Below are 461,373 nucleotides of genomic sequence, written 5' to 3'. Positions count from 1 at the left end.
CTACGACGATCTGTTTTACGGACACAGGCAACACGGCGCGATCGTCTCGGCCATCGAGCAACGCGATGGCGCACGCGCGGAATTGCTGTTCCGCGAACACGCCAACACGCAACGGCACAGCATGGGACTGTGAGACGAGCGCTTTGCTCGTCGATACCCCTGCGCGCCAAGCACCCGGCTTGAGCGATGAGGCCGGACCTCCCGCGCAAGCAGGTTCGCGTGACGGATCGCATCGCATCAGCATCGTCCACATGCCGGCACCGCGGCACAGGCAATGCAGGACACATGACCCGCACACGTTACAGCGAGTGCACAATCATCAGGTTGTAGCTATTGCCCGCCACCGAGTTCTCGACCTCGATGGGGAGGTAAACGTTGAAGTTGAGAAGGTTCTTTTCGTCGAACCGCCAGGACAACCCGGGACCAACGTAGAACTGCCTGCGCTTGCTGTCGGGAATGCTCTGGTCGTTGGTGCGGTTGTTCTTTAACTGCTGCAGGTAATACCCATTGATGCCCAGACGCAATTGTTCGGTGACCTTGACCGAGCTGGCGAAGTTTGCCCACAGCACATCGCCGGCCTGGCCGTTGCGAAAACGGAACCCGGGAATCGGCGGCACACCGCCGGCGCGGCTGGTGCGGAAGTTGTAGAGGTAATTCAGCCGCCCGCTGATTTCCCAGTTGTCGCTGGGTTGCACGGTGAAGGCCCAATGCGGTGCGACCGACCAGAAACCGGTGCTCTGGTTGATGGCGACATCGCGATCGAACTTGCCCACGGGCGCGAAGGCGTCGATGGCAAATCGCTGGAAGAACAGCACCCGCCCATCGCGCATCACCGGCGGCATCTGCAGCGCCGGCCCGAACGAGATATCGCCCAGACCCAAGCCATTGCTGCTCAAGCGCACCGGGCTATCGGCAGCGACGGAGGTGTCGTAATTGACCAGCGGCACGATCGCATTGAAGCTCAACGAACCGCCCTTCCAGGTGTAGGGCGTGACGTAGATGAGCTGGGTCAACGCGACGCTGACCCCGACGTTGGGGTCGCGGAACGCCGGCGAATTATCGCCGTTGGCATTTTTGATCGCATCGAAATCGTAGTACCGCAGATACTCGATGGCCGTCCATCCAGGCTTCATGGAACTGAAGCCATCTAGAAAACTGGTGCCACCCAAATTGATGCCTTGCGGTGGCGCCGCGGTTTCCGGCACGGCCTGCGCCCACGCTGCTGGCGACGCTGCGGCCAGCAAGGCAGCGATGATCAGCGCAGGTTGACGAGGCGACAGCGCATGCGGCAACACCGAACCACAACGAACAGACGAACGGACGCGTTCCACTAGGCGAATCTCCGATGCAAAGGGAATGGATGACTGCGATGCGACGCGACGGGGGAGGGGGAGAAAACAGGACTCAAAGACGGCGGCACGCGACATGCGCCATCGGGACAGCGATGGGTAACGGTGTTGTCTGCAGCCCGGATGCGCCGACTCAGCCGGTGCCGACCCGCAGCAGCAGCGACCCGAGCCGTTGCTGGAACAACCAGCGCCCCTGCTCGAGCACCAGCACATCCTCGAAGCTGCCCAGCAATGCCGGTGATTGCGCCGTCCACGGCGGCGCTGCGGAGGTATCGCCGGCGGTGTAGAGCAGGACATGGCTGTGCGCGTGCGCCAGCGTGTGCGACTGGACGCTGACCAAGGTATTGAGCATCAGGTGGCACGTGGTGCGCGGCGCACGCTCGCGAAACGACTGCAAGATGGCCTCGCGCCCCCGCACGGGCGCATCCGGTGCACTGGGACGCGCGAACACACCATCGTCGGTGAACAACGCGGCCAGGCCGGCATGATCATGGCGGTCGTTGCACAGCGCGAACCGGCGGATCGCTTGCTCGCAGGCAATGATGATCGAGACGTCGTCGTGCATGCAGCGTTCCTCAAGGCGTGACCAAGGCAATCTCGACACCCGGCGAACTGCGTGTTTCGGCAGCAGTGGCCCCGTAGTCCCATGCGTTCGGCGGGCGCGCCATCACGCGGCCTGCAACCAGTCGCGCAGCGCGTCGCTGACGGCGGCAGGTGCCTCCACCGGCGCCATGTGCCCGCAGTGTTCGAAAATCGCCAGCCGCGCCTGCGGAATGTGTCGTGCCATGTCCTGATGCCGCGCCAATGGGCTCCACGCGTCCTGTCGCCCGACTCCCAACAACGTCGGGCATGTGATGTGCGCGAGCACCGGTGCCGCATCGGGGCGTTCCAGCAGGGCATTGGTCTGCCCAGCAAAACTTTGCGCGCTTTGCCGTTGCACCATGGCCATCAAGCCATCCATCAACGCGCCATCGGCGCGGTGATCGGGGTGCAGCATCGGCGGCAACCAGCGCTGAGCCAGCGCCTGCATTCCCTGGGCATGCGCCAGTCGCACCAATGCAAGCCGCTCTTCGCGTTCGCCGTCGCGGCGCGGCGCGATGCCTGTATCGAGCAGGGCCAGCCGCAGCACGCGCGCGGGCGCCTGGCGCATGATTTCCAGCGCGACCCGCCCGCCCATCGAATGTCCCGCCAGCGCAAAGTGCGGCGGCGCAACGTCCAAGACATGCGCGGCCATCTGCGCGATGCTGTCGAAGCCGGCGAAATCCATCACCTGCACATCGGCCAGATCGCGCAGCGCGACGCGCTGCGGTTGCCAGATGGCGGCGTCGCACAGCAGGCCGCACAACAACAGCACTGCCGGCTTGGACGAAGGAGGCGCAGACGAGGTCATGGCGCGACTGTAGCCATGGCAGCCACGCACGTCGTATGGAACCTGCTGCCTTCGCTATAGCATAAAAGGCATATCAAGGCATGACAGACAGCAACCGACGCCGATTTCGGCGGCGGGTGCGATTGGCTCACGCGCCGCCGGAGGCGCGCTTCCACAGCGCATCGACCAACGGCGGCAACGTGCCGGCCAGGCCCAATACCGATCCGCGCAACAAGGTCAGGTGCATTTCGTCGTTGGAAAACACCGTATTGATCGCATCGAAGCCGTAGGCGGCCACGGTGTTCTCGCTGCGCCGGGTACGTGCCCAGCGTTGCAGGCGATGCGGCGCGGCCCAATCGGCACGTTTGGCCATCGCCTCGCGCACGCTCTGCCGCAATGCCGCCACATCGCGCAGGCCCAGGTTGACGCCCTGCCCGGCCAGCGGATGCACCACATGCGCGGCGTCGCCCAGGGTCAGCACGCGGCCGCTGACGTACTGCTGCACCAGCTGCCGTTGCAGCGGGAAGGCAGTGCGTGCCGACACCACGCGCACCTCGCCCAGGCGCGCGGCAAAGGCCTGGGTCAACTCACGCGAGAAATCGGCATCGTGCAGCGCCAGCACGCGCTCGGCGTCGGCATCCGGCAAGGTCCACACGATCGAACTGCGGCCATCGGCGAACGGCAGGAAGGCCAGCGGCCCGGTGGTCAGGAAGCGCTGCCAGGCGGTGGCCTGATGCGGGTGCTCGGTTTCCACGAAGGCAACCACGCCGCGCTGTGCGTAGGCATGCCGGGAGACCGGCAGCCCGGCGAGTTCACGCAGGGTGGAGGCTGCACCATCGGCGGCAATGGCCATTGCCGCTTCCAGCCGGCTGCCATCGTCCAGGCGCAGGCGCACGCTGGCGGCGTCCTGCTCCAGCTCGACCACGCGTGCCGGGCAATGCACTTCGATGCCGGCCGCATGCACGGCGGCCCACAAGCGGTCCACCAGCACGTCGTTTTCGATGATCCATCCCAGTTGCTCGCGTCCCAGCGTGTCGGCGTCGAAGCCCAGCTCGCCACCGCCACCGGCATCCCAGACCCGCATGCGCCGGTAAGGCTGCACACGCGCGGCACGCACCGCATTCCACACGCCCAGGCTGTCGAGCAACGCGGCGTTGTCGGCGGCGAAGGCATAGACACGCAGATCGGGTTGATCGGCGTGCCAGCGGACAGGCTCACGCCCTTCGACCAGGGCAACGCTCAGGCCGGCATCGTTCAACGCCAGCGCGCAGGCGGCGCCGACGACGCCACCGCCGACGATCACCGCATCGCGCGTGCTGCGCCGGCTCATGCGCTGCTCCGGCACAGCTGCGGCACATCGCCACGAAAGCCCATGGCACCGCCTACCAGCATCGATTGCAGCGGGGCCGCCTGCGACGTGGCAAACAAGCCCAGGCTACGCAACGGCCGCAGCAACGGCGCCGGGTTGCCGGTGAGCCGCGCCAGACCGCTGGAAAACCCGATGGTGTGCTCGCGGTCCACCCGCCGCCGCGCCAGATACTCGGCCAGCAACGCACCGGCACCGGCATCGCTGCGATCGTGCTCGATCAATTCGGCCAGCGTCAGCGCATCGCGCAGCCCCAGGTTGAAGCCCTGCGCACCGATCGGATGCAGCGTCTGCGCGGCATTGCCCAACAGCACCACGCGCTCGGCGATGAGGCTGTTGGCCAGCACCTGCACCAGCGGATAGGCACTGCGCTCGCCGGTGGCGACGAAGCGCCCGGCACGCCAGCCGGCGGCACGCTGCAGGCGCGCCAGCCAGCCGGCGTCATCGAGCGCAGCCACGGCCTCGGCCTCGGCGCGCGCCACGCAGTGGATCGCACCGTAATGGCGGTCGCCGCGTGGCAACAGCGCAGTTGGCCCATGTTCGCCAAAACGCTCCCAGGCCGTGCCATCGGGCGGTCGTGACGCACGCACGCGCGCCACGAACAGGGTCTGCAGGAAATCGTGGGCATCGGTACCGATGTGCAGCAGCTCGCGCACCGCGCTATGGCTGCCATCGGCGCCGACCACCAGTCTGGCCTGCACACGTTGCTCGCCCGCATCGGTGGCCAGGCGCACCGCGCGCACGTCGTCCTGCACCGGCTCTATGCCGATGCACCGCGCAGGCCGGTAACGCCGCAGATGGGTCAGTTCGTCCAGACGGGTCTGCAAGGCATCGCCGAAGTCGCGTGCCACCACCACCTGGCCGAAGGCGTCGCGGCCGTAATCGGCCGCGTCCAGTTGCACGCGGCCGAAGTCCCCGGCGCGGCTGACATGGATGCGCCGGATCGGCCCGGGCGGGCTGCGCAGCTTGGCCATCACCCCGAGCGCACCCAGCGCGTTCACCGTGGCCGCGGCGAAACTGAGGTTGCGTTGATCAAACACTGCCGGCGGCGTGCCGGCCGGGGTGGCCTCCACCAGCCCGACATCCAGGCCGAGGCGGTCCAGCGCAATCGCAAGGCTGGAGCCGACCAGGCCGCCGCCAACGATCAGAACGTCATGGGGATGTGTCATTCCCACATGATAAGCCTTCGCCCCCTGCGCGTTGCCGCCAAAGGGCGGGACATCTGCCGCGCCCGCTGCCCACCTGCGCCTTGCCCGGCTCGCACGCAGCGCAGCGCGTCACGCGCTCCCCAAAACGCATGCAGCGGCTGGCACAGCGTGGCGGGCAGTCGCAGGGCGGGCGCGGACGGCGCACCCGGACGCGGCGATCTAGGCGTGGTGCAGGCCGATTCCGGGCCCCGCCCACGCGCGCCTGGCACTGCGCACTCGTTCTGCAGCTGCCGTGCCCAAGCCACGGGCAGCACCACTTCCACGCTACACTCCAGGGCCTGTAATCCGGCCCGCTCCGCGCATGACTTCTCGCTCGCACGACACCCTGATTCTGAGTCTGCTCGCCGTATTGATGGCGGCCACGCGGATCAATCACTTCGCGCCGGTTCCGGATGCGTCCTGGGCGGTGTTCTTCGTCGGCGGATTTCATCTGGCTGCGCGCACCAAGCTGGCATTTCCACTGCTGATGCTGCTGGCCGTGGCGGTGGACTGGCTGGTGATCACCGGCCAGGGCCTGAGCTTTTGGCAGCACTACTGCGTGTCGCCGGCCTACTGGTGCCTGATCCCGGCGTATTTCGCGCTGTGGGCCGGCGGCATGTGGCTGCGCCGGCACTATCACGGCGCACAGTGGAGCGCGCTGGCGCGGCTGGTGCCGGCCCTGCTGATCGCCGTGGCGTTGTGCCAGCTGATCGCCCAGGGCAGCTTCTACTGGATCAGCGCCAGCGTGGCCGACCCGACCGTGGCCGGCTGGTTCAAGAATTACACCGACTGGCTGGGGCCCTATCTGCGCAGTGCCGCGCTGTACGTGGCGGCCGCCGCGGTGATCCAGGTGGCTGCCGAGCGCCTGTCCGCACCGCGTCGCCAGCCCTACGCCGGCTAAGCCATGGGCAATCGACTCTCTCGTATCTATACGCGGACCGGCGACGACGGCAGCACCGGCCTGGGCGACGGCAGCCGGACCGGCAAGGATGCGTTGCGCGTCAATGCCTACGGCACCGTGGACGAAGCCAATTCGGCCATCGGCGTGCTGCTGGCCGCCCCCGGTGTGCCGGAGCCGATCGCCGCACTGCTGACCACCGTGCAGCACCAGTTGTTCGACCTGGGCGGCGAGCTCTGCATCCCCGGCCACGCGGCCATCGACGCGGCCGACATCCAGGCGCTGGAGACGCAGCTGGACGCCTTCAACCAGACGCTGCCCGCACTGCAGGAATTCATCTTGCCGGCCGGCGGTGAGGCCGCCGCGCGCTGCCATCTGGCCCGCACCATCGTGCGCCGGGCCGAGCGCGAGACCGTTGCGCTGTCGCGCCAGGAAGCGGTACGCAGCGAGGCGATCGGCTATCTCAACCGCTTGTCCGACCTGCTGTTCGTGTTGGCGCGCGTGCTGGCGCGTGCCGATGGTCGGCAGGAAGTCCTGTGGCGGCACGACCGCCGACGCGGTTGAGCATGTGCCCGGGTCGGCACAGAGGCTAGAGTTGCCCCATGTTGGTCTTTACCCATCCCGCCTGCCTCGGTCACGACGCCGGCCCTGAGCACCCGGAGAGCCCCGCCCGCCTGGAAGCGGTCGTCCAGGCCCTGCGCGGCGCATTCCCAGATCTGGACTGGCGCGAAGCGCCGTTGGCCAAGCTGGGCGACCTGTGCCGCGTGCACGAGCGCGAGCAGGTGGATGCGGTGCTGGAAACCGCCTTCGACGGCTATCGTCAGCTGGACGTGGATACACGCATGGTGCCGGCCTCGCGCGCGGCCGCCTTGCGCGCCGCAGGCGCCGGCATCGCCGCGGTCGATGCGGTGATGCAGGACCAGGCCCGCACCGCCTTCTGCGCCGTGCGTCCGCCCGGTCACCACGCCACCGCACAGGTGTCGATGGGATTTTGCCTGTTCAACAACATCGCCGTGGCCGCCGCCCACGCCCGCGACCGGCATGGGCTGGAACGCATCACCATCGTGGATTTCGACGTCCATCACGGTAACGGCACCCAGGCGATCTTCGAACGCGACCCCACCGTGCAGTACCTGAGCACCCACCAGTCCGGGCTGTATCCGCATTCGGGCAGCGTGTACGAGCGCGGCGTCGGCAATATCCACAACCTGCTGCTGCCACCGGGCAGCGACGGGCTGCGCTTCCGTAATGTCTGGGAAGACGAGATGCTGCCGCTCGTCGATGCCTTCCGCCCGCAATTGATCCTGATCTCCGCCGGCTTCGATGCGCATCTGCGCGACCCACTGGCCGACCTGATGCTGGACGACGACGATTTCGCCTGGCTCACCGGCGCGCTGCGCACACTCGCCGACCGCCATGCACGCGGCCGCGTGGTCTCGATGCTGGAAGGCGGCTACGACCTGCAGGCGCTGCGCGAAAGCAGCGTGGCGCACGTGGCAGCGCTGCGCTGAACCCCGGCCAGGGCGCCGGTCGCGTCACCGAGTGCGATGAACCTCGCCCTCCCGGCGCCGGCGCTCTTCATTGCCCCTATGCGGGGTATGCGGCAAGCTAGTCGCCATTTTATTGGTTGAACCCACGCGTGCGCCGAGCTCTCCGCCTGCTGCCCCTGCCTTTGAGCATCGCCATCTGCCTCCCGGCCATGGCTGCCGACAAGCCGTTGAACTGGGGACTGTGCCCGGCCGTAGACCCGCTACCCGGCTTCGACGGCGCCCCCGCCGCCGACCCCAAGGCCGCAGAAATGCGCCAGCAGTTGCCGACCGACATCGAAGGCGACCAACTCTCCGGCACCAGCACCACCCCGCAATACCAAGGCAATGTTGCGTTGAAGCGCGGCGACCAGTTCCTGGGTGCCGACAACCTGCGCATGGACACCGAAACCGGCAACTACATCGCCGAAGGCAATGTCCGCTACCAGGACACCTCTTTCCGCATGGTCGCCGACCGCGCCGAGGGCAATCAGGACACCGACACCCACAAGGTCACCAACATCCAGTACCAGTTGGTGGAGCGCCGCGGCAATGGCGACGCCGAATCGGTGGACCTGCAGGGCCAGGTCGGGCAGATGCATCGGTCCACGTACACCACCTGCGACCCCTCGCAGCCGATCTGGCGCGTTCGCGCGCCGGAGATCGACGTCGACAACGAGGAAGGTTTCGGTACCGCGCGCAACGCGGTGCTGCAGATCGGCAAGGTGCCGGTGCTGTACTTCCCGTGGTTCAAGTTCCCGATCGACGACCGCCGCCAGACCGGCCTGCTGTTTCCGCAATTCGGTCTGTCCGGCCGTAACGGCTTCGACTACCTGCAGCCGATCTATCTGAACCTGGCGCCGAACTACGACGCCACGTTGTTGCCGCGCTACATGAGCAAGCGCGGTTTCATGTTCGGCACCGAATTCCGGTACCTGTACGAGGGCGGTCGCGGCGAAGTCACCGGCAACTACCTGCCCAACGACAAGTTGCGCGACAAGGACCGTGGCAGCGTGTTCTACAGCGGCTACCACAACGTCAACAGCAATTGGCAGGCGCGCAGTAGCATCTCCTGGGTCAGCGACACGCGCTACGTGGAAGATTTCACCAGCCGCATCAACGGCATGGGCTCGGCCTCCAGCCTGCAGAGCACCGTGGGCATCTACGGCACCGGCGAGACCTGGACCGCGGGCCTGATGGCCGACCGTTGGCAGCTCACCGACTACACGCTGGACGAGCAGGCCCTGCCCTATAACCGGCAGCCGCGCGCGTATTTCACCTGGGAAAAGCCGCTGGGCATTTTCGAGGCCGGTATCTATGCCGAGGCAGTGCGCTTCACCCACGACGATTCGTACCAGGTGAATTTCATCCCGAACGCCAACAACAACAATGGCGACGAGTACGTCCGTACCAATATCCGCAACAAGCAATACGGCAGCGGCGCGCGCCTGGACGTCAAGCCCTACATCTCGATGCCGCTGTCGGGCGCAGCATGGTTCCTGACGCCTACCGTGGCGTGGCGCTACACCGCGTACCAGCTGGATTCCACGCTGGCCGATACCGCACCGCTGACCGGCAACCGCACGCCCACGCGCAGCCTGCCGATCGCCTCGCTGGACGCCGGCCTGTACTTCGATCGCGAAACCTCGCTGTTTGGCACCAACTATCTCAATACGTTGGAGCCGCGCATGTACTACCTGTACGTGCCGTACCGCGACCAGGACGATCTGCCGGTGTTCGACACCCGTCCGTTCACCTTCAGCTACGGGCAGCTGTTCCGCGACACCCGCTACACCGGCGCCGACCGCCAGAACGATGCCAACCAGCTGACCCTGGCAGTGACCTCGCGCTGGCTGCGCCAGGACGACGGCCGCGAAAAGCTCTCGCTGAGCGCGGGCCAGATCCTGTACTTCAGCGACTCGCTGGTCACCATCAACAACAGCAACAATTCGGCAGCCGGCAGCGAGCAGACCGTCGAACAGGGCAAGTCTGCCTGGGTGGCTGACGCCAACTACATGATCAACGACCGCTGGTCGATGGGCGCCACCTACCAGTGGAACCCGAACTCACGCAAGGAAGATCTGGCCAGCCTGCGCACGCGCTACCTGCTCAACAACGACGGCATCATCAACCTGGCGTATCGCTACCGTCGCAACCTCACCGACAACAGCGACCAGCTCAAGCAGGCCGATTTCTCCTTCCTGTACCCGATCAACCCCAGCTGGAGCGCGGTCGGTCGGTACTACTACTCGCTGCTGGACCGCAAGCCGCTGGAAATCATCGGTGGCGTGCAATGGGACAGCTGCTGCCTGGCGGTACGCGGGCTGGTGCGCCGGTTCGTGCGCAACCGCGATGGCGAGATGGACAACTCGATCCAGATTGAGTTCGTGCTGAAGGGCTTGAGCTCGTTCGGGCAGAACACGGACCGCACTTTGCGCCGTGCTATTCTCGGCTATTACCGCGACGACCTCTACCTGGTCCCGCCCAGCAACACCACGACCAATCCGGACGATTACGATCCGAACCTGATTCCATGACCAAGCCTTTCTCTGTTGTTCTTGCCTCGCTGCTGGCCATCACCAGCACGGTTTCGCCGTTGGCCTCGGCACAGCAATCCCAGCCGCTGGATCGCATCGCTGCCATCGTCGACGAAGACGTGGTGCTGCAGAGCGAGCTCGATCGCGCAGTCCGCAACGTCAAGTCGCAGTACGCCGGTCGCGAAAACCAGCTGCCGCCAGACGATGTGCTGCAGCGGCAGGTGCTTGAGCGCCTGGTGCTGGTCAAGCTGCAGGTCAGCCGTGCCGATGGCAACGGTATCCGCGTCAGCGACGAAGAACTCAACCGCGCCATCGCCAGCATCGCCCAGCAGAACGGCACGACCGTGGACGGCCTGCGCCAGAAGCTGGCAGCCGACGGGATGGGCTACGCCGATTTCCGCGCATCGGTGCGCGACGAGATCATCGTGCAGCGCCTGCGCCAGAGTTTTGCGCAAAGCCGCATCAGCGTGAGCGAAGGCGAAGTGGATACCGCACTGGCCCAACAGGCCGCCACCGGTAGCCAGTACCACCTGGCGCACATCCTGATCGGCTTGCCGGAAGGGGCAACTGCCGAGCAGATCGCCACCGGCCAGAAGAAGGTCGATGGCGTCAAAGCCTTGATCGACAAGGGCGAGCTGGATTTTTCGGCCGCTGCGGTGCGTTATTCCGATAGCCCCAATGCGCTGGAAGGCGGCGATCTGGGCTGGCGCAGCCTGGATGAAATCCCGAACGCATTTGCGCAGCTGATCCGCGACATGCAGCCCGGCCAGGTGGCCGGACCGCTGCGCGGCCCGAGCGGCTTCCAGTTGCTCAAGCTGGTGGAAATGCGCGACGCCAATGCCGGCGGCGAAAAGAAGATGGTCACCGAGTACCACGCACGCCACATCCTGGTGCGGATCGGCGAGAACCAGACCGAGGCGCAGGCCAAGGCCAAGATCGATACGATTCGCGCACGCATCGTTGGTGGTGCCGATTTCCAGGCGACGGCCAAGGAGTCTTCCGAGGACACCAACAGCCGCGGTCAGGGTGGCGATCTGGGCTGGTTCCCCGCCGATGCGTTCGGCCCGGACTTCGGCAAGCAGGTCGAAAGCCTGACCGACGGCGCAGTCTCCGAACCGTTCCGGACCCAGGCGGGCTGGCACATCGTGCAGCGCGTCGGCAGCCGCCAGACCGACGTCAGCGCCGAGAACCAGCGCGCGCAGGTGCGTGAAACCATCGGTCGCCGCAAGCTAGAAGAAGAGTACAACCGCTATCTGCAGGAACTGCGTGGCGAAGCGTACGTGAGCTACCGCACCGGCGACCGCGCCGATGACAATGCCACTGCCGCTCCGGCCAAATCGGCAGACCCGGCAGCGCCCTCGCCGCCGCCGGCAAAGCCGACGCGCTGAGACCGGGCAGCCGGATAGCATGATGGTCCCGTCGCTCGCGCTGGTGCCAGGCGAGCCGGCCGGAATCGGGCCGGAGCTATGCATCCGGCTTGCGCAGCAGCCGCGCTCGGACGCGCATCTGATTGCCTACGCCGACCCAGACACCCTGCACAGCGCCGCAACGGCGCTGTCGTTGCCTGTACGGCTGCTCGATCCCGACCAGCCGGCACGTGCGCCCGGCGACCTGCCGCTGCATCCCGTTCGCCAGGCCGTGACCACGCGTTTGGGCGCACCCGACCCGGCCAATGCGGCAGCAGTGATCGCCGGCCTGCGCAGCGCCGCGGGTGACTGCCTCGCCGGCCGCCTGCAGGGAATCGTCACTGGCCCGGTGCACAAGGCAGTGATCAACGCCGGCGGCATTGCTTACACCGGCACCACCGAACTGCTGGCCGAACAAGCCGGTTGCCCGGTGGTGATGATGCTGGCCAACAGCATCGTGCGCGTTGCGCTGGTGACAACCCATCTGCCGCTGCGTGCGGTGGCCGATGCGATCACCGCCGATGCGCTGCTGCAATGCCTGCGCATTACCCATGCAGCGATGCAGCGCGACTTCGGCCTGGAGCACCCGCGCATCGCCGTGCTCGGCCTCAACCCGCATGCCGGCGAAGACGGTCACCTGGGCCGCGAGGAACTGGATATCGTCATTCCGCTGCTGGAGCAGCTGCGCGGCGAGGGCATGCAGCTGATCGGCCCGCTGCCGGCGGACACCGCGTTCTTGCCGCAGAAACTGCGCGGTTTCGACGCGGTGGTGGCGATGTATCACGACCAGGGCCTGCCGGTGCTCAAGTACAGCGGCTTCGAGCAGGCTGTAAATATCACCCTGGGCCTGCCCTACCCGCGCGTGGCGGTGGATCACGGTACTGCGCTGGAACTGGCCGGCCGCGGAATCGCAGACCCCTCCAGCCTGATGGCAGCCACTGCGTTGTGCGCCCGATTGGCGGCGCGCCGCTAACACCACGCGTGCTTGCTCGGCGCGGGCCTGCCGCATGGCGCACGCCGCCGATCCGCCAGGCCAGGCGGGCACGCGAACGACACCGCGTGCAGGCGCGGCCTCCGTTAAACTGCGCAGATGAATTCTTCTTTCAGCGCACCGGCCAAGAAGTCGCTTGGCCAGCACTTTCTTGCCGACCGGTATTACATCGACCGCATCGTGCAGGCGGTAGACCCGCGCGCCGGCCAGCATCTGGTCGAGATCGGCCCGGGCCAGGGTGCCATCACCTTTCCGTTGCTGCGCAGGCATGGCGCGCTGACCGTGATCGAATTCGATCGCGACCTGATCGCGCCGTTGACCGAAGCGGCGGCCCCGATCGGCGCGCTGAGCATCATCCACCGCGATGTGCTCAGCGTGGATTTCACTGCACTGGCCGATGGCACGCCAATCCGCCTGGTCGGCAACCTGCCCTACAACATCTCCTCGCCGATCCTGTTCCATGCGCTGGACCATGCCGCTGCCGTGACCGACATGCATTTCATGCTGCAAAAGGAAGTGGTCGACCGCATGGCCGCCGGCCCCGGCAGCAAGGTGTACGGACGGCTCAGCGTGATGCTGCAGGCGTATTGCGAGGTGACTGCGCTGTTCGTGGTGCCGCCGGGCGCATTCCGGCCGCCGCCGAAGGTGGACTCGGCCGTGGTGCGGCTGGTGCCGCGCGACCCGGCCACGGTGCAGATCAACGACCGCCGCCGCTTCGCCGATGTGGTGCGCGCCGGGTTCGGGCAGCGCCGCAAGACCCTGCGCAATGCCTTGTCCACCATTTGCGAACCGGCCCATTTCGACGCCGCGCAGGTGCGCCCGGATGCACGCGCCGAACAACTGGAGGTCGCGGATTTCATCCGGCTGGCCAATGTCGAGCTGGCTTGAGCGCCGCTCCCACACCGTTTTATTTAGACTTTCGCCATGCAAGATGATCCGCGCTACCGCGTCGAGGTCGAGGTATCGCCCCGCTTCCTCGCCCATCAATCCACCCCGGACGAAGGCCGCTACGCCTTTGCCTACAGCATCCGCATCCAGAATGCGGGCGCGGTGCCTGCGCGCCTGATCGCGCGTCATTGGCAGATCACCGATGGCAACGGGCGCACCGAGCAGGTGGATGGCGAAGGCGTGGTCGGCGAACAGCCGTGGCTGCGACCGGGCGAAGCTTTCCATTACACCTCCGGCGTACTGCTGGAGACCGAGCAGGGACAGATGCAGGGCCACTACGACATGGTGGCCGACGATGGCACCGAATTTATCGCTCCGATCGCCGCCTTCGTGCTGAGCGTGCCCAGGACGCTGCACTGATGAATGCCGGAGTAAGGGAGCGCGCGCAATGAGCGTCTGGGCCATCGGCGACCTGCAAGGGTGCTACGACATCACCCAGCGGTTGCTGGAGAAGATCAATTTCGACCCCGCCCAGGACACGCTGTGGTTCTGCGGCGATCTGGTCAACCGCGGCGGGCAATCGCTGGAAACGCTGCGCCTGGTGCATTCCCTGCGCGCGCACAGCGTAGTGGTGCTGGGCAATCACGACCTATCGCTGCTGGCGATCGGGGCGCGTTCGGAAGAAGAGCAGCGCAAGGTCAACCCGGATCTGCTGCGCATCGTGATGGCCGAAGATCGCGATGCGTTGCTGGACTGGCTACGCATGCAGAAGCTGGCGCACGTGGACCGCACCCTGGGCTGGATGATGATCCATGCCGGGCTGGCGCCGAAGTGGACCACGCAGATGGCCGAAAAGCATGCACGCGAGGTCGAGCAGCAACTGCAGGGCGGCGGCTATCGCAAGCTGCTGCGCAATATGTACGGCGACCAGCCGGGCTGGTCGCCGGGCCTGAGCGGCTACGACCGCAGCCGGGCCATCATCAACCTATTCACCCGCATGCGCTACTGCACCCCGCGTGGGCGCATCGCCACCGACGACAAGGGCACGCCGGGGACGCAGGCACAGGGCCTGTATCCCTGGTTCGAAGTGCCGGGACGGGTCGAGCGCGACCTGAAGATCGTCTGCGGGCATTGGTCCGCACTGGGCCTGACGATCACCCAGGGTGTGCATGCGATCGATACCGGCGCGGTCTGGGGCGGCAAGCTCACGGCGTTGCAGCTGGATAGCGAGGAGCTGCGCGTGGTGCAGGTGCCCGGACGGGAAGTGACCGGGCCGGCACCGGTCGCACGCGCACCGCGGCGTCCACGTGAGCGTCAGGGGCGTCAGCGCTCGCGCGGCAACCGCGGCAATGCGGGGAACGCAGCGGCCGGCCCCAAGCCGTCAGTCGATACGCCACAGGACTGAGCGCGCGAGGCGCCCGTCGCCATCGCGGTGCCGGGCGCGACCCTGCATCGCTCAGCGGCGTTCGTAATCCACGAACGAAAACGCATGGGCATGCCGGGCGTCGGCAGCATGTAACTCGCGCCTCGCCGGCGACCACACCGCAGGGTCGATCGGCGGGAAGTGCGTATCGGCGCCATCCACCGCGGTGTCCACTTCGGTCACGGCCAGCAGATCGGCGCGTTCCATGGTCAGGCGATACACCTCCCCGCCACCGATCACGCACAGCTCCTGCGCCCCCTCCTGCACGGCGCGTTCGATCGCCTGCTCCACCGATGCGACCGCCTGCATGCCGTCGAACGGCACCTGCCCCGAGCGGGTCAGCACCAGATTCAACCGCCCCGGCAACGCACGCCCCAGCGACTGCGCCGTCTTGCGCCCCATCAGGATTGGCTTGCCCAGCGTCAGCGCCTTGAAGCGCTTGAGATCATCGGGCAGCTTCCACGGCAGCTCGTTATCGCGACCGATGGCGTTGTTGCGGTCGAAGGCCACGATCAGGGTCAGTTTCATCGGTCCGGATACAGCGTGTCGTAGATTTTCATCGCGGCGTGCCGGCCCATCATTCCAAGGCAGAAAGCCGCAAGGTACAACACGGCAATCACCGCCAGCGCCGCCGAAGACTGCCCGCCGAAGACGTTCGTCAGCTGCAGGGGTTCACCCTTGTACAAGGCAATACCGAAAAAGCCGATCGGTGCGATGAGCAGGATGCTCGTGAGATTCACAAACAGGCTGGCCTGCATTGCCATAAGCGAATCAGCCAGTTTTTCCCGTGCCTTGATCGAATGCTTGGCCATCACAGTGCTGCCGTCTCAAGTGGATACCGGCGGACAATGCCGCAACTCGCTCGTCACACCGCCACCGGCGCCTTGATCGCCGGATGCGGGTCATAACCTTCGATGGCGATGTCTTCGAAGCGGAACCCGAACAGGTCGGTGACCTCGGGATTCAAACGCAAGGTGGGCAGCGCGCGCGGCGTGCGCGTCAGTTGCTCGCGTGCCTGCTCGAAATGATTGGAATACAAGTGCGCATCGCCCAGCGTGTGCACGAAATCGCCAACGCCCAGGCCGGTGGCCTGCGCCACCATATGCGTCAGCAGCGCATAGCTGGCGATATTGAACGGCACGCCCAGGAAGATGTCGCCGCTGCGCTGATAGAGCTGGCAACTGAGCCTGCCGTTCACCACATAGAACTGGAACAGGCTGTGGCACGGCATCAGCGCCATCTGCGGCAGCTCGCCGACATTCCAGGCGCTGATCACCAGCCGACGCGAATCCGGATTGCGCTTGATTTCATCCACCAGCCACTGCATCTGGTCGATTTCGACACCGTCCGGGCCGGTCCAGCGCCGCCACTGCTTGCCGTACACCGGACCGAGATCGCCGTTGTCGTCGGCCCACTCGTCCCAGATGCGTACCTGGTTGTCGCTGAGGTAGCCGATATTGGTGTCGCCCTTCAGGAACCACAGCAACTCATGGATGATCGAGCGCAGGTGCAGTTTCTTGGTGGTCACCAACGGGAAGCCGTCGTTGAGATCGAAGCGCATCTGCCAGCCGAACACGCTGCGCGTGCCGGTACCGGTGCGGTCGGACTTTTCTGCGCCGTGTTGCAGCACGTGCTGCAACAACTCCAGGTACGGCTTCACTTGGCAGCCTCCACGCCTGCGGGCGCCGGCAGCACCGGCTGCAACACCGGCGCGCGGCGCGACATCGCCAGCAGCACCAGGCCAACCGCAATCAACGGCAGGCTCAGAATCTGGCCCATCGTCAGCCAATTGAAGGCCAGGTAGCCGATCGGCGCGTCGGGCACGCGCACGAATTCGACGATGAAACGGAACACGCCATACAGCAATGCAAACAGGCCAGAGACCGCATACCGTGAGCGCGGCTTCATGGAGAACGTCCACAACACCACGAACATCACCACGCCTTCCAGTGCAGCTTCATAGAGCTGCGATGGGTGGCGTGCGAACTGGTTCAACGCGCCGGCGGCGTACTGCGCCTGGATCTGCGCGGGCAACCGGTCCGCCAGTTCCGGCGCGTGCGGAAAGATCACGCCCCAGCCGGCCTGGGTGAATTTGCCCCACAATTCGCCGCCGACGAAATTGCCGAGCCTCCCGAAACCAAGACCCAGCGGCACCAGCGGGGCGACAAAGTCCATCACATCGAAGAAGTGCAACCGGTGCTTGCGCGCCCACAGCCAGCAGGCGATCAACACGCCAAGCAGGCCGCCGTGGAAGCTCATGCCGCCTTCCCAGACCTTGAACAGGATCAGCGGGTTGGCCAGGAAGGTCTCGAACGCATAGAACAGCATGTAGCCGATGCGCCCGCCCAACACCACGCCGAGCATGCCGTAGAACAGCAGGTCGGAAAAACCATCCATGTCTACCCCGGGCAGGCGACCGCGCAGGATGCGCGAACGGCCCAGCGCCCAGGCCGAGAAAAACGCCGCCAAATACATCAAGCCGTACCAGTGCACCTGCACCGGGCCGAGCGAGAAGGCGATGGGGTCGATGGCGTGCAGATAGATCATGCGGACCGCGTATCACAAACAAGCGAGGCCGCTATTCTGACACCTCGCACGCGCTCAGCCTAAAATCCGCGGCCGGTCAGGTAGCTCGTCTTCATGCTGCGCGCCGTCTGTGGCCGGGAAATGCTCGGCCAACAGCTCGGTCACCGCCTCGATGCCGGCCAGGACAGCCGCTTCGTGCTGGCCTTCGCGCAGGAATTGCTGCATGCGCCGGCACACCTCTGCCCAGCGCGCTTCCGGCACCCGGCTGCGCAGACCGCGGTCTGCCACCACCTCGATGGCGTGGTCGGCCAGCAGCAGGTAAATCAGCACCCCGTTGTTGGCTTCGGTATCCCAGGTCCGCAGCTGGGCGAAGGCCTGCTCGGCGCGCTGCCGCGCGCTGTGCCCGCGCCACAACGCCTCCAGCGGCAGGTCGGCCTCGACCGCGACCATGATCTGGCCGGTGTGCGAGCGCTCGCTCGCGGTCACCGCCGCCGCAATGGCGTCCATGCATGCGGCTGGAAAAGTGCGCTGCGCCGAGGGCGCGAAGATATGCCTGAGCCACCGCATTACCAGCTCCCCGAGGCGCCACCGCCTCCTGATGACCCGCCGCCACCGCCCCAGCCACCACCGCCGCCGAAACCGCCGCGGCCGCCGCCGCCAAATCCACCGAAGCCGCCGAAGCCACCGCCCCAGCCTCCGCCACCGACAAAGCGGCCGGGCGAGCCGGAGGACAGGCCGGCCAGCAGGCCGATCAGCGCCGCGCCCGCACTGGCCAACAGCAACGACGTCAACAGCAACGCCGCACCGCCGGCGGCAACGCCGGTCAGCACGGCGCGCAGCGGGCGCGGTAGCGCGCCCAGGATGCCCCGCGCCACCATGGCCACCACGAAGCCGATGAACAGCGCCATGATCCAGCCACCGCCGCCCGCGCCGTTGCCGCCCTCGGCATGCCCGCTGACCGGCGCCGGCAGGGCCTCGCCCTCGATCAGGCCGGCCAGGGTTGCGGTCGCCGCCGTGATGCCGCCAGCGTAATCGCCCTCACGGAAGCGCGGCGCCAGATACTCCTGGATGATGCGGTTGGCGGTGATGTCCGGAATGGCGCCTTCCAGGCCGTAACCCGGCTGGATGCGGACGCGGCGGTCGTCCTTGGCCACCAGCAGCAGCACGCCGTCGTCCACGCCCTTGCGACCGATCTTCCATTGGTCGAACACGCGCTGGGTGTATTGCTCGATCGCTTCCGGCTGCGTGGTCGGCACGATCAAAATCTGCAACTGCGCGCCCTTGCGCTGCTGCAAGGCCAGCGCCTGTTGCTCGAGTTGCTGGATCTGCGCCGCATCCAGGGTGCCGGTGACGTCGACCACCGGCGAGCGCAGCGGCGGGATGGCAGCCAACTCCTGCGCCAGCAGCGATGCCGGCAGCAGCAACGCCATCATCCACACCACTCGCAAACACATTCGTCGCATTGCCAACTCCTACCTGATGCGCGCCGATCGTCCATCAGCGCGGGGTTTTGCGATTGCTTCTTCCCTGCGGGAGATTGCCTCTTACAGAGAACGTGTGCGCCTGAAGCGAATCCGCGGCTGGTCGAACGACTGCAAAGCCTGGCGACCTACCCTCACCAAGCCCTTCCCCGATGGGAGAGCTAGCTCTCGCCTCGACACGGTCTGTTGGCTTGGTCGCAGATTCGGGCTGATGTGCGGCTCGGCGCGCATCACCTGGCGCGTGCCCGTGCGTTGCTCGACAGCGCGCGTACTGCGCTTGCTAGCGACCACTGCACAAGCGCCGTGCACGCACAGCAACTGATTACTGCGCAGGCTGCGGCGCGGGCTGTTGCTGCGGTGCCTGCTGCGGCGTCTGCTGATTACCGAAATCCACCTGCGGGGCGCGCGAGATCTGCGCTTCGTTTTCCACGCTGAAATTGGGCTTGGGCTGGTAGCCGAAGATCTTGGCCGTGATCACCTGCGGAAACGAGCGGATGTAGGTGTTGTAGTCCTGCACGGTCTGGATATAGCGGCCACGCGCCACGGTGATGCGGTTTTCGGTGCCTTCCAGCTGCACCTGCAGATCGCGGAACGACTGGTCCGACTTGAGCTGCGGATAGTTTTCGCTGACCACCAACAACCGCGACAGCGCGCTACCCAACTCGCCTTGCGCCTGCTGGAATTGCTTCAACGACGCTTCGTCATCGGCGTTGACCTGGATCTGGCCCACGCGCGCACGCGCATTGGTCACTTCGGTCAGGACCTGGCGTTCCTGCTGGGCGTAGCCCTGCACGGTGCGTACCAGGTTGGGAATCAGATCGGCGCGGCGCTGATACTGATTGAGCACCTCCGACCAACCGGCCTTGACGCCCTCTTCCTTCTGCTGGATCGCGTTGTAGCCGCAACCGGACAGCGACGCGGTCAGGATCAGCAACACCAAGGCGCGAATCAGGACAGGCATGCAGGCGATTCCATTGGAAGAGAGCCCGAGCATGCCACGTGCCAGGTCAAGCCCGCATGCACACGCCCCTGCCCGGCTCGCCCTGCCTGCCGCGCGTCACCACAGCCGCGGCAACAGGATCAATCCCCAGCACAGCAGCACATTGATCAGCAGCACGAACACCGCCGCCGAGCCCATGTCCTTGGCACGCCCGGCCAATACGTGATGTTCCGGGCCGTAGCGTTCGATCACCGCTTCGATGGCCGAGTTCAGCAGTTCGGCCGCCAGCACGATCAACAGTGGTGCAATCAGTGCAATGCGCTCGAGTCCCGACTGCCCGAGCCACAGACCGAGCGGCACCAGCACTGCCGCCAGACAGACCTCCAGGCGGAACGAGGATTCGTGCAGCCACGCCGCGCGCAATCCCTGCCATGACCAGATCGCCGCCTTGAGCATGCGACGCGGGCCGCGCGGGACGTGCCCCAATTGATCGGCCATGCGTCAGTGCGTCCTGCCGCATGGGCGAAGAGGGGAACAAATCAAACGCATGGCATGGTCGCTGCTGGGGAAAGTGCGAATCTTGCACCGTGGCGCCCCGCCCCGCCAGCTACCGGCAGGTTTGCCCTCAGCTTCCAGCCTGGCGCACCATGGCAGCCCGCTTCACTTTGAAGGTTCCTGCATGACCATCCATCGCCTGCGCAGCGTGCTGTGCGCCCTAGTCCTCCTGTCCGGCCATGCGTATGCCGACGCCCTGCACACCGCTCCGGCGGTGCCGGCGCAGGTTTCCAATGCCGCTTGGGAACAAGACATGCAACGCTTCGCCGAGAGCGACGCGCGTCAGCCGCCGCCCAAGCACGGCATCGTGTTCGTCGGCAGTTCATCGATCCGGTTCTGGGAGACATTGGCCCAGGATTTCCCGGGCAAACCGGTGATCAATCGCGGCTTTGGCGGCTCGGAAGTGCGCGACAGCACCTGGTACGCAGACCGCATCGTGATTCCATACGCGCCACGCCAGGTCGTGCTGTACGCCGGCGACAACGACCTCAACAGTGGCCGCACACCCGAACAGGTGCGCGATGATGTGCTGGCATTCGTGGCACGTGTACGCCGCGACCTGCCCGAGGCACGCATCAGCTATCTGTCGATCAAGCCCAGCCCGTCGCGCGCGCAACTGCTGCCGGCCGTGATCAAGGCCAACCGCCTGATCAAGGACGCGCTAGCCCCGCTGCCGCGTGTGGACTTCGTCGACATCTACACCCCGATGCTCGATGCCAGCGGCAAACCGCGCGCAGAACTGTTCCGCGCCGACAGGCTGCATATGACGGCCGATGGCTACGCGATCTGGCGCAAGGTCGTGGCACCGGTATTGGAACAACGCTAGAACGCAACCGAGCCGATCCGGCGCGCCTGTCGCCGGATCGGCCGGCCTGCAGGGGAGGCGTTGGCTGCCGCTCCATGCCAGCGCGTTTTTTCGTGGCGGCAGCCTGCCGGCCCTGTTCCCACACACAACTGACGTAGGGGTCTGCGATTTGGGCACGTGGCGACCGCATTGGCGGTGTGGGCAAGAAATACCGGCAATGCCAAGCACCTGCAACGTCGCTAAAGGCACTGCAAACGTCCACGCGCCGGTACACTGTTGGCACCACGTTGAGCGTTCCGGCTGCCGAGCGGTAAATAGGGTGATCGAAGCGGTTAGCCGAGCGCGTGCAGCAGCCGGTCGTCGTCTTCCTGCCATGCCGCGTGACTGTTGAGCGGCAGCAAGGCGTCATCAGCAAGCGCCAGGACCACAAAGTGACGCCTCAGGCGACGACCACCGCCACGGACGTGCCGACGCCGGCTTGGCTCTGCAGTTCGATACGCCAGCCGAAGCGATCGCATAGCCGACGGACGATCGACAGGCCGAGCCCAGTGCCTTGCGGGCGGGTGGGGTCGGCGCGGAAGAACGGTTCGAACGCGCGGGCACGCGCCTCTTCGCTCATGCCAATGCCGGTATCGCGGACCACGATGCGGTCGTGGGTCACCTCCACCTCGATGCTGCCGGTATCGGTGTAAGCGCAGGCGTTACGCAACAGGTTGCTGAGCACCACCCGCATGACCCTGGGCGGGGCGAACATCTGCAGGCTGCGGTCGCCGACCATGCGCAACGACACCGGTTTGTCGCCGAGCAATTCGCGCGCACTTTCCAGCTCTTCGCTGGCAAGCTCGGCCACATCGAAATTTTCGCTTTGCGGGTCGATCTCGGCTTCGCGCGCCAGGATCAGGAAGGCATCGATCACCGCTTCCATATCGTGGCCGGCGCGCTGGATGCGACGCAGGCTGCGCTGCGTGCGCGCCGACAACTCGTCGTCGGCCAAGGCCATGTCGCTGGCCACGCGGATCACCGTGAGCGGAGTGCGCAATTCATGGCTGGCATCGCGGGTGAAATTGCGTTCGCGCGCGACATGCTCGCTGACGCGCAGCCCCAGCGCATGCAGCGCGGCGGCCAGCTGGCGCGTTTCGCCCTGCAATTCGGCAGGCAGCCGCTCCGGAGCCAGTTCGTCCACATCCGGGTTGCGTGGGTCCCAATGCGAGACGCGCCGGGCCAGCCAGCTGATAGGCGAGACCAGCCGCTTGGAAACCCGATAGGTGAACCAGGACACGCCATAGATCGCCACCAACACCACGATTGCCGGCACCACACCGAACCACAGCGTCAGATGCGCCGCACGCGAGCGCGGAAACACCAGATACAGCCGCCCCTCCGGGCGTTGATCGACATACACCAGCGCATCGGCGGCAGCCACTTCGCTGAAACCCGGAGATAGATGGCGCAGTGCGGCCGGTGCAGCCTCGGCGGCGGTGCCGGCGGGCGAAAAATACCCTTGGATATTGCGAGTATTGGGCGGCCGGTTGTCCGGCACGCTCTTTTGCATCTGCCAGAAATGCACGGCCTCGTCGGCGAGCACGGTGCGCACCAGGCTGTATTTGATGACGAACGACACCAGATACCCGGCCAGCACCAGCGCCAGGCTCGCCAGCGCGACCTGCAGCAGGAAGGCGAGACGTATTTTTCTCGGAAGCCCGTGTGGCATTACTGCATCCAGGGAAGAGCGCCGGAGTATAGGCAACGCTTCCGTGAGTCCTTCGTGCAACCAGCCGGCAGCACAGGAGATCGAGCGGCGCGTGAGCGCCTATACAGCAGCCGGCCGCCAGAACGGCGGCCGGCGCGTGACATCACGCCATCGGTTGGGCGATGTCGGCGATGCGATAGCCGGCGCTCTGCACGGTGTGCAGCAGCGGACGGTCGAACGGCTTGTCGATGATCTTGCGCAGGTTGTACAGATGGCTGCGCAGGGTGTCCGAATCGGGCAAGCCGTTGCCCCAGATTTCGCGCTCGATTTCCTGGCGGGTGACCACACGCGGCGATTCGCGCATCAGGATGGTCAAAAGGCGCAGGCCGATCGGCGAGAGCTGCAGCTCGGTGCCGGCACGGGTGGCGCGCATGCTCACCGGGTCCAGCACCAGGTCGGCGACCTTGAGCACTTCCGAGCCCACCTGGCGACGCTCGCGGCGGATCAGGGCACGCAGGCGCGCCTCCAGTTCCTGAATCGCAAACGGCTTGGTCAGGTAGTCATCGGCGCCAAAGCCCAGGCCGGTGAGCTTGTCGTCCAGCGTGTCGCGGGCGGTCAGCATCAACACCGGTGTGGACTTGCGTGCGTCGTTACGCAGGCGGCGACACACTTCGATGCCGTCCAGGCGTGGCAGCATGAGATCCAGCACGACCACGTCGTAGCTGTTCTCCGCGGCAAGACGGTAGCCGTCCAGGCCGTCCTGCGCGTAGTCGACCTCGAAGCCACGGCCTTCCAGGTACTCGCCGATCATTTCGGAGATATTGCGGTTGTCTTCGACGACCAGCACGAGGCCGGACGTTTCCTTGGTCTGACGCATGGACTTTCCTCGGTCTTCAGCTTTGTGAAACATGCCGGATCGACGGTGGAAAGAGCGTGAAGACCGGATAACGTTTCGTGTTCCGCGGCATTTAGCGGCCGAGCAGCGGGCGCAATGCCGGCCATACCGTCTCCAGCACCTTCGGTTGCGCGGCGGCGGTGGGGTGCAGACCGTCCGCCTGCATCAGGCCGGGCTGCAGCGCGACCTTTTCCAGGAAGAACGGCACCAGCGCGGTCTTGTACTGTGTGGAGAGGTCCGCATAGGTCGCCTTGAGCCGCTCGCGGTAGGCTGGGCCGTAATTGGGCGGCACGTCGATCCCGAGCAGCAGCACCTTGGCGCCGGCGTGCTGGCTGAGCTGGATCATCTTTTCCAGGTTGCCCTTGAGCTGGGCCGGGGTCAGCCCGCGCAGCGCGTCGTTGCCGCCGAGCTCGATGACCACCACGCCGGGGCGGTGTTTTTCCAGCAGGCCCGGCAGCCGGGTCAGCGCGCCGGAGGTGGTTTCGCCGCTGATGCTGGCATTGACGACTGCCGGTGGCGTCGCCATGTCACGCTTCAGGCGCTGGTCCAGCAAGGTCACCCAGCCGGACTGCACCGGGATGTTGTGCGCAGCGCTCAGGCTGTCGCCCACCACCAGGACCGGCGCAGTGGCGACCGGACTTTTGGCAGAGGCAATCCCCGGCGCAAGCAGGGAGAGTGTCAGCAGCCACAGGGCCAGCACGCCATATCGCAGTGTTCTTTCACGCATTCGGAGATTCCTCATCGACAGTCTGGCCCCCCGCTCCAGCACCCGCACCGCCATCGACGTTCGCGAGGTCGGCAAGTCCGTCAGTGGCCCGGAGGGAACGCTCCACATCCTCGACAACGTGAGCTTGACGGTCAGTGAAGGCGACAGCATCGCCATCGTCGGCGCGTCCGGTTCCGGCAAGACCACTCTGCTCGGCCTGCTGGCCGGGCTGGACCTGCCCAGCCGCGGCAGCATCGCGCTGGCGGGCCAGGACCTGGGCCAGCTCGACGAAGAAGCGCGCGCTGCGCTGCGCGCCCGCGACGTCGGCTTCGTGTTCCAGAGTTTCCACCTGCTGCCGGCGCTGACTGCCGAAGAAAACATCGCACTGCCGCTGGAACTGGCCGGGCGCGAGGATCCGGCGCGGGTGCGCGAAGTGCTGGAGGCCGTGGGCCTGAGTGCACGTGCGCGGCATTACCCGCGCCAGCTGTCCGGTGGCGAGCAGCAACGCGTGGCGTTGGCGCGCGCCTTCGTGGCCCGCCCGCGCATCCTGTTCGCCGATGAGCCCACCGGCAGCCTCGACCAGGCCACCGGCGCGCAGATCAGCGACCTGTTGTTCGCGCTCAATGCCACCAGCGACACCACCCTGGTGCTGGTCACACACGACATGAGCCTGGCGCAGCGCTGCAGGCACATCTACCGCATCGACAGCGGCCGCCTGCACGCACAGACCGGTCCGGCGGCATGAACGTCGTGCGCCAAGCCGCGCGCGCCGTGCGCCGCGAATTCCTGGCCGGCGATCTGCTGACGGTGTTCGCCGCGCTGGTGCTGGGCGTGGCGGTGATGACCGCGGTGGTCACCCTGGTCGACCGGGTGACGCTCGCGCTGACCTCCAGCGCGGCCGAAGTGCTCGGCGGCGATCTGGGCGTGACCGGGCGGCAGGAGATCCCAGCCGACTTCGCCGCAGAAGCCCAGCGACGCGGCCTGCAGAGCACGCGCATGGTCAGCTTTCCCAGCGTGCTGTTCCATGGCGATGCCAGCCAGATGGCCAATATCCGCGGCGTTGGCCCCGGCTACCCGCTGCGCGGGCAGTTGCTGGTGTCCAAGGACGGCACCGGGACGGAAGGCAGCGTCGCCAGCGCACCGCCGCCGGGCCAGGCCTATGCCGATCCGCGCCTGCTCGAAGCGCTGGGCCTGCACGTGGGCGAGCAACTGGAATTCGGTGCCGGCCATCTGACCATCACCGGCGTGTTGCGCGCCGAGCCCGATGCCTCCGGGGAGCTGATGCAGCTCTCGCCGCCGCTGCTGGTCAATCGCGCCGATATCGACGGCGCCGGCCTGCTCGGCCCAGGCAGCCGCGCCTCCCATCGGTTGATGTTCGCCGGCGCACCGGATGCCATCGCCGATTTGCGCGCCTGGCTCAAGCCACGCGCCAGCGAGTATCGCCTGGTGGGTATCGAAGACACCCAACGCGGCATGCGTGCAGCGTTTGATCGCGCCGGCCGCTTCCTGGCCTTGTCGGCGTTGCTGGCGGTGCTGTTGTCCGGCGTGGCCACGGCCCTGGCAGCGAACCGGTTTGCGATGCGACGCATCGACACCGTGGCGGTCTTGCGCTGCCTGGGCGCCCGCCAGCGCGACATCCTGGCAATGCTGTCGCTGCAGTTGCTGCTGACGGCGATTCCGGCCTGCCTGGTCGGTATCGGGCTTGGCATGCTTGCGCAGGAAGGCCTGGTGCAGGCGCTGGGCAGCCTGATCCCGAACCGGTTGCCGCTGCCGCAGGCCACGCCTGCCCTGGCCGGTGCGGGCATCGGCCTGGTGCTGTTGCTGGGCTTCGGCCTGCCGCCGCTGCTGCGGCTGCGCAACGTGCCACCGATGCGCGTGCTCAACCGCAGCTTTGCCGCAGTGCCGCCCAGCTCGTTGCTGGTGTATGGCGCCGCCCTGGCCGCCACGCTGGCGCTCACCGTCTATGCCACCGGCAACCTGGTATTGGCCGGCTGGGTGCTGGGCGGCCTGGCCGCGCTGGCACTGGTGGCGATGTTGCTGGGGCTGGGCCTGCTCGCGTTGCTGCGACCGATCCAGCACCGTCTGCGCGGTGCCTGGAAACTTGGCCTGGCCTCGCTGACACGGCGCCGCGGCCTGAGCGTGGTGCAACTGGTCGGGCTGTCGCTGTCGTTGTGCGCGCTGTTGCTGCTGGCGGTGGTCGGCCCGGGCCTGCTCGGCCAATGGCGCGACCGCCTGCCGGCCGATACGCCCAACTACTTCCTGATGAACATCCAGCCCGAACAAACCCAGCCGGTGCTGCAGACGCTGCGCGGCCTGGGGGTGAAGGATGCGGCCGTGGAGCCGTTTTCCACCGGGCGCCTGGTGGCCATCAACGACAAACCGCCGGTGCGTGGCGACCGCGACCCGGCCGACGATGGCGACGGCGACAACCGCCCGGTGAATTTTTCCTGGCGTCACGCGTTCCCGCCGGCAAATACGCTGCTGCAGGGCAAGTTCTGGGCGGCCGACAGCACCGCGGCGGAAGCCTCGGTGGAAGAAGGCTGGGCGCAGCGCTACCAGCTCAAACTGGGCGATCGCATCACCCTGCTGCTGGGCGAACAGCAACGCACGTTCACCGTGACCAGCATCCGCAAGGCCGATTGGGATTCGTTCCGGGTCAACTTCTTCCTGCTGCTCAATCAAGGATCGGTCGGCGATGCGCCGTACAACCTGATTTCCGCCTTCCACCTGCCGCCGGGCAATGCGTCCAAGCTGGCGGCGCTGAGTCGCGACTATCCGAACATTTCGTTGCTGGATATCGATGCCATCCTGGGCCGCGTGCGCGAGGTCATCGACCAGGTGGCACAGGCGGTGCAACTGGTGATGGGCTTCAGCCTGCTGGCCGGCATGCTGGTGTTGCTGGCCGCATTGCAGGCCACCGCGGGCGAACGCCGTTACGACAGCGCAGTGTTGCGCACCCTGGGCGCACGCCGTGGCCAGCTACGCGGTGCGGTGCTGGTGGAATTCGGCGCGCTTGGCTTGCTGGCGGCGACGCTGGCGGTGACCGCTGCGGCCGTGATCGGCGCGGTCGTCGGGAAGCAGGCGTTCGAGATGGCGTTGACACCGGATTGGCCGCGCCTGCTGCTCGGCGGCGCATTCGGGCTGGCCTTGAGTCTGTTGGCGGGTTGGTCGGGCACGCGGCGCATCCTGTCCACGCCGCCGGCATTGGCATTGCGGAGCGAATAAGCGCGGGTAAAACGCGTCGCATGCGGGCAACGGCATGCGACGCGCGGCCCGGTGGCTGTGCTGCAGGCCAGCTCACGGACGCTGTGGCGCGCAGCGTGAGGGGCCTTGCTCTTCTGTGAGTGCTGCATATGTCTGCAGCGCATAAGCACCTTGCAAATCGTACGTTCGCAGCGGTGGCACGACTGCCTAGAGTGGTATGTCCGGCCGCCGGCCCAGGCGGCCTTTCGTTGCCGTCGAGGTGCCACGTCATGGCCAGCATCACTTCCGCAGCGCGTGTGCACACGCCGCGCGATGCGTCTTCCCCCGTGCAGAGCTCCAGCGTCAGGATCGTGCCATTCGACGCTCCGCTGGGCGCCGAAGTGATCGGGCTGGACCTTGCGCAACCGCTGGACGCCGCCACCTTCGCGCGTATCCACCGCGCGCACCTGGATTACCACGTGCTGGTGTTTCGCGATCAACGCATCACACCGGCCCAGCAGGTGGAATTCAGCCGTCGCTTCGGGCCGCTGCAGATTCACGTGCTGCGCAACTTTCAACTGCGCGGGCACCCGGAAGTGCTGGTGGTGTCCAACATCAAGGAGAACGGCGAGCCGATCGGCCTGGGCGATGCCGGGCATTACTGGCACTCGGATCTGTCGTACAAGCAAACACCGAGCCTGGGGTCGCTGCTGCATGCGCAGGAGCTGCCCGGCGAAGGCGGCGACACCCTCTTTGCCAACCAGCACCTGGCATGGCAAACGCTGCCCGAATCGCTCAAACGCGCCGTGCAGGACCTGCGTGCCGAACACAGTTATCTGGCCAAGTACGAGGAGTTGCGCGCCCGCAATCCGTGGCGGCCGGCACTGACGCCGGAGCAGATTGCCGAAGTGACACCGGTGCAGCACCCGGTGGTGCGCACGCATCCGGAGACGGGCCGCAAGGCGCTGTTCGTCAGCGAGCATTTCACCACGCGCATCGTCGGCTTGCCCGAGGACGAAAGCCGCGCGCTGTTGCAGAGGTTGTTCGAACACTCCACGCATGCTGGGCTGGTGTATCGGCATCGCTGGCAGCCGCACGACATGGTGTTCTGGGACAACCGTTCGGTGATGCATCTGGCTGCAGGCACGCCGGATCATCTGCGCCGTCGGCTCAACCGCACCACCATCGAAGGCGATGCGCCGTTCTGAGCCTGCCCCTGTTCCCTCCCCTTCCCGACTGGAGCGCCGCATGCGTTTGACCGTCACTTCCCACGCTCCTGCGCCGCGCCGGCGTTTTTCGCGGCGCATCGCGCTGCTGGTGTTGGCCGCGCTGCCGCTGTTGCACAGCGCGCATGCGCAGGCCGAAGGCAAGCTGCGGATCGCCAAGCAATTCGGCATCGTTTACCTGCTGCTGGACGTGGCGCAGGACCAGAAGTTGATCGAACAGCAGGGCAAGGCCGCCGGTGTGGACATCGACGTGCAATTCCTGCAGCTCTCCGGTGGGGCGGCAGTCAACGATGCGTTGTTGACCGGTTCGATCGATATCGCCGGTGCCGGTGTCGGGCCGTTGTTCACCATCTGGGACCGTACGCGCGGCCGCCAGAATGTCCGCGGCGTCGCATCGCTGGGCAATTTCCCGTACTACCTGATCAGCAACAATCCCCGCATCAAGTCCATCGGCGATTTCACGCCAAAGGACCGTATTGCGGTGCCGGCGACGGGTGTCTCCGTGCAATCACGTTTCTTGCAACACGCCTCGCAACAACGTTGGGGCGACAAGGGCACCCATCAGCTCGACGCGCTACAAGTCGCCTTGCCGCATCCGGATGCCGCCGCGGCGATCATCCGTGGGCGTACCGAAATCACCGCGCATTTTGCCAGCCCGCCGTTTCAGGAGCAGGAACTGGCGCGCAACCCGGCCGCGCATATCGTTACCAGTTCCTACGAGATCGAAGGCGGCCCGTCGTCGGCAACGGTGTTGTACGCCACCGAAAAATTCCGCAAGGACAATCCCAAGACCTACCGCGCGTTTGTCGCCGCACTGGACCAGGCGGCGAAGTTCGTTACGGCCCATCCGGAGCAGGCGGCCGATATCTTCCTGCGTCGTAATGGCTCGGGCATCGACCGCGCGCTGGTGCTGCAGATCCTCAAGGACCCGAAAGTGCAGTTCACCGTGGCACCGCAGAACACGCTGGGGCTGGGCAAGTTCATGCAGCACAGCGGGGCGATCAAGCAGGCGCCGGGCAAGGTGGGCGATTACTTTTTCGACGACCCGCTGATTGCGGGCGGGAGCTGAGCGATGAGCACGCCCCTGCTGCAGGTCGATCATGTCAGCCTGGAATATGCCTCGGCCCAGCGCGTGGTGCGCGCGACCCATCGCGTGCGCTTCGATGTGCACGAAGCCGACCGCTTCGTGCTGCTGGGGCCCTCAGGCTGCGGTAAATCCACATTGCTCAAGGCGGTTGCCGGTTTTGTTGCGCCGCGCGAAGGACAGATCCGCCTGCAGGGTCATGCGGTCACCGGTCCCGGGCCGGACCGGGTGGTGGTGTTCCAGGAATTCGACCAGTTGGCACCATGGAAAACCGTGCGCGAGAACGTGGTGTTCGGGCTGCGTGCGGCGCGCAAACTCGGCCGTGCCGAGGCGCGCGAGCGGGCAGACGACAGTCTGGCCCAGGTCGGGCTGAGCGGATTTGCAGATGCTTACCCGCACACCTTGTCCGGCGGCATGAAGCAGCGTGTAGCCATCGCACGCGCCCTGGCGATGCGCCCGCGTGTCCTGCTGATGGATGAACCGTTCGCGGCACTGGATGCGCTGACGCGTTCGCGCATGCAGGAGCAGGTGCTGGAATTGTGGGAACAATTGCGCTTCACGCTGTTGTTCGTCACCCATTCCATCGAAGAAGCATTGGTGGTCGGCAATCGCGTGCTGCTGTTGTCGCCGCACCCGGGCCAGGTGCGCGCCGAACTCAACGCGCATGCCTTCGGCCCGCACAGTGCCGGCAGCGTGGCCTTCCAGCAGACCGCGCAACGCATTCACCGGCTGCTGTTCGATCTGCCCGATGACACGCTGGACGACGACAAGGTGGCACCGCTGCGTCGCCCGTCCCTGCGCCAACGCCAGGCGCTGACATGAGCCGCAGCACCGCAAGCGCAGTGCCGCCGATTCCACCGGTGCGGCCCGAGTACGAAGTGGCACTGACCCCGCTGGACCCTGCCCTGGGCGCCGCGACCACGCCCACGCGTTGGCACGCACCGCCCTGGCTGCGCAAGGCATGGGTGCTGGTGGTCTTGGTCGCGGCATGGGAAATCGCCGCGCGGCTGGTCGGCGACGATCTGATGCTGCCCGGCGCAGTGCAGACCGCGCGCGCGTTCTACGACGGGCTGCTGTCGGGCGAACTGCTGCGCCGGGTCGGTGCGTCGTTGCGTGTGCTGGCGCAAGGTTATGCGCTGGGCGTGCTGCTGGCGTTCGTACTGACCGCGCTGGCCGCTTCCACGCGCTGGGGCCGCGATGTGCTCGGCACGCTGACCGCCATGTTCAACCCGCTGCCGGCCATTGCGCTGTTGCCGCTGGCCTTGCTGTGGTTCGGGCTGGGCACCGGCAGCCTAGTGTTTGTGCTGGTGCACTCGGTGCTGTGGCCGCTGGCGCTGACCACCTACGCCGGCTTCCAGGCGGTACCGGACACGCTGCGCATGGCCGGGCGCAACTACGGCCTGCGCGGCCCGCGCTATGTAGCGCAACTGCTGGTTCCGGCGGCGCTGCCGGCGATCCTGTCCGGGCTGAAGATCGGCTGGGCATTCGCCTGGCGCACCCTGATCGCCGCCGAACTGGTGTTCGGCGCCACCTCCGGCCAGGGCGGCCTGGGCTGGTACATCTTCCAGAACCGCAATGAGCTTTACACCGACAAGGTCTTCGCGGGGCTGGCGATGGTGATCGTGCTGGGGCTGCTGGTGGAGGGCGTGGTGTTCCAGGCGATCGAGCGGCTCACGGTGCGTCGCTGGGGCATGCAGCGCTAGCGCGGCCCCGGCGGCACGGTCGCGTGCGCTTAACGAAGTTGGCTTATGCTTCGGCCCCCATTCTCTGCCGCTCGCCGCCATGCCCACTGCCCCCTTCACCGCCTACCTGTACCCGGTTCTGCTGCTGATCGCCAGCAACGTGTTCATGACCTTCGCCTGGTACGGGCACCTGAAGTACAAGACCACGCCGCTGATGATCGCCATCCTGGTCAGCTGGGGCATCGCGTTCTTCGAATACTGCCTGCAGGTGCCTGGCAACCGTCTGGGCAGCGCGGTGTATTCGGCGCCGCAGCTCAAGGGCATGCAGGAAGTGATCACGCTGCTGGTCTTTGCCGGTTTCTCCACCTTCTACCTGGGGCAGTCGCTGAAGTGGAACCATTGGGCCGCGTTCGGCCTGATCCTGGTGGCCGCGTTCCTGATGTTCAAGGAATAAAGGCAAAGCACCCTCTCGCTCGTAGGAGCGCACCCGGGCGCGACCTCGCAAGAGCCCCCTGCGGTGTGATTGGCCTTACCGGGAATGCCATATCGCGCTTGGATGCGCTCCTACGGCGTCAGGGTGCCTAGTTCGCCGGTTCGACCCACCGTGCGAACACCGCATCGATTTGCGCGTCCTTGACCGGCTTGCCCTTCTGCGCTGACTCAGCCTGCTCGAACATCGGCACGATCATCGCCATGCCGTCCGGCTTGGTTTTCAGATGCAGGCCCGGTGGCGTTTGCAGGAATGCGGCCCAGCGCGCGCGCACCTTGGCCCAATACCCCTGTGTGCCTTTCCAGTACGCATAGGCCGGGGCGAAGTCCACCTCGGTGGTCTTGCGGTAATCGTTGAAGCCGAACTCGCGTGCAATCGCTTCCTGGGTGCCGTCGGGCTTGCGCAGCACCTTGGTATTGAATTGTTCGTGGGTCCAGCCGTTCGGCGTCAGCGTGTGCCGGTTGATCACCGATAGCGCATTGTAGTCGCTGCGCCTGGTGTACTCGCGCCGCGGCAACGGGCGCCAGCTGGGATCGCTGGTCCAGGTGGGGTGGCCATCGGCGTAGTCCCAGCGGCCGGTGCCGCAATAACGCGGCGCGTCGCTGACTTCGTACACACATTGCGTCCAGGTGCCGCTGGTGATGGCCGGCGCCAGCGCATGCACCGTCCAGGTCTGCTCGGCGGTGAATTCAAACCGTTGCGGTGCCTCGAAGGTCCAGTCCTGCCGCCAATGCTTGGTCACGTGCCCGGTCTTTTCGTCGACCAGCACGTGCTGCAGCACCAGCCTGCGCGGCGAATCCTCCACCACGATGACCACTTCGCTGGCGCCGCTGCGCATCGCCGAAGCGCGCTCGTAGCCGGGCTTGAGCAGCACGGTTTCGTCGAACGCGAAATCCACCGCGTATTCGCCCTGCATCGCCAGGATGCTCTGCCGATCGCGCTGAGCATCGGCGGCGGCAATCAACGGCAACAGGCTCAGTGTGGCGGCGACACAGCGGGAGAACAATCGGCTCATCGGCACTCTCGGTAGTCATTGGGGAACATCAGGGACGCGCGCGCAGCAGCGACATCGTCATGACACGGGGTCGGCACCGCGGGCATTCACCGCGGCAGTACGCAGCACTGCAGCGCGCGCGCAGCAACAATCGTCCACGACCACGCGGCCGTCGATGCCCTCGTCGCGCGCCAACCGTGCAGCAACCTCAGCGCCCAGCGCAGAGACGGTGGCCAGGCTGGCGGTGATGGGGTGATCGTGGCTGGCCGCAGGCTGCAAGCGCAGTGCGCTCAAGCGCCATGCATCGCCGCGCATGCGTCCGGCCAGGCGGCGCCATAGCCGTTCGCCGACGCCCAGTTCATGCGTGTCCATCGGCAGTGGCGGCAGCCGAGAGACCAGGCGGTCCCAGCTCAGGAAATCGCTGTCGGGCAACAGGCAGAGCCGCCAGCAGCAGTGTCCTGCCGCATCGAAGAACCAGATGCCCTCGTGCACGCCGTCGCTGTCCACCCGACGGGACGCGGCTGCAGCGACCGCGTGCTGCCAACCATCCAGTTCGTTGCCCAACGCAGGCCGATACAGGCAAAGCACCGTCCCTAGCGCCGCCAACTGCCGTGGTCGCGGCAGTGCCGCGCGGGTAGCGCGTGCATGCAGGGGCAACGGGATGGCGCAGAGGTTGGGCATGGCCGCTACCAGCTCACGGCCAGGCTGAGCGAGGCAGTGCGCCCGGCGCCAGTGAAGCGGTCCAGCACCGTGCTGCTGGCCAGCGTGCCGTTGGGCAGCGCGTTCCAGTCCACGTAACGGCGATCGGCCAGGTTAAACACGCCTGCGGTGAGCTTGGCGCCGGGCGCGAATTCCCAATGCCCCATCAGATCCAGCGTGGCGTAGCCGGCCGGCACGTAATAGCTGTCCAGCTGCGGGCGATGTTTGCGGGCCACAAAGGTACCGATCACTTCTGCGCCCCAGCGATCACTGTCGAAGGCCATGCCAAGCGTGCCGCGCAACGGGTCGACCGAATTGAGCGGCCTGCCGTCGGTGAGGTTGTCGCCTTCCGCATAGGCAACGGCACTGTTCAACGACCAGCCTTGCCAACCCGCCAGCATGCCCAGATCGATGCCCGCGCGCGCCTCTGCGCCCTTGATCACCACATCGTCCACGTTGCGCGACTGGAACAGCGCCAGCCCGTCGGCATTCACGCCAGCCGGCGCATACGATTCGATGAAGTTGCGGTAGTCGGTGTAGTACACGGCCAGCCCGAAATAGCCGACCGCATCGTTGAAACGCAGGCCCAGTTCGCCGCCGCGGCTGGTCTCCGATTTCAGATCCGGATTGGCGATGGCGGTGTAGCGCGCCTGCAGATTGGTGAAACCGATATTGACGTCGTTGTACGGCGGCGCGCGGAAGCCATGCGCGTAATTGACATACGCCGACCAGGCGTCCGAAAACCGCCACACCGCACCGAACTTGGGAGACACCTGGGTCTCGTCGATGGTCTCGGCGGCAACGCCGGGATTGTCTTCGCGGAAGATGTCGTCCACCTGCGGCGACAGCCGGAAATAATCCACGCGCACGCCCGGCGCCAGCGACAGCTGGCCATCGAGCAGGCCGATCTCGTCCTGCGCATACAACCCGAGCTTGGTGGTTTCGCTCATCGGGAAGTCGCGCACCGGAAACACGTCCTGACCGACGCGGTTGCTCACCGCGCCATTGGCCAGATTGACCGAATAGCCGTCGCGCTTGGCGCGCGTATCGGTCCAGGTGCCATCCAGCCCATAGGTGATTTCGTGGCTGAGGGTGCCGGTTTCGATGGACTTATGCGCGTTGACCAGCAGGCCGTAAACACGCTGATCGAAATTATGTTCGTTATGCCGGCGCGTGGTGTTGCCGCGCAGTTCGTTGGTGCGTTGCAGGCTCTCGCTGTCCTGGCGATACAGCTGCCACTGCAGATCGTCGGTCCACACGGAATCCAGCGCATCGACTTCATGCCGCAGCGAGACCCGCGCACGTGTCTGATGATCGCGTCCTTGCTGCGACAGGATGCGTAGCGACGCCGTCGGACTCCGCGTATCGACGCCGGTCAATGCATCGATGCTGCCGTAGTCTTCGTTGCCTTCGACCGTGAGTTTGAAGCGCTGTTGTGCGCTTGGGGCGTACACCAGTTTGGCGAGCACACTGCGCCCATCGATGCGCTGCGGATTGGCCGCAGTGCGGGTGAAATCGCGGCTGCGGTCATCGCCCTGGTTTTGCGCCTCCTGGCCCTGGCGATGACTCACCGCCACCAAGCCGCTCCAGCGTTCGCCACCGAACGCGCCGGTGGCACCGGCAAACAGGCCGTTCCAGTCGCCTTCGTAGCCGAACTTCAGGCCGACGTAGCTGTGCTTGTCTGCGCTCAGATAGTCCGACGGATCCTTGGTGACGAAAGCGACCACGCCGCCCAATGCATCCGAGCCATACAACGAGCTGGCCGGCCCGCGTACCACTTCCACGCGCTTGAGCGTTTCCAGGTCGACGAAGTTACGGTTGGCGTTGAGATAGCTGCCGAAGCTGAAGGTGTCCGACACCGGCACGTTATCCACCAGCATCGCCACGCGGTTGCCATCCAGCCCGCGGATGCGGATGCCGTTGGCACCGGTGAAGCGGCCGCTGGTGCTGGTGACCGACACGCCCGGCGTGTAGCGGAACAGATCCTTGAGTTCGCGCACCAGTTGGTTGTCGAGCTGTTCGCGGTCGATCACATCCACCGTGCTGGGCACATCCACCAGCGCGCGCTGGGTGCGCGTGGCGGTGACCTGGAGCCGGTCGAAGTCGTGCACCTCACGCGCACCCTCCGCTCCGGCATCGCGTTCGGCAGCACGGGCACACAAGGAAATAGCGGGCAGCGCCAGCGACAGCGCGACCACCAGCGGATGCAGGCGGATCATCAGGAACCTTTACGCGTCCCCCGGCGGCGCGGGCGGCATAAGCCAAACGCGGCAGGGAAGATGGAGTTGAGTGGCGGGCGGCGGCGGCAGCGCCCGCTGCGACCTTGCGCACACGCGTTGAGCGAGTACGCAAAGATGGGATGCCATGGCAATCGAGCGTTGCGCGTGGAGCAGGATCGCGCCATCGGCACTGACGGCGCATGACGATCGTTGCGGCAGCGGCTGCGCACAGTGGCTGTGCGCAGCCGAGTGGCTGGAATTACTTGGTCAGGATCAGCTTATCGTTGCTGGTGTGGCGCAGGCGATAGACGCGATCGCCGTGCTGGATCAGCACTTCACGCCGGCCCTTGAGCAGCGCTTGGCTGCTGATGAGGTCTTCGGCGGGCACGGCGCGCGGCGTGGCGCGGTCGCGCAGATTGACCGGTTCGGAGCGAAGCAGCACGGGGTGGGCGGTCATGATCTGGTTCTCCAGTCGGTTGGCCAGACAAATAATAACCATTCTCATTTAATGATCAAGAGCCATTCTCATTTGAAAGGCCGGATGTTTAAATCGCTCTCTAGTCTTCGATTGATCGCGCCAATCGAACGGACGTGTGTCGCTGCCCTCAGCTGCGGTGACTACTACAAGCATCCACCGCAGCACTCGATCGACCCAATGGCTCAGCGCGTGCTCGACTCCACCTGTGCCCACCCGGCGTCATCGACCTGATCCAGGGTGTCCAGGGCACCGAGGTTCTCTTCCAACTGTGTGACCCGGCTCGCGCCCAGGATCACGCTGGACACATGCCGGTTGCGTAGGCACCAGGCGATGGCCAACTGCGCCGGCGACTGGCCAAGCTCGGCCGCCACCGCGCAGAACGCGCGGGCGCGCTCCAGCCGGCGCGCTTCCGGCGCGCCCAGCACTTCGTCCTGCAACCATTGGTTGCCCGGCTGGCCCAGACGGCTGTCGGCCTCCACGCCCGCGTTGTACTTGCCGGTCAGCAGGCCCGAGGCCAGCGGCGACCAGATCGTGGTGCCCAGCCCGTTCTCGCACAGTGGCGCGTATTCGCGCTCCAGCCGCTCGCGATGCAGCAGGTTGTATTGCGGCTGTTCCATCGCCGGCGCATGCAGATGTTCGCGTTCGGCAATCGCGATGGCCTCGCGCAACTGCGCGGCGCTCCATTCGGATGTGCCCCAGTACAGCACCTTGCCCTGGCGGATCAGCGCATCCATGGCGCGTACGGTTTCCTGGATCGGGGTGTCCGGATCGGGCCGATGGCAGTAATAGAGGTCCAGGTACTCCACGCGCAGGCGCTTGAGCGCGGCGTGGCAGGCATCGGTGACATGCTTGCGCGAGAGCCCGCGCTGGGTCGGCCGCGGGCTGTCGACCGCACCGAAAAACACCTTGCTCGACACGCAGAAGCCATCGCGCGGCAAACGCAGATCGGCGATCACATCGCCCATCACTTCCTCGGCGCGGCCGCGCGCGTAGACCTCGGCGTTATCGAAAAAATTGATGCCGTTGTCCCAGGCGGCGGCAATCAGATTGCGCGCTTCGCTGCGCCCGATCTGTTTGCCGAAGGTGACCCAGGCCCCGAACGACAAGGCCGATAGCTGCAGCCCGGTGGAACCCAGACGTCGGTAAAGCATGGCGAACTCCCGCAACCTCCAGGGCACCTGCCCTGGACCGGCGTGCGCAGTGTAGGCCGTGGCGTCGGGCAGGCACAGCGCGCGGCGTGTGCAGCGCCGTGCATCGACCTGTTCCCGGCTCGACTGCGTGTTCGCAGCACCGCCTGCACTGCGCATGCATCGTGATCTGCCGTTGGTGGTTATCTGCACCGAATGCCTCGGCTTGCATGGGCGTTTCCACGCCTATCCACACGTGACAGACGCGAGACCTTGCTGCAGCGACTGCTTGCCGATCAACAGGCAAAATCGCCGGCGTGTGGCGTCGCAACCAGGGTGGGGCCATTGGTGGCATGCATGCGCCAACCAGCCGCATGGACGGATTGACGGCGTGCCCCGACACCGGATGCGGCACCGTGCCTGGAGACACCAGCGCATGACGCCGGCGGACATGCGTGCAACGGTCAGCAGCACTCGCGCACAAACGCCAACTGTCCCAGGCCATCTGTGCCAAAGACACCGCGCCTAATGAAGCGGATGCAGCAACGACAGCCGTAGCAGTCGCAGCAGTAGATCCAATCACGCGCTTCAGCCGCTCCAGGCTGCGCGGCAGTTTCCCGAACGCTGACGCATGACGGTGAACACCGCATCCGGGCGGGCGTCACGACCGCCACCAGCCGCGCCGCCACGCGATGAACACCGCCCACCTCGCCCATGCGAACTCCCGACTTTGCGCAAGCACGGTCCCACAGCGCGCCAGCGCGGGCCTGCCCGTGCCCGCCGCCTCTCGTCTGTGGGCCGACCGAGGCCATCTGAATGCCCCTCGCCTTGCCCCCTGTCACCCCCTGCTCTAGGCTTCCCGTTTTGCCGTCAGCAGCCCGGGGATTGGAATGGTCGAAGGTTTGGGAAGGATCGGTTTCGGCCTGTTCGGTCTGGCGGTGCTCATCGGCATCACCTGGCTGTTTTCGAGCAACCGCCGCGCGATCGACTGGAAGCTGGTCGCCACCGGTCTGGCCCTGCAGATCTCGTTCGCCGCACTGGTGTTGCTGGTGCCGGGCGGGCGCGACGTGTTCGACGCGCTGGGCAAGGGCTTCGTCAAGGTGCTGAGTTTCGTCAATGAAGGGTCCACCTTCATTTTCGGCAACCTGATGAACATCGACAGCTACGGCTTCATCTTTGCGTTCCAGGTGCTGCCCACCATCATCTTCTTCTCGGCGCTGATGGGCGTGCTTTACCACCTGGGCGTGATGCAGATGGTGGTGCGTGCGATGGCGTGGGCGATCACCAAGGTGATGCGCGTTTCCGGTGCGGAAACCACCAGCGTGTGCGCCAGCGTCTTCATCGGCCAGACCGAAGCGCCGCTGACGGTGCGCCCGTATATCCCCAAGATGACCCAGTCCGAGCTGCTGACGATGATGATCGGCGGCATGGCGCATATCGCCGGTGGCGTGCTGGCTGCATATGTCGGCATGCTCGGCGGCAGCGATCCGGCGCAACAGGCGTTCTATGCCAAGCACTTGCTGGCCGCCAGCATCATGGCCGCGCCCGCCACGCTGGTGGTCGCCAAGCTGCTGGTGCCGGAAACCGGCACCCCGCTGACCCGCGGCACCGTCAAGATGGAAGTGGAAAAAACCACCAGCAATGTCATCGATGCGGCCGCGGCCGGTGCCGGCGACGGCCTGCGCCTGGCGCTAAACATCGGCGCGATGCTGCTGGCCTTCATCGCGCTGATCGCGCTGATCAACGCACCGCTGACCTGGCTGGGCGAGGTCACCGGCGCCGCCGCGCTGCTGGGCCGCCCGACCAACCTGTCAACGATCTTCGGCTACGTGCTGGCGCCGATCGCCTGGGTGATCGGTACCCCGTGGGTGGATGCGACCACGGTCGGGTCGTTGATCGGCCAGAAGGTGGTGATCAACGAGTTCGTCGCTTACAGCGAGTTGTCGCGCATCGTCAAGGGCGAAGTGCCGGGCGTAGGCCTGAGCGCAGAGGGTCGCCTGATCGCCACCTACGCGCTGTGCGGCTTCGCCAATTTCAGCTCGATCGCGATCCAGATCGGCGGGATCGGCGGGCTGGCGCCGGAACGTCGTCACGATCTGGCCAAGTTCGGCCTGCGTGCGGTGCTCGGCGGTTCGATCGCCACCTTCATGACCGCTACCATTGCCGGTGTGCTGTCGCATTTCGGTTGAGGCGGTGAGGGTTCATCGGCGTGACGGTCTAATCACTGCGCGCCGCGTTTCATCCAATCTTTCAAGTCAGTCATTCAAGGCAAGGTATTTATGAGTTCGGTCGTCGTTGTCGGGTCCTTCAATGTCGATCACGTGTGGCGCTGCGATGCCTTGCCGGTGCCGGGCGCGACCATCGCCGGGCGCTACAGCACCGGCCCGGGCGGCAAGGGCTTCAATCAGGCGGTTGCGGCCGCACGCGCTGGCGCCAAGACGCATTTCTTGTGTGCGCTGGGCGACGACGCAGGTGGTGCGTTGGCGCGCTCGCTGGCCGCGCAGGACGGCTTTTCGCTGATCGCCGAGCCCAGTAATGAACCGACCGGTACCGGCGGCATCTATGTCGACGGGCACGGCCGCAACACCATCGTGATCGGCGCCGGCGCTAACGCCGTGTTGAGCCCCGCCTTCATCGAGAACCAACGCCCGCTGGTGGCTGCGGCAAAGGTGTTGCTGGCGCAGCTGGAATCCCCGGCCGAGACGATCGAGTCCGCACTGGCGCTGGCGCACGAATGTGGCGTGCTGACCGTGCTCAATGCCGCGCCGGCCAATGCACCGACCTCGATTGGCCTGCTCAAGCTCTCGGATGTGCTGACGCCCAACGAAACCGAATTCGCCGCACTGCTCGGTCGCCATGTCGGCGAGCGCATCAATGCCGACGACGTCGCCGCGCTGGACGGCAATACGTTGCATTCGTTGTGCCGCAAGCTGCTGCCGGGCGGTACCGTAGTGGTGACCCTGGGCGCGGTGGGCGCCTTCATTTCGCACGCCGAAGAACAGCTGCGCGGCGATAGCCAGGCGCATTACCGCGTGGGCGCGGAAAGCGCGCAGACCATCGACACCACCGGCGCGGGCGATGCCTTCAACGGTGCGCTGGTTGCCTCGCTGGCGCAGGTGCCGGCTGCGAGCTTCGCAACCCACGTGCGCTTTGCCACCCGTTATGCGGCGCGCTCCACCGAGGTGGAAGGTGCGGCGGTGTCGATGCCGCGGCTGCGCGCGGACGACTGAGACCACGGTTCACTGCCATTGGCGTGCGCCACGCGCGCATGCCCTCGACACCGCACCCACGCAGGCGCCCAGGTTTTTTCCAGGAATGCGCGTGCATGTCCCGCGCCCAATGACGATCGCGACAAGCGGTTGGCCGCGTCGCTGCGCATCGCGCCGAACGATGTGACGCTGCAACGAGCGCATGTCTGCTTTCGCCACGCTGCGCACGCTCTGCTGCCAACGTCACACCACCGGCTGCGCCATCGCGACGCCACGTGACCCAGCGCTGTTTTGGGTGCTCGAAAAACGAAAGCGCATCGCATAAAGCGTGCTGATCGGCTGCACGCGCTAGCGCGCTATCTGCGCTTGCCTACTATCGCCGCACCACACCACCGGGCGTACCACGACCATTGCCTGTTGTCATGCGAGGACGCTCCCGGCGGCGCGGCTTACCGAGATGCGTCTGCATCGTCGACTGGCGCATTACCGCCTCACGCAATGGCAGTGACGCGGTATGCCTGGCCCTGCCCCCCAAGCTCAACGGAACTACCGATGATCCTGCGTCGATCGCGCACGCCATTCCTGCTGCCCTGCGTCCTACTTCCCTGCCTGCTCAGCTCCTGTGGCGGCGACGCCGCCGATGCCGGCACCGCTGCGACCCCATCGCCGGCGGCGACGGTCACCGTGAGCGCCCCGCGCGCCATGGCGCCAACCTCTACGCAGGCGTCCACGGCAACGGCGAGCGCCAGCACCGACCCGGCATTCCGGCGCAGCCTCGCGCCCGATAAGCCGATGTTCGTGATCCATGCCGACACCTGGAACGCCGCCGATCCGCAGAAGATCATCGACCTGATTCCTGCAGACCTGCGCCCCTACACGGTTCTGCTGATCTCGCTCTCGATCAGTCACAAAGGCGCCACCGACAATCAGTGCAACTGGAACCAGGTGGCGAACGGGATCGAGACGGCACGCTCGTGGATCAAGACAGCTGCGGCCAACGGTGTCTGGGCGATGGTGCAACCGTCCAGCGGCGGCTTCAGCCACTTCCCCGACTATCCCAACGGCACCGATCTGGAATCGACGGTCTACGGTGAGTTCTTCCGCGACTACCCGAACTTCCTCGGTTTCAACTACGCCGAGCAGTTCTGGGGATTCGACGAAGCCTGCTCGGTCTCGGCAGCGCAGCGCTGGGAGCACTGGGCCAACCTGCTCAAGCTGACCAACAAGTACGGCGGCTATCTGGCGGTGAGCTTCACCGGCGGCTTCTGGGGCGCAAACATCAACCCGCTGGCAATGGTCAAGCGCAACGAGGCCTTACGCACCGCCCTGGGCAGCTATGCCAAGAATTTCATCATCCAAGAAAAGTTCACGATGAACTACGGCTACCACGACATCGAAAGCGTCAGCCTGGGCATGTTTCTGTCGGGATTTGCGGGCCATTACGGCATCCGTCCTGACAGCAGCGGCTGGTACGCCGCCGATGGCAGCGCCTATCCTCTGGCCGCGGGCGCCCCGCATCTGATCGAGCACCTGACGCTGACCGGCGAAACCTATTTCGACGGCCCGGAACTGATCTGGACCGATACCGTTCAAAGCCTGCCAAAGGGGACCACCGCCGACGGCTACAACACGCGGCGCTGGCAGTTCTTCCCGCAGTTCAAGAACATCCATATGGATGTCTACCGCAAGATTCTCGACGGCACCTTGCACATCCTCGATCGCCAGCAGGTGATCGACCGCACCAAGCTGGCAGTGGTCGACGACACCACCAGCGGCAACGATCAGAGTCTGTATGCATCGCCGGAAACGCTGTTCTCCGGCCTGTATCTGATGGACGACGACGGCACCTATCTCAACCAGCACAGCTGGTACAAGAAGACCGGGCGCTACCCCGCCATCCCGACCGTATGGCAGTTGAGCGATGACCTTGCAAAGTCCTTCCCCGTACAGGTCAAGCGCAGCGCGTACGCCACCCGCTGGCCCTCCATCGCCGCCAAGACCCAGGAACTGAATGCCTTGTTCCCGCAGGAATCCACCGGCGATCTCTATGTGGCACGTCAAGACAACACCTGGGTCACCTACAACCCCTACAAGACCAACAAGACTGCCAGCGGCGCGTTCAACCTGAAGTACAACAGTTGCGCCGCGCTCAACATGACCTACGGCCCCTACACGACGGGCGTGGTCAAGGAGTTCGCCGACGCGGTGTCGGTCTACCTGACCAATTTCGATTCGGAAACCGGCCCGCTCAAGACCGACACCATCACCATCAGCGGCGCCAGCGCCACGCCGACCTATACCTTCGCCGATCGCGGCGAGCACCAGGCCAGTACCATCACCGCCACGCCCAGCGGCGATGGTCTGACCTTGAACGTCGCCCACAACGGGCCGCTGGACATCACCATCCAGTGCTCCGGCTCGGCCACCGGACGCGCTAGCGCCGCGGCGGTCACACCACTGCAGGCACCGGCTGCGCCACCCGCCTATACCGGCGTGCGGCAATACGAAGCGGAGAACTTCGACTTCCTGCGCATCGGCAGCCTTGTCGCCAATGGCGTCTCCGGCGCAGTGCACAACTACCAGGGGCTGGGCTATGTCGACTTCGGCGGCAACCCCGGCGCGCGTTTGCGGACCACCATCAACGTGCAGCAGGCGGGAAGCTATACGCTGGCCACGCGCTATTCCGCACCGGGCACAAGCGTCGGTAGCGTAGACCTGTACGTCAATGGCCTGCGTGTCGGCACCCCGGCCTTCGCCCAGACCAGTTCGGCCAGCGACTGGGCCAGCAGTCCGCTGACGGCAACCTTGCGTGCCGGCAACAACATCGTCGAATACCGCGCCAGTGTAGGCACCCAGGCCAAGCTGTACCTGGATAATCTGGCCGTCTGGCAGTAGGCGATACCACAGCGGCGGTGCCGGCCATGCGGCCCGCCTGCTGCCGGCCCGGCCGCCGCAGGGTTGGCAGCGCGAAGGGCCGTCACCGCTGAAGTTACACTAGCGCCATGCAGATCGGCTCCTACTCCATCGCTCCCAAGGTGATCCTCGCCCCCATGGCGGGCGTTACCGACAAACCGTTCCGGCTGCTGTGCAAGCGGCTGGGCGCGGGCCTGGCGGTGTCGGAAATGACCATTTCCGACCCGCGCTTCTGGGGCACGCGCAAATCGCTGCACCGCATGGACCATGCCGGCGAGCCGGACCCGATCAGCGTGCAGATCGCCGGCACCGAGCCGCAGCAACTGGCCGAGGCGGCGCGCTACAACGTCGACCACGGTGCGCAGTTGATCGACATCAACATGGGCTGCCCGGCCAAGAAGGTCTGCAACGCGTGGGCCGGCTCGGCGCTGATGCGCGACGAAGACCTGGTGGCACGCATCCTGACCGCGGTGGTACAGGCAGTGAACGTGCCGGTGACGTTGAAGATCCGCACCGGTTGGGATTGCGACCACCGCAACGGCCCGACGATCGCGCGGATCGCGCAGGACTGCGGCATCGCCGCGCTCGCCGTACACGGACGCACCCGCGACCAGCATTACACCGGCAGCGCCGAGTACGCGACGATTGCGCAGATCAAGGCCGCGCTGCAGATCCCGGTGGTTGCCAATGGCGATATCGACTCGCCGCAGAAAGCCGCTCAGGTGCTGCGCGAAACCGGCGCCGATGCCGTGATGATCGGCCGCGCCGCACAAGGCCGCCCGTGGATCTTCGGCGAAGTGGCACATTTTTTGTCCACCGGCGAGGTATTGCCGCCGCCGTCGTTGGCGTTCGTGCGCGATACCTTGCTCGGCCACCTGGAAGCGCTGCACGCGTTTTATGGCCAACCGCAGGGCGTGCGCATCGCACGCAAGCATCTGGGTTGGTATGCCAAGGACCACCCGCAAAGCGCCGACTTCCGGGCGGTGGTCAATCGCGCCGAAACGCCCGAAGCCCAGTTGGCCCTGACGCGTGATTACTTCGATGCCTTGATCGCCGGCGTGCCGCCCGCACTATCGGACGCTGCCTGAGTTTTCCTGCCTTGCTGGAGCCGCACGCATGAGCGCACCGAGCGACACCCCCACCTATCTGCACGGCTTTTCCGCCACCGAACAGGCGCGTCTGCTCAAACAGGCGCGCTTGCTGGAAACCACGCTGTTCAATCAGATCGACTACAGCGGCGCGCGGCGCCTGCTGGAAGTGGGCAGCGGCGTCGGCGCGCAGACTGAAATCCTGTTGCGCCGTTTTCCCGAACTGCATGTCACCGGCGTGGATCTGAGCGAGGCGCAGCTGGGCGCGGCGCGGGCAAATCTCGAACGGCTGGCGTGGTGCCGCGCACGCTACACACTGCAGCAGGCCGATGCGAGCGATTTACCGTTCGAGGCGCGTCAGTTCGATGCGGCGTTTCTGTGCTGGGTGCTCGAACACGTGCCCTCGCCTGCGCGCGTGCTCAACGAAGTGCGGCGCGTGCTGCTGCCCGGCTCGCCGGTGTACGTGACCGAGGTGATGAATGCTTCGTTCCTGCTGCATCCGTATTCGCCCAACCTGTGGCGCTACTGGATGGCATTCAACGATTTCCAGCACGACCAGGGCGGCGACCCGTTCGTCGGTGCCAAGCTGGGCAACCTGCTGCTGGCCGGGGGCTTTCGCGATGTGCACACGCAGATCAAGACGCTGCATCTGGACAACCGCGAACCGGGCCGGCGCAAGACCATGATCGGGTTCTGGGAAGAAGTGCTGCTCTCGGCGGCCGATCAATTACTGCAGGCCGGCGCGGTCGAGGCCGCCACCGTGGATGGCATGCGTCGTGAACTGGCGCAGGTGCACAGCGACCCGGACGCCGTGTTCTTCTATTCGTTCGTGCAGGCGCGCGCCACGGTTTATTGAGTTGCCGATGCGGGCGCGACGACCGGAGCGCCGACAGCTTCCAGGTCGCCGGTCAGCACGGTGCTGCGGGGCTCGTGCCAGATGCGGTGCCACATCTGCCCCAGCACTGCACCGATCTGGTCGCGTGCCACCGGCGCACGATATGCCGCCTGCACCTGCCGCGGCACGATCGGCTGCCACGTCCCGTTGTCGCGATGGGCCACCACGAAGTTGAAGTTGTAGTCCGGCTCCAGGCCCATGCGCAGGTCGCTGAGCATCAGGTCATCGTCGACCAGGCGCGCGCGCATGAAGCCGCGATTGAACCAGGTCAGCCGACGCACCGAATCGAACCTGGCCACTTCGCCCAACGCCTGGGTGTTGCTGGAAAACCCACGGAAGTGCATCGGGCCGGTGTCGGCCACGAGAGAGCGCTCGCCGATGACATAGCCGTTGGGCGTCATCGCCACCACGCGCCACAGCAAGGTGTTGAGCGGCATCGGCACCGAGAACCGCGGCGCATCGGCCAGGCCCATCGCCGCCAGCGCACGATCGGCCTGGCGGTCGACCAGTTGCTTGGCAATCAACGACCAGCCCAGATACGCGGTGCTGGCCACCAACCCGATCACCAGCACGTGTTGCGCAAACGGGCGCGCGCGCGCAAACCAGGCCACCACGCAGGCGAGCAACAGCCACACCGTGTATGCCGGGTCGATGATGAACACGCTCGACCACATCGTCGGATGCGGCTGCAACGGCCACCACAGCTGGGTGCCGTAGACGGTGAACGCATCCAGCAGCGGATGCGTGATCAAGGCCAGCTGGATCGCCCAGAACCAGCGCGTGGGTGCGCTGGCCACGCGTCCATTGCCGTAGCGGCGGAACAGCCACCAGATCAACCAACCCACCAGCGGCAGCACGAACAACGAATGGCTGACGCTGCGGTGCACGGTCATCAGGGTGACCGGGTCGTCGGTGAGCGGCAGCAATGCCAGCGAGTCGAGGTCGGGCAAGGTGCCCAGTGCCGCGCCGGCCAACAAGGCGGCACGCCGCTGTCCGGGCGGCGCGATGGCGGCAGCGATGGCGCCGCCGAGAACGATCTGGGTCAATGAATCCATCGGCCGATGCTAGCAGGCCGGACATGCACGGATCGGGATGTTTGAGGCGGGGTGCGGCCGGCCGGCACCGTTGCGTCACCGGGCAGTTAATCGTCACGGGCAACGCACAGGCGCGTGCGCCCGGGCGGCGGACCGACGTCGGCTTAACCCCAAACCGATCCATTCAGGCGCACAATGCAACCGACACACGGGGCGTGTATCATCCGCACCCATCTTTTCATCCGAATCAAGGGATATAAGTCTGATGTCCAGCTACCTGTTCACCTCCGAATCGGTCTCCGAAGGCCATCCGGACAAGATCGCCGACCAGATCTCCGACGCAGTGCTGGACGCCATCCTGGCCCAGGACAAGCGCGCCCGCGTGGCTTGCGAGACGATGGTCAAGACCGGCGTTGCGATCGTGGCCGGCGAAGTGACCACCAGTGCCTGGATCGATCTGGAAGCGCTGACCCGCAAGGTCATCCTGGACATCGGCTACAACAGCTCCGACGTCGGCTTCGACGGCGAGACCTGTGGCGTGCTCAACCTGATCGGCAAGCAGTCGCCGGACATCAACCAGGGCGTGGATCGCAAGAATCCCGAGCAGCAGGGTGCGGGCGACCAGGGCCTGATGTTCGGCTATGCCACCAACGAAACCGACAGCTTTATGCCGGCGGCGATCCACCTCTCGCACCGCCTGGTCGAGCAGCAGGCCAAGATCCGCAAGAAGAAGAACTCGGCGCTGTCGTGGCTGCGTCCAGACGCCAAGTCGCAGGTCACCCTGCGCTATGAAGATGGCGTGGCGACGGCGATCGATGCAGTGGTGCTGTCGACCCAGCACGACCCGGGCGTGAAGCAGAAGGACCTGATTGAAGCGGTGCGCGAGGAAATCCTCAAGCCGGTGCTGCCGGCCAAGTGGCTGCACAAGGGCACCAAGTTCCACATCAACCCGACCGGCAAGTTCGTGATCGGCGGCCCGGTGGGCGATTGCGGCCTGACCGGCCGCAAGATCATCGTCGACACCTACGGCGGCTGGGCGCGTCACGGTGGCGGTGCGTTCTCCGGCAAGGATCCGTCCAAGGTGGACCGTTCGGCTGCCTATGCCGCGCGTTATGTTGCCAAGAACGTGGTGGCCGCCGGTCTGGCCGACCGTTGCGAAGTGCAGGTCTCCTACGCCATCGGCGTGGCCGAGCCGACCTCGATTTCGGTCACCACCTTCGGCACCGGCAAGATCGCCGACGAGCAGATCGAAAAGCTGATCCGCAAGCATTTCGACCTGCGTCCGTTCGGCATCATCCAGATGCTCGACCTGATCCACCCGATGTATCAGCAGACCGCGTCTTACGGCCACTTCGGCCGCAAGCCGAAGGACTTCACCTACACCGACGGCACCGGCGCGCAGCACAGCGCGACCTCGTTCTCGTGGGAAAAGACCGACCGCGCCGACGCACTGCGTGCCGCCGCCAAGCTGAAATAATCGCCCCGCTCCTGCGAAAGCTAGGTAGACGCATAACGACTGGGCCGCTGATGCGGCCCAGTTGCGGTTTTGGGGTCGTCGGTGGGTTGCCCACGCCAGGAAGTGGCAGGTTGCGAAGGCTTCGGCTAACGGCGGTCCCGCACGCGTACGGGCGTGACGAAATAGAGTCTCTTTCCCCGCGTGAGAGAGATTGGGGTGAGGGTAGGGGGCGAAGCCACTCACCTACCGGATAGCACGGGCTGCGCACGCACCCTCATCCGCCCCTACGGGGCACCTTCTCCCGCCTTGCGGGAGAAGGGACAACGACGCCGCCGCCGCTCAAGCCCCTCTCCCCGCGGGAGAGGGGTTGGGGTGAGGGTACGGGGCGAAGCCACATGCCATGTGGACCACCGCAGAACAGCGGTCGCGAACCTGTTGCTACCGATCGAGCTGTAACTGCTGTTCGAGCGCCATCGCAAAATCCGCCAATGGGCAGGCCATGCGTTGCTCCGGAGCGCACAAGCCCAGCGATAGTTCCTGCTGCAGCGGCGGATGGGCCAGATCCAGCGGTACCAGCGTGCGCAGTTGATCCAGCGATTGCGCCAGGTAACGGGCGCGCACGAGCTGGCGGCCGTCGCTCTCGCGCCAAAGGCCGAGCAGCAACGCGCCGCCCGGCGGTGGATCGTCGGCGCCGTAGCCGGGCAGATGAAAGTGCACGCCCAGCAAACTGCTCAACGCGGCGATATGCGTGTCACTGCCGACGAACACCGAGACCTTCGGCGCCTGCGCGTCACCGAAGCGTTGCAAGACCTCGCGCGCCAGCGGTGCGCCAGAACGCGAGGCCATGTAGTGCGGCCGTGCGTAAATATCGAACAGCAATGCATGCAGGCGTGAGACCTGGGCCAGGCGCTCGGGCGTCGCACGGCCCCAACCGACCTGCGACAGCGGCAGGCCTTCTGCGTATTGCAGCAGCAACACCTCGCCGGTGCCGGAGGTCAGGTCAATTGGCCCACCTAACTTGAGCCCGCGCCCGTTGGCCGACGGCGCCAGCGTCGAAGGCATCTGCGCGAACTCGCACGGCGTCCGCGTGCAGCCCAGAATCTGCTGCAATGCCTGCAGCTCGGCAGCATGGCCTTGCAGCAAGGCGGCAGGGCCTCCGGTCTGTTGCTGGATCGATGCGACCGCTGCCGCCGCATCGAACGGCACCGTGCCGGCCTCGATCGGTCGAAACAGCGGATCGTTGCTGCCAGCCTCCCGATGCCCGGCAAGAATGCCGCAGCCGGGTGCAAGCGCGTCGGCCAGCAGTGCGCCGCTATCGATGGTGCGTTGATCGGTATTGGCCCACACCGACACACTGCCGGTTACCGGGCAACCGTTGCTCGGCAACAACGCCTGCTGCACCAGCCACTGACGCAGGTACTCGCCACTCAAGCGCACGCCTTGGCGACCATGCGGAGTGAGCAGGCTGGCGGGCGTGGACCATTGCGGCCAGGGTTGGTCGGCATAGTGCGCGGCGGCGGCCTCGCCTTGCAGCGGTGCGCGCACGCCATGCCGGAACACCACCACCACGCGCTCCAGTTGCGCGGCCTGCGTCGATGGCGGCGCTCCGGTGCCCACCTGTTTGCCGGCGGTGCCTGTCGCTTGATCGCCACCGTGCGCTGTGGAGCCGCGCGCGGTGGACACGCTCGGGATCGACGTGGTGCAGCCGCCCAACGCCAGCGCAGCCGTCAGTACCAGGCACAGCACGCTGCCGGTTGCCACTGGCGTGCTACGGGGCGTGCCAGACCTCGGTGCAATGCCGACGCACTGCCTGCGCCTGGCCTGCCGCGCAGGTGCCGCGATCCCCATCGCGGCACCTGCGCTCGCGACAACGCGGGCGGCCCATCGCGGCTCCCCACCGCTGGCCGACGGCGCGCGTTGCAATGCCCACTGCTCCGTTCCACCGCAGGCGCGTGCACGGCCTGCGCTATGCATCGCGTCCGTCATGACATCTGCATCCTGCTGCGCACCTGGAAGGTCGTCGGATGCGAATCGTGCGCGATCAGAACACATACTTGGCGGTCAACAGGCTGGTCATACCGGAATCGACGATGTCGGAAATCGCATCGGTGTCATGGCCAACGTGCGCCCAGTAGCTGTGCTGTTTGGTGAGGTTGGCCACCGACAGATCCACGCGCAGGTGATCGTTCGGTGCATAGCCCAGATGCAGGTCCACGCGGGTGATCGGCTTGATCCACAGGTTGTCCCAATTTGCGCCCTGGTTGAGATAGTCGTACACCGACACGTATTCGCCGGAGTAGTGATAGCTCAGGTTGACCGACCACGGCCCCTTTTCGTAGAACAGCTCCGCATTGGCGAGCAGGTTCGGCGCGTTCTGGATACGTTCGTGTGCGAAGCCTTCTTCTCCCAGGTCCACGCGCGTGGTCTGGCGGGTGATGTTGGCACCGATGCCGAAGCCGTCCAGCGGAGCGGGCAGGCCCTGGAAGGTTTGCCGCACGGCCGCTTCCATGCCCAGCACGCGACCGTCGCCACCGTTTTGAGGACGCACGAAGCGGATATTGCCGCTTTCGCTTTCGCCGGCATTGGCGGCATTCGAACCGCTTTCATAGATGTAATCGGTGAGGCGCTTGTAATAGCCGGCCAGCATGGCGTGGCCGCCGCTGTCGTTCTGCCATTCGCCCGACAGGTCTACGTTGAGCGACTTGATCGGTTTCAGATCCGGGTTGCCTTCGGTGATGGTGGTCTGGCCATCGCTGGAGATGTCGGTGGAGCGGCCGCCGCCCAGCTGCACGAAGGCCGGGCGCGTGTAGCTGGTCCACACCGAGCCGCGATACACCGCGCCATCGCCATCGGGCCGGTAATTGACGAACACGCTGGGCAAGGCGACGTTGTAGCGCGTTTGGTTGTTGGCGAATGCGCCGACCTGCTCGGCACCGTTGATGGCGGCCGGCTGCGCCCAGAACGTGTTGGTGATGGCGGTATGTTCGAAGCGCACGCCCGGCAGGATTTCCCAGTTGCCGGTGCGCAAGGTGGCCATTGCATAGGCAGCGCTCACCGCTTCGGTTGCGCGCATGGTGTTGCAGTTGAGATTGTTGATGGCCAACTGGCCGCAACTGTCGAAACTGGCAGGGGTGAGCGTGCGTGCGATCAGGTCGTTGAGCGCTGCATTGCTCAGGCGCACGGTGGGAAACGCGTATTGGCCTGGATAGACCGCATCATAGCGCTGCGCGATCAGGCCGGTATCGCGCAACAAGGTGCCGTCGGTGTACTTGGCATTGGTCCAATCGCGATCGGTGAAGCTGCGCGAGCTGTCGACATACTTCACGCCAAAGGCAATGCGGCTGAGCAGCCCCGCATCGAAGTCATAGGCCACGTCGAACTTGCCGCCGCCCTTGTCCTGGCCGCTGTATTGCTTGGAAATCTGCCCGGTGCGCCGTGCATACAGGCTACCCACGTCCGAGGCCTGCGCCTGCATGGCCGGGGTGAGCAAGGGAACCGGGAAACCGTCGCCGTCGTAGCTGATGAAACGGTTGGCGCCATAGGCAAAGTTGGTCGAACTGTACTGGTCGTTGCGCGCGGAGATTTCCACGTGATCCGGCCGGTCGTTATTGCCGGTGCCGTAGAAGATGTTGGGCGCGAACGTCCAATGGCCGAGCTGCTTTTCTGCGCCGAACTGCACGGTGGCAAGGTCGGCCTCTTCCGGGTTGGTTTCGTACCAGTAACGCACTGCAACGCGGTTGATCTGCGGCTGATACACGCCGCTGCTGCCGATTTGCGTGAAGCTGACATTGGCCGGCACGAACTGCGTGTAGCCGGTGTTCTGCTCGGTCTTGGCAAAGGCGTAGGTCATGCGTGCATACAGATGCAAACTGGGATCCACACGCCAGTCGAAGGCCGCGTTGCCGCCGTAGCGTCGGGTCTGCCCCTGCGAGTAGCCGATATTGATGCCGGTGCTCTGCAGGACCTCTTGCGGGTCGGCGCCTGCGGCCAGATTGCCGCTGGCGTCGGCACGTGCAAATTTCCATGCGCCATCGTTGCGTGCAGCCGAGGCAGAGGCCACTTCGCTGTTCACGAAATGGCGCTCGTCGTAATACGCACTGACCGATACACCGAACTGCCCGGCACCGCCGAAACGCGCATGCCAGTCGCCGGCTGCGCCGCTGCCCAGCCCGGAATCGCCGTAGTCGCGTGCACGGCTTTCCAGGCGTCCACTCAAGGTCACGCTGCCGCCCTGGCGATCGGGCGAATCGAATGCGCTGGGCGTGCGGTAATCGATGGTGCCGCCGATCGCATCGCCGTCCATGTCGGCGGTGGAGGTCTTGTTCAACACGATGGTCTGCAGGCCCGACGGCGGCAGCAGGCTCAATTGCACGCCGCGGCTGTACGGCATGCCTTGCGCGACGTTGATGCCGTTGATCAGGTTGACGTTGTATTCGGCATTGAGGCCGCGCACCGATGAAAACATGCCTTCGCCGCGCGCGGCCCCGTCGATGCCGCCGAAATACGATTGCCCGGTATTGATCACGTTGACGCCCGGCATCAGGCCCAGCGCTTCGGCGACGTTGTGCACGGCAGTGGTCTTGAGATCGTCGGCCGACAACACGTTGACGGTATTGGTGGCGGCCATCTGCATGTCGGTCGCGTTATAGCGCGTGGCAGCGACAGTGACCTTGTCCAGCGTGGCCATGTCGCCCTGTGCGGGCGTGGTGGCCTGCGTCTCCTGGGCCGCGGCATGGCCGCACAGGGCGCACAGGGCGCACAACGACAAACACAGCGCCTGCGACAACCGCGAAGGACGCAACAGCGAGCAACGAACGATCATGATCCAATCCGATGAATGCAGCAGCGCGCCAAGGCTGCGCCGCCGCGAATGTGGGGAAGCGAGGCAGCCCGCGCAGGCGGAACTGCATCACACCTGCAAGCAGGCGCCGCGCATGGTGGTGATGCGGTATGTCAGTTTGGTGACCGTGGTTGCGAACATGACAAATGCGCGCAACGCATGCGCAAGTCGGCACAGTCATTGCCGTATGGAGGCAAACATTGTCGACGCTGTGCGCTGCCTGCCTGGCGCATGCATCCACCGACAGCAGGGCATGCGCGCCGGCGAGGCGATGCATGGACCCTGGATGCACGGGGCCAGGTGGTGGCGCAGACACACACCTCAATCATCTGACGGTTGCGCACGCGCCAACGGCAGGTGTTGCCGACTGCCTTCGGCCGCCCGCCAGCCTGCGATCGACGCGCATTGCGGTGGCATGCGAGGCAGTCCGCACCAGCGCGCGGTCAAGCGCTCCCCCCGCCCGTCACGCTGCGTCAGGTACGCAGGAAGATCTCCACCCGTCGATTGAGCTGCCGCCCGCCCGGATTGTCCTGGCCGTTGAGAGTATTGGGCGCCACCGGCTGCGATTCGCCATAGCCCTGCGCATTGGCCGACTGCGCGGCACCACGGGCGCGCAAGGCCGCCAGCACGGCATTGGCGCGTCGCTCGGACAGCGCCTGGTTGTAATCGTCGCTGCCCTTGGCATCGGTGTGCCCGCGCACCTGCATGTCTTTTGCCGTGACCTTGGTCAGTGCGGCGCCCAGGGTGTCGAGCACGCGCGCCGCGTCGGGGCGGATGTCGGACTTATCGAAGTCGAACAGGATGCGGTCGTTCAAGGTGATCAGGTAACCGCAGGGTGCGCCGGACGGTGCGAACTTTTGCAGCGGCGGGAAGCGGCCTGCTGGCGGCACTTTCGGTAGTGGCGGCATGCGCACTTCGCGCGGCGGTGTACCGACCGTGCCGGTGCCGTCGCCGTGGTTCTGCACCAGGCCATCGGGACCGTTCCAGGTGCCCGAGCCATCGGCGTTGATGGTGACCAGCCCGCGTGGCCCGTTCCAGGTGCCGCTGCCATCGCCACGATTGTCGACAAGCCCGCTCTTTTCGCTGTTCCAGGTTCCGGCGCCCTTGCCGTCCAGACTGATCAAGCCGGCCGGGCCGTTGTAGGTGCCGCCACCATCGGACTGCACATCGATGAGCGCCCCACCGGACCCGCCTTCGCCGATCGCATTGATGGTACCGCTGCCGTCGGCATTGACGTTGACCAGCCCGCCCTCGAAGTTGGCGGTGCCACTGCCGTCGGCCTTGAGATCGAACAGACCGCCCTCGCCATTGCGCAACAGGTTGCCGTTGGCGTCGACGCTGGTGATGCCGGCATCGGTGATCAGGGTACCGCCATCGCCGCAGCGTGCCGGGGCGACGCTGACGCCTTCGATCGGGTCGAGAATGTCCTGCAGCGATGCTTCCAGTGCACGTTGCGCGGGAGTGACGCCGACGATCTCCGGCACCACGATGGTGGGGATGGCCGGAAATTCCGGTGCGGCCTGGTCGACGGCCGCTGCAGCGTTGGAGGTGCCTGCAGGCTGCATCGGCGCAGCGCCCGTGGCACTGGCAGCAGTGGTTGCATCCTTTGGAGCTTCGCCACGCCCGCATCCGACCAACAACACCGGTACCCACAACATCGCCGACAGCTTGCGCATCGCCTCTTCCCTGTTCGAGCCTGTACGAGACCCGCCTGATAGCACGGTCGCGGTCAACATGGCGCTAAGACCGGCAGCTTTCACGCTGCATGCCGGTGCCGCCAGTGGAGCACGCGAAACGGCAGCCGCCCCACCGGCAGGCTAGCGATCCGGCGCGTGCGAGGCCTGCTGCTCTGCCTGCAACTGCACATGCAGGATGCGACGAATTTCCAGAATGGCCTGCGGCGTTTCCTGCACGCTGTGCCAGGAGGTCACCACCAGCTCCGAGGCCGCGCCGTCCAGATGCGCGCTGCGATACGGCACCAGGCCGTCGTCGGAATCGGCCAGCGGCACCTGCGGTTTCTCGCGCCCGATGATGGTGTGGTACTGCACGTTTGGAGAGATCGGCAGATCCATCGTGGCACGCACGAACGGATCGGTGTCGCGCAGGTTGTCGATGCTGGTGGGCACCAACGCGCGGCCCTTGCGGCGGGGAGCGCCGCCCGGATCGTCGCGTTCGCTGTTGGCCAGGTCCTGCATCACATCGCCGAAGCGATCCAGCAACGCGCCCGGCAAACGGACCAGCTTGCTCACAAACCGCCCCAGCCCGCCCTCGGCCAACGGCGTACCGCGATGCGGCGCGGCGATGAAGATGGCGCGGTCCACTTGCGGCATCGGCGAAAAGTGCAGCAACGGCCACAATTTGGCGCGGATGCGCGCGCCGCGTTCGCCGTCCAGCCGGTAGTTCTGCAGCAGGGAATCCCACAATTGCTCGCCAGAGGACGACACCAGCAGCCGCCCGATCACCCCGCCCATGCTGTGCCCGACCAACACCATGTCGTGCGACGCGATCGCACTGCCGGACGGATCGAAGTGCTGCAGGCTGCGTTCCACCAGCGACTGGATTTCCGCACGGTTGATCGCCATCGGCGCGTTGGTCGGGTAATACACCTGCCAGATCTGGTAGCGCTGGCGCAGCGTTTCATCACCCATCACTTCATTGGCCACGTTGACCCAGGCCTCCGGGCTGCTGGCCAGACCGTGCAGCATCAGCAGCACGCGTCGGTTGGGATCGTAGGGCTGCATCAGATACAGGTGCGGACGATCGATACCGCGTGCGCTGCCCAGCATCGACCGCAGCGACTGCTCCGCAAATCCGGATTTGGCCAGCCACAATCCATACGCGGCAGTGAAGTTGCCTGCCAGCGGCACGCGTTGGCCATGCAGCACCACTTCGTTCTGGCGATACGGGTCGTACGGCACCAAGGTGACCAGGTGGCTGCGCAACACCTCAGCAAGCGTCTCGCCCTCGAAACGCAGCAAGATCGTTGCAGGCGCGTACGGCATTTCGCTGAACGTCGGTAACGGGCGATCGGGCGCCGCACCCGCCGCGACGGCCTGCTGCAATGCCAGCCCGGCGGGGTCGCCAACCACTTGCGGGTCCACTTCCGCGACCAGCTCGGCGCCGAATCCATCGCGCCGGTAGGTGCTGCGCAGGCCATTGAAGCGCAGCGCCGAGGCGGCGAAGATCGCACGTGGCGTATTGCCGTCGCCCGGCAGCCGGTAGGCGGACAGATCGACGTCGAGCTGCCAGCGCCCGACCGTGGTGGATGCCGGAGTGGTTTCGCCGGCTTGCTGCGATCGTGCGAACAGGCGCTCCACCACCTGCTGCACGGCGTAATTGTAGTAATCGCGCACCTGCGACTGACGATTCTCGAACGCCCGCGCACTGGGCGCACGCGCGGTGAAGAACAGGTACGCATACGCATGCCGCGCGGCCTCCAACCAGGCCTCCACCGCGGCATCGCTCATCGTGGTGGGGTTGCGCCCGCTCAGCGCGATGGCACGCGCGGTCCACAGTTCTGCCTGCGTGGCCAAGCGCCGCTCATCGCCGATACCGGCCTCACTGGTGAGCTGCTGCAGGCACGGCAGCGGCGCAGCGCGGCAGGCCTTGGGTTGCAGGCCGGCAACCTGCAAGGTTTCGCTGCCGGACTGACTCAATTCACCGGTGCTCAGCACATCGCCACGCGTTTGCGCGATGTAGTCGCCGCTGTTGCGCGACTGCACCGTCACCATGGCGCAGCCGCTCAACCACATAGTTGCCAGCACTCCCGCCAGGAATGCAGCGGCACGCGCTCGGTGCATGCGCGGCCTCATCGCGGCGTGGTCGCGGTTGCGCCTGGCGCCGGCGCCAGCGGCATGCCGGCACGGATGCGCGCAGAAAAATCCGCGGCCTTGTCGGCGGCGATCGCACGCGCGGTGAAATGCCCGCGCTGCTTCAAGGTGGCGAAGGGATAACCAGGCATCAGGCCGTGATGGTCGTAGGCGTATTGGTCGACATAGCCGGACAGCAGCAGGCGATGATCCAGCGGCAGTGCGGGCTGCAGTTGCCGCACCAGCGCGAACACAATGGTGGTGCAGTTGCTGGTGAGCGTGTTGTAGAACGCCGGCTTGCGATCGAGTTCGTTGGCCAGTTCCACATATCCCATGAACATGCGGCGCAGCCCGGCCTTGGGAATCGCCAGGCGATACAGGTACATGTCTTCGCCACGCACGTTGGTGCGCACGCGCAGAATGTCGCGTTCGTCGGCGGCGACCAGGGTTTCTTCGAAACTGCGAAAGAATCCGCCCAACGCGGAAAACGCTTCGCCACGTTCCTTGCGGATTTCCAGCGAGAACACCACGTGCGAACCATCGTCGAAGCCGAACGACACCAGCGTGTGCGCGATCGCCGGGCCCATCCAGTACGAGAGCGCAAGATCTGCGCTGACCAGGCGGTTCAGATCGTATTGGCGCGTCTCCCAACGCGGCACATAGTCGGTCTCGCTGCGCCAATCGAAGTTGCGCACGTTGTGCAGGGTGACGATGTCGCCGTGCACCTGCGGCTGCAGACGCTGGGCGACATCGTCGGCCCAGTCGCGGTCCTGGCTGGGCTGCATCAGCCACCACGACACCGCCAGCACCACGAACGCGGCGCTGAAGATGCCCACCAGGGCCCAGTTCTCGCGGCCACGACGTACCCCCCACAACGCTGCCACCGCCATCGCACACCACGAGGCCACCCACCCGGCGCGTACGAGGGCGTTGCCGGTCAGTGCGTAGTAGATCGCCAGGGCGCCCCATCCGGCGGCCAGCACCAGCGCAGTGCGCAGGGCCCAGCGACCGATGCGGGCGCGTGTGGCCGGTGTCATCGCGTGCCGCCTTCGGGTACCCGCATGCCCAGCGCATGCATCAACAGATCGGCCGAGCGATGCGCAAGCCGTTTGCGTTCGGCCTCATCGTTACCGCGCAGACAGCTGCCCAGCATGTCGATCACCAACAGCACCTGTTCCTCGTCGACATCGGCGCGGCACAGCCCGGCGTCGCGGGCGCGATGGACGAACGGCAGGAAGATGCCGACCGCCCGCCGATCTGCCGCCTCCACCGCCGGATGCGCGCGTTCGATCGAGCGCCAGAAATCCACCAGCGGCGAAGACTGGGCGATGTGCTCGGCGACATCGTGCAGCAGCACCGCCAGGCCATCCGGACGGTCGGCAAGGTCGGCGGCAAGGCGCTCCAGCCCATCCAGGCCACGCGCCATCAATGCAGTCATCAGTGCCAGCCGGTCGGGGAAATTGCGATACAGCGTGGCGCGCCCCAGACCGGCGCGCTCCACCACCAGCTCCAGCGGGGCATTGACGCCGTGTTCGCTGAACACCTCGTCGGCGGCATCGAGAATCTGCCGGCGGCGCAGCGCGGCATCGGGGCGGGACGTCATCATGCCGGCATTATCGGACAGATTTGTCCGGTTGCGCCAGAGTCCGCTTGCCGTTTGTGCGCGCTCTCCGACCAACGGCATGACTGCCGTTGGTTTGCGGTGGCCTGTTCCCTACCCGCCCCTGCAGCCGGCCATGCAATCAGCCGGTGTTCTGCACGCCCTGCGAGACGCCATTGACGCAGGCCACCAGCGCACGCAGCAGCGCTTCGTCTTCGCCATCGGTGGCGCGCCAGCGTTGCAGCAGATCCACCTGCAGCACGCTGATCGGGTCGATATAGGGATTGCGCAGACGGATCGACAACGCCAGCCGAGGGTCGTGCTGCAACAGCGACTGTTGTTGCAGCAGCGCCTTCACCCAGGCCTTGGTCAAGGCAAGTTCGTCGCGAATCAGCGGGAAAAACCGCGTGTGCAGGTCGCCGGACAAGCGCGAGAACAACTCGGCGATATTCAGGTCGCCCTTGGACAACACCATGGCGATGTCGTCCAGAAAGGTGCGGAAGAACGGCCAGTCCTGCGCCATTTCGCGCAAGGTGTCTTCATGCCCGGCATCCACCGCCGCCTGCAGGCCGCTGCCCACGCCGTACCAGCCGGGAATCACCGCACGCGCCTGGCTCCACGCAAACACCCAGGGAATCGCACGCAGGTTGGACAAGGCCGCGTCCTGGCCCAGCCGCCGCGACGGACGCGAGCCCAGCGTCATGCGCTCGATCACATCGATCGGCGTGGCCAGGCGGAAGTACTGCATGAACTCCGGCGCGCCGACGAAGGCGCGATACGCAACCGTGCTGCGTTCGGCCACCAGGTCCATCACCGGGCGCCAATGCGGCTCGCGCGGCTCGGGCGCACGCGGGCGCAGGCTCGAGAGCAGCACCGCGCCGGTCATCTGCTCCAGCGAGCGCAACGCCAGAGCGCGGATGCCGTACTTGCGGTGGATCACCTCGCCCTGCTCGGTGACGCGCAGGCGGCCATCCACGCTGCCGCGCGGTGCGGCATCCAGCGCGCGGCTGGTCTTGCCGCCGCCGCGCGCGATCGAGCCGCCACGGCCGTGGAAGAAGGTCAGCCGCACGCCCAATTCGGCGGCCGCTTCCAGCAACTCGACCTGCGCACGTTGCAGGCCCCAGCGCGAGGCGGCGATGCCGCCGTCCTTGCCGCTGTCCGAATAGCCCAGCATCACCATCTGCGTATCGCCGCGCGCGGCCAGATGCTGGCGATACACCGGGTCGGCCAGCAGGTCCTGCACGGTGCCGGTGCCGCCGCGCAGATCGTCCACGGTTTCGAACAGCGGCACGATATCCAGCGGCACCGCGCCGGCATCGTCGACCAAGCCACCACGCCGGGCCAGTGCCAGCACGGTCAACACGTCGGCGCGGTTATGCGCCATCGAGATGATGTAGCTGCCCAATGCATCGGCGCCATGGCGGGTGCGCGCATCGGCAAGCGCGGCGAATACCGCATCCAACCGTGCATTGCCTTCATCGTCCACGCGCGGCAAAGGTTCCTGCCCTGCGGCATACGGGCCGAGCACCGCAGCGCGCTGGGTGGCGTCCTGCGCATCCCAATCGGTCTGGCCCAAGGCATCGGCCACCGCGCGCGCATGCACGCTCGATTCCTGGCGCACGTCCAGCCGCGCCAGATGGAAACCGAAGCTGCGCACGCGCCACAGCAGACGCCGCACCGCGAACCACCCGGCATGCAGGCCCTTGTTGGCCTGCAGGCTGTCCAGGATCAATTGCAGGTCGTGCTCGAGCTCCGAAGGCGCGCTGTAAGCGCCCTCGGCATCGTCCAGTGTGGCCTGCAGGCGCGCGCGCATCAGGTCGTTGAGCAGGCGGTACGGCATGTCGCCATGGCGCGGGCGCGAACGCGCGGCAGCATCGGGGAGCAGCGCGCGGTAGCGCTCCAGCTGTGCGGTGAGTTCGGCGCTCACCTGCACCAGCGTGGTCGATTGACTGAGCAGGCTGGCCAACTGCCAGAGTTCTTTCTGATAGCGGTCCAGCACCGCGCGCCGCTGCGCGTCCAGCGTCCCGGCGATGGTCTTGGCATCCACATTGGGATTGCCGTCCATGTCGCCGCCCACCCAGGTGCCGAAGCGCAGCAAACGCGGCAATGCCGGCACGCTGCCGTAGGTTTCTTCGATGGCGTGTTCGAGCGTTTCGTACATCACCGGGATGACGCGATAGAGCACCTGGGTGAGGTAGAAGCCCACGTGCTCGCGCTCGTCGTCCACGGTGGGGCGCACCGGCGAGGAATCGGCGGTCTGCCACGACGCGGTCAGGGCCATGCGGAAGCGCGCGGCGTCGCTGGCGCGTTCGTTGGGCGTGCGCATGCCGTCCAGGTTGTCGACCAGGCTGGCGACCATCAGCTGTTCTTTTTCCAGCAGCGCGCGCCGCACCGCCTCGGTGGGATGCGCGGTGAACACCGGCTCCACATCGATGCGCGGCAACCATTGGCTGAGTTCGTCCAGGGTCACGCCCTGCGCCTTGAGGCGGCGCAATGCGTCATGCAGGCCATCGGGCTGCGGCGTATCGGTGCCGCTGCGCTGGTATTCGCGGCGGCGGCGGATGCGGTGCACGCGCTCGGCGATGTTGACCACCTGGAAATAGGTGCTGAACGCCCGGACCAACGCTTCGGCGTCACGCGGCTGCCGACCGGTGAGTTGTTCGCTCAGCGTGGAAGGTGGGGCATCGCTTTCGCGCCGCGAGATGGCGGTGGTGCGCACGCGTTCGATTTCATCGAGAAATTCCGCAGACACCTGCTCGGCGAGCAGATCACCCACCAGTGCACCCAGCCGACGCACATCGTCGCGCAAGGGAAGATCGGGGGTAGCGAACACAAGACTGCTGCGGTACTCGTTCATCGGAAACGCACACCCTCTTCAAGCGCAAAGTCGTCGAAGACTAACCCAAAAGGATTAGATGATCGCGACCGGCACGACGGTTTCAACACCAACCATCGTGTGCTGGCGCACGTGGCGATGAATCTCGTCGTGGCGCGCTCGCGCGCGATGGGGCGTTACCGGTAATGCCCCATCGCGGGCAGGCCCGCTCCTACAGGTGATCGCGGCACCCATCTATACGGCTCGGCAGCCGTTGCCGGCACCACATCGGCCACATCCTCATCCGCTGTAGGAGCGCATCCGGGCGCGACGAAGCTTCATCGGTAACGGCGCATCGCGCGCGAGCGCGCTCCTACCGTGCCAGCGCGCCACCGATCAACGCGTGCGCAGAGCGCCGGTCTCCTTTACCGGCTCGCCGACATTGGTCTTCAACCACTGCTCGCTCTCGGCCAGCATCTGCATGATCGATTGCCGCGCGCGGTAAGCATGCGATTCGTTGGGCAGCATCACCAGCCGCGCAGTGCCACCCAGGCCCTTGATCGCGGCGAACATGCGCTCGCTCTGGATCGGGAAGGTGCCGGTGTTGTTGTCGTCCTGGCCGTGGATCAGCAGCAGCGGGTCCTTGATCTTGTCGGCGTAATTGAATGGCGACATCGCCTGGTACACCGATTGCGCCTGCCAGTAATTGCGCTCTTCGGCCTGGAAACCGAACGGGGTGAGCGTGCGGTTGTAGGCGCCGCTGCGTGCGATGCCGGCCTTGAACAAGCGCGTGTGTGCGAGCAGGTTGGCGGTCATGAAGGCACCGTAGGAATGCCCGCCGATGGCGATGTGCTCGCGGTCGGTGACGCCACGCCGCACCACTTCGTCCACCGCGGCCTGCGCATCGGCGATCAGCTGCGGCACATAGGTGTCGTTGGGTTCGGCATTGCCTTCGCCCACGATCGGCATGCTCGGGTTGTTGAGCACCACATAGCCGATCGCCAGAAACGCCTGCGGCCCCCAGTAGCTGATCGCGTTGAAACGGTACGGCGAATCGGTGACCTGGCTGGCGGTGTCGGCGCTTTTGAATTCGCCCGGGTAGGCCCACATCAGCAACGGCCGTGGCCCGTCGCGCTTGGGGTCGTAACCGGGCGGCAGCAAGAGCGTGGCGGTGAGGTCCACGCCGTCGGCACGCTTGTAGCGGATCTGCTCCTTCTGCACGCCGCGCAATTGCGGCAGCGGGTGCGCGAAGTGCGTCAACGCGCGCGCCGCGGTGCCATCGCCCAGCGACTGCACGACATAGTTGGCCGGTTCTTCCGGCGATTCGCGGCTGAGCAGCAGTTGCGTGGCCTGCGCGTCCAGCAAGGCCAGCGGCGCCGAATAGGTCGGCGCCTGCGAATGGAACAGCCGCGTGGCCTGCTTGCTGCGCAGATCGAATCGATCGACGAACGGGCGGTCGCCCTCCGGCGAAGCACCTTTGCCGAACAGGAACAGGCTGTTGCCATCGCTGCTGGTCTGCAGCAGCGGGCGGCCCTTGCCGTCGGCCACCGTCGCCGGCGTGCCCGGGTCCTTGTAGCGGTCCTGCGAGGAGCGGTCCCACAACAGTTCGGGCGCGCGTTGCGGTTGATCCGGTGCGATACGCCATTGCTTGGTGCGGCGGGTCTTCCACCAGCTTTCGCTCAAGATCGCCAGATCGCCGCGGCCCCACTGGATGCCTTCGAATCGGCTGCCCAATTGCGCCAGCGTGACCGGCGCGCGGTTGAACGGCGCGGCCTGCATCCGCACCGCGTCGCGGACCTTGCTCTCGCGTGCCGGGTCGCCACCGTCCTGCGCTTCGGCCCACACCAGCGTGGCCGGTGCATCGTGCCGCCAGGCGATGTCGCGCACGCCGGTCGGCACCGCATCGTTTCCGGTCGGCAGGCCTTCCACCAATGGCAGCTGCGCGATCTGACGCACCAGTTTGCCCTGCAGGTCCAGCACCTGGATGCGGCGCGGGAAGTTGTCCACCGGCACCAGATACGAAAACGGCCGCTCGCTGCGTTCGCTCAGGATGTAACGGCCATCCGGCGACACCGACAGGTTGAGATAGATGCCTGGCGTGGCGATCGGGCGCACCTGCCCGGCCACCGTGACGATGATCGGCTGGCCGGTGGCGTAGTACTCGAACACGCGCGCATCGGCTTCGTTGCGCAGCAGGTCCTGATACGTGGGCAGCGAGCGCACCCCGGCAGCCGCACTGGTCTGCTGGGTCGCCGGCCCGGTCGGGATCGCATCGCGGGTCGGCGGTGCGCCCTGTCGTGCAACCTGTTGCTGCAACAGCAAACCACTGCCATCGGGCAACCAACGCAAGTCGTCGTTGACGCTGGTGTTCAAGCCGGCCAGCAGCCGCCGCGCTTGCCCGGCCGCCACGTCCACCAGCCACAGTTCGTTGGCGCCGCTGGCGGCATCTTCGCGGCGGAACGCCAGATGGCGTTGGTCGGGCGACCAGCTCAGATCGGCCAGCGACAACGGGGAGGGCAACCCGGCGATCTGCCGCTCGCTGCCGTCGGCCACCGACAGCAGCCACAGCTTGCTGGCGAACGAAAAGCGGCTGGCCGCAAAGGTCTTCGGATGGATGCGCAGGCCGGCCAGCTTCAGCTCCGGCTGGGCCACCTCGGCGATGTCCGGCAGTGCGGGCATTTGCAGCATCGCAGCCAGATCGCGCCTGGGCGAGAGCTGCAGCAGCGGCGCACGCGGGGCATCCACCACCGCCTGCAGCGCCTTGGACGGCAGTTGGTAACTGCTGCCTGGCGCGGGGCCTGGTGGAGCGACTGCCGCGTTGGTCGCTGCCGCGCGAGCCGTCCCGGCCATCACCGGTGCGCTCAATGCCAGCACCCCTGCCAACGCCCATGTGTGCTGCCGCCAGCCTTGCGCATGCCGTTTCGCCCGCATCGTCCGTCCCCGCTGATGATCGACTCCGGACCATAGCAGCCGCCTGTCGGCCGCTCCCCTGCCGTTGGTAGGGGGTCGGCCGCAATTCATGCCGCGCGAGGGTGCTGCCGATATAATCGGGCACTCTCGTCGAGGGGCGCTGCGACCGGTAGAGCGGACTGATCCGCTCACTGCACCACAGGTGCAGGTACACGGCCAGGCTCGACCAGCAGTTACCGTTCAACGGCGCCCGGCATTGCAGACATTCGTTTGCCTACCGGAGCCATTGCATGAACGCTGTCACAAAGATCACCCCGCATACCGACTACAAGATTGCCGACATCTCCCTGGCCGATTGGGGCCGCAAGGAGCTGGACATCGCCGAGCACGAAATGCCGGGCCTGATGTCGATCCGCCGCAAGCATGCGCAGACCAAGCCGCTGAAGAACGTCCGCATCACCGGCTCGCTGCACATGACCATCCAGACCGCCGTGCTGATCGAAACGCTCAAGGACATCGGCGCCGATGTGCGCTGGGCCTCGTGCAACATCTTCTCCACCCAGGACCACGCCGCCGCTGCGATCGCCGCGACCGGCACCCCCGTGTTCGCCTGGAAGGGCGAGACGCTGGAAGAGTACTGGGACTGCACCCTGGACGCGCTGACCTTCACCCTGCCCGACGGCACCCTTACCGGCCCGGAGCTGGTGGTGGACGACGGCGGCGACGTCACCCTGCTGATCCACAAGGGCTATGAGCTCGAGAACGGCAGCACCTGGGTGGACGAGCCGGCCTCCTCGCACGAAGAGGGCGTCATCAAGGCGTTGCTCAAGCGCGTGGCCGTCGAGCGCCCGGGCTACTGGGGCCGCGTGGTCAAGGACTGGAAGGGCGTCTCCGAAGAGACCACCACCGGCGTGCACCGCCTGTATCAGATTGCCGAAGCCGGCAAGCTGCTGATCCCGGCCATCAACGTCAACGACTCGGTCACCAAGAGCAAGTTCGACAACCTCTACGGCTGCCGCGAGTCGCTGGCCGATGGCCTCAAGCGCGCGATGGACGTGATGCTGGCCGGCAAGGTTGCCGTGGTCTGCGGCTACGGCGATGTCGGCAAGGGCAGCGCCGCCTCGCTGCGCGCCTATGGCGCCCGCGTGATCGTCACCGAAATCGACCCGATCTGCGCATTGCAGGCGTCGATGGAAGGCTTCGAAGTCAACACCATCGAATCTACCCTGGGCCGTGCCGACATCTATGTCACCACCACCGGCAACAAGGACATCATCACCGTCGAGCACCTGCAGGCGATGAAGGACCAGGCCATCGTCTGCAACATCGGCCACTTCGACAACGAGATCCAGGTCGATGCGCTCAAGGCGCTGAAGGACGTGCAGAAGATCAACATCAAGCCGCAGGTGGACAAGTACGTGTTCCCCAATGGCAACGCGATCTTCCTGCTGGCCGATGGCCGCCTAGTGAACCTGGGCTGCGCCACCGGCCACCCGAGCTTCGTGATGTCCAACTCGTTCGCCAACCAGACCCTGGCTCAGATCGACCTGTGGGAAAAGCGCGACACCTACGAGAAGAAGGTCTACATCCTGCCCAAGCACCTGGATGAAGAAGTTGCGCGTCTGCACCTGGAAAAGATCGGCGTGAAGCTGACCACCCTCACCAAGGACCAGGCCGATTACCTCGGCGTGCCGGTGGAAGGCCCGTTCAAGCCGGATCATTACCGCTACTGAGACGTGGGCGCATGTTCGCCCATCCTCGACAGTGTCGATCAACGGGCGCCGCAAGGCGCCCGTTGTGCTTCAAGGCCATGATCGGCACGACGTCGAAGCTGAATCTGCGCACGCGTTGCACTACGCGTTGTCGCCTGCGCTGTGGTCGGCCGAACGTGACAGACCGCGCGGCGGCCAGGGCCACGACACGCCGACATTTGCTGCAGCCGCTATTGACCGATCTTCGCCGATGGCACTGTCAGCCGCGTGCGCTCGCCTCGTCCGTATCCATCGCAGCAGGCTCATACACGGAGATCTGGCTACGGCTGCGCGCAGTGTAGGGCTGCCCGCTCCAATCGCCCCATCTGGCCCGCAAGCGCAAGCCGGCGATCCGTGCCATCAGATCCAACTCGGAAGGCCAGAGGTAGCGATAGCGATCGTTGAAGACGCGGGTCGCCGACTCACCGATCATCACGATGCGCTGCTGGATCAGCTGCCGGGCCGGATCGGCGCTGGAGCACATCAGCATCACCGGCACCTCGCCCTCGTCCAGGGCCGGCGCCTCCAACGACCTCACTTTGCCGTCCGCCAGCAAGGTCTCCGCCTGCGGCACCATCGTCTGCAGGACGAACACGCCGGACGTTGCCAGGCGCTCGCGCACCGCGCGCAGGCAACGCAATTGGTCGTCCTGCGTCAACAGATAGCCGAGCGAATACACCGAATAGATCAGGTCGAACGGCCCGGCGACCGGGACATCGACAAAATCGGCGCAGACCAGGGTCAGTCGCTCTGCACCGGGCTTGGCACGCAGCATGTCCAACATGCCAGGCGAGTTGTCGATGCCGCAGACCGCCGCGCCGCCAGCCGCCAGCGGCAGCGCGATACGGCCGGTGCCGATCCCCAACTCCAGCGCCGTGCCACTGCCGACCAGTGCCGCCAATGCCTGCGCACACTGCGCTGCACTGGCAGCGGCCCAGTGGTCCCTCAGGCGATCGTAGTATTGCGACACCTGATCGTAGGCGTGCGCCGACGATGCATCCATGCCCCTCTCCGCGAAAGAGTCGCTGGCCACCCTAAGCAACCATCCCGGTCGTCGCATGCGCCGCCGACGCAACATCGCCGGTGGCGAGCCAATGCGCGCACTCGGTGCCAAGCTCGGCGACAACACGCTGGCGATAGGCCGCATCGACTGCCGGTGCCAGTCGGTCACGCCACCGCCCATTGAGACCTTGATTGAAGAAGGCTCGGCCGCCGTCGCGCCAGAAACCGGCGCCCTGTGGAACGTAGCGCGCCGCGTGCGCGCGCATGTAGTCCAGACTGCAGTGCGCCAGCACGCGCTCGCAGCACTGGGCATCCAGCGGGATATCCAGGAATGCGGCAATGCGCCGCACTTGCGCAGGCAGGTCATGCAGCAACGCGGCGTAATGCACCAGCAGCACGTTGTCGTAATCGCGCAGCGCCCACCAGGAACGCACGCCCTCCCAGAACGGCCACAGCGGCGCACCATCGGCGCGCATCCAGTTCTGGAAATAGTCCTCCACCGAGCACGTGGGCGGCGGCATGACCTTCAATTTACCGTTGCTGGAGGGCTCCGCATCCAGACGCGCCTGTGCATCCGCGCTGACTGCTCGCTGATGGTCGTACAGGCTCCAGACGATGTCGCGCGCATCGCGGCCGACGTAGAGATAGCGGGCGCGTTCGGATAGCACCAGCGCATCGGCGGGCAGATGGGTTTTCACGAAGCGGCGATGGCGTTGCTCGGCGAGCAGCCGCTGCTTGGTGGCCTTGTCCGGATACACCGAGTCGAACCAGGGCGACAGCCGCGAGACCTCGATCTCCTCGGCGCCGCCGAAGATCAGTTGCGCGACGATCTGCTGCACCCAGGTCGTCCCTGCCTTGGCATAGCTGGCGATGACGACATCGTCGTCGCGAAAGGCGAAGTCGTTCCAGACTGTCGAGTCGAAAAAGCGATTGGGATATTCGCGCTGCTTGGAGGGCATGCCCACATCGGCGTCCTGTCGGTTGTCATCGCATCGGGCTCATCGGATATGCACGCGTGAACACTTCGCAACCGCATGATCCGCATCCGCGCCTGGCTCCAAGTCCCGGCAAGACGGCATAACGTCTGCCGCACATCCGCACACTGTACTTGCAGCACATCGGTAACCTGCGGCAGCGCGCATCGCCGTCGCCGACGATGCGCGTGCATGCGGGCCATCCGGCAAAGCCTGCCCTGGCATTGCAGTCACTGCGTGTAGATATACGCCACCTTGCGCGGACCAAACATTTTTAGAATCTTCGAAAACACGAGTGACAGCATGGCTTTGGCAGTTTTCATCACGCGCACCTCTTCTGGAAGTTTCAGAAATGGCGAACTCTGACATTCGCCTTATTCAGGCTAGCAATAGTCATATGGCCAATCAACATTATGGTTGGTACTTTATTTTTAAAATCAAATTATCGGGCATGTGTCGCAGAATAAGCCACGCAATGTGCGTTTATCCGAACAGATCTTCGCGCAGGTACTCCAGATATTCGCGCACATGTCGCTCGCGTGCGGCAACGTCGTCCGGCAGACGCAAGCCGCGCGTAAACCAACGCAGCCGCGGCCGTGCGTGCAAGTGTGGGTAAGGCTTGTGCGGCAGCGGTACGCCGAGGAAGCTGCATAGTGGCGCCCAGCCTTGCCGAGCCGAAAATACCAGCAGCCGTTCGGCTGGCACCGTATCGATCACCGCCTGATTCCAGCGATTGAAGTAGTCGACCATGAAGGCGCGGTCCTGACTGCGCCCGCCCATCTGCTGCTTCAAGAACGTACTGAATGTTTCGCCTTCGGGGCCGACGAAGGTGCTCTTTCTGCCCGGCATCAGGATGGTCTGGGTCACCGACTCGAACCAGCTGTCGGGATCGCGCACCGTCAGGACGACCTTGGCCTGCGGATATACCTCAATCAATTGCCGCCAGTAATAGCAACCAGGATGGTCGGTGCTCGAACGGTAGCCGGCGAAGATGGTCGACCAGTCTGCGGCACCGCGCTCGGCGGCATTCCACAGCGGCAGTGCCGTACGCATGTTCGCGGCGACCTCCGTGGCGTGATAACACGGTCCAAATCCCAAATGTTCCAGCGCGAACTTCAGCGACAGCGTCCCGGTTCGGCCTAGGCCAGCACCAAGCACTTCTAACGACATGGCGATTCTCCGATCCGTTACACGCAGGGCGGCAACCTAGCACGCAGCCGTGGCGTACGTCCCGGCATTGGCAGTCAGGATGGATGTGGCAACTACACGCGCCATGCGCGATTTAAGTGGCGGACAAGAACGCGGATCGCAACGACGCGCTCACCCGCGCCAATTGGCATTGCGCTCCCAGAACGCCACGCTACGCCGATACGCCTCGCGGTCCAGCGGCGTGCCCGAGCCGCCCTCTTCCACGCCCAGCGCATTGCGCAACATGGTGATCGGTGCCATCGGAATCTCGTCCGGCTCTGCGGTGTACAGACAACCCACCACACCCCAGTCTGCCTCGATGGGCGTGCCTTCTTTGGCCAACTGCTTACGGCTGTAGAGGATGGGCAGCAGATAGGCGGCCACCGGTGGCTCGACACCTTCGAACCACCGCACCAGCACGGCCAATTCCTGCGTGCTGCGTGCCTCGTAGCCGGAACGCAGCAGGTGCCGGTTGTCTTCGGTAATGGGAATGGTGAGGCAGCGGGTCGAGGTCCAGTTGCGGTGCACATGCAATTGGCAAAACGGCGCATAGCCCTCGATCACGCGTAGCGGCGCCTCGTCGTTGAGCCGCTGGATGAACTGCTCCGGCGTGCAGTCCTGGATGGCATTGCGACGCCCATCGCGCGGAAACAAGCGGGTGCGGGCGAACTGGGTCAGGACGATCGACATGAGTGGGGTATGCGGCGACAAAGAGCGCCAGGGTAGCGCGCAGGCGTTCGCACGACTACGTTGATCAGCATCAGCCGACCGCGCGGCGATCGGACTGACCCGAGTGCCTGGCCTGGTTCCCGACAGTCACCGAACATGCACCGACAGCATGCAGGTACGCAGCATGCAGCGATGGCGCGCCTGCGGCGGAGCGGGAACCGTCCGGCAATCACCCAACGCGGCCGTTCGCCGGCGCTACCAGATCAAATCGTCCGGCACCTTGAACTGGCTGTAGTACTCGTCATCGCTGTCGGCGGCAGCCGGCGCGCTGTTGCGTCCGTGGTCCAGCACCACCGCATTGGCATCGCGGCTGTAAACCTTGTCGGCGGCCGCGCGCGGAATCAGCTCGAAACCATCACCGTACCGCACGATCACCAGCGCGCCGCTGGCCAACTGGCTGCGCAGCGTCGTGTTGACCAGCACGCTGCGGATCACGCTGCCGTCGTTGAAGCGGTAGTCGATCTCGCCTTCGCGCTTGACCTTGTTGGTCTCCACGATCTGCCGTACCTGCGCGAGCACTTCCTGCTGGCGCACCTGCACGTTGCGCTCTTGGGCCAGCGCACGATCGCGCTCGGCACGCTCGGCCTGCAGGCGCGCCGCATCGATCTTGTCCGTCGCCGCCGGCTGCACCGCCGCGCCCTTGGCATGGCGCTGTTTGACCTGTTCGCGCGCAACCTTGTCCACCTGGGCTTTTTTCACCAGGCCGGCCTTGAGCAGCTGTTCTTGCAATGGATTGCGCATCGGGAGGCCGGGCAGTGGACTGGCGACTAGTTTAACGCGGCCAGCACCGGCCCATCGTCGTGGCCGGGCCGAGCCGTTGGGATCGCCTGCAATCCAGATTGCAGCCATGCCGCTGCCAGGCGCAGCCAGCCGCAGGTTCGGGCTTATCGCCGCTGCGGCGGGCGATCGCTGCTCGGCGCGATGCGGATGCGGCATGCAAGCCGCAAATCGGCACCTTGGCCTTGCCGCACGAGGGCAGCGCAGCGTGCAACGATGACGTGCACACTGCCGGCGGCGAACAGCGAAGCAGCTGATCTGTGTCACCCGCGACGGTCCAGCGAGATTGCAACGGCTGCGTTGCACGCGCCGCATGCTAACGATGAGCATTGCCTATCGCCAAGCCTTGATGTGACAAGGCAAGTGCAGGCGAGATCGCAACGGCCGCGTGGTTCCCTGATTTTTGCGACCAATCGCGCCGTTGGCGCCCAACCCCGCGCCCAGATTGCTGGCCCGCTGCAGTGAATACGTATGCACAACCCCCATGCTGCGCCGCGATGCGCGCTTAGCATCACCGCGCGCTGCACGCCGTGCGCGCGCTTTCCGGAACAGGGGCCGGAAGCCTTGATGCGGGCATCGCGCACTGCGCGTCGGCCTGCGCTTACCACTGGAGATCGATCCGATGCGCAACACGCCTGCTCATGCCCCACCTTCCCTGATACAACGCGGTGCACGTCTCTTACTGACCGCGTTGGTCCTGCTGCTGACCACCGCCAACGCGCAGGCCGATGTCATCCTGCATGCCTTCAACTGGCCGTATGCCACCGTCGAAGCGCGCGCCAAGCAGATTGCCGATGCCGGCTATCGCAAGGTGTTGGTCGCCCCCGCGTACCGCTCCGAAGGAAGCGCGTGGTGGGCGCGCTATCAGCCCCAGGACATTCGCCTGATCGACAACCCGCTCGGCGACACCGCTGCATTCAAGAAGATGGTCCAGGCGCTGGCCAACAACGGCGTGGAAACCTATGCCGACATCGTGTTCAACCACATGGCCAACGAAGCGGCCACGCGTTCGGATCTCAACTACCCGGGCAGCGCGGTGCTGTCGCAGTACGCTGCAAACCCCGGCCGTTACGATTCGCTGCGTCTGTTCGGCACGCTGCAGTCAAACTTCCTCAGCGCCAGCGATTTCGGCCCGGCGCAATGCATCAGCAACTACAACGACGCCTACCAGGTGCGTAATTACCGCATTTGCGGCGGCGGCAGCGATCCAGGCCTGCCGGATCTCGTGGGCAACGACTGGGTGGTGCAGCAACAGCGCGCCTATCTGCAAGCGCTCAAGAGCATTGGCGTGACCGGCTTCCGGGTGGATGCGGCCAAGCACATGACCTTCGACCATCTCAATCGCGTCTTCGATGCCGGCATCCGCTCGGGTGTGTATGTCTTCGGTGAAGTGATTACCGGCGGCGGTACTGGCAATGGCGATTACGACCAGTTCCTGGCGCCGTATCTGCAATCCACGCCGCATGCAGCCTACGACTTTCCGTTGTTCAATGCGGTGCGCAATGCGTTCGCCATCGGCGCCAGCATGCAGCAGCTGGTGGACCCCGCCGCGTCCGGACAGGCATTGCCGGGCAATCGCGCCGTGACCTTTGCAGTGACCCACGACATTCCCAACAACGCCGGCTTCCGCTACGCAATTCTCGACCCGGTGGATGAGACGCTGGCCTACGCATACCTGATCGGTCGCAACGGCGGCATGCCGATGATCTATACCGACAACAACGAAAGCGGCGACAACCGCTGGGTCAACGCCTATCTCCGCGACGACCTGCGCCGCATGATCGGCTTCCATAACGGCGTGCAGGGCACCGACATGCAGGTCTTGTCGTCCAGCTCCTGCCACATCCTGTTCCGTCGCGGCAGCCTGGGCATCGTGGGCATCAACAAGTGCGGCAACCCGGTCACCACCACGGTGGGAATGAACAACAGCGTGTTGTACTGGAATGCCGACTACGTGGACGCGTTGGGCTCGGGCAACGTGGTGCGCATTTCCAGCAGCTCGTACACCTTTACCCTGCCGGCGCGCGGGGCGCGCATGTGGCGCCGCTGAGCAGCCACCACAGCATGGCGGTGGCACTACGTTGCAGTGCTCCCATCGTTTGAAATGGTGACTGCGACGTTGGCGTGCGACGTTGCACGCCAACGCCGCAGGGCGATCAAGGCGAAGCCCCCGACGCAGCCGGCGTATGGGGGCTTCGTTGTCTTTACGTGCTGGCGCCGATCGACTGCACCAGGATGCCGCGGGGTGCAGTACAGGCCTACTCGCGTCGATGGACCGCCAATACGCCTTGCAGTCGGCCCGTTTCCTGCGCACCGCGCACCGCGGTGGGCGGACGACGCTGGCAGCGGCGCACGATTGTGTGCCCCGAACCCGCTTCCATCGATCGCAGTCGGCCGCAGGACCGCTGGCATTGACCAGCGGTGTTCACCATTGGCGAGCGGCAGAACGACTTACCAGGCGAACGCTGCGGTGACATGGCGCGCGCCGAGCATGAACGCATCTGCCACGTGCACGAACGGTGCAATATCCACTTCCGATTGGCCCGCGCGCACCAGCTGCACGAAGCGCCCGTACAAGCCGTCGTATTCGCTGGACGCTGGCAGCGCCTTAAGTTGCCCATCGATGCTCAACTTGGCCCCGCCTTCGCTGAGCATGAGCAGGCCCGCGGTGGTTTCCACTTCGATGTCCCAGCGCTGGTGGCCGGTCTGCAGGAAATCGAATTCGGCCGTTACCGGGAGTCCTGCGGTGTCGACGAATGCGAGCCTGGCATACAGCGGCGCCTGGCGGTTTTCCGGGGTATGCAGCTCGGCGTCGCGCAGCGCCAAGCTGCGCGGCAGCAGATGGGTCACGATGGAGAGCGCATTGATGCCGGGGTCGAACACCCCCATGCCGCCAGGTTCCAGAATCCAGTCCTGGCCCGGATGCCAGTGGCGAATGTCTTCCTTCCAGGTGATGTGCGCGCGCACGAGTTGCTTGTCGGCCAACCATGCACGGGCAGGCTCGACACCGGCTGCGCAACGCGAATGCCAGCTGGTGAACAGGCTACGTTGCGCACGCCGCGCCACGTCCTGCAGGTCATGAATTTCGGCGAGCGTGGCAGCCGGCGGCTTCTCCAGAAACACATGGCGGCCGGCCATCAACGCGGCCTGCGCCAAAGCGTGCCGTCCGACCGGTGGCGTGCACAAGGCCACCGCTTCGATCTGCGGCTGGGCGGCAAATGCGTCTTCCAGGGTGTGATAGGCAGGCACACCGTCGACCGTGCCATGCCGGCTCACGGTGGCCACCAGCTGCACATCGTCGCGCGCGGCGATGGTCGGCACGTGCTGGTCGCGGGCGATCTTGCCGATCCCGACAAGGGCGATACGCAATGCGTCTGGATGCTTCATCGAAACCTTCGTGCTGGTAGGGGTGGCCACCGATGCGAACGCCTGCACGCACACTGCCTGGCCAATGCTGCAGCGGCGCGATGCGGAGAGCGCACGCGACGGCGCAGTGTACGGTCAGCGTGCAGCCCACTGCGAGACATCTCTCCTGCTTGTTTTGCTATACCTGTATGCCAGCCGCTGCCTACCGGGCCTGCTCAGTTGCGCCACGAAGACAATGCGCGACGGCTGCAGATGGTGTCGGCGCGGCGGTTGGAATTGGCGGTGCTCGACCACACGCCACTAGCCTCTTTTGCAGCATGCGATTGACGCCGGCGCGCGTGCAGACAAGTATCGCTGCCGGCACGCCGATGTGCCGTCGCCATCGAAGGCTGCACCGATGTTGCATCACGTTTCGCTGGGCGTTCGTACGATCGAGATATCCGCCGAATTTTTCGACGCAACGCTGGGTGCGCCTGGCTATGTGCGGGTGTGGTCCGATCTGGAGCCAGGCACGCTCGACCAGGCGGTCGGCGATGGCAGGCCCGGTGGCGACGATTGCCTGGCGTTGAAACAACGCCAGGCAACGCAATGTGCCCCGGGGGTCGGAATCCATCTGGCATTTGCCGCCACCGACGCGTCCGCCGTGGACGCGTTTCACCGAGCCGCGCTACGGCACGGCGGTCACTGCAATGGCGCACCCGGCTTGCGACCGGATTATGGCGATGACTATTACACCGCGTTCGTCATCGACCCGGACGGCCACCACATCGAAGCGGTGGTCGACTGTACGCCGCCACGGTAACCAGCACCGCCGCTACGCAACGTTGGAATATCGGTGGGTTAATGCGCAGCGACAGCGAGCTCGCCATGCGCAGTGAAGGTCATGGCGCTGCCTGCGTCAGGAAACGGTCGAAGTCGCCGATGTTCATGCTGCCCCAACCCGACGCGAAGTCCCAACCGTAGCTCGCGTTGTATCCATCGCGATACAGGCCATTGCTGCCGACCACCACGTCATGGGCGCGCTGCGCATCGTGACGCTGGCTCGCGTACTGATAGATCTGCGGCGCGACGAAGCCCAGAGTGGGATGCGACTGCAACAGCCGGGCGATATAGCCGGCGAAGGTCGGGGTGGCGGCACTGGTCCCCCACACATACCAGGCAGCCTCGTTCCCTTGCGCATCGGTGCCGCGGATCTGCGCACTGCTGTAGAACGAGCCATTGAAGCTGACGTCGGGCACAGCGCGGTAGCCGGAGGCCGTCTGCCCCGGCAGCAGGGTGCGCTGCCACTGCGGCGCATAGGCAATCTTGCTGAGGCCGCCCTGGCTGAGGTGGCGGCCGACACCGGCATTCCAGACGCGCTCGGAGGCGTAGCTGCCGGGGTTGCCGCCCTGGGTCAGCAACTCGGTGGCGCCCACCGCAATCGCGTAGCGGTGCGAAGCCGGCCAACCGACCTGGCGCAGGTCCGGGCGCCCCGCCAGCGTGTCGTAATAAGGCGCGTTGGCGCGTGCGCTCAGCGGCAGGTAGACGCCGTCGTCGCCGCTGCAGATCAGGAAGTTCTGCCCCTGACGCACCGCCTTGGTCAGGCTGGCGTCCATGGCCTGGAAGACCGCGTCGTTGACCTGGATTTCCTGCCCATAGATCGACATGCTGACCACGCGGGCCAGGTTGTCGTCGGCCGCGCGCGCCATGCCATCGATCATGCTCTTCCAGGAAAAGTCCGGGATGTTGTAGATGATCAGGCGCTTCAACCCGCCGGCGCTGCCGACCAGCAACTGGGTATCCATGTCCCACTCGACTTCCGAATCCTTGCTGGCGGCATCGGACTGGTAACCCGGCGCGCTAGGGTCGCCCACGGTCACCACCGTGACCGGGGTGTGCAGGCCGTGCAGGTCCTGGAAGCTCTGCAGCCGCGCGAGGGTATTTTCCAGATTGCCGGCGGCAATGACCGCACCGACGATATCGCTGGCCGGTGCCAGCGTATCGGCGCCGTACGCGCTATTGAGCTCTTCGATGCTGTGGCGCACGACTTCTGCGCCGCCGCCGCTGTTGGCGGCCGTCACGGCGCTGCTGTTCAACAACGATGTGCGCGCGGCGCTCAGCGGCGCCCCGTGCGGGGTGACCTTGGCGCCGGCCGTGCCGTCCAGGCCAACCACACCTTGCACAACCGCCTGCAAGCCGGCCGGCACTGCGACCGTGCCCTGAGCAGCGGCAACGCCGAGGCGGCCATCGGCACTCACTGCCCGCAGCGGGGTGCCAAGGGCAGCCTGCAATGCCGCCGCTGTCGCGCGAACCTGCAGCAGGCGGCCATCGACGGCCGGGCGTACATCGGTGATGCCATACCGGCTCAGATAGGCCTTGACCTGTGCGATATCGCGGGTGGAAGCAGCCGATGCGCGTGCCAGTTGGCCGCGCAACACCGGATCGCCGCCATCGCGGGTCAACCACTGCTCCACCGCCGCTTGTTGCTGACGCATGGTCACCTGCGGCTTGAGCACCAACCCCACCTGCAGGATGCGTTGCGGCGCCAGCGCGCCACCGACGGCGAGTTGCGCAGGTGCCTGTTCGGCTGCCTGCGCGACACCGGTCATACCCAGTGCGACGGCGCAAGCCAGGACGGCCTGAGAGAAAGAGCGCGTCATCATTCGTGTGCCGCCATTGATCGTGAGTTAACAGGCTGCGGATTCTCACGAGGCGGCAGTGGTTTCAGGCGCAACAGTGCGAACTCTGTGTGCGTAAAACGATGCGGCCGCGAACTGACACGCGAACCTCGTGCCGAGGTAGCTGTGCAATTGCGCGGTGGCGCGGCCGGCGCTTGTCGATCGCCGGGCGCACGGCGCCTGCAGCCGCTGGCGCCGAGCTGGTTGAGGCCAGTGGCTACGTGCTACATCTCCAGCACCACCTTGCCCAGGTGACTGCCCTGCTCCAGGTAACGATGCGCCGCAGCCGCTTCGCTCAGCGGGAAGCACTTGTCGAGCAGTACGCGCAGCTTGCCCTGCTCGATCCATGGCCACACCACCCGCTCCACTTCGGCGGCCAGCCGGGCTTTTTCGTCTGCATTGCGCGGGCGTAGCGTCGAGCCGGTAATGACCGCCTGCTTGCGCATCAGCACCGGAATCGGCACCTCGATGGTGGCGCCGGCCTGCGAGGCGATGTAGACGATGCGTCCGCGCGGGTTGAGCGCTTCCAGGGTGTCGGCGAAGACCGCAGCGCCCACCATGTCGAGCGCAACATCCACGCCGCCGTGCGCCTTGGCCACCTCGACAAACGACGCAGTGGTGGAATCGATCGCCACATCGGCGCCCAACTCGCGCGCCTGTGCCGCCTTGCTGGCCGAGCGCGCGGTGGCCAGCACGTGCGCGCCCGCCGCCTTGGCCATCTGGATCGCCGTAACGCCGATGCCCGAGGTCGCACCATGCAACAGCAGCCATTGGCCCGCCGCGAGCCGACCGTGTTCGAACAGATTGGCGTAGGCAGTGAAGATGGTTTCCGGCAACGCCGCCGCGTGCACCAGATCCATGCCGGCGGGGATCGGCAGGACGTGACGCGCATCGACGGCGGCGTATTGCGCGTAACCGCCGCCACCCAGCAGTGCGCACACGCGCTCGCCCCCCTTCCAGCGACCAGCCGGCTCGACGATTTCGCCGGCGATTTCCAGCCCCAGCGTTTCCGGCGCGCCAGGTGGCGGCGGGTAGTGCCCGGTGCGTTGCAGCAGATCGGGGCGATTGATGCCGGCAGCATGCACGCGGATCAGCACCTGCCCCGGCGCAGGACGCGGGCGCGGTTGCTCGGTGGCGTACAGCGCGTCGGCGTCGCCCTTGCCGTCGCGGATGGCGATGGCGGTCATCGTGGTATCGCTCATGAAAGCGCTCCATGGAAAGTGCGCCCAGTGTAGGCGTGCAGACGTCAACGCCTGGCGCAGATGCACCCCACGGTTTCCAGCAGGCATTGCCACGGCAGCGGCAAGCCAGCGATGGTGGGTCGTCGACAACGTCGTGGTGCTCCGTCGTGTTCAGAGACCGTGCGCACTGGACAAGCGGTCATCGTCGACAGCATCGCAAGGATCAACGCGCACAATCGGGCGGCTGCAGTCAGGCCATGCACTCGCAATGCAGATGCCGTCCACCCTGTCTTCGTCGAATCGACAGCCGCCAACACCACATCGCACGCAGTGGTTGGCCGGGTTCGACGACAGGCCTGAGACGGGGTAACCGCCATGCGGCAACATCGCTCAGCAGCGTGGCGCCATCCACCCTGGATTGCTCGGCCAATGCAGGCACACGGTCGTCGACGCTGTGCGCCAACGCGCCCCCGAGCCGGCGCCAAACCCACCGCCTCTTGTTGCATGTCGCATTGCGACTAAATGAAGCGAAATGCTTGCGCTCGCCGAATGCGCCGCAGGTTTAAGCACGCAAGCGCGCGATGGCAGCACAGAAACCCCCAGAACCGGATGCGATTGCCCGCAAGCAACCCCAACCAGGCAGATGCTGCGCGGCCGCCCGCACCTCGGTGTCCAAGCCTATGCTGGTGTCTTGTTAACCACCAGGAGTCGCCGCCATGCAACTGCCATGGAACGCGCGCGTCATCGCCCTTTGCGTGTTTGCACTGTCCGCGAGCACGCAGGTCAGCGCGGCGCAGGTGCGCATTGCGCAGGAAGCAGACGGCTACCGCTTATTGGTGGATGGCGCTCCCTTCGTGATCAAGGGTGCCGGCCTGGGCAATGGCAGCACGGAAACGCTGGCCGCACGCGGCGGCAATGCATTGCGCACCTGGCGCGTGGATCCAGACCCGCAACGCCAGCGCGCCCTGCTCGATCGCGCACAACGCAACGGCCTGAAAGTGGCGGTCGGCATCGAGCTCGGCAACCAGCGACATGGCTTCGATTACGACGATGCAGCGGCCGTAAAACAGCAACTGCAGCGCGTCCTCGCGCAGGTACGGCAATCGGCGGCGCATCCGGCGGTGCTGATGTGGGTGGTCGGTAACGAACTCAATCTGGATTACACCAATCCCAAGGTCTGGAACGCGGTCGGCGAGATCGCCGAGGCGATCCATGCCATCGACCCGGATCATCCGGTCACCACCACGCTGGCCGGTTTCGACAAGCAGCTGATCGACCAACTCAAGACGCGCGCGCCGGCATTGGACCTGATCGCCGTGCAGCTTTACGGCGATATCGCAGCGCTGCCGCAGAAGCTGCACGAGAGCGGGTGGCGCGGTCCTTACGTGGTCACCGAGTGGGGCCCCACCGGGCATTGGGAATCGCCGACCACTCGCTGGGGCGCACCGATCGAAGACGACAGCACGCGCAAGGCGCTATTGCTGGAACAGCGCTACCGCAGCGACATCGCCAGCGATACCCGACAGGGGCTGGGCTCGTTCGTGTTCCTGTGGGGCGACAAGCAGGAGCGCACGCCCACCTGGTATGGCTTGTTCCTGCCTTCGGGCGAGGCCACGCCCAGCGTGGACACATTGCAATTGCTGTGGACCGGCCAATGGCCAGACACCAGGGCGCCAACGGTAGCGGCGCTCACGCTGGCTGGCCAACGCGCCACCGACAGCGTGAGCCTTCGCCCGGGCCAGGCCGTGACCGCACGCATTCGTGCCAGCGGCGCATCCGTACTGCGCTACGACTGGCACGTGCGCAGCGAAAGCACCGCGCGCAGCATCGGGGGCGACCCCGAGACGTTGCCACCGCTGGTCGATGCCGCCATTGCGCCGAACCGCATGCCCGGTGGTCGCAACGGCGCACGCGCTACGGGCGAGCAGGTGCGTTTGGTCGCACCACCGCCGGGCAATTACCGCTTGTTTGTGGAAGTGCGCGATGACGCCGGCCGCGCCGGCTATGCCAACCTGCCATTCCGCGTGCTGCCGCCCTCACCGGCCCTGCGACAGTGCGCATCGGAACCGTCGCAATCTGATATGCATTCATCGCGATGAAGCGATATTATCGCCAGACGATCCGCCGGAACCGCCGCGATGACGCATCTCAGTTTCGAGTTCTACCCGCCCAAGACCGATGATCAGCGCGCGCAACTGGACCGCACTGCAGCCAGGTTGAAGGGCTACGCGCCGGAGTACGTGTCGTGCACCTTCGGCGCCGGCGGCTCCACGCTCAGCTACACCTCCGAAACGGTACGCCACCTCAAGCAGAAGCATGGCTTCGAAGCGGCGCCGCACCTGTCCTGCGTCGGCGGCAGCCGGCAGGAAATCCGCGAGCTGCTCAAGCTGTATCGCGCCATCGGCTGCACCCGCATCGTTGCGCTGCGTGGCGACCTGCCGTCGGGCATGGGCCATCCGGGCGACCTGCGTTACGCCTCGGACCTGATCGCCTTCATCCGCGCCGAGCACGGCGCCGCGTTCCGGATCGAAGTCGGCGCCTATCCGGAAACCCATCCGCAGGCGGCCGACGCGCTCAGCGACCTGCGCTATTTCAAGGCCAAGGTCGATGCCGGCGCCGATGCGGCCATTACCCAGTATTTCTACAACGCCGATGCCTACTTTCATTTCCGCGACGCAGTGCAGCGGATGGGCGTGGAGATACCGATCATTCCCGGCATCATGCCGATCTCCAATTTCTCGCAGCTGCGGCGGTTTTCCGAGCAATGCGGCGCAGAGATTCCACGCTGGATCGGCAAGAAGATGCAGTCCTACGGCGACGACGCCGACGCAGTGCGCGCCTTCGGCGCAGAGGTCGTGGCCGCCTTGTGCCAGCGCCTGATCGCAGGTGGCGCGCCGGCATTGCATTTCTACACCCTCAATCTGGCCAAGCCGACCACGCAGGTGTTGCAGCTGCTCGGACGCTGAGCACCTGCTTCGCATTCCAGTCGTCGCCCTCGCACACCCGCGCGCATGTATGTCGCCAGCTCACGCTTACCCGGCTACGCTGCGCCGATGCATCGCCTTCTGCCCCTGTTGTTCTTGCTCTGCGCCTGTCCCGCCGCGCGCGTGCAGGCGCAGGAAATCCATCGCTGCGTCGCGCCGGACGGGCAAACCCTGTTCACCGACCGGCGCTGCGAAGACGTCGGCGCGGCCAGCCGCGCACTGCCTGCCATCCGCCCGCAGGGCAATACCGGCCTGTATCGCTACGGCTGCCCGCGGCGGCTGAGCGAACTGGTGTCGTTGCTGCAATTGGCGGTGGACAGCCGCGACGTCAACCGCCTGTCCAGCCTGTACCTGTGGAGCGGTCAATCCGATGCCGCCGCCAATCAGGTGCTGAGCCGGCTGGAAGCCATCGTGCAGCGCCCGTTGCTGGATATCGTGCCGATGTATCCGCAAAGCGACACCCCCACCTGGGACGCCGACACCACCGCGCCCACATCGTCGCTGGATGGCAGCGCCATCGACGCGCCACTGCCTACCCCGCCCAGCCGCCCGCGCCCCTGGGGACTGCGGCTGGAACAGAACCTCGCCAGCGGCACGCCGGCGCGCAGCGTGCTGCGGCTACGCAGGCAATACAACTGCTTCTGGGTGACGTTCTAGCAGCGTATGCGTGGCATCCGGCGGCGCGGGATCACCGCAGGACCGCTGCACGCCGCAACAGGGATCGAAGGCATTGCGCTGGCGGTTCGGCCGTCAGACGCTGCGGTGCGCTCATTGCGGCCAGAGCGCGCGGATCGCCGCGATACCCTGCGCACCATGCGAGCGCGCCTGACGCACATCTTCGCCCTGCATGCCGCCGAGCGCGTAGATCGGCAGCCAGACCTGTTCGCGCAAGGTCTCGAAACCGTCCCAGCCGATCGGTGTGGCGCCCGGATGCGACGCGGTCGCCTGCACCGGGCCCAGCACCGCAAAGTCGCAGCCGATCCGTTGGGCGTGGCGCAGGTCGTCCAAGCCATGGCACGACGCAGCCACGAGTCGGTCTGCAGGCAGCGGGCGTTCCTGCAGACCGGCCAGCTGCTCCGATCCCAGGTGCACGCCAATACCCAGATCCGCAGCCAGCGCGATATCGCGATTGAGCAAAAGTTGCGCACGCGCGCGACCACGCAGGCGCATCACCTGCTGCAACAACGCCTGCCAACGCGCCGGCGCAAGCTGCCGCGCACGCAGCTGGATCCGGGTGATCCCGTTGTGCAATGCGAGCTCCAGGCCCTCCAGCCAGCGCGCCTCGTCCTCCGGCTCGGGCGTGATCAGGTAACGGTCGGGCTGCCGTAGCGCGCCCACCACCGGCACGTCGGCCGGCGGCATCGAATAGCGGGCCAGCTTGTCTGCCGCCACCCAGGTCATGGCCTGGCCTTCGCGGCCGCGCGGGCTGCCTTTCCAGCTCGTGATATGACGTACTTCCAGGCGCAGCCGCTTGTCCGGATAGAGCTGCGGCACTTCCATCACCCAATCGCCCACCTGCGCCTCAATGCCGAGCTCTTCGTTGAGCTCGCGCACCAACGCTTGTTCGGAGGTCTCGCCAGGCTCGCGCTTGCCGCCCGGAAATTCCCACAGGCCAGGCATGTCGCGCGTTTCGGTGCGGCGGGTCAGCAGGATGCGCCCGCGGGGGTCGGTGATCACGCCGGCAACGACGTGAATGGATCGAAGAGAATCAGGCATGGCGGCAAGAGTGCCGCGAGTGAGCGGTACAGCGCAATGAGGCCGGGATCGGAGATTCGGGATTTGCTAACGCAGGCGTTGCACAGGCGTTGCCAATCCCCAATCCCAAATCTCCGCCTCAGAGCAGCAGATCAACGCCGCACTTACCGCTTAACCTCGTAGCTCGCAAAGCATCGCGATAGTTCCGAAAGCAAAGCCCCCCTTGGTAGGGAGGGCGCGCCGAAGGCGCAGGGGGTCGGAAGCAGCACCATGAGCCCGCTATCGGCAACGCGGATAGCGGGTGAGCAGCCCGCAAAGCGGGCTGCTCCACGGTCAACTCAGCATCAGCTGAGTTGACCGTGGCAATGCTTGTACTTCTTGCCGCTGCCGCACGGGCATGGGTCGTTGCGGCCCACCTTGGGTTCGTCGCGGGTGACCTGCGACACCGGCACAGGCGCGTTGCCGCCCTGCATCTGCTCCACTTCCTCCTCGGCGCCGTAGCCACCCACATCCTGGTGCTGGAATTGCGAGGCCATCAAGCGCGCCTGCGCCTGGAGACGTTCCTGCTCTTCCAGTTCGGCCACTTCTTCTTCGCTGCGAATGCGTACGCGCGCCAGCAGATTGATCACCTCGCGCTTGACGTTCTCCAGCATCTCGGAGAACAGCTCGAAGGCTTCCTTCTTGTATTCCTGCTTGGGCTGCTTCTGCGCGTAACCGCGCAGGTAGATGCCCTGGCGCAGGTAATCCATCTTGGCCAGATGCTCCTTCCAGCCCTGGTCGAGCACGGTCAGCATCACGTGCTTTTCAAGCGCGCGCATGGTGTCCGCGCCGATCGCAGCTTCCTTCTCGGCGAAGTGCGCATCCACCGCTGTCTGCACTTTGGCGGCGATCTGCTCGGCGTCGATTTCTTCCTGCGCACGCACCATGTCGGTCAGCGACAAGGTCATGCCCAGCTCCGACTCCAGCGTGGCTTCCAGGCCCTTCAGATCCCACTGTTCGTCGACCGAATTGGGCGGCACGAAGCGTGCGACCAGGTCGTAGATCACATCGCCGCGAATTCCGTCGACGTTGTCCTTGACCGACTCGGCGTCCAGCAATTCATCGCGCTGGGCGTAGATCACCTTGCGCTGATCGTTGTTGACGTCGTCGAAATCCAGCAGGTTCTTGCGAATGTCGAAGTTGTGCGCTTCCACCTTGCGTTGCGCCTTTTCGATCTGCCGGCTGACCAGGCGGTCTTCGATGACGTCGTCTTCCTTCATGCCCATCATGCGCATCGCCTTCTGGACCCAGTCCGAGGCGAAGATGCGCATCAGGTTGTCTTCCAGCGACAGATAGAAGCGCGACGAACCCGGGTCGCCCTGACGACCGGCACGGCCACGCAGCTGGTTGTCGATACGCCGCGACTCGTGGCGTTCGGTACCGATGATGTGCAGGCCGCCGGCCGCCTTGACCGCGTCATGACGACGCTGCCATTCGGTCTTGATCTTGAAGCGCGCATCTTCGCTGGCGTCTTCGCCGAGGGCGTGATACTCCGATTCCAACGAGCCGCCCAGCACGATATCGGTACCGCGACCGGCCATATTGGTGGCGATGGTCACCGCGCCCGGCTGGCCGGCGTTGGCCACGATGGTCGCTTCGCGCTCGTGCTGCTTGGCGTTGAGCACTTCGTGCTTGACCCCGGCCTTGCGCAGGTGCTCGGACAGCATCTCCGAGGTCTCGATCGAGGTGGTTCCCACCAGCACCGGCTGGCCGCGCTTGGCGCAATCTTCGATGTCGGCCAGCACCGCGTTGAACTTGCCCTTGCGGTTGAGGAACACCTGGTCCGGATGGTCCTTGCGCACGGTCGGGCGGTTGGTCGGAATCACCACCACTTCCAGGCCGTAGATGCTCTGGAATTCGTAGGCTTCGGTATCGGCCGTACCGGTCATGCCGGACAGCTTCTTGTACATGCGGAACAGGTTCTGGAAGGTGATGCTGGCCAGGGTCTGGTTCTCGCGCTGGACCGGCACGCCTTCCTTCGCTTCGACCGCCTGGTGCAGGCCATCCGACCAGCGACGCCCGGACAGCGTGCGGCCGGTGAATTCGTCCACGATCACCACTTCGCCATCGCGCACGATGTAATCCACATCGCGCTGATAGATGGCATGCGCGCGCAGCGCCGCGTTGAGGTGATGCACAACGCTCAGGTTCTGCGCGGCATACAGCCCGTCTTCGGCGTTTTCCAGGATGCCGGCCTGCAACAGCAACTCTTCGGCGTGGCCCATGCCCGCCTCGGACAGATGCACCTGCTTGCCCTTTTCGTCGATCCAGAAATCGCCTTCGCCTTCTTCGCTTTCCTGCCTGGTCAGCTGCGGCACGATGCGATTGACGCGGATGTACAGCTCCGGCGATTCGTCGGCCGGGCCTGAGATGATCAGCGGGGTGCGCGCTTCGTCGATCAGGATCGAGTCGACTTCGTCGACGATCGCGTAATGCAGGTTGCGCTGGTAACGGTCTGCGCGCGACAGCGCCATGTTGTCGCGCAGGTAATCGAAGCCGAATTCGTTGTTGGTGCCGTAGGTGATGTCGGCGCCGTAGGCCTCGCGCTTGTCGCTGTGCGGCATGCCCGGGTACACCACGCCCACGCTCAGGCCCAGCCAGTTGTACAGCTTGCCCATCTGCGCGGCGTCGCGGCGCGCCAGGTAGTCGTTGACCGTGACCACGTGCACGCCCTCGCCCTGCAGCGCATTGAGGTACACCGGCAGCGTGGCCACCAGGGTCTTGCCTTCGCCGGTGCGCATCTCGGCGATCTTGCCCAGGTGCAACACCATGCCGCCGATCAGCTGCACGTCGTAATGGCGCATGCCCAGCACGCGTCGGCTGGCCTCGCGGCATACCGCGAAGGCTTCGGGAAGAATCTTGTCCAGGGACTGCCCGGCGGCAAGCCGCTGCTTGAACTCCGGAGTCTTGGCTTGCAGCTCGGCGTCGGAGAGCTTCTCGATCGTCGGCTCCAGCGCATTGATCTGGGTGACGAGGCGGTTGAGCTGGCGCAGCTGGCGTTCGTTACGACTGCCAAAGACACGGGTAAGCAGACTGTTGATCATTGAAGAAACCGGTTGAAAAGGAACGGTTTGACCGACGCCGGTCCCCACAGACCCGACCGCCGTAAACGAAACAGGGCGCACTGCGCCCTGTCGATGGCAACACCCTATTGTAGCTTGGGGCGGGCCTTCACGAATCAAGCGCGGCCCGCGCCCCCGTCAACCGCGCCCCTGACGTCCCACCGGCGTGGCTTCGCCCAGGAATTTGCGCGGATTGACCACGCGCCCATCCGCCCAGACCTCGAAATGCACGTGCGCACCGGTGGAGCGGCCGCTGGAACCGGCACGCGCGACCTGCTGGCCGGCGCGCACCAGATCGCCCACCTTCACCACCAGGCGCGAGTTGTGCGCGTAGCGGGTCACATAGCCATTGCCGTGATCCACTTCGACCACGTTGCCGTAACCACCGCGTACGCCGGCGTAGCTGACCACGCCATCGGCCACCGACAGCACCGGGTCGCCCACGTTGGCATGGAAGTCCACGCCCTTGTGGAAGGCCGAACCACCGTCGAACGGATCGGCGCGGCCGCCGAAACCGGAGGTGATGTAGGTGTTGCGGATCGGCATCCGCGAGGGCACCGAATTCTGCTCCAGCTGATGATCGAACATCAGCGAGGCCAGTACGTTCAATTGCTGGCCGGAGGCGGAGAACTGCTGCTCCACTTGCCCGAGCGTCTCCTTGAGGTCTTTCACCGGCATGTCGCTGACCGGCTCATCGCCGCCACCGACGCCGACCGGCTCGTCGAAGTCGAACTCGCCGTCCTTCAACTTGCCCATTTCGGTCAGGCGCTCGCCCAACGCGTTGAGGCGGGTGGCCTGCGCCTGCAGCTCGCCCAGCCGGGCGGCCAGTGCGTTGACCTGCGCCTGCGAGGCGCGCTGCGCCTGGGCCAGCTCGGCCTGCTGCTGCGCAACCTTGGCCTGCAGCGCCAAATTGGTCACCATGCCGGTGGCGGTGCTGGCACCGACGCCGATCAACATGCCCAGGCCCAATACCGCGCCAAGCACCACCATCGGTCGATCCGCTGCAAAGTCCTGGAACTGTCGGGCCACACGCTGCGCCCGGGTCTGCCGCGATTTGATTACAACTTTTTTCAACGCCATATGAGTGTCATGTCCAAGCCCAAGTCCAACGCACGCAACCCTTCCACTCCACAACCGGCCATCGAGGCCGCGCTGGGGGAAAAGGCTGGCGACCCCTTGCGCCGAGCCTTGTGGCTCGATGCGCTGGACCGGCAGTTGCGCCCCCTGTTGCCACCTCATCTGGCGACCCGTTGCCGGTTGGCCAATGTCCGAGGCGAACAGCTCGTTTTTCTGGTGGATTCGCCGGTCTGGCATGCCAAGGTGCGGCTTGCCGAAACCCAAATCCTGGATGCCGCCCGATCCGTCGGACTGAAGGCCACCGCGGTGACCGTCAAGACCGCAACCGTGCCGCTGCATTCCCCAACGCAGCAGAACCGCGACCGTCCCAAACCTGTTTCCGAGGCGACGCACAAAGGCTTGCGCGACGCGTTGGCTTCCCTGCAGGACGTGTTGCCGACCAAACGGTGAAGCCATGCCGCCCATCCGGAGCGGCCGCCAGTGCGTGAAAGCGTTGCGAAGACCGCACACGACCCGACGCATCCTAGCGGGCATGTGGCCCGCAGGAGTTAGAGAAGTCTTAAATAAATGTTAAGAACGGGTCGGAAATTCGAGCGCGTTCACACTTTGAACGCCAACCAGGGCATTCCCTGACATCAGGCGTAGACCGGGCTGGCGTAGGTGACCGGTGGTTGTTCGGTGCCTTCCGGGAAGCTGACCCATTCCCAGGCGGTCTGGTCGGCCAGGAGCGCACGCACCAGTTTGTTGTTGAGGGCGTGGCCGGACTTGAAGCCTTCGTAGGCGCCGAGGATGGCGCCGCCAGCCAGATACAGGTCGCCGATGGCGTCCAGGATCTTGTGCCGCACGAATTCGTTGGTGTAGCGCAGGCCGTCTTCGTTGAGCACGCGGAACTCGTCCAGCACGATGGCGTTGTCCATCGAACCGCCCAGGCCCAGATTGCGCTCGCGCATGTACTCAAGGTCGCGCATGAAACCGAAGGTGCGCGCGCGCGAAATTTCCTTGACGTACGCCGAGGTGGAGAACTCGATTTCCTGGCGCGACTGCTTGGCCGGAATCATCGGGTGATTGAATTCGATGGTGAAGCCGAGCTTGTAGCCCTCGTAGGGCTCAAAACGCGCCACCTTGTCGCCGTCGCGCACTTCTACCGTCTGCTTGATCCGGATGAAGCGCTTGGGCTTGCTCTGTTCGACGATGCCTGCCGACTGCAGCAGGAACACGAACGGGCCGGACGAGCCGTCCATGATCGGCAACTCGGCCGAAGACAGCTCGACGATGACGTTGTCCACACCCAGGCCCGCCAATGCGGACATCAGATGTTCGACGGTCTGGATCTTGGCGCCGTTGCAGGTCAGCCCGGTGCACAGCGTGGTCTCGGTGACCAGTTCGGCATCTGCGGGGACTTCGACGACCGGTTCCAGGTCCACCCGTCGGAACACCACGCCATGATCGACCGGAGCCGGCCGTAACGTCATGTACACCTTGTCGCCGCTGTGCAGGCCGACGCCGGTGGCGCGAATGGTGTTCTTGAGAGTGCGTTGCTGGGTCATATGCGAAGTCTGGATGAACAATGCAGACAGACGCTGAACCGACTGTCTAATCCGCTGAGATTATCCGAATTTTAACAAGTCGCGCGTGACGGCAACCGTAATCAGTCAGTCACGCGATAACAAAAGCTGCCGGATCGGCACCGATCCGGCAGGAATGACATGACATGGCAGTGCTACCCGAAGCGGGCTCCGGGCGGGACGGGCTACGTCACCGTAGCGACGCAGCCGACGATCCTCAGTCGGCCTGGCGGCGCAGGAACGCCGGGATATCCAGATAATCGTTGGGCAGGTCCGCCGCCGGCGTCGAGGAGCCGCCGCCGTTGTGGCTGCCGCTGCCGACCGAGTCGCTGCTCGGACGGCGCAGGCCCAGCCCCATGCTGCCGCCCACGGCCTTGGACACCGCATCGCCGCTGGTGGTGTCGAAGTCGCCGAATTCCGGCTGGCCGGTGGTGGCGTTGCGCACCAGCTTGATCGGCGCGCGCTGGTCCGGACGCTGGGCCTGGCGGGCAACCGCGCGGTTCAGGCCGGTGGCCACCACGGTCACGCGCACTTCGTCCTGCATGTCCGGGTCGAGCACGGTACCGACGACCACGGTGGCATCTTCCGACGCGAACGCTTCGATGGTGCGGCCGATCTCGTCGAACTCGGACATGGTGAAGTCCGGGCCGGCGGTGATGTTGACCAGGATGCCGTTGGCACCGGCCAGGTTCACGTCGTCCAGCAGCGGGTTCTGGATGGCGGCTTCGGCAGCGGCCTGCGCGCGATCGTCGCCGCGTGCCGAACCGGTGCCCATCATGGCCAGGCCCATTTCCGACATCACGGTGCGCACGTCGGCGAAGTCGACGTTGATCAGGCCCGGGCGCACGATCAGGTCGGCGATGCCCTGCACGGCGCCCTGCAGCACGTCGTTGGCAGCGCGGAACGCCTGGATCATGGTGGCGTTGCGGCCCAGCACGGTGATCAGCTTTTCATTGGGAATGGTGATCAGCGAATCGCAATGCTGGCTCAGTTCCTCGATGCCCTTCAGCGCCACCTGCATGCGGCGACGGCCTTCGAACGGGAACGGCTTGGTGACCACGGCCACGGTCAGGATGCCCATTTCCTTGGCCAGCTGCGCAACCACCGGTGCCGCACCGGTACCGGTGCCGCCGCCCATGCCGGCGGTGATGAAGACCATGTCCGCACCCTGCAGCGCGTCCATGATGCGCTCGCGATCTTCCAGCGCGGCCTGACGGCCGACTTCCGGATTCGCGCCTGCGCCCAGGCCCTTGGTGACGTTGGTGCCGAGCTGCAGCTGCAGCTTGGCGCCGCAGTTCTTGATGGCCTGCGAGTCGGTATTGGCGGTGATGAATTCCACGCCGTCGACGTTGGTGTTGACCATGTGCGCAACGGCATTGCCACCGCCGCCGCCGACGCCAACCACCTTGATGACCGCGTTGGGAGCCATTTTTTCAATCAGTTCGAAATGTGCCATGTCAGTGTCCTCTTGAGCCGGGATTGGGGAATGGGGATTGGGGATTCGCACAAGCGAGGGTCCCTGCCCACTCCGCACCACGGCGAGTGTTGTTGTTTGAAAGTCGGGATTCGTGTGCCGGGGCCGTAGATTCGCTGTTGCGCTCCACGGCTCGTGTCACCTACTCCTCGACGCAATGCCTGCAAATAATTTTATCGCCTACCTGCTCGCCGCTCTCTACTTAATCTTCGCAACCGCCGCCGCTTTGCCTTTCGCTCTTGCTCTTGCTCTTTCCAATCCCGAATCCCGGCATTCAGAATTCCCCGCGATACCAATTCTTCAATTTCTTGAACAAGCTGCCTGCGCGCCCGGTCGGAATCGATGGCCGGCGCGGGTGTTCGATCTGGCTGCCCATCAGCAGCAGGCCTACGCCGGAGGCGTGTACCGGGTTGCCGACGACTTCGCCCAGGCCGGTGACGTGCTGCGGAATGCCCACGCGCACCGGCATCTGCAACATTTCTTCGGCCAGTTCCACCACGCCTTCCATCTTCGAGGCACCGCCGGTAAGCACCATGCCGGCGCGCACCATTTCTTCGAAGCCCGAACGACGCAGTTCGGCCTGCACCATCTCGAAGATTTCCTCGTAACGGCCCTGCACCGCCTGCGCGAGTGCGTGGCGCGGCATGCGGCGCGGCGGGCGGTCGCCCACCGACGGCACCTGGATGCTTTCTTCGGCGGTGGCCAGCTGTGCCAGCGCGCAGGCGTAACGCACTTTGATCTGCTCGGCTTCCGGCGTCGGCGTGCGCAGCATGTGCGCAATGTCGTTGGTGACATGGTCACCGGCGATCGGCAACGAAGCGGTGTGGCAGATCGCGCCTTGCACGTACACCGCCAGATCGGTGGTACCGGCGCCGATGTCCACCAGCACCACGCCAAGCTCGCGTTCGTCGGCGGTCAGCACTGCGACCGACGACGCGAGCGAGGACAGCACCAGATCGTCGACCTGCAGGCCGCACTTCTGTACGCACTTGGTGATGTTGGCGGCTGCCGACTGCGCGCACACCACCAGGTGCGCATGCACCTCCAGGCGCACGCCGGTCATGCCGACCGGGTTGCGGATGCCTTCCTGCGAATCGTCCAGCACGTACTCGCGCGGAATCGCATGCAGGATGCGCTGGTCGGCCGGAATGGCCACCGCCTTGGCGGCATCGAGCACGCGCTCCAGATCGCTCCAGGTCACTTCGCCATCGCGGATCGGCACGATGCCGGGCGAGTTCTTGCACTGCACGTGGTTGCCGGAAATCGAGGCATACACCGAGCGGATCTCGCAGCCGGCCATCAGCTCGGCCTCTTCCACCGCACGCTGGATCGACTGCACGGTGGATTCGATGTCCACCACCACGCCGCGCTTGAGACCGCGCGATTCATGCGAACCGATGCCGATCACTTCGATCGGATTGCCGGGCGAGTATTCGCCGACCAGCGCAACGACCTTGGAGGTGCCGATGTCCAGTCCAACGATGAGGGATTTGTCGCCTTTGCGATTCATGTCTTAAAGCCGGGATTCGAGATTCGGGATACGGGATTGGGAAAACGCGGAAATGCCTGGGCGACGGGAGGTGCGGAAGGTGCTGCGCGATGCCGGGGCTGCGCTTTTTCCAATCCCGAATCCCCACTCTCCAATCGCTGCCGTTCGACGGTAAATCCGTTGGTGTAGCGCAGGTCGGCGCGGGCGATCGGGCGCTGTGGATCGGACAGCTGCGGCAGCACGCGGGCGAAGCGCTGCAGCCGTGCGCGTGCATCGTCGCGGCCGACCACGATCTGCACGCCATTGCTCAGCCCCAGCGACCAGCTGCCGCGCGCGTCCATTTCAAGACGCTCCACATCCAGCCCGGTCGGTGCGAACAGGGCGCGCGATTCGTTGTACAGCGCCACCACGTCCTGGGTCTTGCTGTCCGGCCCACCGAGCTGCGGCAACTTGAAATCCTTCAACAGCGGCGGGGTGCGAAACAGCCGGCCCTGCTCGGACAGCATGCGGTCGGTACCCCAGCGCGCGAACGGCTTGTGCTCGGTCACGTGCACTTCCAGCACATCCGGCCAGCGCTTGCGCACCTGCGCACTTTCCACCCACGGCAACCGCGCAATGGCGTCCTGTGCCTGCTGCAGTTTCACCGCGAAAAAGCCGGCACGCGCATACGGCAACACCACCGTACGCAACTCTTCGGCCGGCACCCGCTTGAAGTCGCCGGACACGCGCAACTTCGCCAATGGCCAGCGCTCGGCACCGACCCAGCCATTGAGCACGGCCACCACCGGCAGCGCGACCAACGCCAGCGCGAGCAACCAGGCCAGGATGCGTAGGGTGGCGTTCATTGGTGTGCTCCGCACACGGGATTCGGCATTGGGGATTGGAGATTCGTCACGGCAGCAGCAACAGCAAGGGCGCGCATCGCGTCGCTGTTGGCCAATCCCGAATCCCGAATCCCCAATCCCCGCGTCACAGCGTCTGCTCCAGCACGCGCCAGACCAGTTCTTCGAAATCGATGTCGAGTTGGCGGGCGGCCTTGGGCACCAGCGAATGGCTGGTCATGCCGGGAGCGGTGTTCACTTCGAGCAGATACAGCTGGCCGCTGCTGCCATCGCGCATCACGTCCACGCGACCCCAGCCACGGCAGCCGGCAGCGCGGAAGGCGTCCAGCGCGAGTTGGCGAATCTGCGTTTCGGCCTCGCCTTCCAGGCCAGGGCACAGGTACTGGGTGTCCTCGGCGATGTACTTGGCGTTGTAGTCGTACCACTGGCCCTTGGGCACGATGCGGATGGACGGCAACGCGGTGTCGCCGAGCACGGCCACGGTGAGTTCGTCGCCTTCGATCAACTGCTCCATCAACAGCGCACCGTCGTAGCGCGCCGCCAGGGTCACTGCTTCTTCGAGCTGCGCCTGGTCGAACACGCGGCTGACGCCGACGCTGGATCCTTCGTTTGCCGGCTTGACGATGACCGGCAACCCGATCTGCTGTGCAGCGGCATGGATTGCCTCTGCGCTGGCGCCAGCAGCCAGCCGCGCGTAGCGCGGCGTCGACAGGCCCAGCGACAGCCACACCTGTTTGGTACGGATCTTGTCCATGCTCAGCGCCGAGCCCAGCACGTCCGAGCCGGTATAGGGCACGCCGAAGGCTTCCATCAGGCCTTGCACGATGCCGTCTTCGCCGCCGCCGTTATGTCCGTGCAGCACGTTGAACACGCGATCGAACTGCTGCGCGACCAATGCCTTGGCCAACGCCGGAATGCCATCCACCGGCTGCGCATCGACACCGCGCGCGCGCAGCGCCTCCAGCACGTTGCTGCCGGAATTCAACGACACCTCGCGCTCGGACGAGGTGCCGCCGAGCAGTACGGCGACGCGTCCAAAGGCTGCCGGATCGCTGGTGCGAACGTTGCCGACCAACGCGCTCATGCCTGCTCTCCGACAAACCCGTTGCTGATGATGTGCTGGGCCACGTAACCGATATCGCCGGCGCCCATCATCAACAGCAGGTCGCCGTCCTGCAGGACGTCCGGCAACACTTCGGCAAGCCCGGCAATCTGGCCGACGACCACTGGCTCGCTGCGGCCGCGCGCACGGATGGCGCGTGCCAATGCGCGCGAATCGGCGCCCGGGATCGGCGCTTCGCCGGCCGGGTAGACCTCGCTCAGCACCAATGCGTCGACCGTGCTGAGTACCGCGGCAAAGGCGTCGAACTGGTCGCGGGTGCGGCTATAGCGGTGCGGCTGGAAGGCGACGACCAGACGCTTGTCCGGCCAGCCGCCACGCGCGGCGGCGAACACCGCTTCGAGTTCGCGCGGGTGATGGCCGTAATCGTCGACCACGCGCACACGTGCCCCGCTGCTGGTGGTGACTTCGCCCAGATCGTTGAACCGACGGCCGATGCCGGCAAAGTTTTCCAGCGCGCGCGCAATGGTGTCCGGCGCCACGCCGAGCTGCCAGCCGATTGCGGCAGCCGCCAGCGCATTGAGCACGTTGTGACGGCCCGGCAGGGCCAGCGTCACCGGCGTGGTGGTGCCTTCGGGCAGGCGCAGCGTAAAGCGCATCCGTGGCCCGTCCTGCACGACATCTTCGGCGCGCACGTCGGCGTTTTCGCTCATGCCGTAGCTCATTACGTGGCGCGGCGTCTTGCCGGCCAGTGCAGCCACTTCCGGGTCGTCGATGCACAGCAACGCCAGGCCGTAGAACGGCAGGCGCTGCAGGAATTCGGCGAATGCAGCCTGCACGCGGGCAAAATCGTTGCCGTAGTTTTCCAGGTGATCCGCATCGATGTTGGTGATCACTGCCATCAACGGATTCAGGCGCAGGAAGCTGCCATCGCTCTCGTCGGCCTCGGCGACCAGCCACTGGCCGCCACCGAGCTTTGCGTTGGCACCGGCAGCCAGCAGCTGGCCACCGATGACGAACGTCGGGTCCAACCCGCCTTCGCTCAACACCGCAGCCGCCAGGCTGGTGGTGGTGGTCTTGCCATGCGTGCCTGCCACCGCAATGCCACGACGGAAACGCATCAGCTCGGCCAGCATCGCCGCGCGCGGCATGATCGGAATGCGCTGGCTGCGCGCTTCCATCAACTCGGGGTTGTCTTCGCGGATGGCGCTGGATACCACCACGCAATCGGTGCCCAGCACGTTGGCCGCCGAATGGCCGCGCATCACGCGCGCACCCAGCTTGGCCAGCCGGCGCGTGGCCGCGTTGTCGGCGTTGTCCGAGCCGGACACTTCATAGCCCAGCGTCAGCATCACCTCGGCAATGCCGCTCATGCCGGTACCGCCGATGCCGACGAAATGCACGCGCGGGAACGCCCGCACCAAATCGCCACTGTCTTGCAGACGGCGGATCACGGGGCACCTCCTGCGGAGGCGCCGGGATTGGGGAGTCGGGATTGGGGATTGGTGGCGATCAACTGCGCCGAACGGTCGCCATTTACGGATGTCTGCATGCTGCCCTGTTTGTGCGTTTGCTTGTTGCGAATCCCCAATCCCGCTCGCTCTTGGACAGCCGGAGGCTGGCCATCTCCACTCCCGGCCTCTTGAAGAATGATGTCGGCGATACGCTCGGCGGCGTCCGGCTTGGCCAGGGTGCGTGCGGCGTTGGCCATCGAGAGGCGACGAGTCGGGTCGGCGAGCAACGTCTGCAACACCTGCTGCAAGCGCACTGCCAGGCTGTCGTCCTGCTTGAGCAGCACGGCGGCGTCGGCGCCGACCAGGTATTCGGCATTGCGGGTTTGATGGTCGTCCACGGCGGCGGCGAACGGCACCAGCACGCTGCCGACACCGGCGGCGCATAGTTCGGCCAGGGTGGATGCGCCAGCGCGGCACACCACCAGATCGGCCCAGGCATAGGCCGCGGCCATGTCGGCGATGAAGGGTTCGACGCTGGCGTTGACGCCTGCCTGCAGGTAGGCCGCTTCGGCTTCGGCGCGCAGCTTCTCGCCGCACTGATGGCGCAACTCGACCTCCGGGTGACCCAGTGCAGCCAGCGCTGTCGGCACCGCCTGGTTCAACACACGCGCGCCCTGGCTGCCGCCCAGCACCAGCACGCGTACCGGGCCGGTGCGGCCCACCAAGCGATCGGCCGGCGCCGGCAATGCAGCGATTTCTGCACGCACCGGGTTGCCTACCGCTTCTTCGCCAGCAAAGCTGCCCGGAAACCCGGTCAGCACGCGGCGCGCGAAACGCGACAACACCTTGTTGGTCATGCCGGGGGCGCGATTCTGTTCGTGCACCAGCAATGGCGCACCGAGCAGGCGCGCAGCCAGGCCGCCCGGGCCGGCCGCAAAGCCGCCAAAGCTGATCACCGCACGCGGACGGCGCTTGCGCAGCACGAAGCCGGCAGCGCGCACCGCGCGCATCACCCGCACCGGCGCACCGAGCAGCTTCACCACGCCCTTGCCGCGCAAGCCGCTGATGGCCAGCGTATCGATAGGAATATCGTGCTGTGGCACCAGGCGGGTTTCCATGGCGCCATCGGCGCCCAGCCAGGTCACCGGCACGCCGCGCGCGCGCAGCACCTTGGCCACGGCCAAGCCCGGGAAGATGTGCCCGCCGGTGCCGCCAGCCAGAATCATGACCGGCCGCATCATCGCAGACGACGGTGCGGGCATTTGCGCGGCATGGGCAGAAACGCTCACGCAATCCTCCCGAAGGTCGGTTCCACACGCGGTTGCATGCGGCTGGTGCCGCGCAGGATGGCCGACGCCGGCGCTACGTAGGCGGCAACCGGGGGAGCGGCCGGCGTGGGCGTAGCGCCAGTGTCGCGCTGCGGCTTGTGCGCAGGCGCGTACGCCGGCGGCACCGAATCGACCACCGGCTCGGCCGGCTCAGCTGGCGAGGTGGCCGCGCCCTGCGGAGACAACTTGCTGCGCAGGCGCTCGGCGCGATCGGCTTCGTAGGACACCCGCAGCAGCACACCCATCGCAAGACAGGTCATCAGCACCGATGAGCCGCCCGACGAAATCAGCGGCAGGGTCAGCCCCTTGGTCGGCAGGATGCCCAGGTTGACGCCGATCGACACGAAGCTCTGCATCGCGATCCACAGGCCGATGCCGAAGGCGATATAGCCGGAGAAATGCCGCTTCATCTCCACGCAGCGCATGCCCAGCCAGAAGGCGCGACCGACCAGCAGCGCGTAGAGCCCGATCACGCCGCACACGCCCACAAAGCCCAGCTCCTCAGCGATCACCGAGAAGATGAAGTCGGTATGCGATTCGGGTAGGTAGTTGAGCTTCTGCACCGAAGCGCCCAGGCCCACGCCGGTCCACTGGCCGCGGCCGATGGCCATCAGGGCGTTGGACAGCTGGTAACCGGAGCCCAGCTGATCCACCCACGGGTCCATGAAGGAGGTCACGCGCCGCATGCGGTACGGCTCGAAGATCACCAATGCCACCAGGGCCGGCAGCAGCAGCAGGATCGGCAGGATGATGCGCCCGATCGGCGCACCGCCCAGCACGAGCATGCAGGCGGTCACGCTCAGCAGCAGCATCGAGGAGCCGAAGTCCGGCTGCAGCAGCAACAGGCCGACCAAGAAGCCGACCACAAATACCGGTTTGAGCATCGCCTGCCAGGTCGCGTTGACCTCGTCGCGGAACCGCACCAGATAGCTCGCAAGCCAGATGATGTAGAACACCTTCACCGATTCGACCACCTGGAACCGCGACACGCCCAGGTTGATCCAGCGCTTGGCGCCATTGACGGTGCTGCCCAGGCCAGGCACGAACACCACCACGAGCAGCACAAAGCAGGCCAGCAACAGCATCTGGTTGTGCTGTTCGATGGTCTTGAGCTCGGTGCGCATCGCCCAGAACGCCAGCGCGATGCCACCACCCAGGAACAGCAGGTGGCGGGTAAGGTAATAGAACGGGCTGGCTTCCAGTTCGATCGAGCTGGACGCCACCATCACCACGCCCAGCGAGGCGAGCGTGACTGCCGCCCCGAGCAGCCACGGGTCGTAGCGGCCGCCGATGGCGTCCAGTCGTGTGGCCTGGCGGGACATGTCGTTCATCAGCGCACCTTCAACGTGGCAAGGCCGATCAGCACCAGCACCACCGAAATGATCCAGAAGCGCACGATCACGCGCGGCTCCGGCCAACCCTTGAGCTCGAAATGGTGGTGGATCGGCGCCATGCGGAACACGCGCTTGCCGGTCAGCTTGAAGCTGGCCACCTGGATCATCACCGACAGCGTTTCGATCACGAACACGCCGCCCATGATCACCAGCACCATCTCCTGACGCACGATCACCGCGATGGTGCCGAGCACTGCGCCCAGCGACAGCGCGCCGATGTCGCCCATGAACACCATCGCCGGGTAGGTGTTGAACCACAGAAAGCCCAGCCCTGCCCCGGCGATCGCCGAGCAGATGATGATCAGCTCGCCAGCACCGGGAATCAGCGGGATTTTCAGGTATTCGGCAAACACCACGTTGCCCGAGGCATACGCGAACACGCCCAGCGCGCAGGCCACCAGCACGGTCGGCATGATGGCCAAACCATCCAGGCCGTCGGTGAGGTTCACTGCATTGGAGAAGCCCACGATCCAGAAGTAGGCGATCACCACGAAGCTCACCCCGGCCAGCGGCAGCGCGATCGACTTGAACATCGGGATGTAGAAGGTGATCGCCGCCGGTACGTCGGCGGTGTAGTACAGGAACAAGCCCGCGGCCAGACCGAAGATCGACTGCAGCAGATACTTCCAGCGCGACTTCAACCCATTGGGATCGCGTTTGACGATCTTGATCCAGTCGTCGTACCAGCCGATCGCACCGAAGCAGATCATCACTGCCAGCACCAACCACACGTAGCGGTTGCGCAGATCGCCCCACAGCAGCACCGACAAGGTGACGGTGAGCAGGATCAGCGAACCGCCCATGGTCGGCGTGCCGGCCTTGGAAAAATGCGTTTGCGGGCCGTCCTGGCGGATCGGCTGGCCGCCCTTGAACTGGGCGAGCTTGCGGATCACCGCCGGGCCCATCCACAACGACAGGAACAGCGCGGTCAGCGCAGCCAGGATGCCGCGGAAGGTCAGATAGTTGAACAGCCCGAACAGGCTCTCCAGTTGCTGCAGCCAACGGGCCAACTCAAGCAGCATGGGATGCGTCCTCCGTCGATGCGAGCAGCGCGGTGACGACGCGGTCCATCGCGCTACCGCGCGAGCCCTTGATCAGGATCGTGATGGAGGCGACGCCCGGAAGCGCGTTGGTGGATGGCGATTGCTGTTGGTGAATCACTGCATGTTCCTGCGTATTTCCTGATCCGTGCTGCGGCACTTGCTGTTGCTGGCTGGTGGCATCGACCAGATCCGCCTGCAAGGCGTCGATCAACTCGGCGTGCGTGGCGAACACACGCCCGCCCTCGCCGAACGCGTGCGCGGCAGCGGCGCTCAGTTCGCCCAGCGCATACAACCGCTGCAGCTTGGCCGCACGTGCGCGACGCCCCGCGGCGGCATGCAGTGCCACGCCTTCGGCGCCGAGTTCGCGCATGTCGCCCAGCACCAGCCAGCCTTCGCCAGGTGCGGCGGCCAAGGCATCGATGGCCGCATCCAGCGAGCCCGGGTTGGCGTTGTAGCTGTCGTCGATCAGGACCGCGCCATTGGGCAAGGTCTGCGCAATCTGCCGGCCGGCTACCGCGCGCGCCTGCGCCAGACCGTCGGCGATCACCGGCAAGGCGATGCCGGCACCGAGTGCAAGCCCGGTTGCCGCCAGTGCGTTGAGCACGTTGTGGCGGCCTGGCAGCGGCAGCGCAATCGGCGCCTCGCCCTGCGGCGTGACCAGGGTGAACTGCGCGCCGCCGGTGTGCAGACGCAGCTGACGCGCAGTGATCTCGGCACTGGCCTGCAAGCCATAGCGCAACACGCGACGTCCCTGCACCGGCTGGCTCTGCAACTGCTGTTCGAACCACATGCCGAACGCGTCGTCGGCATTGATCACCGCCACGCCATCGGCGGGCAGCGCGGCGTAGATGGCGCCCTTGGTCCGTGCGACGCCAAGCAAGCTGCCCAGACGTTCCAGATGGGCGGGCGCGATGTTGTTGACCAACGCCACATGCGGCTGCGCAATCTCGGTGAGATAGGCAATATCACCCGGCTTGCCGGCGCCCATTTCGTAGATCGCAAAGTCCGCATCGTCGGGCGCGGCGATCACTGCCAGCGGCAAACCGATCTCGTTGTTGCGGTTGCCCGGCGTGGCGTACACGGTGGTGCCATCCACGCGCCCGGCTTCCTGCAGGATCGACAGCAGCAGCGCCTTGACGCTGGTCTTGCCGTTGGAGCCAGTCAGCGCAAGCACACGCGTGGCGCGGTCGCGCTGCATGCCGGCGGCGATGCGCGCCAACGCCAGCTCGGTGTTGTCCACCACCACCTGCGGCACGCTCAGCGCCGGCAGCAGGCGATCGACCAGCACACCGCTGGCACCGCGCGCGACCGCCTCGGTGGCGAAATCGTGCCCATCGAAGCGTTCGCCGCGCAGCGCCACATACAGGCTGCCGTCGGCAAGCGTGCGGGTGTCGTTACCGACCGCATCGATCATGGTGTCGTCGCCGTGCAGCTCGCCGCCCGCCCAATGTGCGATCAACGACAGTGGCGTGAGCTTCATGGGCGCACTCCCAGCACGGTGCGCGGCAGCAGCGCCTGCGCCGCCACGAGGGCGTCGTCGAAGGCGTGCCGCACACCGGCAATTTCTTGATACGGCTCGTGGCCCTTGCCGGCGATCAACACGATGTCCGATGGGCTGGCCATGCCGATGGCCTGATGGATCGCAGCGGCGCGGTCGCGCTGCACGATGGCGGCATCCGGTCGCGCGAAGCCGCGCAGGATATCGGCCACGATCGCATCGCCGTCTTCGCCACGCGGGTTGTCGTCGGTCACGATCGCCACGTCGGCCTTGAGCTCGGCAATCGCCGCCATCTGCGGGCGCTTGCCGGTGTCGCGTTCGCCACCGCAGCCGAATACGCAGATCAGGCGGTCCTGCGCATGCGAACGCAGGCTGCTCAATGCCTGTTCCAGCGCATCGGGCGTGTGTGCGTAATCGACCACCACCAACGGTGCGCCATGTGCGCCGCCGAGGCGGTTCATGCGGCCATGGATGGGCTGCAACTGGCCGAGCACACTGGCGATCTGCGCAGGCGCAAACTCCATCGCCCACAACGCGCCGGCCACGGCCAGCAGGTTGTCCACGTTGAAACGGCCCAGCAGCGGCGAATGCACCGGATGCACTTGGCCCTGGACATTCAACGCAAAGTTGATGCCGTTGTGGTCCAGCTGCAGTGCCTGCGCGCTCACGCGGGCGTCGGCATGCGCGCGCGAGCTCACACCGATCGCGCGCAGCGCGGGATCAAGCGCAGCGAACAGCGTGCGGCCGAAGCCATCGTCCAGGTTCACCACGGCCGCTTTCAACCCTGCGCGGGTGAACAGCTTGGCCTTCGCCGCGCCGTATTGCGCCATGTCGCCGTGGTAATCGAGATGGTCGCGGGTGAGATTGGTGAACACTGCCACGTCGAAATGCACCGCATCCACGCGGCCCTGATCGAGCGCGTGCGAGCTGACTTCCATTGCCACGGCCTGCGCACCCTCATCGCGCAACTGCGCCAACAGGGCGTGCGTGGGCAGCACCAGCGGGGTGGTGAAACCGGTCGGCACGGCCGCGCCATACAGACCGACGCCCAGCGTGCCGAGCGTGCCGGTGGGCGTACCAAGCAGCGTCAAGGCCTGCGCCAGCAGCTGCACGGTGGAGGTCTTGCCGTTGGTACCGGTGACGCCGACCATGCGCATCGCCTGCGATGGCCGGCCATGAAATTGATCGGCCATCACGCCAAGGCGCGTGCGCAAACCGGGCACGGCAATCGCATCGGCCGGGACCGGCAGACCATCGGGAGCCGGCGGCTCGAACAACACCGCCGCCGCGCCATTGGCGCGCGCCTGTTCGACAAAGCCCAGACCATGCGCACCGAAACCGGCGATCGCCACGAATGCATCGCCCGGGCGCACGGCGCGGCTATCCATCACCAACCCGGACACCTGCACGTCGTGCGTCAATGCCACATCCGGCAGCAACTGCGAAAGCGCCATGGAGCGGCTCACTGGCGGCTCTCCTGCAACGGCGCGGGCTGTGCTGGCGCGGCAGCCGGCGCAGGCGCCAGTGCGGTCGGAATGCCGGCAGAGACTTCATCCACCGGGTCCGGCACCAGGGCCGGATCCGGATCGGCCGATTGCGGCTTGACCACCGGCTGGCCGGTCTTGCCGGCCGCCTGTGCGGCCAGCCACGACTGGATATCGTCCGGCGGCACGTCCATCAAGCGCAGCGCGCCTTCCATCACGCGATGGAAGACCGGCGCCGACACCAGACCGCCGTAATACACCTTGCCTTGCGGATCGTTGATCACGATGACGGTGGCAAAGCGCGGGCGCGTGGCCGGCACCAGGCCGGCGAACAGGGCGTTGTAATGCCCGCGCTCGTAGCCGTTGGCGCCATTCTTGCGCGCCGTGCCGGTCTTGCCGGCCACGTGGTAGCCCAGAATCGCCGCGCCCTTGGCGCCGCCCTGGGTCACCACGGTCTCCATCATGTCGATGACCTGGCGCGCCACTTCCGGCGTGATCACCTGCCGGGTTTCGTTGTGCTGGCCACGCACGAAGGTCGGCGGAGTGAGCTTGCCGCCGTTGCCCAGCGTGGCGTACGCCTGGGCAATCTGCAGCGGCGTCACCGACAGGCCGTAACCGTAGGACATCGTGGTCTTGGACGGGCCGCTCCAGCGCGCCGGCTGCAGCACCACGCCGGCCGATTCGCCGGGGAACCCGCTATGCGGCGCGCTGCCGTAACCGAAGTTGCGGATCGACTGGTAGAAGGTCTGGTCGGGCACCTTGGCCGCGATCTTGGCCGCGCCGATGTTCGAACTGCGGGTGATCACGCCGGTGACGTTGAGCACACCGTTGTTGCGCGGCACATCGCGAATGGTGAAACGCCCCACCGACATGTAGCCGGGGTTGGTATCGATGACGGTGTCCTTGGTCACCACGCCGGCCGTCAGCGCGGTGGCCACGGTCAGCGGCTTCATCGTCGAACCCGGCTCGACCAGATCGGTGACCGCACGGTTGCGGCGCGCCGACGGATTGATGCCGGTGACCGAATTGGGGTTGTAGGTCGGCAGGTTGACCATCGCCAGCACTTCGCCGGTGGCCACGTCCATCACCACCATCGAACCGCCGGCCGCGTTGTTTTCGACCAGTGCGTTGCGCAGCTCCTTGTAGGCCAGGAACTGGATGCGGCGGTCGATGCTCAGCGTCAGATCCTTGCCCGGTTGCGCCGGACGCACCAGGTCCACGCTTTCCACGATGGCGCCGCGCGCATCGCGCACCACTTTCTTGGAACCGGGCTTGCCGCGCAGCCATTCGTCGAATGCCAGCTCCAGGCCTTCCTGGCCGCGGTCGTCGATGTTGGTGAAGCCCAGCACATGGGCCATCGCCTCGCCTTGCGGATAGAAGCGGCGGAACTCGCGCTGCGAGAACACGCCAGGAATCTTCAGGTCGACAATCGCATGCGCCTTGTCCGGATTGATCCGGCGCTGCAGGTACATGAATTCCTTGCCGGCCTTCTGTGCCAGCTTGGCGTTCAACTCGTCCAGCGGCTGCCCGAGCGCTTTTGCCAGCTCGGGAATGCGGTCCGGGTTGCGCAGCAGTTCCTGCGGATTGACCCAGATCGATTCCACCGGCGTGGACACCGCCAGCGGCTCGCCGTTGCGGTCTGTGATCATGCCGCGCGAGGTGGCGATGGGCAGTTCGCGCAGGTAACGCGCTTCGCCCTGACGCTGGTAAAAATCGCGATTGACCAGTTGCACGTAGGCCGCGCGGCCGATCAGCGTCACCGAGCACAGGCCAAGCGCGATACCGACCAGGGTCAGGCGACCACGGAGGTTGAAATTGCTACGGGGGCGGTTGCGGCCGGTTTTCATGGCGCACCTCCGTGTGCGCCACCCTGCGGGCAGCTGCGCTGTGCAAAACGGCTGTCCTGCCGTTTTGTCATGGCGGCACCTGCATAAGCGCCACCCTGCGGGCAGCTGCGCTGTGCAAAACGGCTGTCCTGCCGTTTTGTCATGGCCGCACCCACATAAGCGCCACCCTGCGGGCGGCTGCGTCGTGCAACGCGGTTGTCCTGCCGCAAGCTCATGGGCGCACCACCACGATGTCGTTGGTCTCGGGGAACTTCATCCCGATGCGCGCACGTGCGACCTGGTCGACCCGGTTGCTTTCCGCCCAGGTGGCCTGCTCCAGCTGCAGCCGGCCGAATTCGATATTCAATTCGTCGCGCGTGTGCTCGAGCTTGGACAACTGCACGAACAGCTTGCGATGCATGTGGCGCATGTACACCACACCGATCGCCGAGGCGATGCTGCAGGCAAGCAGCACGACGAGCAGCAAGCGGCTCATGCGGCGTCTCCTTGAGACGCCGGGATTGGGGATTGGGGATTTGGGATTCGCTTGGAGCGCTCTTCCAATCCCGAATTCCGAATCCCGACTCCCAGCTTTTCAGCTACCCGCAACACCGCGCTGCGGGCACGCGGATTGACGTTCAATTCGGCGTCGTCGGCCTTGATCGCGCCGCTCACCAGCTGCAGCGTGGGAACGAACGGCTGGGCTTCGGGCAAGCGGCGGTTGCTCGGCGGGGCCTTGGCATAGCGGGCCATGAATTGTTTGACGATGCGATCTTCCAGCGAATGGAAGCTGATCACCGCCAGCCGGCCGCCCGGCTTGAGCGCGTCCAGGGCGGCGTCCAGCCCGGCTTCCAGATCGGCCAGCTCGCGGTTGATGTGGATGCGGATGGCCTGGAAGCTGCGTGTGGCCGGGTGGGTCTTGCTGTCGCCGCGCGGCATCACCGACGCGATCAGGTCGGCCAGTTGTGCAGTGCGCAGCAGCGGCTGTTCGGCGCGCCGCGCCACGATGGCGCGCGCGATGCGGCGGCTCTGGCGTTCTTCGCCATAGGTCCACAGCACATCGGCGATCTCGCGCTCGCTGGCCTGCGCCAGCCACTGCGCCGCGCTCTGGCCGTTGTCCGGGTCCATGCGCATGTCCAGCGGGCCGTCCTTGCCGAAACTGAAACCGCGCCCGGCCACGTCCAGCTGCGGCGAAGACACGCCCAGGTCCAGCAGGATCCCGTCGACGGTGGCCACGGCCACCACCTGGCCGAGTCCGGCAAAACTGCCGCGATGGATGGACACGCGCGCATCGCCACCGAAGCTGTGTTCGGCCACCGCGATCGCTTCGGGGTCCTTGTCCATCACCAGCAGTCGACCTCCCGGGCCAAGGTGTTCCAGCACGCCGCGTGCGTGCCCGCCACGCCCGAACGTGCCATCCAGATACGTTCCGTTTTCGGTCACTTGCAGGCCATCCAGAACCTGCGTGTACAGCACCGGCACATGCGCCGCCGGCGGCTGCGACACCGGGTGACCGGGCTGCGCTTCACCGCGCATCCGGGCACCCCGGCTCACAACCTGAGATCGAGCAATTCATCGCCCAGATCCCCGTCAGACAATGTCTGCTGGATCAGTGCGCGATGTGCCTGCTCGCTCCAGAGTTCGAACTTGTCGCCCATGCCCAGCAGCACGGCCTTTTTTTCGATGCCCACCGCATTGCGGTGGCTGGCCGGAATGCTCAGACGGCCGTTGGCGTCCAGCTCCAGCACGGCGGATGAACCCACCAGCTTCTGTTGCAGCGTGCGGACCACGCGCTGGGTATTGGGCTTGGACATCACGTCGTCGCGCACCCGCTCCCACTCCTTTTCCGCATATAGCCACAGGCATCCGGCTTCGAAGGGGTTGTAGGTGAGGACCAGGCGATTGCCGCTGACACGCGCAACGAGGTCGCGGTATGCGGTTGGCACCGCCATACGCCCCTTGTCGTCCACCGTGATGGCAGTCTCGCCCTGAAACACCGAATGCAACCTCGAATACCCGCTGGGGGATCATTGAACCACGAAAAACCACAAAACACCTGGTTTTCCCTCCGTTGCCCACCTTAGCAGTGCGTCAAAGGTTGTCAACAGTTTTCAAGACCACAAATCGCCAGTTGCATCAATGAGTTGCGGCACTCTTTAGAGACTTGTTCAAAGGTTATCCACAAGTTGCTGTTTCGTCTCATATTTTGAGATTGAACGGAAATTCAGGGCGGTGAAGGCCATGTAAACCCGACTGCCGTCTCACTTCACATTGCGCCAGCTACGTATCCCAACTGCGCAAACAAGGTGACAATCGGCGGCATGTGTCTGGTCGCTCTTGCCTGGAAAGCCCACCCGCGCTGGCGTTTGCTGCTGGCGGGCAACCGCGACGAATTCCATGAACGTCCCACTGCGGCACTGACGCGCTGGGCGGCGCCGGCCGACAACATGCTGGCCGGCCGCGACCTACGCTCCGGTGGCAGTTGGGTTGGCCTGGGTCGGGACGGACGCGCTGCGGTGGTCACCAACGTGCGTGACCCGCTCGCCACGGCCTCGGGGCGCTCGCGCGGGCATCTGATCGCCGACTATCTGTCTGGCAGCCTGAGCGCTACTGCCTACGCCAACGCACTGGCTGGTGCCGCCCACGAGTTCCCACCTTTCAACCTGTTGCTGTGCGACGCCGACCGTTGCGAGCACCTGAGCAACCACCCGCCGCTGGCACGGCAACTGGCTGCGGGCATCCATGGCATGTCCAACGGGCCGCTGGATGCGCCGTGGCCCAAGACCGCCGCGCTGACCAGGGTGCTGCACCGCTGGTGCGCCAGCGGCGAGGAAGACCTGCAGCCGCTGTGGGCCGCCCTGGGCAACCCGGCCATCGCCCCCGACGCTGCGCTGCCGCAGACCGGCGTGGACCTGCCCACCGAACGCCTGCTCTCGGCCGCCTTCATCAGCGGCCCCAGCTACGGCACCCGCGCCAGCACCATCGTTGCGGTAGACCATCACGGCCACGGCTTCATCCACGAACGACGCTTCGGGCCGAATGGGAGTTTCCAGGGCGAGACACGCCTGGAGATCCCTGGCTCGCGTTGACAAGCCACAATCATGCGCATAGCGTGCGCATAAACCAGGAGCCAACGCATGAATCGCTATTACGACGTTTCAGCGCAGAAGAAGCCGCTGAATCTGACCATCAATGCCGACTTGGCGGCGCAAGCCCGCGCGATGACTGGCAACCTTTCGGCAAAGGTGGAAGAGTTGCTGGCCGAGTACGTCACCAAGGAACGCGACAACCACAGCGCCAGAGCGCTTGAGCTGCAACGCGCCGCGAGCGAATGGAAGGTCTTCACTGAAGCGCACGGCTCCTTCGCCGACGAGTTCTCCACGCTATGACCGGCCAGTTCGATGTCTACGCCAATGTCGGCCAGAACAAGAACATCCCGTACGTGGTGGTGGTCCAGTCGAAGATCTTCGACGCCTCTCCTCGCCGCGTCGTCGTGCCCCTGGTCATCAAGTCCGGCCACTCCCCGACCCCATCCCGTTTCACCCCGGAACTCACCGTCGCCGGCCACAGCGTCATCCTGCAGCCTCTGGAAATGACCTCCGTGCCGCTGGCCGTGCTCAACAAACCTGCCGGCACATTGAAGGACCAAGGCCAGATCATCATCGACGCCCTGGACGAGCTGCTCACCCGCTCGTTCGGTTAAGCGCAAAACAGAAAAAAACGCGTCAAGCAAGGCCGCAGCAACGCACACAGCGTTCGCCGCGAGGGCAAAGCCCAAGCCAAGCAGTAAAGATCGAAGCAGCAATCGCATTGATCGCAAACAGCCGAAAGCAACAGACAACTTACCGAGTGCAAGCCCTCTTGAATCAAGGGGGCGCGGCGACAGCCGCGGGGATGTGGCAGGCCCGGAGCGAGACCCGCGTCTTGTACCGCCTGCAGCGGTACCAAGCGTGGGCGCCTTCGAGAAGGGCGAACGCCCGAATGAAGGCGGCGACGCGTCGCGAGAGCCTCGACCAACGACCTACGCCTCGACCAACTGCCTACCTGCAAGCCCCCTTGAGTCAAGGGGGCGCGGCGACAGCCGCGGGGATGTGGAATGCCCGGAGCGGGACCCGCGTTTTGTATCGCCTGCGGCGGTACAAAGCGTGGGCGCCTTCGAGAAGGGCGAACGCCCGAACGAAGGCGGCGGAGCCGGCCGATAAGCCGGGTTCTGTCGTGGACAGTCATTCGTCTAGGCGCTACGTCACCGCAGCGCTCAAGCAACCTACCCGGATCCAGCGCGGGCCACGCCAATGGATCCCTATTTGGTCTTGCTCCAGGTGGGGTTTGCCGTGCCGGTCCGTTACCGGACTCGCGGTGCGCTCTTACCGCACCATTTCACCCTTACCGGCTCCCCGAAGGGAACGTAGGCGGTATCTTTCTGTTGCACTGTCCGTCGGCTTGCGCCGCCCAGGCGTTACCTGGCACCTTGCCCTATGGAGCCCGGACTTTCCTCGGCACTCTTGCGAGTGACGCGACTGTCTGGCCGACTCCGCCGGGGCGCATTCTACGCTATCGCTGCAGTACAAAACGGCGCGGCGATTTCACGCTGGCCATTGCCTTGTAGGAGCGCACCCGTGCGCGAAAGGGGGTACCGACCCACCACCGTCGCGTTCAGGCATGCTCCTGGGATGACCGCATTAGCCGCCATACAACGCCTTCCGCGGCGCGCCAGTCAGCTCGGCGGCGAGCTTGGCGGCGGTGGACGGGGGCAGGTGCTCGGCGAGCTTGGCGTAGACGCGGCGGCCTTCGGCGAGCTGCCCGTCGGCAGCGTCGGCGGCGCCCTGCACCATCACCACGAACTCGCCCTTGCGCTGGTTGTCGTCGGCTTCGACCTGGGCCTGCAGCTGCGCCAGGCTGCCGTCGAGCACGGTTTCGAACAGTTTGGTCAGCTCGCGGGCGATCACCGCCGGGCGGTCATCGCCGAAGGCCAGGCGCAGGTCGGCCAACGATTCGACGATGCGGTGCGAGGACTCGTAGAACACCAGGGTGCGGGTCTCGCCGGCCAGCCGCGCCAGGCGCTCGCGGCGGGCGGCGCTCTTGGCCGGCAGAAATCCCTCGAAGCCGAAACGGTCGCTGGGCAGGCCGGCCACGCTGAGCGCGGCGATCGCCGCACAGGCGCCCGGGACCGGGCTGACCTTGATGCCGGCCGCACGGGCGGCGCGCACCAGCTTGAAACCGGGGTCGCTCACCAACGGGGTGCCGGCGTCGCTGACGATGGCCAGCGACTCGCCTTCGCGCAGGCGCGCCACGATGCGTTCGGACATGGCGTCTTCGTTGTGGTCGTGCAGCGCCAGCAGCGGGCGGTCGATGCCGAAATGGCCGAGCAACTGGCGGGTATGGCGCGTGTCTTCGGCGCAGATCGCGGCCACGCCACGCAACACCTCCTGCGCGCGCGGCGACAGGTCGGCCAGGTTGCCGATCGGCGTGGCGACCACGTGCAGGGTTCCAGGGGACGTCATCAGCGGTTTTCCGGGGGCAAAGGGTAGAATCGTAGCGTTTTTAACGGTCCGCCCCGGCGGCCCCTGTCCAATGGATCTGAAATGAACAAGCGTGTTGCAAGGATCTCTGCCCTTTCGCTGATGGTGATGCTGGCCGCAGGTTGCGCCACCAGCAGCGTCACGCCGACCGCCTCGCCGACGCAGAGCGCAGCGCTGGCACTGCTGGATCAGGGCAAACCGCGCGACGCCGCGCAGCAGTTGGAAGCCGAAGCCGCCAGTGCCAGCGGCGCGCAGCGCAGCCGGTTGCTGGCGGCCGCGGCGTTCGGCTGGCACGACGCCGGTGACGATGCGCGGGCCCGCACGCTGCTGGCGCAGGTCAACCCACGCCACCTGAGCGGCGAGGAGCGGGCTCGCTTCGGGCTGCTCACCGGCGAGCTGGCGGTGCTCGACAAGCAGGGCGCGCAGGCGTTGCAGGCCCTGGGCGACAGCCCGCAGGGGCTGACCCAGCCGCTGCAGACGCGCTGGCTGGTGGCACGCGCTGCGGCGCTGGAAGCCACCGGCGACCTGTTCGGCGCCGCAGCCGACCGCGCGCGTGCCGATGCCAGCCTGACCGGCACCGTGCGCAGCGACAACCAGCGCGCGATCGTGCGCCTGCTTGCCGCGCTCGACGACGCCACCCTCAAGGGCCGCACCGCGGCACTGCCGGCCGGCGACCCGTTGTACAACTTTGCCGGGCGCGCGTTGATCAGCCGTGGCCTGGCGTTGCCGCGCGCCTTCGAGCGCGATGCGCAGTGGGGCTTCGACACCAGCAAACGCCCGCCGGCCGAGCGCGATGGCTACCGCCCGCCGGTCAAGCTGGGCGTGCTGCTGCCGATCACCGGCAACCTGGCCACCGCCGCCGCGCCGGTACGCGATGGCCTGCTGGCCGGCTACTACGCCGAAACCCGCCGCCGCCCGGAAGTGCAGTTCTTCGACACCGCCGGCACCCCGGCCGGCGCCAATGCCGCCTACGACAAGGCGGTCAACGCCGGGGTGGATTACGTGGTCGGCCCGTTGGGGCGCGACGAGGTCAGCGCGCTGTTTGCGCGCGGCCAGTTGGCGGTGCCGGTGCTGGCGCTCAACCGCCCCACCGACAACAAGGCCCCGCCCACCGGCAGCGCAGGCTTCTCGCTGGCGCCGGAAGACGACGGCATCATGGCCGCCGAATACCTGCTCTCGCGCGAACGCCGCAACGTGCTGATCGTCGGCACCAGCGACGACAACGGCAAGCGCACCATCAAGGCCTTCCGCGACCGTTTCAGCGAACGCGGCGGCACGGTGGCCGGCAGCATCAGCGTGGCCGATGCGCCGGGCGATATCGGTGCGCAGTTGCGCAATTACGGCACTGCCGATGCAGTGTTTCTGGCAGTGCGCGGCAATACTGCGCGTGCGCTGGCGCCGCAGCTGGCGTTGGCCGGGTTCGCCGGCAAATCGCGCGTGGGTACCTCGCAACTGGTGGCCGGCACCGGCAAGGTCGAAGACGATCTGGCGCTGGATGGCATCGTCTACCCGAGCGAAACCTGGACCGCCCTGGGCGTGTCCGGCCTGCCGGCGGTCAGCCAGGTGGCCAGCACCCTGCCCAGCGCACGCGGCCCGGCCGCCCGCCTGTTCGCGTTCGGCTACGACGCCTGGAAGATCACTGCGTACCTGGAAAAACTCGCCACCGGCACCGATGGCGGCCTGCGCGGCGCCACCGGCACCCTGCACCTGGATGGCTTCGGCAATGTGTTGCGCACGCCGGCCTGGTCCACCTTCAGCGGCGGCCGCCCGACGCCGATCGCCGACGGCCGCTGAGCCATGCCGGCAGCGCGTCAGCAGCGTGGTGCGGCGGTCGAAGCGGCCGCACGCGCGTTGCTGGAGCAGGCCGGGCTGCGGCTGGTGGTTGGCAATGCCAACTACCGTGGCGGCGAACTGGATCTGGTGATGCGCGACGGGCCAGCGCTGGTATTTGTGGAAGTGCGTTACCGGCGCGACGACCGCTTCGGCGGCGGTGCGGCATCGGTGGACTGGCGCAAACGTCGCAAACTGGTGCTGGCCGCGCAGTTGTTTCTTGGCGCCCACCCGGCCCTGGCCGCGCTGCCGTGCCGCTTCGATGTGGTCGATGCCAGCGGCGAACCGCCGGTATTGCACTGGATCCGCGACGCGTTCCGCGCCGACGATTGCTGACCGCCACCGACGCTCACGCCAACGTTTTTATGCCAACCGTCATGACCCACGCAGCCGTGCCATTGGCGCTGTGGTGCGCCAGTGAACGCGGCCGCATCTCGCCACGCCTGCTCGCGGCCGGCGTGGCGGCGGCGACGCTGCCCGATGCCGATGTGCTGGCGTTCGCGCTGCACATTCCCTACGCCGATGCGTTTGGTCATCGCGGTGCCAGCCACTCGCTGTTGTTCGCCGCAATCGTGGGGTTGCTCGGCGTTGCGTCACATCGCCTGTTGCGCGCGGATGCCGTGCAGGCGTCTGTGTTTTTGTTCGTCTGTGCCGCCTCTCACCCGCTGCTGGATGCGATGACTTCCGGCGGCCTGGGCGTGGCACTGGGCTGGCCGTGGAGCCAGACACGCTGGTTCGCACCATGGCGGCCGATCCGGGTGTCGCCATTTGCCACCGGCTTCTTCAATGCGCGTGGCCTGAGCACGCTGCTCTCCGAGCTGCGCTGGGTCTGGCTGCCGCTCACCGTCGCCGTGCTGGGGTGGAAATGCATCCAGCGCGCGGCACCACAGGATCGCAAGTCATGACCGATGTACTTCCCACCGCACTTGCCGAGGTATTGGCCACGCGCCTGGGTACCGATGGCTGGTTGACCGGCGACGATGCGCGCCGCCGCTATGGCGAAGACGATTCGCGCCGCTGGGCATTGCCTGCCGCAGTGGCGTTGCCGCGCGACACCGATGAGGTGGTGGCGATCGTGCAGGCGTGCCGTGCGCACGGCGTGCCGATCGTGGCGCGCGGCGCCGGCACCGGCACCACCGGCGCGGCGGTGCCGTTTTCCGGCGGCGTGGTGGTGTCGATGGCGCGCATGAACCAGATCCTGGCACTGCGTCCGCAAGACCGCTGCGCGGTGGTGCAACCGGGCGTGCTCAATGGCGACCTGCAGCAGGCGCTGCAGCCGCACGGATTGTTCTGGCCGCCGGATCCGTCCAGCGCGGAGATCTGCAGCGTCGGCGGCAATCTATCCACCAACGCCGGCGGCCCGCGCGCGGTGAAATACGGCGCCACCCGCGACAACGTGCTCGGCCTGGTGGCCGTCACTGGCACCGGCGAGGTGATCCGCTGCGGCGGTGCGTATACCAAGAATTCCACCGGTTACGACCTCACCCACTTGCTGGTGGGCAGCGAGGGCACCCTGGCGATCATCGTCGAGGCGACCTTAAAGCTGACCCCGCGCGCAATCGCGCAAGCCGGCCTGCGCGCGCTGTATCGCGATGCCTCCAGCGCCGCAGCCGCAGTGTCGCGGCTGATGGCACAACCGACCACGCCGACCATGCTGGAATTCATGGATGCCAGCGCGATTGCGCTGCTACGCCGCAATGGCAGCGACGTACCCGACGCCGGCGCCATGCTGTTGATCGAAGCCGACGGCGATCACGACACCTTGCCCTACGCGCTGCAAGCCCTGCACGAGGCGGCCGATGGCCAGGGCGTACTGGGCCTGGACGTGGCCGCCGATGGCAGCGCGCGCGACAGGTTGTGGGCCGCACGCCGTGCCTTGTCGCCGGCCTTGCGCACCATCAAGCCGGGCAAGATCAATGAGGACGTGGTGGTGCCGGTGTCGCGCATTCCCGAACTCGTCGCCGGCGTGGAAGCACTCGCTGCGGAATTCGCGCTGCCCATCGTCGCCTTCGGCCATGCCGGCAACGGCAACCTGCACGTCAACATCATGTACGACCCGGCCGATGCCGACGAAGATGCCCGCGCACACGCCGCCCTGCCACGGCTGTTTACGCTGGTGCTGGCGCTGGAGGGCACGCTCTCCGGCGAACACGGCATCGGCGTGGCCAAGCGCGATTTCATGAGCCAGGCGTTCAATCCAGCCACGCTGGCGGCCATGCGCGCGATCAAGGCCGCGCTGGATCCGGATGGCATCTTGAATCCGGGGAAGGTGTTGCCGCCCGCCTAGCGACGCGCAGGACTCACCGCGTGCCCCCGATAAACCGCAGCCCCACGCCCGGCTCGGTGACGATGTAGTGCGGGTCGGCGGCGTCGTCCTGCAGTTTCTGGCGCAGTTTGCCGACCAGGATGCGCAGGTAGTGGGTGTCTTCTTCGTGGGTGGGGCCCCACACCTCGCGCAGCAACTGCGGCTGGGTGACCACGCGGCCGGCGTGTTTGAGCAGCAGTGCGAGCAAGGCGTATTCCTTGCGGCTCAGCGGCACGGCCTCGCCATGCAGGGTAACCTCGCGCAGGCCCAGATGGATATGCAACCGGCCGTCGTCGAACACGCTTTCTTCCACCGTGCTGCCGGCGCCGGCCTGGCGCAGCAACGAGCGGATGCGGGCCATCAATTCCTGCACGCCGAAGGGCTTGGTGACGTAGTCGTTGGCGCCGGCATCGAGCGCGGCGACCTTTTCGGTTTCGCCGGCGCGCACCGTGAGCATGATCACCGGCACGTTGGACCACTGGCGGATCTCGCGCAGGACTTCATGCCCATCGCGATCGGGCAGGCCGATGTCCAGCACCACCAATTCGGCGCCCTGCCCGGCCAGCAAGGCCAGGCCTTCTTCGCCGGTGCCGGCCTGCAGCACGCGATAGCCCTGCGCACGCAGGCTGATGTCGAGAAAACGACGGATCTGCGGCTCGTCGTCGACGATCAGCACGCGGGCGGGCGGGATGGCGGTGAGGTCAGTCGGCATCGGGGCGAGGTGGCGCGGCGGGAACGAGCAACGGCAGCGTAATGCGGATTGTGGTGCCGTGACCATGCGCGCCTGCCAATGCCTCCACGCTGCCCCCGTGCGCGCCGATCATGCCCTGGCAGATGGCAAGACCCAAGCCGGTGCCGTTGCGCCCGCGGTCACCGCGCTCCACGCTGTAGAACATGTCGAAGATCCGCGCGCGCTCGTCTTCGGGAATGCCCGGCCCCTGGTCGCCGATGTCGATCTGCAGCGCGCCGGCGCGCAGCTGCGCGTGCACGGTCACCGGCACGCCGGCTGGCGAAAATTTCGCCGCATTTTCCAGCACGTTGAAGATGGCCTGTTCCACCAGCGCCGGGTGCACCCAGATCGCCGGCAGGTCGGCGGCCAGGTCCAGTTGCAGGCGCACCTCCGGCTGGTAGCGCTGCAGGCGGCGGGTGGCCGAGCCGATCAATTCATCGACGCCGATCCAGTCGCGATTCAAGGTCAGGCCTGTGTGGCCGAGCCGGGTCATGTCGAGCAGGTTCTGGATGTAGCGATCCAGTCGCTCGCCTTCGAGCTGGATGGTGTCGAGCAGGCTGTGGCGGTCGTGCGCGTCCATCGCATCGCCGTAGCTGGCCAGGCTGCTGGCCGAGCCGATCATCGAGGCCAGCGGCGAGCGCAGATCGTGCGAGACCGACGAGAGCAAGGCAGAACGCAGGCGCTCGGTTTCACCACTGACGCGTGCGCCTTCCAGATCGGCGACCAGGCGCGTGCGCAGCGCGGCCTGGCCGATGTCTTCCACCATCGCTTCGGCCAGGCGGCGTTGCTCCAGGCCGGGCCGTTGCAGGGTCTGCCGAAAGCGCAGCGCGGCCACACCCAGCGTGCCGCGCTCGTGGCGCACCGGCAGGCACCACCATTGCGCGCCGGCCAGGGTATCGGTGAAGCGGCCGGCCGGTTGGCCGTGGCGCTGGGTCCAGTCTGCGGCGCTGCGATCGAGCGCACCGAAGCTGGCGGGTGCGTCGCTTTCGCGCTGCTCCAGGCGTAGCCAGACGTCGGCATCCAGAGCAGTGGTCAGCGCGCGACGGCCGGCTTCCAGCACCTGCCCCAGATCGGCCGCGGTGCTGAGCTGGCGACCCAGTGCCTGCAAGGCGTTGGCATGCGCATTGGCCGCGCGCAAGGCCAGTACCTGGCTGCGCAGGCGCGAGGCCAGCCGGCCGGCGACCAACGCGGCGATCAAGAACATGCACACCGTCACCACGCCCTGGCGCGCGCTGATCTGCAAGGTGAAACGCGGTTCAATGAAGAAGAAGTTGTAGGCGACAAAACTCAGCAATGCGGCAACCACCGCCGCAGCCATGCGTGTGCGCGAGGCCACCAGCACCACCGCGACGATGAACACCATCGACAGGTCGTCGATATCGGTCCAGCGTTGCAGCAACCACGCCACCCCCACCGCACCGGCTGCCGCGATCGCAGCGAACGCCATGTCGTAACGCTGCAGCCATTGCCGCGGGTTGCGCCAGCGTTGGCGCGCACGTGCGCGCGCATCGGCGGAGCTGACGATGACCAATTCGTAATGCGCGCCACGTTGCAGCAATTGCTGGGTCAGCGTGTGGTTGAACATGCGCGCCAGCGGGCGCTCGCGGGTGCGCCCCAGCACCAGGGTGGAAATGCCGTTTTGCGAAGCGAAATCCAGCAAGGCATCGGCCACGTTGGTGCCGTGCAGCAGCGCGCTGTCGCCACCGAGACGATGGGCGAGCGCGAATGCGCGATCGATTTCCAGCTGCCAGGCCGCATCGGTCACGGTGCGGGTCTGGACGGTGACCACCGTCCACGGTGCATCGCGCCGCTCCGACAGGCGCCGCGCCACGCGCACCAGATAATCCGAGCTGCCACGGCCATCGATGGCTACCACCACGCGGCGTCGCAACGCAGCGGTGCCAGGCAGGCCGCGCGCGGCCTGGGTATCGCGCAGATCGCTGTCGACGCGGTCGGCAGCGGTCTGCATCGCCAGCTCGCGCAACGCGGTGAGGTTGGAAGGCGAGAAAAACGCCTGCAACGCCTGCGTGGCCTGCTCGGGCAGATACACCTTGCCCTGCTGCAGGCGCTCGATCAGTTCGCGTGGCGGCAGGTCCACCAGCACGATGTCGCGCAGGCGGTCGAACACGGCATCGGGCACGGTCTCGGACACGCGCACGCCGGTGATGCGCAGCACGATGTCGTTGAGGCTTTCCAGGTGCTGGATGTTGACCGTGGTGTAGACGTCGATGCCGGCATCGAGCAACTCCACGATGTCTTGCCAGCGCCGCTCATGGCGGCTGCCGGGCACGTTGCGGTGCGCCAGCTCGTCGATCAGGGCCAGCCGCGGTTTGCGTGCCAGCAGTGCATCCAGATCCAGTTCTTCCAGCATGCGGCCCTGGTAACTGACCCGGGCGCGCGGCAGCAGCGGCACGCCTTCCAGCAGCGCCGCGGTTTCGCTGCGCCCGTGCGTCTCCACCACGCCGGCCACCACATCCATGCCCTGGCGCAGGCGCTCGCGCGCCCGCGACAACATGGCGTAAGTCTTGCCGACTCCGGGCGCGGCGCCCAGGAACACCGTCAGCCGCCCACCATGTTCGCGCTGTAATTCGCCGATCAGGGCGTCGGCTTGCTGGGTGCGGGCATCGGACATGCGGGAATGGACAGTCGGGGATTGGGAGTGGGCGAAGCGGGACCCGGGCCCCGGGCCCCGGAAGAGCCTACCGCGCAATGCTGCATGATGACTGCGTTGGCAGGTAGCACGCTTGGCAACAAGCAAATGCGTAATCCTGCAGTTACTGCTTCGGCATTTCCCGGGTCCCCGGTCCCGGGTTCCGGCCCCCGGCCTCATCCAACGCGAGGTTCAAAGCCAACACATTCACCCGCGGCTGCCCAAGCAGCCCGAACTGGGGCGCTTCGGTCGCCGCCTGCACCAGGGCGGCAACGCGTTGCTCGGGCCAGCCGCGTGCGGCGGCCACCCGGCGGATCTGTACCCGGGCGCCGGCCGGGCTCAGGTGCGGGTCCAGGCCGCTGCCGGATTGGGTCAGCAGCTCGCCCGGTACGGCTTCAGGGGCGATGCCGTCGCGTGCGGCCACTTGTGCACGCGTGGTCGCGATACGGGCCAGCAAATCGGGATTGGAGCGGGCCTGGTTGCTGCCGGCCGCGGCGGTGAGGTCGTACTTGGCGGCCGACGGACGCGGCTGGAAATAGCGCGCATCGGTGAACGGCTGGGCCACCAAGGCCGAACCAACCACGCGCGCATCGACGCGCACCAGCGAACCGGTGGCCTGCTCGGAGAACAGCGCACCGGTGATGCCGGTGGCGATCAGCGAGTAGGCCAGGCCCAACCCGAACAAGATGAACACCGCGAGCATCAGCGAACCGCGCACAACGCCGCCGTCGCGTAATGGCAAGGAAGAAGACATGGACATGTTCCCGGAAGTAGAAAGGGGCATCACGCGTGGCTCAGGCACCGAGGACGGCAACCAGCGCCAGATCGATCACTTTGATCGCCGCGAACGGCAGCAACACGCCGCCCACGCCGTAAATCAGCATGTTCCGGCGCAGCAGCGCGGTGGCACTGGAAGGACGAAAACGCACCCCGCGCAACGCCAGCGGAATCAATGCCGGAATGATCAACGCATTGAAGATCAAGGCCGCCAGCACCGCATGACGCGGACTGGAGAGCTGCATCACGTTGAGCGCTGCCATCGACGGGATGGCGGCTGCAAACAGCGCCGGCAGGATCGCGAAGTACTTGGAAACGTCGTTGGCCAGCGAGAAGGTGGTCAACGCGCCACGCGTGATCAGCTGCTGCTTGCCCACTTCCACCACCGCCAGCAACTTGGCCGGATCCGAATCCAGATCCACCATGTTGCCGGCTTCCTTGGCCGCCTGGGTGCCGGAGTTCATTGCCAGGCCCACATCGGCCTGCGCGAGCGCCGGGGCGTCGTTGGTGCCGTCGCCGACCATCGCCACCAGCCGTCCACCCGTCTGTTCGGCACGGATGCGTGCCAGCTTGTCTTCCGGGCGTGCCTGGGCGATGTAGTCGTCCACGCCGGCTTCGGCAGCGATCGCCGCCGCGGTGAGCGGGTTGTCGCCGGTGATCATCACGGTCTTGATGCCCATCGCACGCAGCTGCGCGAATTTTTCCTTGATGCCCTGCTTGACCACGTCGCTCAACTCGACCACACCGAGCACATGACGGCCTTCGGCCACCACCAACGGCGTGGCACCGCCACGTGCGACGTCCTCGATACGGCCCTGCAATTCCGGCGAGACCGTTGCGCCCTGCGCCTGCACATACGCCACGATCGCATCGCCGGCGCCCTTGCGGATGCTGCGCCCACCGATATCCACGCCGGACATGCGCGTCTGCGCGGTGAACGCAATGAAATGCCCACCCTCGGCTTCCACTGCGACCGCACCTTGCTGACGCGCCAGCTTGACGATGGACTTGCCTTCCGGCGTGGGGTCGGCCAGCGAAGCGAGCATGGCCGCATCGCGCAGTTGCGCACGGTCGACGCCGGCCAGCGGATGGAATGCGGTGGCCTGGCGGTCGCCGTAGGTGATGGTGCCGGTCTTGTCGAGCAGCAGCACATCCACGTCGCCGGCCACTTCCACGGCCTTGCCCGATTTGGCCAGCACATTGGCCGACAGCGCGCGGTTCATGCCGGCGATACCGATCGCCGGCAACAGCCCGCCGATGGTGGTCGGGATCAGGCACACCAGCAACGCGATCAGCAGCAGCGGATCCAGCGTGACGCCGACAAAGCCCGCGATCGCCGGCAACGATGCCACCACGATCAAGAACGTCAGCGTCATCGCGGCCAGCAACAAGGTCAGCGCGATTTCGTTCGGTGTCTTTTGCCGGTTGGCACCTTCCACCAACGCGATCATGCGATCGAGGAAGCTGTGTCCCGGTTCGGCAGTGACCTTGAACACGATCTCGTCGGAGAGCACGCGCGTGCCGCCGATCACGCCGCTGCGATCGGTACCGGCCTCGCGCAGTACCGGTGCCGATTCGCCGGTCACCGCCGCTTCGTTGATGGTGGCCACACCGCGCACGATCTCGCCATCGGCCGGCACGAACTCGCCTTCGGATACCATGACGTAATCGCCCGGACGCAACTCCGCTGCCGGCACACGCGTTTCGCGGCCACCGAGTGCGGTTTCCACCCTGCGTGCCACCAGGTCCTTGCGCGCACGCCGCAGCGATGCAGCCTGGCCGCGACCGCGCGCTTCGGCGATGGCTTCGGCAAAATTGCCGAACAGCACGGTGACGAACAGGATCGCCGTCACCGCCCAGCCGAAGCCGGCATGCGAATGCCCGCTGGCGGCGGTGATCACCGCCGCCAGCAAGGTACCGCCCATCACCACCGCCATCACCGGGCTGCGCAGCAGATGCCGCGGCGCCAACTTGGCGAACGCCGCACGCATCGCCGCAACCAGCACGGCGGCATCGAACAACGCTGCGTCACCGCGCTCGCGTTTTTCAGTCGTATCGATCGTAGACATTGCTCAAAACTCTCAGGACGCCGCCAGGGCGAGGTGTTCAGCGATAGGGCCCAGCACCAGTGCCGGCATGAACTGCAGCACGGTCAGCACGATCACGATCGCCATCAGGGTCAGCGCAAAGGTGGGCGTTTCGACCTGCAGGCTGCCGGCCGATTCCGGCGCACGCCGCTTGACTGCCATGCGGGCGGCCACCATCAGCGGCAGGATCAACGCCGGATACCGTCCCAGCGCCAGCACCGCCGAACAGCTCAGGTTCCACCAGTACGTGGCATCGCCCAGGCCTTCGAAACCCGAACCGTTGTTGGCGAATGCAGAGGTGTACTCGTAGAACACCTGGCTGATGCCATGGAAGCCGGGGTTGGAATTGGCAGTCAGTGCCGGGACAGCCAGCGCCACTGCGGTAAAGCCCAGCACCACCAGCGGCTGCAGCAGGATCAACAGCGCCAGCAACTGCACTTCGCGCGATTCGATCTTGCGGCCGAACAACTCCGGCGTGCGCCCGGTCATCAAACCGGCCAGAAACACGCTCAGCAACAGATACACCACAAACTGCTGCAGACCACAGCCGATACCGCCCCAGATGGCGTTGATCAGCATGTCCACCAGCGTGACCAGGCCACTCAACGGCGCCAACGAATCGTGCATCGCATTGACCGAGCCATTGGAGGTCTGCGTGGTCAACGCCGCCCACAATGCCGAGGCATCGGCACCGATGCGCACTTCCTTGCCTTCCATCAGCGCCGGCGAGCTGGCGCTGGCCGAATGCGCTTCGGACCACAGCAATAGCGCGGTGGACGCGGCTGACATCGTGAGCATCGTGCCGAACACCAATGCCGTCAGGCGCTTGCGCCCGGTCAGGTAGCCGACCATGAACACCACGCTCATCGGCAGCAAGACCAATGCGAGCGTTTCAAGCAGATTGCTCAACGGCGTTGGGTTTTCCAGCGCCACCGAACTATTGGGGCCATACCAGCCACCGCCATTGGTGCCGAGCTGTTTCACCGCCACCATCGCCGCAACCGGGCCCACCGCAATGGTCTGCTTGGGCATGCCCGCGCTGCTATCCAATGGCGTTGCCGTCGCCGCGCCCTGTAATGTCGACGGCACGCCCTGCCAGCCGAGCAGCACGGTCCACAGCAGGCACAGCGGCAACAACACGCGCACGCTGGAGCGAATCACGTCGGCCCAGTAATTGCCGACGTCCGCTTCAGGCAGGGCTTCCAATCCCGACCCGCTGTGCTGGCGCCCCGGACGCGACGGTTCCGGCTCCGAACTCTCCGCCACGGCCGCCGTGTCCGGATTCGTTGCGGCAATCGACGCCTGTTTGGCGGCACGCCCACCGAACAATGCGCGCAGCGTTGCAACCGCCAATGCCAAGCCCATCATCGGCGTCACCACCTGCAGGCCGACGATGCCGGTCATCTGCGACAGATACGACAGCTGCGCCTGGCCAGAGTAATGCTGCTGATTGGTGTTGGTGACGAACGACACCATGGTGTGCAGGGCGGTATCCCACCGCATGTTGGGGATGGCATCCGGGTTGAACGGCAGCCATGCCTGGGTCATGAACACCACCCAGGTCAGCAAACCAACAACAAGGTTGCTGAGCAGGAATGCCATGCTGTATCCGCGCCACGACATGCCCTGCTGCGGACGCGTGCCAAGCAAGGCATACAACGGCCGTTCGATCCAGCCGAACAGCGCATCGCCGCGCATCGGTGCACCGCGCATCACCGCAGCCATGTAACGGCCCAGGGGCCACGCCAGCACGATGGCCAGCGCGTACACAAGAAAAGTTTCAGTCATTGAGGCGTGCTCGGATCAGAAGTCTTCGGGCCGCAGCACCACGTACAGCAGGTACGCAGCAACAACGAGTACGGCCACGCCGCACAACAGGGACAACCAGCCAGGCATGTCGATCACTCCCCCGAACGCGCGCACGGCGGCACGATAAGTGCGATGTGCAACGGCGTAGGAAGCGTGTGCGTGCCAACATGGCAAAGCGCAGCCGCACCGTGCGCGCAGCGCCGATGGAGCAGACAGGTCAAGGGATGCATCGGGATCGTCCACGGCGGAACCGCTCCGCCAACCTGCGCAGTCTCTGCCTGGGCCGCGTAAAGTCGCTATGGATCTGCCGCCGGCGCTGCGTAAAGTCCGCATAAAATGCGCGGGCCAGCGCTGCGCCTCAACCAGATGGCCCGCCGCGCGTTCCGACGGTTGGCTTGCCTGGCTGCGCCAGCTGCAGGCACGCAGATGGCAGCGACGCTGCGAAGTTCCATCTGCTCAAGGGTCGCGCCGGACAGGGGGGCTTCAGGCACGCGCGTCCGCTGCGTGACCAGACCACACTCAATCAATCAGTGCTCACATGTCCATATACCTGCGCGACACAGTCGCAAGCATCATGCTGGCCGTGGCGATCGCGTCGTCGCATCTGGCGATAAGTTCAGCGGCCTGGTTCGGGATCGCAACAGCCTGCGCACGGACGGCGGCAATGACCGGTATCTGCTCGCTCGGGAAGAGGCTCGCCGCCGCTGCAAGCACATCAAGGCTGCACAGGTAACGCACCGCGGCAGGCTGGTGCGGCAACGCCCCAGCCAACCGCCTCAGCACCGCAGCGCCACTCTCTGTGCTGTCCAATGCGTGCACGGCGCGCGTCAATTCCCTGAAGGCAGCCTGGCGCACTCCCGGATCGGGCAGTCTGTTCAACAAGGCCACCAGGTGGGTCAAGGCTTCGGCTCCATCGCCGGAACGCGCGAGGTGCTCGGCAAGCTGCGCATACGCTTGCTGGAATCGATGGATCGGCTCCAATCCGACAAGATGCAGCCGTAGGGTCACCTCTGCCAGCAGGCGTGGGCCGCTCTGGAGTGCAGCAGCCTCGGTGATCGCCAGGTTGACTGCCTCCTCGGGCAGATGCCTGATCGCCGATGCCAGCAAATTAAACGGAAGCGCTCCGCCGATGCCTCCGGCAGCGCCACCCTGGGCCGGAGCCGCAGCGCCTTGCGGCCCTGGCTCACCATCACCTTGCACGCCCCCTGCATCAGCCTCTGCGACTGCCCCTATGTGGCCAACGTGCGCTGCTCCGGCAGCAGCCTGCAGCGCTTGCCGGCGCGTGGCAATCAAACTGGGCAAGATTGCATGGAACGCGAGCGCGCGCAGGTCCTCGGGCAAGCATCCCAGGTCATCCGTCAAGCGCGCCACCACGCGAAATGCCATGTTCCCGGAATGGCGGGTGGCGTGATTCAACACCGCGGTAAACGCCTCAAATCGCTGCGCCTGCGGCAATGATGGAATCCGCGCTGCAAGCCTTCCGTATCCGCGCAATATCTGCTCGCTGCGCTCCTCATCGTCCGGGTAGGGGAAATGCGCCACTTCGTCCAGGGCGACACGCATGCTTTCTGCAGTATGGACGTCCCCGAACTCCAAGCTCGGGTCATAGCGCGGCCTCGCTGTCAGGAACGCTCGCACATCCCTGGTGTCTTCCGCCATCTGCCGCGAGACGCTGCCCAGGCGCACGAGGCTGCGCGGTCCACACCGCTGCGCAATCTCGCGGCGTAGATCATTCGGCAGCGCAGATAGCCCGTCGAACGTCTCGGCACGCCGGGGTGGCACTGTGCTTGAGTCGACGACTCCTTGACTCGCCGAAGCCTGCGACGTCTCCTGCGTTTGGCTGGTTGACGCCACAGCGTGCGGCAGACCGGTTCGGGTGATCGGCATCTCGGGTCTCCTGCGGTGTGCCGCAGCAGCGGCATCGAGTTAGGCTTCGTGCGTACTTTCCCGAAAGCGACCTCGTGTCCGCGCGCACAGCCAGAAATCGCGTTCGCCTGGGCGAACGCGACGTGACCGATGCAGATGCGGGTTCGGCGGCTGGCACGCCACCCGCCGCTGTTCGCCAGTCTCGCGGCGGACGATCTGGGACGATGCAGATACGGCGTGCTGCCCTACCGAAGCGGCACGTTCAACACGGAGGGCGCTGCAACTGGCGAGGTGAATGTCACCGTGCCACCGCCCTCGCTGGCATCGGTGTAGCGCGCGTCGCGGGTGTCGATCACCAACACCAGTCGCTGCCCTGCGGGAATCTCGGTTGCCGCCGCCTGCAGTGGCCAGTCCAGGGTGACTGCACGGCCCGGTGTGGAATTGCGCAACGAGTACGGCGCATGCGTGATCAGTTGCGCGACGCCCAAGCCATCCATGCGGTACAGATACGCGAACAGACTGACGTTGGACTGACTGGGCACCACTGTCACGCGTAGCGACGGGCTACCGGCCAGGCGCCGGGTGCTGGTCGATGGCGAGCCGACCCACACGGCGGCACCGGCGCGGTTGACCAGCGGAATCGAGGTGCTCACCGGCAGGCCGATGCCTTGCAGCAAACCGCTGACCAGCACCACCCCGGAATCGGCCACGGTCGGCACGTCGGTGGCGATGCGCGATTGCCACCCGCTGAACGTCCCGCCGGTCAATCCACCGGTGGGAGTCAGCAAGCTGGCTGGTGCGGACAGACCCAGCTGCGTGGTTGCCTGTTGCACCGATGCCCAGTCCGGATAGTCCAGCCATTGCCCGGCACGTGGCGACAGCCGCACCGGTGCTTCGGCATCTACGCCATTACGCACCTGCTTGAGATGGCGATCGAACCAGCGCGTGGTCGCGGTATAGATCTCATTCGGCAATCCCAATGCACCAGGCAGCTCTGCGGTGGCGTGATCGCCCTGGCTGAGCAGCAGTTGTTTGGGGCCACGCAACTGGTTGAAGAACGCGATGGTCTGGTTCGGCGGAAACAGGCCGTCGTTGAAGGCATTACCCAACAAGACCGCGGTCCCACGCGCGTTGAGCGCTGCCACATCGGTCGCAGGGCTGCGCGAGGCGGCCTGCGGCAGGAAGCCCTGCACCGCGCCATCGTAATCGCCTTGCGCCACGCGTGTGCCGATCTCCGCCAGATCCGGGCCGGCCCGGCCGGTGAGTGCGCCCGCACCCACCAGCAGGCCGACGCCCTGCTGGCTGACGGTGCGATTGGAATACAGCGCCGCTTCGAGATCGGCCCAACCGCTGAGCGCAGCCACCGCCTTGATCCGCGGGTCGCGCTCGGCCGCCAGCAGGCTGATGCCCGCACCGTACGAAATGCCCGACGCACCGATCGCATTCGGATTGGCCGGCGTATGCGCCAACGCCCAGTCGATCACCGCGCTGACGTCTTCCACCGTGTCCGGCCCGGCGATATCGATCTGCCCGGCCGAATCCCAGAATCCACGCGAGGTATAGCTGACCACCACGTAGCCGTCGCTGGCCAGTTGGGTGGCGCGCCCCAAATATTCCAGATTGGGCAACGACCAGCTGGCCGGCATCACGATCAGCGGAAACGGCCCGGCGCCCTGCCCTTGCGGCACCAACACCAATGCGCCCATCTGGGCACCGTCCCAGCCGGGAATGCGTTCATAGGTCTTGCTGAAGGCGCCTGCCACGGCCGACGCCGATGCCAACAGCAACGCCAGTGCGGCGATGCTCCCGATCCAACGCTTGCTCATGCTGCTGTCTCCCACGCAAGGCCAGGCCGGGATGGCCCAGCGGCAACTGCGATGCATCCGTGGTTCGGGGGAGAACGGGGCGAACGTACCAGACGGTACGGTATGGCTCAAGGGCCGGGATTCGGGATTCGTTGCTTGCGCAAGCGGGAGCGGCCGGGCAAACCGGTTCGCTGCCTTCTCCCGCTCGCGGGAGAAGGTGCCCGGAGGGCGGATGAGGGCTGGCAGCACCCGTTGTTTCCAATGCGCTCCACCAACTTCGCAGCAGGCGCCACCGCCGCCTCCGCTACGGCACCCAACGATCAGCGCAGCAGCATCGTCTCAGCGCAGCGCATCGGCACTGCCCGCATCCACTGCACGCTCCAACCCCACGCCTCAGCCGACGAAATGCTGGTAGCCGCGCTGCGGTGGGTGCCAGGGGTTGCCCTCGGCGTCGTGTACCACCACGCCGGGCGTGGCGACAATCTGGCCGATGCGCGTTGCAGCCACCGTTGCAAATTCCATTGCCTGCGCCACGGCATCGCGATGCTGCGGCGCGGCGGTGAAACACAACTCGTAATCGTCGCCACCGCCGAGTTGCCAGCCCAGGCACTGCACCACGTCGATTCCGGCACTGCGCGGCATCGCCGGCAAGGCCGCGAGCACCAGGCGCGCACCCACGCCGCTGCGTTCGCATAGATGCCCCAGATCGGCCAGCAGCCCGTCGGAGATGTCCACGCAGGCATGCGCAAGCCCGCGCAGGCGCAGCCCCGCCTGCACGCGGGGCTGCGGACGCAGCAGGCGGCCGCGCCAGCGCTCGTGCAACGGGTCGGCCGCCGCGCAGGTCACATCCAACTGGCCGGCCTGCCACAACGCCAACGCGGCGGCGGCTTCACCCGGCGCGCCGGTCACCCACACATCATCGCCAACGCGCGCACCATCGCGCCGCAGCGCGGCGCCCGGCGGCAGGCTGCCGATCGCAGTCACCGCGCACGACAACGGCCCGCGCGTGGTGTCGCCACCGACCAGCACAATGTCGTGTGCATCAGCCAGCGCGAAGAAGCCATCGGCAAAGCCATCCACCCATGCCGCATCGTCGTGCGGCAACGACAACGACAAGGTGCACCAACGCGGTTGCGCGCCCATCGCCGCCAGATCGGAGAGATTGACCGCCAGGGTCTTCCAGCCCAGATCGTCAGCGCGCGTCTCGTGCGGAAAATGCACGCCTGCATTGAGCGTATCGGCAGTGATCGCCAACTGTTCACCGGCCGGCGGCTGCAGCAACGCCGCATCGTCGCCAATGCCCAGCGGCACATCGGCACGCGCTGCAATGCGCGCACGCAGACGGGCAATTAGATCGAATTCGGGCATGGCGACGGGAATCGGGAAAAGGGAATCGGAAATCGCAAAAGCGCCTCAGTGAGGTATCGGAAACGGTGCTCTTACGATTGCCTATTCCCGACTCCCCAGTTCCCGCGGCGCTCAGGCGCCGCTGGCGCCCGACTCCACCTTGCGCCACTCCACCGCGGCGCGGTCCAGCACCCCGTTGACGTAGGTGTGGCCGTGCTCGGAGCCGAAGCGCTTGGCAGTTTCGATCGCTTCGTTGATCACCACGCGGTACGGCACATCCTGGCGGTACAGCAATTCGTAGGCGGCCAGGCGCAGCACGGCGCGCTCGATCGCATCGACCTCTTCCACGCTGCGATCCAGGTACGGCGTCAGCGCGGTATCCAGCTCGGCACGGTTGCTCAGCACGCCTTCAACCAGGTTCTCGAAGTACGCCAGATCGGCCACTTCGTGCGCCTGCTCGTGCGCGAACTGGGCGATCACCTGCTTGGCGAAGCCGCCGGAGATCTGCCAGGCATAGACCGCCTGCAAGGCGCGCCGACGTGCGCGCGAGCGCAGCACCGGGTCGATGCCGTCGCGACGGCCGTGGCGCGAATGCCCACCGGGCTTGCTCATGGCAACAACTCCATCAAATTCACCAGTTCCAGCGCTGCAAGCGCGCATTCCTCGCCTTTATTGCCGTGGCTGCCGCCGGCACGGGCTTCGGCATCTTCCACGCGTTCGACCGCCAGCACGCCATTGAGCACCGGCACGCCGGTCTGCAGCTGCACGCTCATCAGGCCTTCGGCACACAGGTCGGCCACGTGCTCGTAGTGGCGGGTATCGCCACGGATCACGCAGCCCAGCGCGATGATCGCGCCGTGCTGGCCGGACTGCGCCACGCGATTGGCGGCGATCGGGATCTCCCAGGCGCCCGGCACGCGGATCACGTCGATGGCGTCTTCGCCGATACCGTTGCCGGCCAGGCTCTGGCGCGCGCCGGCAACCAGCACGTCGGTGATGCGGGCATTCCAGCGGCTGGCGATGATCGCAAAGCGCGCGGTGGTGGGGCGAAGATCGCCTTCGTAGTGGGTCATGCGGGTCGGCAACTCGAGGGGGCGGGAAGTTTAACAGCTGCCGGGCCCAGGCCTGGCCGACGCGTGTGGGCCCGGTCGGCCAAAGCAGACCCGGCCATGCGTTTCAGCAACACGGGGCGTGGCAAATGGCCCACTGCGCAAACGGCCGGGGGCAGGCCACGGCTGGAACCGGTAGCCGGCCCCGGGCCACTTCAGCGCCGCCACACGCAGCGCGCAGCTGACAGCCGCGCGCCGTCAGCTAACTGACAGTCCAGACCAACGGGACCGGCCAAGTGAGCTCGCAGCCATCTCAGGGAACGGCAGACGGCGGCACCGAGCGCACGCCTTCACCGGGGTGGCATTCCAGATACTCAACCACCTCCAGCCCGAACCCGGCCAACCCCACCTGGCGCCGAGGGGTGCCCAGCACGCGCAACTTGCCCAGGCCGAGGTCGGCCAGGATCTGGGCGCCGGCGCCGTTGCGCCGCCACTGACTCACGTCCTTGGCATTGGCGGCCGCTTCGGGCTGCTGGCGCAGCCGTGCCAGCAGCGATTCGCTGTCGCGTGGCGCCGACAGCACCACCATCACGCCCTGCCCTTCGGCGGCGATCGCGCGCAAGGCGTCGGTGGCTGCCACGCCGAAGTCATCGCGCTGCCAGTGCAGCAGGTCGGCCAGCGGGTTTTCCACCTGCACGCGTACCAGCGTCGGCGTCTGCGGATCGGCGCGACCGCGCACCAGCGCAAAGTGCAGGTCGTGCGCGATGCGGTCGCGGTAGGTCACCAGCTTGAACGGACCGAATTCGGTGGTGATCTGCCGCTCGTCCACGCGCTCGACGGTGTGCTCATTGGCAAGCCGATAGGCGATCAGGTCGGCGATCGAGCCCATCTTCAGGCCATGCTCGCGCGCGAACACTTCCAATTGCGGGCGGCGCGCCATGCTGCCGTCCGGGTTGAGCACTTCCACCAGCACACCGGCCGGTTCCAGCCCGGCCAGCATCGGCAGGTCGCTGGCCGCTTCGGTGTGGCCGGCACGGGTCAGCACGCCACCGGGCTGGGAGATCAACGGGAAAATATGCCCGGGCTGGCTCAGATCCTGGGGCCGGGCATCCGGGCGTACGGCGGTACGCACGGTGTGCGCGCGGTCGTAGGCCGAAATGCCGGTGGTCACCCCTTCGGCCGCTTCGATGCTGACAGTGAAGTTGGTCTGGAACTGCGCGGTGTTGTTGCGCACCATCGGCGCCAGACCCAGCTGCGCGCAGCGCTCGCGGGTCAGCGACAGGCACACCAGCCCGCGCGCGTGGGTGACCATGAAGTTGATGTCAGACGGCTTGACCAACTCGGCGGCCATGATCAGATCGCCTTCGTTTTCGCGGTCTTCGTCATCGACGATGACCACCATGCGCCCGGCGCGCAGTTCTTCGATCAGTTCCGGAACGGGTGCGAAATTCATGCTGCCCCCCGCGTGCCGAGCAGGCGTTCCACATAGCGCGCCACCAGATCGATTTCCAGGTTCACCGCCGCACCGACCGCAGTCTGCGCAAATGCGGTGTGGGCCACGGTATGCGGAATCAAGGCGACCTCGAAGCCGTCTTCGTCTACGTCATTGACGGTGAGGCTCACGCCGTCCACGCAGATCGAGCCCTTCTTGGCCACATAGCGCAACACCGACGCCGGCGCAGCAAACCGCCAACGCTGCGCACGTGCATCGTCATGGACCGACTGCACCCGGCCCAGGCCATCCACATGTCCGCTGACCAGGTGCCCGCCAAGCCGGTCGGTGGGCCGCATCGCGCGTTCCAGATTGAGCAGTGCGCCCTCTGGCAACGCGCCCAGGGTGGTCAGCGACAGCGTCTCGGTCGAGGCATCGGCCTGAAAACTGGCCGCGTCGAACGCGATCACGGTCAGGCACACGCCATTGACCGCGATGCTTTCGCCCAACTGGACCGCTTCGAACGGCAGCGTGCCGGTGGCGAAGGTGAAGCGCACATCGCCGCCCTGCGGCTGACGCGCGGCCAGTTGGCCGACGCCTTCAATGATGCCGGTGAACATCAGCGTGCCCCCGCTTGCAGCAGCACGGCTGCCGTGACGGAGCGCTGGAAGGCCGCGGCGCAGCGCGGCAGGTGGTGCATGGACATTAGTCGTTTCTCGCAGGAGTTGAGCGAAAAACGCCGCAAGGCAAAGCAAACAGGCGCGCGCGCAGCCGCAAGGCCGCGCGTTGGCCGTCTTCTTTCATCCGGACTATACCGTCGGCTCCGGCATCGGACCGGATCTGCTGACCTTGCCCGGCAGGCGTTTGGCGTTGATCCGCTCAACCCTGGAGTGCAAGCGCTCGCGGGCTCGCACGCTTGCGCATGCCTACCGCCGGTGGGGAATCGCACCCCGCCCTGAAGACGTTCGTGAGTACCGGCGAACCGGTGCGCAAGTTTAACAGGGCACATCGACGCAATGGCCGAGCGGGGACCAAGGCTGGCAGGACACTGCGTCATGTCGGGAAATCCCCCATAGCCAGGATTGTGAAGGATCTGTTAATTTACGCGCCGCGACGGGAGACGTCGTTCTTTTCCACCTCGCAACGGGGTGGAGACACGGACATCAATTCGGAGAGAGACATCCAATGCGTAACACCCTGATTCTGGCTGCCCTGCTGGCTGCCGCACCGTTTGCCGCGTCTGCGGAAGGCTTGAGCTACAACTACGTCGAAGGCGGCTGGAACCGTACCGAAATCAGCGTCAATGGCGATTCGGACGATATCGACGGCGGCTACATTCGCGGTTCCTGGCAGATTGCCCAGCCGGTCTACCTGTTGGCCAGCTATGAGCGCGCCAACAAGGATTACAACCTCGGTGGAGGCTTTGTGCTCGAGGGCACGCTGCAGCAGGCCACGTTGGGTATCGGCTACCGCCAAGAAATGACCGAGCGCGTGGAGTTCACCGCCGACATCAGCGTATTGCGCGCCAAGGTCGAATCCGACCTGCGCCTGCGCGGCCGTTCGGTCGACGATGCGTCGGACTCGAGCAACTTGGGCTTCGCTAATCTGGGCCTGCGTGGCAAGCCTTCGCCGCGCACCGAAGCCTGGATCAAGGCCGGTTACATCGACGGTAGCGACGTGGACAAGGGTGAGTTCGTCGGCACCCTGGGTGGCCAGGTCAACTTCACCCGCACCTGGAGCCTGGTCGCCGAAGCGCAGTTCGTCGACAACGCCAACCAGTACAAGGTCGGCGTGCGCGCGAGCTTCTGATCGGCGCCTCGCAGATACACCAAGGCCCCGCATGCGGGGCCTTTTTTTATGCGCGCAACAGCACAGCCGCGCAGCATCGCACGCGCCATGCAGCTCTCACCCGGCAACAGCCGGCGCATAGCGCAGACGCAGATCCTGCCCCAGCTGGCGCACATCCAGCAGCTGCAGTGCATGTCGCCGCGCCATCGTTTCGATGCCAAGGCCAGCGACCAGCGGCCTTGCGGTGTCGCCCAGCAACACCGGCGCCATGTAGACCAGCAATTCGTCCACCAGTCCGGCCTGCAGTAGCGCACCGCTCAGCATGGCGCCGGCTTCCACGTGGACTTCGTTGATGCCGCGCTCGGCCAGCAGCGCCAGCACCGCCGCCAGATCGAAGCGTCCAGCTTGCAACGGCATCGCAAGGAACTGCGCATCGTCCAGCGAAGGTGCGGCCACATTTTCGCCATGCAGATACAGCGTTGGCGCATTGCCCTGACGAATGTTCCTGCACGCCAACGTCCGCAGCCCTGCATCGAGCACCACGCGCAGCGGTGGCACGACCGGCATGTCCTCGCCCAGCCGCACCGTCATGGATGGGTCGTCGGCCATCACCGTACCTGCACCGGTCAGGATCGCGCCAGCACGTGCGCGCCAGCGCTGCCCATCGGCACGCGCGCGACTTCCGGTAATCCATTTGGATTCACCGCTTGCCAGCGCCGTCCGTCCGTCCAGGCTGGCGCCGAGTTTGACCCGCAGCCACGGCCGCCCACGCTCCACCCGCGACAGAAATCCCTGGTTGAGCGTGCGCGCCTGCGCGTGCATCACGCCGCTCAGCACTTCGATCCCGGCCTCGCGCAGCAGCGCAAACCCGCCGCCATTGACCTGCGGAAACGGGTCGGCCATTGCTGCAACCACACGCGCAACGCCGGCATCGATCAAGGCCAGCGCACATGGCGGGGTACGCCCATAGTGCGCGCATGGCTCCAGCGTCACGTACGCGGTGGCACCGCGCGCCAACTCACCCGCTGCACGCAGCGCGAAGACTTCGGCATGCGGGCCGCCGGCACGTTGATGAAAGCCCTCGCCCACGCAGACGCCGTCGCGCACGATGACGCAGCCCACCATCGGATTGGGCCGGGTGGTGTAGGCGCCGCGCTCGGCCAGACGCAACGCCTGCGCCATCCAGCGATGGTCGTCGGCGCTGGCGGTCGTTGTGGCCTCACGCATTGCGTTGCCCTCCCGGCGCAATGCGCATCACCACGATCTGCATCGGGCCCAGCAGAAACCCGGTATGTATCTGCCATCCCAGGCGCTGGTAGAACGGCGCCAAGCCCGGCTGGCAATACAGGTATAGCAGCGGCACGCCCAGCTGCGCGGCGGCCTGCACGCAGTGTGCGACCAACGCCTCGCCGATGCCCTGCCCGCGCGCCTGCGGCTGCACGTACAACGACGCCAACCACGGCGACCATTGCCGGATGCGTGCGTCGTCGTTTTCGAGCAGGCTCACCGAGCCCAGCCACTGCGTTTGATCCAGCGCCACCCAGGTCGTGGGAATGACGCCATCGCGCGTATGGCTGCGCAGTTCGCTCAGCGCCTCATCGATGCTCCACTCCGGCAGCAGCGCGCCGAAGGCCTGTAGATGCGCTTGCGCAATCGCAGGCAGGTACTGCGGCGTTTGCGCAACGCACGCGATGCGCATCGCGCTCATCGCTTGCCGGGTTTGCCGGCGCGTTCCAATGCCGCTTCCAGCAGCGGCAGTTGTTCGCTGCCGACCGGCAGTTCGCGTTCGAGCTTTTCGATTTCCTCGCGGAAGTCGGCCACGTCCTGAAAGCTGCGATACACCGAGGCAAAGCGCACATAGCCGACATGATCGAGCTTGCGCAGCTCCACCATCACGTATTCGCCTACCCGCAGCGAACCCACTTCGCGCTCGCCGGACATGCGCAGCTGATGCACCACCGCGCGCACCGCCGCCTCGATCTGCTCTTCGGCCACCGGCCGCTTCTGCAGCGCGCGGTCGAAGCTGGTGCGCAGCTTGCGTGCATCGAACGCCTCGCGTCCACCATCGCTCTTGACCACGGTGGGCAGCTTCAGCTCGATCGTTTCCAACGTACTGAACCGCTCGCCGCACGCCTCGCACTCGCGGCGCCGACGGATCGTCGTGCCGTCTTCGGACACCCGCGAATCGATCACGCGGGTATCGTTGTGCTGGCAGAAGGGGCAATGCATCAGACGTCCGGGATTTGGGATTGGGGATTGGGGATTGGCAACAGCACAAGCAAGGACGCGCCGTTAGCGCATCCCGAATCCCGAATCACCAATCCCGGCACCTTAGCCATACACCGGATAGCGCTTGCACTGCGCGGTCACGGCATCGCGCACCTTCGCCAGCACGGCTTCGTCGGTTGGCGCGTCGAGCACGTCGGCGATCCAGTTGGCCAGGTCGATGCTGTCCTGTTCCTGGTAACCGCGCGTGGTGATCGCCGGGGTGCCCAGGCGCAGACCGGAAGTGACGAACGGCGAGCGCGGGTCGTTGGGGACCGAATTCTTGTTGACGGTGATGTGCGCCTTGCCAAGCGCAGCTTCGGCGTCTTTGCCGGAGACATCGCGACCGATCATGTCCACCAGCATCAGGTGGTTCTCGGTGCCGCCGGAGACGATCTTGTAGCCGCGCGCAATGAGGGTATTGGCCATTGCCTGGGCATTCTTGATCACCTGTTGCTGATAGGTCTTGAACGCCGGCTCCAGCGCCTCCTTGAACGCCACCGCCTTGGCCGCAATGACGTGCATCAGCGGGCCGCCCTGGATGCCGGGGAACACGATCGACTGCAGCTTTTTCTGCAGCTCTTCGCTGGCGCCCTTGGCAACGATGATGCCGCCACGCGGGCCACGCAGTGTCTTGTGCGTGGTCGAAGTGACCACGTGCGCATGTTCCATCGGGCTGGGGTACACCCCGGCGGCGACCAGCCCGGCAATGTGCGCCATGTCCACGAACAGGTAGGCGCCGACGCTGTCGGCGATGGCGCGGAAGCGGGCCCAGTCGATCTTCTGCGAATACGCGGAGAAACCGGCCACCACCATCTTCGGCTTGTGCTCGGTCGCCAGGCGCTGGACCTCGTCGTAGTCGATCAGGCCCTGCTCGTTGACGCCGTACTGCACCGCGTTGAACAGCTTGCCGGAGACGTTGACCTTTGCGCCGTGGGTCAGGTGGCCGCCATGCGCCAGGCTCATGCCCAGGATGGTGTCGCCCGGCTGCAGCAGCGCCAGATACACCGCCTGGTTGGCCTGGGAACCGCTGTGCGGCTGGACGTTCGCGTAATCGGCGCCAAACACCTGCTTGATGCGGTCGATCGCCAGTTGTTCGGCAATGTCGACGAACTCGCAGCCGCCGTAGTAGCGCTTGCCCGGATAGCCTTCGGCGTATTTGTTGGTCAGCTGGCTGCCCTGCGCTTCCATCACCAGCGGGCTGCAATAGTTTTCGCTGGCGATCAGCTCGACATGATCCTCCTGGCGGCCGGCTTCAGCAGCGATGGCCTTGGCCAGTTCGGGGTCGTAGGTTTCCAGTCGGACATCGCGCGAGAACATTCCAAGCTCCGGGGCAGCTATTGCCAGTAGGGTCGCCGATTGTAAGCCCCTGCCGCACGGGTGACCAATCGCGCAGCCGGCGCCGCCCGTGTGACCGCACTGCGCACATGACAAAGGCGCACCCGACGATGCGCCTTTGTGTGATGACCGGCTCGATTGCCGGTCGAGGCCGGGGGCGAACGGGCAGCCGCGCCGCGTTAGTTGTTGAGCACCAGGTCGGCAATGATGCCGGTGGCGATGGCCACCAACAGCAGATTGCCGCGGTCGTCGCGCTGCCAGCGGTAGCCGTACGGCGGGCGGCGCAGGTCGTAGCGGTCGTAATCGTTCACCACATAGACCGGGCCGTGGTAGCGCTGGCCACGGGCCCAATACGGACGCGGCGGCGGGCCGGCGCGGTAGTACGCGGGGCGATCGTAGACGTAGACGCGATTGCGATCGTAGCGGCGGTCCTGGTAGCGGGCATCGCGGTAACCCTCGCGATAGCCGTTGCTGTAGTAGCGGCGGTCCTGGCGCCACTCGCGACGGTCGTCACGGCGGGCGTCGCGCCAGTCTCTTCGATGATCGTGGCCATGGTGACGGTCATGGCCGCGGCGATCGTGGTCGCGGTCCCAATCCCCGGCGAACGCCGCAGGTGCGAAGGCACCGAGCGCCAGGATGGAGGAAAGCACAACGGTAACGATGCGTTTGCGGTTCATGACAGTTCCTGTTCGCGGTGTCGTAATTTCATTAAGGGGCGGGCCGCCTTAACGCATTCTTGCTGGAATCGATTACGAAAAAGCCTATTCAGGTCGAAAGTAAGGTGCGGTTTAGCTGCAAGGGTGCTGCCGCGGCTCAAGCCACTTGCCCGTATAATTGGCGCAACCCCTTTTCCGCTGCCTCCGGCCTCGGCCGGCGGGCTGCCTGCGTCCACGGAGCCCCCATGTCGCAATACATCTACACCATGAACCGCGTCAGCAAGGTGGTCCCGCCCAAGCGGCAGATCATCAAGGACATCTCGCTGAGCTTCTTTCCGGGCGCCAAGATCGGCCTGCTGGGCCTGAACGGCGCGGGCAAGTCCACGGTACTGAAGATCATGGCCGGCGTGGACACCGATTTCGAGGGCGAGGCGCGCCCACAACCGGGCATCAAGGTCGGCTACCTGGCGCAGGAACCGCAACTCAATCCCGAGCACACCGTGCGCGAGGCGGTGGAAGAAGGCGTGGGCGACGTGCTGCAGGCCCAGGCCGCGCTGGATGCGGTGTATCTGGCCTATGCCGAAGAAGGCGCCGATTTCGACGCGCTGGCCAAGGAGCAGGAGCGCCTGGAGGCGATCCTGGCCGCCGGCGATGCGCATACGCTGGAAAACCAGCTGGACGTGGCGGCCGATGCGCTGCGCCTGCCGCCCTGGGACGCCATCGTCGGCAAGCTCTCCGGCGGCGAAAAGCGTCGCGTGGCGCTGTGCCGCCTGCTGCTGCAGAAGCCGGACATGCTGCTGCTCGACGAACCCACCAACCACCTGGACGCCGAGTCGGTGGAATGGCTGGAGCAGTTCCTGGCGCGCTACACCGGCACCGTGGTGGCGGTGACCCATGATCGCTACTTCCTCGACAACGCCGCCGAGTGGATCCTGGAACTGGACCGCGGCCGCGGCATTCCGTGGAAGGGCAACTACACCGACTGGCTGACCCAGAAGGACGAGCGCCTCAAGCAGGAAGACAACCAGGAAAAGTCCCGCCAGAAGGCGATCCAGAAGGAACTGGAATGGTCGCGCCAGAACGCCAAGGGCGGCCGCACCAAGGGCAAGGCACGTCTGGCCCGCCTGGAAGAGCTGCAATCGGTCGATTACCAGAAGCGCAACGAAACCAACGAGATCTTCATCCCGCCGGGCGAGCGCCTGGGCAACGCGGTGATGGAGTTCAAGAACGTGTCCAAGAAGTTCGGCGACCGCCTGTTGATCGACAACCTGTCGATGATCGTGCCGCCGGGCGCCATCGTCGGCATCATCGGCCCCAACGGTGCCGGTAAATCGACCCTGTTCAAGATGATCACCGGCCAGGAAAAGCCGGACTCCGGCGAGATCGTGGTCGGACCGACCGTGCAGCTGTCGTACGTGGACCAGAGCCGCGACGCACTGGAGGGCAACCACAACGTATTCCAGGAAATCGCCGGCGGCCTGGACATCCTCAACATTAACGGCATCGAAATCCAGTCGCGCGCCTACATCGGCCGCTTCAACTTCAAGGGCCAGGACCAGCAGAAGATGGTCGGTTCGCTGTCCGGTGGTGAGCGCGGTCGTCTGCACATGGCCAAGACCCTGCTGCAGGGCGGCAACGTGCTGCTGCTGGACGAACCGTCCAACGACCTGGACATCGAAACCCTGCGTGCGCTGGAAGATGCGTTGCTGGAATTCCCCGGCAACACCTTCGTGATTTCGCATGACCGCTGGTTCCTGGACCGTATCGCCACGCACATCCTGGCCTTCGAAGGCGATTCGCACGTGGAGTTCTTCCAGGGCAACTACCGCGAGTACGAAGAAGACAAGCGCCGCCGCATGGGCGACGACGCCGGCCCGAAGCGTTTGCGTTTCAAGGCCTTGAAGTAAGTCGTCGTAGTTCCAAAGAAAAGGCGCCGAAAGGCGCCTTTTTTGTGTGCGGAGTCAGCGGACGGAGACTTGGCTGTTGGCTGCTGGCGCCGTCCACCTGCGCGTGTGGAGTCCCCTGCCCGCCCGTCGACGGGATGCTCACTTGCGCTGCACTACCGTGCCGGCGTCATCCATCTGAGCCTTGCATATGCCTGTCAGCTATTCGATCAGCCTGCCCGATCCCAAGCTCGCCCGTGGCAGTGCGCCCTCGGTGAGCTTCACCGCCAATGGCGCCGAGGCCTTTGCCGAGCAATTGCAGGCAGCTTTGCGCGATCCGGCGTGGTTCGACCGTTGGCGCCAGCTACAGACCGACCCCGACGAAGTGGATCCCAGCCTGGGCATCACCGACCCGGCAGCGACGGTCACCGGCAAGCAGCACGACCTGCGCATCGATCTGGTTGCAACGACGAGCATTCCCGGCGACCTTTTCAAACAGCGCATGCAGGCCCTGGCTGGCTCGCACTGGGAACTGCGCGACGTTCGCTGAACTGCAATCTGTCATGTGTCGGCGGCGCTGGCAGTGCCCAGTGCCACCGATGGCAGCGCGGGCGAGTGACGCCACTCAGCTACACGTGACGCCACGCACTGCATCGGCGTGGCCCCCACCCTCATTCACCGGACTGCATCTCCAACGGCATACGCCAACAGCTGCACTCAACCACGCAAGGCCGCAGCATGATGCGCAATGTGCTCGCCAATAAAGCTTGCGATGAAGTAGTAGCTGTGGTCGTAGCCGGGCTGCAGCCGCACCGTCACCGGGTAGCCGGCGGACCTGGCCGCATCTTCGAACAATGCGGTTTTCAGCTGGGTTTGCAGAAATTCATCGGCATCGCCCTGATCGATGAGCAGCGGCAACCGCTCCTGCGCGTCAGCAAGCAATGCAGTGGCATCGTAGGCTTTCCAGGTCGTACGGTCGTTCCCCAGATACTGGCCAAATGCTTTCTCGCCCCACGGCACCTGGCTGGGCGCCACGATTGGCGAAAACGCCGACACGCTGCGATAGCGGCCCGGATTCTTCAATGCGATGGTCAACGCGCCATGCCCCCCCATCGAATGGCCACTGATCGCACGTGCACCGGTGGTGGCAAAGGTCGCTTCAATCAAGGCCGGTAATTCGCTCACCACGTAATCGTACATGCGGTAATGCGCCGCCCATGGCGCTTGCGTGGCATCGACGTAAAAGCCCGCGCCCTTGCCGATGTCGTAACCGTCCGCATCGGCCACATCCTCGCCCCGGGGGCTGGTGTCGGGCGCAACCAGGATCACCCCATGCTCGGCCGCATAGCGCTGCGCGCCGGCCTTGCTGATGAAATTCTGTTCGGTACAGGTCAAACCGCTCAGCCAATACAGCACCGGCAACGGGCCGTCGGCGGCCTGTGGCGGCAGGTAAATGCCCACCTGCATGCTGCAGTTCAAGGTGTGCGACTGATGCCGATAGACATCCTGCCAGCCGCCGAAGCAGGCGCGGTGTTCGATACGTTCCATGAGATTCCTTACGAAGAGAAACCCTGCAGCCGGATCGCCGGCTGCAAGGTTGGACCATCAATGCAACAGACCCTTTTTGCGTGCCACATGCGCCGACAGGGCATCCATCAACGCCGGGGAAAGGCAGTCGTAGGGCGGCAAGCCCAGTTCGGTCAGGCGCGTGCGTATGCCATCCATCTGCTCCGGCGGCGTGCCGGTTTCGATGATCGACGAGACGAACGCGGCAAAGCCCGGTGCCGACCAGCCCTGTTGTTTCGACAACTCGGTGTGCACAAAATCCAGACCGTAGAATGCGTGGTCCTTGTTTTCGATCCGCCCATACAGATGCACGCCGCAACCGGTGCACGCATGGCGCTGGATCGTCGCGCTTTCGTCGACGATCTTCAGCTTTTCCCGGTGCGCGGTGACTTTGACGTTGTCGCGCGGAACCACCGCCACCACCGAGAACTTCGCGCCATCGGGTTTCCAGCATTTACTGCAACCGCAAGCATGGTTATGCGCGGTCTGCGCAGACACCTCGACGGTCACCTTGTCGCTGGCGCAGTGACATTCAAGCGTGCCGCCTTGAAAATCTTCTGCACCACCTCGCGCAACACCATCATCTACCGAAGGATGAATCGACACGTTAGTCATCACGCTCCTCCCGGAGTGTCGGGTACCACGTGCGCGGAAGCGGCCGCGCGCCGCTCCTGGCCGCCTGGTCAGAAATGGATCACGGTGCGGATCGACTTGCCCTCGTGCATCAGGTGGAAGGCCTCGTTGATCTCTTCCAACGGCATGGTGTGGGTGATGAATGGGTCCAGGTCGATCTCGCCCTTCATCGACTGCTCCACCATGCCCGGCAATTGCGTACGTCCCTTGACGCCACCGAAGGCGCTGCCGCGCCACACGCGACCAGTCACCAGCTGGAAGGGACGCGTGCTGATTTCCTGGCCGGCGCCAGCCACGCCGATGATGACGCTCTCGCCCCAGCCCTTGTGGCAGCACTCCAGCGCCGAACGCATCACATTGACGTTTCCGATGCACTCGAAGCTGAAGTCCACGCCGCCATCGGTCAACTCGACGATGACCTCCTGGATCGGCTTGTCGTAGTCCTTGGGGTTAATGCAATCGGTGGCACCCATGCTGCGCGCCAGGTCGAATTTGCCCGGATTGGTGTCGATGGCCAGGATGCGCCCGGCCTTGGCCTGCACCGCGCCCTGGATCACCGCAAGACCGATGCCGCCCAGGCCGAAAACGGCAACACTCTCGCCTGGCTTGACCTTGGCGGTGTTGTGCACCGCGCCGATACCGGTGGTGACGCCGCAGCCGAGCAGGCAGACCTTCTCCAGCGGCGCCTCCGGATTGACCACGGCCAACGAAATTTCCGGCACGACGGTGTATTCGCTGAAGGTGCTGCAGCCCATGTAGTGATAGATCGGCTCGCCGTTGTAGGAGAAGCGCGTGGTGCCATCCGGCATCAGGCCCTTGCCCTGGGTGGCGCGCACGGCCTGGCACAGGTTGGTCTTGCCGGACAGGCAGAACTTGCACTTGCGGCATTCGGCCGTGTACAGCGGAATGACGTGGTCGCCGACCTTGACGCTGGTCACGCCCTCGCCGACTGCCTCGACGATGCCGCCGCCTTCATGCCCGAGCACCGACGGGAAGATGCCTTCCGGGTCGTCGCCGGACAGCGTGAAGGCATCGGTGTGGCACACGCCGGTGTGGGTGATGCGGACCAGCACTTCCCCGGCTTTCGGCGGCGCGACGTCGATTTCGACGATTTCCAGCGGCTTGCCGGGTCCGAATGCGACTGCTGCACGGGATTTCATGGGATGACGCTCCTGACGATGAGGTTCGAGGACGGGGGCGCGACAAGCGCCGACCCGGTGGGAGATTTATTTGAGGTAGGACCGGACCAGACCGAGCAGATCCTGCACCCGCTCGGCGCGTTGCGCATCGGATGCGGCGGCGTGCCCGAAATCTTCACGGATATGCGCTTCAAGCACCTGCGACATCAGCCCGTTCACGGCGCCTCGGATCGCGGCGATCTGCTGCAAGACCGGAGCGCAGTCCGCGCCCGCCTGCAGCGCCCGCTCCAGCGCGTCGCATTGCCCGCGCAGCCGGCGCACGCGTGCTAGCGCTCGCTTTTTCTCGTGCGGCGAATGCGGCATGGCAGCTCCAGCAAAATACTGGGGGGCAGTATATGGATTGTTTCGAAAAAAGCTATGGCCAGCGGCCTGCCGACCGTGGTCTTGTCGAGCGCGATGACCGCCACGCGTTGGCACATGGCGCGATGCCCCAATGCCGCCGGTGGCACGGGGATTAAGAGCCCACCTGTTAGCCGCAGTGCAGCACGCACATTGCGCAGACGTGGCGACGCCTCGCGCGTCGCAGGCGCGCCAGGCACCCAGCGCAAGGATGGTTGCGGGCCATTGCCGCAGCATCTGACCCTTCGATCATCCCTACCGTTGCCGACCGCTAGGGTGGCGTGCCCGCATCAGCGCCGGGGCTGGAACGGCGGCGGCGGCGGCGGCGGAGCGAATCCTGCGGCATCCAGACATTGCGCCAGCAACTCGGGCGGCAGGTCCGGCGAAGGCGCCTGCGGGAACGGCGCTGCGCTGCCTTCGGCGGTCGCGCACGCCTGCAGCGCTGCGTCGAATTCGGAATCGTCTGGCGGCAGGCCAGGCGGTTCATCTGCGGCATCCGGTGCGTCGAATGGGTCGCTATCGAAGGGTGGCGGCGGTGGCGGTGCCACGCCCCTATGTACCAGGCAGCCGTCGCCGATTCCCCGATCCTGCCGCTGCGGCGCAGCGCGGTGCGCGACGTCGGCAGGCGGCGGCATTGGGATCACATCGTGTTCCGGCGCACAGGGCGGTAACGCATCGATGATTCCTGCACCCGGCGGTGGCGGTGGCGGTGGCTCGCGATGCGCGTAGGGCATAGGCGCATGGTGCCTAGCACCGCAGAAATTGGCACAACCTGCCAGGTTGAGCGCCGCGAGTATTGCAGTGGTAACGACAACGCGTGGTGGTGCGTGGACCATCGTGATCTCCCTGGCTGGATGGCACATCTGCGCACGGCCTGCAGACGGCGGACGCGGGCTGGGCCGCGCTGGTCCGGGAAGAGTTGCAGCTGACTGTGCTGCGCATTTGCCATCGCGCGCCGCGCGCCGGCGTGGATTGGCGCTTGCCGCCATCCGCAGCGCAGATGCAAGGCGCGTGCAGCACCTGCTTCGGCTTACGCGCGGGAAGATGCGTGGTTCGACAGTGGCGACGCAGGCGTTGTCGCCGTCAGTTTTCGACGGCAGCCGGCGCCGCGGCGACCGCAGCGTCCACTGCATGCTCCGGTAGCGAGGCCAGCACCGCAGCACGAAAGCGCGCGGCAAATGCCGCATCGTTGGCCTGGTAGAACGCGCGCGCGTTGGCCGACAACTGGTCCAGTTGGGCCTGTGGCAATGCCAGCGCGGTTTCCACTGCCTGCGCGATGCCTGCCGCGTTCACGTAGTAATACGATGCCAGACGACGCTGACGCACCTCGGCCACCGGCATCAGCACCCCGTGTTCGGGCCTGATCAATTCGTTCATCGGCTCGCCGTCGGTCGCCAACGTCACCGCGCCCACGCTTAGCGCTTCCATCAGGTAGTGCCCGAACCCTTCGGCCTCGGAGGGGCAGATATGGAACAGATGCGCGTTCTGCATGCGGCGCAGTTCGGCATCGTCCAGATACCCCACGCGGTGGTCGATGTTCGGGGCCACGACCGGCTTGCCGGCGGTGCGTGGGTTCTGCACCACCGTCAGCAGCGGCCACTCCGGATGCTGCTGCCAGGTGTCCAGCAAGACGCGCGTGCCCTTGGCGGTACTGCGCCCGGCCAGGTGGAAGAAAGCGCGCTGACGAAACACGCGTGGGTCATGGCGATCCGGGCTGGTGAAGCCGATGAAGCGCGTGGCGCACCCGAGGCTGCGGAAGATTCGCTCGGCATGGTGGGTCTTGCACAGCACCGCATCGAAGCGCGGCAGCAATGGCAGCCACTTGGGCAGCAGCCACTCCGGGTTGGGCACCAGCAGGTTGATCTGCCCCAGCGGCAGGCAGCGCTTGTACACGCGCTCGGAAAAGATCTGCAGCGGCACCCGCCCGAACAGCGTGCGGCTGGCCCACAGGCGTGCCTCGCGCCCAGTGTCGTGCAGGCGCTGACTGGTGAATCCCACTTCCTGCACCGGCACGCCGCCGGCGCGCAGCGTATCGGCCATCAGCACCATGTCGCGGGTCAGCCCCACGCCGTTGTCGCGACTGATCACCCGCATCATTGGAAATGCCTTGTCATGCACGCACGCGCCAGTACAACGGCATAGTGTCGATGCCGTGGCTTCCTGCGCGATGTCTTGGTCTGTCATGGTGCGTTACACGTGTGCCAATGGTTGACAAATTCGATCATTATGATGCGTGTTCCAGCCCTGCAATTGCGAGCACCATGTATCCGGCAGCCACCACCTTGCGCGGGCCAAGCTCCGCGCCACAGACGATGATCCCTATGGACCTGCAACAACCCTGCGTTCTCGTGGTCGACGACGATCCGGACCTGCGCAAGCTGATCGGCGAATTTCTGAGCGCTCACGGCTACCAGGTGGATATGGCCGAAAACGTGGCGGAGATGCGCTCTGTCATGGCGCAGCGCCGCCCGGACCTCATCGTACTCGACGTGATGATGCCAGGAGAAGATGGGCTGAGTGCAGCGCGCGCCCTGGCCAGCGAGCGCGGTTCACCTGCGGTCATCATGCTCAGCGCGCTGGGTAACGACACCGACCGCATCATCGGCCTGGAAGTCGGCGCCGACGATTACCTCGCCAAGCCCTGCAATCCGCGCGAATTGCTGGCCCGTGTGCGCGCCCTGCTGCGGCGCAGCCAGGCCAGCAACGAACAGGCCGACCAGCGCGGAAACGTCTACGAATTCGCCGGCTGGCGGCTGGACGTGGTGCGCCGCGACCTGCGCGACCCCACCGGCATCTTCATCAATCTGTCCGACGGCGAGTTCGCGCTGCTGCGCACCTTCGTCGAACACCCGCAGCGCGTGCTCAGCCGCGACCAGCTGCTGGACTACGCCCGCGGCCGCGACACCGACGTCTACGACCGCGCCATCGACAGCCAGATCAGCCGCCTGCGCCGCAAAATCAATGAGCGCGTCCATACCGAGTTGATTCGCACCGTACGCAACGAGGGCTACATGCTGCTGCCGAGCGTCTCGCGCCTGTGAGCAAACCGGCACGGCGCGGGCTGTCGATCTTTGCGCGGACCTTTGTGTTGTTGGCGGTGGCCCTGGTCACCGCCCAGGCGGTGGGCATCGCCCTGTTGATGATGCGTACCCCCGTCTACGAGCCTCCGGTCCATCCGCCGGAAGTGGTGGCGCTGCTCTCCACCCGCATGCCGGCCGGTACCCAGACCCTGAAAGTGCACGAATCGGCGCAAGCCCCGGTGCCGCCGACAGGCCAGGTGCGCGACCCCTTCGCCGAAATGCTGCTTGCGCACTGGCTGGACGTGCCCGAACGCCAGGTGCGGTTCTACCGCAACGCCAATGATCGTGAAGGCCCCCAGCCAGGCATGCTGCCGCCGCAGCGGTGGTCCAACCAGAACCACGCGGGCGGGAGCGGTGATGGGGCGCACGAACGCCCTGGCACGCAACCTCTGCCGCCGTTTCCGGACGACTGGCCGCGTGACGGCCACCCTGCTGCGCTGCCCGGCGACGGGCTGCGCCCGGACGAGTTGCCCGGCGCCTGGGAAAGCGAGCGCCTGACCCCCGGCGTACCGCTGCTGGACGGCTTCACCGCCGCCCTGCAACAACCCGATGGCCGTTGGCGTACGGTGGAATCGCCGCGTCGACGCCTCTCGGGCGAGTTCAAGACCCACGTCGTGCTGCTGTTCCTGGCCGGCCTGCTGGCCAACGTGCCGCTGGCATGGTGGTTTTCGCGCGCGCTGTCGGCACCGATCAAGCGCTTTGCCGAAGCTGCCGACCGCCTGGGCCGGAATCCCGATGCCGCCGCCCTGCAACGCAGCGGCCCGCCGGAAATCGTGCGCGCAGCCGATTCGTTCAACGCGATGCAGGCGCGCCTGAACCGCCTGATCAACGAACGCACGCACATGGTCGCAGCGATCGCGCACGACCTGCGCACGCCGCTGGCGCGGCTGTCGTTTCGTCTGGATGGCCTGCAGCCACCGCTGCGCGACAAGGCGCTGGCCGATATCAACGAAATGAAGGCGATGATTTCCGCAGCGCTGGACTTCATCCAGAACGATCGTCATCGCGGCGAGCGCGCGCCGCTGGATCTGCGCTTGCTGGTGGAGAGCGTGGTGGACAACGCCACCGATATCGGCGCCGACGCCGAGCTGCTGCCCGGCCCGGAAATCACCCTGGACGGCGACCCGCTGGCGTTGCGCCGCGCGGTCATGAATCTGCTCGAAAACGCGTTGAAGTACGGCAAGCGCGCCCGTCTGCAACTGCAGCGCGATGGCGAGGACGGCGTGTTGTGGATCGACGACGACGGCCCCGGCATCGACCCGACCCAGCGCGAACAATTGTTGCTGCCGTTCGTGCGTGGCGAGTCTTCGCGCAATCGCGACACCGGCGGCATCGGGCTGGGTTTGTCGGTGGCGCACAGCATTGTGCTGGCGCACGGCGGCGACCTGCGCCTGGACAATCGCCCGCATGGCGGCTTGCGCGTGACCGTACGACTGCCCTGCATGCCCGAGCGGCGCTGACGTGTGATGGAGTGCGGCCTGCCAGGCCGGGCAAGCGGCAGCTGTCATGATCCGAGCCCACCACCGCTGTTCCGGCCATGGCCTTGCGCGTCTGGCCACATCGGCTGACGCGACGACTCCGGCACGCAATCGCCGACGGCCAACGGCTGCCAGCGCCAGCACGCGCTGGCGACCGGCCAACCCACGCTCAGTAGGCGAACTCGCGGAACACGCGGTCGATATCGCCCTTCCATGCGCCGTGATACAGCGCCAGCTTGCGTTCGGCGGCGGTGACACCACTTTCGGCGATCTCGGCGATCACATCCAGAAAGCCGGTTTCGTCCTGCCCGTCGCGATTCAGGCGTGCGCGGCGACGCAGGCCCTCGCGTGCGATGTTGACCGCCTCCACTGCCAGATCGCGCGCGGTGCCATTGCGGAACGGCAGGCCCAACGCGTACTTGGGCACGCCGTCGCGCAGCGCATGGCGCTCGGTCGGACTGAAATCCTTGACCAGGTCCCAGGCCGCATCCAGCGCGGTCTGGTCGTACAGCAGGCCGACCCAGAACGCCGACAGCGCGCACAACCGATCCCACGGGCCGGCATCGGCACCGCGCATTTCCAGATACTTCTTCAAGCGCACTTCCGGAAACGCGGTGGTCATGTGGTCGGACCAATCGCGCAGTGTCGGCAACGCGCCCGGCAGCGCGGGCAGCTTGCCCTGCATGAAAGCGCGGAAGCTCTGCCCGCTGGCGTCGTGATACACACCGTCGCGGTAGGAAAAATACATCGGCACATCGAGCAGGTAATCGACGTAGCGGTCGTAGCCGAAGCCATCTTCGAACACGAAATCCAGCATGCCGGTGCGGTCGGCGTCGGTGTCGGTCCAGATGTGCGAGCGGTAGCTCAGGTAGCCGTTCGGTTTGCCTTCGGTGAACGGCGAATCGGCGAACAACGCGGTGGCGATCGGCTGCAACGCCAGCGACACGCGGAACTTCTTCACCATGTCCGCTTCGGTGGCGTAATCCAGGTTGACCTGCACCGTGCAGGTGCGCGTCATCATGTCCAGGCCGAGCGAGCCGACCTTGGGCATGTAGTTCTTCATGATCTGGTAGCGGCCCTTGGGCATCCACGGCATCTGGTCGCGACGCCACTTGGGCTGGAAGCCCATGCCCAGAAAGCCCAGCTGCAACTCGCCGGCGACCTGCGCCACTTCGTCCAGATGGGTGCCGGTTTCCACGCACGTATGGTGCAGGGTTTCCACTGCCGCGCCGGAGAGCTCCAGTTGCCCGGCCGGCTCCAGCGTGACCGATGCACCATCGCGCAGCAGCGCGATGGTGCGGCCGTTTTCCTGCACCGGCTCCCAGCCGAAACGGGTCAGCCCGGTCAGCAAGGCCTCGATGCCGCGTGCCCCTTCGAAGGTGGGCGCACGCAGGTCATCCAACTGAAAGCCGAACTTCTCGTGCTCGGTGCCGATCCGCCAGTCCGCACTCGGCTTCTCGCCGGAGGCCAGCACCTGGACCAGCTCCGCGCGTTCGGTGATCGGCGTTTCGGCAACGTGGCTGGGACTCGACAAGGGCAGGCTCGCAAACGAAAGGGGTGGGACGATGTGGGGATCCTCCCCTGCCACCGCAAGGCCCGCACTATACCCGCCCGACGCGAAAGGATTGGCGACACCGGCGGGGCATGACATTTCCACCGATGCATGCCCGCCATCGATCGCGGCGATGGCGTGATCTGGATCAAATGACCGGGCTGCGCGTTCTGCAGCGCCGGCATCGTCCGACACAGCGCGGTCATCACCGCAAGCGTTGCCATGCGCGCCCTACGCGATGCTCAGGCCGCGCATCGCTCCGCAGGCGACCCACCGATCACTGCCGCTGGAAACGCAAACGGCAGACCGAAGTCTGCCGTCGTGACGAGGCGCTGGGCATCCAGCCACGCCCGACACTCGTGTTGCACGGCATCATTCGGCCGCAGTGGTTTCCACATCCAGTCCCAGCCAAGCACCGACAATTGCGCGCAATTCGTCCACACCCTGGCGCGATTCGCCCGAGTAGGCCTGCACGGTCACGCTGTCGCCAAAGCGCGAGGTCACTTCCTTCTTGACCTTCTGCAGGGTCTGCATCTGCTGGCCACGGCCGAGCTTGTCGGCCTTGGTCAGCAAACCATGCGCGGGCAGGCCGCGTTCGGCGGCATAGCCGAGCATCTGCAGGTCGTAATCCTTCAGCGGGTGGCGGATATCCATCACCACCACCAGCCCGCGCAGCGCCTCGCGGGTGCGGAAATAGCGGTCGATGAAGGCCTGCCAGTGCGCCTGCAGGTCCTGCGGCACCTTGGCGTAGCCGTAACCGGGCAGATCCACCAGATAGCGCTCGGGCTGGATCTGGAAAAACACCAGCTGCTGGGTGCGGCCGGGCGTCTTGGACACGCGCGCCAGCGCGTTCTGGCGGGTCAGCGCATTGAGCGCGCTGGATTTTCCGGCGTTGGAGCGGCCGGCGAAGGCCACCTCGTAGCCGCCATCGTCGGGCAATTGCCGGGCGTTGTGGGCGGACAGGTGGTAGCGGGCTTGTTCGATAAGAAGCGACATCCGCTTAGGATCGCACGTTCGGGCCCGGCAGTTTTGCTGCACTGTTCGTTGACCCTGGCGCAAAGGCGTGTCGATAATCGAAGCACGCCTGCCACTGCCAGTACCCAACGCGCGCGGGCCGGGTCCATACGGAGCTTTAGCTGATGCGCCATGCTCGTGTGCTAGTCCTCGCCGCACTCGCCGTACCGGTCATTGCGGCCGTGGCGTTTGCGCAATCGGCAGTCACGCCGATCCCCGATCCGCCGCCGGTACGCGTTGCGCCGCTGGAGGTGGACCTGGCCAAGACCACCTGGGGAGATGCCAAGGCCGGCCAGACCAAGGCTGCTGCCTGCGCAGCCTGCCATGGACCGGACGGCAATCCGGCAGTGGCGATGTACCCGCGCATTGCCGGGCAGACCGAGCGCTACGTGGCGCATCAGGTGGCGTTGATTGCCAGCGGCGAGCGAAATACCGGGATGTCGGCGGTGATGGTGCCCTTCGTCAAGGACCTCACCGCGCAGGACATGCGCGACCTGGGCGCCTACTTCGCCACCCAGAAGGCCTCCGCCGGTGTCGCCGACGACGCGGCGATCGCCGAGGGCCCCTACCAAGGCATGAAGTTCTACGAGGTCGGCGAGAAGCTGTACCGCGGCGGCGACATCGCCCGCGGCGTGCCGGCCTGCATGGCCTGCCATGGGCCATCGGGCGGCGGCAATCCGGGCCCGGCCTATCCGCGCCTGGGCGGACAGCATGCCGAGTACGTGGCGCGGCGCCTGAAGGAATACCAGGCCGGCACCACCCAGGAGCGCAATCCGGCGCTGTTCAATATCATGGCGCAGGTGGCGCATCCGCTGACCGAGCAGGAGATCCAGGCGCTGGCCAGCTATCTGCAAGGCCTGCATGATCGTGCCGACGACGCGACAGCGGCGCAGCCACCTGCAGGAACGCCTGCACGTTCGTGAGCTGATCCCTGCCGTCGCCACGCCGCTTCACGACGCCGGTCCCGCGACCGGCGTCGTCGTTTACCGCTCTCCCCTCGCCCCCACGGAGCCCGCATGAAATTGCTTTCCCGTCTGCCCCTGCTGTTGATGTTCCTGTTGCCGCTGGTGGCCTGCGCCGCCGACAAGAAGGCCGCGCCGGTCGAAGGCGAGGACTACACCCTGATCGACGGCGGCCAGCCGTACGCCCCGCTGGCCGGCAAGGTCGAAGTGACCGAAGTCTTCGGCTACACCTGCCCGCATTGCGCACATTTCGAACCAGTGCTGGAAGCCTGGGTGGCCAAGCAGCCGGCATACGTACGCTTCACCCCGGTACCGGCCGCCTTCGGTGGCTTCTGGGACGCGTTTGCGCGCGCCTATTTCGCCGCCGACATCCTGGGCGTGGCCAAGCGCAGCCATCGCGCCATGTTCGACGCCATCCATGAAAAGCAGACCGTGCCCACCCAGAACGTGGCGCCCGAAGAATTGGCCGCGTTCTATGCCGGTTACGGAATCCCGCAGCAGCGCTTCATCGAGACCTACAAGAGCGAGGCGGTGGAGGCCAAGCTCAAGGCCGCGCGCGAGTTCGCGCTGCGCAGCAAGATTCCCGGCACGCCGGCCATCATCGTCAACGGCCGCTACCTGATCGGCGCACGCAATTACCCGGACATGTTGCGCATTGCCGACTACCTGATCGCCCGCGAGCACGCCGCGCCGGCCAAGCGCTGAACCGCATAACCGCCAGCGACGGCCGCGCGTGGCATCATGCGCCCCGCGGCCGTCCGGCCCTTTTCTCGCCCCACGCTGGAGATCCAATCCGATGAAGACACGCTTCGCCCTGACGCTGATGGCGCTGTTGCCGATCCTGGTCGCCTGCAAGGCGCAGGACGGTTCGTCCGACACCGCACCTGCCACCACCCCAGCTGCCGAAACGGCGCCCGCGCCCGCTGCCGCCACCCCGGCCGCAGACCCGGCCGCTCCGCCTGCAGTCGGCGAAAGCGCCACCACTCCGCCGCCCGCCGCGCCCAGCGCTGCCCCGCGTGCACCCAATGGCCCCGAGCCGGTCGCCGGCACCGATTATCTGGACATCGACGCTGGCCAGCCCTACCAGCAGGCCGCCGGCAAGATCGAAGTGGCCGAAGTCTTCGGCTACGTCTGCCCTGCCTGCAACGCGTTCCAGCCGCTGATCGGGCCGTGGAAGGCCGGTTTGCCGTCGGACGTGCATTTTGTCTATGTGCCGGCCATGTTCGGTGGCACCTGGGATGACTACGGCCGCGCCTTCTATGCCGCCGAAACCCTGGGCGTGCAGGAAAAGACCCACGAAGCCTTGTACAAGGCCATCCACGTCGACCAGACCCTCAAGGGCGAGCGCGGCAAGGATTCGGTGCAGGACATCGCCGCGTTCTATGCCAAGTACGGCGTGGACCAGAAGACCTTCATCGACACCATGAGCAGCTTCGGCGTCTCGGCCAAGACCAACCGCGCCAAGCAGTTCGCCACCCGCAGCAAGATCACCGGCACCCCGTCGCTGATCATCAACGGCAAGTACCTGGTCAAGGGCCAGAGCTTCCCGGACATGCTGCGCATTGCCGATCACCTGATCGCGCGCGAACGCGCCACGCTGGCCAAGTGAGTCGCGCGAACGCAACGTCGTGAACGCTTCGGACTCGCGCACCCTGCGGGTGCTGACCGCCAATATCCAGGCCGGTTCCAGCACCCGCCGTTACAGCGACTATGTGACGCGTAGCTGGTCGCACGCGTTGCCGCTGGGCAGCAAGCGCACCAGCCTGGACAGCATCGCCAAGCTGGTCGGCGAACGCGACATCGTCGGCCTGCAGGAGGCCGACCCTGGCAGCCTGCGCTCGGGTTTCACCAACCAGACCCACTATCTGGCCGAGCGCGCCGGTTTCGATTACTGGAGCCACCAACCCAACCGCCGCATGGGCGGGGTGGCCTCCAGCGCCAACGGCTTGTTGAGCAAGCTGGAACCGGTGGAAGTGCAGGACCACGCCCTGCCCGGCCGCATCGGCGGGCGCGGCATCCTGCTGGCGAAATTCGGTGAGGGCCGCGATGGCCTGGCCGTGGCGGTGGCGCATCTGTCGCTGGGCGCCAATTCGCGTATGGCGCAGTTGGCCTTCATCGCCGAACTGTTGTCCGACCATCCCAACGCGATGTTGATGGGCGATTTCAATTGCATGGCCGATCGCCCGGAGATGCAGTCGCTCTATCGCCATACCCGTCTGCAACCGCCCAGTTGCGAGGTGCACACCTTTCCCAGCTGGCGTCCGGACCGGGCGATCGACCACATCCTGGTCAGCGACAGCCTGGTGATCGAACATACCGAAGCCATTCCGGCCGCGTTTTCAGATCACCTGGCGGTGGGCATGGATATCCGCGTGCCAAGGCAATTGCTGCGTTAAGAGCAGCCAACAGAACGACTGCGCAGCCGCCAGGCGCGCGCGGCCGGTGCTCGGAATCGGCGCGTACCGCTCGTACACTCCGGTTCTGAGCGCGCCGCCCACGCCCACCTAACGACTGCTCGCCACGTTGTGTTGGCCGCTCCAAACAACCGGAAAAGTTACAACGGGTCCGCATTGGCGAACTCGACCGCTGACACCCCCTCGACACCGCCTGTGCGATAACGCAGGCGGTTTTTCGTTGGGAGCACAACACGTGATACGCAGCGTATGAGTGCGTTGCCATGAGTGCGACAGCGCCGCACACCTTGCCGGTACGCACCCTGCGCCCGGTGTTCGTGCTGGCTGCCACGGTCGTGTGCACGTTTGCCTTGCTGGTGTCGTTGTTTCCGCTGGAATCGGGGCGTGTGCTGCTGGATGCGCAGACCTGGGCGTCGCGCAATGTCGGCTGGTATTACCTGCTGGCGATGACGCTGTATCTGGTGTTCGTGCTGGCCACGGCCCTGTCCAGCTACGGCAACATCAAGCTCGGCGCCGATCACGACGAGCCGGAATTCAGTTATCTCTCCTGGGCCGGCATGCTGTTCGCCGCCGGCATCAGCATCACGCTGTTCTTCTTCTGCGTCTCCGAGCCGCTCACGCATTATCTGCAACCGCCCCAGGGCGGTACCGGCAGTGGCGAGGCGTCCGCGCGACAGGCGATGCAGGTGCTGTTCCTGCATTGGGGCCTGCATGGATGGGGCGTGTTCGCACTGGCCGCCATGGCGCTGGCATATTTCGCCTTCCGCCATAACCTGCCGCTGGCGTTACGCTCGGCGTTGTACCCGCTGATCGGCAAACGCATCAACGGGCCGATCGGCTATACCGTGGATGCGTTGGGCATCGTGGCCACCGTGTTCGGCCTGGGCGCGGACATGGGCTTTGGCGTGCTGCATCTCAACGCCGGCCTGAGTACCTTGATGGACGTGCCGCATACGCACTGGGTGCAGGTGGCGCTGATCGTGGCGATGATGGGCGCGGCCATCGTGGTGGCGGTGTCCGGCGTCGAAAAAGGCGTGCGCTGGATGTCGGACATCAACATGCTGCTGGCCATTGCGCTGCTGTTGTTCATGCTGTTCGCCGGCCCGACGCAGTACCTGCTCAATGCGCTGATGCAAAACCTGGGCGACTACCTGGGCAGCGTGGTCAACAAGAGTTTCGACGTGTATGCCTACGGTGGCCGCGCCGATTGGCTGGGCAACTGGACGGTGTTCTATTGGGCCTGGTGGATCGGCTGGGCGCCGTTCGTCGGGCTGTTCATCGCGCGCATCTCGCGCGGCCGCACCATTCGCGAATTCGTGTTGGGGGTATTGCTGATCCCGCTCGGGTTCACCCTGGCGTGGCTGTCGATCTTCGGCAACAGCGCGCTGGATCAGCTGCTGCATCACGGCCAGGCAGCATGGGCGCAGCAGGCCATCGATGCACCGCAGACGGTGTTGTATTCCCTGCTGCAGAGTTATCCCTGGAGCCACACGGTGATCACGGTCACGGTGGCGATCAGTTTCGTGTTCTTCGTGACCTCCGCCGATTCCGGCACGGTGGTGTTGTCCACGCTCTCCTCCCACGGCGGCGAACCGCACGACGATGGCCCGCGCTGGCTGCGCGTGTTCTGGGGCGTGCTCACTGCCGTGGTCACGGCAGGCTTGTTGCTGGCCGGCAGCATGGACGCACTGAAATCGGCGGTGGTGCTGGCGTCGCTGCCATTCTCTGCAGTGCTGCTGCTGATGGCCTGGGGCCTGTCACGCGCCCTCAGCGAAGAATCGCAGCGCAAACGCGCGCAGCTTTACAGCCCCAGCCCCTTGATCGGGCAATCGCGTCATCACGGCGGCTGGCGCCAGCGGTTGGGCCAGGCGATGCACTTCCCGGCGCGCGATGAGGTGTATCGCTTCATGCACGACCAGGTGCGCCCGGCCATCGAAGCGGTCACCGCACAGCTGCAGGAGGAAGGCTGGAAGGTCAGCAGCCGCATCGACGACGGCGACATGGAAATCAGCGTCGATCATGGCGAACAGCAGGGTTTCCGCTATCAAATCGTGATGCGCGGCTATCTGACTCCGTCGTTTGCCGCGCAGCGCTTCCGCAACCAGCGCTACTACCGCGCCGAGGTCTACCTGTACGAAGGCAGCCAGGACTACGACCTGGTGGGCTACAGCCGCGAACAGATCATCAACGACATCATCGATCAATACGAACGTCACCTGCAGTTTCTGCACCTCACCCGCTGAAGGTGCGTCGCTGCGGCGACCGTCCCACAGGAGGTTTGTCATGCCACGTTTTTCCGACCAGTTGCTGTATATCGGCGGCCGTTATGTTCCCGCCCGCGGCGGCCACACGTTCGAAGTGGTCAACCCCGCCACCGGCGAGGTGCTGGCCAACGTGCATAATGCCGGTGCCGACGATCTGGACGCCGCGGTCGATAGCGCGCAGGCAGGCCAGCGACAATGGGCGGCCCTGACGACAGTGGAGCGCTCGCGCATTTTGCTGCGTGCGGTGGCGTTGCTGCGCGAGCGCAACGATGCGCTGGCGGAATTGGAAACGCTCAACACCGGCAAGCCGCTGAGCGAAACGCGTAGCGTGGATGTGGTCACCGGAGCCGACGTGCTGGAGTATTACGCTGGCGTTGCGCAGGCGCTGCAGGGTGCGCAGGTGCCCTTGCGCGAAGGCAGCTTTTTCTACACGCGCCACGAACCGCTGGGCGTTGTGGGTGCAATCGGCGCGTGGAATTACCCCATCCAGATCGCGCTGTGGAAAGCCGCGCCCGCCCTGGCCGCCGGGAACGCGATGATCTTCAAACCCAGCGAAGTTACCCCGCTCACCGCGTTGAAACTGGCCGAAATCTTTACCGAGGCCGGCCTGCCCGATGGCGTGTTCAACGTGTTGCCCGGCGATGGCGCCAGCGTGGGCACGGCGCTCACCGAACATCCGCAGATCGAAAAGATCAGCTTCACCGGCGGCACCGCCACCGGCCGCAAGGTGATGGCCAGCGCATCGAGTTCGTCGCTGAAGGAGGTGACCATGGAGCTGGGCGGCAAGTCGCCGCTGATCGTCTGCGCCGATGCCGACCTGGACCTGGCGGCCGACATCGCCATGATGGCCAACTTCTACAGCTCAGGACAGGTGTGCACCAACGGCACGCGTGTGTTCGTGCCGCGCGCCTTGCGTCACGCATTCGAAGCGCGCCTGCTGGCCCGCGTGCAACGGATTCATATCGGCGACCCGCTCGATGAGCGCACCACCTTCGGTCCGCTGGTCAGCGCCGCGCATATGCAGCGCGTGCTGGAGCATATCGAACAGGGCAAGGCCGAAGGCGCACGTCTGCTGTGCGGCGGCGAGCGCCTGCAAGACGGCGCACTGGCGCAGGGCTATTACGTGGCGCCGACCATCTTCAGCGATTGCACCGATGTAATGACCATCGTGCGCGAGGAAATCTTCGGGCCGGTCCTGAGCCTGCTCACCTACGACGACCAAGACGAAGCGGTGACGCGCGCCAACGCCACCACGTATGGGCTGGCTGCAGGCGTGGTCACGCCGGATCTGGCGCGCGCACATCGGCTGATCCATCGCCTGGAAGCGGGTATCTGCTGGGTCAACACCTGGGGCGAGTCGCCGGCGCCGATGCCGGTGGGCGGCTACAAGCAGTCGGGCGTGGGGCGCGAAAACGGCCTGGCGACCTTGCAGGCCTACACGCGCACCAAATCGGTCCAGATCGAACTGGAACGTTACGCGTCGGTGTTCTGAGGGCAGAGAGCCAGCGCACGCAAGCGCGGTGGCAGTAACGCGCCGCTATCGCCCCGGGAGCACGCTTGCGTCTGTGCCGTATGCCTTGATCGCCACCGCACCGTTACCGCATCAGGAGAACACCATGCAACGCGAATACGACTACATCATCATCGGCGCCGGCTCGGCAGGCAACGTGCTGGCGGCACGCCTGACCGAAGATCCCGGCGTGACCGTGCTGCTGCTCGAAGCGGGCGGGCCGGATTACCGCCTGGATTTCCGCACGCAGATGCCGGCAGCACTGGCCTTTCCGTTGCAGGGACGTCGCTACAACTGGGCCTATGAAACCGAGCCGGAACCCTACATGGACAACCGGCGCATGGAATGCGGTCGCGGCAAGGGCCTGGGCGGTTCGTCGCTGATCAACGGCATGTGCTACATCCGCGGCAATGCGCTGGACTTCGATCATTGGGCCAAGCGCCCCGGCCTGGAGGACTGGAGCTACCGCGATGTCCTGCCGTACTTCCGCAAGGCAGAGACGCGCGACATCGGCGCCAACGACTATCACGGCGGCGACGGTCCAGTGAGCGTGGCAACGCCGAAGAACGACAACAACGTGTTGTTCCATGCCATGGTCGAGGCAGGCGTACAGGCAGGCTACCCGCGTACCGACGATCTCAATGGCTACCAGCAGGAAGGCTTCGGACCGATGGACCGCACGGTGACGCCACGCGGGCGCCGCGCCAGCACCGCGCGCGGTTACCTGGACATGGCCAAGCCGCGCGATGGCCTGCATATCGTCACCCATGCCACCACCGACCGCATTTTGTTTGCAGGCAAGCGTGCCATCGGCGTGCATTACCTGGTGGGCAACAGCAGCGAAGGAATCGATGCGCATGCACGCCGCGAAGTACTGGTGTGCGCGGGTGCGATCGCCTCGCCGCAGCTGCTGCAACGCTCCGGCGTAGGCGCACCCGATCTGCTGCGCGCACTCGATGTGCAACTGGTGCACGACCTGCCCGGCGTCGGCCAGAACCTGCAGGACCACCTGGAGGTGTATATCCAGTACGCATGCACCAAGCCGGTGTCCTTGTATCCGGCATTGCAGTGGTGGAACCAGCCTGCGATCGGCGCGGAATGGTTATTCGCCGGTACCGGCACCGGCGCCAGCAATCAGTTCGAAGCCGGCGGCTTCATCCGCACGCGCGAGGAATTCGACTGGCCCAACATCCAGTACCACTTCCTTCCGGTGGCCATCAATTACAACGGCAGCAATGCCGTCAAGGAGCACGGCTTCCAAGCGCACGTCGGCTCGATGCGCACACCCAGCCGCGGGCGTGTGCACGCCAAATCGCGCGACCCGCGCCAGCATCCTTCGATCCTGTTCAACTACCAATCCACCGACCAGGACTGGCAGGAATTCCGCGACGCGATCCGCATCACCCGCGAGATCATCGCGCAACCGGCGCTAGACCCCTACCGCGGCCGCGAGATCAGCCCCAGTGCGGACTGCAAGACCGATGCGGAGCTGGACGCATTCGTCCGCTCTCGCGCTGAAACCGCCTATCACCCCTCCTGCTCCTGCGCGATGGGCACCGACGACATGGCGGTGGTGGACGGCCAGGGCCGCGTGCACGGCATGGAGGGCCTGCGCGTGATCGACGCCTCGATCATGCCGCGCATCATCACCGGCAACCTCAACGCCACCACCATCATGATTGCCGAGAAAATCGCCGACCGCATGCGCGGTCGCCCCCCATTGCCGCGCAGCACCGCCGATTACTACATCGCTGGCGATGCACCTGTGCGCGGGTGACCTTTTCTCCGGGTCGAGCGTGCGGTGCCCTAACCCTTTTTGCATGTACCGTGAACCCTTCCATGAGCGCGTTGGCGGCGTCCTCGCCGCCAGTGGTCCCGCAAGCAGCCGGGAGAGCGCACAGACAGGCGCATGATTGCTCGGGCATCATGCGCTGATGAAGATCTATCTCGTTGGCGGCGCAGTCCGCGATGCATTGCTTGAGCAGCCGGCTGGCGACCGCGACTGGGTGGTGGTTGGCGCCGATCAGGCGCAGATGGAAGCGCAGGGGTTCAAGCCGGTCGGCAAGGATTTCCCGGTGTTCCTGCACCCACGCAGTGGCGAGGAATACGCACTGGCGCGTACCGAGCGCAAATCCGGCCGCGGATATCGCGGCTTCGTGGTGGACGCCGACCCATCGGTGACCCTGGAAGAAGACCTGCTACGCCGCGACTTCACCATCAACGCGATCGCGCGCGATGAGGAGACGGGTGAGTTGTTCGACCCGTACAACGGTGCGCGTGATCTGCAGGCGCGCGTCTTGCGGCATGTCGGTCCGGCGTTTGTCGAAGATCCCGTGCGCGTGTTGCGTGCCGCGCGCTTCATGGCGCGGCTGGCACCGCTGGGCTTCACTGTCGCTGCTGAAACTGCGGCATTGATGCGGGACATGGCCGCCAGCGGCGAACTCGATAGCCTGGTGCCGGAGCGCGTGTGGCAGGAGCTGCGGCGCGCATTGAGCTGCGCGCAGCCCTCGGCGTTCCTGCGCACGCTGCACGACACCGATGCGCTGCGGGTCATCCTGCCGGAAGTCGATGCGCTGTACGGCGTGCCGCAGCGCGCCGAATTCCATCCGGAGGTCGACACGGGCATTCACCAGGAAATGGTCAGCGATATGGCGGCACGTCTCGCGCCCGGCGATGCGCTGGTGGGCTTTGCCGCACTGACCCACGATCTGGGCAAGGCACTCACACCACCTGAGGAATGGCCGCGCCACGTCATGCACGAACAACGCGGCGTGGCGCCATTGCAGGCGCTGTGCGAGCGGCTCAAGGTGCCGCAGGACTTTCGGCAACTTGCCATCATCGCCTGCCGCGAACATTTGAACGTGCATCGCCTGGCCGAGCTGCGCGACCGCACCCTGCACGAGCTGCTGGTGCGCTGCGATGCGTTTCGCCGCCCGGAGCGTATCGCGCAGCTGGCACTGGTCTGCGAAGCCGACAAGCGTGGCCGTCTGGGCAGTGAAGAAGCCGCGTACCCGCAGGGCGAAGCACTCAAACGGCTACATGCCGCCGCGCTGGCGATCAATGCGCGAAATCTGGCGGCTGAAGGTCTGCAAGGGCCGCAGATCGGCGAGGCACTGACAAAGGCGCGCATTGCCGCGATTGCGGCAGCGCGACGGATCGGTGCATAGCTGCATGTCGCGCACCTGTGTCCAGGTGCGACGCGATGTGGGGACGCGAGCAAGGACGGAATTGCAGCACCCCATGGACCGAAACCTGCCCATTCGAAGTCAGTGATGTATTGGAGATCTGATTTACGCCGTTAAGAGCAGCTAACAAAACTACTGCGCAGCCGCAAGGCGGGCGCGGCCGGTGCTCGGAATCCTCATGTACCACTCGTACACTGCGGTTCCTGTGCGCCGTCCGCACCCGCCTGACGACTGCTCGCGACGTTTTGTTAGCCGCTCTAAACCAAGGCGGCTACACACGAGCAGCCGCCCCGGCCGGGCATCACAGCTTGAAATTCAGGCTCAACATGAAAGAGCGACCGTTCTTGTAGATGTAGTACGGCTGGTTCTTGTTGCCGATGTAGCTGAAATAGGTTTCATCCAGCAGGTTGGTGGCTTCCAGCGCCATGCGCAGCCGCTCGGTGGCCTGGTAGCCGAATGATGCATCTACCTGCGTAAACGCGTCGGTCATCTGCTGCCCGTTGAGCCGGCCAATCTGGGTGAAGTATTCCGAGCGCCACCCCAGGTTTACCCGTGCGCTCCACTTGCCCTGCTCGTAGTACGGGCTGATGTTGTAGGCATTGCGCGAGTTGTACGGCAGGCTGTAGTCGCCGTCGGTGTTGGAATCGGAATAGGTGTAGTTGGCCACCACGCCGAAGCCATTGCCGAAATTGTGCTGCAGATTGAGCGCCACACCGCGCACCGTGGCATCGCCGGCGTTGGTGGGCACCGATGTCTGGTAGGTGCTTGAGCCGCCGGTAGCGTTGTTGAAGAACACACGGTCCTGCACGGTAGTGAGGATGTAGTTGGAGATATCGCGCGAGAAGAATTCGCCACTGAGCAAGCTGCTGTCGGAGAAATACCACTCCAGCGATGCACCGAGATTGGTCGACTCGTATGGACTCAGTCCTGGGTTCCCCGTCGAGGCCGTCAGCGTGGTGTCGTCGGTGGCCACGTACGGCGTCATGTTGGTGTAGCGCGGCCGCGCGATCACTTTGGAGGCGGCAAACCGCAGCATCAGATCGTCGCGCAGGTCGTAGGCAATATTGAACGAAGGCAGCCATTTGCCGTAGCTGCTGAGAAAGTTGACCGGTGTGTAGCCGCCGCCCGGCGCATAGCTGTAGCCATCGGTGGAATCGCGTGAGTGCACATAGCGCACGCCGATGTTGCCGCGATACCGCTCGCCGGAGAAATTGCCTTGCAGGAACCACGCACGGTTCTGCTCCTGGATGCTGTAGTTGCCCGCATAGCTGATGGGCAACCCATCATCGCCTTCCAATTCGCCGATATACCGACCGATCGCACCGCTGTTGATGGTCGACCAGCGTTGCATGTCGGTGCTGGTCGACAGCCCATCCAGATAGCCCGACGGCGTGGTACCCGGCGAGAATGCCGCCAGCGTGCTGCCATCGTTCGGGGTCCAGGTGCGGCTATAGGACGATTGCCCGGTGGCGTGATTGGTGAGCTTGATGCCGGTGAGGATCTGCGTGAATGGCCCCCACTCCACCGCATGATCGAAATCCAGCTGCAGATAGCGCTCCTTGTCGTATTGCGGGCTATGGCTGGCCGAGGCGTTGTTGAGCTGCATCGCCGCCGCATTGGTGGGATCGGTGCTGTAGTCCATCGCGGTCCGGCGCCCGTCGATGGCGTAGCTGTAGCCAGCCAGATTGCGGAACTGGATGCCGTAGATACGCTCGGCGCCGCCTTGCGAACTGGTGTAGCCCACCTGGCTGGAGGCGTTCCAACCCTCGCCATGCCAGTCGGTGCGCAAGTGGATGCTGCCGGTGCTGACCTGGCTATTGCGCAGATAGCCGTCGAGATAGGTGTTGGACTGATCGCCAAAGGTACCCGAAGTGACGATACCGTTTTCGAAGCCCAAGGCCTGCGCATCGCCGGGCGTCGAGCCCCAGTAGCCGTAGCGGCTCTGGTTGTAGTTGTCGAAGCTTTCCTTGACGTACAAACCGGTCAGGTTGAGCTCGAAATCGCTGTCCGGCTTCCATTGCAGCGCCGCGCTGACACCGTCGCGCTTGCGCGTCTGCTGGAATAACGCCGTGTTGATCGACGTCGGAAACACGCCGGTGTTGTTGCCAACCACACCGGGCGGAAACCCGGCGCCCTGCACATTGTCGTAGCCGAAAATTTCCACGCCGTCGCGGCGCAGAACGCGCTGCGAATGCATCACCGAGGCAAGCGCGCCCAACGTTTGGTCCTGATTCTTCCAGCTATACAGCGCCGATGCGTTCGGCTTGCCTTCGTCGGAACGATCGTTGTAGCCATAACTCACCGTGCCGGTGAGCGTATTGCGATCCAGATCGAGCGGTTTGCGCGTATGCACGATCACGGTGCCGCCGATGGAGCCCTCGTCGATGCGCGCTTCGGGCGTCTTATAGACCTCCATCAGGCCGACCACTTCCGGCGCCAGCGTGCTGTAGTTGAACGAGCGGCTGTCCGGGTCGTTGGGGTCGCCGCCCCAGCTGGTCGATGCAATGGTCTGACCATTGAGCAGCACGCGATTGAGCGCAGGATCGGTACCGAGGATGCTGACTTTTTCGCCCTCGCCGAATTGCCTGTCCACGGTGATGCCGGACAACCGCGACAGCGATTCGGCAACATTGGTATCGGGAAACTTGCCGATATCCTCGGCGCTGATCGCATCGACGATCGCATCGGCGTTGCGTTTGACGTTGAGCGCCTTGCCCAGGCTGGCCTGGTAACCCACCACCTTGATTTCGTCCAGGGTGGAGACCGAGGGACTGGTTTGTGGTGGTGTCTGTTGCTGCGCGGGTGCGGGCTGCTCCTGCGCAAATGCGGGAAGGCTTGCGACGCAGGCCAGGCTGGCGCCACCCATGAGCAGGCGCCTGACAGCAGCGCTCAACGATGAGCGGCGCAGTGGGTTGACGAACGCAGATACCGGAACGCAAGGGGATGACGCGAACAGACGGGAAAGCAGCATTGCGTGGACCTCATCACTGATGTCGGATGGCAACCGCCTGGTTGCACAACGGCGCGCGACGCGCGTGCCATGCCCGTGATCCGTCCCCTGTGCCGGATACGAACAACTGCCCGCATTGCATGACCACATGCGGGTAAACGCCGGACCGCTGGAACAACGGCCGGTTGTCGTCTTCTCAAACGTGGAGCAGACGTTTCTTCGCTGAGAACGTTACCAGCGAAGGTGCCTTCGGTGGGTTGCAGTGTCAACCCGCTGCTGCATACGTCTATTTTTATGCGCTAAACACCGGCTTCCCTGCAGATATCGGGATGACGGCGTGATCGCTGTCTCACTGCCCTTGGCGCCGATGCAGACCACTGCGCCTTGCGGCCTGTTCGCATAAGGGGGCGGGTAAGCAAGGCGAGGCATGCGACATGCGCCAATTCGATGTGCATGGGCCGCTGCACGCCCCTGCATTTCAAAAATCAAACACGACACGCGCGCCGCATTACGCAATGCGGCGCGCACGATGCGTAGATTGGCCAAGTCATGTTGCCAGTGCCGCCTAATCGCGCTGCCCAGCCACCCACGTGCTCAACACCTGCACATCGTCATCCACCAGTACCAGATCGGCTTGGTAGCCAGGTGCGATGCGTCCCAGGCGCTCGCCCAGGCCAATGCATTGCGCGGGATAGGTGGAGGCCATGCGCGCAGCTTCGGCCAGGTCCACGCCCAGCCAGCGCACGCTGTTGCGCACGGCGGTGGCCATGTCCAATGCAGAGCCGGCCAATGCACCATCGGCATTGCGCACCACGCCGTCCACGGCGGTGATGGTTTCGCCGTAGAGGTCGAAGCTGGCGCTGTCGCTGCCGACCATCGGCATGGCGTCGGTGACCAGCAGCAATTTACCGCGTGGCTTGGCCGCCAGCGCCACGCGCAGGCTGGCCGGATGCACGTGCACGCCGTCGACGATGACGCCGCACCACACGTTGGGGTCTTCCAGCGCTGCGCCGACTGCATTGGGTTCGCGGCCAGCCAGCTGGGACATCGCGTTGTACACGTGCGTGAAGCCGCTGACGCCGGCGGCAATGCCCTCGCACGCCTGCTCGTAGGTGGCCGCAGTGTGGCCGGCGAACACGATCGCGCCACCGGCAACGAAGGCACGGATATCGTCCAGCGGCACGCGCTCGGGTGCGAGCGTGATCAGGGTGACGCCGTTGTCCAATGAGGTATCGACGGCAATTTCGTGCGCGTCCGGCACGCGGAATTTGCCTGCGTCGTGCGTGCCCTTGCGCGCAGGACTCAGGTACGGGCCCTCCAGATGGATGCCGAGCACTCCGGGCACGCCTTGTGCGATGGCCTGGCGCGTGGCATCGATCGCCTCGGCCATCACCTGCGCGGTATCGCTGATCAAGGTCGGCAGCATGCCGGTGGTACCGAAGCGGCGATGTGCGGCCGCAATGGTGGCCAGCGCCTGCGGGTCGCGTGCGTTGTTGAACAACACGCCGCCACCGCCGTTGACCTGGATGTCGATAAAGCCCGGCAACAAGGTGGCGCCGCCCAGATCCACGCGCGTATGCGCCTGCGCAACGCGCGCATCGTCGGCCGGCACGATCGCCTGGATCTGCGTGCCAGCCAGTACCACGACCAGGCCGTCCTGCAATCCGTTGTCGGTGAGCACGCGTGCATTACACAGTGCCTGAGTCGCGAGAGCGTGCATGATCAGACGGTTTCCGTGACCTTGTTCAGATGCGGCGGAAGATCGGGATTGTTGCCGCGCTGCAGCGCCAGCGCATTGATCGCGCGATAGAAGCTCTGCACGGTCAGCAGCGGCGCGCAAGCCGGGTGCGCGGCTTCTGCCAGCGGCAGATCGCCACCGGGCGCGGCCAGCCACACTTGCGCGCCACGCGCGCGGAATTCTTCGGCCAGTGCGCGGGTGCCGGCACCGGTTTCGTCGGGCTGTGCGAAGACCAGCACCGGGAAGCCCGGCCCCACCAGGGCCATCGGGCCGTGCTTGACCTCGGCCGAACTGTAGGCTTCGGCGTGCAGGCCGCAGGTTTCCTTGAACTTCAATGCTGCTTCCTGCGCTGCGCCCAGGCCCAGGCCGCGGCCGAGCACGAACAGGTTGTGCGCAGGCACCAGGCCGGCGGTGAGCGCCGACCAATCGGCCTGCCACGCGCTGCGCAACTGTTGCGGCAATGCGTCGAGCGCGACAAGCAGGGCCGGGTCGTTTTTCCACACCGCGCCCAGATGCAGGACCGCGGCCAGCGAGGCAAGATAACTCTTGGTGGCGGCCACACTCTTTTCCGGGCCTGCGCCCAGCGGAATCACCACCTCTGCCAGTTGCGCCAACGGCGAATCTTCCACGTTGACCAGCGCGACCACGCGCGCGCCGGCCGCCTTGGCCGCTTCGGCATTGCGCAGCAGATCCGGGCTCTTGCCCGATTGCGAAATCACGATGTACAGCGCGCCACGCAGCTGCAGCGGCGCTGCATAGACCGAGCCCACCGATGGCGACGCAGATGCGGTGACGATGCCAAGCTGGGTTTCGAACAGGTACTTGGCATAGGTGGCCGCATGATCGGAGCTACCGCGCGCGCAGGTCACCACGAACGGCGGCGGCGTCTGGCGCAGCGACTGCGCAAGCGCGGCGATGGTGTCGGCATTACGCGCGAACTGTGCAGCAACCACATCGGCGGTCTGCGCCGCTTCGCGGAACATCAAGGTCTCGGTTTCGGAGGGAAGGCTCATCGTGGCTCAGGCAGATTCAGGAGGAAGGGGTTTGCCGGTGGACGCGGGCGCCGGCGCGGTGGAGCCGCGCACCACCAACTGCGGCACGAAACCACGGCTCTGCAATTGCGCCGGTTGGTCGTCGTAGGCGTCGCTGCGCAGCTGGCTGATCAACAAGCGTGCGGCGTGCCGCGCGATGTCGTCGGTGGCCTGTTTGGCGGTGGTCAATGCCGGCCACGACTGGCGCGAGAACGGGCTGTCTTCGAAGCCGGCGATCGACAATTGATACGGCACGTTCATGCCGGTGGACTTGGCTGCGGCCAGCACGCCTGCAGCGATCTCGTCGTTGCTGCCGAAAATGGCGGTGGGCGGTTCGCGCAGCGACAACAGCCGGCGTGCGCCGCGGAAGCCATCGTCGAAGGTGTAGTCGCCGGGAATCACCAGGTGCTTGTCCAGGCTGATGCCGTAATCCTTCAATGCCGCTTCATAGCCGGCGTAACGCTCGCCGCTGGAGCGATGTTGCGGGCCGCCCCACAGGAAGCCGATGCGTTGATGGCCGAGCTGGATCAGGTGCTCGGTGATTTCATAGGCGGCATCGCGGTCGTCGATGTACACGCACGGGCCGTCGCCGGGGTCGTCGGTGGAGGCGATGATGCGCACGCTCTTGATGCCGCGCGCGGCCAGACCGGCCAGCAATTCCGGGCGTTCGGACATCGGCGCGGTCAACACCACCCCGGCCAGGCGCGAGCGCTGCACCCATTCGGCCAGTTCTTCGGCCAGCAACGGCGAGGTGGAATCGCAGGGATGGATCTGCAGGCCAAAGCCGGTTTCCCGGCACGCGGCCAGCACGCCGTTCTGGATGCCGATGATGTGGTACGGGTTGGGGTTGTCGTACACCAGGCCGATCACGAACGGCGTGCCGCTGCGCAGATTGCGCGCGGACGGGTCGGGTTCGTAATCCAGGTCGGCGATGGCGCGCAGCACGCGCGCGCGCGTGGCCTGCATCACCGACGGCTCGTTGTTGATCACCCGCGACACGGTCTTCAACGAGACCTTGGCGCGTTCGGCGACATCTTTGATGGTGGGCCTGCGCATGGAGGTACCTTGTCCGTCGGAACGCATCATGCCGCCGCGATCACTTGGCCTGGGCCGGCAGGCCCACGCGATGACCGCGCAGCGAATAGAACAGAATGTACAGATAGCACGGCACCATCAGCGCAGCGAACACGACCTGGAAGTCGTAATGCTGCTTGAGGATGGCGAACAGCTGCGGAATGATCGCGCCGCCGGCGATGCCCATCACCAGCAGTGCCGAGCCGATTTCGGTGAACCGGCCCAGTCCGCGAATGGCCAGCGGAAAGATCGCCGGCCACATCATGGCGTTGGCAAAGCCAAGCGCGGCGACGAAGCCCACCGACACGTAGTTGTGGGTGAACAAGGCACCGAGCGAGAACAGCACGCCCAGCACCGCCGACACGCTCAGGTAACGCGCCTGCGAGATCACGCGCGGAATCAGTACCAGGCCGGCGATGTAGCCCAGCAACATCGCGCCCAATGTGTAGGAGGTGAAGATCTTGGTGCTGTCCAACGGGAGATTGAAGCCGTGCCCGTAGGTGCCGATGGCATCGCCGGCCATCACTTCCACGCCCACATAGACGAACAGGCACAGCACGCCCAGCCACAGGTGCGGGAACTGGAAGATGCTGGATTTCTGCACGCCACCGGTCGCGCCCGGCGTGGCGTTGGCCTCGGAGGGCTTGAGCTCGGGCAATGGCGAGAACAGCACGCCGATGGCCAGCAGCAGCAGGACGCCGGACATCACCAGATATGGCGCGTGAATCTTGGCGGCGAACGCGGTGAGCAAGGCTTCCTTGGTCGCCGCATCGGCGCTGGCCACCTGTGCGGACAGGTCGCCGATACCGTGCAGCACCAGCGAGCCGATCAGGATCGGCGCCAGGATTCCGGCGATCTTGTTGCAGATGCCCATCAAGGCAATGCGGCGCGCGGCACTTTCGATCGGCCCGAGAATGCTGATGTACGGGTTGATCGCCGTCTGCAGCAAGGCCAGGCCGCTGCCGATGACAAACAGGCCGCCGAGTGCGCCCGGATACCAGCGCTGCGTGGCGAACTGGCCGAAGCCTGCTGCGCCCACGGCCATCACCACCAGGCTCAGCGCCAGACCTTTCTTCATGCCGGTGCGTTTGAGAATCCACGACGAGGGCAAGGCCAGAAAGAAGTACGACAGGTAGAACACCATCAGCACCAGGAACGCATTGACCTCGTTGAGGTCGAACGCCAGCCGCACGAACGTGATCAGCGGCCCGTTGATCCAGGTAAAAAAGCCGATGATGAAAAACAGCACGCCGACGATGGCGATCGAGACAACGGGATTTGCGGGCCTGGCGGTAGTCATGGATCGGCTGGCTCTGAGGTTGTCGTAAGGAATGCCGTTAGCGTCAGCGGCGCAGTTCGGCGACGAAGTCGTAGAAGTCGTTGTGGCAATAGGTGTCGGTCAATTCGATCGCGCTGCCATCGCGGGCATAGCCCACGCGCACTACATGCAAAATCGCCTCGCCGGTTTTCATGCGCAGGTGTTCGGCCAACCGTGCGGGCAGATTGATGGCGCGGAAGTACTGCAGCGCGCGCACCACCGGCGTGCCCTGGGCATCGAGATAGCTGTAGAGCGAATCGCCGATCTGCTGCGGGTCGGTGACGATGCGCTGCGGCAACACCGCGTGCTCATAGGCCATCACGCGGTCGTCGGCGCTGCGTAGACGCGTCAGCGAGGCCACCGCCGCATCCGGCGACAAGCCCAGCCGCAGGATTTCTTCGCCATGCGCCGGGCGCAGCCGCCGTTCCAGCCAGCGCGTCCCGGGTTCATAGCCCTTGATGCGCAGCGTCTCGCTGAAACTGGTCAGGCCGCTGAGCTGATGCTGGATCTGGGTGGTGACAAAGGTGCCGGCGCCCTGCCGGCGCGAGACCAGGCCTTGTTCGACCAGCACATCCACCGCCTGGCGCAGGGTTACCCGCGAGATCTGCAGGCGTTCGCACAGCTGGCGCTCGGCCGGCAGCGCCTCGCCGGCCTTCCACTGCCCGCCACGGATGGCGTCGCTGAGCTTGGCGGCCAATTGCAGATACAGCGGCGTCGGCGCGGAAGCCTCCAGCGCCAGCGCATCCATCCTGGGGTCGTCGTCCGTCCTGGCATTGGTTCTCGGTTTGGCCACTGCCTGTCCTCCGGACCGACTTGGATTTGTTAGGTCCAATATAGTACCAATTTGCCCCGCGCGCATCAGACCGCGTGCAATCGCGAAAGCGCCGGATCGGCGACGCATCCGGCCGCGGCAGACCGGCTGCACTCCTTCGGCCGCCAAAGTGCAGGCGTGCCGGAGCTGCTATGCAGGTTGCGTGCGCGCTGACGTGCCGTAACCACTCGCCACCGCACCATGACGACAGGTTTGTCGGCGGATGCCCCGGCGTGTCGCTTAATCGGCCGCAATGGATGCGCCAGCGGTGCCGCGCGCACGTGCATGGTGCAGAAAACCGGCACTACGGCGCGCAGCCAGCCACATCGCCACTAGCGCAATTGACCATGGTCGTTGCGCACCATCCCGCGCTCCGGCGTGGCGGCGAAGCCCAGCAATTGCAGGCCGACGCCCAACACCGCGTCCTGCGCCGGATCGACACGCGACTGTAGCTGCCAGCGTCCGTCGGGCCACAGTTGCAGCTGTGCTTCGGCCTGCACGCCGGCGGGCAATGCGGTGTCGGGCAGCAAGGTCAGCACGGCGGTGTGATCCACGCACGCCGGCTGCCCGGACAAGCGCAGCGGCGGCAGACCGGGCAGCTCGCCCGCACCGCTTGCCAGCACTTGCAGGCTGACCCGCCCATGCGCCTGCACGCAACCGGTGGCATCGAAGAGCAGATCCACCTGCTGCAGCTGCAACGCCAGATCGATCAGCGTCACGCCACCGGGCTGGCGCACCAGCAATTGGCCCCGTGCATTGCGTATGCCGCGTTGCGCCCCATCCACCAACAGCAGGTGCAGCTGTGTGGACTGCAACTGCACCTGGCGTTCGCCACGCACCAACGGCCAGAGCCGCGGCCGCACCGCCACATCGCCGAAGGCGATGCCTTGCCATTGCACCTGCCGCAACGTGCCGGCCCAGATCGGGCCCTCCACATCCAGCACCGAGAACGGCAGTCCCTCGCGCGGCAGCACCAGGCGCAACGGGACAAACGCCAGCAGCGCGACCCCCACCATCGACACCAAGAGCAAGGCCCAGCGCATGCGTGTCACGGTTCCGATTCCGCAAACCCGCAGCGTACGCGGAGTTGGCCCTGCTCGCGTGCCACGTGCAGTTGGGTCGGCGCCAGGCCGTGCGCCTGTCGCAACCGCTCAAGCCAGCCGAACAGCGTGGCGGCACTGACGGCCTCGATCTGCACCTCCACCCCGCCCGCGGCGCTGCGCTGTTGCGAGGTGATGTTGATGCCGGCATCGCGTGCGCTGCTTGCGATGATCTCGGCCAGAGCCGCGGGTCCCGGTGCGGCGGTGCGTCTGGTCGATGCCGCCTGTGCAGATGCATCGAGCACCAGCTGCGCAGCGTGGGCGTAGCGCGCCCAAGCCCGGTCATGCCAGTGCCGCAATGGCATGTAAAGCGCATACCAGCCCACGGATGCCGCCAGTGCGGCGCACATCACACCCAGCATGCGCCGCTCACGCGGCGCCCGTGTCTGCCACCAGTACGTGCCGCGTTGCACAGATGTCTTCATCGCAATGGCTCCAGCGCCAACGGTGTCCGCATGCGACCGTCTTCGACCTGACTGCTGCCCGGATCCACGTGCCAGCCGGCATCCGCAAGCCGCGCCGAGAGCTGCTGCAGGCTGGCGTCATCGGTGTGCAGCAAGGTCGCGCGCAACGGCTGTGCGGCGTTGTAGTCCAGCTGATCCAGTTCTGCCGCTGGAAGGGTATCGACTGCGCCGAACAAGGTGCTCAGTTGCATCGCCAGGCGATCGGCCGCCGTGCCGGCCTGCCAACGCGCCTGCAATGCGGCCGGTACCGCCGCTGCATCGCGCACACCCAACTGCGTGGCGGCGCGCGCCTGCAGTACACGCGCACCGATCTCGTAGCGCAAGGTCTGCGCCAGCAACAGCATCCCCGGCGATAGCAGCACCAATGCGGCCAACACCGCCAGACGGCGCGAAGCGCGCCGTTGCTCAGCAGCGGCCTTGTTCGCGAACGGGTGCTGCAGGAGATCGATCGGCACGTGGGCAGCATTGCGCGCAAAGCAGGCAATGGACTGCGTCGGGTCGGGCACCGGCGGCACGGCCGGCACACGATCGCCCAACAGCAGACGCGCCGCCTCTGGCTCCAGGCTGCAGGCCAGCTGTGCGCCGCGGATCAGCCATCGGCCGTCCCAGTGCATCACTGCGGCCGTCGCATCGGCACCGGGCTCCAGCAGCAGGCAATCCGGCACCACCGCATCGGGAACGAAGCCCAGTTGCGTTGCGCGCGCCAGCCAGTGCTGCATCACCACGCTGTCCACTGCGGCGACCAGGCGCGTGCCATCGGCCTCAGCGCCAGCGGCGATCACCACATGCAAGGCCTGCGCGTCGACAGCCAGATGCTCGGCCAATTGCAGGCGCGCAGCGGCCCGCGATTGCGCAATGCTGCGGCCAGGCAAACTCAACCAGCGCAGATGGACATCCACACCCGGCACCACCAGGAGGTTGCGCGCGGAGGGCCCAGGCGGCGTGGCGGCCTGACCCATCGATTGCACTTGCCCCTGCGCATCCACACGCACTGCAGTGGCTTGGGCGGCTGCATCGGCTGGCAGCAACAACAACGTCGTGGTCATTGGTCAGAACTCCATTGGCGCGCGACCAGTCGGACCCGGCCGGCCGTTTCCTGTTGCAGCAACGCTTCCAGCATGACCTGCGCGCCGGCATGGTCGACCTGGCTGTAGAGAGAGAAGTAGCGGGTGCGTAGTTCGAGCTGTTCCAATACCGCATTGGACAGCTCGGCCTGCATCAGCGCCGGCTGGCTGAGAAACATCCTGACATCGCGCCATCCTCCAGCCGGCCGTGCAGCGATAACGCGTCGCGCGGCCGGCAGCTCCAGCGCTCCTCCGGTCAACGCCACCAGCACCGGTGCATCGTCCAGGCGCAGCGTGTTGATATTGATCGGCGACAAGCGCCCCTCCGGCAATGCGCAGAGATACGGCTGCAGTTGCGCGATCAATTGCGGCGTGTAACCGGCGATGGCGCGCAGTTCGCTGACGCCTGCCAGCAAGGTTGCACCGGTACGCCGCGGCGCGGCGACCTGCAGGTAGCGCTCGTCTTCGGCGCCGTGCACGCCCGGCTGTGTGTCGGAGTCGATCCAGTCCACCAATGCGTCGGTCAGCGCATGCGCCTGTTGCGGGGCGATGCCCAACACCTGGAGCAATGCGCGATATTGGCGTGCTCCCTCATCGCTACGCTGCCATTGTTCGGGCGCACCAACGACCACGCTGTTGAGGTTGAAGCAGCCGCCGCGATCGCGCAGGCGCACGCTCACCGCACCGTCGTCCAGCGGAAAGCGGACCGGCTGGTCGTTCCAGCCGCCGTCCAGCGTGGTGCGCAGCGGATCCCGCTGGGACAGCGCCTGCAAGCGCTGCCGCGCAACGGCCTCGCTGCCCAGGGCGTACCACTGCGCCTGCGTCATCGCCTGGCCATTGCCGCTGCGACGCAGACCAAAGCGCAGGTCTTCCAGCACAGCCGCCATCAGCAAGGTCATCACGGCAACCAGCAGCAATACCGTGAGCAAGGCCACGCCGCGTTGCCTGGCAGGTACGTGCAGTGCCATCACGTGCGCCCTTCCGGCAACAGGAACAGTTGGCGCACGCGCCCCCAGTGCTCCAGGTCCAGCTCCAGTGCGACCGCGTCCGGCAATGCTTCAAGCCCGCCGCTCCAGCCATCGCTCCACTGCGCCCGGTAATGGAATGCCACCGCCGCCGAACGCACGCCGCGCAACAGTACCTGCGGCGTGCCAGCTGCCGCGCCGTCGAGCGCAGAGCGTGCGCTGCGCTCCAGCCGCCCATCCACGACGCGGTACTCCACGTATTGCAGCGACGCACGCGGTGCCTGGTCCGGATTGCTCCAGCCACGTCGCACAAACCCGAACAAGGGCCCGTACGTTCCGGGCGCACTGGCGACAAATGCACTGCGTGCGGCGCTGCCCTCGCTGTTGCGGGTGCGGCGCACGGCCGCCTGCTGCAGGTCGCTGCGCAGCAGGCCATGGGCCAGTTGAAAGTCGCGAATCTGTTGCAGCCGCGCGCGCACGGCATCGCGCTGGTCGATGCTCTGCCGCATCACCACCACCGCAGCTGCGGCCACCAACGCGAACACCGCCAGGGCCACCAGCAATTCGATCAAGGTGAAGCCGCGCGTGCGTTGCTTGCCGATCATTCGGCGCTCCGCAAGACATTCAGACCGGCAACTTCCTGCGCCTGGCCTGCAGGGCGCACGCGCACCTCGATTTGCACCAAACCTGCCGCGCCGGCCGGCATCGACTGGCGCTGCCACTCCCAGCTGCGCCCGCCGAGCACCACCTGCCCGTTCGCTGGTGCGCGGATCGCGGCAGCTGGCGCCAGCGTCGCCTCGATCGCCTGATTTTCCGCCACCACCGCGGCTAACGCGCGCTCCTCCAGCACCACGGCGGTGCGGGTACTCTCGCTGGAAAGGTTCAACAGGCCGATCACCGCCATGCCGAAGATCGCCAGCGCGACGATCAGTTCGAGCAGCGAAAATCCACTTGATGCGCGTGCGTTAGCGAGATGGCGCATCGACCTGCACCACGCCTGCGGCATCTACCACGACCTGCATCTGTTGCCGGCCATCGCCCAACGCGATGCGCTGCGGTGTGGCCGCACCGGTGGGGTCGAAGCGCACACTTATGTGTCTGCTGTCGGCAGGCAGCTGCGCCTGGATGTCCTGCGGCCAGCGGACCGTGGCAAATGGCGATTGATCCAAGGCAACCCACTGCTGCTGGGCCTGACGACGGAAACCATAGCCGCCGGCATCGATGCTGACCTCCACCATGCGCAAACTCATGATCGACTCGTCGCGTGCATGCATCAGCGCGCTGGCCAGGGTGTCGGTATGATCGTGGAGATCGCGCCGCGTATCCGGCAAGGTCATCACCGCCAACGTGCTGGCCAGCGCGGCAATGACCAACACGGCAAGCACCTCGAGCAAGGTGAAGCCACGCGCGCATCGGTTCGCCACGCGCATCGGCATGCGCGAGGAACACGGCCTTGGAGGGCCCAGCATTGCAGACACGGCCGTCACTCAGCGCCAGTTGCCGATATCGGCATTGTCGGCATCGCCACCTTCGGCACCGTCTGCGCCAAACGAGTACACGTCAAAGCCGCCATGGCGGCCGGGGCGCCGGTATTGGTATGCATGGCCCCATGGGTCTTCCGGCAACCGGCGGATGTAACCGCCCTGCCGATAGCGCTCCGGCCGCGTCAATCCGACCGGCGGGTTGAGCAAGGCTTGCAGCCCTTGTTCGGTGCTTGGGTAGCTGAGGTTGTCCAGGCGATAGGTTTCCAGCGCCTGCTCCAATACCGCCACGTCGGCGCGGGCTTTTTCCACCATCGCGCGATCCTGGCTGGGCATCACATTGATCATCACTACCGTGGCGAGCAGGCCGATGATGACGATGACCACCATCAGTTCGACCAGGGTGAAACCACGGCTGCGTCGATGTGCCGTCAGCGAGCCAAGGCGTGCACGAGGGTGGATGGACTGCATGACGATCTCCATGGATAAGCGGACGCGCTCAACCAAGCGCGAGGGTGTTGAATTGCAAGATGGGCAGCAGGATCGACAACACGATCACCGCCACCACGCCGCCGAGCAGCACGATGATGGCCGGCTCCAACAGGCTCATCGCGGCGGCGGTAAAGGTCTCGAATTCGCGCTCCAGGTAGTCGGCGGCACGCTCCAGCATCGGCGCCAGGCGTCCGCTGTTTTCGCCGCTGGAGGCCATGTACAGCAGCGTTGGCGGAAACACCCCCGCGCGCTTCATGGCCGCGGCCAGGCTGCCGCCTTCGCGGATCGCGGTGACCATGCCGTCGGTGGCCAGGCGTAACGCGCGGTTGTCCACGGTGCGTGCGGCAATCATCAGCCCCTCCATCAACGGCAAGCCGCTGTTGACCATGATGGCCAGGGTGCGCGCCATGCGCGCGGCGTGCAGATCGCGGAGCAACCGGCCCAGCAGTGGCGCACGCAGTAACGCGCGGTCCGCCGTCAGGCGCAGTGCCGGGCGTTTGAGCAGCTGCAACGCCGCAACCACCGCAATCACCAGCGCGATCAGCAGCGGGATACCGGCATGCAGCAGAAAATGCGACACGCCGATCACCGCGCGCGTCAGCCACGGCAGGGCACGGCCCATCGAATCGAACTGGTCCACCACCTTGGGCACCACGAAGGTCATCAGCACGATCACCACCGCACCGGCCGTCGCTGCCAGCGCCGCCGGATAGACCAATGCAGACTGCAACTTGCTGCGCACCTGTGCCTGGCGTTCGAGCAGATCGGCCAGTCGTTCCAGCACCTGCGGCAACGCACCCGCGCTTTCGCCGGCGGCCACCATCGCCCGATACAACGCAGGGAACGCCCTGCCCTGGCGTGCCATCGCATCGGACAGGCGGAATCCTTCGACCACCAATGCATGCGTCTGGCTGGTGACCCGACGCACGCCGCGGCGTTCGGACTGGGTGCCGATGGTGCGCAAGGCCTCTTCCAGCGGCGCGGTCTCCACCAGCGTGGCAAGCTGGCGGGTGAACAGCACCAGATCCTTGCCGCTGAAGCGCGCTGCGCGCCCGGCCGTGCTGCCGGCCGCGGCCGCAACTTCCACGCGCACCGGCACCCATTGCCGCTGTTCCAGCAGCGCACGTGCGCCGTGCACGCTGTCGGCACTGATGACGCCGTGCCGGTTGCGCCCATGCAGATCGAGCACGGTGTAATCAAACTGCGGCATGCGCGTCGTCCTGTTGGCGGGTCACACGCAGCGCTTCTTCCAGCGTAGTCAGGCCTTGCAGCACGGCAGCGCGTGCGGCATCGCCCAGCCGCGGCGCGCGTGCGAAGGCCACTGCAGCCAGCGCGTCTTCGTCGGCGTTGTCGCCGATCAAACGGCGCATCGCATCGTCTACCGCAATGGCCTCGTAGATGCCCACGCGCCCTGCGTATCCGCTATGGTGGCAGACGTTGCAGCCCACGGCGGTGTAGATCACTGCATCGGCCGGCGCATCCAGCAGTTGGGCCGTTGCGGCGTCCATCGGCCGTGCACTGCGGCATTGCGTGCACAAGCGCCGCACCAGCCGCTGCGCCAGGATCAGTCGCAGACTGGAAGCCAGCAAGAACGGCTCGATCCCCATGTCACGTAACCGCGTGACCGCGCCCACCGCATCGTTGGTGTGCACGGTGGAGAGCACCAGATGGCCGGTGAGGCTGGCCTGTACCGCAATCTGCGCGGTCTCGGTATCGCGGATCTCGCCGATCATCACCACGTCCGGGTCCTGGCGCAGGATCGCGCGCAGGCCGGCGGCGAAGGTCATGCCGACACGTGCGTTGACCTGGGTCTGGCCGACGCCATCGATGGCGTATTCCACCGGATCTTCCACGGTGAGGATATTGCGCGAGCCATCGTTGAGCAGGCGCAGCGCCGCGTACAAGGTCGTGGTCTTGCCCGAACCGGTGGGCCCGGTGACCAGCACGATGCCATTGGGCACCTGCAATGCGCGCTGCACGGTGTGCATCACCACAGGTGGCATGCCCAGCTGCGCCAGCGACAGCGTGCCCTGCTCCTTATCCAGGATACGCAACACCACCCGCTCGCTGCCGCGCGTGGGCAACGTGGACACACGCACGTCCAGTGCCTTGGCCCCCATCACCAGCGACACGCGCCCATCTTGTGGGATGCGTTTTTCGGCGATATCCAGCCGCGCCATCACCTTGACGCGCGACACCAGCAGCGGTGCGATGCGTCCGGGCAGCGTGGCTGCCTCGCGCATCACGCCATCCACGCGCAGGCGCACGCGCAGGCGCGACTCGTAGGATTCCAGATGCACGTCGGATGCACCCAGCCGCGCGGCCTCGGCGATGATGCCGTTGATCAAACGAATGATCGGCGCATCGTCCTGGCTGTCGAGCAGATCGGCGGTGGGAATGTCGTCGATCAACGAATCCAGGCTGCCATGCAGATCCAGCGCTTCCACCTGCACACCTTGCTCCAGCCCGGCATCGGCGTAGATCTCCGATACCTGCCGGTCGAACACTGGCGGCGCCAGCGTGCGCACCTGCAGTGGCATGCCCAACGCGCGGCGCAACTCGATCAGGGCCTGCACATCGCCACCTTCGCGCAAACCGATCTGCGCGGTGGTGTCGCTGCCAAGCAGCACTACGCCGTGACGCTTGGCGAATGCATAGGAAATGCTGGCGCGGGCGCTGCTCATGGCATCAACGCTGCACGGGACGTGCGCCGGGCGCAGGTATTGTTGCCGGTGCCGGCGCAACCGACGATGGACCGGCCGGCAGCTGCGGCGGCTGCGCACGCAAGTAGTCGCGCACCAGCGCATCCAGCGCCGCTTCCGGATCGCCATCGGCCAGCTGACGCTCGCGCAGGTAGTTGTAGCGTGGCGCGGTCATGCGCTGGGCATCGGCTGCATCGCGAATGATGGTAGGGCGAATGAACACCATCAGATTGGTCTTGTCGCGGTTGCGCGACTTGTGCCGGAACAACGCGCCCAGGCCGGGTACATCGCCAAGTAGCGGCACTTTCTCCGCGGTCTGGCGGTCGTTCTGATCGAGCAGGCCGCCAAGCGCCACGATGGCACCGTTCTCCACCACCACGCGCGTTTCGATCTGGCGCTTGTTGAACACCAGCTCCGAGGATTGCGCGCTGACCGGCCCGGCAATGGCCGAGACTTCCTGCTTGATCGCCAGCGTGATGCCGCCGGCCGTGTTGATCTGCGGGCGCACTTCCAGCTCCACGCCCACGTCCTGGCGCTGGATGGTGCGGAATGGGTTGTCGTTGGCCGCACCGAGCACTTCGCCGGTGGTGATCGGCACTTCCTGGCCTACCAGGATGCGCGCCTGCTCGTTGTCCAGGGTCATGATCGACGGCGTGGACAACAGGTTGGAGCCGGTGTCGCTCTTGACTGCGTCGATGATCATGCCGAACACCGCGTCGTTGCTTTGCCCGGCCAGGCCGATCAGGCCACCGCTCAGGCCCAGCAGCGATTGCGCAGCCACGTTGCGTGCCTGTTCCAGCACCGAATCGTCGTCGGCATTGCCGCTGCGCGTGCCAGCCGCCGCCGCAGCCAGCGGCACGATGCCTGGCGAGGCGCCGCCGTATTGCGTGGCGATCAGCGGCACCGTGCCATTGCGGCCAGCCAACAGCAGCTGCACGCCCAGGCGCTTGGCAGCGGTGTCTGAGATCTCCACCACGATCGCTTCGACCAATACCTGCTCGCGATGCACATCCAGCTGCCGGATCACATCCATCAGGGCGCGCTGTGTTTCCGGCTCGGCATTGATGATCAACGCATTGGAGCCCGGGTAGCGCACGATCACCGGGCGCTTGCCTGCCGCCGGCGCGATCACCTGCGTCTGCGCCGCGCCGCTCGCCGCAGCCACGTCCATCGCAGTGGAACGTGTGTCCTGCCCGGCCTGCGCCTCGTTGCCGGGCGTCTGCCCGACCAGCTGCTGCAGCACCGGCAGCAATTGCTCGGCACTGGCGTGCTGCAGGCGCACCACGCTCACGTCGCCGCGGCGCTCGGCGCGCCCGTCCAGATCGACTGCGGTGCGTACCACGCGCTGCACCAGTGCGGGGTCGCCGCGCACGATCAAGGAATTGCTGCTTTCCACCGGCAATACCGACAACACATTGCTGCGCTCGCCGCCTTGCCCGAACAGCGAGGTCAGGGTGCGCGCCAGTTCCTGCGCCGAGCTGTTGCGCAGCGTCACCGTGTCGATGGCCGCACGGTCGGTGTCGATCTGCGCCACCAACGTGCGAATGCGTCGCAGGTTGTCGGCGTAGTCGGCAATCAACAGGCTGTTGCCTTGCGGCATCGCCATGATCACACCACCGCGCCCGATCAGCGGCTTGAGGATTTCTGCCGCGCTGCGTGCGTCCACGCGCTGCAGGGTGAAGACCTGCGTTGCAAATCCCAGGTTGCCGTTGGCGGCGCTACCCGGCTGCTGCGCGGCGGTGTCGTCGGGAATGATGCGATAGGTCGATGGCCCGCTGGACACCGCAATCAATCCATTGGCGCGCAACACGGCCAGCAGCATGCCCAGCAGATCGGCTTCGGACATCGCCTGCGCGCGCGCCACGTTGACCGAGCCCTGCACGCGCGTGTCCACGATGAAGGTAATGCCGGTGGCACGCGAGACGTCCTGGATGAAAGCGCGCAGGTCCACGTCCTGCAGGCGCACGGCCGGTGCATCGGCGGCATGCAACGCAGTCATCGGCACCGCGGGCAGCGCGAGCAACAACGTGGCCGAGAGCAGCCAGAGCGGGCGAACAGCAGTCATTGCGGGCGCTTCAAGGTCATGGTGTGGGTCTGGCCGTCGCGGCGGTAGGTCAGCGTGGCGCTCTGGCCATCGCGCAATTCGTCCTGCAGCTCGCGCAGATGTTCTGCATCGAGCGTGCGGCCGTTGATCTGGGTCAGCACATCGCCCGGCGCCAGACCGGCCTGACGCAGCAGTGCGCCATCGCCGCGCGGCATGATGGTGAAACCGCCACCATCGGCGCTGGCGCGCAAGCCGGCACTGGCGAGCAGCTGCTGCGCATCGACGGCGGTGGCTGCGCTCGCGCCTGCTGCCGTGGTGACATTCGATTGCACGGCTGCCGGAGCAACGGTCGGCGCGGTTGCGCTCGTTGCTGCAGGCCGGAGCGATGCACCCGCAGCAGATGCCTCGCCCAATGCAATGCGACGCACACTGGCGCCAGCGCGCAGCAGCACTTGATCGGCCGCGATCGCCTGCACCACCACGCCGGGCGCAACCGTGTCGCCGACGCGGTAGACGCCTTGCCGGCCATCGCTACCGCTGAGATAGGCGGCCGCCTGGGTGCCGCCAGCACGCACGCCATGCAGCACCATGCCATCGCGATTGGTGTCGGAGGCGCTGCGATGGAACACATCGCGACGCAATGCGGACACGTCGAGAGTAGTGACGCGACCGCGCTGCGCAGTGCCCAACGGCCCGATCGGCGTGAGCACCAGCCACAACAGGCGCACACCTTGCAGCACCAGCAACGCAACCACGCAACACGCCACCGCCGTGCGAACGCCTGGCGCCAGCAACAAGGAATTCAACGAGGGCCAGGCGCGCTGCAAAGCGGACATCCGTCTCAGGATTTCGATTGGATGACAGAATGCGGCTGCAATGTGTCAGTTCGAAGAAACCGATGACACAGACCGACACACGGCGCCATACGACTAAACGCAAACGCCCGCCATGCAACGCACAGCGGGCGCTTGCGACACTGGCAACTGCACCTCAGATCAGAAGCGCGCTGTCACACTGATGTCATAGCTGATGCCAGGCTGGTAGGTGTACAGGTCCACCCGGTTGCTCCCTACCTTCTGGTACTCCTGGTACTTGGTCTTGAGCAGGTTACGCGCGGCAAAATTCACCGACACCGTCTCGCCGGACCACGTCAGGCCCTGCTTGATCACCAGATCCAGCGAGGTGCCCGGCTTGTCGATGTAATCCGGCTGCCCGGGGCGACCACGCGCGGACACCCGCTTGCCCACGTAGTTGGCGATCAACGTCGCCTGGCTGAGCGTGCGCTCGCTTTCCACCCCGATCTGCAGGTTGGCGATGTCATCGGACTGGCCTTGCAATGCCGAACCATCGCGGATGAACAAGGTCGCCTGCACCGGTGCGCTGAAGCCGAACGGCTGCACCGTATCGCCATCGCTGGCACTAACCTCGGACGTGGTTCGGGTGTAATTGCCGGACACGAACATGCGTTTGTCGCCCCACCAGTCGGCAGCGATCGGCAACTCCAGATACTTCTTGGCCTCCAGCTCCACGCCGTACAGCGTCGCCTTGGGCGCATTGATGAAGCTCTGCACGATGCCGCCGCCGGGGGCGTCGTTGACGATGGCTTCGATCGGCTTGTCGATGTTCTTGTAGAACGCGCCGACGGTGACGTATTGGCCCGGTTCGAAGAACCATTCGTAGCGTGCGTCCAGATTGACCAGCTCGCTGTCGACCAAAAACGGGTTGCCGAAGAACTGGCGGTCGATGTCCGGGTCCAGATACTGCTGTGGCGCCATTTCGCGAAACTGCGGGCGTGCGATGGTCTTGGAAGCGCCAAAGCGCAGCTGCTGGTTCTCGGCAAAATTCCAGGTGACCGTGGCCGACGGCAGCGCATAGCTGTTGTGCAACGGTGCCACACCGTCCTGGCGCGTGCCGCTGAAGATGTCGTACGGATGCACCGCCTGGGTGGCGTCTTCGTAACGCACGCCCGCCGTGGCGCGCAGCGTCGGCATGATCTCGCCCTCTGCCTGCAGATACGCCGCCTTGACCTTCAAGGTCGCGTCGTAGGCAGCCGCACCGAAACTACCGGTGGTTTCGCGCAGACGCAGCAGATCGTTGCTGAGGTTGTAATCGGAGAACAGATAATCCACGCGCTGGTACTGGTTCAGGAACGGCAGCGGCCCGTCCAGCGCCAGGAAACGGAATTCACGACTCCACGCGCTGCGGTCGTTGTCCAGATAGGCCAGCCCGCCCTTGACGGTGAGGTCGTGCTCCATCGGCAAGCGCCAGGTGACATCCACGCCACCGCTGGCCACCTTGTCGTCGACCTTGCTGAAACGCGTGTAGTTCTGCACGCGTGAGGCATCGTGCGCCCAGTAGCCGTCCAGCCGCTCGTAACGAATCCCGGTTTCGTAAGGCACATCGCGGCTGGCGTTGGCCACTGCCGCGCGCCATTCGATCTTCAGGTCGTCGTATTCGCCGAAGGCGTGCGTGCCGCGCAGTTGGTTGTTGATCAACTGCCGCGCGTACCACTCGGTGTTGTCGTCGCGCACGTCGAAACCTGCCAGTTCGTCGCGACCGGCGCGGCTGCGCGCCACCTTCAAGGTGTCGTGCACGTAGAGCGTGGTCCAGCCGATGGTATGCCGGCCATATTCCCACCCTAGCCCCAGCATGCCGTTGCTGCGCACGTTGTTGCGGGTGGTGGCGAAGTCGTAGTTGGAATTGAACTCGACGCTGTCGCCGACGAAGATGCCGTCCTGCTGCTTGCCGGTGCGCGTGCGCCATTCGTTGTCGTAGCTGGCCACCGCGATGATGCCCAGCTTGGCCTCGCCCACATCCATGCTGTAGCCGGCGCTGCCGCCGACATTGACGTCCGGAGCGATGCTGTCCTTTTCCTGCAGCACATACAGGTTGGCATCGTTCAAGCTGCGCCCGATGCGACGGATGTCCTCGCGCGAAAAGCTGCCCAGGTCGACCCGACGACCGGTCCTGATCGCATCGCGCAAGGCGGCAGGCTGCTTGCGGGTGCCATCATCAAAACCCCACTCGTCATCGTCGGAGCCGTAATAGGTCAGGCCTTTTTCGCCGGTGCTGACGCTGTTGGCCCCACCACCCACGGTCAACGACAGGAACGGCGTGTCGGGGATTTCCATCGATTGCAGATCGATCACGCCGCCGCCGAATTCGCCCGGATAATCGGCCGAATAGGTCTTTTGCACGGTCACGCTGGCCAGCACATCGCTGGGGAACAGGTCCAGCGGCACCACGCGCTGCATCGGCTCTGGGCTGGGCAGCGGCGAACCGTTGAACAACGCAGACGAATAGCGCTCGCCCAGACCGCGCACATACACATACTTGCCGCGCGACAGGCTCAGCCCGGTGACACGCGTCAGCGCCACCGCGGCGCTGCTGTCGCCGGTGCGCTCCATGTCTTCGCGCGTCACGAACGAGGCCACTTCGGAGGTTTGCAGCATCGGCTCGGGAATGTAGTCGCCACGCACCACGACCTGGTCGAGCTGCTTGGGCACACTGGTACTGGCCGCGCTGGACGTACTGCTGCCGGCGTCGGCGTCGCTGGTGGTCGACTGCGCCATGGCGGCGCCGGACATCAGCAAGGTGGAAATGGAAAGAGACAGGCCCGTCCGCGAGAGACGGGCAACAGCAGAGGTTCGCATCGTGGGAGCCCTGGCAACAGAAAGATGAAGCTGGACGCATCGCACGGCGACCGATGGCCGCCGTGCGATGCCATGCCTCAGCAGGGACGGTCGGCGGTCAGCCCGCAGGTCCAGCCCTGCCACCACGTATCGTTGGCATCGCGCACGCCACCGATGTAGTTCACCTGCTGGAAGAAGCTGCTCACCCCGTTCAGGCCCTGGAACGCCGGTACTGCCGATTCATTGGCGCCATTGACGAAGGTGTTCTGCAAGGTGGACACGCCGTTGGCGACATTGTTGGTGCCGGCTGCGAACTGGCTGGCCGCACGCGCGTCGCTGCCGAAGGCCGTCGGGCAGGCGAAGAACACCGAGTTGAAGGTGCCGAGCGTGTCGGTATCGGCCAGGTTGAAGCATACCAGGCCATCACCAGTGCCGCCGGCTGGGCGCGTGACCACCGAGTTGTAGAACGCGGCCTGGGTGCCCTGGTTGAGCATGATCGCCGCACCGGCGCGCGCGTTGCCCACGTAGGTGAAGTTGGCCACTTTCGGGCGCGAATACGGCTGGCGACGCAGGCTGCTCCACTCGTTCATGCGGTCGCCACCACCGGCGCGCTGCACCACGATGCCGAACTGCAGTGCACCGCTCCAGCCAGCATCGGTATCCAGCGAATCGTCGTCGGCACCGGTGATGACCAGGTGGCTGCCGTTGACCGTCCCGCCGAACCATTCGATGCCGTCGTCGGAGCTGTTGTGGATCTGCACATAATCCAGCTTGGTGCCGCTTCCCACGCCCGCCAGGGTGATGCCCTGCAATTCGTTGTTGGGCGAAATTTCGAAGCCCGAATACATCACGCGCAGGTAGCGCATCGACCCGCTGTTGTCGGTAGCGTTGTTGCCGCCATAGAACGCGTTGGTCCCCTCGACCTGCGCCTGACATTCCGGCGTCCCCGACACGGTGGTGCCCGGGCAGTTGTTGATCGCCGCGCGCCCCAGCACCACGATGCCGCCCCACAGGCCGATGGTATTGGCACTGACCGTGCTCTCCAGCGCCTGACGCGCGGTGAAGACGATCGGCGCAGCCGCACTGCCTTCGGCAAAGATCTGCGAACCACGATTGACCACGATGTAGTCGCTACCGGCCGACCCGAACAGGGTCACGCCCGGCTCGATGGTCAAGACACCCTGCGTGCTGCCGGCGGCCGGTGCGGTGGCGTTGCCGCCGCGGTCGGTGCCGACATTGACGCGGCCGCTGATCGAGTAAACGGTGCCCGCGCGCGCCGGCACCACCAGGTTGCCGTTGATGGTTTCCGGCAACTGGCAGGCGCGTAGCGTGTTGTTGGCGATGGTGCCGACGTTGGAAAAACCGCTCGGGCAATCGGCGGCCGGGCCGCTCGGTGCGGGTGCCGGCGTTGGTGCAGGCGTGGGCGCTGGCGTCGGTGTGGGGGCCGGTGCCGGCGGGAATGCGCCTTCACCTGGCGAGGCAACACGGTCGGCTCCGCCACCACAGGCCGACAGCGCCAGTGCGGTACCAAAGGTCATGAGAAGTGTCTTGCTGCTGTTGCGAACGGCCATGCGGCTGATCTCCAGGTCAAAGGTCGGTATGAAGAGGAGTCGTCAAGAATTGGTGGCGTTCCGCGCACTGCAGTGGCGAGCACGTTCAAGATCCCCGTCACTTTTATAGAGGGCATCTGTTTCATTTGTCTTACCACGACACAATTGACATACCAATGCCACATGCCGACATGCACTGTAGAGCGATGACACACACCGATATCCCGACCCCGCTGGCCGACTGGATCGTGGCGCAAGCCGTGGCCGGCCATCCGCCCGAGCAAGCGCTACAGCCGCTACTGGATCAGGGCTGGAACGAACAGGACGCCATCGATGCGGTCGAGGCACTGGTCCGTGCGCACATCCGGCAACACGCGCAAGCGAACGGCTTGCCGATGCCGGTGCGCGTGCCCGCGTTGCAACAAGACGCCGATGCCTCGCTGCTTGCGTTGGGCGACCGCGATGTGCGCGTGTTGGTCAGCCTGTTGCTGCCGCGCGTGGTGGTACTCGGCGGTTTTCTTTCCGACGAGGAATGCGATGCATTGATCGCCTTGGCCCGGCCGCGCCTGGCGCGCTCGCGCACCGTGGACAATGCAAACGGAGAGCATGTGGTGCATGCAGCGCGCACCAGCGACAGCATGTGTCTGCGCCTTGGCCAGGATGCGCTGTGCCAACGTATCGAAGCGCGCATCGCGCGCCTGCTCGACTGGCCGGTCGATCACGGCGAAGGGTTGCAGGTGCTGCGCTACGCCACCGGTGCGCAATACCGGCCGCATTACGATTACTTCGATCCGGACGCAGCCGGCACCCCGGTGTTGGTGCAGGCCGGCGGGCAACGCGTCGCCTCGCTGGTGATGTACCTCAACACGCCAGAACGCGGCGGTGCGACGCGTTTTCCTGATGCGCATCTGGATGTCGCTGCGGTCAAGGGCAATGCAGTGTTTTTCAGCTACGACCGCCCGCACCCGATGACACGCAGCCTGCACGCCGGTGCGCCGGTATTGGCCGGCGACAAGTGGGTAGCCACCAAGTGGCTGCGCGAGCGCGCAGTGCGCATGCCCGGATAAGCACCGCAACACCGCGCCGGCGGGATCGACCTCGTCCGCCGCCAGCGCGGAGCGACACGGCACCTGCATCGCCTGCATGCTGTGGCTGTTGGATGCAGCGCTATTGGCTGTTGGCTGTTGGCTGTTGGCTGTTCCCCACGCCGCGAGCGGCACATCGCCAACACGCAGGCGGCCATCAGGCGTTGCAACACGATCACTTGCCGATCGTCCCCCAAGGCGGCAGCAGCGCGACGCGAATTGAATTTGTCAAAATATGTTATAACATGTCATTACTGACACGATTCCATTGGCCCGCAGGTATTGCCCGCTTCATGAAGATCCATTCCCTCGTGGCGACTGTCGCCGCTCTGCTGTTTGCGGCCGACGCACGCGCGCAGTCCTCCGATTCGGCGCTGACGCTCGGCAAGGTCGACGTCCATCAGCATCACGAAGGCCAGCTCAGTGCGCATCAGGTGCTGACGTCGGTGGATGTCCTGGGCGCCGACCAGATCGAGGACAAGAACGTGTCCTACAGCTGGGAATTGCTGGGGCAGATGCCAGGCATGCAGTTGACCGAAACCCGACAGGGCGCCGAATCGGGCAAGGTCAGCTTCCGCGCCTTCAACGGCGAGGGCTATCTCAATGCCATCAAGACCCTGATCGACGGCATTCCCAGCAACGTCAACAGCGGCAATCAGCGCTTCATCGACATGCTGTTTCCGCTGGAAATCAGCTACATCGAGGTGGTGCGTGGCACCAACGATCCGCGCTATGGGCTGCACAACATCGGCGGCAACATCAACTTCGGCACCCGCCAGGGCGGCAGTTACACCGATGCCCGCGTGGCCTACGGCAGTTACGCCAGCCGCGATGCGCAGATCGCGATAGGGCGCGAACGCGACGGGTTCGCGCAGAACTACTTCATCGGCGCACAGGCGTCGGATGGCTATCGTGCGCACGATCGCTCCAGCAAGCATGTGCTGGGCGGCAAATGGTTCTACGGCAGTCTCGACGACGGCATGCGCATCGGCCTGACGGCACGCGCGTACCGCACCCAGGCCGACGAGCCGGGCTTCATGACCGCAGCAGAGTTGCAGGAGGATCGTCGCAACTCGGACCGCCGCAACCGCAACGATGGCGACGACCGCGACATGCAGCAGCTCGGCGTGCATCTGGACCTGAAACTGACCGATACCCTGTTCCTGGGCAGCAAGCTTTACTACAACCGCTACGAGGACGATCGCCGGGTGACTTTCAGCGACCTGCCCACCGGCAATGCCCCGCGCCAGCGTCGGCGCTGGAACGAAACGCAGGTGGGCATGCTCAACACCCTGACCTGGCGCGCCAATGACCTGCTGACCTTGGAAGGCGGCATCAACTACGAACATCAGGCCAATGCCTACCGGCGCGAACGCTTCAACTATGCCGAGCCCACCGACTTTGCCGCAGTGCCAGCGCGCATCCAGAACGACGACCGCTATACCTTCGACAATTGGGGCGCCTACGTACAGGCCATCTATCAGCCGGTCGAGGCCCTGAAGCTGGTGCCGGCCTATCGCGTGGACCGCTTCGACGGCGACACACAGCTACCGGGTGCGGTGCGCGCACCGCTGCAGCGTTACGGCAGCATCGGGCAGCCCAAACTCAGCGTGATCTACGCCCTGACGCCCAGCACCAACGTGTACGCCAACTGGGGCCGTACCTTCCAGGTGTTGACCGGCTCCACCGCCCCGGCCTATCTCACCCCAGGGCAAGCCGGCATCCGCCCTTCCACCAACACCGGCGTCGAGCTGGGTATGAAATTCAGCCCATTTGCAGGCAGCCAGGCGCGTATCGCCGTCTGGCAACAGGATGCGGAAAACGAGGTGTCGAACATGCCGGCCACCGGCACCACCGTCACCTTGGGCAAGACGCGTCGCCGCGGCGTGGATGCGCAGATCAGCGCTCAGCTGGGCGATCGCTGGACGCTCTGGGCATCGCATGCCTACCAGGAAGCCAGGATCACGCGCGACGACCGTGCCGCTGCGCTTTCGCTGCAAGGCAACGAAGTCATCGCCACGCCCCGCTACATCAGCAACATCGGCGTGGACTACCGCGCGACCGAGGCGTTGCAACTGGGCCTGCAGGGACGCGCCCAGGGCAACTACTACCTCGAAGAGCGCAACGTGGCGGGCAAGTACGGCGGCTTTGCAACGCTCGACCTCACCGCGCGCTATACGATCAACCCGAACTGGAGCGTGGACGTGCAGGTCCGCAATGCCACCGGTCGCGAGTATGCCTACGTGTGGTACGACAGCTTCTTCTGGGCACAGGCGCAGCCCATGTTCTCGCCAGCGGCCGGACGGCAGCTGTATCTCGGGCTGAGAATGAAGCTGTAACGCCGCGGCAGCGGTGGCGAGGTGCGAACCACGGGTCCGCGACGCAGCGTAGCGGCTGCACAAGCCGTCATCGCCAAGCCGGCACCTGGCGCCCCGCCGCGGCTTAGGCACGCTGCTTGGCGCATGCGGTCCTGGCGTACGATGCTTCAGATCGCTGCGGATATACGCTGCCAGGTTGATCAGGATCGCGTCGCCGCCTGGCTCCGTTTACGGCAGCGGGCAGGCGCCTGGCCTGCCGAGACATCGTTCCGTCACCGTCGCCGCTGTCCAAACAGGCGCCGATCGATCCGCAACATCACACATCGCAACGGCGTCCATGCCAGACAGAGCCCGGCGAGAATGCCCAAGGTATCGGCCAATGCATCGTACGGGTCGGCGCTGCGATTGGTGGTCAGCGCGCCTTGCGCGATTTCGATGCCGATGCCCAGCAACACCAATCCGAACGCAGCGAACGCCAGCGCGCGCCGGGTCGCAAACAACTGCACCGCTCCCCAGCACAACAACGCGAACGTGATGAAGTGCTCGGCCTTGTCGCTGTTGGACGGCAACTCCGGAAACTCCGGCGGCGGCCCCAGGCACACGGCAATGACCACGACGATTGCGGCGATCCACACGCCCACCCACAACCGCGGCCGGTGAAACGGCCGGAGTGCCGAACTCACAACCGCCATGTGAGATCGCCGGACAGGAATGCCGGGGCAAAATCGACATCGCGCGAGAAGCCCATCACCTGGAAGCGCTCGCCCATCTCGCTGGGCAGCGTCAGCCGCTTGATCTGTTCGCGCAGACGCATGCGCCCCACTTCATCGGTGCGCGTATCGGCCTGCGCCAACAATGCGTCCAGCCCATTGCCGAGCAGGAAGCTTGCTTGCGTGCAATACCCGGCCAGCTCGAAACCTGCGCCGGTGCCTGCCTCGGCCAACGCGGTGAAGTCCACCGATGCGGTCAGATCCTGCAGGCCCGGCCAACGGTAGAGATCTTCGTGCATGCGATGCCGGTAAAACGCACGCAACGTGCCGTCCTCGCGCTGCGCACGATAGAACTCTCCGCGCGGGTAACCGTAGTCGACGAACAACATCGCGCCACGCTTCAAACCGCCGGCTACCGCCTGGATCCAGTACGGCAACTGCGGCAGCAACTCGGAGCGATAGCCATCGGCGAACGGCTGCTCCAGATAACGCTCCAGGTGACGCACGGCCGCGCTCAGCAACGCATCGGCCGGTTGCTCGCCGCGCGCGAAGTGCTGCTGGGCATCCAGCACCACGGTTTCTTCATACACCTGCCCATCGCGCAGTGCGAAACGCGGCGTGGGCAAGGCGTCGATGACTTCGTTGGCAAACAGCACGCCATCCCAATCGTCCGGGAACGGCGCATCCAGCCATTCCACCAGATCGAACACCGGCGGAATCAGGCTGCGCCCCAACCGCTCGCGCTGACGTTCGCGCAGGTCGGCGCTGGGCTCCAGGATCGCGTAGCGCTCGGGCAACGCGTCCAGTTCCAGCAGCCGCTTGAGCGTGACTTCGGCAAACGCGCCGCTGCCGCCCCCCACTTCCAGCACTCGCGCCTGCGGCCCGAGCTGTTGCAATACCGGCGCCAACGCGCCGGAGACGGTGGCCGCAAACAACGGCCCCAATTCCGGGGCGGTGACGAAATCGCCGGCCTCGCCGAACTTGCTGGCGCCGGCGCTGTAATAGCCCAGGCCAGGCGCATACAGCGCCAGCTCCATGAAGCGCGAGAACGGGATCGCACCGCCGGCGGCCTGGATTTCGGCGCGCACATGCGCAGCCAGCCGGTCGCTGTGGGCCAGCGCGTCCGGATCGGGTGTGGGAAGGTCGGCGTGCATGCGGGCACCGGTTGCGGGGACAATGCACAGGATAGCCGAGCCCTCCGCAACGCCGAGCGAGTACGCCATGACAGACAGTTCCAAGGTGGTGTTGATCACCGGTGCAGCCCGCCGCATCGGCGCGCAGATCGCCACCACGTTGCACGCTGCCGGCTACCGCGTTGCACTGCACGCATACCGTTCCGCCGAGGTGCTGGACGCTCGCGTGGCCGAACTGTGCGCCCAGCGTGTCGGCAGCGCACAGGCCTTGCACGCCGATCTGCGGTTGCCCGACGCACCTGCGCAGTTGGTGGCCGACTGCGTCGCCGCCTTCGGTCGCCTGGATGGGGTGGTCAACAACGCCTCGGCGTTCTACTCCACCGCCATTGGCGAGGCCACTGCAGCGCAATGGGACGAGTTGTTTGCGGTCAATGCACGCGCGCCGTTCTTCATCGCGCAAGCGGCCGCCGCACAGTTGCGCCAGCGCCGCGGGGCCATCGTCAACCTCACCGATCTGCACGCGCAGCAGCCGATGCGCAATCACCCGCTGTACGGCGCCTCCAAAAGCGCGCTGGAAATGCTGACCCGTTCGCTGGCGCTGGAACTGGCGCCGCACGTGCGTGTCAACGCGGTCGCGCCTGGCGCCATCCTGTGGCCGGAAGAAGGCAAGTCCGCCGATGCCAAGCAGGCGTTGCTCGCGCGTACGCCGCTGGCGCGCATCGGCACGCCGGAGGAAATTGCCGAAGCGGTGCGCTGGTTGCTGGACGAGGCCAGCTTCGTCACCGGCCATACCCTGCACGTCGATGGCGGCCGTCAGCTCAGTTGAACGACGCTTCCGGGGCCTGCGCACTTTCGCTGCAAAGGGACGCCCCCCGTGTCATGCACGTGCGCCCGGTTGCCACCTCGCCGAATGCGGCATTGCCGGACGGTTGCACACGTCCTTGCGCTACGTGCGCGCGTGCTCGGCCGCGCTCAACCGCGCTGCCAGAACAGCACTATTGCGTGACGCTCAACTGCGGCGCAGCCGCATCCAGCTCCACCGTGGCAAACGCGCTGCCGTACTGCGGGTGCGCCTGCCACAGGGCTGCCAACGCCTGCCCGCTCAGCGGGTCGACGAAGTCCGGCGCGATGTCGGCCAGCGGTTTGAGCACGAATGCGTGCTTGAGCTCGGGCCGCGGGATGCGCAGATGCCCGGGGCCTTCGACGATACGGTCGCCAAAGAACACCACGTCCAGATCCAGGGTGCGGTCGCTGAAACGCGGGCCGCTGCGATCGCGCCCATGCGAATCTTCCAGTGCATGCAGCCAGTGATCCAGCGCGTCCAGCTCCAGATCGGTCTGCAAGACCACCGCGTTGTTGACGAAGTCCGGCCCTTCGAAGCCCACCGCAGGCGTGCGGTACGCGGGTGACACGACGATCTGGCCAAAGCGCGCGCGCAGGGCGGCGACAGCCAGGCGCAGGTAGTGGGTCGGCTGGACGTTGCTGCCGAGGCTGAGAAGCACGGTGGTCATACGTTATTCGCGCATGCGGCCGGCACGGACGTCAACTGTTGCAATCGCGTTGCACCCATCGACGCATGCGCCGGGTGCGCGCAAACGTGGTGTCAGGCCACTTCCAGCGCATGCGAAACGGCGCGGAACACCCGGCGCATTTCCAGCGGCTTGCGCAGCACATGCACCGGCAGATCCGACGGGAAATGCGCACGCTGCAACGGCGCACCGACATCTTCCAGCACGATCGCCGGGCCCTGGTACCCCAGCTCCTGCATGCTCAGCAGCACGCTCACGGCCGAGAGCAGGATGATGTCGCTGTCGATGATCACCAGGTCCGGCATCGCGTGCTGCTGCACCAGCTGCAGCGCCGCGGCGCCATCGCTGGCCAGCTGCGGCTGATAGCCCTGGCTGGAGAGCGCATTGCCCAGCAGCGATAGGCGCGTTGCCTCGCCATCCACCAGCAAAATGCGCTGCCCATGGCCAAGCGGAAGCGGCAGTTCGGCTTCGGTCACCGCCGCCGACACCGCACGCATCGGCACGATCATGTCAAAGCGCGTCCCTTCGCCCAGCCGGCTATCGACCACGATGCTGCCACCATAGCTTTCGATGATGCGCTTGCACGAAATCAGTCCCAACCCGGTGCCATCGGCCTTGGTGGTGAAGAAAGGACTGAACAGGCGCGCGCGGGTTTCATCGCTCATGCCCACGCCGGTGTCGGCCACGCTCATGCGCACGCGCGAGGCATCGTAGCGATCGGCTGCCAGGATCAGTCTGCCGCCCTCGGGCATCGCCTGGATCGCGTTCAAGCCAAGGTTGAGCAGGCATTGCTGCAATTCGGTGTAGTTGGCCTCGATGGTCAGATCCGCAGCGATGGTGTCCATCTGCAGGTGTACCCCATCGGGCAGGCTGCTCTTGAGCAGCATCTGCACGGCCTGGAACAGGTTGGCGATGGACACCTGCTCGCGTGGCTTGTTGGAACCACGCACGAACGACAGCATCGACTCGGCCATCTCATGCCCGCGCCGGCCGCATTCGGCCACCACGTTGGCCAGCTGACGCAGCTGCGGGTCGTCGGTGCGCCCGGCCAGCAGGTCAGGCACGATCAACAACGGTTGCAGGATATTGCGCAGGTCGTGGCTCAGACCGGCCGCCAGCATCGCCAGGCTTTCCAGGCGCTGCGCGCGCATCAGTTCGCTTTCCACGCGCTGGCGTTCCAGATCCGCGCGTGCTTCGCGGATCGCGCGGATCACCGCGCTCGGCAAGCGCGTCGGGTTGTGCTTGATGATGTAGTCGTTGGCACCATCCTGCAGCGCCTTGACCGCGGTCTCCTCACCCATGGTGCCGGAGACGAAGATGAAGGGCGTGGCGCCGTTCTGGCGCACCAGGCGCAGCGCCTGGTGGCCGGAAAAGCCCGGCATGCTCAGGTCCGACAGCACGATGTCCGGCTGGAAGTCATCCAGCGCGGCGCGCAGCGACGGCTCGCTGTCCACGCGCTCGAATGCCGCATCCAGTCCGGCCTCGAGCAACTGATCGGACAACAGCTCGGCGTCTTCCGGTGAATCTTCCACCAGAAGGATCTTCAGCTGCTCCAGGTTGCCCCCCTCATGCGGCATGGTTCAGTCCAGCTCCGGTGCCTGGTTGATGACCGCCCAGAAGGTACCGAGCGTCTTGACTGCGTTGAAGAACTGATCCACGTCCACCGGCTTGACCACATAGGCATTCACGCCCAGGTCCCAGCTGCGGGCCAGATCGCTTTCTTCGCGCGAGGACGACAGGATCACCACCGGCAGGCGCTTGAGCGTTTCGTCGCTGCGCACCTGCTTGAGCACTTCCAGCCCGTCCAGGCGCGGCATCTTGATGTCCAGCAGCAGCACGGCCGGCAGGCCTTCCTCGCGGTCGGCGAACATGCCACGGCGCAACAGGTAGTCCATGGCTTCCACGCCGTCTTCGACGTGCACGATGGGATTGGCAAGGCGGGCTTCGCGCAAGGCGTCGACCGCCATCTCCGCATCGGCCGGGCTGTCTTCTGCCAGAAGAATGGTACGGATGGCGGTCATGCAATGAACTCTTGGTTGGGCGCTTCAAGCGCAGGAGGTAACACGAAATAAAACGTGGCGCCCTCGTCGACGACGCCTTCGGCCCACACCCGGCCGCCGTGACGCGTCAACACGCGCCGCACGCTGGCCAGGCCGATGCCGGTACCAGCGTATTCGCTGGCCTTGTGCAAACGTTGGAACACACCGAACAATTTTCCGCTGTATTCCATATCGAAACCGGCGCCGTTGTCGCGCACGCTGAACTGGTGGCCGCCGTCGGACATCGGCGTATAGCTGACCTCGATTTTGGCCACCTCGCGCTTGGCGCTGTACTTGACCGCATTGCCGAGCAGGTTCATCCACAGCTGGCGCATCATGTTTTCGTCGGCAACCAGTACCGGCAGCGGCGCGATATGCCATTCCACCCGATGGCCGGTGTTCTCGCTCTGCACGTTGGAATCCAGGATCGCACGCGTTTCGGCCACCAGCGATTGCATGTCCACCGCCTGCAGGCGCAGCGCACCGCGGCCCAGGCGCGAATACACCAGCAGATCGTCGATCAGCGAGGCCATGCGCCGCGCCGAGCTGCTGATCACCTCCATGTAATGGCGCGACTTCTCGTCGGCCGCATCGCCCAGATGGCGCGCCAGCTTGTCGGAGAACCCGGCCACGTGCCGCAGCGGTGCGCGCAGATCGTGCGAGACCGAGTAGCTGAAGGCTTCCAGCTCGCGATTGACTTCCGAGACCTGCTCCACCTTGCCTTCCATCTGCCGGTTGAGCTCCTGGATACGCAACTGCGCGGCCTTCTGCAGGCTGATGTCGCTCACCGTCATCAGCACCACGTCTTCGTCTGTGCTGTCGGGCAGCGGCATGCGGCGTGCATTGATCAACATGGTGCGCAGCACGCCGTCGGCGGCGCGCTGCTCGTGTTCGAAATCCCACAACTCGCGTCCACGCAACAACACGTCCGCCAGCCGTTGATGGATCTGCGCATCGCGCCAGACGCCATCGCCCACCTCTTCCAGCGGCATCAATTCGTTGCCGCGCTCTTCCAGGCCATACAGGTCGGCGAAGGCCGGGTTATGCAGCACGATGCGCTGGCTGGCATCCAGCAGCACGATCGGCTCGCGCACGGTTTGCAGCACCGAGCTGGCGCGCCCGTTGGCGCGCAGGTATTCCTGCTCGGCCGCCAGCCGGCGGCGGATCTGCCGCTGCAGCAGCCAGGTCACCGTGCCCAGCAACAGCAACTGCACCGCCAGCGCCGCCCAGCTCAGCACCGCGTAATGCATGCGCTCGGTTGCGGCGCGCGCATTGCGCAGCGCCAGCAACCGGCCTTCGGCGCTCTGCAGGTCGTCGATCAGCACACGGATCGGGTTGTTCAGGGTCATGTCGTTGATCAGCGCGCGTATCTGCTCCGGCGCAGTGGTCACCGCAATGCGCTCGGCCAACAGCAGACGCCGTTCGATGGTGCTCTGGATGCGCCCCATGCGTACTTGCTGGGCGGGGTTGTCCTTGGTCAGTTCGATCAGTCGCTGCACGGCGGCCAGCGATTCGCGCCGGCCGCGGCGCATACGCTCGTTCAGCGCCTCGCGCTCCACGCCATGCGAGCGCATCAGCGCCGCCGATTCGGTATCGCGCATCGCCGCCTCCAGGCGCTGCGCGGTCTCCTGCACTTCCTGGCTATGCGACACCCAGGACGCGGCCTGGTTGGCGTTGCGGGCCATCTGCTGCAGCAACAAGGAGGGCACCACCACAATCAGGAACACGGCGGCCGCCAACAGAGGCAGGCGCCAGCGATCCCACTTGTCTGCTTGGACCGTTGTTTGCATTGCTGGACCGAATTGCACTCGCTGCAGGGCCAAGGGCTGACCGGCATTGTCTCCGATCACGCAGCTTGCCAGATTAATGATTCAGAGAAATCAGGTCAGCCTGTGACATAGCTGAATGGGCATAGCATACGTGCAGCATGCGTGAAAATGGCGCGAGCGCCCTGCCAGCTGTCGGCTTGCCGGCCGGTTCATCAAAAACAAAAAAGGCGCACTCCGTGGAGTGCGCCTGGTGCTCGGGTCGCCGCCTCGCCTCGGCGGCCCGGCATTCGCAGCAGCTGCGCTTACTTCTTCGCAGCGGTGACCTTCAGGCCGGTCGACTTGACGCTCTTGACGCCCTCGATGCCCTTGGCAACGGCAACGGCCTTGTCATGCTCGGCCTGGGTGGCAACCGCGCCGGTCAGGGTCACGATGCCGTTCTTGGTCTCGACCTTCACGTCGGTACCCGAGACATTGTCGGTCGCCAGCAGGTCGGCCTTGACCTTGGTGGTGATCCAGGTGTCGGTGACCGGCTTCTTGGACTCGTTCATGCCGGCAGCGTGGTCCTTGTGGTCGGCATGTTCCTGCGGTGCCGCAAATGCCTGCGACGCGCCGAGGGTCAGACCGAGCGACAGCGACAGAGCCAGCAGCTTGCGTGCATGCGTCATGTTCTTCATACCAAGCACCTCCTGTTGAATGTGGGCGCAGCTTGCGGTGGCGCTCGTCGAGCAGACGTGACCGTTGCATGCAGAGGTTGTGAACCCTGCGCACACGGGCAGGTGCAATACCATGCGGGCTCCCTCCGTCGTTGCGATGAACCGTTTTCAATGCCTAAACTGTTCAATCTGGCCGTCGTCGGCTATGGCTATGTCGGCCGCACCTTTCATGCACCGCTGATCGCAAGCACCCCCGGCCTGCAGTTGCACAGCGTGGTGTCGTCCAAGCCGCAACAGCCACAGGCCGACTTTCCCGGCGTCACCGTGGTGGCCGATCTGGACAGTGCGCTGGCCGATCCGGCACTGGATGCCGTGGTGCTGGCCACCCCGAACCACACCCATGCATCCTTCGCGCTGAAAGCCCTGGCCGCCGGCAAGCATGTGCTGGTGGACAAGCCGTTTGCATTGGATGCGGCGCAAGCGCAGCAGATGGTCGATGCCGCCGATGCGGCGGGATGCATCATCAGCGTGTTCCAGAATCGCCGCTGGGATGCGGACTTTCTCACCGTGCGCCGGCTGATCGAAGAAGGCCAGCTGGGCGAGGTGGTGGAATTTCATTCGCACTTCGACCGCTATCGCCCGCAGGTGCGCGACCGTTGGCGCGAGAGCGACAGCCCCGGTGCCGGACTGTGGTACGACCTGGGCCCGCATCTGCTCGATCAGGCAATGCAGTTGTTCGGTATGCCGCAGGGCATTGGCGCGGATCTGCAACGTCAGCGCGACCAGGCGCGCAACGTGGATTATTTCCACGTCACCCTGCACTACCCTCGGCTGCGCGTGATTCTGCACGCGGGATCGCTGGTGGCCGATGGCCGCCTGCGCTTCGCCGTGCATGGCACGCGCGGCAGTTATCTCAAGCACGGCCTGGATACGCAGGAAGACCAGCTGCGCGCCGGCCGTCGCCCCGGCACGGTCGGCTGGGGCGTGGACCCGTTACCGGGCACGCTCACCCGCGTCGATGACGAAGGCCGCGTCCACACCCATCAGCCCGACAACCTGCCGGGCGACTATCGGCAGTGCTACGCCGCCTTTCGCGACGCGCTGGCAGGCACCGGCACAGCGCCGGTCAGCAGCAGCGATGCGGTGCAACTGATGCGGTTGGTGGACCTTGCGCAACGCAGCGCTGCGGACGGCCGAGTGCAGTGGCTGGATGCCGCGCGCGGTTGATCACGCTGCAACGGTTTTGCACTTCCAACAGCGCGCGCCGTAGTCCCGGCGCGCACCGTGGTTGCATCCAAGTCCTTACGCGTCCTTGCTACCGATAGTCGGCGCTGCCGGGGTGGTGGTCATCACCGCGTGGCCGCCGAATTGGTTGCGCATCGCTGCGAGCAGTTTGTCGGTAAACGAATCCTTGTCGCGCGAGCGCAGCCGTTCCATCAGCGACAACGTGATGACCGGTGCCGAGACTTCCAGATCAATCGCTTCGGCAACCGTCCAGCGGCCCTCGCCCGAATCGGCCACGAACGGCGCGATGCCGGCCATGGTCGGGTTATGCGTCAACGCATCGGCCGTCAGGTCCAGCAACCACGAACGCACCACGCTGCCATCGCGCCAGATTTCGGCAACCTGGTGCAGATCCAGCGCAAAATCGGCCTTGTGCTGCATCAGCGCGAAGCCTTCCGCATAGGCCTGCATCATTCCGTATTCGATGCCGTTGTGGACCATCTTGGTGAAGTGGCCTGCACCGCTCGGGCCAACCCGCCCCCAGCCCTTGTCCGGCGCCGGTGCGAGCGTTGCCAGGATCGGATGCAAGGCCGTCACCGCCGCTTCGTCGCCACCCACCATCAAGCTATAGCCTTCCTGCAGACCCCAGATGCCGCCGCTGGTGCCGCAATCGACAAAGGCAATGCCGCTGTCCTGCAGCAACGCCGCGCGCCGCTGCGAATCCTTGTAGTACGAATTGCCGCCATCGATGACGATGTCGCCGGCCTGCAGCAGGGGCAGCAGCTGCGCCAGCGTGTCATCGACGATCTTGCCGGCCGGGACCATCAGCCACACCACGCGCGGGCTCGACAATGCGGACACCAGCGCTGCCAGCGCATCGGCGGTGACGATGCCCTTGGCTTGCGCGCTGGTACGCGCGTTCGCGCCCGGATCGTAGCCATGCACGCGATGCCCGCCATTGACCAGGCGCTCGGCCATGTTGGCGCCCATGCGGCCTAGTCCCACCATACCCAGTTCCATAATCGCTCCTCATGATCTGATCAGTGCAGGGTGCCACGCTCGGCGTACGCTGGCGTGGCGGAATTCTCAATGGATTGTTCCGCGACGGTGGCGGCGCTGCACTGCTGCAGCTGCCAGTCGATCCATCGCCAGTACAAGGTGGTGCGCAGATTGTGCAAGGTCAGGTCGATGGCATACGGCGTGCGCGGGTTACGGTCGAGCAGGCGTGCCACGTGGTAGCCGATCGGCTTGGTGCCCTTGGGGTGCACATAAACCCAAAAGCCTTGGTAGAACGGGTCGTCCAGCAGCGCCTGCAGCTGCTGCAGCTGGGTCTGCTGCTGCGGGTCGAGCGTGGCGCGCAGCGCTGGATCACGCTCGTAAAGCAGGCGCTCGAAGCGGCGCTTGCCTGGCCCGCGCAACTGTTTGGCCAGCTCCCAGATCTGCCGGTTGCGCGCGTCGTAGTACGCAAAGCCACCGTGCTGCGCCAGCGCCTGCGCGGCTGCATCGCTGACATCCACCACCACGAAATTCTCGGCCTGATTGTGGATGTCATCCAGGTAGGACTTATCGAACACATGCGCGATGAAGCCTGGTGCGCCCACGAACGCCTGCCGCCCGAGCTGTGAGGTTTTCACCGCCTTGCCGTCGGCAAAGAAGTCGCCGGCATGCGTACCGAGCAGGATGCTGTCGGTGTCGTGCAAGGTCAGGAACGTGCCGATCGACAATTCGCCAGGCGTAAATACTTCATCGAACCCGGCATCGCCGAACAATTCGCGCTGGGTGGCGAGCTGAGCCACTTGTCGGCCCACGCCGCACTCGGAACGCACCTGGCCGCGGTAGAACGCATCCAGCGCCCGCGCATTGCTGCCGCGCGGCTGATACCCGCGACCGAAACTGCGAAAACCGCTCCAGCCCTGCGCCGCTGCGCCACGCCAGCCGAATCCGACCCAACCCAGCTGCAGCGCCGAGAAGCGGTAGCGCGGGTTGTTCTGCAATTGCGTGACCGCGCGGCGGGTGGCTGCACCGAGTTCGAACGCGTAGGCGCAGTGCGTGGCTGCATCGTCCAGCACAGCGGTGAGCGCTGCGCCGCGCTGGTGGGTGTTCCAATCGGCTGGAAGCGTCAGCTGCAGATCGCCGGCTGCCTGCGCCTGTGCAAGCGTGCCACGCGTGCACGGCTCGCCGCGCTGTAGTACCGGCGCGCTCACCGCGGCGCGATGGATCGTCCAGCCCAACCGGCGCAGCAATGCTTCCACACACTCTGCGCTGGCTGCACGTGCGGTCTGGCTCGGTGCAGCATCGGCGACCTGCAGCAGCTGCCCCGCCAGCAAACCGCTTGCACATGCCAGCGCGGCAAGCCGGCGCAGGCGCGCATGCCGCGGCGGCATCGGCGCCGATGGTGCGCGCGATGACGAACTGCCATGCGCGTGGACAACACTCATCGATGGCATACGCAATGAATCGTCGGCACGACGCCACTCTCAAACGTAGCAAGCCCCGGCATGGCCGGGGCTTGCAGGACTCAACTCGGACCAATCGCCGCACCGAACTTCAGCGACGTTCGCAGACGCGCTCGACTTGGCGGTTGCCGTTGGCCTGCTGGCGATTGCCCTGGATGGTGCGGCCTGCCGCACCACCCGCCACGGCGCCTGCCACGGTCGCCAGCTTCTTGCCGTTACCGCCGCCGACCTGGTTGCCCAACAGGCCACCGATTGCAGCGCCGGCCAGCGTACCGCCGATGCGGTTCGGGTCGGTCGAGTTCTTTTGCACTTCGACATTGCGGCAGCGCACGCGGGTGCCGTCATTGAACCTGCGACCTTCGTCCGCTTCCGTATAGCGCTGCTGATGCGCGTAGTTTTGAGCCTGTGCGAAAGTGCTCGTCGCCATCAGGCCGATCAGGGACATACCCAGCAGGGAGGTGCGCATTTTCATCGTTGTTCTCCACGTTTCTCGCTCGCTCGGCGAGGCATGGGCGCACTCTGGCCGCTGGGTCGAGAACACAACGTGAAGCGCGCAGTCGCTATTCAGGCTTTGGAGCGGAGCGTGAACCGCGCCATCACGGCTGCGTGGCAGGCTCGGTTTGCGGCACCTTCGCCGGTGCCGGTGGGGGGTCTTGCGCTTCGACGGGTAACGGCGCAACCGGAGGCTGTGCAACCGTGGTGGGAGCCGCAGCAGGAGCTGCCGACGTCGTGGTGGTTGCGGCAGGCGCGGCCGGAGCCGCAGCTGCCGGCGCTGGTGTGGCTGCAGGTGCAGGCGCAGGCGCTGCACTCACCGCAGCAGGTGCCGCTTCGGTGACCTTGGGAAGATACGAATTCAGGCGTTCGAAAAAGCGCTTGTAGAAAGCCGCATCCTGCACCGTGGTGCTGGATACGCGCACCAGCGAATCGCCGCTGCTGCCGACCGGCAACGATAACGAGCCCAGCACGCCGACGCCCACGCTGGCCGAGGTGGAGCTCTTTTTCAGTGCGTAACGGTCCTGCAACGCACTGACGAACACCTGCGCCTTGCCGCCATCCTGGCTGGCGCAGGAAATGCGCAGATTGAGTTGTTCGCTCTGGTCTGCTTCCTTGAGCTGGAAGTTCTTGCTGCCTTCCACCGCGGCGGCATCTGCGCGCGTGACGGCGTAGCCCTGACTCAACAGCACACGCCGCGCCGCCTCGCAGGCTTGCGGCGAACTGGCCGCCACGCTGCGCGAATAGGTGTCATCGGAATTGAACGACTCGCGCATCAGCATCGTGTCGCCCTTGCTGCCGCCGCAGCCAGCCAGGGTTGCCAGCGCGCCAAGCAGTGCGCCGCGCGCGATCAGGGAAGAACAAGACATAGGGAGATTCCGGCATCCAAAACCGGCACAGAGCATAGCGGCAACCCATGTGCGCGCGGCGTCGCGCTGCCGGGTCAGGGCAACAGCGGTTCATCCACTGGCAATTGCAGGTCGACCTGCAGGCGGCGGCCATCGGCGCCGATGCGCTCGGCACGCAGGTAGTGGTGCGCACGCACCACCGCCACTGCCACCGGCGCCCGGCACGGTTCGCCCCACAGGCTCAACGCGAAGCCCTGCTGCTGCAGCCAGAGGGTGAGGCGGTCCCACAGCGCTTGTTCGCCACGCAGCATCAGGTCCAGATCGGCCGGGCCTTCGGGCACCGAGGTCGGCGACGCCAGCCAGCGCGCGTAGCTGCCATGCACCACGATCGGCAGGCCCTGTGCCTGCACCGCCTGCAGCAATTGCGCAGCCTGCTGCAGATCCAGCCGGGCACGACAATGCTGAAAAATCAATGCGTATTCGTGGCTGCGATCGCTCTGTGTCTTGGCATGCGCCAGCGCTGCGGCCGGACGCCGATAGCACAGCACCCGCTCCTCGCGCAGGGTGAACAGGCTGGCCAGGATGCGGCCCAGATCCCAGGCCTGCGGAATCACGCGGCCGCCGACCACCACGTTCTGCACCATCGCCACACCCACGCCGTCGGGCCGCATCTGCTTGCGCAGCGCATGGAAGACCGCGCGCATGCCGGTCAGATAGCTGGCGTAATCGCTGCTCGCATAAAGCTGCCCGGGCAGCACGTCGCCATGCCAGTGGCAGCCGAAATACGGCACGTTGGTCAGACACAGGTCGATCGGCCCTGCCGGGGCAGTATCGGCCAGGCTGCCGACCACCACCGGCGCCGCCACCGCATGCCGCGCCAGACGCATGCGTGCCAACTGCGCGCGTGCCGGATCGATTTCCATGCCATGCGCGTTGCGGCCTTCCAGCGCGGCCGCCAGCAAGGTGCTGCCAAAGCCGCAGAACGGGTCGAACACCTGCTCGCCCGGCCGGCTGAAATGGCGCACAAACGGGCGCATCTGATTGACCCAGCCACAATCGCGCCCGCTCAGCGGGTCGGCCGCGCGCAGATCGTCGGGCAGCGCCCAGGCAGCATCGTCCGGGGCCGGCGTCCACCAGCTGCGCTGATCGACCTCATCCATCGGTGGGCTCCCACAGCACATCGGCATCCGGATCCCAGCCCGCACAGAGACGGCCGTTGGCGAAGAACACCAGCTTGTACAGATCGCCGGTCGCGTGGCGCGCATGCATCGCGGCGTAGTCGGCGCTTTCGAAGACCATCTGCAAGCCCGTCTGATCGCGCAGCCGCACATTCCAGAAGTAATAGCCTTCGGTCAGGCCATCGGGTTGCCAGCGCGACCACCAGGGCTGCTGCATGCACTCCTCCAGCAGTGTGTCCACGCCCACGCGGTGCTCGCCGATGTAGCGCAGCGTGCCGTTGCTGCGATAGGCATCGTCCAACCGCGACAATTCCCGAAAGATCACCTGGCTGGCGCCGCAGCTGCGCGCCCACGCGATGTACTGCGCAATGGCGTCGGCATTGTCCACGCCACCGCGCTGCACGATGCAGACCAGTCGCAGCGGCAGCCGTGCTGCCAGCCGCCGTGCCGTCTGCACGAAAGTCGCCACATCGGCGATCGGCTCGTCGGGGCGGAAACGCATGATCGCGTCGTTGCGCTCCTGCAGCCGATGGTGACGCGACAGCTCGACCCACGACAGCCCGAACGCGACCAGCGCATCGATCAACCGCGTACCGTGCGCACGCGCCAGCCCGGCGCCGTTGCTGTACAGCACGCGCTGCTCGACGCGCGGGCCGTTGGGCGTGGTTGCCAGGGTCTGCAGCAAGGTCTGCAACCACGCCGCATCGTCGGTCATTTCCAGACCGGACAGCGAATACGACAACGGCACATCGCGCAGCAGCTGCAAGACAGCGCTCAACTGCTGGAAATACGCAGGCCCGGGTCGCAATGTCGCTGCCGCACGACCGCCGCCGTGCTGCCGCAGATTTTCCGAACAGAACCCGCAGCGCGCCGAACACGGCCGCACCGAGGCATACGGGGTAAAGGTGATCGGCAACGCTGCGCGATAGCTGCGCGCGCCGATGCGCAGCGCATGCCAGCGGCTGGCCTCGTCCTGCAGCGGCACGCGCCGCTGCAGGTGGGGTGCTGCGGCGCGCAGGCGCGCCAACAGCGCCGAAGCAGGCAACAAGGAGATGTCGTCGATGGAAGCGTGCATGGCGAACCCTGCGCGCCGCGCGTCAGCGACGTGCGGCGTTGGCACGCGCGCGCACCTGCTCCAGCGTCCACTCCTGTTGCGACACGCCGTTTTCCCACACCGTCACCAGCGCGTCTTCGCTGTCGGGGTAGGCGTCCATCTCATCGAGCAAGGCGCTGCGGTAGCTGCCATCGTTGCGGTTGCGCAGCAAGGTCAGGCGGCCGCGCTTGCTCTGCTTGCCTTGGTCGGTGATCGGGTCCTTGTAGACATCGACCCACCGGCCGTCCACGCGCACCGCCGAGCACTTCAACGCAAACTTCTGCGTGTCCCGGTCCACCTTCTGCAGCAACGCACCGCCCATACCGAAGGCGACATTGTCGGCGGCGTAGCCGGCGGCGGTGATGCGCTCCAAAATCGCGCGTAGCGAGGTGGGATTGATGCCATCGCCCTGGATCACCCGCACATGGTTGAGCACCTTGTAGCCCTTGCCATTGACCTGATGGCCGAACGCTTCGTCCAGCAACAGCAGGCACTGCTCGACCACATCCATCGGGTCGCCCGAATCCGGACGAATCACCACCGTTGCGCCGGAGGCGATCACTTCCTCGCGCAAGGTGGTACCCCAATGCTCGGCAATGGCGCGGTAGATGTCGTAGCTGTCCGACACCACCGCCACGATCGAACCCGGACGCGCGAACTGCCTCAGCATGTTGCGATACGCATCAACCTCGCGCTCGCGGCCCCAGCTGGTGATGGTGCTGTGCTCGGCAGCGGGAATCGAATACCCGGCCACCGGCGTGTGGTAATGCGCACGCGCCAGCAGCAACGCCGACAAGGTGTCGGTGCCGAGAAAGTTCACCAGATGCGCGGCACCGCCCAAGGCGGCCGAGCCAAGACTGGACACGCCGCGCGCGCCAAAATCGTGCAGCTTGAAAGGCAACTGCCCTTCCGGATCGTCGCTGGTGCGCTCCAGGTAGTCGCGCACGATCTGCTTCACCTGCCAGCTCACCGTGGCCACCGTCACCGGGTACCACACGCGCAGCAACAAGGTTTCCAGATACGACGGCACCCAGAACGCCTTGGCGTCGGTGGACTCGATGGTCATCAGCACGTTGTGCGTTGGCACCACCGCGCCCTCGGGCACCGCGCGGATGCGGATCGGCAACTGACCGCCAAGCCGGTCGACGATATCGCGCCAGCCGGCTTCGTTGAACGGCTCGCCATGCGCAGCCAGCAACGCTTTTGCATCGTCGATGTCGGCGTGCGTCACCGGCCGGTTGATCGCTTCCTTCAGGATCGACTGCAGGCCGAAGAACACGGTCTGCTCGTAAAGTCCGCCGCGTGATTCGACATAGAAAAACGACGCGTCGGTGCCGGGCGGATATTGCAGCCAGTGGCTGGCCTTGTAGCTATCGGTGTTGAGCAGCAGGTTATCGAGGTAATGCATGACGGAAGCTCCTTCGCGTCGAATGAACCGGCGGTCTGTCCGCCGGCGGGAGGTCACGGTTCAAACGGTCACGGCATGTGCGGCCCTGGTGGTATCGCGGCAGCACGTCGTCGTTGCGCGCGTCAGCCACGGCCCAGGAAGAATTCAAGAATATGCAGGTGGTCTTCGTACAGGCGCGGGCCCATCGCCATCACTTCGGCGATCGGAATCCAGCGCGCCTTGTCGGCATCGTCGCCGCCGCGCACCGCAGGCAACTCGCCGGCCGGAAACTCGAAATGGAACGCATGGGTAATGGTGCGTCCGCGCTGACTGCGTTCGGGATGATCGAAGACCTGCTTGCCACGCAACGAGCCCTTGAGCACCGGCACCGGCAGCTTGAGCCGGGTTTCCTCGCGCAGCTCGCGCAGGCAGCAGTCCAGCAGTCCTTCCTCCTGGCCGACGAAACCGCCGGGCAATGCCCACAAGCCCTTGCCCGGTTCGGCGCGACGCCGCACCAGCAGCACGTGGCCCGAATGCACCACCACCGCATCGGTGGTCACGAACGTCGGCGGATATGGCGCGTCTTTCCACGCAGCACGGTATTGCTCGATGAAGCGGTATTCGGCCACCAGCTGCGCGTAGCTGGGGGAATTGCGCCGGAACGCTTCCAGCATGTCGTAGACGGGCGCCGGCACATTGCCGCGCAGCATCAACAGGCCGCCGTGAAAACCGATGTCGCCGGCTTCGAACAGGTAGCGGCGCAATTCGGTGGCAGACAGCGTTGCGGTGTGTTGCACATCTTCCAGCGGCCACTGCGGAAACTCACGCAGGTAATAACTGCTGGCATCCTTGTCCATGCCGATCAGGCCGATGTTCGCATCCAGCGAGCCGCCATCGGCTTGCACCGCTTCGGCAACCTGCCGCTGCACTTCGGCGATCCACAGGCTTTCGTTGTAGAGATGGTCGCGTAGCGGGCGCACGATCAGCCGCGCAGTTTCGTCCGGCAACGCGGATTCGATCATCACCGCACGTTCGGCGACGGTCCAAGGATTGCGAATGGTGCGCGGCGTGTCGGCCGAGCCGATCAGCACGATGAGCTTTTTCGCCTTGCCCAGCGCATGGCGGGCGACGGCGGCGTGGCCGTTATGAAAGGGCTCGAAACGCCCGATGAACACAAGATAATCGTACGGTGTTGCCATGAGAATCCCTCACGGTTGAGTGGTGGGCTGGCGGTCTGTCCGCCTGCCTAGTGCAAATGCTACGCCGATGCACGATGGCGTCAAGCGGCCACTTGCCTCTGCATCGGTGGTCGTCGCCGTGACGCAGCGGTCATCATCTCTGGCTAGACTCGGCGCTCTTGTTCTTCAAGGAATTTCCCTGCATGCCACGCTCCATCGCGCAGGTGCTGCGCCGCCTTCTCGCAATCGGTGCACTGTTGTGTATCGCCTTACCCGCGCTGGCTGTCACGCCGGCCGCGCCACTGCGGGTCATGTCGTTCAACGTGCGCGTGCCGGCCGATACCGATGGCGACAAACGCTGGCAGGTGCGTCGCGCTGCCATGGTCGCGTTGATCAAACAGACGCATCCGGACGTGTTCGGCACGCAGGAACTGGTGAGCGAACAGGCTGCCTTTCTGGCCGAACAGTTGCCCGACTACCGCTGGTTCGGCCGGGGCCGGCGCGGCGATGACAGCGACGAGCACATGGGCGTGTTCTACGACGCGCGTGTACTGAAGGTGGTGGAGTCGGGCAACTTCTGGCTGTCCGACACGCCCGAACGCGCCGGCAGCATTACCTGGGGCAATGTGCTGCCACGCATGGCCACCTGGGCGCTGTTCGAGCGACGCAGCGACAAACGCCGCTTTTATCTGTTCAACACGCACTTTCCGTATCGCGATGAGGACGAGCCCGCCCGCGAGCGCAGCGCGCGCCTGATCCTGTCGCGCATCGCGCAGTTGCCCGCCACTGTCCCGGTGGTGCTGACCGGCGACTTCAACAGCGATCCGGACAAAATCACCTACCCCACGCTGACCGCGGTACTTCGCGATGCACGTGCACAGGCCAGCAAGCGCAGCGGGCCGGAAAACACCTTCCAGGACTTCACCACGCACCCGACTCGGCGCATCGACTGGATCCTGTATCGCGGATTGCGTCCTACCCGCTTCGCGACCCTGGACGATCGTCCCGGTGGCATTCTGCCGTCGGACCATTACCCGGTGATGGCCGAGTTCGACTGGCCACGCTGAGGATAAGAGCGCGCAAGAGCCAGCGGCCGGCAGCCGGCGCGCGCGCCGGCGGTGGCACGGTCCAGCCGATGCACGCAGCGCTGCGGTGATCAAGCCGGGTGAATGCCGGCGTTCGCGGCGCTGGCCTGCAGCCATTCCAGCAAGGCCTGCAGGGTGGCCGAGGGGGCGTCGCGCCAGATGATGGACAGCTCGCGCCGCGCCCAGGTCTCCTCCAGCGGTACTGCCGCCAGCTGCTGCCTGACACTGGAGCAAGCCAGCGCCGCGTGCGGCACGATGGCCACACCCACGCCGCGTGCCAGCATGCGGCACAGCGTTTCGATGCCCGGCACGCGTGCGCGGATGCGCAGCTGCACGCCGGCACGGGCCAGATGCGTCCGCAGGTGGCGCTGCAAGGCGTTGTCGGCCGATAACGCCAGCAACTGCATCGGCGCGATATCGGCCAGGCGCAGGCTGCCGGCGCCGGCAAGCCGATGGCCGGCAGCCACCGCGACCACCAGGCGATCCTGCCGAAACGGGCGCCGTTGCAGGCCGGTGAAGTCGGCATGCCCGGCCACCACGGCCAGGTCGGCACGTTCGTCGCGCACGGCATCGGCCGCCTCCTCGCTGCCCCATTCGGCCAGGGTCAGGTCCACCCGCGGATGGGCCAGCAGAAAATCCGCGACGCACTCGGGCAGCCATTCGGAGAGTGCGGCGGTGTTCGCGGCCAATCGCAGGGTGACCTGTCCACCGAGCCCGTAATCGCCAAGCTCGCTGCGCATCGCCTGTTCCTGCCGTGCCAGCACCCGTGCATGACGCAGCAGGACCTGGCCGGCGGCGGTGAGCGTCACGCCCCGCCGGCCACGCTCGAACAGGGCCGCGCCGACCTGCAGCTCCAGCGCGCGAATACGCGCACTGGTGGCCGCCAGCGATAGCGCCACGCGGTCGGCGCCGGCGGTGATGCTGCCGGTATCGGCCACCGCAACAAAGATCCGCAAGTCGGTGAATTCCACCTGCATCTGCACTTCCAGCCTTCGGTGTGGCCGAAGTCTGCCTCAAACAAAGACAGCTTGCCGGGCACCGCCACCGCGCCGATGCTGCTCCCCATGAATGAAGACGTCTCGCAGCTGGTCATGGTTGCCGCGGTATTCCTGCTCGCTGGCGCGGTCAAAGGCGTGGCCGGCATGGGGCTGCCAACGGTGGCAATGGGGTTGCTGGGGCTGTGGCTGCCGCCCAGCCAGGCCGCCGCGCTGCTGGTGCTGCCTTCGTTGGCGACGAATCTGCAACAGGCCTGGGGGCCAGCTGCGACCGAGCTGTTGCGGCGTCTGTGGCCGGTGCTGGCCATGGTAGTGGCGGGCACCTGGTTGAGCGCCGGGTTGATGATTGGCGGTCATCCGCGTTACTTGCGCGGCGCGCTTGGGGTCCTGCTGGTTGCCTATGCCCTGCTGGGGCTTGCCCGCCGGCAATGGACCCTGCCGCCACGTCACGAGCGCTGGGGCAGCCCGCTGATCGGCCTGGTCGGTGGCCTGCTCAATGGCGCCACCGGCGTGCTGGTCCTCCCGGTAGTGCCGTACCTCTCTGCACTGGGCCTGCCACGCGAGGTGTTGATCCGCGCACTGGCCGCGTGCTTCGGCACGGCAACGCTTGCGCTGGCAATCGCACTGGTCTGGCACGGTGGCGTGCCGCTCTCGGCCGGCCTGCCATCGCTGCTGGCGTTGCTGCCCACCGCGCTGGGAGTGTGGGCCGGTACGAAGCTGCGACGCCGCATCTCTGCCGAGGCATTCCGCCGGATATTTTTCGGCACCTTGCTGCTGCTCGGCCTGCAGGCCTGCTGGCAGGCCATCGCCTAAGACGCTGCCAGCGGCAACACTACTGTCCAAATGAAAACGCCACCGGCAAGCGGTGGCGCCCATGCATTGAATCGGCAGTCTGGCTCAGTCTGCCCAACGTCCCGGTGCGGTCGACTTCGGCAGCACCTGCGCCGACAACGGCTTGTCCTGCGACAGCAAGCCCAGCGCATCGGCCAGGATGGCCGCCGACTCATGCAGCAGCGGATCCGGACGCTTTTCGGCGGCCTTTTCGCGTGCAGTGTCCTTGACGATGTCGCGCTCGTTACCGGTCAGGCCGTCGTCGCTGTCTTCGGCAAGCGGATCCAGCGGCAGGCCGAGTTGCTTGCGAATCTGCTGGCGATCCTTGCGTTGCTGATCCTGCTTCTGTCGCTCGGCAACGCGCTCGGCCTCATTCAACGAAATGTACTTCTTGGCCTTTTCGTCGCGGAACTGCTTGACGTCTTCTTCCCACCACTGGAATTCCTTGTCGGTGGCGATGCGCGCAGTGTGCAGAGCCTGCAACTTGGGCAGCAGCGGTGCGAAGTTGCCGTACTGGGTGTGCGGCGCAGCGGCGATCCGCGTCCACGGCAATGCATTGTCGTAGGTGCTCTCACCGAACTCGGTGGCATCCACGCTGGCCGGGAAGGCGATATCCGGCACCACACCCTTGTGCTGGGTGCTGGAGCCGCTGACGCGGAAGAACTGCGCGATCGTCAACTTGACCTGCCCATACCGCTGTCCTTCGGCAGCAGGCCAACGGTCCAGGTCGACGATGTTCTGCACGGTGCCCTTGCCGAAGCTGGTTTCGCCGATCACCAGACCACGACCGTAGTCCTGGATGGCACCGGCAAAGATCTCCGATGCCGACGCCGAGCCGCGGTTGATCAAGACAGCCAGCGGGCCGTCCCAGGCGACCTTGGGGTCGCTGTCGCCGTTGACGGTGACGCGGCCGCCGGATTCGCGGACCTGCACGACCGGCCCCTGCTCGATGAACAAGCCGGTCAGTTCGATCGCCTCGTCGAGCGACCCACCGCCGTTGTTGCGCAAGTCGAGCACCACGCCATCGACCTTGTCGGTCTTGAAGCCGGCCAGCAGCTTGGCGACGTCGCGCGTGGCCGAGGCGTAGTCGGTTGCGTTGCGGCGACGGCCTTCGAAATCCTGGTAGAAGCCCGGCAGCTTGATGATGCCGATACGGCGCTGCGGCTCGCTGCCGGTGGCCGGCAAGGTGATGGTTTCGCCCTTGGCAGCCTGCTCGGCCAGACGCACCTTCTGACGGGTCAGGGTCACCGTGCGGTGCTTGCCGTCGATGCCCGACTCGGCCGGGATGTACTCCAGGCGCACCTGGGTATCCTTGCTGCCGCGAATCTTGGCCACCACGTCATCGATGCGCCAGCCGATCACATCTTCGATCGCGCCATTCTTGGACTGCCCAACGCCAACGATGCGATCGCCCGGCTTGAGCGTGCCGTCCACCGCCGCCGGACCGCCCGGGATCACCTCGCGGATCACCACCATGTCGTCCTGCTTCTGCAGCTGCGCGCCAATGCCTTCCAGCGACAGCGACATCTGCTGATTGAACGTCTCGGCAGTGCGCGGGGTGAAGTAATCGGTATGCGGGTCGACAGCATTGGTATAGGCGTTGACGAAGAACTGGAACACGTCTTCGCCCTTGAGCTGCTTGACCGAATCGGCCAGCGCCACATACCGCTTGTCCAGCGTCTTGCGAATGTCGTCGGGCTTCTTGCCGGCCAGTTTCAGGCGCAGCCAATCGTTCATCACCGACTGGCGCCACAGCACGTCCAACTGCTTGTCGTCTGCAGCCCACGGCACGTCCTTGCGGTCGTACTCGAACTTGTCGTTCCCGCTGAAATCGAAGTCCTGCTTGAGCAGGTCGCGCGCGTACTTGACCCGTTGATCGACGCGCTTCTTGTAGACCGAGAACACCTGGAACGCCGGCTCCAGGTTGCCGCCGCGCAACGCGTCGCCCACGCCGGCCTGGAGCGGCGCGAAGCTGTCGATATCGGCCTGGGTGAAGAACTGTTTGCCGCCATCCAGCGTTTCCAGGTAGCGCTTGAACACGTCCTTGGACATCGCCTCGTCCAGCGTGCGCGGCCGGTAGGCATAGCGGCTGTCGGAGAGCAGGCCGTAGACGAGTTTGGTGGCCGTCGCCTGGTCGGGCGTGGCAGCGGCGGGCAGCGCAGTATCGGCGCGCGCAAGCAAGGCCATCGGAGTGGTCAACACCAGCGCCAGCAGGCCGGCCTTCATGCACGAAGAAACGTTGTAGGTCATCGAATGGCTCTCGGCACGAGGCCGACGAAAGAAGGGCGGTGAACGGATCAGACAGCATGACAGTGCCGAAAGTTGCTGGCGTTGTCATCCGCTGGCTGAATCAGCCTAGCGCCGGGCCTGTAGCGGATTGTGAACGAGACCGTACCTTGCGGCTGCGCGCCGCATGGGCCAGAGACGACACAGCCCCGCGCGATGCACGGGGCTGTCGTTGATTGGCATCGCGATATGGCCGGCCGTAGCACGTCGCCACTGGTCGATCAGTGGTCTACCGACAACACGCAGGACCGGCCTGCATCGAACGCACCTGCACCGCGCGGCTGGTTCCAACATCGATCGCACACGGCCGCGGCAGTCGCCCGATTGCCTGTTACCGACTCAGGCGGCGACGCCAGCGCCTGCAGCCTGCCGATCGGCGTGGTACGACGAACGCACCATCGGGCCGGAGGCGACATGACTGAAGCCCAGCGCATTGCCGTAGTCTTCCAGCGCCTTGTATTCCTCCGGCGTCCAGTAACGCATCACCGGATGATGGTGCGGCGTGGGCTGCAGATACTGGCCGATGGTGATCATGTCCACATCGTGCGCGCGCAGGTCGCGTAGCGTGGCCTGCACCTGCTCCATCGTTTCGCCCAGGCCCAGCATGATGCCGGACTTGGTGGCGATGGACGGATGCTGCGCCTTGAAGCGCTGCAACAGCGTCAGCGACCATTGGTAGTCCGCGCCGGGGCGCACGTTCGGGTACAGGTCCGGCACGGTTTCGATATTGTGGTTGAACACGTCCGGCGGGCTCAGCGCCAGGATCTCCAGCGCGCGGTCCATGCGACCCTTGCCGCGGAAATCCGGGGTCAGGATTTCGATACGCGTGTTGGGCGAACTGGCCCGGATGGCCGAAATGCAGTCGACGAAATGCTGGGCGCCACCGTCGCGCAGGTCGTCGCGGTCCACGCTGGTTACCACCACGTACTTCAGGCCCATGTCGGCAACGGTGGCGGCCAGGCTGGCCGGCTCGCTCGCGTCGGGCGGCTTGGGCCGGCCATGCGCCACGTCGCAGAACGAGCAGCGCCGCGTGCAGACCTCGCCCAGGATCATGAAGGTCGCGGTGCCGTGGCTGAAGCACTCGTGGATGTTCGGGCAGCTGGCTTCTTCGCACACCGTGACCAGGCGGTTTTCGCGCAGCTTGGCCTTGAGGTTCTGTACCGCATTGCCGGAGGGAATCCGCACCCGGATCCACGACGGCTTGCGCAGCACCGGCGCGTCGACGAACTGCACCGGCGAGCGGTTGATCTTGTCGCCACCGATCTGCTTGACGCCGGTCTGCAGCGGCGAAGGCGCGGCGGTGTCGCCGGAGACGACCTGCAAGGGAATGGAACGGGCGATAGGCTGGGTCATGACGATACGGGGCGCTCAGGCCGGAAGCGAAAGGTCGGGCAATGCGGAAGTGGGCTGCAGCACGAGGCCGAACTGGCGCGCCAGCTGGTCGAGCAGCACCGCCTTGACGGCGTCCATCCCGGAGGGGCCGCCCAAGTCTAGCACCGAGGTCACCTGCAGACCCTGGTAGCCACACGGGTTGATGCGGTGGAACGGTTCCAGGTCCATCGCCACGTTGAACGACAACCCGTGGAAGGTGCAGCCACGCCGCACGCGAATCCCGAGCGCGGCGATCTTGGCCCCGCCCACGTACACGCCAGGAGCACCGTCGCGGCGCTCGGCCACGATGTTCCACTCCTCCAGCGTATCGATCAGCGCCTGCTCGATCTTGCACACGTAATCGCGCACACCGATCTTCAGCCGGCGCAGATCCAGCAACGGGTAAACGACCAATTGGCCCGGGCCGTGATAGGTGACCTGCCCGCCGCGATCGACCTGCAGCACCGGAATCTCGCCCGGGGCCAGCACATGCTCGGGTTTGCCGGCCTGACCCAACGTAAACACCGGCGCATGCTCGACCACCCAGACCTCATCGGCCGTGTGTTCACCACGCGCATCGGTGAAACGCTGCATTGCACGCCACACAGGCGCGTAGTCCTGCTGGCCGAGGTCGCGTAATTGCGCAGGCAAGCCAGCCGTAGAGCTGCTCACGGGCTCGGCCGCTACAGCGTCCACTTCACTTCCGGATGATCGCGTAGCGCCTGATGTGCGGCCTCGAACTGCTCGCGGCTTTCAGCACGGAAGCCAATTTTGACCGAGACATACTTTCCGCTGGAAGAATGCTTCCAGCTCACGCTCTCCTGCAGCAGCTCCACGCCGGTGGCAGCAAGCAGGCGCGGAAGCTCGGTTTCCAGTCCGCGCTCGGCCGTGCCCATGGCGCTGAGCTCGAAGGTGCCGGGAAATTGAAAACCGTGATCGGGGTTGTCGGTGCTGATATCCATCCGCCTATTATCGGGCCGACGATGGGCAAACCCAAGCTTCTGCAGCCGATCGCCGCGCCTGGCTGGTCTGTAGCGCCGACATGCGATCGGCACCGAACTTTCCAAAAACGTGACGCAGCCACGCTGATGAACCGAACGCAGCCATGGGTAGCTGGCAACGCGGTCGCGAGCCGAAGCGGCAGAGGCTGCAGTCGCGGCCACGCACTTCACACGGCGCAACAGAAGACGCAGGCATTTTTCCGATTCCAGCCCTCCTCCCCAGGTCCTCCATGCTCCGACCGCGCGCGTTGTCTGCTGCCTTGCTGCTTTCTCTCTCCGGGCTGTCGTTGCCGGCCCTGGCGGCGGATCAGTGCGATTCCAGCCGTCTTGGGCGCACGCCGCCTGCGGTGAACTTCCGTGTCGATAACGACTTGTTCGGCGGCGAGGATCAGGACCAGGGGTATTCCAACGGCGCGGTACTGACATTGGTGTCGCCGAACCTGGTCGATTACACCGACGACCCGTGCCTGCCGCGGACTGCGCGGTGGGTCAACAGCTATCTGGAGCGGCTGCACCCGGGCGAGTTCGACCAGCAGAACATGGTGTTTTCCATCGGCCAGGCGATCTTCACCCCGACCGATTACACCCGCCGCGACGTCATCCCGGACGACCGCCCCTATGCCGGCATCCTGCTGGCGAGCTTCGGCTACAACGCGCGTAACGATGCGCACCTGCGCACCACGCAGTTGCAGGTCGGCGTTGTCGGCCCGTGGGCGCTTGCGAAGGAAGCGCAGGATGCGATCCACGATGCACTCGGGGACGAGAAATTCCAGGGCTGGGACAACCAGCTGCACAACGAACCGCTGATCAACCTGGTGCACGAGCGCATGCATCGCTGGCCCGCCGATGCCAGCGGCAATGCCGGTGGGTTCGGCTGGGATTTCATTTCGCATTGGGGCGGCGCGGTCGGCAACATGGCCACGCACTTGAATGCAGGCGGCGAGGCGCGCTTCGGCTGGAAACTGCCGGACGACTTCGGCAGCACCCCGACCCGCCCCGCGGGCGAAAACACCGCCCCCAGCCGGCTCGGGCGCGCCAGCGGCTGGTCCGGCCACCTGTTCGTCACCACCGACGCGCGCTGGGTGATCCGCGACATCACCCTGGACGGCAACACCTTCCGCAACAGCCACAGCGTGGACAAGCGCCCGTTCGTCGGCGATGTGGGCTACGGCCTGGCAGTGATGTACGGCCGCTGGAAATTCGCCCTCGCCCGCTACCACCGTACCCGCGAATTCGACACCCAGCGCGAAACGCCGGTGTATGGCAGTTTTACGATTAGCCGGATGCTTTGACGGCTGGGATTCGGGATTCGGGATTGGGGATTGGGGATTCGCAAGAGCGGGCCAGCGGGATTTGGAAGAGCAGCGCGGGGCTTCGCCGCTGCCCTCGCTTTTTCGAATCCCCAATCCCCAATCCCCAATCCCGCAAACAAAAAAGCCGGCGAAAGCCGGCTTTTTTTTTTGGATCACTCCGATTCCCACCACATCCAGAACGCGTCCCAGAGGCGCTTGAAGAATCCGCCCTCTTCGACGGCGTTGATGGCGACCAGCGGGGCCTGGGCGATGACCTTGCCGTCCAGGCTGACCTTCACGGTGCCAACCTGCTGCCCCTGCTTGATCGGTGCCTGCAGGTTCTTGGGCACTTCCATGCTGGGCTTGAGGTCGTTGTAGCGGCCACGCTGCAGGCTGACCAGCAGCGGCTGTGCCACGCCGAGCTGCACTTCATCCTGCTGACCCTTCCAGACCTTCTGCTTGGTGACGACCTTGCCGGGCGCATACAGGCTGTGGGTTTCGAAGAAGCGGAAGCCCCAGTTGAGCAGCGCCAGGCTATCGGTGGCGCGCTGTTCTTCGGAGCTGTCGCCCATCACCACCGCGATCAGGCGCTGATCGCCGCGCTTGGCCGAGCTCAGCAGGCAGTAGCCGGCTTCGGAAGTGTGACCGGTCTTGATGCCGTCCACCGCCGGGTCGCGCCACAGCAGCCGGTTACGGTTGCTCTGCTTGATGGTGCCGACCTGGAATTCCTTGATCTTGTTGTAGGCGTAGGTCTCCGGGTAATCGCGCACCATCGCGCGGCCCAGCAGGGCCAGGTCGTAGGCGGTGGAGTGATGCCCTTCGGCGCTCAGTCCGTGCGCGTTGACGAAGTACGAATCCTTCATGCCGATCTTGGCGGCGTAGCTGTTCATCAGCGAGGCGAAGGCTTCTTCGCTGCCGGCCACGTGCTCGGCCAGCGCGATGGCGGCATCGTTGCCGGACTGGATCGCCATGCCCTTTTCCATGTCTTCCAGACGCGCCGTCTGGTTGACCGGGAAGCCGCTGTAGCTGCCGTCGGTGCCCGCGCCGCCTTCGCGCCAGGCGCGTTCGCTCATCATGACCTGGTCGTCGCGCTTGACCTTGCCGTTCTTGATCTCGGCGGCGACCACGTAGGAGGTCATCACCTTGGTGATGCTGGCCGGCGCCAGCTGCTGGTGGATGTTTTCACCGGCCAGCACCTGCCCGGTGGCGTAGTCCATCAGGATCCAGGACTTGGACACGGCCGGTGCGGGCGCCGGCGGTACCGGCAAGGCGGCCGGGGCGGCAGCCACGGCAGGAGTCGGCTGCGGCGCAGGTGTCTGGGCGCAGACCAGGCCGAAGGCGAACGTGGCCACGGCAGCGGCGGCGAAGCGGAATTTCATTGAAGAACGACTCCTGACGGGCCCGAAAGCCGGGCAATGCGAAATTGTAAGGCGCCGCGGCGATCAGGGCGACGCGTTGCGCGATGCGTGCGCTTGCGCAGTTCAGCGATGGCAGCCAGGCGCACGGACGCTTGCGGTGCCCGAGGCGAACTGCCGAATGCGGCGACACGCGCACGTGCGGCATTGCTTGCAGCGCATTCGACGGGCGACGCCGGTGCGCAGGCGTGAGCTGGAGGCAGACGATGCGAGGCTCCGACGTGCGCGACGTGCGCGACGTGCATATCGAAGCCGACCTTGTTCGCATCCCTTGCAGATGCGCAATGCAGATGCACAATGTTTACCCGCTGACCGGGTGGGCTCAGCCGTTCCCGATAACGCCACTGCAGCCAGCGCGCAAGCGACGGATGCGCTCACGCTCGATCGGCGTCGCAGTGGCCCACCCAGCCGCGTTAATTGGCCACGATCTGCGGGCGACCGAACCCGAGGCCGGCAATGCGCTGGGCAATCTCCGACGCATTTGCATGGTCGCGTGCATTCACGCGTAGCCGCCACAGCGTGCGCCCGCCACTGACGATGTCGCTGACGCTGGCGCCGGCAATCCCCGCCGAAGCCAGTTGCGACAGTGCGCGATTGGCGTTTTCGCGGCTGGCGAAACTGGCGACCTGCAGCAGGATGTCGCCGAGCGCAGCTTCGGCCACGCTGGGCGCCTTGGCGGGCGCTGGGTCGGCCTTGAGCGGGCGCGAGGCAGTGCTTTCGGACGGCTTGACCGCCGCAACCGCCACTGGCGGCGCCGCGGCGGGCACGGCGGCAGACGCTGACGCGGCCGGTCGCGGGGCCGCAGCGGCCGGCTTGCCGGTGGCCACACGCACGCCCTGCGCCTTCATCCAGGCATCGAAGTTGTCGGCATTGCCGGGTTGGCGCGAATCGGCGACGCGGTAGCGCCAACGCTCGCCGGCCGCAGTGACCGGTGCACCGGCAGTGGGTGCAGCGGCAGTTGTGGCAACCGCGGTGGCGGTACCGGTGGCGACCGCACGCGGCGGCACGGTGCGGGTGGGCAAGCGCTGCACCAGGCCATCGATCTGGCTGGCGCCGGCAGCCGGCCGCGCCGCGGCAACGGCGGTATTCACCGGTGTCTGGCCACTGCGGCGCTTGGCGAGCAGATTGCCGTTGTCGGCTTCGGTCAGGCCGCGGACTTCGACATTGCCGGTGCCCTTGCCGGTGATGCCCAACTTCACCGCCGCGGCGTAGCTCAGATCGATCACCCGGCCGTCGTGGAAGGGGCCGCGGTCGTTGACGCGCACCACCACCGACTGGCCGGTGTCGGTGTTGGTCACCAGCGCAAAGCTGGGCAGCGGCAAGGTCTTGTGCGCGGCGGTGAAGGCGTACATGTCGTACACCTCCTTGTTGGAGGTCAGCCGGCCATGGAACTTGTTGCCGTAGTACGAGGCGGTGCCGCGTTCGACATAGTCGCCGGGGTTGTCCATCACTACATAGCGCTTGCCCAGCACTTCGTACGGCGAACGATTGCCCACCGCCGAGCGCGGCTCGTTGGTCACCAGCGGCTCGGGGATGCAGGCCACATTGGGCACATGATCGGGCGTGGAGTCTTTCACGCCGGGCTTGTACAAGCCGCCGGCGGTGTAGTCGCCGCGCGTGGACGGATCTTCCTTGGCGGGCGCATACGGCGAGGTGGACGGGCAACCGGTGGCGACATACGCCGGGCCCTTGCCTTCGACCTTCACACCCTTGATCGCGCCGCTGCCGGTGCCGCCGGCGGTCTTCTTCGGTGCGCTGCTACAGGCCGCCAGGCCGAGCATCAGCGCCATCGGGATCAGCCACTTGGGGCCTGCAATGTTGTTCATGCCGGGGGTAACTCCTTGCCGGCGATGGCCTCGGACAGCTGGAACACGGCCATCGCATACATCTTGGAAATGTTGTAGCGGGTGATCGCGTAAAAGTTCTGGAAGCCCAGCCAGTACTGCTTGCCGTTGGCGTCGTCCAGGCTGATCGGGGTAGCGGTGCTGCCGGCCACCACCGGTGCGCTCGGGTGATAGCCGCGCGCCGACAGGTCGGACAGCGTGTACACCGGCGACCAGTCGGTGGGATTGAATTCTTCGTGCCCGGCGGCCAGCGTGGCCGGTACCGCGACCTGCCCGCCACGCACCCAGCCGCCCTTCTTGACGAAGTAATTGGCGATCGAGGCGAATACGTCGTTGTAGTCGGTGAACAGATTACGCTTGCCGTCGGCATCGCCATCCACGCCGAACTGGCGATAGCTGGACGGCATGAACTGGCCCATGCCCATTGCGCCGGCATAGCTGCCGATCAGGGTGCTGACGTCGAGTTGCTCTTCCTTGCCGAGCGCGAACAACTGGGCGAGTTCGTCGCGGAAAAACAGTTCGCGGCGCACTTCGCGTTCGAGCTTGGCCGGGTCGCCGCTGCGCGGATAGCGGAACGCCAGCGTGTACAGCGCGTCCAGCACGCGGTATTTGCCGGCGTTGCTGCCGTAGCTGGTTTCCACCCCGATGATGGCCACGATCACCTGCGCGGGCACACCGGTGGCGGCTTCGACCTTGCTCAGCTCGGCGCGATGTTCGGCGAGAAACTTGCGGCCGCCATCGATGCGCGCCTGGGTGATGAACATCGGCCGGTATTCGTTCCACGGCTTGACCCGTTCGGCCGGGCGCGACATCGCAGTGACAATGGCGTCCTTGAATTGCGCCTGCGCCAGCACCGCTTCGATCTGCGCGGCATCGATGCCGTACCTGGCCGAGGTGTCGCGCACGAAGTTGGCGCGGGCGATCTCGAACGGCACCGGAGTCAGGTCGACTGGCGGAAGCGCGGGCGCCTCGGCGGCGGCGCTGGCCGGCGGTGCTGATGCCGATGGCGCAAGCGGCGGCTTGGCCGGCGGCGCGCTGGCAGCCGGTGGCGGCGACGGAGGACTGGGCTGGGTCGCGCAGGCGACAAGGCCGAGGGTGAGCAGGCAGGTCAGGGTGCGTCGAATCATCGGCCGAGGGTAACAGACATCAGATGAACTTCTGGCAATAAGGCCATGAAAACGAAGAACTTTGGCCAATGTCAAGGCTCTCCGCAGCATGCCGCCTCCGCCAGAGCGAACCGGCCAGTGATCTGCGGCGGGCGCTGAAGGGCGCTTCAAAGGCCTGCGGCTGGCGGTGGTGGCAGCACCGCGGCTCGTGCAACCCGGATGAGGCCGCTAATGTCGCGTGGCCCTGCCGATCTGCGGGCCAAGCCCGGCGTCGGCCTCCTTCTCCGGACCACAGGCTGCATTCTGGCAACCGGCCTGCGCTGCTGCGCAGGAGCGCTCGTCAGCGACACGACCGGCGAAGGTCGCGCCGCACCGCTTATAGATCTGGAAACTGTGAAGCGCCCGGGCAGGTAGGCACCGCACCGTCGAGCTGGACTGCGGTGGTCACCACGTTGCTGCCGCTCGGCGTCAACGCGCTATTGCTCAGACCGATCCGCGCATTGCCGGTGGTATTGCCGAGGTTGTCGGACGCCACGTTCGCCAGCACCAGATCGAGCGGAGCGCTCGCATCGGCACCCTGCAGGACCCATCCCTTGCCGCCGCGCCCGTCGACGCTGCGCAAGCCATCGACCACGATCCTGCGAAAGGTCGGGACGTTGCCGCCGCGGGCGCTGCCGTAGAACGGATTGATCACCAGCGGGTTGCTCACTCCGTACAGGCAGGTGTTGCGGTAGGTCACCAGGTCGACCGCCCCTGCCTTGGCCAGGCTGGTCTTGATGCGCAGGCCATTGTTGTCGGTGCTGCGATTGCCGTTGGCATCGGTGGATACGATGACGTTGTTGTCGACCAGCACGTTGCTGACACCGGACATCAATTCGCTACCGATCGAGATGCCGTGGGTGCCATAGAAGCGCGAATTCAGCACGCTGATGTTGGCCGACCTGGACGCAATGGTCTTGATCGCCACGCCATCATCGCCGCTCATCACGTCGCTGTCCTGGATGGTGGCATTGAGCACACTGTCCAGGTCCAGCGCGTCGGTATTGGGACTGGTGGCCGGCGACTTCACGCGCACGCCCCAAATGGTCAGGCCGTCGACGATATGCGCAAAGAAATGGAAGTACGGTGCATTGACCAGGTTGATGTCGTAGAGCGTGAAAGCGCTGGCGTTCTGCAACTTGACCAGGTCCGGGCTGTTCTGCACCTGGCCGGCGCCTTTGGCGGCCTCGCCGAACTCCCACCAGGTGGTGGTCTTGCCCAGCATGGGCAGATCGCCGCGGCCATCGATGGTGCCCTGGTGGCCATTGCGGCGCACCCCCATCACGCCGGATCGAGCGCCCTTGATGGCGATCAACGGCAGGCAGCCTCCGCTTCTGGCGCCTGCCGTACCGCAACCGTTGCCGTAGTCGGCCGGGTTGCGCGAGCCGTACACGGTGACGCCTTGATCGACGACCAGTGTCACGCCAGCGGGGATCGACAACGGGCCAGTCAGGAAGGCGTCGCCGCTGCCGGTGGTCAACAACACGCTACCGTGCTTGCTGGCGCAATCGGTCAGCGCGGTCTGGATGGCCTGGGTATCGGGCGGCGCGCTTTCCAATGCCGGGTCGAATTGGCGATCGCTGGCGGTCCGGCCGGCACGCAGCAGCTTGCAGGTGGCCGGAACGACCGGCTCGGACAGCGGACGGGAATCGCCAGTGGCGAAATCGATGGCGGCGGCATGACCGGCCAGCGCCAGACAGGCACCGCCGATGGCGGTGGCGAGCAGTTTCATCGGGGAGATCACTCGAATGCGAAGGAATGTGTCGCCTGCACGTTGCGATCGACGCAGTCGCGCCAGCGTGCGGACTCTACAAGCGCCCGGCGCAGCTGGCGGCAGCGATTGCGAATCGGCCACCGTGGCACCGAACCAGTCGCCCAGGGAGCCGTTTTTTACAGGCTCCCGCAAAACTCCAGACGCCGACGCGACTTCAAGGTCGCCGGATCAAGAGCCCTCAGCAGAGTGGCGATCCTCCGTCTGAACGCCGACTGCCATCGCCGTCGATGCCGACTGAAGCAGCCATGGCGATGCACTGCATCTGCCCGACGGCGAGCGGCCGACGATCACCTGCGCTGGCTGCTGCACAGGACTGCGCTCCTAGGTGCCTTGCACGCGCGATGGCATGGGTCTTGTTGAGCCAACATTCCAGTCACCACACGCGGCCGGCTTGACCAGTTTATCCAAGGGCACCAGTGAATTTAATTCGCGTAGTTTTCAGTGGCAAATAATACCCCGGCCCACCGCTCCATTTACTCGAATTATATTAGATAAAATTCCCCGTTATATACATCCATATCCGACCCACGCGCTTTCGTGACTTTCTCCGCAATTCCATCTTATCCATTAACTTCACTATAGACAAAATGCGCGACGCTCAGGCAACAATTAAATGCGCCACTGGCGATATCCCCCGCAGCCTGCAACAGGCCGCCCTTCTCCAACCCAAATAAAATTTAAATGACCATATATTCGAACGCACGTGATTTCAGGAAAGCCGCATGCTGTGCCTTGCTCGCATTGGCAGCGGGAGTCGCCACGACGGCCAGCGCGCAGCAGGCCGTTCCCATTTTTGCGACAAATAAAAACCCCGGCGTGAAAGCAATTTTCGTACAGAACGTCAAAGTTCGCAGCGGATGGAGCTGCACCCCGGTACCTTCGAACGGCAGGACCACAACCCTTGCCTCGGTTCTTGTCGGCTCCACATTTCAAGTGGGTGGATTCAGCACGACCGACTGCAGACTCGGCACTGCGCTGCGAACCCTGAACCAGCCGACTTTCACAGTCGGCAACGTGTTTCAAGTCTTTATCGACGTTAACGGCAGCATCCGGGTTTCCCAATAAGGCCGCAACGCTCAGCCACTGACACGCGCGGCAGCCCTTCCTGCCAGGGGCTGCCGCGTCGCCAGCAAAAGGGACAATGTTCAAGGCGCACCTGCCGTACGATCCCGGCGCTGGCGGAAAGTGCCTGCCGGACAATGCGGGAATGAACGAGGTCGTGGCGCATATGATTGCCGTGCTCGGCGCGATGGCATGGACATCTTCGAGCGCCTTATTTCAGTCGCTGCGCGCATCGGTGCTTGAACGGCATATTTTCGGGACGGCTCAGTACCCGTGCACCGGGCGATGCGACTTTACTGCCATGACCAGGCCCAGGCCGGCCAGCAGCGACACCGCCGAGGTGCCGCCGTAACTCATCAGCGGCATCGGCACGCCCACCACCGGTAGCAGGCCGGAGATCATGCCGCCGTTGACCAGCACGTAGACGAAGAACGCCAGGCCGGTGGCGCCGGCAACCAGGCGCGAATAGGTGTCGCGCGCCTGCGAGGCGATCCACAGGCAGCGGCCGATGACGATCAGGTACAGGGTCAGCACGGTGGCGACACCGATCCAGCCGAATTCTTCGCTGAGCACGGAAAACGCAAAGTCGGTGGTCTGTTCGGGAATGAAGTTCAGGTGCGATTGCGAGCCCAGACCCCAGCCCTTGCCGTTCAACCCGCCCGAACCGATCGCGATCTTTGACTGGATGATGTTCCAACCCGCGCCAAGCGCGTCGTTTTCGGGGTTGAGGAACATCATGATGCGGTCCTTCTGGTACGGCCGCAGCAGCCAGAACCACGCCACCGGCGCAGCCGCGGACACACCGCCCACACCAACGGCCACCCACCACCACGGCAGGCCGGCCAGCAACAGCACGAACACGCCGCTGGCAGCAATCAACACGCCGGTGCCGAAGTCCGGCTGCAACATGATCAGCGCGGTGGGCACGCCGATAATCACGCCGGTCACCAGCACGGTGGCAATGCGCGGCGGCAGCGGCATGCGGTGGAGATACCAGGCCGCCATCATCGGCAGGCTGATCTTGAGCAGCTCTGCCGGCTGCAGGTAGAACACTTTCAGGTCCAGCCACTGCCGGCCGTACTTACCGGTGCCCAGCGCGAAGACCGCCAGCAGCGGCAGCATCGACAAGCCGTACACCCACGGTGTCCAGGCGCGCAGGCGCAGTACCGACATGCGTGAAATGCCCCACATCGCTGCTGCCCCGATAATGAAGCGGATGCCCTGCGCCAGCATCAGGTGCTCGCCATTGGCAGTGCCGCCGGCGCTCTTGAGCACCGACAGACCGATGGCCATCAGGCCGCCCAGCGCCAGGCACAGCACCCAGTCCAGGCTGCGCGTAAAGCGCGCAGCCATGTCCACCAACCAGCGCAGGATGTCGCTCAATGGTCGGTCTCCTGCACCGCGTCCGGCACATCCGGCACCACCGGTTGCGCGGGAGTGTTGGGGTCCAGCGCAACGGCGCTCTGGCCGATCACCACCGGCAGCTCGTCCAGCGTGGCAGCGGCGGCGTCGCCGGCGGCGCGCGCGTCGGTGACGCCGGCTTCGAACTGATTGACGCCCACGGCGGTCATGCCCAGCTCGCTGTCCAGCGGCTCCAGACCGGCGGGCATCTTGCCCAGCAGCCAGGCATCGAAGATCTTGCGTGCGATCGGCGCCGCCGAACTGGTGCCGAAACCGCCGCCTTCCACCGCCACCGCCACCGCGATGACCGGGTTGTCGGCCGGCGCGAAGCCGACGAACAGGCCGCGGTGACGCAGGTGCAACGGCAGGCTGCGCGGGTCCACTGCCGCCACGCCCTTGCGGCTGACCACCTGCGCGGTGCCGGTCTTGCCCGCCATCTGGTACGGCGCGCCCGGGGTGATCGCATAGCCGGTGCCGCCGGGCCGCATGGTGTCCATCATGCCTTCGCGCACCACCTGCAGATGCGCCGGGTTCTGGCTGAGCGGCTTGCCGGGCGGCTGGATCATCGGCTCCCAGGGATGATCGAAACCGGTGCGTTCTTCCAGCACCAGGTGCGGGCGCAGCAGCAGGCCACTGGCGATCGCCGAGACGCCGCGCACCAGCTGCAGCGGCGTGACCTTCCAGTCGCCCTGGCCGATGGCGATGTTGACCGTGTCGCCGGGATACCAGCGCTCCTTGCGCGTCTTGTACTTGTAGGCCGGCGACGGCAGGATGCCGCCGATTTCGCCCAGCAGGTCCACCCCGGTAGGCTGGCCGAAGCCGTACTCGGACATGTAGTGGTCGAAGCGCTCGATGCCCATATCCACCGCCAGGCGGTAGTAGTAGGTATTGACCGACTGGGCGATCGACTTGCGCAGGTCGGTCCAGCCATGCCCGCCGCGGTGCGAATCGCCCCAACCGCGGCTGACGCCGGGCAGGTAGAACATGCCGGTGGACAGCACCCGGTCTTCCGGCCGTCGCAGGCCGCTGTCCAAACCGGCCAACGCGATCAGCGGCTTGAGCGTGGAGCCCGGCGCCACGCCGCCCAGCACCAGCCGGTTGAACTGCGGCCGGGACGGGTTGTCGTTGAGCATCTTGAAATCGGTATGCGAGATGCCGTTGACGAACAGGTTGGGGTCGTAGCTGGGCAGGCTGACCATGCCCAGGATCTCGCCGGTGCGCGGGTCCATCGCAATGGCCGCCCCTTCGTGCTCGCCGAAGGCGGCCACCATCGCGCGCTGCAGGTCGGCGTCTACCGACAGGCGCAGATCCGCACCCGACTGCGGGGCGACCCGGCCGACGGTGCGGATGGCCCGCCCCTGCACATTGGTTTCGACCTGCTCGTAACCGACCTGCCCGCGCAGATCCTGCTCGTAGTAGCGCTCCAGCCCGGATTTGCCCATATGGGTGAGCGCAGCATTGCCCTCGCCCAGCACTGCCAGGTCTTTTTCGTCGATCCGGCCCACATAACCGATGATGTGCGCGAACAACGGGCCGTAGGGATAACGCCGGGTCAGATACGGCTCCAGCTCCACGCCGGGGAAGCGCCAGCGCTCCACCGCGAACCGTGCCATCTCTTCATCGCTCATGCGCAGCTTGAGCGTCACCGGCAAAAAGCTGCGGCGTGCGCGGCGCTCGCGGTTGAAGCGTTCCAGATCCTCCGGCGCGATCGGGATCACCTTGCCCAACGCGTCCAGCATGGCGTTCATGTCGGCGACCTTGTCGGGGGTCACGTCCAGACGGAAGGCCGGCACGTTTTCGGCCAGCAGCCGGCCGGTGCGGTCGTAGATCATGCCGCGCCCGGGCACCACCGGTTTGGGCTTGATGCGGTTGGCCTCCGAACGCGTGGCGTAGACCTCGTGGTCGAGCACCTGCAACTTGAAATACCAGCCGCCCAGGCCGACCAGGCAGATCACCACCATCACAAAGCCCAGCACCGCGCGACGGCGGAACTGTTCGGCCTCCGCATGCGGATTCTTGGGATGACGGCGCCCGTGCATGGCTTACTTCTTGCCCCGCTTGCCCAGCCGCACCGCATCCAGCACCACGAACAGCGGCGGCCACAGCGCCATGCCCAGCAGCGGCGCCCACCAGTAGCTCCACGGCAGGGTCGGCTCGCCCACCGCCAGATGCACCGCCGAAGATACGATGCGGTCGTTGAGCAGTAGCCCGCCGATGGCCAGCGCCTGTTGCGAGACCGGGAAAAAACGCATGCGCGCGCGGAAGCGCTGCAGGATGAAGGTCATGATCACCAGCCGCAGCGCCTGTTCGCCGAGCAGCCCGCCATACAGCAGATCAGCCAGCACGCCGGCCACGAAGGCCAGGCCCAGCCCAACCCGGTCCGGCTCCTCGATCACCCAATACGCCAGCACCAGCGCCAGCCAGTACGGCCGCAGCGGCTGCACCACCATCGGCAACGGCAGCAGGCCCAGGACCAGCGCAATGAAGATGCTCGCCGGCAGGATCCAGGTGTTGCGCATGCGGGTCATTGGTCCGTCTCCTGCGGAGAAGAACGGGATTGGGGATTGGGGATTGGGGATTGGTTAGAAGCGGCCGCCTGTGCTGGTGCGGCGTTGCCGTTGCCGTTGCCGTTGCCCCTTCCAGCGTCTCCACTCCCTGAAGCCTGTGAGCCCTGCGATGACGCTGCGCGGGAACCGCGGGTCTGGAGTTCAGGGCCGTTCGACCCAGGAGGACTGGCCGGCAGGCTGGCGTGGCCGCTGGATGCTGACGCTGATGCGCGGGCCGACTGGACACCAGGCGCGGCAGGTGTCGACACGGACTGTGTGCGCGGCGCGGGAACAGTGCCGGTGCCCGATGCCGCAGCGGCCGTCGGACGCGCGGTATCAATCATTACGTTGGAAATCCCGCCCACCGGCGTGCGTGGCGTGGCAGCCACCGGCGCGCTGGCGGCTGCCGCGCCGCCGTTGCTGTTGTCGCTGTTGCGAATCCCAACTCCCGAATCCCCAATCCCGGCCCCCGGCACCAACCGCAACGGCTTGCCGGCACGCAGCAGCAACACATCGCGGCCGCGATCGAGCTTGGCGGCCGGGGTCAGTTCGCCGACCAGGAAGGCGTGGGTATCGTCGGGATGCAGTTCGGAGACCTTGCCGACCGGGAAGCCGGCCGGGAAGCGGCCGCCCAAGCCCGAGGTGACGATTTCATCGCCCACCTGCACGCCGGCACTGAGCGGGATGTCGCGCAGTTCCAGGCGGTCGCCGCGCCCGTAGACGATCAGCCGCACGCCATTGCGCGCCACGCTGACCGGCACGGCGTGGTCGGGGTCGGTGAGCAGCAACACGGTGGAATGCAGCGGGGTGACTTCGATCACCTGTCCCATCAGGCCGCCGGCATCGATCACCGCCTGGCCCAGCACCACCCCTTCGCGGCTACCGGCGTCCAGCAGCAGGCGTTGGCGCGTCGGATCCAGATCGATGTTCAGGATCGGCGCCAGTTGCACATCCAGACCGCGGCGCTCGGCCACGTTGAGCAGTTCGCGCAGTTGCGCGTTGTCCAGGGCCGCGGTCTGCAACCGGGTCAGGCGCGCATTGGCGACCAATAGCTGATTGCGCAGATCCCGGGTCTCTTCCACCAGTTGCGCATGCGTTGCGGCGTTGTCGCGCACCTGCGAGCCGATGCGCCCCGGCAGCCCGGCCACCGCCCAGATCGGCTGGATCAGCAGATTGGCCTGCATGCGCACCTGGCTCAGCCAGCCACCGCGGCTATCGAGCGCGATCAGCACCACCGCCAGCACCAGATAAACCAGCAGCCGCAGCGTGGAGGTGACTTCGCCCGGACGGGAGGCGACGGGAGGACCGGCGTAGGAGGGCACGTTAAGGCCGGGATTCGGGATTAGGTATTGGGGATTCGAGGAGCAGTTGGCGGCCCCCGGTACGACTAAGCGTTAGACAAACAGGGCTACACCGCAATCGGTCAAGGCCGAAGGCCGGGACACGCTTTGCGAATCCCGAATGCCGACTCCCTAATCCCGAGCGCTTCACTCCGGCGCGAAGAACTCGTTGCCGTGCATGTCCACCAGCTCCAGCGCACGGCCGCCGCCGCGGGCCACGCAGGTGAGCGGATCGTCGGCCACCTGCACGTGCAGGCCGGTTTCTTCGGAGATCAGGCGGTCCAGGTCGCGCAGCAGCGCGCCGCCACCGGTAAGGACGATACCGCGCTCGGCCACGTCGGCACACAGTTCCGGCGGGGTCTGCTCCAGCGCCAGCTTCACCGCCGAGACGATGCCCGACAGCGGCTCGTGCAGCGCTTCGAGCACTTCGTTGGAGTTGATCTTGATCATCTTCGGCACGCCCTCGGCGAGGTTGCGGCCGGAGATTTCCATCTCCTGCACCTCGTCCTGCGGGTAGGCGCAGCCGATCTGCAGCTTGATGCGCTCGGCGGTGGCTTCACCGATCAGCATGCCGTGGTTACGGCGCACGTAATTGGTGATCGACTCATCGAAACGGTCGCCGCCCACACGGACCGATTGCGAGTACACGATGCCGTTGAGCGAGATCACCGCCACTTCGGTGGTGCCGCCGCCGATGTCGATGACCATCGAACCGCGCGCCTCGGTCACCGGCATGCCGGCGCCGATCGCTGCGGCCATCGGCTCTTCGATCAGATACACATCGCGCGCACCGGCCTCTTCCGCAGATTCCTTGATGGCGCGGCGCTCGACCTGCGTGGAGCCGGCCGGCACGCACACCAGCACGCGCGGGCTGGGGCGCAGGAAGCGCGATTTGTGCACCTTCTTGATGAAGTGCTTCAGCATCGCCTCGGTGTAGGTGAAGTCGGCGATGACGCCGTCCTTCATCGGGCGGATGGTGGTGATGTGGCCGGGGGTACGGCCGAGCATCTGCTTGGCCTCCGCGCCGACGGCAGCGACCGAGCGCGTGCCGCCGATTGCGCGATCCTGCCGCACCGCAACCACCGACGGCTCGTTCAGCACGATGCCCTGTCCGCGCACGTAGATCAGCGTATTGGCCGTGCCCAAATCGATGGACAGGTCGTTGGAGAACATGCCGCGGAGTTTCTTGAACATCGAGGGAGTCGTTCCTGGGTGAGTCGCGTGCCCGCCGCCAGACTGGCGAAAATTTGGGCAGAAAACGAAGTCGGCTAGCCTAGCAATCCCCCCCGGGGTGAGCAAGGAAAAATCGGCGATTTCGCCCCCGTTTTCATGTGGCGGTCACGCCGGCCATGGCATGCGGTTGTGGCCCTGATCGGCCGCAGCCGTTACCCTTTGCGCCGCGGCGCACGCGCCGTCCCGCTGCCATGCCCGGCAATTGGCGGGTTTTCCCAACGCAAAGGCCCGACTCGATGTCCGCACTGATCTGTGGTTCCCTCGCCTACGACACCATCATGGTGTTTCCGGACCAGTTCAAGAACCACATCCTGCCGGACAAGGTGCATATCCTGAATGTGTCGTTCCTGGTGCCGCGCATGCGCCGCGAGTTCGGCGGCTGCGCCGGCAACATCGCCTACAACCTGCATCTGCTCGGCGGCGCGCCGATCCCGATGGGCACCGTCGGCCAGGATTTCGGCCCGTACCGCGAACACTTCGAAACGCTGGGCATCGACCTGTCGCGGGTGAAGATCATCGACGACCTGTTCACCCCGCAGGCGTTCATCACCACCGACCACGACAACAACCAGATCACCGCCTTCCATCCGGGCGCGATGATGCGCAGCTACGAAAACCACGTGAAGGATGTGCCGGGCGTGACCCTGGGCCTGGTCGGCCCGGACGGGCGCGAAGGCATGATCCAGAACGCGGAAGAGTTCGCTGCCGGCGGCATCCCTTTCATCTTCGACCCCGGCCAGGCGATGCCGCTGTTCAACGGCCCGGAGCTGCGCCAGTTCATCGAACAGGCCCAGTACGTAGTGGTCAACGACTACGAGTCGAACCTGTTGCAGGAACGCACCGGCTGGGACGAAAAAGACATCGTCTCGCGCGTGCAGGCCTACATCACCACGCAGGGCCCGAAGGGCGCGCTGGTGCATACGCCGGAAAAGACCTACGACATTCCGCCGGCGCACGAGCGCCGCGTGGTCGACCCGACCGGCTGCGGCGATGCATTCCGCGCCGGGCTGATCTACGGCATCCAGGGCGGCTACGACTGGTTGACCATCGGCCGCATGGGCAACCTGATGGGCGCGCTGAAAGTGGAACACCCGGGCACCCAGAACCAGCGCTTCGACTTCGCCGAGTTCAACGACCAGTTCAAGCAGCAGTTCGGCTACGCGTTGTAGCCGGGAGGTGGGGATTCGGGAGTCGGGAGTCATAAAAGCTGGGTCCTGGCGCCTCGAGGCCACGAGGAACCGCGCGATGGCGCGGTTTTTTCGTTTTGGGGGCGAAAAGGCAGCCGCCCCCAGCCGAGCCGCTTTTGCCAATCCCGAATCCCGAATCCGCATCCCCGGCGTTTGCTGCACCGCGGTTTGAGCCTCGCCCCGGTTTATGCGTCACTGCCGCTCTGGCCCCGGGTAGGGACCGAGGAAGCGCCACGTGTCGGAAGTGACTGTCGCCAACCTCCTGCAGGCCACGGCCGGGCCCTTGTCCGATGCCCAGGCCGAATCGGCGCTGCTGGCGCGGATGCGCCGCTTCCGCCAGATCGAACCGCTGCCGCCGGCGCTGGCGCGCTCGTGGCAGCGCTGCCTGGACGAGTATGGGCTGAGTCCGGATGCCCCCCCGTTGCCGATGGTCCACGACGGCAGCGGGCTGCGCGAGCGCCAGCAGCGGCTCGAGGAAGTGCTGCGCATCGCCAAGGTGGAGATGGAGAACCTCTACGAGCAGATCGCCGGCGGCGGCTATGCCGTGGTGTTCGCCGACGCCGAGGCGACCTTGCTGCACAGCGTGCAGGACCCGGCACTGCTGCGCGAATTCCGCCAGACCGGGTTGTTTTGCGGCGCCAGCTGGGCCGAGCGCTACCAGGGCACCAACGGTATCGGCACCTGCGCGGTGGAGCGCAGCGCGCTAGGCGTACATCGCGGCGAGCATTATCTGGCCCGGCACCTGCCGCTGTCGTGCAGCGGTGCGCCGATCCTCGACCCGCACGGGCAATTGCTGGCGGTGCTGGATGCGTCCACGCCGGACGCGCGCGACACCAAGCTGGTACAGCGCCACACCAGCGCGTTGGTGCGCATGTCGGCGGCACAGATCGCGCGTTCGTATTTTCTGGAGCAGTATCGGCACGCGTGGATCCTGCGCTTCCACAGCCGCCCGGAGTTCGCCGGCCTGTTGCACGAGGCGCTGATGGCGATCGGCGCCGACGGCTGCGTGCTGGCCGTCAACGAAGCGGCGCTGGAACAGCTCGGCAAGGGCGACCGCAGCCTGCTGGTCGGGCGCGACATCTCGCAGGTGATGCAGCTGGACTTCGACACCGTGGAGCAGCGCGCGCGCAACGCTGCCAGCACGCTCTGGTCGATCCGCTGCGCCTGCCACGGGCGCCGTTTCTTCGCCCTGGCGCAGCCGCCGCGCCGCAACGCGGTTGCTGGCGGCGCACACGCCACCCCCGCCGACGATGGCGAGGCCGCTTACGCACGCGAGCACGTCGGCTCCGATCCGCGCATGCGCCACAACCTGGACAACGCGCTGAAGCTGGTCGCGCATCGCGTGTCGATCCTGCTGTGCGGCGCCACCGGCACCGGCAAGGAGGAGTTCGCCAAGGCGGTGCACCGCGGCTCGCCATGGGCGGCGCGGCCGTTCGTGGCGGTGAACTGTGCGGCGATTCCCGAGGCGCTGATCGAGAGCGAACTGTTCGGCTACGCGCGCGGCGCGTTCACCGACGCCGCGCGCGAAGGCCGCCACGGCAAGCTGCTGCAGGCCAGCGGTGGCACCTTGTTCCTGGACGAAATCGGCGACATGCCGCTGCCGCTGCAGACGCGGCTGCTGCGCGTGCTCGAAGAACAGAGCGTGACCCCGCTGGGCAGCGACCGGGCAATGCCGCTGGAGTTGCACGTGATCAGCGCCAGCCACCGCGACCTGGCGCAGATGGTGGCCGCCGGCGAATTCCGCGAGGACCTGTACTACCGCCTCAACGGCGTGGTGCTGCATCTGCCGCCGCTACGCGAACGCAGCGACAAGGCCGAACTGATCCGCACCCTGTTGCGCGAGGAAAACAGCGAGCGCAGCGTGCGCATCAGCGAAGATGCGCTGCACAAGCTGCTCAGCTACGCCTGGCCGGGCAACCTGCGCCAATTGCGCAATGTGCTGCGCACGGCGGCCGTGCTGTGCAGTGACGAGGTGATTCGCCTGCCGAATCTGCCGCAGGAGATCGTCGACGCGGGCAGCGCTCCTTGCCTGGTCGATGCGCGCGCGGTCGCGGCCGACGATATGCCCGGCCGCGTTGCATTGGATCAGGCCGAACGGCTGGTGCTGCAGCAACAACTCGAACGCCATCGCTGGAATGTCAGCCGCACCGCCGATGCCCTGGGCATCAGCCGTAACACCCTGTATCGCAAGTTGCGCAAGCACGGGCTGGAGACCGGGTGAATCGGGAATCGGGAATAGATAAAAGCAGCGCGCTGACGCTCTACGATTCCCGATTCCCGATTCCCGATTCCCGATTCCCGATGTCCCGCGATCAAAGCGCCCAGCGCACGCCGATCAGGTACTGCCGGGGCACCCCCGGTGCGAGAAATCGTGCCGGGCCGGTTTCCACTGGCGCATCCTGCGGGCGCGCGAGTCCGCCGTCGGGAAACACGTCTTCGGCCACGGCGGCATAGGTGGCGTAGCGGCGGTCGAAGACGTTGTCGATCCGGGCGAACAGCGACACCCGCGCGTTGATGGTCCAGCGCGCCTGCAGGTCGACCAGGGCATAGCCGGCGGTGCCGATGTCGATACGGTCGGGCGCGGCCTGGCCTTCTTCGGCATTGTCGACCTGGCCATCTTCGTTGCCGCTGGCCACCCGCCCGGAGACCGCACGCACGCCCACGCCCAGCGTCAGCGCATCGCGTTGCCACTCCACCCCGAGCTTGAGGTTGTGCCGCGGTAGCGCGGCGATCCGCAGTCCCGGCCGCAGCGCGATCACACGCTCGCCGGACAGCAATTGGCCGTCGCTGCGGTAAGTGGCATCCAGGTAGCTGTAGCCGGCCGACCACTGCCAATCGCCGCTGCGCAGATGCAGTGCCGCGTCCACGCCCTGATAGCGCGTGCGGCCGACATTGTCGAAGTAACCCAACTGCGTATCCGGTGCGCGCAAGAACAGAATGTCGTCGCGATTGTCGGCGCGGTAGACCGACAGCGTGGCGTTGCGATCGGCCGACGGCGTCCAGCGCGCGCCCAGTTCGTAGGTGCGCGAGATGATCTGCTCCAGGCGCGGATCGGCCTGCAGACCGGTCGGCAACCGACATGGCTGAGTGGGATCGGCGCAGCCCAATTCGATGGCGGTCGGTGCACGGCTGTTCTGCGCGACCGAGCCGTAGAGCGTCACCGCCGATGCGAGCCGCCGGGTCAGCCCCAGCGACGGGTTGGCTTTGGCATAAACGAAGCGCTCGCGTGGGCGGTCGCCGTCGTCGGCGGTGGAAAGAACGTTGTCCACCACCACATGATTCCAGCGCACCGCGGCGGTGAGATGGGTGGCATCGTCCAGTGCCCAGGTGTCGGCCAGGAACACGCCCAATGTCTGCGTACTGCCGCGCACGCCGGAAAAGAACGCGCGGTCTGTCGCCGGATCTGCAACGACCGAGCGGTCGGGCTGCACCCACCCGTCGCGGGCGAATTGCCGATAACGCACATGGCCGCGATCGAAAGTGGCGCCGGTGGTGAGCGCATGCGCGCCCCATTGCATGCTCAGATTGAGCGCAACGCCCTGCGCGTGCTGACGCATCTGGGTGGTGTTGAGCGCGCCGGTGTGCAGCGTGTCGGCATCGGTGCGGGCGACGTCGCAATCGGCATCCAGTGCGCTGCCATCGGTGGCGTAACCGGAAGCGCACTCTTCGACGAATTCCTCGTAGTCCTGCCCGATGTCGCCATTGACGGTGTCGCGCCGCCCCATCTTCGAATAAGCCAGCGCGTGCAGCGCAGTGTCTGCATCGAAACGATGGTCCAGCTGCACGCTCAATAGCGTAGTGCGATTGCGGGTGAGATCGGGCGATGTGTAGACCGAGCGCCGATCGGCGCGATACAAGCCGGGCTCCGGACCTTCGTCGGTGTAGCGTGTATCGGGCAGCAGACCATTGCCGATCAGACGGCTGCGCCCGTGCAGCAGCGACAGGCTCCAGTCGGTCTGCTCGCCTTGCTTACCGACCTTGCCGAACACGGTGCCAAGCCGGCCTTCGGAGGCAGCGCGCCAGCCGTTTTCGTCGAAGCCGGTCAGCGCGACAAAGCCATGCCAGCCGTCGGCGCCGGCAACGCCGTAACTGGCATCCAGCCGCTTGCGCGTGCCGCTGCCGATGCTCGCTTCCCCCTGTAATCCGGGCGCGGTCAGCCCGGAGGCGGTAGACAGCACCACCGCGCCACCCAGCGTGTTCGGCCCGAACAGCGGGTTGGAACCCGGCATCAGCGTCACGGCGCTGATTGCCGCTTCGGGCAGCATGTCCCAGCTGACGATATCGGCGAACGGTTCGTTGAAGCGCACGCCATCCAGATACACCGACACCCCCTGCGAGGCGCCCGGCAGCGCCGACGCACGAAAGCCATGGAAGGTGAGATCGTTCTGGAACGCACTGCCCTGCACGTCGTTACCGTCCACGCCCACGAAGCGGCGCTGCAGCAGATCGCTCAGGTTGTTGCTGCGCCCACGCGACAGTTCGGCATTGCTTGCCGACTGCACCATGTACGGCAATTGCGCCGCATCGATGGTGGTGCCCGGGATCGGCGTGGCGGTCACCTCGATACGGTCCAACCAGGTGACTTGCGGCGCTTCCGCTGCAACGGCCACTGCGCTGCGTGCGAGCAAGGCCATGGCGCATGCGCCTGCCAATCCCCTGCGATGCAGCGTCGCTGTCCTGCATCTGCCTGCTGCCATGTGCGTCTCCTTCAATACACCACGATGGATTTGATGCCGCGTGCCGCACGCAGGTCCGCCAACGCCTGGTTGATGTCGTCCAGCGCCAGCGTGCGCGTGATCAGCGGCGCCAGTTGAATGTCGCCGTGCAGATAGCGTTCGACATAACCAGGCAACTCGCTGCGGCCTTTGACGCCACCAAAGGCGCTGCCGCGCCACACCCGCCCGGTGACCAATTGAAACGGGCGCGTGCTGATTTCCTGCGTGTCCTCGGCCACGCCCAGGATGACGCTCTCGCCCCACCCCTTGTGGCAGCACTCCAGCGCGGCGCGCATCGCACCGACATCGCCGATGCATTCGAAGCTGTGGTCGGCGCCGCCATCGGTCAGGTCCACGATCACCTGCTGGATCGGCGCACCGTAGTCGCGCGGATCCAGGCAATCGGTGGCGCCCAGCGTGCGTGCCAGTGCGAATTTCGCAGGGTCGATGTCCACCGCGATGATGCGACCGGCCTGGGCCAGCACTGCGCCCTGTATCACCGACAATCCGATGCCGCCCAACCCGAACACCGCCACGCAATCTCCCGGCCGCACATGCGTGCTGTTGAGCACCGCACCGACGCCGGTAGTGACCGTGCAACCGAGCAGGCAGGCCTGCTCCAGCGGCGCATCCGGATGGATGCGTGCGACCGCAATCTCCGGCAACACCGTGTATTCGGAAAACGTGCTGGTGCCCATGTGATGCAGGACCGGCCGCCTGTGCAACGAGAACCGGCTGCTGCCATCGGGCATCAGGCCACGTTCCTGGCTGCTGCGAATCGCCTGGCACAGATTGGTACGGCCGGAACGGCAGAATTTGCACACGCCGCATTCGGGCATGTACAGCGGAATCACGTGATCGCCGGCCCGCACGCTGGTGACGCCGATCCCGACGTCTTCGACAACACCGGCGCCCTCCTGCCCCAGGATCGCCGGGAAGCTGCCGGCGTGGCCATGCGCCAACGCATGCGCATCGCCATGGCAAATGCCGGTAGCGACCAGGCGCACCAGCACCTCACCGGGACGCGGTGGCTGCAGGTCTACCTCTTCGATGGTCAACGGCTGGTGCGGACCCCAGGCCACCGCAGCGCGTGTCTTCATCCGGCCTCCCTGACGCGCGTCGGCCTGCCGGCCGCTCAGCGCGCGATGATCACGCCCCACGGCAGCTCGCCGACGGGGATCTGTTTGAGTTCGCGCAAGCTGGCGGTGTCGATCACGCTCACGCTGTTGGAACGCCCGTTGGCAACGTAGAGCTTGTCGCCGGTCGGCGTAAGCGCCGGATTCCACGGACGCTGCCCGACCGGGATCTCGGCCAGGGTGCGTGTGGTCTTGAGATCGATCACGCTGACCGTGCCGGCGCCCCCGTTGGAGGCATACAGCCGCGCGCCATCTCCCGACAGCGCCACGCCGGCGGTGCGCACGCCGGCCGGCAGGCTGGCGCGCCGCTGACGCGTCTGCAGGTCGATCACGTCCACCACGTTGGCGGTTTCCTGGGCGATGTACACGCTGTGCCCGTCGGGTGCGAACGCCATGCCGCGCGGATGCCCGCTGGTGGCCACCACGCCGCGCGATCGATGCGTGGCCAGCTCGATCATGTCCATGTCGTTGGAGCCTTCATTGCTGGTGAGCAACCACTTGCCATCCGGGGTGTAGGCGCAATGCTCCGGCGCCTGCCCGCGCGTGGCGATCACCTGCTGCACGACAAATTGCGCCGCGTCGATCAGCGTCACCTGATTCTGGCCTTCCACGCATACCGCGAACTGCTTGCCGTCCGGCGACAACGCGATGCCTTCGGCGTTCTCGCCGATGTCCACGCTGCGCAACACCGCATCTTTTTCGGTATCGAGTTCGACCAGCCGGTGATGCTCGGCATCGATCAGATACAGATGCCCTTGCGGGCCGGGCAATAGCTGCTGCAAGCGCTTGCCGAGCTGGCCCTGCGCGCTGAGCGTGCGCACCACGGTATCGGTGTGCGTATCGATTACCGAGACGGTACCACTGCGTTGATTGGGCACATACGCAAACACCGGCGGCGTTGCCGGCGCCGGTGCTGCAGGGCCCGTCGTCGCGGGTGCGGCGGTGGAGGCCGGCGAGGCAGCGTCGCGCTGGCAGCCGGCCAGCAGCAGCGTGGCCAGCAGCGTTGCCGCAAGCATGCATGGCCAGCGAGCAGGCGCTGGCCTCATTGCGCCTTGCCTGCAGTCTTGTTGATCGAGTGGATGAAGGCGAGCAACTTTTCGGTATCGCCGGGCTTGAGCACCGGCGCGAACGGCGGCATCTGCCCGACGACCTTTTCGTGCCCGACGCGGGTCTTGCCGTGGGTGATCATGGCCGCGGTGCCTTCATTGATCAGCGTACGCAGGGTGTCGTCGTCGCTGCCGTACACCCAGATGTCGTTGGTCAGCGGCGGGCACATGCCACCGCCACCGGTACCGCCATGACAGGCATTACAGCCGGCCGAGAAATAGATCTTCTTGCCTTCTGCGACCAGTTCGGGCGTGACCTTGACCTCGGGTCCCTTGGGAATCGGCACGATCGTGGCAGGTGGTGCGACCGGCGTCGCTGGATCCGGGGCAGGCCCGGCCGCCACATTCGGCATCCCTGCGGCCGCAGGTGCAGGTGCAGACGCTGTGCTGTCGGCGGCTGGCGCAGGCGCCGGTGCGCTGGCGGCCGCCGGGGGCGCTGGCGGCGGCGCATCGGCGGCCGGGGCCGGCGGCGCGTCCTTGCCGCATGCCGCCAACACGACGCTGAACATCAACGCGCACAGCGGTGCGCGGACGGAACGATCGAGATAACGTGTAGTGGACGTGCGCATGAACGAACCTTTTTGATCGGAGGGAACGCCGCGCACTCCGGTGCGCGCGACGAGTGAGGCAATCATTTGGGTGCCGGGCGCGGGGCCTCGGCGAGCAGCGTGGCCAGCGCGGTGTCGCCACGTGCCTGCGCCAAATCCGCAGCGCTCTTGCCGTCGCGGTTGCGCGCAGACGGGTCGGCACCTGCGGCCAGCAGGCGTCGGGCAACCGCTTCGCGCCCGGCCGCGGCAGCCAGCATCAGCGCTGTGACACCGGCCTGATTGGCGTGGTTGACCTCGGCGCCGCGTGCCAGCACAGCCTCCACAATGGCCGGGTCGTCGCGCGCCACCGCAAACATCACCGGGGTGAACCCGGTGGGGTTGGCGCGCCGCACGGTCGCGCCCTTGTCCAGCAGCGCCTGCACCACTCCCACGTCGGCATAGAACACCGCAAGATCCAGCGCGCTCCAGCCGTCGCTGGACACGGTGTCCACCGGCGCGCGCTTGGCCAGCAACCTGCCGACACTGTCGGCGTCATTGGCCCAGGCGGCTTTCATCAGTGCGGTCCAGCCGCTGGCGTCGCGCGCCTCGATGCGTGCGCCGGCATCCAGCAGCAGGCCGACCAGGTCCGTCTCCTGATTGCGGATGGCCTGGTGCAACGGCGGCTCGCCCAGCAGGTTCGCGTGATTGGCATCGGCGCCATGGCGCAGCAGCCATGCCGCACGCACGGCATCGCCCGCGTCCAGTGCATGCGCCAGTTCCTGGTTCGGGTCTGCACCGTCGGCGATGCGCAATTGCAGCTGCGCCAACTCTTGCGACGAGGCCGCCGGACTGGGTGCAGTGGATGCCGGTGTCGGCGTGACATACGGCCCGTGCGACGCCAGATCGCCGGCCACCACGCAGTCGCTACAGCGCACCAGCGGCACGTGATACCTGCGCAGGATTTGGTCGATCTTTGCCGCGCTCTGCTGCAGCGCCGTGTTCAACGCATCGCGCAGGTCTGCATTCTTGCGCGACACCGCCCAGGCCATCGAATACTCCAGCACCGCATCGTCGATGGTGTTCAAGGGCACCATTCCCAGACCGTTGCGCTGTGCGTAATACCCGGCCACCGGGCCCCAGGATTCGGCCGCATCCAGCGTGTTGGCGGCAACCCGTTCGACCAGCTTGCCGGGGTGTTCTTCCGGCGCAGTGGCCGAGTCGTAGAACAGGTATTGCACCTCACCGCTGATGCCATGCTCGTACAGCGCCTGACGCGCAGGCGAGCTCTGGAACACGCCCAGGCGCAGCTTCTTCAGCGCCGGGTCGTCCAGCGAAGCAGGCCGCACATTCAAGCCTTTGCGTGTGACCAATACATAGGTCGAGCGATAGAGCGGGCGCGTGACCACCCCTTGCTCGAAATCGCTGTTGAGATCCATCAGCACATCGCAACGGCCCGCGTTGATCGTGCTGCGTGCCAGCCCGCGCTGGTAGTAGGTGCGCCATTCGTATTGCAGGCGCCGGCCCATGGCAGCGGCCACGACCTGGGCAATCTTGTTCTGGAAGCCTTCGCCGGCCTTGTTGGACAACGGCATGTTGCCCGGGTCTGCGCACACGCGCAGCACGTGCGGGTCGGGCGCTGGCGGCGGTGTTGCCGGCGAGTTGGTTGATGCAGGTGCCGCAGCGGGCACCACATCCGAACGAGAAGCGCGAGCCGTCGATGAAGACGGCTCGCGTGTGCAACCTGCGGCGACGAGTCCGAGGCTGCACAGCACCAGCACCTGCTGCAGGTGCCGGGTGATGCCGCGCACGCCGGCAGCAAGCTGCCGAGGTGCGCGTCCAACGCCTTGCGTGCAGATCATCGTGCCGTCTTCGCTGCGGCATTGGCGGTACCGCCACCTGCGGCCGCAGTGGCGGTCGCAGTGGCAGTCACGGTCTTGCCGGCGCCATCGATACGGAAGCTGTGGACCATGCCGCCGAGCGGGATCTTGTCAAAGCCCGCACCGAACGCCAGCCCTGCCGCACCCAGCGCGCCATACGGATCGGACGGATCCAGGCCCGCAGTGACCGGCAGGCCGATCCACCCGCCGATACCGGAGAACACCGCCACGTACTGATGGCCGTTGGCTTTATAAGCGATGGGGTTACCGATGATGCCGGACGGCAGCTTGGTCTCCCACAGCTTCTTGCCGGTGTCCTTGTCCACCGCGCGGAACCAACCATCCAGCGTGCCGTAGAACACCAGCCCGCCGTCAGTGACCAGGGTGCCGCTCCACACCGGGTACTTCTCCTTGATCTCCCACTTGGACTTGCCTTCCACCACGTCGAACGCCTTGACGATGCCCAGCGCGCCCGGCTCGTTCGGCTTCATCATCACGTTGGCGAACACATACGGCAGGCCCATCATGGTGTTGCCGCGCTCCTGCGGTTCCAGCTCCATGTGCCAGTTATTGGTGCCGCAGAAGAACACCGCCGCATTGGCCGGATCCACCGAGCACGGCTGCTGGTCCTTGCCGCCCATCGCCGACGGAAACGCCTGCACTTTCTTGCCGCGTTCCAGCGGAGAATGCGCAGCCACCTTGACCGGGCGACCGGTCTTCATGTCGATGCGTTCGGCCCAGTTGGCCGGCACGAACTTGTGCGCGCGCAGCAGCGTGCCATCGCGCCGATCGAGCACGTAGGCAAAGCCGTTACGATCGAACTGCACCACCGAGGGGACTTGCTTGCCGTCGATGGTCAGGTCGACCAGGATCGGCTCGTTGATGCCGTCGTAATCCCACTGGTCGAACGGGGTCTTCTGGTAGCCCCACACCGCCTCGCCGGTATCGATCTTGCGGGCGAACAGGGTCATCGACCACTTGTTGTCATGCTCGCCGTTGTTGCACTCCTCCTGCGAGGTCTTGCCGCAACGATACGACGGGCTCCACAGGCCGGGATTGCCGGTGCCGTAGTACACCAGCTTCAACTTCGGGTCGTAGCTGTACCAGCCCCACGCTGCACCGCCGCCGCGCTTCCATTCTTCGTTGGGAAAGGTCTTGACGCCCAGGTCGCCGAGTTGGCCATGCTGCGGATTGGCCTTGTTGAAATCCGGACCCAGGCAGATCGCCTTGTCGGTGCCGGCCGCATCGCAGGACCAGGCCTGCTTGCCATCGGCGAGGTTGTAGGCGGCCACGCGCCCGAGCACGCCGAATTCGTTGCCGCTGATGCCGGCCACCACCTTGCCGTCGGCGATGATCGGCGCCATGGTGATGGTTTCGCCCTTGTCCGGGTGGGCGAGTTTTTGCTTCCACACTTCCTTGCCGGTCTTGGCATCGAGTGCGATCACATCGCCGCTGAGGCTGCCGAAGACCAGCTTGCCATCGGCATAGGAGGCGCCGCGGTTGACCGTGTCGCAGCATGCCACGGCCACCGACCGTTCGTCCTGTTGCGGGGTGTATTTCCACAACACCTTGCCGCCGTCGTCCTGCGCCGCCAGATCGATGGCGAAGACGTTGTTCGGATACGCACTGACCATGTACATGATGCTGCCGATCACCAGCGGCTGGCCTTCGTGGCCGCGCGTGGCGTCGGTTTTCATCTCCCACGACATCTTCAGATTCTTGACGTTGTCGCGATTGATCTCGGCCAGCGGGCTATGCCGGGTGAGTGCGAAGTCGCGCCCCACACCGCCCCAGTTGTCCGCATTGCTGGCATTGGCGGTGAACTCGCTATCGGTATCGACCGCGGCGGCAGGTGCAGCGGCGGGCGCAGCGGCAGGTGTTGCAGCCGTTGCCGGCGCCGCAGTTTCGGTCGGTGTGTCTTTCTTGCAGCCAGACAGAACGGCGCTCAGCGCAAGCATGAGCAGCGCAGTGCTGCATACGCTGCGACAGGAAGATTGGTGCATGTGCGTCTACCCCTCTCGTTTGAACAACCAGTCGGTTGAAACATCCCGCAGCGCAGGCGCTGTCACCGCCGTGGCGATGCGGACGTAGGAAACGTCGGGAGAGACCTGAGCAAACGTCATGCCAGCGCACTGGTGCGCCGCACCACGTCGAGTCGGCAAGGGTTGGAGGCAATGACGGCGAGCTGGGCACTTGGCGCTGTCACGGTTTTGGCACAGTTTGCGCCGAACGTGCTGTGACACAGGTGGTGCAGATGATGGGAAATGCCCTGCCGAAGAATTGAACTTGCAATCTCTTCCATATCCCTGGGCCAACAGGGAAACCCACTCAAGCTAACCTGATGAGCTGCGTCCTTCAGCTGCCACACTGCTGTAACTGTCGTAGAGCCAGCCTATGTCAAGCCGTTATGGCGTCTTAGCTACGGCGCACCGGTATGACTTCATGCGTTCCCTTCTTTCAGCCATTCAAGACATGCGCATCTGTGGCGCGCCTTGTGACTGCGCCTGTGTTTGGTCCAATGTTTGTTGCTGAGCCAACTGCTGGGCAAGCCGCTGGTTAACTTGTTCAAGCTGGCTGAAAGACTGCTCGACCGGTGTCTGTGCTGCTTGAGCCGTTGGCATGTAAGCTCGAAGCATCGCCGGATCATTCAGGGATCCCTGCACAACAAAGACATTTTGAGCTGCTGGCAGGCTGTCCGTCTGCTTGCTCAGTAGGACATGATCAACTCTGGTCAATCCGTTGTCTTTCGCAAGCGCGAGCAAGCTCGCCGTCATCCTTTCGCTGACTGCATCGAAGGTGCGGCCGTTTTGCACGTCCAGCTCCGCGACCTTGCCTTTGATCTGCTGATGGAGCGCGAAATCTTGATGGTCTGCATCAACTGGTGTCTTCTTCTGCCCTTGCGTTTCTTGGCGAAGGCTTCGTTCAAGCTGGCGATCCTGCTGCCGTTCGAGCGGCGTTTTCCACTTCTCGATTTCGGGCTCACCCTTGATCAAGCCGGTGGCCGGATCGCGCTCAATGTTGACACGTGCCCAGTTGGATTCGATCTTGACCCTACCAGTCGTGCGATCCATGGTTTCATCAAGGATCTTTTCGGCAGTAGATTGAGCTTGTTCCTCCCACACGTTCTTTGGGGCCCAGGATCCCCGCTCGCCTTCCGCTTTCCTCAACCGATCAGTGATGAATTCTTCCGGGTTACCAAATTGCCTCCGGGCTGTGCCCTGGACAGATGCTTTGACCTCAAAACTCTCCCATTTGCCTTCCTGATTTTTGCCGACGACATCGATGCCGTGGCCTTGCTTGTTCTGGATCGCAACGAGATCGGTGTAGCCCTTCTTGGCAAGATCATGGGAGACGAAAGCCTCACCAATGTCGCCGATCTCAGGATCGGCCAGCTCAGAGAGATTTCGCTTGCCGATGTAGGCATCGACGGCCTTCTCCATGGAGACCTGGCCTTCAAATATCGAGACGTCTTTCCGAGCCAAGTGCCCAAGCTCTTTCGGCGAGAGTGCACCGCTTTGGAGTAGCCCATCCAAATTACCCGACTTACGGAAACCCTCAACAAGATCACCAAGCTCACCTTGGCTGCGCTTGACCCCAGCCAAGCCTTGAAACATGAGATCTGCGCCCTCAGCAGCAGCGCCGCCTTTGGCTTGGAGCCTCTGCGCGTCGTGCGCAAGCTCGACAAGTTCGCTCGCCAACTCTTTGCCGGCATGCGTTTGAACGCGACCAGCGATCTTCCCAGCTGCAGGTGCCAGGTCTTCGGCTACATCAGCTGCCTTGGCAACCTTGGCCAGGTTCGTAAGCTTTGTTGCAGGAACAAAGGTTGCGATGATTTCAATCGCGGCTGCACCCTTGATCCCACCTAGGTATTCCTGCTCTTTGCCTTCCTTCGTCGCTTTCTCGTATCCGGCTTCCCATTCGTTCCAGGCACCGACCGCGGCACTCTTGATGTCGCGGGGAATTTTCGCGGGATCCTCAACTGCGGAGTTCGCGTAGACCGCTGCCGCGCCCATGACCAGATTGCGGAAGTCGCGATCATTGCTGAACTGATGGGCGAATTTAGCCAGGTCAATGGTGTCGCCAATCATCCCAAGGCCACGAGATGTTGCGCCTTTCATGGCACCGTAGCTGCTCTGCGCTTCACCGGTGCCGTAGCCGCCTAATCCAGCGGCGGCGCGTTCAAGGTAGCTATTTTGCGGATTGTCTCGGGCGTCATTGGCCCACCTCCTAGCTTCTGCCAGGTTGTCGCTGATCTGCTTGTCCGTCCAGTCGAGCGCTTCACCCGTTCTGAGCTTCGCCGTCTCGTAACCAGCAACAACAGGCTCTTCGATGTAGCGCTCGTAAGTCCGTTCGGCCAAAGACTCGTTGACATTTGCAGCATCCAAAGCCGCATCTAGCCGCTTGCAATCAGCAGGCGGAAGCCTGGAGCTAATGGCATCAATCAATGATCCAAGTTGCTCACGCCCACGTTCACTGGCGTAAGCCGGCGAACTCACAATGTCATTGACAACACCCTTCGCATCCAACCCGTCCATGGACTGATGCGAGTAGATCAGTCGGTAGGCTTGATAAGCGGTGAGATCTACTTGGCTGTTTGCATCAGTGGCTTGGGCGAGGGCAGCAATGTCTGCGCTGCGCGTCTGGCGGATTGAGTCATTCATGTCAAAGTCCTTCTCTTCATGATGCATGGGTTAGCGGAACTGCGGGTAGTCCTTGATCAGACGTTCTTCAACGGCCTTGGCAAGCGGATGGACATCCACACTCTTGATCTCGCGCAGCACTTTCCAAGGCGTATCGATCAATGCGTGATCAGCCTCGAACTCTGGAAGGTGGTGCTTGCGTCGTAGTGCTTGGATGGCCAGCAGCTCTGCCGGGAAAACACGATCGATCGTGGCATCGAACTCATAGCGGGTCCGATCAGTGTTCTCTTTGCTACGTGAGATGTGGAAGTCAGCAGCCATTTGCATCAGGGCCTGGAACTTCACTTCATCTACCGTGTTCCAGGCATCGAGCACCGCTTGGTACTCAGGAATGAGTGGTTTGAGAGGTTTAAAGCATGTTGGAATATTAAAGTGTGTTGAGAAGAGTTCCACCGCAAAGACATCCGAAGTAGCGTTCTTGACCTTGCGCATCTCAGGCATCGTATTGATGCGCTGATCCTTCTCTGCCATTTCAATATAAAGCTGAGCGCAAGTCGAAGCCTGGCCCCACCACGAAAGCATCGAAGGCCCCATAGCCTTCATGCTGTCTGAGAACTCCCTGGGCCAGTTCCCAAGATCCTGACGCATGTCGGAATACATCGCATCCCAGCGAAAAACAAGAGCACGCAGCTGAACTGCGTGCTGGATCAGGCGGGAGAGATCTTCTGTGTCAGAGCGAAAAAAACCATCGCAGCTTGCTACATCGAAATAGAGCGCCAGGCGGTCTAACTGCAGGCCTGCCTTTGGGTCCAGCTCACCTGGCATGTCCAAGAATTTTTGGATCGCAGCCTCTGCTTGCTCAGCCTTGCGCTTTGCTTGGGCCTGTTCCAGCCACTCTCGGCATTCCTGAGCCAGCTTTTCGAGCGATGGATGGGTGTGCAATTTTTTCATCTTCTTCCGGTCCTTGCCTGGTGCCTTTAACTCCGATCCGCTGACCTCAACTTGTCAGGGAAAGCCATTGGCGAAAAGCATCGCACTGATACGCTGCCGCACCAACTCCTGGAACGGACCAGCGTTGTCATGGATCGCATCGCTTTGGTCGGCAAAAGCGGGCCAGAATCATCCTGGTCCGGGTTTCAACAACCATCGCTGGAAGCGCCTCTTTCAGCTCATCCAGAAACTCATCGATCCTGTCGAGCTCTATGTCACCGGCCAGACCCTCATCAAGTCAACGTGTTAAGAATTGCGGTCAGTACGTTTACTAACAGCGAGCCTATGCTTTCCTCGCTATAGAAGCTCAGCCACGCTTCGATTTGCTCTGCGCATCGGTTAGGGACGAGAAGCAATGCTCGTTCAAACACTTCTGCCGAAGCCGGCTTATTCAAGCTTTCCACCAGCGCGTTGTACGCTGGCGTCCCGCGCTTTGCTCAGGCACAAAGCACCGACTTTAGCCTTTCCAGCGTGCAAGCAACTGCGTGCAATTGTGCAGGCGCCAGTCGGCGAAACCGGGCCAGGGATCGCCGGGTGTATTGACCAGCACAGTGCACGCACCGACGGCGCGGCCGCAGGCCAGGTCATTGTGATGATCGCCGACCATGACCAGCGCGCTGCCCTGCACCGACCAGCGCTGCGCGAAATAGTGCAGCCCGTCGGGCGCAGGTTTTGGGGCCGCCTCGTCGCGGCCGACGATGTCGTCCCAGGCGAACGCATCGTCCAGACCGATCGCCTGCAACGTGATCTTTGCCAGCTCGCGTGCGTTGCGGGTGAGCATGCCAAGCCGGCAACCGGCAGCATGCAGCGCGCGCACCAGCGCCACTGCGCCCGGCGCGGCGCGTGCGCCTTGGGCAAGCGCACGCTCGTGTTCGAGCAACCAGGCATGCTTGGTCGCCGCTTCGTCGGCCGGCAGCGCGGCCAGGTGGTGCAGGATGTCCGCCTCTGGCGGGATGTCCAGCGCGCGGCGGATCAAGGCGAAATCGTGCGCAGCCTCGGTCAGGGTGCCGTCCATGTCGAAGACCCAATGGCGGTAGTCGGACAACGTGGGAGCGCGCGCGGTGAGTGTCATGCTGTCCATCCGTGCAAAGACAAGAAAGTGATCGATTCGATGCGGCATGCGGCGGTGCGGCCAACTTGCAGGGCGCCATCAGCGACTTCGCCCAACGCGGTCGACATGGCGTCTGCACGCACCGCCAAGCCGGTGCGTGTGGCGCCCGCTCGGCATGTACTTGCGCGGACACTCCAACGCGCGCGCGCCTGCCACCGAACGAATGCGCGCCAGCTTTGCCGACCGCCCCGAGCGCGCAGTGCCGACGCGCTGCAGCGCCATCACACCGGGGTACCGCACAGTCGATCAAGCCCGCTAGTGCTGCACCAGCCCGCACACACATTCGATGTACGCCGGCATGTCATCGCGAGCCGGCCTACTTCCACCCGGGCATCTGCGTGGTGTCCAGGCCGCCGACCTCGAACTCTGCGGTGCGCGTACCGCCGGCCTTGACCGGGAACGTGATGCTGATGCGCTTGGCGTTGCGTACGAGCTTCCACAACGCCTTGTCATCGTCGATGAACATGGCAATGGCTTCGTCGGTGTCCGGGCGGTGCGCCGCCATGGCACGCGGCGCGCCGCCATCGGCCGCCACCTGCACCTTGCAGCCACCGTAGCAATTGAAATCGCCGGCCTTGAGCACGAGGTAGCTGTGGCGCTTCCACTGCGGATGATCGCGAAACACCAGGCTGACCGGCTTGGGCCCGCTGCCATCCACATCCACACGTTGCTTGGCCTCGATCATCGCCGAGCGCTGCGTACCGCCCTTGGCCGGCACCTGCGAGTACTGCCACAGCGCCTGCATGCGGCGCAGCTCGCGCGCCTGCTCGCCCTTGGCCTTGATATCGGCATAGCCCGGTTCGATACGCGTGGCAGCCGCGGTGCCGGCATAACCTTCGATCAAGGCCGCACCATGCGCACGCGCCATGTCCCAGTTCTGCGCTTTCACCGCTTCGTCGTATTGCTTGGCGAGCGCATCGGCCTGGGCTTCCCTGGCCTGCGCCTGCGCGGTGGCCTGCGCCTGACGTTGCGCCTCGCGGTCGGTGCAGGCACTCAAGGCGGCAACGCACAAGGCCGCGCTCAGCAGATACTTCATCGTCGACTCCGGAGAGAATTCAATGTCAACGATACCAGCCTGCCTGCCGTACCCGCGATCAAACCGCCGGCGACCGTAGGAGCGCACCTGGGCGCGATGGAGCATTCCCGGTAAAGCCACCTCGCGCCCGGGTGCGCTCCTACGGCAGCGATGGAGGTGGCCGGAGGGCGTCTGCAACGCCCTCCGCTGCCCTTACGGCTGCGCCGGCGGTGCCGCCTTGGCCTTGGCGATCATCTCGGCCACCGATGCGGTGGTGATCGGGTGATAGCTGGGCTTGGCCTTTTCGAAGGCCTGTTCGGCGAACGCGATGCCGTCGGGCGTCTTCAACAATTCGGCGTAAATCGGCAGCACCAGCTTGCGGCGGCCGACGCGTTCGATGAACTCGCCCGCGGCAGCGCGCGCATCGGTGTAGCCACTGCGAATGGCCAGCGGATACCAGCGCATGGCGATCTCGCCATTCGGCGTGCCGGTGAAGTGGTACGCCTCATCCAGCTGCTTGAGCTGCTCGGGCTTGAGCGTGGCGCCCATGCCGCTGAGGAAGTGCACCCATTCCTGCGTGCCCCACTCGCTGGTGACCTGCTTGTTCGGCAAGGTGCCGCTGCCGCTCCAGGCGATGCGTGCGGTATCCACGATCGAAAAGCTGCGCGAGCGCGCCTTGGCGGCGAAGGCCGGAATGCCCGGCTGCTTCAGCCACGCATCCACTTCGGCTGCGCTGACCGTGTTGGGATGCTTGTCCAGCAGGTTCTTCTTCAGGTAATCGACGAACTGGTCGGTGGTGGCGCTCTGGAAGGCATGATCGTCGAACCAGCCGCGCAGGAACGGGTCGAATACTTCGCGACCGAAACGCTGCTCCAGGAACTGCAGGAACCACGCGCCCTTGACGTAGGCAACCTGGCTCAAGGCCTCGTCAGGGTCGCGCTGGGCCAGCGGCGGCAACTCCAATACCTGGTCGGCCGGCGGCATGTCTTTGACTTCGGCCAGCAAATCGCCCTGGTCGATTTCGCGCTCCATCTCGGCCATCTCGTTGCCGTACAGCGCCTCGGTGATGCGGCCCTGCACGTAGGTGGTGAACCCTTCGTTGAGCCAGATGTCCTTCCAGCTGGCATTGGTCACCAGGTTGCCCGACCAGCTATGCGCCAGTTCGTGCGCGACCAGCGAGACCAGCGACTTGTCGCCGACGATTACGGTAGGCGTGGCGAAGGTCAGGCGCGGATTTTCCATGCCGCCGAACGGAAACGACGGCGGTAGCACCAGCATGTCGTAACGGCCCCAGCGATACGGGCCATACAGTTTTTCGGCGGCACCGATCATCTTTTCGGTGTCTTCGAATTCCTTGGCGGCCTTGTCGGCCATGGCCGGCTCGGCCCACACGCCCGAGCGCGCGGAAATCGGCTTGAACACCACGTCGCCGGCGGCGATCGCCAGCAGGTAGGACGGAATCGGCTCGGGCATCTTGAAGTTGTAATCGCCGTCGCGTGCCGCCTTGGGGTCGTTGTCGGCGCTCATCAGCACCATCACGTCCGGGCGCGAGGTGACATGCGCGCTATAGGTGAAGCGCACGCTCGGGGTGTCCTGCAGCGGCACCCAGCTGCGCGCGTGAATCGCCTGCGATTGGCTGAACATGAAAGGCAGTTGCTTGCCTTCGGTCATCGACGGCTCCAGCCACTGCAGGCCCGAGGCGGTGGGTGCGGTGTGATAGGTGATCACCACCTTGCCCGGCTGATGCGGCGCTTCGATGGTGAGTTTGCTACCGAAGGTCTTGTCGGCCGGTGCCAGGGCGAACTGCAGCGGCGACAGGCCGCCCTTGCCATCGTCCGCCTGTACCTGCGCAATGCTCAACTCGCGCGTATCCAGCACCAGTTGTTTGGCGGCCTTGTCCTTCCACTCCAGCGTGTAGGTGGCAGTGCCGCCGATCTGCTTGGCATCGAAATCCAGCTTCAGGTCCAGCGCCAGGTCCTTGATGACCACCAGCTGCGGCTGGGCGTAGGAACTTTCGTCGTGGTTGCGGGCGTCTGCTTTCACGGGGGCCTTGGCAGTGGCGGCCGGCGCGGTGGGGGAGGCCGACGGCGTGGAGTCATTGGAACAGCCGGCCAGCGCGATGGACACGGCCAGGGACAGCGACAGGAACGGGAAGCGCATCGACGGCACCGCAGCAAGGAGAATGAGGCATTTTAACGCCCTGCGCCGCAGCCTGCCCGTGCCATCGGTAGCCATCCGCGCGATGGCCTGCCGCGTGCTGTCGCAATCGGCTTTCCCAGGTCAGGCCACCGGATGGCCGCGCGGGGCGTCGTGCCCGTCGCGCACCAGACGCCGGCCGCCGGAGAACTTGGCGCGGTACATCGCCGCATCGGCGCGGCGATACAGTTCGGTGGCATCCAGCCCTTGTTCGCACACCGCACTGCCGGCGCTCACATGCAGCGGCGCCTCGTCGGCATCTTCGCGCTCGAGCATCGAGAGCCATTGGTTGAGCTTGAGCGTGGCGTCGTCTTCGCTGGCATGGATGCCGATCAGGAATTCGTCGCCGCCCCAACGCCCGACCCAGTCCTGCGCGCCCAACCAGCCGTACGCCGAGTTCACCAGACGCACCAGCACGCGGTCGCCAGCCAGATGGCCGAAGCGGTCGTTGATCTGCTTGAGGTTGTCCATGTCCAGCACGAACAGCACGAACGGCCAGCCTTCGCGCTGGGAGGCGATCACCGAATCGCGCATCGCCTGTTCGCAGCCGCGCCGGTTCAGCGCTTCTGTCAACGGGTCGAACAAGGCGTGTTTCTTGAGATCGCGCATGCCGGCATCGATGCCGCGCAGGCTGCGGTTGATGCCGCGCAACAGGCGGCCCAATTCATCGTCACCCTGTTCGGGAAGCATAGGCAGGCGTTGATCGGCGTAATACGAATCCAGCGCATCGGCAGCGATGCGCAGCGGCGCCAGCAGCCGGTACAGCGCGACCAAGGTTAGCGCCGTGCCGGCCAGGGTGGCCAGCAATGCCACGATCACCACCGACCACAGCGGGCGCCCGTCCAGTTCGCTCTGCGCTGCCAACCAGGCGATCAACAACAGCAACGGCAGATGGATGCCCAGGAAGGTCACCGCCAGCAGTTTGGCGCTGAAGGAGCGGGGAAACACGCGCGAGAGCCCGGCGTACAAGCGCATCCAACACTCCGGCAAAAGAGCGTTTAGTGTCGCCGAGAGCGTGTCGAGCCAACGCGACGGAAGTCTCAGAACTTCGCTGGTGTATCCATGTGCGACACCGCTTCCACGCAACGCGCGATCCCGTGCACGCGGTGGGCGAGCGCCAGCGCACGCTACGCGCGCCGACGCCAACCGGGCTGAAACGACCTGCTTAGATCTTGTAGCCGGAGTGGATGGCCACGATGCCGCCGGTCAGGTTCTTGAAGTGGCAACGCGCAAACCCGGCCTCGCCCATCATGCCCTTGAGCGATTCCTGCGGCGGATGCTTGCGGATGCTTTCGGCCAGGTATTGGTAGCTATCGGCATCGCGTGCGAACAGCTGGCCCAGCTTGGGCAGGATCTTGAACGAGTGGAAGTCGTAGATCGGCTTGAACCACTCGGCGGTGACTTCGGAAAATTCCAGCACGCGCGCCTGGCCGCCGACCTTCAGTACGCGGTACATCTCGCGCAAGGCGGCGTCCTTGTCGGTGACGTTGCGCAGGCCGAAGGAAATGGTCACCAGGTCGAAACTCTGGTCCGGGAACGGCAGCGCTTCGGCATTGCATTGCACGTAGTCGAAACCGGACACCAGCCCGCGGTTGGTCAGCCGGTCGCGGCCCACCGACAGCATGCCGGCATTGATGTCGCCCAGCACCACCGCACCTTCATTGCCCACGCGCTCCTTGAGCAGCACGGCGATGTCGCCGGTACCGCCGGCCAGGTCCAGCACGCGGTCGCCTGGCTTCACCTGCGCGGTCGCCACGAAGTAGCGTTTCCATGCGCGGTGCACGCCCAGGCTCATCAGATCGTTCATCAGGTCGTAGTTACGCGCGACCGAGGTGAACACTTCGCCGACCAGCTTCTGCTTGTCCTTGGCAGCGACATCGCGAAAGCCGAAATGGGTGGTACCGGAGGTATAGGGGGATTCGCTCATGGCTGGATTATCGCACTGCTGACGCCGCCATGACCGCAACCGGACCACAATCGCGTTTTCACCTGCGACCGGCCCTGCGAGCACTCAGTGCGCGACAAGTACGTCCAGCGCGACTGGCAGCCCCACGAGCGGCCCACCCTGCCCGGGTCGGCCTCCACCCCCCTGCACCCTATCCGGCGGCGTATTCAGTACGGCCTGGTGGGCGCGGTGGTGGCGCTCACCGGAGGGCTGAGCAACGCCCTGGTCACTGCCAACCTCACCTACCTGCAAGGCACGCTGGGCGCCTATGCCACCGAAATGGCGTGGCTGCCGGCCGCCTATGTGATGACCAACATGTCGGCGAACCTGCTGCTGGTGAAGTTTCGCCAGCAGTTCGGGTTGCGCCGGTTCACCGAAATCTTCCTGGCGCTGTACGCGCTCATCGCCTTCGCGCACCTGTTCGTGCACAGCCTGAGCTCGGCGATCACCGTGCGTGCCGCGCATGGATTGGTCGGCGCCGCGCTCAGCTCGCTGGGTCTGTATTACGTGATCCAGGCCTTTCCCTCGAAATATCGGCTCAAGGCCGTGGTGCTGGGCCTGGGCATGACCCAGCTGGCGTTGCCGCTGGCGCGGGTGTTTTCCACCGACCTGCTGGAATTTGGCGAGTGGCAAGGCCTGTACCTGTTCGAGTGCGGGCTGGCGGTGTTCGCGCTGGCCTGCGTGCTGGCGCTCAAGTTACCGCCAAGCGACCGGTATCGCGTGTTCGAGCCGCTGGATTTCCTCACCTTCAGCCTGTTCGCCGCCGGCGCCGCCGGCCTGGCCGCGGTGCTCTCGCTCGGGCGCCTGCTGTGGTGGACCAGCACGCCGTGGCTGGGCGTGGTGCTGGCCGCGTCCATCGTGCTGCTGTGCACGGCGGCCTGGATCGAACACAACCGCCGTAATCCGATGATCAACACGCGCTGGCTGGCCAGTGCGGACATGTTGCGGCTGGGGCTGGCGATCCTGTTGATCCGCCTGGTGCTGTCGGAACAAAGCACCGGCGCCATCGGCTTCTTCCAGACGCTGGGCCTGGCCAACACGCAACTGCAGACCCTGTTTGCGCTGATGCTGCTGGGCGCGGTGGTCGGCGTGGCGGCCAGCGCGTGGCTGATCAACCCGGCGCGGGTTGCCGAACATCTGATCATCGCGGTGGCGGCCATCTGTGTGGGCTGCTTCATGGATGCCGATGCCACCAGCCTCACCCGCCCCGAACAGATGTATGTGAGCCAGTTCCTGCTCGCCTTCGGCAGCACGTTCTTCATCGGCCCGGCGATGGTGGCCGGCATCGGCCGGGTGATCGCGCAGCCGGGCAACCTGATCAGTTTCATCGTGCTGTTCGGCATGGCGCAGAACATGGGCGGCCTGCTCGGCAGCGCCCTGCTCGGCACCGTGCAGGTGGTGCGCGAGAAATACCATTCCAGCCAATTGGTGGAACATCTGGCGCTGACCGACCCGCAGGTGGCCGCGCGCGTACAGGCCTATGCAAGCCTGTATGGCCGCAGCATCGGCGACCCGGCACTGCGTCAGGCCCAAGGCGTGCGCACGCTGGGCACGGTCGCCACGCGCGAGGCCAATGTGCTGGCGTACAACGACGTGTTCCTGTTGATCGGCTGCATCGCCATCGCCACCGGCGTGTGGATCCTGTCCGTGCTGCTGTGGCGCCGCTATCTGCGCCCCTCGGTATCGCCCCCTCCTCCTCCTGCTCCCACTGCGCGCCCATGAAGACACCAGCAGATTCCTCCCCGCCTGCCGACCGGCAACGTCGTCGTCGTCTGGCCGGGGTCATCGGCTTCGGCGGGCTTGCCCTGATCGGCGTGGCGCTGGTGCTGTATGCCTGGCGCCTGCCGCCGTTCGTCAGTGCGATCGAACGCACCGAAAATGCGATGGTGCACGGTCAGATCACGGTGATTGCGCCGCAGGTGAGCGGCTATGTCACGCAGGTACCGGTGCAGGACTTTGCGCACGTCAAGCGCGGCCAGTTGCTGGCACGCATCGACGATCGCATCTATGCCCAGCAACTCGAACAGGCCAAGGCGCAAGTGCAGACCGCCCAGGCCAACCTTGCCAACTGGGATCAACAACGCCACAGCGCCGAAGCCACGATCGCCGAGCAGCGCGCGGCGCTGAGCAGCAACCAGGCACAACGCGAGCGCACCCGTTCGGCCTATGCACGGACGCAGCAGCTGGCCAGCCAGCAACTGGTCTCCGAGCAGGACCGCGACACCGCATTTGCCGCGCGCGCGCAAGCCGATGCCGGCGTGGCGCAGGCACGTGCCGCAGTGCAGGCCGCCGAAGAAAACGCCCGCAGCGTGACCGTCAACCGCGCCGCGTTGGAAGCCGCGCTCGCCAATGCGCAGGCCGCCGTGCAGCTGGCACAGATCAACCTGGACAACACGCGCATCCTGGCCCCGCGCGACGGCCAGCTCGGCCAGCTTGGCGTGCGCCAGGGCGCCTACGTCACCAACGGCACGCAGCTGATGTCGCTGGTGCCGGACACGCTGTGGATCGTGGCCAATTTCAAGGAAACCCAGATGGCCAGGATCCGCATCGGCCAGCGCGCCAGCTTCACCGTGGATGCGCTGGACAACGCGCGCCTGCATGGCCGCGTACAGGACATTTCGCCGGCTGCCGGCTCCGAATTCAGCGTGCTGCCGGCCGATAACGCCACCGGCAACTTCGTCAAGATTGCCCAACGCATTCCGCTGCGCATCAGCGTCGATCCGGACCAGCCGTTGGCGCCGCGGCTGCGGCCGGGCATGTCGGTGGTGGTGGCCGTCGATACCGACAGCGCAGTCGACTAGGCACAAACCGGTATCCGCGCGTGGGCACCAGTGTCGGCGCAGGTCAGGCAGCCAGTACCCCACACCGGCATGACGTCGCAGCTCAACGGCGGCACTGCCGCTATCATGCAGTGATGCCCACCATGCCCCTTCCTGCCCTGCACTGGCAGCACCTGCGGTTTGCGCAACTGAACACCACGCAGCTGTATGCGCTGCTGCGGCTGCGCACGGATGTGTTCGTGGTGGAGCAGCAATGCGCCTATCCGGAACTGGATGGCAAAGATACCGATCCGGCGGTGCTGCATCTGCTGGGCACCGCCAATGACGCCGCGTTGGCGGCTTACCTGCGCGTGCTGCCGCCGGGCTTGAGTTATTCCGAACCGAGCATCGGCCGTGTGGTCGTCGCCGCTGCATTTCGTGGCACTGGACTTGCGCATGCGCTGTTAGGCGAAGGCATCCGGTTGGTGCACACGCAGTGGCCGGGTCACGCGATCCAGCTCGGTGCGCAGGCGCACCTGCAATCGTTCTACGCGGCGCACGGGTTTGCACCTGCTTCCGCACCGTACCTGGAAGATGGTATTCCCCATCTCGACATGCTGCGCCCTGCCGGCGCGGCCCCTTTGGAGTTCGCATGATCACCACCCCCGACTACCGCGCGTTGCTGGACACCGCCATCACCGAAGCACGCCAGGGCCTGGCCGAAGGCGGCATCCCGATCGGCGCGGCGCTATACCACAACGACGGGCGCCTGCTCGGCTGCGGCCATAACCGCCGCGTGCAGGAAAACGACCCCTCGGTACACGGCGAGACCGACGCATTTCGCAAGGCCGGCCGCCAGCGCCGCTACAAGGACACCATCATGGTCACCACGTTGGCGCCGTGCTGGTACTGCAGCGGGCTGGTACGCCAGTTCAACATCGGCACGGTGGTGGTCGGGGAATCGGTCACGTTCCAGGGCGGCATCGCGTGGTTGCGCGAGCACGGCGTCAACGTGATCGATCTGCATAGCCAGGAATGCATCGACCTGCTTGGCGGCTATATTTCCGCCAACCCGGATGTGTGGAACGAAGATATTGGCGAGGATTGACGTCAGCGCCACTGCAGGTGCGTAGCCGTGCGCGGTGACAGATGACAGGCAATGCCACTGCGCAGTGGCGCTGCTGTTTGGCTTGCATCGCAGTGCCGATCTGCGCCAAGACCTGGCTTGTCAGCAGTGCCTTCTGCAAACAAAAAGACCCGCCAATGGCGGGTCTTTTCTAAAACCGTTCGCACGTCGCCGTGCAGCACCATCAGAGGATGTAGCGACTCAGGTCCGGATCCTGTACCAGCTCACCCAGCTGCGCATCCACATAGGCGGCGTCCACGGTCACGCTCTGCCCATCGCGATCGGGCGCTTCATAGCTCAACACATCCAGCAGACGCTCCAACACCGTGTGCAGGCGACGGGCGCCGATATTCTCCTGGCGCTCGTTGACCTGCGCGGCAATCTCGGCAAGCCGATCCACCGCGTCAGACGCAAACGTCAATGCCACGCCTTCGGTCTGCAGCAAGGCCTCGTACTGCTTGATCAAGGCGGCCTTGGGCTCGGTGAGGATGCGCACGAAATCGGCCTTGGTCAGCGCGGTCAGTTCCACGCGGATCGGGAAGCGGCCCTGCAGCTCCGGAATCAGATCGCTGGGCTTGGCCAGATGAAACGCGCCGGATGCAATGAACAGGATGTGGTCGGTCTTGACCGTGCCGTACTTGGTGGACACGTTGGAGCCTTCCACCAGCGGCAACAGATCGCGCTGCACGCCTTCGCGGCTGACATCGCCGCCGCTGGAGCCGGCTTCGCCGCGCTTGGCCACCTTGTCGATCTCATCGATGAACACGATGCCATGCTGCTCGCACGCCTCGATGGCCGCAGTGCGCACGTCGTCTTCGTTGACCAGCTTGCCGGCTTCTTCCTCGATCAACAGCGGGCGCGCCGCCTTGATGGTGAGCTTGCGCTTCTGCGACTTGCCGCTGCCCAGATTGGAGAACATCTGCCGCAATTGCTGGCCCATTTCCTCCATGCCCGGCGGGGTCATGATGTCCATGCTGGCGTTCACCGCCACGTCCAGTTCGATCTCGCGCTCGTCCAGCTCGCCGTTGCGCAGCATGCGACGGAACTTGATGCGGGTTTCGTTGTCCTGCGACGAGGGCTCGTTGCGCGCCGCTTCCGGATCAAACCCAATCCCGGCCGCGCGACGTGGCAGCAATGCGTCCAGGATGCGGTCTTCGGCACGCTCTTCGGCCTGGTTGCGCACGCGCACCTTGGCCTGCTCGCGATACAGCTTGACGGACGTATCGGCCAGGTCGCGGATGATCTGCTCCACATCCTTGCCCACATACCCCACTTCGGTAAAGCGCGTGGCTTCGACCTTGACGAAGGGCGCATTGGCCAACGTCGCCAGGCGCCGCGCAATCTCGGTCTTGCCCACGCCAGTGGGGCCGATCATCAGGATGTTCTTGGGCATCACTTCGTTGCGCAGTTCTTCCGGCAACTGCATGCGGCGCCAGCGGTTACGCAGCGCGATGGCAACCGCGCGCTTGGCATCGTGCTGGCCAACGATATGACGGTCGAGCTCCTGCACGATTTCGCGCGGAGTCATGGTGGCGGTATCGGGATTTGGCATTAGGGATTTGAGATTCGTAAAAGCGGAATGGGAACGATCGATGGATATCCGGGCGGAGGGAAAGGAGCGCTTTTGCGAATCCCCAATCCCGAATCCCGAATCACAGCTCTTCGACCACCACGTTGCGATTGGTATAGATGCAGATATCGCCGGCAATATTGATCGCTTCGGTGGCGATGGTCTTGGCATCCAGCTCGGTGTGCGCCAGCAGCGCGCGTGCGGCCGACAAGGCGTACGAGCCGCCAGAACCGATGGCGATGATGCCGTCTTCCGGTTCGATCACATCGCCGGTGCCGCTGATGATCAGCGAAGTTTCCTTGTCGGCCACGGCCAGCAGCGCTTCGAGCTTGCCCAGCCGGCGCTCGGTGCGCCAATCCTTGGCCAGTTCCACTGCAGCGCGCGTCAGCTGGCCGTGCTTGTCGAGCTTGGCTTCGAACAATTCGAACAAGGTGAACGCATCGGCTGCCGCACCGGCGAAACCGGCCAGCACCTGGCCCTCGCGCCCCAGCCGACGCACCTTGCGTGCATTGCCCTTCATGACCGTATGGCCAAGGGTGACCTGGCCATCGCCGGCGACGGCGACATGCCCACCACGTCGAACCGAAATGATGGTGGTGGCGTGAACGATATTGGGGTTCTGGCTAGGGTCCATGGATCCTCCGAGGGTTTCCAAGGAGGTGGGGACGCCCATGCCGGGTTCAAGCACGCCGCGACCAGTCGCCGCAGGCAGGGATGGTGGCGCTCACTTGCGAGACAGCAACACGGTTGCACGCGACATGCAGACCGACCTGCGGCAATGAACCGCACGAATCGATGACGCCGGCTGCCGGCTGCTTACAGCTTGGCGCTCACTCTGCAGCTTTCTTGCGCCTGGCACGCGGATGCGCGGCATCGTAGACCTTGGCCAAGTGCTGGAAATCCAGATGCGTGTAGATCTGGGTGGTGGCGATGTCCGAATGGCCCAGCAACTCCTGCACGCCGCGCAGATCGCCGGACGATTCCAGGATATGGCTGGCGAAGCTGTGGCGCAGCATATGCGGGTGCACGTCCTTGAACATGCCCTGGCGCACGGCCAGCTGCTTGATGCGGATCTGCACTGCACGTTGCGAAAGCGCACCGCCGGCACGGCCAGGGAAGACGTGGCTGTCGGCGCTTGCACCACTGTCGCGTCGCCACTCGCGCAAGGCGGCGATCGCGTGCGAGCCCACCGGCACCAGGCGCTGCTTGCTGCCTTTGCCGAGCACCATCACCAGGCCGCTGTCCAGGTCCAGGTCGCGCCAGCGCAACGCGCACAACTCGCTCAGGCGCAGCCCGGACGAGTAGAACACTTCCAGCAGCGCGCGGTCGCGCAGGCCCAATGGCGCATCGGTCGGCACTTCCACCAGACGCACGGCTTCGTCGGCGTCCAGCACCTGCGGCAACTTGCGCGGCGCCTTGGGCGCACGCAGCGCCGCCGCCGGGCTGGCCGAAATGCGGCCATGCTTGAGCAACCAGGCGTAATAACTGCGGCATGCCGACAGGCGGCGCTGCAGGCTCTTTGCCGACAGCCCGCGTCGATGCTCTGCCGCAACGAATTGCCGCAAGTGCGCGCTGTCGAGCTGTGCAGTCTCGCCAGGCACCGCAGCGTCCTGCACGCCAGCTTCGGTCGCCTGCTCGGCTGCCCAGACGACCAGGGCTGCAAGGTCGCGCCGATACGCGTCCAGCGTGTGCGCCGATACTTGCCGCTCGACCTGCAGGTACGTCAGGAACTCGTCGACCGATGACACCTCAGCGCTCCCGATTGCGCGGGGTGACTGCCGTCATCTGCAACACGCGCGCGACGCGCGCGCCCTGCAGGTGCAGACAACGCAGAGACTCGACTGCCAACACCTCACTCTCCCTGCTGCAGAAGCAGCGCCACCACCAGCGCCCCATGTCGCCAACGCCTGTGTGCGCAGCCATGGGCCTCACACGTCGAAGCGCTGCAACGCCACGCTCAACGATTCGCCCATCATGCGCAGGAAGAGCGTGCCCATGCCGGGATAGAACCGGTTGGCATCGCTGCTCCCCACCGCGATCAGGCCGATGCCCGGCAGCGGCAGCAACGCGGTGGAGTGCACCTGCCCCGCTTGTGCGCCGTAAAGCAGCGTGTGTTTTTCAGCTTGCAGGCGGCCGCAGATGGGCTCGCCATCGTTGAGGCAATCGCGGAACGGCGCCAGCCGTGCATCGTCGATCGCGATGGTCTGCAGCCAGTCCGCATCCAGCGCATCGACGGGCTTTAGCAACACCAGCCGCACCAGTTCGCCGTTGAAATCTTCCGCCAGCGAGGCGGCCATCGCCTTGAGCGTGTCGGCCGCGCTGGTCTGGCGCATCAACGCAAGCGTGAGTTGATGCGTGCGCACTGACAGCCGCTCGTTTTCCTGCGCGTTGCTGCCGAGCTCGTGCAGGCGGCGCGAGAGTTCGCGGTTCTTGTCGCGTAGCACTTCCAACTGGTAGGTGGCCAACGAAGCGGTGGGGCCGTCGTCGCGCGGCACCAGCAAGCTCACCGCCAGATCCGGGAACTGCTTGAGGAAGGTCGGGTGACGTCGCAACCAGGTGGCCACTTCGTGCGCGCCGAATTTGTCCGTGTTCTCGCTCATCGGTTCCATTCTCCATCGAAGACGAACACCGCCGGGCCGGACATGACCACCTGCTCCTGGTCGCCGGGCCAACGAATGCGTAACTCGCCACCGGGCAAAGACACCTGCACATCGCGCTCGACACGGCCGCGTTGCATCAACACCACCGCGGCCGCACAGGCGCCACTCCCACAGGCCAGCGTTTCGCCCACCCCGCGCTCGAACACGCGCAAGCGCACATGCGCGGGGTCGACCACCTGCACGAAACCCACATTGACCGAATCGGGAAACGCCGCGTTCTGCTGCAGCAGCGCGCCTACGCGTTCCACCGGTGCTGCATCGACGCGACCGACTTCGACCACCGCGTGCGGGTTGCCCATCGACACCGCGCCAAAGCGCACGGTCTCGCCGTGCACCGGCAGCGCATATTCGTCGCGCGCATGTGCAAACCCGGCCAGCGGAATCTGGGCGGGCTCGAACTGCGGGACACCCATCGCCACCGCGTAGCGGTCGCCGTCGAGGCGCTCGACCGCGTGCGCGGACATTGGGCTGTCGATGATGAAGCGCTCGCCCTGGGCCGTGCCGTCGCGCACCAGCCACGCGGCGACACAGCGTGCGCCGTTGCCGCATTGGCGGGCGGCCGAGCCATCGGAATTCCAGATGCCGTAGGCCGCCACGGCACCTTGGCTGCGCGGTGCCTCGATGGTCAGGATCTGATCGCAGCCCACCCCGAAGTGGCGGTCGGCCAGCTGCGCCGCCAGTGCGGCATCCGGTGGCGGCGTACCGTCGCGCAGGTCCAGCACCACGAAGTCGTTGCCGGCGCCATGCATTTTGGTGAAACGCAGACGCCCGCTGCGACCGTCAGCGCTCATTGCCGCTGCTAGCGGGCTGGTCGGTGGTGGATGCGGGCTTGGTATCGCCATCCACCGGCGCAGGCGCAGGCGTGGACTCGTCCAGCGGTTGCGACGCATCCGCCGGCTGCGGCACCGGCTGGGCTTCCACCGGCACCGGCTTCTGCGGCATCACCAGCGGGCCCTTGTTGCCGCAAGCGGCAAGCAGGAGAAAGGTCGCACCAACCAGTGCGAGACGAACAGACGGTCGGGACATGATGCTCATGGGCCGAAGTATAGCCAGAACGCCGTTATGGCCGTGCGCTCGCCGGCGCGCCGCGTTCAGTGCGCACCCGGCAGCGGGCGCGGCGGTGGCTCGGGGCGCAACCACAGCCAGATCGCCACCACGGCCATGCTGCCGATCGACAGGTACTTGACCCAGAACACCGGCACGCACCACAGCATGATCGCGGCGCAGACCGTCATGGTCAGCGTCGCCATCCACTTGGCCTTGCGGCTGACTGCCCGGTAGGTCTGCCATTCCACGATCGCCGGGCCGAAGCGCGGATGCGACAGCAGCCAGTTGTGCAGGCGCTCGGAGCCATGCGAGGCCGCCCAGGCAGAGATCAGGATGAAGACCGTCGTCGGCAGCCCCGGGACGAAGATCCCGACGATGCCGGTAACCAGGCTGGCGTAGGCCAGCAACCACCAGGCCCAGCGGAATCGAGTCGGTCGCGTCATGCGCAAATGATACGGCCAGCGCTGCGGTTTGGTGAGTCGGCCCTGCAGCGATGATTCTATCGCTGCAGAAGGGCGCGCTCTGCGCAGCGGGCGGCGTGCAGCGCGCGCTGGCCGCCAGATCTGCCGCGTCGCCCCACCGCGCTGCGGTCAGATACGCAGCCCCAGCCGCAGCGACGCCTGACTGCGATGCCCGGCTCGCTGCAGGGCGAGGCAGCGAACGCACCACGCCGATAAGGAAAAACGAAGGCGGTGAGGCGGAAGATGGAAGACGCGCAAGCCGCTCGCATCCCAGCGAGCAGCCAGCTCCCGCCCAAGCCATCCGCTGTAACGAATCCCGACTCCCGACTCCCCAATCCCGCCCGTCCAGCTACTTCACGCCCAACTGATCCAGTACGAACGCATACGATTCGGCCAGCTCGCGGTAGCGGCGGAAGCGTCCGGATTTGCCGCCATGCCCGGCTTCCATATTGGTGCGGAACACGATCGGCTGGGTGCCGGTGTTGTCGTCACGCAGCTTGGCCACCCACTTGGCCGGCTCCCAGTACTGCACCTGCGAATCCCACAGGCCGGTGCCCACGAACAGCGCCGGGTACGCCTGCTTGCGCACGTTGTCGTACGGCGAGTACGACAGCATGTACTGGTAATCGTCCTGGGTTTCCGGGTTGCCCCACTCGTCGTATTCGTTGGTGGTGAGCGGAATGCTGGCGTCGAGCATGGTGGTGACCACATCGACGAACGGCACCTGCGCGACCATCACGCGATAGTCCTGCGGCGCCATATTGGCCACCGCGCCCATCAGCAGACCGCCCGCGCTCCCACCGGATGCGGCAACCCGGTCCTTGGCGGCGTAACCTAGCGCGACCAGACCGCGGGTGACATCGATAAAGTCATTGAAGGTGTTTTGCTTGTGCAGCAGCTTGCCGTCGTCGTACCACTGGCGCCCCATTTCCTGGCCGCCGCGGATGTGCGCGATGGCATACACCACACCGCGGTCCAGCAGGCTGATCGCCGGCAGATTGAATGCCGGGTCCATCGACATGCCGTAACTGCCGTACGCATACTGAAACAGCGCCGCGCTGCCATCCTTCTTGAAGCCCTTTTTGTACACCAGCGACACCGGCACCTTGACCCCGTCGCGTGCCGTCACCCACACGCGTTCGGTCACGTACTTGCTGGCGTCGTAGCCGATCACCGGTTGCTGCTTGAGCAACCGGCGCTCGCCGGTCTGGGTGTTGAGCTCGTAGGTGGTCGCCGGCGTGGTCAGCGAGGTGTAGCTATAACGCAGCCAGACGGTATCCGGCTCGGCGTTGACAGATAGACCCATCGAATACGCCGGTTCATCGGCCTTGACGTATTCATGGCTACCATCGCGCATGAGCAAGCGCACACGCTCCAGTCCGCCCGAACGCTCTTCGATGGCGGTGAATCCATCGAACAATTCGAAGTCTTCGATGTAGACGTTGTCGTCGTGCGCCACCCAGTCGGTCCACTGCGTGCGCGTGGTCGCATCGGTGGGCGCAGTGACCAACTTGAAGTTCCTGGCGTCGTCGGCATTGGTGCGAATCACCCAGCGGCCATCGAAATGCTCGGCGTGGTATTCCACATCGCGCTCGCGCTTGGCCAGCACCGTGAAGGTGTCCGGCTTGGCGGCCAGCGCATAGCGGGTTTCCGAAGAAACCGTGCTTTCCACCGCGATGGTGATGTACTTGTCGTCGCGCGTGCGGCCGATGCCCATGTAGAAGCTGTCGTCCTTCTCTTCGTACACCAGCACATCGTCTTTGGACGGCGTGCCGAGCACATGCTTTTTCACGCGCACGGTGAGCAGCGTTTCCGGGTCGTTTTCGACATAGAACAGCGTCTTGTTGTCGTCGGCCCACACCACATTGGCCGAGACGCCTTCCACGGTGTCCGGATAGAGTTCGCCGGTGTCCAGGTTCTTGAAGCGGATGGTGTATTGACGGCGGCCAACGGCATCGTCGGCCCAGGCGAGGATGCGGTTGTCCTGGCTCACTGCGGCATCGCCCACGCTGAAGTAGCCCTTGCCCTGCGCCATCTGGTTGACGTCGAGCAGGATCTGTTCCGGCGCCTCCATGCTGCCCTTGCGACGCGCCTGGATCGGGTAATCCTTGCCGGTTTCGAACCGCGTGTAATACCAATAGCCGCGCTCGCGATACGGCACGCTGGCATCGTCCTGCTTGATGCGCCCGACGATCTCGGTGTACAGCGCTTCCTCCAACGGTTTCAGCGGTGTCATCACCTTGTCGGTGTAGGCATTCTCGGCGTCGAGATACGCCAGCACCGCCTTGTCTTCGCGCTTGTCGTCGCGCAACCAGTAATAGTCGTCGTTGCGGGTCGCACCGAACGGCGCCTTGACCACATGCGGGTGCTTGGCGGCGTCTGGCGGCGACGGAAGGGCGGCGAAGGCAGGGGATGTGGTCATCAGGCTGGCGATCAGAAGAGTGAGGACGGCTTCATCAGATTGGGGTCCATTGGATGAACGCAATGCCATCCCGGCACCGGAGTGTGGAAGAGCCCCTTGTCGGGCGCCATGTGTCCTGGGTCATGCTGGTCTATCATCGAGCCAATGGATTCCACACTTCCGTACGCAGGCGGCTATAGCCGTCGCAGCCAGGACATCGCCCCGTTTCATGTCATGTCGCTGCTGGCGCGCGCCAATGCGCTCGAGCAGGCCGGCCACGACGTGATCCACCTGGAAATCGGCGAGCCCGACTTCACCACTGCCGCGCCGATCGTCGCTGCCGGCCAGGCGGCATTGGCAGCCGGCCACACCCGCTACACCGCCGCACGCGGGCTGCCGGCGCTGCGCGAGGCGATTGCCGGCTTCTATGCGCAACGCTACGCCTGCAACCTCGATCCGGAGCGGATTCTGGTGACACCCGGGGGGTCTGGCGCATTGCTGCTGGCCAGCAGCCTGCTGGTGGATCCGGGCAAGCATTGGTTGCTCGCCGACCCGGGCTACCCGTGCAACCGGCATTTTCTGCGCCTGGTCGAAGGCGCCGCGCAATTGGTCCCGGTCGGCCCGGACAGCGATTATCAATTGACCCCTGCGCTGGTGGAGAGCGCCTGGAACGCCGACAGCGTGGGCGCCCTGGTGGCCTCACCGGCAAATCCCACCGGCAGCGTGCTGTCGCGCACGCAACTGGCTGCGCTTTCGCAGGCGCTGCATGCGCGCGGTGGCCATCTGGTGGTCGACGAGATCTATCACGGCCTGACCTACGGCCTGGACGCGCACAGCGTGCTGGAGGTGGACGATGGCGCGTTCGTGCTGAACAGTTTTTCCAAGTACTTCGGCATGACCGGCTGGCGGCTGGGCTGGCTGATCGCACCGCCCGACGCGGTGCCGGAACTGGAGAAGCTCGCGCAGAATCTCTACATCAGTGCCTCGACAATTGCCCAGCACGCCGCACTGGCCTGCTTCACGCCCGAGAGCATCGCCATCTTCGAAGCGCGCCGCGGTGAGTTTCAGCAGCGTCGCGATTACCTGCTGCCGGCCTTGCGTGCGCTGGGCTTCGAGATCGCAGTCGAACCGCAAGGCGCGTTTTACTTGTATGCCGACATCAGCGGATTTTCAGATGATGCGCAGGCGTTTTGCGCGCATTTTCTGGAAACCGAACATGTTGCGTTTACGCCCGGCATCGACTTCGGCCACTACCGCGCCAACCAGCACGTCCGCATTGCCTACACGCAAAGCCTGCCGCGTCTGCAGCAGGCGGTGGAGCGGATTGCGCGTGGGTTGAAGCGGTTGTAGCAGGCTGCGTGACCCGCAGTGCGCTGCACGGACGTTTTGCGTAAGGCGCCGACGCCTTGCGCATTGCGTAGCACGCGCGTTCTCCACTGCGCACCCGCTGACCGCCAACGCCATCGGCAAGGCCAACATCGCGCACGCTTGGGCATATTGACCCACGACAAAACCCTCTGACGACACGAGGCCGCTGCAAACTGCCAGCGGCCTCGTGTCGCGCGACGCATCATGCCGCATGTGGACGGCGCCTCAGTCGGCCAACCGCTCCCACAGGAAGCTGTACGCCAGCGCGGCCATATGCGCGGCCTGCGCGTTGTTGGCCGCACCGCCGTGGCCACCTTCGATGTTCTCGTAATAGGTCACGTCCTTGCCGGCCTCGATCATCTTGGCGGCCATCTTGCGCGCGTGGCCGGGGTGCACGCGATCGTCGCGCGTGGAGGTCAGGAAGATCACCGGCGGATAGGTCTTCTTCGCATCGAACAGGTGGTACGGCGAGAAGGTCTGGATGAACTTCCAGTCGTCGGTGTCCGGGTTGCCGTATTCGGCCATCCACGAGGCGCCGGCCAGCAGGTGGCTGTAGCGCTTCATGTCCAGCAGCGGCACCTGCACCACCACCGCACCGAACAGCTCCGGATACTGGGTGAGCATGTTGCCGGTCATCAGGCCGCCATTGCTGCCGCCCTGCACGCCCAGATGCTTGGTCGAGGTGATCTTGCGCGCCACCAGATCCTTGGCCACCGCGGCCATATCTTCATACGCCTTGTGGCGGTTCTGCTTGAGCGCGGCCTGGTGCCAGCGCGGGCCGTATTCGCCACCGCCGCGGATATTGGCCACCACGTAGACGCCGCCCTTCTCCAGCCACGCGCGCCCCAGGCCACCGGAGTAATTGGGCGTCATCGAAATCTCGAAACCGCCGTAGCCGTACAGCAGGGTCGGCGCGCTGCCGTCGAGCTTCAAGGTCTTCGGGCGTACCAGGAAATACGGCACGCGGGTGCCGTCCTTGCTGGTGGCGAAGTGCTGCTCGATGGTGTCCTTGCCGGCATCGAAGAACGCCGGCATGGTCTTGAGCGGCTGCGGCGCAGAGCCCACCTCCACCCACGACAAGGTGGTGGGGGTCAGGTAATCGGTGACGGTGAGCCACAGCGCGTCGCTGTCGTCGCTATCCACCGCGCCGACATCCACCGTGCCGAAGCTCGGCGCACCGACGAACGCGCTCTTTTTCCAGCCATCGCGCGAAGGCGTGATCACGCTCAGACGGTTCTTGACGTCTTCCAGCACGTTCAACACCAGGTGCGACTTGGTCCACGCCATGCCGGCCAGCGAGGTGGTGTCGGTGGGTTCGAACAACACATCGAAGTTGCGCTTGCCGGCCATGAAATCGTCGAAACGCGTGGCCAGCAAGGTGCCGGGTTTGTAGGTCTTGCCACCCACCGTCCACGGCTCGCGCAGTTCCAGCGTCAGCCACTGGCGCTTGACCGACTTGCTGGCCGAATTGGGCACGTCCACCTTGACCAGCTTGCCGTCGGCGCCCTTGAGATACAGCTCGTCGTTGTAGAAGGCCAGCGTGCGGCTGACGAAATCGCGCTCGAAACCGGGCGTGTCGTCATGCATAGCCGCGATGTACATATCGGTCGGCTTGCCTTCGTACACCACGGTCGCGGCAGTCAGTGGCGTGCCGCGCTTCCACTGCTTGGCGATGCGCGGGTAGCCGGAGCTGGTCATGCTGCCGGCGCCGAAATCGGTGAACACGTAGACGGTGTCCCGGTCGATCCAGCCCAGCCCGCCCTTGGACTCGGGGCGGAAGAAACCGTCCTTGACCCATTGCTTACTGCCCAGATCGAACTCGCGCGTGACATCGGCATCGGCACCGCCGCGCGACAACGCGATCAGGCAGCGCTGGTAGTCCGGGCGCAGGCAGTCGGCACCGTGCCACACCCAGTTTTCGCCTTCGGCCTTGTTGAGCGCATCCAGGTCCAGCACCGTTTCCCACTTGGGCGAAGCCTTGCGGTACTCGTCCAGCGTGGTACGCCGCCACAGGCCGCGCTCGTGCTGCTTGTCCTTCCAGAAGTTGTAGTAGAACGCGCCGATCTTCTGCACGCCGGGAATCTTGGCGTCCGAATCCAGCACTTCGCGGATGCTGGTTTCCATCTGCTTGAACGCCGGCGTGCTGGCCAGCCGCGCCTCGGTCTTGGCGTTCTGGGTCTTGACCCAGTCCAGCGGCTTGGCGCCGGTGACATCTTCCAGCCAGGCGTAGGGATCGTTGGACACGGGGGGTTCCTCTGCAGAGACGGCGCCAGCGGTGATCAGGCCGGCAACCAGGCAGATCGAGGCGAACTTGGACATGAATGTTTCCGGAAACACGAATGCCCGGAACGTAGCACAGCGCCCCGCCGGCCAACCCTGCCGAAGGTCAGGCTGCGCGCGCCTGTGTCGCCGTACGCGAAGCGCTGCGCCGGCGCTGGGCCTGCGGGCCACGCCGCCGGGGCGCAACCCGGCGCGCGCCACGCGTTGCCAACGAAGGCAGGGCAAACCGGTGCAGGCTCCACCACGCCAGCATCGGCATGCCGACCAGCCACAGCGGCAACCAGCCGATCCACTCGCTGCTGCCTCGCGCGGCCGGCCAGACCAGCACCAGGGCCAGCCCGGCCAGGGCGATCTGCCGCACCGGGCGCAGCACGCGCGGGTCGGGACGTTCGGAACGGGAAGCAGGACGATGCGACATGGCGGCACTCCGTGGCAGGAAGGATCACAACAGGCGCGCAGGATTGCCGCAGCCCATCTCACAGGCTGCGACCTTGACGCGGGCATCCTGCGGGGCGCGATTGCGGGCGCCTGCCCAGGCGCGTCACCGGCCTCCACGCGTGCTGCTGACCCCTGCAACGTCGGCGCGCGGCACCGGACCGACGCGGCGCGGCGCAGCCAGCCGGTCGCGGTGCCAGCGCCTGATCGGCGCCGCCAGCCGGCCCCAGCCGCCCGGCGTCTGCCGCGGATTGCCCGGCTGCCGATGCCAGACCCGACCGTTGACGCGAACTTGCCCCCTGCATGCGGTAGTGTGCTGCTCCGATTGCCTCTTTGTGATGTTGCGATGCGCCTGACCGTTACGATCGCCCTCGCTGTTCTGCTCGTCCTCGGCCTGCCCGTGGCACACGCCAAGGACACGTCCGCCACGGAGCCGGCAATCGACCTGTCCAAGATCATGGGCACCTGGTACGTGATTGCGCGCATGCCCAACGCGGTCGAGCGTGGCCACGTCACCAGCCGCGACGAATACACCCTGGTCGAAGACGGCAAGGTGGCGGTGCGCTATCTGTACCGCGACGGGTTCGGCGAACCGGAAAAGCAAGTCAATGCGCGCGCCTCGGTGGATGCCGACAGCGGCAACCGCGACTGGCGCGTCTGGTTCTACAAGGTCATCCCGGCCAAGCAGCGCATCCTGGAGATCGCCCCCGACGGCTCGTGGATGCTGATCTCCTACCCGGGCCGCGACCTGGCCTGGATCTTCTCGCGCAAGCCGGACATGAGCCGCGACCAGTACCGCATGCTGGTCAACAAGATGCGCGACGACTATTCCATCTATACCGACAAACTCAAGCGGGTACCGCAGCTGCGCGAACAGGTGGACCGCCTGGGCTTTGAAGTGCCGAACAAGCGCTAGCACGATCGGACGTCATCCGTTGGAGGTGTGGCTTGAAGGTTCAGTACTTGGAGATCGTTACCTGCAACACGGAGGAGGTCTGCGCCGCCTACGCGGTGCAGGGCGCTGAATTCGGCGAGCCGGTACCCGAACTGGGTAACGCCCGCACCGCACACCTGGCCGGCGGCGGCCTCGTCGGTGTTCGCGCACCTCTGCGCGAGTCGGAACGGCCCGTTGTTCGCCCCTACTGGCTCGTCGAAGACATCGAATCGGCTGTTTCGGCCATCGTGGAGGCAGGCGGCACGGTCGCAGTCCCACCGATGGAACTTCCCGGCCGGGGTCGATGTGCCATCTACCTGCTCGGCGGAAACGATCACGACCTGTGGCAGCGCTAGCTCCTGTGATCGAGCCTGTCGCGCGGCCTGGCAATTCGTCCAAGCCGACGCCGCGTCGCGGCTCGGCTAACCCAGGTATCAGGCTCCATGCCGGAGCAAACCACAACTGACAGCATCGGCCTGGTCGTTCGGGTCGGTACGCGCGTCCAGGTCACGCATCTCCGCCAGTCCACTGTCTGCCACCTGCCGCAACTGGAAAGAGACCGGCTTCTCTCGATGCTCGGCGAAACGTTCGAGGTTTACGAGGTGGATCGGTGGGGACAGGCCTGGGTAGAGCAGCAGTGGCATCAGGGTGAGGATTTGGTTGACTTCCACTGCCTGGGCTTGCAGCCGCAGCAGATGCTCGCGGTGCAAGATGGGGCCTGAGACGTCATATGGCCGAATCCGCTTCGCACCTCGGCCACTTCAGGCCTTGGGCGCCATTGATCGCATCTGCGCCTACCAGGGCTGATGCAGCTTCCAGACGCGTGCACGTGCCTGCCGCAACTGCGGCCCTGCCGTATGCGTCAACTGTCTACCACGCTCAGTCGTAATTGCTCAGCGCCAGCGACAACAACGCCTTGGCCTGCTCGCGCAGCGACATGGGCTCGACAATTTCTGCGTCCGAGCCGTAGTGCAGCACGTCCATCAGCAGTTCGCGCGAGTTGCTGTAGGGCAACTTGAGCTCGTAGCGGCCATCGGGCAGAAAGCGGCCCTGCTGCTTGGAATGCCAATGTTCGTCGGCAACCCAGCGCGCGGCCTTGGAGCTGAACACGATGGTCGCCCACCCCTTGGGCGCCCCGGAAAAAATGCCGTAGCTGGCGGCAAGCTGCTCGTCCAGTTCGCTGTCGGGCACATCGCGCGGCGCCGCATCGAGCAGACGCGCGTGGTTGATGCGGTCCACCGCAAAGCTGCGCACGCCGTCGCGACCGTGATCCCACGCGTCCAGATACCAGTTGTCGCGGTAATGGGTAATGCGCTGTGGCGACACCGTCCGCTTGGTCGATTCGTCGGTGGAACGCGCACGGTAGTCGAAGCTCAGCTGCTTGCGCTCCAGCACGCCGGAGGCCACAGTGCGGAAGCTGGCTTCGTCCAGCTTGCGGCCGCGATGTGGAATGACCCGCACCCGATCCACTGGCCACTGCGAGACGCCGGCCTGGGCAGCCAGCAGTCCTTCGATGCGCTGCTGCAGCGGTGCCAGCATCGAAGACAACACCCCGCCGCCGGTGCGCGCGAGCAGCTGTTGCGAGGCCAGCAGCGCGTGCAGTTCTTCCGAACTCAGCCACAGGCCGGGCAATTCGAAGCGGTCGCTTTCGCCGGAGAGATAGCGAAAGCCCGATTCGCCGTCGCCTTCCACCGGTGCCATCAGCGCGTCGCGCAGAAACGCCAGATCGCGGTAGACAGTCGCGCGGGAACAGCTCAGCTCATCCTGCAGCCGCGCCACCGTGACCGGGTAGCGTGCCGATTTGAGCAAGCGATGCAGGGAGTTGATGCGTTCGTAGCGGTCCATGCGTCGATTATGTCCGAGTCTTTGCGCGGCGGGGTGAGCATCGCGATGTGACGGCTGGCAGACAGCGGCAAGCGCCCGGAGGATGTGCGATGCAGCGGCCTGGTCTGTTGGGTCGGTCGCACAGCCACTGCGTGCCGGGGTCGTGCGCGCGGTCGCGCAGGCCCCGGGTTGGCAGGCATCGCCGGTAACGCTGGCACGCGACGCCCCGGGCCGCTCAGGCTCCTGCCACTGGCTGGCCAGAAGTCCTGATGACATCGCCAGGCCGCCTGCCATGCGCACGCGCACCCGGGCAGGTCGCTGCGGTTCACGCCGGGCATTCGCCCCGAACCACCATTCATTCCCCTGACAACGACCTCGCAGGTCGCTCCAGCCACTGCGACCACATCGCCTACCGCTTCCAAGATCGCCTTTCATCGCCGCGCCCGTCTGCAGGGCCGCTCCGGTCCATGCCGCCTTCGGCGTCCCAACCGGCAATGAAGCGGATATTCACTTGGCGATGACGTCACCGCACAGTCCGTTATCATGAAATCGCTTCCACCCCTCTCCCGCCTTCCAAAGCGAGCTGCCCATGTCCCGCCGTGTCCCGTTGTCTGCCCTGTTGCCGCTGTTGTTGATCACGCCCTCCGTCTGGGCCCAGGCAGTCGCACCGGCGCCGGCAGACCCGGCCGCCGTGGTACTGCCGTCGCCGTGGAGCGGCAGCAGCGGCGAGCTCGGCTACGCAGCGGCGCATGGCAACAGCACCACCGACAGCCTCAACGGCCGCGTGCGCCTGCGCTACACCGACGGTGACTGGATCCATAGCCTGGATGCCACCGCGTTGCGTTCGAGTTCGGAATACACCAACACCAACGACGACGGCAGCACCACGCGCGAGCGCCAGACCACCGCCGAGCGTTACACCGGCAGCGTCGGCAGCGCACTGCAGCTGGGCGAACACCGCCAGCTCACGGCCACCGGCCGCTACGAACACGACGACTTCGCCACCTACGACCGTCTGGCCACCTTCGGTATCGGCTACGGCACGCGCCTGATCGACGCCGACCGCTTCTACCTGGATGCGCAGGTGGGCCCGGGTGTGCGCCGCGCGCACAATAGCGACGAAGACCGTAACGAAACCGGGTTGATCGGCCGCGGCCTGTTCGACCTGAAGTACACCGTCACCGACAACACCGATCTGATCAACACGCTGCTGGTGGAATCGGGCGAGTACAACACCTATGCGCAAAACGACTTCGGCGTGCAGGTCAGCATGAACTCGCACTTTGCATTGAAGGCGGCGTGGCAGATGCGTCACAACAGCGACGTCAGCGACGGCGACAAGAAGACCGATACGCTGACCACGGTCAATCTGGTCTACACGTTCAAGTAAACAACCGCGAACGGTAGGAGCGGACCTGGCCGCGAGGGCGTTCCCGATAAAGCCTCTCGCGGCCAGGGCCGCTCCTACGAAGAGTGGGCGCTGCGTGGGGCGGCATTGCGTGTGTAGCGGCTAGGTCTGGAGCTTGCGCTTGGGCGCCGGCGTCGATGTCGGTCGCGTTACACGTTGACGCGACAGCGTGTTACAGCTCGGCCAGCAGCTGCGCGGCGCCCTTGTCGAACAGCCCTTGCGCAACGCGGCGGCCAAGCGCTTCAGTATCTTCGGCGCTGCCGTGCGCATCGGCGTGGATCAGGCGGCCGTCGCTGGCGCTGCCCACCATGCCCTGCAGGAACAGGCCCTGCCCTTCCCAGCGCGCGAAGGCGGCTACCGGCACATGGCAACTACCGTGCAGGGCACGGTTCATGGCGCGCTCGGCTTCCACGCAGGCACGCGTGCGGCCGGCATCCAGCACCGCCAGCAGACTGTGGATGCGTGCATCGTCGCCACGGCATTCCACCGCCACCGCGCCCTGCGCAGGTGCCGGCAACCATTCCGGCGCGTCCAGCCGCGCGCTGATGCGTGCTTCCAACCCAAGCCGCTGCAGGCCGGCGCAGGCCAGCACGATGGCGTCGTAGCCGCCGTTGTCGAGCTTGGCCAGCCGCGTGTTGACGTTGCCGCGCAGGTCGATCAATTCCAGATCCGGGCGCGCGGCACGCAACTGGGCCTGGCGGCGCAGCGAGGAGGTGCCCACGCGCGCGCCCAGCGGCAGCGCCTGCAGGCTGGCGTAGAGATTGGACACCAGCGCATCGGCCGGGTCGCCGCGTTCCAGGATGGCCGGCAGCACGAACGGGGCGTCCAGTTCCATCGGCACGTCCTTGAGCGAATGCACCGCGCAATCGGCCTCGCCGCGCAACATCGCCAACTCCAGCTCCTTCAGGAACAGGCCCTTGCCGCCAATGGCGGCGAGCGATCGGTCCAGCACTTCGTCGCCGCGGGTGCTCATCGGCACCAGCACCACCTCCAGGCCGGGATGGTGCTGACGCAGCGCGGCGGCGACATGTTCGCTCTGCCAGAGGGCAAGCGGGCTTTTGCGGGTGGCGATACGGAGCGTGGTCATGCCGGCATTATCGCGGAGCCGGCACCGAACTCACAGTTGGCGTAGTTGATCGCGCAGGCTGGCCACGCAGCGACGACTCACTTCCAGGGTCTGCGGCACGTTGCGCAGCACCGCGTGGACCTGGCCATCGCCGCTGCGGCGCAGTTCCACCAGTTCATCGCGGGCCACCAGACAATTGCGATGGATGCGCACCAGGCGGTCGGCAAATTCGTCTTCCAGCGATTTCAGCGACTCTTCGATCAAGTCCTCGCCACGCGTGTGATGGACGATGACGTACTTCTCTTCGGCCTGCAGATAGCGAATGTCGCCGATGGCGATCAGCCGCAGGCTGCCGCGCAGGCGCGCGCACAGATGGGTGCGCAGCGGCCTGGGCGCGGTGCCGGGCACGCGGCCGGCCAGGAAGGTGGCGACTTTCTCCAGTGCAGATGCCAGCCGTTCCGGGCGCACCGGTTTCATCAGGTAATCCAGCGCGGCCGCGTCGAACGCCGACAAGGCATGCTGGTCGTAGGCGGTGCAGAACACCACCGCCGGCGGCGGCTGGCCTTGCCGCAGCAGCCGCGCGGTTTCCAGGCCGTCCACGCCGGGCATGGCGATATCCAGCAGCACCAGGTCCGGGCGCAGCTGTTCGCACTGCTGCAGCACTTGCTGGCCGTTTTCGGCCTCGCCGATCACCTCGACCTGCGGATGCTCGCCCAGCAGCATGCGCAGGCGCTCGCGCGCCAGTGGCTCGTCATCGGCGATCAGCACCCGCACTTGCGTGGCCGTCATGGACTCCCCCTCGCTGCAGTGACTTTCCCCTCACGGCAGCGGCAATGTGATCTCACAGGCATAGTAGCCTTCAGCCCAGCTGGCCGCCATCCGTGCCCCGGCGCCGAACTGGAACGCCAACCGGTGCGAGATGCTGGCCTGGGCATGCCCGGCGCCGGCCAGCAGCGGCAACTGGGTGCCGGGCTGCGGCGCCGGATTGACGATGCGGATCTGCAGCTGGTTGCCGCGCTGACGCAGCGACAGGTATAGCGTACCGCCTTCGGGCATGCGCGAAACGCCATGCAGTACCGCATTTTCGACCAGCGGCTGCAGCACCAGGCGCGGCATCGGCAGCTCCCACGGCAACGGTTCCTGGCGGTGCCAGCGCACTTGCAGGCGCTCGCCCAGGCGCAGCGATTCGATTGCCAGATAGCGTTCGGCCAGTTCGCATTCGGCACGCAAGGTGGAGACGCCCTCGCCGGCGCCGAGGGCGGCGCGGAACAGATCCGACAGGTCCAGCACCGCCTGTTCGGCCACCACCGGATCGCGCCGCAGCAGGCTGACGATGAGGTTCATGCTGTTGAACAGGAAGTGCGGGCGAATGCGCGCCTGCAGGGCATCCGCCTCGGCGCGTGCATTGGCCTGCACCTGCGCCTCCCAGCGGTCGCTGACATAGAAGTAGCGCAGCGCCAGCGCAGTGATCAGCACCACCGTGGCCGCACTGCCGAGCGTGAACCGCCAGAAGCCGACCTGCGCGCCCAGCGGGACCTGCCCGAGCACCGCATACAGGCCGTGCACGATGCCGGCACCGAGCATCGCCACCACGGCAGCGATCAGCAAGGCGCTCAGCCCGCCCAGCCGTGGCGGCAATCGCGACAAGGTGGGCCGTAACACGCACAGCAGCACGGTGACCGCCAACGCCAGCCACAGCGCCAGGCCGCTGGCGGAGAGGAACCGCGACAACGTGATGCTGCGCGCGCCGGCGTCGGGGACCAAGGTCACCACCAGCACCACCAGCTCGGCCAGGCCCAGCATCGCGCCCAACCGCGGCAGCCGGCACAGGTCCGGCATCCAGGCGATCTGCGGTGCGCGCTGGGCCATGGGCTCAGGCAGCGGTGAAGCGCGCCTGCATCCAGTCGCGCAAGGCCTCGATCTCTTCCAGGCAGACCTGGTGGCCCATCGGGTAGGTGTGCCAATCCAGTGCGAAACCCAGCGTGCGCAAGGTCTGCATGCTGGCCTGGCCGGCCGCGAACGGCACCACCGGGTCGGCCGTGCCATGCGCCATGAACAGCGGTTGGCGCAGGGCGGCCGGCTGCAACTGGCTGGCGGCCGCGGCCGGATCCGGCAGATAGGTGGACATGGCGATCAGCCCGGCCAGCGGCACGCTGCGCTGCAGGCCAACGGCCAGGGTCACGGCGCCGCCTTGCGAGAAGCCGGCCAGCAGGATGCGCTCCGGCGCGATACCGCGGCTCTGCTCATGGGCGATCAAGGCCTCGACCTGGGTGACCGATTCGGCGATGCCGGCCTTGTCGGCGCGCTGGGCGAAATCCATGCCGACGATGTCGTACCAGCCGCGCATGCGCACGCCGTTATTGATGGTGATCGGGCGGATCGGCGCATGCGGGAACACGAAGCGCAGCGCGGGCCACTGCGGGCGTACCAGCTCGGGCACCATCGGGGCGAAGTCGCTGCCATCGGCGCCCAGGCCATGCAGCCACAGCACGCTCCATTGCGGGTTCGGTCCGGTCTCGCGTTCGATCACTTCCAGCATCATCCAGCTCCGCTTGCGGGCTGGGCATTATGCCTTGCGCGAGGGGTGGGCCAGATCAACCGGCGCCAGAGGCTTGAGGCCCGCCGATCGCCACGGGCCTCTGCATGCGACCGCGCCACAGCGCCGGCCAATGAGGCCGGCGCCGACGCACACTCAGATCAGCGACGGTTCCAGCGCAGCGGCGCGGCGCAGCTCGGAGGCACGCACCAGCACCTTGGGCGGGTCGAGTTCTTCGGGGATGCAGAAAATGCCGGCGCGGCGTAGCGCCATGCCGGTGCGACGCAGCGAGGTCAGCGCCACCACCGGAATCGACAACGCCATGCCGACGATCACAGGCCCCATCCAGGCGGCCAGCGCGGGCGAGACCGCGTAGGCCACCGCGCCCATGAACAGGCCGAACACGGTCAGACCGCCATAGCTGCGAAACAGCGCCGGCCACGACAGCTTGCCGTCGTCGCGCACCTGCGCATCCCAGCCCGAATCCTTGCCCGCCAGGACCTCGAACACACCGCGCGACTGCAGGTACATCACCACCGGCGCCATCAGGGCGGCCAGCACGGTCTCCAGCAGGATGCTCACCGCAGCGCGGAAGGCACCACCGCAGGCGCGCAGTTCGCGCGGGTTGAGCAGCAACGCGATGTAGCCGAGCAGCTTGGGCGCCAGCAACACGAACATGGTGCAGATGAAGATCCAGATCGCATTGCCCTGGCTGCTGCCGTGCCAGTAACGGGCGGGCGAGAACGGCAGGTCGCCGGCCAGATCGATACCGCCGCCGGCCAGCGGAATGCCGATGCCGATCAGCATCAACAGACCCCACATCGGCGCGGTGAAGTAATGCCCGATGCCGATCAGCATGTGCATGCGGCTGATCCAGTGCAGGCCTTTGGCGCTCACCACCTTGGCGTGCTGCAGGTTGCCCTGGCACCAGCGGCGGTCGCGGATCAGCAGGTCGGTCAGCGTGGGCGGGCCTTCTTCGTAGCTGCCCTGCAGGTACGGCACCATGTGCATGGCCCAGCCGCCGCGCCGCATCAGCGCCGCTTCGACGAAGTCGTGGCTGAGCACATGCCCGCCGAACGGCTTGCGCCCGCGCAGCGACGGCAGGCCGGCGTGGTCGGCGAAGGCCTGGGTGCGGATGATGGCGTTATGGCCCCAGTAATTGCTCTCGGCGCCGTGCCACCAGGCCACGCCGAAGGCGATGATCGGCCCGTACACGCGCCCGCCGAACTGCTGCATGCGGGCGAACAGGGTCTGCCCGTTGACCACTGCCGGCAAGGTCTGGATCAGGCCCACGTCCGGGTTGTTTTCCATGCCGGCGACCAGCCGCACGATGGTGTCGCCGGTCATCACGCTATCGGCGTCCAGGATCAGCATCTGCGGGTAGCTGCCGCCGAAGCGACGCACCCAGTCGGCCACATTGCCGGCCTTGCGCGCGGCGTTGTCGGCGCGGCGGCGGTAGAAAATGCGGCCATGCCCGTCGACGCGATCGCAAAGTTCGTTATAGACCAGCTCCTCGGCGCGGCCGATGTGCTCGCGGGTGGTGTCGCTGAGCACGAAGAAATCGAAATGCTCCAACTGGCCGGTCTCGGCGACCGATTCGTAGATGGCCTGCAGGCCGGCCAACAGCCGGCGCGGGTCTTCGTTGTAGGTGGGCATCAACAACGCGGTGCGCGAACGCAGCGTGGGCAGGGGTTGCTCCGGGTCGATGCCGAGCTTGCGGCCGGCGCGCGCCACCACGGTGACGAAACCAGCCACGGCGCTGGCGAAGGACATGGCGATCCAGGCGAACAGCAACACGAACAGGCCGAGCAGGCAGCCTTCCAGCACGCTGATGCCGTCGGGCCACAGCACGCTGAGCATCACCCACACGGCGATGGCGGTGGTGGCGAAGGTGCCGCCGATCAAATAGAAGCGGCGCACGCCGATGCCGGGCGGCGAAGTGCGCTGGTGGCGCACCTGCAAGCTACCTTCGCGCAGGTTCTGTTCGGGCATCGCCAGCGGTGCTTCCGGCGGCAGCGTGGGCGTGCCGGCATCGAGGGCGGAAACGGGGGGCATTGCAGTCGTTGTCGGGGAAGGAGTCACGGTGCCATCCATCAGGGCTGCCCGTCGCGCGAGGACGACAGTGCGGGCTGACACGGGAGGTCCATCCCCGCCATGCAGTGCGATGTTGCCTGGCACGCGGCCGAGCGGGCGAGCCCGACGGTGTACGACCAAGACGCTCTGAAACCACTCCGATGCACAAGTTCTCCTGGCTGCAATCTCACCTCGCAGCTCATCCTAAAGAATCGACCGTTAAAGGAACGAACGCCGCGTACGGTCTTCGCCCTCCCCCACGAGGACCGCGCGGCAGACTACGCCGCACCGACCGAACGCAACCCCAACAGATTGCAGCCTAGCGCAGACCCTGTCACGGACCGCTGGCCGGGCCATCCTGCCGGAGAGGTGCAATTGGTGTGCCATGGCGTGCAATCGGTTGCGGCGACGGGGCGCTGGCGTTGCGTTGTGCCGATGCGGTCAGAGGTTGGGACAAGCGATTGGTTGGTCGCTCTGCATCGCTCAAGGCGCTCTGGAATTCCAGGCATTGCGGTGGTCGAACGTTCTCAAGGCCTGCGGCAACAGCTTGATTGGTCGAGTATGCGGCGTCCTCGCCGCACCAGACAGTTGCGCGATGCCCGGGAAAGCGGCTCATCGCACGTGGTTTGTTTGCTGATGCAACCGCTTGATCGAGGCATCAATGACGTCTGCGAGCGCTCGGCGATCCTCAGGCCCGGCGTGTCGCGTGCGCAGTGCCCTCGCCGCTCGCCGGACACGCCGTGAATGCATCTGGGGCGCGATGCGGCATCCATGCCGCCAGCAGGAGGGCATTGCACCGAACGTTCGCCGTTTGCTGTGACCGACAACAGCAAGCACAAACCGCATGGCAGGCAAGGCTTATTCAAACGCGGCATATCGATATGGCACATGCGCCATCGCGCAAGGGCAGCCGCCCTGGTCCTCACGCAATGACGTTGTGAGCCGTCTTACTTGCGTGCCGCCGCGCTGGCGTCGCGGGTAGCGCGGAACTCCGAATCCTGGCTCCAGTTCGGCCACTGGCGCGAGTCGGCCAGCTGCTGGCCCAATGCATACAGCACGCCCAGGTCGCGGGCGGCGCCGGCGAAGGTCCAATCCGGCTTCCATTCGTCGCCTTGCTGGTGATAGCGCTTGGCGGTGTAGTCGTCGGCGGCCGCCTTTCCTGCCGCCACGCCGCCCACTTCCCAATCCTGGCCGGCTGCATACGACAGCGCCGGCACGCCGCGCTTGGCGAACGAGAAATGATCGGAACGGAAGAAATACCCGGCCTGCGGCTTGGGATCGGGCGTGTAACGCAGCTTGGATTGCGCGGCCACGCTCTTCAGTTGATCGAGCAGCTCGAGCTTTGCCGTGCCGTAGATGCCGAAGTCGCGCGAGGGCACGAACGGATTCATGCCGTCCATGTTGATCACCGCCACCGTGGTGTCCAGCGGGTACAGCGGCTTGGAGGCGTAGAATTCCGAGCCCAGCAGGCCCTTTTCTTCGGCGGTGACCGCCAGGAAGACCACCGAGCGCTCAGGCGTTGGCCCCTGGGCGAAGCCACGCGCCAGCTCCAGCAGCGCGGCGGTACCGCTGGCATTGTCCAATGCCCCATTGAAGATGGTGTCGCCGCGTGCATCCGGCTTGCCCACGCCGATATGGTCCCAGTGCGCGCTGTAGATCAGCGTCTCGTCCGGATGTTTGCTGCCTTCCAGCCGCGCCACCACGTTGTGCGAGGTGATCACATCGGATTTGACCTGGTAGCTGGCGCTCAAACGTTGGTCCTTGAGCTCGACCGGCTTGAACCCGCGCGTCTGCGCCTGCTTCTTCAAGGTCTCGAAATCCAGCCCGGCGTGCTTGAACAGCTCGGTGGCCAGATCGCGCTGGATCCAGCCTTCCAGCGTGGGATGCGCGCTGCGCGGGTTGTCGCGCACCACGTCGAACATGGTGTTGGTGTTGGAGCTGGCCACCGTGTCCCAGCCATACGAGGCAGGCGCGGTTTCGTGCACCACCAGCACGCCGAGTGCGCCCTGGCGCGCGCCTTCTTCGTACTTGTAGGTCCAGCGGCCGTAGTAGGTCATGCCGGTGCCGTCGAAGTCGCCCTTGCCGGTTTCGAAATCCGGGTCGTTGATCAGCACCACCGCGATCTTGCCCTTCAGGTCCACACCCTTGAAATCGTCCCAGTTGCGCTCGGGCGCCTTGACGCCGTAGCCGACGAACACCAGCGGCGCGTTGGCGATCTCCACTTTGGATGAGCCATCCAGCGCGGCACGGATGGCGATTTGCTTGCCTTGGGTCAGCGTTTGCGGCTTGCCCGCGTTCTGCACCGCAATGGTCGGCGTGCCGACGATATCGGCGCGCCGCAACGGCACCGCCTGGGTCCAGCCGCGCTTGCCGTTGGCCAGGTCGCCGCCCGGCTGCAGGCCGGCTTCGGCGAACTGCTCGCTCAGGTAGGCAATGGTCTTTTCTTCGCCGGCAGTGGCCGGGCCGCGGCCTTCATAGGCGTCGGAGGCCAGTTCCTTGACGTCGCGCGAGATGCGCGCGCCATCGAAACTCGGCGTGGCCGCCATCAGTGCGGCCGAGACCGCCATCGCCAGAAGTCCTACGGCAACTCGCTTCATTGCACACCCCGCATCATGGATAGCCCTGGAGTGTAGCCAGCATCGCGTGCAGGCCGATACCTGCGGCTGCGCCGAAGCATGCGATGCGGGTGCGATGAATACTGCAGAAGCTTCGTGTCTGCATCCACGGCCAAGAGCTCTGGCCTGTTTCAGCGCCGCGCTGGCGCCTAGAACAGATCGATGCTGCCCACTGGTTGCGCAACCTGCTGCAATTGCCCACCGGCAATCAGCTCAGCATAGACCGCCGCGCGATTGCGGCCGTTCTGCTTGGCCCAGTACAGCGCCTTGTCGGCTTCGTCCAGCATTTCGCTGATCAGCCGACCGTGCGTCAGTTCGACGATGCCGGTGCTGAGCGTGACCTGCCCCACCTGCGGGAACAGGTGCTCGGCCACCGCCAGCCGGAATCGCTCGAACAGACTCACGGCCGTGTCGCGGTCCACGCCGCGCAACACGATCACGAACTCTTCGCCGCCGAAGCGGAACAGCAGGTCGTCCTGGCGAAATGCACGCTGCATCAGCTGTGCGACCAGCAGCAGTACCTCATCGCCATACAGATGCCCGAAGGTGTCGTTGACGCGCTTGAAGTGATCGATGTCCACGATGCCCAGCCACACGCCCTGCTCTGCGGCGGAGTCGGCACCACCGGCAAACAGCCGCAGGATCACATCGTCGAAGGTCTTGCGGTTGCGCAGGCCGGTCAGCGCATCGCGCTGGGCATCGTCGAGCAGGCTGCGGTAGTTCTGGAAGAAGCGCGCAAAGCCCTGCAGCATCGCTTGCTCGGCAACGCCGGGAATACGCGTCCCGCCCACCCGCAGGCAGGTCCGGATGCCGCGCGTTTCCATCATCGGGTAGACCAGCAGGGCGCGGCCGTCTTCGTGCAGCTGCACCACATCGCCCGGCCCATGCACCTCGGCCAGCTGGATGCGCGTGCGCGCATCGTGGATCTCCGCCACCGTCAGCGCCAGCCGGCCATCGTCGCGCAGGCGCGTTTCGGCGATGCTGTTGCTGTCCGGGGCGATGCGCAGCAGCGAAAGTTCTTCGGCCGCGCAGACTTCGCGCACGGTGCGCAACAGGCTCAGATCGAGCAGGTCCGCATCGCGGATGGCGGTCAGGTCCACCATCCGCTCCAGCAACGGTGCGTTGGTCACGGCTGCGCCCTCCGGCGGGCGGACACGAACCCGTCATGCCGGGCTTGGCACGCAGGTACACATCTCGGGCTGAAACCCACTGGCATCACAGCGACGACCGGCAATGAGGATGCCGAATCATCGGCGTCGCCCGCCGGAACTTGAATTCGCTCGCAGCCGCGCTCAGCGCACGGACAGCCCGGGATGACGCGCCGCAGGCGTGCCAGGCGCATTCCATCTCAACGTGAATAACACGCTCTAAGGCAGTGCCGATTCCAGCGCGTCTTCGCCCAAGGCATGCCGCTGCATCAGGCGGCGGCTGCCGGCATTCAGGCCTTTCACCTGCACGTCCAGCCCGTGATGACGCAAACGCTGCACCACCTTGTCCAGTGCCGCCACCGCGGTGATGTCCCAGAAGTGCGCGCGGCCGACATCGATCACCACTGCGCGGCCGGGCACCTCGCGTGCGTCGAAGGCGTCGATGAACACATCGGCCGAGGCGAAGAACACCTGCCCGCGCACGCTGTAGGTGCGCACGCCATCCGCGCCATCGTGATGCGCGATCTGCAGCAACCCGGCCACCTTGAAGGTGAAGAACACCCCGCTCAGCAGCACGCCGACCGCCACACCTGCCGCCAGGTTGTGCGTGAACAATGTGACCGCCACGGTGGCCAGCATCACCACGCTGGAGGTGCGCGGGTGGGTCACCACGGTGCGCAGCGAGCGCCAGTCGAAGGTCTCTGCCGACACCATCACCATGATCGCCACCAGCGCCACCACCGGCACCTGCGACACCCACGGCTTGAGCAGCACCATCAGGATCAGCAGGAACACGCCGGCAAACAACGTGGACAGCCGGCCGCGGCCGCCGTATTTCACGTTGCCCACGGTCTGCCCGATCATGCCGCAGCCGGCGATGCCGCCGAACAGGCTGGCCGCCGCGTTGGCGATGCCCAGGCCGGTGCATTCGCGGTTCTTGTTGCTGGGCGTGTCGGTGAGTTCATCGACCACGCGCGCGGTCATCATCGACTCGAGCAGGCCCACCATGGCAATGGCCAGTGCCGGCAGCGCGATGATGCGCAGCGTCTCCAGCGTCAACGGCACCGCCGGCCATTGCAGGAACGGTAGCGCGTTGGGCAGCTTGCCCAGATCGGCCACCGTCTTGAGCGGCAGATGCAGCGCAGTGCCGGCCACGCTGAGCAGCAGGATGCACAGCAGGGGCGAGGGAATCGCCGACAGCCCCGGCAGGCGCAGACGCGGCAGGCCGTAGATGATGGCCAGGCCTGCGCCCAGCATGACCCAGGTGGTCAGGTTGGCCCCGAGCAGATGCGGCAGTTGCGCTGCGAAGATGAGCACGGCCAGCGCGTTGACGAAACCGGTGCGCACCGAACTGCTGACAAAGCGCATCAGCACGCCCAGGCGCAACAACCCGAACAGGATCTGCACCATGCCAGCGAGCAGGCCGGCGGCCAGCAGATAGGGCAACCCGTGCGCGGCCACCAGCGGTGCAGCCACCAGCGCCACCGAGCCGGCCGCAGCCGAAATCATTGCCGGCCGCCCCCCGCAAAACGCGATCACGATGCCGATCACGAAGGATGCGAACAGGCCCACCTGCGGATCCACCCCGGCGACGAACGCGAATGCAATCACTTCGGGAATCAGCGCAAATGTGGCGACCGCACCGGCCATGAGTTCGCGCGCGGGGGAGGCGCGCCATTGCGCCATTTCGGCACGCAACAAGGACATTGAGGGACACTCCGGGGGACAAAAAGGACAGCCTGCGGACAGCACGCAGCAGCGATAGTGTGCGGGAAAGCGACCTCGCCCGCAGCTTGCGTGTGATCGGTGCGCCACTGCGCTCTTCTGTGGCAGCGGTCACGCCACACGGCGCAGCCGAAGACCAAGATGCCCCCCTCACCGCACTCGGCCGTCGAGTTCGGTCATCCAGGGAGACCATCATGTCCATTTTCAGGACTGCAAGTACGCTCGCATTGGCAACGATGTTAGCGCTCACAGCCGCACCGGCTTTCAGCTATTCGGTCAGCAACAACAAGATCGTCGACGACAACGGCAACGTGGTTCAGCTCAAGGGCGTCAACGTGTTCGGCTTCGAGACCGGCAACCATGTCATGCATGGCCTGTGGGCACGCAACTGGAAGGAGATGATCAACCAGATGCAGGGCCTGGGCTTCAACGCGGTGCGCCTGCCGTTTTGCCCGGCCACGCTGCGTAGCGGCCAGATGCCCAGCAGCATCGACTACAGCCGCAACGCCGATCTGCAGGGCCTGACCTCGCTGCAGATCCTCGACAAGGTGATCAACGAATTCAACGCACGCGGCATGTATGTGCTGCTGGATCACCACACGCCCGATTGCGCGGCGATTTCCGAGCTGTGGTACACCAGTTCATATTCCGAAGCGCAATGGCTGGACGATCTGCGCTTTGTCGCCAACCGCTACAAGAACGTGCCGAGGGTGATCGGCGTGGATCTGAAGAACGAGCCGCACGGCGCCGCGACCTGGGGCACGGGCAACGCCGCCACCGACTGGAACAAGGCCGCCGAGCGCGGTTCTGCCGCCGTGCTTGCGGTGGCGCCGAAGTGGATCATTGCGGTGGAAGGCATCACCGACAACCCGGTGTGTTCGACCAATGGCGGCATCTTCTGGGGTGGCAGCCTGCAGCCGCTGGCCTGCACCCCATTGAACATTCCGGCCAACCGACTGTTGCTGGCACCGCATGTGTACGGCCCGGACGTGTTCGTGCAGTCGTACTTCAACGACAGCAACTTCCCCAACAACATGCCTGCGATCTGGGACCGCCATTTCGGCCAGTTTGCCGGCAATCACGCACTGCTGCTGGGCGAATTCGGCGGCAAGTACGGCGAAGGCGATGCGCGCGACAAAGTCTGGCAGGACGCGCTGGTGAAGTACCTGCGTGGCAAGGGCATCAACGAAGGGTTCTATTGGTCGTGGAACCCCAATAGCGGCGATACCGGCGGCATCCTGCGCGACGACTGGATCAGCGTGCGCGAAGACAAGATGACCTTGTTGCGGACGCTGTGGGGAACGGTAAGCAACAGCACACCGACGCCAACGCCGACCCCCACGCCGACACCGACACCGACGCCAACCCCGACGCCAAGCGCGGGCTTCAGTACCAAGGTGATCCCGGACAGTACCTGGAACGGTGGCTACTGCAACCGCGTGCAGGTCACCAATACTGGCACCGCCAGCGGCAACTGGTCGATCTCGCTGACAGTCACCGGCACCGTCAACAACGCCTGGAACGTTACCTGGTCACAGAGCGGCACCACACTCCAGGCCAGCGGCGTGGACTTCAACCGCACGCTGGCGCCCGGCGCCACTGCCGAGTTCGGCTTCTGCGCTGCAGGTTGATGCAATGCGGCGGACACGCAGTGCGTGTCCGCCGTTGCATCGATGGACCAATGCTGATGCTTCCGTAGCAGCGCGCGGGCGCGAGGAACGTTACCGATACGTCTTGTCGCGGCCGGTGCGCTCCTACATTGCATTGGCACGTTGTTGCATCGCCTGAGCGGACGCTGCCGCAGTTAGTATTCAACCTGCATGTGAATCAGCCGCTATCCATGATGTAGCGCCGTGCGCGCGTTCTGGATGTCGTTGTCATGCCTGTTGTTTCCCTCTTGCGTCGTTCTGTTGCCAATCTCCCGCTCACCCGAAAGTTCGTCCTGTTGTGCACGCTATTGACCGTGGGCGTGATCCTGCTGGCGATGGCCGCCGCGCGCCTGCAATATCTGGATCTGGTGGAGGCGCGCAAGCTCAGCGTCAAGACCGAGGTGGAGATGGGCCTGACGGTGATGCAGCACTATGCCGACAAGGTCAAAGCCGGCGAGCTGAGCCTGGAGCAAGCCAAGGAAGCCGCGCGCACCACGCTGGCCGACATGCGCACCAACGACGGGGTGGATTACTTCTTCATCGTCGACCCGCAGATGCGCATCCTGATGCATCCCAAGCGCCCGGTCGGCACCGACATGACCGACTACAAGAGCGATGCCGGGCAATACGTGTATCGCGACATCAAGACCGCCATCGATAGCGGCGACGGCTTCAGCTATTACGACGCGCCCAAGCCGGGCAAGAAGGAACAGCTACCGAAGATCAGCTATGCCAAGACCTTTCCGGCCTGGAACTGGGTGCTGGTGATGGGCGTGTATGCCGAAGACATCCAAGTGCAGGCGTGGGGTTTCACGCGCACCCTGACCTTGATCGGCGGCGCCCTGGTGGCGCTGGTGATCGGGCTGTGCTGGCTGATCGCCTCGGCCATGGCCGCGCCGCTGCGCGCTGCCTCGCGCACTGCCGAAGCCATCGCCTCGGGCCGCTTCGACAACGACATCCGCGTGGAATCGCGCGATGAAACCGGCCAGCTGATGCACAGCATGCAGCAGATGCAGACCCAGCTGCAGCGCTTCAACGGCGAGATGCAGACCATGATCCGCCTGCAGCAAGGCGAGAACATCGCGCACCGCATTCCGGAAGATTTCCCCGGCGATTACGGCACGCTGGCGCACGGCGTCAACACGGTGGTATTCGAACATCTAGATGCCATCAACGAAGCGATGGACGTGATGAGCGACTACGGCCGTGGCGATCTGCGCCGCGACATGCGTCGCCTGCCCGGCCAGCGCGCAGCCTTGCATCAGGCGCTGGATACGGTGAAAGAGAATCTGTCTGCAATCAACAGCGACATCGCGCGCCTGGCCGATGCAGCTGCGCGCGGCGATTTCTCCGCACGTGGCGACCAATCGCATTACCAGTTCGCGTTTGCGGAAATGGTGCAGGCGCTGAACCGGCTGATGCAGCAGGCCGACGCCGGGTTGGACGATGTGGGCCGCATCATGGCCGCGATCGCCGACGGCGACCTGTCGCAGCGCGTGGAGTCGCATTACGAAGGCGCGTTCGGTCGCCTGGCCGATGCAGCCAACCGCACCGCCATCCAATTGACCAGCATCGTGCAGGGCATCCAGCACTCGGCCGAGATGATCAATACCGCGGCAGGCGAGATCGCCAGCGGCAATGCCGACCTGTCCACGCGCACCGAGCATCAGGCAGCGAACCTGGAAGAAACCGCCGCTTCGATGGAAGAACTCACCTCCACCGTGCGCCAGAACGCCGACAACGCGCGCCAGGCCAACCAACTGGTCAAGGGCACCGGCGATGTGGCCGAGAGCGGCGGCCGCGTGGTGCAGGAAGTGGTGAGCACCATGCAGGCGATCACGCAATCGTCGGCGCGTATTTCCGACATCATCGGGGTGATCGACGGCATCGCCTTCCAGACCAACATCCTGGCGCTGAATGCGGCCGTGGAAGCAGCGCGCGCAGGCGAGCAAGGCCGTGGCTTTGCCGTGGTCGCCACCGAAGTGCGCGCCCTGGCGCAGCGCTCGGCCGGTGCTGCCAAGGAAATCAAGCAGCTGATTTCCGATTCGGTAGAAAAAGTGGCGCAAGGCTCGGAGCTGGTGCAACAGGCCGGCAGCACCATGACCGAGGTGGTCAGCTCGGTGAAGCGCGTGACCGACATCATGGCCGAGATCACCGCGGCCAGCACCGAACAAAGCGCCGGCATCGAACAGGTCAGCACCACGGTGATGCAACTGGACGAAATGACCCAGCAAAACGCCGCATTGGTGGAAGAAGCCACCGCGGCCGCGCGCAGCATGGAAGACCAGGCAGCAGACCTGACCCGCGCCGTGGCGGTGTTCCGGCTGACATCGGATGCCGGAACACCGCCGGTACGTGGCGCAGCGAACGCGCTTGCCGCTACGAAGCCGGCGGCCGCCAAGCACGCTGTGCACGAGCACAGGCGACGTGCGTGAGCGATATCGCCTGCCACGCACACGAGCGCTCGCGCCTGTGCGGCAGGCGATGTCGGTGGCATGTGCAGCAATCACGGCGACTGATGGTTTGGGATCGGCACAAGAAGACCGCCATCTGCCGTGCGTCCGCATCAGGGTTCGCCGCAATCGTGGGCCGACCCCACCACGGCAGCCTGCGCGAAGCGATGGTGGGGTGCTGTAAAGCGACTGACCGGGCACCTGAGCATCAACCGCGGCGCGCAACGTGCCGGGGTCGGTCTCGACGCGCTCTATCGAGCGTTCCCCAGGCACGGACGCGTATCGTTGCCTTTTTGCGACGCGGGCGCGGCGTCTTCCCGGCGAGGCTGTCCCACGCGATAGCCCGTTGGCGTGTGCCATCGGTGTGCTCTGCGTCGTCCCACTCGCTTGACGCCGCCGGCAACCGTTGGCTGCCGCGCCGATCCGATGCCCACCGTCACGCAGTCAGGCACTGGCTATTTGCGGTTTGCGTTTTGCGGTTTGGGTTTGCACCTAACAGCAGAAGTACGCAGTTTCCGGCAGTGCGCATGAGCTGCCCCGCACCCACACCACGCCACGCCTAAGATCGAGGCGCTTGCCCCTCTGGCTGCCGCGCGCGCTTGGCTGCATACATCGCCTCGTCAGCGGCATGCATCAAACTGGACGCCTCGGCTTGTGCGCCGTGTTGCCAGGCCACACCGATGCTGGGCTGGATCGGCAGATGCTCATCGCCAAACGTGGCGCCTTCTGCGGCAAGCGTGCGGATACGCTCTGCCACCGCGGCGCATTCGGCCTGCGCATCTTCCAACCCGTCCAGCAACACGACGAATTCGTCGCCGGCCAGACGCGCCACCAGATAGCGCTCGCCTGCCGCGCGTTGCAGGCAGCTGCCGAACGCCACCAGCACCGCATCGCCGGCACGGTGTCCGTGGACATCGTTGATGCGCTTGAAGCCGTCCAGATCCAGGAACATCACGGCCACCGCGCGTTGCTGCTGTTGCGCCTGCGCAACCGCCACCTGCAGCGCTTCGCACCATGCGTGCCGGTTCGGCAGGCCGGTCAAGGCATCGCGGGTGGCGCGCTCGTGCATCAGGCGGTGCAGGGTCTTGTGCGCAGTGACATCGTGGGCCATCAGGAAAAAGCCCTGCGTGGGCGTGGCAGTCTGCGTTTCGGGCACCAGGGTGACTTCCACATCGCGCGGTGTGCTGCCGCCCAGGACATGTTCGAAACTGGCGCGCTGCCCGGCCACCACCTGTGCCAGCGCAGCGCGCGCGGCGGTGCTGAGGTCTTCGCCCAGTACCTGGGTAATGTGGCGACCGACCAGGCTGGCAGGCTCCACGCCGAGCCAGTGGCGATGCGCTTCATTGGCGAACAGGTAGCGCTGCCCGGCATCGAACTGGGCCACCAGGGTGGGCGTGGCGTCGCTGATCGCGCGCAGGCGCGCTTCGCTTTCGGCCAGCCGCTCGGCGGCCACGTGGCGCTCGGTCACGTCCTGGATCTGCGAAACGAAATGCACCGGCGCACCGCTGCTATCGCGCACAAGCGACACCGACAGCTGCGCCCAGATCACCGCGCCGTGCTGGCTGATGTAGCGCTTGGCCAGGCTGTAACTGTCGCGTTTTCCGTCGATCAGGTCCTGGACCAATTGCAGGTCCATCTGCAGATCGTCGGGATGGGTGATCTGCTGGAAGGTGGTGCGCAGCAATTGCTCGCGCGAATAGCCCAGGATGCCGCACAGCGCCGGATTGACGTCGCGCCACTCACCTTCCAGCGACACGATGGCCATGCCTTGTGGCGCGGTTTCGAATGCACCGGTGAACCGTTCGGCGGCCAGCTGCGCGGCGGCTTGCGCCTGCAGTTCGGCGGTGACGTCGATGGCCATCGCCAGATACCCGGCCAGGCCCTGCTGCGCATCGTGGATCACGTTGAAACACAGGCGCACGCGACGCAGATCGCCGTCCTTGCGTACCAGCGTCCAGAGTTCTTCGGCCAGCACATCGCCAGCCGCGGCCGCAGCCAGTTTCAGGTACGAAGGGGGCGACAACGCCAGCGTCGCCATGTGCCGCTCCAGTTCGGCCGGCAGATGGAACTGCGCCGGGCAGGTGCCCAGCACCTCCTCGGCCCGGTAACCGAGCAGGCGCTCGGCGCCGGGATTGAAGAGTTCCAGACGGCCCTGCGGGTCGAATGCCATGATGGCCACGTCCTGCGAGGCGTCCACCAGAGCCTGCAGGCGCGCGCGTTCGCCGGCCAGTGCGGCCGAGGCATCCTTGAGCTGGGTGATGTCGTGCATCACGCACACCGCGCCCAACGCCGTGCCCTTTTCGCCGACCACCGGGTCCGCATTGCAGAGCACGCTGCGCGGCGGCTGGTTGGTGGCGCGAATGACCAATTCGGCATTGCGTACGTGTTCGCCACGCCAGGCACGCAGCAGCGGGATTTCCTCGGTGGGCAGCAGGCTGTTGCCATCGGCGGTGTACAGATCGAAATGCAGCGCCCATTGTTCAGGTGGCAGCAGGCGCGGATCGGTGCCATGCCATTGCCGGGCGGCGTGATTGAACTCGCGCAGCAAGCCGTCGGTGCCGCACGCCACCACGCCGTCGGGCATGGCTTCCAGCAACATGCTCAAGGTCTGCCGCTGCGCCTGCGCGTCCAGCCGGTCGCGCCGCGCTTCCAGCTGTTTGGCGGCCTGGCGGGCGAGACGGATCAGGGCCTGTTTCTGGCTGTCCTCGAGCATGCGCGGCTGGGTGCTGAGCGTGCACAAGGTGCCGTAGGCGTAGCCTTCGCGCCCGATCAACGGCACCCCGACATACGAGCGCACGCCGGGGGCAGCGATCACCAGTGGGTTGTTGACGAAGCGCGGGTCGGCTTCGGCATCGGGCACTTCCATCAACTCGGTGTCCATGATCGCGTGGGCGCAAAACGAGGCGCTGCGCGGGGTGCCTTCCAGATCGGTGCCGCAACGCGCCTTGAACCACTGGCGGTCGGTATCCAGCAGCGACACCAGCGCCATCGTGGCGCCGCTGACGTGCGCAGCCAGCCAGGCGATATCGTCGAATTCGGCCTCGGCCTCGGTATCCAGCACGCCCAGCCGGCGCACCGCCTCCACGCGCAGGGCGTCATCGACGGGCATCGGCACGGGCGGCAACAGGACGGTCATGGCGTGATCGGCAGGCGGCGTCTGGTCAGGATAGGTCGCCCCAGGTAACGGCGAGGCGACGAGCAACTTGAGTCGTGGCGCTGGCGCTCGCCTGGCCGTCGTGCCGTGGCAATGCGCCGCGCGAGCGACGCGCCGGCGCCCGGCTCCTGCCCGGCACCGAACGCGGTGAGCCGCCAGGCCGGTCCCTGCCGATCCGCATTTGCCCCGCCGCCAAGCAGCCACTACCCTCGGCCGATTGCCCTGTCCTGGAGTGTCACATGCTGCGTCCGCTGTCCCTGTTGATCGCCGGTGTGCTTGGCGTCGCTGCCGGTTCCGTTGCCCCCGCCGTTGCTGCCGCCCCGGCCAGCCTGTCCAAGAGCGCGGCCAGCAGCGCCATTCCCGATATCGCCTATACCCGCTTCACCCTGCCCAACGGCCTGACCGTGGTGGTGCACGAAGACCACAAGGCGCCGGTGGTGGCGGTGAGCATCTGGTACCACATCGGCTCCGGCGACGAGCCGGCCGGCAAGACCGGCTTTGCCCACCTGTTCGAGCACCTGATGTTCTCCGGCTCGGAAAACAACAAGGGCAGCTTCTTCGCGCCGCTGGAAAAGGTCGGCACCACCGACATGAACGGCACCACCTGGTTCGACCGCACCAACTATTTCGAGACCGTGCCGACCACCGCGCTGGATACCGCACTGTGGCTGGAATCGGACCGCATGGGCCACCTGCTCGGTGCGATCGGCCAGCAGGAACTCGATACCCAGCGCGGCGTGGTGCAGAACGAAAAGCGCCAGGGCGAGAACCGCCCGTATGGCCGCGTGGACCAGAACATCCTGTCCAACCTATTCCCGGCCAACCATCCCTACCAGCACGACACCATCGGCTCGATGGAAGACCTGGACGCGGCCTCGCTGGCCGACGTCAAACAGTGGTTCAACGACAACTACGGCGCCGCCAACACCACCCTGGTACTGGCCGGCGACATCACCGTGGCGCAGGCGCGCGCCAAGGCCTTGCAGTACTTCGGCGATATCCCGTCCGGCAAGCCGGTGGCGCGCCAGCAGCCGTGGGTGACCCCGCTGGCGGCGCAGAAGCGCGGCGTGCAGCACGACCATGTCTCGCAGCCGCGCATCTACCGCACCTGGGCCGCACCGCAACTGGGCACCGACGACCTCATCCAGCTGGATCTGGCCACCACCGTGCTCGGCGGCGGCAAGACCTCGCGGCTGTATCAGCGCCTGGTCTATCAGGACAATCTGGTGGACGACGTCTCCGCCTCGGTGCAGCCGTTCGCGCTGTCCAGCCAGGTACAGATCCAGGCCGACGTGAAGGACGGCGTGGACCCGGCCAAGGTCGAGGCAATCATCGACGAAGAACTTAAGAAATTCATCGCCCAGGGCCCCACCGCCGACGAACTGCAGCGCGCGCAGGTGGCCTACCGCGCAGGCTTCGTGCGCGGGCTGGAAAAGGTCGGCGGCTTCACCGGCAAGGCGGTGATCCTGGCCGAGGGCCAGGTCTATCGCGGCGACCCCGGCGCCTACAAGAAAGATCTGCAGCGCGCCCAGGCCGCCACCGCCGACAGCGTCAAGCAGGCCTCGGCCACCTGGTTCGGCAAGGGCGATTACCTGCTGACCGTGCTGCCGGCCGGCAAGGACTTCGACCCGGCCGCCGAAGACAAGGCGGTGGTGGCACGTGGCGAAGAACCCGGCAAGCCGGCGCCCAAGCTGCCGGCCGCGGGCACGTTCAAGGTCACCGCCTCCACGCTGGACCGCAGCAAGGGCGTGCCGCAGACCGATCGATTCCCGGACCTGAGCTTTCCGAAGCTGCAGCGCGGCAAGTTGAAGAACGGCATCGAGGTGATCCTGGCCGAACGCCACACCATCCCGGTCACCCAGGTGGAGTTGCTGTTCGACGCCGGCTACGCCGCCGACCAGGGCCACAAGCTCGGCACCGCCAGCTTCAGTGCCGCGCTGATGAACGAGAGCACCACCGCACTGGATTCGGTGGAAGTGGCGCAGCGCCGCCAGCGCCTGGGCGCGATCACGGCGGTCGGCTGCGATCTGGACAGTTGCAGCGCCTCGCTGGATGCGCTCAACGACCAGCTGCAGCCCTCGCTGCAGCTGTTCTCCGACATCGTGCGCAACCCGGCATTCAAGGCCGCCGACATCGAACGCGTCCGCGGCCAGTGGCTGTCCGGCATCGCGCAGGAAAAGACCCAGCCCAACAGCCTGGCGCTGCGGGCGCTGCCGCCGTTGCTGTTCGGCAACCAGCACCCGTACGGCATCCCGCTCACCGGCAGCGGGACCGAGGCGGCGATCAAGAGCCTCAACGCGCAGGATCTGCAGAATTTCCACAGCCAGTGGCTGCGCCCGGACAACCTGCGCATCCTGGTGGCCGGCGATACCACGCTGGCGCAGATCATCCCCCAGCTCGATGCCGTCTTCGGCGACTGGAAGGCCCCGACCACGGCATTGCCGAAGAAGAACCTGGCCAACGTCGCCGCCCAGCCCAAGCCGCGCGTGTACCTGATCAACCGCCCGGACGCACCGCAATCGGTGATCCTGGCCGGCTTGCTGGCTCCGTCCACCAAGGCGCCGGACAACCTGGCGATCGGCGTGGCCAACGGCGCCTTCGGCGGTACCTTCACCTCGCGCCTGAACATGAACCTGCGCGAGAACAAGCGCTGGGCCTATGGCGCCGGCACCCGCATGATGGACGCGCAGGGCCAGCGGCCATATCTATTCTCGGCACCGGTGCAGACCGACAAGACCGCCGAATCGGCCAACGAAATCTTCAAGGAAGCCACCGCCATCATCGGCGACAAGCCGCTGACCAGCGAGGAAATCGAGAAGATCAAGAACCAGCGCATCCGCGCCCTGCCCGGCAGCTTCGAAACCACCGGTGCGGTGCTCGGTGCGATCGAAGGCATCGTGCAGTTCGACCGACCCGACGACTACGTGCAGACGCTCAAGCCGCGCCTGGAAGCGATCGACCAGCCGGCCGCGCAAAAGGCCATCAAGGAAATCATCAAGCCGGAGGCGATGACCTGGGTGATCGTCGGCGACCTGAAGAAGATCGAAGCCCCGGTGCGTGCACTCAAGCTGGGCCAAGTGCAGGTGCTGGACGTGGACGGCAAGCCGGTCAAGCGCTGATCGCACCTGCGACACCGGCTGCGCTGCTGCATGCAGCGTGGCCGGTGCCGGCAGGGGGTATGTGTGATGCAGCGTGTGGTTGTCCGCCGCGTCAGTCGTTGCCCGAACGAGCGTCGCCACCGCGAGTGTTCCCGCGTGGCTGTGGCGCGACAGCACCAGGGGCACATGCACCGCTGCCCTGAGATCGCGGCCTGCAGGCGTGCTCGACAGCAGCAGGGATACGGCAGAGTGCCTGTCATGCGCTGTGCTGTTGAAGCAGCAATCGCATTGGCTCGCCACTGCCGGGTGGGCCCGTCTGCCGCTGTGCAATCTTGCTGCAGACGGCCCGGGCGAAACCTCGCCAGAGCGGGCGGTACACCCAGCACATGTCGAACACCTCGCCTGTAGCGAGTGCGCCATGGCAGCCCTGCCCGCTCGGCACGCAACCACGACACGTGCGGTCGTTGTCGGCATGCGGTGTTGGTGTCTCACGCTGCGCGCTCCGCGGGGCGGCATCCACGCCACGTTACCGGCGCTGCCGGTATGCTTGCGGCTTTCGCGTTCGCGCTTGCCTGGCTTATTCGATGAAAGACATGCCCGTGGCTGACGAATCCTCTCGCCAACACGTCCTGGATGGCTATCGCATCGTCGACAGCCTGCCGGAGGACACCTATCAAGACGTCGTGCAGGTTGCCGCGTCCCTGTGCGACACACCGATCGCGCTGATGTCGCTGGTGGACCGCGACCGCCAATGGTTCAAGGCGCGGCTGGGGCTGGGCCTGCAGCAGACCGAACGTAGCCAGGCAGTGTGCGACCACGCCATCCGCACCCCCGATCATTTGATGGAAGTACCCGACTTGCGCAAGGACAGCCGGTTTGCCGATATCTCGGTGGTCACCGGCGACACCGGCGCGCGGTTCTATGCCGGCATGCCGCTGGTCACCGAAGAAGGCGTTGCACTGGGCACGGTCTGCGTGCTCGACACCGAGCCACGCACGCTCACCGAGTTGCAGCGCACCGGCCTGCAGGCGCTTGCACGGGTGGCCATGCGCCTGCTCGACGAGCGCAAGCGCGAGCTGCAACTCGAGCGCGATGCCATCCTGCAGCCGGTCGTCCCGATCGCCAGCCAGGCCGTTGCCGACACGGGTTATCACCTGGTGATTCTGGAAGTGCAGGAATTGGCCGCACTGGCCGAGCGCCAGAGCGAACGTCTGCTCGGGCGCAACCTGCAGCAGCTCGACCAGGCCTTCGCGGCATTGGTGCAGGGGCCAGGCAACAGCATCGACCGCGTCACCGACAGTGCGGAATTCATCGCCGTGCTGCGCGGCCCCGACGCCGAGCGCACCTTGCAGCGCCTGCGCGAGATCGCCCAGCAACAACATGCGCTGGGTCTGACCGTCTTGTTGGGCCAAGCGCAATCCACTGCCCCGGACGAGCCGATCGGCCAGGTGTTTCTACGTGCCGAGGTCGCGCTGAGCGCAGAAAAGGACCGTTACCGGCAGAGTCTGGCCTGAGGCCTGCGAACCGGTCTGCTGCGTCGCAGACGTACCCTCACCCCAGCGCGCACTGCTTCAACTGGCGATCGGCGTACCACAGCGCGCGGCGGGCCAGGTCGTAGGCGCTGTCGGCCTGACGCGGCAACATCTGTGCGGCCATCACCGGGTCGGCGCCGTTGTTCAAGGCGTGCTCGGCGCGTTCCAGATCCGACAGGTGCGTGCGTACCGGCGACAACAGCGATGTGCGCCTGGAGGCATCGCAACGCGCACTGCGCTGTTCCAGCGCCGCCAATGCCTCGCGGATGCGACGGCTGGCTTCACCCTTGAGGTCGGGCAGCGTTTCATGCGCAATCGGCGCCGATTTATAGGCATCGCCCGTCGCCTCGCTGCCCATCTCGGCCTGATTGCCGGCAAGCGCGGGATTGAAGCGCACATCCGGCGGCGGCCGCGCCTTGGCAACCTGGGTCTGCGGCCCGTTGAGCATGTCGTTGAACTTCTTCATGCCGCGATTCATTTCCTGCACCGCCACATCGCCCAGGGTGCCATCGCTCTTCCAGTCCTTGGCGAAGCGGGTTTGCTGGTACTGCACCGGGTTGACCCGCTCCATGATCTTGCGCGCCTTGGCCTGCGCGCGTTCGTCGGCCATCCCCGGCGGCACCGCACTGCCGGTCTGCGCCATGGGGTCCACCTGCGCCATGCGCAGGCGCCCGTCACGGGTATACAGCTGGGCCGACATCGAATCGCTGGCAGTGGCGGCGGCCGGCGGCCGCGGCGGTGGCGGCGTGTGCGTGGCCGGCGGCGTCGCACGCGCGGCCGATGCAACGCGCGGTTTGCGCTCGGGCTCCTGCAGCGGTTGCTGCGGTGCCGGCGGCGTCTGTTGCGGCCGCGGCACGAAATACACCTGCAACGTGTCCTCGTGTTGCGCGGTTTCGCGCGGCGGCGGCATGTACAGCAACAGGCAGGCAAGAAAGAACAGGATGGCGCCCGTGCATGCGACAGCGGCGACATGCGGGACAAGCGCTTCCTTCCTGCGGGTAATCACAATGCGGGAGACCGATGAGATGAGAGTGCCGATGCCGCACACGGCGAACCCTGGTGTGCGACGCGCAAATCTAGCCGGCGCCGCGCCGGCGCGCGTTTGGAATTCGTTGTTTGGTCAGGCAGGGCCAGCCGCCATTCACATTGCGCCGCAGGTTGCGCAAGCGAATTGCCAGTGCGCCACGGGCCAGATAGAGGGCGCGCCGCTGTCGACACCAGCATCCGAAAACAGGCAAGGCACATCGCCGGCCATGCGATGCGCAGGCCAACCGCCAGCACCGCGAAAAACTGCACACCCGGGCGACGCCCAACCGCGCAGTGCATCTGCCCGAACGCTGTTGCACCGGTACGCCAGCGCTCCCACCGAAGACGCATCGCCATCCGCTCATTGGCAAGCCAACGACAGGCGCACGCATGTGTCGGCCAGTGCGGGCTGGTGCTGAGTGACCGCAATCCGTCGGCAGGCCTTACCCGATCCGCCCGCCGCTTTACCGGCCGCGGCGCGGCGCAGCTCAGGCCTCGTCGGCGCGGTACAGACACTGGCAGACCTCGCAGAAAAACGCGCGACGCCCGGCCTTGCCCAGATGCTTGCGGTACTGCAGCGGCGCGCCGTCGCGCGGGCAACTGGTCTTGGTGTGCACCTGATAATGCTTCTTCAGCACGAAGGCTTTTTTCCAGGTGTAGAAGTCGAAACTGTAGTCGCGTGCCTGGGTGACCAGTTCGCCCAGCTTGCGCGCCGGTAGCGCGCCCACGGTGCTTTCCGGATGCACGCGGATACGATGCAGCACCTCGTTCTTGATGATGTTGCCCACGCCGGCAAAGATGGTCTGGTCGAGCAGTGCATCGGCCGCCAGCAGTGCCGGCGCGGCGCGTAATTTGCGGCGTGCCTGCGCGGGGTCCCAGAGCGGGTTCATCACATCCGCCGTCCAGTCGTAGACCTCGTCCAGCGGGCGCTCGATGAACTGCACCGAGCAGGCATAAAAGTTCAGCCGCTGGCCATTGGAAAATTCCAGGCACAAGCGCGGCACCGCGTTGGGCTTGTCTTCGTTGATGCGGTAGCTGCCGAACAGCAGGAAATGGATGCGCACGCTGAAGTGCGCAAATTCGATCAGGAAGTGTTTGCCCCAGCTGCGCAGTGCCAGCACTTTTTGCTGGTCCAGACGGGCGATGTCCTGCTTGCTGTTGCCGGACACGCGCACGATCTTGCGACCGACAAACGCTTGGGTATCTTCGCGCAGGATGACAAGTGAGGGACCTTCTGGCATGCGCCCAGTATCGAAGCGCTGCGTGATTCGCCCGTGATCGCGATGCACACGACATCCTGACGCACGCGCATGCATAGAGTGCTGCCACCCTCCGCTTGCCTGCCATGCCAGCTCGTTCATCCGGTGCCATTGCACGTGTGCGTTGTGGTTGCGCGGGCTGGTCGATTCCTGCCGCCGACCGTGCACAGTTCGGCGAGGGCGCCAGCGTGTTGCAGCGCTACGCCACGCGTTTTGACGCGGTGGAAATCAATTCCTCGTTCTATCGCCCGCATCGCGCCAGCACCTACGCACGATGGGCCGACAGCGTACCGGAGGACTTTCGTTTTTCGGTCAAGCTGCCGCGCAGCATCAGCCACGACGCGCGCCTGCACGGCACCGGGCCGCTGCTGGATGCCTTCCTGGCGCAGGCCGGCGCGTTGGGAACACGACTGGGCTGCCTGCTGCTGCAACTGCCGCCCAGCGCGGCCTTCGATGCCGCGGTGGCCTCGCGGTTTTTCGCGATGCTGCGCCGGCGCTGGGACGGCGGCGTGGTCTGCGAACCACGCCACGCCAGTTGGTTCACTGCACCTGCGCAGGCGCTGCTGGCACGCCATCGCATTGCACGCTGCGCCGCCGACCCGGCGCCGGTGCCCGCGGCCTCCCTCCCGAGCCCGGCTGCTGCGCCGCTTTACTGGCGCTGGCATGGCGCCCCGCGTATCTACTACAGCAGCTACGCGCACACCGCACTGCAGGCGCTGGCCGCCACGGTGCGCGCCAGCCACCCGGATAGCACGCCGCCACCGCCCGAACGCTGGGTGATCTTCGACAACACCGCAGCCGGGTGCGCCACCTCCAATGCGCTGGAATTACAGCGCCTGCTGAAGAACGAGCGCTAGCGCGGCGCGGGCAGGTGGCGGTCTTCCGGCACGTCAATGGCGCGCATCTTGCAGCAGCCAGGCTGCAGGGATGCCGGCGCGCCACCATTCAAGCTGCCTGAGTGCCGCGCCGATATGCCTGGACCGACGCACGTTGCGGCACCACGCCGATCAGCTTGCTGAATCCAGTCGTCCCCGTGCGAAGCCTGTCGGCGTGCCGGCACCCCGCTCGGTCCCGCCCGCCACATCGGTCGTTTACCATGCCCTACGCCACTGCCCGTTCTGGAGATGTCATGAGTTCTGCCGCGCCCCCGTGCTGCACGTCGCTGCTTGGCCTGTCGCTGAGCATGTTTGTTGCGCCGGGCACGCTGACCGCCGCGCCGCTGGACCCTCCGGTCGTCAATGCGCCGGCGCCCACGCCGCCCACGCCCGACCTGGCCTACCCGGAACTGTTCCAGGCCGTGCAGCGCGGTGAGCTGTTCGACGACCAGAAGCACTTTGTCGACTTCCTGCCGCTGCGCGACCCGGCGCTGATCAATGCCGACTATCTGGCGCAGCACGATCACCCCGGCTTCGACCTGCGCAAGTTCGTGGATGCCAATTTCGAAGAATCGCCGCCGGTGCAGACCGACGCGATCCGCCAGGACACCGCGCTGCGCGAGCACATCGACCTGCTGTGGCCCAAGCTGGTGCGCAGCCAGAACCACGTGCCGCCGCACAGCAGCCTGCTGGCGCTGCCGCATCCGTATGTGGTGCCGGGCGGGCGCTTCCGCGAGGTGTATTACTGGGATTCCTACTTCACCATGCTGGGCCTGGTGAAGAGCGGCGAAACCACGCTCAGCCGCCAGATGCTGGACAACTTCGCCTACCTGATCGACACCTACGGGCATATTCCCAACGGCAACCGCACCTACTACCTCAGCCGCTCGCAGCCGCCGTTCTTCTCCTACATGGTGGAGCTGCAGGCCGGCGTGGAAGGCGAGGCGGTGTATCAGCGCTACCTGCCGCAGTTGCAGAAGGAATACGCCTACTGGATGCAGGGCAGCGATGACCTGCAGCCCGGCCAGGCCGCGCGCCACGTGGTGCGCCTGGCCGACGGCAGCGTGCTCAACCGCTATTGGGACGAGCGCGACACCCCGCGCCCGGAGGCCTGGCTGCACGACACCCGTACCGCCGCAGAAGTGAAAGACCGCCCGGCCGCCGAGGTCTACCGCGACCTGCGTGCCGGCGCCGAAAGCGGCTGGGACTACACCAGCCGCTGGCTGGCCGACGGCCAGAACCTGCGCACCATCCGCACCACGGCCATCCTCCCGATCGACCTCAACAGCCTGCTCTACCACCTCGAGCGCACGCTGGCGCAGGCCTGCGCGCAAGCCGGCGCAGAGTGCACCCGCGATTACGCCGCACTTGCACAACAGCGCAAGCAGGCCATCGACGCGCATCTGTGGAATGCCGCCGGCTACTACGCCGACTACGACTGGCAGACGCGCACGCTGAGCAACCAGGTCACCGCCGCCGCGCTGTACCCGCTGTTCGCCGGCCTGGCCTCGGACGATCACGCCAAGCGCACCGCCAGCACCGTGCGTAAAACGCTGCTGCGCCCCGGCGGCCTGGCGACCACCGCAGTGAAGACCGGCCAGCAATGGGACGAACCCAACGGCTGGGCGCCGCTGCAATGGGTGGCCGTGGATGGCCTGCGGCGCTACGGCGAAGACGCGCTGGCACGCACCATTGGCGAACGTTTTCTGGCCCAGGTACAGGCGCTGTTCGCACGCGAGCACAAGCTGGTCGAAAAGTACGGCCTGGAGACCGATGCGGCCGGCGGCGGCGGTGGCGAATACGCCTTGCAGGACGGCTTCGGCTGGACCAACGGCGTCACCTTGATGCTGCTGAACCTGTATCCGGGCAAGGATGCCAAAACCGCACCCGCCAAGCGCGTGCGCAAGCCCGAGGCGGCCGCGCGCTGAGGATGGTGCCGCTGCCGCGCAGTGCGTGGCAGCGGCAGGGTCGGATCATTGGCGTCGGGTCTCGGACGGTGCACGTCACCGATGCGCAGCACCGCCGTCGCGGCGACATGACGCGCTCTGCCTTTGCTGGCAACACGTTGCGAACAGGCGTGCGATGGGGCATTGCCCGCACGAGCCGTGGCAGACGGGCCACCATGGCGATCCTGCGCACCGGCGACGCGCTCTGATGGTGTGCGCAGCCGCGTGGAGCGCAGCTCTTCGATCCGCACCTGGTTCGCCCGTAAGCGTAGAGCGCGATTGCTGATCGCCACATTGCCGCTGTCATCGCGTGCGGCGATGCGCAGCACTTATGCTCCCGGCGCCGGCCCGCGACTGCACCGCAGAGGGCCGCGTATCATGCGCACTCTTTCACTCCAGGACGGACCCATGGCCGTACGCACGCTCAACGAATTTCTCGCCCATTCCAAGGAAAAGGACGTCAGCCCCGATCCGTTCGAACTGGAAAACCCGCATCTGCTGGAAGTGCGCCTCGACGGCATGGTGTGGTCCAAGGCCGGCGCCATGGTGGCGCGCACCGGCAACGTCAAGTTCACCCGCGAGGGACTGCTGGAACAGGGCCTGGGCAATCTGCTGAAAAAAGCCGTGAGCGGCGAAGGCATGCAGTTGATGAAGGCCGAAGGCCAGGGCCGCGTGTATCTGGCCGATGTCGGCAAGATGATCACGCTGCTGCGCTTGAACGGCGAGGCGATCTTCGTCAACGGCAACGACGTGCTGGCGTTCGAATCGGGCGTCGAACACAAGATCACCATGATGCGCAAAGTGGCCGGCATGCTCTCGGGCGGGCTGTTCAATGTGCGCCTGAGCGGCCACGGCATCGTGGCGATCACCTCGCACTACGAGCCACTGACCTTGCCGGTCACCGCCGCCAGCGGCCCGGTGTTCACCGACCCCAACGCCACCGTCGCCTGGTCCGGCACGCTGACCCCCGAGCTGGTCACCGACGTCTCGATCGGCACGCTGTTCGGCCGCGGCTCGGGCGAAAGCCTGCAGATGCGTTTTGCCGGCGAAGGCTGGGTGGTGGTGCAGCCGTACGAAGAAGCGAGCTTCCAGGCCAAGGGCTGACCAGGCCGCCCGACAGCAGTAAGCACTGCACATTGCCCGGTTGCACGCCATGCACCCGGGCAGTTTCCCGGCCAACCCCGTAGGAGCGCCCCTGGGCGCGAGGGCCTTCCCGGTAACCCCACATCGCGCCCGGGGGCGCTCCTACGGGTTTCCCGCATTCTGCCGCGAGCTGCAGGGCGACCGAACTGCACCAGCTCGGCATTGCCTAGTCTGGAAACCGCGCGCAACAGATGATTGCGCTAACGACACGTTGTAGGAGCGCCCCCGGGCGCGAGCGCCTTCCCGGTCACGCCATAGCGCGCCCAGCAGCGCTCCCACGGTTTACGGGCGCTGATGCGTCACACCCAGCCACGCTTGCGAAACCACGCCAGCGGCACCACTACGCTCAGCGCGATGATGCCCAGCGCCCAGAAGTAATGGTCGTGCCCCTTGAGTTCGGGCATGTAAGAAAAGTTCATGCCCCAGATGCCGACCAGCACGGTGGGCGGAATGCCGACGACCGACGCCACCGCCATCACCTTCATCACGTTGTTCTGGTCCATGTTGATCATGCCCAGCACGCTGTCGAGCAGGAACTCGATGCGGTCGTCCATGTGCTGCTGGAATTCGCTCAAGGTGGTCAGGTCCTTGTGCAGCAGGGTGATGCGTTTGGCTGCATCGGCCCCGAACCAGTCCGGGGCGGCGCCATCCAGATAGGTGACCAGGCGCAGCATGCCTTGCCCTGCGTTGTGCAGGCCGCCAAGCTGGCGGCCCATGTCGCCGACCTGGTGCAACATGCGCTCCAGGCCCTTGGTCTTGTGTGGGCTGTCGAATACCAGCCGCGTGGTTTCGGTGACCGCCGCTTCCAGTCCCTCAAGCCGGTCCGCCAGACGCCCGACCAGTTGATCGAACATGCGTAGCAGCAAATCGTCAGAGCTGTGGCAGGGCTCGTGTTCCAGCCGCGTCGTCAGGGCCTCCAATGAGCCGATGCGCTGCTCGCGCAAGGTCACCAGCATGGTGGGCGACAGCGCAAACCCCAACGGCGCCGTGGGGCCGTCCTCGTCCTGGAAACGCGGCACATTGAGAAACAACACATCGCCCTGGCGACGCACCCGGCTGCTGAATTCGATTTCGCCGATCGCCGCACGATCAGGCAAGGCAAACCCCACTTTCTCAGCGGCTTGCGCCAGCTCCTGCGGGCTTGGCTGGCACAGGTCGACCCAGCAACCTGGGGTGTGCTGGGTTCCGGCAATCGGGTGGATCGTGATCATGCATCGACGGTGAGATGAAAGAGCCCAAGCATCCTCCGCGTCCACCATGGCGTCAACGCCGGCACATGCCCATCGGCGACGGCGACGACGGCCGTCCCTGGTCACACCTGCAATTCGCCGTGCGGTTTCTGCAAGGCAGCGAAAGCGTTCGCCAAATCGCACATCGATTCTGCTGTGCGCGGTATGCAGTTTCTGGCTGTCTTACATTTTCCGCTCACGCATTCCAGGAGTACGCGCATGAAGATCTCCGGCTCGGCGTCTGGCGGGCTACACGAGCCTATCGGTCATGTGGATCCGCGACATGCCCCAGCGGTGTGCGACGACATCCAAATCGGCGTCCATTCCCAGCTTCGCGAGCTGCCCCGCCTGCGCCGAAGCGCATCAGCCAAGGGGCGATCGCCGGCGTTCGTCGCAGACAGCAGCCATCTCGATACGCTGTTCGGCAGCACCCAGCCTGCGCGCGGAAAGCTTCTAAAAGACGGTACCCACCGGACGCCGATCCAGGCTCAGGAAATAACGGAGGCTCCCGAGCACGTCAAGATCAATCCAACACGCCTGTTCGTCTCGACCGGTCCGGCACTGAAGACGCTGCATCGTCTCGATCCAGCCAAGCTATCCAACGATCTCGGGCTGAGCGAGGACGCCATCGATCGCATCAGGAGCACCCCGACGTTCCGCGGACAGACTGCAACCGACGTCCCGCCCAGTACGCCACTGGCTCTGCGCCTGCGCCTGGACGATCTGCGCGACAAGAAGGTGGAGTACAAATGGAACATCGCCAGCAATGGTAGCTTGGTCATCGGCGAAGGGCATCCTGGCGTGGTCCTGGACGAGCCGATGACAAGCAAGGACGCGCGCAAGAAGAAACAGCCATACGCGCAAGGCCATGTCACCCTCGTAGGCGGCCAACCATGGAACAAGACCCCCTGGCAGGAAAATCGCCGGATACCGGAAGCGCGCATCAGCGGTACGCTGTACTACAACCCGGACGGCGAGCTCTGCATCGATAACGATTCGGGGCGATTCAGCGAATATGCCGACCGAACGTCAGACCATCTCGAAAACGTCGCCAAGCTCTTTCAGCACTACGGTCTGCCGGTCACGCCGGAATGGAAAGCAAAGAAACAGATTCCGTTGCAGCGTGTGCCCGCCGGTGCGGCCATCGCGTCACCGAGCCCGGCAGAGAAAGGCGAAGCGGCGCATCCTGACCCAAGCGGTGAATGATCCACCGTCCACGCGCATCGTCATGACGGCTCGCAGCGTGCGGTCACCGCCGCACGCTGCACACGCGATGAGTTCGCGCCGATCGCTCAACGCTGCCGGTTCCCGCGGCGTTTGACTGCATAGCCAATGGTCAGGAGCAGGAACCACACCGGGCTGGCCAGCAATGCCTGACGCGTGTCGTCCTGCAGGGTGAGCAGCACGATGACGAAGCCGAAGAATGCCAGGCAGACGTAGCACATCAGCACGCCGCCGGGCATCTTGAACGCCGAGGCGGCGTGCTGCTCCGGGCGCTTGCGGCGGTAGGCGATGTAGGCGCACAGGATCAGCGACCACACGAACATGAAAAGCACCGCCGACAACGTGGTGACCAGCGTAAACGCAGTGACCAGGTTGGGAATCAGATACACCAGCATCGCGCCCAGCAGCAGGCACAGGCAGGAAAACAGCAGGCCGCGCGCCGGCACCGCCGCGCGCGACAGCTTGGCAAAGCCTTTGGGCGCATGCTGTTCTTCGGCCAGGCCGTAGAGCATGCGGCTGGTGGAAAAGATGCCGCTATTGGCCGAGGAGGTGGCCGAGGTCAGCACCACGAAGTTGATCAAACTCGCTGCCGCCGGCACGCCGGCCAGCACGAACAACTCCACGAACGGGCTCTTGTCGGCCACCACCTGTCGCCACGGCGTCACCGCCATGATGGCGATCAGCGCAAGCACATAGAAAATCAGGATGCGCACCGGGATCGAGTTGATCGCCTTGGGCAGGTTGCGGCGCGGATCGGCGGTTTCTGCAGCCGTGGTGCCGACCAGCTCGATACCGACGAAGGCGAACACCGCAATCTGGAAGCCGGCAAAGAACCCGCCGATGCCCATGGGGAACATGCCACCGTCGTTCCACAGATTCGACAGCGAGGCCACGTTGCCCGACGACGAACGGAAGCCCCAGGCCACCAGCCCGGCGCCGGTGATAATCAATGCGGCAATGGCGATGATCTTGATCAGCGCAAACCAGAATTCCATCTCGCCGAACAATTTCACCGTGACCAGATTCAGGCTCAGCAGCAACAACACGCACAAGATCGCGGGAATCCACGGCGCCAATCCCGGAAACCAGAACTGCGCATAGGCCGCAATGGCAATGACATCGGCAATGGCGGTGATGATCCAGCAAAACCAGTACGTCCACCCGCAGAAAAACCCGGCCCACGGCCCGAGTAGGTCGGTGGAAAAATCGATGAACGACTTGTATTCCAGGTTGGAGAGCAGCAGTTCGCCCATTGCGCGCATCACGAAGAACAGCATCGCGCCGATGATGAGATAGACGAACAGGATCGACGGCCCGGCCAGACTGATCGTCTTGCCAGAGCCCATGAACAGGCCGGTACCGATCGCCCCGCCGATGGCGATCAACTGCAGGTGGCGATTGGACAGGCTGCGTTGCAGATGATCGGGCGCGGACGGGTCAGACATGGGCACGGCACCGGCAAGTGAACAAGCCGTCAAAAATACGAGATCGCGCCGACGCATACCAGGGGTTTGCGCCGCGGCAACCGCAAGGGCATGGATGCGCCGGCGCATGGTGGGCAGGTCGCCCCATCATGGTGCGTCGGTGGTGGCGTGTAGACACCCACTGTCGAGACAAGCACCGAACGCGTGGGCGCTGTGCGCATTGGGCACCCGGGTACCCAGTCGCTGCGCATCGGACAGCTGGCTCGCGCCCGCCTGATTCGCCAACTCGTGCCGGTCGGAACTGCGCTGACGGATCGCTTGCCGCAATGCCCGTTGTCGCGAGGTCATCGCCGGGCAGCAAGGCAGTGCACGGCATTGATGACGACGCCAACAGCACCACATGCAATAGATCGAGCCTGCAGCTGCGCCTCAGATCACACCACGGCGCTGCTAGTGCTGCCCCATTGCAGCGCAGCCGCACACAGCATGCGCGTGCCATGCTCGCGCCCGCTTCCCCGACCGCGCGCGTGACAAGCAGCGTCGAGCGCACAACGTCGAGCGCACAAGACGGAGGACGAGCACGCAGAGACACGACGCCAGGCGAAAAAAATGGCCAACAGGAAGCAGGGCCAAACGCGACACTGACCTACTCTTCGTTGGCGCTACTATCAAGAGAACAAAACGCGGTACAGGCGTGGACGCCCGTGTCTTGAAAGACACGCGCCGACAAGTGGGACCGGCATGCGACGTGCTGTCACGGTGACGGCAGGTAGAGCTCATACCAGCGCAGTCGCACCGTCAGTACTCAACCACCCGCAAGGCCGCCGCCTACCCGCCCCGGCAGCGCTCCGTCGTCCTCCTGCTCCGGGTCGCCCACCTCATCGTTCAGGCCACCGCGTTGCGGCGGCTGTTCTTCCAGCGGCGTGTCTTCTTCGTTGGTATCGGGATCGGGCGTGCCATGTGCCAGAACAGCGGCGTCGGCGTTGGTCATGGTGCGCGCGGTGCGTGGATTCAGATGCATGAGCAGCTCCGATGGAATTCGACAGGAGCGTTAACGCTAGGCTGCATCGCGCTACTCCGCCGTGAGCCTGCAATGAGCTTGCGTGACATGCTGTTGACGTGGCGCAGTCGGCATGGCGCGAATGATCACACTCGACATCGCACGGCGCACAAGGCCCTCTTGCGCGGTCGCGCATCCACAACCGCAGACGGCCACGTCCAAGCCGGTAAGCAAGCCTGACCTGGCGCGCATGCGACGCCTTGCAGCGCAGGCCGCCGCAGCCACCGCTATCATGCCCAGACCTCGCCGAGACCATGCCATGCGCCATCGCATCTGCCTTGCATTGTTGTTGAGCTGCGGCACGGCGCACGCCGCCACACCGGCGTCGCGCCTGGATGCGGTGCTGCAATCGGGGGTGCTGCGCGTATGCACCACCGGCGACTACCGTCCCTATTCGTTGCTGCGCGGCGACGGGCAGTTCGAAGGCAGCGACATCGACCTGGTGCAGTCGCTGGCCGCCAGCCTGGACGCACGCGTGCGCCTGGTGCGCACCAGCTGGCCGCAACTGATGCCGGACTTGCTGGCCGACCGCTGCGATATCGCGGTCGGCGGGATCTCCGTCACCTTGCAGCGGCAACGCCAGGCCAGCTTTAGCGCGGTACTGGATGTGGACGGCAAGATTCCACTGGTGCGCTGCGCCGACCAGGCGCGCTACCGCAGTCTGGAACAGCTCAACCGGCCGGAGGTGCGCCTCATCGAACCACCGGGCGGCACCAACGAGGCTTTCGCGCACCGCCAGTTACCGCAGGCCACGTTGCGGCTGTTCGCCGACAACACCACCATCTTCCAAGAACTGCTGGCGCATCGCGCAGACGTCATGATCACCGACGCCTCCGAAGCGCTGTATCAGCAGGCAAGGCTGCCAGGCCTGTGCGCCATCGCACCGGAGCAACCGCTGCAATACAGCGAAAAAGCCTTCCTGCTCCCGCGCGACGACCACGCCTGGAAAGCCTATGTGGACCAATGGCTGCACCTGAGCAAGGCCAGCGGCGACTATCAACGCATTGTTGAAGGCTGGCGGCAGCCGCGCTGAATGAGCCGGGATTAGGGATTCGAAAAGCAGCAAAGCTGCACGTCAAGTCGACTAACGCTGTTACAAATCCCAATCCCGACTCCCCAATCCCCGCCGTCAAACAATCTTGGTTCGCCGCCACCAACGCGACACCTGTTCCTCGCGCACCAGGGTGAACAGACCGGCGCCCAGGATCAGCGCGATGCCCACGACCATCGGCCAGTCCAGATGATCGTGAAACAGCAGGTAGCCGAAGGCGATGGCCCATAGCATCTGGCTGTATTGGGTCGGTGCGACAAGGCTGACCGGGGCCATGCGCGTGGCGTACATCATGCAGATGGCAGCCAGCCCGGCGAGCAAGCCGTAGCCGGCCAACAAGCCCCACTGGGACAGCGTGGGCCAGACGAAGCTCGGCAACATCATGATCCCGCCCATCACCAACGGGCCGATCACGCCAGCGCCGTACAAGGTCAATCGCTTCTCGCTATGGCCGGCCATGCGCAAGGCGATCACCGAGATGGCGCCGACCAGGCCACACACGATGGCCGCCACATGCCCATGGGTGAGATGGCGAAATCCCGGGCGCAGCACGATCAACACGCCGATGAACCCGACGATCACCGCCGACCATCGCCGCCAATGCACTTCTTCCTTGAGGAAGATCACCGACAGCACGGTGACGAAGATCGGCATCAGGAAGATCAGCGCGAATGCTTCGGCCATTGGCAAGGTAGTGAAGGCGATCACCGAGGTGAGGTTGCCGATGGCGCCGGTGAGCGCACGCAGCAGCCACAGTGCCGGCTGCTTGGCCATCACCAGCTCGCGCAACTGGTCGTTTGGCTTTTTCAGGAACGGCACCGCCAGCAACATCAGCAGCGCGCCGAGAAACAGCACTTCATAGACCGGCAGCGTGCCCTCGAGCAGCTTCACGAACGCATCGCTGATCGAATAGGCCGCATAGCAGGCGAACCCCAACAACACACCTTTCAGCATTGCCCACACTCCACGGTTGACGCCGATCCGACGAGGTGTCGATACGGACTGCATGCAGTATGCGTTGCAGCGTGTGTCAGCGAAACGGCGCGGGCAGTCGACCTCGGTGGCGAGCGCATGGTGGCGGCCCGGCAGCAGATGCCTGGCCGCAACAGGTCGGTTACGATGCCGCTCCCTCCTTGCAGCGGTGCGGCACGTGCCGCACGCCGCACACAGAGCTGTCAGCCGTGCCCCACTACTCCGGCCCCCTACTCGTTCTCGCCGATGCCCAAGCCCTGCTTGCCGCGCGCGGCAGTGGTCTGACTCACTGGACCGGCTCGCTCGACCTGGGCCGCAGTACCGATACCGCCCAGCTCGATGTGCAGACTTGGCAGTGGCGCGGCCAGGGCTACCCGTATCCGGGCAAGCTCAAGGAGCGCACGCTGTACTTCTGGGATGGCGAGGATTTCGCGCCGATCTCGCGCTACAGCGGCGCATTGATCAAGCTGGTGCCCACCGAATGGGGCGCGCCCACGTTCGAGATCGATGGCATCAAGATGCTGCCGTCCGCGCAGCTGTCCCCGTTCGAGGATGCGCGGCGCAAGGTGGCGTTGGTGGATCCGCGCGGCAAGATCGTGCTGGACACCTGCGGCGGCCTGGGCTACTTCGCCGCCTGCTGCCTGGAGGCCGGGGTCGCGCAGCTGTTCTCGTTCGAAAAGAATGCCGACGTGCTGTGGCTGCGCACGCTCAACCCGTGGTCGCCAGATCCGCAGGGCGCCGCTGCCGGCGGGCGTTTGCAGCTGACCCATGCCGATATCGCGCAGCACATCGCCACGCTGGCCGACGATTCGGTCGATGCCATCCTGCATGACCCGCCCCGCTTCGGCATTGCGGGCGAGCTGTATTCGCAGGTTTTCTACGGTCAGCTGGCACGCGTGTTGCGCCGAGGCGGGCGGCTGTTTCATTACACCGGCGCGCCGAACAAGCTCACCAGTGGGCGCGATGTGCCCAACGAAGTGAGCAAGCGCCTGGCCAAGGCCGGCTTCACCACGCAACTTGCCCTGGATGGCGTGCTGGCGAGCTTGCCTGCACGGCGCTGAGTGGTGCCTCCACGCCATTGACGCTGGCGATACGGCCCGCGCGATCATCGCGTGGCGAATGCAAGACAGCGTGCACTCGCGGCACGCATGCGCACTGCATGATCACGCGAGGCCGGCATGACGGTTACCGCGGCGGTTGCAGCGTGTCGCCGGCGGGATCTGCGATACTGCCGCGCCCTCGACACGGACGTTGCATGCGCGCCCATTTGATCATTGCCCTGCTGGCCTGGCTATTGCCGGTCACTGCGACACCAACACGCGCGCAGACGGCATCGGCAAGCGCAGCATCGCAGCCGATGTCGGAAGTGACCACGCGCTATCCGGTGACCACCGCAACGGTGGGCGGGCGTGTGATCCGCCTGGGCGAACACCAGGGCAAGTGCGCGGTGTCGCGCGACGGCGACGTCGTGGTACTGAGCATCGGCGCACCTTGCTACTTCAGCACCGATCGCCAACATGCCGCGCAGGTCCATCGCTTCCATGGCAGCGACGTCGTGCTGGTACAGCACGCGCATCCAACGTCGCGACCAGACTGGGATGTGGCCGTCTACGGGCCCATCTGCGCCTTCGAAGCGCAGGCGGTACGCGAGATCGGCGGCGTGCTGGAACCCGGCGGTGTCGCCGGTTCCTGGCATTGCGACCCGACCGCGGGGGCCGACCAGAAGCAGTTCGTCTACAGCTACGACACCTGGCCCAGGCACGGTGCGCGGCGACCTTCGCGCAAGCAAAAAGCGCATTGATGGTTGTGCGAGCGCCCCGGGGCGATGCGAATCCGGCCTGCTTTTGGTCAGCGCTGTTTGCTCGACACGCCGTTTGCGCCGCGCACCAGCATTTGCACGCTGCAGACGATTGCCTGCCGCCGCGCCTCAACCGCTGGGTATCGGATGGCAGCGACGTCGCATGATCGGCGGCCACGCACACGCCGGGTCATGCAGCACGAAGACTGCAATCGCCGCCAACCGTGCCATCACCGCACGTGACTGCGCGCGCGCCAACTTGCATATGCAAACCCGCCGACGATCAGCAACGGTACGCAGCTCAGCAGCGCATCCCAGCCAACAGCAATCCAGAAGCGATGCGGGTCGCTGTCGACCAGAAAGATCCGTGCCGGCCGGCCACGAATAACGCTGACATAGCGCCCTTCGAGGATTGCCTCGAACAATCGCCACAGACGTCCGCAACATGCGATCACCGCGATACCAACCACGCCGCGCACGAGCCAGTCGATCAGGCGTGAACTCTTGCGTTCAGAGGCCGGCGGCGGTGATGGACGAGGTGTTTTCAAGCCTGAATTTCTATCCACATGGCAGCGAAGTTTACGCGCCCCCCACTCAGAGCGACCAACCGCTGCGCAGTCGTCAGGTGGGCTTGGCCGTCATTCGTCACCGGCTGCGGCGCTCTTGCACTACTGTTTTTCGCCAGGCACAGGATTCCAATGCAGGACCTGCGTCGGTCGGGGATGCGGCGCTGAGTCGCAGCCCGCACACCGCTGGCGTGCACGCGCGTCGCTACCGGCGCAATCGTCAGCTACCCAGGCCGAAGATCAGGCTGCGATGCGTTGCGACGCCGGCCATCGCGCCGCTGCCTGCCGCCAACACCACCGATGCGGCCGGGTTTACGATATCGCCACAGGCAAATACGCCCGGCACCGTCGTTGCCTGCATGGCGTCCACAGCGAGAAGGCGACCGAAAGGCCCCTCGCTGGTGGCACATCCAAGTTGCCTCACCAACGGGCTGATCTCGGTCTGGGTGGTGATGAACACCCCGTCCAACGCGAACCTCTGGCCGTCGTGCAGCACCAGCTCCAGCGCATCGCCCTCGCCTTGCAGCGCCGCCACTGCGCCGGTCACCACATGCACCGCGCGCGTCTCCAGTTGCGCCCGCTGGGATTCGTCCGGCACCAGCGTGTCGTTCAAGAACAGCCAAGTAGGGCCCCAATCCGGCAGCATGGCGGCTTGATGCGCAGCAAGCGCAGAGGTCGCGATCACACCGATGCGCCCCTGCTGCAGTTCGTAGCCATGGCAATACGGACACACGAACACCTGCCTGCCCCAACGTTCGGCCAGACCGGCCAGCGCAGGGAGACGATCGACCACCCCCATGGCCAGAATCAGCCGGCGGGTGGCATGCACGCTGCCATCGGCAAAGACGACCTCGAACGCATCCGCCTGCCCGCGGACCTGGACCACCTCGCCGTCAGCCCACTGCACGCTGGCATACGACAGCACCTGCGCACGCGCCTCATCGGCGATGCGCGCGGGCGATGCGCCATCGCGGCCCAGCAAGCCATGCGAGGTTTCGGCAAAACGATTGCGCCGCCGGCCGCTGTCCACCAGCAAGACGCGGCGTCGCGCCCGCGCCAACTGCAGGGCGGCTGACAGCCCTGCATAACTGCCGCCAATGATGATCACCTCGTGCTGCATGGTCGCTCCTGGGTGCCGACACCGATTAATGTATCTTTCGATGTTACATTAATCGACGGCGGAGACACCACGGGTATCGCGCCGCGCATCCAGTGACCCGATTCAGCGCTGCCGCGTGCGCTTGCCCGTCGCGTTGCCGCCAGATGGCGCCCTCGCGCTGCACAAGGCATCGAACTCGCTCGCCAGTGCGGCAAGCGTCACCGTGCCCAGGCGCTGCAACAGCAGCGCTTCGGCGTGGGCCAGCGCATCGGCGATTGCCGCATTGACCACACGCTCCACCCCACATTGCGGATTCGGGTGATCGGCACCGATCGCGAACAGGTGCGGGCCGCCAACCGCGCGATGCACATCCAGCAGCGTCACCTGCGCAAGATCGCAGCCGATCTGCCAACCGCCGTTGTGCCCGCGGCTGGATTGCACATAGCCGGCACTGCGCAGCCCGGCCATGGTCCGGCGCACCACCACCGCATTGGTCGACAGCATGCTGGCGATCTGCTCGGAGGTCATCGGCTGCGGGCTTCTGGCCATGTGGAGCAACACGTGCAACATGCGGGAAAGGCGGCTATCGGTGCGCATGCGGTCCTGGGTCGTTCGATCGGTTCACGGCAACCGGCGGTCGCCATCGGCCGGCAGATTGTGCCGCAGCATCGCCTCGATGTCGCAGCGCGGGTGCGTGCACCAGGATCAGCACACCGCCCATTGATCGCGCCCAGCGGTCTTGGCGGCGTACAGCGCAAGATCGGCCTGGCTCAGCAACACATCCAGCCCGGTGTCGGCGACGATGCGCACCGCGCCCATGCAAAAGCACACCGGTTGGTCGGGCGGCAGGCCGGCGATGTCGATCGCTGCCACCGCGCTGCGCAGGCGCGTAAACACCGCGGGAATCTCCTCTTCGCCACAGCCCGGCAGCACCAGCAGGAATTCTTCGCCGCCCAGGCGGCCCAGGCGATCCTGCGCGCGCAAGGCGAGCCGGGACGCACTGGCCAGTGCCTTGAGCACCGCATCGCCGGTGGCGTGCCCATACACGTCATTGATCTGCTTGAAGTGATCCAGATCGATCAATGCCAGCATGCCCGGCGTGTGCGAGCGCAAGGCCTGCTCGATCTGCTGCTGCGCCTCGGTGCGAATGGCGCGCCGGTTGGGCAGGCCGGTGAGTTCATCGCGCATCGCCAGCCGCGACAACTGCCGGCGGTGCCGTGCGCCGAAGGCCAGCACCACCAGTGCACCGAGCAGCAACAGGCAGGCCGCGCACAACGCGATCCACAGCGTCCGCTGGCCCGCTTCGCGCGCCTGCAGCGCCAGCTGCGCGGTCTCGCTGCGGCGGCGCAGCTCGGCCGTTTCGGCGCCGCGACGTGCGTCTTCGTAGCGCGCCTGCAACCGCAACATCACCGTATCGCGCTGGCGGTCCAGGCTCTGCGCACGCAGCGCGTTGGCGCGTTGCAGTTCCTGGTAGGCCTCTGCATGGCGGCCGCGGAATGCCAGCGCCTGGGCGATCGCGTCCACCAGTTGCGCACGACGGTTCAAGGTCAGGTTGGGATCGTCCGCGGCCTTGGCGGCGACGATTTCGGCGTCCAGGCCCTCAGCCTTCAACGCGATCAAGGCCTGCAGCAAGACGGCATGACACGCCGCGACGCGCCCGATATTGCCTTGCTGCTGCATCAACGGCAGGGCTTCGCGGGCCATCGTCAATGCAGAAGCGGCATCGCCGGTTTCGATCAGGGCCTCGCTGGCGCTGGTCAGCGCTGCAGCCACGCCGGCCTGGTCGCGCAGTTCGCGGCTGAGCGCCAAGGCGCGCCTGAAATGCAGCAGCGCCGCTTCGGGTTGCCTGGTTGCCAAGGCAGTGCCGAACTCGTATTCGATCAGACTGCGCTGGAAGCGCGCCGGCTGGTCGTGCAGGCGTGCGAGCGCACGCTGCAGATAGTCTTCGGTTTCGCTGTCTTCGGCGGGCCGACCACCGACGCGGCTGGCCAATGCGCCCAGTTGCGTCAACGCATCCAGCTCCAGCCCCAGGAGTTTTTCGCGCGCCGCACATTGATAGCTGGCCTGCGCCGCACTCCAGGATTCATCGCTGCTGCCGGAGGCGAGCATGCTCCACATGTCGACCGCCTCGACTTCGCACAGCAGATCGTTGCGGCCCAGCGCGCTGGCCCGTTGGCGCAGCGCTTCCAGCCGCGCCACCATGACGCGATTGGGGTTTTCGCGCACGTCGCTGAGCGCCTGCACGATATCCAGCCACAGCTGCGCCTGCGAGGTGCTGCCGTGCAGCTGGTCGAGCTTTCCGCGCGCCTGCGTCAGCGCCACCTGGCGGCGTTCGCTGTCTTCCAGTGAAATAAGCACGCGCGCCTGCGCCAGCAAGGCCCAGAACTCGGCCTCCACGTCGTGGTCGCCGCTAGCCCGCTGCAGTGCGCCCTGTGCGATCTGCAAGGCGACCACCGGGTCGTCGATGGTCGCCGCTTCGATCGTCTTCCACGGCTGCGGCTGCGCCGACACCATGCCACTGCCCAGCAGCAAGGCAAACGCAGCGAGCCCATGTCGCCACCGGACCACGCACATGCTCATCGCGTCATCACGTCGAGGGCGGGCCGCAACGTGCACACACCAAGCCGATGCCATCTGCGCATACGTGGCGGCTTGCTGGTTGTTGCGGCATTTCAAGCACTCCCACGGTTGGAGGACGCTGGAATCCAGCGGAATTTCAGGCCAAACGCCAATCTTCCGAGTGATGCGAATGGCATGATGACCAACGCACGCGGCAGGTCACGTGATCGACGCGCAAGCGGTCGTGTTCGTTATCGGCCCAGGCGGGCCATTCTTGAATCCGGATGACGGTAGAACGCGGCACATCGCACTGGCGCGCAGACGGCAGCCAGGCCGACGTCGTCGCCTGGCTATCGCGCAATGCGCCGACGCACGGCGACAAGCGATCCACCCCATCTGCCCCGATCGCCCTGCCATCGCGATGCCTGGGCACAGCAGCCTTGCGCGCCAGCTGGTGAAGCTTCCACGGCGCGGCCGCGTAAACTGCCGCACGGCAGCTGCCACCCCTCGATCTTCCGGAGACGCCGTGATCTCACACCTGCCCCGCGCGCTCACCCTGCTCGCCATCGCCTTGCTGTCGGCCTGCGCCACACAGGCCCCGCGCGCCCCCCAACGCTCGCCCGATGTGGTCAAGGCCGATATCGCGCGGCGCCTGCCGGCAACATTGCCCGACCGCGCCGGCTGGGCCAGCGATGTGTATGTGGCGCTGTCCTCGCAGGCGTTGGACACCAGCGCCGAGCACATCTGCGCAGTGCTGGCGGTGACCGAGCAGGAATCGACTTACCAGGCCAATCCGGTCGTGCCCAACCTGGGCAACATCTCGCGTGCCGAGATCGACCGCCGCGCCAGCGCGCATCACATTCCCGGCTTCATGGTCGATGCCGCCCTGCGTCTGAGTTCGCCGGATGGGCGCAGCTATGCCACGCGCATCGCTGCCGCGCGCACCGAACAGGAACTGAGCCGCATCTTCGAAGACTTCACCGGCAGCGTGCCGCTGGGCGCGCGGCTGTTCGACGGGTTCAACCCGGTGCACACCGCCGGGCCGATGCAGGTGAGCATCGCCTTCGCCGAGCAGCATGCGCAGCGCTACCCCTACCCGCCCGGCGATTCGATCCGCCACGAAGTCTTCAGCCGCCGTGGCGGGCTGTGGTTCGGTACCCAGCATCTGCTGGGCTATCCCGCCAACTACGACGCGCTGCTGTACCGCTTCGCCGATTTCAACGCCGGCTGGTACGCCAGCCGCAATGCCGCCTTCCAGGCCGCGCTGAGCAGGGCCAGCGGCATCGCGCTAGCCCTGGACGGCGACCTGCTCACGCCGGGCGCCAGCCTGGATGCGCCCGGCAGCACCGAGCGCGCCGCACGCAGCCTGGTCAGCCAGTTGGCGATGAGCGACCGCCAGCTCCGCCGCGCACTGGAGGCCGGCAACACCGCAGATTTCGCCGACTCCGACCTGTATCGCCAGGTGTTCGCGTTGGCAGAGCGCAGCGCCGGCAAGCCGCTGCCGCGTGCCGTGTTGCCCGGCATCACCCTGGAAAGCCCAAAGATCACCCGCACGCTCACCACCGCCTGGTTTGCGCAGCGGGTGAACGAACGCTGGAAGCGCTGCATGAGCAAGTAGACGAGCGGGCCACCGCGCTGCCGGCGCTGCGCTCTGTCGCCTCATTCGGTGCTCAGGCGATTGGTCAACACATCGCCGACAACCGGGCCGTCTTCCACCTTGCCATCGCTGCCGCGTCGATACCTGATGCCGGCACGACACACAGCAGGGTCCATCTCCCATACCCAGCCAACCAGGGCGCGCCCTGTGCCTGGTGGCGAGCGTAGCGGCATGTTCATGCGCAGGCCATCGTCCTGGCCGCGGTCCAGCGAGCACATGACGGTGCCGGCGCCGTCGTCTTCAGCATCCGGGTCGATCTCGTCCACATGGGTGATGGTGGCGATGATCGCCTCGGCATTCACCTGTTGCTGCAACACGTGTGGAAGATCGGCAAGCGGTGGCGCGGTGCGCCCGCCGGATGGCTCCTGGACGAACGCATCGGTCAACCTCACCTTGCGGAAGTAGTACTCGCTGCGTCCGAGTGTTTTCGAGCCCTCCATGGCCGTTGCCATGTCTGCCAGTTCGTCGGTGCGCAGCAGGAACATCTCCGTACCCGAGCGCATGACCAGCAGTTGTGCATCGTTGGCATCGCTACCGCTCGAATCACGGCGCAAGCGGATGTCCAGGGTGAGGTAGCGATCGCCCATTTCGGTCTGCGTCACCTCAAAGCGCCCCGAATACGCACGCACATCGGTACGGGCATGGCTGCGATGATCGATCTTCCAGAACAGCAGGCGATATTGCCCGTCGGGTTCCAGTGACAGCATGCGATGCCAATCGATGTAGGACGACAGGTACAGGCCGTGCAGGTCGCCGCTCGCCTGTGGGTGCTGGAAGATGCCCTCGAACACAGGGCGCTGCTCTGCAGGCAATGCATCGGCAATGGTCGCGGGCGCGTCGGCCACGGGTGCGGGGGCATCGACAGCGTCGCGCAGCCGGGTGTGCAGCGCCAACGCATCGACCTTGTCGACCCGCAGCATCTGCATCGAGAGCAGCAGTTGGTCGATCTGGTAGACCTCGCCCGCAGCGAGTGGGCCGCACTCCTTGCGCGCGGCGGCAAGCCGGGCCGATGGAATCAGGGAATCGCAGAACGCCGCATCGCAGAGGGACTGGTTGAAGAAGTCCTCGAGGTTCCAGCTCAGATCGCCGGTGGCTTTGGAGACCGGATCCACATAGACCACGTCTTCGTCGGTGGCAGTGAGCTTGCGGTAGTACAGCAGTGCGCCGAAGGGCGTGAGCGCGATCGGAATACGCTGTACTGCGTCAGGTGGCGAGACGATCCAGCGATCCAGCACCGGCTGCCAGTGCCGGGGGTCGATCAGCGCCAATTGCATGCGTCCATAATGCCCCAGCCCTTTTTTACGCCATAGCTCGAGCAGACTGGCAGGCAGCACTGGCGCATATGCGGCAATCAGATCCATGGCGGCAGGCTGCGTCCTGCCTGGCGGATGCGCCTTGAGGAAGCGGGACAGTGCCAAGCGGCGAAACCAGGACATCAGACGGCCTCCAGTCAACATTGCGTGCGTGCAACACCCCATATCGTGCCGCATGGCCATGCCGGGGCACGGGAGAAGCGTAGTTCATCGCGCAAGGGCACGTCGTCGGTGGCTGATCGCGCAGCGGCGCACGTGCGGGCCGTGGGTGTCTTCGCCCACGATGGCGATGGCGATGGCGATCGAGCCCGCGCCGCCACGCAGCGGTGGTGCAGGGCCTGGGCGATCCGCTGGGCAACCGCTCGATTGCCGGCCCGCTTTCTCGGCCACGCGGGCACGACTTCTGGCAGAGGCGCCCAGCCCACGTGGCGGGTAGCATCGGACGGTCGCGCCGACCGCATTGCGCGCTCTTTTCATCCCGGAGAATCTTCATGCCCACCACCCCGTTGCCGCTGCGGCACCTGTGCCTTGCCGTCGCCCTGGCCGCTCTGCCGGCACTTGCCGGCGCGCAAGCCCCTGCCGTCACCGAGGCCGACTACGCGCGCGCCGAACGGCTGATCAGCTATGCCGCACAGCCACTGGTGGACCACGCCCTCACCCGCATCGACTGGCTGGATGCCACGCACGTGGCGTATGTCGATCACGATGCCAAGGGCAACCGGCTGCTGCAGCTGGACACCAGCACCGGCAAGACCACACCGCTCTTCAAACAGGCTGCGCTGGTTGCTTCGCTCAACAAGCTATTGAAGACCGGCGACAAGCCGCTCAAGGCCAACACCTTCGCACCGGTGGTCAAGGTCACCGCCGATGGTCGCTACCGCCTCAACGTGCGCGACACCGCCGTGGTCTGCGATGCGCGTGCGCGTTGCAGCAAGCTGTACGCCAAGGACAAACCGGAACCGGGCGTGCTGTCGCCGGACAAGCGCAGCGAAGCCTTCATACGCGACTGGAACCTGTGGATACGCGATCTTGCCAGCGGCCAGGAAACCCAGCTCACCCGCGATGGCGTGGAAAACTTCGGTTACGCCACCGATAACGCCGGCTGGCAGCACACCGACAATGCCATCTTGGCGTGGTCGCCGGACTCCCGCAAGATCGCCACCTTCCAGCAGGACCAGCGCAAGACCGGCGACATGTACCTGGTCAGCACCAAGCTGGGACATCCGGAACTGCAGGCGTGGAAATATCCGCTGGCCGGCGACAAGGACGTGACCATGATCGAGCGCGTCATCATCGACGTGCCCACCCGCAGCGTGCTGCGCCTGAAAACACCGCCGGATCAACATCGCTCCACGCTCTGCGACGACGTGAGTTGCTCGCCTGGCCTGTGGGACGACGTGAAGTGGGCACCGGACAGCAAGACGCTGGCATTCGCCTCCACCTCGCGCTTCCACAAGCAGACCTGGTTGCGTATCGCCGATGCCAGCACCGGCGCGGTGCGCACCGCCTTCGACGAAACCGTCAAGACCTATTACGAAAGCGGCCAGGTCGCCGCCAACTGGGCGTATCTGCCGGCCAGCAACGAGGCGGTGTGGTTCTCCGAACGCAGCGACTGGGGCCAGCTGTATCTCTACGATCTGGCCACCGGCAAACCCAAGCGCGCCATCACCACCGGCGAAGGCAACGTCACCGAATTGCTGCGCGTGGACCCGGTCACGCGCACCGCATGGTTTGTCGGCGTCGGCCGCAGCGCAGGCGTGGACCCGTACTACCAGCAGCTGTGGAAAGTCAGCCTGGATGGCGGCGATCCGGTGTTGCTCACGCCGGAACCGGCCAATCACAGCATCGCGCTGTCGCCCGACGGTGCACGTTTTGTCGACACCTATTCCACCTCGGTCACGCCGCCGGTCACGTTGCTGCGCGAAGCCGGCGACGGCCGCACCGTCAGCACGATCGCCACCGCCGATATCACCCGCCTCAAGGCGGCCGGCTGGGTACCGCCGGAACCCATCACAGTGAAGGCACGCGACGGCAAGACCACGTTGTACGGTTTGATGTTCAAACCCACCAACTTCGACCCGACGCGCAAGTACCCGGTCATCGATTACGTCTACCCCGGCCCGCAGACCGGCTCGGTGCGCGGGCGCAGCTTTCTCGCCGGCCATGGCGACAATCAATCGCTGGCCGAACTGGGCTTTATCGTCATTGCCATCGATGGCATGGGCACGCCGTGGCGCTCCAAGACCTTCCACGACACCTGGTACGCCGACATGGGCGACAACACCTTGCCCGATCAGGTCGCCGGCTTGAAGGAGCTGGGTCAACGTTATCCCTGGATCGATCTGGATCGCGTCGGCATCTGGGGCCATTCCGGCGGCGGCAACGCCTCGACCGGCGCGATGCTGCGTTATCCGGATTTCTTCAAGGTGGCCTGGTCGGAAAGCGGCAACCACGACAATCGCGGCTACGAAGACGATTGGGCCGAGAAGTATCACGGCGAGCACATCGTCAACACCGACGGCACCTCCAATTACGACGACCAGGCCAACGCCAATCACGCCAGCAAGCTCAAGGGCCGGCTGATGCTGGTGCACGGCACCCTGGACGACAACGTGCCGCCGTACCTCACCTTGCTGGTGGCCGATGCCTTGATCAAGGCCAACAAGAACTTCGACATGCTGATGCTGCCCAACGCCAAGCACGGCTACGGCGATCTCACCCCGTACGTCACCCGCCGTCGCTGGGATTACTTCGTGCAGTACCTGCTCGGTGCGACCCCGCCGGCGCAGTATCAGATGCAGCCGATGCCGGCCAATTGAGCGGCGTGCAGGCGGCGCGGTGGCCGCTGCTGCGCCATGTCCGCAGCTAACGCGTCATCGCGCCAAGGTGCCGCACCACACGTGTCATCCGGGTAGACCCGGATGACACGGCGGCCACTCGCTTGGCCGTACTGCCACCCAAGTGCTTCCTCAAAAACGCCAGCACGCGCGTGTCGTACCCGCGTCGATGCGGCTCGATGAAGAACCCGTAGCCCTCGTTGGGGAAGTACAGCGATTACGCGGGCATCCTTGAGTGCGCACTCCATCCGTTGGGTGTGTTCGACCGGCGCGCTCGTCCTTGCCACCGGCCATAAGAAGCACCGGCATCTTGATCGGATTGGCCGGTGTCAGCGGCGAACGTGCTGCCAGGGGGCTGCGCGCGCCGGGCGCGCAGCGGCTCAGTGCGAAACAGGTTGCCGCTGGCCCAGCAAGCCGAGACGCCGGAACCACATCTCCAGCGGCACCGTCACCAGCGGCGGCAACGCCGCCAGCAGACTCAAGGCCCATGCCCACCACGGCCAGCGCAGCCGCAGTGCGGCAATCACGCTGACCGCGACATAGAACAGGAACGCCGCGCCATGCAGGCGCCCGAACACCCAGACCACGAGCTCGGTGCTCTGCAGCCCGTACTTCAGAAACATGCCGACCAGCAATCCGGCCCAGGTCAGTCCTTCGAAAAATGCAGCCAACGCAAACAGCCGGCCGATCGGCGACAACGCAGAAGACACACGCATACAACACTCCAGACGGACAGGGATTGCCGCGACGCGATGGCGGCGGCGACGCCCGCTGGCAAGGCCAGTCTACAGTCCAACTCAACGACGCTGAGGTTAAATGGCCAGGCAAGCGCATGCGCCTTGCGACCGATGCGCGTGATACGTGCCCAGTGCCCACATGCGTTTGGCACCGCCGCCGCACATCCCGGCGATAATGCCGGCTCCGTCATCCTCAAGCCTCGCACCATGCGCATCGCACTGCTGTTGTTCCTGCTGGTTGCCTTATTGCCCGCCACGGCGCTGGCGCTGAAGGTGCGCGATGGCGATCTGCTGTTCGTCACTGCGGCGCACACTGGCCTCAGCGGCGCCATCGACGATGCAACTGCCACCCAGGGGCAACCCAGCTTCGACCATGTCGCGCTGGTGGCGCATGCAGGCGACGTTGCGGTGGTGCTGCATGCCGACGAATACGGTTCGCGCGAGCAGCCACTGCAGGCATTCATCGATGAGGCCACCGCCAAGCAGCGGCAGATCTTCGTGTATCGGCTCACCCCCGAACATCGTCCTGCCATCCCCGATGCCATTGCCCAGGCATGGCGCATGCTTGGCAAGCCCTACAACGACACTTACGTGCAGGACGACAACCGCTATTACTGCTCGGATTTCATCGAGCGCGCCTTCCGCGCGCATCACGTGTTCGCCCTGCAACCGATGAACTTCAAGAACCTGCAGACCGGCAAGATTTCGCCATACTGGATCGATTTCTACCGCAGCAAGGGCATGCCTGTGCCGCAGGACATGCCGGGCACCAATCCGAACGATATGGCCACGACGGCGGCGTTGACCTCGATGGGTCGGCTGAACTAAACGCCGCGTGCCGATGTCCCCAGACGATTCCGGGGTGACCCTGCAGGAGACTGCTTTGAAGAATGCGATGTTGGCAGGATTAGGGATCGCGCTGTTGGTCGGCTGCGGCAAGGCACCAGCGCCGACGCCGGCTAAAGCAGCAACGCCGCAGGCAGCGGTCGCAGTGCGCACGCCTGCCCATGCCCCGGGCAGCCAGCGTGGCGAGGGCCACCCTTATGAGCTGGCCGATACGCAGGTCTGGGACGTACCGGATCCAGTCTCGGGGCGTCGCTATCAGGTCTTCGTCGCCCTGCCACGCGCTTATGCGGAAAATCCGCAGCGGCGTTACCCGGTGCTGTATGCCACCGACGGCGACTACGCGTTTGCGCTGGTCAAACAGATCGCACGTCGCTTGAATGGCGAAGGCCCGGCCATCGAGGATTTCATCCTGGTTGGGCTGTCCTACGCCGTCGGCGAGGAACCCATGCCCAGCCGCAGGCGCGACTATACGCCGACGCCGGAAGACGGCCCTAACGCGGCGCCGGTGGCGACCCACGGCAAGAGCGCTGCCTATATCCGCTACCTGCGCGAGCAGGTCTTGCCGTTTGTGGCCAACCACTACCGAACCGACGAACAGCGGCGCCTGTATCTGGGGCATTCGTACGGCGGCCTGCTCGGCACGGACATCCTGCTCAGCAGCCCGGAGATGTTTTCTGGCTATATCCTCGGGAGCCCGTCGTACTGGTATGGCGAACATGCCATGGTGGCGCAGGAAAAGACCTTTGCAGCCACGCATCGCGATCTGCCGGCGCAGGTGTACATGTACGTCGGTGAGTACGAGCAAGTGCGTTATCACCAGACCTACGACATGGTCATCGATACCCAGAACATGGCGCGTGCGTTGCGTGCGCGTGGCTATCCGTCGTTGCATCTCACGCTTGAGGTTCTCAACGATGAGGACCACCTGAGCATCGGGCCGCGCGGCATCACCCACGGCTTGAAGGTGTTGCTCGGGAGCAAGGCTGCCGATCGGAGCGAGCGCTGACGCAAGGCATGGCCTCGGGATATTCAAGTGCCCAAGGCAATGGCATGCACCGCAGCGGTCAGCCACGGACACCACCGGTTGCTGCGCCAGCGGTTTGCGCATGGCAGCGGCCGGCATGCGAGCACAACCGATGCGTAGCGTGCACAACATCTTGCCAACTCCCACACACGCCACGCCCTAGTCTGCGCAGATCGATGACAGCGTGCCACGCGCAGGCATTCCGCCTGCGATGGTCGAGCACATGCAGAGGTGCACATGGCTTTGATCCACTCCATCCTGATGGGCGTCGTCGCCGGCATGCGGTCGATGACGCCGCTGGCGGCCGTCGCCAATGCTGCACGCACCGGCAAGCTGCCTGCCGACAATGGTGCGCCGGCACTGCTCGCCAACCCACTGGCATCGGCCGGCATGTTGGCATTGGCTGGCGGCGAGCTGGCCGGCGACAAGATGAAGACCGCGCCCGACCGCATCGTGCTGCCCGGCATGATTGCGCGCATCGCCACAGGTGTGATCGTCGGCACTGCATTGGCGCCACGCGAACAACGCGGCATCGCCGCGCTGCTCGGTGCGACGACCGCCGTTGCCGCCGCCTATCTCACCTTCAATGCACGCATGCGTGCGATCGAGCGCTATGGCCAAACCAGCACCGGCGTGGTCGAAGACGCAATCACGGTAGGCGCGGCGACGCTGATCATGCGCGATGCGGCCAAGCGATAACGCATCTCCACGGATCCATGCATGATGCTTGAAGGCCTGCCACGGGTTGTGCAGGCCGTGCTCGCATAGCGCTCCGTCGCCGCTATCAACTCAGCAAATTATGCCTGTGACAGACCGCGTAACAGACCTTGCTCACGCCGGGCGATAGATCGCACACAGCTTGTTTCCATCAGGGTCGCGCACGTACGCCAACCACGTCGGCCCCATGCTGCTCTCACGCAAACCGGGCGGTCTTTCGATGGAAATGCCGCCAGCAGCGACCGCGCTGTCATGAAAGTGCTGCACTTGCTCCGGCGAGTCGCATTTGAAGCCAACCGTTGCACCGTTACCCGGGCTGGCGGGTTCGTCGTTGATCGGCTCGCTTACACAAAAAGTGCTGCCTGCATGCCGGTAGAACAGGCGCGTGTGCCCGCTTGCTGCCTGATTGACGAACGGCGCAGGCGCACCGAAGACACCTCCTAGCACTGCATCGTAGAACGCTCGCGCACGCGCGATATCGTTCGTTCCTACCATGACATGATTGAGCATGACGTCGCCTGTTGATCGCGCGGGTGCGCAGCATACGCCACCATACCCGCTGTGCCATGTCGACCATGCGAATCAGTCGCCACGCCCATGAGGCGCATCCAGATCCAGTAGCGGCCCCATCGGGACGATACCGGTGGGGTTGATGGTGTCGTGGCTCTGGTAGTAATGCCCCTTGATGTGCTGGAAGTTCACGGTGTCGGCAATCCCCGGCATCTGGTAGAGCTCGCGCAGGAATCCAGACAGCTGCGGGTAGTCGGCAATGCGCCGGAGATTGCATTTGAAGTGCCCCACGTACACCGCATCGAACCGCACCAGTGTGGTGAACAGGCGCCAGTCGGCTTCGGTGAGCCGGTCGCCGCAGAGATAGCGTTGTGCGCTCAGGCGCGCCTCCAGCCAGTCCAGGCTTTCGAACAACGGCAACACCGCTTCGTCATAGGCCGCCTGGGTAGTCGCAAAGCCCGCCTTGTAGACCCCGTTGTTGACGGTGTCGTAGACACGCGCGTTCACAGCATCGATCTGCTCGCGCAGCGGCTCCGGATAAAAATCACCGTCTGCAGCGCCAATCGCGTCGAAGGCGCTATTGAACATGCGGATGATCTCTGCCGACTCGTTGCTGACCACGGTCTTGCGCTCGCGGTCCCACAACACCGGCACCGTGACCCGGCCCGAGTAATGCGGGTCGGCCTTGAGATACACCTCGTACAGATATTGCGCGTGATTCTCGGTGTCGCCGACCACGCCTGGCCCATCGGCGAAGGTCCAGCCGTTTTCGCGCATCAGCCAGTGCACGATGGACACGTCGATCATCGACTCCAGCCCTTTCAGGCGCCGGAAGATCAGCGTGCGGTGCGCCCATGGGCAGGCGAGCGACACATACAGGTGATAACGCCCCGAAGCCGCCTGGAACCCGCCCTGGCCATGCGGCCCGGCGCTGCCATCGCGCGTGACCCAATTGCGAAACTGCGACTGCGAGCGCTCGAACCGTCCCTCGCTCTTGCTGGTGTCATACCACCTGTCCTGCCATTTCCCATCGACCAACAGACCCATCGTGCTTTCTCCCGCCGCGACGCTCACTGGCGACCGTAGCCCAGCGATGTTGCAGGCTGCGTGAGCAGCGCGATGGTGCGCGAGCGTGGCACGCGATCACCGTGGAAGAATGCAGGCAGGCGCATCGCCCGGTGCGGGCGCCTGGCGGCCGGCAAGACGCACCTATCTTGCAATCACCGCCGTTCCCGATGGCACCATGTAGCACGCCTGCGCTTTCTTGCAGGCCTCGGCATTGAGCTCGGCGATCTGGCTGGCCAGGCACTGCTCCGGCGTCAGCCCCATGCGGTTGCGGTACGCGTTGTCGGCGTCGGCCTTGGCCTCTTGCTCCTGCTCGCGCTGCCGTTCTGCGGTGGTCGCCTCCACCAGGGTCTTGACCCGCTGTTGCTGCGCGGCGGTCAGATTCATCTGTTGCAACACATCCGGATTCGGACGTGCGCGGCCCAAGGTGATGTTCTGGATCTGGATCGGCAGGCCTTGCTCCTTGACCAAGGCACTGACGTTTTGTGTCACCGAATCGTCGATCTTCCTGGCCGTGTCCGGGTCGCTCATCATCTTGGTCATGTCGTAGCGCTTGACCTGGTCGCGCACGATGGACGCGTACTGGCTGGCCACGTTGTTCTTGAACCAATCCTGCCCAAACCTGGACAACAGCAGCGCCGGCGCAGTAATCCTGTATTGGATCTGGGTGGAGAAGTCCAACAGGATGTTGTCGCTGGAGGAAAAATCGTCGAATGCCACCTGCACGGTTTGCGGCGTCACATCCACATAGCTGGCCGACGTGGTCAGCCAGGTGTAAGTGCGCCCGGGATCGCGCACATCGTCCAGGCGGATGCCGCCCTTGCCGAAGAACAAGGGCTTATCCACCAACACGGCCTGCTGCCCCGGATCGGGCGACACAACGGTGCACGCACACAGCAAGCCGGCCAGCCCGATGGCCAGCATGGAAGTCTTCATCGATGTCCCCTTGAATGCCCCGGGCGCCAATTCGCGCCGGTGTGGCGGAAGATTACCCAAACATCCGGCCAGTCGCATCCTGCCCGCAGCTGGGGGACGTTCACCGACAGCTCGTCGCTCATGGAGCGCCCAAGGCCGCCAGCCGAGCGCGCGGCAACAGCCTGGCTGACCCGCTCAGCCGCCCGTATTGGCGCCAGCCACCCACAATCGGCGAAAATGTCCGCCTGCCGACATCCCGGCCAGCGGCCAAGCGCAGCGGCGCCCTGCCCGCCTGCTCCTGTCATCGTCTTCGCCTGCTGGCTGCCGGCCATCGTGCCTGCGTTGCCAGCCGCCCATTCCGGATCTGCCTTGAACACCAACGTCCCACCCGTGCCCAACGACGAGCTGCCCCTGACCGACCGCCTGCGCGCGGCCCTGGACGTGCTGGAGGCCATCGACGCCGACCGCAGCGTACTGGACACCCTGCCCGAAGCCGACCGCGTGCGGCTGCATCAAGTGGTTGCCAAGGTCTATCACCCCGAGCCGAAGGCGCGGCGGCAGTTGCTCAAGCAGCGCGAGCGCGAGCGCCATCAGGAAAAGGTGCGCAAGGCCGAAGCGCTGCTGGAACAACGCGGTATCCGCGCACTACGACGCAAACCGGTATTCAGCACGCCAAACTATTTCCCGCCGCATGCCGCCGGCCTGCACGATGCCCACAACGGCGAAAACGCCACTGCCGCGGCGGAGCCCACGCATTCGCCCGAGCTGCGCCATTGCTATGTCTGCAAGCAGAAGTTCACCGAGCTGCATCATTTCTACGACCAGATGTGCCCGACCTGTGCGGAGCTGAACTTCTTCAAGCGCACCGAAACCGCCGACCTGCGCGGGCGCGTCGCCTTGCTGACCGGCGGGCGCGTCAAGATCGGGTACCAGGCGGGGTTGAAGCTGCTGCGCGCCGGTGCAGAGTTGATTGTCACCACGCGCTTTCCGCGCGATTCGGCCGCGCGCTATGCGCAGGAGCCGGACTTCGCGCAGTGGGGTCATCGCCTGCAGGTGTTCGGGTTGGACCTGCGCCATACCCCCAGCGTGGAAGCGTTCTGCAATGAACTGCTGGCCACGCGCGAGCGGCTGGATTTCATCATCAACAACGCCTGCCAGACCGTGCGGCGCCCGCCGCAGTTCTACGCCCACATGATGGCCGGCGAAACTGCCGCATTGCACGAATTGCCGGAGACCGTGCGGAATCTTGTCGGTCATTACGAAGGCCTGCGCACCCCGGAGTTGCTCCGCGATGCCTCGGCCACCGCGTTACCCGCGGTGCATGGCCGTGGGCTCGACAGCGCCGACGGCCTCACCCGTGCCGCCGAACTCTCGCAGATCGCGTTGCTGGACGACGAGCTGGTAGGCCAGCAGCATCTGTTTCCTGATGGGCGACTGGATCAGGACCTGCAGCAGGTCGATCTGCGCGGCCGCAATTCCTGGCGCCTGCTGATGGCCGAAGTGCCGTCGGTGGAGCTGTTGGAAACGCAGCTGGTCAACGCCATCGCGCCCTTCATCATCAATGCGCGTCTCAAGCCGTTGATGCTGCGCACGCCCGAACGCGACAAGCACATCGTCAACGTCTCGGCGATGGAAGGCCAGTTCTATCGCAACTTCAAGACCACGCGCCACCCGCACACCAACATGGCCAAGGCCGCGTTGAACATGATGACGCGCACCTCGGCGGCTGATTACCAGAACGACGGCATCCATATGAACAGTGTGGACACCGGCTGGGTCACCGACGAAGACCCGGCAGAGATCGCCGCGCTCAAGGTGCAGCAGGAACGCTTCCACCCACCGCTGGATATCGTCGACGGCGCCGCGCGTATCGTCGACCCGATCATCCACGGCTTCAACACCGGCGAACATGTGTGGGGCCAGTTCTTGAAGGATTACGCGCCGACCGATTGGTGAGGCGCGATGACGGGGCCTGGCGATCCATACCGGCACGCGTATTCCTCACCACCAGCAAAAACGGTGTTCGATTGACGCTGTCGGCATCCGGCGCTATTGGCGCGATGCGCAGTGACACAGACTGCAAGTGCGTGCAAGAAACGTGTCGACCATATCGTCAGCACATCCTTGCAGAGGCGGCAGACAGCATCAACGACTCGTCTTCCATCTAGCCACGTCTGTCGTCAGGGATGCCATTCCTGCTTTTTTGCCCGCGTGCTGCAATCACGCAGGCCAACGTCTCGTCATTGGCCTGCATCATCGCTGGCCACATCCTGAGCTGATGCAACGCTAGAGATTATTTGCAGTCTTTGGAGACGGGCGCCACATCGACAGGAGTTACCTGTCCATCAACGGCAACCCGTTTGACCGCCCAGGTGCAGACCGAGTTGCGAAAGTCCAGGTCCAACGCAACCTCGTAATCGGCACCCGCCTCCGGAACAAAGGTGGACGCCAGCAACGGCCCGCATGTCCAACCGCTTTTGAAGCCCGGCGTGCTGGTCCAATGCGCCGGCGAACTGGCACCGGCTTCCACCACCACCGGCTTGCCGGCTTCGATCGCATATTCCTTGTAGAACGGCTTGGAACCGATCATCTTGCGCTCGTGCAGGTTGCGCGTGTTCTGGGTCTCCGGAATGCCGATCGCCTGGTTCTTCACCGACCCCATCAGCGAGCCGAACGCGCTCCCCAACGAACCGGACGCACGCACCTTCTCGCCATACGTGGCGGTACACACAGCGTCCTTGTACAACACGATTCCCACGCCGTTCTGACCAAACATCCGGATGCGCGCACCCGTGCCATCGATCTGCGCAGGCACTTTTTCGGCAGCCAGTACGGGGGCGACACACGCAGCCGCCAAGGACACAACGAGCAATCGAATCATCACGTTCAACACAGCCTCCACAGTTCCATCGAACCTTCTGGTGAGCGTGGATTTACGGCAGGTTGCGTGAAGTCTTGAACTCCGGTGCAAGTGCCACGCCCAAAGTGAGGCACATATCACCGAAGGCATCACATCTGCCTGGCCGAGCGATGCGCTTTTGCCCGCGATGTGGCCGCAACGCTCTGCATCCTTCGACACAGAAACCGGCCATGTTCGCACCGTCTCCAGACAGCCCTCGCTGTTGAGCGGCATCTGACGATGTAAAGCGGGGACAGAGGTGTTCCGAACAGCCGGGCGCGCCTGCATTGGCATCTACGCAAGAAGGAAGAAGCTTCCTTCCAGTGGCAGAGCAGATGAACCCGCGCCTTGTGCAGTTTTTGCCGCGCGGTGCTTGGCCGACTCACGCTGCAATCGTCCCGGCAGGCGTCGCGGGCTCTGCGCTATCGCCGATCCGCATCCTTGATGGCTTGCGCGCGCGCAAGCGTGTTGGTCAAGGCCAAAACCTCCGGCAATTCGTGCCGAAAGGCATCTACCTGCCCGGCTGGCACGACACCTTCGAAGTTTGACTGGTCGAAGATGGGGCGGCCTTCCATGTAGAACCCATCGCGGCCCTGCACGACGAAGTGGAAGCACGATTGCCACCGCGGATCAGGGCGCGCCGACAATTCCACATTGACTTTACTGTGCGCGCGCCCGGTGTCGCCCGAGGTGACGGTCACGGTGCGCGCCGTGATCTGGTTCCCGATATTCATGCAGGCAATGATCGGCGCTAGGCCGTCGCCGCGCTGTGATCCACGAGGCTGCGGATTCTTTCAAGAGCACGCAACCACGCACCCTTCACGTCATCACGACACACCGTTGAAGACGCGATTTCCAGCAGGTAAAGCCAATGCCTGTTAGCGGCCTTGCACAGAGCTAGCGACAACTCACATGGGCACCAGAGGCGGACTTAAGTGCACTCGCAAAATGCTGCAGGCCGGCGAAGTCGTTGATCGGTTGTCGCGAGCCGCTACGATGGTGCGTATTGTCGCGGCCCCCAGCAAGGACGTTGCCCATGTCACAGCACGCGATCGAGGACGTGATCGAACGCGCCATCCACCTGGTCGATCGCAGTACGCAAAACGCCGCGCACCAGGCCGCGCTCATCCACGCCTTGCTCCACCTGCAGGCACGCTACGACACCGGCCTGACCTGGCTGCGCATGCATGAGGTGCTGCTGCGCCACGACGTGCTGGTGCGCACGCCGGTGGAGGCCATCGACGATGCGGCGCTGCGCGCCCAAGCGAGGGCTGCCGAGACATCGTGCTGGTTGGAGAGCGATCGTGGCACGGGCTATCTACACCTGGAAGAAAACGCATCCGTGCTCTACCAGCAAACGGGAACCGGCCACGCCATGCCGGTTTCCGCCTTGTTCCGTGCCGTGCTGACGCTTGCCGATCAGGCCGACGATGGCGAGTTGTTCACCAACTTCTATGGCCTGCTGGTCAACGGCTGGCTCGACGCCACATTCACCGCCGAGGACGGCCTGGCGTCGTCGCTGGACGGTCTTGTCGCCTGCGATGACCTGCAGGCAATCCGTGGCATCGCCGCGCGGCGTGGACTCAAGCGCCGGCGCGGCGTGTCGGAAGATCTCGCGCTGCCTCACCTCAGCGAGAGCCAGGAGCCTGGCGAGATCGAGCAAAACGCCGGCTTGCGCTTCTTCTTGCAGCCCAAGCGCACGCCCACTGCCTTGCTGGCCGCACGCAACAGGACCCGGCGCCAGCTCGCACGCGTGCAGGAACTGATCCCGATGCTGGTGGAGCAGCGCCTGAGCGCCGCGCTGCAGCAGGCAGGTTGGTCGCCGGTTGCCGCGCCACCTGAGCATCCATGGTGTTGGACCCGCGACCGCGACGGCAGCCGCCAGTGTCTGTGGGCCACCCACGACGCGACGTGTGGGGAGTTGATTGTCCAGGCAGGCCTGCAGCACGCCCGGCTGCTGGACTGGCAGCAACGTTCGGCAACCACCCAACTGCACGACCTGCACATATACGATCGTGCCGCACCGCTGCTCGGCGAGCATGTGCTCAACCCCAAGGACATCGGCACGTATGGCGGCGTGAGACTGGACCCGGCTCGCAGCGATGCGCAGCTGGGCAACGCCTTCGACCGTCTGGCCGCTGCCCTCCCTGCCCTGGACGCGTACTACTTCGATGTGATCGCGCAGCAGTTGTCCGGGCCATTCTTCGATCGCGACCTCGAGATAGTCATGCGCATGATGGAGGAAGGCCACAGCACCGGGGCAATTGCCCAGGATGTGCTGCTTGCCAGTCCCGACAGCACATTACTGGCGTTTGTGTTCCACCATCTGGAACATGGGGACGACGTCGCTGCGGCAGCGGTGGTTGAGCGCCTGCGCGCACGCCATGCCGCGCGTACGCGTCTGAATGCCTGGCATCGCGCGTATCTGACCCCATTCCTGCAGCAATGGGACCACGGGCAGCGCGATATGCCGATGCCGCCAGTGCAGCACGTCCTCCTGCTCAATCACCTGCGCGCACGTGAATCCGTCTGAACATGGTCGCCGCCATGACCGCGCTTGGCACCGTTCGAATCGGTGACCTCGGCCATGGTTCAGCCCTCCTGCGTCGCCTTTTGAAACTCGATACGCCCGTGATCGCCCGAATATTTTCTCTTGACCAGGATGCGGTCGGCCGGCGTGATGCAGCTATTTTCCAGCGAATTGGCTACATGGGCTTCCTCAACGAAGAACTCTTCGTAAGGCAACGGCAGTACGGATGTCTCACCGCCCTGATCGAACGTGAGCAACAAACTGTCCTCGCGCTCGAAGCACAGCCGACTCCAGGCAACATCGGCCAGTTTCCCGGCTTCGACAACAGCCGATTCCTTACCTGCAAGCAGTGCCGCAACATTCTGCGAAAACTGCTTTTTTGAAATCGGGGGCTTGGTCATGCCGCATCCTGCAAGCGTGGCAACGGCAACGGCGGCCGCGAACGAAAGGTAACGACGGAAGATGGCCAATGGCATGGGGGCGCGGCTCCTTGCTGCGGGCTGGTAGACAGGTGGACCAGGATCAAGCGCTGCACGGCGCTTCATCAGCGCGCAGCCTGGCCCCACCTGGTGCATTGCGGCTCCGGTCGCATCTTGCCGCTGAGCCGGATCAACAAGACAGTCTCAGCGCACCCACCATTTAGCCGGCAGCGAGGGCGGTGGCAAACGGGTCGTCGCCGGCATCCTCGTTCCAGACGTACTCCGCGATGCTGGCGACTTCCTTGGCAGCGTCGTGGCCGAAGATCTTCGCAATGAGCGCCAGCGCCATGTCCGTTCCAGCGGACACGCCTGAGGATGTGAATAGATGTCCATCCTCCACCCAGCGCGCACGCTTCACCCACTCCGCCTTCGGACCCTGCGACGTCACCCAGGCGAAGGCGCGCTTGTTGGTGGTGGCGCGCCGCCCATCCAGCAGGCCGGCGCGCGCAAGCAATACGGCGCCAGTACAGATGCTGGCCACATGCGGGGCCGTGTGCGCCAGGCGCGCAATGCCAGCAACCAACGCGGCGTTGTCCACCTCGCGGCGCGTGCCCATGCCGCCCGGCACCATCAGGATGTCGACTGGAGGCGCCGAATCCAGCGCGCATTCCACCGCAACCGTTGGGCCGGCGCTACTGGCGACTGCGCCGACACGTTCGCCGAGCATCACGATCCTCACCTTGCCTTCCAGATTGCCGAACATATCCAGCGGCCCGAACACATCCAGCAACTGGAAGCCCTCTGTCGACTCCCCGTAAACTTGATCCAGCCATAACTAGAGGTCTCCGGGCACACTAGCCATCAAGGAGACCACCAATGCGCAAGAGCAAGTTCACCGATAGCCAGATCGTCGCCACGCTGAAGCAGGTCGAGGGTGGCCGCCAAGTCAAGGATGTGTGTCGTGAGCTAGGGATTTCCGATGCGACGTACTACGTCTGGAAATCCAAGTACGGCGGCATGGAGGCCGCTGATGTGCAGCGCCTTCGCGACCTGGAGACCGAGCACAACAAGCTCAAACGCATGTACGCCGAGCTGGCGATGGAAAACCATGCATTGAAGGATGTCATCGCAAAAAAACTGTAGACCCGGCGCACAAGCGCCCGCTTCTGGCCTGGCTCATCGAGCAGCATGGCTGGAGCGAGCGCCGGGCCTGTTCGGTGGTTGGCGTGGCGCGCTCGACGATGCGCTATCAGCGTCGTCCCGATCGGGATGATGAGGTTATCGCGCTGTTGTCCGAGTTGGCCGAGCGTTTTCCTGAGCGTGGATTTGGAAAACTTTTTCAAATCATCCGCCGTCGCGGACATGTGTGGAACCACAAGAGGGTCTGGCGCGTGTATTGCCTGATGAAGCTCAATCAACGTCGTCGCAGCAGGCGCCGGGTACCGACGCGTCATCCACAGCCGCTGGCCTGCGGTGATCGCCCCAATGCTGGATGGTCGATCGACTTCATGTCCGATGCGTTATGGGACGGTCGGCGTTTTCGCACGTTCAATGTCATCGACGATTTCAGTCGGGAAGCCTTGGCGATCGAAGTGGACCTGAATCTTCCGGCCGCCCGCGTCATCCGCACGTTGGAACGCATCGCAGCTTGGCGCGGCTATCCGAACAAGCTACGTTTGGACAACGGGCCGGAATTTGTCGCGCTGGCCTTGTCCGAGTGGGCCGAGCGTAAGGGCATCGCCTTGGACTTCATTGAACCGGGGCGTCCGATGCAGAACGGTTTTATCGAACGCTTCAACGGCAGCTACAGGCGCGGCGTGCTGGACATGCATCTCTTCCGCACGCTGAGCGAGGTCCGCGAACAGACCGAACACTGGCTTGCCGACTACAACCAACAGATCCCGCACGACAGCCTGGGCGGACTAACGCCCGCTGAGTTCCGTGATCAACATCAACCGCAGACCTCTAGTTTTAGCTGGCATTGAATTGCGGGGAGTCGACACGGCTACTGCTGTCCAGATTGTGGAAATTGCGGGCTATGAAATTTCCAAAAATTCGTCCGGAAATTTGGATATAATGGAAATATCTCAAAAGCTGAGCAATTTCATTTTGGCCTGGCGCGCGTCTAATGACTAAGCGAATGACTGCAATTGATCTATTTTCGGGCTGTGGCGGATTAACGCTAGGCCTCAAAATGGCTGGATTCCAGGTCTTGGCTGGCATTGAAATAGATACCAAAGCAGCTCTCACGTACAGACTAAATCACGGCGATGTCTCACTGATTGAAGGTGACATTCGTGAGACCGACCCAGTCGCACTGATGAGATCCCTCAAGATCAGGAAGGGAAAATTAGACCTCCTGGCCGCCTGCCCTCCTTGCCAGGGATTTTCGCGCATTCGCACAAAGAATGGCGCCAGAAGCAATAGCGACCCAAGAAATGATCTTGCGATGGTCTTTCTCTACTATGCCAAAGCTCTGAAACCGCGACATCTACTGCTAGAGAACGTTCCAGGATTGAGACGCCAGCCACTCTGGCAGGATTTGATACGCGGCCTTGAAAACGAAGGTTACGAAATAGTAGACGGTGTAATTGACGCCAATGATTATGGAGTTGCGCAGAGACGGAAGCGCTTGATTATGCTTGCCTCGCTCGGCCGGAAGCCCAGCCTACCTTGCATTTCCAATGAGCGTCCGACCGTTAGAGACGCCCTTCAAAATTCAAATATTTCAGATAATGACAATCTTCATCACATGCGGACATCCCACGCTCCACATGTGTTGGACATGATTAATAGAATTCCCAAAAATGGAGGCAGCCGATCAGACCTTCCGGAGGGTCTTGTGTTGCCATGCCATAAGCGAACTTCTGGTTTTAGCGATGTGTACGGCAGAATGGCATGGTCAAAGCCGGCACCGACCATCACTAGCGGCTGCCATAATCCTTCAAAGGGACGCTTTTTACACCCTGATGAAAATCGAGCGATTACGCTTAGAGAGGCAGCGCTGCTTCAGGGCTTCCCAGCCGATTATCAATTCGAAACAAGCCATGGTAAGGAAGCGATTGCGCTAATGATAGGTAATGCGCTTCCTCCCCCAATGATCTGTGCACATGCCAAAGCGCTTGTCATTGGATGATGTAAAAAAGGGCGGCCCATTGGCCGCCCTTTTTAATTCCCCTGTAGCCAGTCAAACCCCAACAGGATTCGCCTTCTCTGGATCAATCTTGTACTGCTTGATCGCCCGGGCCACATCCTTCCCCGTCATCTTCCCATCCTTCGCCAACGCCGCAATGGCGGCATGCGCGATGTAGTAGCGATCCACCTCGAAGAACCGACGCAGGTTGGCACGCGTATCCGAGCGACCGAAGCCATCCGTGCCGAGGACGGTGTAGGTCATCGGGACGAAGGCGCGGATCTGGTCGGCGAAGGCGCGCACGTAGTCGGTTGCGGCGATGGCCGGGCCCTGGCGGCCTTCCAGCAGCTGGGTGACGTACGGCTTGCGCTGTTCGGCTTCCGGGTGCAGTCGGTTCCAGCGTTCTACGGCGTAGCCGTCGCGGCGCACTTCGTTGAGGCTGGGGCAGGACCAGATGTCGGCGGTGACGCCGAAGTCCTTGTCCAGCAGCTCGGCCGCTGCAATGGCCTCGCGCAGGATGGTGCCGCTGCCCAGCAGCTGCACGCGCAGCTCGCCCTTCTTGGGCTTGCCGGCGTCCTTGAGCAGGTACATGCCCTTGATGATGCCCTCGGCTGCGCCGTCCGGCATGCCGGGGTGGGCGTAGTTCTCGTTCATCAAGGTGATGTAGTAGTACTCGTCGATCTGGTCTTCCATCATCGCCTTCATGCCGTGCTGCATGATGACGGTGACTTCGAAACCGAAGGTCGGGTCGTAGCTACGCACGTTCGGGATGGAGCCGGCGATGACCTGGCTGAAGCCGTCTTCGTGCTGCAGGCCTTCGCCGTTGAGCGTGGTGCGGCCGGCGGTGCCGCCGAGCAGGAAGCCACGCGTGCGCATGTCCGCTGCCTGCCAGGCGATGTCGCCCACGCGCTGGAAGCCGAACATGGAGTAGTAGATGTAGAACGGCAGCATCGGCACATCCGACACCGAGTAGCTGGTGCCGGCGGCCATCCAGGATGCAATCGCGCCCGGCTCGCTGATGCCCTGCTGCAGCACCTGGCCGGTCTGGTCTTCGCGGTAGTACATCAGCTGGTCGGCGTCGACCGGCTTGTACTTCTGGCCGAACGGGGCATAGATGCCGATCTGGCGGAACATGCCTTCCATGCCGAAGGTGCGCGCCTCATCGGCCACGATCGGCACGATGCGCGGGCCCAGTTCCTTGTCGCGCAGGGCGATGTTGAGGCTCTGCACGAAGGACATGGTGGTGGAATAGCTGCGCTCGCCGCTGTCCTTGAGCAGGCGCTCGAACTTGTCGAGCGTGGGCGCCACGAACGACTTGCTGGCCTTGGGACGGCGCGACGGCAGGAAGCCGCCCAGCACGTTGCGGCGCTCCTTCAGGTACTGCACTTCCGGGGAATCTTCGCCGGGGTGGTAGAACGGCACCTGGCCGTCTTCCAACTGGGCATCGGTGACCGGAATGTTGAAGCGGTCGCGGAAGTGCTTGACCGCCGCATCGTCCAGCTTCTTGGTCTGGTGGGTGGGGTTGAGCGCCTCACCGGCCGAGCCCATGCCGTAGCCCTTGACCGTCTTGGCCAGGATCACGGTGGGCATGCCGGTGGTGTTCACGGCCTGGTGGTAGGCGGCATACACCTTGTGCGGGTCGTGGCCGCCACGGTTCAGGCGCCAGATGTCGTCGTCGGACAGGCCGGCCACCATGGCCGCGGTCTCCGGGTACTTGCCGAAGAAGTTGGCGCGGGTGTAGGCGCCGCCGAAGGCCTTGCAGTTCTGGTATTCGCCGTCGACGGTTTCCATCATCAGCTTGCGCAGCACGCCGTCGCTGTCCTTGGCCAGCAGGGCATCCCAGTAACCGCCCCACAGCAGCTTGATGACGTTCCAGCCGCCGCCGCGGAACACGCCTTCCAGTTCCTGGATGATCTTGCCGTTGCCGCGCACCGGGCCGTCCAGGCGCTGCAGGTTGCAGTTGACCACGAAGATCAGGTTGTCCAGGCCTTCGCGGCCGGCCAGCGCGATGGCGCCGAGGGTTTCCGGCTCGTCGCTTTCGCCGTCGCCGATGAAGCACCACACCTTGCGGTCGGACTTCTCGATGAGGCCGCGGTTTTCCAGGTAGCGCATGAACTGCGCCTGGTAGATGGCGGCCAGCGGGCCCAGCCCCATCGACACGGTGGGGGTCTGCCAGAACTCGGGCATCAGCCACGGGTGCGGGTAGGAGGAGATGCCCTGGCCGTCCACTTCCATGCGGAAATTGTCCAGCTGGGACTGGCTGATGCGGCCTTCGAGGAAGGCGCGGGCGTAGATCCCCGGGGCGCTATGGCCCTGGATGAACAGCAGATCGCCCGGATGGTTGTCCGAAGGCGCACGCCAGAAGTGGTTGAAGCCCACGTCGTACAGCGTGGCGCTGGAGGCGAAGGAGGCGATGTGGCCGCCCAGGTCACCCGGCTTGCGGTTGGCCCGCACGACGGTGGCCATGGCGTTCCAGCGGATGATCGAGCGGATCTTCCACTCCAGCGCGGAGTCGCCGGGGTGCTTGGCCTCGTTGGCCGGTGCGATGGTGTTGACGTACTCGGTGGTGGGCGAGAACGGCAGGTAAGCGCCGGCGCGGCGGGTCTGTTCGACCATGCCTTCCAGCAGCTGATGGGCGCGCTCCGGGCCTTCGACGTCGATGACGGCCTTGATCGATTCGAGCCACTCCTGCGTCTCAAGCGGGTTCGGATCGTTGTGCAGCACTTCGTTCAACCAGTTCATTAGCGCTCCCGGGGGGACACACCCCGCGGGTGTGTCGACATCGTGAATTCGTGAACCCCCAAGTGTACCGCACGCACCTGTTGCCATTCCTCGCTACGGGTGCGTATGGAATGGGACGCTGTTGTGCGCTGCGTGGAGCCTGGGTGCCTGTTGAAACGCCGATGCGGCGCAGCGGGCGCGGCCGGTGTACGACCAAAGGATGAGGGGCAGCGGCAGGCGATGGCCGGGCGCTGCCGCATCGAGTGGGCCGCTGTGCATGCCCGCCCGTAGGAGCGCACCTGGGCGCGAGAGGCTTTCTCGGTGACGCCTCGCGCCCAGGTGCGCTCCTACGCGATGGCGGAGTCTGTGGGTTCGGCTGGGTGCCGTCGCCAGAACATCCCAGCGGCGGGCGCCGCCGATTGCAGGAGCGCACTTGAGCGCGAGCAGCTTTATCGGTGAAGCCTGTCGCGCCCGGGGGCGCTCCTACGCGATGGCGTGGTCTTTGGGTTTGCCAGGACATCGCCCCGCGGCGGGCGCCGCCCCGTGGCAGCGTGCTGGTCAGAATGCTTGCAGCGCTTCGGTCAGTTGGCCGTTGTTGTTGACTGCGCCCATGGTGTAGCCCTGCCAGCCCGGGTAGGCGTTGGGCTCCCAATAGAACACGCCGAGGACGCGCGCGCCGATGCTGCTGCTGCGGCTGAGCAGGTTGCTGAGCATGGCGCGGGTGGTGGCCGCCTGCTGCCAATCCATGCCGACCTCGGAAATCACCACATCGCTGCCGTAGCGCGCAATCATGTCGCGCATGTTGGTGTCCAGGCGGCTGTTGTAATCCTGCCAGCTGCCAACCGGCGGATAATGCGACATGCCGATCACGTCCCACTTGCCGCCGGCCGAGCGCAGGTTATCGAAGAACCAGCGGAAGTTGGCGTTGTCGTAGCCATTGGCCAGATGCACGACGACCTTGGCGTTGGGATACACCGCCTTGGTGGCGGTGTAGCCGCTGTTGATGAACTGGCCCAGGCTGGCGAAGTTGGGCGTCTTGCCCTCGTTCCACAGCATGCCGCTGTTGATCTCGTTGCCCACCTGCACCCAGCTGACGGTGATGCCGTTGTCCTTGAGGTATTTGAGGATTCCCTGGGTGTGGCTGTACACATCGGTGTTGAGCTGGGCAACGGAGTGGCCGGCCCATGCCGCAGGCTTGGTCTGCTTGCCCGGGTCGGCCCAGCTGTCGCTGTAGTGGAAGTCGATCATGATGCGCATGCCTTGCGCGGCGGCGCGCTTGGCCTTGTCCAGGGTGTCGCGGCCATCGTTCCAGCCGCCGGACGGGTTGACCCAGACGCGCAGGCGAATGGCGTTGCCGCCGACATCCTTGAACAGCTTGATGAAGTCGGTGGTGTTGCCGGCTGCATCGCGAAAGACCTGCGGCGGATTGTTGGCGGCCTGTTGATTGAGCCAGCTGACGTCCGCGCCTTTGGCGATGCCTTGCGCGCTGACGCCGGCGCTGCACAGACACAGCAGCACGATGAGCCATACACGGTGGTAGTGCCTGCAAAAGATGGTCATGAAACGCTCCCTCGATCGATGGATGTCGCGCCGGTTGGCGCCTTGCTTGATCCCCTGTCTTGCCTGGTGCGTGTGCGCGGCGTGGCATGTGCCTGGCCGTGCATCGCTGCAAATCCGTGGCGATTCAAGCACGGCCGTACAGCCCGGTTGAGGCCGCTATAGGTGCGGGGAGTTGTGGCATAGCTCGATGCAGGAAAACCTTGCATTTGCACGCCTCGCGCGGGCCGGTTGTTGTGCAGATGCAGCAGCAGCGGTGCGCATGACTGCGCGAATGAACGCAAAAACGCCGGGCAGGCCCGGCGTCTTGATGCAATGTTCGATGGTGGCGATGTGAAGTCCGGCCGGCGTGCGGCATGGGCCGCAGCGTGATGTGTCACTTCACACCCAAACGCTGCAGCGCCAAACGCCCCTCAGCCCATGGCGCGTGCGCCCTGCTGCTGTTGCTGGGTCTGGGACTGTTGCTGCTCCAATGCCACCGACTGACGCGCCGCGTTTTCGGCGACGCGTTGGCTGCTCTGTTCCAGCGGGGTATTCATTGCCGTCATGGTGTCCACGCTCACGCGCAGCTGTGCCGGGTCGTCGACACGTCCCTGCACGGCAAAGGTGCGTGCGGCATCCGGGCTCATCATCACCGCATCGATGCGCTGGCCACCGGCGGCGTGCATTTCCGATGCGAGCGAACCGGATAACTGCGCGCTGTGCTGGTCGGGCGTGCGCCCGGCACGTGCGTCCTGCGCATGCACGCCGCGCTGGGCATCCTGGAACAGGCCATTGCCCACGTGCCCGGGTTGATCGATCCGCAGGGAGGTATGGCCGTTGCCATGCTCGCGTGCGTCGCGTTTGGCCGGCTCGCCCGGCGCGAGCGGGCCGCGGATGGCATCGATGGCATCCTGGCCGAGGCCGCGCGCGCTACGCGTAAGGATAGTGGTACCGGTGCGCAGCCCATCGATATCGCTGCGGTACTCCTCGATCATGCGCTTGTTCTGCTCGGCAAGTGGGCGCGCGTTGGGGTCCCTGAGCGCAGAATGTTCGCCCAGAAAGTTGCCCAGCTTGTGCGCTCCGAGCGACCCGCCGGCAGCAACCAGCGGGTAGTCCGGAATCAGAAAGTTTGCCTTGCTATTGCTGTAGCCGGCACCACTCAAGGTGGTAATCTCATCGGGCTTGGCGTACATGCGCACCTGCCCGAAGTGCGGCGATGCCGCGCTGACCGGGTCCGATGCCATGACGTGATTGATCACGCTATTGCCACCTTCCGGAATGCGATAACTCAGACTGGCCGCGCCATACGCGTTGAAGGTTTCGCCCTTGAGGTCGTAGTGGTGTGCGGACACCTGCGCAAGCGCGCCGCCGAGCGAATGGCCGGTGACGGTCACTTCCGGTTGATGACCGGTTCGCTTGCCGACATCCTTGGCGATGTCCATCGCATGCTTGGTCAGCGCAAGCGCATCTGCAGCCTGTGGATTGGTCCGCGAGGTGACCATGGTGGCATCGGTGAGCACGTCATTGACCGCGCCCTCGGTGCCTCGATGCGCAACCACGATCTCGCCACTGGTTTCACGGCGGTAAACCGTGCCCTGGTAACCGTTGGATTGATTGTTGACGTGATCGAGAACGGCATAACGCTCTCCCTCGATCGTGACGATCTCTTCGTGCCCCGGTGCACGCCGACCGACGGCGCGATCCTTGTAGGCGTCCTCGGATAAACCGGCATATTGCGGTGACGGAATACTCATGGCGCAACTTCCTTGGCAGCCAGCGTGATGGTGAAGAGATTGTCGCGGATCTCAGGCTTGAAGTTCTCCGGGCTGAGCTCGCCGGTGTCCGGGAAACTCTTGGATTCCGAGCGCGGATAGCCGTCTTTCCAGTAGTACTTGGTCACCGCCTGCTGCGCGGTCACCGTCTTGGCTTCGATAAACGACAAGAACCGCGTGTCTTCTTCGGCACCGGTGGCCTTGAGCAACACGCTGGCGCCGCTGAATTCCCAATGGCACACGCCGCGACCGTAGTAGTCCTCGTCCTGCATCAGATCCAGATACACGGTGCCGCGGTATTCGGTCTCGGAAATCTTCTTGAGCGCGACATTTTCCTGACTGGTGATGCGGCCGGCTGTGCCGGTTTCGGGCTGGATCTTGCCGCATTCCTGCTCATTGCTGACGTCGTATTGCGCCGCAGCCTCCACCAGGCCAAACGCGCCAGGCGCCTTGTCCACGGTGAGCGTAACCTCGTAGGCCCTACGCGGACTCGGATTCACCTTGGCAAGACCGCGGCCGCCGGCCTTAACGTCGGCTGCTGCAGTTGCCTCGGTGGCGGGGGAATGGGTCTGGGTCATGCTGGTCTCCGGGGGGTGACAGGCCGTAAGCAAAAGGGCCAGCAGGCTTGGGGTCAACATCTGGCGCAAGGCCGGCCTCCGTGGCAGGTGGGCGGCCAATCTAGTCCGCTCGCGTTCGGCCGGTCAATCGAAACCTCGTGAGGATGAGGCTGCCAGGGAGAGTTGTGCGTGGCAGCAAAGCTGCCATGATCCAGCGCAGCTGCTGCCACGAAGAATGCGCCATGCGCAACCGCCCGCGATCACTGCCACCCCAGACATCGGTCGCCGCGCGCATGCCCTGGCGCCGCAGCTTGCGCATGCGTGTGCTGCTGGCGGCCACCGCAGTGCTGGTGGCCCTGCTGACGGTGCTGGGCACGGTGTTCTACCTGGGCGCACGCGCCGAGCTGGTGGAGGCGGCGCGTACCGAGGTGGATGGCCTGACCGAACAGACCGCGCGCAGCCTGGCGGCCTTGCTCGATTCGGTGCAGGTGAGCGGGCGCACGCTGGCCGCCAGCAGTAGCGGCGTGGGGCTGCAGCCGTTCAATCTGCGTGCGTTGCTGCTGGCCACGCTCACCGGCGACCCGGATATCGGGGCGGCGCGGCTGATCATCGCACCGCGTACGCAAAAGGCCGGCGACAGCGGGTTTGTGTGGTACGTGCACCGCAGCGGCACGCGCATCGCAGAAAAATCCGCGCTGGAACTGGGTTATGACTATCGCGCGATGCCCTGGTATCTGCGCACCCAGCGCGAGGGCCGCGCATGGTGGTCCGAGCCCTACCTGGATGCCAACGGCGGCGGCCTGTACACCAGCTACAACCTGCCGCTGCGCCGGCCTGGCGATGCACCGGATACGGCGCCGGTCGGCATGGTGAGCGTGGATCTGCCGCTGCAGCATCTGCGCGAGATCATCGATCAGCTGCCGCGCGATATCGGCATCCAGACGATGCTGCTGTCGCCGGAAGGCCTGCTGGTCTTCAGCCCCGACCCGGCACTGAATCTGCGCCATTCGCTCACGGCCTACGTGGCCCGGTCGCGCCCGGATCTGCGGCCATTGCAGCGCGCCGTGGCTGCCGGCCAGCCGATTTCGTTTTCGCACACCGCGCCCGATGGCGAGCGCTTTCTGACCCACAGCGCGGCGGTGGGGCGCAGCGGCTGGACCTTCGTGCTGTCGGCCTCCGAAGGCTACGTGCTGGCCGGCCTGAACTGGCTGGCGGCGTGGGTGGCGCTGGCCGCGCTGCTGGGCGCGTTGGTGTGGTGGTGGTTGATGCGGCGGATCACGCGCAAGTTGACGCGGCCGATCGAAGAACTGACGGACACCGCCGAGCACTTCCGGCGCGGCGAATTCGAATACCCGTTGCAGCACATCGAACGCGACGACGAGGTAGGCGTGATGGCACGCGCCTTCGACAGCGCACGCGATGCCATCCGCCACCACATCGCCGAGATCGGCGAGATGACCGCCGCGCGCGAACGCATGCACAGCGAGCTGCAGATTGCGCGCGAGATCCAGCAGGCGATGCTGCCTTCCGGGCGCACCTTCGACCGCGCCAGTTCGCATCTGGAAACCTGCGCATGGCTGGAGCCGGCCAAGGCGGTGGGCGGAGATTTCTACCACTTCGTGGAAACCGAACCGGGCCTGCTGTGGTTCGTGGTGGGCGATGTCTCCGACAAGGGCGTGCCGGCGGCCTTGTTCATGGCGCGCGCGGTGAGCGTGCTGGAGATTGCCGCACGGCGGTACACGCGCCCGGACGCGATTTTGATTGCCGCCTCCACGCGGTTGGCCGAAAACAACGAGACCTGCATGTTCGCCACCGTGCTGTGCGGCCTGATCAACGTGGTCAGCGGCGACTACTGGCTGGCCAGCGCCGGGCACGAGCCGCCCTTGTTGATCGATATCGATGGCAAGGCGCGCCCGTTGCCGCTGGAAACCGGTGCACCGCTGGGGATCGAGCCGCAGGAATCCTACCCGGTGCTGCAGGGCCGCATGAGCGCCGGGCAGACCTTGCTGGGCTACACCGATGGCGTGACCGAGGCGATGGACGAGCGCGGCGCCAGCTACGGACTGGAGCGGTTGCTGACGGCGCTGCACCCGCGCCGCAGCGCGGCGGCGCAGTGCAAGGCGGTGATCGCCAATATCGCCCGTTTCACCGGCACGGCCGATCCGTACGACGACATCACGCTGCTGGCGATCCGGCTGCGCCAGGAGCATGCTGGGCGGGTCGCACACGCTGGCCGGGACGCGCCCGGAAAGGCAACGACTGCATGAAGCTCGATTTGGCCATCGCGCCATCGCTGGCCCAGCTGGCGGGCGCCAACGATGCGCTGGAACAATCGCTCACGCTCGAGGGCCTGCACGCCGAGCGCATCGGCCAGGTACGGCTGATCGTGGAAGAGCTCGGCTGCAATGCGCTGACCCACGGCCAGTGCGCGGCACAGCCGCTGCGTTTGCAGCTGCAGCTGGACGCGCAGGCGCTGGTATTGGAAATGCACGATGCAGGCAGCGCTTTCGACCCCTGCGCCGCGCCCATGCCCGAGGTGACCGACGAGCTCGACGACCGCGCCATCGGCGGGCTGGGGTTGTTTCTGGTCCATCAGTTCGCCGATCACATCGACTACCGCCGCGATGGTGCATATAACGTCGTGCGCGTCACCCTGCTGCACCCGTACGCCCCTGTCCCCGAGGCCCTGTCATGACCACGCTCGCCATTCAGATCGACCCGCCGCAAGACACCCGTCAACGCGTCATTCTGACCGGGCGGCTGGACACCCACACCTACCAGGACCTGGACGCGGCACTGTCGCCGTTGCTGGGCACCCGCATCACCACGCTGGTGCTCGACCTGAGCGCACTGGAATACATTTCCAGCGCCGGCATCCGCTGCATCTTCAAGGCGCGCAAGGCGCTGGCCACGCGCCAGGGCAAGGTGCTGGTGAGCAACCCGCAACCGCAGATCCGCAAGGTCTTCGACATGGTCAAGGCGGTGCCGTTGAGCGACGTGTTCGCCTCCACCGAAGAGCTGGACGCGTACCTGGCGGCGATGCAGCGCAAGGTGATCGAACAGAGCGCGCAAAGCGATACGCCGATCGTGCCGCACTTCGCCGAAGCCTGAGCGCAGCTGTACTACCGACGGGGCCCACCGCCGGGCGCGGCAAGGCACGTTGCGGCTTGTACGCGCGCCGTGCGGTCGCTGCGGGCTTTCCATCGGGGCTGACGACTGCGCGCCACATCGATGTCGCCGCCGACGTCGCCTGCGCGCACATGTGGGGACCTGTGCGCGTGGGTGCCGGCACCACCTTGGTTAGGCTATGACGCCCTGCCCTGCGCGTTGCCATGCCCGCACTGATCATCTTCGATTTCGACGGCACGCTTGCCGATTCGTTTGGTTTTTTCCTGAGCACCCAGCGGCTGCTGGCCGAACGGCATGGCTTTCGCGCCGCGCAAGCGCATGAAGTCGACGATGCACGTCGACTAAGCACGCGCGAATTGCTCAAGGCATCGGGCCTGAGCGCGTGGCGCGTGCCATGGGTGGCGGCCGACTTCATCCGGCTCATGCGCGCCGCGCCACCGGTGGCGTTGTTTCCCGGCATTGCCCACACCGTGGGCGCGTTGCATGCCGGCGGCAGCCGGCTGGCCGTGGTGTCGTCCAACTCCGTGGAGAACGTGCAACGCGCGCTAGGCGCAGAGCTGAGCGCCACATTTGCCGTCATCGAAGGCGGCGCGCATCTGCTGGGCAAACAACGCGCCTTGCGTCGTGTGCTGCGTGCCACCGGGCACACTGCGTCGCAAGCGGTCTACGTGGGCGACCAGGTCGCCGACTGGGAAGCCGCACAGCTCGTGGGTCTGCCGTTTGCCGCAGTGGCCTGGGGCTATGCGCATCCGGACGTGTTCGCCGGGTTGGCCGGAACGCGGTTGATCGAACGCGTGGAAGACTTGCTTGCGTTGAGCGGGGATTAGGCGGCGGAACTGCGCATTGGCAAGCGCTGGGCATTGCCGGTGATGCGTGTCGACATACCCTCATCCGCCCGTCGGGCACCTTCTTGCGATGGGAGGAAGGAAGGCGGGATCTCGGGGCGCCTGGCGCTGCGCCCGGACCGTGCCAATCTCTACACCCCACCTACCCGCGGCAACGGCGCCGGTACGTTCAGCATGCCACCGGCCGCGACATACGCTGCCAGGGCCTGGCCCTGGCTCAACAGGTGCCCGTGCATGGTGCGCTCGGCGCCTTCGGCATCGCCACGTCGCACGCAGTCCATCAGTTGGCGATGTTCCGCCAGCGATTGGGCCATGCGCCCGGGCGTGAGCAACTGACGGCCGCGGTGCATCTTCAAGATGCGGTGCAGATCGTGCGTCACCCGGATCAACCATGGATTGCCGGCGTACTGCTGCACGGTTTCGTGGATCAGGTAATTGTTGCGGTAATACTCGGCCACATCGCCGGCCGCCGATGCGGCTTCCATTGCCGCGTGCAGCTCTTCCAGGCGCTGCACGCCGGCCGCATCAATGCGCTTGACCGCATCGTGCGCGCAGCGGCCTTCCAGCATCGCCATCACAGGAAACAACTGGTTGAGGTCTTCCAGCGTCAGCCGGGTGACCCGGCTGCCGCGGCCGGCATCCAGTTGCACCAGGCCTTCGGCCGCGAGCAGCTTGAGACTTTCGCGCAGCGGCGTGCGGCTGATGCCCAGCTCTTCGGCCAGGGCCGGCTCGTCGATCCACTCGCCCGGCGGCAGCGCGTAATCGTAGATCTTCTGACGCAGGCGCTCGGCCACTTCCTCGTACAGCGGCACGCGCTTTTTGGAGGCGCGCGAATCAGGAGCGAGGGTCATGGCGGGCAGGCTGTCGGCATCGGGTCGGGGCACCCATTCTACGTGGGCGCCCCGCTGCGCTGTGGCGCGCGGACCGCATCACAGCCAGCCCGGCACCACGAAGACCAGCCACGCCGCCAGCGGCCCCAGCAACACCACCAGGCCGCTGTAGATCAGGAAGCGGCGGAACAGGCCGTCGCGCTCTTCCTTGGCCGCCGAGGCCACCACCAGCGCGCCGTTGGTGGAAAACGGGCTGACGTCGACGATGGTGGAGGACACGGCCAGCGCGCAAATCACCCCGGCCGCGCCCAACTGGCCCTGCATCAGGAATGGCACCGCCAACGGAATGGTGGCGCCCAGTACCGCTGCCGAGGAGGCGAATGCAGAGACGATACCGCCGACGTAGCAGACCAGCAGCGCGCCCAGCAGCGGCATGCCGATGTGCGACACGCCGGTGCCGATGTAGTCCACCGCACCGGATTTTTCCAGCACGGCGATATAGGTCACCACGCCGCTGATCAGCAGCACCGTCGACCAACTGATGCCGTCCACCGCGCCCTTCTGTGCGTTGGGCGAGATCAGCGCCAGGGCCACCGCCACCGTGATCGAGACCAGGCCGACGTTGAGGTTGTAGATCAGCGCAGCAACGCCCAGGCCCAGCAGGCCGATCAAGGTGATCACGCGGTCGCGGGTGATGAACACCGCCTCCAATGCCAGCGGGTCGGTGGACAGGGTGCCGCCGCCCGGCGCCACCAGCGCGCCATGCCCTTCGATCGCGAAGCCGCGGTGCGATGCCTGGTCGCCGGCAACCGCCACGTACTGCGCATCGGCCAGCGACAGCTCCTGCCGGCGCATCAGCTTCAACCCACCGAAGGCGCAGAAGCAGATGATCGCCATCATCAGGTTGAAGCCCAGGCTGGTGAGGAAAACCGCCATCTCGCTGACGTCCAGCCCGGCTTTTTCGACCACCTTGTTGGTGATGCCGCCATACACGCTGATCGGCGAGAAGCCGCCGCCCTGTGCACCGTGGATCACCAGCAGGCCCATCATCAACGGGTTGATGCGGTACTGCTTGGCGAAGCGCAGCGCCACCGGCCCGATGATGGCCACCGCTGCCGGCCCCAGCGCACCGAATGCGGTCAGCAGCCCGGTGATGACGAACATCACCCAGGGGATGGCGACGATGCGCCCCCGCACCGCGCGCACTGCCCAGTGCACCAGCAAATCGATGGTGCCGTTTTTCTGCGCGATGGCGAACAGATAGGTAATGCCCACCAGGGTCAGGAACAGGTCGCCGGGAAAGCCGGCCAGCACTTCCTTGCCCTCCAGCCCCACCCACACGCCGCCAATGATGAAGGCCAGCGCGAACGCCACCGCCCCCATGTTGATGGGCAATGCGGTGGCGACGATGAACATGATCACCAAGCCAAGAATCGTTGCAATTTGCGGGGTCATGCGCCCTCCCAGACACCTGATACGCGTACAACACGGATGGCCGCCCGCCACCCTGGGGTCACACCGTGTGCAGCACCTGCCGGACCGTCATGCCGCGCGCTCGCACGCAGCCGTGACCCATTCGAGAACACCCTGAGTGCTGTGGAATTCGTCCACCGAGCGCGCTTCGCATGCCGGCAGCACCTCGCGCGCCATCCGCGCCAATGCGCTGCCGGGGCCGAGTTCGAGAAACACGCGTGCGCCGCGCTCGGCGGCTTGCACCAGCACGTCGTACCAACGCACGGTCTGCGCGATCTGCCTGGACAGCGTGTCGATCACCAGGGCGTGCGTACCGACCGCACGCGCATCGATGCCTGCCAAGACGCGCAACTTGGGCGCGACGAGGTCTGCGGTTGCCAGTTCAATGGCAAAGCCTTCGGCAGCCGCGCTCAACCACGGCGTGTGCGCCGGCACGCTGACCGGCAGCAGCGTGACGCGCGCACCTTGTGCGCTGGCAGCCTCGCCAAGCGCCTGCAATGCAGTGCGCGGGCCGCCGAGTACGGCATGATCGTCGCCGTTGATGATGGCGAGCGCTGCGCCGTGCGTCTGACACAGCGTTTCCAGGCCGCGCAAGGGCACACCGACTACCGCCATCAGCCCTGCCTGCTGCGGGCTGGCCGCATCCATCAACCGGGCGCGCGTCGCTGCCAGCTGCAGGCAGGTGTCGATGGACATGCCGCCGGCCACCGCGTGGGCGGCAAGCTCGCCAACGCTATAGCCGAGCACCAGCAGCGGCGTGGGAAGTTGCGCATGCAGCACCTGCCAGTGCGCCAGCGTACCGGCGCAGACCAGTGGCTGTGCGATGGCATTGGCGTAGCGGCCCGGATCTGCGGCCAGTGTTTGTGGTGCGGCGCCAAGCACGCGCTGTGCGCTGGCGAGGACGGCGGCTGCCGCAGGCGCATCGCCGACACGCGCGAACATCTCGGCATGTTGGCCGCCTTGGCCCGGGCAGAGCACGGCCAGGCTCATGCGGTAGCCTGACCGTGTTCGCAGAAATGCCTTGCGCGCACGCTGCCGTGTTCCGCATTGCAAGCGATGTGGCGAGACACCTGGATGCGAAGGTCGACTGAGGAGCAATGTGCGAGGTGTGTTGCGACGGCGGGCAGGCCAGCCGGCGTTGCGCCGCTGAGCAGAACGCCGCGGCAGTGCGCCTGCGCATGCACCACATGTTCTGCAGCCAGCGAGCAAACGCGGCTCATGCCAGCTCCTGCCGATGCAGGAACCATGCACAGGCCAGCAGATCCGCGCTGCCGCCAGGGCTCAGGCGACGCGCGACAAACTGCTGGCCGATGGCATGCAACTGCACGCGCCACTGAGGGTGCGCAACGCCGCCGTCGGCAAGGAAGGCTGCCGCCTGCGCCTTGGCGAATGCCAGGCCCTCCGCCCCGCCACGATGCAAAAGATTGAGATCGTCCACCTGGGCGATGAGCTGCATCAAGGTCTGCGCCAGCGCCGCTTCACGCGTGGCGCCCCCCGCAAGCGCAGTACGCAACGCAGGCAGGGCGATCTCGCGCAGCACCGGATACCCTGCCGCGGCGTGTTCGCGCACGCCACTGATGCGGTACTGCGCACGCACCCGTTGGCCGTGGCTGTGCGGATCCAACGGTGCAGCCTGCAATGCATCGCGCCAGGCGCGTACGCTATTGCAGACCTGTTCTGCAGTGGGTCGCCGCCGCTGCGCAACCCACAGGCGTGCAGCCTGCGCAGTGAGCAGGCCAAGGCTGAAAACCGCGCCGCGATGCGTATTGATGCCACAGGTGGCGCGCAACATCGCGGACTCGGCCCCGATACCCAGGTCGCGGAGCCGCTCGAATGGCGCATGGTCGATGCCGGCCTGGGCAATGGCGACAAAATAGCCACGCAAGGCGAACAGGCTACGCATGAAGGTGGCGGCATCCATGTCGGTGTGGCTGCCGCTGTCGAACGGCGTCACCAAGCCCGGCTTGGGCGCGCAGGCCAGCTCTGCATGCAGGGCGCCAACCGCCAGACGTGCGAGCTGGTAGGCAGCATCGCGCGGCGGTGCAGGCGCACCGGCAGCCCAGGTTTGCTGCAGCTGTGCGCTCATGCCGCACTCCGGATCGGAAACAGCGCAGCACGCGGCAACAACCGGCAGTCCTGGTTGGATTTCACCAACACCTGTTGCGCAGTGCCGGCGTACTCGCGCCAGTTCACCGCGTTGTCTTCGGGCAACAGCAGTTCGCCATCGGCACGCAGCCCGTGCTGCTGCTCCCAGCGCTGCAGCAGCGTGACCAGCGCGCACGCTTGCTCTGGCGTTTCGATGGGCCACAGCAGATCCAGATCCGATTGCGCGTGCACATACGTCAGGCCGGTCAGGGCTTGCCAGGCAAAGCTGCCGAAGACGTGCGGGTGCAACGCATGCGTGTGCGCTTGAGCGAGCAGGGCCTGCAGTACCGGCTGCACCGTGACAGGCGCCTGTGGCGTCACCGCATCCAGTGTCAGCGGGGCAGTGCAGCGTGCGATATCGGCCACGTGCGCCTGCAGGGCCAAACGCTGCTTGCCTTCGCTGGGCGGCAGCGGCACGCCAAGCCGAACGCTGCCGGGTGCCTGACTGCCATCGCCACGCGCCACCACCGCTGGCAGGCCCGCCGCGAACCACTGCCGCAGCCGTGGCTGCGCGCCAGGCGTGACGGCCTGCCACTGCGCATCTTCGCGCAACCACACCAGAGCGTGGCGGCCGGCCATGCTCAGGCCTCGCCCGCAGCCACGGCGCTGGCGACATCGCGCGCCAGCGTGCGCCCGCCGCGTTGCGCGCCGCGTGCACGGCGCTGGTCGCCGTCGGCCGGCGCGGCCAGTGCGTCGAGCAGCGCCTGCGCCAGATCGCCCTCCCACAGCGATTCCACCGCGCCCATGCGCACGTAATTTTCCACGCCCGGCGCAAACACCGGCGAGCTCTTGCTCAACGCCTGCAAGGTGTCGACCGATTGCTTGGTCACGCGCGCCATCGCACGCAGATCCATGACCCGGATCTGCGCATCGGGCAATGCATGGATATGGTCGGCCATCAACCCGAACGACAGGAATCCACCGCTGACCGATTCGCCATAGACCAGCGTGACCAGCCGCGCACCGCGCGTGCGTGCCAACTCCAGCGCACGCGCCAGGTGCGCGAAATACCCGTTGATGCCGAGCAGTTCGTCGCGCCGTGCCAGCCGCTGCCCGGCGGTGTCGGCCAGCATCACGATCGGGCGCTGCGGGTATGCGCGGGTACTCGCCAAGACAGTGGCAGCCAGGGCCAAGGCGTGATCGACACCGACTTCGAGCTTGTTGGCGGTACCGATCACGGTGACATCGCCGGCGGCGGTGGTTGCGCTGCCGGTCAGCACATCGTCGTTGCGCGCGATGGCGTGACCGAGCGGAAACAGCTGATCGAGCAAGTGACTCAGGTCCATGGAAGGCTCCGGTCTGCGGTCGCGGCAAGAAAGGCCTCGGTATCGAGCAGCGGCAGGCGCTGCGCATCGACGATGCCTTGACGCTTCCAGATCTCCAGCCCGTCGCGGCAATCGCCGTAGGCATCGATGCGCGCTGTCAACTGCTGCTGCGCATGCTCCAGTGCCTGCAATGCGGCCTCACCCGTCGCTTCGGTGAGTGCATCGAGCGTGGCCAGCGCTGCATCGGCGAAGGCATCGATGCGATCGGCCACCAACGTGTGGGCTTCGCCAAGCAGGTAGCGGTGTTTGCCGCCGGTGACGCGCCACACCAGCGCACGGTCGCGCGCGTCGAACTCTTCCACCCCGCGCACGGTTTCGATCACGTCCGGGCCGGACAACGACAGGCGGCCTTCTTCGGACATGATCACCGCGCTGCAGCAGCGCGCCACGATGCCCATGCCGCCGAACGCACCGTTGCCGCTGCCGATCAAGGCCAGCACCGGCACACCGGCGGCACGCGCGCTCAAGGTGGCACGCATGATTTCGGAAATGGCGATGAGCCCTGCATTGGCTTCGTGCAGACGCACGCCGCCGGTGTCCAGCAGCAATAGCACCGCTGCCGGCTGCATGGTTGCGGCGCGCTCCAGCAGGCCGGTGAGCTTGGCGCCATGCACTTCGCCCACGCCGCCGCCCATGAAGGCGCCTTGCTGCGCAGCGATCAACACGTTGCGGCCGCGCAAGGTGCCTTCGCCCACCACGATGCCGTCGTCGAAGGCGCCGGGTGTGTCCAGTTGCGCCAGGTGCGGGCTGATCAAGCGACGCCGCGGACCAACGAATTCGCGAAAGCTGCCGGCATCCAGCAGACCCTCGATACGTTCGCGGGCATCGGCTTCGTAGTAGCTGCGCTGGGCCATGGGAACGGTGCTCATGTGCAACTCCCGATGACTTGCGTAGGAGCGCGCCTGGGCGCGACCGCAGCGTTATTGGGAACGCCTGTCGCGCCCGGGTGCGCTCCTACGCAGCGGAGTGGGCGGCTCATGCGTCAGCTCCCTGCAGCACATCCAGCGCTTGTTCCAGGCGCAGGCTCACCACCGCCGGCGTGGCGCCGACATCGTTGATGCTGATGCGCACATCGCGCAGTGGATGGCGTGCAGCGAAATCGTCCAGCACTGCCTGCCAGATTGCGCCAAAGCCGCGTGCGGCAGTGAGGATCTCGATCTCCATGGCGCCCTCGAGCGGCACGCGCTCGACCAGCACTTCCAGATTGCCGGAGGCCACGACACCGACCAGCGCGTGTTCCAGCCCGGCGCGTGCACCGCGCTGTCCATCAAAGCGATATCGCAGGGTTTCCATGCTGTGCCCTTACCAATTGCGAAAACGTTTCGGCGGGTCGTACAAGCCGCCGGACCAGCGCACCAGGTCCTTGACCGTGCGCGCTGCAAGCAGGTCGCGCGTGGCATCGCGCGGGCGAATGCCCAAATCGTCCGGCCGCTTGATGACGCCGCGGTCGCGCAGGTTTTCGACCATGCGCTTGTCGCGCCCCAGGCCCACCGCGGTATAGCCGGACACGCCGCGGATTGCCTGTTCGCGTTCTTCCGGCGTGCGACACAACAGCAGGTTGGCGATGCCCTCTTCGGTCAATACGTGGCTGACATCGTCGCCGTAGATCATCACCGGCGGCAGCGGCATGTTGGCGCGCTCGGCCAGTTCCCAGGCGTCGAGTTTGTCGACGAATGCCGGCGCCATGTGTTCGCGGAAGGTCTCCACCATCTGCACCACCAGCTTGCGCCCGCGCGGCATCTCGCCCGGCGTTGCCGCTTCGCGCCCGGCCTTGAGCCAGGCAGCACTGGCATGCCGGCGACCGCGCGCATCCGAGCCCATGTTGGGCGCGCCGCCGAAACCGGCGATGCGGTCGCGCGTGGCGGTGGAGCTGTTGCCCTGCAGATCGATCTGCAAGGTGGAGCCGATGAACATGTCGCAGGCATACAGCCCGGCGGTCTGCGACAGCGCTCGGTTGGAGCGCATGCTGCCGTCGGCGCCGGTAAAGAAGATATCCGGACGCGCGGCGATGTAGTTTTCCATGCCCAGCTCGGAGCCGAACGAATGCACCGATTGCACGAAGCCCGATTCGATGGCCGGGATCAGCGCCGGATGCGGATTGAGCGCCCAATGGCGGCAGATCTTGCCCTTCAGCCCCAGCGATTGGGCGTAGGTGGGCAGCAACAGTTCGATCGCGGCGGTGTCGAAACCGATGCCGTGATTGAGCCGGTCCACACCGTATTCGGCATAGATGCCCTTGATGGCCATCATCGCCATCAACACCTGGATCTCGGAAATCTGCGCCGGGTCGCGGGTGAACAACGGTTCGATGTAATTGGGCTTGGGCGCCTGAGTCACGAAATCCACCCAATCGGCGGGAATATCCACGCGCGGCAGGGTGTCGAGAATTTCGTTGACCTGCGCAATCACGATGCCGCCCTTGAACGCGGTGGCCTCCACGATCACCGGCGTGTCTTCGGTATTCGGGCCGGTATAGAGATTGCCGTGACGATCGGCCGCCTGCGCGGTGACCAGTGCGATGCGCGGGGTCAGGTCGATGAAGTAGCGGCCGAACAATTCCAGATAGGTGTGGATGGCGCCGATCTCGATGCGACCTTCGCTCACCAGCCCGGCCAGGCGCGCGGCCTGCGGGCCGGAGAACGAAAAATCCAGGCGCTTGGCGATGCCGCGTTCGAATACGTCCAGATGCGCGGCAAGCGACAACACCGATTGCACCATGTGCAGGTCATGCACGCGCGCCGGATCCACCTCGGTAAGGCACCGCGCCAGGAAATCGGCCTGCTTCTGGTTGTTGCCCTCCAGGCACACACGGTCGCCGGGCTCGATGACCGCTTCCAGCAACGCCACGACATCCTCGGCAGCCACCACGCGACCCTGCGGCGCCAGCGCGGCGGCCCGCTGCAGACGCTGACGCCGGCTTTCGGCCTGGGTGTCCCACTGTCGACTCATGCCTCTGCCTCGCCGGGGACGAGCCCGTAATGTCAAAGTAATTACATCGTAATTATGAATTGTACGGGTGTCTAGACGCGTTGCAGCATGCGGGTCTGTCACTGGGCAGGCGGTCAGCCGCCTGCAAGCCGAGCGCTTGCGCATCAGCGCACTTCGATATATCGTTTCTCCATGCTTCGATATATCGAATGAAACAGCGCCCGCCCGTCAGGCCAACGGCCGATCTCGATGCGGCACCTGCCCGCGCGCGCGGTGCCGGCGCACGCGTGCGCCCGCTGGAGCATGGCGATCTGCGCCTGCTGCTGCTGGCGCTGATTGCCGAGCGCCCGTGCCATGGCTATGAGCTGATGCGGCAGATCGCCGCCCTCTTCAAAGGGCTGTACACGCCCAGCGCCGGGGCGATTTATCCGGCTCTGGCGCAGCTGGAGGCCGCCGGCTGGGTGCACACCGATCTGGATGCCGGCCGCAAGCGCTATCAGGTCACTGCCGCTGGCAGCGACTACGTTGCACAGCAACGCGATGCGCTCGATGCCGCACTGGCCCGCACCCATCGACGCGCGCGTGAGCTGATCAAGTCGCAAACGCCGGCCCCGATTCGCGAGGCGATTCATCGCATCAAACATGGCTTGTTCGCGCGCCATGGGCAATGGAGCGAGACAGAAACCGCGCGAATTGCTGCATTACTCAACGCCGCCGCCGACGGCATGGAGCGCGACGACGACTGAGCGGGTGTGCGGTAACGCCTGGGCTCGGCCCGACAGCGATCTGCGAACCGCGCAGGGCGATACAACGCCCCCGCTGCCCCGATTCGAGGTGAAGCGATGCAATTGCATGCAGCTTCACACGCCCCCTCATCTGCCCCTGCGGGCACTTCTCCTGCAGAGCTGAAGACCACGCCGTTGCGCTGGATGACAGCACACCAGCATGGCCGATCGCCACTCACCACGTCATTGACTGATCACGCATTGATTTCGTAACGCTCCCTCTTCCCCCGCACCGCCGCGCATCCGTGCGGCACTCCAGGAATTGCATTCCATGGCTGCACACACCAATACCCAACTCCGTCGCGACCCACGCCTGCGTTCCGTGCAGGTGCTGCGTTGCGAAGCGATCACCCCGCATATGCGCCGTATCGTGTTCGGCGGCAGCGACCTGGCCGGCTTTCAAAGCGATGCGCCGGACGATCACGTCAAACTGTTCTTTCCCAACGCCGACGGCGCCTTCGTCCTGCCGACCATGACGCCGGAAGGCCCGCGCTACGAAGAAGGCGCGCTGCCTTCGCCGGCGCGCGACTACACGCCGCGCGATTTCGATCCGCAGAGCGGCGAGTTGAGCATCGACTTCGTGTTGCACGGCGAGGGCGTGGCGTCCGGTTGGGCCGCGCGCGCACAGCCCGGCGATCCACTGAAACTGGGCGGCCCGCGCGGCTCGTTCCTGGTTGCCGATGACTACGACCACTACGTGTTGATCGGCGACGAAACCGCGCTGCCGGCGATCGGCCGCTGGCTCGAAGCGATGCCCGCCGACATGCACGCGCAAGTATTCATCGAGATCGCCGATGCCGCCGAGCGGCAGGAACTGCTCAGCGCGGCCGAGGTGCGGGTGAACTGGCTGGAGCGCAATGGCTTCGATGCCGTCAGCAGCACCCTGCTGGAAGACAGCCTGCGCGACTACGAGCCAGAGGATGGCGACACGTTCTACTGGATCGGCGCCGAATCGATGCGCGCGCGCGCCATGCGCAAATTCCTCGAAGACCACGTGGGTGTGGACAAGGAATGGGTGCGCGCAAAAGGCTATTGGAAGGCGCGCGGCGAGCACGGCGAGGAGTGATTGCCCTGCGTGCACGCAAGGCGCTTCGGCTCTCAACGCGTCACTAAGCCGCTTCTTGCGCACTCGCCGCGCATGACATGCGCTACGGTGACGCCGGCCAGGACTGCATGGCCGGCAACGCCACTTGCACCTGGGCCGGATCGATGCGCGTGCGCAGCCAGGCCAACGCAACCGGCAATGGACACAAGGCCTGACCGTGGCAACCGGGCAATACCAGGGTGGACGAGGCCAGCGCATCGCCGTCGAAGCGCCCACGGCGCAACGCCGCCAGGCTGGGCATCAAGGTCCGCACGCGCAGCAACGGCATGCCGTCGCGTTCGAACACATCCAGCACCAGCGCACCGCCGGGTGGATAGTCGTCGGGACGATCGCTGCGATGCCACTGCACGCCGAGCAGTCCACCGAGCGTGGCCAAGGTAGTGTCGTGTCCCACCAGCACCAGCAGCCGCGTGGAAGGCGGCGCCAATGCCGCTACCGACGGCGTCTGCCCGACCGCGGCCTGCACGGTGGCCAGAAGATGCGCGAGCAGGTTGGATGCCGCCGCCGTGGCAACCGGCAACGGACGCTTGCTCTGGGCGAACGAGGTGTTGTGCAGGGCAATCAATTGCGCCACTGCGGCGCGATCCACACGGCCCCAGCCCAGCTGCGCCGCATCGAAGCCTTCGATGTCTTCCAGCATCAGGTTCTCGGCCAGTCCGCCGGCCAGCTTCAGGGTGCTGGCCGCGGCCGGCGAGCCGTCGCGCGTGGCCGGCTCGTAGAGCAGGCGGGTAGGCGGCGGCGTGGCGCAGCGTCCGTGCTGGCAGGCACTCAACACCGCCTGCAAGTGCGCCAGTTGCGCGCGCGTCTCAGCTTCCAGCCGCACCGGCGGCGTGGGCGCCTTGCCGCCATCGAACAATACAGTGCGCTCGCCCTCCGGCAGGGCCTGGTAGTGCACTGCGCAGCCCGGCGCCATGCCCTGCAGCAGCGCCTGCGCGCTGGCGTGGTTGCGGGCGGTACTGTCGGCGATGGTGACGATCTGTTCGGTGCCCGCGCAGCCACTGGCCGCCAGTCCGAGCGGCGGCGCGAATAACGCGCGATAACGTGCGCCCAGCGCCTGCATGCCGGCTCGTCCGTGCGGCGTCAGCTGGCCCGTGGCCACCGGCCAGTGCGGCCATGGCTGCGCGCTGTAGCGATCCAGCTCGCTGCCGGGCTGGGTCGGTGCACGGATGCCATGCCGCACCAGCACGATGGTCAGGCGCAGGTGCGCGGTTGCAGCGGCGGTCTCTTTTGCCACGACCGGTTTTGCCATCGGCAGGCAGAGCGCCAGACCGAGCAGTGCGTGCCGCATCGTTCCGGCAAAAGAGCGATTGTGCATGGCTTGCCTCATAACGTTGCCGACAACGCGAGCACTCTCCCGCGTCCAGGCTGACCGGCATACCGCGGTGCATGGGTGGAACGCGCGCCAACGGTGCGCGTGCCGCGAGGCCGGACATCGCGGTGGCGCAATGGCTGCCCTTGCCGGAACAGCGGCAACAATCTACCCAAGCGCACGACAGACATCACCGCTCCAGAAAAATGCGCCCAGCCTGCGTGGACCGGATGACGCGTGGATGACAGCCGCAACTCCGTTGCCGCGCGTTGCGCCCGGCCGTTGATTCGCGGCGATGGCGATGGCGCGATCTATCGAGACAGTGCAGCGGCGCCAGGTTTGCCAAACGTCGCGACGGCCACCTGTTTGCCGATGCCACGGTCACGCAGTCCACGCTGCCGGCGATGCCGTGAGCGGCGGTGTTTCCCAGGATTCGCCCCGGCACGCAGGCCGCCCCAACATGACGTGACCACGCCCGACGGCATCTCACTTGGCCGTTACCCTCAACGACAAAGGCCCGCCGAAGCGGGCCTTTGCCTGGACAGCAGCCAGACCGCTTACTTGGCAGCGGCATCCTTCGCCGCAGCATCGCCCGCCTTGGCCTGCAGGGCTTCGGTGGTGATGCGGATCTTCACTTCGTCGCTGACGTTCGGGGCGTACTGGCCCAGGCCGAAATCGCTGCGCTTGATGGTGGTGGTGGCGTCGAAACCGGCGGCCGGCACCTTCTTCATCGGGTGCTCGCCGGCACCGTTGAGGGTGACGTCCAGCACGACCGGCTTGGTCTGACCCTTGATGGTCAGGTCGCCGGTGACGGTCAGCTTGTTGGTGCCGGCCGCTTCCACCTTGGTGCTCTTGAAGGTGGCGGTCGGGAACTTGGCCGCGTCGAAGAAATCACCGCTCTTGAGGTGTTCGTCGAACTTGGCGGTGAAGCTGTTCAAGCCGGACAGCGGCAGGGTGACCTGCACGGTGGACTTGGTCACGTCGGCCGCGTCGTACACCAGGGTGCCGTCGACATTGCCGAAGTGCGCGCTCGGGTTGGAGAAACCGAAATGGCTCCACTGCGCCAGCACGTCGGTGTGCGACGGGTCCAGGGTGTAGGTGCCCGACGCCACTTCCACGGCCGGGGCGGTCGAGGCGGCAGCCGCCGGTGCAGGTGCCGGCGCAGCAGCGGCGTCGGCCGGTGCGGTGGCCGCCGCCGGGGTTTCGGCGGCCGGAGCGGCAGTGTTCTCGGCCGGCTTGGAGCAGGCGGCAATGGCCAGGGTCAGGGCGAGCGGCAGCAACAGCTTGTGGGTGGTCTTCATTGGAACTCCATGGGATGAGAGACGCGTCGGATCAACGCGGGTGGGACAGATGCAGACGGACGAGGACTGCAGGAAACGCAAGACACCATGTACGTCGACACGGCGAGCCAGATCAAGCGATCGTCAGGCGAACGGCCAACTGCGTCGCTTGACGCGGCAGGCACACGCGGTGTGCCGGGCCGACGCACGCCGTCCACGGCGCTGCGCGGCAGCCGGCACGCATGCATCGCCTTACTCGAAGCGCGCCGCTTCGTCGAAGCTCAGGCGTGGCGAACGCGGGAACAGCCCGGCCGGGTCGCCATAGCCAAGATTGACCAGGAAGTTGGACTTGATCGGCGTGCCGGCAAAGAACGCCGCATCCACCTTGGCGTTGTCGAAGCCGGACATCGGGCCGGCGTCCAGTCCCAGCGCACGCGCGGCCAGGATCAGGTAGGCGCCCTGCAGCGAGCCATTGCGGAACGCCGATTCGGTGCGGCCCTCGCGCGGGCCGTCGAACCAGCTCTTGGCGTCGGCATGCGGGAACAGGTACGGCAGCTTCTCGTGGAAGTCTTCGTCGTGCGCCACGATCACCGTCACCGGCGCGGCCAGGGTCTTGGCGGCATTGCCCTCCGACAGCGCCGGCTTGAGCTTGGCCTTGCCTTCGGCGCTGGTCACGAACACAAAGCGCGCCGGGCAGCTATTAGCCGCGGTGGGCCCCCACTTCACCAGCTCATACAGCTCACGCAGCACCTCGTGGCTGACCGGCGTGTCGGCAAACGCATTTTGCGTGCGGGCGGTGCGGAACAGCTGATCCAGTGCGGCGGCATTGAGCGAGTCGGACATGAGCACTCCAGAGGAAGGGGTGGTGCGACGGTAGGCTGCGGCGTCGGCGCCAGTGTGAAGACCCGCAGTGTAGAGTGGCGCGATTGCCGCCACACGCGTTCAATCTGAAACAAATCTATGTCGGATCTGAAACGATGGGGCTGACCTGGGCACTGAGCGACGGCCGTGCCGGCAATGCGCGCCAGGCCGAGGCGCTGGCGCGTGCATTGCAGCCCGCTGCCTACCAGCCACTGCACCTGCAGACCAACGCGCCGTGGCGTTGGGCGGCGCCGCGGCGGCTCCCCGGCGCACGGCAGGCGTTTGGCGCGGCATTTGCCCGGCAACTGCAGCAGCCCCCGGCGCTGGCCATCGGCTGCGGCAGGCAGGCGGCGCTGGCCACCCGGTTGCTGCGTGCCCACGGCAGCCGCAGCGTGCAGATCCTGGATCCGCGGCTGGACCCGCGGCACTGGGACCTGCTGGTGGTGCCCGAGCACGATGCACTGCGCGGCAGCAACGTGCTCACCCTGCTCGGCAGCCTGCACCCGGTGGACGATGCGTGGCTGGCGGCCGGGCGGGCCGCCTTCCCCGCCTTGGGCGGCTTCCCGGGCCCGCGGCTGGCGCTGCTGGTCGGTGGCCCCACCGCCCAGGTGCCGTGGACGCCACAGGCGCTGGCGGCGCTGTGCACGCGCGTGAGCGCCCAACTGCGCGCGCTGGGCGGCAGCCTGCTGGTGACCACCTCGCGCCGCACACCGGGCGATGCACTCGCAACGCTGCGCGCGGCCTGCGCCGGCCTGCCGCATCTGCTGTGGTGCGATGAGCGCGATGGGCCGAACCCCTACGCTGGACTGCTCGGCTGGGCCGATGCCATCGTGGCCAGCGCCGATTCGGTCAATCTGCTCTCCGAAGCCTGTGCCACCCGCGTACCGGTCGCTGCCGCGTTCGGCGAGCAGGCACGTGGGCGCGTTGACACCTATTTGCAAGCGTTGCGGCAACGCCAGCGCTTGCACTTAGTCGATGAAGTTCTCGCCAGCGCTGTCGATATCGTTCCTGTGCGCGAAACCGAGCGCATCGCCATGCAGGTACGCGCGCGCCTGCTGCCATAACCCAACGCCCGCCAGCGGGCCAGCGAGACAAGGACGATGTGCATGACAGGGACGATCCACGCGCGATGGATGCGGCAAACCCGGCGCAAGGCAATTGCGCTGCTGGTACTGGCCGCATTACCGCTGGCGTCCAACGCAACAACACCGCGTTGCGTGCCGCGTTATCCCACGCCGCACGCCGCTGCCGCGATGTTCGACATGGCCACCTCCACCGCGCAGGCGCTGGATGCGTTGCCCGATGCCAAGGTGGTGCTGCTGGCGCGCGGCGGCCAGGATCTAAGCCGCTACGGCCTGAAACATAGCCACCTGGCATTTGCCGTGCGCGACGATGATGGCGGCTGGCGGGTGCGCCACCTGCTCAATCGCTGCAAGAGCGATGCGTCACAGCTTTACCAGGAAGGCCTGAGCAACTTCATCGGCGAAAGCGCGTTGAGCAGCGATCTGCGCGTGGGCATTCCCACCCAGGCACTGCAGCAACGTCTGTACGCGCGATTGACTGGCAGTGGCGATCTTGCGCACCGCCTGCATGAAACGCGCTACAGCATCGTGGCGTATCCGTTTTCCACCGACTATCAAAACTCCAACCAATGGGTGCTGGAAGTGCTGGCCGTCGCGCTGGCGGCCGACGCGCAACCGGCGGTCGCGATTGCCAACAGCGGTGATGCACAGGCATGGCTGCGCACCGCGCGCTATCACCCAAGCGCCCTGCATCTGGACCTGAGCCAGCGCATCGGCGCGCGCTTTGTCGCCGCCAATGCGGCGGTCACCGATCATCCTGTGAGCGAACGTGTGTCCGGTAACTATTCGGTGGTCACGGTCGAATCGGTATTCGACTTCCTGCATCAGCGCGACGCGGTGGACAAGGAACTGTCGATTGCACGCGCCGCCCCTACTCCTGGAGCAACACCATGATGCACGCCCGTTCCTTTCTCGCTGCCAGCGCATGCCTGTTCGCCGCCTTGACATTGCCCTGCGCACACGCCGGTGAAGCGACCACACCCGGCGAAAAATCCGAGTTCTATTCGGCGCTGTCGCTCGCCATGCCAGTGCTGATCGCGTCCGGTGCGGCGGGCTCTGTGTTTTCCGCACCCGTTGCTGTATCTAATGCAGTGGCCGAATCACGTCGCGAGGCACGCGCGGGCAAGCTGCCGCCAATGCGCGTGCAAGCCGTCGACACCCTGCCTGCGGGTGCACGCCAAGTGCGCCTGCAGGACCCGCAACATGCCGAGAACACCGCAGTGGTGCAATGGCAGGCACGCCAGGACGACCCCGCCGCAGGCTTCCACGTCGGCGAAATGGTGACGTTCCAACCTAGCCCCGCAGGCAGCGGCTGGACCGTGCATGCGGAACAAGGCCAGGCGTTGGCGTTCGTACCGACAGAAGCGGCCGCCGCATACGGCAGCAGCCAGACCTGGTGACGTGCACGCCCTGCGCCGCAGGCCGGGGCCACCTCTGATCGACCGCAGCGCGATCGTCGTTGCATCGGCGGCGTTGCCACGACGCCGATGCCTCCAACCGCGCTGCGTTTACGGATTGCTGGGAGAACGCGGAATGCCGGCAGGCGCCGCATCCAGCGCGCCGATCATCAGCCGCACGACCGGGGTTCCCAAGCCGGTGGTGTAGTTGTACTTGCCGGCGATCGGCACGTCGTTGCCGACGACCCCGTTGTTGCCGGGAATGCCGCGGTGATAGGCCTGCGGGCCGTTGGCGGCCAGGCGATACAGGTAATCGTTGAGATTGCCCTGCCGGCCCTGCTTCTGCACCAGCAACGCGGCCACGCTGGCGAACTCCGGCGCCGCCACGCTGGTGCCGATCACCTTGGTGATGGCACCGGCCACGTAGATGGACACCGAGCTTGTGCCCTGCTGACAGGGATGCACGGCGATTCCCGGGCAGCCGCCGACCAACATGCCGACATCGGGCAATGCGCGCATCGAGGTGCGCGTGCCGCCCAGCGCGCGCAGCTGATATGCCGGACGCTGGAACAGCGTGCTGACGCCGCCACCGGCACCCCAGTAGCCGCCGCTGAGCAGCGCGCCGACGCCATACGGGTCCTCGGCCTGCAACGGGTCGGCAAACGCGCTTTCGCTGAGGTAGCTCGAATCCAGGCTGCCCTTCTTGTAGGCAGTGAGCAGGTTGCCGCCACCGACCGCGGTGACATGCGCATCGGCGGCGGGCCAATGCACGCTGGGGACGTATCGGCCGTTCTTGCCTTCCACCAGGTATTGCGTGTCCGGGCAATCCAGGCCGGCATTGTCGCCGCTGGAGGCGACGAAGCTGATGCCCTGCGCGTTGCCTTGCTTGAAGACCGAATCGAACAGGCCAAGGATGGAAGTGGCGTCCTTGCCGTTATAGGCCGCGGTGAAGATCTGTTCGCAGAACCCGAACGAGGAGCTGACCACGTCCGCCTCATTGTCCTGCACGATCTGCCGGTAGCCGGCCAGGATGGAATCGATGGACAGATCGGGGATCACGTACAGCAGCACGTGCGCGCCCGGTGCGCCGCCGAGTGCCATGTCCACATCGAGCGTGGCCTCGCGCACCGCAGCGCGATTGCCGTCCTGCACCCCGGGCTTGGCCCCGGCCACATAGCGGCGTGCATACAGTGTCGGGTTGGCATGGTTGCCGGCATAGCGGCTGAAGCGCTCGTGGTCGAACATCGCGGCAATGTCCGTATCCAGCACGTCGCTGCCGATCAGGACGGCGATCGTGCTGCCGCTACCGTCGAGCCGCTGTTGCTTGCCTGGCGCACCGATCATCGTCTGGTAGGAAGGATAGCCGTAGGCCTGCTTGAGATCGTTGTACCAATAGCTGGTGGTGCCATCACCGGTGCGGTTGCCGGGCGTGCCGGCCAGCATGCGCGAGTCCATGCGCGCCGCCGGCAGCCCGCGGCTCAGGCCGGTGACGGTGACACCGTTGGCACGCAGCGCGGCCGGCAGCTGCAGCGGAGCGGCAGCCGCCAGGCGTACCTGCTGGCCGGCGTTCAGATCAGCCACCAGCGGCGCGGCAAACAACCGCTCCACGCTGTCGGCATTCGCGCTGACATGCAGGGTTGGCCCTTGCTGCACCACGGTCATGTGTGCGGCCTGCAGGGCGGCGCGTACCTGCGCGAGCTGCGCAGGCGCCGGACCAAAACGCCGCTGGAATTCGGCCGCCGACAGCCACTTGTGGTACTGCGGCGACAGCGGGTCCTGGATGTCGGCCAGCAGGGCGTTCAGGGCCACTTGGTCGCGTGGTGGCAGATGCACGTCGAAGGACACGGGCGCTGTGCGCAAGCTGGCCGTGATCGCGTCAATCCGGGCATCGGGGACGGTGGTGGCAGCGTTGGCGCTACCGAAGGCCAACAGCGAAGCGGACAGCACGGCAGCCAGCAGCGGCCGACAGCGGATGCGAGTAAGCATGGATCTCTCCAGGGGGCACAGCAGTGAGCGAGGCCGAATGGCATCGCAGGGACGTGCACGACCGCTCGCGACCACCGGCGCGATCATGTCGACACGGAAACAGGACACAGATGCCGGCTGCGATCGATGGCCGCGCGGGCCGCGATCCACGCGGCTGGCCGCTGACACAGACCACGGCAAGGCCGAGCGCTGCCGGTGCACCATCGCGACACTGCACATTCGGCGGCTATCTCCATCGGCATCGGCAGGTCGCGCGGCTTGCAAGGGTTGCCATCACTCAGACGGCGGGTCGGGAGCCGGGACGATACGTGCGATGTCTACCGCTGAAATGCCAGCGGGCGAGGTTGTGTCGCCATCAGCGAGGTGCGCGCGCCTGCGGCAGCAGGTGCCGCTGCGTGCCAGCTCGCCGCGCGTGGCTGCCTCAAGGTGCGCGCCGTTGCCGCGAGTACCTGCAAGCGCCCATTGCGCGCACCTGCGCCCGCTCATCACCGCAGTTCCTGCGTCGAGGCTGCCGCCTGCTTTGCGATCACCGCGTGCTGCCGATGCCGCCGGTCAGGCGTCATGTGCACGCGTCACCGATGACGACCCGATGTCGTGGCGCAGGCTTGCCCCGCTCTGCACATCGCATGCCGACGATGCTGCCGAGCGCCGCCGCCGCCACGAACGCACGCGCTTTTGTATTGCGGCCGCGATGTGCGCACGCGCTCGGTCGTCGCCGCCGATGATACAGGCACGGTCCGGCGCCAGGCGCCTGCGCGATACGGGAAGGGGTCTTCGCGCAGCGGCGCCGTGGTCGGGGCGCGCATCGCTGCGCTGGTCCAGCCCTGCCGTCGAAGCGATAATTGCGCGCCCAATCAACCGTGTCGCCATGCGTCCTGCCTCGCCACCTGCCTTTGCCCCGCTCACCTCCCGTGCATTGATCCGGGCGGTGTTGGCAATGGGCGCGGTGGTCCTGCTGTCCAACATCCTGGTGCAATACCCGATCAACGACTGGCTGACCTGGGGTGCGTTCTCCTACCCGCTGGCGTTTCTGGTCAGCAACCTGATCAACCGCCGCTTCGGTCCACGCGCTGCGCGCCACGTTGCCTGGTGCGGGTTCGCGCTGGCGGTGCTGCTGTCGATCTGGCTGGCGACGCCCCGCATCGCGGTGGCCTCGTGCAGCGCTTTCATCGCCGCGCAATTGCTGGACATCAGCGTGTTCGACCGCCTGCGCGATGGCAGCTGGTGGCGCGCGCCGATCGTGGCCACCACCTGCAGCGCCACCCTGGATACCACCATCTTCTGGAGCATTGCGTTTGCCGGCGCGAGCCTGCCGTGGGTCAGCTGGGCCGCAGGCGATCTGGCGGTAAAACTGGGCATGGGCGTGTTCCTGCTCGGCCCGTTTCGCGCCCTGCTGTGGCGGAGTGCGCCGCGTCGGTAGAACGCATGACGCGCATGGATGCGTGGCTTCCCGCCAGGGCAGCCAGGCACCGTTGCCGCCGTTTGCCGCAGCTGCATCGAAAGCGGCGCACTCACCGGGGCCGTTACAGCGCTGTTTCATCCTTGCCCAGCGGAAACGTCAGGCCCTGCCCACGTGCTGCGTTGAAGATGATGCCGCGCGCTTGCTGGATGGCCGGCGTCGGTGCGAGCAGGCGTGGGCGGCGGTCCAGCGTGCAGCTCAGGCCGGCATCGACCAGCGTTGCGTGCGCCTGATGCAGTGGTGCGCCGCTCTCGTCCGGGAGCCAGTGCGTGCGCGCCAGTGCGTCGATCAACGCTGGCGTGTCGCAGGGGTCCAGCAGCTGCGGCTGCTGCGCTGCCAGCCCGAGCACGCCGGCCTGCAGCACGAATTCCAGATCCACCAGGCCGCCAGCGCCCTGCTTGAGATCCAGCCGGCCGGCATCGCTGCGATCCAGTTCGGCGCGCATGCGCGCCCGCATCTTGCGCACGTCTTCGTGCAACTGCGCGGTGTCGCGCACCCGCATCAGCGTGTCGCGACGCACGTGGGCAAACGCGTCGCAAAGCGCCGCGTCGCCGGCCACCGCGCGTGCACGCACCAGGGCCTGATGCTCCCAGGTCCAGGCGCGATCGCGCTGGTAGTCGCGGTAACTGGCCAGCGAGGACACCAGTGCGCCCTTGCCGCCATCCGGGCGCAGTCGCACATCGATGTCGTACAGCCGGCCGGCGCCGGTCTCGGCAGCCAGCAATGCCATCACTTTCTGCGCAAGCCGCGCAAACCAGCGCCCGGCTTCCAGCGGGCGCTTGCCGTCGGAGGCGTCCACCTCGGGCGGATGATCGTACAGGAACACCAGATCCAGATCCGATCCGAACCCCAGCTCCAGCCCGCCCAGACTGCCGTAGCCGACAATGGCGAAGCTGCCGCCAGGCACGTGTCCGTGCGCGGCCAGCATGTCGCTGCGCGCCAGGTGCAGCACGGTCTGCACGACCGCTTCGGCAAGCCAGGCCAGTTGGCGGGTGCTCTCCACCGCCTGCTGGCGGCCATCCAGCGTGGCCAGCGCAATACGGAAGCTCAGTGCAAGCCGGCGCTCGTTGAGTTCACGCAGCGCCGCTTCGGTGTCGTCGATCTGCAAGGTCTCGGCGCAGGCCGCGTGCAACGCTGCGCGATCCGGTAGCGGGCCGCTGATGCGGGTGTCGAGCAATTCGTCCAGCAGCAACGGATACGCCGCCAGCCGCTCGGCCAGCAGCGCGCTGCGCGAGAGCACATCGACCAGGCGGGCAAGCGCGCTGGGTTGCTCGTCGAGCAACGCCAGATAGCTGGTGCGGCGCAAGGTGGCCTGCAGCAGGCCGAGCATGCGACGCACTGCCGCGTCGGGCTGGCTGGCGCGGGTGGCCGCGTGCAGCAGTGCCGGCATCACCCGATCCAGCCGCGCACGCGCGCTATCGGACAGCGCGCGCACGCCGGAAGACTGCGCGAAATCGGCCAGCGCCTGATGCGCGCCATCGGGATCGTGCAAGCCAATCCCCGCCAACGGCGCAGCATCGCCTTCCGGCAGCGCGCGCCAGTAATCGGCAAGCGCGTCCGGTGCGGTGGCGCGCACGCGCGGGGCCAGCAGTTCGGCGAATTCCGCGGCCACGCGTGTGCGCTGCGGTGCCAGCGCGTCCAGCAATGCCGACCAATCCGCATACCCAAGGCCCAACGCAATGCGCTCGCGATCCAGCGGCGCCTGCGGCAATGCGTGGGTCTGCGCATCGCGCAACATCTGCAGGCGATTTTCCAGCCGGCGTAGAAAACGATACGCCGTCGACAGCGCCTGGCCGTTCTCCTGGTCGATCTGGCCTGCGGCCACCAGCGCCTGAAGCGCGGGCAGCAGCCGGCGTTCGCGCAGACTCGGTTCGCGTCCACCACGAATCAGCTGCAGCGATTGGGCCAGGAACTCGATTTCGCGAATCCCGCCGGGCCCGCGTTTGATGTCGTCCAGACGATCGTGCCGCGCCACTTCGGCGGTGATGGCGGCCTTCATTTCGCGCAAGCCATCCAGTGCGGTGAAGTCCAGATACCGCCGGTAGACGAAGGGGCGCAGCGTTTCCAGCCAGGCTTCGCCGGCGTCGATATCGCCAGCCACCGCGCGCGCCTTGAGCCAGGCATAGCGCTCCCAATCGCGACCTTCGCGCTGGAAATACTGGTCCATGCCGGCGAACGACAACGCCACGCGGCCGGCGGTGCCGAATGGACGCAGGCGCAGATCCACGCGATGGCTGAAGCCGTCGGCGGTGGTTTCGTCCAGCAACCTGGCCAGCTGCTGGCCCAATCGCGCGAAATACTCTTCTGCTGCCAATGGACGCGCGCCATCGGATTGGCCGCCCTGCGGATAGGCGTACACCAGATCCACGTCCGAGGAAAAATTCAGCTCGCCACCGCCCAGCTTGCCCAGCCCGAACACCACCAGGCGCTGCACGCTGCCGTCTGCAGCAACGACCTTGCCGTGGCGGGTGTGGAACTGCTGCTCCAGCGCTTGCAGGCCGCATTGCAGGCAGTGCTCGGCCAGCCGGGTGGAGCCGGCCAGGGTGGCTTCGACGCTGTCCAGACCGAGCACATCGCGCCAGACCAGGCGCATGGACTCGGCGCTGCGATAGCGTCGCAATTGCGCAGGCCACAGCGGTGGCTGGGCCGGATCCAGCTGCGGCAGTGGCAGTGGCGGCGGATCGGGTTGGGCCAGGTGCTGCAGCAACGCCGGTTGCCGCGCCAAGGTATCGAGCGCGAACTCGCTGGCCAGTGCGACCTGCGCAAGCTGCCGATCGAACCCGCCGCCCGGCCACGCCTGCTCGGCAGGCAATGATTGACGGACACGCGCCACGGCCCGCTCGATCAGGGCGGTGAGCGCAGGAGACATGGAAACGGTCGGCATCGGCATGACCGGATTTTGGCATCCCCGCCACGCGGGGAGTACACGCATGCGCGACATCCCGCAGGGCGACTGCAACAGGGCGTGCAGCATTTCGCCGCCTTGAACATCTCGCTTACGCAGCCCTGACGACAGCCATGCTGCACTGCGGCTTTCGCACGAGGTCCCGCCATGTCGCCCACCACCTTGCCTGCTCACTTGCTGCCCTCGCAGATTCCGCTCCAGACCGATGGCAACGATCCTGCGCTGCCGCCCAGCCTGCCCTTTCTGCATCTATGGACCGGGCCGGATGGCAACAGCTGCCTCAACGCCTCGCAGCTGCCCGGCTTCGGTCGCAAGAGCGTGGGTGGCGGTGCCGCACCGCAGTGGTTGCGACCGTTTCCCGGCGAGGTGCTCGGCATCCAGTTCGCGGTGCTGCCGGTAGGCTGGGTCGGCGACTGGCATGAGAGCCCGCACCCGCAATGGGTGATTCCGTTGCGTGGCCGCTGGTTCATCGAAACCGGCGACGGCACACGCGTGGAAATGGGTCCTGGCGACATCCATTTCGGCCAGGACCAGGGCACCACCGATCAGCGCGGCCATCGCTCCGGCCAGTTGGGCGATGAACCTTGCCTGCAGATGATGGTGCAGTTTGCGCAATCGCCGGGCGCGGCCACCGCGCATCCGTTCGGCCATCCGGCGCCGCGCTGATGGACCGCCACTGCCGCGTCCGCGCGCCCGGCGCCGCCCGGCCGGCCGAGTGCCCGCCCCCCGCCACGCGCCACGCCGGGCTGGCGGCGCGCCTGGGCAACGCGCGCCTGCTGACCCTCTACGACCAGGCGACCTGGAGCGAGGGGCCAGCCTGGTGGGAGGCGCAGCGCACGCTGGTCTGGAGCGATGTGGTTGGCCGCCGCGTGCTTGGCTGGCGCGAGGACGGCGCGGTGGACGTGCTGCTGGATGCCACCGCCTTCACCAATGGCAATGCGGTGGATGCGCAACAGCGACTGGTGCACTGCGAACACGGGCGCCGCGCGATCACCCGTAGCGATGTCGATGGCCGGGCGCATCTGCTGGTCGGGCGGTTCGAGGGCAAACGGCTCAATTCGCCGAACGATCTGATCGTGGCGCACGACGGCGCGATCTGGTTCACCGACCCGCCGTTCGGGCTGCTCAAGCCCAGCCAGGGCTGCCCGGGCCCACAGGAGCTGGACCATCACGGCGTCTACCGGCTGCCGCCCGATGGCGGTGCCCTGCAGTGCATGGTCGGCCTGGATCACCCCAACGGGCTGGCGTTCTCCCCCGACGAACGCGTGCTGTACGTCTCGCAGACGCCCGAAGGTGGCCCGACCTCGCCGGAGATCACCGCCTTCGACTGGCGCGATGGCGCATTGCACAACCGGCGCCGCTTCGCGGTGGTGCCGGACGGCCTGCCGGATGGCTTTTGCGTGGACCGCCAGGGCTGGCTATGGAGCAGCTCCGGCGCGGGCGTGTGCGTCTTCGACACCGATGGCCAATACCTCGGCCTGGTGCCGACACCGGCCACGGCGTCCAACTGCAGCTTCGACCTGGAGCAAAAACGATTGTTCATCACTGGCGGCAGCACGCTGTGGCTGCTGGAGTTGCAGCAATAAGAACGGTTAACGAAAACCGCCAGGCGGACGCGGCCGCTGCCCGCGATGGCAGGGATCACGCGTACGAACGGTTGCACGCACGCCGTGCACATCCAGCAGCATGATCGCTCGCCAGGTTTTGGGCGCAGCGCCACGCCATGCAAGCCTGCTCGCCGCGATGCGCGCAGGCGGCAGCCACGGCATGAGGTGCGGCCTTCATTTGCAGCGGATCTCGCGCGGATTGGCGCTTGACCCGGCAACCTGCAGGCATAAAAAAGCCCGCTTGCAGCGAACTGCCAGCGGGCTTTGCTCCCTCCCCCACGTCGGGATGCAGGATCATAGTGCGCGCCCCGAATCGGACTTGCACGCTGCACTGCAAAACAATACCAGGCAGTACAGAACTGGTGTTTTTTCTTCACGCCTGCGCGCGCGATGCAGGCCTCAGCGCAACAGGTCAGGTTGCGCGCGATACCACTCCGGCGCACCTCGCAGATGCCATTCGGGCGTGTCGCCGCGCAAGCCCACTGCCGCGCTCAGCAATCCCCAGCGGGCCAGCAGACTGCCGCGACGTTGATTGCCCTGCAGGCGCAGGCGCGCATCGACCTGAAAGCGTTCGTTGCGCGCCTGCAAGCGATCGACGATGACCGTGTCGCCTTGCCAGTGCGCGCGTGCGGTCAGCTGCGCCTGGCCTGCATCCACCAGCCGGAGCATCCAGTTCGGAATCGAGCGGTCGCGCGCATACAACGCCACCAGAAAAGCCAGATCGCGCACCTGGATGCGCACACGCCCATCCACGCCCACCGGTTGTCGCCATTGCATGCGCGCATCGTCCAGCACGATGCGCGCCCACCAGCCATCGCGCTGTTGTCCATCCGGGCCGGTGAATCCGATATTGCGCAGCTGGATGCTGCTGGCATCGAGACTGAACTGTTCGGCGCGTAGATCGCCGCGCTGCAGGCGCAGATCCGCATCCACATCGCCGCGCAACGCCAGGCCGGCGAACTGCAGCCGCGCTGCACGCGCCCCGATGCGCACACCGCCCTTGCCGATGCGCCCACCCGGCTCGATCTGCAGATCGCCGCTGAGCACGCCGTTACCGCCGTCAAAGCGCAGTTGCTGCTGCGGCAGATAGCGGTTGTAGGCACGCAGATCCGGCACGCGGGCATTGGCGAAGACCAGATGCGCGCGCGTGGCATCGCGCAGGCTGCTCAGGTTGCGCGCATCGGCGCGTGTGCGCAGATCCAGGCGCAGATCGCGGCCTTGCACGAACGGGCGCGCGGGTGCGTCGGTATGCGCGATCGAAAACTGCTGCATCTGCAGTGCAAGCGCCGGCAGCAACTGTCCACTGGCATCGGCGTCCACGCGCAGATCTGCACTGGCCTGTCCCGTGATCGCATGCCCCATCACGCCCACCTGCGCGCGCACGTGCGGCACCTGCAGGCGGCTGCCGGCAGCAAGCTGGCCGCGATCGATCCGCAGATCGGCATCGACCAGGCCCTCGCCCTCCAGGGTCAGCCAATCCACATCCGGAAACAGCGCAGCAATCCAGCGCAACGAAGACAGCTGCCAATGCAGCCGCGCATGCCCGGACGTGCGCGGCAACAGGCTGCGCATGGATTGCACCGGCAGTTGCCTGCCTTGCACGCGCAGGTCGGCGTCCAGCGTCAGCCCGGCATCGGCCGGCTCGGGCATGCTGACCTTGAGCCGCATGTCCTGATCGACCTGTAACTGCGCCGTCAATTCGCCCAGCAATGCGGCCGGCGCGCGCGTGCTGTCGTGCAGCGGCGCGCGCCATTGCAGCTGGCTCCCGGGCTGCAACGCGCCACGTATCCAGCGCAGCTCGCCATCTGCACGCCCCTTGCCGGCACGGGTCGCCAGCGTGTGCCGGCCCTGCGCATGACGGGTGACATCCAGCGCTGCGGTGTCGCCATGCACGGCGATCAGCGCATCGGTGAGTTGCAGCACCGCCAGTCCGCTTGCCTGATCCGGTGCATGCCGTGCGATGCTGGCGTCGATACGCAGCTGCCCATTGCGCATCACTTCGTCCTGCCCCCACCGCACACGCGCCGATTCGAACACTGCATGGGAGGGGAAGATTTCCATCGGCCCGCCACGCAGTTGTTTGAACAGGCCCAGTTGCAGTTGGCCCTGGCCTTCGATGTGCAGCTGACGCAGCGACACGGCCTGCACCTGCTCGGCAACGATGCGGTTCAATTGCAGGGTCCAGGCGGTTGGCGGGGCGGGTGTACCGGCTTGCGTGTCGGCGCGCCTGGCTGATTGCGGTGTGCTGGTGGTCGGCGTTGCGGGCTTCGCGTCCGTCGTGGTCGTTGCAGTCGTCACGCGCAGATGCTGCGCGGGCGGCTGCATCGTCGCCGAGTGTTCGACATTGGGCGTTGCTGTGGGCGCCCGCTCGTTTGCTAAAGCGGCCGGCGTATCCGCGGCACCCTTCGCCGCAGCAACAGCAGCACGCGTCGCTTGCGCCGCCGCAGGGGCTTGCATCGCTCCCGTCCCGGGCGTTGCGGCTGCAGCCTGCATACCGCCACGCACACCGCGCACATGCAACTGCGGCACCAGCAGCTGGCGGTGCAGCAATGGCAGCAGCCGAATCTGCCCACTCATCCGCTGCGCGCTGACATTCCAGTTCGTGCGTGCCGAATGGCCTTGCAGGTCGACATCCCACAGCACCACACGCCCCGGCCACCAGGTCAGCGCCGGGCCCCAGTGCATCGTGAACTTGTCGGGGGAGCGATTCAGCGCAGCCGGGCCAAGCGGCGTGTTGAGCAATAGGTTGCCCAGCAGCAAATAGCTTGCGTACAGCGCAATCAGTGCCGATAGCGGCCATCGCAGTGAGCGTGGCAAGGCGCGCCAGCGGGCACGAACAGGCATCGTCATGACGGCAGGCTCCTGGAAACCGCGCACGCGGCTGGGCACAGTGTGCCAAGCCAGCCGTGAGCAGGGCGCAGCACGCTCACGCCAGCGGCCGCATCACTTGGTTTTGGAGACCGCCGGCAACAGTGCGGGCTGCGCGTCATACCAATCGCGCGCACCGGCCAGATGCCACTGACGCTGCTTGCCATCGAGTTCGATGCCGGCACCCAGCACACCCCAGCGCAGATAAAGATCGCCGCGCCGCTGCGCATCGTTCAAGGCCAGCCGCGCACGCAGCGACAGGCGCGCGTTTTCCGCATGCAGGTCGTCGATCAGCACCTGCTGCTTGCGCCAACGCAACCGACCGGTCGCATCCAGTTCGCCCGAATCCAGCAGACCCAGCACCCAGCGCGGATAGTCGGCGCGCTGGGCGAACACCGAGAGCAGTGGTGCGATATCGCGCATGCGAAGGGCTGCCTCGGCATCCACCTGGAACGGTGCCTCGGCCTGGATGGTGCCGGCACCCACTTGCAACTCGCCCCACCAATCGGCGTCTTTGCCGTCGTCGCCCACGCGCATGTTGCGCAGGCGTATGCGTGTGCCACTGAGGTCGAAGAACTTGTTCTTGAAGTCGGCGCGCTGCAGCGTTGCCTGCAACTCGGCATCGCCGCGCATCTGCACGCCAGCCAACGCCAGGTGCGCGCCCTGCCCGCGCAGATGCGCATGCCCGTTACCGACATCGCCGGAGGCATTGAGCGCCACATCGCCGGTCAGGCTGCCGCTGCCGCCGAGCAGGCGCACGTTATTGCCCGGCAGATAGCGGTTGTAGGCGGTGAGATCGGGCACACGCGCATCGCTGAAACGCAGCTGCGCCTTGAGCGTGTCGCTCAGGCGGGCCAGCTCGGCATCGCCATGCATGGCCAGTTGCAGATCGCGGCCGTCCAGCAGGAGCTGTTTGGGCGCATCGCGCGGCGCCGCCTTGAAGGTGGGAATGCTGACATCCAGATGCGCCTGCGGGGTGGCGGCATCGTCGATGCGCCCGTGCGCCTTGGCCACGCCGGCCAGGCGCGTGTCAAATACCTGCGCCACGGCCTCCACGCGCGGAATATCCAGCGTGCTGCCGGCACTCAACCGGCCCTGTGCAAGGCGCAGGTCCGCTTCGACCAGACCGCCACCTTCCAGCTGGAACCACGGCTTGCGCACGAACAGCTCGGCGATCCAGTTCAACGATTCGAACTTCCAGCGCCCACGCACCTGCCCCGACAGGCGCGGCAACAGCTGCGCAGGCCGTTCGAACGGAACGCTGCGCCCGGCGACGCGCAGATCGGCGTGCAGCTCGCTGCCGGTCTTCTCATCGCGCGGCAGCCGCGCCTGCACGCGGATGTCCTGCGCCACGTCCAGTTGCAGCGCAAGCATGCCGCGGTCGGTGGCACCAACGCCCGCAAGCAATGGCAGCCGCCACACCGCACGGCTGCCCGGCTGCAGCGCGCCGCTGGCCAGGCGGATATCGGCCTCCACGCGCGCGGCCGATGGCCCGCTGCCGATGTCCACATGCGGCGCGCCGGTGTCGATCTTCAGCGCCACGGAATTGGCTTTGAGCTGTAGCCGTGCGGCGGTGATGCCGAGCTTGCGCAAGCCCGGCGCCTGGTCGCGGTAATGGCGTGGAAACTGGAACTGCGCATCCAGCTGCGCACCGTTGAACACCTGCACTCCGTCGTAGCTGACCACCGCGTCGGTAAAGCCCGCTTCGGAAGGAAACAGTTCCGACGGCCCGCCCTTGAGTTGCTTCAGGAAACCGACCTTGCCGTGCCCTTGTCCGGCAATCAGCAATTTGCCCAGGCGGGCACTGCGAATGCTGTTGCTGGTGATTGCATCAAAGCGCAACGTCCAGCCCTGGTTGCCCCGCGGCGGTGGCGGAATCGGCGTATCGGAGGTTTCCACTTCTGCGCTCACGCCGGTGGCATGCAGCCAGGGCAGCCGCACTTCGCGCCGAAACAAGGCCAGCAGGGCGATACGCGCATGTGCGCGGTCGGCGTGGAAGACGTACACGGTGCGGTTGGCCTGCCCACGCATGCGCACGTTCCAGGCGATGACCTCGCCCGGAAACAGCGTCACTGCCGGGCCGGTCTGCATGGTGAACTTGTGCGGTTGCCGATTGGTGCTGGCGTCGAACAGCGGGGTATTGAGATACAGGTTGCCGGCCAGCAGATACAGCGCGTACAGCGCCAACACCACGCCCACTGCACGACGCCACGGCCGTGGCCAGCGCTGGAAGCGGTCGCGAAGTGAGGGCATGGGCACAGGCAGGAAAGAGTCTGCCGCCACTATCCCGGTTGCGCTGACCGCGACGCGTGAACAAGGCTGGTGCCGTTGCGGGAATCGGGAATCGGCGGCGAGCCTGGAAGTTGGCGCGCGGCCGGTGACCGGTGCTGCGCCGGCGATGCGCTGAACCGCTGCAATCGCGCAATCCCGGCGTTTAACGCTTCTCGAACTTCATTGCTGCGCACGACATGCAGCGACATCGCAGGGTCACGTGCCGGGTGGATAACGGTCCTGCCCGCTCGCTTCCTGTGCCAGGAAGGCTCTCTCCCCCTTCTGTCACTGAGCGAAACGGGCCATCACTGGGTGGTGTCCAATCCGTCGGGCCGGCTCCCTGCGCCGGCCCGACGTTCCTGGCCTGCAGCGGCCTGCCAGACGCCTGCGCTCACTGCCAAAGCCGATCGATGCAGCGATTGGTCGTCGCTGAGCGTCGTCGCCGATGGCACCGCTGCGCGTCATGTTGAACGCTGCACCTGCACGAGATCGGCGCGCCAGCGGTGCCTTCTCTCCTCGGTGAGGCGTGACGAGCGTTCGGCGCATCCACTTCATCGCCTGCGCAGTTGCCGACGCCCGCTGCACCGACGCACGTGCCAGCCGCAAGACGCTTTCCCATCGGGAGAAGGTGACGCCCAGCGCCGGATGAGGGGACGCGCGAGGCCTCACGCTCACCGCAGACCAGCCAACGCGCTGCCTGGCAATCATTCCGTGTTGGCGATGCTCCACGCAGCATCAGCACATGTTCTGCCGATGCTGCTGCGTCGCCACTCACGCAGCCTCGGCAATCCGGCGCATGCGCCGTGCGCGCACTGCGCTCGCCAGGCGTTCCAGCACCTGCACCGAACTGTCCCAGCCGATGCAGCCGTCGGTAATGCTCTGGCCGTAGGTCAGTTCGCACCCCGGCAACAGGTCCTGACGCCCACCGACCAGATGGCTTTCCACCATCACGCCGACGATGCGCGTTTCGCCGTTTTCCAGCTGATGGGCGATGTCCTCGACGACCTTGGGCTGGTTCTCGGGATTCTTGCTGCTGTTGGCGTGGCTGGCATCGATCATCAGGCGCGCAGGCAGGCCGGATGCATTGAGCACCTGGCTGGCCGCTTCCACATGGGCCGCATCGAAGTTGGGCTGCTTGCCGCCGCGCAGGATCACATGGCAATCCGGGTTGCCCGCCGTCGCTGCCACGGCGGTGTGTCCGTCCTTGGTCACGGCCAGGAAATGATGCGGATGCGAGGCCGCGCCCACCGCGTCCACCGCAATCTTGACGTCGCCGCCGGTGCCGTTCTTGAAGCCCACCGGGCATGACAGCCCGGATGCCATTTCGCGATGCACCTGGCTCTCGGTGGTGCGTGCGCCGATCGCGCCCCAGGCCACCAGGTCGGCGATGTATTGCGGCGAAATGATGTCGAGAAATTCCACGCCGGCCGGCAGGCCGAGATTGTTGATATCGCGCAGCAGGCCACGCGCTACGCGCAGACCCTTGTTGATCTGGAAGCTGCCGTCCAGGTCTGGATCGTTGATCAGGCCCTTCCAGCCGATGGTGGTGCGCGGCTTTTCGAAGTACACCCGCATCACGATCTCCAGCGCGTCGCCGAACTGGTCGCGCAACGGGCGCAGGCGCTGTGCGTACTCCATCGCCGCGACCGGGTCGTGGATCGAGCAGGGGCCGATCACCACGGCCAGGCGATCGTCGCGCCCGTGCAGGATGTCGTGCAGCGCGGCGCGCGCATTGGTGACGGTTTCGGAGGCGCGCTCATCGCAGGGCAGCAGCGACAGCAGTTGCGCAGGCGGTGCGAGGGCTTCGATCTTGCGGATACGCAGGTCATCGGTTACAGGCGGCATCACAGTGTCTCGGTGGGCGGTGTTGCATCGGGGAGCCAGGCGCGGCGGCAACAAAAAAGCCGCCAGGTGTGCGCTGGCGGCTTTTCGGGAATGCTGCTGAAGTTGCCTTCAGGGTGAGCGCAATCCTTCCTCCGCCAGCGGCATCGGAAAACCGTAGTACCAAAAATAAAACTGGCTGCGGGGTGCGTTCATGGGATGCATTGATACCACGCACTTTTGCGCGTTGCCACTGTTTCATCGGCAACGGACCGGGCACAGGTGGAAGCGAACGCCCCTCCACTGGCTCCGGCACACCCCCGCGTTGAAATGCATGCGGCCGCAGCGGTGAAGTCGGCACAGGTTCCCGCGGCGGCCGCCAATCCAACGGGTGACGATGGCGCTGCCGCCAATCGGCGCGATGCAAACAATCGATGACGCGCTGATCGAGCTGGTCGTCTCGCCAGGTTCTGCGGCCCTGCCGGAAGCAGTGCAGACACCCGACGCCCGCCGCACTCGCTCAGAACGTGAACACGTATTCGGCCGCCACTTCGCGGCCGATCGGGTTGAACAGCGTGGTGTTGTAGAAGCCGTACCCGTAGAAGCGTTCCTTGTGGTCGTAGCCCACTTCGTTGAAGACGTTGTTGACGTAGAAATTGACCTTGGCGTGGTCGGTGATCTTGTAGCCGGTGCTCAGGTTCCAGTAGATCGCCGGGCCCACGCGGCCGAAGTAACGCTTGCTGGTTTCGCCCAGATGCACGTTGGCGGTGTCGGTCACCAGGCACGCATCGGAGGCGCTGGGTTGATAGCCGTCGTCGAAGCGTTCGCAGGTGCCCCAGTTGACCGCGCGCATCGAGCCGATCCGGCGGAAATACACGGTCCAGTCCCAGGCGCCGCCGTTGTCCCAATGCACGCTGCCACGCACGCGGCTGCGCACGCGTTCGTCGCGGCGGTTTTCGTCGCTGTCGGTGCGGTAGATCTGCTCGCGGTAGGCGATCAGATTGTTGTAGTCCAGCGACAGCTGGAAGTTGCCCCAGCCTGCGGTGGCAAGGCGATACTTCAGCGACGCATCGATGCCGGAGGTTTCCATCTGCGCCAGGTTGATCGGGCCGCGCTCGATGCTAGCGATGGTGCCGTCGGCATTGCGCATCACGCGCGAGGTGATGGTGTCGCAATAGCCCGCGCCGCCGGGGTTATTCCACGTGCCGCCGCTGATGGTAGTGCCGGTACGGCAGCCGGCTTCGGCCGACAGGATCTCATCGCGGTCCAGGTCCTTGATCATTTCCTCCAGCTGGATGCGGTAGTAATCCACGCTCAACGACAGCCCTTGGGCGATGTCCCACACCACGCCACCGGTGAACGAGCGGCCGGTTTCCGAGCGCAGATCCGGGGTGCCGCGACGATTGACGTCCACCGTGTAGAAGATGTTGTTGTTCTCGTCGTTGCAGCCGCCGGTCAAATACGCGCCCGAGGAAATGCAGCGGTATTGATCGATCACCGTCTGGTTGGTGGAGCTGGGTTCGCCAAGCACGTAATGCATGTCGGGTGCGCGGAAGCTGGTGGCCACGGTGCTGCGCACCAGCAGGCTTTCCACCGGCCGCCATTCCAGGCCCGCGCTCCAGGTGGTGTCGCTCTGCGTGCCCACATCGGTGGGGATGGCGGCCGAAGAACGGTAATTGCCGTAGCGGTCGTAACGGCCGGCCACATTCGCGCTCAACGTGGAGAGCAATGGAATCTGGAATTCCAGACCGGCCGAACTGCGCATGCGTTCGCCACCGCCGCTGTCCACCACATCCACCGGGTAGCACGCGTTGGCGCAGGGGTCGGGCGAGAGTTGATAGCCTTGCTTTGCCACTTCGGCCACGGTGGCGAAGCGGATCGGCCCGGCCCAGCCCTGCACCACATCGCCGCTCACGCTGAAACTGGCTTGATTCACCCACGAATACGCCGAGTTATGCGACTTGGCGACCAGCGCGTCGTACTGGTCCGACGACAGCGGCGTGTACAGGCGCGCCTCGTTGATCGCATGGATCGGCGTGCCATCGGCGGCGGTGCCGAGGGAGCTGCCGAGGAAGTAGTCGGTGGCGCGCGCGGTGTCCACGGTGCGAATGTATTCGTCGACGGTGTAACGCGAGCGGCCCACGCTCAATTCCCAATCGAAACGGTCGGCCCAGACGCCGCGCAAGCCGGCGCTCAGATCCCAGGACTGCTCCTTGTTGTAGTTGGCAAGCCGGTCCCAGCCGCCGGCTTCGCGCCGGGTGAGCTGGCGGATCAGGTTCAACGAACGCCCGGTGGCCGCGTCCTGGAACGGGCCCAGGTACGCGTACGGCGGGTCGTAGGTCCAGCGGCCGATGCTGCGGTTGGCAGACAGCGTGGCCCAAGCCTCGGTGTGCTCGCCGAATTTCCAGGTGCCGTAGAGATATGCCGAATAATCCTCGCTGCCGGTGACCAGACCCCAGTCGCCGTAATCGCGCGCGACGCCGCAGTAATCGCCGGCATTGGTGAGCGCGCCTGTGTTCTGGTTGTAGCTCAGCCGCTGCCCGTCGATGAACTCACCGCCAAAGCGCGCGCAGGTGCCGGCCGGCGGTGCCAGGCGCTCGTTGGTATTGGCGTCGATCAGGCTCAAGCCTGTGAACGGATTGAAGCCGTACAGGCGGTTCTGGCCGGTCCAGTTGGAATAGGACATGTCGTCCGAATCGTCCATTTCAGGGCGATCGCGCCCGCTCAACGGGTCGCGCTTGGTGGCCTGCAGCGCGTAGGTCAGGCTCCAGTTCTCGCCGGTGCGCCCACCGGCCCAGGACACGTCGAAACTGTCGCGCCCACCTTCGGTGGCGGTGCCGCCGCGCAGGCGCACCTGGTCGCCCTGATAGTCGCGCTTGAGGATCACGTTGATCACGCCGGCCACTGCATCGGAGCCGTAGATCGCCGACGCGCCGCCGGTGAGGATGTCGATGCGCTCCACCGCAGCGGAAGGAATATTGCTGTAGTTGGAGAAGTTGCTCTCGCCGCCGTAGGGCAGCGGGTAATCGGCCACGCGGTGCCCGTTGACCAGCAACAGCGTCCGTCCCGGCCCGAGGTCGCGCAGATTGATCGGCGAGGCGTTGGGCGTATGCGAGCCCCACTGCGTATCGGCTTCCACCGAGCCCTGCTGATTCATGCTGTTGAGCACGTCGTAGACGGTGGCGAAGCCTTCCTGCTGGATCTGCTGCGCGCTGATGGTGACCACCGGTTGCGCACCTTCGACCTGCGCGCGCTTGATGCGCGAGCCGGTGACGCTGACCGCATCCAGCGTGGAGGTGGCGCGCGTGGCATCGGGTTCGGTTTGCTGGGCCATGAGCGGCGGCGCGCACGCGGCAGTCACGGCAAGGGAGACGGAAATCGACAAGGCAAGGCGATGACTGCGGCAGTTCATAAGATCCCCCGGGAGAGGCCGGACGTGGCCGGCGTGGCAATGCGCTGCAACGACGCCTGCCAGCGATGCGTGCACCGCTGCCCCTTGTCCGATGGCCCCCCGACCGCTCGGCGCAAACGTCTGCCCAGCGACGCTAAGGCTGCGATGACATCGGTGTCAACAGATGGTTGCGGAGTGTGACGGCGATCGACTATCCGGCAGGCTGGGGCTGCCCTCACTGCGATGATTGCGCTCCCAGCGCACTCGACCCTGCGCAGCTGGCAACAGGTCATGCGATCACAAGTTGCCATCGTCCTGCCTGGTTGGTTCTTCCTGCAACGCAGTAGTTCGCATCGCGTTAGGCCGGCCGGGCAGGCTTGTTCGAATGATGCAGGCGCGCCAGCCAGTACGCGCTGGCCGCTCCCCCTCATCAAGGAAACCCACCATGGAGATCAAGAAACAGCAAACCGCAGGCCCCTCTTCTCTGGCGCCATTGCACGACATCCATACCGACAATGCCCCCGTCGCCGACGCCACATCGCCGACGCAAACCCCGCTCCACCCCAGCCTGGCTGCGCTCACTCCGCGCAGCCGTTCGCGCGCATCCAGCGCCGACTCCGAGCACGGCGCTTCGCCGGTGCCTTCGCACGACCCCGAACCGCAGGCCCACTCACCCGAACGCGCCTCCGGCCCGTCCACCGCCGCAACACTTGCCGCACGCGCAAACGCCGCATTGGCAAGCGGCGTTCAGCAGGCTTACGCTGCGGTATCGAAGGGGGCGTCCAATCTCTGGTCGCTGGCGGACCTGCGCACCATGCTGCAGATCCATGCGGACGATCCCGCATTCCTGCAGATGGTGCGTCACACCGACCCGGAACAGAGCGCCCCGCACACTCTGGCCGCGTGCCGCCAACAGATCACGCAGCTGCGCGATGCCATCGAAGCGGCAACCGGCCTGGAAGCACGCTTCAGGCAGCAGTTGCTCGGCGACATCAAGGCCGTGGAAGACGCCCTGCAGCCGCTGGAGCACGGCACACCTGCGACCGGGCGGGCGCTCAAGTCGCTGGCCAACCTGGTCAATCTCTGGCCACTGATGGTCCCCAGTCCGTTGCTGGGCAACCAGGCCAAGACCTTCGCCTATTCCATCGCCGCGGCAACCAAGGGCGTGATGACGCTCTCGGCATCTGCACTGCGCCCCACCGCCGACGGGCTTCCGTTCCCGCTGATGGGCGGGCAGCTGGGGCGCGACGCCAACGAAATGCACTTCTATTCCGTTCTGCTCAACGGATTGTTTCTCACCACCGAACTGCCCAAGAAATTCGGCACCCCCTCCATGCGGCACCAAGCCGAAGCAGTGGAAAACAACCTGGGATTTGCCGCGGCCGCATCGACGGCATGCGCGGCGATGGTGCTGACGCCCTTCCTTTGGAACAGCCTCAACGTGCTTGGCAACCGGCTGCAGCACAAGCTGTCGCATCTGGGCGCCGGCATTGCAGAAAACGCCGGCTTTCAGAGCCAGGCGCAGCGGTTGCGTGCACGCCTGACGCCCGGTCAGGTCAGCACGCAACTGCGCACGCAACTCAACGAGATCTGCGCCGCTCTGGAGCACGGCCGGGAAGCGTTTCAACAGGCACGTCGCGACTTCACCGACCCAAGCCAAGGGCGCGAGCTGACCCGCACGCTCAATGCCCAGTGCACGCACCTGCTGGAGACGCTGGACCGATGCAGCAAGCGGCTGAGCGCTGCGCTACAAGTGGACCAGGACCAGCCAGCCACCCTCCCGCGCCAGGTGACCAACCACGACATCGCCCCCAAGTTGGCATTGGCATTGCTGGGAGCCGGAGTGACCGGGCTGACGGTCTACCTGATCCAGCCCGATCGCATCGGCACGGTGGATCTGTTGGCCGACTCGGTCGTGGTGACGGCGGTGATGATGCAATCGGCGGTCAACGCACATGCGACCCGTCAGGACGCCATGGAACGCTTCAAGGCCATGTGCTCCGGCAGCCTGGTCATGGCGCTGGCCCTGGGCGTGGAGAAATTGTCCAAGACCTTCGCAGACAAGAGCCTGATCGAAGCCTCGTCCTCATCGCCCTACTACGCCGGCGCGATCATGTCGCTGATGTCGATGACCATGCCCGGCCCCATGGCGCGTGGCGCAGAGCTGGCGATGAACTGGGGCGGCGGTCAGATCATGCGTGTCTTCAGGGGGCCCGACGGTACCGCGCTCGCAACCCGCATGCCGTCCTCGCCCGAGGAACTCATCCAGCACGTGCAGGACACCGCCAGATATGTGCAAAGCCTGTCGCCGGAACAGGCGCAGGAGTACGCGCAGACCGTTGCCGATAGCGCCCTGCAGGGGATCGAGGACGCCGGCGCGCAGACCAGGCCCGCCAGCAGCGTCACCATCACCGAGATCACCGAGGCAAACGAGGAGGAGGCGCTCGCCGCAGCCAGCGCATCGCCTGAGCAACGCTCGCCTGCGCGCACCCATCCGTCGCCGGATCAGGCCGCAGCCAGCACTGCACCTTCGTCCTGACGGTACGGCCGCCGGTCATCGGCAACTGCCGCGTGCCTGCGCAAGCGACGCGCATAAAAAAACCCCGCCGTTGGGCGGGGTTTTTTTTGCTGCAACAGCCGAAGTGGCGTGGATCAGAAATCCATGCCGCCCATGCCGCCCATGCCGCCGCCGGCCGGCATCGCCGGCTCGTCCTTCTTCGGCGCATCGGCCACCATGGCTTCGGTGGTGATCATCAGGCCGGCGATCGAGGCGGCGTTCTGCAGTGCCGAACGGGTCACCTTGGTCGGGTCCAGGATGCCGAATTCGACCATGTCGCCGAACTCGCCGTTGGCGGCGTTGTAGCCGTAGTTGCCGCTGCCTTCCTTGACCTTGTTCAGGATCACGGACGGCTCTTCGCCGGCATTGGCCACGATCTCGCGCAGCGGGGCTTCCATGGCGCGCAGGGCGATCTGGATGCCGTGGGTCTGGTCTTCGTTGGCGCCCTTGAGCTCGCCCACGGCCACCAGCGCACGCACCAGGGCCACGCCGCCGCCCGGGACCACGCCTTCTTCGACGGCTGCACGGGTGGCGTGCAGGGCGTCTTCGACGCGTGCCTTCTTTTCCTTCATTTCGATTTCGGTCGAGGCGCCGACCTTGATCACTGCAACGCCACCGGCCAGCTTGGCCACGCGCTCCTGCAGCTTCTCACGGTCGTAATCGGACGAGGTGTCTTCGATCTGGGTCTTGATCTGGCCCACGCGCGATTCGATCGCCGCGGTGTCGCCGGCGCCGTCGATGATGGTGGTGTTTTCCTTGGAGACCTGCACCTTCTTGGCGCGGCCCAGGTCCTTGATGGTCGCCTTCTCAAGCGCCAGGCCCACTTCCTCGGAGATCACGGTACCGCCGGTCAGCACGGCCATGTCTTCCAGCATCGCCTTGCGACGGTCGCCGAAGCCCGGCGCCTTGACGGCCACGACCTTGACGATGCCGCGGATGGTGTTGACCACCAGGGTCGCCAGCGCTTCGCCTTCGACTTCTTCGGCGACGATCAGCAGCGGCTTGCCGGCCTTGGCCACGCCTTCCAGCACGGGCAGCAGGTCACGCACGTTGGAGATCTTCTTGTCGTGCAGCAGGATGAACGGGTCGTCCAGGTCGGCCGACTGGCTCTGCTGGTTGTTGATGAAGTACGGGGAGAGGTAGCCGCGGTCGAACTGCATGCCCTCGACCACGTCCAGCTCGTTTTCCAGGCCCGAGCCTTCTTCAACGGTGATCACGCCTTCCTTGCCGACCTTCTTCATCGCTTCGGCAATGATGTTGCCGATCGACTCGTCCGAGTTGGCCGAGATGGTGCCGACCTGGGCAATCGCCTTGTCGTCGGTGGTGGGCTTGGAGATGTTCTTCAGCTCGACGACCGCAGCCTTGACGGCCTGGTCGATACCACGCTTGAGGTCCATCGGGTTCATGCCGGCGGCCACGGCCTTGGCGCCTTCGCGGATCAGGGCCTGGGCCAGCACGGTGGCGGTGGTGGTGCCGTCGCCGGCGTTGTCGTTGGTCTTGGACGCGACTTCCTTGACCATCTGCGCGCCCATGTTCTCGAACTTGTCGGCCAGTTCGATTTCCTTGGCGACGGAAACGCCGTCCTTGGTGATGGTCGGCGCGCCGAAGCTCTTCTCGAGCACGACGTTGCGGCCCTTCGGGCCCAGGGTGGCCTTCACGGCATTGGCAAGCACGTTGACGCCACGAACCATGCGGGTACGTGCGTCTTCACCGAAACGAATGTCTTTAGCAGCCATTGGTTGTTACTCCGGGATTTGAGATTGGGGATTGGGGATTGGCTAGAGCGGGATCCGGAGGAGAGGCGGATTGGTGCGGCAAGCCGCGGTGACCAATCCCGAATCTCGACTCCCGAATCCCGCCGGCAACGGCTATCAGCCGATGACGGCCAGGATGTCGTCTTCGCGCAGCACCTTGTACTCGACGCCTTCGGACTTGTAGCTGCTGCCGGCGTACTGGCCGTAGATGACCTTGTCGCCAACCTTGACCACCGGCGCGCGCAGGCTGCCGTTGTCCAGCGGCTTGCCGGCGCCGATCGCGACGACTTCACCCTTGGTGGACTTTTCCTTGGCGGAGTCCGGAATCACGATGCCGCCGGCGGAAACTTCGTCGGCTTCGATCGGCTTGACTACAACGCGGTCGTGAAGCGGCTTGATGCTCATAGAGAGAAGACCTCTTAAGTGTTTGATTGGCCTGGAAATTATCGGCGATGTTAGCACTCGCACATGACGACTGCCAGCACAGCGCGCGGAAAAAACCCGACAAGCGGGTGCGGGCCAGAGATTGTGCTGCGCGGGCGGCTTTCAAGGGCTGGCGGCAAAAATTTTTCGCCGACCGCTTCTCTCCGAACCGCCGAGGGCAGCCGACAAAACGGAGCGAGCGGTTGTCAGGTGGGCGCGGACGTCGCTGGGGAACCGGAATGGGGTCCATGCCCACGGGCACCGGGCGCGCCCACCTGGCAGGCGTATAGCGGTCTGGTCCAATGCTCTAGAAATGGAACCAGGTTCCATCGCCTGTCATGCGCGCGCCTTACAGTCGGGAACGCATTCCCCGATCACAAGGAGCTGTCGATGAGGTTGCCGTCCCGTTTCGTGTCCCTGCGTTGCACCCTTCCCCTGGCCTGCGCGTTCGCGCTCGGTGCCACCTCCGCCAATGCGGCGGTCTTCATCAACGAACTGCACTACGACGACGCGGGCGCCTCCGGCGACAGCGGCGAGGGTGTGGAAGTGGTGGCCACTGCCGGCGAATCGCTGAGCGGTTACCGCATCTATCTGTACAACGGCAACAGCCCCAGTGCGGCAGTGGTGTACGCCAATACGACGGTGCCGGCCGGCACGGTGGTCAGCTGCGGCAGCCAGGTGCGTATGGCCACGGTGAGCTATGCCAGCAACGGCGTGCAGAACGGCCCCAACGACGGCGTGGCGCTGGTCGACCCCAACGGGCAGCTGGTGCAGTTCCTCAGTTATGAAGGCGCCATCACCGGCAGCGGCGGCCCGGCGGCCGGCGTGACCAGCCAGAACCTGCCGGTGAGCGAGAGCAACAGCACCGCGGTCGGCAGTTCGCTGCAATTGACCGGTACCGGCAGCAGCGCGGCCAACTTCAGCTGGGCCGGCTCGGCGGCACAGACCTTCGGCGCCTGCAACCGCGGCCAGACCTTCACCGGCAGCGACGGCGGTGGAAGTACCGGTGCTCCCACCATCAGCAGCACCACACCAACGCAAGGCGCCACCGGCTTTCCGGCTGCCGGCGATCTGGCCGTGGGTTTCAGCGAAGCGGTGACGCTGGGCAGCGGTGCGTTTGCGCTGAGCTGCGCCAGCTCCGGCAACGTGGCGCTGACGTACCCGACCAGCGGCACCCGCTTCACCCTGTCCACCAACACCGCCCTGGTCGGCGGCGAGCGCTGCACGCTGGCCATCACCGCCAGCGCCATCCGCGATGCCAGCGGCCTGAGCCCGGCCGCCAACCAGTCCATCGCCTTCACCGTGGCCACCGCCAGCGGCGGCGGCACCGGGTACTACGCGCGGGTCAATACCGCCAGCGCCAGCCAGCTGCGCTGCTCGTTGCACGCCACCATCAAGGGGCACACGGTCTACCCGTACAGCGGCAGCGGCACCAGCACCTGGACCATCCTGGAAATGGCCGACGAGGATCCCAACAACAGCGGCCGCATCCTGGACGCCTACCGCAACCGCAGCTACGCCAAGGTCAGCGACCGCGCCGGCACCGGCAGCGGGCTCACCTACAACCGCGAGCACACCTGGCCCAACTCGCTGGGCTTTGGCAGCGCCACCGGCGACCGCGGCCTGCCGTACGCGCCCTATACCGACACCCACATGCTGTACCTGACCGACACCAGCTTCAACGCAGACCGCGGCAACAAGCCCTATGCCACCTGCACCAGCAGCTGCGGCGAGCGGGCGACCGAGGTCAACGACGGCAGTGGCGGCGGCAGCGGGCGATATCCGGGCAATTCCAACTGGGTCCGCACGCCCGACGGCAACAGCGGCACCTTCGAGGTGTGGGGCCGGCGCAAGGGCGACATGGCGCGCGCGGTGATGTACATGGCCATCCGCTATGAAGGCGGGCTGGATGCGGCCACCGGACAATCCGAGCCGGACCTGGAGCTGACCGACGACCGCAGCAAGATCGTGCAGACCGCGGCCTCGCCGGCCTACATGGGCCTGCTCTCCACCCTGCTGGCCTGGCATCAGGCCGACCCGCCGGACGATGCCGAGCGCGCCCGCAACGAGGTGATCTTCAGCTTCCAGGGCAACCGCAACCCGTTCGTGGATCACCCCGAATGGGCCACCGCCAGCCTGTTCAACTCGGCCAAGCCGGCCAGTTGCCAGCTGGCCAACTAAGACCGGCTCGCGCACGTCGCGCGCAGTCGCCAGGCGGGGTAAACGGCACGCTCGGAACCGCACTGTACGCATGGTACATGCCGCTTCCGGGTCCCGCCCGCACCCGCCTGGCGGCAAGCGCAACCGTGTTGCCTGTTGGCCTGGGCTGCACCGGCCGGGCGGGTGAGGCGCGGGGCCCGGAGCAGATCGCGCCGGGCGCCTTGCCCCAACCGGTGACGCCGGGCGTCTGTACAGACGGCGTGCGTTGCCGGCAGGCGCCACGGCATTGATCCCCATTGACCGAACCCGGGTAGCCGCCTTGCCGTGCACGGCAGGGCGCAAGCAAACCCGGAACCACCCAAGGCGCCGCGTGCTGACCGCAGGATCGCTTGAGCACGCCATCTCACCCGGGCCACGAAGTTAACGTCTTGTTCCGGAATCGGCGGTCGATCCCCCGCAAACAGGGGATTACACTGCCGGGTCCATGAGCGCACCTTCCCTCCATTTGTTAGTGAGCACCTGCCCGGATACAGACAGCGCCGAGCGCATTGCGCAGGCCTTGCTCGACGAACGGCTGGCCGCCTGCGTCACCCTATTGCCCGGCGTGCAATCGCTGTACCGCTGGAAGGGCGCGATCGAGCGCAGCACCGAGGTGCAGTTGCTGATCAAGACCTGGGACGACTGCCTGCCCGACGCCATCGCGCGGCTGCAGGCCTTGCATCCGTATGAACTGCCGGAGGCGGTCGCTGTCCAAGCCAGCGCCGGGCTGCCGGCGTATCTCGATTGGGTCCGGGCCGAAACCCGCAAGGAATTCTGACGTCCATGAAGTCTCTGTCCCGCTGGATCGCCCGCTGCGCGCTCTTGGCCGCCCCCTTGCTCGCCGCGCCGCTGGCGGTACTGGCGCCCGCCCCCGCGCAGGCCGCCGTAACCGAAGCCGACCTGCTGCCGGTGGACCAGGCCTTCGCGCTGAGTGCCACCGCCGACAGCCGCGACCGCATCGCGCTGCACTGGAAGATCGCACCGGGCTACTACCTGTATCGCCACCGCATCAGCGTCAAGGCCGGAAAGGGGTTTGCCGCGGGCGAACTGGCGCTGCCGGAAGGCGAGAGCAAGCACGACGAGTTCTTCGGCCAGGTGCAGACCTACCGCAAGCAACTGCAGGCCACCCTGGCCGGCAAGGCCGACCCGGCAGTGCAGACCGCCGTCCTGCAGGTGCAGTACCAGGGCTGCGCCGATGCCGGCGTGTGCTATCCACCGCAGCGGCGCGAAATCCGCCTCGACCTGCCCGCGGCCGATGCCACCGGGGCGCAGGCCACCGCTGCGCCACGCGAGAACCTGGGCGCGCTGGTGCCACGCAACGCCGCCCCGCGCCTGTTCGGCGCCCCCGGCCAGACCGCCGGGGTGGACGCGTTGCCGCTGCCGGCCGAGCAGGCGTTCAATTTCGAAGCCATCGTCGGCGACGGCAACAGCCTGCTGCTGCGCTTCACCCCGGCGCCGGGCTATTACATCTACCGCGACCGCACCTCGCTGGCCCTGGAAGGCGCCAGCGGCGTGCGCACCGGGCTGCCGCGCTGGCCGCAAGGCAAGGCGCACCGCGACGAACACTTCGGCGATGTGGTGGTGTATTTCGACCAGGCCGAAGTGACCTTGCCGCTGCTGCGCGACCACCCTGACCCGGCCCACGTGACCCTGGTGGCCACCTTCCAGGGCTGCCAGACCGACGGGATCTGCTATCCGCCGATGACCCGCCGCGTCGCCCTGGATGTACCGGCCGGCACCGTGTCGCCGCAGAACCAGGCGCAGGCCGCGCCGTTGATGATTTCGCCGCTGGCCGCCGGTCAGGCACCGGTCGAGCCGGCGCCGGCCGCCAGCACGGCCGTCCCGGTCGCCGATGCCTCGGCCGGCAACCCGGAGCGCACGCCGCCGCCGCATGCCGACAAGGGCCTGCTGGGCATGCTGGTGCTGGCCCTGCTTGGCGGGTTGGTGCTGAACCTGATGCCCTGCGTGCTGCCGATCCTGTCGCTGAAGGTGCTGGGCCTGGCGCACAGCGGCGAGAGCCGCAGCCACGCGCGCAGCCATGCCATCTGGTATTCGCTGGGCGTGCTGGTGTCCTTTGCCGCCATCGGTGGCCTGGTGATCGGCTTGCGCGCCGCCGGGCAGGCCGCCGGCTGGGGCTTCCAGCTGCAGCAGCCGTGGTTCGTCGCGGCGCTGGCGTATCTGATGTTCGCGGTGGGGCTGAGCCTGTCGGGCGTGTTCACCTTGGGCACCAACCTGGGCGGCATCGGCCAGTCGCTGGCCGCGCGCAACGGGCCGCTGGGCGACTTCTTCACCGGCGTGCTGGCCTGCGTGGTCGCCAGCCCCTGCATCGCGCCGTTCATGGGCACGGCACTGGCCTACGCCTTCACCGCGCCCGCACTGCTGGCGATGCTGGTATTCCTGGTGCTGGGCCTGGGCCTGGCGCTGCCGTTCCTGCTGATCGGCTTCGTGCCTTCGCTGGCGCGGCGCCTGCCCACCCCCGGAGCGTGGATGGAAACGCTCAAGCAGGTGCTGGCGTTCCCCATGTATCTCACCGCGATCTGGCTGCTGTGGGTCTTGGGCAAGCAGCGCGGCGTGGATGCGCTGGCCTTGATGCTGGTGGGCGCCACCCTGCTGGCCCTGGGGCTGTGGTGCTTCGAGCGCAGCCGCTGGAAGAGCCACCGCCTGGGCATGGGCCTGGCCACGACGATGCTGGTGCTGGCCCTGGTGCCGGTGGTCGCGGTCACGCGCCTGAGCCTGCCGGCGGCCACCGCGGCCGAGGGCGTGGTGGCGTTCTCGCCGCAGTTGCTGGACCGCCTGCGTGCCGACAACCGCGTGGTCTTCGTCAACATGACCGCCGATTGGTGCGTGACCTGCAAGGCCAACGAAAAGAACGTGCTGAGCAGCGCCGAATTCCGCGACGCGTTGCGCCGCGTCGATGCGGTCTACATGAAGGGCGACTGGACCAATGTCGACCCCGCCATCAGCACCTTCCTGGACCAGCACCAGGCCGTCGGCGTGCCGCTGTACGTGGTCTACGGCCCCGGCGCCCCGCCGGCGATCCTGCCGACCGTGCTGACCGGCGCGATTACCGAAGACGCCTTGCTGCGCGCTGCGCGGTAAGGCGCGCCTTCGCTGCGGCCGGTGGCCTGGGCGGCCGTCTGTTGGCGGGCCAGGCCGAAGATTTTGCGAACCGTGTAGGCCGACACCCGTGCCACAGGCGTGTTGCGACAGGTCCAAGCACGGGTTCGGCCCCTCCTGGCCGGGGTCTGCACGCCCCGCGCTGCCGGCGCCCTGCAGACCTGACCGGCCGATGTTGGCATGCGCATAGGTGGCGTCAGGTGGCGTCAGGCTGCGCGCGGCCTCGCCTGTTCGGTGCCCCTGGCACCTCCAACGCCTTGATGCATGCGATGCGCAGCAGGCGACCGTGGCCGCGGCCTGCACGGCGGGAAGCTGCAGGAAGCGAGGCAGCAGAGGGGGTCGATCGCGCTGATCGCCCTTCATCTGGCACGCCGGCCGGTCCGGCCCGACGCCACGTTGTTGGGAGCCTGCATCTCCGCACAAAACGCAGATCGCGGCCGCCGCAGCGTCACCTCCTGCGCCCTTGCCATGAACAAGCCGGGCACTCACCGAATTGCTGCCGCCGGCACAACATTCCGACGCCCGACAGGAGAGGATGCCGCCAGCAGTTGTTGCCGCGTAACCGGCCGGGACGGCTGTCTCCATCGCGTCAGGCGCAAACGCTGCGCTCCGGATGCGCACGGCCGGCTGCCGGTTCCGCTCGCAGCGGTCCGGGCGATTCAAGGCCGGCACGATGACCTCCGACACGCCATTGCCCGCCGCCATTAGCCACCGCCCAAACCATTCGAAATTTAAAACAATCGTTTTAAACAGACCTAAGTTCGTCGAACTGGACAGCATCGGCGACATCGCGCAGACTTCCGGCCTTTCCGCTCTTCCGGATCCCATGGCCCATCTGCTGCTGTTGCATGGCCCCAACCTCAACCTGCTCGGCACCCGCGAGCCGGAGGTCTACGGGCGTACCACGCTGGCGCAGATCGACGCGGCCCTGGTGGACCGCGCGCAGGCGGCCGGGCACGTGCTGCACTGCCTGCAGTCCAATGCCGAGCACGTGCTGGTGGAGCGCATCCACGCCGCGCGCGAGGACGGCACCGTCTACATCCTGATCAACCCGGCCGCCTTCACCCATACCTCGGTGGCGCTGCGCGATGCGCTGCTGGGCGTGGGGCTGCCGTTCGTGGAAATTCATCTGTCCAACCCGCACGCGCGCGAGCCGTTCCGGCACCACAGCTATCTCAGCGACAAGGCCGACGGGGTGATCTGCGGCTTCGGCGCCGACAGCTACCGGCTGGCGCTGGAAGCGGTGATCGCGCGCCTGGAGCGCGACGCATGACCCCTGCCGCATGACCTCGGCCAGCGCGCCGGCGTCCTGATCCCATTCCGCCGGCATCCGCCGGCACTCCCCACCGTTTCACTTCCAGAGGCCCTTATGGATCTCCGCAAAATCAAGAAACTGATCGACCTGCTCGAAGAATCCAATCTCGCCGAAATCGAGATCAAGGAAGGCGAAGAAAGCGTGCGCCTGGCGCGCGTACCCAAGGGCGCGGCCATGCTGAGCGCCCCGGTGCAGCAGCAGTACGCGCCGGCCCCCGTCCAGGCGCCGGCCGCCGCGGCCACCATGCCGATGCAATCGCCCACCGAAGCCTCCACCGGCGGCGCCAAGCAGGCCGCCGCACTGCCGGAAGGCCACGTGCTGCGCGCCCCGATGGTCGGCACGTTCTACACCTCGCCCTCCCCGGACAAGCCGGCGTTCGTCACCGTCGGTCAGCAGGTCAAGGTCGGCGATACCCTGGCGATCATCGAGGCAATGAAGATGTTCAACCCCATCGAAGCCGACGCCTCCGGCACCATCGTCGCCATCCTCGGCGAAACCGGCCAGCCGGTGGAATTCGACCAGCCGTTGTTTGTGATTGGCTGAAGCGCCGGGATTCGGGAATCGTGATTCGGGATTCGCAAGAGCGACCACACGAGCGCCTGACGGTGTGGCGCGACGCGATGTCGCTCGTCGAAGCGATCTATCGCCTGAGCCACGACTTTCCTGATTCCGAACGCTTTGGGCTGACGGCACAGATGCGCCGCGCCGCGATCAGCATTCCATCCAACATTGCCGAAGGAGCTGCACATCGCTCCACGGCCGAGTACCTGCGCTATCTCTCGATGGCGCGTGGCTCGTTGGCGGAGCTGGACACGCAGCTGCAGATCGCAACACGACTGCAGTTCGCATCGCCCGATGCGGCAATTGCCGACTTGCTGAATCGCACGTTTGCCAAGCTCAACGCATTGATCCGCTCGTTGGACAAGTCGCGACATCTCCGCGAACCCAGCGCCTTTTACGAATCCCCAATCCCGAATCCCCAATCCCATGCTCGATAAAGTCGTCATCGCCAACCGAGGTGAAATCGCGCTGCGCATCCTGCGCGCGTGCCACACGCTCGGCATCCGCACGGTCGCGGTGCATTCCACGGTCGACCGTAACCTCAAGCACGTGGCCATGGCCGATGAGTCGGTGTGTATCGGCCCGGCCGCCTCCAGCGACAGTTACCTCAACATTCCGGCGTTGATCGCCGCGGCCGAGGTCACCGATGCGCAGGCCATCCACCCCGGCTACGGTTTCCTGTCGGAAAACGCCGATTTCGCCGAGCGCGTGGAGCAATCCGGCTTCATCTTCATCGGCCCCAAGGCCGACACCATTCGCCTGATGGGCGACAAGGTGGAAGCGATCCGCGCCATGAAGGCCGCCGGCGTACCGTGCGTGCCCGGCTCGGGTGGCCCGCTGGGCGATGACATCGTCGCCAACACCAAGGTCGCGCGCGAAATCGGCTACCCGGTGATCATCAAGGCGGCCGGCGGCGGCGGCGGACGCGGCATGCGCGTGGTGCATTCGGAGGCTGCGCTGAAGGCTGCCATCGAAACCACCAAGTCCGAAGCCAAGGCCGCCTTCAGCAACGATCAGGTCTACATGGAGAAGTTCCTGGAAAATCCGCGCCACGTGGAAATCCAGGTGCTTGCCGACGGCCAGGGCGGTGCGATCCATCTGGGCGAACGCGATTGCTCGATGCAGCGTCGCCACCAGAAGGTGGTGGAAGAAGCGCCGGCACCGGGCATCACCGAAGAACTGCGCAACGAGATCGGCAAGGTCTGCGTGGACGCCTGCATCCGCATCGGCTACCGCGGCGCAGGCACCTTCGAATTCCTGTTCGAGAACGGGCGTTTTTACTTCATCGAAATGAACACGCGTATCCAGGTGGAGCATCCAGTCACCGAGCGCATCACCGGCATCGACCTGGTGTGCGAGCAGCTGCGCATCGCCGCCGGCCACAAGCTGAGCATCAAGCAAAGCGACATCGTGCTGCGCGGGCATGCGATCGAATGCCGCATCAACGCCGAGGATCCGGAAACCTTCATGCCCAACCCGGGCCTGATCACCGCCTTCCATCCGCCAGGCGGCCCTGGCGTGCGTGTGGATACGCACATCTACAGCGGCTACAAGGTGCCGCCGAACTACGACTCGATGATCGGCAAGCTGATCGTGCATGGCCCCGATCGCGAAACCGCGATTGCGCGCATGCGCGTGGCGCTGAGCGAGATGGTGGTGGACGGCATCAAGACCAACATCCCGCTGCAGCAGCGCATCATGCGCGACAAGGGCTTCCAGGCCGGTGGGCAGAACATCCACTACCTGGAAAAGCGCCTGGCCGAGCGCAAGAACAAGTCGATCGCGCTGACCTGATCGCACTTGCCGCGGTATCGATGAAGCAAAAAAGCCCGGGAAACCGGGCTTTTTCGTTGTTCCCCGGTGCATCGCGCCGACACTGCGTCGCGCCGCCAACCCTGTAGCCGGCCAGTCTATGCGTAGGAGCGCACCTGGGCGCGACCGGGCTTACCGATAAAGCCCTGTCGCGCCCGGGTGCGCTCCTACAGAGCCCGAGGGTTCGACGCCCGGATGGCGCAAGCCAGCGCCGGATCCGATCTGCAGACCCTAAGTAGTCTGCACACATGAGAATGACTGAAGCTGCAGCCGCACCTAGCCGCCTTCGCCGCCTGCGCTACCGGAGACGCAGCGGCTGCGGCCGTGTCGATATGTAACGCGCCGCACCCCTCACCGCCGCGGTGCAGGCGCCTGCTGGCTGCCGGGCACCGGCACGATGCCGCTGGCCGATGACGGGTCGACCACGGTCATGGTTTCGGTGGAGCCGTCCGGCCACACCACCTGGAAGGTGGAGCCGGCCGGCAAGGTGGAAAACGGCATGGCACTGCTGGCGCGGTAGACCGCAGCGACCTGGCTTGCGCCCCGCCGTCGCTGCTGTTCGTCGGCGGTGACGCTGGTGGATTTGACCGACAGCGGCTGGTACCGGTGATCGGCGGTATCGATCATCACGATGCTCACTGCCGCCGCCGAATACGCCACGAACAACGCCACCCATAACCAGAACTTGGCGCCGTGCGCCAACCGACGGTAATTCATGACTGCGCTCCCGCATCGGAGACCAATGTATCGACCATCTCATCCACCCTGTCTGCTCCCTGCCGCGGCACCGCGGCATCGAATACGAAGGACACGAAATCCTGTGCGCTGTCGCGCGAGCAGATGCCCGCGTTGGCGCAATAACTGGTGACCAAGGTGCTGCTGGCACTGCAATCGAGCCCGAGCCGGCACGCAGCCACTTGCCAGGCCAGCTCGGCGAACTGATCGCCGGCCACATAGCCTTGCAGGCTGTCATCGCCGCTGGCCCGCGCGCCCATCGCCGGGGCCAGGGCCAGGTAGGCCTCGGGATCGCGCGAGGCCAGCACGCGTTGCACCAGCGCGCGCTTGTAGCCGGGCGATGCGTGCAACGGTTCGCCCAACGCCAGCATGGCGGCCTCGGCGGCCAGGCTGCCGGCGCGCGCCGCGGCCAGGCGTTGCTGCGCAACCATGCGCGGACTCAGCCCGTCGGTGGGGGCGAAGCCGGCGCAACGCTGCGCCAGGCGCTCGCGTGCGGCATGCATCGCTGCCACTCCCGGCGTGCGTTGCGCGGCGATCCATGCGCTATCGGCGGCATAGCCGGACGGGCTGGCCGCATAGGGCGCGCAGTAATCGTAGACACGGCTCAACCGCCACCCGGCCTGTGCGTCGCCGGCACGCACCTGCTGCTGCAATTGCTGCGCGTAGCGATACAGATCCGGCTGCGCTTCCACCGCATCGCGATGCGGCAGCTGCAACGCGGCGCCGTGCTCGGCGGCCGCGTGCAGCTGCGGTGTGGCAGCGCTGACCGGCGCCGCCTCTGCAGCAACCGGCACTGCGCGGTCAACATCACGCTCGGCCGGTTGCGCGCGCACATGCCACCACGCGGCCGCCGCAAGCGCAGCGGGAGCGAGCAGCAGCCAGAGATGGCGGGCACGAGCAAGCGGCATGGATGGCGGCGACCCTGCTGCGGAACCACCCGCAGCGACGGCGCGGAGTCTAGCACCCACCCACGCGCACAGCCGCCGCCAAGCAGACGCTGCCAGTGGAGGTGGCGGGAAGGGAGCGACATGCGTCACGGCCTGAACGGACTGCACGTGAGTGGCGCGCTGCATGCGTTCGGTTGTGCGGTGTGCTGCGCTGTGGTGTTTGCCGTGCCGTGCTGCGTGTTGGGTGTTGGTGTGGTGTCGGTGTTGCTCAGCTGCGTGTGGCTTGCGGTTGAGTTGATCGGTTGCCGATTGCCGGATGCGGCATCGATCTTCGCCGGTTGGGCATCCGATAGCAGCGCATGTTGGAGAGCGCCGCTTCGAGCGAGCCTGTCCTCTGGCAACATCACTCGCCGACGCTGCGATGCCCAGCTGCAGCGCTGTTGCGTCATCGGTGGACGCAGCGTGCCGCACACATCGCGCTGCACGGTGGTACGCAACACGGCAGCACATCACGCAGCTGTCTGCGCACGCGATTGCGCGTGTTCGCAAAGATGCAACGCCTCTTCCTGGTTGCTCGACGCGGCCGTCGACCAAGCCCGTGCCCGATTGCGCAGCAGCATCATCGGTTCAGTCCCAGGCGTGGCGGCATCGGCCTACAGCCATCCGCCGGGCACCACATCCAGCCGCAGATGCGCTGTTTGGCACCGTCGCACCGGGCAGTCGTCCATTCGCCAGCAGCACGCCGTCTGCCTGGCGGCGGACGCATCTTGATCAGCAAGGCAGTTTTCACCGCACGCATGGGCAAGACACACCGCCGAAGCGACGGCGGCTGCGAACGCCGTCGCCTGCAGCGCGGCAGGCACGCCGACACGAATGGTCTAGGATGCGTGCTTTCGAATTGCCCGACCGCCACGATGCCGTTTCTTGAACTGACGCTTTCCTGTTCCGAGGTCACCCTGCCCCGTTTCCAGAACGCCCTGGACGATGTGGGCGCACTGGCGGTGACCATGCTCGACGCCGATGCCGATACCAGCAACGAGCGCGCCATTCTCGAACCGGGCGTGGGCGAAATGCCGCTGTGGGACCGGCTGACGATGACCGCGCTGTTCGATGGCGACAGCGACGCGCTGGTGGTGCTGGCAGCGCTGGAAGCCTTCGATCCGGGCCTGGACTGGAGCCAGGTGGCGTTTCGCATGGTCGAAGACAGCGACTGGGAACGCGCCTGGATGGACCTGTTCAAGCCGATGCAGTTTGGCGAACGCACCTTCATCGTGCCGTGGAATCACGCGCTGCCCGAAGCCGCCGACACCCCGGGGGCTGCCGTGGTGCGGCTGGACCCGGGCCTGGCGTTCGGCTCGGGCACCCATCAAACCACCGCGCTGTGCCTGCGCTGGCTGGACAGCCTGGCCGGCCGCGGCGAGCTGCAGGGCCGCAGCGTGCTCGATTTCGGTTGCGGCTCGGGCATCCTGGCGGTCGCCGCGCTGAAGCTGGGCGCCGCCGGCGCGGTCGGCGTGGACAACGACCCGCAGGCGCTGCTGGCGACCGCCGACAATGCACAACGCAACGGTGTGGACGCGCAGCTGACGGTCTACAGGCCGCAGGACGAACCGGTGCAGACCTACCAGGTGGTCGTGGCCAACATCCTGGCCTCGGCACTGGACGCCCTGGCCGACACCCTGGCCGCGCGCGTAGCACCGGGCGGACGGATCGCGCTGTCGGGCATCCTGCACGGCCAGGAAGACGACTTGCTCAAACGCTACGCCCCCTGGTTCGAACAGTTGCGCTGCGAACGCGACGAAGACTGGATGCGGATCGACGGCGTGCGCCGCGGCTGATCCGGCTGATCGTCCACGCCGGCTAGCGCCGTGGCCGGCCGGCGCGAATCTGCGCGGTGGTCACTGCATCGGCCACGCTGATCGCCCGCAACCGGGTCACCGGTTGCCAGCCGTCGCGTTGCAGCGCCGCCGTGCGCCACGGCCCGGCCTGCCGGGCCACCCAGACCCGCAGCAGCATCTCAGCCACCAGCAGCGCCGTCCAGGCCACCGGCGACCACGCCCATACACCTGCAAGCGCCACTGCGCCGGCAACCACAAGCATCAGCGCACTCACCGCCAGCAACGGCCAGTGCCGCTGCCGTAGCGCCCAGACCCGCGGTGCCAGCGCCGCTGACCACTGCGGACCATCGGCCACGGCCGTCCACTCGTGGCCACGCCGCCAGATCGCGTACCGGGCCGCGCCCCGAAAACGTCTCACCGCAGGGTCCAGCGGCGAATGGGCCGGCCACGGCACGTCTGCGGGCGCGGCGTGCGGGGGCGGGCTGCGCCGCTGGGGGTCGGGTTTTCGACCGGCAGGCTCGACCATGAACATCCTCCTTGAGTTCGCTGTGATGTAGCCATCATTGATCCACCGACAGTATCGCAAACATATGGCGATATGAAAGTTATACGAACTATCTCCAGGCGCTGCTAGGGCTATATCTCCCGCCCCTGCCTGCCCTCCAACGGTGCCGTGTGAGCAAGCTGTACGAACGAGTACGCGAAGCCCGCAGCCTCACCAAGCTGACCCAGGAAGCCCTGGCCGGCGAGCTGGGTGTCACCCGCAGCGCGGTGGCGCAATGGGAGATGGCCGAAGGCACCGCACCGTCGGTGGAAAACCTGATCGGCCTGGCCAGGCGCAGCGGCATGGCGTTCGAATACCTGGCCACCGGCCGCGGCGACCGCGTGTTCGGCCCGCCGGTGTCGGCCATCGCCGAAGAACCGGCGCAGTACCGCCGCCTGGATGACCAGCAACGCGTGCTGCTGACGCGCTTCGATACCCTGACGCCGCGCCAGCGCGCCGGCCTGTTGGATCTGTTGCTGGCTGAAGGGAAGACGCGGCGCAGGCGGTGAATCGGGAATCGGGAATCGGCGAGCCGACGCAACCGGCACCGAGATTTCAAGGCGATATTCCGCTGGCTGTGGCCTCCTGATCCTGGAGGCGCCCGGGCGTCCTCGTCGGCTTGCATGGGCGTGGCGGCGGCCCTTTTTCGGAGAAGGCACGCGCTGCGTGCGTTGCGTGGGCATCGACGCAGACGCCGCCATGACCACCTGGGCCGGAGACGAACACCTGCAGGCATGCGCGCGGCGGCTTGACCGCATCGCCGTCGGCACAGGTTCGCCCCTGGACGTGCGCGTGGTTGAATAGGGGTCTTCCCGCTGCACGCCTGCCGATGTCCGAGACTCCGCCACCGCGCCGCCCCCTGGCCACGTTCCTGCGTGCGACGCCGGCTGCTCCGCCGCTGGTTCCGACCCCGGTGGTTCCGCCTGCGGAGCCGGCCGAGCAGGCCACATCGGCCCCGGGCTCTGCGTTGCCGCCAGCGCCAGCGCCAGAGGTGGATGCGCAGCCGGCACCACGTGTGCCATTGCCTGCTGCCGCGGTTGCTTCGTCGCCGCAGCGCGCAACGGGCATGTCCGGGCACGATGGTCTCCAGGCGCCGGTGTCCGGCCAGACGCCACTGCCCGCGCCCGGCACCGCGACACCGTCCGCTTCGGCGAGCGCGCCCGCGGCCGGACACGTTCCTGATGCGATGCTCGATCCACCTCGCTCGGCGTCGGCCGCCACCGATACCCAGGCCGACGACGGGCTGGCCGCGACCGATGCTGACGACCTCGGGCACCCAACCGCGCGGGCGGCACCTGGCCCATCGAATTCAGCGCAGCAACGGGCACTACGCGCCTCGGCGGATGCAGATCTGGCATTTCAGAATGCGCCGGGCACGCCGAAGGCGCTGGCAGAAACGCCCGCGCGCCAGGCTTCAGTCGCAACGCCAGCAGCGTCTGCGGGATCTACCCCAGCTGTGGCAACGGCGACAGCCGCAACGCAGGCCGACACCAGCGCCAGCGAGCGGTCGGCGGGCACAGCCGACGGCCAGTCGCACCCGGGCCGCCCCTCCAGCCATCCCGACCCGGCAACCACCGAGTCCGGCGCAGCCAGCGCATTGGCAGGCGAGCACGCGCAGTCCGATGCCGGCATCGCGCAGCCCCGTACCACTGCCGTGCAACTGCAGCCCCTGCCCGCGCCCGCCTTGGCCGCACCCGCCTTCGCGCGGCGTGGCGTCACCCGCCCGCGGCTACGCGCCAGCGGGCGCCAGTGGGCGCTGCTGGTCGGGCTGGTCGGCGTGCTCGGGTTGCAGATCGTCATCGCCGACCGCGCGCACCTGGCCGCCAACGCGCGCTTGCGGCCGCTGGTCGGCGCGGCCTGCACGCTGGCGCGCTGCAGCTTGCCGGCCTGGCGCGAGCCGGAGGCGCTGACCCTGCTCAACCGCGAGGTGCGGCCGCTGCCCGGTGTGGCCGGGGTGCTGCAGATCCAGGCCAGCTTCCGCAACGACGCGCGCTGGGCACAGGCCTGGCCGTGGCTGCAGCTGTCGCTGTCCGATGCCGACGGCCGGGTGATCGGTACCCGCATCCTGTCGCCGCAGGAGTATCTGGGACCATCGCCGCCGGCGCAGGACACGCTGGCGCCGGGTCAGGCGGTGCAGGTCGCGTTCCGGGTACGCGAACCGGCCGCGAGCACCGCCGCCTTCAGTTTCGACTTCCGGTGAACGGGCGCGACCGCCACATGGGCGTGGCGAGCGATGAGGTCACGCGCTAGACTCACTCCCCCTCGCCGGCCACGCGTCCCGGCTTCGTGACACTGGGAACCTCCTTTGAACGCAGCCCCCTCTCGTCCTGACACCAGTCGTGGCGCCCCGAAGTCGCCCCTGCGCGAACACGTGGCCCAGTCCGTTCGCCGTTATCTGCGCGACCTGGACGGCAGCGACGCGGACGATGTTTACGAAATCGTGCTGCGCGAGATGGAGATCCCGTTGTTCGTCGAAGTGCTCAACCACTGCGAAGGCAACCAGAGCCGCGCCGCGGCGATGCTGGGCATTCACCGGGCAACCTTGCGCAAGAAGCTCAAAGAGTACGGGCTGACGTAGGCTTGGGAATCGGGAATCGGGAATCGGGAATCGTAAAAGCGTGCTTCTGGCAGACGGTGCGCGCACGGGTTACCGGTCACAGCGTGGTTTCGTGCGGGTCAGCTTTCCGGTTGGCCAGATGCGGCGGCCGACCGGCGCGCGCTGCGCCGATCCGATGCTGCAGATTGCCAACCGCACGCGATGCACGTGTTGCGATTTCATGACGAGCGATGTGACAAGCGGTCACGCCCATCCATAGCGGATCAGGTGGAAGAACACTGGCGCGGCGAAGCACACCGAATCCAGGCGGTCGAGCACGCCGCCGTGGCCTTCGATCATATGGCCCCAGTCCTTGATGCCGCGATCGCGCTTGATCGCCGACATCACCAGCCCGCCGAAAAATCCCATCAGGTTGGCCACCAACGCCAGGCCGAAGGCATGCCACGGCGCGAACGGGGTGATCCACCACAGCGCCATCCCGAGCAGGCTGGCCGACAACACGCCGCCGATGAATCCTTCCACCGTTTTGGACGGCGACAATTTCGGCGCGATCAAATGGCGGCCGGCAAGTTTGCCCCACACGTACTGCAGCACATCCGAAGACTGCACCACGATCACCAGGAAGGCGATCAACAGCAGATTGCGCCCGGCATAGCCGGGAATGTCCAGGTTCAACAGCGCCGGCACATGCGAAATGCAGAACACGCAGATCATCAGGCCCCACTGCACTTTGGCGGTGCGTTCCAGATAGCGCGTGGTGTCGCCGCCGATGGTGGCCAGGATGGGCAACACCAAGAACGCGTAGACCGGAATGAGCAAGGTGTACATGCCGTACCAGCCGGTCCACACCAGGCCGTATTGCCACGGCAGCACGATGTAGAACGCGGCCAACAACGCGTAGTAATCGCCGCGCCGGGTCGGGGTCAAGGTGATGAACTCGCGCAGCGCAAACAACGACACCAGCGCGAACAAGCCGATGACGCCGGCGCGGCCAAACACGAACGCAAGGCCGACCACCGCAGCCATCACCCACCACGCACGGATACGGGCGACCAGGTTGTCCAGCACTGCGCTGGGGCGTTCGCGTGCGCGCCAACGCAGGGCTTCGGAAATCAGCGTGGCGATGACCAGCACCAGCGCGATACCGCTGAACAGCCACAGCGTCTGCTGATGCATCGAAGACTGCTGCAGCTGCCCGCTGTCCACATATAGACTCATGCGCGCGCCTCCAACTGATCGGGCGACAACGCCAGCAACGCCGCACGTGCACGCGCCAGAAACGCATCCTTGGTTTCGTCCGCATCCAGGCGTAATGGCGCACCAAAGGTGGTGGTGCACAGCAGCGGCAACGGCAACCACTTGCCCTTGGGCATCACGCGCTTGAGGTTATCGATCCACACCGGCACGAACTCCAGTTCCGGGCGTTGCCGTGCCAGGTGATACAGCCCGCTCTTGAACGGCAGCACGCCGTCGTCCGGGTTGCGCGTGCCTTCGGGAAACAGGATCAACGAATCGCCGGCGTCCACCGCATCGCACAGGCATTGGATCGGGTCGCGCGTGCGCTGCGCCGGGTCGCGTTCGATCAACACGCCGTTGAAGACCGCGTGGATCAGGTAGCGCCGCAGGGCGGTACGCTGCCAGTAGTCGGCCGCCGCCACCGGGCGCACTTCATGCCGCAGGCTGGCTGGCAGCGATGACCAGATCAGCACGAAATCGCCGTGGCTTGCATGGTTGCCGTAATACACGCGACGCTCGTTGGAGGGCGCGCAACCGCGCCATAGCGCACGCGCGCCGGTCAAGGTACGAATGGCGCCGCTGCAAGCGCGCGCGATCAAACGGGCAATCATTTCTGCTCCAGGGTGCGCACGATCGTGCGCAGTCGTACTGCCACCGTCAGCAAGGCACCGGCGATCAACACCGCCAGTGCTCCGATCAGCAGCCAGGCCGCAAGACGCGGCTGGCCCATCCATTGCAGCGGCAAGGCCAGCGCGCCTGCCAGCGACAACCACTGCATGCGTTGCACGCGGCTCATCGGCCCCTGCCGCGGCTCTGGCGTGCCGCAGGCCAGGCCCAGCATGCGCACGTATGCGGTGGTCACGCAGCACAGCGCCGCCGCCCACCCCAGTTGCGCAGCCCACGGCAAACCGGCCTGCAGTCCATAGCCCAGGCCCACGCAGACCAGCACATCGGACAACCGATCGGGCGCGTCGTTGTAGACCTCACCGGCGCGCGCGACCATGCGCGCCTGGCGCGCCAGCACGCCATCCATGCGGTTGCACCACAGCCGCCCCTGCATCCCGAGCACCGCCAGCAGCAGCGGCATGGCCCCTTCGCGCGCAGGCGCGCTCAACCCGATGTAGAACATCAGCCCGGCCAACGCCGCACATGCGATGCCCACCCACGACACGCCATTGGGCGTGGCGCCACGTCCGCGCAGCACGCGCGCCCAAAGCAACTGCCGCTGTCGCTGTCCGTGTTGCATCAGTCGCCTCCTCCGCCGCAGCCGCCACAGCCGCCGCCACCATCGCTGCTACCACCATCGCCGCCGCAGTCGCCGCCACCCCCGCCGCAGCTGCTGCCACTGCCACCGGCGTGACCATGCGGCGCACGCAGGCTGTGGTAGTCGGCCCAAGCGGTTCCGATCAGTGCCGCAGTGCCGTACAGCGCCACCGCCTCGCCTGGATCACCGCCGTTGCGCGCCGCATCGCGTCGCCGCGTCTGACGCAGTGTCGCAAGGCGGGCCTCGCCGCCGAGCGTGCGCCGCACGGGCACCAGCGCAAAGCCCAGCACCAGCAATGTGGTCAGCACCATCAGACACAGCAGGTAGCCCACCGGATGGTTGCCCTGCACGCCGATGACCAGCTTGCACAGGCCAAGCCCCCATACCAGCGCCACCGGCACGGTACATGCCAGGCGCACCGCGCGTGCCTGCGCCTGGCTCAGCCACAGGCCTTTGTCGATCAAGCGCTGCTCCAGCGGTGCGGCCAGCGCGCGCAACGCGCGTAAGGCCCACACCGGGTCTTCGGTGGTGCGCACCGCTTCCAGTGCCGGCTCCAGCGCAGGCGGGACTGCAATCTGCCGGTGGCAACGTACCCAGCGACGTGCCGGTTCGGTTGCGTCGCGCTCCAGATACACCGCATTGCGCACCAGCAATTCGGTGAACCACAGGTCGGCCACGCGATCGGCACCGCCGCCCAGATATGCAAGCTCGCTGGCATCCACTGCTGCTGCGGTGCGACCGCGTCGCAGCACCCGTCGCAACCATGCCGCCATCGACCAGGCCAGACCGATCAGCGCGATGAACAGCGGCAGGAAATAGACACCGCGCCAGTGCAGCGGCGACAGCGCCCCGCCATTGGCTGAGTGACAGACCATGCCCACTGCCACCGCGATGATTGCCCACACAACCACGGCATGTGGCACACCGCGCTGCGGCCCAGCTGACCGCGGCGCTCCACGCAAGGCTTGCAAGGTCTGTTCGGCAGTGTGGCCGTGCAGCGGATCCAGCGTCGATTGCGGCGGTCGCGCCACAGGCCACCATTGCGCCGGCGGCTCGCCGAACTGCGTGCGGTAACGCTCCAGCGTCTGGCGGTACTGCGCCTGGAAACGCGCCTCTTCGCCGGCATCGCCGCGTCCGGGTTGATGATGCAGCGTGGTCTGCAGCACGTGCGGGCAGAACTGCTGCCAGTACTCGCGGGTGTCGGTCAGATGCGTGTGCCAGACCTGGTCGACCAACGGGCTGGGGGTGACGTCGACGGTGTCGGTGCAGGCAAGAAAACAGAACCGGCGGTACTCCTCCACCAACGCCTGCGCTTGTTCGGTGCTGCACTGTGCCTGCTTGGCCACGCGCCGAACGAAGGCGGCAAACGCTGCTTCGTCCTGGCCAAAACGATAGCCCTGCAGCCGTTGCCACAGCGCCCGCTGCGCTGGCGTGGCATGGCGCGGTTCGCGCCGAGCAAAATCGGGTTGGTTGCTCATCCGAATATCCTGAGAGCGAGCGCGGCAGCCACCAACAGCAGTTGCACCACCACGCTTGCCAGCTGCCAACGCAGCAGGCGGCGCATGCCGGTCCAGCGCGATGCCCAGTCGCGGGTGGGCGAAAGCTTTGGTATCAGGCCAATCGCATGCATCGCCGCATCGAGCTGGTGCGCGGCGTCTTGCCCGGTGCCACCGCAGCGTTCGAGATGCGCGATGGAGGCTGCCAGCAGGTCGGCATCCAGGCCCACGCGAAACGCCCAATAGCGCTGCAGCACGCCCGCAAGCATGCTGATGGCATAGCTCAACTGCATCAACGGCGGCGCCTGCGCAACACCAAGCAAGCCGATGGCCGCTGCCAGCAGCAGGAGTGAGAGGCGGTCCAATGCTGCACCTTGCCGCAGCACTGCGCGCATGGCCGCCAAGGTCAGCGGGGCGATATTCATTGCGCTCTCCGTTCGGGGATGTCGTCGCCACCGTCATGACCGTCGCATGCCGTCAGGATCGCCGCGCGATGCGCATGCCCGAGCACGATCGACGGCCGCACGGCGCGTAACTGTGCGATGGCCGCATCCACGTCCTGGGCGCGACCGCTGCGCACCAGCCAGGTGGCCACACTGGCAGCACTGCGCGAATAGCCCAATGCACAACACACCAGCACCGGCCCGATCGCCTGCGCCTGCGCGATCGCCTGCGCGGCCTCGCGCAGCTGCGCCGGCGACGGCGCGACCAGATCGAGCATCGGCACCACACGGTCCTGCGCCTGCGCGGCGTACAACGAGAGCTCTGCAGACACGTCCACCACGGCGGCACGCTTGTCGCGCTGGCCGGGCAACGGAATCCGCCCCAGCCACACGCCATCGCACACCGCGCGCGGCAACGGCGCACGCCGTGTCCAGAGCCGGGAGTTGCACCATGCCGCCAACAGATACGGCGCATACAACCAATGGGCTGCAAGACTCAGGCGCCCATCGCTGCGCTTCTGGAATCCGCCCGGCCCGAGCAGCGCGTAATTCAAGGCAACCAGCAGCAAGGCCAGGGTGATCCACAGCAACCACAGTGCTGCACCGCCGCTCCACAGCGCCAGCGCAGCGCTGACCAGCGCGCCGGCCAGATACATCGCGGCCAGGCGCCAACGGCGCAGGTCGCGTGCAAACCGTGCCTGCGCAAATGGTGCGGCGACCCGCTCCGGCCATAGCCACACGCAGAGCCAGCCCACCGCGAGTCCGGTAGGAATATCGAGAAAGTGATGCTGATACGTGGTCAGCACCGACACACCGATCAATGCGAACCAGGCATGCAGCAACCAGCGCCACACCCCGCAAAGATGCTGCCCATAGCGCACCCACAGCACCACCAGCAGCACGATGTGCAGCGACGGCGCCTGATTGAAGGGTTTGTCGAAGCCCAGCAGCACCGCGAACAACCAGCCGAACACGCCCTCGGTCTGCGGCCGTACGAAGCTGTAGCGCAGCGGCCACAACACGAAACACGCCACGCAGATCAGCTGGGCGCTGAGCAAGCGCAGTGCATGCGTGTCCAGCTCGCGGCGGTTGCGGCAGACAAAGAACGAGACCGCGTAGAACACATCGATCGACCAGTACGGCACGATGGTCCACGGCCAGAACGGCATGCCGTGTTCCCAGCCAAACACCACCGATGGCACATGCGTCGCCCGCCCGGCCAGCGTGTTGGCCAGGCCGTAGCTGAGGAAGAAAAACGGTCCCAGCAACGCCAGCCACAGCGCGGCACGGCCGGATGGGCGGGCAACGTGGCTCATGCGTCGATTCGCTGCGCCATCGAGACGGTGAAGATGCCGAACGCATCGATGCGTTGCGCCACCTTGCGAAAGCCCGCCGCTTCCACCAGGCCATCCATCTCCTGCTGGCTCCGCCGGCGCATCACCCAGGCCACGCCATCGCGGTGACTGGTCAGCGCGCGCGCAATGAATTCCAGTTGCGGATGCCAGGGCTGGCCGGTGTAAAGCAGATAACCGCCCGGCTGCACCGCCGCGGCCAGGCCGGCCAGCGAACGCGCGACCTGGTCGTTGTCGGCAAACAGCTCGTACAGGCCCGACACCACCGCCAGCGTCGGTGCCGGTTGCACTGTGGCCAGCGCTGCCGGGTCGAACGCATCGCCTTGTTCGAAGCGGGCGATATCGCCTGCGCCCAACGTCTGGATCAGCGCCGTGCCCTGGGTCACGTTGAGCGGGCTGAAGTCGCGCAGCACGATCGCATCGGCACGCTGTGCGCCGCTGCCCAGCGCTTGGAGCACATAGCGGCCGTGCCCGGCAGCGACATCCAGCACGCGCACCGGCTTGCCGGCGCCACGCAAGCGCGCCGCCGCATCGCGCAGCAATTCGCCCAGATGGCTGCCGCGGATGCGGATGCCACGCCAGCCGATCGCGTTGAGATACGTGCGGTCGATCATGCGCCCCAACGGCCCGCGACCACGCGCCTGATTGCGGTAGATGTAATCCAATGTGCTGCCGGAATCGAAACCGGTCTGCAGACCAAGCGCGATGCCCTCGGAGAGCCTGCCACCCAGGCGCAGGCCGGCACGCACGCCACGCCAGCGCAGGTCCTGCAGGCTATTGCGCTGCGGCGGCCAGGCCAGCCGTTCGGCCTCTTCGAAACTGGGCCCGGCACGGTGTGCATCGCCCAGCGCGGCGCGCACCGGCGGTTGCGCAAAACGCGCCTGGACGAACTGGCGAATGTGCGCGATGGCCATCGCGCGATCGCGCTCGCCCAAAGTGTCGTGGAAGAACCCCGGAAACCAGTGGCGCTGCTTGATCGGCGAGCGCAGGTTTTCGTAGAAGCGGTCCTGCGGGCCGCGATGCACCACAAAATCCTCACCGGAGACCAGCAACTGGGTCGGCACGGTAATGGCCTGTGCATCGTCCACCACGCGATCGGCTGCCGCATACAGACCGAGCAATACGCGCACCGAAATCGGACGGGTGATCAACGGATCGGTGCGATAGCTTTCCACGCGCGCCGGATCATGCGTCAGCCATTGCGGCTTGACGTAGCTGTTGACGAAAAAGTTGCCGCGCAGCGCATGCAGCAACGCCAACCCGGGGCGTGCAAACGGCACATACAACTTCACCTTGAACGCCGGCGATGCCAGCACCAGCGCGCGCAGCGGCGGGGCGTAATCGTGCACCCAGGTGGCGGCCACCACCGCGCCCACACTCTGCGCAATCACCACGATGTCCTGCACCGCAATGCCGTGGGTGGCGCGAAGATGCGCGATGAAGCTGTCCAGATCGCGCACCAGCGCTTCGAAGCCCGGCGCATCGCCACGCACGCCCGGCGAGCGGCCGTTGCCGCGTGCGTCCCAGGCGAAGAACTGGGCGTCGGGCATGTCGAGTTCTTCGGCCAGATGCATCACACGGCCAGAGTGCTCATGGCCGCGATGCAGCAGCACCACCGCCTTCGGCGTGCCGGTGGCAGCGGCATCGTGCAACGGCCAGTGCCGGTAGAACAGCGGCACACCATCGAAACTGACGAACTCGCGCTCTAGCACTGTGCGCATCGAAGCATCCTGAAAAGTCGAAAGGTTGAATCGCAGAGATCACCACAGCGCAGCGGCCAGCGGCGTTGCTGCGGGAATGGATCGCTAGGTGCCTGCGGGCGCCTGCGCCAGGCCGGCGCGCACCCGCCGCCACACCGTGACCGCGCAGGCCAGGCTCACGGCAATGGCGACCCAGGTGACGCCGCGCGCACCCAGCCAGCCACAAGCCAGGCCCACGCCCAGCACGCCGATGACGAAGGCGCGGTCGCTCTTGCCCATCGGCCCGTCGTAGCGGCGGCTGGCGCCGACCATCAGGCCGAGCACGCCGGCGTACTCGGTCAGCGCGGCCAGCAGCGCGAAGATCCACAGCCAGGGCGCACTCACACCGGGCACGCCAAGCAGGCTCAAGTACAAGGCCGCATCAGCCACCACGTCGCACAGCTCGTTGAGGTAAGCGCCCAGCCGCGACTGCTGGCCGAATTCGCGCGCCAGCATGCCGTCCACCGCATTGAGCGCCATGCGCAGCAGCATCCACACCGGCAGCAGCAGATACAGCAGCGGCCAGCTGGGGCCGCCGCGCAACACCACCGCCGCCACCATCAGCGACACCGCCGCTGCGCCCAGCGTGACCTGATTGGCGGTGATGCCACCGCGATACAGCGCGCCCACCATCGGCCGCAGCAGCGCCTGGAAGCGTCCCTTCAATGCGTAGATCGAGGCCATACGGGGTGTTGAGTCCATTCGAGCGCTGGCGCAGCCTACAATATCGGCTGCTCCGCAACGACATCCCCCACCGATGGCCTCTGATTTCCTGCCCGTGCGCCGGGCCCTGCTCTCCGTTTCCGACAAGACCGGCCTGATCGACCTGGCCCGCGCGCTGGTGGCGCGCAACGTCGAGCTGCTGTCCACCGGCGGCACCGCCAAGGCGATCCGCGAGGCCGGCCTGCCGGTGAAGGACGTTGCCGAGCTGACCGGTTTCCCGGAAATGATGGATGGCCGCGTCAAGACCCTGCACCCGCTGGTGCATGGCGGCCTGCTCGGGCGCGCCGGTGTCGACGAAGCGGTGATGGCCGAGCACGGCATCGTGCCGATCGACCTGCTGGTATTGAACCTGTATCCATTCGAGTCGGTCACGGTGAAAGCCGATTGCACCCTGGCCGATGCGGTGGAAAACATCGACATCGGCGGCCCGGCGATGTTGCGCAGCGCGGCCAAGAATTTCGCGCGCGTGGCCGTGGCCACCGACCCGGCGCAGTACGCCGACCTGCTGGCCGAGCTGGAAGCCAACGACGGGCAGCTGTCGGCGGCCAAGCGCTTTGCGCTGTCGGTGGCTGCGTTCAATCGCGTGGCCCAGTACGACGCGGCGATCAGTAACTATCTCTCGGCAGTGGCCGACAGCAGCGAGGCGGTGCCCACGCGCAGCCCGTTCCCGGCGCAGATCAATTCCAACTTCGTCAAGGTGATGGACCTGCGTTACGGTGAGAACCCGCACCAGTCCGGCGCGTTCTACCGCGACCTGTATCCGGTGCCGGGCACGCTGGCCACCTTCCAGCAGCTGCAAGGCAAGGAACTGAGCTACAACAACCTGGCCGATGCTGATGCAGCGTGGGAATGCGTGCGCCAGTTCGACGCGCCGGCCTGCGTGATCGTCAAGCACGCCAACCCCTGCGGCGTGGCGGTGGGCGCGGGCTGCGGCGATGCCTATGAACTGGCCTACGCCACCGACCCCACCAGCGCGTTCGGCGGCATCCTGGCGTTCAACAAGACCCTGGACGCAGCGACGGCAAAGGCCATTCTGGACCGCCAGTTCGTCGAAGTGCTGATCGCGCCCGACTACGAGGCCGGCGCGCTGGAATACGCCACCAGGAAGGCCAACGTGCGCGTGCTCAAGATTCCGCACGGCAATGGCTTGAACAACTACGACACCAAGCGGATCGGCTCGGGCCTGCTGATGCAGTCGGCCGACAACCGTAGCATGTCGCTGGGCGAGTTGAGCGTGGTCACCCAACGTGCGCCCAACGAGGCAGAACTGGGCGATTTGCTGTTTGCCTGGCGCGTGGCCAAGTACGTCAAATCCAACGCGATCGTCTATGCCAAGGACAGCCGCACCATTGGCGTGGGCGCCGGGCAGATGAGCCGCGTGGTCAGCGCCAAGATCGCCGCGCTCAAGGCCGAAGAAGCCAAGCTCACCGTGGCCGGCTCGGTGATGGCGTCCGATGCGTTCTTCCCGTTCCGCGACGGCATCGATGCGGCGGCTGCGGCCGGCATCAAGGCGGTGATCCAGCCGGGCGGTTCGATGCGCGATGGCGAGGTGATCGCCGCCGCCGACGAACACGGCATCGCGATGGTGTTCACCGGCGTGCGCCATTTCCGGCATTGATGTCACCGACACAGGGATAGGTCGATGCAGCGTCTGCGTTGTTTTGCCGCGTTTCTTGCCACCGCCGCGCTGTTGAGCGCGTGCAAGCAGGCGCCTGAGCCCGCTGCGGCGCCGGGCGCCGCGGCACCTGCCGCGCCCAGCGACGGCCCCCGTCTGAGCCGCACCGAGCGGCTGGATGGGTTCTTGCGCACGCGCTACGGCGCCAAGGCCGGCCTGGCCGCGCAGTGGAGCGGCGAAGCCGACGGCTTCAAGGCCGACAGCGCAGTCTGCGCCGAACAGCCGGTGGTGGTGGGCGACCAGGTACAGCAACTGCTGGCGGTCTGCCACAGCCTCAGCGATGCCGGCCACGGCAATCCGGGGCTCATCGATTTCTTCGTGCTGCGCGGCGATGGCGACGGTTTCAAGGTCGTGGCCGAACGGCTCGCCGACGGCTACGGCAGCGCCGGCCAGCCAGGCAGCGTGGACGTCCTGCGCCTGGGCAGCGATTTCTACGGCTTTGCCGTGCACAGTTTCTGGATGGGCCAGGGCCTGATCCTCGAATCGCAGGATCTGGTCGTGCCCGGGCCCAAGGGCCTGGTCAATGCCGGCTCGCTGCGGGCGCACATCGACAACAGCGGCGCACTGGCCTGCGACGACGACGCGCGCGAGCCGGACCAGACCCAGGCGCAATGCCTTGCCGAGGCCTTCGACGTGGATTTCGCGCTGGAGGTGGACAACAGCGCGCCGCAGGCGCGCACCTGGCCGCTGCGCATCCGCGAGCACGGCAGCGATTGCGGGGTGGCCCTGGACAAGACCCACGTCTTCGCGCTCGACACCAAGACCTGGACCTACCCGTTTCCCAATGCACTGCAGCGCGAAGGCTGCAGGTAACGCCCCTTCCCCCGTACTAGCGAGCAACTGCCTTGAAAATCCTCGTCATCGGCTCCGGCGGCCGTGAACATGCCCTGGCCTGGAAGATCGCGCAGTCCGCGCGCGTGCGCGAGGTGCTGGTGGCACCGGGCAATGCCGGCACCGCCACCGAAGCCAAATGCCGCAATGTCGCGATCAAGGTCAATGATCTGGACGGCCTGCTCGCGCTGGCGCAGCGCGAAGCCGTCGCGCTGACCGTGGTCGGCCCGGAAGTGCCGCTGGTGCTGGGCGTGGTCGACCGCTTCCATGCCGCCGGCCTGCGCATCTTCGGCCCCACCGCCAAGGCCGCGCAGCTGGAAGGCAGCAAGGCCTTCGCCAAGGATTTCCTCGCCCGCCACGGCATTCCCACCGCGTATTACGCCGTGCACACCGAAGTCGACGCCGCGCTGGCGTATGTGCGCGAGAAAGGCGCGCCGATCGTGGTCAAGGCCGATGGCCTGGCTGCCGGCAAGGGCGTGATCGTGGCGATGACCCTGGCCGAGGCCGAAGACGCGGTGCGCGACATGCTCTCGGGCAATGCGTTCGGCGATGCCGGCGCACGCGTGGTCATCGAAGAATTCCTCGACGGCGAAGAGGCCAGCTTCATCTCCATGGTCGATGGCAAACACGCCTTGCCGATGGCCACCAGCCAGGACCACAAGCGCGTCGGCGACGGCGACACCGGCCCCAATACCGGCGGCATGGGCGCCTACTCGCCGGCGCCGGTGGTCACGCCCGAGGTGCATGCGCGGGTCATGCGCGAGGTGGTCGAGCCGACCGTGCAGGGCATGATCGCCGATGGCGTGCCGTTCACCGGTTTTCTGTATGCCGGGCTGATGATCGACGCGCACGGCGCGCCGAAGGTGATCGAATTCAACGTGCGTTTCGGCGACCCGGAAACCCAGCCGGTAATGCTGCGCCTGCAGTCGGATCTGGTCGATCTGCTCGACGCGGCCATCGACGGCAGGCTCGATGGCGCGCACGCGCAGTGGGACCCGCGCCCGTCGCTGGGCGTGGTCATCGCCGCCAAGCCTTACCCGGACACCCCGGTCACCGGTGAGATCATCACCGGGCTGGACGCGGTGCCGGCCAGCGCCAAGGTCTTCCACGCCGGCACTGCGCTGAATGCTGCCGGCGAGGTCATCAGCGCCGGTGGCCGCGTGCTGTGCGTTGCGGCGCTCGGCGACAGCGTGCAGGACGCCCAGCGCAACGCCTATGCTGGCCTCGAGCCGATCCACTGGCTCAACGCCTTCCAGCGCAGCGACATCGGCTGGCGGGCCATCGCCCGCGAGCAAGCAGCGCAGGGCTAAGCGCCTCGCGCCTGCAACCACCAGGCATCCTGCCGATACCGGCGCGGGCCACCTGCGGCGCCTGGCACCGTGCGGCTACTGACAAAGAACTAGCCGCCATCCACACCGGCGGCGCGTGGCTGCGGCAATAATGCCCGGGCTCCCTGCCTTGTAGAGACTGTGGCCACTCCCTCCTTCGAAACCCGTTTAAGCCGCTTGTGGGCCCATGAAAAGGCCAGCTATGGCCTGCGTGTGTTCATCGCGCTGGCGGTGGCGATGGGCGTGTGCTGGCACTGGCAACAGCTCACTGCGGTGCCGGCGCTGTTTCTGGGCGCGATCGCCAGCGCCATTGCCGAAACCGACGACAACTGGCTGGGCCGCATCAAATCGGTGCTGCTCTCGCTGCTGTGTTTCGCCGCCGCCGCCGCCGCAGTGGTGGTGCTGTTTCCGTATCCGCTGCCGTTCGTGCTGGGCATGGCGTTGGCTACGTTCTCGCTGACCCTGCTCGGCGCACTGGGCGAGCGCTATGCCTCGATCGCGCAGGCCACGGTGGCCCTGTCGATCTACGCCATGATCGGCATGGACCAGCATGGCAGCCGCGATCCGCTGGTCGCCTGGCACGGCGCGACGCTGCTGCTGATCGGCACCACCTGGTACGGCGTGCTGTCGATCCTGTGGACCATCCTGTTCGCCAATCGCCCGGTGCGCGAGCGGCTGTCGCGGCTGTTTTTCGAATTGGGCCGCTACCTCAAGCTCAAGGCCGATCTGTTCGAACCGGTGCGCCAGAGCGACCTGCATGCACGCCGGCTGGCCTTGGCCGAACAGAACGCCAAGGTGGTCGGCGCGCTCAATGCGGCCAAGACCGCCATCATGAGCCGCTTCGGCCGCTCGGGGCGGCCGGGCGTGCAATCGGGCCTGTATTTCCGGCTGTATTACATGGCGCAGGACTTCCACGAGCGCGCCAGCTCCTCGCACTATCCCTACGAGGCGCTCACCGACGCGTTCTTCCACAGCGACGTGCTGTATCGCTGCCAGCGCCTGCTCGCCTTGCAAGGCAAGGCGTGCGCGGCGTTGGGCGAGGCGATTCGCCTGCGCCAACCGTTCGATTACGGCGACAGCAGCCGCCTGGCCACCGAAGACCTGCGCCAATCGCTGGATTATCTGCACGCGAGCGCCGACCCCGCACTGGCCCGCCTGCTCGGCGCGCTGGAGCTGCTGGTGACCAATCTGCAGAGCATCGAACGCAGGTTGTCGGAAGCGGCGCAATCCGATTCCACCAGCGACAACCTCGACACCCGGCTACGCGATTCCTCGCCGCACACCTTGCGCGAAATGGGCGCGCGGCTGGTGCAGCAACTCACGCCCGGCTCGGTGCTGTTCCGCCATGGCCTGCGCATGGCCATCGCGCTGCTGGTGGGCTACGCCATCATGCAATCCATCCACGCCGACAACGGGTACTGGATCCTGCTCACCACCGCATTCGTGTGCCGGCCCAACTACGGCGCCACGCGCCTGCGGCTGGTGCAGCGCATTGCCGGCACCTTGATCGGCCTGGTCGCCACCTGGGCGCTGATGCAGCTGTTCCCCACCACCGAAGTGCAGCTGCTGCTGGCGCTGGCCGGCGCGCTGGTGTTCTTCATCACCCGCACCGATCGCTACATGCTGGCCACCGCCGGCATCACGGTGATGGCGCTGTTCTGCTTCAACCTGCTGGGCGATGGCTTCGTGCTGATCTGGCCGCGCCTGATCGACACCCTGATCGGTTGCGCGATTGCCGCGGCCGCCTCGTTCCTGATCCTGCCCGACTGGCAGGGCCGCCGGCTGAACCAGGTGATGGCCACGGTGCTCGCCAGCTGCGCGCGTTATCTGGCCCAGGTGCTGGAGCAGTACGCCAGCGGCAAGCGCGACGACCTGCCCTACCGCATTGCGCGCCGCGACATGCACAACGCCGATGCTGCCTTGTCGGTGGCCTTATCCAACATGCTGCGCGAACCCGGCCGCTATCGGCGCAATCTAGATGCGGGCTTTCGCTTCCTGGCGCTGTCCAACACCTTGCTCGGCTATCTGTCGGCACTGGGCGCGCACCGCGCCGCACTGGAGGGCGAACACGACGCCACCATCGCGCAAGCCGGCGAATATCTGCAGCGCGCACTGAGCGAGATCGCCAGCGCCCTTGGCCAACGCCAACCGCTGCCGGCGCACGACGAAAGCGAAGAACTGGCCACCGCCGAAGCGCTGGAACACCATCCGGTGCAACTACCGCCCAAGCAACGCCTGGTGCGCGACCAACTGGCATTGACGCTGCGCCTGCTGCCCAAGCTCCGCGCTGCAGCGCTGGCGGTGACAACGGCGCCGGCGGAGAACACGCCGCGTCTGGCGGCCAGCAAGACCTAGCCGCCAGCGGTCGACAGGCATGGGCGCCGCGCCGTACATGCAGCCTCGATGCGGTAAGCGATGTCGAACACGGCCATGCCGCGTATTCGCCACTGCGTGCAACCGCTGCGTCGTCGCCCCACCGGCCACGCTCACTTCCACTGCCTGCGCGCCACGCTCAGCCCCACCCAACCCAGTGCCGCTGCAGCCAGTACCGCGCCGCCGATCACCACACCCATCCACCCGGCCTGCGCATACGCGGCCGTGCCCAACGTCGACCCCACGGCACCACCGATGAAATAGCAGGTGATGTAGGCCGAGGTGATGCGATTGCGCGCCGCCGGGTTGCGCTGATAGATCACGCTCTGGTTGGCGATATGCACGCCCTGCACTGCGATATCCAGCAGCAGCACGCCGACGATCAGCAGCCCGATCGACTGCGGCGCAAACGCGAGCAAGCCCCACGACAGCAGCAACATCGCCAGCCCGCCCCAGCTCACGCGGTCGCCATGGCCGTGATCGGACCAATGCCCGGAACGATTGGCCGCCAGTGCACCGGCCGCACCGATCAGGCCGAACAAGCCGATCACCGCAGTGCCATAGCCATAACTCGGCCCGGACAACAAAAACGCCAGCGTGGTCCAGAACATGCTGAATCCTGCAAAGATCAGCCCGCCCAGCACCGCGCGCGAACGCAGCACCGCATCGTCGCGCAGCAGCGCCAGCACCGAGCCCACCAACTGCGGATACGCCAGTTGCGCGTTGCCGGGATGGCGCGGCAGCCCGCGCCACAACAGCCCGGCGGTGAGCAACAACGCGACCGAGGCGATCCAGTACACCGTATGCCAGCCGCCGACACCGGCCAGCACGCCGGCCGCGGTGCGCGCCAGCAAGATCCCCAGCAGCAACCCGCTCATCACCGTGCCGATCACCCGGCCACGCTCGTGGGGCGCCGCCAGCGTGGCGGCGAACGGCACCAGGATCTGCGCCGCCACCGAGCTGGCGCCGGTCACGATGGTGCCGACCAGCAACATCGCAAAACTGTGCGAACTGGCGCTCACCAGCAGCCCGAGCGCGCTCAGCACGAACAGGCCCACGATCAGGCCGCGGCGCTCCAGCCGGTCGCCAAGCGGCACCAGCAACAGCAACCCTGCCGCGTAAGCCAGCTGCGCCGCGGTGACCACCGCACCGGCACTGCGCACCTGGATGCCGAACGCCTGCGCCAGCGTTTCCAGCAGAGGCTGGGCGTAGTAATTGCTCGCCACCGCCAACCCGGTGGCGGCAGCCATCAGCAGCACCAGGCGACGGGGCAAGGGCGGGTGGGAGGTGGGCTCGGTCTGCATGGCTGCTGCCTGGTCAAGGAATGTGCACAGTGTGGGCAGCCGGCACGCATCTTTCCAATGTATTGTTTTCACCGTCGCCATCTTTTTTCGAGATTGCATGCTGACCTTGCGCCAACTGGAATTTGCCATTGCCGTGGCCGAAGAAGGCGGCTTCACCGCTGCTGCGCGCCGCTGCAACACCGTGCAATCGGCGCTCAGCCACCAGGTCGCCAAGATCGAAGAGACCTTCGGCGCACGCCTGTTCGAACGCGGCATCCGCCAGGTGCGGCCCACCGCCGCCGGCGAGGTGTTCCTGCACAACGCCCGCCAGACCCTGCGCGCTGCCGAGCGCCTGCACGAGGAAATGGCGCAGGCCCTGGGTACCGTGCGCGGGCGGCTGGCGTTGGGGCAGATTTCCTCGCTCACCACCGTGCAACTGCCGGCGTTGCTGCAGCAGTTCCGCAGCGCGCATGCGCGGGTGGACGTGCATCTGCGCACCGCCATGAGCGAGGCCTTGCTGCACGATCTGGGCGAAGGCCGGCTGGATGTCGCCCTGGTGGGGGTCGGCCCGCAGCTTGCGGTGCCGGCGCAGCGCCTGCTGCTGCATGAAGAGGCCTTGGCCTTGATCGTGGCACCGGGCCACCGCTTTGCCGCACGCAAACGGGTGGCACTGGCCGAGCTTGACGACGAACCGATGGCCGGGCTGGTTCCCGGTGCCGGCGTGCGCGGCATCATCGATGCTGCGTTTGCGCACGGGGGCCTGCGGCAACGCCAGCAGTACGAAGTCACCCACGCCGATCTGGTGCGCGAACTGGTCGCCGCCAACCTGGGCGTGGGCATCGTCCCGCAGACCATGGCCGGGGCCATGCACGGCGTGGTCACGGTGGCCTTGAAGGAGCGTTACCGCTTTCTGACCTACGCGGTGTGGCGGCCCGATCCCAGCCCGGCCGCACGCGCCTTCGTGGCCTTGCTGCGCGCCCAGCTCGCGCAACGCAGGCCGCCGGCACGTAGAAGCCGCTGAACGCAGCCGCCATCCAACAGCACGCCGTGGAAGCCTGCTAGGCTGCGCGCGTTCGCAAAGGAAACTGCATGTCCGGTCACAGTCAGTTCGCCCTGCTCAGGCAGCGCCGCTTCTTGCCGTTCTTCGCTGTCCAGGCGCTGGGCGCGTTCAACGACAACGTCTATCGGCAGGCCATCATCGGCCTGTTGTTCTATCTCGGCATCGATGCCGCCCAGCGCACGCTGTATACCAACCTGGCGCCGGCATTGTTCATCCTGCCGTACTTCCTGTTCTCCGCGCTGGCCGGGCAGATCGCCGAGAAGCTGGAAAAGCAGAAGCTCATCGTGATCACCACCACGATGGAGATTGCGATCATGTCGCTGGCCGCCGTGGGCTTCATCACCGAGAACATGGTGATCCTGCTGATTGCGCTGTTCTGCACCGGCCTGCAGTCCACGCTGTTCGGGCCAGTGAAATATTCGATCCTGCCCTCGGTGCTGAAACCGGAAGAGCTCACCGGTGGGAATGGCCTGGTCGAGATGGGTACATCGATCTCGATCCTGTGCGGCATGATCTTCGGCGGACTGATCTTCCAGATCGCCGGCAGTCATGGGCCGGAGGCTGCCGCCACCGCGGTGATCGCGATTGCCGTCACTGGCAACCTGGTGGCGCGGCTGGTACCGCGCGTCGACGCCGGCGCGCCCGAGCTGAAAATCAACTGGAACCCCATCCCCGAATCGCGCGCCATCATGCGCTTGACCCGGCGCACGTTGGCGGTGCGCAACGCGGTGTTGGGCGTGTCCTGGTTCTGGTTCATCGGCACCGTGCTGACCGCGCAGCTGCCCACCTATGCGCAGCTCAACCTGGGCGGCCAGCAGGACCTGTACGTGTTCGCGCTGGCGCTGTTTTCGATCGGCACCGGCGCCGGCTCGCTGCTGTGCGAACGCCTGTCTGGCCGCACCGTGGAAATCGGCCTGGTGCCGCTGGGCGCGTTCGGCATCAGCGCCTTCCTGCTGGACCTGTACTTCGCCCGGCCTGGCGCGGCGCCGGCCACCGGCCTGTCGATCGGCCAGTTCGTGCAGCAGCCCGGCAGCGTGCGGCTGATCATCGACCTGGTCGGCATCGGCCTGTTCACCGGCCTGTTCGTGGTGCCGTTGTTTGCGCTGATCCAGAGCCGCACGCCCAAGGCCGAGCTCTCGCGCGTGATCGCCGGGCTCAATATCCAGAACTCGTTGTTCATCGTGGCCGCGGCGGTCATCGGTATCGCGCTGCAGTTGCCGCAGGTGGTGCTGTTCGGGGTGCGGATTCCGCTGCCGGGCCTGAGCATTCCGCAAGTGTTCCTGGCGCTGGCGATCGCCAACACGCTGGTGGCACTGTGGATCTTCACCCTGGTGCCCGAATTCCTGATGCGCTTCCTCAGCTGGGTGCTGGTGAGCGTGTTGTACCGCCTGCGCGCGCGCAACATCGACGCGCACGTGCCCGACGAGGGTGCCGCCCTGCTGGTGTGCAACCACGTCAGCTACATGGACGCGCTGATCCTGTCGGCGGTGATCCCGCGTCCGGTGCGCTTTGTCATGTACTACAAGATCTTCCGCATCCCGGTCATGCGCTGGATCTTCCGCACCGCCAAGGCCATCCCGATCGCCGGCGCGCGCGAAGACCCCGCATTGATGCAGCAGGCCTTCGACCGCATCGATGCCGCATTGGCCGATGGCGAGCTGGTGTGCATCTTCCCCGAGGGCGCGTTGACCAAGGATGGCGAAATCGCCCCCTTCAAATCCGGCGTGGAAAAGATTCTGCAGCGCCGCAACGTGCCGGTCATTCCGATGGCGCTGCGCGGCATGTGGTCGAGCATGTGGAGCCGGCGCGACACGCGCCTGGGCCGCATGCGGGTGCCGCGGCGGATGCGCGCGCAGATCGACGTGGTGGCAGGGGCAGCAGTGGCCGGCGATCAGGCCAGTGCCGCGCTGCTCGAACAACAGGTGCGCGCGCTGCGGCAGGATCAGCCCTGAGCCCGGCCGGTGCAGGCTTTGCGTCCATGGCGCGCCGCGAGTAGCCTGTGCGCCATTGCACGCTTTGCCGTCGCAGCCGCCAAGCGGACGCGGCCGGTCGTACCGGGGGGACGTCGTTGTGCTCAACATCATCGCGCCTGAGGCGTCTGCCGTGACCGGCGGGCGTCATGCATTCCAGCGGCTGGCTGTGCCGGCAGCGATGGGCATGCCACCGCGTTCGTTCGCTGCGCAGGCGTGGAGCGCCCGTTCGCTTGCGCGAGCAGCCCTCCGGCACCGCGCAACGCTACTCGCCGCTGCCGCGACCGACACGCCGGCCCCGGCTCACACGCGCGCCAAAGCGCGCATGAGAGTCATCCGGCCGTCGTCAGCGCACACCGGGCGCATCGCCGCCGCGCATGGCGCCCGATAATCCACCCCACTCACCCATCAGTTCGCTGTTGTTTACCACCCAAGGAGCTTCACCATGAGTGCCATGCCACCGCCGATCCATCCCTCGTCCAGCGCCGCGCCCGGCCCGGTACCGAATCACCTGATCTGGGCGATCGTTTCCACCGTGCTGGGCTTTTGCCTGTGCTGCCCGGCGCTGATCTCCGGCATCGTGGCGATCGTGTTTTCCAGCAAGGTCAACGGCCTGCTCAACCAGGGCGACATCGACGGCGCACGTCGCGCCTCCAACACCGCCAAGACCTGGTGCATCGTGACCAGCGTGCTGGCCGCGATCGGCCTGCTGATCAACATCGGCATGGTGGCCACCGGCGGCATGCAGGGCTACATGGACTACATGCAGCAGTTGCAGCACATGCAGTAATGGAACTGCGTCCACGCCACTGGCTTGGACTGGGGGCGGCCACCAGCGTGGCCGCCCTTGGCGTGTCGTTGCTGTATCGCTTCGATCCGAATGCGGGCAACAGCCCGTTCCCGCCCTGCGTGTTCCGCGCCGTCACCAGCTGCTATTGCCCCGGCTGCGGCATGACCCGCGCACTGTATGCGCTGGTCCACTTCGACCTGCCCGGCGCCTTCGCAATGAATCCGGCCGCCGTGCTCGGCCTGTTCACCCTGCCCGGCCTGATCGCCTGGAAAGCCGGCTGGCGCGCACGCTGGTTTGCCCCGGTGGTGGCCGTGATGTCCGAACCGAAGTTCTGGTTATGGGCCTTGCCGATGTATTGGATCGCAAGGAATTTGCCGTGGTACCCGTTTACGCTGCTGGCGCCGGGTTAGACCGCAAACAAGCGCGATGCGCCGAGGTTCCCACGCGGACGCGCGCTACACATCCTTTCGCACGACATCATGCGCGGCGCTACCGCACCCATCCCGCAATCACCAACAACGCCAGCACCACCAACCACAGCAGCAGCACGCGCCACACCAGGCTCATCGCATCGCGGACTTCCGGCAGGCGGCGCCACACCGGTACCAGGCCCGAATCGGTGTAGTCGTGCGCTTCCTCGCGCAGCTCGGCGCTGACGCTGGCGCGCGCCACCGCGCCGAGAAAATGCGGCTCCAGCGACCAGCGATTGCCGTGCGCCTCGCGCCAGGCGCGGAACACCGTATCGAAGTTACCCACCAGCGCCATCGACATCGTCATCAACTGCGCCACCGGCCATTCCAGCACCGCCAGCAACCAGCGCGCGCCAGCCAGATTGCGGGGCGGCAGCAACACGGCCAGCGGGCTTTCCACCGCCAGCGCAGTGAGCCGATACAGCACCGCGCCGAACGGCCCCAGCAGCAAAAACCACCACAGCACCGCGAACCAACGCCGCAGGCCGTTGACCACCACCGCTTCCACCAGCGATGGCGCATCTTCATGCACGCTGCCGCCGGCGGCCTGCAGGTGCGAAATCGCTTCGCGTCGCGTGTGCGGCTCGTCGGCGTCGATGACCGCTTCCACATCGCGATCCAGATCGCGCGGGCCCCAGGTCCAGGCCAGCACCGCCACGCCGAACAGCAAGTCCAGAAAACCGTGCCAGACATCGTCCAGCAGCCACTGCACCAGCAGCACCACCAGCGCCGGCAGCACCGCCAGCAGCACGCCATAGCGCCCTTGCCACGCACCGCGCCCGGCCGCGTAACCGTCCAGCCGGCGCAGCCATTGGCCGAACCAGGCGAAATTGCGCAGCCTGGCTACCTGCGCCGGTACCAGATGGCCCAGCGTGAGCGCGACGACGACGGCAACCAAGGTGGTGAACATGGGCAGGCCTCCTCAGCCGAGTCTAGCCGAGCGGACGCGAGCGCCGCTGCAACACTGCAAAAGCCGGCCTGGCTCAGCCATGCGCACGATGCCAATGCTCGATCAACGCACGCGCAATGGAAATGCGCGGCGGCAACCCGATGTCGCCCTCGCCGGCCAGCGCAGCGCTGACCTGCGCATGGCTGACCCAGCGCGCGTCTTCCAGCTCACCGGTGACCTGCGGCACCTCGGTCGCTGCGGCACGCGCGGTGAAGCCCAGCATCAGCGCGCCCGGGAAGGGCCACGGCTGCGCGCCCAGGTAGCGGCAGTCCTGTACATGCACGCGGGTTTCCTCGAACACCTCGCGCGCCACGGTCTGCTCTAGCGACTCGCCCGGTTCGACAAACCCGGCAATCACCGAATAACGTCCTGGGGCCCAGCTAGCCTGGCGACCAAGCAGCAAGCGCGCTCCATCGCTGACCGCCACGATGATGGCCGGGTCCACGCGCGGGTAATGCTCGGTCTGGCATTGCGTGCAGTGCGCGATGAAGCCGGCGCGCCGGAACGCGATCGCACCGCCGCAGACACCGCAAAAGCGCGTGCGCGATTGCCAGTGCAACATGGCGCGTGCATAGGCGAAGGCGGTAGCGATCTCGGCAGGCCAGTCGGCGGCGGCCTGGCGCAGATCGATCCGCTGCGGCGCCTGCACCGCGACAATGTCGGCCGGCACACAAAACCAGCCCACCGCATCGCGCAGACCCAGGAAGATCGCAGCCTCCGGCCCGTCGCCCAGTTCGGCGCCATCCAGCAAAAATGGCTGGCCATCGGCATCGGCCAGCGCCGCGCCTTTGGCGTCGATCAACAGCACACGGCCCTGCGGCCACAGACGCGCCAGGGCGTCGGGATCGTCACGCAACATATCGCCGCGATCGAGCGGCGCGTGGGTGAAGGCAAAACCGGAAGATGAAAAAAGAGACTCTGACATCGGCGCAAGCCTGCCGATAATCGGCAGCGCCTGCAACCATCGTACGCACTCGACCGAGCGTGCCTGCGGTGCGTGTTCAGACGCGGGCGCCGCCCGCGCTGGCCACCGGCTTGGGACGCGGTTCACGCCTGGTCGCGCGGCCCCCATCACGGGACCGCGCGCAGGCGCGGCCATGCAAGCGCACGCACGTTCGCCAGTGGTCACGGCAGTGCACTGCACCGGCTGCAGTGAAGAACGGTGCAGGTGCGGGCTTGGGATACGCCCGCACCTGCAAACCCTTCGGCAGGGTCAAGCAACGAGCGCTGTATCAGCGCTGCTTGTCCAACAGCTGATGCCGCACCGCCACGATGCACGGCTCGTTCGTCAACAGATGGGCGAAGGCCGAGTTGTCGCTGGAGTTGCCGGTGCCGATATCCACCAACGCCACCTGGTTGCTGCCACGCCGCTTGAAGCTGGCGATGGCGGTCTGCGCGTTCTTGAGCGGAATGGTGGCATCGTTGGACGAACCGCACAGCAAGGTCGGAGTTTGCGGCGTCCACGCCAGCAGATCGTTGCGCGCCAGATCCTGGCGGAACGGGTTGGCGGGGTTGCTGGCAAAGTCGCGGTAGAAGCCAGGCTGGAAATACGCCTTGATTTGATCGATGCCTGGCAAGGTGTCGCCGAGAAACAGATCGGTCAGGCTTTGCTTGCCCGGGAACAACGGCTCCACCTTGGCAGTCCACGGCTCCTGAAACACCTGTCCGGGCTCCAGATAGATGTTCTTGTAGGTGTGCTGCATCGCGACGATGGCATAGCTGCCCAGAATGATGCCGAAGCTGCTTTCGCCTACCGCATTGCTGCCGCTCCAGCTGTCCAAAAATGTCTGCTGCAGCGCGTAAGGCCCGGAGATCGGCGCACTGGCCACCAGATGGAATTCCTTGGACAGATGCGTCTCTATCTCACGCTGGGTGGCCATCGCCGTGTGGCCGCCCTGCGAATAACCCGACAGCATCACCTTGCCCGACAGCGGCGTGTTCAAGCGCTGCAACACACTGCGCGCCGCACGCATCGCATCGATGGTCGCACTCGCCTCGGTCGCGCTGTGCAAATACGGGTGATAACCGTAGTTGGACTTCCCGAGCCCCAGATAATCACTGCTGACCACGACATACCCCTGGCTGGCCAGGCGCGTGACCAGTGGGTCGTTGCCCTTGGCATCGCGGATGTCCTTGGCCTGCTCCTCAGTGCGAACCGTTCCGGTCGGACGTCCCCAGCCGAGCAACGGATACGGCCCTACGCACCGCTCGCCATCTGGAACCAGCAGCACGCCAGATGCGGTTGCAGGTTCGCCTTCGACACCGACGGTTGCATAGGTGAATTCGGCGACACGGACGTTGCATTTGGGCTGTTCGGCCTGCGGCTCGGAGGCCAGCATCGCGCCGATCGCATCACGGCTGTAGCTGGTCAGGAAATTGCTGGTAAGCAAGGTACCGCGCGCGGGCGCGGCCTGCGCGGCGGGTGCAAGCACTGCGCTGGCGATGCCCAACATGGCCGCCAGGCCAAATGCCGATCGGGAGTTGATCTGCAACATGAAGTGATGCTCTCTTGGGGAAGGACGGAACAGACGCGCAGCAATCAGCCGACACCGGATCGGTGCCGGTGCCCGATCCAGGTGCGGAACGAGCGGGAACGGTCACTGCACCACGGCGTGGAATCGACACAAGGCATGGCCTGCGCATCAGCACGGTGTTGCACACGACTGCGGTGGATCAGCGTGGACAAGCGGCAATGCCTGGAGAAAACGCGCATATCGTGGCGCCAGCGGTAAGCACGCACGCAGTATGGTCATCCGGATCTGCGCACCATCGCGCACGCACGAAGCTGGCGCGCGCGCCGCGAAACCTGCAGCGCAGAAAGTGGCGTGGCGCGTTACGCGCGCGTGCAGATCGCCCGCCTTGCGGGCGCAGCCCAAGCAATCGGGTGCGTGCCCGGCGATCGACCGCCAGCGACTCGCTGCATTCCTGCCGTCGTGCTGAAGCACCCTGCAGCGCCGCGCAGGACGCAGGCATTTTCAACTACGCACGTGGCTCGCAACGACGCGCGCGGTTCGCTCGTCTCCACGTGGCGCACAGCGCTGTCATCGTCTTGAAGCATTGCCGCAGTCATTGGGCAACGTGGAAGCACTCACACGCATGCCTGACCAGTGGCGGCCATGTACGCACTGCGCAGCTCGGGTTGGCCGCCTCATCGTGATGGCGGCCGGCGGTCGCCGACGAACTGCAGCCGCACAACAAGCGATGCACCACCCTCATCACAGCGCGCACTGCAAGGCGAGCGAGGCATACCGGCCAGTCCCGCCACCTGCAACGCCCACCTCAGCGCGAGCCGGTCAACATCTCGCGCAAACAGCGCGCAGCCGTGCCGCGATCGATCACACGTTCGGCAATGCCTTGGCATCAACGCAGGTGCCTGCAGGAATAGGCGCTAAGCGCCAGCAATTCGCATTTGCCCAGATGCGTCGAACAATCCGCATCTATCCAGAGGCAATCAGACGCTGAAGCTGCTTCCGCACCCGCAGGTGGTCTTCGCATTGGGATTGCGGATGACAAACTGCGCGCCGGTCAGGCTTTCGGTGTAATCCACCTCGGCGCCCATCAGGTATTGCAGGCTCAGGGGATCCACCAGCAGCGTCACGCCATCGGTGGCCACAGCCAGATCGTCCTCGGCGCGGTTCTCGTCGAACTCGAAACCGTACTGGAAACCGGAACACCCTCCGCCCTGGATGTACACGCGCAATGCCAGGTCGGCGTTGCCTTCTTCCTGGATCAGCTCGCGCACCTTGGCGGCAGCGGCCACGGAGAAGTTCAGTGGCCGGTCGATGGACTGGTAGTCCGGCGCCGGGGCGACAGTAGGAAGCGAAACGAGCGTACTCATGGCGCCAGCATGGGGGCCAGACGGTCCTACTTCAAGCCAGGCCGCCGCATCGGCTGCCGCGGCATTCACCGCGCATGCCGCACTCAGGCGTCGGCGGTTTCGGCCTGCAACGCCGTGGCCGGCTCGGCACGGCCGGCTTCCGGCGCCGGCAGCGCCGCGGTTGCACCGGCCGTCGCGGCATGGATCAGCCGCCCGGTGAGCTGCGCGCCGGCGCTCATTTCCACCACCTGGTAGTGCACATTGCCCTGCACGCGCGCATTGGCGGCCAGTTCGACCCGCTCGGCCGCATGCACATCGCCGGTCAGCTGGCCGTTGATGATCACCACCGGCGCACGCACCTCGCCTTCGATGCTGCCCTGCTCGGCCACCGTGAGGGTCGCGCTGGCGCCGTCTTCGGCGATCACCTTGCCCAGGATGCGGCCTTCCACATACAGCCCGCCGCTGAACATCAGGTCGCCGCGGATGACCACCTGCGGCCCGATCAAGGTATCGACCACGGTCTGCGCACCACGGTTGGACTTGTTTCCGAACATGAGCTACTCCCCCGCGCCATTGCCGGCGACTTTCCAATCGAATGTCTGACTGACCGGCGCCCCATCGCCGCTCAGGGAGATTTTGACACGTTGCGGGGTGAAATCCTTCGGCAGGATCACGCTACCGTCCAGCTGCTGGAAATAGCGGAACGAGTACGGCTGCCCGGCGGCATCGGGCTTCTGGTGCAATTCGTTCCAGCTCACCGTCACCAGCTTGCCGGCGCGCACGCCTTCCACCGCAAAGCGCAGCTGGCCCTGGCTGATCGCGCCGCGGTTGAGGTTCTGGGTCAGCACCACGCTGTAATTCCAGGTGCCGCCGGCTTCGGCAGTGAATTGCACCGAGTGCGCGTTGAGCCCCTTGCGCTGCGCGGTGGAGCCCACCAGCCGCTCGTAGAACGCCACGTCGGCGCGCAGCGCGGCGATCTGCTCGTCGCGCTCGGCCAGCGAGGCCTGCACTTCGGTATTGGCCGCGCGGCTGATCTTGTCGGACATCGCCAGATTGACCTGGCGCTGCTGCAACTGCTCGATCTGCCGACGTTGCTGGGCCTGGCTGCGTTGCGCCTGCTGCAGCGCTGCCTCGGCCTTCACCAGCCGCGGTGCAGCCGTGCGCGTGGCCATCCACCATACCCCGCCCAGCGAAGCCAGCCACACGATGGCCAGCAGCAGCCACAACCAGCGGCGACCGGGCCGGCCGCCGCCGGAGGCACGTTGGACGATCTGCACGCGTGCGGCTGGTCTCATAGGCATCGGGTCCGGACGGGCCGGCGCAATCATGGGCGGCGTAGTGTGCCAGAGCCCAGACAATGGTCGCGCTGGCGTTGGACCGGCGGTTATCCCAAAGTTCTGCGATAGTTCTGCAATTGTTTGCAGGGAACCACGCCATGAGCGAAGCGCATCTGTTCGTGATCGGCATCCTGCTGGCCTGGCTGGCCGGCATCCGGGTCTATCTCACCGTGTTCGGCGTCGGCCTGGCCGGCCTGCTGGGCTGGATCGACTTGCCGCCGGCGCTGCATCCGGCGCAGTCGTGGTGGGTCCTGGGCACCTCCGGCGCGCTGGCAGTGGCCGAGTTCTTCGCCGACAAGATCCCGGGGGTGGATTCGGGCTGGGACCTGCTACAGACGCTGGCCCGCGTGCCCGCCGGCGCCTTCCTGGCCGCGGCAACGCTCTCGCCCGACGGCGACCTGGGCGCGGGCGCCCTGGCGGCCGGTGCCGGCGTGGCGCTGACCAGCCACACGCTCAAGGCCGGCACGCGCGCACTGCTCAACACCTCGCCCGAACCGGCCAGCAACTGGATCGCCTCGCTGGCCGAGGACACCATCGCCACCACGGCCTTGGCACTGGCACTGGCGCACCCCTGGCTGGCACTGGGTCTTGCGGTGGGTTCCAGCCTGCTGGCGGGGCTGGTGGTGTGGTGGGTCTGGCGATTGCTGTGGCGGGGCATGCGTCGGCTGGTTGCGCCGATGCGCCCCGCCGCTACGCCAACTGCACGCAGCTCCCCGCTACCGTGAAGTTCATCGCATAATCACAGCGACTGTAGGGAGTATCGATGGCCGCCCGAGATCCGGTTTCTTCCACCACACGTGACGACACCGCCACGCGTAATCGTGCACTTCGCGCCGAGACGCCGCCGGCCGACCACTGGCGTCGCTGGGCCGATGAGGTTGCGTCGCCGGTCGACACCGCTGTGCCGGTGAGCGCGGCGATCATTCCTGCGCCTGCCACTGCAGCGGTGCCCAGCCCGGCCGCGGCCGTGTCGGCGCCGCGCGCGTCGGCGGCCAGCGGCAGCGCGCGTGTTGCCGCAGCATCGGCGCCCACGGCGTTACCCACATCGGCAGCGGCCACCGCGCCGCACGACGGCGAGGACAATGTCGCTGATGCGCCGTACCGCGTCCTCATCGTCGAGGACGACCGCTCGCAGGCCTTGTTTGCGCAGAGCGTGCTGCACGGCGCCGGCATGCATGCGCAGGTCGAAATGACCGCCGCCAGCGTGCCGCAGGCGATCCAGGACTATCACCCGGATCTGATCCTGATGGATCTGCACATGCCCGAGCTGGACGGCATCCGCCTGACCACGCTGATCCGCCAGCAGCCCGGTCAGCAGTTGCTGCCGATCGTGTTCCTGACCGGCGACCCGGACCCGGAGCGCCAGTTCGAAGTGCTCGACAGCGGCGCAGACGACTTCCTCACCAAGCCGATCCGCCCGCGCCATCTGATCGCTGCGGTGTCCAACCGCATCCGGCGCGCACGCCAACAGGCGCTGCAGCAAGCCGGCGAACAGGTCAGCGCGCGCAGCAATCCGGAAACCGGCCTGCCCACCCGCGGCCACGTGATGGACCTGCTCGCCGATGCGCTGGAGCGCAAGCAGTCCGGCGGCCTGTTCTTCATCGAGATCGCCAGCGCGCTCGGCCTGCGCGAGCGCTACGGCTATGCCGCCTACGAGCGCCTGATGACCCAGGCCGGGCACCGCCTGGCCAGCGCTGCCCAGCCCTACCCGCTGGCGCGCCTGAACGACAACAGCTTCCTGCTGCTGGCCGTCGACATGCCCGAAGCCAGCCTGGAACAGCAGGCACTGGAGATCCGCCAGCGGCTGTCTGCCAACGCCTTCCCGGTGCGCGAAGAAGAATCCGTGCACGTGCGCTGCGCCATCGGCGTGGCACCGCTGGGCGTGGGCTTCGATGACACCGGCAGCGCGCTGGAAGCGGTCGAACGCACCGCGCTGCAGGCACGCCTGCGCAGCGACGGCGTGCAGACCTACCTGGCGCCCAGCCAGGCCGAACAGCAGGAACAACTGCGGCTGGTCGAAGGCCAGCTCGAACTGGCCTATCAGCCGATCGTGGCCGTGGCCGGCGGCGACACCGCGCAGTACCAGGTACTGCTGCGGCTGCGCCAGGCTGACGGCACCTTGCTCTCGGCAGGCCAGGTCATTCCTGCCGCAGAAGCCGCCGGGCGCATCGCCGATCTGGACCAGCAGGTCATGGACCACGCGCTGGGCCTGCTGCACCTGTACCAGCACGCCAGCCCGCCGCTGCGCCTGTTCGTCTCGCAATCGCCGCGCACGCTGGCCCGCGACGCCTTCGCCGACTGGCTGCTCAAGGCGCTGGTCGAACGTGGCGTGGCCGGCCAGTCGCTGATCGTGGATCTGCGCCTGGACGATGCATTGATCCATGCCGTCACCGTGCAGCAGTTCTGCGCCAAGTTGATGCCGGCCGGCGTGCAGTTCTGCCTCAGCCAGTTCGAACCCGGCGACGAGGCCAACGCACTGCTGGCCCAGCTGCCGCTGAGCTTCGTGCGCATGGCCAACCGCTTCGCCGATGCGCACGGCAACGCGGCGGTGCGCGACGAACTGCGCGGCGTCATCGACATCGCCCACCAGCGCGGCCTGCTGATCATCGGCCAACGCATCGAAGATCCGCAGGCCGCGGCTGCGATGTGGATGAGCGGCGTGGATTTCATCCAGGGCAACCTGGTGCAGACGGTCGGCAAGGAACTGGACTTCGACTTCACGAGCGCGGTGCTCTGAGTGAGAGAGCGGGCAGCAGGTCTTCGCGCCTGGGGCATCTTGGCAGTGCTGGCCGCGCTGGTCGCTGCGCTGGGTGCCGGCCTGCAGTGGTCGGCCATCGACGGGCCGTGGCGCGCAGTGACGGCGCTCTCTGCAGCACTGGCAGTGGTATTCGGTCTGGGCGCTGCCGTTGCCGGCTACCGCAGCGCGCGCGCGCAGTACGCCCTGTTGCAACGCCTGGAAGAAGCCGACCTCGCGCGTGAGCGCCTGCAGCAGGAACTGCGGCGCCACGGCGAACTCGAACAGGAACTGTTGCGCGCCAAGCAGGCCGCCGAGGCCGCCACCCTGGCCAAGGGCGAATTCCTGGCCACCATGAGCCACGAGATCCGCACCCCGCTCAACGGCATCATTCCGATGCTGGAGCTGATCTCCAGCGGCCAGCTCAGCGTTGACCAGCGCGACATGCTGCAGACCGCCACCGGCAGCTCGCTGCAGCTGCTGCGCATCGTCGACGACATCCTCGATTACTCCAAGCTCGAAGCCAACAAGCTCGAACTGGAAATCACCACCTTCAACCTGCGCGAGCTGCTCGACGGCGTCATCCAGTTGCTGCAGCGCACCGCCGAAGGCCGCCAACTGCGCCTGAGCCTGGATATCGAACCGTCGGTACGGCTACTGGTGCGCGGCGACCCGATCCGCCTGCGCCAGGTGCTGGGCAACCTGATCGGCAACGCCATCAAGTTCACCGAACGCGGCAGCGTCGACATCCAGCTGCGCCGCCTGGGCGAAACGCGCGCCCAGCACCTGCTGCGCTTCCAGGTGCGCGACACCGGCATCGGCATCGCCCCGGACCAGCAGGCACGCCTGTTCCGCTCTTTCGCACAAGCCGATGCCTCCACCACGCGGCTGTACGGCGGCACCGGCCTGGGGCTGGCGATCTGCAAGCGCATCATCGACCTGATGGGCGGCCGCATCGGGGTGGAATCCGAACCCGGGCGCGGCTCCACCTTCTGGTTCGAAATCCCGCTGCTCAAGGTCATCGGCGACCTCCAGCAGGCCACCGGCGCCGATGCCGCACGGGTGATGGTGATCAGCTCCGATGCGCGCCTGTCGCAACGCCTCAAGCGCCTGCTCGACAGCTGGGGGGTGTCGCACGTGCTCATGGAAACCACCCAGGAAGCGCTCGAACGCGTGCGCCGGCACAACGACAGCGAGGGCTTCCGCTGCGTCATCGCCGACCACGACACGTTGCGCTACAGCGCGCGCGCGGTGCACCGCGCGCTCGCCCGCCCGGAAAACGCCAACAGCGCGCGGCTGATCTGGCTGTACGGCGAAGAACCGGTACCGGCCGAACTGCAGGATCACGCCACTCTGGTGCCGCGACAGAGCCCGGACGAAACCCTGCGCGCCCTGGTGCTGCCGCCCGAACCCAAGCCCGCCCACGTCACCACGCTGGCCTCGGCGATGATCCCCGAGCCATTGCCGCCGCCGATGGCCAATGCGCGCGAGGTGCGCATCCTGCTGGTCGAAGACAACCCGGTGAACCTGCTGGTCGCGCAGAAGCTGCTGGCCGTGCTTGGCTTCGAGGCCGACACCGCCACCGACGGTGAAGCCGCACTGGCCAGCATGGAATCCACCCGCTACGACATGGTCTTCATGGATTGCCAGATGCCGGTGCTGGATGGCTATGCCGCCACCCGCCGCTGGCGCGCGATGGAAACCGAGAGCGGCGGCCGCCCGATTCCGATCGTGGCCATGACCGCCAACGCCATGGCCGGCGATCGCGAACGCTGCCTGGCCGCCGGCATGGACGACTATCTGTCCAAGCCGGTCGCACGCGAACAGCTCGACGCCTGTCTGCAGCGCTGGCTGCCGCGTCAGGCGCTGCTGCCCGGCCCAAGCAGCGCCGGCCAGGCGACCCACGACCCCGAAAGCGCCAGCGCTGCTGCCCAGGCACGCGCACTGCCGATCCTGGACAACAGCGTGATCGACGAGCTGTACGAAGTGGCGGGCGCGGACACCATCACCATCCTGCAGCTGTTCCTGGAAGACGCACCGCTGATCATCGAGCAACTGGAGGCGGCCGCCGCCAACCGCGACAGCATGCAGCTGCGCGACCTCGCCCACACCCTCAAGTCCTCCAGCGCCAACGTCGGTGCGCAGGCGGTGTCCAACGCGGCCCGGCGCATCGAACTGGCCGCCCGCACCGGCACCATCGAACGCCCCTCAGTCATGGTCGCCCTGGTCATCGCCGAATACGCCCGCGCCCGCCTGGCGCTGCTAGGCCAGGTCGCCCGCCTGCAAGCCGCTGCCAGCGCCACAAATCCGTAGTCGCATCAGCGCTGTCGAAGCAGCAGCAGACGCCTGGCGCCGCCACCTGCATCGAACTGCTGAGGGATGCCATCTCGGCCGCGAACACGCTTGGGCACAGCCGCCCTGACCACGAACGTTATTCGGCCGTTGCCCTGACAGCGCGGTGAGCGGCCCAGGATTCTGGTTCCGGAAGGACACCAGAGCCCCTCTCCTGCGGGAGAGGGTTGGGGCGAGGGGACGGGGGCGAAGCTACGCACGCTCATCCGGCAACCGATTTGTGAAGGAAAATCATCAGCGACCCATCGCTGAAACACCGACCGGCAGAACTACAGCGCACTCGTAAATTCAAGACCAAAACAAGACAACCTCGACCAAATGCGCGTTCAGTCGTCCAGCTTGGTCAGCAGGTAATTCGGCTCGCCGATGCGCGCCACCAGGTCCAGCTGGGTTTCCAGCCAGTCGATGTGCTCTTCTTCGGACTCCAGGATGTCCACCAGCAACTGGCGGCTCACGTAGTCCTTGACGGTCTCCGCATACGCCACCGCCTCGCGCAGCACGACAACCGCCTCGCGCTCCAGGGTCAGATCGCAGCGGAACATCTCGGTCGGGTTCTCGCCGATGCGCAGCTTGCCCAAGGCCTGGAAATTGGGCAGTCCTTCGAGAAACAGAATGCGGTCGGACAGCTTGTCCGCATGCTTCATTTCGTCGATGGATTCCTTGTACTCATGCTCGGCCAGTTCTTTCAGGCCCCAGTTCTTCAGCATCTTGGCGTGCAGGAAGTACTGGTTGATCGCAGTGAGTTCGTTGTAGAGCACCTTGTTGAGGTACTCGATGACCTTGGTATCGCCCTTCATGCGATGTCTCCGAGACAGTGAGCCGGCCGCACTCTAGCGCGTTGGCGCGGCACATGAAGGAACGCGAATCGTGATCAGTTGCGGGACGCGTCGCGCGCCGCGGGCAGCTGCCAGTTGCCTGGCAGCTGCCAGCTGAAATCGCGGATCAGGCGTGGAACCGCCGCAGTCTTGTGCTGGCTATCAACGGGCGACCACTTCGCCGCAGGTGGCGCCGGCGAGGCAGGAATGGAACTGGCATTCGCGGCCCGGGCCGGATGCATCTGGCATCAGGTACCGCGTGGGAATCCCGGAACAGCCATCGCCGGGACCTCGGTCCCAAGCGCCTGCCTCAGGCAGCGCTAGCCAGCCCCAGGAGCGGCAACGGCAATGCGCGGGTGGCATGTGCCTGGTTCAACAGATCGCCCGCCATCTCCAGGCATGAGCCGCAATTGGAGCCACAGCCGGTACGCATGGTCAGTTCGGCAAGGCTGGCGCAGCCATTCTCGGCCGCTTCGCGGATCTGGTGGTCGGTGACCCCATTACAGATGCAGACGTACACAGTATCGGTCGGGTGTTGGCGATCCGGAAAGGACCGGCGCTGATTGCACCGCAAACGAGAATAGGTGTCAATTCCATCCGTTAATCATTATTAATCCGCATCGCGCGAGCCCCGCTGCGCTTGCGTGGCCGCTTGCGTGGGCTGTCGTGCCCCGCCGCGCTGCTGCCCGGCAGCCACGCCTCCAGCGCACGTTGGGGCATCGCACCGACTGCCGCCGGGCCGGCCAGGCTTTGCGCAAGCGGCGCCAGATGACGCAGCGCGCGCGCATAGACGCCGCGCTTGAACATCACCACGTGCTCGACCGGATACCAGAAATCCACCCAGCGCCAGTGGTCGAACTCCGGGGTGTCGGTATGGTCGAGCTTGAGATGGGATTCATCGCCGGTGAACTGCAGCAGGAACCAGACCTGCTTCTGCCCGATACACACCTGCCGCTCATTGCGGCGCACTGCCCTGCTGGGCAGCCGATAGCGTAGCCAGCCAGGCGTGGCGCCGAGCAATTCCACATGCTCGGGCAACAACCCGGTTTCTTCGCGCAACTCGCGGTACATGGCTTCAACGGGTGTCTCATCGGTGTTCATGCCACCCTGCGGGAACTGCCAGCCGTCCCTGCGCACGCGTCGTGCCCAGAATACCTGACCGTCCTGCCGCATCAGCACAATGCCGACGTTTGGCCGGAAACCGTCCGGATCGATCACGATGCGGACTCCTGAAAATCTACTGCCACCGACTCTGCCACGGCGACGCCCGGCTCACAAGCTGAAAACGAAATGCTTGACAACAGCACGACGCATCGTGAGAATTGCCGGCTCCCTAGGCTATGTAGCTCAGCCGGTTAGAGCACAGCACTCATAATGCTGGGGTCGGTGGTTCGAGTCCACCCATAGCCACCAAGGTGTTCACGCCCTCACCGGCATGCAATAATCTTGGGCCAACGCGTTTTATTGCCCCGTCGCCAAGCGGTAAGGCACCTGACTCTGACTCAGGCATTCGGTGGTTCGAATCCATCCGGGGCAGCCAAACTCAAAAGGTCCGATCGAAAGATCGGGCCTTTTTTGTTGCCCGGCGTCCGGCGGCGACGCATGGCGCATCTGCGTTCATGCATATCGCGTTCGGCCTCCAGGGCGATCCTGGCCACGCGCTCGTACAGGGCACACACCAGGACCCAAAACGACAAAAGCCCGGCATGGCCGGGCTCTTGAAGCAGGCATCCGGCGAACCGGGATGCACCAAACGCCTTGGATCAGCGCTTGGAGAACTGGGTGGCGCGACGGGCCTTGTGCAGACCGACCTTCTTGCGCTCGACTTCGCGAGCGTCGCGGGTCATGAAGCCAGCCTTGCGCAGCTCGGACTTCAGGGTTTCGTCGTACTCGACCAGCGCACGGGCGATGCCCAGACGGATCGCACCGGCCTGGCCGGTGGTGCCGCCGCCGGAGGCAGTGACCATGATGTCGAAGCTTTCGGTGTTCTTGGTCAGTTCCAGCGGCTGGCGCACGATCATGCGCGCAGTCTCACGACCAAAGAATTCGTCCAGCGGACGATCGTTGACGGTGATGTTGCCGGTGCCCTTGCGCAGGAACACGCGAGCGGTGGAGGACTTGCGGCGGCCAGTGCCGTAGTTTTGCGTGATAGCCATGATTAGATATCCAGAACTTGCGGCTGCTGGGCGGCGTGCGGATGCTCGGCACCCGAATAGACCTTGAGCTTGCGGTACATGGTGCGACCCAGTGGGCCCTTCGGCAGCATGCCCTTGACGGCGATTTCGATCACGCGCTCCGGGTGGCGCTGCAGCGCCTGCTCCAGGCTCTCGGTCTTCAAGTTACCGATGTAGCCGGTGAAGCGGTGATACTTCTTGTCTTTCAGCTTGTTGCCCGTGACGACGATCTTCTCGGCGTTGATTACCACCAGGTAATCGCCAGTATCGACGTGAGGGGTATAAACCGGCTTGTGCTTGCCGCGCAGGCGGCGGGCCAGTTCGGTGGACAGACGGCCGAGCGTCTTGCCGGCGGCGTCAACGAGATACCAGTCGCGCTGGACGGTCTCGGACTTGGCGGTGAACGTAGTCATGAGAAAACTCTTGAGTGGTCGGGCGGATTGCAGCGGCCGATGACCACTGGAACTTTGCCACGCGTTGTGAAGGCGAAACAGAAGAGGCGGGATTGTACGGGACGTTCGGCGGCGGCGCAAGTTGCAGCAACAACCGCGCCATGGCGGTTGGCAGCACGGCGGAGCGGGGCCAGAATCGCCGTATGACCCAGATCTCCCCCACCCGCCTGCATAGCCCGCTCGACCGGCTGCTGGTCGAAGCCCAGCGCGCGCTGGACACCGTCTTCGGCAATCCGCCGGCCGAGCGTCCCAATCCCGCCGCCGACACGCCCGACGTCGTCCTGGACCCGGAGCAGCGTCGCCATGCGGCCGGCCTGATGCGCATCAACCATGTTGGCGAGGTGTGCGCGCAGGGCCTGTATTTCGGCCAGGCCGCCGTCGCCCGCGACGCACACACCCAGCACCACCTGCTGGAAGCTGCCCAGGAAGAAACGGATCACCTGGCCTGGTGCGCCGACCGCCTGCACGAGCTGGACAGCCGCCCCAGCCTGTTCAACCCCGTGTGGTACGCCGGCAGCTACGCGCTCGGCGCGCTGGCCGGGCTGCGCGGCGACGACTGGAGCCTGGGATTCGTGGTCGAAACCGAACGCCAAGTCGAAGCGCACCTGGACGAGCATCTGGAAACCCTGCCCCAGAACGACCAACGCAGCCGCGCCATCCTGCGCGTGATGAAGATCGACGAGGCCCGCCATGCCGACCAGGCCGAGCAGGCTGGCGCCCGCCCGCTCCCGGCTCCGATCCCCAGCGCGATGGCCCTGGCCTCCAAGCTGATGAAGGCGGTTGCTTACCGCCTCTAGTTGGGAATTGGGAATTGGGAATTGGGGACTGGCAACCAGAATCTAGCCCGTACCTAAGTACACCCAACACGGCGATCAACCGCTGGCCGGCACACCACTGAAGCACAGCCCCCCCTTGTTTAGGGGGGCGCGCGCCAAAGGCGTGGGGATAGGCCTCTGAGTCGGGGTCCCAAGGTTTTGCGCCGCAAACTGGGGCTGTTCCCGCATTGCGCGTGCAGCTACGGCCGAACGGGTGGATAGGCAGCCTCCAGTCGGAGCCCAGCGTTTGCGCAGCAAACGCTGGAGGACTGACTACCCGACCAGCTTCAGCCCGATCACGCCGGCCACGATCAGACCGATGCATGCCAATCGCGACCACGAGGCGCTATCGCCAAATAGCGCGATACCGGCAATGGTCACGCCCAGGGCGCCGATGCCGGTCCAGATCGCATAGCCGGTGCCCACCGGAATGGTCTTCAGCGCCTGCGTCAGAAACCACAGGCTGATGCCGGCAAGGCCGATTGTCAGCACGGTCGGCCACAGGCGAGTGAACCCGTCGCTGTATTTCAGTCCCATGGCAAAGCCGATCTCGAACAGGCCGGCCAGCAACAGATAGATCCAGGGCATTGCAGTACTCCTCACAGAAAAAACGGACAAAAAAAAAGCGACCCAGTGTCTGCACACTGGGCCGCCGTCGGCTGTGGAACGCGAGGTCGTCGCGTGGCGGGCCGTCCCGCCTGAAGGCGTTTGCGCGCTTGCGAGCAAGCACGCGACAGGATGCGCCTGCGCTTATTCGCTCAGGTTGCGTCCGTGAAACAGTTCTTCGATTTCGCGCTTGAGCAGCGTTTCGATCTTCATGCGCTCCTTGAACGACAGGTTCTTGGCGCGCTCTTCGAACAGGTACTGATCCAGGTCGAAGTCCTTCAGGTGCATCTTCGTGTGGAAGATATTTTCCTGGTAGACGTTGACGTCGAACATCTCGTAGCGCGACTTCACGTTCTTGGCGAGAAATTGCTGGATCGAGTTGATCTTGTGATCGATGTAATGCTTCTTGCCCTTCACATCGCGCGTGAAGCCACGCACGCGGTAATCCATGATCACGATGTCCGATTCCAGACTCTCGATCAGGTAGTTGAGCGCCTTCAACGGCGAAATCACGCCGCAGGTCGCGACGTCGATGTCGGCGCGGAACGTGGCGATGCCTTCCTGCGGGTGCGTTTCCGGATATGTATGGACAGTGATATGACTCTTATCCATATGAGCAACCACGGCATCGGAGATCAACTCCTTGCCGGCCTGCTTCTTGTCGATCACCGGTTCTTCGGAGATCAGGATCGTCACCGATGCGCCCTGCGGATCGTAGTCCTGACGTGCGATATTGAGGATGTTGGCGCCAATGATCTCGGCCACATCGGTCAGGATCTGCGTCAGACGATCGGCGTCGTATTGCTCATCGATATACTCGATGTAGCGCTGACGCTCCTCTTCGGTACGCGCATAACAGACGTCGTAGATGTTGAAGCTCAACGCCTTGGTGAGGTTGTTGAACCCCTGTAGCCTCAGACGAGGCAACGGCTTGACCACGTCGGTCTGTCCTTATGGAAAGCGGGAAAGGAGTCAATTATGAGCCAAAGATCCCAGCAACGAAATGCCGATGTTAAGAGTGGTTTACCTTGCATGACTCATGCCGTTAAGCTTCAGGAATCACACGCGGAACTACCATGAGCCCAGGAAATACGACGGTTGTCACTACGACGGTACGTAACGCTACCCCTTCCCTGGCGCTGGACGCGGGCACCATCGAGCGTTTCCTGGCGCACAGCCATCGAAGGCGCTATCCGACCCGGACCGATGTGTTCCGGCCAGGAGACCCGGCCGGCACCCTCTACTACGTGATCAGCGGCTCGGTGAGCATCATCGCCGAGGAAGATGACGACCGTGAGTTGGTGCTGGGCTACTTCGGCAGCGGCGAATTCGTCGGCGAGATGGGGTTGTTCATCGAATCCGATACCCGTGAGGTGATCCTGCGCACCCGCACCCAGTGCGAGCTTGCCGAGATCAGCTACGAGCGGCTGCAGCAGCTGTTCCAGACCAGCCTGTCGCCGGATGCGCCGAAGATCCTGTATGCGATCGGTGTTCAGCTTTCAAAACGGCTGCTCGATACCACAAGGAAAGCCAGCCGCTTGGCCTTCCTCGACGTGACCGACCGCATCGTGCGCACGCTGCACGACCTGGCCAAGGAGCCGGAAGCGATGAGCCACCCGCAGGGCACCCAGCTGCGTGTCTCGCGCCAGGAGCTGGCACGCCTGGTCGGGTGCTCGCGCGAAATGGCCGGCCGCGTGCTCAAGAAGCTGCAGGCCGACGGCCTGCTGCATGCACGCGGCAAGACCGTCGTGCTGTACGGCACCCGCTGACGGCGCTGTGCAGCCAGTGCCTTGTGCACTGGCTGCATGCCGGTTTCGGCTCCGATGGATTCGATTGCGACGGTGCCAACATCGGCACTTCATGCCCTCTGCAGCGGCACTTTTGCGCGATACCTCTTATAAGAGAGTCTTCGCGCCGTCGAACCGCACGCTCTGCATCGCGACTGCGTCACGATCCTGAAGATTCGTTGCGCTACAGGTCGTATCCGTTTGCCCGCGCGACCCGCCGTGCAAGTGCGCCATCGCAAGCTGGACTGCGCAATCGTTGCGCTCCGCGCGAAACGACCTAGCTGCCTGAATGTTGCGCTCGCCTACGGCGCCTTGCCGCCGCGGTCGCGGCAACCCCAGTTGAGGATGGGCGTGCCTGTCGGCAGTACCTGGCGGAACAGCGCTTCGCGGTTGGCCTTGGGGTTGACCACCACCGGCGCGCGCGCGGCCTTCAAGAGCGGCAGATCTGCGGTGCTGTCCGAGTAGGCGATGGCGATATCGGCGTAGCCGCGCTCGCGCAGCATGCGCATCTTTTCTTCGTTATGGCAGTGACGTCGTGCAGTGACTGCGCCCAGGCGCGGGCCGACCAGGCTGCCGATGACCGGCACGTCCTGGTGGGCCACGAAACCGAGAATGGCGCGCGCCAACTCCGGCGGTGCGCCGGTGGCGACCACCACACGGTCGCCGGCGGCGCGGTGTTGGGTGAAGACCTTCAAGGCATGCGGGAGCAGGCGCTGGCGGATCTGCGTTTCATGCTTGAGCACGTATGCGTCGATGAAACGGTTGAACTCGCGCGCGCGGTGCAGGCCGAACGTGGCGATCCACACATAGCCGGACACGCCGCGCCGCCGGGTTGGCAGCATCGCCACCATCGGGCCGAGAATTGGCGAGGCCAACAGCGCAACCAGCAAGCGCAACGGGTTGCGCTTGATCAGCCAGGCAAACAGATGACTGCCGGAATCGCCGTCGTACAACGTGTGGTCGAAGTCGAAGACCACCAGCGGTGCGTCTTCGCGCGGAACGGGATACGGCTCAGTCATGCGCGAAGAATAGCTGACGCAGCGACTCGCCGGGTTCGGCCGCGCGCATGAAGGTCTCGCCGACCAGAAATGCGTTCACATCGTGACTGCGCATCAGTTGCACATCGGCCTGGGTGACGATGCCGCTCTCGGTGACCAGCACGCGATCGCGCGGCACCGCCGCGCGCATGTCCAACGTGGTCTGCAGCGTCACTTCGAAGGTGCGCAGGTTGCGATTGTTGATGCCGATCAAGGGCACCGGCACCTGCACCGCACGCTCGAGCTCGTCGATGTCGTGTACTTCCACCAGCACGTCCAGGCCCAGCTGCATGGCCAGGCCCGATAGATCGGCCAGTTGGGCGTCTTCCAGCGCGGACACGATCAGCAGGATGCAGTCGGCGCCGAGCACGCGGGCTTCGTAGACCTGATACGGGTCGACGGTGAAATCCTTGCGCAGCACCGGCAGCGTGCAGGCGTCGCGCGCCTGGCGCAGATAGGCATCCGATCCCTGGAAGAAATCCACATCGGTGAGCACCGACAGGCACGTCGCGCCACCGAATTCATAGCTGACCGCGATATCGGCCGGCTGGAAGTCCGGCCGGATGACACCCTTGGACGGGCTGGCCTTCTTCACTTCGGCAATCACGGCCGGGTCGCCTGCGGCGATGCTGGCCTGCATGGCAGCTGCAAATCCGCGCGTGAGCGGCAGGTCGGCGCTGCGCGCGATCAACTCGGCCAGCGGCAAGCGCGCACTGCGCTCGGCGATTTCGTCGGCCTTGCGGGCAAGAATGGTGTTGAGGATGTCGCTCATCGTATCGGGTCCTGGCGGGCGGGCATTATCGGTCAAGACGGGCGTACTGCAGCGCGGCTGGGCGCCATCACGCAGCTTGCCAGCGCGGCCGTGGGGACGCCGGCGGGTGATGGCCGCTGCGTGGCGGTTGCCGGCATGGCTCAGGCCTGCACGGCAAGCTGGCGGGTATAGGCGACATAGGCGTCCACCCGCGCGCGCGCCGAGCCGTCGGCGATGACCGCGCGTGCGCGCAGCACGCCATCGGCAATGCTGTGGGCCACGCCGGCCACGTACAACGCAGCACCGGCGTTGAGCGCCACGATATCCAGCGCGGGGCCGGGCACGTTGTCCAATACCTGCAGCAACATCGCGCGCGATTGCGCAGCATCGGCCACCTTGAGGTTACGGCTGGCCGACATGGCGATGCCGAAATCTTCCGGGTGCACTTCGTATTCGCGCACTTGGCCATCGCGCAATTCGCCAACCAGCGTGCCAGCGCCAAGCGAAAGTTCGTCCATGCCGTCGCGCCCCCACACCACCAACGCGCGTTCGGCGCCGAGTTCGTGCAAGACACGCGCCTGGATACCGACAAGGTCGGGGTGGAACACGCCCATCAGGATGTTCGGCGAGCCGGCCGGATTGGTCAGCGGACCCAGGATATTGAAGATGGTGCGCACCCCCATTTCGCGCCGCACCGGTGCCACCACCTTCATGGCCGGGTGATGCACTGGTGCATACATGAAGCCGATGCCGGTGTGCGCCAACGCGCTGGCAACCTGTTCGGGCTGCAGCTCGATCACCGCGCCCAATGCTTCCAGTGCATCGGCACTGCCGGATTTGGACGAGACGCTGCGATTGCCGTGCTTGGCCACCTTGGCACCGCCGGCTGCGGCGACGAACATGGCGCAGGTGGAGATGTTGAAGGTATCCGAACCGTCCCCGCCGGTACCGACGATGTCCACCATGTGCTGGCGATCGGCCACGTCCACGCGGCGCGAGAACTCGCGCATCACCGTGGCCGCACCGGCGATTTCGCCGATGGTCTCTTTCTTGACCCGTAGCCCGGTGAGGATGGCCGCGACCATCATGTCGGAGACCTCGCCGCGCATGATCTGCCGCATCAACTCGACCATTTCGTCGTGGAAGATTTCGCGGTGTTCGATGGTGCGTTGCAGGGCTTCTTGCGGCGTGATGGGCATGGAAACAACCGTGGCAGAACGTGATGGATGGAGACGCAGGCGGCTTGCGACGCGCGCGATCAATGCAGGAAAGCGCAAGCGCCAGGCGACGCGACTGCCGTGGCAGCTGCGACGATCACTGGCCTGGACGCGTCATGCGAAAACGCGCCTGCGGCTGCACTTCGTAATAATCGGCCGGCCCGCCCGCGCGCAGAATCGTCTGCACTGCGCCCGGATCATAGATGCCCTCGTGCAGCGCCGACCTGGCCAGGTGCACGCCGACCACTTCGCCCAGCACCAACCAGGTCTGGATGGCGTGACCGGCAGCGGTTTGCAGCGGCAGCAGCTGGCTGAGCCGGCATTCGAAACTGACCGGACTGGCAGCGACCCGTGGCGCAGCGATCAGCCGCGATGGCGCCACCTGCAGGCCGGCCAGACCGAATTCATCGACCTCCGCAGGCACCATCGCCGCGCTTGCGTTCATTGCTTCTGCCAACGGCCGGGTGGCCAGATTCCAGGTGAATTCGCCGGTGGCTTCGATGTTGCGCAGGCTGTCCTTGCGACCGATGCTGGCAAAGCCGACGATCGGCGGGATGTAGTTGAATGCATTGAAAAAGCTGTACGGCGCCAGATTGGCGATGCCCTCGGCGCTGCGCGAGCCGATCCAACCGATGGGACGCGGGCCGACGATGGCGTTGAACGGATCGTGCGGCAGCCCGTGACCCTGCGTCGGCTCGTAGAAATGGATGCTGTCGTCGGGTGTGCTCATCGTGATCCGAATGCAGTGGAAGGCGGCGCGGTGTTTGAACACGTAGCACAGTACGGCGCGCGTCGGGCGATGTCGCGATGTCGCATCGTCGCTGCACCGATGCCGCAATGCGATACGTCACGATGACACAGGCACATCGCAATCAACGCTGCAGAAAGTTTTTCAGCAAGGCATGTCCGTGCTGGGTCAGGATCGATTCGGGATGGAACTGCACGCCTTCGACCGGAAACTGGCGATGGCGCAGGCCCATGATCTCTTCCATCGAGCCATCCGGATTTTCGGTCCAGGCGGTGACCTCCAGTGCGTCCGGCAAGGTGGTCTTGTCCACCACCAGCGAGTGGTAGCGCGTGGCCTCGTAGCTGTCCGGAAGGCCGGCAAACACGCCCTTGCCCTGATGACGAATCGGCGAGGTCTTGCCGTGCATGATGTTGCCGGCGCGGATCACATCGCCACCGTAGACCTGGCCAATGCTTTGATGGCCCAGGCACACGCCCAGGATCGGCGTGGTCTGACCCAGCTGCTCGATCAATTGCAGCGAGATTCCGGCTTCGTTGGGCGTGCACGGACCGGGCGAGATGACGATGCGCTCGGGCTTGAGCGCGGCGATCTGGTCGACGCTCATGGCGTCGTTGCGCACCACAATAACCTCGGCGCCCAGCGCCTGCAGGTACTGCACGAGGTTGTAGGTGAAGCTGTCGTAGTTGTCGAGCATCAGCAGCATGGCAAAGGACTCATTGCGCGATCAGGAAGACCGCATAGATGTTTTCGGTATAAGTGATAGTGCCGGTCATCAGGCTCTCGCCGACTCCCTGGCCCACTGCGCTTGGCGCAGGCGACGACGGTGGAGCCGGCGGCGAAGGCGGAGACACGATCGAGCCTGGCGTTGCCGCTGTGGCGGCCGACCAGGTGCCTGCTTCGACGCCATAGGCAAAATTGGGAGCGACATCCGAAATGCTGTAAATGCCGCCGAGCCGGACGCCGTACGCAGCGGCAAGCCCCTGAGCGGACTGGCGTGACTGCGTCGCGGCTTCACGCTTGAGTTCCGCACGTAACGCGGCAGCATCGGCGTAGGCCGTTTGCATCGATAACACCTGCACATTCTCGTTGGCGTCCAAGTCGCCGAGGAAGGCACGCACATCTTTCAATGAAGTAAAGGCGCCACGAATCCTGCGCTCCACCCGGGTCCCCTCGAAGACGGATTTGCCCGCCTCATAACGCGATTGCGGAGAAATCGAGAGTGCAGAGGCGTAAAGGGAGTCCTTGAGAACGTGATCGCGCTGTAATCCATCCAGAACCAACCTGGCACGGCCTTCGACAAACTTCCGCGCCAAGTCGGGCTGTAATTCCGTCTTGCTGATCTTGAGGTCAACGATAAAGCGGTCTGGATCGACCGTGCGAAACGCCTGGCCTTTGACCAACAAATGCGGCTGCGACGGCAGGGCATTGATCTGCGCCATTCCAACAGTGGGCAGCGTCAGCACAGCGGCGAGCATCCAACCAGCGATTGTGTTCATCGTTGTCGTCCTTGAGGTCTAGTCATGGCCCTGCACTGCGGGGTGCTGCAAAAGGGCCGCCACGTCCGCACACAGCCGATCGACCGCCGTGGCCGTGGTCGCCCACGAGGTCACGAAGCGGATCACCTGACTGCCATCGGTGCGCACTTCCCAGCGCTCGAAGTCGTAGCCTTGCGCCAGCTGCGCGGCCTGCTGCGCGCTGACGGCGATGAACTGCTGGTTGGTCGGCGAGTCGCTGGTGAAATGCGCGCCTGCCGCAAGCAGGCCGGCGCGCAGGCGTTGCGCCATGGCATTGGCATGCGCGGCCAGTTCGAAGAACAGACCATCTTCGAACAACGCCGCAAATTGCGCGCCAAGCACCATGCCCTTGGCCAGTAGCGCGCCACGCTGCTTGATCAGGTAACGCAAATCGGGCTGCAGCGCCGGATTGACGATGACCAGCGCTTCGCCGAGCAGCGCACCATTCTTGGTGCCGCCGATATAGAACGCATCGGTCAGCGCGGCAATGGTGGGCAGATCCAGATCGTTGCCGTCGGCGGTCAGCGCCGCCCCCAGGCGCGCGCCATCCAGGTACAGCAGCAGATCGTTCGCGCGACAGAAGCCAGACAATTCTTCGAGTTCTGCACGTGTATAGAGGGTGCCGCTTTCGGTGCTGTTGGAAATGTAGACCAGGCGCGGCTGCACCATGTGTTCGTTGCCATGCATAGCCAGCACCGGCCGGATCAACGCAGGCGTCAGCTTGTCGTGCAGCGCCGGGACAGTGAGCACCTTGTGGCCGGTCGCTTCGATGGCGCCGGTCTCGTGCGTGGCGATATGCGCCGCGTCCACCGCGATGACGGCCTGATGCGGGCGCAAGAACGCGCTGATCGCAATCAGATTGGTCTGCGTGCCGCCGACCAGCAGATGCACGTCGGCCTGCGGCTGCGCGACGGCATGGCGGATCAAGGCAACCGCATGCGCTGTGTGCCGATCGGTGCCGTAGCCGGGGTGCTGATCGGCGCTGGCCTGCGCCAACGCCTGCAACAGCCGCGGATGCGCGCCTTCGCTGTAGTCGTTGCGAAAGCTGATGCGCGTCGTGCTGCCCTGCCCGTCCATCACAGGCCCTTGGCCGCCTGGGCAACTGCGCGAAACAGCGCGCGCCCCTTGTTCATGGTCTCCTGCCACTCCAGGTCGGGGTCGGAGTCGTAGACCACGCCGCCGCCGGCCTGCACATACAGGTAGCCGTCCTGGATGACGGCAGTGCGGATGGCGATGGCGGTGTCGGCATCGCCATGCCAGCCGATATAGCCCACCGCGCCGGAATAGACATTGCGTTTGACCGGCTCCAGCTCGCGAATGATTTCCAGCGCGCGGATCTTCGGCGCGCCGCTGACGGTGCCGGCCGGGAAGGTGGCGCGCAGCACATCGCTGTAATTCAGACCGGCCTTCAGGGTGCCGGTCACTTCGCTGACGATATGCATGACATGGCTATAGCGTTCGATCACGAACTGCTCGCCGACCTTGACCGTGCCCGGTTCGGCCACGCGGCCGACATCGTTGCGCCCCAGATCGATCAGCATCACGTGCTCGGCGCGTTCCTTCGGGTCGGCCAGCAGTTCGGCTTCCAGTGCCTTGTCCAGTTCGGGCGTGGCGCCGCGTGGGCGGGTGCCGGCGATCGGGCGCACAGTGACCACGCCATCGCGCAGGCGCGCCAGAATTTCCGGCGACGAACCAACCACCTGGGTACCGCCGACATCGAGAAAATACATGTACGGCGACGGGTTCAACGCACGCAACGCGCGATACACGTCCACCGGGCGCGCGCGGAACGGCACGCGCAAGCGTTGCGATGGCACCACCTGGAAGATGTCGCCGGCGCGCACGTATTCCTGCGCCTTGCGCACCACGGCGTGGTACTCCTCGCGGGTGAACGAGGAATGGAAGTCCGCTTCGTCGATCGCATCGGAAATCTGCGCCCGCGGATAACCGGCGCCGCCCTGACGCAGGCGATGCGCCAGCTCGTCCAGGCGCCGATTGGCGCGCACATAGGCTTGCGGCTGGCGCGGGTCGGCATGCACGATCAGGTACAGACGGCCCTTGAGGTTGTCGAACACCGCCAGCTCTTCGGAGAGCATCAGCAGGATGTCGGGCGTGCCGAGTTCGTCGGGTTTGTCGCCACTGCCCAGGCGCGGTTCGATGTATTGGATGCATTCGAAACCGAACCAGCCGACCAGCCCGCCGGTGAAGCCGGGCAGGCCATCGAGTTGCGGCACCGAATGTTCGGCGCGCAACGCATCGACTTCAGCCAACGGGTCGGCGACCTCACGGGTCTCGACGACTTCGCCGTGTTCGCTGACCTCCAGCGTGTGGCGCCGAAAGCTGTACACGCGCCGCGCCGGCAGGCCGATGATGGAGTAGCGCCCGAAGCGCTCCCCGCCTTCGACCGATTCGAACAGATAGGTGTAGGCGCCGTCGGCGAGCTTCAGATAGACCGACAGTGGCGTGTCCAGGTCGGACAGCACTTCGCGGACAACGGGAATACGGGTGTGGCCTTCAGCGGCCTGGCGCTGGAACTGCTCTGCAGTGATCAAGACGACTTTCCTTCCGGGACTCTGTGGCGGGGCGGACGACGGCAACGGGCCACCATCGCCACCAGCGGCGAGCGAAAGAGAAGGAGCGTGGGGTCGTCAGGCGGGACACGCGGCTACTGTAGCGCAACTGCTGGCCCAGGGCAGCAGCCGGGGGCGAACGTCGTTCAACAACGGCGAAGGTGGGCTGTGGCGATTGCCTGGCCCACCCGAAACGCATGCGAAGCTTTCCCGATCCCCCCATCCCCGATTCCCGATTCTCACCGGCCAAGCAAAGGGCACTCACCCGGCAAGTGCATTCGCAGACGCGCCGGGACGCATTCGATGCGGAAGTGCCGCGAGGTTTCCGGTTCGCCGTCCAGGTTCAAAGTCAGCGGTTGCTGGGAAACGATTTCCAGCCACGGCACGCGGGCGCGCACGGCCACGCGTTCGAGCGCGGCCTGTTTGCCGCCAGTGACCAGGGTGCCGAGCGTGGCGGCCACTTCCCCGTCGAGGTCAGGGACGATGGTGACATCCAGCAGGCCGTCGTCGATCAGTGCCTCCGGGCACAGCGCCTGGCCGCCACCGGCCTGGCGCCCGTTCCCCAGGCCAAGTGCGATGAATTCGCCTTCCCAGCTGAACTCCGGGCCGCTGAAGCGGGCGCTGATCGGGTCGATGCGGCCCAGCCGCGACATGCCGGTGATGAGATAGGCCAGGCCACCGAGCATCTTCTTCAGGCCTTCGTCGGTTTCCACCGTGACCTGGGTGCCGAAGCCGCCGCTGGCCACGTTGGCGCACCAGTGTGGGCCGTGGTCGGCGTCGATCCGCAACAGGTCGACCGGCTGCGCGACGCGCTCGGCGATCAGGGTCAACGCCTCCAGCGGGGCGATCGGCAGATTGGCGGCGGTGGCGAAGTCGTTGGCGGTGCCCAGCGGCACCAGGCCCAGCGACGGCAGCGAGGCCGCATCGCCCTCGTGGTGCGCCAGGGCGGCGGCCACTTCGCTCAGGGTGCCGTCGCCACCGGCGGCCACCACCGTGTGCACGCCATCGGCCACCGCCTCGCCCACGTAACGCTCGGCATCGCCGTCTTCCCAGGTGACCCGCACATCGAGCTGGATGCCGCGCTTGCGCAGCGTTCCCACCGCCTCACGCAGGTCCATGTTGTCGGTGGACTTGCCGTTGAGGATCACACGCCAGTGGGACGGGGCCATGCGCGCTGCCGATGCTGTGAGGGTAATGGCCGCAGGCTAGCAGCGGGCCAATGGGCAGATCGTGAATAGGCGCTGGCTGCGCACTGTCATTGCGGTGTCATCGATGACCCGGAGAGTGGAAGGCCATAGCAGGGACGACGGGCGGAGGCAGGATCAGCCTCCAATTTTCTTGAAGGCCGCCCCGATAGGAGCGGCCTTCCTTTTGCATGAGGCTGGATTGCGCGGCGTGCCTGGCTCAGGCGCCTGCCGCAAATGCGGCCAACCGTTCGCCGTCGAGCCGGTACACGGTCCAGCCGTCCATCGGGTGCGCACCGACTGCCTTGTAGAAGTCGATGGCCGGCTGGTTCCAGTCCAGCACCGACCATTCGAACCGCCCGCAGCCGCGCTGCACGGCCAGCTGCGCCAGGTGCCGCAACAGCGCAAGGCCCGCACCCTTGCCGCGCGCTTCCGGCCGGACGAACAGGTCTTCCAGGTACAGGCCGTTGCGGCCCAGCCAGGTGGAGTAGTTGAAGAAATACACCGCAAAGCCCAGCGCCTGACCGTCCTGCTCGCAGATCAGCGCATGCGCGGTGGCGCCGTCGCCGAACAGACTGGCGCGCAACTCCTCCAGGCCGGCCTTGACTGCGTCCGGCTCGCGCTCGTACACCGCCAGCGCGGTGATGAGTTCATGCAGCAGCGGCACATCCTCAGGCGTGGCGCTGCGGATCTGCGGTGCGGGCCGGCTCATCGCACCGCATCCACCGCCGCGCGCATCTGCGCAATCACCTGCGCATAGTCGGGCGCATTGAAAATGGCCGAGCCGGCGACGAAGGTGTCGGCGCCGGCCGCGGCAATCGCACCGATGTTGTCGGCCTTGACCCCGCCATCGATCTCCAGCCGGATCGGCTTGCCCGTCGCGTCGATCTTGCGGCGGATGGCGCGCAGCTTGTCCAGTGCGGACGGAATGAAGGCCTGCCCGCCAAAGCCCGGGTTGACCGACATCACCAATACCAGGTCCAGCTCGGGTAGCACCCAATCCAGGATGTCCACCGGCGTGGCCGGGTTGAGCACCAGTCCGGCCTGGCAGCCGTGCGACTTGATCAGCTGGATCGTGCGGTGCACGTGGCGGCTGGCTTCGGGGTGGAAGCTGATGGTGGTGGCACCGGCGTCGGCGAAATCCGGCACGATGCGGTCCACCGGCTCGACCATCAGGTGCACGTCGATCGGCGCGGTGATGCCGTGCTTGCGCAGCGCCTGGCACACCATGGGGCCGATGGTGAGGTTGGGCACGTAGTGGTTGTCCATCACGTCGAAGTGCACCCAGTCGGCACCAGCCTTGAGGACGTTGTTCACTTCCTCGCCCAGACGGGCGAAATCGGCGGACAGGATGGACGGGGCGATCGCCGTCGGTTGCATGGGCAGCTCGGAAAAATGCAGGAGCGCCATTGTCGCAACCGTGGCCCGGCGAGGAAAGCCGGATGCCGCTGGGCGCTGGGGCTTTCGATGTACAGCGCGCTGCGTCGACGCCCGGCACTGCGTAACACAGCGGTTTTCGGCGTGCAGCCTTGGCTTCAGTGCTTGCGCTGCCGTTGAATCCGGTCGTAGGCGGCGTTGATCTGGCTGGCCTTCTTTTCGGCCTGGCGGCGGGCTTCCGGGTCGGCGTTGGCGACCTTGTCCGGGTGGTAGCGGGACATCAGCCGGCGATAGGCCAGGTCGATCTCGGCAGTGGTGGCGTCCGGCTCCAGGCCCAGCGCCTCGTACGGATTTTCCGCGCGCCGTTTGAACCAGCCGGCGTCGACCGCGTGGCCGATCGCCAGCCCGATCAGCAGCCCCACCACCGGCGCCCCGCGAAACAGCAAGGCACCGGCCAATGCGCCGAGCAGTTTTCCGTACCAGGACATGGGGGCGATCGGGGGCGGGAGGCGGGCTGGCGATCTTACCCGAACGCCCGCCCGGCCTGGCTGACGGCTCCTGCACAAGCCCCACCGCGCGGGCTTCCAATAAATTCTGCGGGAGGCGGCGAAGCGCCGTACACTACGCGGCCCGCTGCCTACCCGCGGGCCCGCCGGGTCCCGGGGACAGCGTCATAGCGACGTCCTTAGGAGTGCCTGTGTCGACCACGCTGTTGCAATCCGATCTGCCCGGCCTGCCGTTGCGTCACCGTGGCAAGGTCCGCGATGTCTTCGATCTTCCCCGCGACCGCCTGCCCGCCGATGCGCCCCCAGGCGACTATCTGTTGATGGTGGCCACCGACCGCCTGTCTGCGTTCGACGTGGTGCTGCCCGACCCGATTCCCGGCAAGGGCGAGATGCTGTGCCAGGTATCCAACTTCTGGTTCCACAAGACCGAACACCTGATGCCCAACCACCTGGTGGACATCCGCGTGGAGCAGGTATTGCCCGAGGGTGTCGATCCGGCCTTGTACGCCAAACGCGCCGTGGTCACGCGCAAGCTCAAGCCGGTGCCGGTGGAAGCCATCGCCCGCGGCTATGTGATCGGCAGCGGCTGGAAGGATTACCAGCGCACCGGCAAGATCAGCGGTATCGAATTGCCCGACGGCCTGCGTCAGGCCGAGAAACTGCCCGAGCCGATTTTCACTCCTTCGACCAAGGCAGCGGTTGGCGACCACGACGAAAACATCGACTTCGATGCAATGGTCAAGACGGTCGGCGCCGAGCTGGCCGAACGCGTGCGCGATGCCACCTTGCGCATCTACCGGTTCGCAGCCGATTTTGCTGCCGAACGCGGCATATTACTGGCCGATACCAAGTTCGAATTCGGTACCGATGCCGATGGCCGCCTGTACATCATGGACGAGATGCTGACTCCGGATTCCTCGCGTTATTGGCCGGCCGACCAATACGAACCGGGCACCAGCCCGCCGAGCTACGACAAGCAGTTCGTGCGCGATTATCTGGAAACCCTGGACTGGGGCAAGACCGCGCCCGGCCCGCGCCTGCCGGCCGACGTCATCGATCGCACGCGTGCGAAATATGCCGAAGCGCTGCAGCGGCTGGCGGATATTTCGGTGGATTGATTGCACGCGCCCGGTGAAAGGGCGAGGCGGCGCAGTACGCAGACGCCTATGCCTGCGAGCGCCGACATTCTCGGCGCGTCGATTTCTCGACTACCGACTGAAGGCCAGGTTGGTGATCAAGCGTGAAGCTTCATGACGGCTATCGCACACACTCGCCCACCAGCATCCCCACCGCGCCCACTGCGATGGTGTGTTCTCTTGCCCAGCAAGGCCGCAATGACCATGTCAAGTCACTTGTGTCGCGTGCTGCCTGCCTTGCGCAGCGCACTAATTCCCGGTCTAGCGCTCGCACTGAGCGCCTGCACTGCCGGCGAATCTGCACCCCACGCCGTTCCCTCATCAGCACCGGCAGCACCTGCGAAGAACAACGCACCCGCAGCATTGCAGGTCAACGCCAGACTTGGCGCGCTGATACAGGCCGCTGGCGCAACCTGCACGGATGCAATGACTGCAACAGGATGCACAGCAGGCAATGTCGACACGGGTGATTTTTACGATGTGGAGTTTTTGCCCGATTGTGGCGATAAGGGCTTCTTCGCCGGCGTCGCCCAGGCGAACGGAGCAGATCTGTTGGATGCCGTTCCCGTCACCGGCAGCAGCGCAACGGCTACAGCCAATCTTGCCCAAGGCCAGCTCGTCTGCGTCCAGGCGATCGGCCGCGCCGGACAGAACCCGCGGTATTACTACGTCGCCGCAATTCCAGCGAGCACCGTTGCAAGGTGCGAGAACACCGCATTGTGCAAAACCTACGGCGACAGGCCGATCAAGCAGATCAAGCCTGCAAGTGGCGAGCACTGCCACGCCGCAGCACCAGGACAATCCACTGGCAATTGCGCGCAAGGATGGGTGAGTGCGGACGCACTCGAAGTATTTTCCAACGGAATCTAGTTGCGCGCACCAAACGGGTGATTTGCAGGCAACCCATCCATCACTGCATGACGATTGCTGCAATGGATCCAGATGAGGTACCCGGCCCGTGTTGAGGACACTCACCGGCCTTGGCATCGTTTGAGCAATCGGCCACCGTCATTCCGGTCACGCTCCCAGGGTGCGGGCCTGCTGCGTCCGGCCGGCTCGCCGCACTCTGGCCCCACAAGCCTTCACGCATTTGCACACAGCGCGCAGATACCATCCTGCGCGCTCGCACATCGCCCGATACGATCAGGAGGATCCGTTGGCCCTTTTACGAACATCTCTGCATGCCCTCGCACTGAGCCTGGCGCTGGTTGCCTGCAAACCGCAAGCAGAGCCAGCAGGCGCAGCAATGCCCGCGGCGACAGCAGAGGCAGCGGGTACCGCGCCTGCCGCCTCAACCCCTGCTACGGCGTCGGCCACGCCCGCTCAGCCGACGACCTGCCCGACCGCCGACTTCTCTGCATTTCTAAAAAGCTTCAGTGCAGACATCGCGGCCCAGGAGAAAGCCACGGCCGACCCGCTGACCATGATCCGGATCGATCCGGATGCGCAGCCGGAACCGGCGCCAGTCACTCGCGAGGTTGCGCTGGCCGACGTCAAATGGCCGGTTATCCCGAACCTGGACGTGGCCCGCTCCGCGGGCCGCGAGGTCGTGGTGTCCGAGAACGCAGGCGGTCGCCAGGTGCTGGTGCGTACACCTGACAGCGGCGACCAACAGGTCTACCACTTCGCCCAGCGCCCATGCTGGACCTTGGTCAAGGTCGACGACCAGTCGCTGTAACGGCGCGGGCAAGTAACGGCGCGGCCAACACCGCGCCACGCAAAAACCCAAATCAGGAGACGGCCGTGCCCCCCTTCAGAGTGCTCATCCCCGTGCTGGCAGTAGCGCTTGCCGCGTGTAACGGTCCGCAGGCAGCCGATGCGCCTGAAACGCCGGCCAATGCACCCGCAGCCGCGGCTGGCCCACCCGCACCGGCCGCGACACCTCCTGCCACACCGACACAAGGGACTGTACCCATGGCAACGATCGACTCCTTCGTTCCAGCAGGATCGAAGGCGCTGGATACCCAACGCGGCGACCTGACTGGCGCCGGACATTCGGACGCACTTGTCGTGATTTCTCCGCCGGCAACCGGCAACGAAAAGCTCGGCGAAGGGCAGCCACGTCGCGTCCTGCTGCTGACCCAGAACGCCGATGGCAGCCTGCAAAAGGCCGCTGAAAATAATCGCATCGTGCCCTGTGCCCGCTGCGGCGGTCTGGCAGGCGACCCGTATGCGTTTTCGCGCGTCCAGCCCGGGCAATTCACCATCTCCATCTCAGGCGGCTCGCGCGAGCGCTGGGCCGACGACTTCACGTTCAAGTATTCGGCAGACAAGCAGACCTGGTTGCTGGACAAGGTCGTGCGCGATCTTTCCGATACCGAGACCGAACAACACAACACCCTGGAATTAACCGACAAGGATTTTGGGACGGTGACGTTCCAGGACTTCGACCCCGCCACGCTCAAGAAAGTCGCGGCGCTGGATGAGGCTGGAGCCCAGAAACAAAATTAAAGGGAAGTAATGGCTGACGCGGACAAGGATGGGTCCGTCTTTTCATGTTGCTGAGAAATGAGGAGTTACACCATGGCAACCGATCGCGAAACTGGGCTGCTGCAGGCAGCCTATGCAGCGGGAATCACCCGGCCCAACGAATTGGCGAATTTCATGGCCCAGGTAGGCCACGAATCGGGCGGACTCAATCGCCTGGAAGAAGGGTTCCGCTATACCCGCGGCCTCTCGCAAGTGAGCTCGAAAGTGCGTTCTGCACTGCGCGAAGGACCGGAGGCGCTGGAAGAAGCGCGCCTTGAGGCATTGCGCGGCCAGCCGGAGAAACTCGCCGAATTGATGTATGGCGGGCGCATGGGCAACAACGAGCCCGGCGATGGCTATCTTTACCGTGGTCGCGGCTACATCCAGCTCACCGGCAAAGATCAGTATCGCGAGGCCGGCGAAGCGCTGAAACTCGACCTGGTCGCGCACCCCGAACTGGCCGCGCAACCGGAAAACGCGTCGCGGATCGCAACCTGGTACTGGCAGCACAATGTGCCGCAAGCGGCCAGGCAGGATGCGCATGCAGCAGGCGTTGCGATCAACGGCGGCGATCCGCCCAATGGACTGGCTGACCGCGAAAGCCGCTTCGCGCGCTGGCAGCGCGACCTCACGCCCGATGTGATGCACAAGCTCGAACACGGTCAACTCGGACAGACCGTCGCGCCCGCGCAGCATTCGGCACCGACGCAAGCACCGCATGCCGGTTCGAACGCGCATTCGTTCCAGGCCACCATGGAGCGCATGCTTCCGCCGCAGAACGGCACCGCGCCGCATATCACCGGACATTACGGCGAGCACCGCAGCGCGCGCGACCACGGCGGCACCGACTTCAATTATCAGGGCGGTCAGGCAGGACGCAATTTGCAGCATCCAACCGTGCATTCGCCGGTCGCCGGAACGGTGACCTTTGCCGGCGGAAGCTACGGCACCGTCAAGATTCGCGATGCACAAGGCAACTCGCACGAGATCCTGCATCTGGATGGCGTCAAGGTCAAAGAAGGGCAAACGCTGTCGGCAGGCGACGCGATCGGCACGATGGGGGGACGTGGGCCCAATGGCGCAAGCCAATATGCGCAGCATGTGCATTACCAATTGCGCGATGCCAACGGCAAATTGACCAGCCCCGAGACCTTCTGGAATCAGGGTCACCAACACGAAGCGGGTGCGCGCCACACCCAGGCAGCAGCGGCAAGCGGCACAGGTGCCCTGCGGCATGGCGACAACAGTCAGGATGTGGGCAAGCTGCAGCAGGACCTCAACCGTCTCGGTGTACGCGATGCACAAGGCAACCGCCTGGCCGAAGACGGGCGCTTCGGCGACAACACGCGTGAGGCGGTAATGGCGTTCCAGAAGCAGCATGGGCTGCAGCAGGACGGTGTTGTCGGCCGCGATACGCGTGCAGCATTGGCTGCACAACCGGCGCAGACCCGCGAGGCGCAGGTTGCTGGGCCGAAAGGGCCTTCGCTCAACGATGCATCGCATCCCGACCACGCGCTACATAACGCAATCCGCAGCAAGCTGCCAAGCATGATCTCCAACGAGACGGCGGCACATGTCACGCTGCAGGCGAAGCAGAATGGGATCGACAGCGCGGACAAGTTGCAGAACGTGACAGTGCAGGACGGCAAGGCATTCGTCATGGGCACCACGCCGGGCTTCCGTGCGGCGGTGGACCTGAACCAACCTGCTCCGACACTTGAGCAAACCAGCGCGCAGTTGCTGGCTGGTCACTCGCAGCAGCAACAGGCCCAGCAAGAACAGCAGAAGGTTGCGATGGGAGGTCGCTGATCTTTCAGCGATAGATCAAGAAGACGCCGGCCAGGAGATTGGCCGGCGTTCTTGTTTCCACATGCACCGTGGGAGTCACGACACATCGCGCAAGCTGATCGTCATTCAACGGCCAGCGCGCGTGGTGATGGGACACCGCAACACCCCGCGCTGGCGCAACGATACGGCGCAACCCTGCCTGACACCACTGCATTGCGCGCATGCTTGGCCGCAGCGGCCAATGACACCATGCATCCGCTGCGCCTCTGCGATGTGCGCCACAGCGGAAAGTGGCCGGGCGCACAGAACGCAACACATCCGTAATTTTTACTACTGTCCAGTTCGTGACTGTGCAAGCGTAACTGCCGGCACCCAAGGTGCCATCGGCGATCGGCTGTCGGGGGGCTGCCGGTCTTTGCATTGCACGTTTTCTGGAGAGAGTCGTCATGCAATTCCATGTCCTGGGCGCGGCAATCTGCTGCGCGCTCTCGTTTTCTGCTGCCGCGAATGCTGCCGATGTGTCGGCAAATGCCGCTGTTTCGCGCGCGCAATCGTTATTGGGGAACAACGCGTCTGCATTGGCCAATCGCGCGCCGGCCGACGCCTTCATCGCACGCGACAGCATCGTCGATGCCGACGGTACCGAACATGTGCGTTTCGATCGTACCTATCAGGGCCTGCCGGTGATCGGCGGCGACGTGGTGGTGCACTCGCGTCGCGGGGTGATGCGTGAATTGAGCCAGACCATGGACACCACGGTGCGTCCGAGCCTGGTGCCGGGAATCGATGCGGCAAGCGCGTTGCGTGTGGCCGGTTCGCACTTCGATGTGGCGCAGGATGCCGCGCCGCGTGCGAGTCTGGCGCTGTATGCACGCCAGGGCGCGCCGCGCCTGGTGTACGAGGTAATTTACAGCGGCGTCAAACCCGACCAGACACCGACCGAGATGCATTACATCGTCGATGCGGTGAACCAGCGCATCCTCGAATCCTGGGATACCGTGCATACCGCATGTAGCGGCGGCACCAGCGCCGCTGGCACAGGACGTTCGTTGTATGCGGGCAGCGTGACGGTGAACACGACGCGCTGCAGCAGCACCAGCTACGAAATGACCGATCTCAGTCGCGGCAGCGGTGCGACCTACAACATGCGCAACAGCACCTCCGGCAATGGCACGCTGGTCACCGATGCCGACAATGCCTGGGGCAGCGGCACCACCGGCGATACGGTCACCGCAGCGGTCGATGCGCATTACGGCGTGGCGTTGACCTGGGACTATTACCGCACCACGCATTCGCGCACAGGCATTGCAAACGATGGCGCCGGTGCACGGAGCCGGGTGCATTACGGTAGTCGCTACAACAACGCCTTCTGGCAGGACAGCTGTTTCTGCATGACCTTCGGCGATGGCGACGGCAGCACGTTCACGCCGTTGGTGTCGGTGGATGTGGCCGGCCACGAGATGACCCACGGTGTGACCAGCCGCACCGCCGCGCTGACCTACTCGGGCGAATCGGGCGGTTTGAATGAAGCCACGTCCGACATCATGGGCACCATGGTGGAGTACTCCGCTGCCAACAGCGCCGAGCCGGGCAATTATCTGATTGGCGAGAAGATCATCCCCAACAACAGCACCGGCACACTGGCGTTGCGTTACATGTTCAAGCCAAGCCTGGATGGCAAATCGCCCGATTGCTACAGCAGCAGCCTGGGCTCGCTCAATGTGCACTACAGCTCGGGCGTGGCCAATCACTTCTACTATCTGCTGGCCGAAGGGGCGGTGGTGCCGAGCGGGTTCGGCTCGGGCACCAGCTACAACCTGACCCCGACCAGTCTGGTCTGCAGCGGCTCCACGGCGCTCACCGCGATCGGCCGCGCCGCGGCCAGCCGCATCTGGTATCGCGCACTGACGGTCTACATGACCTCGTCCACCAACTACGCGGCGGCCCGTCGGGCCACGCTGAGCGCAGCCACCGATCTGTACGGCAGCACGTCCACGCAATACCGCGCAGTAGCGGCGGCGTGGAGCGCGGTCTCGGTGAACTGACGGTGCGTCCCTCGCCACGCCACCAAGGCGTGGCGAGGGCACATCTGCCATGGCGCCATCCGCGCGCGTATGCTTGGATCATTCCTGGGAGGGAACATGAGCCAAAGCACCACGACCGCGCGACCGATCGAGCGCTATTTCGCCAGCTATTCCGACGATCATCAAAACGCGACCAATCAGCAGATCCACGTGCTGGCGGTGCCTGCCATCCTGTGGTCGGTGGTGGCGCTGTTGTGGTGCATCCCGGTCGGCGGTAGCTGGTTCAGCAGCGGCGTGTGGGCCGCGCTGTCGATGTTTGCGGCGTGGTCGTACTACAACCGGCTGTCGCGCCCGCTGGGGCTGGGCATGCTGGGGATCTTTTTCTTCTTCGGCTGTCTGTGCCGGTTGATCGAAGGCCGCATCGGGCTTGGCGGCCTGTTCACCACCGCGCTGACGGTGTTCGTGCTGGCGTGGATTGCGCAGTTCGTCGGCCACAAGATCGAAGGCCGCAAACCGAGCTTCCTGACCGATCTGACCTATCTGCTGATCGGGCCGATCTGGGTGCTGGCCAAGGCGTATCGCCAGCTGGGTTGGCGTTACTGAACGTCGCCGACAGACCAGCCAGGCCTCACGCGCCGATCCCGAGCTCTTCGGGCAGTGGGCGAAATGCACGCGGCGCATAGCCGAAATCGCGGCGTGCCGGCTCCAGATCGAATACCAGGTCCTCGCGCATGCGCTGTAGCGCGGCGGCATTCAAGCCCCGCAGGCGGCCCAGGCGTTGCGCTGCGGTGAGTGCAAGACCGAACAGGCTCGGCGGCACCTGGTACAGACGTGCAGGCCGTGGCAGCGCTTCCAGTACGCGCTCTACCATCTGCGTGTACGCCAGCACTTCGCCGCCGCCCACGGCATAACTGCGCTGCTGGGTGGCCGGCTGGCCAACCACCGCCAGAGCGGCGCTGGCCAGATCTTCCACATGCACGGGCTGGCGAAGGCCAGTGGCGTTGGCGGGCAGTACGAACGCGCCGGTGCGCTGCGCCAGCCCGGCGATCTGGGTCAAGGTTTTGTCGCGTCCCGCGCCGTAGACCAGGGTCGGCCGCAGCACGGTGGCACTAGCGCCACGCGCACGCGCGGCGGAAAACAGCGCCTGTTCGGCAGTGGCCAGACGCTGGGCCACGTCGCGCTCAGCCGCGTCGATGGAGTGTTCCTTGACCTCAACGCTGGTGGAACCGAACGCCACGATACGCGGCGCTACCATCGGGTTTTCGGCATACCAGCGTGCGAAGTGGTCCAGCGGACCACAGCTGAAGATCACCTCGAACGCCTCGCCGGCAGCTGCCGGCACAGCCAGATCGCCCTGCCGCCAGATCAGACCGGAGCGCGCTGCGCGCGGCTGGCGCGACCACGCTGTCACCTGCCATCGGCCGCTCAGCAGGCGGGTCAGCAAGCGCTCGCCGATTTGCCCGCTGCCGCCGAAGACCAGGGCGCGCGGCGCAGATGCAGCGGTGGACGGAGCGGGATTGGCGGCAGTCACAGGGCATTATCGATGCATGAATGCCTGCAGCATAGCGAGTGCGGCATTGCAATGTGCAGCCAGTGGGGCCGATGGCAGGCCATGTGCGCTGGCGGCGTTGACGCGGACGTCAGTCAAGGGTTTGTTAAGCTCTCGGGCCTGCTCGCGAATCTTGTGTTCCCTGCATGCCTTTCTCGCTGGAAATTCTGCTGGCGCTGCCATTTGTCATGGCCGCTGCCGCTGCGCTGCTCTGGCGCGCCTCCCGTTCGATCACTGCGTGGTTGGCTGCGGCCGCGCCGTTGGCCGGGCTGCTGGTGCTGGCGCTGTTGACGCCCGCGGTGCTGCGCGGCGAGGTGATTGCCAGCGAGCACGCGTGGCTGCCGCAGATTGGCCTGATGTTTTCGCTGCGGCTCGATGGCCTGGCCTGGATGTTCGCACTGCTGGTGCTGGGCATCGGTGCGCTGGTGGTGCTGTACGCGCATTACTATTTGAGCCCACGCGATAGCGCGTCGCGTTTTTTTGCCTATCTCTTGCTGTTCATGGGCGCGATGCTCGGCATGGTGTTGTCGGGCAACCTGCTCTTGCTGATGGTGTTCTGGGAACTCACCAGCATCAGCTCGTTCCTGTTGATCGGTTTCTGGTCGCACCGCAAGGACGCGCGCGAAGGCGCACGCATGGCCTTTGTGCTGACTGCCGGCGGCGGCCTGGCGTTATTGGGCGGCGTGTTGATGATCGGCCGCATCGTGGGCAGTTTTCAGCTCGATGCCGTCCTGGCCGCCGGCGATGTGATCCGCGCCAGCCCGCTGTATCCGTACGCGCTGGGCCTGGTGTTGCTGGGCATCTTCACCAAGAGCGCGCAGTTCCCGTTCCACTTCTGGTTGCCGCACGCAATGGCGGCGCCCACGCCGGTGTCGGCGTATCTGCATTCGGCCACGATGGTGAAGGCCGGCGTATTTTTGCTGGCGCGTTTGCATCCGGCGCTGGCCGGTACCGATCTGTTTTTCTATACGGTGACCAGCATCGGCGCGATCACGGTGCTGTTGGGCGCCTGGCACGCCATCTTTCAGCACGATCTCAAGGGCGTGCTGGCGTACTCGACCATTTCGCATCTGGGCCTGATCACGATGCTGTTCGGCCTGTCCACGCCGATGGCGGTGGTGGCCGGCGTGTTTCACCTCATCAACCATGCGGTCTTCAAAGCGTCGTTGTTCATGGCCGCCGGCATCATCGACCATGAGACCGGCACGCGCGACATGCGCAAGCTGGGCAATCTGCGCCGGTTGATGCCGGTGACCAGCGCGCTGGCCATCACCGCTTCGCTGGCCATGGCCGGCATTCCGCTGCTCAACGGCTTCTTGTCAAAGGAAATGTTCTTCGCGGTTGCGCTGGATACCGAAGCGCCGCAACTGATGCGCATCCTGGCCAGCACCGCTGCGCTGCTGGCCGGCCTGCTGGGCGTGGCGTACAGCCTGCGCTTCGTGCACGACACGTTCTTCGGCGAAGGCCCGCGCGCGCTGGACACCACGCCGCACGAGCCGCCGCGCTGGATGCGGATTCCGGTCGACGTGCTGGTACTTACCTGCGTGGCGGTGGGCATCGTGCCGGCATGGACAGTGGCGCCCGTATTGCGCGCCGGTGCCACCGCGATCTTGGGCGACCGGCTGCCCGACTACAGCCTGGCGCTGTGGCATGGCGTCAATTTGCCGCTGGCGATGAGCGTTGCCGGCATCGTCGGCGGTGCGTTGTTGTACGTGGCGCTGCGCCGCACGCTGGATCTGTATGCAATCCAGAACCGTTCGCCGGGAAAGGCACTGTTCCAATGGAACCTGCGTGCCTTGTTCAGTGCCACCGCACGCATGACCGACGCCGTCACCAACGGCAACCTGCAGCGCATGTTGATGCTGCTGGTGCTAAGCGCGGTCGTGGTGGCGCTGGTGCCGTTCCTGCAAGGCGGTGCATTGCCGCAATGGCCTGCACCCATGCCAATGCCGGCGCTGGGGTGGATGGTGTGGCTGTTGATGATCGCATGCGCCCTGGGCAGCCTGTTCCTGTACAAGCAGCGCCTGTTGGCGGTGCTGGTGCTCGGCGGCACCGGGCTGGCGGTCAGCCTGACGTTCGTGTTCTTGTCGGCGCCGGATCTGGCGCTGACGCAGTTGCTGGTGGAAATGGTCACGCTGGTGCTGATGCTGCTGGCGATGAACTACCTGCCCGAGCGCTCGTTGCCCGAACGTGCGCGGCTGCGCAAGATGCGTGATGCCGCAATTGCCATTGCCGGCGGTGCCGGTCTTGCGGCGTTGGCGTATACCTTGATGACGCAACCCAGCCATTCGGTCGCCGGCGAACTGCTGCAGCGCGCCTTGCCCGAAGCGTATGGGCGCAATGTGGTCAACGTAATTTTGGTGGATTTCCGGGGCTTCGATACCTTTGGCGAGATCACCGTCTTCGCCATCGCCGGGCTGGTGGTGCACGCCTTGCTGCGCCGCGCGCGCATGGCACCGGAGCGCACCATGCCGGGGCCGCCGATCAAGTTGCCGGTGCCGGCCGATCTGGCGCAGATCATGTTCCCGCTGACATTGACGGTGTCGCTGTTCCTGTTCCTGCGCGGGCACAATGCGCCGGGCGGCGGCTTCATTGCCGGGCTGGTGTTGGCGGTGCCATTGCTGATGCAGTACGTGATTCAGGGGACGGCCTCGGTGGAGTCGCGCTTTGGTTTCGACTACATCCGCCTGATCGGCATCGGCTTGTTGTGCGCGCTGGTCAGCGGCGCCGGCTCGCTGGTGTTCGGGCTGCCGTTCCTGAGCAGCGGACATCTGGAAATTCCGCTGCCGCTATTGGGCGAGCTGGAACTGGCCAGTGCGCTGGGCTTCGATACCGGCGTGTACCTGGTGGTGTTCGGTGCGGCGATGTTGATGCTGTCGATGATGGGCACCATCAAGCCCTCGCGTACGCGCAGTTCGCAGCGCGGCGAGATCGACCCCACCCAACGTTCGACACGCACCGCGGAGCAGCATTGATGGAATTGGCAATGGCAAGCGCGATCGGCGTCCTCACCGCACTGGCGATCTATCTGCTGCTGCGCGCGCGCAGCTTCGATGTGATCCTGGGCATGACCTTCCTGTCGTATGCGACCAATCTGCTGATCTTTGCCGGTGGGCGCCTGCGCAGTGGCCAGGCGCCGGTGTTGCGCGACGGCGTGCCGGCCGAGCTGATGCATCACACCGATCCGCTCCCGCAGGCCCTGGTGCTGACCGCCATCGTGATCGCGTTTGCGATGACCGCGGTGAGCCTGGTGCTGGCGATCCGCAGCCGTAGCGACAATGGCAGCGACCATGTGGATGCGCACGAAGATGCCGCGACCGGCACGGATACGCGGCAGGCCCGGCGATGAACCATCTGCTGATCCTGCCCATCCTGATCCCGATGCTGGGCGCGTCGGCATCGTTGTTCGTCGAGCACCGCCGCTATGGGCCGCGCGTGCAGCGCAGCGTGGCGTGGGTCAGCATCGCCTTGTTGGCTGCGGCGGTCATCGCCCTGTTCGCACGCGCGGCCGACGGCCAGATCCTGGTCTATCTGCTCGGCGACTGGCCGGCGCGCATCGGCATCGTGCTGATGGGCGACCGCTTGTCGGCATGGATGCTGCTGACGACCTTGATCCTGGGCTCTGCGTGCCTGCTACATGCATGCGCAGGCTGGGACCGGCGCGCACCGCATTTCCATGCATTGTTCCAGTTCCAGTTGATGGGCTTGAACGGCGCATTCCTGACCGGCGACATCTTCAACCTGTTCGTGTTCTTCGAGGTGATGCTCATCGCCTCCTACGGCCTGCTGCTCAGCGGCGGGCGCGGGTTGCAGATGCGGGTGGGCCTGCATTACGTGGTGTTCAACGTGTGTGCGTCGACGTTGTTCCTGATTGCGCTGGGCCTGCTGTTCGGTGTGTTCGGCACGCTCAACATGGCCGAGCTGTCGCAGCGCATTGCCGATCTGCCGGCGCAGGACGTGCCGTTGGCAAAGGCCACGCTGGGCTTGTTGCTGCTGGTGTTCTGCAGCAAGGCCGCGCTGCTGCCGCTGTATCTGTGGCTACCGGAAACCTATTCGCGTGCGCCGGCGGCGGTGGCTGCATTGTTCGCCATCATGACCAAGGTGGGGTTGTACGCAGCGCTGCGGGTATCGTCGTTGTGGTTCGGCGCCGGTGCCGGCGCGCTGCACGGCTTCGGTAGCCACGCGCTGTTGTGGCTGGGCATCGCGACGCTGCTGATGGCCGCGTTCGGGGTGATGGCCGCATCGCGGCTGCGGGTGATGGTGTCGTACCTGGTGGTGTTTTCGGCAGCGACCTTGTTCATCGCGTTTTCGCTGGACGATGCCGGCGCACTGGGCGCGGGGCTGTATTACCTGCCGCACAGCAGCTTTGTCGCCGCTGCGTTGTTCATGGTCTCTGACCTGATCCGCCGTCGCCGCGGCAGTGCCAGCGACCGCAAGGAAGTAGTGGCGCCGCTGCCGGGGCGGGCCATTCCGGGCACGATGTTCATGATTGCCGCGGTGGCGGTGGCCGGGTTGCCGCCACTCTCCGGATTTCTGGCCAAGGCCGCATTGCTGCAACACGTGCCTGAAGGGCTGGTCGGGCCGGTGTGGATCGCGGTGCTCGGCAGTAGCCTGCTGATCGTGATCGGCCTCACCCGCGCCGGCGTACGCTTGTTCTGGCGGGTGCCGGCGGCGGCGGAAAATGCGCCGGAACTGCAGCCGCCGCGGCGTGGCCGCATGCGTCCGGTGGAGACCGCCGCCACGGTGCTGTTGCTGAGCGGGCTGGTTGCGATGACCGGCGCCGCAGGTCCCCTGATGCATTACACCGATGCGGCCGCTGCGCAGTTGCGCGACCCCGGCGCGTATGTTGACCAGGTCCGCGCCACCACGCCGCAACGGAGGCAGCCATGAACACGCGTCTGCCACTGCGTCGCCGCCTGTTTCCCTCGCCGCCCTTGAGCGTGACGGTCTTCGTGTTCTGGCTGCTGCTCAGCGATAGCTTCGGCCCGCAGCAATGGGTCTTGGGCATGCTGCTGGGCGTGGTGGTACCGATCTTTGCAGCGCGGCTGGACCGCGAGTTCGCACAGATCGGCTCGCTGCGCTCGGTGCCACGCATGCTGCTGGTGGCCGCGGGCGACATCGTGCGCTCCAACATCAAGGTCGCTGCGCAGGTGCTCGGGCCAGAATCGCGTATCCATCCCGGTTTCATCTGGGTGCCGCTGGACATCGCCAACATCCACGGCATTGCCGCCTTGACCAGCATGATCACGCTGACCCCGGGGACCGTCTCGGCCGCGCTGTCGGACGACCGCAAATATCTGCTGGTGCACGTACTGCATCTGGACGATCCGCAGGCCTTGATTGCCGAGATCAAGACCCGCTACGAAAAGCCCCTGATGGAGATCTTTCCATGACCGGCCACATGTTCATCGAATCAACCATCGTGATCTGCATGCACGCGGTGGGCCTGGCCATCCTGATGGCCTTATGGCGGCTGCTGCGCGGGCCGACCGTGCCAGACCGCATCCTGGCGCTGGACACGCTCTCGGTCACCGCCATTGCCGAATTGATGCTGCTGGGCATGTGCCTGGATTCGCCGATCTACTTCGAGGCGGCCCTGGTCATTGCGATGCTCGGCTTCGGCAGCACCGTGGTACTGAGCAAGTACGTGTTGCGGCGGAGTATCGTCGAATGATCGCCCTCACCGAATACTTGCTCAGCGCCTTGCTGCTGGCGGGCACGTTTTTCATCCTGATCGGCGCTTTCGGCCTGGTGAAGCTGTCGGACTTTTTCAAGCGCCTGCATGCACCGACCAAGGCCAGCACGCTGGGCGTGGGCTGCGTGTTGCTGGCCTCAGTGGGATACCACCTGTTTCTCGGCGTGGACCCGCAGCCGCGCGAATTGCTGATCACCGTATTCCTGTTCATCACCGCACCGATCAGCGCGCACTTGATGGCCAAGGCAGCGCTGTCGCTGATGATGGAAAACCGCCCGGAAGTACCGAACCACGGCGACGCGCAGCAGGAAGGATTGCCGCAGGTCAAAGGCGATCTTGGCGAGAACGAAGAAACCGAGAAGCAGCATCCGGGGCCTGCGTCCGAGGGTGGCTGAGGCGTTGCTGCCCGGCGTGGATTGTTTGCCGATCAGGTCCGGTTGCTGCCCAGAACCTTCTCAACGGCGCAACTGGCTGAGCCGGTCGCCGGCACATGGGGTATCGACTCACGAGCGCTCACTTCGTGCGTTCGCCAACCACAGATGGGCATGCAACTGCAGTGTGGCGCGACTCAACAACCACGCGCAGCGCTGTGCCACCGTTGCGCAGAGCGATTCTGCGACCGCCCACCATCGCCCACCGGCGCGACGCATGGGCCGCAGCAGGAATGACACACCCTCCGCTAGCGCAGGATACAAACGCCTGCGCAAGACGACACCGCCATCGCACCTTGCATGTCAGCCGCAGCCTTCGACGTAATCCACCTGCGGCGGCTTGCCCACGCGCCAGCTGGTGACTTTGCCGTCTGCATCGGTCTCGAATACCAGCGCGGTCTGCGTGGCAGCGTCGGGGAGACGCAGCGTCAGCGCGCCTGGAATGTACTTATGCGGCTGCTCGGTCAGGCCGTCGGGGTACAACGCATGCAGCTGCGCCAATGTCATGCCGACCTTGCCGCCGCCCGGCG

General features: G+C 65.7%; 387 protein-coding genes, 2 tRNA genes, 5 other RNA genes, 4 pseudogenes and 2 riboswitches (2 of these 400 running past the window's edge). Of the genes and pseudogenes, 146 read left to right on the top strand and 252 right to left on the bottom strand.

Annotated elements, in window-relative coordinates; translation table 11 throughout:
- Positions 1-133: the end of a GntR family transcriptional regulator gene (locus tag ACDH77_RS04210; protein ID WP_005917283.1), read on the top strand. 542 nt of this gene lie to the left of the window's left edge; only the last 133 of its 675 coding nucleotides appear in the window; the start codon falls outside the window, past its left edge; its stop codon occupies positions 131-133.
- A gap of 166 nt (positions 134-299) precedes the next feature.
- Here ACDH77_RS04210 and ACDH77_RS04205 read toward each other — a convergent pair whose 3' ends face one another.
- From ACDH77_RS04205 to ubiH, 5 genes are all read right to left on the bottom strand, one after another.
- On the bottom strand, positions 300-1,331 hold the full coding sequence (locus ACDH77_RS04205; RefSeq protein WP_011346485.1) for a transporter: 1,032 nt from the start codon (positions 1,329-1,331) through the stop codon (positions 300-302).
- A 151-nt stretch (positions 1,332-1,482) separates the two neighbouring features.
- Positions 1,483-1,914, bottom strand: coding sequence for a nuclear transport factor 2 family protein (locus ACDH77_RS04200; protein ID WP_008572574.1), 432 nt, complete (start codon positions 1,912-1,914; stop codon positions 1,483-1,485).
- A gap of 102 nt (positions 1,915-2,016) precedes the next feature.
- Positions 2,017-2,739, bottom strand: a complete 723-nt coding sequence (locus ACDH77_RS04195) for an alpha/beta fold hydrolase (RefSeq protein WP_014089440.1) — start codon at positions 2,737-2,739, stop codon at positions 2,017-2,019.
- 127 nt (positions 2,740-2,866) lie between these two features.
- The gene (locus ACDH77_RS04190) at positions 2,867-4,048 is read right to left on the bottom strand and encodes a UbiH/UbiF family hydroxylase (RefSeq protein WP_031421192.1); all 1,182 of its coding nucleotides are present in this window, start codon (positions 4,046-4,048) and stop codon (positions 2,867-2,869) included.
- The gene (gene ubiH, locus ACDH77_RS04185) at positions 4,045-5,253 is read right to left on the bottom strand and encodes a 2-octaprenyl-6-methoxyphenyl hydroxylase (RefSeq protein WP_008572568.1); all 1,209 of its coding nucleotides are present in this window, start codon (positions 5,251-5,253) and stop codon (positions 4,045-4,047) included. The genes ACDH77_RS04190 and ubiH overlap by 4 nt, the downstream gene beginning before the upstream one ends.
- Before the next feature lie 340 nt (positions 5,254-5,593).
- Here ubiH and ACDH77_RS04180 point away from each other — a divergent pair, with 340 nt between their 5' ends.
- The 9 genes from ACDH77_RS04180 (at position 5,594) to ACDH77_RS04140 (ending at position 14,922) form a co-directional block, all read left to right on the top strand.
- Entirely contained in the window at positions 5,594-6,172 is a 579-nt protein-coding gene (locus ACDH77_RS04180) for a hypothetical protein (RefSeq protein WP_109291182.1), read from the top strand.
- Positions 6,173-6,175: 3 nt separating this feature from the next.
- A complete protein-coding gene (locus ACDH77_RS04175; protein WP_008576403.1) occupies positions 6,176-6,733 on the top strand; it encodes a cob(I)yrinic acid a,c-diamide adenosyltransferase in 558 nt (185 codons plus the stop codon).
- Between the two features lie 38 nt (positions 6,734-6,771).
- Positions 6,772-7,680, top strand: a complete 909-nt coding sequence (locus ACDH77_RS04170) for a histone deacetylase family protein (protein WP_008576401.1) — start codon at positions 6,772-6,774, stop codon at positions 7,678-7,680.
- Between the two features lie 128 nt (positions 7,681-7,808).
- Positions 7,809-10,232: an LPS-assembly protein LptD gene (lptD, locus tag ACDH77_RS04165; RefSeq protein WP_074053464.1), complete on the top strand. Its 2,424-nt coding sequence runs from the start codon at positions 7,809-7,811 to the stop codon at positions 10,230-10,232.
- Positions 10,229-11,620, top strand: a complete 1,392-nt coding sequence (locus ACDH77_RS04160) for a peptidylprolyl isomerase (protein ID WP_008576397.1) — start codon at positions 10,229-10,231, stop codon at positions 11,618-11,620. The genes lptD and ACDH77_RS04160 overlap by 4 nt, the downstream gene beginning before the upstream one ends.
- Positions 11,621-11,639: 19 nt before the next feature.
- Positions 11,640-12,611, top strand: coding sequence for a 4-hydroxythreonine-4-phosphate dehydrogenase PdxA (gene pdxA, locus ACDH77_RS04155; protein ID WP_014089436.1), 972 nt, complete (start codon positions 11,640-11,642; stop codon positions 12,609-12,611).
- A 117-nt stretch (positions 12,612-12,728) separates the two neighbouring features.
- Positions 12,729-13,517, top strand: a complete 789-nt coding sequence (rsmA, locus tag ACDH77_RS04150) for a 16S rRNA (adenine(1518)-N(6)/adenine(1519)-N(6))-dimethyltransferase RsmA (RefSeq protein ID WP_008576393.1) — start codon at positions 12,729-12,731, stop codon at positions 13,515-13,517.
- 36 nt (positions 13,518-13,553) lie between these two features.
- Positions 13,554-13,937 carry a Co2+/Mg2+ efflux protein ApaG gene (apaG, locus tag ACDH77_RS04145; RefSeq protein WP_007965232.1) on the top strand — a complete coding sequence of 128 codons (384 nt, stop codon included), beginning with the start codon at positions 13,554-13,556 and terminating at the stop codon, positions 13,935-13,937.
- A 28-nt stretch (positions 13,938-13,965) separates the two neighbouring features.
- A complete protein-coding gene (locus ACDH77_RS04140; protein WP_011346478.1) occupies positions 13,966-14,922 on the top strand; it encodes a symmetrical bis(5'-nucleosyl)-tetraphosphatase in 957 nt (318 codons plus the stop codon).
- Between the two features lie 51 nt (positions 14,923-14,973).
- On the opposite strand, the gene ACDH77_RS04135 is transcribed toward ACDH77_RS04140, so the two are convergent.
- The 8 genes from ACDH77_RS04135 to ACDH77_RS04100 all read right to left on the bottom strand — a co-directional run bounded on the left by ACDH77_RS04135 (position 14,974) and on the right by ACDH77_RS04100 (position 20,385).
- A complete protein-coding gene (locus tag ACDH77_RS04135) occupies positions 14,974-15,468 on the bottom strand; it encodes a dihydrofolate reductase (RefSeq protein ID WP_011346477.1) in 495 nt (164 codons plus the stop codon).
- The gene (locus ACDH77_RS04130; RefSeq protein WP_011346476.1) at positions 15,465-15,752 is read right to left on the bottom strand and encodes a hypothetical protein; all 288 of its coding nucleotides are present in this window, start codon (positions 15,750-15,752) and stop codon (positions 15,465-15,467) included. Before ACDH77_RS04130 ends, ACDH77_RS04135 begins: the two co-directional genes overlap by 4 nt.
- Positions 15,753-15,805: 53 nt before the next feature.
- Entirely contained in the window at positions 15,806-16,600 is a 795-nt protein-coding gene (locus tag ACDH77_RS04125) for a thymidylate synthase (RefSeq protein ID WP_031421181.1), read from the bottom strand.
- Entirely contained in the window at positions 16,597-17,487 is an 891-nt protein-coding gene (gene lgt, locus ACDH77_RS04120; protein WP_008576385.1) for a prolipoprotein diacylglyceryl transferase, read from the bottom strand. The genes ACDH77_RS04125 and lgt overlap by 4 nt, the downstream gene beginning before the upstream one ends.
- Positions 17,488-17,541: 54 nt before the next feature.
- The gene (locus ACDH77_RS04115) at positions 17,542-18,033 is read right to left on the bottom strand and encodes a TPM domain-containing protein (RefSeq protein WP_014089431.1); all 492 of its coding nucleotides are present in this window, start codon (positions 18,031-18,033) and stop codon (positions 17,542-17,544) included.
- Entirely contained in the window at positions 18,033-18,929 is an 897-nt protein-coding gene (locus ACDH77_RS04110) for a YgcG family protein (RefSeq protein ID WP_031421176.1), read from the bottom strand. The genes ACDH77_RS04115 and ACDH77_RS04110 overlap by 1 nt, the downstream gene beginning before the upstream one ends.
- A 340-nt stretch (positions 18,930-19,269) precedes the next feature.
- Positions 19,270-19,908, bottom strand: a complete 639-nt coding sequence (locus ACDH77_RS04105) for a LemA family protein (protein WP_014089429.1) — start codon at positions 19,906-19,908, stop codon at positions 19,270-19,272.
- Between the two features lie 96 nt (positions 19,909-20,004).
- On the bottom strand, positions 20,005-20,385 hold the full coding sequence (locus ACDH77_RS04100; RefSeq protein ID WP_005910722.1) for a diacylglycerol kinase: 381 nt from the start codon (positions 20,383-20,385) through the stop codon (positions 20,005-20,007).
- A gap of 181 nt (positions 20,386-20,566) precedes the next feature.
- On the opposite strand from ACDH77_RS04100, the gene ACDH77_RS04095 reads away from it, so the two are divergent.
- Positions 20,567-21,268, top strand: coding sequence for an SGNH/GDSL hydrolase family protein (locus ACDH77_RS04095; protein ID WP_014089428.1), 702 nt, complete (start codon positions 20,567-20,569; stop codon positions 21,266-21,268).
- Positions 21,269-21,686: 418 nt separating this feature from the next.
- Here the strand turns inward: ACDH77_RS04095 and ACDH77_RS04090 are convergent, their stop codons facing one another.
- The 3 genes from ACDH77_RS04090 to ACDH77_RS04080 all read right to left on the bottom strand — a co-directional run bounded on the left by ACDH77_RS04090 (position 21,687) and on the right by ACDH77_RS04080 (position 24,574).
- Entirely contained in the window at positions 21,687-22,958 is a 1,272-nt protein-coding gene (locus tag ACDH77_RS04090; RefSeq protein ID WP_008573593.1) for a sensor histidine kinase, read from the bottom strand.
- A gap of 142 nt (positions 22,959-23,100) precedes the next feature.
- Positions 23,101-23,814: a response regulator transcription factor gene (locus tag ACDH77_RS04085; RefSeq protein WP_002811889.1), complete on the bottom strand. Its 714-nt coding sequence runs from the start codon at positions 23,812-23,814 to the stop codon at positions 23,101-23,103.
- Positions 23,815-23,905: 91 nt separating this feature from the next.
- Complete coding sequence (locus ACDH77_RS04080) at positions 23,906-24,574, bottom strand: arylesterase (RefSeq protein WP_005910775.1); 669 nt, start codon at positions 24,572-24,574, stop codon at positions 23,906-23,908.
- Positions 24,575-24,683: 109 nt separating this feature from the next.
- Here ACDH77_RS04080 and ACDH77_RS04075 point away from each other — a divergent pair, with 109 nt between their 5' ends.
- The 7 genes from ACDH77_RS04075 (at position 24,684) to ACDH77_RS04045 (ending at position 32,167) form a co-directional block, all read left to right on the top strand.
- The gene (locus ACDH77_RS04075) at positions 24,684-25,283 is read left to right on the top strand and encodes an ABC transporter ATP-binding protein (protein WP_005910777.1); all 600 of its coding nucleotides are present in this window, start codon (positions 24,684-24,686) and stop codon (positions 25,281-25,283) included.
- Positions 25,280-27,763 (top strand): ABC transporter permease, encoded by a 2,484-nt coding sequence (locus ACDH77_RS04070; RefSeq protein ID WP_372353746.1) that lies wholly within the window; start codon positions 25,280-25,282, stop codon positions 27,761-27,763. The genes ACDH77_RS04075 and ACDH77_RS04070 overlap by 4 nt, the downstream gene beginning before the upstream one ends.
- A gap of 248 nt (positions 27,764-28,011) precedes the next feature.
- Complete coding sequence (locus tag ACDH77_RS04065; protein ID WP_011346465.1) at positions 28,012-28,929, top strand: TauD/TfdA dioxygenase family protein; 918 nt, start codon at positions 28,012-28,014, stop codon at positions 28,927-28,929.
- A gap of 40 nt (positions 28,930-28,969) precedes the next feature.
- Positions 28,970-30,016: an ABC transporter substrate-binding protein gene (locus ACDH77_RS04060; RefSeq protein WP_029818714.1), complete on the top strand. Its 1,047-nt coding sequence runs from the start codon at positions 28,970-28,972 to the stop codon at positions 30,014-30,016.
- 3 nt (positions 30,017-30,019) lie between these two features.
- A complete protein-coding gene (locus ACDH77_RS04055; protein WP_008573580.1) occupies positions 30,020-30,853 on the top strand; it encodes an ABC transporter ATP-binding protein in 834 nt (277 codons plus the stop codon).
- On the top strand, positions 30,850-31,734 hold the full coding sequence (locus tag ACDH77_RS04050) for an ABC transporter permease (RefSeq protein ID WP_218491112.1): 885 nt from the start codon (positions 30,850-30,852) through the stop codon (positions 31,732-31,734). Before ACDH77_RS04055 ends, ACDH77_RS04050 begins: the two co-directional genes overlap by 4 nt.
- A gap of 79 nt (positions 31,735-31,813) precedes the next feature.
- Positions 31,814-32,167 carry a DMT family protein gene (locus tag ACDH77_RS04045; RefSeq protein WP_005910790.1) on the top strand — a complete coding sequence of 118 codons (354 nt, stop codon included), beginning with the start codon at positions 31,814-31,816 and terminating at the stop codon, positions 32,165-32,167.
- Positions 32,168-32,294: 127 nt separating this feature from the next.
- Here ACDH77_RS04045 and ACDH77_RS04040 read toward each other — a convergent pair whose 3' ends face one another.
- The 5 genes from ACDH77_RS04040 to ACDH77_RS04020 form a co-directional block, all read right to left on the bottom strand.
- Positions 32,295-33,218, bottom strand: coding sequence for a DUF6607 family protein (locus ACDH77_RS04040; RefSeq protein ID WP_029818711.1), 924 nt, complete (start codon positions 33,216-33,218; stop codon positions 32,295-32,297).
- Between the two features lie 57 nt (positions 33,219-33,275).
- On the bottom strand, positions 33,276-33,878 hold the full coding sequence (locus ACDH77_RS04035; RefSeq protein ID WP_014089423.1) for a hypothetical protein: 603 nt from the start codon (positions 33,876-33,878) through the stop codon (positions 33,276-33,278).
- A 5-nt stretch (positions 33,879-33,883) separates the two neighbouring features.
- On the bottom strand, positions 33,884-36,115 hold the full coding sequence (locus ACDH77_RS04030) for a TonB-dependent hemoglobin/transferrin/lactoferrin family receptor (protein WP_372353745.1): 2,232 nt from the start codon (positions 36,113-36,115) through the stop codon (positions 33,884-33,886).
- 259 nt (positions 36,116-36,374) lie between these two features.
- Positions 36,375-36,614, bottom strand: coding sequence for a hemin uptake protein HemP (gene hemP / locus ACDH77_RS04025; protein WP_029818708.1), 240 nt, complete (start codon positions 36,612-36,614; stop codon positions 36,375-36,377).
- A gap of 161 nt (positions 36,615-36,775) precedes the next feature.
- Entirely contained in the window at positions 36,776-37,744 is a 969-nt protein-coding gene (locus tag ACDH77_RS04020) for a potassium channel beta subunit family protein (protein ID WP_014089419.1), read from the bottom strand.
- 866 nt (positions 37,745-38,610) lie between these two features.
- Between ACDH77_RS04020 and ACDH77_RS04015 the strand changes: the two genes are divergently transcribed.
- From ACDH77_RS04015 to ACDH77_RS03995, 5 genes are all read left to right on the top strand, one after another.
- Positions 38,611-39,909 carry a NupC/NupG family nucleoside CNT transporter gene (locus ACDH77_RS04015; protein ID WP_008573564.1) on the top strand — a complete coding sequence of 433 codons (1,299 nt, stop codon included), beginning with the start codon at positions 38,611-38,613 and terminating at the stop codon, positions 39,907-39,909.
- A gap of 90 nt (positions 39,910-39,999) precedes the next feature.
- Entirely contained in the window at positions 40,000-40,950 is a 951-nt protein-coding gene (locus tag ACDH77_RS04010; protein WP_008573562.1) for a ribokinase, read from the top strand.
- A gap of 531 nt (positions 40,951-41,481) precedes the next feature.
- The gene (locus tag ACDH77_RS04005) at positions 41,482-43,824 is read left to right on the top strand and encodes a glycoside hydrolase family 98 domain-containing protein (protein ID WP_372353744.1); all 2,343 of its coding nucleotides are present in this window, start codon (positions 41,482-41,484) and stop codon (positions 43,822-43,824) included.
- 107 nt (positions 43,825-43,931) lie between these two features.
- Positions 43,932-44,930 carry a tRNA dihydrouridine synthase DusB gene (gene dusB / locus ACDH77_RS04000; protein ID WP_011346453.1) on the top strand — a complete coding sequence of 333 codons (999 nt, stop codon included), beginning with the start codon at positions 43,932-43,934 and terminating at the stop codon, positions 44,928-44,930.
- Positions 44,931-44,958: 28 nt separating this feature from the next.
- Positions 44,959-45,786, top strand: coding sequence for a class I SAM-dependent methyltransferase (locus ACDH77_RS03995; RefSeq protein ID WP_008573555.1), 828 nt, complete (start codon positions 44,959-44,961; stop codon positions 45,784-45,786).
- On the opposite strand, the gene ACDH77_RS03990 is transcribed toward ACDH77_RS03995, so the two are convergent.
- A complete protein-coding gene (locus ACDH77_RS03990; RefSeq protein WP_011346451.1) occupies positions 45,780-46,880 on the bottom strand; it encodes a metal-dependent hydrolase in 1,101 nt (366 codons plus the stop codon). The two genes, ACDH77_RS03995 and ACDH77_RS03990, sit on opposite strands and share 7 nt — an antisense overlap.
- Before the next feature lie 244 nt (positions 46,881-47,124).
- Here ACDH77_RS03990 and metK point away from each other — a divergent pair, with 244 nt between their 5' ends.
- Positions 47,125-48,336: a methionine adenosyltransferase gene (gene metK, locus ACDH77_RS03985; protein ID WP_005910819.1), complete on the top strand. Its 1,212-nt coding sequence runs from the start codon at positions 47,125-47,127 to the stop codon at positions 48,334-48,336.
- A 417-nt stretch (positions 48,337-48,753) separates the two neighbouring features.
- Here the strand turns inward: metK and ACDH77_RS03980 are convergent, their stop codons facing one another.
- Both ACDH77_RS03980 and ACDH77_RS03975 read right to left on the bottom strand, forming a co-directional pair.
- A complete protein-coding gene (locus tag ACDH77_RS03980; protein ID WP_031421147.1) occupies positions 48,754-50,367 on the bottom strand; it encodes a histidine-type phosphatase in 1,614 nt (537 codons plus the stop codon).
- Positions 50,357-53,137 (bottom strand): TonB-dependent receptor, encoded by a 2,781-nt coding sequence (locus ACDH77_RS03975; protein ID WP_372353743.1) that lies wholly within the window; start codon positions 53,135-53,137, stop codon positions 50,357-50,359. Before ACDH77_RS03975 ends, ACDH77_RS03980 begins: the two co-directional genes overlap by 11 nt.
- On the opposite strand from ACDH77_RS03975, the pseudogene ACDH77_RS03970 reads away from it, so the two are divergent.
- Positions 53,136-53,488: pseudogene (locus ACDH77_RS03970) on the top strand (hypothetical protein). The gene ACDH77_RS03975 and the pseudogene ACDH77_RS03970 overlap by 2 nt on opposite strands.
- 140 nt (positions 53,489-53,628) lie before the next feature.
- Here the strand turns inward: ACDH77_RS03970 and ACDH77_RS03965 are convergent.
- The 6 genes from ACDH77_RS03965 to ACDH77_RS03940 all read right to left on the bottom strand — a co-directional run bounded on the left by ACDH77_RS03965 (position 53,629) and on the right by ACDH77_RS03940 (position 64,310).
- Complete coding sequence (locus ACDH77_RS03965; RefSeq protein ID WP_031421143.1) at positions 53,629-54,891, bottom strand: OmpA family protein; 1,263 nt, start codon at positions 54,889-54,891, stop codon at positions 53,629-53,631.
- A gap of 81 nt (positions 54,892-54,972) precedes the next feature.
- On the bottom strand, positions 54,973-56,967 hold the full coding sequence (locus tag ACDH77_RS03960; RefSeq protein ID WP_209261696.1) for an alpha/beta hydrolase: 1,995 nt from the start codon (positions 56,965-56,967) through the stop codon (positions 54,973-54,975).
- Complete coding sequence (locus ACDH77_RS03955; protein ID WP_031421139.1) at positions 56,964-58,001, bottom strand: DUF4105 domain-containing protein; 1,038 nt, start codon at positions 57,999-58,001, stop codon at positions 56,964-56,966. Before ACDH77_RS03955 ends, ACDH77_RS03960 begins: the two co-directional genes overlap by 4 nt.
- A complete protein-coding gene (locus ACDH77_RS03950) occupies positions 57,998-58,570 on the bottom strand; it encodes a TetR/AcrR family transcriptional regulator (protein ID WP_008573539.1) in 573 nt (190 codons plus the stop codon). The genes ACDH77_RS03955 and ACDH77_RS03950 overlap by 4 nt, the downstream gene beginning before the upstream one ends.
- Positions 58,571-58,706: 136 nt before the next feature.
- A complete protein-coding gene (gene ppc, locus ACDH77_RS03945) occupies positions 58,707-61,421 on the bottom strand; it encodes a phosphoenolpyruvate carboxylase (RefSeq protein ID WP_338338771.1) in 2,715 nt (904 codons plus the stop codon).
- 354 nt (positions 61,422-61,775) lie between these two features.
- The gene (locus ACDH77_RS03940) at positions 61,776-64,310 is read right to left on the bottom strand and encodes a prolyl oligopeptidase family serine peptidase (RefSeq protein WP_051876353.1); all 2,535 of its coding nucleotides are present in this window, start codon (positions 64,308-64,310) and stop codon (positions 61,776-61,778) included.
- Between the two features lie 125 nt (positions 64,311-64,435).
- A riboswitch (S-adenosyl-L-homocysteine riboswitch) is annotated at positions 64,436-64,548 on the top strand.
- Between the two features lie 31 nt (positions 64,549-64,579).
- On the opposite strand from ACDH77_RS03940, the gene ahcY reads away from it, so the two are divergent.
- Positions 64,580-66,022 carry an adenosylhomocysteinase gene (gene ahcY, locus ACDH77_RS03935; RefSeq protein WP_031421135.1) on the top strand — a complete coding sequence of 481 codons (1,443 nt, stop codon included), beginning with the start codon at positions 64,580-64,582 and terminating at the stop codon, positions 66,020-66,022.
- A gap of 238 nt (positions 66,023-66,260) precedes the next feature.
- On the opposite strand, the gene ACDH77_RS03930 is transcribed toward ahcY, so the two are convergent.
- The 5 genes from ACDH77_RS03930 to ACDH77_RS03910 all read right to left on the bottom strand — a co-directional run bounded on the left by ACDH77_RS03930 (position 66,261) and on the right by ACDH77_RS03910 (position 70,674).
- Positions 66,261-67,043, bottom strand: coding sequence for a class I SAM-dependent methyltransferase (locus tag ACDH77_RS03930; RefSeq protein WP_031421133.1), 783 nt, complete (start codon positions 67,041-67,043; stop codon positions 66,261-66,263).
- A 31-nt stretch (positions 67,044-67,074) separates the two neighbouring features.
- A complete protein-coding gene (locus tag ACDH77_RS03925) occupies positions 67,075-68,007 on the bottom strand; it encodes a sulfotransferase domain-containing protein (protein WP_029818694.1) in 933 nt (310 codons plus the stop codon).
- 492 nt (positions 68,008-68,499) lie between these two features.
- Entirely contained in the window at positions 68,500-69,186 is a 687-nt protein-coding gene (locus ACDH77_RS03920; protein WP_005910850.1) for a sulfotransferase family protein, read from the bottom strand.
- 150 nt (positions 69,187-69,336) lie between these two features.
- Positions 69,337-69,894, bottom strand: coding sequence for a DUF3228 family protein (locus ACDH77_RS03915; protein ID WP_008573525.1), 558 nt, complete (start codon positions 69,892-69,894; stop codon positions 69,337-69,339).
- A 234-nt stretch (positions 69,895-70,128) separates the two neighbouring features.
- Positions 70,129-70,674, bottom strand: a complete 546-nt coding sequence (locus ACDH77_RS03910) for a DUF2058 domain-containing protein (protein ID WP_008573524.1) — start codon at positions 70,672-70,674, stop codon at positions 70,129-70,131.
- Positions 70,675-71,332: 658 nt separating this feature from the next.
- Between ACDH77_RS03910 and ACDH77_RS03905 the strand changes: the two genes are divergently transcribed.
- Positions 71,333-72,760 (top strand): alpha-amylase family protein, encoded by a 1,428-nt coding sequence (locus ACDH77_RS03905; RefSeq protein ID WP_046932400.1) that lies wholly within the window; start codon positions 71,333-71,335, stop codon positions 72,758-72,760.
- 401 nt (positions 72,761-73,161) lie between these two features.
- Here the strand turns inward: ACDH77_RS03905 and ACDH77_RS03900 are convergent, their stop codons facing one another.
- Positions 73,162-74,097, bottom strand: a complete 936-nt coding sequence (locus ACDH77_RS03900) for a Gfo/Idh/MocA family protein (RefSeq protein ID WP_031421127.1) — start codon at positions 74,095-74,097, stop codon at positions 73,162-73,164.
- Positions 74,098-74,473: 376 nt separating this feature from the next.
- Here ACDH77_RS03900 and ACDH77_RS03895 point away from each other — a divergent pair, with 376 nt between their 5' ends.
- Positions 74,474-74,878, top strand: a complete 405-nt coding sequence (locus tag ACDH77_RS03895; protein ID WP_031421125.1) for a VOC family protein — start codon at positions 74,474-74,476, stop codon at positions 74,876-74,878.
- Positions 74,879-74,957: 79 nt separating this feature from the next.
- On the opposite strand, the gene ACDH77_RS03890 is transcribed toward ACDH77_RS03895, so the two are convergent.
- The gene (locus tag ACDH77_RS03890; RefSeq protein ID WP_031421122.1) at positions 74,958-76,718 is read right to left on the bottom strand and encodes a S8 family serine peptidase; all 1,761 of its coding nucleotides are present in this window, start codon (positions 76,716-76,718) and stop codon (positions 74,958-74,960) included.
- A 239-nt stretch (positions 76,719-76,957) separates the two neighbouring features.
- Positions 76,958-77,935 carry an NAD(P)H-quinone oxidoreductase gene (locus ACDH77_RS03885; protein ID WP_031421120.1) on the bottom strand — a complete coding sequence of 326 codons (978 nt, stop codon included), beginning with the start codon at positions 77,933-77,935 and terminating at the stop codon, positions 76,958-76,960.
- 695 nt (positions 77,936-78,630) lie between these two features.
- On the opposite strand from ACDH77_RS03885, the gene ACDH77_RS03880 reads away from it, so the two are divergent.
- Genes ACDH77_RS03880 through ACDH77_RS03870 form a run of 3 tightly spaced genes read left to right on the top strand, consistent with a single transcriptional unit; the run spans position 78,631 to position 81,555 of the window.
- A complete protein-coding gene (locus ACDH77_RS03880) occupies positions 78,631-80,013 on the top strand; it encodes a glycoside hydrolase family 2 TIM barrel-domain containing protein (protein WP_031421118.1) in 1,383 nt (460 codons plus the stop codon).
- 39 nt (positions 80,014-80,052) lie between these two features.
- Positions 80,053-80,880 (top strand): methylenetetrahydrofolate reductase [NAD(P)H], encoded by an 828-nt coding sequence (gene metF, locus ACDH77_RS03875; RefSeq protein ID WP_008573251.1) that lies wholly within the window; start codon positions 80,053-80,055, stop codon positions 80,878-80,880.
- Between the two features lie 45 nt (positions 80,881-80,925).
- Positions 80,926-81,555, top strand: a complete 630-nt coding sequence (locus tag ACDH77_RS03870) for a hypothetical protein (protein ID WP_031421117.1) — start codon at positions 80,926-80,928, stop codon at positions 81,553-81,555.
- Positions 81,556-81,666: 111 nt separating this feature from the next.
- Here ACDH77_RS03870 and ACDH77_RS03865 read toward each other — a convergent pair whose 3' ends face one another.
- From ACDH77_RS03865 to ACDH77_RS03855, 3 genes are all read right to left on the bottom strand, one after another.
- Positions 81,667-82,614: a Nudix family hydrolase gene (locus ACDH77_RS03865; protein ID WP_008571815.1), complete on the bottom strand. Its 948-nt coding sequence runs from the start codon at positions 82,612-82,614 to the stop codon at positions 81,667-81,669.
- 323 nt (positions 82,615-82,937) lie between these two features.
- Positions 82,938-85,676 carry a preprotein translocase subunit SecA gene (gene secA, locus ACDH77_RS03860; protein ID WP_014089396.1) on the bottom strand — a complete coding sequence of 913 codons (2,739 nt, stop codon included), beginning with the start codon at positions 85,674-85,676 and terminating at the stop codon, positions 82,938-82,940.
- 156 nt (positions 85,677-85,832) lie between these two features.
- On the bottom strand, positions 85,833-86,774 hold the full coding sequence (locus ACDH77_RS03855) for a M23 family metallopeptidase (protein ID WP_218489143.1): 942 nt from the start codon (positions 86,772-86,774) through the stop codon (positions 85,833-85,835).
- On the opposite strand from ACDH77_RS03855, the gene ACDH77_RS03850 reads away from it, so the two are divergent.
- Entirely contained in the window at positions 86,775-87,221 is a 447-nt protein-coding gene (locus tag ACDH77_RS03850; protein ID WP_008571812.1) for a DUF721 domain-containing protein, read from the top strand.
- Positions 87,222-87,406: 185 nt separating this feature from the next.
- Here ACDH77_RS03850 and lpxC read toward each other — a convergent pair whose 3' ends face one another.
- From lpxC to mraZ, 15 genes are all read right to left on the bottom strand, one after another.
- Positions 87,407-88,318 carry a UDP-3-O-acyl-N-acetylglucosamine deacetylase gene (lpxC, locus tag ACDH77_RS03845; RefSeq protein WP_008571811.1) on the bottom strand — a complete coding sequence of 304 codons (912 nt, stop codon included), beginning with the start codon at positions 88,316-88,318 and terminating at the stop codon, positions 87,407-87,409.
- Between the two features lie 235 nt (positions 88,319-88,553).
- The gene (gene ftsZ, locus ACDH77_RS03840) at positions 88,554-89,792 is read right to left on the bottom strand and encodes a cell division protein FtsZ (RefSeq protein ID WP_008571978.1); all 1,239 of its coding nucleotides are present in this window, start codon (positions 89,790-89,792) and stop codon (positions 88,554-88,556) included.
- Between the two features lie 292 nt (positions 89,793-90,084).
- Positions 90,085-91,320, bottom strand: a complete 1,236-nt coding sequence (gene ftsA, locus ACDH77_RS03835; protein ID WP_003485272.1) for a cell division protein FtsA — start codon at positions 91,318-91,320, stop codon at positions 90,085-90,087.
- Positions 91,317-92,144 (bottom strand): cell division protein FtsQ/DivIB, encoded by an 828-nt coding sequence (locus ACDH77_RS03830; RefSeq protein WP_031421108.1) that lies wholly within the window; start codon positions 92,142-92,144, stop codon positions 91,317-91,319. Before ACDH77_RS03830 ends, ftsA begins: the two co-directional genes overlap by 4 nt.
- A gap of 124 nt (positions 92,145-92,268) precedes the next feature.
- Positions 92,269-93,225 carry a D-alanine--D-alanine ligase gene (locus ACDH77_RS03825; RefSeq protein ID WP_029818682.1) on the bottom strand — a complete coding sequence of 319 codons (957 nt, stop codon included), beginning with the start codon at positions 93,223-93,225 and terminating at the stop codon, positions 92,269-92,271.
- On the bottom strand, positions 93,222-94,655 hold the full coding sequence (murC, locus tag ACDH77_RS03820; RefSeq protein ID WP_011346425.1) for a UDP-N-acetylmuramate--L-alanine ligase: 1,434 nt from the start codon (positions 94,653-94,655) through the stop codon (positions 93,222-93,224). The genes ACDH77_RS03825 and murC overlap by 4 nt, the downstream gene beginning before the upstream one ends.
- A complete protein-coding gene (murG, locus tag ACDH77_RS03815) occupies positions 94,652-95,944 on the bottom strand; it encodes an undecaprenyldiphospho-muramoylpentapeptide beta-N-acetylglucosaminyltransferase (RefSeq protein ID WP_031421105.1) in 1,293 nt (430 codons plus the stop codon). Before murG ends, murC begins: the two co-directional genes overlap by 4 nt.
- On the bottom strand, positions 95,941-97,314 hold the full coding sequence (gene ftsW, locus ACDH77_RS03810) for a putative lipid II flippase FtsW (protein ID WP_372173318.1): 1,374 nt from the start codon (positions 97,312-97,314) through the stop codon (positions 95,941-95,943). Before ftsW ends, murG begins: the two co-directional genes overlap by 4 nt.
- A complete protein-coding gene (mraY, locus tag ACDH77_RS03805) occupies positions 97,314-98,399 on the bottom strand; it encodes a phospho-N-acetylmuramoyl-pentapeptide-transferase (RefSeq protein ID WP_003485285.1) in 1,086 nt (361 codons plus the stop codon). The genes ftsW and mraY overlap by 1 nt, the downstream gene beginning before the upstream one ends.
- Complete coding sequence (gene murF / locus ACDH77_RS03800; RefSeq protein ID WP_372353742.1) at positions 98,389-99,900, bottom strand: UDP-N-acetylmuramoyl-tripeptide--D-alanyl-D-alanine ligase; 1,512 nt, start codon at positions 99,898-99,900, stop codon at positions 98,389-98,391. Before murF ends, mraY begins: the two co-directional genes overlap by 11 nt.
- Positions 99,897-101,372 carry a UDP-N-acetylmuramoyl-L-alanyl-D-glutamate--2,6-diaminopimelate ligase gene (locus ACDH77_RS03795; RefSeq protein WP_209261728.1) on the bottom strand — a complete coding sequence of 492 codons (1,476 nt, stop codon included), beginning with the start codon at positions 101,370-101,372 and terminating at the stop codon, positions 99,897-99,899. The genes murF and ACDH77_RS03795 overlap by 4 nt, the downstream gene beginning before the upstream one ends.
- An 8-nt stretch (positions 101,373-101,380) precedes the next feature.
- Positions 101,381-103,249, bottom strand: a complete 1,869-nt coding sequence (locus ACDH77_RS03790; protein ID WP_008571988.1) for a peptidoglycan D,D-transpeptidase FtsI family protein — start codon at positions 103,247-103,249, stop codon at positions 101,381-101,383.
- Positions 103,250-103,460: 211 nt separating this feature from the next.
- Complete coding sequence (gene ftsL, locus ACDH77_RS03785; protein ID WP_005910928.1) at positions 103,461-103,724, bottom strand: cell division protein FtsL; 264 nt, start codon at positions 103,722-103,724, stop codon at positions 103,461-103,463.
- Positions 103,721-104,764, bottom strand: coding sequence for a 16S rRNA (cytosine(1402)-N(4))-methyltransferase RsmH (rsmH, locus tag ACDH77_RS03780; protein WP_031421095.1), 1,044 nt, complete (start codon positions 104,762-104,764; stop codon positions 103,721-103,723). The genes ftsL and rsmH overlap by 4 nt, the downstream gene beginning before the upstream one ends.
- Positions 104,765-104,778: 14 nt before the next feature.
- A complete protein-coding gene (mraZ, locus tag ACDH77_RS03775; protein ID WP_005910933.1) occupies positions 104,779-105,234 on the bottom strand; it encodes a division/cell wall cluster transcriptional repressor MraZ in 456 nt (151 codons plus the stop codon).
- Positions 105,235-105,549: 315 nt separating this feature from the next.
- Between mraZ and ACDH77_RS03770 the strand changes: the two genes are divergently transcribed.
- Genes ACDH77_RS03770 through ACDH77_RS03760 form a run of 3 tightly spaced genes read left to right on the top strand, consistent with a single transcriptional unit; the run spans position 105,550 to position 106,931 of the window.
- Positions 105,550-106,317: an NRDE family protein gene (locus tag ACDH77_RS03770; protein WP_042774063.1), complete on the top strand. Its 768-nt coding sequence runs from the start codon at positions 105,550-105,552 to the stop codon at positions 106,315-106,317.
- Between the two features lie 48 nt (positions 106,318-106,365).
- Positions 106,366-106,617: a type II toxin-antitoxin system CcdA family antitoxin gene (locus ACDH77_RS03765; RefSeq protein ID WP_008571282.1), complete on the top strand. Its 252-nt coding sequence runs from the start codon at positions 106,366-106,368 to the stop codon at positions 106,615-106,617.
- Positions 106,614-106,931, top strand: a complete 318-nt coding sequence (locus ACDH77_RS03760; RefSeq protein ID WP_031421091.1) for a CcdB family protein — start codon at positions 106,614-106,616, stop codon at positions 106,929-106,931. Before ACDH77_RS03765 ends, ACDH77_RS03760 begins: the two co-directional genes overlap by 4 nt.
- 480 nt (positions 106,932-107,411) lie before the next feature.
- Here the strand turns inward: ACDH77_RS03760 and rnpB are convergent.
- Together rnpB and rsmI are read right to left on the bottom strand one after the other, a co-directional pair.
- An RNA gene (rnpB, locus tag ACDH77_RS03755) (RNase P RNA component class A) lies at positions 107,412-107,761 on the bottom strand.
- A 146-nt stretch (positions 107,762-107,907) separates the two neighbouring features.
- A complete protein-coding gene (gene rsmI, locus ACDH77_RS03750; RefSeq protein WP_029818675.1) occupies positions 107,908-108,729 on the bottom strand; it encodes a 16S rRNA (cytidine(1402)-2'-O)-methyltransferase in 822 nt (273 codons plus the stop codon).
- Between the two features lie 120 nt (positions 108,730-108,849).
- Between rsmI and ACDH77_RS03745 the strand changes: the two genes are divergently transcribed.
- The 4 genes from ACDH77_RS03745 to ACDH77_RS03730 are packed head-to-tail and all read left to right on the top strand — an operon-like array spanning position 108,850 to position 112,864.
- Positions 108,850-110,541, top strand: a complete 1,692-nt coding sequence (locus ACDH77_RS03745) for a penicillin-binding protein activator (RefSeq protein WP_014089390.1) — start codon at positions 108,850-108,852, stop codon at positions 110,539-110,541.
- Between the two features lie 3 nt (positions 110,542-110,544).
- The gene (locus ACDH77_RS03740; protein ID WP_014089389.1) at positions 110,545-110,913 is read left to right on the top strand and encodes a YraN family protein; all 369 of its coding nucleotides are present in this window, start codon (positions 110,545-110,547) and stop codon (positions 110,911-110,913) included.
- 29 nt (positions 110,914-110,942) lie between these two features.
- Positions 110,943-111,482, top strand: coding sequence for a metal-dependent hydrolase (locus ACDH77_RS03735; protein WP_042773797.1), 540 nt, complete (start codon positions 110,943-110,945; stop codon positions 111,480-111,482).
- Positions 111,479-112,864, top strand: a complete 1,386-nt coding sequence (locus tag ACDH77_RS03730; protein WP_031421086.1) for an FAD-binding oxidoreductase — start codon at positions 111,479-111,481, stop codon at positions 112,862-112,864. The genes ACDH77_RS03735 and ACDH77_RS03730 overlap by 4 nt, the downstream gene beginning before the upstream one ends.
- Positions 112,865-112,877: 13 nt before the next feature.
- Here the strand turns inward: ACDH77_RS03730 and ACDH77_RS03725 are convergent, their stop codons facing one another.
- The 13 genes from ACDH77_RS03725 to ACDH77_RS03665 form a co-directional block, all read right to left on the bottom strand.
- Positions 112,878-113,594, bottom strand: a complete 717-nt coding sequence (locus ACDH77_RS03725) for a response regulator (RefSeq protein WP_014089386.1) — start codon at positions 113,592-113,594, stop codon at positions 112,878-112,880.
- A complete protein-coding gene (locus ACDH77_RS03720) occupies positions 113,584-116,244 on the bottom strand; it encodes a sensor histidine kinase KdpD (RefSeq protein ID WP_031421084.1) in 2,661 nt (886 codons plus the stop codon). Before ACDH77_RS03720 ends, ACDH77_RS03725 begins: the two co-directional genes overlap by 11 nt.
- A 142-nt stretch (positions 116,245-116,386) precedes the next feature.
- Complete coding sequence (gene kdpC, locus ACDH77_RS03715) at positions 116,387-117,016, bottom strand: potassium-transporting ATPase subunit KdpC (protein WP_031421082.1); 630 nt, start codon at positions 117,014-117,016, stop codon at positions 116,387-116,389.
- 40 nt (positions 117,017-117,056) lie between these two features.
- Positions 117,057-119,108 carry a potassium-transporting ATPase subunit KdpB gene (gene kdpB, locus ACDH77_RS03710; RefSeq protein WP_372353741.1) on the bottom strand — a complete coding sequence of 684 codons (2,052 nt, stop codon included), beginning with the start codon at positions 119,106-119,108 and terminating at the stop codon, positions 117,057-117,059.
- Between the two features lie 12 nt (positions 119,109-119,120).
- Positions 119,121-120,914 carry a potassium-transporting ATPase subunit KdpA gene (gene kdpA, locus ACDH77_RS03705; protein ID WP_031421080.1) on the bottom strand — a complete coding sequence of 598 codons (1,794 nt, stop codon included), beginning with the start codon at positions 120,912-120,914 and terminating at the stop codon, positions 119,121-119,123.
- Positions 120,915-120,929: 15 nt separating this feature from the next.
- The gene (locus tag ACDH77_RS03700; protein ID WP_042774062.1) at positions 120,930-121,022 is read right to left on the bottom strand and encodes a potassium-transporting ATPase subunit F; all 93 of its coding nucleotides are present in this window, start codon (positions 121,020-121,022) and stop codon (positions 120,930-120,932) included.
- Positions 121,023-121,469: 447 nt separating this feature from the next.
- Complete coding sequence (gene xopI / locus ACDH77_RS03695; protein ID WP_372353740.1) at positions 121,470-122,822, bottom strand: type III secretion system effector F-box protein XopI; 1,353 nt, start codon at positions 122,820-122,822, stop codon at positions 121,470-121,472.
- 224 nt (positions 122,823-123,046) lie between these two features.
- Positions 123,047-124,627: a CocE/NonD family hydrolase gene (locus ACDH77_RS03690; protein ID WP_372353739.1), complete on the bottom strand. Its 1,581-nt coding sequence runs from the start codon at positions 124,625-124,627 to the stop codon at positions 123,047-123,049.
- Positions 124,628-124,999: 372 nt separating this feature from the next.
- Positions 125,000-125,974: a thiamine-phosphate kinase gene (thiL, locus tag ACDH77_RS03685; RefSeq protein ID WP_008576787.1), complete on the bottom strand. Its 975-nt coding sequence runs from the start codon at positions 125,972-125,974 to the stop codon at positions 125,000-125,002.
- Between the two features lie 111 nt (positions 125,975-126,085).
- The gene (gene nusB, locus ACDH77_RS03680) at positions 126,086-126,565 is read right to left on the bottom strand and encodes a transcription antitermination factor NusB (RefSeq protein WP_003490336.1); all 480 of its coding nucleotides are present in this window, start codon (positions 126,563-126,565) and stop codon (positions 126,086-126,088) included.
- Positions 126,562-127,026 (bottom strand): 6,7-dimethyl-8-ribityllumazine synthase, encoded by a 465-nt coding sequence (gene ribH, locus ACDH77_RS03675; protein WP_003490334.1) that lies wholly within the window; start codon positions 127,024-127,026, stop codon positions 126,562-126,564. Before ribH ends, nusB begins: the two co-directional genes overlap by 4 nt.
- A 289-nt stretch (positions 127,027-127,315) precedes the next feature.
- Complete coding sequence (ribB, locus tag ACDH77_RS03670; RefSeq protein WP_011346403.1) at positions 127,316-128,455, bottom strand: 3,4-dihydroxy-2-butanone-4-phosphate synthase; 1,140 nt, start codon at positions 128,453-128,455, stop codon at positions 127,316-127,318.
- On the bottom strand, positions 128,452-129,054 hold the full coding sequence (locus ACDH77_RS03665) for a riboflavin synthase (protein WP_057682145.1): 603 nt from the start codon (positions 129,052-129,054) through the stop codon (positions 128,452-128,454). The genes ribB and ACDH77_RS03665 overlap by 4 nt, the downstream gene beginning before the upstream one ends.
- A 168-nt stretch (positions 129,055-129,222) precedes the next feature.
- Positions 129,223-129,401: riboswitch (FMN riboswitch) on the bottom strand.
- A 218-nt stretch (positions 129,402-129,619) separates the two neighbouring features.
- Between ACDH77_RS03665 and ACDH77_RS03660 the strand changes: the two genes are divergently transcribed.
- Positions 129,620-130,243, top strand: coding sequence for a hypothetical protein (locus ACDH77_RS03660; RefSeq protein WP_372353738.1), 624 nt, complete (start codon positions 129,620-129,622; stop codon positions 130,241-130,243).
- Between the two features lie 96 nt (positions 130,244-130,339).
- Here ACDH77_RS03660 and ribD read toward each other — a convergent pair whose 3' ends face one another.
- From ribD to ACDH77_RS03635, 5 genes are all read right to left on the bottom strand, one after another.
- The gene (gene ribD / locus ACDH77_RS03655; protein ID WP_014089376.1) at positions 130,340-131,449 is read right to left on the bottom strand and encodes a bifunctional diaminohydroxyphosphoribosylaminopyrimidine deaminase/5-amino-6-(5-phosphoribosylamino)uracil reductase RibD; all 1,110 of its coding nucleotides are present in this window, start codon (positions 131,447-131,449) and stop codon (positions 130,340-130,342) included.
- Positions 131,442-131,930 carry a GNAT family N-acetyltransferase gene (locus ACDH77_RS03650; RefSeq protein ID WP_372166436.1) on the bottom strand — a complete coding sequence of 163 codons (489 nt, stop codon included), beginning with the start codon at positions 131,928-131,930 and terminating at the stop codon, positions 131,442-131,444. The genes ribD and ACDH77_RS03650 overlap by 8 nt, the downstream gene beginning before the upstream one ends.
- Complete coding sequence (gene nrdR, locus ACDH77_RS03645; protein WP_003490311.1) at positions 131,927-132,451, bottom strand: transcriptional regulator NrdR; 525 nt, start codon at positions 132,449-132,451, stop codon at positions 131,927-131,929. Before nrdR ends, ACDH77_RS03650 begins: the two co-directional genes overlap by 4 nt.
- A gap of 102 nt (positions 132,452-132,553) precedes the next feature.
- Positions 132,554-133,807 carry a serine hydroxymethyltransferase gene (glyA, locus tag ACDH77_RS03640; RefSeq protein ID WP_008576774.1) on the bottom strand — a complete coding sequence of 418 codons (1,254 nt, stop codon included), beginning with the start codon at positions 133,805-133,807 and terminating at the stop codon, positions 132,554-132,556.
- Between the two features lie 197 nt (positions 133,808-134,004).
- Entirely contained in the window at positions 134,005-134,502 is a 498-nt protein-coding gene (locus ACDH77_RS03635; protein WP_008576772.1) for an RcnB family protein, read from the bottom strand.
- Positions 134,503-134,726: 224 nt separating this feature from the next.
- Between ACDH77_RS03635 and ettA the strand changes: the two genes are divergently transcribed.
- Positions 134,727-136,388: an energy-dependent translational throttle protein EttA gene (gene ettA, locus ACDH77_RS03630; RefSeq protein ID WP_005910999.1), complete on the top strand. Its 1,662-nt coding sequence runs from the start codon at positions 134,727-134,729 to the stop codon at positions 136,386-136,388.
- A 187-nt stretch (positions 136,389-136,575) separates the two neighbouring features.
- Positions 136,576-136,914, top strand: coding sequence for a hypothetical protein (locus ACDH77_RS03625; protein WP_008576771.1), 339 nt, complete (start codon positions 136,576-136,578; stop codon positions 136,912-136,914).
- 167 nt (positions 136,915-137,081) lie between these two features.
- Here the strand turns inward: ACDH77_RS03625 and fghA are convergent, their stop codons facing one another.
- The 6 genes from fghA to ACDH77_RS03595 form a co-directional block, all read right to left on the bottom strand.
- Positions 137,082-137,912: an S-formylglutathione hydrolase gene (fghA, locus tag ACDH77_RS03620; RefSeq protein WP_008576770.1), complete on the bottom strand. Its 831-nt coding sequence runs from the start codon at positions 137,910-137,912 to the stop codon at positions 137,082-137,084.
- A 57-nt stretch (positions 137,913-137,969) separates the two neighbouring features.
- A complete protein-coding gene (gene gfa, locus ACDH77_RS03615) occupies positions 137,970-138,545 on the bottom strand; it encodes an S-(hydroxymethyl)glutathione synthase (RefSeq protein ID WP_029818656.1) in 576 nt (191 codons plus the stop codon).
- A 68-nt stretch (positions 138,546-138,613) separates the two neighbouring features.
- Positions 138,614-139,723 (bottom strand): S-(hydroxymethyl)glutathione dehydrogenase/class III alcohol dehydrogenase, encoded by a 1,110-nt coding sequence (locus ACDH77_RS03610; protein WP_008576768.1) that lies wholly within the window; start codon positions 139,721-139,723, stop codon positions 138,614-138,616.
- 66 nt (positions 139,724-139,789) lie between these two features.
- Positions 139,790-140,065 carry a metal/formaldehyde-sensitive transcriptional repressor gene (locus ACDH77_RS03605; protein WP_005911021.1) on the bottom strand — a complete coding sequence of 92 codons (276 nt, stop codon included), beginning with the start codon at positions 140,063-140,065 and terminating at the stop codon, positions 139,790-139,792.
- A gap of 326 nt (positions 140,066-140,391) precedes the next feature.
- A complete protein-coding gene (locus ACDH77_RS03600) occupies positions 140,392-140,736 on the bottom strand; it encodes a hypothetical protein (protein ID WP_372353737.1) in 345 nt (114 codons plus the stop codon).
- 448 nt (positions 140,737-141,184) lie between these two features.
- Positions 141,185-142,285, bottom strand: a complete 1,101-nt coding sequence (locus tag ACDH77_RS03595) for a glycosyltransferase (RefSeq protein ID WP_071118649.1) — start codon at positions 142,283-142,285, stop codon at positions 141,185-141,187.
- Between the two features lie 137 nt (positions 142,286-142,422).
- On the opposite strand from ACDH77_RS03595, the gene ACDH77_RS03590 reads away from it, so the two are divergent.
- The gene (locus tag ACDH77_RS03590) at positions 142,423-143,142 is read left to right on the top strand and encodes a response regulator (RefSeq protein WP_011050505.1); all 720 of its coding nucleotides are present in this window, start codon (positions 142,423-142,425) and stop codon (positions 143,140-143,142) included.
- Complete coding sequence (locus ACDH77_RS03585; RefSeq protein WP_031421055.1) at positions 143,139-144,641, top strand: ATP-binding protein; 1,503 nt, start codon at positions 143,139-143,141, stop codon at positions 144,639-144,641. Before ACDH77_RS03590 ends, ACDH77_RS03585 begins: the two co-directional genes overlap by 4 nt.
- Positions 144,642-144,828: 187 nt before the next feature.
- Here the strand turns inward: ACDH77_RS03585 and ACDH77_RS03580 are convergent, their stop codons facing one another.
- Positions 144,829-146,193, bottom strand: a complete 1,365-nt coding sequence (locus ACDH77_RS03580; protein ID WP_074038845.1) for a glutamate--cysteine ligase — start codon at positions 146,191-146,193, stop codon at positions 144,829-144,831.
- Between the two features lie 390 nt (positions 146,194-146,583).
- The gene (gene yihA, locus ACDH77_RS03575; RefSeq protein WP_031421051.1) at positions 146,584-147,207 is read right to left on the bottom strand and encodes a ribosome biogenesis GTP-binding protein YihA/YsxC; all 624 of its coding nucleotides are present in this window, start codon (positions 147,205-147,207) and stop codon (positions 146,584-146,586) included.
- 143 nt (positions 147,208-147,350) lie between these two features.
- On the opposite strand from yihA, the gene ACDH77_RS03570 reads away from it, so the two are divergent.
- The 10 genes from ACDH77_RS03570 to ACDH77_RS03525 all read left to right on the top strand — a co-directional run bounded on the left by ACDH77_RS03570 (position 147,351) and on the right by ACDH77_RS03525 (position 157,814).
- Positions 147,351-148,148 (top strand): cytochrome c, encoded by a 798-nt coding sequence (locus ACDH77_RS03570; protein WP_372353736.1) that lies wholly within the window; start codon positions 147,351-147,353, stop codon positions 148,146-148,148.
- A gap of 93 nt (positions 148,149-148,241) precedes the next feature.
- Positions 148,242-148,892, top strand: a complete 651-nt coding sequence (locus ACDH77_RS03565) for a thiol:disulfide interchange protein DsbA/DsbL (protein ID WP_008576757.1) — start codon at positions 148,242-148,244, stop codon at positions 148,890-148,892.
- 91 nt (positions 148,893-148,983) lie between these two features.
- Positions 148,984-149,796 (top strand): thiol:disulfide interchange protein DsbA/DsbL, encoded by an 813-nt coding sequence (locus tag ACDH77_RS03560; RefSeq protein WP_109291964.1) that lies wholly within the window; start codon positions 148,984-148,986, stop codon positions 149,794-149,796.
- A 49-nt stretch (positions 149,797-149,845) separates the two neighbouring features.
- Positions 149,846-150,583 carry an endonuclease/exonuclease/phosphatase family protein gene (locus ACDH77_RS03555; RefSeq protein ID WP_010377815.1) on the top strand — a complete coding sequence of 246 codons (738 nt, stop codon included), beginning with the start codon at positions 149,846-149,848 and terminating at the stop codon, positions 150,581-150,583.
- Positions 150,584-150,644: 61 nt separating this feature from the next.
- Positions 150,645-150,721: non-coding RNA, sX9 sRNA (locus tag ACDH77_RS03550), on the top strand.
- Between the two features lie 143 nt (positions 150,722-150,864).
- Positions 150,865-152,844: a choline BCCT transporter BetT gene (gene betT, locus ACDH77_RS03545; RefSeq protein WP_008576754.1), complete on the top strand. Its 1,980-nt coding sequence runs from the start codon at positions 150,865-150,867 to the stop codon at positions 152,842-152,844.
- A gap of 40 nt (positions 152,845-152,884) precedes the next feature.
- Positions 152,885-154,357, top strand: a complete 1,473-nt coding sequence (gene betB, locus ACDH77_RS03540; RefSeq protein WP_031421046.1) for a betaine-aldehyde dehydrogenase — start codon at positions 152,885-152,887, stop codon at positions 154,355-154,357.
- A 124-nt stretch (positions 154,358-154,481) separates the two neighbouring features.
- A complete protein-coding gene (betA, locus tag ACDH77_RS03535) occupies positions 154,482-156,152 on the top strand; it encodes a choline dehydrogenase (RefSeq protein ID WP_011346382.1) in 1,671 nt (556 codons plus the stop codon).
- A gap of 157 nt (positions 156,153-156,309) precedes the next feature.
- The gene (locus ACDH77_RS03530; RefSeq protein ID WP_031421042.1) at positions 156,310-157,542 is read left to right on the top strand and encodes a multifunctional CCA addition/repair protein; all 1,233 of its coding nucleotides are present in this window, start codon (positions 156,310-156,312) and stop codon (positions 157,540-157,542) included.
- Between the two features lie 196 nt (positions 157,543-157,738).
- A non-coding RNA gene (locus ACDH77_RS03525) (sX9 sRNA) lies at positions 157,739-157,814 on the top strand.
- A 47-nt stretch (positions 157,815-157,861) separates the two neighbouring features.
- Here the strand turns inward: ACDH77_RS03525 and ACDH77_RS03520 are convergent.
- From ACDH77_RS03520 to ACDH77_RS03425, 20 genes are all read right to left on the bottom strand, one after another.
- A complete protein-coding gene (locus ACDH77_RS03520) occupies positions 157,862-160,531 on the bottom strand; it encodes a TonB-dependent receptor (protein WP_372353735.1) in 2,670 nt (889 codons plus the stop codon).
- Positions 160,532-161,075: 544 nt separating this feature from the next.
- Positions 161,076-162,230, bottom strand: coding sequence for an N-acetylglucosamine-6-phosphate deacetylase (gene nagA / locus ACDH77_RS03515; RefSeq protein ID WP_011346379.1), 1,155 nt, complete (start codon positions 162,228-162,230; stop codon positions 161,076-161,078).
- Between the two features lie 2 nt (positions 162,231-162,232).
- Positions 162,233-163,261, bottom strand: a complete 1,029-nt coding sequence (locus ACDH77_RS03510) for an SIS domain-containing protein (protein WP_008576748.1) — start codon at positions 163,259-163,261, stop codon at positions 162,233-162,235.
- Between the two features lie 6 nt (positions 163,262-163,267).
- The gene (locus ACDH77_RS03505; RefSeq protein ID WP_003482633.1) at positions 163,268-164,335 is read right to left on the bottom strand and encodes a LacI family DNA-binding transcriptional regulator; all 1,068 of its coding nucleotides are present in this window, start codon (positions 164,333-164,335) and stop codon (positions 163,268-163,270) included.
- Between the two features lie 40 nt (positions 164,336-164,375).
- A complete protein-coding gene (locus ACDH77_RS03500) occupies positions 164,376-165,653 on the bottom strand; it encodes a sugar MFS transporter (RefSeq protein WP_008576740.1) in 1,278 nt (425 codons plus the stop codon).
- A gap of 43 nt (positions 165,654-165,696) precedes the next feature.
- Positions 165,697-166,419 carry a GntR family transcriptional regulator gene (locus ACDH77_RS03495; protein WP_008576739.1) on the bottom strand — a complete coding sequence of 241 codons (723 nt, stop codon included), beginning with the start codon at positions 166,417-166,419 and terminating at the stop codon, positions 165,697-165,699.
- A gap of 395 nt (positions 166,420-166,814) precedes the next feature.
- The gene (gene gspN, locus ACDH77_RS03490) at positions 166,815-167,525 is read right to left on the bottom strand and encodes a type II secretion system protein N (RefSeq protein WP_372353886.1); all 711 of its coding nucleotides are present in this window, start codon (positions 167,523-167,525) and stop codon (positions 166,815-166,817) included.
- Positions 167,526-167,530: 5 nt separating this feature from the next.
- The gene (gene gspM / locus ACDH77_RS03485; protein WP_031421035.1) at positions 167,531-168,007 is read right to left on the bottom strand and encodes a type II secretion system protein GspM; all 477 of its coding nucleotides are present in this window, start codon (positions 168,005-168,007) and stop codon (positions 167,531-167,533) included.
- Complete coding sequence (gspL, locus tag ACDH77_RS03480) at positions 168,004-169,092, bottom strand: type II secretion system protein GspL (protein ID WP_031421033.1); 1,089 nt, start codon at positions 169,090-169,092, stop codon at positions 168,004-168,006. Before gspL ends, gspM begins: the two co-directional genes overlap by 4 nt.
- Positions 169,089-170,078 (bottom strand): type II secretion system minor pseudopilin GspK, encoded by a 990-nt coding sequence (gspK, locus tag ACDH77_RS03475; RefSeq protein WP_014089355.1) that lies wholly within the window; start codon positions 170,076-170,078, stop codon positions 169,089-169,091. The genes gspL and gspK overlap by 4 nt, the downstream gene beginning before the upstream one ends.
- Positions 170,078-170,680, bottom strand: coding sequence for a type II secretion system minor pseudopilin GspJ (gspJ, locus tag ACDH77_RS03470; RefSeq protein WP_008576733.1), 603 nt, complete (start codon positions 170,678-170,680; stop codon positions 170,078-170,080). The genes gspK and gspJ overlap by 1 nt, the downstream gene beginning before the upstream one ends.
- On the bottom strand, positions 170,677-171,057 hold the full coding sequence (gspI, locus tag ACDH77_RS03465) for a type II secretion system minor pseudopilin GspI (protein WP_031421029.1): 381 nt from the start codon (positions 171,055-171,057) through the stop codon (positions 170,677-170,679). Before gspI ends, gspJ begins: the two co-directional genes overlap by 4 nt.
- The gene (locus tag ACDH77_RS03460) at positions 171,041-171,505 is read right to left on the bottom strand and encodes a GspH/FimT family pseudopilin (protein ID WP_031421027.1); all 465 of its coding nucleotides are present in this window, start codon (positions 171,503-171,505) and stop codon (positions 171,041-171,043) included. The genes gspI and ACDH77_RS03460 overlap by 17 nt, the downstream gene beginning before the upstream one ends.
- 57 nt (positions 171,506-171,562) lie before the next feature.
- Positions 171,563-172,027: a type II secretion system major pseudopilin GspG gene (gspG, locus tag ACDH77_RS03455; RefSeq protein WP_014089352.1), complete on the bottom strand. Its 465-nt coding sequence runs from the start codon at positions 172,025-172,027 to the stop codon at positions 171,563-171,565.
- Between the two features lie 28 nt (positions 172,028-172,055).
- Positions 172,056-173,258, bottom strand: a complete 1,203-nt coding sequence (gspF, locus tag ACDH77_RS03450; RefSeq protein WP_029818640.1) for a type II secretion system inner membrane protein GspF — start codon at positions 173,256-173,258, stop codon at positions 172,056-172,058.
- A complete protein-coding gene (gspE, locus tag ACDH77_RS03445) occupies positions 173,245-174,792 on the bottom strand; it encodes a type II secretion system ATPase GspE (RefSeq protein WP_031421023.1) in 1,548 nt (515 codons plus the stop codon). Before gspE ends, gspF begins: the two co-directional genes overlap by 14 nt.
- Entirely contained in the window at positions 174,737-176,815 is a 2,079-nt protein-coding gene (gene gspD, locus ACDH77_RS03440) for a type II secretion system secretin GspD (RefSeq protein WP_031421021.1), read from the bottom strand. Before gspD ends, gspE begins: the two co-directional genes overlap by 56 nt.
- On the bottom strand, positions 176,812-177,630 hold the full coding sequence (locus ACDH77_RS03435) for a type II secretion system protein N (protein ID WP_008572136.1): 819 nt from the start codon (positions 177,628-177,630) through the stop codon (positions 176,812-176,814). Before ACDH77_RS03435 ends, gspD begins: the two co-directional genes overlap by 4 nt.
- A 159-nt stretch (positions 177,631-177,789) precedes the next feature.
- Positions 177,790-180,447: a TonB-dependent receptor domain-containing protein gene (locus ACDH77_RS03430; RefSeq protein WP_031421019.1), complete on the bottom strand. Its 2,658-nt coding sequence runs from the start codon at positions 180,445-180,447 to the stop codon at positions 177,790-177,792.
- Between the two features lie 77 nt (positions 180,448-180,524).
- Positions 180,525-181,997, bottom strand: coding sequence for a hypothetical protein (locus tag ACDH77_RS03425; RefSeq protein WP_031421017.1), 1,473 nt, complete (start codon positions 181,995-181,997; stop codon positions 180,525-180,527).
- A gap of 185 nt (positions 181,998-182,182) precedes the next feature.
- On the opposite strand from ACDH77_RS03425, the gene ACDH77_RS03420 reads away from it, so the two are divergent.
- Together ACDH77_RS03420 and ACDH77_RS03415 are read left to right on the top strand one after the other, a co-directional pair.
- On the top strand, positions 182,183-183,043 hold the full coding sequence (locus ACDH77_RS03420) for a 2OG-Fe(II) oxygenase (RefSeq protein ID WP_218488930.1): 861 nt from the start codon (positions 182,183-182,185) through the stop codon (positions 183,041-183,043).
- 311 nt (positions 183,044-183,354) lie between these two features.
- Entirely contained in the window at positions 183,355-185,400 is a 2,046-nt protein-coding gene (locus tag ACDH77_RS03415) for a TonB-dependent receptor (protein WP_218488929.1), read from the top strand.
- 251 nt (positions 185,401-185,651) lie between these two features.
- Here ACDH77_RS03415 and ACDH77_RS03410 read toward each other — a convergent pair whose 3' ends face one another.
- Positions 185,652-186,071 carry a VanZ family protein gene (locus ACDH77_RS03410; RefSeq protein WP_218488928.1) on the bottom strand — a complete coding sequence of 140 codons (420 nt, stop codon included), beginning with the start codon at positions 186,069-186,071 and terminating at the stop codon, positions 185,652-185,654.
- The gene (locus ACDH77_RS03405; RefSeq protein ID WP_029818631.1) at positions 186,059-187,312 is read right to left on the bottom strand and encodes a class I SAM-dependent methyltransferase; all 1,254 of its coding nucleotides are present in this window, start codon (positions 187,310-187,312) and stop codon (positions 186,059-186,061) included. The genes ACDH77_RS03410 and ACDH77_RS03405 overlap by 13 nt, the downstream gene beginning before the upstream one ends.
- On the opposite strand from ACDH77_RS03405, the gene ACDH77_RS03400 reads away from it, so the two are divergent.
- Entirely contained in the window at positions 187,311-188,048 is a 738-nt protein-coding gene (locus ACDH77_RS03400; protein ID WP_218488927.1) for a pteridine reductase, read from the top strand. The genes ACDH77_RS03405 and ACDH77_RS03400 overlap by 2 nt on opposite strands.
- Before the next feature lie 169 nt (positions 188,049-188,217).
- On the opposite strand, the gene folK is transcribed toward ACDH77_RS03400, so the two are convergent.
- From folK to ACDH77_RS03375, 5 genes are all read right to left on the bottom strand, one after another.
- A complete protein-coding gene (folK, locus tag ACDH77_RS03395; RefSeq protein WP_031421009.1) occupies positions 188,218-188,733 on the bottom strand; it encodes a 2-amino-4-hydroxy-6-hydroxymethyldihydropteridine diphosphokinase in 516 nt (171 codons plus the stop codon).
- A 92-nt stretch (positions 188,734-188,825) separates the two neighbouring features.
- Positions 188,826-190,328: a response regulator gene (locus tag ACDH77_RS03390; RefSeq protein ID WP_031421007.1), complete on the bottom strand. Its 1,503-nt coding sequence runs from the start codon at positions 190,326-190,328 to the stop codon at positions 188,826-188,828.
- Between the two features lie 3 nt (positions 190,329-190,331).
- Positions 190,332-190,772: a response regulator gene (locus ACDH77_RS03385; RefSeq protein WP_003482689.1), complete on the bottom strand. Its 441-nt coding sequence runs from the start codon at positions 190,770-190,772 to the stop codon at positions 190,332-190,334.
- Positions 190,769-192,580, bottom strand: a complete 1,812-nt coding sequence (locus ACDH77_RS03380) for a sensor histidine kinase (RefSeq protein ID WP_008572116.1) — start codon at positions 192,578-192,580, stop codon at positions 190,769-190,771. Before ACDH77_RS03380 ends, ACDH77_RS03385 begins: the two co-directional genes overlap by 4 nt.
- Positions 192,581-192,861: 281 nt before the next feature.
- On the bottom strand, positions 192,862-193,233 hold the full coding sequence (locus ACDH77_RS03375) for a BON domain-containing protein (RefSeq protein WP_008572114.1): 372 nt from the start codon (positions 193,231-193,233) through the stop codon (positions 192,862-192,864).
- Positions 193,234-193,383: 150 nt separating this feature from the next.
- Here ACDH77_RS03375 and ACDH77_RS03370 point away from each other — a divergent pair, with 150 nt between their 5' ends.
- Complete coding sequence (locus tag ACDH77_RS03370; RefSeq protein ID WP_372353734.1) at positions 193,384-194,439, top strand: oxidoreductase; 1,056 nt, start codon at positions 193,384-193,386, stop codon at positions 194,437-194,439.
- A gap of 75 nt (positions 194,440-194,514) precedes the next feature.
- Here the strand turns inward: ACDH77_RS03370 and gnd are convergent, their stop codons facing one another.
- From gnd to ACDH77_RS03330, 8 genes are all read right to left on the bottom strand, one after another.
- Complete coding sequence (gnd, locus tag ACDH77_RS03365) at positions 194,515-195,456, bottom strand: phosphogluconate dehydrogenase (NAD(+)-dependent, decarboxylating) (protein WP_218488926.1); 942 nt, start codon at positions 195,454-195,456, stop codon at positions 194,515-194,517.
- Positions 195,457-195,476: 20 nt separating this feature from the next.
- A complete protein-coding gene (locus tag ACDH77_RS03360) occupies positions 195,477-196,820 on the bottom strand; it encodes a hypothetical protein (protein WP_218488940.1) in 1,344 nt (447 codons plus the stop codon).
- 163 nt (positions 196,821-196,983) lie between these two features.
- The gene (locus ACDH77_RS03355; protein ID WP_008572108.1) at positions 196,984-197,364 is read right to left on the bottom strand and encodes a glycine zipper 2TM domain-containing protein; all 381 of its coding nucleotides are present in this window, start codon (positions 197,362-197,364) and stop codon (positions 196,984-196,986) included.
- A gap of 124 nt (positions 197,365-197,488) precedes the next feature.
- Positions 197,489-198,253 (bottom strand): DUF2242 domain-containing protein, encoded by a 765-nt coding sequence (locus tag ACDH77_RS03350; RefSeq protein ID WP_029818627.1) that lies wholly within the window; start codon positions 198,251-198,253, stop codon positions 197,489-197,491.
- Between the two features lie 74 nt (positions 198,254-198,327).
- Entirely contained in the window at positions 198,328-199,392 is a 1,065-nt protein-coding gene (locus tag ACDH77_RS03345) for a DNA methyltransferase (RefSeq protein WP_218488925.1), read from the bottom strand.
- The gene (locus tag ACDH77_RS03340; RefSeq protein ID WP_218488924.1) at positions 199,385-200,485 is read right to left on the bottom strand and encodes a hypothetical protein; all 1,101 of its coding nucleotides are present in this window, start codon (positions 200,483-200,485) and stop codon (positions 199,385-199,387) included. Before ACDH77_RS03340 ends, ACDH77_RS03345 begins: the two co-directional genes overlap by 8 nt.
- A 22-nt stretch (positions 200,486-200,507) precedes the next feature.
- On the bottom strand, positions 200,508-201,911 hold the full coding sequence (locus ACDH77_RS03335) for a nicotinate phosphoribosyltransferase (RefSeq protein WP_338338804.1): 1,404 nt from the start codon (positions 201,909-201,911) through the stop codon (positions 200,508-200,510).
- A gap of 122 nt (positions 201,912-202,033) precedes the next feature.
- On the bottom strand, positions 202,034-203,089 hold the full coding sequence (locus tag ACDH77_RS03330; RefSeq protein ID WP_008577907.1) for a bifunctional nicotinamide-nucleotide adenylyltransferase/Nudix hydroxylase: 1,056 nt from the start codon (positions 203,087-203,089) through the stop codon (positions 202,034-202,036).
- 182 nt (positions 203,090-203,271) lie between these two features.
- On the opposite strand from ACDH77_RS03330, the gene ACDH77_RS03325 reads away from it, so the two are divergent.
- Positions 203,272-204,135 carry an endonuclease/exonuclease/phosphatase family protein gene (locus ACDH77_RS03325; protein ID WP_031420993.1) on the top strand — a complete coding sequence of 288 codons (864 nt, stop codon included), beginning with the start codon at positions 203,272-203,274 and terminating at the stop codon, positions 204,133-204,135.
- Positions 204,136-204,224: 89 nt separating this feature from the next.
- Here the strand turns inward: ACDH77_RS03325 and ACDH77_RS03320 are convergent, their stop codons facing one another.
- Complete coding sequence (locus ACDH77_RS03320; protein ID WP_031420991.1) at positions 204,225-205,136, bottom strand: LysR substrate-binding domain-containing protein; 912 nt, start codon at positions 205,134-205,136, stop codon at positions 204,225-204,227.
- Between the two features lie 81 nt (positions 205,137-205,217).
- Between ACDH77_RS03320 and ACDH77_RS03315 the strand changes: the two genes are divergently transcribed.
- Entirely contained in the window at positions 205,218-205,961 is a 744-nt protein-coding gene (locus tag ACDH77_RS03315; RefSeq protein ID WP_031420989.1) for a sulfite exporter TauE/SafE family protein, read from the top strand.
- A gap of 84 nt (positions 205,962-206,045) precedes the next feature.
- Here ACDH77_RS03315 and ACDH77_RS03310 read toward each other — a convergent pair whose 3' ends face one another.
- The 4 genes from ACDH77_RS03310 to ACDH77_RS03295 all read right to left on the bottom strand — a co-directional run bounded on the left by ACDH77_RS03310 (position 206,046) and on the right by ACDH77_RS03295 (position 210,598).
- On the bottom strand, positions 206,046-208,205 hold the full coding sequence (locus ACDH77_RS03310) for a tail-specific protease (protein ID WP_029818618.1): 2,160 nt from the start codon (positions 208,203-208,205) through the stop codon (positions 206,046-206,048).
- Positions 208,206-208,604: 399 nt separating this feature from the next.
- Positions 208,605-209,618 (bottom strand): lipoyl synthase, encoded by a 1,014-nt coding sequence (lipA, locus tag ACDH77_RS03305; RefSeq protein ID WP_031420987.1) that lies wholly within the window; start codon positions 209,616-209,618, stop codon positions 208,605-208,607.
- 15 nt (positions 209,619-209,633) lie between these two features.
- Positions 209,634-210,332, bottom strand: coding sequence for a lipoyl(octanoyl) transferase LipB (gene lipB / locus ACDH77_RS03300; RefSeq protein WP_029818617.1), 699 nt, complete (start codon positions 210,330-210,332; stop codon positions 209,634-209,636).
- Positions 210,320-210,598, bottom strand: a complete 279-nt coding sequence (locus ACDH77_RS03295) for a YbeD family protein (protein ID WP_008577897.1) — start codon at positions 210,596-210,598, stop codon at positions 210,320-210,322. The genes lipB and ACDH77_RS03295 overlap by 13 nt, the downstream gene beginning before the upstream one ends.
- Positions 210,599-210,867: 269 nt before the next feature.
- On the opposite strand from ACDH77_RS03295, the gene ACDH77_RS03290 reads away from it, so the two are divergent.
- The gene (locus ACDH77_RS03290; RefSeq protein ID WP_008577896.1) at positions 210,868-211,929 is read left to right on the top strand and encodes a lipid A deacylase LpxR family protein; all 1,062 of its coding nucleotides are present in this window, start codon (positions 210,868-210,870) and stop codon (positions 211,927-211,929) included.
- A 173-nt stretch (positions 211,930-212,102) separates the two neighbouring features.
- Here the strand turns inward: ACDH77_RS03290 and ACDH77_RS03285 are convergent, their stop codons facing one another.
- The 4 genes from ACDH77_RS03285 to ACDH77_RS03270 form a co-directional block, all read right to left on the bottom strand.
- The gene (locus ACDH77_RS03285; RefSeq protein WP_003482723.1) at positions 212,103-213,308 is read right to left on the bottom strand and encodes a D-alanyl-D-alanine carboxypeptidase family protein; all 1,206 of its coding nucleotides are present in this window, start codon (positions 213,306-213,308) and stop codon (positions 212,103-212,105) included.
- 449 nt (positions 213,309-213,757) lie between these two features.
- Complete coding sequence (locus ACDH77_RS03280) at positions 213,758-215,170, bottom strand: septal ring lytic transglycosylase RlpA family protein (protein ID WP_011346340.1); 1,413 nt, start codon at positions 215,168-215,170, stop codon at positions 213,758-213,760.
- Positions 215,167-216,315 carry a lytic murein transglycosylase B gene (gene mltB, locus ACDH77_RS03275; RefSeq protein ID WP_011346339.1) on the bottom strand — a complete coding sequence of 383 codons (1,149 nt, stop codon included), beginning with the start codon at positions 216,313-216,315 and terminating at the stop codon, positions 215,167-215,169. Before mltB ends, ACDH77_RS03280 begins: the two co-directional genes overlap by 4 nt.
- Before the next feature lie 355 nt (positions 216,316-216,670).
- On the bottom strand, positions 216,671-218,065 hold the full coding sequence (locus tag ACDH77_RS03270) for a glycoside hydrolase family 28 protein (protein ID WP_014089327.1): 1,395 nt from the start codon (positions 218,063-218,065) through the stop codon (positions 216,671-216,673).
- Between the two features lie 723 nt (positions 218,066-218,788).
- On the opposite strand from ACDH77_RS03270, the gene ACDH77_RS03265 reads away from it, so the two are divergent.
- Positions 218,789-219,172 carry a hypothetical protein gene (locus tag ACDH77_RS03265; RefSeq protein WP_014089325.1) on the top strand — a complete coding sequence of 128 codons (384 nt, stop codon included), beginning with the start codon at positions 218,789-218,791 and terminating at the stop codon, positions 219,170-219,172.
- A 261-nt stretch (positions 219,173-219,433) separates the two neighbouring features.
- Here the strand turns inward: ACDH77_RS03265 and rodA are convergent, their stop codons facing one another.
- From rodA to ACDH77_RS03240, 5 genes are all read right to left on the bottom strand, one after another.
- Positions 219,434-220,552 carry a rod shape-determining protein RodA gene (rodA, locus tag ACDH77_RS03260; protein ID WP_008573354.1) on the bottom strand — a complete coding sequence of 373 codons (1,119 nt, stop codon included), beginning with the start codon at positions 220,550-220,552 and terminating at the stop codon, positions 219,434-219,436.
- Positions 220,549-222,609, bottom strand: a complete 2,061-nt coding sequence (gene mrdA / locus ACDH77_RS03255; protein ID WP_008573355.1) for a penicillin-binding protein 2 — start codon at positions 222,607-222,609, stop codon at positions 220,549-220,551. Before mrdA ends, rodA begins: the two co-directional genes overlap by 4 nt.
- A 3-nt stretch (positions 222,610-222,612) precedes the next feature.
- Entirely contained in the window at positions 222,613-223,098 is a 486-nt protein-coding gene (gene mreD / locus ACDH77_RS03250; RefSeq protein WP_005911183.1) for a rod shape-determining protein MreD, read from the bottom strand.
- On the bottom strand, positions 223,095-224,438 hold the full coding sequence (mreC, locus tag ACDH77_RS03245) for a rod shape-determining protein MreC (protein ID WP_031420977.1): 1,344 nt from the start codon (positions 224,436-224,438) through the stop codon (positions 223,095-223,097). Before mreC ends, mreD begins: the two co-directional genes overlap by 4 nt.
- A 165-nt stretch (positions 224,439-224,603) precedes the next feature.
- Entirely contained in the window at positions 224,604-225,650 is a 1,047-nt protein-coding gene (locus tag ACDH77_RS03240; protein ID WP_003482734.1) for a rod shape-determining protein, read from the bottom strand.
- A 275-nt stretch (positions 225,651-225,925) separates the two neighbouring features.
- On the opposite strand from ACDH77_RS03240, the gene ACDH77_RS03235 reads away from it, so the two are divergent.
- Both ACDH77_RS03235 and ACDH77_RS03230 read left to right on the top strand, forming a co-directional pair.
- The gene (locus ACDH77_RS03235) at positions 225,926-226,858 is read left to right on the top strand and encodes a carbohydrate kinase family protein (RefSeq protein ID WP_008573357.1); all 933 of its coding nucleotides are present in this window, start codon (positions 225,926-225,928) and stop codon (positions 226,856-226,858) included.
- 253 nt (positions 226,859-227,111) lie between these two features.
- Positions 227,112-229,097, top strand: coding sequence for a sigma-54-dependent Fis family transcriptional regulator (locus ACDH77_RS03230; RefSeq protein WP_011346332.1), 1,986 nt, complete (start codon positions 227,112-227,114; stop codon positions 229,095-229,097).
- Positions 229,098-229,188: 91 nt separating this feature from the next.
- On the opposite strand, the gene ACDH77_RS03225 is transcribed toward ACDH77_RS03230, so the two are convergent.
- From ACDH77_RS03225 to ubiE, 13 genes are all read right to left on the bottom strand, one after another.
- Positions 229,189-231,573 (bottom strand): TonB-dependent receptor, encoded by a 2,385-nt coding sequence (locus tag ACDH77_RS03225; protein ID WP_372353733.1) that lies wholly within the window; start codon positions 231,571-231,573, stop codon positions 229,189-229,191.
- Between the two features lie 11 nt (positions 231,574-231,584).
- Entirely contained in the window at positions 231,585-232,691 is a 1,107-nt protein-coding gene (locus ACDH77_RS03220) for an S-(hydroxymethyl)glutathione dehydrogenase/class III alcohol dehydrogenase (RefSeq protein WP_014089321.1), read from the bottom strand.
- Positions 232,692-232,726: 35 nt separating this feature from the next.
- Positions 232,727-233,773 carry a beta-propeller fold lactonase family protein gene (locus ACDH77_RS03215; RefSeq protein WP_372353732.1) on the bottom strand — a complete coding sequence of 349 codons (1,047 nt, stop codon included), beginning with the start codon at positions 233,771-233,773 and terminating at the stop codon, positions 232,727-232,729.
- Positions 233,770-234,438 carry a c-type cytochrome gene (locus tag ACDH77_RS03210; RefSeq protein ID WP_031420966.1) on the bottom strand — a complete coding sequence of 223 codons (669 nt, stop codon included), beginning with the start codon at positions 234,436-234,438 and terminating at the stop codon, positions 233,770-233,772. The genes ACDH77_RS03215 and ACDH77_RS03210 overlap by 4 nt, the downstream gene beginning before the upstream one ends.
- Positions 234,439-234,464: 26 nt before the next feature.
- Positions 234,465-236,219, bottom strand: a complete 1,755-nt coding sequence (locus ACDH77_RS03205; RefSeq protein WP_031420964.1) for a quinoprotein dehydrogenase-associated putative ABC transporter substrate-binding protein — start codon at positions 236,217-236,219, stop codon at positions 234,465-234,467.
- Positions 236,216-238,240 (bottom strand): methanol/ethanol family PQQ-dependent dehydrogenase, encoded by a 2,025-nt coding sequence (locus ACDH77_RS03200; protein WP_080721041.1) that lies wholly within the window; start codon positions 238,238-238,240, stop codon positions 236,216-236,218. The genes ACDH77_RS03205 and ACDH77_RS03200 overlap by 4 nt, the downstream gene beginning before the upstream one ends.
- 462 nt (positions 238,241-238,702) lie before the next feature.
- Complete coding sequence (locus ACDH77_RS03195; RefSeq protein WP_031420962.1) at positions 238,703-240,898, bottom strand: XVIPCD domain-containing protein; 2,196 nt, start codon at positions 240,896-240,898, stop codon at positions 238,703-238,705.
- Between the two features lie 30 nt (positions 240,899-240,928).
- Entirely contained in the window at positions 240,929-241,828 is a 900-nt protein-coding gene (locus tag ACDH77_RS03190; protein WP_031420960.1) for a hypothetical protein, read from the bottom strand.
- Between the two features lie 496 nt (positions 241,829-242,324).
- Positions 242,325-242,948, bottom strand: a complete 624-nt coding sequence (locus ACDH77_RS03185) for an HAD family hydrolase (protein ID WP_031420958.1) — start codon at positions 242,946-242,948, stop codon at positions 242,325-242,327.
- Positions 242,949-243,294: 346 nt separating this feature from the next.
- Positions 243,295-244,014, bottom strand: coding sequence for a hypothetical protein (locus ACDH77_RS03180; protein ID WP_031420956.1), 720 nt, complete (start codon positions 244,012-244,014; stop codon positions 243,295-243,297).
- Between the two features lie 192 nt (positions 244,015-244,206).
- Complete coding sequence (locus tag ACDH77_RS03175) at positions 244,207-246,153, bottom strand: M1 family metallopeptidase (protein WP_277573314.1); 1,947 nt, start codon at positions 246,151-246,153, stop codon at positions 244,207-244,209.
- Positions 246,154-246,273: 120 nt separating this feature from the next.
- A complete protein-coding gene (locus tag ACDH77_RS03170; RefSeq protein ID WP_372353731.1) occupies positions 246,274-247,164 on the bottom strand; it encodes a diguanylate cyclase domain-containing protein in 891 nt (296 codons plus the stop codon).
- Positions 247,165-247,354: 190 nt separating this feature from the next.
- Positions 247,355-248,116, bottom strand: a complete 762-nt coding sequence (ubiE, locus tag ACDH77_RS03165) for a bifunctional demethylmenaquinone methyltransferase/2-methoxy-6-polyprenyl-1,4-benzoquinol methylase UbiE (protein ID WP_008577300.1) — start codon at positions 248,114-248,116, stop codon at positions 247,355-247,357.
- 87 nt (positions 248,117-248,203) lie between these two features.
- On the opposite strand from ubiE, the gene ACDH77_RS03160 reads away from it, so the two are divergent.
- The 4 genes from ACDH77_RS03160 to ACDH77_RS03145 all read left to right on the top strand — a co-directional run bounded on the left by ACDH77_RS03160 (position 248,204) and on the right by ACDH77_RS03145 (position 252,001).
- Positions 248,204-249,856 carry an MFS transporter gene (locus tag ACDH77_RS03160; RefSeq protein ID WP_031420951.1) on the top strand — a complete coding sequence of 551 codons (1,653 nt, stop codon included), beginning with the start codon at positions 248,204-248,206 and terminating at the stop codon, positions 249,854-249,856.
- Positions 249,853-250,935, top strand: a complete 1,083-nt coding sequence (locus ACDH77_RS03155) for an HlyD family secretion protein (protein WP_372353730.1) — start codon at positions 249,853-249,855, stop codon at positions 250,933-250,935. Before ACDH77_RS03160 ends, ACDH77_RS03155 begins: the two co-directional genes overlap by 4 nt.
- Positions 250,936-251,048: 113 nt before the next feature.
- Positions 251,049-251,549: a GNAT family N-acetyltransferase gene (locus ACDH77_RS03150; RefSeq protein WP_008577306.1), complete on the top strand. Its 501-nt coding sequence runs from the start codon at positions 251,049-251,051 to the stop codon at positions 251,547-251,549.
- Positions 251,546-252,001 carry a nucleoside deaminase gene (locus ACDH77_RS03145; protein ID WP_011346314.1) on the top strand — a complete coding sequence of 152 codons (456 nt, stop codon included), beginning with the start codon at positions 251,546-251,548 and terminating at the stop codon, positions 251,999-252,001. The genes ACDH77_RS03150 and ACDH77_RS03145 overlap by 4 nt, the downstream gene beginning before the upstream one ends.
- Before the next feature lie 202 nt (positions 252,002-252,203).
- Here ACDH77_RS03145 and hslU read toward each other — a convergent pair whose 3' ends face one another.
- From hslU to ACDH77_RS03105, 8 genes are all read right to left on the bottom strand, one after another.
- Positions 252,204-253,571, bottom strand: coding sequence for an ATP-dependent protease ATPase subunit HslU (gene hslU / locus ACDH77_RS03140; protein WP_029818597.1), 1,368 nt, complete (start codon positions 253,569-253,571; stop codon positions 252,204-252,206).
- A 100-nt stretch (positions 253,572-253,671) separates the two neighbouring features.
- Positions 253,672-254,223: an ATP-dependent protease subunit HslV gene (gene hslV, locus ACDH77_RS03135; RefSeq protein WP_005997221.1), complete on the bottom strand. Its 552-nt coding sequence runs from the start codon at positions 254,221-254,223 to the stop codon at positions 253,672-253,674.
- A 196-nt stretch (positions 254,224-254,419) separates the two neighbouring features.
- A complete protein-coding gene (gene xerC, locus ACDH77_RS03130) occupies positions 254,420-255,337 on the bottom strand; it encodes a tyrosine recombinase XerC (RefSeq protein ID WP_014089311.1) in 918 nt (305 codons plus the stop codon).
- Positions 255,338-255,517: 180 nt separating this feature from the next.
- The gene (locus ACDH77_RS03125; protein ID WP_008571700.1) at positions 255,518-256,189 is read right to left on the bottom strand and encodes a DUF484 family protein; all 672 of its coding nucleotides are present in this window, start codon (positions 256,187-256,189) and stop codon (positions 255,518-255,520) included.
- Positions 256,186-257,040, bottom strand: a complete 855-nt coding sequence (gene dapF / locus ACDH77_RS03120; RefSeq protein WP_014089309.1) for a diaminopimelate epimerase — start codon at positions 257,038-257,040, stop codon at positions 256,186-256,188. Before dapF ends, ACDH77_RS03125 begins: the two co-directional genes overlap by 4 nt.
- Positions 257,030-257,284: an LPS translocon maturation chaperone LptM gene (lptM, locus tag ACDH77_RS03115; RefSeq protein WP_008571698.1), complete on the bottom strand. Its 255-nt coding sequence runs from the start codon at positions 257,282-257,284 to the stop codon at positions 257,030-257,032. The genes dapF and lptM overlap by 11 nt, the downstream gene beginning before the upstream one ends.
- Positions 257,285-257,340: 56 nt before the next feature.
- Positions 257,341-257,739 carry a YbaN family protein gene (locus ACDH77_RS03110; protein WP_008571697.1) on the bottom strand — a complete coding sequence of 133 codons (399 nt, stop codon included), beginning with the start codon at positions 257,737-257,739 and terminating at the stop codon, positions 257,341-257,343.
- Positions 257,740-258,106: 367 nt separating this feature from the next.
- Complete coding sequence (locus ACDH77_RS03105; RefSeq protein ID WP_008571696.1) at positions 258,107-260,179, bottom strand: S9 family peptidase; 2,073 nt, start codon at positions 260,177-260,179, stop codon at positions 258,107-258,109.
- Between the two features lie 144 nt (positions 260,180-260,323).
- Between ACDH77_RS03105 and ACDH77_RS03100 the strand changes: the two genes are divergently transcribed.
- Positions 260,324-261,508, top strand: coding sequence for a pyridoxal phosphate-dependent aminotransferase (locus ACDH77_RS03100; RefSeq protein WP_011346309.1), 1,185 nt, complete (start codon positions 260,324-260,326; stop codon positions 261,506-261,508).
- Between the two features lie 243 nt (positions 261,509-261,751).
- On the opposite strand, the gene ACDH77_RS03095 is transcribed toward ACDH77_RS03100, so the two are convergent.
- Positions 261,752-263,845, bottom strand: a complete 2,094-nt coding sequence (locus ACDH77_RS03095; RefSeq protein ID WP_008577312.1) for a prolyl oligopeptidase family serine peptidase — start codon at positions 263,843-263,845, stop codon at positions 261,752-261,754.
- A gap of 67 nt (positions 263,846-263,912) precedes the next feature.
- Positions 263,913-264,224, bottom strand: a complete 312-nt coding sequence (locus ACDH77_RS03090) for a hypothetical protein (protein WP_014089304.1) — start codon at positions 264,222-264,224, stop codon at positions 263,913-263,915.
- A 363-nt stretch (positions 264,225-264,587) separates the two neighbouring features.
- Here ACDH77_RS03090 and ACDH77_RS03085 point away from each other — a divergent pair, with 363 nt between their 5' ends.
- From ACDH77_RS03085 to ACDH77_RS03075, 3 genes are all read left to right on the top strand, one after another.
- Positions 264,588-265,157, top strand: a complete 570-nt coding sequence (locus ACDH77_RS03085) for a lipocalin family protein (RefSeq protein WP_008574341.1) — start codon at positions 264,588-264,590, stop codon at positions 265,155-265,157.
- Positions 265,158-265,189: 32 nt separating this feature from the next.
- Complete coding sequence (locus ACDH77_RS03080) at positions 265,190-265,531, top strand: VOC family protein (RefSeq protein ID WP_372353729.1); 342 nt, start codon at positions 265,190-265,192, stop codon at positions 265,529-265,531.
- A gap of 87 nt (positions 265,532-265,618) precedes the next feature.
- Positions 265,619-265,897 (top strand): hypothetical protein, encoded by a 279-nt coding sequence (locus ACDH77_RS03075; protein WP_008574343.1) that lies wholly within the window; start codon positions 265,619-265,621, stop codon positions 265,895-265,897.
- Between the two features lie 157 nt (positions 265,898-266,054).
- Here ACDH77_RS03075 and ACDH77_RS03070 read toward each other — a convergent pair whose 3' ends face one another.
- A complete protein-coding gene (locus ACDH77_RS03070; protein ID WP_005916857.1) occupies positions 266,055-267,020 on the bottom strand; it encodes a helix-turn-helix transcriptional regulator in 966 nt (321 codons plus the stop codon).
- Positions 267,021-267,588: 568 nt separating this feature from the next.
- Here ACDH77_RS03070 and ACDH77_RS03065 point away from each other — a divergent pair.
- Positions 267,589-268,389, top strand: coding sequence for a YdiY family protein (locus tag ACDH77_RS03065; RefSeq protein WP_008574344.1), 801 nt, complete (start codon positions 267,589-267,591; stop codon positions 268,387-268,389).
- 190 nt (positions 268,390-268,579) lie between these two features.
- Here ACDH77_RS03065 and hemC read toward each other — a convergent pair whose 3' ends face one another.
- The 8 genes from hemC to ACDH77_RS03025 all read right to left on the bottom strand — a co-directional run bounded on the left by hemC (position 268,580) and on the right by ACDH77_RS03025 (position 279,552).
- On the bottom strand, positions 268,580-269,494 hold the full coding sequence (hemC, locus tag ACDH77_RS03060; RefSeq protein ID WP_008574345.1) for a hydroxymethylbilane synthase: 915 nt from the start codon (positions 269,492-269,494) through the stop codon (positions 268,580-268,582).
- 30 nt (positions 269,495-269,524) lie between these two features.
- Positions 269,525-270,262 (bottom strand): LytR/AlgR family response regulator transcription factor, encoded by a 738-nt coding sequence (locus ACDH77_RS03055; protein WP_014089299.1) that lies wholly within the window; start codon positions 270,260-270,262, stop codon positions 269,525-269,527.
- 30 nt (positions 270,263-270,292) lie between these two features.
- Positions 270,293-271,342, bottom strand: coding sequence for a sensor histidine kinase (locus ACDH77_RS03050; RefSeq protein WP_031420931.1), 1,050 nt, complete (start codon positions 271,340-271,342; stop codon positions 270,293-270,295).
- A gap of 4 nt (positions 271,343-271,346) precedes the next feature.
- Positions 271,347-272,015, bottom strand: coding sequence for an alpha/beta hydrolase (locus tag ACDH77_RS03045; RefSeq protein ID WP_011346301.1), 669 nt, complete (start codon positions 272,013-272,015; stop codon positions 271,347-271,349).
- A gap of 150 nt (positions 272,016-272,165) precedes the next feature.
- Entirely contained in the window at positions 272,166-274,064 is a 1,899-nt protein-coding gene (gene mdoH, locus ACDH77_RS03040; protein ID WP_008574349.1) for a glucans biosynthesis glucosyltransferase MdoH, read from the bottom strand.
- Positions 274,065-275,029: 965 nt separating this feature from the next.
- On the bottom strand, positions 275,030-276,679 hold the full coding sequence (locus ACDH77_RS03035; protein WP_372353728.1) for a M28 family metallopeptidase: 1,650 nt from the start codon (positions 276,677-276,679) through the stop codon (positions 275,030-275,032).
- Positions 276,680-276,846: 167 nt separating this feature from the next.
- Positions 276,847-277,827: a GGDEF domain-containing protein gene (locus tag ACDH77_RS03030; RefSeq protein WP_071118716.1), complete on the bottom strand. Its 981-nt coding sequence runs from the start codon at positions 277,825-277,827 to the stop codon at positions 276,847-276,849.
- Positions 277,828-278,064: 237 nt separating this feature from the next.
- Positions 278,065-279,552: a SulP family inorganic anion transporter gene (locus ACDH77_RS03025; protein WP_014089296.1), complete on the bottom strand. Its 1,488-nt coding sequence runs from the start codon at positions 279,550-279,552 to the stop codon at positions 278,065-278,067.
- Positions 279,553-279,764: 212 nt separating this feature from the next.
- Between ACDH77_RS03025 and ACDH77_RS03020 the strand changes: the two genes are divergently transcribed.
- Both ACDH77_RS03020 and ACDH77_RS03015 read left to right on the top strand, forming a co-directional pair.
- Positions 279,765-281,201 (top strand): cellulase family glycosylhydrolase, encoded by a 1,437-nt coding sequence (locus ACDH77_RS03020; RefSeq protein WP_008576556.1) that lies wholly within the window; start codon positions 279,765-279,767, stop codon positions 281,199-281,201.
- 266 nt (positions 281,202-281,467) lie between these two features.
- Positions 281,468-283,654 carry a methyl-accepting chemotaxis protein gene (locus ACDH77_RS03015; protein ID WP_206516375.1) on the top strand — a complete coding sequence of 729 codons (2,187 nt, stop codon included), beginning with the start codon at positions 281,468-281,470 and terminating at the stop codon, positions 283,652-283,654.
- A gap of 577 nt (positions 283,655-284,231) precedes the next feature.
- Here the strand turns inward: ACDH77_RS03015 and ACDH77_RS03010 are convergent.
- Complete coding sequence (locus ACDH77_RS03010; protein ID WP_372353727.1) at positions 284,232-287,030, bottom strand: PAS domain S-box protein; 2,799 nt, start codon at positions 287,028-287,030, stop codon at positions 284,232-284,234.
- 35 nt (positions 287,031-287,065) lie between these two features.
- Here ACDH77_RS03010 and ACDH77_RS03005 point away from each other — a divergent pair, with 35 nt between their 5' ends.
- Complete coding sequence (locus tag ACDH77_RS03005; RefSeq protein WP_277570781.1) at positions 287,066-289,945, top strand: pitrilysin family protein; 2,880 nt, start codon at positions 287,066-287,068, stop codon at positions 289,943-289,945.
- A 563-nt stretch (positions 289,946-290,508) separates the two neighbouring features.
- Positions 290,509-291,438 (top strand): GAF domain-containing protein, encoded by a 930-nt coding sequence (locus ACDH77_RS03000; RefSeq protein ID WP_031420922.1) that lies wholly within the window; start codon positions 290,509-290,511, stop codon positions 291,436-291,438.
- Between the two features lie 37 nt (positions 291,439-291,475).
- Here ACDH77_RS03000 and ACDH77_RS02995 read toward each other — a convergent pair whose 3' ends face one another.
- Together ACDH77_RS02995 and ACDH77_RS02990 are read right to left on the bottom strand one after the other, a co-directional pair.
- Positions 291,476-292,375, bottom strand: coding sequence for a hypothetical protein (locus tag ACDH77_RS02995; protein WP_031420920.1), 900 nt, complete (start codon positions 292,373-292,375; stop codon positions 291,476-291,478).
- Positions 292,376-292,970: 595 nt separating this feature from the next.
- A complete protein-coding gene (locus tag ACDH77_RS02990; protein ID WP_372353726.1) occupies positions 292,971-293,723 on the bottom strand; it encodes a DNA-formamidopyrimidine glycosylase family protein in 753 nt (250 codons plus the stop codon).
- A 104-nt stretch (positions 293,724-293,827) separates the two neighbouring features.
- Here ACDH77_RS02990 and ACDH77_RS02985 point away from each other — a divergent pair, with 104 nt between their 5' ends.
- The 3 genes from ACDH77_RS02985 to ACDH77_RS02975 all read left to right on the top strand — a co-directional run bounded on the left by ACDH77_RS02985 (position 293,828) and on the right by ACDH77_RS02975 (position 297,666).
- Positions 293,828-294,598: a DUF72 domain-containing protein gene (locus tag ACDH77_RS02985; RefSeq protein ID WP_338338645.1), complete on the top strand. Its 771-nt coding sequence runs from the start codon at positions 293,828-293,830 to the stop codon at positions 294,596-294,598.
- A gap of 272 nt (positions 294,599-294,870) precedes the next feature.
- Positions 294,871-296,544, top strand: a complete 1,674-nt coding sequence (treA, locus tag ACDH77_RS02980; RefSeq protein WP_029818577.1) for an alpha,alpha-trehalase TreA — start codon at positions 294,871-294,873, stop codon at positions 296,542-296,544.
- Between the two features lie 426 nt (positions 296,545-296,970).
- A complete protein-coding gene (locus ACDH77_RS02975; RefSeq protein ID WP_014089286.1) occupies positions 296,971-297,666 on the top strand; it encodes an AIM24 family protein in 696 nt (231 codons plus the stop codon).
- 338 nt (positions 297,667-298,004) lie between these two features.
- Here the strand turns inward: ACDH77_RS02975 and ACDH77_RS02970 are convergent, their stop codons facing one another.
- Positions 298,005-298,916 carry a CorA family divalent cation transporter gene (locus ACDH77_RS02970; protein ID WP_014089285.1) on the bottom strand — a complete coding sequence of 304 codons (912 nt, stop codon included), beginning with the start codon at positions 298,914-298,916 and terminating at the stop codon, positions 298,005-298,007.
- 237 nt (positions 298,917-299,153) lie between these two features.
- Between ACDH77_RS02970 and xopV the strand changes: the two genes are divergently transcribed.
- The gene (xopV, locus tag ACDH77_RS02965) at positions 299,154-300,140 is read left to right on the top strand and encodes a XopV/AopV family type III secretion system effector (protein ID WP_372353725.1); all 987 of its coding nucleotides are present in this window, start codon (positions 299,154-299,156) and stop codon (positions 300,138-300,140) included.
- An 86-nt stretch (positions 300,141-300,226) separates the two neighbouring features.
- Here xopV and cycA read toward each other — a convergent pair whose 3' ends face one another.
- Both cycA and ACDH77_RS02955 read right to left on the bottom strand, forming a co-directional pair.
- Positions 300,227-301,603 carry a D-serine/D-alanine/glycine transporter gene (cycA, locus tag ACDH77_RS02960; protein ID WP_372353724.1) on the bottom strand — a complete coding sequence of 459 codons (1,377 nt, stop codon included), beginning with the start codon at positions 301,601-301,603 and terminating at the stop codon, positions 300,227-300,229.
- A gap of 784 nt (positions 301,604-302,387) precedes the next feature.
- Positions 302,388-302,603 carry a hypothetical protein gene (locus tag ACDH77_RS02955; protein WP_011346280.1) on the bottom strand — a complete coding sequence of 72 codons (216 nt, stop codon included), beginning with the start codon at positions 302,601-302,603 and terminating at the stop codon, positions 302,388-302,390.
- A gap of 298 nt (positions 302,604-302,901) precedes the next feature.
- On the opposite strand from ACDH77_RS02955, the gene ACDH77_RS02950 reads away from it, so the two are divergent.
- A complete protein-coding gene (locus ACDH77_RS02950; RefSeq protein WP_014089280.1) occupies positions 302,902-303,675 on the top strand; it encodes a transporter substrate-binding domain-containing protein in 774 nt (257 codons plus the stop codon).
- Positions 303,676-303,771: 96 nt separating this feature from the next.
- On the opposite strand, the gene ACDH77_RS02945 is transcribed toward ACDH77_RS02950, so the two are convergent.
- On the bottom strand, positions 303,772-304,647 hold the full coding sequence (locus tag ACDH77_RS02945) for a DMT family transporter (RefSeq protein WP_372353723.1): 876 nt from the start codon (positions 304,645-304,647) through the stop codon (positions 303,772-303,774).
- 179 nt (positions 304,648-304,826) lie between these two features.
- Here ACDH77_RS02945 and ACDH77_RS02940 point away from each other — a divergent pair, with 179 nt between their 5' ends.
- The gene (locus ACDH77_RS02940) at positions 304,827-305,726 is read left to right on the top strand and encodes an SAM-dependent methyltransferase (protein ID WP_372353722.1); all 900 of its coding nucleotides are present in this window, start codon (positions 304,827-304,829) and stop codon (positions 305,724-305,726) included.
- Between the two features lie 194 nt (positions 305,727-305,920).
- Entirely contained in the window at positions 305,921-306,466 is a 546-nt protein-coding gene (locus ACDH77_RS02935) for a hypothetical protein (protein WP_218502790.1), read from the top strand.
- Positions 306,467-306,693: 227 nt separating this feature from the next.
- Here ACDH77_RS02935 and ACDH77_RS02930 read toward each other — a convergent pair whose 3' ends face one another.
- From ACDH77_RS02930 to ACDH77_RS02915, 4 genes are all read right to left on the bottom strand, one after another.
- Entirely contained in the window at positions 306,694-306,888 is a 195-nt protein-coding gene (locus ACDH77_RS02930; protein WP_057681184.1) for a hypothetical protein, read from the bottom strand.
- Positions 306,889-307,249: 361 nt separating this feature from the next.
- On the bottom strand, positions 307,250-308,149 hold the full coding sequence (locus ACDH77_RS02925) for an NAD(P)/FAD-dependent oxidoreductase (protein ID WP_338338647.1): 900 nt from the start codon (positions 308,147-308,149) through the stop codon (positions 307,250-307,252).
- 102 nt (positions 308,150-308,251) lie between these two features.
- On the bottom strand, positions 308,252-308,725 hold the full coding sequence (locus ACDH77_RS02920; protein ID WP_008577562.1) for an Rrf2 family transcriptional regulator: 474 nt from the start codon (positions 308,723-308,725) through the stop codon (positions 308,252-308,254).
- Between the two features lie 108 nt (positions 308,726-308,833).
- Positions 308,834-310,708 (bottom strand): diguanylate cyclase domain-containing protein, encoded by a 1,875-nt coding sequence (locus ACDH77_RS02915; protein WP_372353721.1) that lies wholly within the window; start codon positions 310,706-310,708, stop codon positions 308,834-308,836.
- Between the two features lie 505 nt (positions 310,709-311,213).
- Here ACDH77_RS02915 and ACDH77_RS02910 point away from each other — a divergent pair.
- The gene (locus ACDH77_RS02910; protein ID WP_372353720.1) at positions 311,214-312,305 is read left to right on the top strand and encodes a DUF1615 domain-containing protein; all 1,092 of its coding nucleotides are present in this window, start codon (positions 311,214-311,216) and stop codon (positions 312,303-312,305) included.
- 41 nt (positions 312,306-312,346) lie between these two features.
- On the opposite strand, the gene ACDH77_RS02905 is transcribed toward ACDH77_RS02910, so the two are convergent.
- A complete protein-coding gene (locus ACDH77_RS02905; RefSeq protein ID WP_372353719.1) occupies positions 312,347-313,780 on the bottom strand; it encodes a GAD-like domain-containing protein in 1,434 nt (477 codons plus the stop codon).
- A 368-nt stretch (positions 313,781-314,148) separates the two neighbouring features.
- Between ACDH77_RS02905 and ACDH77_RS02900 the strand changes: the two genes are divergently transcribed.
- A complete protein-coding gene (locus tag ACDH77_RS02900) occupies positions 314,149-316,476 on the top strand; it encodes a DPP IV N-terminal domain-containing protein (RefSeq protein WP_371893387.1) in 2,328 nt (775 codons plus the stop codon).
- Positions 316,477-316,522: 46 nt separating this feature from the next.
- Here ACDH77_RS02900 and ACDH77_RS02895 read toward each other — a convergent pair.
- Positions 316,523-316,827: pseudogene (locus ACDH77_RS02895) on the bottom strand (alpha/beta hydrolase family protein).
- Between the two features lie 47 nt (positions 316,828-316,874).
- On the bottom strand, positions 316,875-317,210 hold the full coding sequence (locus tag ACDH77_RS02890; RefSeq protein WP_008577573.1) for a DUF3817 domain-containing protein: 336 nt from the start codon (positions 317,208-317,210) through the stop codon (positions 316,875-316,877).
- Positions 317,211-317,438: 228 nt separating this feature from the next.
- On the opposite strand from ACDH77_RS02890, the gene ACDH77_RS02885 reads away from it, so the two are divergent.
- From ACDH77_RS02885 to ACDH77_RS02875, 3 genes are all read left to right on the top strand, one after another.
- Positions 317,439-318,059, top strand: coding sequence for a YiiX/YebB-like N1pC/P60 family cysteine hydrolase (locus tag ACDH77_RS02885; protein WP_014089271.1), 621 nt, complete (start codon positions 317,439-317,441; stop codon positions 318,057-318,059).
- An 85-nt stretch (positions 318,060-318,144) separates the two neighbouring features.
- Positions 318,145-319,083, top strand: coding sequence for an alpha/beta hydrolase (locus tag ACDH77_RS02880; RefSeq protein ID WP_041470000.1), 939 nt, complete (start codon positions 318,145-318,147; stop codon positions 319,081-319,083).
- A gap of 255 nt (positions 319,084-319,338) precedes the next feature.
- Positions 319,339-319,800 (top strand): membrane protein, encoded by a 462-nt coding sequence (locus ACDH77_RS02875; RefSeq protein WP_014089269.1) that lies wholly within the window; start codon positions 319,339-319,341, stop codon positions 319,798-319,800.
- Positions 319,801-319,932: 132 nt separating this feature from the next.
- On the opposite strand, the gene ACDH77_RS02870 is transcribed toward ACDH77_RS02875, so the two are convergent.
- The 3 genes from ACDH77_RS02870 to ACDH77_RS02860 all read right to left on the bottom strand — a co-directional run bounded on the left by ACDH77_RS02870 (position 319,933) and on the right by ACDH77_RS02860 (position 322,317).
- The gene (locus ACDH77_RS02870) at positions 319,933-320,328 is read right to left on the bottom strand and encodes a VOC family protein (protein WP_071117401.1); all 396 of its coding nucleotides are present in this window, start codon (positions 320,326-320,328) and stop codon (positions 319,933-319,935) included.
- Positions 320,329-320,400: 72 nt separating this feature from the next.
- Positions 320,401-321,375, bottom strand: a complete 975-nt coding sequence (locus tag ACDH77_RS02865) for a glutathione S-transferase family protein (protein WP_218488914.1) — start codon at positions 321,373-321,375, stop codon at positions 320,401-320,403.
- A 162-nt stretch (positions 321,376-321,537) separates the two neighbouring features.
- The gene (locus ACDH77_RS02860) at positions 321,538-322,317 is read right to left on the bottom strand and encodes an SPFH domain-containing protein (RefSeq protein WP_372353885.1); all 780 of its coding nucleotides are present in this window, start codon (positions 322,315-322,317) and stop codon (positions 321,538-321,540) included.
- Positions 322,318-322,677: 360 nt separating this feature from the next.
- Between ACDH77_RS02860 and ACDH77_RS02855 the strand changes: the two genes are divergently transcribed.
- Positions 322,678-324,264 (top strand): SDR family NAD(P)-dependent oxidoreductase, encoded by a 1,587-nt coding sequence (locus tag ACDH77_RS02855; protein ID WP_033479339.1) that lies wholly within the window; start codon positions 322,678-322,680, stop codon positions 324,262-324,264.
- A 337-nt stretch (positions 324,265-324,601) separates the two neighbouring features.
- On the opposite strand, the gene ACDH77_RS02850 is transcribed toward ACDH77_RS02855, so the two are convergent.
- Together ACDH77_RS02850 and ACDH77_RS02845 are read right to left on the bottom strand one after the other, a co-directional pair.
- The gene (locus ACDH77_RS02850) at positions 324,602-325,189 is read right to left on the bottom strand and encodes a hypothetical protein (protein ID WP_372353884.1); all 588 of its coding nucleotides are present in this window, start codon (positions 325,187-325,189) and stop codon (positions 324,602-324,604) included.
- Between the two features lie 440 nt (positions 325,190-325,629).
- On the bottom strand, positions 325,630-325,941 hold the full coding sequence (locus ACDH77_RS02845) for a hypothetical protein (protein WP_372353718.1): 312 nt from the start codon (positions 325,939-325,941) through the stop codon (positions 325,630-325,632).
- A 302-nt stretch (positions 325,942-326,243) separates the two neighbouring features.
- On the opposite strand from ACDH77_RS02845, the pseudogene ACDH77_RS02840 reads away from it, so the two are divergent.
- Positions 326,244-327,353: pseudogene (locus ACDH77_RS02840) on the top strand (hypothetical protein); the annotation flags it as partial.
- Positions 327,354-327,395: 42 nt separating this feature from the next.
- Positions 327,396-327,740 (top strand): hypothetical protein, encoded by a 345-nt coding sequence (locus tag ACDH77_RS02835; protein ID WP_218488936.1) that lies wholly within the window; start codon positions 327,396-327,398, stop codon positions 327,738-327,740.
- A 59-nt stretch (positions 327,741-327,799) separates the two neighbouring features.
- Here ACDH77_RS02835 and ACDH77_RS02830 read toward each other — a convergent pair whose 3' ends face one another.
- Positions 327,800-328,213 (bottom strand): hypothetical protein, encoded by a 414-nt coding sequence (locus tag ACDH77_RS02830; protein WP_029818557.1) that lies wholly within the window; start codon positions 328,211-328,213, stop codon positions 327,800-327,802.
- A 163-nt stretch (positions 328,214-328,376) separates the two neighbouring features.
- Positions 328,377-328,937 (bottom strand): DJ-1/PfpI family protein, encoded by a 561-nt coding sequence (locus ACDH77_RS02825; RefSeq protein ID WP_372353883.1) that lies wholly within the window; start codon positions 328,935-328,937, stop codon positions 328,377-328,379.
- A 95-nt stretch (positions 328,938-329,032) separates the two neighbouring features.
- Between ACDH77_RS02825 and ACDH77_RS02820 the strand changes: the two genes are divergently transcribed.
- Both ACDH77_RS02820 and ACDH77_RS02815 read left to right on the top strand, forming a co-directional pair.
- A protein-coding gene (locus ACDH77_RS02820) for an IS3-like element ISXca2 family transposase (RefSeq protein ID WP_087944180.1) occupies positions 329,033-330,141 on the top strand; the annotation gives its coding sequence in 2 pieces (ribosomal slippage) (positions 329,033-329,285 and positions 329,285-330,141; 1,110 coding nt in all).
- 155 nt (positions 330,142-330,296) lie between these two features.
- Positions 330,297-331,292, top strand: a complete 996-nt coding sequence (locus ACDH77_RS02815) for a DNA cytosine methyltransferase (protein ID WP_372353717.1) — start codon at positions 330,297-330,299, stop codon at positions 331,290-331,292.
- Positions 331,293-331,343: 51 nt separating this feature from the next.
- Here the strand turns inward: ACDH77_RS02815 and aceE are convergent, their stop codons facing one another.
- The 4 genes from aceE to ACDH77_RS02795 all read right to left on the bottom strand — a co-directional run bounded on the left by aceE (position 331,344) and on the right by ACDH77_RS02795 (position 337,899).
- The gene (aceE, locus tag ACDH77_RS02810; RefSeq protein WP_372353716.1) at positions 331,344-334,031 is read right to left on the bottom strand and encodes a pyruvate dehydrogenase (acetyl-transferring), homodimeric type; all 2,688 of its coding nucleotides are present in this window, start codon (positions 334,029-334,031) and stop codon (positions 331,344-331,346) included.
- 537 nt (positions 334,032-334,568) lie between these two features.
- Positions 334,569-335,570: an arabinogalactan endo-1,4-beta-galactosidase gene (locus ACDH77_RS02805; RefSeq protein ID WP_057681118.1), complete on the bottom strand. Its 1,002-nt coding sequence runs from the start codon at positions 335,568-335,570 to the stop codon at positions 334,569-334,571.
- A gap of 410 nt (positions 335,571-335,980) precedes the next feature.
- Positions 335,981-337,303 carry an XVIPCD domain-containing protein gene (locus ACDH77_RS02800; protein WP_029818547.1) on the bottom strand — a complete coding sequence of 441 codons (1,323 nt, stop codon included), beginning with the start codon at positions 337,301-337,303 and terminating at the stop codon, positions 335,981-335,983.
- Entirely contained in the window at positions 337,300-337,899 is a 600-nt protein-coding gene (locus tag ACDH77_RS02795) for a hypothetical protein (RefSeq protein WP_372353715.1), read from the bottom strand. The genes ACDH77_RS02800 and ACDH77_RS02795 overlap by 4 nt, the downstream gene beginning before the upstream one ends.
- A gap of 137 nt (positions 337,900-338,036) precedes the next feature.
- Here ACDH77_RS02795 and ACDH77_RS02790 point away from each other — a divergent pair, with 137 nt between their 5' ends.
- From ACDH77_RS02790 to ACDH77_RS02775, 4 genes are all read left to right on the top strand, one after another.
- Positions 338,037-340,145 (top strand): SpoIIE family protein phosphatase, encoded by a 2,109-nt coding sequence (locus ACDH77_RS02790; RefSeq protein ID WP_033479142.1) that lies wholly within the window; start codon positions 338,037-338,039, stop codon positions 340,143-340,145.
- Positions 340,142-340,573, top strand: coding sequence for an ATP-binding protein (locus tag ACDH77_RS02785; RefSeq protein WP_007969522.1), 432 nt, complete (start codon positions 340,142-340,144; stop codon positions 340,571-340,573). Before ACDH77_RS02790 ends, ACDH77_RS02785 begins: the two co-directional genes overlap by 4 nt.
- Entirely contained in the window at positions 340,570-340,989 is a 420-nt protein-coding gene (locus ACDH77_RS02780) for an STAS domain-containing protein (protein WP_011346238.1), read from the top strand. Before ACDH77_RS02785 ends, ACDH77_RS02780 begins: the two co-directional genes overlap by 4 nt.
- A gap of 221 nt (positions 340,990-341,210) precedes the next feature.
- The gene (locus tag ACDH77_RS02775) at positions 341,211-341,834 is read left to right on the top strand and encodes an HAD hydrolase-like protein (protein ID WP_008576610.1); all 624 of its coding nucleotides are present in this window, start codon (positions 341,211-341,213) and stop codon (positions 341,832-341,834) included.
- A 149-nt stretch (positions 341,835-341,983) separates the two neighbouring features.
- On the opposite strand, the gene ACDH77_RS02770 is transcribed toward ACDH77_RS02775, so the two are convergent.
- From ACDH77_RS02770 to mdcA, 9 genes are all read right to left on the bottom strand, one after another.
- Positions 341,984-342,703, bottom strand: coding sequence for a GntR family transcriptional regulator (locus tag ACDH77_RS02770; protein ID WP_008576608.1), 720 nt, complete (start codon positions 342,701-342,703; stop codon positions 341,984-341,986).
- A gap of 78 nt (positions 342,704-342,781) precedes the next feature.
- Entirely contained in the window at positions 342,782-344,137 is a 1,356-nt protein-coding gene (locus tag ACDH77_RS02765) for an SLC13 family permease (protein ID WP_011346235.1), read from the bottom strand.
- Positions 344,138-344,224: 87 nt separating this feature from the next.
- The gene (gene mdcH, locus ACDH77_RS02760) at positions 344,225-345,145 is read right to left on the bottom strand and encodes a malonate decarboxylase subunit epsilon (protein WP_372353714.1); all 921 of its coding nucleotides are present in this window, start codon (positions 345,143-345,145) and stop codon (positions 344,225-344,227) included.
- A 226-nt stretch (positions 345,146-345,371) separates the two neighbouring features.
- Positions 345,372-346,241 carry a triphosphoribosyl-dephospho-CoA synthase MdcB gene (gene mdcB / locus ACDH77_RS02755; protein WP_065627934.1) on the bottom strand — a complete coding sequence of 290 codons (870 nt, stop codon included), beginning with the start codon at positions 346,239-346,241 and terminating at the stop codon, positions 345,372-345,374.
- A complete protein-coding gene (mdcG, locus tag ACDH77_RS02750) occupies positions 346,238-346,879 on the bottom strand; it encodes a malonate decarboxylase holo-[acyl-carrier-protein] synthase (protein ID WP_127167667.1) in 642 nt (213 codons plus the stop codon). The genes mdcB and mdcG overlap by 4 nt, the downstream gene beginning before the upstream one ends.
- 2 nt (positions 346,880-346,881) lie before the next feature.
- Positions 346,882-347,586, bottom strand: a complete 705-nt coding sequence (gene mdcE, locus ACDH77_RS02745) for a biotin-independent malonate decarboxylase subunit gamma (RefSeq protein ID WP_031420883.1) — start codon at positions 347,584-347,586, stop codon at positions 346,882-346,884.
- Entirely contained in the window at positions 347,577-348,479 is a 903-nt protein-coding gene (locus ACDH77_RS02740; RefSeq protein ID WP_372353882.1) for a biotin-independent malonate decarboxylase subunit beta, read from the bottom strand. The genes mdcE and ACDH77_RS02740 overlap by 10 nt, the downstream gene beginning before the upstream one ends.
- Before the next feature lie 121 nt (positions 348,480-348,600).
- Positions 348,601-348,918 (bottom strand): malonate decarboxylase acyl carrier protein, encoded by a 318-nt coding sequence (mdcC, locus tag ACDH77_RS02735; RefSeq protein WP_029818538.1) that lies wholly within the window; start codon positions 348,916-348,918, stop codon positions 348,601-348,603.
- Between the two features lie 9 nt (positions 348,919-348,927).
- Positions 348,928-350,574: a malonate decarboxylase subunit alpha gene (gene mdcA, locus ACDH77_RS02730; protein ID WP_109291282.1), complete on the bottom strand. Its 1,647-nt coding sequence runs from the start codon at positions 350,572-350,574 to the stop codon at positions 348,928-348,930.
- Between the two features lie 188 nt (positions 350,575-350,762).
- Between mdcA and ACDH77_RS02725 the strand changes: the two genes are divergently transcribed.
- Together ACDH77_RS02725 and ACDH77_RS02720 are read left to right on the top strand one after the other, a co-directional pair.
- Positions 350,763-351,299: a PadR family transcriptional regulator gene (locus ACDH77_RS02725; protein WP_136733504.1), complete on the top strand. Its 537-nt coding sequence runs from the start codon at positions 350,763-350,765 to the stop codon at positions 351,297-351,299.
- 310 nt (positions 351,300-351,609) lie between these two features.
- Positions 351,610-352,404, top strand: a complete 795-nt coding sequence (locus tag ACDH77_RS02720) for a siderophore-interacting protein (RefSeq protein ID WP_218489073.1) — start codon at positions 351,610-351,612, stop codon at positions 352,402-352,404.
- A gap of 82 nt (positions 352,405-352,486) precedes the next feature.
- On the opposite strand, the gene ACDH77_RS02715 is transcribed toward ACDH77_RS02720, so the two are convergent.
- The 4 genes and pseudogenes from ACDH77_RS02715 to ACDH77_RS02700 all read right to left on the bottom strand — a co-directional run bounded on the left by ACDH77_RS02715 (position 352,487) and on the right by ACDH77_RS02700 (position 355,875).
- Complete coding sequence (locus ACDH77_RS02715) at positions 352,487-353,758, bottom strand: histidine-type phosphatase (RefSeq protein ID WP_303403491.1); 1,272 nt, start codon at positions 353,756-353,758, stop codon at positions 352,487-352,489.
- A gap of 184 nt (positions 353,759-353,942) precedes the next feature.
- Positions 353,943-354,182: pseudogene (locus tag ACDH77_RS02710) on the bottom strand (hypothetical protein).
- Positions 354,183-354,309: 127 nt separating this feature from the next.
- A complete protein-coding gene (locus ACDH77_RS02705) occupies positions 354,310-355,053 on the bottom strand; it encodes a YceI family protein (RefSeq protein WP_005920166.1) in 744 nt (247 codons plus the stop codon).
- Between the two features lie 231 nt (positions 355,054-355,284).
- The gene (locus ACDH77_RS02700; RefSeq protein ID WP_003483243.1) at positions 355,285-355,875 is read right to left on the bottom strand and encodes a malonic semialdehyde reductase; all 591 of its coding nucleotides are present in this window, start codon (positions 355,873-355,875) and stop codon (positions 355,285-355,287) included.
- Between the two features lie 134 nt (positions 355,876-356,009).
- Between ACDH77_RS02700 and ACDH77_RS02695 the strand changes: the two genes are divergently transcribed.
- Genes ACDH77_RS02695 through ACDH77_RS02685 form a run of 3 tightly spaced genes read left to right on the top strand, consistent with a single transcriptional unit; the run spans position 356,010 to position 358,375 of the window.
- Complete coding sequence (locus tag ACDH77_RS02695) at positions 356,010-356,957, top strand: mitochondrial fission ELM1 family protein (RefSeq protein WP_031420877.1); 948 nt, start codon at positions 356,010-356,012, stop codon at positions 356,955-356,957.
- Between the two features lie 42 nt (positions 356,958-356,999).
- Entirely contained in the window at positions 357,000-357,869 is an 870-nt protein-coding gene (locus ACDH77_RS02690; protein WP_031420876.1) for a DUF2145 domain-containing protein, read from the top strand.
- Positions 357,866-358,375: a hypothetical protein gene (locus ACDH77_RS02685; RefSeq protein ID WP_031420875.1), complete on the top strand. Its 510-nt coding sequence runs from the start codon at positions 357,866-357,868 to the stop codon at positions 358,373-358,375. Before ACDH77_RS02690 ends, ACDH77_RS02685 begins: the two co-directional genes overlap by 4 nt.
- A gap of 108 nt (positions 358,376-358,483) precedes the next feature.
- Here ACDH77_RS02685 and ACDH77_RS02680 read toward each other — a convergent pair whose 3' ends face one another.
- On the bottom strand, positions 358,484-360,445 hold the full coding sequence (locus ACDH77_RS02680) for a protease pro-enzyme activation domain-containing protein (RefSeq protein WP_031420874.1): 1,962 nt from the start codon (positions 360,443-360,445) through the stop codon (positions 358,484-358,486).
- A 781-nt stretch (positions 360,446-361,226) separates the two neighbouring features.
- Here ACDH77_RS02680 and ACDH77_RS02675 point away from each other — a divergent pair.
- Positions 361,227-361,778 carry a VUT family protein gene (locus ACDH77_RS02675; protein WP_029818530.1) on the top strand — a complete coding sequence of 184 codons (552 nt, stop codon included), beginning with the start codon at positions 361,227-361,229 and terminating at the stop codon, positions 361,776-361,778.
- A gap of 103 nt (positions 361,779-361,881) precedes the next feature.
- Here the strand turns inward: ACDH77_RS02675 and glnE are convergent, their stop codons facing one another.
- The gene (glnE, locus tag ACDH77_RS02670; RefSeq protein ID WP_372353713.1) at positions 361,882-364,707 is read right to left on the bottom strand and encodes a bifunctional [glutamate--ammonia ligase]-adenylyl-L-tyrosine phosphorylase/[glutamate--ammonia-ligase] adenylyltransferase; all 2,826 of its coding nucleotides are present in this window, start codon (positions 364,705-364,707) and stop codon (positions 361,882-361,884) included.
- A 162-nt stretch (positions 364,708-364,869) separates the two neighbouring features.
- Here glnE and ACDH77_RS02665 point away from each other — a divergent pair, with 162 nt between their 5' ends.
- Positions 364,870-365,388, top strand: a complete 519-nt coding sequence (locus ACDH77_RS02665; protein ID WP_008577083.1) for a hypothetical protein — start codon at positions 364,870-364,872, stop codon at positions 365,386-365,388.
- Complete coding sequence (locus tag ACDH77_RS02660; RefSeq protein ID WP_104613817.1) at positions 365,388-366,308, top strand: SMP-30/gluconolactonase/LRE family protein; 921 nt, start codon at positions 365,388-365,390, stop codon at positions 366,306-366,308. The genes ACDH77_RS02665 and ACDH77_RS02660 overlap by 1 nt, the downstream gene beginning before the upstream one ends.
- Before the next feature lie 420 nt (positions 366,309-366,728).
- On the opposite strand, the gene ACDH77_RS02655 is transcribed toward ACDH77_RS02660, so the two are convergent.
- From ACDH77_RS02655 to ACDH77_RS02640, 4 genes are all read right to left on the bottom strand, one after another.
- Positions 366,729-369,179: a hypothetical protein gene (locus ACDH77_RS02655; RefSeq protein WP_372353712.1), complete on the bottom strand. Its 2,451-nt coding sequence runs from the start codon at positions 369,177-369,179 to the stop codon at positions 366,729-366,731.
- A 93-nt stretch (positions 369,180-369,272) separates the two neighbouring features.
- Positions 369,273-371,450: a hypothetical protein gene (locus ACDH77_RS02650; protein ID WP_372353711.1), complete on the bottom strand. Its 2,178-nt coding sequence runs from the start codon at positions 371,448-371,450 to the stop codon at positions 369,273-369,275.
- Between the two features lie 789 nt (positions 371,451-372,239).
- Positions 372,240-373,313: a 3-deoxy-7-phosphoheptulonate synthase gene (locus ACDH77_RS02645; RefSeq protein ID WP_008572849.1), complete on the bottom strand. Its 1,074-nt coding sequence runs from the start codon at positions 373,311-373,313 to the stop codon at positions 372,240-372,242.
- 496 nt (positions 373,314-373,809) lie between these two features.
- Positions 373,810-376,623, bottom strand: coding sequence for a TonB-dependent siderophore receptor (locus ACDH77_RS02640; RefSeq protein WP_031420868.1), 2,814 nt, complete (start codon positions 376,621-376,623; stop codon positions 373,810-373,812).
- Between the two features lie 502 nt (positions 376,624-377,125).
- On the opposite strand from ACDH77_RS02640, the gene xopX reads away from it, so the two are divergent.
- The gene (xopX, locus tag ACDH77_RS02635; protein ID WP_372353710.1) at positions 377,126-379,219 is read left to right on the top strand and encodes a XopX family type III secretion system effector; all 2,094 of its coding nucleotides are present in this window, start codon (positions 377,126-377,128) and stop codon (positions 379,217-379,219) included.
- A gap of 113 nt (positions 379,220-379,332) precedes the next feature.
- On the opposite strand, the gene groL is transcribed toward xopX, so the two are convergent.
- The 3 genes from groL to ACDH77_RS02620 all read right to left on the bottom strand — a co-directional run bounded on the left by groL (position 379,333) and on the right by ACDH77_RS02620 (position 381,664).
- Positions 379,333-380,973, bottom strand: coding sequence for a chaperonin GroEL (gene groL / locus ACDH77_RS02630; protein WP_011346211.1), 1,641 nt, complete (start codon positions 380,971-380,973; stop codon positions 379,333-379,335).
- Positions 380,974-381,108: 135 nt separating this feature from the next.
- Complete coding sequence (locus ACDH77_RS02625; RefSeq protein WP_003483210.1) at positions 381,109-381,396, bottom strand: co-chaperone GroES; 288 nt, start codon at positions 381,394-381,396, stop codon at positions 381,109-381,111.
- 198 nt (positions 381,397-381,594) lie between these two features.
- A non-coding RNA gene (locus ACDH77_RS02620) (sX9 sRNA) lies at positions 381,595-381,664 on the bottom strand.
- Between the two features lie 140 nt (positions 381,665-381,804).
- Between ACDH77_RS02620 and ACDH77_RS02615 the strand changes: the two genes are divergently transcribed.
- Positions 381,805-383,595, top strand: a complete 1,791-nt coding sequence (locus tag ACDH77_RS02615; protein WP_372353709.1) for an endonuclease — start codon at positions 381,805-381,807, stop codon at positions 383,593-383,595.
- 4 nt (positions 383,596-383,599) lie between these two features.
- Here the strand turns inward: ACDH77_RS02615 and ACDH77_RS02610 are convergent.
- A non-coding RNA gene (locus ACDH77_RS02610) (sX9 sRNA) lies at positions 383,600-383,674 on the bottom strand.
- A gap of 384 nt (positions 383,675-384,058) precedes the next feature.
- Between ACDH77_RS02610 and cutA the strand changes: the two genes are divergently transcribed.
- The 6 genes from cutA to accC all read left to right on the top strand — a co-directional run bounded on the left by cutA (position 384,059) and on the right by accC (position 390,400).
- Complete coding sequence (gene cutA, locus ACDH77_RS02605) at positions 384,059-384,391, top strand: divalent-cation tolerance protein CutA (RefSeq protein ID WP_008571855.1); 333 nt, start codon at positions 384,059-384,061, stop codon at positions 384,389-384,391.
- Between the two features lie 5 nt (positions 384,392-384,396).
- Entirely contained in the window at positions 384,397-386,712 is a 2,316-nt protein-coding gene (locus ACDH77_RS02600; protein WP_372353708.1) for a protein-disulfide reductase DsbD family protein, read from the top strand.
- A gap of 844 nt (positions 386,713-387,556) precedes the next feature.
- Positions 387,557-388,003 (top strand): type II 3-dehydroquinate dehydratase, encoded by a 447-nt coding sequence (aroQ, locus tag ACDH77_RS02595; protein ID WP_218493015.1) that lies wholly within the window; start codon positions 387,557-387,559, stop codon positions 388,001-388,003.
- Between the two features lie 96 nt (positions 388,004-388,099).
- Positions 388,100-388,588, top strand: coding sequence for an acetyl-CoA carboxylase biotin carboxyl carrier protein (gene accB / locus ACDH77_RS02590; protein ID WP_008571858.1), 489 nt, complete (start codon positions 388,100-388,102; stop codon positions 388,586-388,588).
- Between the two features lie 77 nt (positions 388,589-388,665).
- A complete protein-coding gene (locus tag ACDH77_RS02585; protein ID WP_235658053.1) occupies positions 388,666-389,043 on the top strand; it encodes a four helix bundle protein in 378 nt (125 codons plus the stop codon).
- Entirely contained in the window at positions 389,033-390,400 is a 1,368-nt protein-coding gene (gene accC / locus ACDH77_RS02580) for an acetyl-CoA carboxylase biotin carboxylase subunit (protein WP_008571860.1), read from the top strand. The genes ACDH77_RS02585 and accC overlap by 11 nt, the downstream gene beginning before the upstream one ends.
- A 369-nt stretch (positions 390,401-390,769) precedes the next feature.
- Here the strand turns inward: accC and ACDH77_RS02575 are convergent, their stop codons facing one another.
- Entirely contained in the window at positions 390,770-391,135 is a 366-nt protein-coding gene (locus ACDH77_RS02575; protein WP_372353707.1) for a hypothetical protein, read from the bottom strand.
- On the bottom strand, positions 391,132-392,061 hold the full coding sequence (locus tag ACDH77_RS02570) for a hypothetical protein (RefSeq protein WP_011346206.1): 930 nt from the start codon (positions 392,059-392,061) through the stop codon (positions 391,132-391,134). The genes ACDH77_RS02575 and ACDH77_RS02570 overlap by 4 nt, the downstream gene beginning before the upstream one ends.
- Positions 392,062-392,954: 893 nt before the next feature.
- Here ACDH77_RS02570 and prmA point away from each other — a divergent pair.
- Entirely contained in the window at positions 392,955-393,875 is a 921-nt protein-coding gene (gene prmA / locus ACDH77_RS02565; protein ID WP_218195942.1) for a 50S ribosomal protein L11 methyltransferase, read from the top strand.
- Between the two features lie 22 nt (positions 393,876-393,897).
- Here the strand turns inward: prmA and ACDH77_RS02560 are convergent, their stop codons facing one another.
- Positions 393,898-394,407 (bottom strand): hypothetical protein, encoded by a 510-nt coding sequence (locus ACDH77_RS02560; RefSeq protein WP_218556522.1) that lies wholly within the window; start codon positions 394,405-394,407, stop codon positions 393,898-393,900.
- Between the two features lie 143 nt (positions 394,408-394,550).
- On the opposite strand from ACDH77_RS02560, the gene ACDH77_RS02555 reads away from it, so the two are divergent.
- From ACDH77_RS02555 to fis, 3 genes are all read left to right on the top strand, one after another.
- The gene (locus ACDH77_RS02555; RefSeq protein ID WP_008571865.1) at positions 394,551-394,928 is read left to right on the top strand and encodes a helix-turn-helix domain-containing protein; all 378 of its coding nucleotides are present in this window, start codon (positions 394,551-394,553) and stop codon (positions 394,926-394,928) included.
- A gap of 320 nt (positions 394,929-395,248) precedes the next feature.
- The gene (locus ACDH77_RS02550) at positions 395,249-396,619 is read left to right on the top strand and encodes a DUF3426 domain-containing protein (protein WP_372353706.1); all 1,371 of its coding nucleotides are present in this window, start codon (positions 395,249-395,251) and stop codon (positions 396,617-396,619) included.
- Positions 396,620-396,724: 105 nt separating this feature from the next.
- A complete protein-coding gene (gene fis, locus ACDH77_RS02545) occupies positions 396,725-396,997 on the top strand; it encodes a DNA-binding transcriptional regulator Fis (RefSeq protein WP_002804983.1) in 273 nt (90 codons plus the stop codon).
- 222 nt (positions 396,998-397,219) lie between these two features.
- On the opposite strand, the gene ACDH77_RS02540 is transcribed toward fis, so the two are convergent.
- The 8 genes from ACDH77_RS02540 to ACDH77_RS02505 all read right to left on the bottom strand — a co-directional run bounded on the left by ACDH77_RS02540 (position 397,220) and on the right by ACDH77_RS02505 (position 405,190).
- Positions 397,220-398,194, bottom strand: a complete 975-nt coding sequence (locus ACDH77_RS02540; protein WP_071117433.1) for a phosphatidate cytidylyltransferase — start codon at positions 398,192-398,194, stop codon at positions 397,220-397,222.
- Positions 398,191-398,823, bottom strand: a complete 633-nt coding sequence (locus ACDH77_RS02535) for a lysophospholipid acyltransferase family protein (RefSeq protein WP_008571203.1) — start codon at positions 398,821-398,823, stop codon at positions 398,191-398,193. Before ACDH77_RS02535 ends, ACDH77_RS02540 begins: the two co-directional genes overlap by 4 nt.
- Positions 398,820-399,458 carry a CDP-alcohol phosphatidyltransferase family protein gene (locus ACDH77_RS02530; RefSeq protein ID WP_008571205.1) on the bottom strand — a complete coding sequence of 213 codons (639 nt, stop codon included), beginning with the start codon at positions 399,456-399,458 and terminating at the stop codon, positions 398,820-398,822. The genes ACDH77_RS02535 and ACDH77_RS02530 overlap by 4 nt, the downstream gene beginning before the upstream one ends.
- The gene (locus tag ACDH77_RS02525) at positions 399,458-400,954 is read right to left on the bottom strand and encodes a TIGR04222 domain-containing membrane protein (RefSeq protein ID WP_338338910.1); all 1,497 of its coding nucleotides are present in this window, start codon (positions 400,952-400,954) and stop codon (positions 399,458-399,460) included. Before ACDH77_RS02525 ends, ACDH77_RS02530 begins: the two co-directional genes overlap by 1 nt.
- Positions 400,951-401,397 carry a hypothetical protein gene (locus ACDH77_RS02520; protein ID WP_008571207.1) on the bottom strand — a complete coding sequence of 149 codons (447 nt, stop codon included), beginning with the start codon at positions 401,395-401,397 and terminating at the stop codon, positions 400,951-400,953. Before ACDH77_RS02520 ends, ACDH77_RS02525 begins: the two co-directional genes overlap by 4 nt.
- Positions 401,394-402,731 (bottom strand): phosphatase PAP2/dual specificity phosphatase family protein, encoded by a 1,338-nt coding sequence (locus ACDH77_RS02515; RefSeq protein ID WP_372173270.1) that lies wholly within the window; start codon positions 402,729-402,731, stop codon positions 401,394-401,396. The genes ACDH77_RS02520 and ACDH77_RS02515 overlap by 4 nt, the downstream gene beginning before the upstream one ends.
- Positions 402,728-404,488 (bottom strand): bifunctional alpha/beta hydrolase/class I SAM-dependent methyltransferase, encoded by a 1,761-nt coding sequence (locus ACDH77_RS02510; RefSeq protein ID WP_031420858.1) that lies wholly within the window; start codon positions 404,486-404,488, stop codon positions 402,728-402,730. The genes ACDH77_RS02515 and ACDH77_RS02510 overlap by 4 nt, the downstream gene beginning before the upstream one ends.
- Positions 404,489-404,572: 84 nt before the next feature.
- Positions 404,573-405,190: a CDP-alcohol phosphatidyltransferase family protein gene (locus ACDH77_RS02505; RefSeq protein ID WP_008571211.1), complete on the bottom strand. Its 618-nt coding sequence runs from the start codon at positions 405,188-405,190 to the stop codon at positions 404,573-404,575.
- A 73-nt stretch (positions 405,191-405,263) separates the two neighbouring features.
- On the opposite strand from ACDH77_RS02505, the gene purH reads away from it, so the two are divergent.
- The 4 genes from purH to yccS all read left to right on the top strand — a co-directional run bounded on the left by purH (position 405,264) and on the right by yccS (position 411,418).
- Complete coding sequence (purH, locus tag ACDH77_RS02500; protein ID WP_008571212.1) at positions 405,264-406,847, top strand: bifunctional phosphoribosylaminoimidazolecarboxamide formyltransferase/IMP cyclohydrolase; 1,584 nt, start codon at positions 405,264-405,266, stop codon at positions 406,845-406,847.
- 24 nt (positions 406,848-406,871) lie between these two features.
- Complete coding sequence (locus ACDH77_RS02495; RefSeq protein ID WP_071118104.1) at positions 406,872-407,717, top strand: hypothetical protein; 846 nt, start codon at positions 406,872-406,874, stop codon at positions 407,715-407,717.
- 32 nt (positions 407,718-407,749) lie between these two features.
- Positions 407,750-409,045, top strand: coding sequence for a phosphoribosylamine--glycine ligase (gene purD / locus ACDH77_RS02490; protein ID WP_071118105.1), 1,296 nt, complete (start codon positions 407,750-407,752; stop codon positions 409,043-409,045).
- Between the two features lie 159 nt (positions 409,046-409,204).
- The gene (gene yccS, locus ACDH77_RS02485; protein WP_372353705.1) at positions 409,205-411,418 is read left to right on the top strand and encodes a YccS family putative transporter; all 2,214 of its coding nucleotides are present in this window, start codon (positions 409,205-409,207) and stop codon (positions 411,416-411,418) included.
- A gap of 131 nt (positions 411,419-411,549) precedes the next feature.
- Here the strand turns inward: yccS and ACDH77_RS02480 are convergent, their stop codons facing one another.
- Positions 411,550-412,740, bottom strand: coding sequence for an MFS transporter (locus ACDH77_RS02480; RefSeq protein ID WP_008574013.1), 1,191 nt, complete (start codon positions 412,738-412,740; stop codon positions 411,550-411,552).
- A gap of 97 nt (positions 412,741-412,837) precedes the next feature.
- Between ACDH77_RS02480 and ACDH77_RS02475 the strand changes: the two genes are divergently transcribed.
- From ACDH77_RS02475 to ACDH77_RS02460, 4 genes are all read left to right on the top strand, one after another.
- Complete coding sequence (locus ACDH77_RS02475; protein WP_014089204.1) at positions 412,838-413,740, top strand: LysR family transcriptional regulator; 903 nt, start codon at positions 412,838-412,840, stop codon at positions 413,738-413,740.
- A gap of 68 nt (positions 413,741-413,808) precedes the next feature.
- Entirely contained in the window at positions 413,809-415,731 is a 1,923-nt protein-coding gene (locus ACDH77_RS02470) for an MFS transporter (protein ID WP_078538382.1), read from the top strand.
- 463 nt (positions 415,732-416,194) lie between these two features.
- Positions 416,195-416,539 (top strand): CD225/dispanin family protein, encoded by a 345-nt coding sequence (locus tag ACDH77_RS02465; protein ID WP_005920117.1) that lies wholly within the window; start codon positions 416,195-416,197, stop codon positions 416,537-416,539.
- Positions 416,539-416,949 carry a DUF2752 domain-containing protein gene (locus ACDH77_RS02460; protein ID WP_372353704.1) on the top strand — a complete coding sequence of 137 codons (411 nt, stop codon included), beginning with the start codon at positions 416,539-416,541 and terminating at the stop codon, positions 416,947-416,949. The genes ACDH77_RS02465 and ACDH77_RS02460 overlap by 1 nt, the downstream gene beginning before the upstream one ends.
- Positions 416,950-417,028: 79 nt before the next feature.
- Here the strand turns inward: ACDH77_RS02460 and ampE are convergent, their stop codons facing one another.
- The 6 genes from ampE to ACDH77_RS02430 form a co-directional block, all read right to left on the bottom strand.
- The gene (gene ampE / locus ACDH77_RS02455) at positions 417,029-417,919 is read right to left on the bottom strand and encodes a regulatory signaling modulator protein AmpE (RefSeq protein WP_011346190.1); all 891 of its coding nucleotides are present in this window, start codon (positions 417,917-417,919) and stop codon (positions 417,029-417,031) included.
- A gap of 73 nt (positions 417,920-417,992) precedes the next feature.
- Positions 417,993-418,883, bottom strand: a complete 891-nt coding sequence (gene nudC / locus ACDH77_RS02450) for an NAD(+) diphosphatase (protein WP_071118654.1) — start codon at positions 418,881-418,883, stop codon at positions 417,993-417,995.
- A gap of 307 nt (positions 418,884-419,190) precedes the next feature.
- Complete coding sequence (locus ACDH77_RS02445) at positions 419,191-420,453, bottom strand: lipase family protein (RefSeq protein ID WP_014089200.1); 1,263 nt, start codon at positions 420,451-420,453, stop codon at positions 419,191-419,193.
- Positions 420,454-421,409: 956 nt separating this feature from the next.
- The gene (erpA, locus tag ACDH77_RS02440; RefSeq protein WP_008574005.1) at positions 421,410-421,796 is read right to left on the bottom strand and encodes an iron-sulfur cluster insertion protein ErpA; all 387 of its coding nucleotides are present in this window, start codon (positions 421,794-421,796) and stop codon (positions 421,410-421,412) included.
- Between the two features lie 83 nt (positions 421,797-421,879).
- Positions 421,880-422,329: a polymer-forming cytoskeletal protein gene (locus ACDH77_RS02435; RefSeq protein WP_008574004.1), complete on the bottom strand. Its 450-nt coding sequence runs from the start codon at positions 422,327-422,329 to the stop codon at positions 421,880-421,882.
- A 3-nt stretch (positions 422,330-422,332) separates the two neighbouring features.
- Positions 422,333-423,070 carry a DUF6776 family protein gene (locus ACDH77_RS02430; protein WP_033478798.1) on the bottom strand — a complete coding sequence of 246 codons (738 nt, stop codon included), beginning with the start codon at positions 423,068-423,070 and terminating at the stop codon, positions 422,333-422,335.
- 140 nt (positions 423,071-423,210) lie between these two features.
- On the opposite strand from ACDH77_RS02430, the gene ACDH77_RS02425 reads away from it, so the two are divergent.
- The 3 genes from ACDH77_RS02425 to ACDH77_RS02415 are packed head-to-tail and all read left to right on the top strand — an operon-like array spanning position 423,211 to position 428,159.
- A complete protein-coding gene (locus tag ACDH77_RS02425) occupies positions 423,211-423,837 on the top strand; it encodes a DUF4126 domain-containing protein (protein ID WP_011346185.1) in 627 nt (208 codons plus the stop codon).
- Positions 423,838-423,875: 38 nt separating this feature from the next.
- Entirely contained in the window at positions 423,876-425,849 is a 1,974-nt protein-coding gene (locus ACDH77_RS02420; RefSeq protein WP_372353703.1) for an EAL domain-containing protein, read from the top strand.
- 39 nt (positions 425,850-425,888) lie between these two features.
- Entirely contained in the window at positions 425,889-428,159 is a 2,271-nt protein-coding gene (locus tag ACDH77_RS02415) for an ATP-binding protein (protein WP_218489100.1), read from the top strand.
- 365 nt (positions 428,160-428,524) lie between these two features.
- Here ACDH77_RS02415 and bfr read toward each other — a convergent pair whose 3' ends face one another.
- The 3 genes from bfr to ACDH77_RS02400 all read right to left on the bottom strand — a co-directional run bounded on the left by bfr (position 428,525) and on the right by ACDH77_RS02400 (position 430,231).
- Entirely contained in the window at positions 428,525-428,995 is a 471-nt protein-coding gene (gene bfr, locus ACDH77_RS02410) for a bacterioferritin (protein ID WP_003483093.1), read from the bottom strand.
- Between the two features lie 328 nt (positions 428,996-429,323).
- Complete coding sequence (locus ACDH77_RS02405; RefSeq protein WP_008575600.1) at positions 429,324-429,533, bottom strand: bacterioferritin-associated ferredoxin; 210 nt, start codon at positions 429,531-429,533, stop codon at positions 429,324-429,326.
- A gap of 80 nt (positions 429,534-429,613) precedes the next feature.
- Entirely contained in the window at positions 429,614-430,231 is a 618-nt protein-coding gene (locus tag ACDH77_RS02400) for an RNA pyrophosphohydrolase (protein ID WP_011346181.1), read from the bottom strand.
- A 118-nt stretch (positions 430,232-430,349) separates the two neighbouring features.
- Between ACDH77_RS02400 and ACDH77_RS02395 the strand changes: the two genes are divergently transcribed.
- A tRNA-Met gene (locus ACDH77_RS02395) sits at positions 430,350-430,426 on the top strand.
- Positions 430,427-430,478: 52 nt separating this feature from the next.
- Positions 430,479-430,553, top strand: a tRNA-Gln gene (locus ACDH77_RS02390).
- Between the two features lie 223 nt (positions 430,554-430,776).
- Here the strand turns inward: ACDH77_RS02390 and rpsI are convergent.
- Positions 430,777-431,169: a 30S ribosomal protein S9 gene (gene rpsI / locus ACDH77_RS02385; RefSeq protein WP_003483085.1), complete on the bottom strand. Its 393-nt coding sequence runs from the start codon at positions 431,167-431,169 to the stop codon at positions 430,777-430,779.
- Between the two features lie 2 nt (positions 431,170-431,171).
- Positions 431,172-431,600, bottom strand: a complete 429-nt coding sequence (gene rplM / locus ACDH77_RS02380) for a 50S ribosomal protein L13 (RefSeq protein ID WP_003483082.1) — start codon at positions 431,598-431,600, stop codon at positions 431,172-431,174.
- Between the two features lie 182 nt (positions 431,601-431,782).
- Between rplM and coq7 the strand changes: the two genes are divergently transcribed.
- Entirely contained in the window at positions 431,783-432,436 is a 654-nt protein-coding gene (coq7, locus tag ACDH77_RS02375) for a 2-polyprenyl-3-methyl-6-methoxy-1,4-benzoquinone monooxygenase (RefSeq protein WP_109291331.1), read from the top strand.
- Positions 432,437-432,727: 291 nt separating this feature from the next.
- Here coq7 and ACDH77_RS02370 read toward each other — a convergent pair whose 3' ends face one another.
- Both ACDH77_RS02370 and speD read right to left on the bottom strand, forming a co-directional pair.
- A complete protein-coding gene (locus tag ACDH77_RS02370) occupies positions 432,728-433,042 on the bottom strand; it encodes a DMT family transporter (RefSeq protein ID WP_003483069.1) in 315 nt (104 codons plus the stop codon).
- A 162-nt stretch (positions 433,043-433,204) separates the two neighbouring features.
- Positions 433,205-433,999 (bottom strand): adenosylmethionine decarboxylase, encoded by a 795-nt coding sequence (gene speD, locus ACDH77_RS02365; protein WP_007967854.1) that lies wholly within the window; start codon positions 433,997-433,999, stop codon positions 433,205-433,207.
- A gap of 137 nt (positions 434,000-434,136) precedes the next feature.
- Here speD and crp point away from each other — a divergent pair, with 137 nt between their 5' ends.
- Positions 434,137-434,829: a cAMP-activated global transcriptional regulator CRP gene (gene crp, locus ACDH77_RS02360; protein WP_005914205.1), complete on the top strand. Its 693-nt coding sequence runs from the start codon at positions 434,137-434,139 to the stop codon at positions 434,827-434,829.
- 320 nt (positions 434,830-435,149) lie between these two features.
- Here the strand turns inward: crp and ACDH77_RS02355 are convergent, their stop codons facing one another.
- The 12 genes from ACDH77_RS02355 to ACDH77_RS02300 form a co-directional block, all read right to left on the bottom strand.
- Positions 435,150-435,866, bottom strand: coding sequence for a haloacid dehalogenase-like hydrolase (locus tag ACDH77_RS02355; RefSeq protein ID WP_057681087.1), 717 nt, complete (start codon positions 435,864-435,866; stop codon positions 435,150-435,152).
- Positions 435,859-436,656: an indole-3-glycerol phosphate synthase TrpC gene (gene trpC, locus ACDH77_RS02350; protein WP_218489093.1), complete on the bottom strand. Its 798-nt coding sequence runs from the start codon at positions 436,654-436,656 to the stop codon at positions 435,859-435,861. Before trpC ends, ACDH77_RS02355 begins: the two co-directional genes overlap by 8 nt.
- A gap of 140 nt (positions 436,657-436,796) precedes the next feature.
- Positions 436,797-437,834: an anthranilate phosphoribosyltransferase gene (gene trpD / locus ACDH77_RS02345; RefSeq protein ID WP_218211710.1), complete on the bottom strand. Its 1,038-nt coding sequence runs from the start codon at positions 437,832-437,834 to the stop codon at positions 436,797-436,799.
- A 115-nt stretch (positions 437,835-437,949) separates the two neighbouring features.
- Complete coding sequence (locus ACDH77_RS02340; protein WP_008575588.1) at positions 437,950-438,582, bottom strand: flavin reductase family protein; 633 nt, start codon at positions 438,580-438,582, stop codon at positions 437,950-437,952.
- A gap of 142 nt (positions 438,583-438,724) precedes the next feature.
- Positions 438,725-439,303: an anthranilate synthase component II gene (locus tag ACDH77_RS02335; protein WP_008575586.1), complete on the bottom strand. Its 579-nt coding sequence runs from the start codon at positions 439,301-439,303 to the stop codon at positions 438,725-438,727.
- 10 nt (positions 439,304-439,313) lie between these two features.
- Positions 439,314-440,096, bottom strand: a complete 783-nt coding sequence (locus ACDH77_RS02330) for an SIMPL domain-containing protein (protein WP_033478977.1) — start codon at positions 440,094-440,096, stop codon at positions 439,314-439,316.
- Positions 440,097-440,114: 18 nt separating this feature from the next.
- The gene (locus tag ACDH77_RS02325) at positions 440,115-441,191 is read right to left on the bottom strand and encodes a threonine aldolase family protein (protein ID WP_031420843.1); all 1,077 of its coding nucleotides are present in this window, start codon (positions 441,189-441,191) and stop codon (positions 440,115-440,117) included.
- The gene (trpE, locus tag ACDH77_RS02320; protein WP_008575582.1) at positions 441,191-442,666 is read right to left on the bottom strand and encodes an anthranilate synthase component I; all 1,476 of its coding nucleotides are present in this window, start codon (positions 442,664-442,666) and stop codon (positions 441,191-441,193) included. The genes ACDH77_RS02325 and trpE overlap by 1 nt, the downstream gene beginning before the upstream one ends.
- A gap of 257 nt (positions 442,667-442,923) precedes the next feature.
- Positions 442,924-443,853: a lipid kinase YegS gene (yegS, locus tag ACDH77_RS02315; protein ID WP_033478975.1), complete on the bottom strand. Its 930-nt coding sequence runs from the start codon at positions 443,851-443,853 to the stop codon at positions 442,924-442,926.
- 235 nt (positions 443,854-444,088) lie between these two features.
- Positions 444,089-444,580, bottom strand: coding sequence for a GNAT family N-acetyltransferase (locus tag ACDH77_RS02310; protein WP_008575579.1), 492 nt, complete (start codon positions 444,578-444,580; stop codon positions 444,089-444,091).
- The gene (rpe, locus tag ACDH77_RS02305) at positions 444,577-445,278 is read right to left on the bottom strand and encodes a ribulose-phosphate 3-epimerase (protein WP_008575577.1); all 702 of its coding nucleotides are present in this window, start codon (positions 445,276-445,278) and stop codon (positions 444,577-444,579) included. The genes ACDH77_RS02310 and rpe overlap by 4 nt, the downstream gene beginning before the upstream one ends.
- Before the next feature lie 125 nt (positions 445,279-445,403).
- Entirely contained in the window at positions 445,404-445,733 is a 330-nt protein-coding gene (locus ACDH77_RS02300) for a J domain-containing protein (protein ID WP_008575576.1), read from the bottom strand.
- A 209-nt stretch (positions 445,734-445,942) separates the two neighbouring features.
- Between ACDH77_RS02300 and ACDH77_RS02295 the strand changes: the two genes are divergently transcribed.
- The 7 genes from ACDH77_RS02295 (at position 445,943) to ACDH77_RS02265 (ending at position 453,771) form a co-directional block, all read left to right on the top strand.
- A complete protein-coding gene (locus tag ACDH77_RS02295; RefSeq protein WP_008575574.1) occupies positions 445,943-446,869 on the top strand; it encodes a phosphoribosylaminoimidazolesuccinocarboxamide synthase in 927 nt (308 codons plus the stop codon).
- A 216-nt stretch (positions 446,870-447,085) separates the two neighbouring features.
- Positions 447,086-447,757, top strand: a complete 672-nt coding sequence (locus tag ACDH77_RS02290) for a hypothetical protein (protein ID WP_074053258.1) — start codon at positions 447,086-447,088, stop codon at positions 447,755-447,757.
- Positions 447,758-448,043: 286 nt separating this feature from the next.
- Entirely contained in the window at positions 448,044-448,565 is a 522-nt protein-coding gene (locus tag ACDH77_RS02285; RefSeq protein ID WP_074053480.1) for a hypothetical protein, read from the top strand.
- Between the two features lie 236 nt (positions 448,566-448,801).
- The gene (locus ACDH77_RS02280; RefSeq protein WP_008575567.1) at positions 448,802-449,338 is read left to right on the top strand and encodes a hypothetical protein; all 537 of its coding nucleotides are present in this window, start codon (positions 448,802-448,804) and stop codon (positions 449,336-449,338) included.
- Positions 449,339-449,410: 72 nt separating this feature from the next.
- The gene (locus ACDH77_RS02275) at positions 449,411-451,165 is read left to right on the top strand and encodes a peptidoglycan-binding protein (protein ID WP_218489095.1); all 1,755 of its coding nucleotides are present in this window, start codon (positions 449,411-449,413) and stop codon (positions 451,163-451,165) included.
- Positions 451,166-451,590: 425 nt separating this feature from the next.
- On the top strand, positions 451,591-453,189 hold the full coding sequence (locus ACDH77_RS02270) for a M4 family metallopeptidase (protein ID WP_218489096.1): 1,599 nt from the start codon (positions 451,591-451,593) through the stop codon (positions 453,187-453,189).
- Between the two features lie 96 nt (positions 453,190-453,285).
- Positions 453,286-453,771 (top strand): DUF962 domain-containing protein, encoded by a 486-nt coding sequence (locus ACDH77_RS02265; protein ID WP_011346155.1) that lies wholly within the window; start codon positions 453,286-453,288, stop codon positions 453,769-453,771.
- A gap of 25 nt (positions 453,772-453,796) precedes the next feature.
- Here ACDH77_RS02265 and ACDH77_RS02260 read toward each other — a convergent pair whose 3' ends face one another.
- Positions 453,797-454,699, bottom strand: coding sequence for an NAD-dependent epimerase/dehydratase family protein (locus ACDH77_RS02260; protein ID WP_218489097.1), 903 nt, complete (start codon positions 454,697-454,699; stop codon positions 453,797-453,799).
- A gap of 164 nt (positions 454,700-454,863) precedes the next feature.
- Between ACDH77_RS02260 and ACDH77_RS02255 the strand changes: the two genes are divergently transcribed.
- Genes ACDH77_RS02255 through ACDH77_RS02230 form a run of 6 tightly spaced genes read left to right on the top strand, consistent with a single transcriptional unit; the run spans position 454,864 to position 460,807 of the window.
- A complete protein-coding gene (locus ACDH77_RS02255) occupies positions 454,864-457,692 on the top strand; it encodes a monovalent cation/H+ antiporter subunit A (protein ID WP_031420833.1) in 2,829 nt (942 codons plus the stop codon).
- A complete protein-coding gene (locus tag ACDH77_RS02250) occupies positions 457,692-458,066 on the top strand; it encodes a Na+/H+ antiporter subunit C (protein WP_008575556.1) in 375 nt (124 codons plus the stop codon). Before ACDH77_RS02255 ends, ACDH77_RS02250 begins: the two co-directional genes overlap by 1 nt.
- Positions 458,063-459,607 carry a monovalent cation/H+ antiporter subunit D gene (locus ACDH77_RS02245; RefSeq protein WP_008575554.1) on the top strand — a complete coding sequence of 515 codons (1,545 nt, stop codon included), beginning with the start codon at positions 458,063-458,065 and terminating at the stop codon, positions 459,605-459,607. Before ACDH77_RS02250 ends, ACDH77_RS02245 begins: the two co-directional genes overlap by 4 nt.
- On the top strand, positions 459,604-460,110 hold the full coding sequence (locus ACDH77_RS02240) for a Na+/H+ antiporter subunit E (RefSeq protein ID WP_008575552.1): 507 nt from the start codon (positions 459,604-459,606) through the stop codon (positions 460,108-460,110). The genes ACDH77_RS02245 and ACDH77_RS02240 overlap by 4 nt, the downstream gene beginning before the upstream one ends.
- Positions 460,107-460,391, top strand: coding sequence for a K+/H+ antiporter subunit F (locus ACDH77_RS02235; RefSeq protein WP_372353702.1), 285 nt, complete (start codon positions 460,107-460,109; stop codon positions 460,389-460,391). The genes ACDH77_RS02240 and ACDH77_RS02235 overlap by 4 nt, the downstream gene beginning before the upstream one ends.
- Positions 460,388-460,807 (top strand): Na+/H+ antiporter subunit G, encoded by a 420-nt coding sequence (locus tag ACDH77_RS02230; RefSeq protein WP_008575549.1) that lies wholly within the window; start codon positions 460,388-460,390, stop codon positions 460,805-460,807. Before ACDH77_RS02235 ends, ACDH77_RS02230 begins: the two co-directional genes overlap by 4 nt.
- A 339-nt stretch (positions 460,808-461,146) precedes the next feature.
- Here the strand turns inward: ACDH77_RS02230 and ACDH77_RS02225 are convergent, their stop codons facing one another.
- Positions 461,147-461,373, bottom strand: partial view of a lectin gene (locus ACDH77_RS02225; RefSeq protein ID WP_109291335.1) — the final stretch only. The gene runs 397 nt beyond the window's last position; 227 of the gene's 624 nt are visible here — the last part of the coding sequence; its start codon lies beyond the right edge, outside the window — the gene reads right to left on this strand; the stop codon is at positions 461,147-461,149.

It is taken from the genome of Xanthomonas axonopodis pv. maculifoliigardeniae (genome assembly GCF_041519315.1).
Taxonomy (GTDB): Bacteria; Pseudomonadota; Gammaproteobacteria; order Xanthomonadales; family Xanthomonadaceae; genus Xanthomonas; species Xanthomonas euvesicatoria.
Note: the sequence above shows the minus strand (reverse complement) of the source record. Positions and strands in the feature narration are given on the sequence as shown.

What these genes read in the sequence shown, in the direction of transcription:
- ACDH77_RS04200 (WP_008572574.1), bottom strand. Translation starts at nt 1,914, where the DNA reads ATGCACGACGACGTCTCGATCATCATTGCCTGCGAGCAAGCGATCCGC.
- ACDH77_RS04195 (WP_014089440.1), bottom strand. Translation starts at nt 2,739, where the DNA reads ATGACCTCGTCTGCGCCTCCTTCGTCCAAGCCGGCAGTGCTGTTGTTG.
- ACDH77_RS04190 (WP_031421192.1), bottom strand. Translation starts at nt 4,048, where the DNA reads ATGAGCCGGCGCAGCACGCGCGATGCGGTGATCGTCGGCGGTGGCGTC.
- ubiH (WP_008572568.1), bottom strand. Translation starts at nt 5,253, where the DNA reads ATGACACATCCCCATGACGTTCTGATCGTTGGCGGCGGCCTGGTCGGC.
- ACDH77_RS04180 (WP_109291182.1), top strand. Translation starts at nt 5,594, where the DNA reads ATGACTTCTCGCTCGCACGACACCCTGATTCTGAGTCTGCTCGCCGTA.
- ACDH77_RS04175 (WP_008576403.1), top strand. Translation starts at nt 6,176, where the DNA reads ATGGGCAATCGACTCTCTCGTATCTATACGCGGACCGGCGACGACGGC.
- ACDH77_RS04170 (WP_008576401.1), top strand. Translation starts at nt 6,772, where the DNA reads ATGTTGGTCTTTACCCATCCCGCCTGCCTCGGTCACGACGCCGGCCCT.
- ACDH77_RS04160 (WP_008576397.1), top strand. Translation starts at nt 10,229, where the DNA reads ATGACCAAGCCTTTCTCTGTTGTTCTTGCCTCGCTGCTGGCCATCACC.
- pdxA (WP_014089436.1), top strand. Translation starts at nt 11,640, where the DNA reads ATGATGGTCCCGTCGCTCGCGCTGGTGCCAGGCGAGCCGGCCGGAATC.
- rsmA (WP_008576393.1), top strand. Translation starts at nt 12,729, where the DNA reads ATGAATTCTTCTTTCAGCGCACCGGCCAAGAAGTCGCTTGGCCAGCAC.
- apaG (WP_007965232.1), top strand. Translation starts at nt 13,554, where the DNA reads ATGCAAGATGATCCGCGCTACCGCGTCGAGGTCGAGGTATCGCCCCGC.
- ACDH77_RS04140 (WP_011346478.1), top strand. Translation starts at nt 13,966, where the DNA reads ATGAGCGTCTGGGCCATCGGCGACCTGCAAGGGTGCTACGACATCACC.
- ACDH77_RS04135 (WP_011346477.1), bottom strand. Translation starts at nt 15,468, where the DNA reads ATGAAACTGACCCTGATCGTGGCCTTCGACCGCAACAACGCCATCGGT.
- ACDH77_RS04130 (WP_011346476.1), bottom strand. Translation starts at nt 15,752, where the DNA reads ATGGCCAAGCATTCGATCAAGGCACGGGAAAAACTGGCTGATTCGCTT.
- lgt (WP_008576385.1), bottom strand. Translation starts at nt 17,487, where the DNA reads ATGATCTATCTGCACGCCATCGACCCCATCGCCTTCTCGCTCGGCCCG.
- ACDH77_RS04115 (WP_014089431.1), bottom strand. Translation starts at nt 18,033, where the DNA reads ATGCGGTGGCTCAGGCATATCTTCGCGCCCTCGGCGCAGCGCACTTTT.
- ACDH77_RS04110 (WP_031421176.1), bottom strand. Translation starts at nt 18,929, where the DNA reads ATGCGACGAATGTGTTTGCGAGTGGTGTGGATGATGGCGTTGCTGCTG.
- ACDH77_RS04105 (WP_014089429.1), bottom strand. Translation starts at nt 19,908, where the DNA reads ATGCCTGTCCTGATTCGCGCCTTGGTGTTGCTGATCCTGACCGCGTCG.
- ACDH77_RS04100 (WP_005910722.1), bottom strand. Translation starts at nt 20,385, where the DNA reads ATGGCCGATCAATTGGGGCACGTCCCGCGCGGCCCGCGTCGCATGCTC.
- ACDH77_RS04095 (WP_014089428.1), top strand. Translation starts at nt 20,567, where the DNA reads ATGACCATCCATCGCCTGCGCAGCGTGCTGTGCGCCCTAGTCCTCCTG.
- ACDH77_RS04090 (WP_008573593.1), bottom strand. Translation starts at nt 22,958, where the DNA reads ATGCCACACGGGCTTCCGAGAAAAATACGTCTCGCCTTCCTGCTGCAG.
- ACDH77_RS04085 (WP_002811889.1), bottom strand. Translation starts at nt 23,814, where the DNA reads ATGCGTCAGACCAAGGAAACGTCCGGCCTCGTGCTGGTCGTCGAAGAC.
- ACDH77_RS04080 (WP_005910775.1), bottom strand. Translation starts at nt 24,574, where the DNA reads ATGAGGAATCTCCGAATGCGTGAAAGAACACTGCGATATGGCGTGCTG.
- ACDH77_RS04070 (WP_372353746.1), top strand. Translation starts at nt 25,280, where the DNA reads ATGAACGTCGTGCGCCAAGCCGCGCGCGCCGTGCGCCGCGAATTCCTG.
- ACDH77_RS04065 (WP_011346465.1), top strand. Translation starts at nt 28,012, where the DNA reads ATGGCCAGCATCACTTCCGCAGCGCGTGTGCACACGCCGCGCGATGCG.
- ACDH77_RS04060 (WP_029818714.1), top strand. Translation starts at nt 28,970, where the DNA reads ATGCGTTTGACCGTCACTTCCCACGCTCCTGCGCCGCGCCGGCGTTTT.
- ACDH77_RS04055 (WP_008573580.1), top strand. Translation starts at nt 30,020, where the DNA reads ATGAGCACGCCCCTGCTGCAGGTCGATCATGTCAGCCTGGAATATGCC.
- ACDH77_RS04050 (WP_218491112.1), top strand. Translation starts at nt 30,850, where the DNA reads ATGAGCCGCAGCACCGCAAGCGCAGTGCCGCCGATTCCACCGGTGCGG.
- ACDH77_RS04045 (WP_005910790.1), top strand. Translation starts at nt 31,814, where the DNA reads ATGCCCACTGCCCCCTTCACCGCCTACCTGTACCCGGTTCTGCTGCTG.
- ACDH77_RS04040 (WP_029818711.1), bottom strand. Translation starts at nt 33,218, where the DNA reads ATGAGCCGATTGTTCTCCCGCTGTGTCGCCGCCACACTGAGCCTGTTG.
- ACDH77_RS04035 (WP_014089423.1), bottom strand. Translation starts at nt 33,878, where the DNA reads ATGCCCAACCTCTGCGCCATCCCGTTGCCCCTGCATGCACGCGCTACC.
- ACDH77_RS04030 (WP_372353745.1), bottom strand. Translation starts at nt 36,115, where the DNA reads ATGATCCGCCTGCATCCGCTGGTGGTCGCGCTGTCGCTGGCGCTGCCC.
- hemP (WP_029818708.1), bottom strand. Translation starts at nt 36,614, where the DNA reads ATGGTTATTATTTGTCTGGCCAACCGACTGGAGAACCAGATCATGACC.
- ACDH77_RS04020 (WP_014089419.1), bottom strand. Translation starts at nt 37,744, where the DNA reads ATGCTTTACCGACGTCTGGGTTCCACCGGGCTGCAGCTATCGGCCTTG.
- ACDH77_RS04015 (WP_008573564.1), top strand. Translation starts at nt 38,611, where the DNA reads ATGGTCGAAGGTTTGGGAAGGATCGGTTTCGGCCTGTTCGGTCTGGCG.
- ACDH77_RS04010 (WP_008573562.1), top strand. Translation starts at nt 40,000, where the DNA reads ATGAGTTCGGTCGTCGTTGTCGGGTCCTTCAATGTCGATCACGTGTGG.
- ACDH77_RS04005 (WP_372353744.1), top strand. Translation starts at nt 41,482, where the DNA reads ATGATCCTGCGTCGATCGCGCACGCCATTCCTGCTGCCCTGCGTCCTA.
- dusB (WP_011346453.1), top strand. Translation starts at nt 43,932, where the DNA reads ATGCAGATCGGCTCCTACTCCATCGCTCCCAAGGTGATCCTCGCCCCC.
- ACDH77_RS03995 (WP_008573555.1), top strand. Translation starts at nt 44,959, where the DNA reads ATGAGCGCACCGAGCGACACCCCCACCTATCTGCACGGCTTTTCCGCC.
- ACDH77_RS03990 (WP_011346451.1), bottom strand. Translation starts at nt 46,880, where the DNA reads ATGGATTCATTGACCCAGATCGTTCTCGGCGGCGCCATCGCTGCCGCC.
- metK (WP_005910819.1), top strand. Translation starts at nt 47,125, where the DNA reads ATGTCCAGCTACCTGTTCACCTCCGAATCGGTCTCCGAAGGCCATCCG.
- ACDH77_RS03980 (WP_031421147.1), bottom strand. Translation starts at nt 50,367, where the DNA reads ATGTGTTCTGATCGCGCACGATTCGCATCCGACGACCTTCCAGGTGCG.
- ACDH77_RS03975 (WP_372353743.1), bottom strand. Translation starts at nt 53,137, where the DNA reads ATGATCGTTCGTTGCTCGCTGTTGCGTCCTTCGCGGTTGTCGCAGGCG.
- ACDH77_RS03965 (WP_031421143.1), bottom strand. Translation starts at nt 54,891, where the DNA reads ATGTTGACCGCGACCGTGCTATCAGGCGGGTCTCGTACAGGCTCGAAC.
- ACDH77_RS03960 (WP_209261696.1), bottom strand. Translation starts at nt 56,967, where the DNA reads ATGAGGCCGCGCATGCACCGAGCGCGTGCCGCTGCATTCCTGGCGGGA.
- ACDH77_RS03955 (WP_031421139.1), bottom strand. Translation starts at nt 58,001, where the DNA reads ATGACACCGGCCACACGCGCCCGCATCGGTCGCTGGGCCCTGCGCACT.
- ACDH77_RS03950 (WP_008573539.1), bottom strand. Translation starts at nt 58,570, where the DNA reads ATGATGACGTCCCGCCCCGATGCCGCGCTGCGCCGCCGGCAGATTCTC.
- ppc (WP_338338771.1), bottom strand. Translation starts at nt 61,421, where the DNA reads ATGAACGAGTACCGCAGCAGTCTTGTGTTCGCTACCCCCGATCTTCCC.
- ACDH77_RS03940 (WP_051876353.1), bottom strand. Translation starts at nt 64,310, where the DNA reads ATGCGGGCGAAACGGCATGCGCAAGGCTGGCGGCAGCACACATGGGCG.
- ahcY (WP_031421135.1), top strand. Translation starts at nt 64,580, where the DNA reads ATGAACGCTGTCACAAAGATCACCCCGCATACCGACTACAAGATTGCC.
- ACDH77_RS03930 (WP_031421133.1), bottom strand. Translation starts at nt 67,043, where the DNA reads ATGGATGCATCGTCGGCGCACGCCTACGATCAGGTGTCGCAATACTAC.
- ACDH77_RS03920 (WP_005910850.1), bottom strand. Translation starts at nt 69,186, where the DNA reads ATGTCGTTAGAAGTGCTTGGTGCTGGCCTAGGCCGAACCGGGACGCTG.
- ACDH77_RS03915 (WP_008573525.1), bottom strand. Translation starts at nt 69,894, where the DNA reads ATGTCGATCGTCCTGACCCAGTTCGCCCGCACCCGCTTGTTTCCGCGC.
- ACDH77_RS03910 (WP_008573524.1), bottom strand. Translation starts at nt 70,674, where the DNA reads ATGCGCAATCCATTGCAAGAACAGCTGCTCAAGGCCGGCCTGGTGAAA.
- ACDH77_RS03905 (WP_046932400.1), top strand. Translation starts at nt 71,333, where the DNA reads ATGCGCAACACGCCTGCTCATGCCCCACCTTCCCTGATACAACGCGGT.
- ACDH77_RS03900 (WP_031421127.1), bottom strand. Translation starts at nt 74,097, where the DNA reads ATGAAGCATCCAGACGCATTGCGTATCGCCCTTGTCGGGATCGGCAAG.
- ACDH77_RS03895 (WP_031421125.1), top strand. Translation starts at nt 74,474, where the DNA reads ATGTTGCATCACGTTTCGCTGGGCGTTCGTACGATCGAGATATCCGCC.
- ACDH77_RS03890 (WP_031421122.1), bottom strand. Translation starts at nt 76,718, where the DNA reads ATGATGACGCGCTCTTTCTCTCAGGCCGTCCTGGCTTGCGCCGTCGCA.
- ACDH77_RS03885 (WP_031421120.1), bottom strand. Translation starts at nt 77,935, where the DNA reads ATGAGCGATACCACGATGACCGCCATCGCCATCCGCGACGGCAAGGGC.
- ACDH77_RS03880 (WP_031421118.1), top strand. Translation starts at nt 78,631, where the DNA reads ATGCAACTGCCATGGAACGCGCGCGTCATCGCCCTTTGCGTGTTTGCA.
- metF (WP_008573251.1), top strand. Translation starts at nt 80,053, where the DNA reads ATGACGCATCTCAGTTTCGAGTTCTACCCGCCCAAGACCGATGATCAG.
- ACDH77_RS03870 (WP_031421117.1), top strand. Translation starts at nt 80,926, where the DNA reads ATGTATGTCGCCAGCTCACGCTTACCCGGCTACGCTGCGCCGATGCAT.
- ACDH77_RS03865 (WP_008571815.1), bottom strand. Translation starts at nt 82,614, where the DNA reads ATGCCTGATTCTCTTCGATCCATTCACGTCGTTGCCGGCGTGATCACC.
- secA (WP_014089396.1), bottom strand. Translation starts at nt 85,676, where the DNA reads ATGATCAACAGTCTGCTTACCCGTGTCTTTGGCAGTCGTAACGAACGC.
- ACDH77_RS03855 (WP_218489143.1), bottom strand. Translation starts at nt 86,774, where the DNA reads ATGGCGTTGAAAAAAGTTGTAATCAAATCGCGGCAGACCCGGGCGCAG.
- ACDH77_RS03850 (WP_008571812.1), top strand. Translation starts at nt 86,775, where the DNA reads ATGAGTGTCATGTCCAAGCCCAAGTCCAACGCACGCAACCCTTCCACT.
- lpxC (WP_008571811.1), bottom strand. Translation starts at nt 88,318, where the DNA reads ATGACCCAGCAACGCACTCTCAAGAACACCATTCGCGCCACCGGCGTC.
- ftsZ (WP_008571978.1), bottom strand. Translation starts at nt 89,792, where the DNA reads ATGGCACATTTCGAACTGATTGAAAAAATGGCTCCCAACGCGGTCATC.
- ftsA (WP_003485272.1), bottom strand. Translation starts at nt 91,320, where the DNA reads ATGAATCGCAAAGGCGACAAATCCCTCATCGTTGGACTGGACATCGGC.
- ACDH77_RS03830 (WP_031421108.1), bottom strand. Translation starts at nt 92,144, where the DNA reads ATGAACGCCACCCTACGCATCCTGGCCTGGTTGCTCGCGCTGGCGTTG.
- ACDH77_RS03825 (WP_029818682.1), bottom strand. Translation starts at nt 93,225, where the DNA reads ATGAGCGCGTTGGTCGGCAACGTTCGCACCAGCGATCCGGCAGCCTTT.
- ftsW (WP_372173318.1), bottom strand. Translation starts at nt 97,314, where the DNA reads ATGAACGACATGTCCCGCCAGGCCACACGACTGGACGCCATCGGCGGC.
- mraY (WP_003485285.1), bottom strand. Translation starts at nt 98,399, where the DNA reads ATGCTGCTTGAGTTGGCCCGTTGGCTGCAGCAACTGGAGAGCCTGTTC.
- murF (WP_372353742.1), bottom strand. Translation starts at nt 99,900, where the DNA reads ATGAAGCTCACGCCACTGTCGTTGATCGCACATTGGGCGGGCGGCGAG.
- ACDH77_RS03795 (WP_209261728.1), bottom strand. Translation starts at nt 101,372, where the DNA reads ATGGCGCTTTCGCAGTTGCTGCCGGATGTGGCATTGACGCACGACGTG.
- ACDH77_RS03790 (WP_008571988.1), bottom strand. Translation starts at nt 103,249, where the DNA reads ATGAAAACCGGCCGCAACCGCCCCCGTAGCAATTTCAACCTCCGTGGT.
- ftsL (WP_005910928.1), bottom strand. Translation starts at nt 103,724, where the DNA reads ATGAGCCGCTTGCTGCTCGTCGTGCTGCTTGCCTGCAGCATCGCCTCG.
- rsmH (WP_031421095.1), bottom strand. Translation starts at nt 104,764, where the DNA reads ATGCGCGGTGAAGCGCAGCCCGGTCACCCGGTGTCGCAGCCGCCGGCG.
- ACDH77_RS03770 (WP_042774063.1), top strand. Translation starts at nt 105,550, where the DNA reads ATGTGTCTGGTCGCTCTTGCCTGGAAAGCCCACCCGCGCTGGCGTTTG.
- ACDH77_RS03765 (WP_008571282.1), top strand. Translation starts at nt 106,366, where the DNA reads ATGAATCGCTATTACGACGTTTCAGCGCAGAAGAAGCCGCTGAATCTG.
- ACDH77_RS03760 (WP_031421091.1), top strand. Translation starts at nt 106,614, where the DNA reads ATGACCGGCCAGTTCGATGTCTACGCCAATGTCGGCCAGAACAAGAAC.
- rsmI (WP_029818675.1), bottom strand. Translation starts at nt 108,729, where the DNA reads ATGACGTCCCCTGGAACCCTGCACGTGGTCGCCACGCCGATCGGCAAC.
- ACDH77_RS03745 (WP_014089390.1), top strand. Translation starts at nt 108,850, where the DNA reads ATGGTGATGCTGGCCGCAGGTTGCGCCACCAGCAGCGTCACGCCGACC.
- ACDH77_RS03740 (WP_014089389.1), top strand. Translation starts at nt 110,545, where the DNA reads ATGCCGGCAGCGCGTCAGCAGCGTGGTGCGGCGGTCGAAGCGGCCGCA.
- ACDH77_RS03735 (WP_042773797.1), top strand. Translation starts at nt 110,943, where the DNA reads ATGCCAACCGTCATGACCCACGCAGCCGTGCCATTGGCGCTGTGGTGC.
- ACDH77_RS03730 (WP_031421086.1), top strand. Translation starts at nt 111,479, where the DNA reads ATGACCGATGTACTTCCCACCGCACTTGCCGAGGTATTGGCCACGCGC.
- ACDH77_RS03725 (WP_014089386.1), bottom strand. Translation starts at nt 113,594, where the DNA reads ATGCCGACTGACCTCACCGCCATCCCGCCCGCCCGCGTGCTGATCGTC.
- ACDH77_RS03720 (WP_031421084.1), bottom strand. Translation starts at nt 116,244, where the DNA reads ATGTCCGATGCCCGCACCCAGCAAGCCGACGCCCTGATCGGCGAATTA.
- kdpC (WP_031421082.1), bottom strand. Translation starts at nt 117,016, where the DNA reads ATGTCTTCTTCCTTGCCATTACGCGACGGCGGCGTTGTGCGCGGTTCG.
- kdpB (WP_372353741.1), bottom strand. Translation starts at nt 119,108, where the DNA reads ATGTCTACGATCGATACGACTGAAAAACGCGAGCGCGGTGACGCAGCG.
- kdpA (WP_031421080.1), bottom strand. Translation starts at nt 120,914, where the DNA reads ATGACTGAAACTTTTCTTGTGTACGCGCTGGCCATCGTGCTGGCGTGG.
- ACDH77_RS03700 (WP_042774062.1), bottom strand. Translation starts at nt 121,022, where the DNA reads ATGCCTGGCTGGTTGTCCCTGTTGTGCGGCGTGGCCGTACTCGTTGTT.
- xopI (WP_372353740.1), bottom strand. Translation starts at nt 122,822, where the DNA reads ATGCCGATCACCCGAACCGGTCTGCCGCACGCTGTGGCGTCAACCAGC.
- ACDH77_RS03690 (WP_372353739.1), bottom strand. Translation starts at nt 124,627, where the DNA reads ATGAGCAAGCGTTGGATCGGGAGCATCGCCGCACTGGCGTTGCTGTTG.
- thiL (WP_008576787.1), bottom strand. Translation starts at nt 125,974, where the DNA reads ATGCCCGAATTCGATCTAATTGCCCGTCTGCGTGCGCGCATTGCAGCG.
- nusB (WP_003490336.1), bottom strand. Translation starts at nt 126,565, where the DNA reads ATGAGCAAGCCCGGTGGGCATTCGCGCCACGGCCGTCGCGACGGCATC.
- ribH (WP_003490334.1), bottom strand. Translation starts at nt 127,026, where the DNA reads ATGACCCACTACGAAGGCGATCTTCGCCCCACCACCGCGCGCTTTGCG.
- ribB (WP_011346403.1), bottom strand. Translation starts at nt 128,455, where the DNA reads ATGAATTTCGCACCCGTTCCGGAACTGATCGAAGAACTGCGCGCCGGG.
- ACDH77_RS03665 (WP_057682145.1), bottom strand. Translation starts at nt 129,054, where the DNA reads ATGTTCACCGGCATCATTGAAGGCGTCGGCCAACTGGCCGCGCGTCAG.
- ACDH77_RS03660 (WP_372353738.1), top strand. Translation starts at nt 129,620, where the DNA reads ATGCGTAACACCCTGATTCTGGCTGCCCTGCTGGCTGCCGCACCGTTT.
- ribD (WP_014089376.1), bottom strand. Translation starts at nt 131,449, where the DNA reads ATGCGTGAGGCCACAACGACCGCCAGCGCCGACGACCATCGCTGGATG.
- ACDH77_RS03650 (WP_372166436.1), bottom strand. Translation starts at nt 131,930, where the DNA reads ATGAGCGCGATGCGCATCGCGTGCGTTGCGCAAACGCCGCAGTACCTG.
- nrdR (WP_003490311.1), bottom strand. Translation starts at nt 132,451, where the DNA reads ATGCATTGCCCCTTCTGCCAGCACAACGATACCCGCGTGATCGATTCG.
- glyA (WP_008576774.1), bottom strand. Translation starts at nt 133,807, where the DNA reads ATGTTCTCGCGCGATGTCCGACTGGAAACCTACGACCCCGAACTGGCC.
- ACDH77_RS03635 (WP_008576772.1), bottom strand. Translation starts at nt 134,502, where the DNA reads ATGAACCGCAAACGCATCGTTACCGTTGTGCTTTCCTCCATCCTGGCG.
- ettA (WP_005910999.1), top strand. Translation starts at nt 134,727, where the DNA reads ATGTCGCAATACATCTACACCATGAACCGCGTCAGCAAGGTGGTCCCG.
- ACDH77_RS03625 (WP_008576771.1), top strand. Translation starts at nt 136,576, where the DNA reads ATGCCTGTCAGCTATTCGATCAGCCTGCCCGATCCCAAGCTCGCCCGT.
- fghA (WP_008576770.1), bottom strand. Translation starts at nt 137,912, where the DNA reads ATGGAACGTATCGAACACCGCGCCTGCTTCGGCGGCTGGCAGGATGTC.
- gfa (WP_029818656.1), bottom strand. Translation starts at nt 138,545, where the DNA reads ATGACTAACGTGTCGATTCATCCTTCGGTAGATGATGGTGTTGCGCGA.
- ACDH77_RS03610 (WP_008576768.1), bottom strand. Translation starts at nt 139,723, where the DNA reads ATGAAATCCCGTGCAGCAGTCGCATTCGGACCCGGCAAGCCGCTGGAA.
- ACDH77_RS03605 (WP_005911021.1), bottom strand. Translation starts at nt 140,065, where the DNA reads ATGCCGCATTCGCCGCACGAGAAAAAGCGAGCGCTAGCACGCGTGCGC.
- ACDH77_RS03600 (WP_372353737.1), bottom strand. Translation starts at nt 140,736, where the DNA reads ATGCCGCCGCCTGCCGACGTCGCGCACCGCGCTGCGCCGCAGCGGCAG.
- ACDH77_RS03595 (WP_071118649.1), bottom strand. Translation starts at nt 142,285, where the DNA reads ATGACAGACCAAGACATCGCGCAGGAAGCCACGGCATCGACACTATGC.
- ACDH77_RS03590 (WP_011050505.1), top strand. Translation starts at nt 142,423, where the DNA reads ATGGACCTGCAACAACCCTGCGTTCTCGTGGTCGACGACGATCCGGAC.
- yihA (WP_031421051.1), bottom strand. Translation starts at nt 147,207, where the DNA reads ATGTCGCTTCTTATCGAACAAGCCCGCTACCACCTGTCCGCCCACAAC.
- ACDH77_RS03570 (WP_372353736.1), top strand. Translation starts at nt 147,351, where the DNA reads ATGCGCCATGCTCGTGTGCTAGTCCTCGCCGCACTCGCCGTACCGGTC.
- ACDH77_RS03565 (WP_008576757.1), top strand. Translation starts at nt 148,242, where the DNA reads ATGAAATTGCTTTCCCGTCTGCCCCTGCTGTTGATGTTCCTGTTGCCG.
- ACDH77_RS03560 (WP_109291964.1), top strand. Translation starts at nt 148,984, where the DNA reads ATGAAGACACGCTTCGCCCTGACGCTGATGGCGCTGTTGCCGATCCTG.
- betT (WP_008576754.1), top strand. Translation starts at nt 150,865, where the DNA reads ATGAGTGCGACAGCGCCGCACACCTTGCCGGTACGCACCCTGCGCCCG.
- betB (WP_031421046.1), top strand. Translation starts at nt 152,885, where the DNA reads ATGCCACGTTTTTCCGACCAGTTGCTGTATATCGGCGGCCGTTATGTT.
- betA (WP_011346382.1), top strand. Translation starts at nt 154,482, where the DNA reads ATGCAACGCGAATACGACTACATCATCATCGGCGCCGGCTCGGCAGGC.
- ACDH77_RS03530 (WP_031421042.1), top strand. Translation starts at nt 156,310, where the DNA reads ATGAAGATCTATCTCGTTGGCGGCGCAGTCCGCGATGCATTGCTTGAG.
- ACDH77_RS03520 (WP_372353735.1), bottom strand. Translation starts at nt 160,531, where the DNA reads ATGCTGCTTTCCCGTCTGTTCGCGTCATCCCCTTGCGTTCCGGTATCT.
- nagA (WP_011346379.1), bottom strand. Translation starts at nt 162,230, where the DNA reads ATGCACGCTCTCGCGACTCAGGCACTGTGTAATGCACGCGTGCTCACC.
- ACDH77_RS03510 (WP_008576748.1), bottom strand. Translation starts at nt 163,261, where the DNA reads ATGAGCCTTCCCTCCGAAACCGAGACCTTGATGTTCCGCGAAGCGGCG.
- ACDH77_RS03505 (WP_003482633.1), bottom strand. Translation starts at nt 164,335, where the DNA reads ATGCGCAGGCCCACCATCAAAGATGTCGCCGAACGCGCCAAGGTCTCG.
- ACDH77_RS03500 (WP_008576740.1), bottom strand. Translation starts at nt 165,653, where the DNA reads ATGACTACCGCCAGGCCCGCAAATCCCGTTGTCTCGATCGCCATCGTC.
- ACDH77_RS03495 (WP_008576739.1), bottom strand. Translation starts at nt 166,419, where the DNA reads ATGGATGCGCTGGCGCTGGAGGCTTCCGCGCCGACGCCGCTGTATCTG.
- gspN (WP_372353886.1), bottom strand. Translation starts at nt 167,525, where the DNA reads ATGCGCTGGGCCTTGCTCTTGGTGTCGATGGTGGGGGTCGCGCTGCTG.
- gspM (WP_031421035.1), bottom strand. Translation starts at nt 168,007, where the DNA reads ATGAAGACATCTGTGCAACGCGGCACGTACTGGTGGCAGACACGGGCG.
- gspL (WP_031421033.1), bottom strand. Translation starts at nt 169,092, where the DNA reads ATGACCACGACGTTGTTGTTGCTGCCAGCCGATGCAGCCGCCCAAGCC.
- gspK (WP_014089355.1), bottom strand. Translation starts at nt 170,078, where the DNA reads ATGGCACTGCACGTACCTGCCAGGCAACGCGGCGTGGCCTTGCTCACG.
- gspJ (WP_008576733.1), bottom strand. Translation starts at nt 170,680, where the DNA reads ATGATCGGCAAGCAACGCACGCGCGGCTTCACCTTGATCGAATTGCTG.
- gspI (WP_031421029.1), bottom strand. Translation starts at nt 171,057, where the DNA reads ATGCGCCATCTCGCTAACGCACGCGCATCAAGTGGATTTTCGCTGCTC.
- ACDH77_RS03460 (WP_031421027.1), bottom strand. Translation starts at nt 171,505, where the DNA reads ATGCGCGTGGCGAACCGATGCGCGCGTGGCTTCACCTTGCTCGAGGTG.
- gspG (WP_014089352.1), bottom strand. Translation starts at nt 172,027, where the DNA reads ATGCAGTCCATCCACCCTCGTGCACGCCTTGGCTCGCTGACGGCACAT.
- gspF (WP_029818640.1), bottom strand. Translation starts at nt 173,258, where the DNA reads ATGCCGCAGTTTGATTACACCGTGCTCGATCTGCATGGGCGCAACCGG.
- gspD (WP_031421021.1), bottom strand. Translation starts at nt 176,815, where the DNA reads ATGACTGCTGTTCGCCCGCTCTGGCTGCTCTCGGCCACGTTGTTGCTC.
- ACDH77_RS03435 (WP_008572136.1), bottom strand. Translation starts at nt 177,630, where the DNA reads ATGTCCGCTTTGCAGCGCGCCTGGCCCTCGTTGAATTCCTTGTTGCTG.
- ACDH77_RS03430 (WP_031421019.1), bottom strand. Translation starts at nt 180,447, where the DNA reads ATGCGAACCTCTGCTGTTGCCCGTCTCTCGCGGACGGGCCTGTCTCTT.
- ACDH77_RS03425 (WP_031421017.1), bottom strand. Translation starts at nt 181,997, where the DNA reads ATGGCCGTTCGCAACAGCAGCAAGACACTTCTCATGACCTTTGGTACC.
- ACDH77_RS03420 (WP_218488930.1), top strand. Translation starts at nt 182,183, where the DNA reads ATGACACACACCGATATCCCGACCCCGCTGGCCGACTGGATCGTGGCG.
- ACDH77_RS03415 (WP_218488929.1), top strand. Translation starts at nt 183,355, where the DNA reads ATGAAGATCCATTCCCTCGTGGCGACTGTCGCCGCTCTGCTGTTTGCG.
- ACDH77_RS03410 (WP_218488928.1), bottom strand. Translation starts at nt 186,071, where the DNA reads ATGGCGGTTGTGAGTTCGGCACTCCGGCCGTTTCACCGGCCGCGGTTG.
- ACDH77_RS03400 (WP_218488927.1), top strand. Translation starts at nt 187,311, where the DNA reads ATGACAGACAGTTCCAAGGTGGTGTTGATCACCGGTGCAGCCCGCCGC.
- ACDH77_RS03405 (WP_029818631.1), bottom strand. Translation starts at nt 187,312, where the DNA reads ATGGCGTACTCGCTCGGCGTTGCGGAGGGCTCGGCTATCCTGTGCATT.
- folK (WP_031421009.1), bottom strand. Translation starts at nt 188,733, where the DNA reads ATGACCACCGTGCTTCTCAGCCTCGGCAGCAACGTCCAGCCGACCCAC.
- ACDH77_RS03390 (WP_031421007.1), bottom strand. Translation starts at nt 190,328, where the DNA reads ATGCCGCATGAGGGGGGCAACCTGGAGCAGCTGAAGATCCTTCTGGTG.
- ACDH77_RS03385 (WP_003482689.1), bottom strand. Translation starts at nt 190,772, where the DNA reads ATGACCGCCATCCGTACCATTCTTCTGGCAGAAGACAGCCCGGCCGAT.
- ACDH77_RS03380 (WP_008572116.1), bottom strand. Translation starts at nt 192,580, where the DNA reads ATGCAAACAACGGTCCAAGCAGACAAGTGGGATCGCTGGCGCCTGCCT.
- ACDH77_RS03375 (WP_008572114.1), bottom strand. Translation starts at nt 193,233, where the DNA reads ATGAAGAACATGACGCATGCACGCAAGCTGCTGGCTCTGTCGCTGTCG.
- ACDH77_RS03370 (WP_372353734.1), top strand. Translation starts at nt 193,384, where the DNA reads ATGCCTAAACTGTTCAATCTGGCCGTCGTCGGCTATGGCTATGTCGGC.
- gnd (WP_218488926.1), bottom strand. Translation starts at nt 195,456, where the DNA reads ATGGAACTGGGTATGGTGGGACTAGGCCGCATGGGCGCCAACATGGCC.
- ACDH77_RS03360 (WP_218488940.1), bottom strand. Translation starts at nt 196,820, where the DNA reads ATGCCGCCGCGGCATGCGCGCCTGCGCCGGCTTGCCGCGCTGGCATGT.
- ACDH77_RS03355 (WP_008572108.1), bottom strand. Translation starts at nt 197,364, where the DNA reads ATGAAAATGCGCACCTCCCTGCTGGGTATGTCCCTGATCGGCCTGATG.
- ACDH77_RS03350 (WP_029818627.1), bottom strand. Translation starts at nt 198,253, where the DNA reads ATGTCTTGTTCTTCCCTGATCGCGCGCGGCGCACTGCTTGGCGCGCTG.
- ACDH77_RS03345 (WP_218488925.1), bottom strand. Translation starts at nt 199,392, where the DNA reads ATGGATGAGGTCGATCAGCGCAGCTGGTGGACGCCGGCCCCGGACGAT.
- ACDH77_RS03340 (WP_218488924.1), bottom strand. Translation starts at nt 200,485, where the DNA reads ATGCACGCTTCCATCGACGACATCTCCTTGTTGCCTGCTTCGGCGCTG.
- ACDH77_RS03335 (WP_338338804.1), bottom strand. Translation starts at nt 201,911, where the DNA reads ATGCATTACCTCGATAACCTGCTGCTCAACACCGATAGCTACAAGGCC.
- ACDH77_RS03330 (WP_008577907.1), bottom strand. Translation starts at nt 203,089, where the DNA reads ATGGCAACACCGTACGATTATCTTGTGTTCATCGGGCGTTTCGAGCCC.
- ACDH77_RS03325 (WP_031420993.1), top strand. Translation starts at nt 203,272, where the DNA reads ATGCCACGCTCCATCGCGCAGGTGCTGCGCCGCCTTCTCGCAATCGGT.
- ACDH77_RS03315 (WP_031420989.1), top strand. Translation starts at nt 205,218, where the DNA reads ATGAATGAAGACGTCTCGCAGCTGGTCATGGTTGCCGCGGTATTCCTG.
- ACDH77_RS03310 (WP_029818618.1), bottom strand. Translation starts at nt 208,205, where the DNA reads ATGAAGGCCGGCCTGCTGGCGCTGGTGTTGACCACTCCGATGGCCTTG.
- lipA (WP_031420987.1), bottom strand. Translation starts at nt 209,618, where the DNA reads ATGACCCAGCCTATCGCCCGTTCCATTCCCTTGCAGGTCGTCTCCGGC.
- ACDH77_RS03295 (WP_008577897.1), bottom strand. Translation starts at nt 210,598, where the DNA reads ATGGATATCAGCACCGACAACCCCGATCACGGTTTTCAATTTCCCGGC.
- ACDH77_RS03290 (WP_008577896.1), top strand. Translation starts at nt 210,868, where the DNA reads ATGCTCCGACCGCGCGCGTTGTCTGCTGCCTTGCTGCTTTCTCTCTCC.
- ACDH77_RS03285 (WP_003482723.1), bottom strand. Translation starts at nt 213,308, where the DNA reads ATGAAATTCCGCTTCGCCGCCGCTGCCGTGGCCACGTTCGCCTTCGGC.
- ACDH77_RS03280 (WP_011346340.1), bottom strand. Translation starts at nt 215,170, where the DNA reads ATGAACAACATTGCAGGCCCCAAGTGGCTGATCCCGATGGCGCTGATG.
- mltB (WP_011346339.1), bottom strand. Translation starts at nt 216,315, where the DNA reads ATGATTCGACGCACCCTGACCTGCCTGCTCACCCTCGGCCTTGTCGCC.
- ACDH77_RS03270 (WP_014089327.1), bottom strand. Translation starts at nt 218,065, where the DNA reads ATGAAACTGCTCGCCACCGCCATCGGCGGTGCCTGTCTGGCGCTGGCC.
- ACDH77_RS03265 (WP_014089325.1), top strand. Translation starts at nt 218,789, where the DNA reads ATGACCATATATTCGAACGCACGTGATTTCAGGAAAGCCGCATGCTGT.
- mrdA (WP_008573355.1), bottom strand. Translation starts at nt 222,609, where the DNA reads ATGCACGGGCGCCGTCATCCCAAGAATCCGCATGCGGAGGCCGAACAG.
- mreD (WP_005911183.1), bottom strand. Translation starts at nt 223,098, where the DNA reads ATGACCCGCATGCGCAACACCTGGATCCTGCCGGCGAGCATCTTCATT.
- ACDH77_RS03240 (WP_003482734.1), bottom strand. Translation starts at nt 225,650, where the DNA reads ATGTTCAAGAAACTCCGCGGCATGTTCTCCAACGACCTGTCCATCGAT.
- ACDH77_RS03235 (WP_008573357.1), top strand. Translation starts at nt 225,926, where the DNA reads ATGTCCGCACTGATCTGTGGTTCCCTCGCCTACGACACCATCATGGTG.
- ACDH77_RS03225 (WP_372353733.1), bottom strand. Translation starts at nt 231,573, where the DNA reads ATGGCAGCAGGCAGATGCAGGACAGCGACGCTGCATCGCAGGGGATTG.
- ACDH77_RS03220 (WP_014089321.1), bottom strand. Translation starts at nt 232,691, where the DNA reads ATGAAGACACGCGCTGCGGTGGCCTGGGGTCCGCACCAGCCGTTGACC.
- ACDH77_RS03215 (WP_372353732.1), bottom strand. Translation starts at nt 233,773, where the DNA reads ATGAGGCCAGCGCCTGCTCGCTGGCCATGCATGCTTGCGGCAACGCTG.
- ACDH77_RS03205 (WP_031420964.1), bottom strand. Translation starts at nt 236,219, where the DNA reads ATGATCTGCACGCAAGGCGTTGGACGCGCACCTCGGCAGCTTGCTGCC.
- ACDH77_RS03200 (WP_080721041.1), bottom strand. Translation starts at nt 238,240, where the DNA reads ATGCACCAATCTTCCTGTCGCAGCGTATGCAGCACTGCGCTGCTCATG.
- ACDH77_RS03195 (WP_031420962.1), bottom strand. Translation starts at nt 240,898, where the DNA reads ATGAATGACTCAATCCGCCAGACGCGCAGCGCAGACATTGCTGCCCTC.
- ACDH77_RS03190 (WP_031420960.1), bottom strand. Translation starts at nt 241,828, where the DNA reads ATGAAAAAATTGCACACCCATCCATCGCTCGAAAAGCTGGCTCAGGAA.
- ACDH77_RS03185 (WP_031420958.1), bottom strand. Translation starts at nt 242,948, where the DNA reads ATGGACAGCATGACACTCACCGCGCGCGCTCCCACGTTGTCCGACTAC.
- ACDH77_RS03180 (WP_031420956.1), bottom strand. Translation starts at nt 244,014, where the DNA reads ATGAAGTATCTGCTGAGCGCGGCCTTGTGCGTTGCCGCCTTGAGTGCC.
- ACDH77_RS03175 (WP_277573314.1), bottom strand. Translation starts at nt 246,153, where the DNA reads ATGCGCTTCCCGTTCCTGTCGCTGTCCCTGGCCGTGTCCATCGCGCTG.
- ACDH77_RS03170 (WP_372353731.1), bottom strand. Translation starts at nt 247,164, where the DNA reads ATGCGCTTGTACGCCGGGCTCTCGCGCGTGTTTCCCCGCTCCTTCAGC.
- ubiE (WP_008577300.1), bottom strand. Translation starts at nt 248,116, where the DNA reads ATGAGCGAATCCCCCTATACCTCCGGTACCACCCATTTCGGCTTTCGC.
- ACDH77_RS03155 (WP_372353730.1), top strand. Translation starts at nt 249,853, where the DNA reads ATGAAGACACCAGCAGATTCCTCCCCGCCTGCCGACCGGCAACGTCGT.
- ACDH77_RS03150 (WP_008577306.1), top strand. Translation starts at nt 251,049, where the DNA reads ATGCCCACCATGCCCCTTCCTGCCCTGCACTGGCAGCACCTGCGGTTT.
- ACDH77_RS03145 (WP_011346314.1), top strand. Translation starts at nt 251,546, where the DNA reads ATGATCACCACCCCCGACTACCGCGCGTTGCTGGACACCGCCATCACC.
- hslU (WP_029818597.1), bottom strand. Translation starts at nt 253,571, where the DNA reads ATGCCAAATCCCGATACCGCCACCATGACTCCGCGCGAAATCGTGCAG.
- hslV (WP_005997221.1), bottom strand. Translation starts at nt 254,223, where the DNA reads ATGGACCCTAGCCAGAACCCCAATATCGTTCACGCCACCACCATCATT.
- ACDH77_RS03125 (WP_008571700.1), bottom strand. Translation starts at nt 256,189, where the DNA reads ATGAGCGAGAACACGGACAAATTCGGCGCGCACGAAGTGGCCACCTGG.
- dapF (WP_014089309.1), bottom strand. Translation starts at nt 257,040, where the DNA reads ATGAGCGCTGACGGTCGCAGCGGGCGTCTGCGTTTCACCAAAATGCAT.
- lptM (WP_008571698.1), bottom strand. Translation starts at nt 257,284, where the DNA reads ATGAGCATCATGTCCCGACCGTCTGTTCGTCTCGCACTGGTTGGTGCG.
- ACDH77_RS03110 (WP_008571697.1), bottom strand. Translation starts at nt 257,739, where the DNA reads ATGACGCGACCGACTCGATTCCGCTGGGCCTGGTGGTTGCTGGCCTAC.
- ACDH77_RS03105 (WP_008571696.1), bottom strand. Translation starts at nt 260,179, where the DNA reads ATGACCACATCCCCTGCCTTCGCCGCCCTTCCGTCGCCGCCAGACGCC.
- ACDH77_RS03100 (WP_011346309.1), top strand. Translation starts at nt 260,324, where the DNA reads ATGGATTCCACACTTCCGTACGCAGGCGGCTATAGCCGTCGCAGCCAG.
- ACDH77_RS03095 (WP_008577312.1), bottom strand. Translation starts at nt 263,845, where the DNA reads ATGTCCAAGTTCGCCTCGATCTGCCTGGTTGCCGGCCTGATCACCGCT.
- ACDH77_RS03090 (WP_014089304.1), bottom strand. Translation starts at nt 264,224, where the DNA reads ATGTCGCATCGTCCTGCTTCCCGTTCCGAACGTCCCGACCCGCGCGTG.
- ACDH77_RS03085 (WP_008574341.1), top strand. Translation starts at nt 264,588, where the DNA reads ATGCGCCTGACCGTTACGATCGCCCTCGCTGTTCTGCTCGTCCTCGGC.
- ACDH77_RS03075 (WP_008574343.1), top strand. Translation starts at nt 265,619, where the DNA reads ATGCCGGAGCAAACCACAACTGACAGCATCGGCCTGGTCGTTCGGGTC.
- ACDH77_RS03070 (WP_005916857.1), bottom strand. Translation starts at nt 267,020, where the DNA reads ATGGACCGCTACGAACGCATCAACTCCCTGCATCGCTTGCTCAAATCG.
- ACDH77_RS03065 (WP_008574344.1), top strand. Translation starts at nt 267,589, where the DNA reads ATGTCCCGCCGTGTCCCGTTGTCTGCCCTGTTGCCGCTGTTGTTGATC.
- hemC (WP_008574345.1), bottom strand. Translation starts at nt 269,494, where the DNA reads ATGACCACGCTCCGTATCGCCACCCGCAAAAGCCCGCTTGCCCTCTGG.
- ACDH77_RS03055 (WP_014089299.1), bottom strand. Translation starts at nt 270,262, where the DNA reads ATGACGGCCACGCAAGTGCGGGTGCTGATCGCCGATGACGAGCCACTG.
- ACDH77_RS03050 (WP_031420931.1), bottom strand. Translation starts at nt 271,342, where the DNA reads ATGGCCCAGCGCGCACCGCAGATCGCCTGGATGCCGGACCTGTGCCGG.
- ACDH77_RS03045 (WP_011346301.1), bottom strand. Translation starts at nt 272,015, where the DNA reads ATGATGCTGGAAGTGATCGAACGCGAGACCGGACCGAACCCGCAATGG.
- mdoH (WP_008574349.1), bottom strand. Translation starts at nt 274,064, where the DNA reads ATGCCCCCCGTTTCCGCCCTCGATGCCGGCACGCCCACGCTGCCGCCG.
- ACDH77_RS03035 (WP_372353728.1), bottom strand. Translation starts at nt 276,679, where the DNA reads ATGAAGCGAGTTGCCGTAGGACTTCTGGCGATGGCGGTCTCGGCCGCA.
- ACDH77_RS03025 (WP_014089296.1), bottom strand. Translation starts at nt 279,552, where the DNA reads ATGTCCTTGTTGCGTGCCGAAATGGCGCAATGGCGCGCCTCCCCCGCG.
- ACDH77_RS03020 (WP_008576556.1), top strand. Translation starts at nt 279,765, where the DNA reads ATGTCCATTTTCAGGACTGCAAGTACGCTCGCATTGGCAACGATGTTA.
- ACDH77_RS03005 (WP_277570781.1), top strand. Translation starts at nt 287,066, where the DNA reads ATGCTGCGTCCGCTGTCCCTGTTGATCGCCGGTGTGCTTGGCGTCGCT.
- ACDH77_RS03000 (WP_031420922.1), top strand. Translation starts at nt 290,509, where the DNA reads ATGAAAGACATGCCCGTGGCTGACGAATCCTCTCGCCAACACGTCCTG.
- ACDH77_RS02990 (WP_372353726.1), bottom strand. Translation starts at nt 293,723, where the DNA reads ATGCCAGAAGGTCCCTCACTTGTCATCCTGCGCGAAGATACCCAAGCG.
- ACDH77_RS02985 (WP_338338645.1), top strand. Translation starts at nt 293,828, where the DNA reads ATGCCAGCTCGTTCATCCGGTGCCATTGCACGTGTGCGTTGTGGTTGC.
- treA (WP_029818577.1), top strand. Translation starts at nt 294,871, where the DNA reads ATGAGTTCTGCCGCGCCCCCGTGCTGCACGTCGCTGCTTGGCCTGTCG.
- ACDH77_RS02975 (WP_014089286.1), top strand. Translation starts at nt 296,971, where the DNA reads ATGGCCGTACGCACGCTCAACGAATTTCTCGCCCATTCCAAGGAAAAG.
- ACDH77_RS02970 (WP_014089285.1), bottom strand. Translation starts at nt 298,916, where the DNA reads ATGATCACGATCCACCCGATTGCCGGAACCCAGCACACCCCAGGTTGC.
- xopV (WP_372353725.1), top strand. Translation starts at nt 299,154, where the DNA reads ATGAAGATCTCCGGCTCGGCGTCTGGCGGGCTACACGAGCCTATCGGT.
- cycA (WP_372353724.1), bottom strand. Translation starts at nt 301,603, where the DNA reads ATGTCTGACCCGTCCGCGCCCGATCATCTGCAACGCAGCCTGTCCAAT.
- ACDH77_RS02955 (WP_011346280.1), bottom strand. Translation starts at nt 302,603, where the DNA reads ATGCATCTGAATCCACGCACCGCGCGCACCATGACCAACGCCGACGCC.
- ACDH77_RS02950 (WP_014089280.1), top strand. Translation starts at nt 302,902, where the DNA reads ATGCGCCATCGCATCTGCCTTGCATTGTTGTTGAGCTGCGGCACGGCG.
- ACDH77_RS02945 (WP_372353723.1), bottom strand. Translation starts at nt 304,647, where the DNA reads ATGCTGAAAGGTGTGTTGTTGGGGTTCGCCTGCTATGCGGCCTATTCG.
- ACDH77_RS02935 (WP_218502790.1), top strand. Translation starts at nt 305,921, where the DNA reads ATGCGCGCCCATTTGATCATTGCCCTGCTGGCCTGGCTATTGCCGGTC.
- ACDH77_RS02925 (WP_338338647.1), bottom strand. Translation starts at nt 308,149, where the DNA reads ATGCAGCACGAGGTGATCATCATTGGCGGCAGTTATGCAGGGCTGTCA.
- ACDH77_RS02920 (WP_008577562.1), bottom strand. Translation starts at nt 308,725, where the DNA reads ATGCGCACCGATAGCCGCCTTTCCCGCATGTTGCACGTGTTGCTCCAC.
- ACDH77_RS02915 (WP_372353721.1), bottom strand. Translation starts at nt 310,708, where the DNA reads ATGAGCATGTGCGTGGTCCGGTGGCGACATGGGCTCGCTGCGTTTGCC.
- ACDH77_RS02905 (WP_372353719.1), bottom strand. Translation starts at nt 313,780, where the DNA reads ATGTCCTGGTTTCGCCGCTTGGCACTGTCCCGCTTCCTCAAGGCGCAT.
- ACDH77_RS02900 (WP_371893387.1), top strand. Translation starts at nt 314,149, where the DNA reads ATGCCCACCACCCCGTTGCCGCTGCGGCACCTGTGCCTTGCCGTCGCC.
- ACDH77_RS02890 (WP_008577573.1), bottom strand. Translation starts at nt 317,210, where the DNA reads ATGCGTGTGTCTTCTGCGTTGTCGCCGATCGGCCGGCTGTTTGCGTTG.
- ACDH77_RS02885 (WP_014089271.1), top strand. Translation starts at nt 317,439, where the DNA reads ATGCGCATCGCACTGCTGTTGTTCCTGCTGGTTGCCTTATTGCCCGCC.
- ACDH77_RS02875 (WP_014089269.1), top strand. Translation starts at nt 319,339, where the DNA reads ATGGCTTTGATCCACTCCATCCTGATGGGCGTCGTCGCCGGCATGCGG.
- ACDH77_RS02870 (WP_071117401.1), bottom strand. Translation starts at nt 320,328, where the DNA reads ATGCTCAATCATGTCATGGTAGGAACGAACGATATCGCGCGTGCGCGA.
- ACDH77_RS02865 (WP_218488914.1), bottom strand. Translation starts at nt 321,375, where the DNA reads ATGGGTCTGTTGGTCGATGGGAAATGGCAGGACAGGTGGTATGACACC.
- ACDH77_RS02860 (WP_372353885.1), bottom strand. Translation starts at nt 322,317, where the DNA reads ATGCTGGCCATCGGGCTGGCCGGCTTGCTGTGTGCGTGCACCGTTGTG.
- ACDH77_RS02850 (WP_372353884.1), bottom strand. Translation starts at nt 325,189, where the DNA reads ATGATTCGATTGCTCGTTGTGTCCTTGGCGGCTGCGTGTGTCGCCCCC.
- ACDH77_RS02845 (WP_372353718.1), bottom strand. Translation starts at nt 325,941, where the DNA reads ATGAATATCGGGAACCAGATCACGGCGCGCACCGTGACCGTCACCTCG.
- ACDH77_RS02830 (WP_029818557.1), bottom strand. Translation starts at nt 328,213, where the DNA reads ATGCCATTGGCCATCTTCCGTCGTTACCTTTCGTTCGCGGCCGCCGTT.
- ACDH77_RS02815 (WP_372353717.1), top strand. Translation starts at nt 330,297, where the DNA reads ATGACTGCAATTGATCTATTTTCGGGCTGTGGCGGATTAACGCTAGGC.
- aceE (WP_372353716.1), bottom strand. Translation starts at nt 334,031, where the DNA reads ATGAACTGGTTGAACGAAGTGCTGCACAACGATCCGAACCCGCTTGAG.
- ACDH77_RS02805 (WP_057681118.1), bottom strand. Translation starts at nt 335,570, where the DNA reads ATGACCATCTTTTGCAGGCACTACCACCGTGTATGGCTCATCGTGCTG.
- ACDH77_RS02800 (WP_029818547.1), bottom strand. Translation starts at nt 337,303, where the DNA reads ATGAGTATTCCGTCACCGCAATATGCCGGTTTATCCGAGGACGCCTAC.
- ACDH77_RS02795 (WP_372353715.1), bottom strand. Translation starts at nt 337,899, where the DNA reads ATGACCCAGACCCATTCCCCCGCCACCGAGGCAACTGCAGCAGCCGAC.
- ACDH77_RS02785 (WP_007969522.1), top strand. Translation starts at nt 340,142, where the DNA reads ATGAAGCTCGATTTGGCCATCGCGCCATCGCTGGCCCAGCTGGCGGGC.
- ACDH77_RS02780 (WP_011346238.1), top strand. Translation starts at nt 340,570, where the DNA reads ATGACCACGCTCGCCATTCAGATCGACCCGCCGCAAGACACCCGTCAA.
- ACDH77_RS02775 (WP_008576610.1), top strand. Translation starts at nt 341,211, where the DNA reads ATGCCCGCACTGATCATCTTCGATTTCGACGGCACGCTTGCCGATTCG.
- ACDH77_RS02770 (WP_008576608.1), bottom strand. Translation starts at nt 342,703, where the DNA reads ATGACCCTCGCTCCTGATTCGCGCGCCTCCAAAAAGCGCGTGCCGCTG.
- ACDH77_RS02765 (WP_011346235.1), bottom strand. Translation starts at nt 344,137, where the DNA reads ATGACCCCGCAAATTGCAACGATTCTTGGCTTGGTGATCATGTTCATC.
- mdcH (WP_372353714.1), bottom strand. Translation starts at nt 345,145, where the DNA reads ATGAGCCTGGCCGTGCTCTGCCCGGGCCAAGGCGGCCAACATGCCGAG.
- mdcB (WP_065627934.1), bottom strand. Translation starts at nt 346,241, where the DNA reads ATGAGCGCACAGCTGCAGCAAACCTGGGCTGCCGGTGCGCCTGCACCG.
- mdcG (WP_127167667.1), bottom strand. Translation starts at nt 346,879, where the DNA reads ATGGCCGGCCGCCACGCTCTGGTGTGGTTGCGCGAAGATGCGCAGTGG.
- mdcE (WP_031420883.1), bottom strand. Translation starts at nt 347,586, where the DNA reads ATGGACCTGAGTCACTTGCTCGATCAGCTGTTTCCGCTCGGTCACGCC.
- ACDH77_RS02740 (WP_372353882.1), bottom strand. Translation starts at nt 348,479, where the DNA reads ATGGCCCAGCGCAGCTACTACGAAGCCGATGCCCGCGAACGTATCGAG.
- mdcC (WP_029818538.1), bottom strand. Translation starts at nt 348,918, where the DNA reads ATGGAAACCCTGCGATATCGCTTTGATGGACAGCGCGGTGCACGCGCC.
- mdcA (WP_109291282.1), bottom strand. Translation starts at nt 350,574, where the DNA reads ATGAGTCGACAGTGGGACACCCAGGCCGAAAGCCGGCGTCAGCGTCTG.
- ACDH77_RS02725 (WP_136733504.1), top strand. Translation starts at nt 350,763, where the DNA reads ATGAAACAGCGCCCGCCCGTCAGGCCAACGGCCGATCTCGATGCGGCA.
- ACDH77_RS02720 (WP_218489073.1), top strand. Translation starts at nt 351,610, where the DNA reads ATGGCTGCACACACCAATACCCAACTCCGTCGCGACCCACGCCTGCGT.
- ACDH77_RS02715 (WP_303403491.1), bottom strand. Translation starts at nt 353,758, where the DNA reads ATGCACAATCGCTCTTTTGCCGGAACGATGCGGCACGCACTGCTCGGT.
- ACDH77_RS02705 (WP_005920166.1), bottom strand. Translation starts at nt 355,053, where the DNA reads ATGAAGACCACCCACAAGCTGTTGCTGCCGCTCGCCCTGACCCTGGCC.
- ACDH77_RS02700 (WP_003483243.1), bottom strand. Translation starts at nt 355,875, where the DNA reads ATGTCCGACTCGCTCAATGCCGCCGCACTGGATCAGCTGTTCCGCACC.
- ACDH77_RS02695 (WP_031420877.1), top strand. Translation starts at nt 356,010, where the DNA reads ATGGGGCTGACCTGGGCACTGAGCGACGGCCGTGCCGGCAATGCGCGC.
- ACDH77_RS02690 (WP_031420876.1), top strand. Translation starts at nt 357,000, where the DNA reads ATGACAGGGACGATCCACGCGCGATGGATGCGGCAAACCCGGCGCAAG.
- ACDH77_RS02685 (WP_031420875.1), top strand. Translation starts at nt 357,866, where the DNA reads ATGATGCACGCCCGTTCCTTTCTCGCTGCCAGCGCATGCCTGTTCGCC.
- ACDH77_RS02680 (WP_031420874.1), bottom strand. Translation starts at nt 360,445, where the DNA reads ATGATCGCGCCGGTGGTCGCGAGCGGTCGTGCACGTCCCTGCGATGCC.
- ACDH77_RS02675 (WP_029818530.1), top strand. Translation starts at nt 361,227, where the DNA reads ATGCGTCCTGCCTCGCCACCTGCCTTTGCCCCGCTCACCTCCCGTGCA.
- glnE (WP_372353713.1), bottom strand. Translation starts at nt 364,707, where the DNA reads ATGCCGATGCCGACCGTTTCCATGTCTCCTGCGCTCACCGCCCTGATC.
- ACDH77_RS02665 (WP_008577083.1), top strand. Translation starts at nt 364,870, where the DNA reads ATGTCGCCCACCACCTTGCCTGCTCACTTGCTGCCCTCGCAGATTCCG.
- ACDH77_RS02660 (WP_104613817.1), top strand. Translation starts at nt 365,388, where the DNA reads ATGGACCGCCACTGCCGCGTCCGCGCGCCCGGCGCCGCCCGGCCGGCC.
- ACDH77_RS02655 (WP_372353712.1), bottom strand. Translation starts at nt 369,179, where the DNA reads ATGACGATGCCTGTTCGTGCCCGCTGGCGCGCCTTGCCACGCTCACTG.
- ACDH77_RS02650 (WP_372353711.1), bottom strand. Translation starts at nt 371,450, where the DNA reads ATGCCCTCACTTCGCGACCGCTTCCAGCGCTGGCCACGGCCGTGGCGT.
- ACDH77_RS02645 (WP_008572849.1), bottom strand. Translation starts at nt 373,313, where the DNA reads ATGCCGCCTGTAACCGATGACCTGCGTATCCGCAAGATCGAAGCCCTC.
- ACDH77_RS02640 (WP_031420868.1), bottom strand. Translation starts at nt 376,623, where the DNA reads ATGGCCCAGCAAACCGAACCCGATGCCACGCGCGCCACCTCCACGCTG.
- xopX (WP_372353710.1), top strand. Translation starts at nt 377,126, where the DNA reads ATGGAGATCAAGAAACAGCAAACCGCAGGCCCCTCTTCTCTGGCGCCA.
- groL (WP_011346211.1), bottom strand. Translation starts at nt 380,973, where the DNA reads ATGGCTGCTAAAGACATTCGTTTCGGTGAAGACGCACGTACCCGCATG.
- ACDH77_RS02625 (WP_003483210.1), bottom strand. Translation starts at nt 381,396, where the DNA reads ATGAGCATCAAGCCGCTTCACGACCGCGTTGTAGTCAAGCCGATCGAA.
- ACDH77_RS02615 (WP_372353709.1), top strand. Translation starts at nt 381,805, where the DNA reads ATGAGGTTGCCGTCCCGTTTCGTGTCCCTGCGTTGCACCCTTCCCCTG.
- cutA (WP_008571855.1), top strand. Translation starts at nt 384,059, where the DNA reads ATGAGCGCACCTTCCCTCCATTTGTTAGTGAGCACCTGCCCGGATACA.
- ACDH77_RS02600 (WP_372353708.1), top strand. Translation starts at nt 384,397, where the DNA reads ATGAAGTCTCTGTCCCGCTGGATCGCCCGCTGCGCGCTCTTGGCCGCC.
- aroQ (WP_218493015.1), top strand. Translation starts at nt 387,557, where the DNA reads ATGGCCCATCTGCTGCTGTTGCATGGCCCCAACCTCAACCTGCTCGGC.
- accB (WP_008571858.1), top strand. Translation starts at nt 388,100, where the DNA reads ATGGATCTCCGCAAAATCAAGAAACTGATCGACCTGCTCGAAGAATCC.
- ACDH77_RS02585 (WP_235658053.1), top strand. Translation starts at nt 388,666, where the DNA reads ATGTCGCTCGTCGAAGCGATCTATCGCCTGAGCCACGACTTTCCTGAT.
- accC (WP_008571860.1), top strand. Translation starts at nt 389,033, where the DNA reads ATGCTCGATAAAGTCGTCATCGCCAACCGAGGTGAAATCGCGCTGCGC.
- ACDH77_RS02575 (WP_372353707.1), bottom strand. Translation starts at nt 391,135, where the DNA reads ATGAATTACCGTCGGTTGGCGCACGGCGCCAAGTTCTGGTTATGGGTG.
- ACDH77_RS02570 (WP_011346206.1), bottom strand. Translation starts at nt 392,061, where the DNA reads ATGCCGCTTGCTCGTGCCCGCCATCTCTGGCTGCTGCTCGCTCCCGCT.
- prmA (WP_218195942.1), top strand. Translation starts at nt 392,955, where the DNA reads ATGCCGTTTCTTGAACTGACGCTTTCCTGTTCCGAGGTCACCCTGCCC.
- ACDH77_RS02560 (WP_218556522.1), bottom strand. Translation starts at nt 394,407, where the DNA reads ATGTTCATGGTCGAGCCTGCCGGTCGAAAACCCGACCCCCAGCGGCGC.
- ACDH77_RS02550 (WP_372353706.1), top strand. Translation starts at nt 395,249, where the DNA reads ATGTCCGAGACTCCGCCACCGCGCCGCCCCCTGGCCACGTTCCTGCGT.
- ACDH77_RS02540 (WP_071117433.1), bottom strand. Translation starts at nt 398,194, where the DNA reads ATGAGTCTATATGTGGACAGCGGGCAGCTGCAGCAGTCTTCGATGCAT.
- ACDH77_RS02535 (WP_008571203.1), bottom strand. Translation starts at nt 398,823, where the DNA reads ATGATTGCCCGTTTGATCGCGCGCGCTTGCAGCGGCGCCATTCGTACC.
- ACDH77_RS02530 (WP_008571205.1), bottom strand. Translation starts at nt 399,458, where the DNA reads ATGCAACACGGACAGCGACAGCGGCAGTTGCTTTGGGCGCGCGTGCTG.
- ACDH77_RS02525 (WP_338338910.1), bottom strand. Translation starts at nt 400,954, where the DNA reads ATGAGCAACCAACCCGATTTTGCTCGGCGCGAACCGCGCCATGCCACG.
- ACDH77_RS02520 (WP_008571207.1), bottom strand. Translation starts at nt 401,397, where the DNA reads ATGAATATCGCCCCGCTGACCTTGGCGGCCATGCGCGCAGTGCTGCGG.
- ACDH77_RS02515 (WP_372173270.1), bottom strand. Translation starts at nt 402,731, where the DNA reads ATGAGCCACGTTGCCCGCCCATCCGGCCGTGCCGCGCTGTGGCTGGCG.
- ACDH77_RS02510 (WP_031420858.1), bottom strand. Translation starts at nt 404,488, where the DNA reads ATGCGCACAGTGCTAGAGCGCGAGTTCGTCAGTTTCGATGGTGTGCCG.
- ACDH77_RS02505 (WP_008571211.1), bottom strand. Translation starts at nt 405,190, where the DNA reads ATGGCCTCGATCTACGCATTGAAGGGACGCTTCCAGGCGCTGCTGCGG.
- purH (WP_008571212.1), top strand. Translation starts at nt 405,264, where the DNA reads ATGGCCTCTGATTTCCTGCCCGTGCGCCGGGCCCTGCTCTCCGTTTCC.
- ACDH77_RS02495 (WP_071118104.1), top strand. Translation starts at nt 406,872, where the DNA reads ATGCAGCGTCTGCGTTGTTTTGCCGCGTTTCTTGCCACCGCCGCGCTG.
- ACDH77_RS02480 (WP_008574013.1), bottom strand. Translation starts at nt 412,740, where the DNA reads ATGCAGACCGAGCCCACCTCCCACCCGCCCTTGCCCCGTCGCCTGGTG.
- ACDH77_RS02475 (WP_014089204.1), top strand. Translation starts at nt 412,838, where the DNA reads ATGCTGACCTTGCGCCAACTGGAATTTGCCATTGCCGTGGCCGAAGAA.
- ACDH77_RS02470 (WP_078538382.1), top strand. Translation starts at nt 413,809, where the DNA reads ATGTCCGGTCACAGTCAGTTCGCCCTGCTCAGGCAGCGCCGCTTCTTG.
- ACDH77_RS02465 (WP_005920117.1), top strand. Translation starts at nt 416,195, where the DNA reads ATGAGTGCCATGCCACCGCCGATCCATCCCTCGTCCAGCGCCGCGCCC.
- ACDH77_RS02460 (WP_372353704.1), top strand. Translation starts at nt 416,539, where the DNA reads ATGGAACTGCGTCCACGCCACTGGCTTGGACTGGGGGCGGCCACCAGC.
- ampE (WP_011346190.1), bottom strand. Translation starts at nt 417,919, where the DNA reads ATGTTCACCACCTTGGTTGCCGTCGTCGTCGCGCTCACGCTGGGCCAT.
- nudC (WP_071118654.1), bottom strand. Translation starts at nt 418,883, where the DNA reads ATGTCAGAGTCTCTTTTTTCATCTTCCGGTTTTGCCTTCACCCACGCG.
- ACDH77_RS02445 (WP_014089200.1), bottom strand. Translation starts at nt 420,453, where the DNA reads ATGTTGCAGATCAACTCCCGATCGGCATTTGGCCTGGCGGCCATGTTG.
- erpA (WP_008574005.1), bottom strand. Translation starts at nt 421,796, where the DNA reads ATGAGTACGCTCGTTTCGCTTCCTACTGTCGCCCCGGCGCCGGACTAC.
- ACDH77_RS02435 (WP_008574004.1), bottom strand. Translation starts at nt 422,329, where the DNA reads ATGTTCGGAAACAAGTCCAACCGTGGTGCGCAGACCGTGGTCGATACC.
- ACDH77_RS02430 (WP_033478798.1), bottom strand. Translation starts at nt 423,070, where the DNA reads ATGAGACCAGCCGCACGCGTGCAGATCGTCCAACGTGCCTCCGGCGGC.
- ACDH77_RS02425 (WP_011346185.1), top strand. Translation starts at nt 423,211, where the DNA reads ATGAGCGAAGCGCATCTGTTCGTGATCGGCATCCTGCTGGCCTGGCTG.
- ACDH77_RS02420 (WP_372353703.1), top strand. Translation starts at nt 423,876, where the DNA reads ATGGCCGCCCGAGATCCGGTTTCTTCCACCACACGTGACGACACCGCC.
- bfr (WP_003483093.1), bottom strand. Translation starts at nt 428,995, where the DNA reads ATGAAGGGCGATACCAAGGTCATCGAGTACCTCAACAAGGTGCTCTAC.
- rpsI (WP_003483085.1), bottom strand. Translation starts at nt 431,169, where the DNA reads ATGGCTATCACGCAAAACTACGGCACTGGCCGCCGCAAGTCCTCCACC.
- rplM (WP_003483082.1), bottom strand. Translation starts at nt 431,600, where the DNA reads ATGACTACGTTCACCGCCAAGTCCGAGACCGTCCAGCGCGACTGGTAT.
- coq7 (WP_109291331.1), top strand. Translation starts at nt 431,783, where the DNA reads ATGACCCAGATCTCCCCCACCCGCCTGCATAGCCCGCTCGACCGGCTG.
- ACDH77_RS02370 (WP_003483069.1), bottom strand. Translation starts at nt 433,042, where the DNA reads ATGCCCTGGATCTATCTGTTGCTGGCCGGCCTGTTCGAGATCGGCTTT.
- crp (WP_005914205.1), top strand. Translation starts at nt 434,137, where the DNA reads ATGAGCCCAGGAAATACGACGGTTGTCACTACGACGGTACGTAACGCT.
- ACDH77_RS02355 (WP_057681087.1), bottom strand. Translation starts at nt 435,866, where the DNA reads ATGACTGAGCCGTATCCCGTTCCGCGCGAAGACGCACCGCTGGTGGTC.
- trpC (WP_218489093.1), bottom strand. Translation starts at nt 436,656, where the DNA reads ATGAGCGACATCCTCAACACCATTCTTGCCCGCAAGGCCGACGAAATC.
- trpD (WP_218211710.1), bottom strand. Translation starts at nt 437,834, where the DNA reads ATGCCCATCACGCCGCAAGAAGCCCTGCAACGCACCATCGAACACCGC.
- ACDH77_RS02340 (WP_008575588.1), bottom strand. Translation starts at nt 438,582, where the DNA reads ATGAGCACACCCGACGACAGCATCCATTTCTACGAGCCGACGCAGGGT.
- ACDH77_RS02335 (WP_008575586.1), bottom strand. Translation starts at nt 439,303, where the DNA reads ATGCTGCTGATGCTCGACAACTACGACAGCTTCACCTACAACCTCGTG.
- ACDH77_RS02330 (WP_033478977.1), bottom strand. Translation starts at nt 440,096, where the DNA reads ATGAACACAATCGCTGGTTGGATGCTCGCCGCTGTGCTGACGCTGCCC.
- ACDH77_RS02325 (WP_031420843.1), bottom strand. Translation starts at nt 441,191, where the DNA reads ATGGACGGGCAGGGCAGCACGACGCGCATCAGCTTTCGCAACGACTAC.
- yegS (WP_033478975.1), bottom strand. Translation starts at nt 443,853, where the DNA reads ATGGCCCCGTCCCACTGGCGTGTGATCCTCAACGGCAAGTCCACCGAC.
- ACDH77_RS02310 (WP_008575579.1), bottom strand. Translation starts at nt 444,580, where the DNA reads ATGAGCCGGCCCGCACCGCAGATCCGCAGCGCCACGCCTGAGGATGTG.
- rpe (WP_008575577.1), bottom strand. Translation starts at nt 445,278, where the DNA reads ATGGCGCTCCTGCATTTTTCCGAGCTGCCCATGCAACCGACGGCGATC.
- ACDH77_RS02300 (WP_008575576.1), bottom strand. Translation starts at nt 445,733, where the DNA reads ATGTCCTGGTACGGAAAACTGCTCGGCGCATTGGCCGGTGCCTTGCTG.
- ACDH77_RS02290 (WP_074053258.1), top strand. Translation starts at nt 447,086, where the DNA reads ATGACCATGTCAAGTCACTTGTGTCGCGTGCTGCCTGCCTTGCGCAGC.
- ACDH77_RS02280 (WP_008575567.1), top strand. Translation starts at nt 448,802, where the DNA reads ATGGCAACGATCGACTCCTTCGTTCCAGCAGGATCGAAGGCGCTGGAT.
- ACDH77_RS02275 (WP_218489095.1), top strand. Translation starts at nt 449,411, where the DNA reads ATGGCAACCGATCGCGAAACTGGGCTGCTGCAGGCAGCCTATGCAGCG.
- ACDH77_RS02270 (WP_218489096.1), top strand. Translation starts at nt 451,591, where the DNA reads ATGCAATTCCATGTCCTGGGCGCGGCAATCTGCTGCGCGCTCTCGTTT.
- ACDH77_RS02265 (WP_011346155.1), top strand. Translation starts at nt 453,286, where the DNA reads ATGAGCCAAAGCACCACGACCGCGCGACCGATCGAGCGCTATTTCGCC.
- ACDH77_RS02255 (WP_031420833.1), top strand. Translation starts at nt 454,864, where the DNA reads ATGCCTTTCTCGCTGGAAATTCTGCTGGCGCTGCCATTTGTCATGGCC.
- ACDH77_RS02250 (WP_008575556.1), top strand. Translation starts at nt 457,692, where the DNA reads ATGGAATTGGCAATGGCAAGCGCGATCGGCGTCCTCACCGCACTGGCG.
- ACDH77_RS02245 (WP_008575554.1), top strand. Translation starts at nt 458,063, where the DNA reads ATGAACCATCTGCTGATCCTGCCCATCCTGATCCCGATGCTGGGCGCG.
- ACDH77_RS02240 (WP_008575552.1), top strand. Translation starts at nt 459,604, where the DNA reads ATGAACACGCGTCTGCCACTGCGTCGCCGCCTGTTTCCCTCGCCGCCC.
- ACDH77_RS02235 (WP_372353702.1), top strand. Translation starts at nt 460,107, where the DNA reads ATGACCGGCCACATGTTCATCGAATCAACCATCGTGATCTGCATGCAC.
- ACDH77_RS02230 (WP_008575549.1), top strand. Translation starts at nt 460,388, where the DNA reads ATGATCGCCCTCACCGAATACTTGCTCAGCGCCTTGCTGCTGGCGGGC.